280 protein-coding genes, 5 pseudogenes and 1 riboswitch are annotated in these 335,632 nt (G+C 59.3%); of the genes and pseudogenes, 133 read left to right on the top strand and 152 right to left on the bottom strand.

Going from position 1 to position 335,632, the window contains the following annotated elements; translation table 11 throughout:
• Nucleotides 1-110 precede the first annotated feature (110 nt).
• The 4 genes from paoC to FGA82_RS18165 all read right to left on the bottom strand — a co-directional run bounded on the left by paoC (nt 111) and on the right by FGA82_RS18165 (nt 6,057).
• Nucleotides 111-2,309, bottom strand: coding sequence for an aldehyde oxidoreductase molybdenum-binding subunit PaoC (gene paoC / locus FGA82_RS18150; protein ID WP_141128118.1), 2,199 nt, complete (start codon nt 2,307-2,309; stop codon nt 111-113).
• A complete protein-coding gene (locus FGA82_RS18155; protein WP_141128119.1) occupies nt 2,306-3,262 on the bottom strand; it encodes an FAD binding domain-containing protein in 957 nt (318 codons plus the stop codon). Before FGA82_RS18155 ends, paoC begins: the two co-directional genes overlap by 4 nt.
• Nucleotides 3,259-3,882 carry an aldehyde dehydrogenase iron-sulfur subunit PaoA gene (paoA, locus tag FGA82_RS18160; protein ID WP_141128120.1) on the bottom strand — a complete coding sequence of 208 codons (624 nt, stop codon included), beginning with the start codon at nt 3,880-3,882 and terminating at the stop codon, nt 3,259-3,261. Before paoA ends, FGA82_RS18155 begins: the two co-directional genes overlap by 4 nt.
• Nucleotides 3,883-4,302: 420 nt before the next feature.
• Nucleotides 4,303-6,057 (bottom strand): L-lactate permease, encoded by a 1,755-nt coding sequence (locus FGA82_RS18165; protein WP_141128121.1) that lies wholly within the window; start codon nt 6,055-6,057, stop codon nt 4,303-4,305.
• Nucleotides 6,058-6,300: 243 nt separating this feature from the next.
• Here FGA82_RS18165 and FGA82_RS18170 point away from each other — a divergent pair, with 243 nt between their 5' ends.
• Together FGA82_RS18170 and FGA82_RS18175 are read left to right on the top strand one after the other, a co-directional pair.
• The gene (locus FGA82_RS18170) at nt 6,301-6,504 is read left to right on the top strand and encodes a hypothetical protein (RefSeq protein ID WP_064120858.1); all 204 of its coding nucleotides are present in this window, start codon (nt 6,301-6,303) and stop codon (nt 6,502-6,504) included.
• A gap of 113 nt (nt 6,505-6,617) precedes the next feature.
• Complete coding sequence (locus tag FGA82_RS18175) at nt 6,618-7,682, top strand: hypothetical protein (protein WP_249384262.1); 1,065 nt, start codon at nt 6,618-6,620, stop codon at nt 7,680-7,682.
• Between the two features lie 71 nt (nt 7,683-7,753).
• Here the strand turns inward: FGA82_RS18175 and FGA82_RS18180 are convergent, their stop codons facing one another.
• The gene (locus FGA82_RS18180) at nt 7,754-8,029 is read right to left on the bottom strand and encodes a hypothetical protein (RefSeq protein WP_141128123.1); all 276 of its coding nucleotides are present in this window, start codon (nt 8,027-8,029) and stop codon (nt 7,754-7,756) included.
• A gap of 301 nt (nt 8,030-8,330) precedes the next feature.
• Here FGA82_RS18180 and FGA82_RS18185 point away from each other — a divergent pair, with 301 nt between their 5' ends.
• Complete coding sequence (locus tag FGA82_RS18185; protein WP_141128124.1) at nt 8,331-9,413, top strand: hypothetical protein; 1,083 nt, start codon at nt 8,331-8,333, stop codon at nt 9,411-9,413.
• Nucleotides 9,414-9,415: 2 nt separating this feature from the next.
• Complete coding sequence (locus tag FGA82_RS18190) at nt 9,416-9,769, top strand: DUF1428 domain-containing protein (RefSeq protein WP_095118352.1); 354 nt, start codon at nt 9,416-9,418, stop codon at nt 9,767-9,769.
• 116 nt (nt 9,770-9,885) lie between these two features.
• Here the strand turns inward: FGA82_RS18190 and FGA82_RS18195 are convergent, their stop codons facing one another.
• Nucleotides 9,886-10,080: a hypothetical protein gene (locus tag FGA82_RS18195; RefSeq protein ID WP_141128125.1), complete on the bottom strand. Its 195-nt coding sequence runs from the start codon at nt 10,078-10,080 to the stop codon at nt 9,886-9,888.
• 106 nt (nt 10,081-10,186) lie between these two features.
• On the opposite strand from FGA82_RS18195, the gene thpR reads away from it, so the two are divergent.
• Nucleotides 10,187-10,708, top strand: a complete 522-nt coding sequence (gene thpR / locus FGA82_RS18200) for an RNA 2',3'-cyclic phosphodiesterase (protein WP_141128126.1) — start codon at nt 10,187-10,189, stop codon at nt 10,706-10,708.
• A gap of 236 nt (nt 10,709-10,944) precedes the next feature.
• On the opposite strand, the gene FGA82_RS18210 is transcribed toward thpR, so the two are convergent.
• From FGA82_RS18210 to FGA82_RS18235, 5 genes are all read right to left on the bottom strand, one after another.
• Nucleotides 10,945-12,042 (bottom strand): polyamine ABC transporter substrate-binding protein, encoded by a 1,098-nt coding sequence (locus tag FGA82_RS18210; protein WP_034155530.1) that lies wholly within the window; start codon nt 12,040-12,042, stop codon nt 10,945-10,947.
• A gap of 190 nt (nt 12,043-12,232) precedes the next feature.
• Nucleotides 12,233-13,108, bottom strand: coding sequence for an ABC transporter permease subunit (locus tag FGA82_RS18215; protein ID WP_122598593.1), 876 nt, complete (start codon nt 13,106-13,108; stop codon nt 12,233-12,235).
• The gene (locus FGA82_RS18220; protein ID WP_371042493.1) at nt 13,105-13,986 is read right to left on the bottom strand and encodes an ABC transporter permease subunit; all 882 of its coding nucleotides are present in this window, start codon (nt 13,984-13,986) and stop codon (nt 13,105-13,107) included. Before FGA82_RS18220 ends, FGA82_RS18215 begins: the two co-directional genes overlap by 4 nt.
• 29 nt (nt 13,987-14,015) lie before the next feature.
• Nucleotides 14,016-15,158 (bottom strand): ABC transporter ATP-binding protein, encoded by a 1,143-nt coding sequence (locus tag FGA82_RS18225; RefSeq protein WP_007919249.1) that lies wholly within the window; start codon nt 15,156-15,158, stop codon nt 14,016-14,018.
• Nucleotides 15,159-15,504: 346 nt separating this feature from the next.
• Nucleotides 15,505-16,266: a gamma-glutamyl-gamma-aminobutyrate hydrolase family protein gene (locus FGA82_RS18235; RefSeq protein WP_141128127.1), complete on the bottom strand. Its 762-nt coding sequence runs from the start codon at nt 16,264-16,266 to the stop codon at nt 15,505-15,507.
• Nucleotides 16,267-16,548: 282 nt separating this feature from the next.
• Here FGA82_RS18235 and FGA82_RS18240 point away from each other — a divergent pair, with 282 nt between their 5' ends.
• The 4 genes from FGA82_RS18240 to FGA82_RS18255 all read left to right on the top strand — a co-directional run bounded on the left by FGA82_RS18240 (nt 16,549) and on the right by FGA82_RS18255 (nt 22,144).
• The gene (locus tag FGA82_RS18240; protein ID WP_007918694.1) at nt 16,549-17,925 is read left to right on the top strand and encodes a glutamine synthetase family protein; all 1,377 of its coding nucleotides are present in this window, start codon (nt 16,549-16,551) and stop codon (nt 17,923-17,925) included.
• Between the two features lie 270 nt (nt 17,926-18,195).
• Entirely contained in the window at nt 18,196-19,686 is a 1,491-nt protein-coding gene (locus FGA82_RS18245; protein ID WP_141128128.1) for an aldehyde dehydrogenase, read from the top strand.
• Between the two features lie 51 nt (nt 19,687-19,737).
• Nucleotides 19,738-21,021: an NAD(P)/FAD-dependent oxidoreductase gene (locus FGA82_RS18250; RefSeq protein WP_141128129.1), complete on the top strand. Its 1,284-nt coding sequence runs from the start codon at nt 19,738-19,740 to the stop codon at nt 21,019-21,021.
• A 574-nt stretch (nt 21,022-21,595) separates the two neighbouring features.
• Entirely contained in the window at nt 21,596-22,144 is a 549-nt protein-coding gene (locus tag FGA82_RS18255; RefSeq protein WP_007950154.1) for a cupin domain-containing protein, read from the top strand.
• Nucleotides 22,145-22,218: 74 nt separating this feature from the next.
• On the opposite strand, the gene FGA82_RS18260 is transcribed toward FGA82_RS18255, so the two are convergent.
• Nucleotides 22,219-22,791 carry a hypothetical protein gene (locus tag FGA82_RS18260; protein WP_141128130.1) on the bottom strand — a complete coding sequence of 191 codons (573 nt, stop codon included), beginning with the start codon at nt 22,789-22,791 and terminating at the stop codon, nt 22,219-22,221.
• 394 nt (nt 22,792-23,185) lie between these two features.
• Nucleotides 23,186-23,815, bottom strand: a complete 630-nt coding sequence (locus FGA82_RS18265; protein WP_141128131.1) for a hypothetical protein — start codon at nt 23,813-23,815, stop codon at nt 23,186-23,188.
• Nucleotides 23,816-24,203: 388 nt separating this feature from the next.
• Between FGA82_RS18265 and FGA82_RS18270 the strand changes: the two genes are divergently transcribed.
• Nucleotides 24,204-24,488 carry a hypothetical protein gene (locus FGA82_RS18270; RefSeq protein WP_141128132.1) on the top strand — a complete coding sequence of 95 codons (285 nt, stop codon included), beginning with the start codon at nt 24,204-24,206 and terminating at the stop codon, nt 24,486-24,488.
• Between the two features lie 78 nt (nt 24,489-24,566).
• Here FGA82_RS18270 and FGA82_RS18275 read toward each other — a convergent pair whose 3' ends face one another.
• Entirely contained in the window at nt 24,567-24,998 is a 432-nt protein-coding gene (locus tag FGA82_RS18275; RefSeq protein WP_141128133.1) for a hypothetical protein, read from the bottom strand.
• 166 nt (nt 24,999-25,164) lie between these two features.
• On the opposite strand from FGA82_RS18275, the gene FGA82_RS18280 reads away from it, so the two are divergent.
• The 3 genes from FGA82_RS18280 to FGA82_RS18290 are packed head-to-tail and all read left to right on the top strand — an operon-like array spanning nt 25,165 to nt 27,063.
• The gene (locus FGA82_RS18280; protein ID WP_141128134.1) at nt 25,165-25,554 is read left to right on the top strand and encodes a hypothetical protein; all 390 of its coding nucleotides are present in this window, start codon (nt 25,165-25,167) and stop codon (nt 25,552-25,554) included.
• 15 nt (nt 25,555-25,569) lie between these two features.
• Nucleotides 25,570-25,992, top strand: a complete 423-nt coding sequence (locus FGA82_RS18285) for an HD domain-containing protein (protein WP_141128135.1) — start codon at nt 25,570-25,572, stop codon at nt 25,990-25,992.
• A 51-nt stretch (nt 25,993-26,043) separates the two neighbouring features.
• Nucleotides 26,044-27,063 carry an AbrB family transcriptional regulator gene (locus FGA82_RS18290; RefSeq protein WP_141128136.1) on the top strand — a complete coding sequence of 340 codons (1,020 nt, stop codon included), beginning with the start codon at nt 26,044-26,046 and terminating at the stop codon, nt 27,061-27,063.
• Nucleotides 27,064-27,277: 214 nt separating this feature from the next.
• Here the strand turns inward: FGA82_RS18290 and FGA82_RS18295 are convergent, their stop codons facing one another.
• A complete protein-coding gene (locus FGA82_RS18295) occupies nt 27,278-28,054 on the bottom strand; it encodes an NAD(P)H-dependent oxidoreductase (protein WP_141128137.1) in 777 nt (258 codons plus the stop codon).
• An 85-nt stretch (nt 28,055-28,139) separates the two neighbouring features.
• Between FGA82_RS18295 and FGA82_RS18300 the strand changes: the two genes are divergently transcribed.
• Entirely contained in the window at nt 28,140-29,033 is an 894-nt protein-coding gene (locus FGA82_RS18300) for a LysR family transcriptional regulator (protein ID WP_249384263.1), read from the top strand.
• A gap of 255 nt (nt 29,034-29,288) precedes the next feature.
• Nucleotides 29,289-30,074, top strand: a complete 786-nt coding sequence (locus tag FGA82_RS18305) for a DeoR/GlpR family DNA-binding transcription regulator (protein ID WP_141128139.1) — start codon at nt 29,289-29,291, stop codon at nt 30,072-30,074.
• A gap of 173 nt (nt 30,075-30,247) precedes the next feature.
• On the opposite strand, the gene FGA82_RS18315 is transcribed toward FGA82_RS18305, so the two are convergent.
• The 8 genes from FGA82_RS18315 to FGA82_RS18350 form a co-directional block, all read right to left on the bottom strand.
• Nucleotides 30,248-31,531, bottom strand: coding sequence for an NAD(P)/FAD-dependent oxidoreductase (locus FGA82_RS18315; protein WP_141128140.1), 1,284 nt, complete (start codon nt 31,529-31,531; stop codon nt 30,248-30,250).
• Nucleotides 31,532-31,678: 147 nt separating this feature from the next.
• Nucleotides 31,679-33,043, bottom strand: a complete 1,365-nt coding sequence (locus FGA82_RS18320) for a glutamine synthetase family protein (protein WP_141128141.1) — start codon at nt 33,041-33,043, stop codon at nt 31,679-31,681.
• Between the two features lie 409 nt (nt 33,044-33,452).
• Nucleotides 33,453-34,796 carry a chromate efflux transporter gene (chrA, locus tag FGA82_RS18325; protein ID WP_141128142.1) on the bottom strand — a complete coding sequence of 448 codons (1,344 nt, stop codon included), beginning with the start codon at nt 34,794-34,796 and terminating at the stop codon, nt 33,453-33,455.
• A gap of 316 nt (nt 34,797-35,112) precedes the next feature.
• On the bottom strand, nt 35,113-35,574 hold the full coding sequence (gene moaE / locus FGA82_RS18330) for a molybdopterin synthase catalytic subunit MoaE (RefSeq protein WP_141128143.1): 462 nt from the start codon (nt 35,572-35,574) through the stop codon (nt 35,113-35,115).
• Nucleotides 35,575-35,577: 3 nt separating this feature from the next.
• Nucleotides 35,578-35,829 carry a MoaD/ThiS family protein gene (locus FGA82_RS18335; protein ID WP_141128144.1) on the bottom strand — a complete coding sequence of 84 codons (252 nt, stop codon included), beginning with the start codon at nt 35,827-35,829 and terminating at the stop codon, nt 35,578-35,580.
• Nucleotides 35,826-36,311 (bottom strand): cyclic pyranopterin monophosphate synthase MoaC, encoded by a 486-nt coding sequence (moaC, locus tag FGA82_RS18340; RefSeq protein ID WP_141128145.1) that lies wholly within the window; start codon nt 36,309-36,311, stop codon nt 35,826-35,828. The genes FGA82_RS18335 and moaC overlap by 4 nt, the downstream gene beginning before the upstream one ends.
• Nucleotides 36,308-37,153 (bottom strand): formate dehydrogenase accessory sulfurtransferase FdhD, encoded by an 846-nt coding sequence (fdhD, locus tag FGA82_RS18345; protein ID WP_141128146.1) that lies wholly within the window; start codon nt 37,151-37,153, stop codon nt 36,308-36,310. The genes moaC and fdhD overlap by 4 nt, the downstream gene beginning before the upstream one ends.
• A 216-nt stretch (nt 37,154-37,369) precedes the next feature.
• Entirely contained in the window at nt 37,370-38,269 is a 900-nt protein-coding gene (locus FGA82_RS18350) for a LysR family transcriptional regulator (RefSeq protein WP_141128147.1), read from the bottom strand.
• Between the two features lie 289 nt (nt 38,270-38,558).
• Between FGA82_RS18350 and moaB the strand changes: the two genes are divergently transcribed.
• Both moaB and FGA82_RS18360 read left to right on the top strand, forming a co-directional pair.
• Nucleotides 38,559-39,098, top strand: a complete 540-nt coding sequence (gene moaB / locus FGA82_RS18355) for a molybdenum cofactor biosynthesis protein B (protein WP_141128148.1) — start codon at nt 38,559-38,561, stop codon at nt 39,096-39,098.
• Entirely contained in the window at nt 39,095-40,300 is a 1,206-nt protein-coding gene (locus FGA82_RS18360) for a molybdopterin molybdotransferase MoeA (RefSeq protein ID WP_141128149.1), read from the top strand. Before moaB ends, FGA82_RS18360 begins: the two co-directional genes overlap by 4 nt.
• A gap of 1,015 nt (nt 40,301-41,315) precedes the next feature.
• Here the strand turns inward: FGA82_RS18360 and FGA82_RS18385 are convergent.
• The gene (locus FGA82_RS18385) at nt 41,316-42,212 is read right to left on the bottom strand and encodes a bestrophin family protein (protein WP_095113578.1); all 897 of its coding nucleotides are present in this window, start codon (nt 42,210-42,212) and stop codon (nt 41,316-41,318) included.
• 36 nt (nt 42,213-42,248) lie between these two features.
• Complete coding sequence (gene moaA / locus FGA82_RS18390) at nt 42,249-43,247, bottom strand: GTP 3',8-cyclase MoaA (protein ID WP_141128151.1); 999 nt, start codon at nt 43,245-43,247, stop codon at nt 42,249-42,251.
• Nucleotides 43,248-43,602: 355 nt separating this feature from the next.
• On the opposite strand from moaA, the gene FGA82_RS18395 reads away from it, so the two are divergent.
• From FGA82_RS18395 to FGA82_RS18410, 4 genes are all read left to right on the top strand, one after another.
• Nucleotides 43,603-45,927 carry an FdhF/YdeP family oxidoreductase gene (locus FGA82_RS18395; protein ID WP_141128152.1) on the top strand — a complete coding sequence of 775 codons (2,325 nt, stop codon included), beginning with the start codon at nt 43,603-43,605 and terminating at the stop codon, nt 45,925-45,927.
• Nucleotides 45,928-46,033: 106 nt separating this feature from the next.
• On the top strand, nt 46,034-47,437 hold the full coding sequence (locus FGA82_RS18400) for a cytochrome ubiquinol oxidase subunit I (RefSeq protein WP_141128153.1): 1,404 nt from the start codon (nt 46,034-46,036) through the stop codon (nt 47,435-47,437).
• A gap of 3 nt (nt 47,438-47,440) precedes the next feature.
• Entirely contained in the window at nt 47,441-48,457 is a 1,017-nt protein-coding gene (cydB, locus tag FGA82_RS18405) for a cytochrome d ubiquinol oxidase subunit II (protein WP_141128154.1), read from the top strand.
• Nucleotides 48,444-48,599, top strand: coding sequence for a DUF2474 domain-containing protein (locus tag FGA82_RS18410; protein WP_080762077.1), 156 nt, complete (start codon nt 48,444-48,446; stop codon nt 48,597-48,599). Before cydB ends, FGA82_RS18410 begins: the two co-directional genes overlap by 14 nt.
• A gap of 450 nt (nt 48,600-49,049) precedes the next feature.
• On the opposite strand, the gene FGA82_RS18420 is transcribed toward FGA82_RS18410, so the two are convergent.
• On the bottom strand, nt 49,050-49,901 hold the full coding sequence (locus tag FGA82_RS18420; protein ID WP_141128155.1) for a CAP domain-containing protein: 852 nt from the start codon (nt 49,899-49,901) through the stop codon (nt 49,050-49,052).
• 199 nt (nt 49,902-50,100) lie between these two features.
• On the opposite strand from FGA82_RS18420, the gene FGA82_RS18425 reads away from it, so the two are divergent.
• A complete protein-coding gene (locus FGA82_RS18425; RefSeq protein ID WP_141128156.1) occupies nt 50,101-50,721 on the top strand; it encodes a cell wall hydrolase in 621 nt (206 codons plus the stop codon).
• Here the strand turns inward: FGA82_RS18425 and FGA82_RS18430 are convergent.
• Entirely contained in the window at nt 50,718-51,605 is an 888-nt protein-coding gene (locus tag FGA82_RS18430) for a LysR family transcriptional regulator (protein WP_141128157.1), read from the bottom strand. The two genes, FGA82_RS18425 and FGA82_RS18430, sit on opposite strands and share 4 nt — an antisense overlap.
• Before the next feature lie 103 nt (nt 51,606-51,708).
• On the opposite strand from FGA82_RS18430, the gene FGA82_RS18435 reads away from it, so the two are divergent.
• Nucleotides 51,709-53,121: an MFS transporter gene (locus FGA82_RS18435; protein ID WP_141128158.1), complete on the top strand. Its 1,413-nt coding sequence runs from the start codon at nt 51,709-51,711 to the stop codon at nt 53,119-53,121.
• 186 nt (nt 53,122-53,307) lie between these two features.
• Here FGA82_RS18435 and FGA82_RS18445 read toward each other — a convergent pair whose 3' ends face one another.
• The 4 genes from FGA82_RS18445 to FGA82_RS18460 form a co-directional block, all read right to left on the bottom strand.
• Complete coding sequence (locus FGA82_RS18445; protein WP_141128159.1) at nt 53,308-54,714, bottom strand: heavy metal sensor histidine kinase; 1,407 nt, start codon at nt 54,712-54,714, stop codon at nt 53,308-53,310.
• Nucleotides 54,711-55,382, bottom strand: a complete 672-nt coding sequence (locus FGA82_RS18450) for a heavy metal response regulator transcription factor (protein ID WP_141128160.1) — start codon at nt 55,380-55,382, stop codon at nt 54,711-54,713. The genes FGA82_RS18445 and FGA82_RS18450 overlap by 4 nt, the downstream gene beginning before the upstream one ends.
• Before the next feature lie 9 nt (nt 55,383-55,391).
• Nucleotides 55,392-55,649 carry a DUF2790 domain-containing protein gene (locus FGA82_RS18455; protein WP_064389346.1) on the bottom strand — a complete coding sequence of 86 codons (258 nt, stop codon included), beginning with the start codon at nt 55,647-55,649 and terminating at the stop codon, nt 55,392-55,394.
• Nucleotides 55,650-55,824: 175 nt separating this feature from the next.
• A complete protein-coding gene (locus tag FGA82_RS18460) occupies nt 55,825-56,538 on the bottom strand; it encodes a murein L,D-transpeptidase catalytic domain family protein (RefSeq protein ID WP_137216504.1) in 714 nt (237 codons plus the stop codon).
• A gap of 151 nt (nt 56,539-56,689) precedes the next feature.
• Here FGA82_RS18460 and FGA82_RS18465 point away from each other — a divergent pair, with 151 nt between their 5' ends.
• Nucleotides 56,690-58,306 (top strand): L,D-transpeptidase family protein, encoded by a 1,617-nt coding sequence (locus tag FGA82_RS18465; RefSeq protein WP_141128161.1) that lies wholly within the window; start codon nt 56,690-56,692, stop codon nt 58,304-58,306.
• A gap of 3 nt (nt 58,307-58,309) precedes the next feature.
• Here FGA82_RS18465 and FGA82_RS18470 read toward each other — a convergent pair whose 3' ends face one another.
• Nucleotides 58,310-58,825, bottom strand: coding sequence for an HvfX family Cu-binding RiPP maturation protein (locus tag FGA82_RS18470; RefSeq protein WP_141128162.1), 516 nt, complete (start codon nt 58,823-58,825; stop codon nt 58,310-58,312).
• A 369-nt stretch (nt 58,826-59,194) separates the two neighbouring features.
• On the opposite strand from FGA82_RS18470, the gene FGA82_RS18475 reads away from it, so the two are divergent.
• From FGA82_RS18475 to FGA82_RS18485, 3 genes are all read left to right on the top strand, one after another.
• A complete protein-coding gene (locus FGA82_RS18475; protein WP_141128163.1) occupies nt 59,195-60,079 on the top strand; it encodes a LysR substrate-binding domain-containing protein in 885 nt (294 codons plus the stop codon).
• Between the two features lie 100 nt (nt 60,080-60,179).
• A complete protein-coding gene (aguA, locus tag FGA82_RS18480) occupies nt 60,180-61,295 on the top strand; it encodes an agmatine deiminase (protein ID WP_141128164.1) in 1,116 nt (371 codons plus the stop codon).
• A 2-nt stretch (nt 61,296-61,297) separates the two neighbouring features.
• The gene (locus FGA82_RS18485; protein ID WP_141128165.1) at nt 61,298-62,395 is read left to right on the top strand and encodes an extracellular solute-binding protein; all 1,098 of its coding nucleotides are present in this window, start codon (nt 61,298-61,300) and stop codon (nt 62,393-62,395) included.
• A 220-nt stretch (nt 62,396-62,615) separates the two neighbouring features.
• Here FGA82_RS18485 and FGA82_RS18490 read toward each other — a convergent pair whose 3' ends face one another.
• From FGA82_RS18490 to FGA82_RS18500, 3 genes are read right to left on the bottom strand one after another with little or no spacing between them, the layout of a single operon-like run.
• The gene (locus tag FGA82_RS18490; protein WP_141128166.1) at nt 62,616-63,245 is read right to left on the bottom strand and encodes a DNA-3-methyladenine glycosylase family protein; all 630 of its coding nucleotides are present in this window, start codon (nt 63,243-63,245) and stop codon (nt 62,616-62,618) included.
• A 1-nt stretch (nt 63,246) separates the two neighbouring features.
• Nucleotides 63,247-64,044 carry an isocitrate lyase/PEP mutase family protein gene (locus FGA82_RS18495; protein ID WP_141128167.1) on the bottom strand — a complete coding sequence of 266 codons (798 nt, stop codon included), beginning with the start codon at nt 64,042-64,044 and terminating at the stop codon, nt 63,247-63,249.
• 32 nt (nt 64,045-64,076) lie between these two features.
• Nucleotides 64,077-65,159: a bifunctional transcriptional activator/DNA repair enzyme AdaA gene (locus tag FGA82_RS18500; RefSeq protein ID WP_141128168.1), complete on the bottom strand. Its 1,083-nt coding sequence runs from the start codon at nt 65,157-65,159 to the stop codon at nt 64,077-64,079.
• A 193-nt stretch (nt 65,160-65,352) separates the two neighbouring features.
• Here FGA82_RS18500 and FGA82_RS18505 point away from each other — a divergent pair, with 193 nt between their 5' ends.
• Nucleotides 65,353-65,766: a VOC family protein gene (locus FGA82_RS18505; protein ID WP_141128169.1), complete on the top strand. Its 414-nt coding sequence runs from the start codon at nt 65,353-65,355 to the stop codon at nt 65,764-65,766.
• Here the strand turns inward: FGA82_RS18505 and FGA82_RS18510 are convergent.
• Nucleotides 65,763-66,383 carry a LysE family translocator gene (locus FGA82_RS18510; protein ID WP_141128170.1) on the bottom strand — a complete coding sequence of 207 codons (621 nt, stop codon included), beginning with the start codon at nt 66,381-66,383 and terminating at the stop codon, nt 65,763-65,765. The two genes, FGA82_RS18505 and FGA82_RS18510, sit on opposite strands and share 4 nt — an antisense overlap.
• A 275-nt stretch (nt 66,384-66,658) precedes the next feature.
• On the opposite strand from FGA82_RS18510, the gene FGA82_RS18515 reads away from it, so the two are divergent.
• From FGA82_RS18515 to FGA82_RS18525, 3 genes are all read left to right on the top strand, one after another.
• Nucleotides 66,659-67,273 (top strand): biliverdin-producing heme oxygenase, encoded by a 615-nt coding sequence (locus FGA82_RS18515; protein WP_141128171.1) that lies wholly within the window; start codon nt 66,659-66,661, stop codon nt 67,271-67,273.
• On the top strand, nt 67,270-69,507 hold the full coding sequence (locus FGA82_RS18520; RefSeq protein ID WP_141128172.1) for an ATP-binding protein: 2,238 nt from the start codon (nt 67,270-67,272) through the stop codon (nt 69,505-69,507). The genes FGA82_RS18515 and FGA82_RS18520 overlap by 4 nt, the downstream gene beginning before the upstream one ends.
• 260 nt (nt 69,508-69,767) lie before the next feature.
• On the top strand, nt 69,768-70,355 hold the full coding sequence (locus tag FGA82_RS18525; protein ID WP_141128173.1) for a LysE family translocator: 588 nt from the start codon (nt 69,768-69,770) through the stop codon (nt 70,353-70,355).
• Nucleotides 70,356-70,472: 117 nt separating this feature from the next.
• On the opposite strand, the gene FGA82_RS18530 is transcribed toward FGA82_RS18525, so the two are convergent.
• The 8 genes from FGA82_RS18530 to FGA82_RS18565 form a co-directional block, all read right to left on the bottom strand.
• Nucleotides 70,473-70,781, bottom strand: a complete 309-nt coding sequence (locus FGA82_RS18530; RefSeq protein WP_141128174.1) for an antibiotic biosynthesis monooxygenase family protein — start codon at nt 70,779-70,781, stop codon at nt 70,473-70,475.
• Between the two features lie 21 nt (nt 70,782-70,802).
• On the bottom strand, nt 70,803-71,786 hold the full coding sequence (locus tag FGA82_RS18535; protein ID WP_141128175.1) for a zinc-dependent alcohol dehydrogenase family protein: 984 nt from the start codon (nt 71,784-71,786) through the stop codon (nt 70,803-70,805).
• 61 nt (nt 71,787-71,847) lie between these two features.
• Nucleotides 71,848-72,150, bottom strand: a complete 303-nt coding sequence (locus tag FGA82_RS18540; protein WP_141128176.1) for an ArsR/SmtB family transcription factor — start codon at nt 72,148-72,150, stop codon at nt 71,848-71,850.
• 191 nt (nt 72,151-72,341) lie between these two features.
• Complete coding sequence (locus FGA82_RS18545) at nt 72,342-73,175, bottom strand: AraC family transcriptional regulator (protein ID WP_141128177.1); 834 nt, start codon at nt 73,173-73,175, stop codon at nt 72,342-72,344.
• A gap of 35 nt (nt 73,176-73,210) precedes the next feature.
• Nucleotides 73,211-73,714, bottom strand: coding sequence for a VOC family protein (locus FGA82_RS18550; protein ID WP_141128178.1), 504 nt, complete (start codon nt 73,712-73,714; stop codon nt 73,211-73,213).
• Nucleotides 73,715-73,808: 94 nt separating this feature from the next.
• Nucleotides 73,809-76,229: a TonB-dependent siderophore receptor gene (locus FGA82_RS18555; RefSeq protein WP_141128179.1), complete on the bottom strand. Its 2,421-nt coding sequence runs from the start codon at nt 76,227-76,229 to the stop codon at nt 73,809-73,811.
• Nucleotides 76,230-76,318: 89 nt separating this feature from the next.
• Nucleotides 76,319-77,296, bottom strand: a complete 978-nt coding sequence (locus tag FGA82_RS18560) for a FecR domain-containing protein (RefSeq protein ID WP_141128180.1) — start codon at nt 77,294-77,296, stop codon at nt 76,319-76,321.
• Entirely contained in the window at nt 77,289-77,813 is a 525-nt protein-coding gene (locus FGA82_RS18565) for a sigma-70 family RNA polymerase sigma factor (protein WP_141128181.1), read from the bottom strand. Before FGA82_RS18565 ends, FGA82_RS18560 begins: the two co-directional genes overlap by 8 nt.
• Nucleotides 77,814-78,101: 288 nt before the next feature.
• Here FGA82_RS18565 and FGA82_RS18570 point away from each other — a divergent pair, with 288 nt between their 5' ends.
• Nucleotides 78,102-78,371, top strand: coding sequence for a transmembrane sensor/regulator PpyR (locus tag FGA82_RS18570; RefSeq protein WP_141128182.1), 270 nt, complete (start codon nt 78,102-78,104; stop codon nt 78,369-78,371).
• A gap of 213 nt (nt 78,372-78,584) precedes the next feature.
• Here FGA82_RS18570 and FGA82_RS18580 read toward each other — a convergent pair whose 3' ends face one another.
• From FGA82_RS18580 to FGA82_RS18605, 6 genes are all read right to left on the bottom strand, one after another.
• The gene (locus FGA82_RS18580; protein WP_141128183.1) at nt 78,585-79,253 is read right to left on the bottom strand and encodes a class I SAM-dependent methyltransferase; all 669 of its coding nucleotides are present in this window, start codon (nt 79,251-79,253) and stop codon (nt 78,585-78,587) included.
• 58 nt (nt 79,254-79,311) lie between these two features.
• Nucleotides 79,312-80,205 (bottom strand): LysR family transcriptional regulator, encoded by an 894-nt coding sequence (locus tag FGA82_RS18585; RefSeq protein WP_141128184.1) that lies wholly within the window; start codon nt 80,203-80,205, stop codon nt 79,312-79,314.
• Between the two features lie 134 nt (nt 80,206-80,339).
• A complete protein-coding gene (locus tag FGA82_RS18590) occupies nt 80,340-81,113 on the bottom strand; it encodes a carboxymuconolactone decarboxylase family protein (protein ID WP_141128371.1) in 774 nt (257 codons plus the stop codon).
• 113 nt (nt 81,114-81,226) lie between these two features.
• Nucleotides 81,227-81,817, bottom strand: a complete 591-nt coding sequence (locus FGA82_RS18595; RefSeq protein ID WP_141128185.1) for a flavodoxin — start codon at nt 81,815-81,817, stop codon at nt 81,227-81,229.
• Nucleotides 81,814-82,803: an aldo/keto reductase gene (locus tag FGA82_RS18600; RefSeq protein ID WP_141128186.1), complete on the bottom strand. Its 990-nt coding sequence runs from the start codon at nt 82,801-82,803 to the stop codon at nt 81,814-81,816. The genes FGA82_RS18595 and FGA82_RS18600 overlap by 4 nt, the downstream gene beginning before the upstream one ends.
• Nucleotides 82,804-82,947: 144 nt before the next feature.
• Nucleotides 82,948-83,313 (bottom strand): DUF6124 family protein, encoded by a 366-nt coding sequence (locus FGA82_RS18605; RefSeq protein WP_141128187.1) that lies wholly within the window; start codon nt 83,311-83,313, stop codon nt 82,948-82,950.
• Between the two features lie 530 nt (nt 83,314-83,843).
• Between FGA82_RS18605 and FGA82_RS18610 the strand changes: the two genes are divergently transcribed.
• The 3 genes from FGA82_RS18610 (at nt 83,844) to FGA82_RS18620 (ending at nt 86,199) form a co-directional block, all read left to right on the top strand.
• Nucleotides 83,844-85,127 carry an AAA family ATPase gene (locus FGA82_RS18610; RefSeq protein WP_141128188.1) on the top strand — a complete coding sequence of 428 codons (1,284 nt, stop codon included), beginning with the start codon at nt 83,844-83,846 and terminating at the stop codon, nt 85,125-85,127.
• A complete protein-coding gene (locus FGA82_RS18615) occupies nt 85,124-85,633 on the top strand; it encodes a hypothetical protein (RefSeq protein ID WP_141128189.1) in 510 nt (169 codons plus the stop codon). The genes FGA82_RS18610 and FGA82_RS18615 overlap by 4 nt, the downstream gene beginning before the upstream one ends.
• A gap of 173 nt (nt 85,634-85,806) precedes the next feature.
• Nucleotides 85,807-86,199 carry a GFA family protein gene (locus FGA82_RS18620; RefSeq protein WP_141128190.1) on the top strand — a complete coding sequence of 131 codons (393 nt, stop codon included), beginning with the start codon at nt 85,807-85,809 and terminating at the stop codon, nt 86,197-86,199.
• A 111-nt stretch (nt 86,200-86,310) separates the two neighbouring features.
• Here FGA82_RS18620 and FGA82_RS18625 read toward each other — a convergent pair whose 3' ends face one another.
• Nucleotides 86,311-87,141: an alpha/beta fold hydrolase gene (locus tag FGA82_RS18625; protein ID WP_095118413.1), complete on the bottom strand. Its 831-nt coding sequence runs from the start codon at nt 87,139-87,141 to the stop codon at nt 86,311-86,313.
• Nucleotides 87,142-87,407: 266 nt separating this feature from the next.
• Between FGA82_RS18625 and FGA82_RS18630 the strand changes: the two genes are divergently transcribed.
• From FGA82_RS18630 to FGA82_RS18645, 4 genes are all read left to right on the top strand, one after another.
• Entirely contained in the window at nt 87,408-87,863 is a 456-nt protein-coding gene (locus FGA82_RS18630; protein WP_003224136.1) for a (2Fe-2S)-binding protein, read from the top strand.
• A 22-nt stretch (nt 87,864-87,885) separates the two neighbouring features.
• Nucleotides 87,886-90,048, top strand: coding sequence for a xanthine dehydrogenase family protein molybdopterin-binding subunit (locus FGA82_RS18635; protein ID WP_141128191.1), 2,163 nt, complete (start codon nt 87,886-87,888; stop codon nt 90,046-90,048).
• Nucleotide 90,049: 1 nt separating this feature from the next.
• Complete coding sequence (locus tag FGA82_RS18640) at nt 90,050-90,628, top strand: hypothetical protein (RefSeq protein ID WP_141128192.1); 579 nt, start codon at nt 90,050-90,052, stop codon at nt 90,626-90,628.
• Between the two features lie 62 nt (nt 90,629-90,690).
• A complete protein-coding gene (locus FGA82_RS18645; protein WP_141128193.1) occupies nt 90,691-91,656 on the top strand; it encodes a sensor domain-containing diguanylate cyclase in 966 nt (321 codons plus the stop codon).
• Between the two features lie 309 nt (nt 91,657-91,965).
• Here FGA82_RS18645 and fabI read toward each other — a convergent pair whose 3' ends face one another.
• The 8 genes from fabI to gloB all read right to left on the bottom strand — a co-directional run bounded on the left by fabI (nt 91,966) and on the right by gloB (nt 102,927).
• Nucleotides 91,966-92,760: an enoyl-ACP reductase FabI gene (fabI, locus tag FGA82_RS18655; protein ID WP_007910591.1), complete on the bottom strand. Its 795-nt coding sequence runs from the start codon at nt 92,758-92,760 to the stop codon at nt 91,966-91,968.
• Nucleotides 92,761-92,779: 19 nt separating this feature from the next.
• Nucleotides 92,780-94,390: an ABC transporter ATP-binding protein gene (locus tag FGA82_RS18660; protein WP_141128194.1), complete on the bottom strand. Its 1,611-nt coding sequence runs from the start codon at nt 94,388-94,390 to the stop codon at nt 92,780-92,782.
• A gap of 1 nt (nt 94,391) precedes the next feature.
• Complete coding sequence (locus tag FGA82_RS18665) at nt 94,392-95,411, bottom strand: ABC transporter permease (protein ID WP_038366044.1); 1,020 nt, start codon at nt 95,409-95,411, stop codon at nt 94,392-94,394.
• A 1-nt stretch (nt 95,412) separates the two neighbouring features.
• Nucleotides 95,413-96,486 (bottom strand): microcin C ABC transporter permease YejB, encoded by a 1,074-nt coding sequence (locus tag FGA82_RS18670; protein WP_141128195.1) that lies wholly within the window; start codon nt 96,484-96,486, stop codon nt 95,413-95,415.
• A 4-nt stretch (nt 96,487-96,490) separates the two neighbouring features.
• Complete coding sequence (locus FGA82_RS18675) at nt 96,491-98,332, bottom strand: extracellular solute-binding protein (protein WP_141128196.1); 1,842 nt, start codon at nt 98,330-98,332, stop codon at nt 96,491-96,493.
• The gene (locus FGA82_RS18680; protein WP_141128197.1) at nt 98,329-100,161 is read right to left on the bottom strand and encodes an extracellular solute-binding protein; all 1,833 of its coding nucleotides are present in this window, start codon (nt 100,159-100,161) and stop codon (nt 98,329-98,331) included. Before FGA82_RS18680 ends, FGA82_RS18675 begins: the two co-directional genes overlap by 4 nt.
• Nucleotides 100,162-100,596: 435 nt before the next feature.
• Nucleotides 100,597-102,060, bottom strand: a complete 1,464-nt coding sequence (locus FGA82_RS18685; RefSeq protein WP_141128198.1) for a transglycosylase SLT domain-containing protein — start codon at nt 102,058-102,060, stop codon at nt 100,597-100,599.
• Nucleotides 102,061-102,159: 99 nt separating this feature from the next.
• A complete protein-coding gene (gene gloB / locus FGA82_RS18690) occupies nt 102,160-102,927 on the bottom strand; it encodes a hydroxyacylglutathione hydrolase (RefSeq protein ID WP_141128199.1) in 768 nt (255 codons plus the stop codon).
• 66 nt (nt 102,928-102,993) lie between these two features.
• Between gloB and FGA82_RS18695 the strand changes: the two genes are divergently transcribed.
• From FGA82_RS18695 to FGA82_RS18715, 5 genes are all read left to right on the top strand, one after another.
• Nucleotides 102,994-103,752, top strand: coding sequence for a class I SAM-dependent methyltransferase (locus FGA82_RS18695; protein ID WP_007910573.1), 759 nt, complete (start codon nt 102,994-102,996; stop codon nt 103,750-103,752).
• Nucleotides 103,753-103,842: 90 nt separating this feature from the next.
• Nucleotides 103,843-104,313, top strand: coding sequence for a ribonuclease HI (gene rnhA / locus FGA82_RS18700; RefSeq protein ID WP_007910572.1), 471 nt, complete (start codon nt 103,843-103,845; stop codon nt 104,311-104,313).
• A 192-nt stretch (nt 104,314-104,505) separates the two neighbouring features.
• Complete coding sequence (gene dnaQ, locus FGA82_RS18705; protein ID WP_122599561.1) at nt 104,506-105,264, top strand: DNA polymerase III subunit epsilon; 759 nt, start codon at nt 104,506-104,508, stop codon at nt 105,262-105,264.
• A 189-nt stretch (nt 105,265-105,453) separates the two neighbouring features.
• Complete coding sequence (locus tag FGA82_RS18710) at nt 105,454-107,709, top strand: Orn/Lys/Arg decarboxylase N-terminal domain-containing protein (RefSeq protein WP_141128200.1); 2,256 nt, start codon at nt 105,454-105,456, stop codon at nt 107,707-107,709.
• 14 nt (nt 107,710-107,723) lie between these two features.
• The gene (locus FGA82_RS18715) at nt 107,724-108,338 is read left to right on the top strand and encodes a GNAT family N-acetyltransferase (protein ID WP_141128201.1); all 615 of its coding nucleotides are present in this window, start codon (nt 107,724-107,726) and stop codon (nt 108,336-108,338) included.
• Here the strand turns inward: FGA82_RS18715 and FGA82_RS18720 are convergent.
• On the bottom strand, nt 108,304-109,197 hold the full coding sequence (locus FGA82_RS18720; RefSeq protein WP_141128202.1) for a LysR family transcriptional regulator: 894 nt from the start codon (nt 109,195-109,197) through the stop codon (nt 108,304-108,306). The genes FGA82_RS18715 and FGA82_RS18720 overlap by 35 nt on opposite strands.
• A gap of 85 nt (nt 109,198-109,282) precedes the next feature.
• A complete protein-coding gene (locus FGA82_RS18725) occupies nt 109,283-109,513 on the bottom strand; it encodes a hypothetical protein (protein WP_141128203.1) in 231 nt (76 codons plus the stop codon).
• Nucleotides 109,514-109,697: 184 nt separating this feature from the next.
• Between FGA82_RS18725 and FGA82_RS18730 the strand changes: the two genes are divergently transcribed.
• Nucleotides 109,698-110,255, top strand: coding sequence for an NADPH-dependent FMN reductase (locus FGA82_RS18730; RefSeq protein WP_108226072.1), 558 nt, complete (start codon nt 109,698-109,700; stop codon nt 110,253-110,255).
• A gap of 153 nt (nt 110,256-110,408) precedes the next feature.
• Nucleotides 110,409-111,692: an arsenic transporter gene (locus tag FGA82_RS18735; protein ID WP_141128204.1), complete on the top strand. Its 1,284-nt coding sequence runs from the start codon at nt 110,409-110,411 to the stop codon at nt 111,690-111,692.
• 130 nt (nt 111,693-111,822) lie between these two features.
• On the opposite strand, the gene FGA82_RS18740 is transcribed toward FGA82_RS18735, so the two are convergent.
• Complete coding sequence (locus FGA82_RS18740; protein ID WP_141128205.1) at nt 111,823-112,773, bottom strand: DUF1853 family protein; 951 nt, start codon at nt 112,771-112,773, stop codon at nt 111,823-111,825.
• A 115-nt stretch (nt 112,774-112,888) separates the two neighbouring features.
• Here FGA82_RS18740 and FGA82_RS18745 point away from each other — a divergent pair, with 115 nt between their 5' ends.
• The 6 genes from FGA82_RS18745 to pepN are packed head-to-tail and all read left to right on the top strand — an operon-like array spanning nt 112,889 to nt 119,405.
• Nucleotides 112,889-113,779, top strand: a complete 891-nt coding sequence (locus FGA82_RS18745; RefSeq protein ID WP_003224174.1) for an NAD(+) kinase — start codon at nt 112,889-112,891, stop codon at nt 113,777-113,779.
• A complete protein-coding gene (locus tag FGA82_RS18750; protein ID WP_141128206.1) occupies nt 113,779-114,750 on the top strand; it encodes a metallophosphoesterase in 972 nt (323 codons plus the stop codon). The genes FGA82_RS18745 and FGA82_RS18750 overlap by 1 nt, the downstream gene beginning before the upstream one ends.
• A complete protein-coding gene (locus FGA82_RS18755) occupies nt 114,747-115,616 on the top strand; it encodes a rhomboid family intramembrane serine protease (protein WP_038366006.1) in 870 nt (289 codons plus the stop codon). The genes FGA82_RS18750 and FGA82_RS18755 overlap by 4 nt, the downstream gene beginning before the upstream one ends.
• Before the next feature lie 33 nt (nt 115,617-115,649).
• Nucleotides 115,650-115,910: a YeaC family protein gene (locus tag FGA82_RS18760; protein ID WP_007919229.1), complete on the top strand. Its 261-nt coding sequence runs from the start codon at nt 115,650-115,652 to the stop codon at nt 115,908-115,910.
• Nucleotides 115,907-116,737: a DUF2797 domain-containing protein gene (locus FGA82_RS18765; RefSeq protein WP_141128207.1), complete on the top strand. Its 831-nt coding sequence runs from the start codon at nt 115,907-115,909 to the stop codon at nt 116,735-116,737. The genes FGA82_RS18760 and FGA82_RS18765 overlap by 4 nt, the downstream gene beginning before the upstream one ends.
• A 10-nt stretch (nt 116,738-116,747) precedes the next feature.
• Nucleotides 116,748-119,405, top strand: coding sequence for an aminopeptidase N (gene pepN, locus FGA82_RS18770; RefSeq protein WP_141128208.1), 2,658 nt, complete (start codon nt 116,748-116,750; stop codon nt 119,403-119,405).
• A 396-nt stretch (nt 119,406-119,801) separates the two neighbouring features.
• On the opposite strand, the gene katG is transcribed toward pepN, so the two are convergent.
• Entirely contained in the window at nt 119,802-122,072 is a 2,271-nt protein-coding gene (katG, locus tag FGA82_RS18775; protein WP_141128209.1) for a catalase/peroxidase HPI, read from the bottom strand.
• Between the two features lie 334 nt (nt 122,073-122,406).
• On the opposite strand from katG, the gene FGA82_RS18780 reads away from it, so the two are divergent.
• Entirely contained in the window at nt 122,407-124,443 is a 2,037-nt protein-coding gene (locus tag FGA82_RS18780; protein ID WP_141128210.1) for a TonB-dependent receptor, read from the top strand.
• Nucleotides 124,444-124,561: 118 nt separating this feature from the next.
• Here FGA82_RS18780 and FGA82_RS18785 read toward each other — a convergent pair whose 3' ends face one another.
• Entirely contained in the window at nt 124,562-126,772 is a 2,211-nt protein-coding gene (locus FGA82_RS18785) for an LTA synthase family protein (RefSeq protein WP_141128211.1), read from the bottom strand.
• A 126-nt stretch (nt 126,773-126,898) separates the two neighbouring features.
• On the opposite strand from FGA82_RS18785, the gene FGA82_RS32130 reads away from it, so the two are divergent.
• From FGA82_RS32130 to FGA82_RS18795, 3 genes are all read left to right on the top strand, one after another.
• A complete protein-coding gene (locus FGA82_RS32130; RefSeq protein WP_171057306.1) occupies nt 126,899-127,039 on the top strand; it encodes a hypothetical protein in 141 nt (46 codons plus the stop codon).
• A 167-nt stretch (nt 127,040-127,206) separates the two neighbouring features.
• Nucleotides 127,207-128,226 (top strand): sterol desaturase family protein, encoded by a 1,020-nt coding sequence (locus tag FGA82_RS18790; RefSeq protein ID WP_141128212.1) that lies wholly within the window; start codon nt 127,207-127,209, stop codon nt 128,224-128,226.
• A gap of 74 nt (nt 128,227-128,300) precedes the next feature.
• Complete coding sequence (locus tag FGA82_RS18795) at nt 128,301-129,317, top strand: ABC transporter substrate-binding protein (protein WP_141128213.1); 1,017 nt, start codon at nt 128,301-128,303, stop codon at nt 129,315-129,317.
• A gap of 36 nt (nt 129,318-129,353) precedes the next feature.
• Here the strand turns inward: FGA82_RS18795 and FGA82_RS18800 are convergent, their stop codons facing one another.
• Nucleotides 129,354-129,551: a helix-turn-helix transcriptional regulator gene (locus FGA82_RS18800; RefSeq protein WP_141128214.1), complete on the bottom strand. Its 198-nt coding sequence runs from the start codon at nt 129,549-129,551 to the stop codon at nt 129,354-129,356.
• Complete coding sequence (locus FGA82_RS18805) at nt 129,548-129,922, bottom strand: hypothetical protein (protein ID WP_095118436.1); 375 nt, start codon at nt 129,920-129,922, stop codon at nt 129,548-129,550. The genes FGA82_RS18800 and FGA82_RS18805 overlap by 4 nt, the downstream gene beginning before the upstream one ends.
• A 233-nt stretch (nt 129,923-130,155) precedes the next feature.
• On the opposite strand from FGA82_RS18805, the gene FGA82_RS32135 reads away from it, so the two are divergent.
• Both FGA82_RS32135 and FGA82_RS32140 read left to right on the top strand, forming a co-directional pair.
• Nucleotides 130,156-130,416 (top strand): hypothetical protein, encoded by a 261-nt coding sequence (locus FGA82_RS32135; protein ID WP_171057307.1) that lies wholly within the window; start codon nt 130,156-130,158, stop codon nt 130,414-130,416.
• Nucleotides 130,413-130,649 carry a hypothetical protein gene (locus FGA82_RS32140; RefSeq protein ID WP_171057308.1) on the top strand — a complete coding sequence of 79 codons (237 nt, stop codon included), beginning with the start codon at nt 130,413-130,415 and terminating at the stop codon, nt 130,647-130,649. Before FGA82_RS32135 ends, FGA82_RS32140 begins: the two co-directional genes overlap by 4 nt.
• Before the next feature lie 78 nt (nt 130,650-130,727).
• Here FGA82_RS32140 and FGA82_RS18815 read toward each other — a convergent pair whose 3' ends face one another.
• The 4 genes from FGA82_RS18815 to FGA82_RS18830 all read right to left on the bottom strand — a co-directional run bounded on the left by FGA82_RS18815 (nt 130,728) and on the right by FGA82_RS18830 (nt 134,192).
• Nucleotides 130,728-131,207 (bottom strand): copper chaperone PCu(A)C, encoded by a 480-nt coding sequence (locus FGA82_RS18815; RefSeq protein ID WP_141128215.1) that lies wholly within the window; start codon nt 131,205-131,207, stop codon nt 130,728-130,730.
• The gene (locus FGA82_RS18820; protein WP_008079652.1) at nt 131,207-131,812 is read right to left on the bottom strand and encodes an SCO family protein; all 606 of its coding nucleotides are present in this window, start codon (nt 131,810-131,812) and stop codon (nt 131,207-131,209) included. The genes FGA82_RS18815 and FGA82_RS18820 overlap by 1 nt, the downstream gene beginning before the upstream one ends.
• A 157-nt stretch (nt 131,813-131,969) precedes the next feature.
• Complete coding sequence (locus FGA82_RS18825; RefSeq protein ID WP_141128216.1) at nt 131,970-133,364, bottom strand: efflux transporter outer membrane subunit; 1,395 nt, start codon at nt 133,362-133,364, stop codon at nt 131,970-131,972.
• Between the two features lie 33 nt (nt 133,365-133,397).
• The gene (locus FGA82_RS18830; RefSeq protein WP_141128217.1) at nt 133,398-134,192 is read right to left on the bottom strand and encodes a helix-turn-helix transcriptional regulator; all 795 of its coding nucleotides are present in this window, start codon (nt 134,190-134,192) and stop codon (nt 133,398-133,400) included.
• Nucleotides 134,193-134,680: 488 nt separating this feature from the next.
• Here FGA82_RS18830 and FGA82_RS18835 point away from each other — a divergent pair, with 488 nt between their 5' ends.
• The 6 genes and pseudogenes from FGA82_RS18835 to FGA82_RS32945 form a co-directional block, all read left to right on the top strand.
• Nucleotides 134,681-141,091 (top strand): non-ribosomal peptide synthetase, encoded by a 6,411-nt coding sequence (locus tag FGA82_RS18835; RefSeq protein ID WP_141128218.1) that lies wholly within the window; start codon nt 134,681-134,683, stop codon nt 141,089-141,091.
• A gap of 246 nt (nt 141,092-141,337) precedes the next feature.
• Nucleotides 141,338-154,354 carry a non-ribosomal peptide synthetase gene (locus tag FGA82_RS18840; RefSeq protein ID WP_141128219.1) on the top strand — a complete coding sequence of 4,339 codons (13,017 nt, stop codon included), beginning with the start codon at nt 141,338-141,340 and terminating at the stop codon, nt 154,352-154,354.
• Nucleotides 154,351-172,197 carry a non-ribosomal peptide synthase/polyketide synthase gene (locus tag FGA82_RS18845; protein ID WP_141128220.1) on the top strand — a complete coding sequence of 5,949 codons (17,847 nt, stop codon included), beginning with the start codon at nt 154,351-154,353 and terminating at the stop codon, nt 172,195-172,197. The genes FGA82_RS18840 and FGA82_RS18845 overlap by 4 nt, the downstream gene beginning before the upstream one ends.
• Before the next feature lie 65 nt (nt 172,198-172,262).
• Entirely contained in the window at nt 172,263-173,411 is a 1,149-nt protein-coding gene (gene macA / locus FGA82_RS18850) for a macrolide transporter subunit MacA (RefSeq protein ID WP_141128221.1), read from the top strand.
• 2 nt (nt 173,412-173,413) lie between these two features.
• Nucleotides 173,414-175,372, top strand: coding sequence for a MacB family efflux pump subunit (locus FGA82_RS18855; protein WP_141128222.1), 1,959 nt, complete (start codon nt 173,414-173,416; stop codon nt 175,370-175,372).
• 19 nt (nt 175,373-175,391) lie between these two features.
• A pseudogene (locus FGA82_RS32945) lies at nt 175,392-175,478 on the top strand (DUF6124 family protein); the annotation flags it as partial.
• Between the two features lie 242 nt (nt 175,479-175,720).
• Here the strand turns inward: FGA82_RS32945 and FGA82_RS18860 are convergent.
• A complete protein-coding gene (locus tag FGA82_RS18860) occupies nt 175,721-176,470 on the bottom strand; it encodes a response regulator transcription factor (RefSeq protein ID WP_141128223.1) in 750 nt (249 codons plus the stop codon).
• Between the two features lie 319 nt (nt 176,471-176,789).
• Between FGA82_RS18860 and ycaC (FGA82_RS18865) the strand changes: the two genes are divergently transcribed.
• Nucleotides 176,790-177,422 (top strand): isochorismate family cysteine hydrolase YcaC, encoded by a 633-nt coding sequence (ycaC, locus tag FGA82_RS18865; RefSeq protein ID WP_007915995.1) that lies wholly within the window; start codon nt 176,790-176,792, stop codon nt 177,420-177,422.
• A gap of 68 nt (nt 177,423-177,490) precedes the next feature.
• Here ycaC (FGA82_RS18865) and FGA82_RS18870 read toward each other — a convergent pair whose 3' ends face one another.
• The 4 genes from FGA82_RS18870 to FGA82_RS18885 form a co-directional block, all read right to left on the bottom strand.
• On the bottom strand, nt 177,491-179,926 hold the full coding sequence (locus FGA82_RS18870; protein WP_141128224.1) for a TonB-dependent siderophore receptor: 2,436 nt from the start codon (nt 179,924-179,926) through the stop codon (nt 177,491-177,493).
• 100 nt (nt 179,927-180,026) lie between these two features.
• Nucleotides 180,027-180,995 carry a FecR domain-containing protein gene (locus tag FGA82_RS18875; protein ID WP_141128225.1) on the bottom strand — a complete coding sequence of 323 codons (969 nt, stop codon included), beginning with the start codon at nt 180,993-180,995 and terminating at the stop codon, nt 180,027-180,029.
• Nucleotides 180,992-181,498, bottom strand: coding sequence for a sigma-70 family RNA polymerase sigma factor (locus FGA82_RS18880; protein ID WP_141128226.1), 507 nt, complete (start codon nt 181,496-181,498; stop codon nt 180,992-180,994). Before FGA82_RS18880 ends, FGA82_RS18875 begins: the two co-directional genes overlap by 4 nt.
• A 74-nt stretch (nt 181,499-181,572) precedes the next feature.
• The gene (locus FGA82_RS18885; RefSeq protein WP_141128227.1) at nt 181,573-182,823 is read right to left on the bottom strand and encodes an MFS transporter; all 1,251 of its coding nucleotides are present in this window, start codon (nt 182,821-182,823) and stop codon (nt 181,573-181,575) included.
• Between the two features lie 265 nt (nt 182,824-183,088).
• Between FGA82_RS18885 and FGA82_RS18890 the strand changes: the two genes are divergently transcribed.
• Nucleotides 183,089-184,636, top strand: a complete 1,548-nt coding sequence (locus tag FGA82_RS18890) for a sensor domain-containing diguanylate cyclase (RefSeq protein ID WP_141128228.1) — start codon at nt 183,089-183,091, stop codon at nt 184,634-184,636.
• Here the strand turns inward: FGA82_RS18890 and FGA82_RS18895 are convergent.
• From FGA82_RS18895 to FGA82_RS18910, 4 genes are all read right to left on the bottom strand, one after another.
• Nucleotides 184,598-187,060, bottom strand: a complete 2,463-nt coding sequence (locus FGA82_RS18895) for a PAS domain-containing protein (RefSeq protein WP_141128229.1) — start codon at nt 187,058-187,060, stop codon at nt 184,598-184,600. The two genes, FGA82_RS18890 and FGA82_RS18895, sit on opposite strands and share 39 nt — an antisense overlap.
• A gap of 127 nt (nt 187,061-187,187) precedes the next feature.
• The gene (locus FGA82_RS18900) at nt 187,188-188,726 is read right to left on the bottom strand and encodes a cryptochrome/photolyase family protein (protein ID WP_141128230.1); all 1,539 of its coding nucleotides are present in this window, start codon (nt 188,724-188,726) and stop codon (nt 187,188-187,190) included.
• 167 nt (nt 188,727-188,893) lie between these two features.
• Nucleotides 188,894-190,018 (bottom strand): alkene reductase, encoded by a 1,125-nt coding sequence (locus FGA82_RS18905; protein WP_141128231.1) that lies wholly within the window; start codon nt 190,016-190,018, stop codon nt 188,894-188,896.
• A 104-nt stretch (nt 190,019-190,122) separates the two neighbouring features.
• On the bottom strand, nt 190,123-190,800 hold the full coding sequence (locus tag FGA82_RS18910; protein ID WP_141128232.1) for a type 1 glutamine amidotransferase domain-containing protein: 678 nt from the start codon (nt 190,798-190,800) through the stop codon (nt 190,123-190,125).
• Between the two features lie 212 nt (nt 190,801-191,012).
• On the opposite strand from FGA82_RS18910, the gene FGA82_RS18915 reads away from it, so the two are divergent.
• Nucleotides 191,013-191,597, top strand: coding sequence for a TetR/AcrR family transcriptional regulator (locus FGA82_RS18915; protein WP_141128233.1), 585 nt, complete (start codon nt 191,013-191,015; stop codon nt 191,595-191,597).
• A 167-nt stretch (nt 191,598-191,764) separates the two neighbouring features.
• Entirely contained in the window at nt 191,765-193,891 is a 2,127-nt protein-coding gene (locus tag FGA82_RS18920) for a TonB-dependent siderophore receptor (RefSeq protein ID WP_141128234.1), read from the top strand.
• Nucleotides 193,892-194,271: 380 nt separating this feature from the next.
• Here FGA82_RS18920 and FGA82_RS18925 read toward each other — a convergent pair whose 3' ends face one another.
• The 3 genes and pseudogenes from FGA82_RS18925 to FGA82_RS18930 all read right to left on the bottom strand — a co-directional run bounded on the left by FGA82_RS18925 (nt 194,272) and on the right by FGA82_RS18930 (nt 196,254).
• Entirely contained in the window at nt 194,272-195,270 is a 999-nt protein-coding gene (locus tag FGA82_RS18925) for an NADP-dependent oxidoreductase (protein WP_141128235.1), read from the bottom strand.
• 58 nt (nt 195,271-195,328) lie between these two features.
• Nucleotides 195,329-195,457: pseudogene (locus FGA82_RS32480) on the bottom strand (alpha/beta fold hydrolase); the annotation flags it as partial.
• A gap of 14 nt (nt 195,458-195,471) precedes the next feature.
• Entirely contained in the window at nt 195,472-196,254 is a 783-nt protein-coding gene (locus FGA82_RS18930; RefSeq protein ID WP_141128236.1) for an SDR family NAD(P)-dependent oxidoreductase, read from the bottom strand.
• 217 nt (nt 196,255-196,471) lie between these two features.
• Here FGA82_RS18930 and FGA82_RS18935 point away from each other — a divergent pair, with 217 nt between their 5' ends.
• Together FGA82_RS18935 and ycaC (FGA82_RS18940) are read left to right on the top strand one after the other, a co-directional pair.
• Nucleotides 196,472-197,068, top strand: a complete 597-nt coding sequence (locus tag FGA82_RS18935) for a TetR family transcriptional regulator (protein ID WP_141128372.1) — start codon at nt 196,472-196,474, stop codon at nt 197,066-197,068.
• 128 nt (nt 197,069-197,196) lie between these two features.
• A complete protein-coding gene (gene ycaC / locus FGA82_RS18940) occupies nt 197,197-197,829 on the top strand; it encodes an isochorismate family cysteine hydrolase YcaC (RefSeq protein ID WP_007915995.1) in 633 nt (210 codons plus the stop codon).
• Nucleotides 197,830-197,929: 100 nt separating this feature from the next.
• Here the strand turns inward: ycaC (FGA82_RS18940) and FGA82_RS18945 are convergent.
• The 8 genes and pseudogenes from FGA82_RS18945 to FGA82_RS18980 form a co-directional block, all read right to left on the bottom strand.
• A pseudogene (locus FGA82_RS18945) lies at nt 197,930-198,666 on the bottom strand (Fic family protein).
• Nucleotides 198,663-198,926, bottom strand: a complete 264-nt coding sequence (locus tag FGA82_RS18950) for a hypothetical protein (RefSeq protein WP_141128237.1) — start codon at nt 198,924-198,926, stop codon at nt 198,663-198,665. The pseudogene FGA82_RS18945 and the gene FGA82_RS18950 overlap by 4 nt, the downstream one beginning before the upstream one ends.
• Nucleotides 198,927-199,062: 136 nt before the next feature.
• Nucleotides 199,063-199,986, bottom strand: a complete 924-nt coding sequence (locus FGA82_RS18955) for a LysR family transcriptional regulator (protein WP_141128238.1) — start codon at nt 199,984-199,986, stop codon at nt 199,063-199,065.
• A 93-nt stretch (nt 199,987-200,079) separates the two neighbouring features.
• Nucleotides 200,080-200,790 (bottom strand): SDR family NAD(P)-dependent oxidoreductase, encoded by a 711-nt coding sequence (locus tag FGA82_RS18960; RefSeq protein WP_141128239.1) that lies wholly within the window; start codon nt 200,788-200,790, stop codon nt 200,080-200,082.
• Between the two features lie 49 nt (nt 200,791-200,839).
• On the bottom strand, nt 200,840-201,496 hold the full coding sequence (locus tag FGA82_RS18965) for a DsbA family oxidoreductase (RefSeq protein ID WP_141128240.1): 657 nt from the start codon (nt 201,494-201,496) through the stop codon (nt 200,840-200,842).
• A complete protein-coding gene (locus FGA82_RS18970) occupies nt 201,493-201,708 on the bottom strand; it encodes a tautomerase family protein (RefSeq protein WP_141128241.1) in 216 nt (71 codons plus the stop codon). Before FGA82_RS18970 ends, FGA82_RS18965 begins: the two co-directional genes overlap by 4 nt.
• Before the next feature lie 181 nt (nt 201,709-201,889).
• Nucleotides 201,890-202,585 carry a tRNA (adenine(22)-N(1))-methyltransferase gene (locus FGA82_RS18975; protein WP_283242331.1) on the bottom strand — a complete coding sequence of 232 codons (696 nt, stop codon included), beginning with the start codon at nt 202,583-202,585 and terminating at the stop codon, nt 201,890-201,892.
• A 123-nt stretch (nt 202,586-202,708) separates the two neighbouring features.
• Entirely contained in the window at nt 202,709-203,758 is a 1,050-nt protein-coding gene (locus FGA82_RS18980; RefSeq protein ID WP_141128243.1) for an NAD(P)-dependent alcohol dehydrogenase, read from the bottom strand.
• 188 nt (nt 203,759-203,946) lie between these two features.
• Here FGA82_RS18980 and FGA82_RS18985 point away from each other — a divergent pair, with 188 nt between their 5' ends.
• On the top strand, nt 203,947-204,873 hold the full coding sequence (locus FGA82_RS18985) for a Gfo/Idh/MocA family protein (protein WP_141128244.1): 927 nt from the start codon (nt 203,947-203,949) through the stop codon (nt 204,871-204,873).
• A gap of 109 nt (nt 204,874-204,982) precedes the next feature.
• On the opposite strand, the gene FGA82_RS18990 is transcribed toward FGA82_RS18985, so the two are convergent.
• Nucleotides 204,983-205,909 carry an alpha/beta hydrolase gene (locus FGA82_RS18990; protein ID WP_171057309.1) on the bottom strand — a complete coding sequence of 309 codons (927 nt, stop codon included), beginning with the start codon at nt 205,907-205,909 and terminating at the stop codon, nt 204,983-204,985.
• A gap of 120 nt (nt 205,910-206,029) precedes the next feature.
• On the opposite strand from FGA82_RS18990, the gene FGA82_RS18995 reads away from it, so the two are divergent.
• Nucleotides 206,030-206,968 carry a LysR family transcriptional regulator gene (locus FGA82_RS18995; protein WP_141128245.1) on the top strand — a complete coding sequence of 313 codons (939 nt, stop codon included), beginning with the start codon at nt 206,030-206,032 and terminating at the stop codon, nt 206,966-206,968.
• 117 nt (nt 206,969-207,085) lie between these two features.
• Here FGA82_RS18995 and FGA82_RS19000 read toward each other — a convergent pair whose 3' ends face one another.
• The 5 genes from FGA82_RS19000 to FGA82_RS19020 form a co-directional block, all read right to left on the bottom strand.
• Nucleotides 207,086-208,351, bottom strand: a complete 1,266-nt coding sequence (locus FGA82_RS19000) for an NAD(P)/FAD-dependent oxidoreductase (protein ID WP_141128246.1) — start codon at nt 208,349-208,351, stop codon at nt 207,086-207,088.
• Nucleotides 208,341-209,933 carry an aldehyde dehydrogenase (NADP(+)) gene (locus tag FGA82_RS19005; protein ID WP_141128247.1) on the bottom strand — a complete coding sequence of 531 codons (1,593 nt, stop codon included), beginning with the start codon at nt 209,931-209,933 and terminating at the stop codon, nt 208,341-208,343. Before FGA82_RS19005 ends, FGA82_RS19000 begins: the two co-directional genes overlap by 11 nt.
• Before the next feature lie 71 nt (nt 209,934-210,004).
• Nucleotides 210,005-210,952 carry a dihydrodipicolinate synthase family protein gene (locus FGA82_RS19010; protein WP_141128248.1) on the bottom strand — a complete coding sequence of 316 codons (948 nt, stop codon included), beginning with the start codon at nt 210,950-210,952 and terminating at the stop codon, nt 210,005-210,007.
• A gap of 55 nt (nt 210,953-211,007) precedes the next feature.
• Complete coding sequence (locus FGA82_RS19015) at nt 211,008-211,934, bottom strand: 4-hydroxyproline epimerase (protein ID WP_141128249.1); 927 nt, start codon at nt 211,932-211,934, stop codon at nt 211,008-211,010.
• A 23-nt stretch (nt 211,935-211,957) separates the two neighbouring features.
• Nucleotides 211,958-213,583: an APC family permease gene (locus FGA82_RS19020; RefSeq protein WP_141128250.1), complete on the bottom strand. Its 1,626-nt coding sequence runs from the start codon at nt 213,581-213,583 to the stop codon at nt 211,958-211,960.
• 231 nt (nt 213,584-213,814) lie between these two features.
• On the opposite strand from FGA82_RS19020, the gene FGA82_RS19025 reads away from it, so the two are divergent.
• Entirely contained in the window at nt 213,815-214,585 is a 771-nt protein-coding gene (locus FGA82_RS19025; RefSeq protein WP_123593317.1) for an AraC family transcriptional regulator, read from the top strand.
• 109 nt (nt 214,586-214,694) lie between these two features.
• Here FGA82_RS19025 and FGA82_RS19030 read toward each other — a convergent pair whose 3' ends face one another.
• Both FGA82_RS19030 and FGA82_RS19035 read right to left on the bottom strand, forming a co-directional pair.
• Complete coding sequence (locus FGA82_RS19030) at nt 214,695-215,291, bottom strand: LysE family translocator (protein ID WP_141128251.1); 597 nt, start codon at nt 215,289-215,291, stop codon at nt 214,695-214,697.
• A gap of 55 nt (nt 215,292-215,346) precedes the next feature.
• A complete protein-coding gene (locus FGA82_RS19035) occupies nt 215,347-216,183 on the bottom strand; it encodes an AraC family transcriptional regulator (protein WP_141128252.1) in 837 nt (278 codons plus the stop codon).
• Between the two features lie 137 nt (nt 216,184-216,320).
• Here FGA82_RS19035 and FGA82_RS19040 point away from each other — a divergent pair, with 137 nt between their 5' ends.
• The 20 genes from FGA82_RS19040 to FGA82_RS19140 all read left to right on the top strand — a co-directional run bounded on the left by FGA82_RS19040 (nt 216,321) and on the right by FGA82_RS19140 (nt 238,204).
• Nucleotides 216,321-216,596, top strand: coding sequence for a hypothetical protein (locus FGA82_RS19040; RefSeq protein WP_141128253.1), 276 nt, complete (start codon nt 216,321-216,323; stop codon nt 216,594-216,596).
• A 67-nt stretch (nt 216,597-216,663) separates the two neighbouring features.
• The gene (locus tag FGA82_RS19045) at nt 216,664-217,587 is read left to right on the top strand and encodes a bifunctional helix-turn-helix transcriptional regulator/GNAT family N-acetyltransferase (RefSeq protein ID WP_141128254.1); all 924 of its coding nucleotides are present in this window, start codon (nt 216,664-216,666) and stop codon (nt 217,585-217,587) included.
• Between the two features lie 880 nt (nt 217,588-218,467).
• A complete protein-coding gene (locus FGA82_RS19050; protein ID WP_141128255.1) occupies nt 218,468-219,424 on the top strand; it encodes an AraC family transcriptional regulator in 957 nt (318 codons plus the stop codon).
• Nucleotides 219,425-219,574: 150 nt separating this feature from the next.
• Nucleotides 219,575-220,930, top strand: a complete 1,356-nt coding sequence (benA, locus tag FGA82_RS19055) for a benzoate 1,2-dioxygenase large subunit (RefSeq protein ID WP_141128256.1) — start codon at nt 219,575-219,577, stop codon at nt 220,928-220,930.
• On the top strand, nt 220,930-221,418 hold the full coding sequence (benB, locus tag FGA82_RS19060) for a benzoate 1,2-dioxygenase small subunit (RefSeq protein ID WP_141128257.1): 489 nt from the start codon (nt 220,930-220,932) through the stop codon (nt 221,416-221,418). Before benA ends, benB begins: the two co-directional genes overlap by 1 nt.
• Nucleotides 221,419-221,438: 20 nt before the next feature.
• A complete protein-coding gene (gene benC, locus FGA82_RS19065) occupies nt 221,439-222,452 on the top strand; it encodes a benzoate 1,2-dioxygenase electron transfer component BenC (RefSeq protein WP_141128258.1) in 1,014 nt (337 codons plus the stop codon).
• A 21-nt stretch (nt 222,453-222,473) separates the two neighbouring features.
• The gene (locus FGA82_RS19070) at nt 222,474-223,235 is read left to right on the top strand and encodes a 1,6-dihydroxycyclohexa-2,4-diene-1-carboxylate dehydrogenase (protein WP_141128259.1); all 762 of its coding nucleotides are present in this window, start codon (nt 222,474-222,476) and stop codon (nt 223,233-223,235) included.
• Between the two features lie 20 nt (nt 223,236-223,255).
• Nucleotides 223,256-224,377, top strand: a complete 1,122-nt coding sequence (locus FGA82_RS19075) for a muconate cycloisomerase family protein (protein ID WP_141128260.1) — start codon at nt 223,256-223,258, stop codon at nt 224,375-224,377.
• Between the two features lie 15 nt (nt 224,378-224,392).
• Nucleotides 224,393-224,683, top strand: a complete 291-nt coding sequence (gene catC / locus FGA82_RS19080; RefSeq protein ID WP_141128261.1) for a muconolactone Delta-isomerase — start codon at nt 224,393-224,395, stop codon at nt 224,681-224,683.
• Nucleotides 224,684-224,855: 172 nt separating this feature from the next.
• A complete protein-coding gene (gene catA, locus FGA82_RS19085; protein ID WP_141128262.1) occupies nt 224,856-225,773 on the top strand; it encodes a catechol 1,2-dioxygenase in 918 nt (305 codons plus the stop codon).
• A gap of 366 nt (nt 225,774-226,139) precedes the next feature.
• Nucleotides 226,140-227,186, top strand: coding sequence for an isopenicillin N synthase family dioxygenase (locus tag FGA82_RS19090; protein WP_141128263.1), 1,047 nt, complete (start codon nt 226,140-226,142; stop codon nt 227,184-227,186).
• A 27-nt stretch (nt 227,187-227,213) separates the two neighbouring features.
• Nucleotides 227,214-228,023, top strand: coding sequence for a MetQ/NlpA family ABC transporter substrate-binding protein (locus tag FGA82_RS19095; RefSeq protein WP_141128264.1), 810 nt, complete (start codon nt 227,214-227,216; stop codon nt 228,021-228,023).
• A complete protein-coding gene (locus FGA82_RS19100; RefSeq protein WP_141128265.1) occupies nt 228,020-228,820 on the top strand; it encodes a methionine ABC transporter ATP-binding protein in 801 nt (266 codons plus the stop codon). The genes FGA82_RS19095 and FGA82_RS19100 overlap by 4 nt, the downstream gene beginning before the upstream one ends.
• Nucleotides 228,817-229,488 (top strand): methionine ABC transporter permease, encoded by a 672-nt coding sequence (locus FGA82_RS19105; protein ID WP_141128266.1) that lies wholly within the window; start codon nt 228,817-228,819, stop codon nt 229,486-229,488. The genes FGA82_RS19100 and FGA82_RS19105 overlap by 4 nt, the downstream gene beginning before the upstream one ends.
• Before the next feature lie 8 nt (nt 229,489-229,496).
• Nucleotides 229,497-231,053 (top strand): sugar ABC transporter ATP-binding protein, encoded by a 1,557-nt coding sequence (locus FGA82_RS19110; protein ID WP_141128267.1) that lies wholly within the window; start codon nt 229,497-229,499, stop codon nt 231,051-231,053.
• Complete coding sequence (locus FGA82_RS19115; protein WP_141128268.1) at nt 231,046-232,071, top strand: ABC transporter permease; 1,026 nt, start codon at nt 231,046-231,048, stop codon at nt 232,069-232,071. Before FGA82_RS19110 ends, FGA82_RS19115 begins: the two co-directional genes overlap by 8 nt.
• A 23-nt stretch (nt 232,072-232,094) precedes the next feature.
• Nucleotides 232,095-233,150: a substrate-binding domain-containing protein gene (locus FGA82_RS19120; protein ID WP_141128269.1), complete on the top strand. Its 1,056-nt coding sequence runs from the start codon at nt 232,095-232,097 to the stop codon at nt 233,148-233,150.
• 158 nt (nt 233,151-233,308) lie between these two features.
• Nucleotides 233,309-233,974, top strand: a complete 666-nt coding sequence (locus tag FGA82_RS19130; protein ID WP_141128270.1) for a sulfite oxidase-like oxidoreductase — start codon at nt 233,309-233,311, stop codon at nt 233,972-233,974.
• A gap of 452 nt (nt 233,975-234,426) precedes the next feature.
• Nucleotides 234,427-236,814: a TonB-dependent receptor plug domain-containing protein gene (locus FGA82_RS19135; protein WP_141128271.1), complete on the top strand. Its 2,388-nt coding sequence runs from the start codon at nt 234,427-234,429 to the stop codon at nt 236,812-236,814.
• Nucleotides 236,804-238,204 carry an APC family permease gene (locus FGA82_RS19140; RefSeq protein ID WP_141128272.1) on the top strand — a complete coding sequence of 467 codons (1,401 nt, stop codon included), beginning with the start codon at nt 236,804-236,806 and terminating at the stop codon, nt 238,202-238,204. Before FGA82_RS19135 ends, FGA82_RS19140 begins: the two co-directional genes overlap by 11 nt.
• A 200-nt stretch (nt 238,205-238,404) precedes the next feature.
• Here FGA82_RS19140 and FGA82_RS19145 read toward each other — a convergent pair whose 3' ends face one another.
• The 7 genes from FGA82_RS19145 to FGA82_RS19175 all read right to left on the bottom strand — a co-directional run bounded on the left by FGA82_RS19145 (nt 238,405) and on the right by FGA82_RS19175 (nt 247,367).
• Nucleotides 238,405-238,866 carry a DUF3574 domain-containing protein gene (locus FGA82_RS19145; protein WP_141128273.1) on the bottom strand — a complete coding sequence of 154 codons (462 nt, stop codon included), beginning with the start codon at nt 238,864-238,866 and terminating at the stop codon, nt 238,405-238,407.
• A gap of 127 nt (nt 238,867-238,993) precedes the next feature.
• Entirely contained in the window at nt 238,994-241,126 is a 2,133-nt protein-coding gene (locus FGA82_RS19150) for a S8 family serine peptidase (RefSeq protein ID WP_141128274.1), read from the bottom strand.
• Nucleotides 241,114-242,106 (bottom strand): trypsin-like serine protease, encoded by a 993-nt coding sequence (locus tag FGA82_RS19155; protein ID WP_141128275.1) that lies wholly within the window; start codon nt 242,104-242,106, stop codon nt 241,114-241,116. Before FGA82_RS19155 ends, FGA82_RS19150 begins: the two co-directional genes overlap by 13 nt.
• Nucleotides 242,107-242,142: 36 nt before the next feature.
• Nucleotides 242,143-243,258 (bottom strand): hypothetical protein, encoded by a 1,116-nt coding sequence (locus tag FGA82_RS19160; protein WP_141128276.1) that lies wholly within the window; start codon nt 243,256-243,258, stop codon nt 242,143-242,145.
• Between the two features lie 324 nt (nt 243,259-243,582).
• Nucleotides 243,583-245,964 (bottom strand): DUF3772 domain-containing protein, encoded by a 2,382-nt coding sequence (locus FGA82_RS19165; RefSeq protein ID WP_141128277.1) that lies wholly within the window; start codon nt 245,962-245,964, stop codon nt 243,583-243,585.
• A 168-nt stretch (nt 245,965-246,132) separates the two neighbouring features.
• Nucleotides 246,133-246,366: a hypothetical protein gene (locus tag FGA82_RS19170; protein ID WP_141128278.1), complete on the bottom strand. Its 234-nt coding sequence runs from the start codon at nt 246,364-246,366 to the stop codon at nt 246,133-246,135.
• A gap of 122 nt (nt 246,367-246,488) precedes the next feature.
• A complete protein-coding gene (locus FGA82_RS19175; RefSeq protein ID WP_141128279.1) occupies nt 246,489-247,367 on the bottom strand; it encodes a LysR family transcriptional regulator in 879 nt (292 codons plus the stop codon).
• Nucleotides 247,368-247,523: 156 nt separating this feature from the next.
• Here FGA82_RS19175 and FGA82_RS19180 point away from each other — a divergent pair, with 156 nt between their 5' ends.
• The 7 genes and pseudogenes from FGA82_RS19180 to FGA82_RS32485 all read left to right on the top strand — a co-directional run.
• On the top strand, nt 247,524-247,949 hold the full coding sequence (locus FGA82_RS19180) for a VOC family protein (RefSeq protein WP_141128280.1): 426 nt from the start codon (nt 247,524-247,526) through the stop codon (nt 247,947-247,949).
• A gap of 112 nt (nt 247,950-248,061) precedes the next feature.
• The gene (locus FGA82_RS19185; RefSeq protein ID WP_141128281.1) at nt 248,062-249,318 is read left to right on the top strand and encodes a cation:dicarboxylate symporter family transporter; all 1,257 of its coding nucleotides are present in this window, start codon (nt 248,062-248,064) and stop codon (nt 249,316-249,318) included.
• Nucleotides 249,319-249,435: 117 nt separating this feature from the next.
• Complete coding sequence (locus tag FGA82_RS19190) at nt 249,436-250,539, top strand: alkene reductase (protein ID WP_141128282.1); 1,104 nt, start codon at nt 249,436-249,438, stop codon at nt 250,537-250,539.
• A gap of 46 nt (nt 250,540-250,585) precedes the next feature.
• Entirely contained in the window at nt 250,586-251,329 is a 744-nt protein-coding gene (locus FGA82_RS19195) for an SDR family oxidoreductase (RefSeq protein ID WP_141128283.1), read from the top strand.
• Nucleotides 251,330-251,409: 80 nt separating this feature from the next.
• Complete coding sequence (locus tag FGA82_RS19200; RefSeq protein WP_141128284.1) at nt 251,410-251,796, top strand: nuclear transport factor 2 family protein; 387 nt, start codon at nt 251,410-251,412, stop codon at nt 251,794-251,796.
• Between the two features lie 56 nt (nt 251,797-251,852).
• On the top strand, nt 251,853-252,287 hold the full coding sequence (locus FGA82_RS19205; RefSeq protein WP_141128285.1) for an SRPBCC family protein: 435 nt from the start codon (nt 251,853-251,855) through the stop codon (nt 252,285-252,287).
• 43 nt (nt 252,288-252,330) lie between these two features.
• Nucleotides 252,331-252,474: pseudogene (locus FGA82_RS32485) on the top strand (SAM-dependent methyltransferase); the annotation flags it as partial.
• On the opposite strand, the gene FGA82_RS19215 reads toward FGA82_RS32485, so the two are convergent.
• A complete protein-coding gene (locus FGA82_RS19215; protein ID WP_141128286.1) occupies nt 252,471-253,238 on the bottom strand; it encodes an AraC family transcriptional regulator in 768 nt (255 codons plus the stop codon). The pseudogene FGA82_RS32485 and the gene FGA82_RS19215 sit on opposite strands and share 4 nt — an antisense overlap.
• A 108-nt stretch (nt 253,239-253,346) precedes the next feature.
• Here FGA82_RS19215 and FGA82_RS19220 point away from each other — a divergent pair, with 108 nt between their 5' ends.
• The gene (locus FGA82_RS19220; protein WP_141128287.1) at nt 253,347-254,246 is read left to right on the top strand and encodes an EamA family transporter; all 900 of its coding nucleotides are present in this window, start codon (nt 253,347-253,349) and stop codon (nt 254,244-254,246) included.
• Here the strand turns inward: FGA82_RS19220 and FGA82_RS19225 are convergent.
• From FGA82_RS19225 to FGA82_RS19255, 7 genes are all read right to left on the bottom strand, one after another.
• Nucleotides 254,184-254,756 (bottom strand): GNAT family N-acetyltransferase, encoded by a 573-nt coding sequence (locus tag FGA82_RS19225; RefSeq protein ID WP_171057310.1) that lies wholly within the window; start codon nt 254,754-254,756, stop codon nt 254,184-254,186. The genes FGA82_RS19220 and FGA82_RS19225 overlap by 63 nt on opposite strands.
• 109 nt (nt 254,757-254,865) lie before the next feature.
• Nucleotides 254,866-255,021 carry a DUF2986 domain-containing protein gene (locus tag FGA82_RS19230; RefSeq protein ID WP_077572520.1) on the bottom strand — a complete coding sequence of 52 codons (156 nt, stop codon included), beginning with the start codon at nt 255,019-255,021 and terminating at the stop codon, nt 254,866-254,868.
• A gap of 147 nt (nt 255,022-255,168) precedes the next feature.
• A complete protein-coding gene (locus FGA82_RS19235; RefSeq protein WP_141128288.1) occupies nt 255,169-256,077 on the bottom strand; it encodes an alpha/beta fold hydrolase in 909 nt (302 codons plus the stop codon).
• A gap of 66 nt (nt 256,078-256,143) precedes the next feature.
• Complete coding sequence (locus FGA82_RS19240) at nt 256,144-256,605, bottom strand: VOC family protein (protein WP_141128289.1); 462 nt, start codon at nt 256,603-256,605, stop codon at nt 256,144-256,146.
• 58 nt (nt 256,606-256,663) lie between these two features.
• A complete protein-coding gene (locus FGA82_RS19245) occupies nt 256,664-258,205 on the bottom strand; it encodes a class I SAM-dependent methyltransferase (protein WP_141128290.1) in 1,542 nt (513 codons plus the stop codon).
• 60 nt (nt 258,206-258,265) lie between these two features.
• Nucleotides 258,266-258,955, bottom strand: coding sequence for a phytanoyl-CoA dioxygenase family protein (locus FGA82_RS19250; RefSeq protein WP_141128291.1), 690 nt, complete (start codon nt 258,953-258,955; stop codon nt 258,266-258,268).
• 19 nt (nt 258,956-258,974) lie between these two features.
• On the bottom strand, nt 258,975-259,457 hold the full coding sequence (locus FGA82_RS19255; RefSeq protein ID WP_141128292.1) for a GNAT family N-acetyltransferase: 483 nt from the start codon (nt 259,455-259,457) through the stop codon (nt 258,975-258,977).
• A 264-nt stretch (nt 259,458-259,721) separates the two neighbouring features.
• On the opposite strand from FGA82_RS19255, the gene panB reads away from it, so the two are divergent.
• The gene (gene panB, locus FGA82_RS19260; RefSeq protein ID WP_141128293.1) at nt 259,722-260,537 is read left to right on the top strand and encodes a 3-methyl-2-oxobutanoate hydroxymethyltransferase; all 816 of its coding nucleotides are present in this window, start codon (nt 259,722-259,724) and stop codon (nt 260,535-260,537) included.
• Here panB and FGA82_RS19265 read toward each other — a convergent pair.
• From FGA82_RS19265 to FGA82_RS19300, 8 genes are all read right to left on the bottom strand, one after another.
• A complete protein-coding gene (locus FGA82_RS19265) occupies nt 260,534-261,934 on the bottom strand; it encodes a PLP-dependent aminotransferase family protein (protein ID WP_141128294.1) in 1,401 nt (466 codons plus the stop codon). The genes panB and FGA82_RS19265 overlap by 4 nt on opposite strands.
• 56 nt (nt 261,935-261,990) lie before the next feature.
• Nucleotides 261,991-262,308: an isochorismate lyase gene (locus FGA82_RS19270; RefSeq protein ID WP_141128295.1), complete on the bottom strand. Its 318-nt coding sequence runs from the start codon at nt 262,306-262,308 to the stop codon at nt 261,991-261,993.
• Nucleotides 262,309-262,353: 45 nt separating this feature from the next.
• The gene (locus FGA82_RS19275) at nt 262,354-263,442 is read right to left on the bottom strand and encodes an NAD(P)/FAD-dependent oxidoreductase (RefSeq protein WP_141128375.1); all 1,089 of its coding nucleotides are present in this window, start codon (nt 263,440-263,442) and stop codon (nt 262,354-262,356) included.
• A 104-nt stretch (nt 263,443-263,546) separates the two neighbouring features.
• The gene (locus FGA82_RS19280) at nt 263,547-264,023 is read right to left on the bottom strand and encodes a hemerythrin domain-containing protein (RefSeq protein WP_141128296.1); all 477 of its coding nucleotides are present in this window, start codon (nt 264,021-264,023) and stop codon (nt 263,547-263,549) included.
• 238 nt (nt 264,024-264,261) lie between these two features.
• Nucleotides 264,262-264,465: a PLD nuclease N-terminal domain-containing protein gene (locus tag FGA82_RS19285; RefSeq protein WP_007916127.1), complete on the bottom strand. Its 204-nt coding sequence runs from the start codon at nt 264,463-264,465 to the stop codon at nt 264,262-264,264.
• Nucleotides 264,466-264,519: 54 nt separating this feature from the next.
• Nucleotides 264,520-265,437 carry an ABC transporter substrate-binding protein gene (locus FGA82_RS19290; RefSeq protein WP_141128297.1) on the bottom strand — a complete coding sequence of 306 codons (918 nt, stop codon included), beginning with the start codon at nt 265,435-265,437 and terminating at the stop codon, nt 264,520-264,522.
• Nucleotides 265,434-265,793 carry a (2Fe-2S) ferredoxin domain-containing protein gene (locus FGA82_RS19295; RefSeq protein ID WP_141128298.1) on the bottom strand — a complete coding sequence of 120 codons (360 nt, stop codon included), beginning with the start codon at nt 265,791-265,793 and terminating at the stop codon, nt 265,434-265,436. Before FGA82_RS19295 ends, FGA82_RS19290 begins: the two co-directional genes overlap by 4 nt.
• Nucleotides 265,793-267,730 (bottom strand): TonB-dependent receptor plug domain-containing protein, encoded by a 1,938-nt coding sequence (locus tag FGA82_RS19300; RefSeq protein ID WP_141128299.1) that lies wholly within the window; start codon nt 267,728-267,730, stop codon nt 265,793-265,795. The genes FGA82_RS19295 and FGA82_RS19300 overlap by 1 nt, the downstream gene beginning before the upstream one ends.
• A gap of 93 nt (nt 267,731-267,823) precedes the next feature.
• A riboswitch (cobalamin riboswitch) is annotated at nt 267,824-268,029 on the bottom strand.
• A gap of 166 nt (nt 268,030-268,195) precedes the next feature.
• Between FGA82_RS19300 and FGA82_RS19305 the strand changes: the two genes are divergently transcribed.
• The 3 genes from FGA82_RS19305 (at nt 268,196) to FGA82_RS19320 (ending at nt 273,820) form a co-directional block, all read left to right on the top strand.
• Nucleotides 268,196-272,014: an autotransporter outer membrane beta-barrel domain-containing protein gene (locus tag FGA82_RS19305; RefSeq protein ID WP_141128300.1), complete on the top strand. Its 3,819-nt coding sequence runs from the start codon at nt 268,196-268,198 to the stop codon at nt 272,012-272,014.
• A 185-nt stretch (nt 272,015-272,199) separates the two neighbouring features.
• Entirely contained in the window at nt 272,200-273,327 is a 1,128-nt protein-coding gene (locus FGA82_RS19315; RefSeq protein ID WP_141128301.1) for a saccharopine dehydrogenase family protein, read from the top strand.
• 1 nt (nt 273,328) lies between these two features.
• Nucleotides 273,329-273,820: a DUF2269 family protein gene (locus FGA82_RS19320; protein WP_141128302.1), complete on the top strand. Its 492-nt coding sequence runs from the start codon at nt 273,329-273,331 to the stop codon at nt 273,818-273,820.
• On the opposite strand, the gene FGA82_RS19325 is transcribed toward FGA82_RS19320, so the two are convergent.
• Entirely contained in the window at nt 273,804-274,271 is a 468-nt protein-coding gene (locus FGA82_RS19325; RefSeq protein WP_141128376.1) for a thiol-disulfide oxidoreductase DCC family protein, read from the bottom strand. The two genes, FGA82_RS19320 and FGA82_RS19325, sit on opposite strands and share 17 nt — an antisense overlap.
• A gap of 657 nt (nt 274,272-274,928) precedes the next feature.
• Here FGA82_RS19325 and FGA82_RS19330 point away from each other — a divergent pair.
• Together FGA82_RS19330 and FGA82_RS19335 are read left to right on the top strand one after the other, a co-directional pair.
• Nucleotides 274,929-275,288 carry a hypothetical protein gene (locus FGA82_RS19330; protein ID WP_141128303.1) on the top strand — a complete coding sequence of 120 codons (360 nt, stop codon included), beginning with the start codon at nt 274,929-274,931 and terminating at the stop codon, nt 275,286-275,288.
• Between the two features lie 67 nt (nt 275,289-275,355).
• Nucleotides 275,356-276,609 carry an MFS transporter gene (locus FGA82_RS19335; RefSeq protein WP_141128304.1) on the top strand — a complete coding sequence of 418 codons (1,254 nt, stop codon included), beginning with the start codon at nt 275,356-275,358 and terminating at the stop codon, nt 276,607-276,609.
• Between the two features lie 83 nt (nt 276,610-276,692).
• Here FGA82_RS19335 and FGA82_RS19340 read toward each other — a convergent pair whose 3' ends face one another.
• Complete coding sequence (locus tag FGA82_RS19340; protein ID WP_141128305.1) at nt 276,693-277,694, bottom strand: acyltransferase family protein; 1,002 nt, start codon at nt 277,692-277,694, stop codon at nt 276,693-276,695.
• Between the two features lie 223 nt (nt 277,695-277,917).
• Nucleotides 277,918-278,280: a DUF6124 family protein gene (locus FGA82_RS19345; protein WP_141128306.1), complete on the bottom strand. Its 363-nt coding sequence runs from the start codon at nt 278,278-278,280 to the stop codon at nt 277,918-277,920.
• Between the two features lie 487 nt (nt 278,281-278,767).
• On the opposite strand from FGA82_RS19345, the gene FGA82_RS19350 reads away from it, so the two are divergent.
• Nucleotides 278,768-279,775 carry an NAD(P)-dependent oxidoreductase gene (locus FGA82_RS19350; protein ID WP_141128307.1) on the top strand — a complete coding sequence of 336 codons (1,008 nt, stop codon included), beginning with the start codon at nt 278,768-278,770 and terminating at the stop codon, nt 279,773-279,775.
• Between the two features lie 111 nt (nt 279,776-279,886).
• Here the strand turns inward: FGA82_RS19350 and FGA82_RS19355 are convergent, their stop codons facing one another.
• From FGA82_RS19355 to FGA82_RS19370, 4 genes are all read right to left on the bottom strand, one after another.
• Nucleotides 279,887-280,315 carry a hypothetical protein gene (locus FGA82_RS19355; RefSeq protein WP_141128308.1) on the bottom strand — a complete coding sequence of 143 codons (429 nt, stop codon included), beginning with the start codon at nt 280,313-280,315 and terminating at the stop codon, nt 279,887-279,889.
• Nucleotide 280,316: 1 nt separating this feature from the next.
• Nucleotides 280,317-280,604, bottom strand: coding sequence for a hypothetical protein (locus FGA82_RS19360; RefSeq protein ID WP_141128309.1), 288 nt, complete (start codon nt 280,602-280,604; stop codon nt 280,317-280,319).
• A 110-nt stretch (nt 280,605-280,714) separates the two neighbouring features.
• Nucleotides 280,715-281,107 carry a GFA family protein gene (locus tag FGA82_RS19365; protein WP_141128310.1) on the bottom strand — a complete coding sequence of 131 codons (393 nt, stop codon included), beginning with the start codon at nt 281,105-281,107 and terminating at the stop codon, nt 280,715-280,717.
• Nucleotides 281,108-281,109: 2 nt separating this feature from the next.
• On the bottom strand, nt 281,110-281,358 hold the full coding sequence (locus FGA82_RS19370) for a DUF6555 family protein (protein ID WP_016984867.1): 249 nt from the start codon (nt 281,356-281,358) through the stop codon (nt 281,110-281,112).
• A gap of 185 nt (nt 281,359-281,543) precedes the next feature.
• Between FGA82_RS19370 and FGA82_RS19375 the strand changes: the two genes are divergently transcribed.
• Nucleotides 281,544-281,978 (top strand): DNA methylase, encoded by a 435-nt coding sequence (locus tag FGA82_RS19375; protein ID WP_141128311.1) that lies wholly within the window; start codon nt 281,544-281,546, stop codon nt 281,976-281,978.
• Nucleotides 281,979-282,023: 45 nt separating this feature from the next.
• On the opposite strand, the gene FGA82_RS19380 is transcribed toward FGA82_RS19375, so the two are convergent.
• Complete coding sequence (locus tag FGA82_RS19380; RefSeq protein ID WP_141128312.1) at nt 282,024-282,500, bottom strand: short chain dehydrogenase; 477 nt, start codon at nt 282,498-282,500, stop codon at nt 282,024-282,026.
• 105 nt (nt 282,501-282,605) lie between these two features.
• Complete coding sequence (locus FGA82_RS19385) at nt 282,606-283,955, bottom strand: HEAT repeat domain-containing protein (protein WP_141128313.1); 1,350 nt, start codon at nt 283,953-283,955, stop codon at nt 282,606-282,608.
• A 322-nt stretch (nt 283,956-284,277) separates the two neighbouring features.
• Here FGA82_RS19385 and FGA82_RS19390 point away from each other — a divergent pair.
• The 3 genes and pseudogenes from FGA82_RS19390 to FGA82_RS19400 all read left to right on the top strand — a co-directional run bounded on the left by FGA82_RS19390 (nt 284,278) and on the right by FGA82_RS19400 (nt 287,052).
• A pseudogene (locus tag FGA82_RS19390) lies at nt 284,278-284,759 on the top strand (HIT family protein).
• A gap of 314 nt (nt 284,760-285,073) precedes the next feature.
• Nucleotides 285,074-286,474 carry a GABA permease gene (gene gabP, locus FGA82_RS19395; protein ID WP_141128314.1) on the top strand — a complete coding sequence of 467 codons (1,401 nt, stop codon included), beginning with the start codon at nt 285,074-285,076 and terminating at the stop codon, nt 286,472-286,474.
• Between the two features lie 164 nt (nt 286,475-286,638).
• Entirely contained in the window at nt 286,639-287,052 is a 414-nt protein-coding gene (locus FGA82_RS19400; RefSeq protein WP_141128315.1) for a PaaI family thioesterase, read from the top strand.
• Between the two features lie 108 nt (nt 287,053-287,160).
• On the opposite strand, the gene FGA82_RS19405 is transcribed toward FGA82_RS19400, so the two are convergent.
• Together FGA82_RS19405 and FGA82_RS19410 are read right to left on the bottom strand one after the other, a co-directional pair.
• Nucleotides 287,161-287,565, bottom strand: a complete 405-nt coding sequence (locus FGA82_RS19405; RefSeq protein ID WP_141128316.1) for a hypothetical protein — start codon at nt 287,563-287,565, stop codon at nt 287,161-287,163.
• The gene (locus tag FGA82_RS19410; RefSeq protein ID WP_141128377.1) at nt 287,562-289,421 is read right to left on the bottom strand and encodes an ABC transporter ATP-binding protein; all 1,860 of its coding nucleotides are present in this window, start codon (nt 289,419-289,421) and stop codon (nt 287,562-287,564) included. Before FGA82_RS19410 ends, FGA82_RS19405 begins: the two co-directional genes overlap by 4 nt.
• Before the next feature lie 245 nt (nt 289,422-289,666).
• Between FGA82_RS19410 and FGA82_RS19415 the strand changes: the two genes are divergently transcribed.
• Entirely contained in the window at nt 289,667-289,861 is a 195-nt protein-coding gene (locus tag FGA82_RS19415) for a hypothetical protein (RefSeq protein WP_141128317.1), read from the top strand.
• A gap of 164 nt (nt 289,862-290,025) precedes the next feature.
• Entirely contained in the window at nt 290,026-290,283 is a 258-nt protein-coding gene (locus tag FGA82_RS19420; protein WP_141128318.1) for a DUF2790 domain-containing protein, read from the top strand.
• 44 nt (nt 290,284-290,327) lie between these two features.
• Here the strand turns inward: FGA82_RS19420 and FGA82_RS19425 are convergent, their stop codons facing one another.
• From FGA82_RS19425 to FGA82_RS19445, 5 genes are all read right to left on the bottom strand, one after another.
• Nucleotides 290,328-291,263 carry a LysR family transcriptional regulator gene (locus tag FGA82_RS19425; RefSeq protein WP_141128319.1) on the bottom strand — a complete coding sequence of 312 codons (936 nt, stop codon included), beginning with the start codon at nt 291,261-291,263 and terminating at the stop codon, nt 290,328-290,330.
• Nucleotides 291,264-291,501: 238 nt separating this feature from the next.
• Nucleotides 291,502-292,455, bottom strand: a complete 954-nt coding sequence (locus FGA82_RS19430) for an aldo/keto reductase (RefSeq protein WP_141128320.1) — start codon at nt 292,453-292,455, stop codon at nt 291,502-291,504.
• Nucleotides 292,456-292,477: 22 nt separating this feature from the next.
• A complete protein-coding gene (locus FGA82_RS19435) occupies nt 292,478-293,944 on the bottom strand; it encodes an efflux transporter outer membrane subunit (RefSeq protein ID WP_141128321.1) in 1,467 nt (488 codons plus the stop codon).
• A gap of 19 nt (nt 293,945-293,963) precedes the next feature.
• A complete protein-coding gene (locus tag FGA82_RS19440; RefSeq protein WP_141128322.1) occupies nt 293,964-295,442 on the bottom strand; it encodes a DHA2 family efflux MFS transporter permease subunit in 1,479 nt (492 codons plus the stop codon).
• Nucleotides 295,443-295,448: 6 nt separating this feature from the next.
• Nucleotides 295,449-296,579 (bottom strand): HlyD family secretion protein, encoded by a 1,131-nt coding sequence (locus tag FGA82_RS19445; RefSeq protein ID WP_141128323.1) that lies wholly within the window; start codon nt 296,577-296,579, stop codon nt 295,449-295,451.
• Nucleotides 296,580-296,848: 269 nt separating this feature from the next.
• Between FGA82_RS19445 and FGA82_RS19450 the strand changes: the two genes are divergently transcribed.
• Complete coding sequence (locus FGA82_RS19450) at nt 296,849-297,472, top strand: TetR/AcrR family transcriptional regulator (RefSeq protein WP_141128324.1); 624 nt, start codon at nt 296,849-296,851, stop codon at nt 297,470-297,472.
• Between the two features lie 8 nt (nt 297,473-297,480).
• Nucleotides 297,481-297,996, top strand: coding sequence for a G/U mismatch-specific DNA glycosylase (gene mug / locus FGA82_RS19455; protein WP_141128326.1), 516 nt, complete (start codon nt 297,481-297,483; stop codon nt 297,994-297,996).
• On the opposite strand, the gene FGA82_RS19460 is transcribed toward mug, so the two are convergent.
• From FGA82_RS19460 to FGA82_RS19475, 4 genes are all read right to left on the bottom strand, one after another.
• Nucleotides 297,984-298,961, bottom strand: coding sequence for an alpha/beta hydrolase (locus FGA82_RS19460; RefSeq protein ID WP_141128327.1), 978 nt, complete (start codon nt 298,959-298,961; stop codon nt 297,984-297,986). The genes mug and FGA82_RS19460 overlap by 13 nt on opposite strands.
• On the bottom strand, nt 298,961-299,401 hold the full coding sequence (gene tspO / locus FGA82_RS19465) for a tryptophan-rich sensory protein TspO (RefSeq protein ID WP_077572574.1): 441 nt from the start codon (nt 299,399-299,401) through the stop codon (nt 298,961-298,963). The genes FGA82_RS19460 and tspO overlap by 1 nt, the downstream gene beginning before the upstream one ends.
• A 281-nt stretch (nt 299,402-299,682) precedes the next feature.
• The gene (locus FGA82_RS19470; RefSeq protein ID WP_141128328.1) at nt 299,683-300,426 is read right to left on the bottom strand and encodes a hypothetical protein; all 744 of its coding nucleotides are present in this window, start codon (nt 300,424-300,426) and stop codon (nt 299,683-299,685) included.
• Nucleotides 300,427-300,487: 61 nt separating this feature from the next.
• Nucleotides 300,488-301,099: a hypothetical protein gene (locus FGA82_RS19475; protein ID WP_141128330.1), complete on the bottom strand. Its 612-nt coding sequence runs from the start codon at nt 301,097-301,099 to the stop codon at nt 300,488-300,490.
• 93 nt (nt 301,100-301,192) lie between these two features.
• Here FGA82_RS19475 and FGA82_RS19480 point away from each other — a divergent pair, with 93 nt between their 5' ends.
• From FGA82_RS19480 to FGA82_RS19490, 3 genes are all read left to right on the top strand, one after another.
• Nucleotides 301,193-302,041, top strand: coding sequence for a hypothetical protein (locus tag FGA82_RS19480; protein ID WP_141128331.1), 849 nt, complete (start codon nt 301,193-301,195; stop codon nt 302,039-302,041).
• Nucleotides 302,038-303,477, top strand: coding sequence for a hypothetical protein (locus tag FGA82_RS19485; protein WP_141128332.1), 1,440 nt, complete (start codon nt 302,038-302,040; stop codon nt 303,475-303,477). The genes FGA82_RS19480 and FGA82_RS19485 overlap by 4 nt, the downstream gene beginning before the upstream one ends.
• A gap of 107 nt (nt 303,478-303,584) precedes the next feature.
• Nucleotides 303,585-303,851: a hypothetical protein gene (locus FGA82_RS19490; RefSeq protein WP_122660612.1), complete on the top strand. Its 267-nt coding sequence runs from the start codon at nt 303,585-303,587 to the stop codon at nt 303,849-303,851.
• A gap of 62 nt (nt 303,852-303,913) precedes the next feature.
• Here FGA82_RS19490 and FGA82_RS19495 read toward each other — a convergent pair whose 3' ends face one another.
• Nucleotides 303,914-305,497 carry an EAL domain-containing protein gene (locus FGA82_RS19495; protein WP_141128333.1) on the bottom strand — a complete coding sequence of 528 codons (1,584 nt, stop codon included), beginning with the start codon at nt 305,495-305,497 and terminating at the stop codon, nt 303,914-303,916.
• 548 nt (nt 305,498-306,045) lie between these two features.
• Here FGA82_RS19495 and FGA82_RS19505 point away from each other — a divergent pair.
• Nucleotides 306,046-307,965 (top strand): tyrosine-protein phosphatase, encoded by a 1,920-nt coding sequence (locus FGA82_RS19505; RefSeq protein WP_141128335.1) that lies wholly within the window; start codon nt 306,046-306,048, stop codon nt 307,963-307,965.
• 169 nt (nt 307,966-308,134) lie between these two features.
• Here the strand turns inward: FGA82_RS19505 and FGA82_RS19510 are convergent, their stop codons facing one another.
• Nucleotides 308,135-309,106: an AraC family transcriptional regulator gene (locus tag FGA82_RS19510; RefSeq protein ID WP_141128337.1), complete on the bottom strand. Its 972-nt coding sequence runs from the start codon at nt 309,104-309,106 to the stop codon at nt 308,135-308,137.
• A gap of 267 nt (nt 309,107-309,373) precedes the next feature.
• Between FGA82_RS19510 and FGA82_RS19515 the strand changes: the two genes are divergently transcribed.
• From FGA82_RS19515 to FGA82_RS19525, 3 genes are all read left to right on the top strand, one after another.
• Complete coding sequence (locus FGA82_RS19515) at nt 309,374-310,174, top strand: 2OG-Fe(II) oxygenase (protein ID WP_141128338.1); 801 nt, start codon at nt 309,374-309,376, stop codon at nt 310,172-310,174.
• Nucleotides 310,175-310,674: 500 nt separating this feature from the next.
• Nucleotides 310,675-312,762 (top strand): ATP-dependent nuclease, encoded by a 2,088-nt coding sequence (locus tag FGA82_RS19520; RefSeq protein ID WP_141128339.1) that lies wholly within the window; start codon nt 310,675-310,677, stop codon nt 312,760-312,762.
• A complete protein-coding gene (locus FGA82_RS19525) occupies nt 312,747-314,666 on the top strand; it encodes a UvrD-helicase domain-containing protein (RefSeq protein ID WP_141128341.1) in 1,920 nt (639 codons plus the stop codon). The genes FGA82_RS19520 and FGA82_RS19525 overlap by 16 nt, the downstream gene beginning before the upstream one ends.
• 193 nt (nt 314,667-314,859) lie before the next feature.
• On the opposite strand, the gene FGA82_RS19530 is transcribed toward FGA82_RS19525, so the two are convergent.
• Both FGA82_RS19530 and FGA82_RS19535 read right to left on the bottom strand, forming a co-directional pair.
• Nucleotides 314,860-315,222 carry a DUF6124 family protein gene (locus tag FGA82_RS19530; RefSeq protein WP_141128342.1) on the bottom strand — a complete coding sequence of 121 codons (363 nt, stop codon included), beginning with the start codon at nt 315,220-315,222 and terminating at the stop codon, nt 314,860-314,862.
• A 457-nt stretch (nt 315,223-315,679) separates the two neighbouring features.
• Nucleotides 315,680-316,240 (bottom strand): hypothetical protein, encoded by a 561-nt coding sequence (locus FGA82_RS19535; protein ID WP_141128343.1) that lies wholly within the window; start codon nt 316,238-316,240, stop codon nt 315,680-315,682.
• A gap of 189 nt (nt 316,241-316,429) precedes the next feature.
• On the opposite strand from FGA82_RS19535, the gene FGA82_RS19540 reads away from it, so the two are divergent.
• A complete protein-coding gene (locus FGA82_RS19540) occupies nt 316,430-316,795 on the top strand; it encodes a hypothetical protein (protein ID WP_141128345.1) in 366 nt (121 codons plus the stop codon).
• Between the two features lie 63 nt (nt 316,796-316,858).
• Nucleotides 316,859-317,155, top strand: coding sequence for a DUF7660 family protein (locus FGA82_RS19545; protein WP_201783039.1), 297 nt, complete (start codon nt 316,859-316,861; stop codon nt 317,153-317,155).
• 136 nt (nt 317,156-317,291) lie between these two features.
• On the opposite strand, the gene FGA82_RS19550 is transcribed toward FGA82_RS19545, so the two are convergent.
• The gene (locus FGA82_RS19550) at nt 317,292-317,906 is read right to left on the bottom strand and encodes a TetR/AcrR family transcriptional regulator (protein WP_141128346.1); all 615 of its coding nucleotides are present in this window, start codon (nt 317,904-317,906) and stop codon (nt 317,292-317,294) included.
• A 131-nt stretch (nt 317,907-318,037) separates the two neighbouring features.
• On the opposite strand from FGA82_RS19550, the gene FGA82_RS19555 reads away from it, so the two are divergent.
• A complete protein-coding gene (locus FGA82_RS19555) occupies nt 318,038-319,255 on the top strand; it encodes an MFS transporter (RefSeq protein WP_141128347.1) in 1,218 nt (405 codons plus the stop codon).
• A 230-nt stretch (nt 319,256-319,485) separates the two neighbouring features.
• On the opposite strand, the gene FGA82_RS19560 is transcribed toward FGA82_RS19555, so the two are convergent.
• Nucleotides 319,486-320,439 carry an HBL/NHE enterotoxin family protein gene (locus tag FGA82_RS19560; protein ID WP_141128351.1) on the bottom strand — a complete coding sequence of 318 codons (954 nt, stop codon included), beginning with the start codon at nt 320,437-320,439 and terminating at the stop codon, nt 319,486-319,488.
• 67 nt (nt 320,440-320,506) lie between these two features.
• Complete coding sequence (locus tag FGA82_RS19565) at nt 320,507-321,610, bottom strand: HBL/NHE enterotoxin family protein (protein ID WP_171057311.1); 1,104 nt, start codon at nt 321,608-321,610, stop codon at nt 320,507-320,509.
• A 409-nt stretch (nt 321,611-322,019) separates the two neighbouring features.
• Here FGA82_RS19565 and msrA point away from each other — a divergent pair, with 409 nt between their 5' ends.
• Nucleotides 322,020-322,526: a peptide-methionine (S)-S-oxide reductase MsrA gene (gene msrA, locus FGA82_RS19570; protein ID WP_141128354.1), complete on the top strand. Its 507-nt coding sequence runs from the start codon at nt 322,020-322,022 to the stop codon at nt 322,524-322,526.
• Here msrA and FGA82_RS19575 read toward each other — a convergent pair.
• Nucleotides 322,489-323,166 carry a TetR family transcriptional regulator gene (locus tag FGA82_RS19575; RefSeq protein ID WP_141128356.1) on the bottom strand — a complete coding sequence of 226 codons (678 nt, stop codon included), beginning with the start codon at nt 323,164-323,166 and terminating at the stop codon, nt 322,489-322,491. The two genes, msrA and FGA82_RS19575, sit on opposite strands and share 38 nt — an antisense overlap.
• 111 nt (nt 323,167-323,277) lie before the next feature.
• On the opposite strand from FGA82_RS19575, the gene FGA82_RS19580 reads away from it, so the two are divergent.
• Entirely contained in the window at nt 323,278-323,934 is a 657-nt protein-coding gene (locus tag FGA82_RS19580; protein ID WP_141128358.1) for an O-methyltransferase, read from the top strand.
• Between the two features lie 97 nt (nt 323,935-324,031).
• On the opposite strand, the gene FGA82_RS19585 is transcribed toward FGA82_RS19580, so the two are convergent.
• Nucleotides 324,032-324,469: a hypothetical protein gene (locus FGA82_RS19585; RefSeq protein WP_141128359.1), complete on the bottom strand. Its 438-nt coding sequence runs from the start codon at nt 324,467-324,469 to the stop codon at nt 324,032-324,034.
• A gap of 29 nt (nt 324,470-324,498) precedes the next feature.
• On the opposite strand from FGA82_RS19585, the gene FGA82_RS19590 reads away from it, so the two are divergent.
• Complete coding sequence (locus tag FGA82_RS19590; protein WP_171057312.1) at nt 324,499-325,584, top strand: protein kinase domain-containing protein; 1,086 nt, start codon at nt 324,499-324,501, stop codon at nt 325,582-325,584.
• A 125-nt stretch (nt 325,585-325,709) separates the two neighbouring features.
• Nucleotides 325,710-326,204 (top strand): hypothetical protein, encoded by a 495-nt coding sequence (locus FGA82_RS19595; RefSeq protein ID WP_141128362.1) that lies wholly within the window; start codon nt 325,710-325,712, stop codon nt 326,202-326,204.
• Nucleotides 326,205-326,244: 40 nt separating this feature from the next.
• Here FGA82_RS19595 and FGA82_RS19600 read toward each other — a convergent pair whose 3' ends face one another.
• Nucleotides 326,245-328,374 carry a TonB-dependent receptor family protein gene (locus FGA82_RS19600; RefSeq protein ID WP_141128364.1) on the bottom strand — a complete coding sequence of 710 codons (2,130 nt, stop codon included), beginning with the start codon at nt 328,372-328,374 and terminating at the stop codon, nt 326,245-326,247.
• Nucleotides 328,375-328,542: 168 nt separating this feature from the next.
• On the opposite strand from FGA82_RS19600, the gene ppk2 reads away from it, so the two are divergent.
• Both ppk2 and FGA82_RS19610 read left to right on the top strand, forming a co-directional pair.
• On the top strand, nt 328,543-329,385 hold the full coding sequence (ppk2, locus tag FGA82_RS19605) for a polyphosphate kinase 2 (protein WP_432767185.1): 843 nt from the start codon (nt 328,543-328,545) through the stop codon (nt 329,383-329,385).
• A 500-nt stretch (nt 329,386-329,885) separates the two neighbouring features.
• On the top strand, nt 329,886-330,101 hold the full coding sequence (locus FGA82_RS19610) for a hypothetical protein (RefSeq protein WP_141128367.1): 216 nt from the start codon (nt 329,886-329,888) through the stop codon (nt 330,099-330,101).
• Between the two features lie 6 nt (nt 330,102-330,107).
• Here the strand turns inward: FGA82_RS19610 and FGA82_RS19615 are convergent, their stop codons facing one another.
• Nucleotides 330,108-332,720: a bifunctional diguanylate cyclase/phosphodiesterase gene (locus FGA82_RS19615; protein ID WP_141128369.1), complete on the bottom strand. Its 2,613-nt coding sequence runs from the start codon at nt 332,718-332,720 to the stop codon at nt 330,108-330,110.
• 221 nt (nt 332,721-332,941) lie between these two features.
• Here FGA82_RS19615 and FGA82_RS19620 point away from each other — a divergent pair, with 221 nt between their 5' ends.
• Nucleotides 332,942-335,146, top strand: coding sequence for an OsmC domain/YcaO domain-containing protein (locus FGA82_RS19620; protein WP_141128370.1), 2,205 nt, complete (start codon nt 332,942-332,944; stop codon nt 335,144-335,146).
• The last annotated feature ends 486 nt before the right edge of the window (nt 335,147-335,632 follow it).

The following is a 335,632-nucleotide window of genomic DNA, read 5'->3' on the forward strand; positions in this document are numbered from 1 at the left end:
TGAACGCGGCGCTAAACGCGTAGCAAGCCTGGAAAAGGTGTAAACGATGTCCCCGGTCTAATGTGTAAAGGATGTACCGGTCTCTACAGTGAGGGGCTCTTTTCAGGCGTTTAGATCATCTCCGGCAGTGAAGAGAGGATTTTATCGAGGGTGATCGGATAGTCGCGCACCCGCGCCCCGGTGGCGTTGTAGATCGCATTCGCCACCGCCGCACTGACCCCGCAAATTCCCAACTCACCAACACCCTTGGCCTTCATCGGCGAAGACACCGGATCGGTCTCATCAAGGAAAATCACCTCCTGATGCGGGATGTCGGCATGCACCGGCACCTCATACCCGGCCAGATCATGATTGACGAAAAAGCCGAGCTTCTTGTCCACCGCCAACTCTTCCATCAACGCCGCTCCGACGCCCATGGTCATCGCGCCGATCACCTGACTGCGCGCCGCTTTCGGGTTGAGAATGCGCCCGGCCGCGCACACCGCCAACATGCGGCGCACACGCACCTCACCGGTCGCCGCATCCACCGCGACCTCAACGAAATGCGCACCAAACGTCGACTGTTGATACTGCTTGGCAAGGTCGGCAAATTCGATGCTGTCCTCAGCCACGATAACGCCGTTTTGCGCGGCATTGTGCAATGGCACGCTCTTGCTGCCGAGACGCACCTGACCGTCGACAAACTCCGCCTGATCCGCCGCCATACCCAACTTGCCAGCCACCGCCTCACGCAGTTTCATGCACGCGGCGTACACCCCGGCGGTCGAGCAGTTGGCACCAAATTGCCCACCGGAACCAGCCGACACCGGAAAGCTCGAATCGCCCAGATGCACGCTCACATCCTTCAAACCAACGCCCATCATCTCGGCCGCGGTTTGCGCGATGATCGTGTAGCTGCCGGTGCCGATATCGGTCATGTCGGTTTCCACCGTGATCTTGCCATCGCGCTCCAGCCGCACTCGCGCGCCCGACTTGACCAGCAGGTTGTTGCGGATCGCCGCCGCCACACCCATGCCGATCAGCCAGCGACCCTCACGCCGTGTACCCGGTTGCGCATTGCGCTTGTCCCAGCCGAATTTCTCTGCACCGGTTTGCAGGCACTCAATGAGACGCCGTTGTGAGAATGGCCGCTCGGTTTTCACCGGATCGACCTGCGTGTCGTTGAGAATGCGGAACTGGACCGGATCAAGTTTGAGCTGCTCGGCCATCTCGTCCATGGCGATTTCCAGCACCATCAGCCCCGGCGTTTCACCGGGTGCACGCATGGCGTTGCCTTCGGGCAGATCCAGTGGCGCCAGACGCATGCTGACCCGCCGGTTTTCAGCCGCATACAGCAACTGACTCGGTTGCGCCGCGACCTCAACCTTGCCTTCCGCCAGATTGCCCGACCAGCCTTCGTGAGCGATCGCGGTGAGTTTGCCGTCCGCCGTCGCGCCCATGCGAATGCGCTGAATCGTCGCCGGGCGGTGAGTGGTGTTGTTGGCGATCTGCGGGCGGGCGAGGGCGACCTTCACCGGCCTGCCAGCCATGCGCGCACCGAGGGCGGCGAGGATCGCATCGGCGCGCACGAACAGTTTGCCGCCAAAACCACCGCCAATGTATGGCGAAATCAGCCGGACTTTTTCCTTGGGCAGACCGAGGGTGGCGGCGATGTCTCCGACGCTCCAGGCGATCATCTGATTCGATGTCCACAAGGTCAGTTGATCGCCTGTCCACGCGGCCAGAGTGGCGTGCGGCTCCATCATCGCGTGGGACTGATCCGGTGTGGTGTAGGTCTGATCGAACTGCACCGGCGCGGCGGCAAACGCCTTGGCGAAATCACCGTGGCTGACGTCGGGCAGTTCCTCTTTCGGCTCGATACCTTGGTCGCGCACGCTGGCCAGATCGAATTCGCCCTTGGCCGCGACGTAATCAACTTTGACCATCTGCGCAGCCGCACGGGCCTGCTCGAACGTCTCGGCAACCACCAGCGCGACGGCCTGGTGGTAGTGCTGAATCTCCGGCCCGGCCAACAAATGCGCGGCGTTGTATTTACCTTTGCCCAGTTTGCCTGCGTTGGCAGCGGTAACAATGGCGAGCACACCGGGTGCGGCTTTGGCTGCCTCAAGATCGATGTTGTTGATCCGCCCCTTGGCGATGGCCGAGCCGACCATAAAGCCGTAAGCCTGATTGGCCACTGCCTCATGTTGTTCATAGGCGTACGGCGCCTGCCCGCTGGTTTTCAGCGGCCCTTCGATGCGGTCGGTGGGTTGGCCGATGACCTTCAACTGGTCGATCGGGTTGGTGGTGGCGGGCGTGTCGAATTTCATGCTTCATCCCTCGCTTGCGCCAACACCGAACCGAGCGTGCGCTCGACCAGGGTCAGTTTGAATTGGTTGTCGTGGGTCGGCGTGGCACCGTCGAGCAGGCGTGCGCTGACGGCTTTGGCGCCTTGGGGCAGCAACGCTTCGGCGGCTTCAACCCGCCATGGTTTCGGCGCGATACCGCCGACGGCGATGCGGCCGCTGCCGTCCTTTTGCAGGATCAGGCCGACCGATACCAGCGCAAACGCATAGGACGAGCGATCTCGCACCTTGTGATAAACGTGGGTGCCGCCGAGCGGCGCGGGCAGTGTCACCGAGGTGATGAACTCGCCTGGCGTGAGGCTGGTTTCGATGTTCGGCGTGGTGCCCGGCAATTGATGAAAATCGGCCATGGCGATGCTGCGGGTCGTGCCATCGGGTTTCACCGTTTCAATCTGCGCATCGAGGGCACGCATGGCAATCGCCATGTCACTCGGGTGCGTGGCGATGCACGCGTCGCTGACGCCGATGATGCCCAGTTGCCGACTGACCCCGCCGATCGCTGCGCAACCGCTGCCGGGTTGGCGTTTGTTGCAGGCCTGATTGGTGTCGTAGAAGTACGGGCAGCGCGTGCGTTGCAGCAGGTTGCCGGCGGTGCTCGCCATGTTGCGCAGTTGTCCGGAAGCCCCAGCGAGCAAGGCACGGGAGAGCAGGGCGTAGTCTTTTCTGATGCGCGCGTCGGCAGCCAGATCGGTGTTGCGCACCAGCGCGCCGATGCGCAAGCCGCCTTCGGGCGTGGCTTCGATCTGGTCCAGGCCAAGGTGATTGACGTCGATCAGGTGCAGCGGGGTTTCGATGTCGAGTTTCATCAGGTCGAGCAGGTTGGTGCCGCCAGCGATAAACCGCGCACCTTCGACTTGAGCGGCTTGTGCGGCGGCCGCGGCGGGGGAGTGGGCGCGACTGTAATTGAACGGTCTCATGCCGGCACCTCCGCGACTTCGGTGATGGCCTCGATGATGTTCGAATAGGCACCGCAGCGGCAGATATTGCCGCTCATGCGTTCCTGGAATTCTGTGGCGATCAACTGCGGCGCCTCGGTAAGGCTTTCACTGACGTGGCTGGGGATGCCGTCGCGGATTTCCTTGATAACCGCCACTGCCGAGCAGATCTGCCCCGGGGTGCAATAGCCACACTGGTAGCCGTCGTGTTTGATGAACGCGGCCTGCATCGGGTGCAGATTGTCAGGCATGCCGAGGCCTTCGATGGTCGTAATCTCGCTGCCTTCATGCATCACTGCGAGGGTGAGGCAGGAATTGATTCGCCTGCCATCGGCAATCACCGTGCAAGCGCCGCACTGGCCGTGGTCGCAACCTTTTTTACTGCCGGTCAGGTGCAGGTGCTCGCGCAGGGCATCGAGCAGGGTGGTGCGGGTGTCGACGTCAAGCGCACGCGGCTTGCCGTTGACGTTGATCGTCACTTTGCTCATGGCCGGTTGCTCCAGATTGGCCGCGTAGGCCTTGAGGCTGATAAACGGCGGCATCGCGAAGGCGGTTGCGGTCACGGCGCCGAGGATCAGAAATCCGCGTCGGGAAATCGTCATGGTTCGAATCCTTTTCTCTCTTCATCAGGGCAGCAGGGTCGTGGATGGCCCAAGCGGGCAGCCAGCGTCATCGCCGGTCTCGTTAAGGAGTGACTGCCGGGAAGAGGAAAAGGTTTTTGCGGATTTGCGCTATAGAGTTATGCGTGTGGCTCATTAATCGACGGTACGACACAACCCCCCTGTAGGCCTTCGCCTGCTCGCGATAGCGGTGTGCCGGTCGCTATACGTTCACAGGTCTACCGCTATCGCGAGCAGGCGAAGGCCTACAGGGATCTGTGTGGTAACCACCATTTCATTCACAACGTGAACCCTGTGGGAGCGAGCTTGCTCGCGAAGAGGCCGGCACATTCAACCTCTTCACTGACTGAACGGACGCCTTCGCGAGCAAGCTCGCTCCCACAGGGGAATGGCTGTACCTGGCTAATGCGAGCCAACCACCATATGCGTAAACGGCGCCACATACGCCTGCAACGTCACCAGTCCACCGACCAGGATCGCCAGCACAATCGAGTGGAAGAACACGTAGCGCAGAATCTCGCCTTCATGCCCATACCAGCGGGTCGCGGTGGAGGCGACCACGATCGACTGCGCATCGACCATTTTGCCCATCACCCCGCCGGAACTGTTCGCCGCCGCCATCAACACCGGGCTGATCCCGAGCTGTTCCGAGGTGACCCGCTGCAAGCCGCCAAACAGCACGTTCGACGCGGTATCCGAACCGGTCAACGCCACACCCAGCCAACCGAGCAACGTGCCGAACATCGGATAGAAAATCCCCGTCGCCGCAAACGCCAGACCCATGGTCGCGTCGAGCCCCGAGTAGCGCGTGAGAAATCCCAGCGCCAGCATCGCCGCAATGGTGATCAGCGAAAACCGCACCACCCACAACGTGCGCAGGTATTGCTTGATCAGTTGCGGAATCGAGTAGCCCATCAGCAAACCGCCAACAATCGCTGCCAGCAAAATCCCGCTGCCGGTGGCGGTGAACCAGGTGAACTTGTACACCGCCTCTTCCGCTTTCGGTGCGGCAACTACGGGCGGGACTTTCTCGATTTGCAGGTGCAGGGTGGTGAAGGTCACCGCCGGCGCGAAGATCGGATTGGCCTCGTTCACCGGTTTACCCGTGGGGTCGAGTTTGGCCGAGTGCGTGACGGGATCAATCGCTGGCCGCACATCGAAGATGTTCTTGAAGCCCTGCGTGCCCCAGGCGAACACGAACACGGTGAGGATGATCCACGGCATCCACGCGCGCATCACCGCCGGGCGCGCCTGATCGCTGAACGCGGCGCTGGCGGTGACTTTCTCTTCTTCGACTTTGGAGTTATCGACTCGCCCTGAAAGAGCTGCCGAGGTGTGAATGGTCGCCGGTTTCCACACCTTTAAAAACAACGTCAGACAAGCCATGGAAATCAACGCGGCGATCACGTCCACCAGCATCGGCCCGTGATAGTTCGACACCAGAAACTGCGGCACGGCGAAACTCACCCCGGCCACCAGAATCGCCGGCCAGATCTCCAGCATCTTGCGCCACCCGGCGAACGCCCAGATCAGCCAGAACGGCACCAGCACCGAGAAAAACGGTAACTGCCGACCGACCATCATCGACAGCTCCATTTCATCCAGCCCGGTGACTTTGGCCAAGGTAATGATTGGTGTGCCTAGCGCGCCGAAGGCCACTGGCGCGGTGTTGGCGATCAGCGCCAGACCCGACGCGGCCAAGGGCGAAAAACCGAGACCAATCAGAATCGCCCCGGTGACCGCCACCGGCGTGCCAAACCCCGCCGCACCTTCGAAAAACGCACCGAAGCAGAACGCAATCAGCAGCAACTGCAAACGTCGGTCATCGGTGATCCGCGCTAGGGAATCCTGCAGCACTTTGAACGAACCGTTCTCGGTGGTCAGGCGATGCAGAAAGATGATGTTGAGGACGATCCAGCCGATCGGCAGCAAGCCATTCGCCGCGCCAAACAACGCCGCTGAGCCGGCCATGCTCGCCGGCATGCCGAAGGCAATAATCGAAATCAGCAGGGCGGACGCCAGCGCTAGCAGCGCCGCGAGATGCGCCTTGACGTGAAAGAACGCCAGCGCCGCGAGCATCACCACCACCGGTACGGCGGCCATGAGCGTGGAGATCACCGGATTGCCGAACGGGTCGTAGATTTGCTGCCAGACCATGGTCCACCTCTGCTTGTTGTTATTGAGGGCGCAGATCCATTGCGTGGGGCTTGGTTGCAAGGAGTATAGGTGGCATTTCGCCGCCGTTCGGGCGGCGCGGGCGGGGCGACAAACGGTCGCTAGTGGCCACTGAATCAACGGCGGTTTACCCGGTCGTATCTGCGGCTGCGCTCACCGCGTCCTGAAGGCGCGGGCAGCGTCGCCGATTCCGTCGTCAAGACCTTGGTTTTAGGGAAGTGTTGAATGAAGCGCGCTACAACGATGCTGCTGACCGTGACCGCCGCCGTGATGCTCGGTGGCTGTGTCGCGGACTTTGATGATGACCACCGCCATGGCCGGCATTACGACCGCGATCATGGCCGCAACTACGACCATGACCGGCGCTGGGATGATCGCGATGATCGCCGCGACGGGCGTCGTTACTACCGTGATCGCGATGATGATTGACTGAGTTCTGCGCGCTCGATCAGGACAACAGTCGCGCAGACGTAAGGGGATGGACGCAATGATGGCAATTCAGTAGCATCGCCATTTTTTTGTCCCCCTCCCCAAGGATGATCATGTCTGTCGCTTTGCTGTTGCGCCGTTCACCCGTTGTTATCGGTGCTGTTCTGTCGGGCCTCCTGCTGTCGGGATGCACACAGATGGGCACCTATCAGGATTCGGCCGAACCTGATGCCGCTAAGCTGCGCTTTGTCGCCAGCACCGATAACGCCTCGGTGGATTACTACGATGCAGAGCATTGCGATGGCCAGACCACCGGCTTGCTTAACAACCTGTTTATTGTCGACAGCACGCGCCGGGTCGGCATGAGTGTGGCGCCCCCGGAAAAGGCCAAGAGCTACCTGGAAATCAAACTGCCGCCCGACAAGGAAATGTACTTGAAGATCAACACCCAGACTGGTTATGCCGTGTGCGGGGCGGGTTTCAGCTTCAAACCTCAGCGCGATACAGAATATGAGCTGACCTTCGACCTCAAGGGCCGCCAGTGTTCGACGCTGATGCAGCGTGTGCAACGCATCGACGGCAAGGACGTGCGCACGCCGATCCCGATAAAACTCGAGGGGCTGGCGGCCTGTGCCGGGCGCAACCCGATCTTTCCCAAGCCGCCAGTGCTGCTGCCGGATACGCCGGAGCGGACGGTCATGATCGACCGCATCGTCAATGGCAGCCTCTTCGTGGTGTTGAAGTCCGACGCGAAGACGCGCGCCGCGACGACGTTTACGCCGGAAAAACTCGATTCACTGGTCAGCGAGCGCAAGGCGAAAATGGGCTTTGAACTGCCAGACGATTACTGGACGCTGTACCGTCAGAATCTAGACGCGTTCAACATTGAGGGTTCCGCGATTGCCAGCGAGGCAATCACCCGTTCCAGCGACGAGTATCGCAAACGACTGCGCAGTATCGACGACAAGCGCTTGAAAGAATGGTCTGCCGTCGATGGTACTTCCGGCAAGCGTGGCAATGCGGTGCAGGCCGACATGGAAACCGGCATGATCACGTACTACTTCCAGTCGTCCAAGCAGGTCATGGGCGAAACCGTCATACGCCATCTCGACCGTATGGCCAAAATGGATGCGCAGTACAACGTCTGCTCGCGCTACGCCGAGTGCTGGAAGCGCTGAACGGCGCAATTCTGATGTGAAAAAGCCCACTGCGCGGAAATGGCCAGTGGGCTTTTTTGTGCGTGTTGCAATTAAAAGTGAGCGCTCGCCCGGACGCTGGATCGCGCAGGCACGGAGGCCTCGATGTCCAGCAAATGGGTGGCGAGAATGTCGCTCAGAAAACGGAACTGATCGTTGATGCCGACCACTTCATTACTGAAATGATTAGTCGCGGCGGGCATCAGCAGATCTTCGAAATCTTCGTTGAACACCAGTGCCTGCGCTTTATGCGACACAACGTGCTGGTCGTAATAGTTGCTGCCGAACACCGGGAAACTCACGGAGAGTGTGACGTGGGTGTGAATCATGCTGTGAACTCCTCGTTGTGTTTCGGATGGGTCAATCGTGCCTTTGATGGGCGGTGGGCGGAAGGCAATCGTCGCGATGGTGAATATCGATGGCATTGATGGTTGTCGCAGACCACTGTGGGAGCGAGCTTGCTCGCGAAGGCGTCGAGCCAGTCGATTCATATGTGTCTGATACACCGCATTCGCGAGCAAGCTCGCTCCCACAGGGGATCTGCGGAGTTTTCGCGACAGCGGACAAATGGTCCGACGCCCACACCTATACTCAGATCTGCATCCTCCCTGTTTAAAGGAAACCACCACCGTGAACCCGCGTGCGCTGCTCGTCGCCGCATTGTTGTTGCTGGCCGGCTGCGCCACCTCGGCGCGGGCGCCGGTGTCGGCGCCGCAAGCCGTGTTGGTCTCGCCGCAGACCTGGCAGCAGATCGACCGGGAAATCGTCAGCGCCTCGCAGCAGTCCACCGAGCAAGTCAAAGTTTTCGCCCGTGGTTCGATGGAACATTGGCGCACTCGGGTCTATCAGCAAACTGAAGAAAATTTCATCCCGTGGTTCAGCAGCTACTGGACTCAGGAATGGCTGTCGATGAAAGTCAGTTGGTACACGATCAATGCCGGTGGCGAACAGGACGCGTCGGCCAAGCGGTTGGCGGCGTATCTGCTTGAGCAATATCAGGAAAGGGTGCTGGCACCGGTGGCGGTGGAGATCGATCCGGATGCGATTCTCGGCCAGGCGACGGCGTTCTATGCGCAGTTGATGGCGCAGCAGATGCCGCTTATCGCCCAGCGCCATGGTGTGCCCGTTGGTCAGCTCAACGGACGCTTGCAGAAAGTCCCCGCCATCGCACTGGGCCCGCCGCCGGCGCGCGATGCTTCGTTGTTTCAAGTGATCAGCACGGAACCGTTGAACACCTTGCCGGCCTATGCCGCGCTGATCGACAAGATTCACACCGAGGGTGGCTCAAAGGGGATTGCCTCGACGGATGCTGGCATGGCGCCGGTGGCCAAACGCGCCAGCCAACGGATGGAAGCGGAAATGGCCCCGCGCGGCGCGGCCAGCGCAGTAGCCGCTGCGGCCGGGAAACTGGCTGGCGGATTGATTTCGGTGGGTGTGGCCGGCATTCGCGCGATCATCCAGGCCAATGACCGGCCTGACAGTGAAGCGTTGATCCGCAGCAGTCTGGGCAGCACCTTCGACAAGGCCTGGCTGAAACTGGTGCAGAACCCGACCACCGGCGTCATGGCCGGCACGCTGCACATGGCCGGGCAGGTCGAGCGCAATCTGGGTGGGGGCGATGAACCGTCGGTCGGCTTGGGCGTCAATCCTGTCGAATGGCAACCGCCGCAATCGACTAACCAGCAGATCGAACCCAACGTGCAAGGAGAGTGATCATGGCTTACATCGATATTTTCGTAGCGCCGGTGCCGACTGCCAATCGTGAGCAGTACAAAAAGCACGCCGAAATTGCCGCCGTACTGTTCAAGGAGTACGGCGCCCTGAGCGTGGCCGAATGCTGGGGAGACGACGTGCCGGACGGCAAGCTCACCTCGTTCCCGATGGCGGTGAAGCTCAAGGAAGGCGAAACCGTCGCCTCGGGCTGGTTGATCTGGCCGGACAAAGCCACCCGTGATGCCGGCATGGCAAAAATGATGGAGGACCCGCGCATGCAGCCCGATGTGAACCCGATGCCGTTCGATGGCCAGCGCATGATCTACGGCGGCTTCCAATACCTCATCGAACCCTGAAGCCACCGCAAATCTATTGTAGGAGTGAGCCTGCTCGCGATAGCGGTGGGTCTGTCAATGAAGCATTGAATGTGCAAACGCCATCGCGAGCAGGCTCACTCCTACAGGTACGGTGTTCACTCGGTTGAGGGGGTGATTCGGCAGCTTTTTCGGTTGCGGATCTGCTCGTCCGTCGGGCGTTCACGGACGAACTCGAAGCGCGGCTCACCCTCGCTGTAATGCACCAGCCAGCCCCATTCCAGTTCGCTTTCGTCCTGCCCGGGTTGCGGCGGCCGGGCCCACCACGGTTCTTTGCTGAGGACCTCGCGCATGACGGTCTCCGGTTGATGGCAATCCTTGAACTATAGCTACCTGTCACGAGTCGTCAGATCAGGCTGTGTAGAATCCGGCGGAACACTTTGAACAGGGAGCAGGGCCATGACCGATGAAGCGAAGCGACTGTTTTTCGCCCTCGATTGCCCGCCGGCGCAACGCAAGGCGATCGCTCAATGGCGCGGGGAGCTGGGGTTGCGAACCGGTAAGCCGGTGCCGGCGGACAACTTTCATCTGACGCTGCTGTTTCTCGGCGCGGTGCCATTGGTGCAAATCAACGATGTCTGCGAGGCGGCCGGGCAAGTGCGTACGCCAGGAGAGGCGCTGAAGATTTCGCTGGATCGCATGCAGGTCTGGCATCGCGCCGGGGTGTTGTCGCTGGCGCCGGAGCAAGCTCCGCAGGCGTTGTTGCGCTTGGTTTATGCGTTGGAGCAGGCCATGTTGCCCTTTGGTTTGGAAGAGACACCGCGCGAATTTCGTCCGCACCTGACCTTGGCCCGTGATTACCGTGCGCCGGAGCCGGAATCCGCCACGCCGCCTGAGTTCTTCCTGCGTGCCGAACGCTTCGCGCTGTTCGAATCACACAAGGGTCGCTATCGGATTTTGCAAGACTGGCCGCTGATCTGAAGGCGCAAAAAAAGGCGCCCGAGGGCGCCTGAGAATTCACCTGAGCCGAGGGAGCCAGGTGAGGCCGTTCATAGCAGGGTGCAGCGGTGGTAAGGCGCTGCGTGAACGGGAAATTTTTACACTGATCGTTCCCACGCTCTGCGTGGGAATGCCTCTTGTGACGCTCCGCGTCACGCTTTGGGACGCAGAGCGTCCCGGACTGCATTCCCACGCGGAGCGTGGGAACGATCATCGGCTCACTTACCGAGTTTCACCCGCGTCCAGCCGCGGGTCATGATTCGCTGGGTGGCAATCGGCTGATCCGGCACCGCATACAGCGTCGCCATCACCGCTTGCGACGGATACGAACCCGGGTCGTTGCGGATCGCTTCATCCACCAGTGGCGTGGCCGCCGCGTTGGCGTTGCTGTAGCCGTTGCTGTTGGTGATCTCGGCGATGATGTCCGGGCGCATCAGGAAGTCCATGAACAGGTAAGCGTTCTCGACGTTAGCGGCATCGCGCGGGATCGCAACCATGTCGTAGAAGCTGCCGGCGCCTTCCTTGGGAATGCTGTAGTCAATCACCACGTTGTTGCCCGATTCCACCGCGCGGGCCTTGGCCTGCAGCACGTCGCCGGAGTAACCGACCGCCACGCAGATGTTGCCGTTGGCCAGATCGGAGATGTATTTCGAGGAATGGAAATACGCCACGTTCGGGCGGATCTTCATGAACAGCGCCTCGGCTTCCTTGATGTGTGCGGTGTCCTTGTCGTTCACCGGATAGCCCAGGTAGTGCAGGGCGGCCGGGATCATTTCGGTCGGCGAGTCGAGGAAACTGATGCCGCAGGCTTTGAGCTTTTCAGCGTTTTCCGGCTTGAACAGCAAATCCCAGGAATTGGTCGGGGCATTGGCGCCGAGCACTTCCTTGACCTTGGCCGGGTTGAAACCGATGCCGATCGAGCCCCACATGTACGGGAACGCATGGGCGTTGTCCGGATCACTGGCGGCGGCGTTTTTCAGCAGCACCGGGTTGAGATTCTTCCAGTTCGGCAGTTTGGATTTGTCCAGGGTCTGATAGACGCCAGCCTTGATCTGCTTGGCCAGGAAACTGTTCGACGGCACGACCAGGTCGTAACCGGACTTGCCCGCCAGCAACCGCGCCTCAAGGGTTTCGTTGCTGTCGAAGACGTCATAAGTCACGCGGATGCCGGTCTCGTCTTCGAACTTCTTGACGGTGTCCGGCGCGATGTAATCGGACCAGTTGTAAACGCGCAGCACCTTGTCGTTGGCCTGGGCGCCCATGACCATTGCGCCCATTAAGGACAGTGTCAGCAGAGTCCTGCCAAACATTTTCATCGGTACAACTCCATTCTTCTTATTCACATTGCACGAAGCCCCCTCACCCTAACCCTCTCCCAGAGGGAGAGGGGACTGACCGAGGGGCTGACTACATTTGTGTAGGAGCTGTCGAGTGAAACGAGGCTGCGATCTTTTGATCTTTCACATCAAGGTCAAAAGATCGCAGCGTGCCGCAGCTCCTACAGGGTTATGCGGTGGCGGCTTGTTGCGGTTGCTGCCACGACTCGTTCGCGGTCTGATCCATTGCTTCCTGAATCGCTTTTTTGCGGTTGGCTTCTGCCTTGCGGCCGAAGTACCAGACCAGGAAGGTCACCAGGGAAACCGCCAGCAGAATCAGGCTCGCCACCGCGTTGATCTCCGGCTTCACGCCCAGACGCACTGCCGAAAACACTTCCATCGGCAGGGTGGTCGAACCCGGTCCGGAGACGAAGCTCGCCAACACCAGGTCATCCAGCGACAAGGCAAACGACATCATTCCGCCCGCCGCCAGCGACGGCGCGATCATTGGAATGGTGATCAGGAAAAACACCTTGAACGGCTTCGCACCGAGATCCATCGCCGCTTCTTCGATCGACAGGTCCAGCTCGCGAAGGCGGGCGGAGACTACCACCGCCACATAGGCTGCACAAAACGTGGTGTGGGCGATCCAGATGGTGACAATCCCACGCTCCTGCGGCCAGCCAATCAACTGCGCCATGGCCACGAACAGCAGCAACAGCGACAGACCGGTGATCACCTCCGGCATCACCAACGGCGCGGTCACCAGACCACCAAACAGCGTGCGACCCTTGAAGCGCGTGACGCGAGTCAGCACGAAAGCGGCGAGGGTGCCCAGCGCGACTGCAGCAATCGCGGTGTAGCAGGCGATTTCCAGCGAGCGCACTACCGAGCCCATCAGTTGCGTGTTGTCGAGCAAACCGACGTACCACTTCACCGACCAGCCGCCCCAGACTGTCACCAGTTTCGAGGCGTTGAACGAGTAGATCACCAGAATCAGCATCGGCAGATAAATGAACATCAAACCGAAGATCAGCATGAATTTGGAAAAACCGAAGCGTTTCATCCCCGTGCCTCCATCTCTTTGGCCTGGCTGCGGTTGAACAGCAGAATCGGCACAATCAGGATCAACAGCATCACCACCGCCAGCGCAGACGCCACCGGCCAGTCGCGGTTATTGAAGAACTCTTGCCACAGCACGCGACCGATCATCAGTGTCTCCGGGCCACCGAGCAGTTCTGGGATCACGAACTCACCGACCACCGGAATGAACACCAGCATGCAGCCGGCAATAATCCCGTTCTTGGCCAGCGGCACGGTGATTTTCCAGAAGTTGTTGAAGTTGCTCGAACCCAGGTCCTGCGCGGCTTCCAGCAAGCTGCCGTCGTGCTTGACGAGGTTGGCGTACAGCGGCAACACCATGAACGGCAGGTAGGCGTAGACCACGCCGATATACACGGCCGTGTTGGTGTTGAGGATCTCGATCGGGTGATCGGTCAGCCCCGTCCACATCAGAAACGCATTGAGCAAACCGTTGTTGCTGAGGATGCCCATCCACGCGTAAACGCGGATCAGGATTGCCGTCCAGGTCGGCATCATGATCAACAGCAGCAGGACGTTTTGCGTTTCCTTGCCGGTCTTGGTGATGGCGTAGGCCATCGGGAAACCGATCAGCAGGCACATCATCGTGCTCAGCGCCGCGACCTTCAGCGAACCGAGATACGCCGACAAGTACAGCTCGTCTTCGCCGAGCATGGTGTAGTTGCCGATGTTCAGCAGCAGCTGGAATTTCTGTTCGGCGTAGGTGTAGATCTCCGAGTACGGCGGGATCGACAGCGCGGCTTCCGAGAAGCTGATCTTCATCACCAGGAAAAACGGCAGCATGAAGAACAGGAACAGCCAGATGAACGGAATGCCGATCACCAGTTTTCGCCCGCTGGGCACCAGGCGCAGGAATTGCTGATTGAAGGTTTTCATGAGCGCAGTACCACGCCGCTGTCGTCTTCCCACCACACGTAGACTTTGTCGTCCCAGGTCGGACGTGCGCCACGGCGTTCGGCGTTGGCCATGAACGACTGGACGATTTTGCCGCCGGGCAGTTCGACGTAGAACACCGAGTGACCGCCGAGGTAGGCGATGTCATGCACCTTGCCTTCGGACCAGTTGTAGCGGAACTCGGGTTGAGTGGTGCTGACGAGCATTTTTTCCGGACGGATCGCGTAGGTGACCGACTTGTCCTGCACCGAGGTGCTGACGCCGTGACCGACGTAAATCTTTTGCTGCAAGTCCGGGCTGTGGATGATCGCGTGACCTTCAAGGTCTTCTACCACGGTGCCGTCGAAGGCGTTCACGTTGCCGATGAATTCGCAGACCATGCGGCTGACCGGCGCTTCATAGATGTCGACCGGGCTGCCGATCTGCGCGATCCAGCCCAGGTGCATGATCGCGATGCGCTCGGCCATGGTCATGGCCTCTTCCTGGTCGTGGGTCACCATTACGCAGGTCACGCCGACGCGTTCGATGATCTGCACCAGCTCCAGTTGCATCTGCGAACGCAGCTTCTTATCCAGCGCACCCATCGGCTCGTCGAGCAGCAACAGCTTCGGACGCTTGGCCAGCGAACGGGCGAGGGCGACGCGCTGACGCTGGCCGCCAGACAACTGGTGCGGACGGCGTTTGGCGTATTGGGTCATGTGTACAAGGCGCAGCATTTCATCGACGCGGGCATCGATTTCGCTGGCGGGCAAACGGTCCTGCTTCAAGCCGAAGGCGATGTTCTGCGCGACGGTCATGTGTGGGAACAGCGCGTAGGACTGGAACATCATGTTGATCGGCCGCTCGTACGGCGGCATGTCAGTGATGTCCACGCCGTCGAGCAGAATCCGCCCTTCGGTCGGACGCTCGAAACCGGCGAGCATGCGCAGCAGAGTCGATTTGCCCGAACCGGAGCCACCGAGCAGGGCGAAGATTTCGCCCTGATGGATCTCCAGGGACACATCGTCCACTGCCACGGTTTCGTCGAACTTCTTGGTGACACGATCGACTTTCACCAGCACCTTTTTCGGTTGCTGATGACCTTCAAGTGCCTTCCTGTAAGTGCTGGAGGCGTTTGCCATGTGAAACTCCCAACAGGTTTCGTTCGCCTGGCCAATGTGGCCGGGCTTAAGTGGATTGCAAGCCAGGAACAACCATCCCCCTCACACATGTCCCTGTAGGAGCTGCCGAAGGCTGCGATCTTTTGATCTTGTTTTTTACAATCAACATCAAAAGATCGCAGCCTTCGGCAGCTCCTACAGGGGCCACATTTTCAGTGGGTTGTCCTGGCTTGGTCGGCGCCGCCGTCCTGGCTGCCTGGGTCGTACTTGTTGTTATTACGGGTGTTGCTGTTCACGAATGACGGATGCACAAAGGCACACCCGACATTCATGGGGGCAGTAAGTCGTTACGTATTCTTGGCTGATGTCAGCGTTGGTTGCGCCGCGCCGCCCGTTGCCGGCAAGCCTCGCCGAATGCCTGGAAAATCTTCAGGTAGTTCGGGTTGTCGAGCACTTGCCATTCCGGGTGCCATTGCACGCCGAGGGCGAAGGTCGGGCTGTGCTCGACCGAGACCGCCTCGATCAAGCCGTCCGGAGCCACCGCTTCGGCACGCAGGCCGGGGGCGAGGCGGTCGATGCCCTGGCTGTGAATCGAGTTGACCTGGAACTCGCCCGGCAGCTCCAGCGCTTCGAACACGCCGCCGCTCAATACCGTCACGGCGTGGGCCGGTGCGTATTGCACGGCCACGTCAGGGCTGTCGGCTTCGCGGTGATCGAGCATGCCCGGCAGCTCATGCACCTTCTGGTGCAGGCTGCCGCCGAACGCCACGTTCATTTCCTGGAAACCCCGGCAAATGCCGAGCACCGGAACGCCCGCCGCGATGGCTGCACGCAATAAAGGAAGGGTGGTGGCATCCCGCGCCGGATCGTGATCCGTGCCGGGTTCGCTGGCCGGGCCTTGATAGTGGAAAGGCTCCACGTTCGAGGGCGAGCCGGTCAGCAGCAGACCGTCGAGTTGACCGAGCAGGTCTTCGATTTCAGTCAGGTTGCCAAGAGAAGGAATGACCACTGGCAGCCCGTTAGCGCCAACGCTGACAGCACGTACGTACTTGTCGCCGCTGATGTGATAGGGGTGCAGGCCAATCTGTTTGACGCACGCAGTAACGCCGATCAATGGCTTGAATGCCATTTTTATTCACCTCGAAGTTTGACACTTGAACGAGCTTTTCCGGAGCTTAGCCTCGTTGATTTTAATTAACAACTGCCATGTAAAAAATTCTAAACGCCGTTCATCATATCTTCATGATTCTCGGGGCTTTGGCGCCTGTATTGGTACGCAAGTGTTAAAAAAAGCCCGAAAAATAAACCCTGAGCGGCCATCTGTTCGCTATTGACTTCACTTTGCCGTTCGGGTTGACTGGCTCGGCGAAACAGCAGTGAACATAATAATTAACAGCTAAATAGGTGCATCATGTCGGTCCCTCTGCGTACCGTTCAACTCAACGAAGCAAACGCATTCCTTAAGAAATATCCTGAGGTTTTGTACGTCGACCTTCTGATTGCGGATATGAACGGTGTGGTGCGCGGCAAGCGCATCGAACGCACCAGTCTTCATAAGGTTTACGAGAAAGGCATCAACCTGCCGGCCTCGCTTTTCGCGCTCGACATCAACGGCTCCACGGTGGAAAGCACCGGCCTGGGTCTGGACATCGGCGACGCTGACCGCATTTGCTACCCGATCCCCGGCACCCTGAGCATCGAACCGTGGCAGAAGCGTCCCACCGCACAACTTCTAATGACCATGCACGAAATCGAAGGCCAGCCGTTCTTCGCTGACCCGCGTGAAGTGCTGGCCAACGTCGTACGCAAATTCGATGACCTCGGTCTGACCATCTGCGCGGCATTCGAACTCGAGTTCTATCTGATCGACCAGGACAACGTGAACGGTCGTCCGCAGTCGCCACGTTCGCCGGTGTCCGGCAAGCGCCCGGTGTCGACTCAGGTTTACCTGATCGACGATCTCGACGAATACGTCGATTGCCTGCAAGACATCCTCGAAGGCGCGAAAGAGCAGGGCATCCCGGCTGACGCCATCGTCAAGGAAAGCGCCCCGGCGCAATTCGAAGTCAACCTGCATCACGTCTCCGACCCGATCAAGGCGTGCGATTACGCCGTCCTGCTCAAGCGTCTGGTGAAGAACATCGCCTACGACCACGAGATGGACACCACCTTCATGGCCAAGCCGTATCCGGGCCAGGCGGGCAACGGTCTGCACGTACACATTTCGATCCTGGACAAAGAAGGCAACAACATCTTCGCCAGCGAGGATCCCGAGCAGAACGCCGCACTGCGTCACGCGATCGGCGGTGTGCTGGAGACCCTGCCTGCGCAAATGGCGTTTCTGTGCCCGAACGTCAACTCGTACCGCCGCTTCGGCGCGCAGTTCTACGTACCGAACTCGCCGAGCTGGGGCATCGACAACCGCACCGTTGCGGTCCGTGTGCCAACCGGTTCGGCCGACGCCGTGCGTATCGAGCATCGCGTCGCCGGTGCCGATGCCAACCCGTACTTGCTGATGGCGTCGGTACTGGCCGGCATTCACCACGGTCTGACCAATCAGATCGAGCCGGGCGCACCGGTGGAAGGCAACAGCTACGAGCAGAACGAACAGAGCTTGCCGAACAACCTGCGCGACGCACTGCGCGAGCTGGACGACAGCGAAGTCATGGCCCGCTACATCGACCCGATGTACATCGACGTGTTTGTCGCGTGCAAGGAAAGCGAGCTGGCCGAGTTCGAAAACTCGATCTCTGACCTTGAGTACAATTGGTATCTGCATACGGTGTGATTGGCTGAGGCCCTCAAAAGCTGAAGAGCCCCTCACCCTAACCCTCTCCCAAAGGGAGAGGGGACTGACCGGGTTGTCTTGAGATATCCGGCGACCTGATCGATCCAGCCGTTTATGGATTCGGCAAAGATTTTTCAGGTCGGCGGAGATTCTGAGCATCCCCCAATCGGTCCCCTCTACCCCTGGGAGAGGGCTAGGGTGAGCAGCCATCTCAAGCCAGACATCGCAGCCAGACGACAACCCCCAATCCCCCCTTGTCGAGCCACAACAATGACAACGACCCGCAACGACTGGGAACAACGCTTCCAGTCCCTGACCATCGAAGCCCGCGCGTTCATCAACGGTGAATACCGCCCGGCCATCAGTGGCGACACGTTTGAATGCCTGAGCCCCGTCGACGGCCGTTTCCTCGCCTCCGTGGCCAGCACCGATGAAGCCGACGCCAACCTCGCCGTCGAAGTCGCGCGCCAGTCTTTCGAGTCCGGCATCTGGGCGAAAAAAGCCCCGGCCGAGCGCAAGCGCATCCTGATCCGCTTCGCCGATCTGATCCTTCAGCACCAGGAAGAACTGGCGCTACTGGAAACCCTCGACATGGGTAAACCGATCAGCGATTCGATGAGCATCGACATCCCGGCGACCGCCAACGCGATCCGCTGGAGCGCCGAAGCCATCGACAAGATCTACGACGAAGTCGCCACCACCCCGCACGATCAACTTGGCCTCGTCACCCGCGAGCCATCCGGCGTGGTCGCGGCCATCGTGCCGTGGAACTTCCCGCTGATCATGGCCAGCTGGAAGTTCGCTCCAGCGCTGGCAGCGGGCAACTCGTTCATTCTCAAGCCATCGGAAAAATCGCCGCTGACCGCGATCCACATCGCCCAGCTCGCGCTGGATGCCGGCATTCCGAAAGGCGTGTTCAACGTCTTGCCGGGCTTCGGCCACACCGTCGGCAAGGCGTTGGCGTTGCACATGGACGTCGACGTGCTGGCCTTCACCGGCTCCACGGCGATTGCCAAGCAACTGATGATTTATGCAGGCCAAAGCAACATGAAACGCGTCTGGCTCGAAGCAGGGGGCAAGAGCCCGAACGTGGTGTTTGCCGACGCACCGGATTTGCGCGCGGCAGCACAAGCAGCGGCCGGCGCCATTGCCTTCAACCAGGGCGAAGTCTGTACTGCGGGTTCACGTTTGCTGGTCGAACGTTCTATCCGCGAGCAGTTCATTCCGCTACTGGTGGAAGCGCTGCAAGCGTGGAAACCGGGTCATTCACTGGATCCGGCAACCACCGTCGGTGCCGTGGTCGATCAGCGTCAACTCGACAACGTGCTGCGCTACATCAGCATCGGTCGCGAGCAGGGCGCCGAGCTGATTGCTGGCGGTCAACGCACCCTTGAAGAAACCGGCGGCCTCTATGTGCAACCGGCGATTTTCGACGGCGTGACCAATGCGATGACCATCGCCCAGGAAGAAATTTTTGGCCCAGTGCTGTCGCTGATCACCTTCGACACCGCCGAAGAAGCGCTGCAGATCGCCAACGACAGCATCTTCGGCCTCGCCGCCGGCGTGTGGACCAGCAACCTCAGCAAGGCGCACACCTTCGCCCGTGGCCTGCGCGCCGGCAGCGTCTGGGTCAACCAGTACGACGGCGGCGACATGACCGCACCGTTCGGTGGCTTCAAACAGTCGGGCAACGGCCGCGATAAATCGCTGCACGCGTTCGACAAGTACACCGAGCTGAAAGCGACCTGGATCAAGCTCTGATTTTCTACAGCGGTGGTCGCTCTTGATGAGCGACCTTCGGAGAACAATAAAATGAAGCAACAACACGTAAACAGCTACTACGCCGCCACCCGCAACGAAGTCATCGACTTCCCGGTTCTGGAAGAGTCGGTCGAGTGCGATGTCTGCATCATCGGCGCCGGTTACACCGGCCTGTCCTCGGCGCTGTTCCTGACCGAAGCTGGCTACAAAGTGACGGTGCTGGAAGCGGCGAAAGTCGGCTACGGCGCCAGCGGTCGCAACGGCGGTCAACTGGTCAACTCCTACAGCCGCGACGTCGACGTGATCGAAGAGCGCTACGGCGACAAGACTGCAGAAATCCTTGGCAGCATGATCTTCGAAGGCGCCGACATCATCCGCTCGCGCATCAAGGAATACGACATCAAGTGCGACTACCGTCCGGGCGGTATCTTCGCGGCGATGAACAAAAAACAACTCAACGGTCTGGCCGAGCAAAAACGCGGCTGGGAACGTTATGGCAACCGCAATCTGAAGATGCTCGACGCGGCTGAGATTCGTCGCGAAGTCGGCTCCGATGCTTACGTTGGTGGTCTGTTGGACATGCAGGGCGGCCACGTTCATCCGTTGAACCTGGCGCTCGGTGAAGCAGCGGCAATCACGCGTCTGGGCGGCAAGATCTACGAGCAATCGGCGGCCGTGGAAATCAAATATGGCGAGCCTAACGTCGTGCGTACAGCCAAAGGCCAGGTCCGCGCCAAGTACCTGCTGATCGCCGGCAACGCCTACCTGCCGCAAGGTCTGGACAACCGCGTCACCGCGAAAAGCATGCCGTGCGGTTCGCAGATCGTCGTCACCGAACCGTTGACCGAGAAACAGGCGCGCAGCCTGATCACCAACAACTACTGCGTCGAAGACTGCAACTACCTGCTGGATTACTACCGCCTGACTGCCGACAACCGTCTGCTGTACGGCGGCGGCGTGGTCTACGGCGCGCGTGAGCCGGACGACATCGAACAACTGATCCGCCCGAAGATCCTCAAGACCTTCCCGCAGCTCAAAGACGTGAAAATCGATTACCGCTGGACCGGCAACTTCCTGCTGACCATGTCACGCATGCCGCAATTCGGCCGCATCGAGAAAAACGCCTACTACATGCAAGGCTACAGCGGCCACGGCGTCACCTGCTCGCACCTGGCCGGCAAACTGATCTCGGAAATGATCCGCGGCGACGCTGAGCGTTTCGATGCGTTCGCCTCGTTGCCGCACATGCCGATGATCGGCGGTCGCACCTTCTCCGCGCCACTGACCGCCCTCGGCGCCGTCTACTACTCGCTGCGCGACCGCTTCGGCCTCTAAGTTACCTCCCCGGCGGCGGCCCAAGACCCCGCCGGTTTTTTTCATCACACACCACCAATCCCAATGACACACCAAAGATCAAATTGTAGGAGTGAGCCTGCTCGCGATGAGGCCAGCCCAGCCACCATCCCTCCCACAGAAACACCACAAACCCTGTGGGAGCGAGCTTGCTCGCGAAGGCGGCCATCCAGTCAAAAATAATGCTGAATGTGCCACCCAATCGCGAGCAGGCTCACTCCTACAGGTCCGTATTACCAAGGCCAGAAGGACTTTTGCCCCACCGTCCATCGAACCTGCTGAGCAACACCGGCAAACGTGATTTAATAGCCGCCTTTCACGGTTCCGGGACACGGGAGCAACGTGATCCGCGCCCCTCGCGCGGCACCCGCCACCCACCCCCATTACCCGTGGGTCTGCGCGAGAACCGCCGAGCGGCGATCAGGCAAGGCAAAAACAGGCGAGGAAGCGGAGTGTAGGGCCCTACATGAGTATTCCGAGCCTGTTTTTAACGCAGCATGATCGTCGCGCAGGCAGTTTTCGCGCAGAGCCTAAGTACTTCTCACATAAGGCAGTCATGGATACGGGTTCTCGACTCAAACTAGTACGCGAAAGCTACAAACTCTCCCAGCGCGAGCTGGCCCGGCGTAGCGGCGTGACCAATGCCACCATCTCCCTGATCGAACAGAATCGCGTCAGTCCCTCCGTCAGCTCACTGAAAAAGCTGCTCGAAGGCATACCGATGTCCCTGGCCGACTTCTTCACCTTCGACCAACCCCCGCGCGAACACCAATACGTCTTCCGCGCCAACGAACAACCCGACCTCGGCCGCCACGGCCTGCGCCTGCTGCTGATCGGCGCCTCGGTGCCAAGTCGCCAGATGCGCCTGCTGCGTGAGCAATACGCACCGGGCGCGAGTTCTGGGGAAGAGCCGATTGTGCATGCTGAGGGCGAGGAGTGTGGGTTGGTGACCCGTGGCACGGTTGAGTTGACTGTGGATGGGTCGGTGAGTGTGTTGAACGCGGGGGATGGGTATTACTTTCCGACTACGCTGCCGCATAAGTTTCGGAATATCGGGGCGGATGAGGCTGAGATCATTAGTGCGAATACGCCGGCGAATTTTTAAAGGCGATACCGATTAGTTTTGGTGTTAATTGATATGGCCCGGCAGCGGCCTATGTGCCGGGTTCTCAATGCGGATTAAACTGGCTCGATGAACCATCTTCTGTCCAGTTCTCTAATGGTAAGCCCTGGCGTTTTTTTAAGCTCCTTGTGAAAGGCTTCTATTAATTCTCTGTAGTGGGATTCGATGTCTTTTACTTGTCCGCTTGCCATTTTCACGGTGCTGATGTTTGCACCATTGAGAACTCGCCGGTCTAATATTGGCGCTAAATCAATGAGGTGTGCTGATAGCAAGGCAGATGCGTAGGAGGGACCTAGCCCTCTGATTTTGCTTGAGCTTTCTTGTGTTAATTTTATAAAAGCTGTACATGCTGTGGAGAAATCATTCAGTTCTGTCGGGTGCAGCGTTGATAGTGTTTTTTTATTGAAAGTGTCTTTGATTTCTTTTAGTGCCAGACTGTAGTGGTTAAGTTTGTCTTGAAGGGTTGATGCTGGCTCTGTAATTGACGCGTTACCACCTTTAAAGTTACTAACGTATAAGAGATCAATTATGGATAGTTCATGCGGTTGCTTTTTTTCATCTATGTATTTTGTGAAGTGAGCCAGCGCTTCGTTTAACATGTTCCACGTGGTTTCGGGTTTTCTTGCCATTTATTTTTTACCTCTGCATTAGTAGCTGGCTTGTGAAGGAGTTGTTTTTTTGTACTGGATTGATAGGGGATAGACTATTCGCTTTGCTCCGTGAAAGGCAGTGAGGGTGTTTCAAGGTTTTGAATTCTATCTTACTGCTCGTCATCGAGAAAAAATGGGATATCGAAAGACCGTAGTGGAGCTTTTTGTAGACGTCCTTGAAGGTTGAAATGTAACCAGCAACCAGGCATTACTAAAAGATCTTGCTACAGTGAAACTGTGTAGCAGGACTAGAGATTTCTGGTGCTGCTATTTTAGAATCTTTTGATTAGTATTGTTAAAAATTATCTTGGTTTTTGTTTGGTCCTGCTGGATTTTAAGTCGGGCTCTCATGGTGCAATGTGGATAAAATAATTTAATTTATCTCTGTTACGGTCAATGTAGCAGGGTGGAGTTTGGTGATTGCGAGTTGGAAGGTTCTATTGTGCTTGCGGAATTTCCACACTGGCAGAGATTTATCCGCGCTTTTCATGGTTACGATGCTGCTTTCGGAATCTGGTAGTTTTAGTTTAAGTCTTACAGTGTAGTTCGATTCAAATTCGCTGAAGTAGTCGATGCTGATGCGGATGCCTAATTGTTCATCTTGCCAAGGGAATTCGCGAGTCAGTTCTTGAGTTATAGGTTTGAACGGTGAAGGTATTTCATTAATGGTTTTGTTGATTTCTACATATTTTTTCTGTAGGTCATTATATTTTTCGAACGTTACATATTTTTCATCTATTTGAGAGCGAGGTACATAATTTCTTTCAATCTCGTCTTTTTTTAAGTAATCTGAAGAGATAGTTGACCTGGTTATATAGTTTGTTTCGACATCTTTTCGGAGGAGGTATTTTTCGTTGATGTCGGTTTTATATTCTACTGAGTCTGCTTGCACAAGTTTAAAGTCGAAGTATTTGAATACGGCGCCTGCGGCGCTTGTTAATACGACGAGGGCGATTATAAGTGGAGGCAGCTTGATTGTGATTGGTTCGATCCCAGTATTCATTCTTTAGTCCTTCTGGTGGTTGCTTGTATTTTGTTCGCTTCATAACGGTGTTCTTTGTTAACTACAGCGAAACAGAGTCAGATCTATTTTTTAACTTAGTTATAGAGTGGTATTAGAATGCCATTATTTTTACGCAATTGGAAGAGATGCACTTCACGTGTCGCGGGATGCATAGTGAATTGTTACATTCGGTTTAGGGGGATTCATAAGTAAATCGTGAGACAGTTCCTTCGAGCATGGGTATTTCCTTCTGGTGATTCAATCCTCACAGTTGAGGGGCGTCGAGACACAGAATCTGTTCTATTTGTGACCATTCGTCCGCCACAATGCACCTTCGCCTCACACCTTCTTCCAATGCTGTAACTCCCCACACAAAGGAAGAGCCACCATGCTGAACCATAAAATCGCGGTGTTTACCCTCGCGGCGTTGCTTTCCGGCAGTTCGCTGTACGCGATCGCGGCCGGCGAGACGTCCACTCCAACGGCAAACGACGGCACCAGCCAGACTCGTGAGCCGGCGTCCCCAGCCACCAATGCCGATCCGGATGCCGATTCGCTGCCCAAAGGTGGGGATGGCGGCAAGACGGATAACGGACCGGTGCCTTCTGCCACCAAACCCAGTGGTGCTGGGCAATCAACCGGTAGCAGCAGTGGCGGAAGCGGCGGCGGTTGATGGATATCGCGTACTAAAAAGCCCGGTCCTTTTGAGCCGGGCTTTTCTTTGCCTGTCGCTAGCATGGATATCAGTCGTTTACTTCGTTTTCCAATGCCCGCCACCGTTCTCACAATCAATCCGCGCCTGGGCCAAATGCTCCACGTCGTAGTAATACGTGGTTACTTGGGCGTTGTCGGGGATGTTCAATGCCTTGGCATTCTTGTCTTTGCTGGTGGAGTGCGGATTGGCCAGGGATTCCTGGGTTATGGTAGCGATGCACGAGGCCTGGTAATGGTCGGCACAGTGTTCGACCTTGGTTTTAGTGCTGCTGAGCATGTCCTTGCTTTCGTTGCTGCACGACCAGTCAATTGAGTTGATCGGCATGCCTTCGTATTCATAACAACTATGGGTTTCCACCGCTGGCACCGAGGCGCTGGAGGATTGGGTCTGGACGTCGCAGCCTTCGGCCATGACGCAGGTGGGGATGATGGCGAAGGTGGCGAGCAGAAGCAGGAAGCGAATGTTCATCGGGATTTCCTCTTCAGGGGCGCCGGGTCTGATCGATGATTTTGGCGCTCTAAAGTTTCGATGCGGCGTAGAGGAGGGAGGTTCCATCGGGTTTTTGATTTGCTCCCGTGGCGTACACTGCGAAACAATCGGAAACATTCAGCGCCCAAGGAATGGAACATCGCCCATGATCGAAATCGGCAGCCGCAATAACGCGCCCCCCGCACAGCATCCGTTCCACGACATCTATCTGTTTCACATTGACCCTGCAAAGCCAGACACGCCTTTCTGTTTCGAGCAGTCGATGGCCGGCGGGCATATGGAGCATGGCGGTGCTCGGTGGTTGGCGCTGGATGAGCTGGACGCCTGGCCCGGTGAGTGGCGTGAGCATTTGAATAAGGCTGATTGCGCGTGGGTTGCCGAGTTGATCGATGCCCATCCTAAAGCCGATCAGGCTGGTTTGGTGTCGCTGATCCTTCAGCGGCATTGCGGGTCAGCGAAGCCAGTCGGGCGTCTCAAGGCCATCGGCAACTGGCTCAAACGCAACATCCATGTCGGCGGCCGCTACGGCGTTTAACCCTCGGAGAACCCCATGACCCAGACACTCGAACGTGCAATCGCCATCGCCGCCACGGCCCACGCCGGACAGGTCGACAAGGGCGGCGCGCCGTACATTCTGCATCCGCTGAAAGTCATGTTGCGCATGACCACATTGGAAGAACGCATCGTCGCTGTGCTGCACGATGTGGTTGAGGATTGCGGTGTCAGCCTCGATGATCTACGCAAAGAAGGCTTCAGCGGAGACGTTTTGAGCGCTATTGAATCCGTGACCAAAGTGCCGGGCGAATCCTATGAAGACTTCGTCGACCGCGCCGCACAGAACCCGATCGGGCGGGTGGTGAAACTGGCGGATCTGGAAGAGAACAGCGACCTGTCGCGGATTGCCTCGCCAAGTTGGGAAGATCTCGAACGAATCGAAAAATACCGCCGCGCGATTGGCCGGTTGCGCGGGTAAAAACAAATAAATCCCCTGTAGTGTGTCAGGTAAATTGCCAGGAAGGCGACTATGAAATCCATTTTCTGTTTGTTGATTGCCGCCGGTTTCGGCGCACTGTTGCAGTTCGAAGGCGTGCCCCATGGCCTGCTGTTGGGTTCGATTGTTGTTACCGCGTTGTTTGCCAGTAAAACCGGTCTCGCCCCGGCAACTCCCTATGGACTGGGCTACATCCAGGTCACGCTGGGCATCGCCACCGGGCTGATGTTCGAAGCGTGGGACAGTGAGACGGCCTCGACGATGTTGCCGAGCCTCGGCGTGTTGCTGATTTGCCTTACGGTGCAAATCGCATTGGCCGGATGGTGGCTGACGCGCGGCGCAGGCTGGAATCGCACCGATGCACTGTTGGCGGTTTATCCCGGCGCACTGGCGGCGGTGTTCGATTTACTCGAGTCGGAAAAAGCGTCAAGCAAGGTCATCATCGTGCACTTGATGCGCTTGCTGCTCATCACGGTGTTGGTGAGTTTCTTGATTCCCGGCCAAGCGGCCATTGCGGTGGCCGATGGTGATCCATTGACCACAGGCATGGCTTTGACCGCCCTTTCGGTAATCGCATTGAGCGTACTGCTCGGGCGCTTGCTGCTAGTGATTGGTGTACCGGCGCCGTTCATGCTCACCGCGATCATCATCACGGCCGTGTTCGTGAAGTCGGGATGGCTGCACGGTTTTCACATGCCGGATTGGAGTTTGAATCTGGCGGCGCTGATTCTCGGCGTGCGGATCGGATCAAGGTTTCAGGGGCTTGGCTTCGCGGAACTGGGACGTCACGGCCGCACAGCGTTGGTCTCGGTTGGTTTGATGATTGTGGTCGCGGCGGTGTTTGCGGAAGTGGCGGCGCGGTGGTTGGGCAGTGATCCGCTGTCGCTGTGGCTGGCGTACATGCCGGGGGCGATCGAGACGATTGCGATTGTCGCGTTTGGTGGTGGGCTGAATGTGGTGTTTATTCTGACGCATCATTTGAGCCGGATGGTGTTGCTGCATTTTGCCCCGGCGTTGTTGGTGCAGGTGCGGCGGGCGCGCGAAGAGGCCTGACTGGAGCTGATGTCAATGTGTTGCGGTGTGTCAGTTTGATCCATCCCCCTCACCCCAGCCCTCTACCCCAGGGGGGCGAGGGGGAAGGGAGCCGATCTCGGTGTCTTTCAAAAGCTGAGTTCAACTCGAGATATCAGGTCGATGTAATTCGAACATCCAACGCGGTCGGCTCCCTCTCCCTCCGGGAGAGGGCTGGGGTGAGGGCAATGTGGCGCTAGCGGATGTGTGCGTCGAAGCCTTCGCTATCCGGCGCGATATCGCTCTTCAACGTCAAGGCGGGAATCTCATAGTCCCCCCCATTCTGCTGCCGAAACCCAATCGGCCTTGCACTCCACAACTCATCCAGCCGCCGCCCCAACTCATCACAAGTCTCGGCATACCGTCCCTCATCCATCCGACTAGTCCGATACACCACAAACGGTGGCACCACTTCAAAACCGGGGTAGTACAAAATCCCGTGTTGAATCGGAAACAGCAAATCATCAATCGGCCCGTTAATCCCGCGCGGCGCGTAATGCGACTCCCAACCGCCAGTGGTAACCATCAACATCGCCCGTTTGCCTTTCATCTTCCCTTCGCCATAACGCTCGCCCCAACGACTGTCGGAGTGTTCGCCGACGCCGTAGGCAAAACCGTAGGCGTACACCCGATCGACCCAACCTTTGAGAATGGCGGGCATGGTGAACCACCACAGCGGAAACTGCAGAATCAGCGCGTCCGCCCACAACAGTTTGTCCTGCTCGCGAGCGATGTCGGCGGCTTGGGTGCCTTCGGCGTAAGCGATTTTCGAGTCGAGGGAGGCGTGAAACGGTTTCGTCGCATCGCGCTCTGGGGCATCGTCAGCGTCGAGGGTGGCTTTCCAGTTCATCGCGTAGAGATCGGAGACCTGCACGGTGTGGCCGGCGGCTTGCAGGCGCTGCACGCTGAAGTCGCGCAGCGAGCCGTTGAAGGAAGTCGGTTCCGGGTGTGCGTAGACGAGTAATACGTTCATGTTGAAGCTCCGTTAGCTGAGTGACTGCAGGATCGGTGCTCAACCGGTATATTGGAAATGAATGTCTGATATGTCTGGTATAGCCATGAATAATTTGAGACGGCTGGATATCAATCTGCTGCTGACACTCGATGTGTTGCTCTCCGAGCACAACGTCACTCGCGCGGCGCAGCGCCTGAACCTGTCGCAGCCTTCGGTGAGCGTGCATCTGGCCAAACTGCGCGACATCTTTGGCGATCCGCTGTTGTTGCCTGGGCCGCGCGGCATGCGCCCGACGGCGCGCGCCGATGAATTGCGGGAGCCATTGCGCGAGGCGTTGGAGGCATTGGAGAGGGCAGTGGCGCCGGCCAGTGCGTTCGACCCGGCGCTGGCGACGCACACCTGGAAAATCGCCGCGACCGATTACGGCGAGTCGACGGTGGTGTTGCCGGCGCTGGGCGGCTTGCGCGAACAGGCGCCGGGCACGCGACTGGCGGTGATCGATCTGACGCCGGCGCATCTGGTCAAACAGGCCGAGCAGGGCGTCTTCGATCTGGCGCTGCACATCAGCGAAGACGCGCCGCCGGAGTTGCATCGACGGCCGCTGTTTACCGAGCGTTATGTGTTGGCCGGCCGTATCGGCCATCCGGGGCTGAAGTCTGCGCCCACGCGCAAACAGTTCTGCGCGCTGGAGCACGTGATGGTGTCGCGCGAGGGTGGGGGCTTTTTCGGGGTGACCGACCGGGCGTTGGCCGATGTCGGGCTGATGAGGAAAGTGGTGCTGTCGGTGCCGCACTTTCTGATGGCGATGTCGGTGCTGGCCAGCACCAATCTGGTGGCGATGCTGCCGTCACGTCTGGTGCGTGGTAACCCGGCTCTGCAAGTGGTCGACGCGCCGCTGGAAGTGCCCGGTTACGAAATGGCGATGTTCTGGGGCGAACGTTCGCATCGCGATCCGGCGCACAAATGGCTGCGCGAGCATTTGCTGGCGTCGGTTTGAGGCGCAGTCAGGCGTGGCCGAGGGCAATCGCAAACGACACGACGATCATGCAAGCAAACGCAAAATTGAGATTCATGAGGTGTTCATCCTGAGCCTTTTAGAAGTGCGGCCATTCTGAACAGGTTGAAAGCAAAGAAAAAATTCGCCTTGTTGATTCCAATGATCGAAACAATTGATACCCCACCGGTTTGTGTTTGCTGAAGGCTTTCGCTACTCTCGCAAAACCTGCAATTACAAGCACAAACAGGCACAACCATGCGCGATCATTCTGCGGCAGAACTGCCGTCCCTGCGTCGACAGAAAATCCTTTTGCTCCTCGAACGTGACGGCAAGGTCATGGCGTCCGAGTTGAGCCAGCACTTCGCAGTCTCCGAGGACACCATCCGCCGCGACCTCGCCGAACTGGACAATGCCGGGCTGGTGCAGCGCGTGCACGGCGGGGCGCTGCCTCGTCCAAAAGACTCCGGCAAGGACTACTTCACGCGGCTGGACGAGACGGATGAGGTGAAGATTCGCCTGGCGCAACGGGCGGCGCAGGAGATTGAAGATGGGCAGATTGTGCTGTTCGATTCCGGCTCGACAACGCTGCAGGTGGCGCGCTCGTTGCGTGCAGATATCTGCATCACGGCGGTGACCGCGTCACCAATGACGGCGATTGCGCTCTCGGAATTCAAGGGTGTGAAAGTGATTCTCGCTGGCGGCCAGTTGAACCCGCGCACGATGGCGGCGGGTGGGCATGAGGCGCTGCGGCTGCTGGCTGGGATCAGGGCGGATCTGGCGATTACCGGCGTTTGCGCGATTCATCCGGAGGTGGGAATTACCTCGCTGCATTTCGACGAGGTGCCGGTGAAGCAGGCGATGCTGGAGGGCGCGGCGCGGGTGATTGCGGTGACCACGGCGGACAAGTTGGGGGCGGTGGAGCCGTTTGTGGTGGCGCCGTGTACGCGCCTGCATACGCTGATTACCGAGCGGCATGTGGCGTCGGGGAGTGTCGAGGATTATCGGCGGTTGGGGATTGTAGTCGAGCAGTTGGCGGATTGAGGTTTTGCGGTGGTTTTGATGGCCCCTTCGCGAGCAAGCTCGCTCCCACAATGGATCTTCAGTGAATGATGACCCTGTAGGAGCTGCCGAAGGCTGCGATCTTTTGATTTTGATTTTTAAAAACAAGATCAAAAGATCGCAGCCTTCGGCAGCTCCTACAACTGGAGGGTTTGTCAGCGCAGGCGCTCAAGCATCTGGTAGTACCACATCCCGGCAGCCAGTAACGGATTGCCGAGCAAATCCCCCATCGGCACGCGTATGTGCTGGCACTGGGCAAACGTATCGAACTGCTCCATCTGCCCGGTGATTGCGCGGCTCATGATTTCGCCCATGATGTGCGTCGTCGCGATGCCGTGCCCCGAATAGCCCTGGCAGTACCAGACGTTGTCCGAGAGTTTGCCCAGTTGCGGGATGCGGTTGATGACGATGCCCATTGCGCAGCTCCACTGGTAGTCGATCTGCACGCCTTTGAGCGCCGGGAAGGTCTGCTCGATGCACGGGCGCAGCTCGGCAGCGATGTCCCGTGAATCCTTGCCGCTGTAGTTGGCGCCACCGCCGAACAACAGACGGCCATCAGCTGTGAGGCGGTAGTAGTCGAGGACGAAACGGCAGTCGTAGACCGCAAGGTCTTCGGGGTTGATCTGTTTCGCCAGATCGCCCAGTGGTGCGGTGGTGACGATGCCGCCCATGGCCGGAAAAATCTTGCCCTTGAGCTGTCCCGGTTCGAGCTTGTGATAGACGTCGCCAGCGAGCATTACTTGATTAGCGTCGATCTGTCCGTGAGCCGTGCGCACGCCGGGTGTAGCGCCGTGAATGATCTCCAGCACTTCGCTGTTTTCGAAGATCAGCGCACCGAGACCTTCCGCCGCCCGCGCTTCACCAATGCACAGGTTGAGCGGGTGCAAATGCATGTTGCGCGTATTCTTGATTGCGCCGTGGTAGAGGTCGCTTTGCAGCAGATCACGCACCTGGCTACGGTCGAGCAGGCTGACTTCATCACCTAATCCGCGCCGTACGGCTTCTTCATAATCCTTACGCAAATCAGTCATGTGGCTGGGCTTGTACGCGGCGTGCAAGTGGCCATGTTTTAGGTCGCACTGTATGCCGTATTTCTCGACCCGTCGCTGGATGATTTCATGCCCGCGCCAGCGCAGGTGCCAGATGAAATCATCGACATCATCGCCGAGTTTCGGACGCATCTGTTTGCGCATCGCGCCATCACCGGAAAGGCTGCCGGTGACTTGACCTCCGTTGCGCCCGGTGGCGCCCCAGCCGATCTTGTGGCTTTCGACGATGGCGACTTTCAGGCCTTTTTCAGCGAGTTCGACAGCGGTGGCGACGCCGGTGAAGCCGCCGCCGATGATCACCACGTCGACCTTGTGCCGGCCTTGCAGGGGCGGGTAGTCGGTGTCCTGGTTGAGGGTGGCGGTGTAGTAGGAATTGCAGCGTTCGGTCATGTCAGTGTCCACACAAAATTCGGGAGTTGTACGCGGTCCCCTGTAGGAGTGAGCCTGCTCGCGATAGCGGTGTGTCATTCACAGATGATTTGACTGACATGGCCTCATCGCGAGCAGGCTCACTCCCACAGGTTTGGTGTCGGATCGTTAAGCTTCGGTGAGATACCAACGCCAATCCTGCTCACCCACCTCGGCCATGAACTGCCGATATTCAGCACGCTTCACCGCCAGATACACCCCGAGAAATTCCTGCCCCAAGGCATCCCGTGCCCACACCGAATTCTCCAGCGCCTGCAGCGACGTCAGCCAATCCGTCGGCAGCAACTCTTTCGCCTGCGCATAACCATTGCCTTCAACCGGCGCACCAGGATCAAGCTCTTCACGAATGCCGCGATGAATGCCGGCAAGGATCGCCGCTGCGGCGAGATACGGGTTGGCATCGGCGCCGCAGATGCGGTGTTCGATATGCCGCGTGTTGGCCGGGCCACCGGGAACACGCAGGCTGACGGTGCGGTTGTCGACGCCCCAGGTCGGCGCCAACGGTGCATAGCTGTTGGCCTGGAAGCGCCGATACGAGTTGGCGTTCGGGCAGAACAGCAGCAGCGAATCGAGCAGGGACGCGAGCATGCCGCCAATCGCCGTGCGCAGCAGCGGGGTGCCGGCCGGGTCTTCAGAGGCGAACAGATTATGTCCCGCGCCATCGGCCAGACTCACGTGCATGTGCATGCCGGTACCGGCCAGATCATCGAACGGCTTGGCCATGAAGGTCGCCTGCATGCCGTGCTGATGGGCGATGGCTTTGACCAGACGTTTGTAACGCACGGCTTGGTCCATCGCCTGCAGTGCATCGCCATGTTCAAGGGTGATTTCCACCTGACCCGGCGCGTACTCGGAGATCGCCGTGCGCGCCGGAATGCCGTGGAGTTTGCAGGCACTGTAGAGGTCGGCGAGGAATGGTTCGATCTGCTCCAGTTCGCGCAAACCGTAGACCTGCGTATGTCGCGGTCGGCCTCCGTCGGCATCCAGCGCTGGTTGCGGTCGACCGTTGTGATCGCGTTTGGCGTCGAGCAGGTAGAACTCCAGCTCACACGCCATCACCGGGTGATAACCCTCGGCCTTGAGGCCGTCGATGACCTTGATCAGCAAGTGCCGTGGGTCGGCGATGCTCGCCGGCATGCCCTCGGTCGGGTGCATGCTGACCTGCACCGCGGCGGTCGGAATCTTGCGCCACGGCAGGCGTACCAGACTGCCTTCCAGCGGGTAGGCGCGGCAGTCGATATCGCCGACGTCCCAGACCAGACCGGAGTTTTCGACGTCTTCACCCTGCACGGTCAGGCCGAGAATGGTACTCGGCAGCGGCCGGCCGCTTTCGTACACGGCGAGCAGTTCCTCGCGGTGCAACAGTTTGCCGCGCGGCACGCCGTTGGCGTCGAGAATGAACAACTCGATCATGTCGATATCGGGGTTTTGTTCAAGGAACAGTCGTGCGTCTTCAAGGGCTGCGAATTTCATAATCAATCACTCACGATGGCGCCGCACAGGCGCGCAGATTCGGGCCGGACGCGACGCAGCAATAGGCGTGGCTGTCCTGGCAGGGATATCAAGAAGTAGGGGGCTGTCGCGGTTCTTTAACGGACGCGATCAGACAGACCGGGCGATATCCGGCGGGCGTGCGGAGTGACGCAGCTTGGAGCGGCGCAGGGCCATGGGGAGATTGACGATACGATTCATACGCAGCCCCTGTGAGAGAGGGCGCGCAGGGTAGAGACGTTCAACGATTCTGCTTGTTGTAGTGACGTACTCATAACGCGTGTTTCCGTTGGCGGAAAACGTCGGTGGCGGGGGATGCCCGCCGACCGGTGTGCCCGGATAGTAAGGGGGAATTCGCGGGCGTGTAAACGGGAGATTCACAGGCCAGGGTTCAGCGCATCAGGTGAAAGCCCAGCCCGGCGAGGGCGCAAACGATCAACACACTGATCACGCCGCGTTTGAAAACGAACAAGGCCAATGCTGCCGCAACGGCCAACGCCACGGAAAAAACATCTGTCGCCCCGTTAAAGCCATTCGGCCAGAACACGTGATAGGCGAAGAAACACGCCAGATTCACAATCACCCCGACCACAGCGGCGGTGATTGCTGTCAGCGGTGCGGTGAACTTCAGTTCGTTATGCGTCGATTCCACCAACGGCCCACCGGCGAGGATGAACAGAAACGAGGGCAGGAAGGTGAACCAGGTCACCAGCGTTGCTGCCAGCGCCCCGGCGGCAAAGGCATGCTCGGGGCCGAACGCCGGTTGCACGTAGGCACCGACGAAACCGACAAACGCCACCACCATGATCAGCGGTCCCGGCGTGGTTTCGCCGAGTGCGAGGCCGTCGATCATCTGTGTCGGCGTCAACCAGCCGTAATGCCCGACGGCGCCCTGATAGACGTAAGGCAGCACCGCGTAGGCGCCACCGAAGGTAAGCAGCGCAGCTTTGGTGAAGAACCAGGCCATTTGCGTGAATGTGCCGTCCCAGCCGAACAGCACCGTCAGTAACGCCATCGGCAAACACCAGAGCACTGCGCCGATCAACCCCAGACGCAGCAGCTTCGGCAGGCTGAAGCGGGCATGCTCGGGGGCTGGCGTATCGTCGTCGATCAACGCCGCGCCGAAGGATTGCTCGCTGTTGCGCGCACCCGCGTTGTTGAACCGCTGAGGGGCGAATCGTCCACCCAGATAGCCGATCAGCGCGGCCCCAAGGACGATCAAGGGGAAGGCCACGTTGAAGGCGAAAATCGCCACGAACGACGCCCCGGCAATCGCCCACAGCCACGCATTCTTCAACGCGCGCGAACCAATGCGATGCGCGGCGTGCAGGACAATCGCGGTGATCGCCGGTTTGATTCCGTAAAACACCCCGGCCACTGCCGGCACGTCACCGAAAGCGACGTACAGCCAGGACAACGCGATCAGAATGAACAGCGACGGCAACACAAACAGCGCACCGGCAATGACCCCGCCCCAGGTGCGATGCAGCAGCCAGCCAATGTACGTCGCCAATTGCTGCGCCTCGGGGCCGGGCAGCAACATGCAGTAGTTGAGTGCGTGCAGAAAACGCTTTTCGGAGATCCAGCGCCGTCGCTCGACCAGCTCCTGATGCATGATCGCGATCTGCCCGGCCGGCCCGCCGAAACCGATGCAGCCGAGTTTCAGCCAGAAACGCCAGGCGTGGCGCAGGGTGACGGGATCGGGGCGGGGCAGATTGTTCGGCGCTGTGCTCAAGCGTGACTCCGGATTTGAATCCTGGCGGAGCGGCTATCTAATCAGACTTTCAACCCTCACCCCAGCCCTCTCCCAGAGGGAGAGGGGGCCGACCGAGGTGTCTGGCGTTATCCATCGACCTGAAATACCGAGTCGATTATGGATTTGATGGTCACCCGAAGGGGCCGACCGAGGTGTCTGGCGTTATCAATCAACCGCAAAGATCCCATCGATTATGGATTCACCACAACTCCTTCACGTCGGCGTACTTCTGCAATATCCCCCAATCAGTCCCCTCTCCCTCGGGGAGAGGGCTAGGGTGAGGGGCTTTTGCTTTTCAGGCATGCGCCAGACTCCAGCGCAACGCCGCATTCTGGTCGCTTTCGCGGGCCTCGACCCAATGCGAACCTTGCGGGGTGGTCTCACGCTTCCAGAACGGTGCACGGGTCTTGAGCACGTCCATGATGAACGCGCAGGCCTCGAACGCCATATGCCGATGCTTGCTGCTGACCCCGACAAACACGATCGGCTCACACACCGACAGCGCACCGACCCGATGCACAATCTCCACCCCCAACAGCGGCCAACGCTCGCGGGCTTCTTCGGCGATTTGTTCGAGGGCCTTTTCGGTCATGCCCGGATAGTGCTCAAGAAACAACTCGTTCACCGTCTGGTCAATGTTCAGATCACGCACGTAACCAATGAAGTTCACCACCGCGCCCACCCGTGGATTGCGCGCGTGCAGATCGGCCGTCAACTGGCCGACATCGAAGCTTTTGTGCTGGACTCGAATAGCCATCGATCAACCCCCGGTCACTGGCGGAAAAAACGCGATTTCATCGAAATCTTCAATCGCCTGACTCGGCTGACACAGCTCCTGATTCACCGCGCACATCAGGTTGCTGGCACCAAGCACCTCGCGCCACAGATCGCCGCGCTGCATGAGCATTTGCCGCACGTCCTCAACGCTGCCCAAAGCCTCAGTCAGCGGAATCTTTTCACCGCCCAGATTGAGCCGGTCACGGTAGCTGGCGAAGTAGTTGATCAGGATCATTGCGCGTCCTCCCATTGAAAGTGGCCGGAGCGTCCGCCCTGTTTGCTCAGCAAGCGGATATCACCGATGACCATCGCCCGGTCCACCGCTTTGCACATATCGTAAATGGTCAGCGCGGCGATGCTGGCGGCGGTCAGCGCTTCGAGTTCGACACCGGTCTGGCCGGTGAGGCGGCAGGTGCTGGTGATCTGTACGCGGTCCGGTTCGCAGGCTTTGAGTTCGACGTGAATCGAGCTGAGCAGTAGCGCATGGCACAGCGGAATCAGCTCGTGAGTGCGCTTGGCCGCTTGTATTCCGGCGATCCGCGCCACCGCGAAGACATCGCCTTTCGGGTGACCGTTAGCCTGAATCATCTGCAAGGTCTCCGGACGCATCTGCACCCAGGCTTGCGCGCTGGCTTCACGGCGGGTCGCGGCTTTGTCGCTGACGTCGACCATGTTGGCGCGGCCCTGATCGTCGAGGTGGGTGAGGGTGTGGCTCATGCGGAATACTCCTGGATCGGGCTGTAAATTCGTGGGGCGTTGCGGTGCGGCACATGGATCAGATTGAGCCGGTGCTTGAGCGCCCAACGCACGGTCAACGCGGTAGGCGCGGACAGGCTGACGAGGGTGCCGAGGCGCGCGCGCACGGCTTTGTGGATCAGTTCGAGGCTGCAACGGCTGGTGACCACGACGAAGCCTACACGCGGGTCGATGGCGTCGCTCTGCATCGCGCCGATCAGCTTGTCGAGGGCGTTGTGGCGGCCGATGTCTTCGCGACACAGCAGCGCTTCACCGTTGGCGTCGAAGTACAGCGCGGCATGCAGCGCTCCACTGCTGCGCGCCAGTTGTTGAGCTGATTCGATGCGCTGGCGGATGCCGTCGATATGTTCGGCTGGCGGCAGTGGCGAAGGTTGCAGAATCTGCAGTTGCGGCAGCGCCTGCTCCAGCGCTTCGACGCCACAGATACCGCAGCCGCTGGTGCCGGTCATTTGCCGACGGTGATCCTTCAAGGCCCAGAACGCGCGGCTGGAAATCTGCACGTCGGCCTGACACGCCTGATCGAAATGCGTGAGGCGGATGTCATAAATCTCGTCGACGCTATCGATGATCGCGTTGCTCAGGCTGAAGCCTCGGATGAAGTCTTCGAGGTTGCCGGGCGAGACCATCATCACCGCTTGGCTGAGGCCGTTGTAGCTGATGGCAAGGGCGATTTCCGAGGCTAGCGCGGCGTGGGTGATAGCGGCGTCGGGCAGGTATTCGCGAAACGCCACCTGCGCCGGTTGCGGGGCGGGGGCGTTGGGTTCGCTGGTGGATTCTGTGATGGTTTCGACTTGGCAGAGCATCTTGAAAGTCCCGAGGCGCTGAAGAGTGCTCAGGCTACGGGGGCGTTAAAAGTGCGTCCAATCGCTTGTTCTGATGTGGTGATTGCTTTGGTCGATCAATCAGGATTTGTATCGACTGTTCGGGCCTCTTCGCGAGCAAGCTCGCTCCCACAGGGGAATGCATTTCAATTGTGGGAGCGAGCTTGCTCGCGAAGGCGGTCTGACATCCAACATCAATTATTCAGCGGGCACTTCTACCCCAAACAACTTCCGCGCCTCGGCAAAACACTTCTCGGCAATCGCCGAACGCGGTTCGGTCTTGCGCATCACCAAGCCCAGCGGCGCGAGCACGCTGGCATCCGGCAACTGCATGAACGACAGGTGCTCGATCGGCTCTTCCAGGCCACTGTCCAGCGGCATGATCGCGCAGCAGAAGCCTTGATGAATCGCCTGCAACAACTGATAGGTCGAATCGCTTTCCATGATCGGCTGCGGACTGAGGCCACGGCTGCGGAAGCTCAAGTCGATGGATTTTCGGTAATGCATGCCAGCGGTGATCATTCCCAACGGCAACTCGGCGGCGTCTTCCCAGCTCATTTCCGAGCCTTCGAAATGGAAATGCCGGTTGTCGTAGAGCAGGCCGACACGGGTTTCGCCGATCTCGAAAAACTCGAAGTAATGCGGGTTGACGTGGTCCAGATAGCACACGCCCAAGTCCAGTTGGTTATTGCCCAACCCGGCAATGATCTCGTCAGAACTTAGCGACGACAGGCTGAACTTCAACTCCGGATACGTCCCCGACAACCCCTGAATGTAATTGACCGGGTTGAAGCTGCTCAGCGGCACCAGACCCAAACGCAGACTACCCACCAGTTGCCCGCGACACGCCGCTGCTTCGGCAAACAAACCGTCATGGGCGGCGAGCAAAGTGCGCGCCCAGGCCAGCACGCGCTCGCCGGCCTGGGTGAAACCTTCAAAGCGCTGGCCACGGTTGACCAGCACCAGATCCAGCTCGTCTTCCAGATTGCGCAGGCGCATCGACAACGTCGGTTGAGTGATGTGGCAGCGTGCGGCGGCCTGGCCGAAGTGACGGGTTTCGTCCAGCGCGATCAGGAACTTGAGTTGTTTGATGTCCACGACGGCACCTGCTCGATGGGGAATTTTGAATGGAGTATTGACGCCGATGCGCCAGACGCACGAAAAGCGCAGGGTGCGACGATCTCATCTGAGCGGTTATTCGTCCAATCGGAAGCATTTAAAACACTATCGATCAGCTCTATCAGTCGCGGTTTTACTGGCTTTCAGCGAGATGAAAAGCACCGATAGAGCCGGTCGATAATGTGGTTGGCCAGAGTGATTAGACAGTACTCATAAGTGGCACTTAGGCTGCTCGGCAATGTTGATTGAATGCTGCCGGAGAACTGCCATGAGCGCCAAAGCCGATGCCCTGTTTGTCCCCCTGAATATTGCCGTGCTGACGGTCAGCGATACGCGCGATTACGCCAGCGATACCTCGGGCCAGTTGCTGGTCAGTCGTTTGCTGGAAGCCGGTCACACGCTGAGTGAGCGCAACCTGCTCAAGGATGATTTGTACAAGATCCGCGCCCAGGTCGCTCACTGGATTGCTGACGAAGGCATTCAGGTGGTGCTGATCACTGGCGGTACCGGGTTCACCGGTCGCGATAGCACACCCGAGGCTGTGGCCTGCTTGTTCGATAAACAAATCGATGGTTTTGGTGAGCTGTTCCGGGCGATTTCGATTCTGGATATCGGTACATCCACCGTGCAAAGCCGCGCGCTGGCCGGGTTGTCGAACGGCACGCTGGTGTGCTGCCTGCCAGGTTCGACTGGCGCTTGCCGCACGGCGTGGGAAGGCATTCTTGCCGAGCAACTCGACAACCGTCATCGCCCGTGCAACTTCGTCCCGCACCTGAAAGCCGCGCAAGCCTGCGGGCCACGCGGATGAGCAAGGCACCGCTGATGCCGGTCGAGGACGCCCTCGATCAATTGCTCGGCATGGCCAATGAGCAACGTCTGGCCGACAGCGAACTGCTGGCGCTCGACGATGCGCGTGGGCGGGTGCTGGCCAGTGATCTGGTGGCGACACTCGACCTGCCGCCGTGGCCGAACAGCGCCATGGATGGTTACGCGCTCAATCTCGCTGATCTGCACCGACAGCCGCTGAAGGTCTCACAGAAGGTTTACGCCGGGCTGGCGCCGGACACGTTGCTGCCCGGCACCTGCGCACGGATTTTTACCGGCGCGCCGCTGCCGCCCGGCGCCACCTGCGTCGAAATGCAGGAGAACGTCGAAGTGCTAGAGGACGGCCGCGTGCGCTTCTTGCAGCCGCTGAAGGCGGGGCAGAACATCCGCGCGCAAGGTCAGGAAAATCGCGTCGGCGACATCCTGCTGCCGGCCGGCAAACGTCTTGGGCCGTTCGAACTGGCGGTCGCTGCCGGGCAAGGGCTGGCGCAATTGCACGTGGTGCGTCGCCCGCGTGTGGCGCTGCTGTCGACCGGGGATGAACTGGTCGAGCCGGGCCAGCCACTGCGCCCCGGCAGCATCTACAACAGCAACCGCGTGTTGCTCGGCCACTGGTTGCGGGAGCTTGGCTGCGAAGTGATCGACGCCGGCATCCTCCCTGATCGCCCGGCGCAGACGCGGCTTAAGCTTGAGCAACTGCAAGTGAGCGCGGATCTGATTCTGACTACGGGCGGCGTGTCTGCCGGTGATGCCGATTGTCTCGGACAGGTGCTACGCGACAACGGCAAACCGTTGTTGTGGAAACTCGCAATCAAGCCTGGAAAGCCGCTGACAGTCGGGCATTTCGGCACGGTGCCGGTGATAGGATTGCCGGGCAATCCGACCTCGGCGCTGGTGACGTTTGGCTTGTTGGCGCGGCCGTACTTGTTGCGCATACAAGGCGTCGAAGATGTCACGCCGCTGAGTTTTACGGTCAACGCGGGCTTCGATTGGCACAAGTCCGGCAGCCGTCGTGAATACCTGCGGGTGAAGCTGGAGGCAGGGCGCGCGGTGCTCTATCCGAATCAAAGCTCCGGCGTCCTGCTCGGCGCCACCTGGGCCGATGGCCTGGTGGAAATACCCGAGAACAGCACCCACAACATCGGCGACCCGCTGCGCTTCATCCCCTTCAACGAACTCTTCTGACCTCAGCACCAATCAAACTGTGGGAGCGAGCAGGCTCACTCCTACAATGGTTTTGTGGTGCTCAACAATATCCGCGGTTTACGCAAAACCTGTGGGAGCGAGCCTGCTCGCGAAGGCGTGGTGTCAGTCAACATTGATGTCGGCTGACAGAGCCTCTTCGCGAGCAAGCTCGCTCCCACAATGGCTTTATGGCGCTCATCAATATCCGGGTGTGAATGCAAAACCTGTAGGAGTGAGCTTGCTCGCGAAGGCGGAGTGTCAGTCGACGAAGATGTTGACTGGGCCGGCTCCATCGCGAGCAGGCTCACTCCTACAATGGTTTTGTGGTGCTCAACAATATCCGCGGTGTACGCAAAACCTGTGGGAGCGAGCTTGCTCGCGAATGCGAAGTGTCAGTCGACGAAGATGTTGATGGGCCGGCGCCATCGCGAGCAGGCTCACTCCTACAATGGTTTTGTGGTGCTCAACAATATCCGCGGTGTACGCAAAACCTGTGGGAGCGAGCTTGCTCGCGAAGGCGAAGTGTCAGTCAACATTGATTTTGGCTGATAAGGCCCCTTCGCGAGCAGGCTCGCTCCCACAATGGCTTTATGGCGCTCATCAATATCCGGGTGTGAATGCAAAACCTGTGGGAGCGAGCCTGCTCGCGAAGGCGTGGTGTCAGTCAACATCGATGTTGGCTGACAGGGCCTCTTCGCGAGCAAGCTCGCTCCCACAATGGCTTTATGGCGCTCATCAATATCCGGGTGTGAATGCAAAACCTGTGGGAGCGAGCTTGCTCGCGAAGGCGGAGGGTTAGTCGACGAAGATGTTGACTGGGCCGGCTCCATCGCGAGCAGGCTCACTCCTACAATGGTTTTGTGGTGCTCAACAATATCCGCGGTGTACGCAAAACCTGTGGGAGCGAGCTTGCTCGCGAAGGCGTGGTGTCAGGCAAAATCGATGTTGGCTGATACGGCCTCTTCGCGAGCAAGCTCGCTCCCACTGGTTTTTGGGGTGTCTGGAGAGCTGAGGATCAGCTCAGCACATAGTCCACTGGCTTCAACGCTGGCGGTACTTCGGCGCCAAGCTCGGCGAGGATGTCGCGTTCGATGGTGCGCACCAGTGCATCGGTGGGCAGGTCGTTTTCGTCGCGGCCGAAGGGGTCTTCCAGTTCATCGGCAATCGCATCCAGGCCAAAGAACGTGTAGCTGACAATCGCCGTAAACAGCGGTGTCAGCCAGCCCAGCGGCTCGGCCATGGCGAACGGCAGCAGGATGCAGAACAGGTAGATAGTGCGGTGCAACAACAGCGTGTAGGGAAATGGCAGCGGCGTGGTTTTGATTCGTTCGCACACCGCTTGCGCCTGGGTCAGGCTGGTCAGGTGATTGGCCAATAGCATGTAGCGCCATTCAGTCAGCTCACCGTTCTGATGCAAATCGGAACACTGCTGGCCGACCGTCTGCAAAATGCGCCCGCTGTAATCCGGTGTCTGCGGATCGGGTTTCGGCATGATCCATTGGCTACTGGCGTCCGCTTCGCTTTCTTTACGCAATCGCGCGTTCAACGCATGAGCAAAACCACAAAGATTGAGCAGCAACGGTTTGCGCTCAGCCGACTCACGAATCACATGGGTTTCGCGAATCACCGAGCGAATATGCACGATCACTTCGCCCCAGGCTTTACGCGCCTCATACCAGCGGTCATAGCAAGCGTTGTTGCGGAAATTCATGAAGATCGACAGTGATAATCCGAGCAAGGTAAACGGCGTGGCATTGACCTTGGTGAAGTTGCTCGGATGAAGGATTTCCACCAGCACGATGGCCGAGGCGAGCAGGGTGACCATCAGCGTGCGCAGGGCAATGCGCTTGGCGATCGAACCCTTGAGGGTGAAGAGAATGGCGAACTGATTGACCTTGGGTCTGATGATCATGCTGTGCGGTTCCGATAACCGATGAAACTGGCGGGATCAGCCGCCGGTCATGTTCATGAAGCGCACGACCTGAACATCATCGTTCACTTCGAAATTATGTCGATACGGCTTGAGCTTCATCGCCTCGACAATAGCTTTCTCCAGCCGCTGCGGTTGCCCCGGGTGGGCGCGCAGCACCGCTTTCAGATCCACCGAATGCTCGTTACCCAGACACAGTAGCAGGCGCCCTTCGACGGTGAGGCGCACGCGGTTGCAGGTGCCGCAAAAATTGTGGCTATGCGGTGAGATAAAGCCCAGGCGAATCTCCGGCGCTTCCGCCAGCCGCCAGTAGCGCGAAGGGCCTTGGGTCGACTCCGCCGAGTCGATCAGGGTATAGCGCTCGGCAATCTTTTCCCGCACCTGTGCGCTGGAGAAAAATGACTCGGCACGGCTGTGTTCACTGATGATCCCCAGCGGCATCTCTTCGATGAAAGAGACGTCAAGCTGACGGTCGATCGCGAAGCTCACCAGATCGTTGATCTCCTCATCGTTGCGACCCTGCATCACCACCACGTTGAGTTTAGTGCGGGTAAAACCGGCCTTGCGCGCGGCATCGATGCCGTTGATCACCTGCGCCAGATCGCCGGTGCGGGTCATCTGTTTGAAGCGCTGCGGATCAAGGCTGTCGAGACTGATGTTCAGGCGTTTGACCCCGGCGTCGAACAACGGCGCGGCGAGTTTGCCGAGCTGCGAGCCGTTGGTGGTCATGCACAACTCGCGCAGGCCGGGCAGGGCGGCGATCTGCTCGCACAACTTGACCACGCCCGGACGGATCAGCGGCTCGCCACCCGTAAGGCGAATCTTGCGCGTGCCGAGCGCCACAAAGCTCTGCGCCAGTTGATAGATCTCTTCCAGCGTGAGGATTTTTTGCCGTGGCAGAAACTGCATGTCTTCGGCCATGCAATAGACGCAGCGGAAGTCGCAGCGGTCGGTCACCGACATGCGCAGATAGTCGACGCGGCGGTTGTAACCATCGATCAAGACACGCTCTGACATGACAGCCTCGCAGGAATGAAAACCCCGGTTGAAGGAGTTTGGTCAGCGCAGGTTATGGGCAACTTTCAGTGGTGTCCAATCACTGTTAATGAACGGGTGATTGATCCCGTCGATGATGAATTGTTTTTCTCCGAAAGTTGCTTCGTTAGTTTCGCAAGGCCCCGTAAATAAAGAGTTTTTAGCCGTGATAGATGCTTTCGATAAGGCGGTCATTAATAGCGATTAGACAATGTTTTGTAACGGTTCATATCCTTGCCCCGGCAAACCCAACGACCACTTTTCAACCTTGAAAGTCGGCCGTCGCTGTTTAACCGAATCAGGTTCATGCCTGTGTGCATCGTCATGGAGAAGTCCCATGTCACAAGTCGACCGTTACAAACCCTACAAAGGCGCCGCTGCCGGTTGGGGCGCTGTCATCAGCCTGACCAAGAGCTGGCTGGGCAGTGAAAACGCCCTGAAAAACATCCGTGCCATGCTCAAGACCAACCAGAACGGCGGCTTCGACTGCCCGGGTTGTGCCTGGGGTGAAGCACCCGGCGCGAGCATGTTGAAGTTCTGCGAGAACGGCGCCAAAGCGGTGAACTGGGAAGCGACCGGGCGTTTGGTCGACCCGGCGTTCTTCAAGAAGTACACGGTGTCGAGCCTGGCCGAACAGAGCGACTACTGGCTGGAGTATCAGGGCCGTTTGACCCACCCGATGCGCTACGACGCGCGGGTCGATCGCTACGTGGAAATCAGCTGGGCAGACGCGTTCGCGCTGATCGCCGAGCATCTGAAAAACCTCAAGTCGCCACACGAAGCCGAGTTTTACACCTCGGGCCGCGCGAGCAACGAGGCGGCGTTTCTCTATCAGTTGTTCGTCCGCGCATTCGGCACCAACAACTTCCCCGACTGCTCGAACATGTGCCACGAGGCCAGTGCGGTGAGCATGAACGAGACCCTCGGCGTCGGCAAAGGCACCGTGGTTTACGAGGATCTGCATCACGCCGACGCGATTTTCGTTATCGGCCAGAACCCCGGCACCAACCACCCGCGCATGCTTGAACCACTGCGCGAAGCGGTCAAGCGCGGCGCGCAAGTGGTGTGCATCAACCCGTTGAAAGAGCGTGGTCTGGAGCGTTTCCAGAACCCGCAGAACCCGCTGGAAATGCTCAGCAACGGCTGGGAAGCGACCAACACCGCGTACTTCCGCCCAGCCCTTGGCGGCGACATGGCGATGATTCGCGGCATGGTCAAATTCCTCCTGCAGTGGGAACGCGAGGCCCAGGCTACCGGTGGCGAACCGGTGTTCGATCACGCCTTCATTGCCGAGCACACCTCGGGCCTCGACAGCTATCTGGCTGAAGTCGATGCGACCACCTGGGAGCACATCCTCGAGCAGTCCGGCGTGCCGTTGCATGACATCGAACTGGCCGCGCGCATGTATGGCCGCGCCAAAAGCGTGATCATGTGCTGGGCCATGGGCCTGACCCAACATGTGCACTCGGTGGCGACCTTGCAGGAAGTCATCAACCTGCAACTGCTGCGCGGCAACGTCGGCCGTCCGGGGGCGGGCCTGTCGCCAGTGCGCGGCCACAGTAACGTGCAGGGCGACCGCACCATGGGCATCAACGAACTGGCGCCGAAAGACCTGATGGACGCGCTGGAAAAACGCTTCAACTTTGACGTTCCGCGCATGCACGGGCACAACACGGTGATGGCGATCGGCGCCATGGAACGTGGCGAAGCCAAGGTGTTTGTCGGTCTGGGCGGCAACTTCGCCCAAGCCACGCCGGACACCCCGCGCACCCACGCGGCGATGCGCAAACTCGACCTGACCGTGCATATCGCCACCAAGCTCAACCGCAGCCACTTGGTCACCGGTCGCGATGCGCTGATCCTGCCGTGCCTCGGGCGTACCGACATCGACATCCAGGTTGAAGGTCCGCAAGGCGTGACCGTCGAAGACACCTTCAGCATGGTGCATTTGTCGTTCGGTCAGTTGAAGCCGAAGTCGGCGCAGTTGAAGTCCGAGCCGGCGATCATTGCTGGAATAGCAGCAGCGACGCTAGGCAAACATCCGATCGATTGGGAGTGGGTGGTGGGCGACTACGGGCGCATCCGCAACCTGATTGCCGACGTGATTCCGGGCTTCGAGAACTTCAATGAAAAGCTGTTGATTTCGGGTGGTTTCCACCTCGGCAACGACGCCTCGGATCGGGTCTGGAACACCGAAAGCGGCAAGGCCCAGTTTACCCCGTGCGTACTGCCCGAGCACTTGATCAGCGAGGGCGTGCGCAACCTGCCGGTCAAGCCGCATCTGATTCTGCAAACCATGCGTTCCCACGATCAGTACAACACCACGCTGTATGGCCTCGATGACCGTTATCGCGGGGTTTACGGCATGCGCGACGTGATCTTTGCTAACGAGCAGGACATTCAGCGCTTGGGGTTCGAGCCGGGGCAGAAGGTTGATCTGGTGGCGCTGTGGGATGACGAGCGCGAGCGTCGGGTCAGCGGTTTTACCCTGATCGCTTACGACATTCCGGCAGGGCAGGCGGCGGCGTATTACCCGGAGACCAATCCTCTGGTGCCGCTGGAAAGCTACGGCGACCGGACGTATACGCCAACCTCCAAGTTCGTGGCGATCCGCCTCGAAGCCGCGAAGGTCAGCAACCTGATCCCATCGTCGGTGGCGTAACCCGCAACCCATAAAAACCATAGAAATTTGATTGGCTGCAGGCGTTCGCGCCTGGCGGTGGCCCGGGTTCGTGCTGCCGCTTTTCAGCCTGGATGAGGACATCATCATGTTCAATCTGGAGGCACTGGACCTGGCGCGAATTCAATTCGCGTTCACGGTTTCGTTCCACATTATTTTCCCGGCGATCACCATCGGCCTGGCGAGTTTCCTCGCGGTACTCGAAGGCCTGTGGTTGAAAACCCGCAACGACACGTACCGCGATCTCTACCATTTCTGGTCGAAGATTTTCGCCGTCAACTTTGGCATGGGCGTGGTCTCGGGGCTGGTCATGGCGTACCAGTTCGGCACCAACTGGAGCGGCTTTTCGGATTTTGCCGGTAGCATCACCGGGCCGCTGCTGACCTATGAAGTGCTGACGGCATTCTTCCTTGAAGCCGGGTTTCTCGGGGTGATGCTGTTCGGCTGGAATCGCGTCGGCCGCGGCTTGCACTTCTTTGCCACGGTGATGGTCGCCATCGGCACGTTGATCTCGACCTTCTGGATTCTCGCGTCCAACAGCTGGATGCAGACGCCGCAAGGCTTCGAGATTGTTGACGGGCGGGTGATGCCGCTGGACTGGCTGGCGATTGTGTTCAACCCGTCGTTTCCGTTCCGTCTGGCGCACATGGCGATTGCCGCGTTCGTCGCCACGTCGTTCTTTGTCGGCGCGTCTGCTGCCTGGCATTTACTGCGCGGCAACAACACCGCACCGGTGCGCAAGATGTTTTCCATGGCGTTGTGGATGGCGCTGATCGTGGCGCCGATTCAGGCCGTGGTCGGTGACGCCCATGGTTTGAACACGCTGGAGCATCAACCGGCGAAGATCGCCGCCATCGAAGGCCACTGGGAAAACGCCGACAACGGACCGACGCCGCTGGTGCTGTTCGGCATCCCCGATATGGAGGCGGAGAAGACCAGATACGCATTGGAAATTCCGTACCTCGGTAGCCTGATTCTCACTCACAGCCTCGACAAGCAGATCCCGGCGTTGAAGAGCTTCCCAAAACAAGACCGGCCGAATTCGACCGTGATTTTCTGGAGCTTCCGCGTCATGGCCGGGTTGGGAATGTTGATGATCCTCGTTGGTTTGCTCGGTCTGGCGTTGCGCCGGGGCGGCAAGCTCTACGCTCATCGCGGCTTCCACCGTCTGGTGTTGTTGATGGGGCCGAGCGGTTTGATTGCGCTGCTGGCCGGGTGGATCACCACGGGAGTCGGGCGTCAGCCGTGGGTGGTTTATGGCTTGCTGCGCACTCACGACGCGGCGTCGCATCACTCGGTGGCGCAGATGAGCACCTCGCTGGCGTTGTTCGTGGTGATCTATTTCACCGTGTTCAGCGTGGGCATCGGCTACATGATGAAACTGGTGAAAAAAGGCCCGCAGCCGCACCACGAAAATCCGCCTGCGGGCGATGAATTGCAGACGCCGCGTCGACCGATTTCGGCGGCTATCGCCCCTATGAAGGAGCATTGAGTCATGGGTATTCAAGGTATCGATCTCTCGTTGATCTGGGGAGTGATCATCGCCTTCGGGGTGATGATGTACGTGATCATGGACGGCTTCGATCTGGGGCTGGGGATCCTGTTTCCGCTGATCCCGGATGAGCAGGAACGCGATGTGATGATGAACACCGTCGCCCCGGTCTGGGACGGTAACGAGACCTGGCTGGTGCTCGGTGGCGCGGCGTTGTATGGCGCGTTTCCGCTGGCGTACGGGGTGATTCTCGAGGCGTTGTATCTGCCGCTGATCCTGATGCTTTGCGGGCTGATTTTCCGCGGTGTGGCGTTTGAGTTTCGCTTCAAGTCGTCGGCGCAAAAACGCCATTGGTGGGACAAGGCGTTTATCGGTGGTTCGCTGCTGGCGACGTTCTCCCAGGGCGTGGTGATTGGCGCGTATGTGTCCGGGATTCCCGTGGTCGATCGGCAGTTTGCCGGTGGTGGTCTGGACTGGTTGGCGCCATTTCCGTTGGTGTGTGGCGTGGGCCTGGTGATTGCGTACGCGTTGCTCGGCAGCACCTGGTTGCTGGTCAAGACTGAGGGCATGCTCGAATCACGGATGCGCTTGTTCACCCGGCCGCTGGCCTTGCTGTTGATGGCGATGGTGCTGGTGATTGGCGTGTGGACGCTGCAACTGCATCCAGAACTGGCGACACGTTGGTCGACGCACGGGCATCTGCAGGTGTTTGCCGGGCTGGTGGTGTTGGCCTTGCTGTCGGTGTTCGGGCTGTTGCGCACATTGCGTCAGCGGCATACGCACTGGCCGTTTGTGTTCACGCTGGTGCTGATGTTGCTCGGTTACATAGGCCTGGCGTTGAGCATCTGGCCGAACATCATCCCGCCGTCGGTGAGCATCTGGGCTGCAGCGTCACCGCCGTCGAGCCAGTTGTTTGCGCTGATTGGCGCACTGTTCATCCTGCCGGTGATCCTGATGTACACCTTCTGGAGCTACTACGTATTCCGCGGCAAAGTGAGGATTGGCGATGGCTACCATTGATTCGCGTGAAGTGAAGAACAGCCGCTGGTACAAGCGTCTGGGCTGGTTGCTGCTGATCTGGCTGGGCAGTGTGGTGTCGCTGGCGGTGGTGGCGAGCCTGCTGAAACTGGCGATGTATGCGGCGGGGATGAGGACCCACTGAACATAAAAAACCGGAGCCTGGCTCCGGTTTTTTATTGCCGCCGATCTTGAGGTCACTGACTACCCCCTGTAGGAGTGAGCCTGCTCGCGATAGCGGTGGATCAGTCAATGGAGATATTGACTGTGCCGGCCTCGTCGCGAGCAGGCTCACTCCCACAGGGATTTGTTCTGGTCAGAGAATACGTAAACACCACCGAACACTGTGGGAGCGAGCCTGCTCGCGAAGGCGTCAGTTCAGACGACATTGATGTTGAATGTGCCGGTCTCTTCGCGAGCAGGCTCGCACCCACAGGGATTTGTGCTGGTTGGAGAATATGTAAACACCACCGGACACTGTGGGAGCGAGCTTGCTCGCGAAGTCGGCAGGTCAGACAACATTGATGTTGAATGTACTGGCCTCTTCGCGAGCAAGCTCGTTCCCACAGGGGAGGGTGATGAACTTGATAGCGGCTTATTGGGCGCCAAACATCGCGGTCCAGTAAATGCCGGCGCTGCTTTTCGGGTCGGTCGCGTAGGCGGCGCCGAGTTCCTGGTATTGCGGGTTCATCAGGTTGGCGCAGTGGCCGGGGCTGGCGAGCCAGCCTTGGACGACTTTGTGCACGGTGTCTTGGCCGGCGGCGATGTTTTCGCCAACCTGTTGGCCGCTGTAGCCGGCGAGTTCAGCGCGATCACCCGGGGTGCGGCCGTCGCGGTCCTTGTGATCGAAGTAGCTGTTATTGGCCATGTCGCGGCTGTGATCCTGGGCGATCGTACCCAATGTCGCGTTCCAGGCCAGCGGTGCGGCAGCGGCAAAAGCCTGACCACCACACTGACGTGCCTGACTGCGGGCGACGTTAAGTTCACTTAGCAATTTCTGCCCTTCACTTTGCGCATCGCCCAACTTGGCCGACAGCAGAGGCCGTGCCAGTACAATGCGCCAGTCGCGGTCGTCGCGGCTGACTCCGACATCGACAAACTGCGGATCAAGCACCACCTGACAGAAACTTTCCTTGATCGCCTGCATCGCCGACGCTGCATCGCGCGGGCCGTTCAGTGTGATCGCCTGCACATTGACCATCGGATAACTGGCGCTGGCCATGGCTTGTTGCAGATCGACAGCACCGGTGGCGCGTAATCTCAGCCGTGGATCCGCCGACAGCGGTGACAGTTCATTCGACGCTTGGCTGCCGCAACGCTGCGGTTGGCTGCGGTAGCTGTTGATCGACTCGATCAGTTGCGACTCATCGCCGGCCAGCGCCGGGATGGCAAACATAACGCCCACGGACAACGCGGCAAGACGCAAAACAGATGGCATGAAGCGCATGGAAATCTCCCTTGAGCTGAATGCGCCCATGATGCGCGAAAGGCCCCCGGTGAGTGCAATGTCTTTTTTCTTCATTCAGCCGTTTTTCGGCGCAACTTTGCCGATGGATTTGCCGTCTACACTCACCGAAGGCCCCGGAAACCGGGTGTCTCCCCGACGTAACACCTTGCCCGATTCGGGCGCTGCCGGAAGAACAGACATGGGAATGAAAGGCTGGGCGGGCTGTCTCGTATTCACCCTGTTGGCAGGCTCTGTGTGGGCCACCGATCAGGCCCCGATCAAAGCGAAGGCTGAAGAGAAGGCCCAAGTGCTGGAGGAGAAAGCGGCGGACAAAGTCAGCGCCGCACCGGCGCCGAAAGCCGAAGCCATCACCCCGACCGAAGTGCAAGCGGTCGACCCGGCCGGCGCGGCGCCGCTGGACGATCCGATTACCTGTCTGGCGCGCAGTATCTATTGGGAAGCCAAAGGCAAAGACACCCCGGAAATGGAAGCCGTGGCCAGTGTGGTGATGAATCGCCTCGGCCACGAAGGCTTCCCCGACACGGTCTGCGCTGTCGTCAAACAAGGCTCGGAAACCAAGAGCTGCCAGTTTTCCTGGTGGTGCGACGGGCGTCCTGATCAGGTCAAGGAAGATGCCGAATACACGCTGGCCAAGGATATTGCCCGCAAAGCGCTGAACCGCCAACTCAAGGATCGCACCAACGGCGCGCTGTATTTCCACGACCGCAATGTGCATCCGAGCTGGGCCAAGGAATACCGCAGAACCGCTGAAACGAAAAAATTTCTCTTCTACAAACCTGCCGGTGGCGACGCGCGTTAAGCGCAGACCTGCCGCACGCAATCGCGCAACCAGCGATGCGCCGGATCAGCGTCCATGCGCGGGTGCCAGAGCATCGACACACTGATGTCCGGCATCGCGAAGGGCAGGGCGAAACTGTGCAGGCCGGTGCGCAGTTTGCTCGTATGACGTTGCGGGACCGTGGCGATCAGCTCTGATTCACGCACCAGCGTCAGCGCCGCCGAGAACCCACCGAATGAAGTGACGATGTCTCGCGTCAGGCCGAGTGCGAGTAGCGCCTCATCGACCGGCCCGCTGCTGCGCCCGCGTCGTGAGATCAGAATGTGCTCGCCGCCGGCAAAGCGCTTGCTGGTGATTTTTCCCGAACTCAAGAGATGCCCCTCACGCACTACGCCAATCCACTGATCCTGAAACAGGATGCGGCTGTGCAGCGTCGGGTCGGTGCTGTCGTCGACCACGCCGGTTTCCAGATCGACACGACCTTCGCGCAGCGGCGTGCTGTCCTTGTCGGCTTTCTGCACAAAACGCAGACGCACGCCGGGCGCTTCTTCAGCGATGCGCGCGAGCAGGGCGGCAGCAAAGGTTTCGACAAAACCGTCGGTGTTGCGCAGGGTGAAAGTGCGTTGCAACCTGCTGGGGTCGAGCACTTCGGCAGGGCGTAAAACCGCTTCCGCGTCTTGCACCAGATGACTGACCCGTTCGCGCAACTCTAATGCGCGCGGCGTCGGCACCAGGCCGCGACCCGCGCGCACCAGCAACGGATCCCCGGTGGTTTCGCGCAGACGGGCGAGGGCGCGACTCATGGCCGACGGGCTCAACCGCAGGCATTTTGCGGCGCGGGCGACGCTGCCTTCGCGCAGCAATACGTCGAGGGTGATCAGCAGGTTCAGGTCCGGTGCAGTCATGACGTGGCGTTCCATGCAGGTATCGAGTGCAAAGCATGCGTCTTGCGCCGTGTGTTGTCGAGGCTCAGGCTATGACGCATCACCTTTGCGTTGCGAGCCGTCCATGCCCCGAGAATCCCTGAGCTCTCCCGCCCGTTGGGCGCTGACCAGTCTGGCCCTGTCGATGTTGATGCCGTCGCTGGACACCAGCATTGCAAACGCCGGGTTGCCGATCCTCGCGACCGCATTCGAGGCGACGTTTCAGCAAGTGCAATGGATCGTGCTGGCTTACCTGCTGGCGATCACCACATTGATTGTCAGTGTCGGGCGTCTGGGCGATGGTTTTGGACGGCGTCGATTGCTGTTGATCGGGATCGGCATTTTCACCAGCGCTTCGTTGGCTTGCGCGTTGGCTCCGGGACTCGGTTGGCTGATTGGCGCACGGGCGGTGCAAGGCGTTGGCGCTGCGATCATGTTCGCCTTGACGGTGGCGCTGGTGTCAGAAGCAGTGCCCAAATCGCGGGCGGGCAGCGCGATGGGCTTGCTGGCAACGATGTCGGCGACTGGCACCAGCCTTGGGCCGTCGCTGGGCGGGGTGTTGATGGCGCATGTCGGCTGGCAGGCAATTTTTCTGCTCAACGTGCCGTTGGGCTTGCTCAATGCGTGGCTGGTGTACCGTTATTTGCCTGCGGATCGGGCCGCAGGGCCGCGAGTCGCGTTCGATTATTCTGGCAGCGTGGTGCTGGTGTTGACGCTGGCGGCCTATGCGCTGGCAATGACGCTCGAAGGTTTCACCTTGCCGTTGCTGCTGGCCAGCCTGGTCGGCGCGGTGTTGTTCTTCATGATCGAGAAGAAGGCCAAGGCACCGCTGATTCACTTGTCACTGTTCAGCGACCGGCGCTTGAGCAGTAGCCTGGCGCTGACTTTGCTGGTGACGACCGTAATGATGACCACGCTGGTGGTGGGGCCGTTTTACCTGAGCCGCGGGTTGGGTCTGAGCAGTACCGTTGTTGGCTTGGCGTTGTCGGTCGGGCCGTTGCTGTCGGCATTTGGCGGTGTACCGGCTGGACGTCTGGTGGATCGCTTCGGTGCGCGACGGATCGTGCCGGGTGCGTTGTTCGCCATGGCTTGCGGCTGCGCTTTGTTGGCGCTGTTGCCAATGAGTTTTGGGCTGCCTGGGTATTTGTTGCCGATCACCGTGGTCGCCATCAGTTATGCGTTGTTTCAGGCAGCCAACAACACCGGATTGATGGCCGGCGTTCGTCAGGAGCAGCGTGGTGTAGTTTCGGCGATGCTCGGGCTGGCGCGCAATCTCGGCTTGATCACCGGGGCGGCGGTGATGGGCGCGGTGTTTGCGCTGGCGGCGGGGGATCCGACACAAGCGCCTGCATCGGCGGTTGCCAGCGGCTTGCACATTACTTTCGGCGTCGCGGTGGCATTGATGGCTATGGCTTTGATCATAAGCCGAACGCAGTTCAACGGTGGGAGCGAGCCTGCTCGCGAAGAGGCCGGCACAGCCAATATCTCCGGTGACTGATACACCGCTTTCGCGAGCAGGCTCGCTCCCACAGGGGATCGGGTTGATCAGTAGATCTTCGGCCGAACCGAGATCAAATGTGGGAGCGAGCCTGCTCGCGAAGAGGTCGGCACAGGCAACATCTCCAGTGATTGATACACCGCTTTCGCGAGCAGGCTCGCTCCCACAGGGGAAAAGTGGTGATGTTCAGTCCCGAGATTGCCGGGCGGGGAAAAACAGTTCGAAGCAGGTGATGCCATCGGCACTGCTGGCGCTGTAGCGACCCTGATGCAACTGCATGATGGTCGCGACAATCGACAGGCCCAGGCCATTGGATTGCGCCGAGCGCTCACGGGACTGATCAACGCGGTAGAACCGTTCGAACAGTCGCGCCAGATGTTCCGGTGCAATGGTTGCGCCGTGGTTGCGCACCCGCACATAACTGCCATCCGGCTCGGCAATCGCTTCCACCTGCACCGTCGAATCCGCCGCGCCGTACTTGATCGCATTGGCACACAGGTTGGCCAACGCGCGGCGCAACAGCATCGGCTCGGCCCAGATCACACCGCTGCCGCGCGCCTCAATGCTCACGCCGACATCCGCCGCGAGGCCTTCAAAGTAATCGGCAATGCGCTGCATTTCATCCGCCGCGTCCAGCTCCTGACGCTGACTCAGGGCACTGGCCGGATCGGTGCGCGCCAGAAACAGCATGTTGTCGAGCATCCGCGTCAGGCGTTCCAGCTCTTCGACGTTGGAGGCGAGCAGCTGTTGATAGTCCTCGCTGCTGCGGTTCTGCTGCAGCGCGACCTGGGTTTCGCCGAGCAGATTATTGATCGGCGTGCGCAACTCATGGGCCATGTCGGTGGACACCTGGCTCAACTGCGCAAAACCCTTGGCGAGGCGATCAAGCATGGCATTGAACGCCTCGATCATCGGCTGTAATTCGCGCGGCGCACCGCTGCTGGCAAGGCGTTCGCCAAGGTTGCCGACACCGATGCCATGAGCGTGTTTTGCCAGTCGCCGCAACGGCAGCAAACCGCGATACACCAACAGACAACCCACCACCGCCAGCAACAGCGCCGCCAGCGAGGCCAGGCCATAAACACTCAAGCGGTAATTGGCGAGCATCGCCGTGCGCTCGCTCATCAGGCGCCCGGTGGTGACTTGCAGATTGCCCAGCTCGCCGGAATCGATACTCGCCGCCACCGCTGAAAACGGCACGCCGTCGACGCTCGGCAGATGCTGCACATCTTTCAGCGTCATCGCATGATCGACAGGTACTGCTGGCAACGTCGGCGTGTTCAGGTTGCCCGGGTTGACCACCAGCAGCGGCGGTTGCCCCGGCGCGCCGATGGTCAGCAGTGCTTCGCGGTTGCCGAGCATGTTCTGGAACAGCGCCGGTTTGTTCTTGATCAATTCGAGGGTGTTGCTGTCGTTTAGGAAGGTGCGCAGTTGATCGACGCGACTGACCAGTGAGATGTCATCGCGGCGAATCAGTTGTTGCTCCAGTTCGTTGTACAGCGCGGCACCGAGGCCAGCCAGCGAAGCGAACGCAAGCAGGGCGAACAGCAGCGCCAGACGCAGGGTCAGCGAGTACGGACGGCGGCTGCTCATGGCTGCGTATCGAAGCGATAGCCGATGCCGCGCACGCTGTGGATCAGCTTGAGCTGGAACGGGTCATCAATCTTCGCCCGCAAGCGGCGCACGGCGACATCGACGACGTTGGTGTCGCTGTCGAAATTCATGTCCCACACCCGAGAGGCAATCAGCGAACGGGCGAGAACTTGCCCGGTATGCGTGGCGAACAATTGCAACAACGCAAACTCCTTGTTGGTCAGGGTGATGCGCGCCCCAGCACGGGTCACGCGGCGCTTGAGCACGTCGATCTGCAGATCGGCGACTTGCAACTGTTCGTCTTCATGGATCGGCCCGCGCCGGGTCAGGGTGCGCAAGCGCGCCACCAGTTCGGCGAAGGAAAACGGCTTGATCAAGTAATCGTCGGCGCCCAGTTCCAGGCCTTTGACGCGATCGGCGATGTCATCGCGGGCGCTGAGAAACAGCACCGGCGTGTCGGCTTCCTTGCGCAACCGGCGCAGGACTTCCCAGCCATCCATTTTCGGCATCATCACATCGAGCACGATCACATCGAAACTGTGTTCCAGCGCCAGGTGCAGGCCGTCGGCACCGTCGCGGGCGAGACTGACGCTGTAACCCAGTTCCTGCAAACCGTTGAGCAGGTAGTTGCCCGCCTTGGGTTCGTCTTCGACAACCAGAATATTCATCGATCAGTCTCAATGGTCATTGATGCAGCCGCTGCCTTGTACCTGATAGTCCAGCACATGTTCGCGGCCCTGATGGTCGAGGTAATTCAATTGCGCGGGAACCACGCCACACGCCTGTGAAATATCGGTGCTGGACAGGACTTTGTCGACATCCAGATTGACGTAGAAGCCGGATTTGTCATGAATCACGGCGGTGTCAGGCATGTTCGCGGCGAACGCGGAACCGGTGGCGAGGAGGGCGGTGAAGGCGAGCAGGAGGGTTTTCATGGTCAGTCACTCAGTGGTCAAAGTTGATCGGCATTGGCGCCGGGACAACTTCAGGCTACCGAGCGATCCGCACGGCAAACCGACAGCTGAATGACAAAGTTGTAATGAAAGTGACTGCGAATCTCCCTGTAGGAGCAGCCTTCGGCAGCTCCTACAGGGGATTTGTGGTGGTCGGTCAGCTCGCGTGGGTATTGAGGATGCTCGCCACCTGCTGCGGCTGGCAGTTCAGGTACGGCGAAGACTTCAACCAGCGCTGATCCGGGTACCACGAAAACATGAACTGGCCATTCTTCAACCGGTCGATCACCTGCTTGGCAATCTGTGGTCGCACTGCCGGGCAGCCTTGGCTGCGGCCGATGCGTCCCTGTTTCTTGCTCCACAACGGGTTCACATAGCTGGCGGCGTGAATGACGATCGCACGATCGCGGGCCATGTCATTGAAGCCCGGCTCCAGACCGTCCATGCGCAACGAATAACCGTGGGTGCCGCTGTAGCTTTCTTGCGTGCGGAACAGGCCGAGGCTGGACTGATAGCTGCCTTCGACATTGGAAAACTGAGTGGCGAAGTTTTCCCCGGAATTGGAGCCGTGGGCAACCAGATCGCGCAGCACCAGTTTCTTTTTGCTGAGATCGAAGATCCACAGACGGCGTTCGGTGGACGGTTGCGAATAGTCGATGATCGCCAGGTGGCGGGACGGTTTCGCACCGTTGTTGACCGCGCATTGCATGGCGTTCAACGCACCTTTCAGCGCTTGGGGATTGAGTTCTGGCGCGGCGTGCGCGAGGCTTGTGTAGAGAACCGGCGATGGTTTGCCGGCGGCAAAAACGGGACTGGACACTACGACCAGGGTCGCGGTGGTCAACAGAAGTCGGCGCAAAAACGTCAACATTTTATAAAGTGTCCTCACTTGTTACTTATTTGGCACTTTGGCTCCTGACTCCCAGTCAATACCCGCAAGCCCGTCGATCGAGCCTGACTGTTCAGCGCACCTGATGTAAGGTTGGCCATCATCTGGACGGCCATGGATTGGAGTAAAGCAGTTGTTCAAAAAGTACGCATGCTACTTGAGCATTTGTTTGCTCGCTGCGCCGTTTGTCGCTTGTGCCGATGAGCCGCTGCCGCCGCTGGAGACATTGCCAACGCCACCGGCCGAAATGCCGGTCGAGCCGCAAAGTCCGTTGCAGGCTGTATTAATCAGTCTGGCGCAGTCTTGCCCGGCGATGGCCGCTCAGCTCAACGGCCCGGCGCTGACGCAATTGCAAGCCTTCTACCAGCAGCAGGACTGGATGCCAGTGTGGGCGAATGAATCGGCACAATTGCCGGTGTTGCAGGCGCAGTTGCAGCTGTTGGCCGATGATGGCCTCAATCCAAAACGTTACCCGGTCGCGACCACGGCGCCGCAAGACGGCGAGTTGTGTGCCGACATCGACATCAGTCGCAACTACCTCCAGGCCCTGCAGGACCTGCATTACGGTCGTCTGCTGCAATCGCACTTCGAACCTTTGTGGCACGCCGACGACACCCCGCGCGACCGTCAGGCGGAATTGTTGGCCATCGCTGTTCCGGGCATGCACGACATTTCTGCCGCGTTCGATCTGGCCCGACCGCGTCTGGCGCAATATCAGGACCTGCGGCAGCTCTATGCGGCGCAACGGCTCAAAGCCTTGCCGCAATGGCAATCAGTGGGCAACGGCCCTCTGCTGCGCCCGGCCATGGAAGACAAACGTGTGCCGGAACTGGCTCAGCGGCTGTACAGCGAAGGCTACCTGACTCACGTCATTGGCACGCCTGACAATGCTTATGACGGCGTGCTGGTTGATGCGGTGAAGAGTTTTCAGGCCAACCATTCCCTACAGGCTGACGGTGTGGTCGGGCCGGGAACGATTGCCGAACTCAACATCAGTCCGCTCACCCGTCGTGAACAGTTGCGGGTCAACCTCGAACGTTTCCGCTGGATGGCCCAGGACCTGGAACCCAATGGCTTGCTGGTCAACGTCGCCGCCGCTGAACTGACGCTGTATCAGGGCGGCGTACCGGTGTGGCAGACGCGCACTCAGGTAGGGCGCGCCGAGCGCCAGACGCCGCTGCTCAAATCCCGGGTGACACGACTGACCCTGAACCCGACCTGGACCGTGCCGCCGACCATCTGGAAAGAAGACAAGTTACCGGAAATCCGCAAGGACCAGACCTTCCTCAGCCGCCAGAACCTGCAAGTGCTCGACGCCAACGGTCAGCCGCTGGCGGCAGCGGATATCGACTGGGACAACCCCGGCAACATCATGCTGCGTCAGGACGCCGGGCCGCGTAATCCGCTGGGGCAAATGGTCATCCGCTTCCCCAACCCGTTCTCGGTGTACCTGCACGACACGCCAAGCAAGGCGCTGTTCGAAAAAGGCCCGCGTGCCTTCAGCTCCGGTTGTGTGCGGGTCGAGCATCCGATGCAACTGCGTGATCTGCTGCTCACCGCAGCGGAAAAGGCCCGCACCGAAACCCTGCTGGCCACCGGCACCACCCACGAATTTCGTCTGTCGGCGCCGGTGCCGATCCTGATGACCTACTGGACGGCACAGGTCGACAGTAGCGGCCGCGTGCGTTACTCGCCGGATATCTACAGCCGTGACACCGCGTTGCTGGCCGGACTTGATCGGGCGCATTGAGCCTCAGCGGGTGCTTCTGTTCCAGAACACCCGCGCCAGCCACGCATCGACACTCAACTTGCCCGCCCCGGCGAACACCAGCGGCAGCAGTGCGGCCAGGTAAATCGCCGGCAGCTTGAAGTTGCCGAAGCCTTTATTGGTGATCGCATAACCCCGCGCCAGCTCGCTCAGCGACGACCAGTCAGCCGGCCAGTGCACGGCGGCGGTGGCTACGACCGTTACCACGATCAGTGAAATTGCCGAGATACGCGTGCCGAAGCCGACCAGAATGGCCAGCGCGCAGATCAGCTCGGCCCACATCGACAGTTCCCAGTTCAGCGTCGCTGGCAGGTGATCGAACGGGAAGGGGAATTTGTCCTGAATGTCTTCGAACCAGTTCTTCCCGTTGAATTTCTCCAGCCCGGATTCGAAGAATTCCCAGGCGATGAACAGGCGCAGGGTCAGAGGGGCGAGCCAGCTGCCGGCGCGGTCGAGGTTCAGGTGCAGGTGTTTGATGGCGGTTGAAAGGGTGGTGGTCATGGTGCAGCTCCGGTGAATTAGGTGAAATCGACCGGGGCATTTCAGCGTCGGGGTGTATCGGGGATGTGTCGGCGGGAGGGGGGATTATGCTGTTGGTGTGTCTGCGGCTTCGGGGTATACAGTGCGATACAGTCAAAGGCCCCTCTCACGGAGGGAGAGGGGACTGACCGCGGGATATTGAAGAGGTACGCCGACCTGAACCTGTTTTGTTGAGTCCATAATCGACTGGATTTTTCCGGTCGATGGATGACGTAAGACACTTCGGTCAGCTCCCTCTCCCTCCGGGAGAGGGCTGGAGTGAGGGGCAGCAGGGCTGGACGCAGACCTACGGCCCAGTCAGCATGACCCACAAAAAACGGACCACCCCCCATGCGAAGACTTCCCTCACTGGCCGCCCTGCGCACCTTCGAATGCGCCGCCCGCCACGCGCATTTCGGCCGGGCCGCCGCCGAACTGTGCGTCACCGACAGCGCCGTCAGCCATCAGATCCGCCAGCTCGAAGAGCAACTCGGCATCTCACTGTTCATCCGTGAAGGCCGACAAATCCGCCCGACCATCGCCGCCGGGCGCCTGATGCAAAGCCTGCAACAGGCCTTCGAACTGATCGGCGATGCCTGCGATGAACTGCGCGATCCATCCTCACTGGCAGTGCTGAGGCTGGCGGTCACCGCCGAACTGGCGCAGAAGTGGCTGATGACTCGCCTCACCGATTTTTATGCACGCTATCCGCACATCACCTTGCACCTGTACGAACAGCCGATCGACGCCACGGCACCCGGCGAAGACATTGATCTGGCGATCACTTACGGCACCGGCCCGGTGGACAGCAGCGCCTACTTCGTCCGCCCGTTGCCCGACCTGCAATTTTTCCCGGTGTGCAGCCCCGGCCTGTTCAACCAGGGCAGCTTGAAAACCCCGAAGGATCTGGCTCGCCACTGTCTGCTGCACGACGATCAGGACGGCAAGACATGGACCGCCTGGCTGACCAGCCACGCCGGGGATCTACGCCCACAGCGTCAGTTGTATTTCGCCCACGCCGGGTTGGCGCTGGAAGCGGCGGCGCAAGGGCAGGGCGTGGCCATGGGCGACAACCTCACCGCGCAGGAAGACTTGCAGAGCGGCCGGCTGGTACGGCCCTTCGCCTCCAGCATGACTGCCCTCGGCCAGTACGCGCTGGTCTGCGAACGGCTGCGACTGGAGCGCCCGGCGGTGGCGCAGATGCTCGAATGGTTCAACGATCAATTGGCGGATTGATGAGTTGAATTCAACTGTTCCGCAATAATCATCGTTGGCGAGCGTGCCTTCCGCGACCGTACCTTGTGGTCATTCCCATCGCGAACAACGAGGTTTGACCATGGCACGTTTGCTCGACTCCACCCCCAAGCACGACGGCTTCCGTCTGCCCGGCGAATTCGAAACCAAGTCCGGCTGCTGGCTCGGCTGGCCGGAGCGCACCGACGTATGGCGCAACGGCGCCAAACCGGCGCAGAAAGTCTGGGTGCAGATCGTCACCGCCATCTCCCACAGCGAACCGGTCACCGTCTGCGCCTCGGCCGCGCAGTTCGCCACGGCGCGGCGGCAGTTGCCGCCGCAAGTGCGCGTGGTCGAGATGACCTGCAACGACACTTGGTTTCGCGACAGCGGCCCGTGCTTTGTGATCAACGACCAGAGCGGTGAGGTGCGTGGCGTCGACTTCGAATTCAACGCCTATGGCGGCCTCGACGGAGGTCTCTATTATCCGTGGGACAAGGATGATCAGATCGCCAGCAAGATCCTCGAGATCGAGCGTTTCGACCGCTACCGCGCGCCGCTGATTGCCGAACTGGGCGGCATCCAGAGTGACGGCGAGGGCAGCATCCTCACCACCGAACAATGCCTGCTCAACCGCAACCGTAATCAACATCTGGGCAAAGACGAAGTGACCCGACGCCTGACCGATTACCTCGGCGCCGAACAAGTGATCTGGCTGCCTCGCGGCTGCAAGTTCGACGAAACCGACGGCCATGTCGATGACCTCGCCTGTTTTGTCCGTCCTGGCGAAGTGGTGCTGCAGTGGACCGACAACCGCGATGATCCGCAATGGGAAATCTACCAGGAGGCTTACGACATTTTGCGCAATACCCGCGACAGCCGTGGCCGCGAGTTGATCGTGCACAAACTGCCGCAACCGGACGTGCTCGAGTGGACCGCCGAAGAAGCGGAAGGCCTCGATCAGCAGGACAGCACCCACACCCGTCAGGCCGGCACGAAAATCTGCGCGTCGTACATCAACTATTACGCCGGCAACAGCTCGATCGTGGTGCCGCTGTTCGGTGATCGCAACGACAAAGTCGCGATGGCGACGCTGGCCGAACTGTTCCCGCAACACAAAGTCGTCGGCATCGAAAACTCCCGGGAAATCCTTCTTGGCGGCGGCAACGTTGCGTGCATCACCATGCCGCAATACGCCGGCCTGAAAAAAGGAGCCTGAGCATGCGCCTGCACAAACTGACTCAAGCGTTATTGCTGGTGCTTGCACCCCTGTGTGTGCAGGCCGCTGACTCCGCCAAACCGGTGGTTAATCTGTACATCTGGGGCGAGTACCTGGCGCCGGATACGCTGAAAAATTTTGAGGCGCAGACCGGCATTCATGTGGTCGCCGATCACTTCGATTCGCTGGAAACCGTCGAGACCAAACTGCTCACCGGGCGCAGCGGTTACGACCTGGTGTTGACCGCCGGCCAGCACCTGTCGCGGGCCATCGAGAGCGGCGCGATCCAGCCGTTGGACAAGGCCCGGGTGCCGCATTTTGCCGGGGTTGGCGAGGAGTTTCGCCAGCACATGGCGGTGTTCGATCCGGGCAATCGCTATGCGGGGATTTACGCTTGGGGCACCACCGGCGTCGGCTATCAGGAAGAGGCGATCAAGCAGCGTTTGCCGGATGCGCCGACGGACAGTTGGGCGATGTTGTTTGATCCGGCAGTGGTGTCCAAATTCGCCGATTGCGGGGTGAGTCTGCTCAACGATCCGAACGAGGTGTTCGCTGCTGTCATGAAGTACATGGGGCTGGACATCAATCGGCAGAATCTCGATGACTTGAAAATCGCCGAGCAGCAACTGGCGAAGATCCGGCCGTACATTCGTTACTTCGACAATGACCTGAACATCAGCGACCTGGCCAACGGCAATACCTGCGTGGCGATGTCGTGGAACGGTAATGTGGCGATCGCGGCGGGGCAGGCGGAAGCAGCGCAGAAGCCGTTCAAGTTGAGTTACCGGATTCCGAAAGAGGGCACGCTGATCTGGTTTGATGCCATGGTCGTGCCCAAGGACGCGCCGCATCCGCAGGCCGGGTTGGCGTTGATGGATTATTTGATGACGGCGGAAGTGATTGCACCGATCACTGACACCATTCATTACGCCAATGCGATCACGGCGGCGGATGGCTTGGTCGATGCTTCGATTCGCAATGATCCGGGGACGTATCCGTCGGCCGACGTCAGGGCCACGCTGTACAGCAAGAATGACAATGGCAAGGCGTTCAATCGGGCGCTGATCCGGGCGTTCAGTCGGTTGAAGTCCGGGCTGTGAAAAGCTGACCCTCACCCCAGCCCTCTCCCAGAGGGAGAGGGGGCCGACCGAGGTGTCTTGCGTTAAACATCGACCTGAAAGACCGAGTCGATTATGGATTCAGGTCTTGGCGATCATAAGTTCACAGACGCTATTTCGATCATGAATTCAGAGGAGCTATTTCACGTCGGTGTAAATCTCCAATCTCCCCCAATCAGTCCCCTCTCCCTCCGGGAGAGGGTTAGGGTGAGGGCAGCAGTTTCGGCACTCGCCACAAATACCACGCCGCCACCGTCCGATACGGCCGCCAAGCCACCCCAATCTCAACCATCTGCCTGCGTGTCGGCTGCGCCTCCAGCCCCTTCAACCGCCGATAACCCTCGCGCACACCAAAGTCATCCGCCGGCAGAATATCCATGCGCTCCAGGCTGTAGATCAGCAACATCTCCACCGTCCAGCGACCCACCCCGCGCAGGCTGATCAGGCGGTCAATCAATGCTTCATCATCCATCGCCAACGCCGTGGCGTAATCCGGTACCACGCCCTCCAGCGTCGCCTGGGCAATCCCCTGGATCGTCGCAATCTTGCCCGCTGAAAACCCGCAACTGCGCATTCGATCAAAATCCGTCGCAAGAATCTGCTCGGGACGCGGAAACGACTGCCCAGGAAACAACCCCACCAAGCGACCGACAATCGCATCGCCAGCCTTGGCATGCAGTTGCTGATAAGCAATCGCCCGCACCAGCGACTCGTACGGATCACGCGCCGGATGCGGTTGATGCAGGCACGGGCCGACCGCTGCGATATGGCGCTGCCAATCCGGATCGAGCGCGGCCAGAAACTCGCTGGCCGCTTGATAGGCGTCAGGCATGTTATTTCAGCAGGCCGTTGACTTCGCCATAGGTGAAAGCTTTGAGGTCATGGGTATCGAGTTTGCCGCTGGCGAGAAAGCTTTTCACCAGCCCACCCATGGCGCCGTAGAGGAATTCGGCGATGCCGGAGCCCGCGCTCAAGCGGCGTACGCCCAGTGCTTGCAGTTCTTCCGGTGAAGGCAGGCAGGCGAAACCAAGGACATTGACCGGCAGCGTCGTGCCTTTGCAGATGGCCTCGATTTCATAGGCCGATGTGACACCTGCCGCGAACAAGCCATCGGCGCCCGCCGCTTGATACAGCGCGGCACGGTGCAGCGTCTCGGCGACGCGATCTTCGGCCGGAACGAGGCTTTTCAGATAGACATCGGTGCGTGCATTGATGAACAGCTGCACCTCGCGCTTGTTGGCAACCTGTCGCGCCACTTCGATCTTGCGCACCAGCAGCTCAGGATCCGCCGAGCCGTCCTCGATATTGATGCCCACGGCACCCGCCGCGATCACCGCATCCAGCACTTCCGCCACGCGCCCGAGGTCATCGGAGTAACCGGCCTCGACGTCCACGGTCAACGGAATGCTGATCACCCGCGCGATGGATTCCACCGTCGACACCAGACGTTCGAGGGGCAGGGCGTTGCCGTCCGGGTAACCGTGGGCCCAAGCCACCGCCGCACTGCTGGTAGCCACGGCCTTACCGCCCAAGTGCTCGACCAGTCGCGCACCGGTGGCATCGGCGACGTTGGTCAGAATCAATAAGCCTTGCTGGTGCAACTGGTGAAACTGCGTAGCGAGCGCGTTCATCAAAAATCCTTCTTGTCAGTTGATTTGCCTGGTCAGAATGCCAGGGATTGCGTGAGCTGCACGGCGGCATTTTCCAGCCGCAGCAGAAACGCTTTGCGCGGCCGCCCACCACCATAGCCGGTCAGCGAGCCATCCGCGCCGATCACCCGATGGCAGGGCACCACGATCGACAGCCGATTGTGCCCGTTGGCCAGACCGACCGCGCGACTGGCGCCGGGCTTGCCCAAACCGGCCGCGATGGCGCCGTACGTGCTGGTGTGGCCGTAAGGGATTTGCAGCAGCGCCGACCAGACCTGCCGGGCGAACTGGCTGCCGGGCAAGTGCAGCGGCACAGTAAAGGTATTCAACTGGCCGGCGAAATACTGCGCCAGTTGCTGCTCGATCTGCTGCAAATGCGCGTTGTGCCCCGGCGCCACCGCGTAGCCGTAGCGGTTCTGCAACTCTTCGACTTCGCGGGTCAGCGCCGGGCGATCAAGAAACTCCAGCAACACCAGTCCACGGCGTTCGGCCATGGCGATCATCGGCCCCAGCGGGGTGGTCAGCCGGGTGAACAGCAGCGGCTCGCTGTGTTCGGCGCGACCCGGGGTGATGTGAAAGGACTTCTGGAAAGCATCCCGAAAGCCGCTGAGCGATTCATAACCCGAATCAAACGCGGCATGATCAATCGAGGTGCCTTGCTTGATCCCGCCCAGCGCCATGCCCAGCCGACGCGTACGCAGCCACGCGTGGAAGGTCATGCCGAAATGCTGCTTGAACCAGCGCCGCAGCTTCAGCGGTTCGATGCCTTCAGCGAGCAACTGCGCATCACTCCAGCGCACCTCCGGGTCGGCCTCCACGGCTTTTAGCAGGCGTTGCACCCAGTCCGGGGCGATGGCCGCGGCGTCCAGCGGTTTGCAGCGCAGGCAGGCGCGATAGCCCGCCGACAGGCAATCGTCGGCCTGGGCGAAGAACTCGACGTTTTCCGGTTTCGGCTTGCGCGCCGTGCAACTGGGGCGGCAGAAGATCCCGGTGGTTTTCACGGCCGTGAAGAACACGCCTTCATAGGCAGTGTCGCGTTCGAGCATGGCGCGAACCATTTCGGCGTGGGGCGGCAGGACAGCGGTTTGTATGTTCATGGGCTGAGAGTAAAACCAGTTTGTCGATGGCTCCACCGAAAAATCGACAGTGAATTTTTTCGATTCTGCACCACAATGACCGCATTACTGGATCATTCCCACGCTCTGCGTGGGAATGCAGCCCCGGACGCTCCGCGTCCCAACAAGATCGCCGCCACGGGTGGCTACTACACGTTTTCGAGGTGCCGGGCTTATGCATCCGTTTTCCATCCAACATATCGATCACATCGTCCTGCGCGTCGCGGATCTGCAACGCAGCATCGACTTCTACGGTCAGGTGTTCGGCGCAGAGGTGGTCAAACGCAACGAACCGCTGGGCCTGATCCACCTGCGCGCCGGCACTTCAATGATCGACCTCGTCGACCTGCAAGGCGAACTCGGCCGCAAGGGCGGCGGGGCGGCTGGTGCCGAGCGGCGCAACGTTGATCATTTCTGCCTGCGCATCGAACCGTTCGATGAAGCGGCGCTGATTGCACATCTGCAAACCTTCGGCCTGACCGTGGCAAAAGCCGAGTCACGCTTCGGCGCCGAGGGCAAAGGGCTGTCGCTCTACTGCTTCGACCCGGACGGCAATCAGGTCGAACTCAAAGGTCCGTCGGAAGCTTAAGCGCGTTTCGCCATCAACAACACCGAAGCCGCCGCCGACAGCAGGCCCGCGCAGCAACGATTGAAGATCCGCTTGCCGCGCGGCTCGGCGAACCAGCGGCGCATGTGCAGGCCCATCCACGCGTAGGCGCTGATGGCGATCCACTCCAGCAAAAGGAACAGCACGCCAAGTACCGCGAATTGCGCCGGCACTGGCTGCGCCGGGTCGACAAACTGCGGCAGAAACGCGGTAAACAGCAGAATTGCTTTCGGATTACCTGCCGCCACCAGAAACTCCTGCCGGGCCAAGGCAAAGAAGCCAACGGTCGCGCCCGTTACCTGTTGCTCGGCCTCAGGGTTGGCCCGCCATAACTGCCAGGCCAAGTACAGCAGATACGCCGCGCCAATGATCTTGATCGCATGGAACAGCCATTCCGAGGTCTGTAGCACTACCGAAAGCCCGGCACCGGCCAGCGCAATCATCCCGGCGAACGCCAGAATCCGCCCGATACCCGCCGTGCAGGCGCGGCGAAAGCCATAACGCGTGGCGTTGCTGACCGACAGCAAATTGTTCGGCCCGGGGGCCATGTTCAGGGCAAAACAAGCCGGAAGAAACAGGGTAAGGGTGGCGAGATCCATGACGGCACTCCGGTAACGAGAGCGATATTTTTATCACAGCCCCCACGCGCTCAGACCCATACAGTCACGCAGCGCTGTCGCGGTACAGCGCCCGGCGGTGTTGGGCATCGCGGTCGAACTTTTTGCAGATGTCTTCACTCTGTATCAGTCATAGGGTGATGGTTTCGTCAGAAAAAACTATCCATCCGGTCAGAAACGGCGATTGCCGTGTAAGATTTTGCCGACGTTGCACCCACCCCGTTTGGCCCCAGGCGGCCCCACCAAGAGCGATCTACATGCAAGCAAAGGCCCGTGAAGTTTATGTGCCACCGGTGCTGCAAGATCTGCGGGCCGGCACTGCCGAGCTGCACATCGCACTGGAAAAACGCCTACCTTTTTTCTCCGATACCCTTGATACCCAGGCTTTTGTGCGGCTGATGCAGGCTTATTACGGCTTCTATCTGCCGCTGGAGCACGCCTTGCTCCGCAGTGATGCAATTCCTGCCGATTTTGATCTGACGCCTCGACTCAAAGCGCCAACCTTGCGCACTGATCTGCGCGCGCTGGGCGTATCTGCAGAAGCGCTGCAAGGCCTGCCGCAGTGCGAGCAGTTGCCGGTCATCGACTCAAGCGCTGCCTGCCTTGGCGTGCTCTATGTACTCGAGGGTGCGACGCTCGGCGGGCAGATTCTGCGCCGGGAAATCTCTACCCGGTTAGGCCTGGAAGCCGATAACGGCGCGGCCTTTCTCGATATCTACGGTGCCGCCACGGGCCGGCGCTGGCGTGACTTCATCGAATACCTCGGCAGTCGGCCAATGAGCGCCGCCGAGCGCGCCGCTGTGGTCACGGCAGCACAAACCACATTCAGTTGTTTCGAGCGCTGGCTCGAAAGCCGGGAGGTACTGGCATGAACCCGCAAGACAAAGAAGCCTTTGAAGAACTGCTGGCCAACTGTGCCGACGAGCCGATTCGTTTCCCCGGTGCGATCCAGCCCCACGGTCTGCTGCTGACCCTGAGCGAGCCTGACCTGGCGATCATTCAGGTCAGCGCCAACGTCGAAACCCTGCTGGCCCGCGCACCGCAAAGCGTGATCGGCCAGCCGCTGGAAAGTCTGTTGGGCGACGCTGAGGCGGCGCAAGTGCGTAAAGCCTTGCTGCAACCGTCGCTGTCCGACGCACCGCCGCTGCACTTCAGGCTTAATGGCACCGCGTTCGAGGGCTTGCTGCATCGCCATCAGGGCGTGCTGATTCTGGAACTGGAAATCCACTTCGAGAACTTCCAGCCACGCAATGTCGCCGGCAACCAGACCCATCTGGGGCGCATGCTTCAGCGTCTGCAAGCGGCGACCACGTTGCAGGCGCTGTACGACATTAGCGTCAAGGAAATCCAGGCCATGACCGGTTACGACCGGGTGCTGATCTATCGTTTCGAGGAGGAGGGCCACGGTCAGGTCATCGCCGAAGCCTCTGACCCGTCGATGGAAGTGTTCAATGGCCTGTTTTTCCCGGCGTCGGACATTCCCGAGCAGGCGCGCGAGCTGTATCGCACTAACTGGCTGCGGATCATCCCCAATGCCGACTACCAACCGGTGCCGCTGCTGCCAAAGCTACGCCCGGACACTGACACGCCGCTGGACCTGAGTTTTGCCACCCTGCGCAGCGTGTCGCCGATCCATTGTCAGTACATGAAGAACATGGGCGTGCTGTCGTCGATGAGCATTTCCCTGCTCAAGGGCGACAAACTCTGGGGCTTGATCAGTTGCGGCAATCGTCAGCCGTTGCACGTGCCGCATGAGTTGCGTGCGGCATGTCAGACCATCGGCCAGGTGCTGTCGCTACAGATCAGCGCCATGGAAGCGCTGGAGATCAGCCGTCAGCGTGAAGAGAAAGTCGAGGCGTTGGCGCTGCTCAATCAAGCGATGATCGACTCGCCGCAGAATGTCTTCGACGGCCTCGCCAATCAGCCACAGACCCTGATGGCGCTGACCAATGCCGGCGGCATCGCAATCATCGAAGACAAGCAACTGCACCGTTACGGCAACTGCCCGGAGCCGGAAGAAATCCGCGCCTTGCACAAGTGGTTGCAGGACAGCGGTGAGGCGGTGTTTGCCAGTCATCATCTGGCCAGCGTCTACCCGCCGGCCGCGCAGTATCAGCAGGTGGCCAGCGGCGTGCTCGCCATGAGCTTGCCGAAACCGGTGGACAACGGTGTGTTCTGGTTCCGTCCGGAGGTCAAGGAAAACATCAACTGGAGCGGCGATCCGCGCAAGCCGCTGGACCTGGAAAACTCCGATGCCGGCCTGCGGTTGCGCCCGCGCACCTCGTTTGAAATCTGGAAAGTCGAGATGGCCGGGATCTCCACCAAGTGGAGCCACGGCGACCTGTTCGCGGCCAACGATCTGCGGCGTTCGGCACTGGAAAATGATCTGGCCCGGCAAGTGCGCCGTGAGCAGGAAGCGGTGCGCGCCCGCGATGAGCTGGTGGCCGTGGTGTCACACGATCTGCGTAATCCGATGACCGTGATCTCGATGCTCTGCGGCATGATGCAGAAGGCGTTCAGCTCGGACGGCCCGCACACTTCGCGGCGCATCTCCACCGCGATCGACACCATGCAACAGGCTGCCGGACGCATGAACACGCTGCTGGAGGATTTGCTCGATACCTCGAAAATCGATGCCGGGCGCTACTCCATCACCCCGCAAAAACTCGACGTCGGGCAGATGTTCGAGGAGGCGCAGGCGCTGCTCGCGCCGCTGGCGCTGGACAAGGACATCAGCATTTCCTTTGCAGCTGATCCCGATCTGCGCATCCACGCCGACCCGGAGCGGCTGTTTCAGGTGTTGTCCAATCTGGTCGGCAACGCCATCAAGTTCACGCCACGACTGGGCAGGGTGGGCGTGCAGGCCACGTCGGTCGGCGATGACATTGTCTTCACCGTGCGCGACAGCGGCGAAGGCATTCCCAAGGAGCATCTGCCGCACGTGTTCGACCGTTACTGGACGGTGAAAGAGGGCAATCCGACCGGCACGGGTCTGGGTTTGTACATCACCCAGGGCATCGTCGAAGCCCACGGCGGGCGGATCTTCGCCGAGAGCGAACCTGGGCAGGGCAGCGAATTCCGCTTCACCGTGCCGCGCCTGGACTGAGCGTAGATTTTCATGTGGGAGCGAGCTTGCTCGCGAATGGGGTTTTGATCGTTCCCACGCTCTGCGTGGGAATGCCTCAACGGACGCTCTGCGTTCGGCTCTGGAAGGGACGCGGAGCGTCCCGGGCTACATTCCCACGCAGAGCGTGGGAACGATCAGGATCACAGGGAGATTTGCAGTCAGGGGCATTTTCTTCAATACCGGGGACCGGGCGCTCGATACCGTGAGCACCTTGTTCCTCGATTTGAAGCAGGTGTGCGATGAGTCTGATTGTTTCGATGGCGGCGTTTGCATTGGCGGCGTCGATCACGCCCGGGCCGGTGAACATTGTTGCGTTGAGTTCCGGTGCGCAGTTCGGATTTCGCGCCAGTCAGCGACATGTTGCCGGGGCGACGCTGGGGTTTGTGCTGTTGCTGGTGTTGATGGGGTTGGGCCTGCATGAAGTGCTGAAACTCTGGCCGTTCATGACCCGCGTGGTGCAACTGGCCGGGGTGGCGTTTCTGTTGTTCATGGCGTGGAAACTGGCCATGGATGACGGACGGTTGAACGCGAAGGATCCCGGTCGGGCACCGTCGATGCTGTATGGCGCAGTGATGCAATGGCTCAACCCGAAAGCCTGGCTGGCGTGTGTTGCGGGGATGGGCGCGTTTGTCGCCGATGGCGAGGCGCGGCTGGTATGGCAGTTTGCGGCGGTGTATCTGGTGATCTGTTATCTGTCGGTCGGTTGCTGGGCGTATGCCGGGACGTTTTTGCGTGGGTATCTGAGCAACGCGGCGGGGATGCGTTGGTTCAATCGGAGCATGGCAGGGTTGTTGGCATTGAGCGCTATCTACTTGTTGTTCACTTGACCCTGTGGGAGCGAGCTTGCTCGCGAAAGCGGTGTGTCAGTCAATGGATGTGCTGACTGTTCCACCGCATTCGCGAGCAAGCTCGCTCCCACATTGATCGGGCGTCACTGTCGCAGGTTAGTCGAACGGCTGCTTAAAGGCGCCGCCCTCAATGTGATAAACCTTCGGCTCTTCGGCAAAATATTCCTCCAGCCCCAGCATGAACAGCCGGTGGTCCTCACTCGCTTCAAACCCCGGCGTGTGATCCTCAAGGGATTGCCAGCGCACGATCAGATTGAACACCTCCGGTGTTTCGATTCCTGGCGCGAGCAGGTGGCCGCAATAACCCTTGGCGCGTTTGAGCAACGGCTCGACCTCGGTAAACGCATGCCGAAACGCCGCAGTTTGTTCTGTGTGAACGGGCAGTAAAGCGATCTCATAAATCATGGTGTTCTCCTTGCACTGAGTTCAGCGATTGGCGAGTTCGGGCGACGGCGCGACGGCAATCGCGATTTTCCCTTGAACGCCGTTGTTGGGCGTTTCCAGCCGGGCATGGGCCAGGCCGATGTCGGCCAGCGCATAGACCGCGCCAACGTGCGGGTGCAACTGACCGTTCGCGATCAATGCGCTCAGTTCATCGAGCTTGCCGCGATTCTGTCGGGTGAAAACGAAGTGGTAGCTAACGTTCTTGCCCCAGGCCTGAATCAGGTTTTGTGGCTGGGCAAGGTCGACGATCGAAACGACGCGACCCAGTTGTGCGAGCACGTCGGGGCTGCGAGACAAGGTATCGCCGCCGATGGTGTCGAACACGACATCGACGCCGCGGCCATCGGTTTCGCGCAGGATTGCCTCGACGTAATCCTCCTTTTCGTAGTCGATCAGCACATCGGCGCCCATCCGCCGGGCGAACTCGAAATTGCCTTCACGCACGGTGGTGAAGACCTTCGCGCCGATGGCTTTGGCCAGTTGAATCGCGACATGACCGACGCCGCCCGCGCCGCCGTGGACCAGAATGCTTTCGCCGACCCGGAGTGCTGCCCGCACGACCAGCGCTTCCCATGCCGTCCCGCCGACCAGGCTCAGGCTTGCGGCTTCAAGGTGGCTCAGCGTCGCAGGTTTCTTGCCGATAATGCTTGCGGCCGCAACGTGGTATTCGGCGTAGCTGCCCGGCCCGTCGAAAATCTGCGGGGTGTACCAGACTTCGTCACCCGGCACGAACGCCGTCACCCCCGGTCCGACGGCTTCGACAACGCCAGAAACGTCGTGCCCGGTAATGGCGGGAAGGGGCACCAGATCGGCATAGTCGCCACGGCGCACCTGATAATCCAGCGGATTGATGGAGGTGGCGTGCACCCGCACCAGCACTTCGCCGGGTTGTGGCACTGGCTTGGGCACGTCACACAGTTCGAACGATTGCGCGCCGCCAAATGATGTAAGGATCATCGCTTTCATTGCATTGCCTCGTTTCGGTAAAAAGGGATATCGGGAATTCTCGATGTCATGGGGTAAAAAATTACAGCTCGCTGCCGATGATCTCGGCCAGCGCGCTGATCGCTGCTTCGTTGCGTTTGTAGTAAGTCCACTGCCCAATGCGCCTGACTTCGATCAGGCCGGCGCGTTGCAGCGTCGCCAGATAATCAGACACCGTCGACTGCGACAGCCCGACGCCTTCCTGAATACTGCTGACGCAAACGCCCACCGTGTGCACGTCACCCTCATCCTGGGGAGGAAAGTGTTTCTCGGGATCCTTCAGGCCTTTGAGGATTTCCAGGCGTGTCCGGTTCGAGAGGGCTTTGAAGATTTCGAGTAGGTCCATGCCGCGAAGATATCGGAATTTACCGATATGTCAATATCTGAATGTGAAACCGATCAGGCAATCACTCTGACCCTGTGGGAGCGAGCCTGCTCGCGAAGGCGCTGGCACAGTCAATATCCCCGTGACAGATACATCGCTTTCGCGAGCAGGCTCGCTCCCACAGGGGGAAGTGTTGAGTTTCAGATGAGGTGTCAGCCGCGATACTGGCCGGGCGTCGCCGCCAGATGTTGCTTGAACGCTCGCTGAAAATGCGCCTGATCGGCAAACCCGGCCTCAAGCGCTACATCCGCAATCAACTGCCCGCTGCGCAAGCGCTCGCGGGCGAACTGGATGCGCTGGTTGACCACAAAAGCGTGGGGCGTCATGCCGTAATGCTGTTTGAAGGCGCGGATCAGGTACGACGGTGACAGCTGTGCCGCGGCGCAGATGTCGTCGAGGTTCAGCACTTCGGTGCAGTGTTCGCGGATGAAATCCGCAGCGCGTTCCAGTTTGAAATTGGGCTCGCGCAGAGAGGGGCCGGCGGGGTTCAAACGCAGTTGCAGGTCGCTGAAAAACTCCACTGCTGCGCTCTGTTTGCGCAGCACATCCTGTTGCGGGTCGACCAGCGTTTCATAAAGTCCATTCAGCTCATTGAACAGTGCAGCATCGTCGAGGTGAGTGGTAGAAAAACGCCGAAACTCAAGATCACTGGCAAAGCCCAGCTGATGCTGAAAATCCGTCAGCCAGGGCGTCTCGACGTAGAGCATCACGTACGACCACGGCTGATCATCGATCGGATTGCACGCATGCACATCGCCGGGATTCATCAGCACCACGGTGCCCGCCGCGACTTCGAACTGTGCCTGTTCATGCACATAGGTGCTGCGCCCGGCGGTGATCGCACCGATGGAGAAATGCGCGTGGGAATGCCGCGCATAGCAGACCTCGCGGCCATCGGCGATGGCCCGCGCTTCAATGAACGGTAGCGCCGGGTCGCGCCAGAAACGCGGGGCTTTTTCAGGGTTTTTGGCGGCAGCGTGTTTCATCGTTGTTATTCCCGGCAGGCCAGGGCGCCAGTGTATTAGCTCTGGCCGGCAAAGGCCCGCTCGAGTTCGGCGATATCGAGCTTTTTCATTTTGAACATAGCCTGCATGGCGCGCTGCGATTTGCTGGTGTCGGCATCGAGCATCATGTGCATGAACGCCACCGGGACGATCTGCCACGACACGCCGAACTTGTCCTTGAGCCAGCCGCATTGCTGGGCTTCGACGGGGCCACCCTCGGACAGGTTGCCCCAGAAATGGTCAACTTCTTCCTGGTTCTGGCAGTTGACCTGAAACGAGATCGCCTCGCTGAACTTGAACATCGGCCCACCGTTGAGCCCGGTGAAGCTCTGGCCATCGAGCTCGAAACTGACCGTCATCACCGCACCTTCCGGCTTGCCGTGAAACTCCTGACCGACCTTGCTGTAGTGGGTCAGGCCGGTGATTTTCGAGTGATCGAAGATCGAGCAGTAAAACTTCGCGGCGGCTTCAGCCTGATCGTCGAACCACAGGCAGGGCGTGAGTTTCTGAAAGCGTTGCATGGCAGTCATCCTCGGCAGGTTAGACACGCAGGATTTACAGCGTAGTCAGTCCTTGGTCGATTGCCGGTGCCGTAGATCGACAAGTTGCGGCGCGTCAGAAATCCCAGCGCGCCGTCAGTTGCAGGTTGCGCGGTTCGCCGTAGAAACCGGTGCCGAAATTACCAAGGCCCGTGTAGTAGCTCTTGTCGAAGAGGTTCTTGATGTTGAGCGAAGTGCTCAGGTGCTCGTTGAAGCGATAGCGCGCCATCGCATCGACCAGGTAATAGCTGTCCTGAGTGATGCGTACGTTCTGGCCCACTGCTGGCTGAAAGACGTTGCCGAAGAATTCACTCTGCCAACTGACGCCGCCGCCCAGGGTCAGGTTTTGCCAGACACCCGGCAGGCGATAGCTGCTAAACACTCGGACCAATTGCTCGGGCGCGGTGGTTTGCAGAATCGAGGCGTAAACCGGGTCCCCTTTGGCGTCGCGGGTGTGGTTGTAGGCGTAGCCGGCGGAGAGGTTCCAGCCGTCGGCGATTTCACCGGCCAGTTCGAACTCGAAACCCTTTGTAGTCGCACCTTGCACGGCGCGGTACACCGCCTGATTGTCGAAGCCGCTGACCTGTTCGGCGACGTTGTCCTGCTCGATGCGGAACACGGCAAAACTGGCGTTGAGCCGGCCGTCGAAGTATTCGGCTTTTATCCCCGCTTCGTAGCTATCGCCCTGCACCGGGTCGAGTATCTGGCCCGTGGCGTCCTTGCTCAGTTGCGGTTGATAGATGCGCGTGTAGCTGGTGTAGAGCGAGTACGTGTCATCGAGGTCATAGACCGCACCGGCATACGGCGTTACCACCCCGGTCTGGCGATAGCCGTCACGGACATTGGCGGTGTTCGGGTCGCTGTAGTCGAGGTGATCGCTGGCGCTGAAATCGCTGACGCGGCCGCCGAGAATCAGCGCCAGATCGTCGCTGGCCTTGAAGCGCGTGGAGATGTACGCGCCGGTCTGGCGCTGGCGGATGGCGTCCGTGCCGATCTGCGGGATATCCGGTTTGGCGAATTCGCCGTGCCAATCGAAAATGCTGGCGTCCAGCGGCGGGTACACCGAGCCGTAGACCGGGTTGTCCTGGCGCGTGTTCATCGCCATGAAACCTACGAGCAATTGATGCTCGCGGCCGAGCAGGCTGAACGGCCCGCCAAGGTTGATATCGACGTTGTCCTGCACCTCGTCGCCCTTGAATTTGCCCATGTAGAGGAACATGCCATCTCCGGTCGCCGGGTCCGGATTGCCGCCGCTGGCGGAGCCAAGCAGGGTGTCGTGCTCGCGGTGTTTGCGGTCGTAACTGAGCTTCAAGATCCAGTCGTTTGGCAGTTGCCGGATGACGGAGGCGAACAGCGTCTGGTTGATGAAATCGCGGCGGCTCCAGTCGGTTGCCGGGTTGAACGAGCGCGAGAAATTCGTCCGCGAGCCGTCGCTGTAAAACATCGGAAAACCGGTCCAGGTGGCGCCGCGTGAGCGAGTGTTCTGTTGGTCGAAACCGAAGGTCAGCAGGGTGTCCGGGGTCAGGTCGGCTTCGACGACGGCGTAGGCGATGTCCTTGCTGTTCTGGTAGTGATCGGCGTAAGCGCTGCGCTGCTGATGGACGCCGACGAAGCGTGCGCGCAGGTTGTCGCTTAGCGGCCCGGAGACATCGAACTCGCTGCGGTAGTTGTCCCACGAACCAACGCTGCCGCTGAGTGCGGCTTTGAACGCGGAGGTCGGACGTTTACGGATCAGATTGACCGTGGCCGAGGGGTCGCCTGAACCGGTCATCAATCCCGTGGCGCCCTTGATGATTTCGACACGATCGAACGTCGCCATGTCGGTGCTGGTGGTGCCGTAATCGTAGACACCGTCGTAATCGGTATTGACTCCGTCGTACTGGAAATTGGTGATCGGCGTGCCACGGCTGGAAAATTCCCAGCGTTCACTGTCGTAGTTCTGCACGCTGATACCCGGTGCGCGGCGCAGGACGTCGGCGATGCCGTTGGCGCTCTGGTCGTCGAGTTGCTGGCGGGTGATCACCGTGACCGATTGCGGGGTTTCGCGCAGGGACAGCGGCAGGCCGGTGGCGGAGGCGCTGACGCCGGTAGTGTAGGCGTGGGTGTCCTCGGTGATGGCGCCGAGGGTTTTGCCGCTGATGGTGGTGGCGTCCAGTTGCAGTGGGTTTGCATTGGCTGTGTTTCGCAGGACATAACCGCCGCCGCTCAGGCGCTGCGCTTGCAGGCCGCTGCCCTTGAGGAGGATTTGCAGGGCCTGTTGCGGGGTGTAATCACCGCTCAGGCCGGGGCTGCGTTTGTCTGCCGCCAGATCATTGTGCCCGGCGATGAACAGGCCACTCTGCTCGGCAAAGTGGTTGAGCACTGTGACCAATGAGCCGGGAGCCACTGCGTAATGCTGCTTCTGCACATCTGCCAGCGCCATCGACACGCACAACCCCGGCACGGCGGATGCCATGGCCAGAGCAAAACGATAGCGGGCGAGGGTGGCGCGCAACATGGAGTTCCCGAAGGCGATCAACGAAATGAGGGCTGCTGAGGGTTAACCGAATGAATCCGCAAAAAGGGAATCGGGGTGTGAAAAAATCCTCAGGCTTTCGGCCCGACGCTGACCCACCAGTTGAAGGTTTTATTGATGCGGATCGGCAGCGCCGCTTCCAGCAGACGCAAGGCTTGATCGGTGTCCTTGAGCGGGAACGAACCCATCACCGGCAGCGCGGCCACGGCCGGGTCGCAATGCAGATGCCCCGGCCGATATTGGCTAAGTTCTTCGATCAGCTCGCCGAGCGGCAGGTTATCGGCCAGCAACAAGCCCCGGCGCCACGATTCGCGGGATGGATCCGCTGCGGATGCGGTGGATAGCCGCCCGGCGCTGAACAGTAGTTGCTGGCCAGCCTGAACCACTTGGCTTTCGCCCTGACGATTGCTGGCCTCAACGGCACCTTCGTAGACATTGAGCACGGTGTTGCGATCCGTCTGGCGCACGCTGAAACGCGTCCCCAGCGCACGCATCCGGCCCTGTTCGGTCTCAACCAAAAAGGTTCGGCCGAGGTCTTTCGCGGTATCGATCAGCACCTCACCGGCACGTAATTGCAGCAAGCGCTGATGCGCATCAAAACGCACATTCAACGCGCTCAAGGCGTTGAGCCAGATGCGACTGCCATCGCTTAGTGTGGCTTCGCGGGTTTCCCCGGTGCCGGTGGAGAAATCGGCGCTCATGCGTTCGACCGAGTCCAGCAGCGGCGTGTTACGCCCGACTGCCCAACCTGTCAGCCCGGTGGCCGCGAGAATCAGCAAGCCTTTGAGCGACTGACGACGGCTGATCAAAGTGCGCGCGTTGTTGCGCAGGGTGTGGCTGACGGCTTCGCTTTCGTTCTGCAATGGCGCGAAACGCTGCCCAACGCGTTCTACGTAGCGCCACGCCGCCTGATGCTCGGGACTTTGCGCCAGCCACGCCTGCCAGCGCAGACGCTCAGGCTCGGCGACCTGCTCGTCATGCAATTGCACGTACCAGTTGGCGGCCTGTTCAAGGCTGGCATGGCTGAGCTTGTTCTCGGGGCTATTCAATCAGCAAGCCGTCGAGTTCAGCTTCGAGGATCGCGCAATGCATCATCGCCTGTGCCAGATATTTCTTGATCATCCGCTCGCTGACGCCGATCTGTTCAGCGATCAGTTTGTACGGCATGCCGTGGAGTTGCGCGAGGATGAACGCCTCGCTGACCCGTTGCGGCAGGCGCTGAAGCATGGCGTCCACTTCGTGCAGGGTTTCGACAATGATTGCCTGTTGCTCAAGCGACGGTTGCGAGGCAGGTGGGCGGCTGGCGAGGGATTCCAGCCAGGTCTGTTCCAGTTGCCGACGGCGCCAGTGATCGATGCACAAACCACGCGCGATGGTCGCCAGATAGGAGCGCTCGTGAACTTCGCCATTGAACGATTGCGGGCGCTTGAGCACACGGATGAAGGTGTCGTGGGCGAGGTCGGCGGCATCCATCGCGTTGCTCAGGCGTCGACGCAATAGCTCGTGCAGCCAGCGATGGTGGCTGAGGTAGAGATTTTGCACGTGCGAAGCATCGGCGACGGTCATCAGCGCAAGCGTCCAGGGCGACCGTTACCGGTCTAAATAGGAATGGGTCGCGATTAAAGCAAATGGAAGGAGGGTGTGCAAATGATATTGGTTTGCTTTTAGGTGGCGGTACGCCTGTGGAAGATTTTTTGTAGTCCTAATGACATCGCGTTGAGTCAAAGTGACATGCTCTTGCTTGTGTCAAATTGACTCGATAGGTCGCAACCTGCTGATTTTACTGGCTGGAAATTCTGGCATGAGAATTGAAATAACTAGCGTACACACTGAATCGCTCAGGAGTACGCCATCATGTTCACCTTCTTCGAAAGCCCGCTGAACGTTCTGCACCTGTCGAGCAAAGTTCTCGTCGCCGGTCTGCTTATGCTGCTGGCCGGCATCTACGGCGCGTATCTCTACAACGGCCAAATGCCGATTGCGCTGCTGGTGGCGATGCACGCCCTGACCATCCTCGGCCCGACCCTGATCAAGATCGGCTACGTCATGCGCCTGCTGGCGCAGTACCGCATCCGTGGTCCCGAAACCACTGTGGGAGCTTGCCTGCAAGCGATTGCGGTCTGATATTCAACATTGATGTCGCCTGAAATACCGTCATCGCGAGCAGGCTCACTCCCACAGGTTTGTATGGTGGTCACAAATTCCTGGCACACCCAAAACCACTGTGGGAGCTGGCTTGCCAGCGATGAGGCCAGCACCTTCAACATCAATGTTGACTGACCCGACGCCATCGCTGGCAAGCCAGCTCCCACAATGATTGGTGGTGTTTCTGAAATCTCAACGGCGCTCGGCAACCATCAGCAACGACTGCGGCAGCGGACTTTGCGGGTGTTGTGGCTCTTGAAGGCTGACCAGTTGGAACCCGGCCATATCCAGCGCATTCAACCAGCTCGACAAGGTGCGGAAATACCACGGCATCGGCTGCCACTGGCCTTTGAATCCGGCAAAGGTTTCTTCGCGCCAGCCATCCTGATAATCGCCTGCCGCGACGGCCCATGGATGCAACGTCTGGATGACCAAAATCCCACCGGGGACAAGCAGCGCATTCATCGCGTAAAGCAACGGGATGATGTCTTGATGCAGCAGTGAGAAGTTGGCACAGATCAAATCGTAATCACGCCCCACGTTGACCTTCGCTTCGACCAACGCGTCATAACTGGCGACATGCACCTGCGCCGCCCCCGCCAAACGCGCCGCTTCAACCAGCCGCGCATCGCCATCCACACCGACGGCATCAATCCCGCGATCCGTCAGCGTTCGCAACAACCAGCCTTCGCCACACCCCAGATCAAGCACACGCTGCGGCTGCCGGCCCATGATCGCCAGCACAATCGCTTGATCGGTAACCTGCTGACGGCTTTCGATGGCACCGCTGCGGATCACCTCGATCCAAGCATCAGCGTTGTCGTGCCAGCTCTGCAAAAGGCTGGATTCGGGGGAGGGCATGGCGGTGTCCCAATTATTGAAAAGCCACAGTATGGACGCTGATCGCAGAAGAGCCGAACTAGGGCTTATAGATCAGCGCATCCACCACAACCCCGAACGCCGACGAATGCTCACGACGATTCGGGTAATAGAGATGATAGCCGGCGAAGGGCTGGCACCAATCCTCCAGCACCCGCACCAGACTGCCGTCGGCCAAATTCCCGGCGACCATGTCTTCGGGCAGAAAGCCCAAACCGCATCCCGCCACCGCCGCGCGCAGGATCGGCACACTGCTGTTGAACGTCCATTGCCCTTCAACCCGGGCTTTGAGTTCGTGACCGTCCTTTTCGAAATCCCATTGCATCAGGCTGCCGTGCGTCGGCAGGCGCAGATTGATGCAGTTGTGCGTAGCCAGATCGCCCGGCACCTTGGGAATCGATCGACCCTTGAAGTACTCAGGTGATCCCACAACTGCGATGCGCAACGACGGGCCGATGGGCACGGCGATCATGTCCTTGGCCACCTGATCGCCCAAGCGAACCCCCGCGTCATAGCGCTGCGCGACGATGTCGGCGAGCGCGTAATCGACGGTGATTTCGACCTTGATGTCCGGGTAGTCGGGCAACACCTTCAGCAGCTTCGGCCAGAGAATATTGTTCGCCGCATGCTCCGACGCCTGGATACGCACATTGCCGGCCGGGGTGTCGCGAAACTCGCTGACCGCGGCCAGTTCCAGTTCGATCTCGTCGAAGCGTGGCGCCATCGATTGATACAAGCGTTGACCAGCCTCGGTCGGGGAAACACTGCGCGTGGTCCGCGTCAGCAAGCGCACGCCCAGCCGGGTTTCCAGTGCACGCAGGGTGTGGCTCAGCGCCGACTGCGAGACGCCCAACTGTGCGGCAGCGCGGGTAAAACTGCCTTCGCGAGTGATGACCACAAAGGCTTGCAGGTCATTGAGATTGGGGCGGGGCATTGATGAGAGCCTCTCATGAGGAGCGCGTGATTATTCCATGTAAGCAGGTCGCGCACGGATGCGCGACCCTCAAAGCGCTCATCAGCGGGGGCGGTTTTTTTTTGAGCAATGGCCGCGTCAGGTCAACTGCACAGTCATTTTTTTGCAGCCGCCAACACTTCATTCAGCGTTGCGTTGGCCCGTTCGGCAGTCTGTGCATCGCCATGTTTTTTCAGCAGCTCGGTAACTTGGCTTAACTGCCCCGCGCTGAGTCCGACGCGCAGGCTTGCGGCCATGTGCGAGCGCAATTGCGATTCCACCCCCGGCGTCGCTGCCAGCGCCCCGACGGTGGCCAGTTCGCGGCTTTGCCAGTCGAGGTTGTCGCGCTCGAAGATGTCGCCGAACAGGTGGGTTTGCAGAAACTGGTTGGCCACCGGGGCGAACTCGAACACCGGGCCTTTGACTGGCGCGCCGGAGATTTTCGTTTGATTCGCGGTGCCGGCGGCCAGCAGCTCATCACCGACTGGGATCGCCCGGCTCGGCTCACGCCCCGGCGCATCTTCGATGCCGCGTTGTTTGCGCGCCTGCACCACGGTCATCAGCTCGTTCAAGGCGTTTAGGCTGCGCGGGAAACCGACGTAGGCGTAAAGCTGCACGAGAATTTCCCGGGTTTCGCTGATGCTCAGGCCAGCATCAAGACCTTGATTGAGGGCTGCGTTGAGGTTGGGCATGTCGCTGGTCGCCATGAATGCGGCGATCAGTGGAATGGTTTGTTGTTTGCTCGACAGGGTTGCTGTACTGGTTGGTGTGCTGGTCATGGTTTGCGATGCCTCGGCTGCTTGATTGATAACGCTGAACATCGCCCCTACGCTCAGGCAGAGCGCCATGAGTGCGGGGAGGGCAGTGCTGTTGCGTCGGTCAGTGGTCATCGTGATGCGCGACAAGGCAACAAATGGCGCAATCAATCGATTCATTGGATGAACTCCGGTCAGACAGTGAAGTGATCCGTGCAGGGAACCGCCGTGGCAGGGCAAGTGATCGCCTAGCCCTTGAGAGGGTTATCCGGTAGCCAGCCGTTCACGCGTTCCATGGTTCTGCGCTCCTGCTCGCCCTCCATTACAAAACCTTCGATCAGCCTGGCATTGGGCGCGTGCTTTTCGAGAACTCTGCGGCTGTTGCCCAAGCCATAACCGCCATGGGTGTTGAAGGGGATGAGGGTCTTGCCGGTCAGGTCGTGGGTGCTGAGAAAGGCACGCACGATCGGCGGGGCGGTTTCGCCCCAGATCGGAAAACCGAGATAAATCGTGTCGTAGTCGCTGAGGGCATGAACCGTGTTTTGCAGCTCGGGTTCGAAGCCGCTGTCTCGCTCCTGACGTGCCTGCTCCACGGTTTGCAGATAGTCCTCGGGGTAGGCGTGGGCCGGGCGAATCTCGAACAGATCGGCACCCAGTCCACGTTGAATCAGCCCTGCAACCACGCGGGTATTGCCCGAGCGCGAGAAGTACGCGACCAGAATCCGCGAGCCTGAGCGCGGTGTTTCACTGGCACTCTGCGTGTCGGCGAGCGACAGCAGTGGGGCGCTGGCCAGTGCGGCGATTACCGTGCGCCGCAGCGGATCGTGATCGTGGCTCATCGGCCGACGCGCGCCTTGAGGGCTTCGGGATAACGCTCGCCTTCGATGCGGATTTGCGCCAACGCGGTGTCAATTGCCTTGAGTTCAGCAGCGTCGAGGGTGATGTCCGCGCCGCCGAGGTTTTCTTCCAGGCGATGCAGTTTGGTCGTCCCCGGAATCGGCACAATCCACGGTGCCTGTGCGAGCAGCCAGGCCAAAGCGATCTGCGCCGGGGTGGCTTGTTTCTGCGCGGCGATCTGACGGATCAACATGACGAGGCCCTGATTGGCTTGCAGCGCCGACTGGCTGAAACGCGGGACGATGCTGCGGAAGTCATCGCTGCCGTAAGTGGCCTCGGCCGACACCGTGCCGGTGAGAAAACCTTTACCTAGTGGGCTGAACGGCACGAAGCCGATGCCCAGTTCCCAAAGCGTCGGCAGGATTTCCTGCTCGGGCTCGCGCCACCACAGCGAGTATTCGCTTTGCAGCGCCGTGACTGGTTGCACTGCATGGGCGCGGCGAATGGTTTGCGCACCCGCTTCCGACAGGCCGAAGTGCTTGACCTTGCCTTCGCCAATCAGATCTTTCACGGCACCGGCGACGTCCTCGATCGGCACGTCCGGATCGACGCGGTGTTGGTAGAGCAAGTCGATGTAATCGGTTTTCAGTCGGCGCAACGAACCCTCGACGGCCATCCGAATGTGCTCGGGGCGGCTGTTGAGAATCTGCTGCTTATTGTCGTCGCCGAAGGTGAAGCCGAACTTGGTGGCGATGACCACTTGATCGCGCACCGGCGCCAGTGCTTCGCCGACCACGTGCTCGTTCAGGTAAGGGCCGTAGACCTCGGCGGTGTCGAAGAACGTCACGCCTCGGTCAACGGCTGAACGGATCAGTGCGATGGCTTGTTGGGTATCCGTGGCCGGACCGTAGCCGTGGCTCAGGCCCATGCAGCCAAAGCCGAGGGCGGATACTTCGAGTGAACTGTTGCCGAGTGTGCGCTTGTGCATGTCGATCTCCCGTTGGGCGTGGGGAGAACAGTAAGCGAGGTGACTGGTGAGGACTAGATAGGTAAATCGGGATGGCTTGATGAGTTCTGTTCATTAATCGACGGAATGAGTGAGGGGTAACCTCTCACTCATTCGGTCTGGTGATTATTGCGGTACGCGCAGCTTGTCCAGCAGTCGATTGACCAACAGCTCGTTCAGCATGATCACCTGTTGCAGCGCCAGCAGCGGTTTGCGCTCCGGGCCGCCTATTGAGTTGGCGATGTTACCGGCCATGGAGTGGGCGTAGGAAAGCGACTCACAGGCTTCGACCAACAGGGTTTCTTCATCCAGCGTGGGGTCGACAAGGTAGACGGGGCGAAACGGGGGCGAGCTTGGTGGAGCGCCCAGTGCTTCGGGTCGCAGGTAGTAGTCGAGGGCGCGGTCGGTTGCCTCTTTGACCTTTTGCGGGTTGGGCGCGGGGTCGTGAGGGATTGGATCGGTGGGCGGTGGATTTGGCGTGATTTTGAACATAGATAAAGCTCCAATTTGAAAAATGGGAGCCATCACCCTCGCTACCAAACGGCGGGTGGCGGCCATGCGCGGGTTGGTAGACCGGTCAAATTGGGTAACCCGGCGCTCACGGATGAGCCCCACGCATGCCCACCATACAAAGCCATACCTCAAAAAAGGAGACAGCATCGACGGTGTCGCAACAACGACAATTTAAAGCGGGCTACCAAACCCGATCACTGTTTTGCAGTGACAGGCAAACGATATAGCCCGGCCCATAGCCGTGTAAGCCGGCGGATTCTGGCGTACGCGTAGGTAACGACGCAAGGTGTTGTAGGGAGGAGGGCGTAACGGGTTGTGTTATTTAAACGTATCCGCTTAATCGTGTTTATGTACGCCAGACGAGGTGAACTGCCGGGTATTTGGACTGCGACACCGAGGGGCGTGTAGGTTGAGCAATTTTGTATCTATTAGCACCACGTCAAACGCTATGAGCGCCGAGTAACTGTATGATGGCGCACTTTATTCAAGGGCCTTAGCAAGGAGCACCCATGATCACTGAGCTGTCGCTCGAAAATTGGAAGAGCTACGAGAAAGCCACCCTTTATATCGATCCACTGTCAGTGCTTGTGGGCACCAATGCCAGTGGTAAGTCGAACGCCTTGGACGCGCTCCTGCTGCTCAATCGCTCCGCGTCCGGGATTATGCTGACTTCAGCCTTGCAGGGTGATGGCGTCCAGATCCCACTGCGAGGCGGCATCGAATGGGCGGCTAGGCGGCCGGGTTCTATTTTCGCTTTGGCGGTCACCTGTCGTGCCGACGACCTGACGGATTACGAATACCGTCTCGAATGCAGCATTCGAGAGAATCGTTGCGAGTTGCAGGCAGAACAGCTCGTTCGAGTGAAGTATCGACTGGGCAAGGACGGTATTCGAAAATCGCCAGCTGGCAACATCAAGTTGTTCCGCACGGATGCTGGTGCAGAGGACTCGCCGACAATCGTCGCGCGTCTTTACAATGAAAGAAAGGGCTCTCCACGCCAGTTGAGTCGGACCAACTCAGTCCTTTTTCAGTTGGTTGGGCAGAAGTTGAGGCAGGAAATCCAGGATGGCGTCAACCTGGTCATTTCTTCGCTCAGAGATATTTTTATTCTCGACCCCATCCCCTCGCACATGCGGGGTTATTCCTCTCTTTCGGAGCGACTGGAGTCAGATGCGCGCAATATCGCTGGTGTGCTGGCGGCATTACCTGAAGAAAAGAAAGAAGAAATTGAAGCAGTACTGACCCGATACGCAAGCAAACTACCCGAGCGAGACATTCGAAGGGTATACGCAGAAACGGTAGGGAAATTTAACTCTGATGCAATGCTTTATTGTGAAGAGTTTTGGCGAGACCAAGGCGAAACCCCGACTGTTGATGCTCGTGGTATGTCAGATGGCACACTGCGGTTTCTTGCGATCCTGACTGCTTTGCTCACTCGCCCACCCTCAAGTTTGCTGGTCATTGAGGAGGTGGATAACGGCCTACATCCATCGAGGGCGCGCTTACTCCTGGACATGCTTAAAAGTGTAGGCACTCAGCGCGGCGTAGATGTTTTGGTGACTACTCACAATCCGGCGCTCCTGGACGCCATGGGCAACGAGATGGTGCCTTTTATTACTGTAGCCAATCGAGATCCGTCTACAGGTCATAGTGTACTCACCTTGTTGGAAAGCCTTGAGCAGTTGCCGAAACTATTAGCTCAGGGGCCTATAGGGCGCCTTTCTAGCCAAGGACTGATTGAGGAGAGTATTTCCAACGCGCAAACCGCATTGGCAGAAGGAGTTGCCGAATGAGTAAGCGCATTTTGATCATGGACACCTCAGTACTGTGTTGCTGGCTACAAGTTCCGGGGAAAGCAGAAGCAGGTCCGGCAGCGGATCGCTGGGACCATGAGCGAATCAGTAAGTTGATCGCTTTGGAACTTGAGTCAAAGAGCACGTTGGTTCTGCCTTTAGCGACTCTGATCGAGACGGGTAACCATATAGCCCAAGCCCCTGCTGAGCGGTTCGAGTGCGCCACAGCCTTGGCGGGTTATCTTCGCGAAGCCGCAAGTGCTACATCGCCTTGGGTGGCATTCACAGAGCAAACAGTCTTGTGGCAATCGGAGAACCTTCACGCCCTCGCTGATGCATGGCCAAAGCTTGCTGCCGAGAAACTGACCATCGGTGACACCACCATCAAGGACGTGGCGGAGTACTATGCCAAGGCCGGGTACTCAGTTGAAATTCTGACCGGGGATGCTGGCTTAAAAGCGCATGAACCAGCACAGCCTGTAAATGTTCCTCGGCGCCGTCGCTGAATGTCAATGCAAGTGGCTGGTCTAGCTGAAAAAACAAGACTGCCTTGATGCTGACGTGATTGAGAAAAGGCCGTTTTTTAAAAGCGGCCTTTTTAGTACTTCAAGGATAGCTGCCGAGGTTTGCACAACTGCTATGTTTCAACGGTGAAACAGGTAAACAGAGGACCGGGACTATGAACCGAGTTACCGGCGGATGCCTATGCGGCGATGTCCGTTTTGAAGTGGCAGGTCAGCCTTACCGAATCGGCATCTGCCACTGCCTCGACTGCCGCAAACGCCACGGCGCGCTGTTCGGTACCTCGGCCATATTCCCCGAGAATGCGTTGAAGGTCACCGGCGAAACCCGCGACTATAACGGGCGCTTTTTCTGCCCGCGCTGCGGCTCTCCGGTGTTCGCGCGTTCCGAAGATGAAGTAGAGGTCAACGTCGGATCGCTCGATGAGCCTAATCAGTTCAAACCCACCTACGAACTCTGGACCATTCGCCGCGAGGCGTGGCTGCCGGCGCTTCCACTGGCTCACCACTACGAGCGTGATCGCGAAAACACTGGCCGAACCGAAGATTAATTGCAGCCCACAATCTGCCTGTGTAGGAGCTGCGGAACGCTGCGATCTTTTGACGTTGATTTTCAAGGCGCAAAATCAAAAGATCGCAGCGTTCCGCAGCTCCTACATTGTTCAACCGCGAATAAAGGCCAACAGATCCGCGTTGATCGTTTCGGCCTCCGTCGTCGGCATCCCGTGCGGGAACCCCGGATACGATTTCAACGTGCCGTTCGGCAGCAACTTGGCCGACAACGGCCCCGAATCCGCATACGGCACAATCTGATCATCCTCGCCATGCATCACCAGCACCGGCACCGTGACCTTCTTCAAGTCCTCGGTGAAATCCGTCTGCGAAAACGCCACGATCCCGTCGTAATGCGCCTTCGCCCCACCGATCATGCCCTGACGCCACCAGTTGGCAATAATCCCTTCCGATGGCGTGGCGCCCGGTCGGTTGTAGCCATAAAACGGACCGGTCGGAATATCCCGATAAAACTGCGCGCGATTCGCCGCCAGTTGCGCCTGAAAGTCATCGAACACCGATTTCGGTAGCCCACCCGGATTGCTCTCGGTCTGCACCATCAACGGTGGCACCGCGCTGATCAACACACCTTTGGCGACGTTGTCCTGACCATGCCGGGCGATGTAATGAATCACCTCACCGCCACCGGTCGAGTGACCGACATGCACCACGTTCTTCAGCCCCAGATGATTAACCACGGCCAGCGTATCGTCGGCGTAATGATCCATATCGTGCCCGTCCCAGACCTGGCTCGAACGCCCATGCCCACGGCGATCATGGGCAACCACCCGGAAGCCTTTGCCGAGAAAAAACAGCATCTGCGCATCCCAATCGTCGGAACTGAGCGGCCAGCCGTGGTGGAAGTGGATCACTGGCGCGTCTTTCGGGCCCCAGTCCTTGTAGAAAATCTCGACGCCGTCTTTGCTGGTGACAAATCCCATGTTCGCAACTCCAGACCAATCTGATGGATAACCCGCGCGGTAATCGCGGACCGGTTTCGCTCATGACGAGTTTTCTACTGTGCAGGCTCGGTGAGAGCCGTTATCAACTGTAGGATTAAAGTCGACATCTGCATGACCGGTGGTCGCAACGTCTGGCTTCGTGCGCAAATTAGGCTTTGCTGAAAGGGATAAGCCGAGGCGCGCGTAGGCATCGATGGCCACAGCGACGCCCCTTCAGAACACCGTGAGTCTGAGGAATTTCCCCGATGCTGACCTTGAATATCAATGGCAAGGATCAGGAGCTCGATGTCCCCGCGGACATGCCGTTGCTCTGGGTCCTGCGCGATGTCGCGCACCTGACTGGCACCAAATTTGGCTGTGGCATGGCCCAGTGCGGGGCCTGCACCGTGCACGTTGACGGCGCGCCTTTGCGTGCCTGCATTACCCCCGCAACCGCCGTGGCCCACGGCCAGAAAATCCTCACCATCGAAGGCCTGTCCACCGACGGTTCGCACCCGGTGCAGCAAGCCTGGGCCGAGCTCGATGTGGTGCAGTGCGGTTACTGCCAGTCGGGGCAGATCATGTCTGCGGCGGCACTGCTGGCGAAAATCCCCAAGCCCACCGACAGCGATATCGATCAGGCGCTCTCCGGCAACATCTGCCGTTGCGGCACCTATCCCAGGATCCGCGCAGCTGTGAAGCGTGCGTCGGAAATCGGCTGATTCAATCTGTGGGAGATGGGTGATGAACAGTCCTGTATCGCGTCGGGGTTTTCTCAAAGGCAGCGCCGTGTTGGGCGGCGGGTTAGTGGTGGCGTTTGTCGTCCCTGGCGGCCACAAGTTTGCCTATGCAGCAGAGAATGAAGGCAAGGTGTTTGCGCCGAACGCATTTTTGCGAATAGCGGCGGACAACAGCGTCACTGTGCTGCTCGGGCATTCGGAAATGGGCCAGGGCATCTGGACCGGCCTGACCATGTTGATCGCCGAGGAGCTGGACGCTGACTGGTCGAAGATCCGCGTCGAACACTCGCCGGCGTCAGCGGCGGATTACGGCATGCCGGGGTTTGGCGGCATGCAGATTACCGGCGGCTCGACGTCGACGTGGATGGAGTTTGACCGCTATCGACTGGCAGGCGCGACCGCTCGGCAAATGCTGGTGGAGGCGGCGGCGAAACGTTTTGAAGTGGCGCCGTCAGCGATTCGCACCGAATCGGGCGTGGTCATCGCAGGCGATAAACGTGCGACGTACGGCGAGCTGGCGGACGCCGCCGGGCAACTGCCGGTGCCGGATCCGAAGTCGATCACTTTCAAGGAAGCCAAGGACTGGAAAGTCATTGGCAAACCGACCAAACGCCTCGACACGCCGGAGAAAATCACCGGCCGCGCGAAGTTCGGCATGGATGTGCAGTTTGAAGGCCTGATGACCGCGATGGTCGCGCGCCCACCAGTATTCGGCGCCAGCGTTAAATCCTTCGAAGGGGCTGAAGCGCTGGCGGTGCCGGGCGTGCACAAAGTGCTGCAAGTGCCGACGGGCGTTGCGGTGATCGCTGATCATTACTGGGCGGCGAAACTGGGTCGCGATGCGCTGAAGATCGATTGGGACCTGGGGCCGAATGCGGACCTGAGTAGCGAAAAACTGCTGGCGAGTTTCCGCAAGCTGGCCACGACACAAGGCACTTCAGCCAGTCAGGCCGGGGATGCCAAGGGCAGTTTTGGCAAAGCGGCGAAGAAGATCGATGTCGAATACAGCGTGCCGTATCTGGCCCACGCGCCGATGGAACCGCTCAATTGCACGGTGAAAATCAGCGCCGAGAAATGCGAGATCTGGACCGGTACGCAGTTTCAGACGCTCGATCAAATGGTCGCCGGCAAGATCACCGGGCTGAAGCCGGAACAGGTCGAAATCCACACCGAATTCCTGGGCGGTGGTTTCGGGCGCCGCGCCAATCCGACATCAGACTTCGTCGCCGAAGCGGTGCAAGTGGCGAAAGCCGCCGCCATGCCGGTGAAAACCGTGTGGTCGCGCGAAGATGACATTCGTGGCGGTTATTACCGTTCGATGTTCCTGCATCAAGCCAAGATCGGTCTGGGCGCTGATGGTTTGCCGTCGAGTTGGCAGCACGTGCTGGTCGGGCAGTCGATCATGACCGGCACGCTGATGGAGGCGACGATGGTCAAGAACGGCATCGATCCGACCTCGGTCGAAGGCGTTTCCGACAGTCCTTACGTCAAAGGCCTGGCCAATCATCAAGTCGATCTGCATTCGCCGCAGACCGGCATCAATGTGCTGTGGCTGCGTTCGGTGGGCCATAGCCACACCGGGTTCGTGATGGAATCGCTGATCGATGAAATGGCCACAGCGGCGGGCAAAGATCCGGTGGAGTACCGACGAACCTTGCTCAAGGATCATCCTCGGCATTTAGGTGTGCTCAATCTGGCGGTGGAAAAAGCTAACTGGAAAGCCCCGTTGCCGGATGGCCATGCGCTGGGGGTGGCGGTGCACGAGTCGTTCGGCAGTTACGTGGCGCAGGTCGCCGAGGTGTCACAGGACAATCTGAAGATTCGCGTGCACCGCGTGGTTTGTGCGGTGGACTGCGGCATCGCCGTGAATCCGCAGAGCATCGCGGCGCAAATGGAGTCGTGCATCACTTTCGGTCTGGGCATGGCGCTACACAGCAAGCTGACGCTCAAGGACGGCGCGGTGTTGCAGTCCAACTATCACGATTATCAGGTGCTGCGGCTCAACGAGATGCCGGTGGTGGAAGTGCACATCGTGCCGAGCAGCGACAAACCCGGCGGCATCGGCGAGGCCGGTGTGCCGCCGACCGCGCCAGCCGTGGCCAACGCGGTGTTTGCCCTGACCGGGCAGCGCTTGCGCGAGTTGCCGCTGCAACTGTCGGGGGTGTGAGATGAAACGACATCTAGTGTTGGGCACGGTGATTTTGCTGGGGCTGGGTGGTTATGCCTCGGACTTGTTTGCCGATGATCAAGAGGCGTTGAAGGCCTTCGGCACGGTGCAGAAAGTCTTTCAGAGTCCGCGTTGCCAGAATTGCCACATTCCCGGTGATTCGCCATTGCAGTTTGACGCCGGCATCCCCCACGCCATGAATGTGGTGCGCGGCATGGACGGCAAGGGTGCCGCCGGTTTGCCCTGTGCAACCTGCCATGCGGAAAACAATCCGCCGGCCAGTTATGGCCCGCATGCGCCACCGGGTGCGCCGCACTGGAGCCTGCCACCGGCGGCGCACAAAATGGCCTGGATCGGCCTGCCACCGGACAAACTCTGCGCGATGATCAAAGACCGTTCGAGCAACGGTGATCGCGACTTTGCCGCGCTGCTCAAACATGTCAGCGAGGACAAACTGGTGCTCTGGGGCTGGAACCCCGGGGCAGGGCGCGCACCGGTGCCGGTGCCGCACGATATTTTTGTCACGCAATTCAAACTCTGGGCCGATGCCGGCGGGCCGTGTCCGGTGGCGGGTATCTGACGGGGTGAAGCCTCGCTGATTTGCGCTACGCTCAAGTGCATTGATGACAACGGAGTGTGCGAATGCTGGTTCCAGGAAAACCCGCTAATGAAGCTGCGCGGATTCAGGTGTTGCACGGCCTCGATCTTCTTGATTCGGCGCCCGAGGAGCGTTTCGACCGCCTCACGCGGTTGGCCAAGCGCCTGTTCAATGTGCCGATTGCGCTGGTGACGCTGGTCGATAAGGATCGCCAGTGGTTCAAGTCCTGTGTGGGGCTCGATGCCACGGAAACGTCGAGGGATGTGTCATTTTGCGGCCACGCGATCCTTCAGAACGACCTGTTGCTGGTGCCCGATGCCCGTGAGGATGTGCGTTTTCACGACAATCCGCTGGTCACTGGCGCGCCGAATATTCGCTTCTATGCCGGTTATCCGCTGACCGTGCCCAACGGCAATAAAATGGGCACGCTGTGCCTGATCGACACCAAGCCCCGTGACCTCGACGAAGAAGAGCGCGCGCTGTTGCGTGATCTGGCAGAGATGGCCGAGCAAGAGCTGACCGCCGTGCAGATGGCGAGCATGGACGAGTTGACGTTGCTGTCCAACCGTCGCGGCTTCAAGCAACTGGCGCAGCATGCGCTGGACGCCTGTGCACGGCTGGAGCGGCCAGCGACGTTGTTGTTTTTTGATCTCAATGACTTCAAGCAGATCAATGATCTTTATGGCCATGCCGAGGGTGACAGTGCGCTGAAGACCTTTGCCGATGTGCTGCGCATTGCCTTTCGCGAGAGTGATGTGGTCGGACGCTTGGGCGGGGATGAGTTTGTCGCGTTGCTGACGGGGTCGAGCCACATCGAAACCACGGCGATCATGGCGCGGCTCAAGGAAATTCTCGAGGAGCGTAATGCCACGTTGCACCGCGGGTATGCGATTCGCTTCAGCGTGGGCCAGATCGAATACGACGCCAAACGCCATGAAACCGTGGATCGCTTGCTGGCGGACGCCGATGGGGCGATGTATGCGCACAAGCAGTCCCTGAAGCGTTGTTAGTGAATGCACCGCAGATCCCCTGTAGGAGTGAGCCTGCTCGCGAAGGCGTCCGGTCAGGCAACATCTCTGTTGATATGCCGGCCTCTTCGCGAGCAGGCTCACTCCTACAGTGGTGTCGGGTGTTCTCAAAATCCCGGTTCACCACAAATCCATGTGGGAGCGAGCTTGCTCGCGAAGGCGTCCGGTCAGGCAACATCTCTGTTGAAGGTGCCGGCCTCTTCGTGAGCAAGCTCACTCCCACAGGAGGCGGGGTTGCAGGCATAAAAAAACCCGCCTGAACAGGCGGGTTTTTTATCGGCTAAGCGAAGATCACTCTTCGATGTTGCCCATGGCGGTGGTGTTGAAGCCGCCGTCGACGTACATGATTTCGCCGCTGATGCCCGACGCCAGGTCGGAGCACAGGAAGGCGCCGGCGTTGCCGACTTCGTCGATGGTGACGTTGCGACGCAGCGGGGTTTGCGCTTCGTTGGCGGCCAGCATCTTGCGGAAGTTCTTGATGCCCGACGCTGCCAGAGTACGGATCGGGCCAGCCGATACGCAGTTGACGCGGGTGCCGTCCGGGCCCAGGGAGCCGGCCAGGTAACGCACGCCAGCTTCCAGCGAAGCCTTGGCCATGCCCATCACGTTGTAGTTCGGCATGGTGCGCTCGGCGCCCAGGTACGACAGGGTCAGCAAGCTGCCGTTGCGGCCTTTCATCATTTCGCGGCCGGCTTTGGCCAGGGCCACGAAGCTGTAGGCGCTGATGTCGTGAGCGATGCGGAAACCGTCACGGGTGGTGGCTTCGGTGAAGTCGCCGTCCAGTTGGTCGCCCGGGGCGAAACCAACGGAGTGGACGATGCAGTCCAGGCCGTCCCACTTCTTGCTCAGTGCTTCGAAGACCTTGGCGATTTCTTCATCGCTGGCCACGTCGCACGGGAAGCACAGCTCAGGGCTCGAACCCCAGCCTTGGGCGAATTCTTCAACACGACCTTTCAGTTTGTCGTTCTGATAAGTGAAGGCAAGCTCAGCGCCCTCGCGATGCATGGCGGCAGCGATGCCGGATGCGATGGACAGCTTGCTGGCGACACCGACGATCAGTACGCGCTTACCGGCGAGAAAACCCATGTGTTGCTCCTCTTTCAGGTTATTGCGCAGTGGCTGGTGCCAAAAAAGCGGCTTCCAGCAACTGCTGTGTATACGGATGTTGGGGGGCGGCAAAAATACTTTGCGCGTCTCCCTGTTCGACCACTTGGCCATGCTTGACCACCATCAACTGGTGGCTCAGCGCTTTGACGACAGCCAGGTCATGGCTGATAAACAAATACGTCAGGTTGTACTTGGCTTGCAGTGAACGCAACAGCTCCACCACTTGCCGCTGCACCGTTCGGTCGAGCGCCGACGTCGGCTCGTCCAGCAGGATCAGCGCCGGTTTCAGCACCAAGGCCCGGGCAATGGCAATTCGTTGCCGTTGCCCACCGGAAAATTCGTGGGGGTAGCGGTGCCGGGTTTCCGGATCCAGACCTACCTCCTTCAATGCCGCAATAATCGCCGCTTCCTGTTCCTCGGCGGTGCCCATCTTGTGAATCCGCAGGCCTTCGCCAACGATGTCACTGACACACATGCGCGGGCTCAGGCTGCCAAACGGGTCCTGAAACACCACCTGCATCTCCCGCCGCAACGGGCGAACCTCGTTCTGCGTCAGGCAGTCTAGCTGCTTGCCTTCAAAGCGGATCGCGCCTTTGCTGCCGATCAGGCGCAAAATCGCCAGACCCAGCGTGGATTTGCCGGAACCGCTTTCCCCGACAATCCCCAGAGTCTGACCCTGAGGCAGGCTGAAATTGATGCCGTCCACTGCCTTGACGTGATCCACCGTGCGCTTGAGCAGGCCTTTCTTGATCGGGAACCAGACTTTCAGGTCCTCGACCTCAAGCAGCGGCGCGCCGATTTTATTGCTTGCCGGGCCTCCGCTGGGCTCCGCGCCGAGCAATTCCCGAGTGTACGGATGCTGCGGCGAACGGAACAGCTCTTCGCACGATGCCTGTTCGACGATGCAACCGCGCTGCATGACACATACGCGATGCGCAATTCTTCGCACCAGGTTCAAATCGTGACTGATCAGTAACAGCGACATGCCCAATCTGGCCTGCAATTCCTTGAGCAAATCGAGAATTTTCAGCTGAACGGTCACGTCCAGCGCCGTGGTCGGTTCGTCGGCAATCAACAATTCCGGCTCGTTGGCCAAGGCCATGGCGATCATCACGCGCTGGCGCTGACCACCGGACAATTCGTGGGGCAGGGCCTTTAGGCGCTTGTGCGGCTCGGGGATGCCGACCATCTCCAACAGCTCCAGCGTGCGCTTGGTCGCGACTTTACCGGTCAGGCCCTTGTGGATGCCGAGGACTTCGTTGATCTGCTTCTCGATCGAGTGCAGCGGGTTCAGCGAGGTCATCGGCTCTTGAAAGATCATCGCGATGCGGTTGCCGCGAATGTGGCGGATGGTTTTTTCGCTCAGGCCCAGCAGGTTTTGCCCGGCGTAGTTGATGCTGCCGGCCGGATGGCGGGCCATCGGGTAGGGCAGCAAACGCAAGATCGAATGCGCAGTCACCGATTTGCCCGAGCCGGATTCGCCCACCAGCGCGAGGGTTTCGCCACGCTTGATGTCGAAACTCACGCCTTCAACGACCCGGTGCACGCGCTCGCCGAAACCGAATTCGACGGCGAGGTCGCGCACTTCGATCAGATTGTCCTGATTCATTTCACTTCCTCGGGTCGAAGGCATCGCGAGCGGACTCGCCGATAAACACCAGCAAACTCAACATCAATGCCAGCACGGCGAAGGCACTCATGCCCAGCCACGGCGCTTGCAGGTTGGATTTGCCCTGGGCGACCAGTTCACCCAGCGACGGACTGCCGGCCGGCAAACCGAAACCGAGAAAGTCCAATGCGGTCAGGGTGCCGATGGCGCCGGTAAGGATGAATGGCATGAAGGTCATGGTCGAGACCATCGCGTTGGGCAGGATATGGCGGAACATGATCGCGCCGTTCTGCATACCCAGCGCCCGCGCTGCGCGTACGTATTCAAGGTTGCGGCCACGGAGGAACTCGGCGCGCACCACGTCGACCAGGCTCATCCACGAAAACAGCAGCATGATCCCCAGCAGCCACCAGAAATTCGGCTGGACGAAACTGGCGAGAATGATCAGCAAATACAGCACCGGCAGCCCCGACCAGATCTCCAGGAAACGCTGCCCGGCCAGATCGACCCAACCGCCATAGAAACCCTGCAACGCCCCGGCAATTACGCCGATGATCGAACTCAATACAGTCAGTGTCAGCGCGAACAGCACGGAAATGCGGAAGCCGTAAATCACCCGCGCCAGCACATCGCGACCCTGATCGTCAGTGCCCAGCAGATTGTCCGCCGAGGGCGGCGCCGGCGCCGGGACTTTCAGGTCGTAGTTGATGCTCTGGTAGCTGTAGGGAATCGGCGCCCACAACACCCACGCGTCCTTGGCCTTGAGCAGTTCGCGGATGTACGGGCTCTTGTAGTTGGCTTCCAGCGGGAACTCGCCGCCGAAGGTGGTTTCCGGGTAACGCTTGATCGCAGGGAAGTACCAGTTGTTGTCGTAATGCACCACCAGCGGCTTGTCGTTGGCGATCAGCTCGGCGCCGAGGCTGGCGCCGAACAGAATCAGAAACAGCCACAGCGACCACCAGCCACGCTTGTTGGCCTTGAACAGTTCGAAGCGGCGGCGGTTGAGAGGGGATAGGTTCATCTCAATGCTCCCGGCTTTCGAAGTCGATGCGTGGATCGACCAGGGTGTAGGTGAGGTCGCCGATCAGTTTCACCACCAGCCCCAGCAGGGTGAAGATGAACAGGGTGCCGAACACCACCGGGTAATCGCGGTTGATCGCCGCTTCGAAACTCATCAGGCCGAGACCGTCGAGAGAGAAAATCACTTCCACCAGCAAGGATCCTGTGAAGAAGATGCCGATGAACGCCGACGGGAATCCGGCAATCACCAAGAGCATGGCGTTGCGGAACACATGGCCGTAGAGCACACGATTACGCGTCAGGCCTTTGGCCTTGGCGGTGACCACGTACTGCTTGTTGATCTCATCGAGGAAGCTGTTTTTGGTCAGCAGGGTCATGGTCGCGAAGTTACCGATCACCAGTGCGGTCACCGGCAGCGCCAGGTGCCAGAAGTAATCGAGAATCTTGCCGCCGAAACTCAGCTCATCGAAGTTGTTCGAGGTCAGCCCGCGCAACGGGAACCAGTCGAGATAACTGCCGCCGGCGAACACCACGATCAGCAGGATCGCGAAGAGGAACGCCGGGATCGCGTAGCCGACGATGATCGCCGAACTGGTCCACACGTCGAAGTGGCTGCCGTGTCGCGTGGCCTTGGCGATCCCCAGCGGGATCGACACCAGGTACATGATCAGCGTGCTCCACAGCCCCAGCGAGATCGACACCGGCATCTTTTCCTTGATCAGGTCGATGACCTTGGCGTCGCGGAAAAAGCTGTCGCCGAAATCCAGCTGCGCGTAGTTCTTGACCATGATCCACAGACGTTCCGGGGCCGATTTGTCGAACCCGTACATGTGCTCGATTTCCTTGATCAGCGCCGGGTCCAGACCTTGCGCGCCGCGATAGGACGAGCCGGCCACGGACACCTCGGCACCGCCGCCGGCAATCCGGCTGGTGGCGCCTTCGAAGCCTTCGAGCTTGGCGATCATCTGTTCCACCGGGCCACCGGGCGCGGCCTGGATGATCACGAAGTTGATCAGCAGGATGCCGAACAGGGTCGGGATGATCAGCAGCAGTCGCCGAAAAATATACGCCAGCATCTGATTACTCCGTGCCCACAGGGTCGGTTTGCAGTTTGGTTTCGACTTCTATTGCCTGTTTTGCGTTCGGCTTGACCCACCAGGTGTTAATCCCGATGTCGTACTTGGGCGAGACTTTCGGGTGACCGATGTGGTTCCAGTACGCCACGCGCCAGGTTTTGATGTGCCAGTTGGGGATCACGTAATAACCCCATTGCAGCACACGATCCAGCGCACGGGCGTGGGCCACCAGGCTTTTGCGCGAATCGGCGTTGATCAGATTCTCGACCAGTTGATCGACGATCGGATCCTTCAGACCCATGGTGTTGCGGCTGCTCGGTTTATCGGCGGCGGCGCTCATCCAGTATTCACGCTGTTCGTTGCCCGGCGAGTTGGACTGCGGAAAGCTGCCGACCATCAAGTCGAAATCACGCGAACGCACGCGGTTGATGTACTGCGAAACGTCGACGCGGCGGATCACCAGATCGATGCCAAGGTCGCTGAGGTTGCGCTTGAACGGCAGCAATACGCGTTCGAACTCGGTCTGCGCGAGTAAAAATTCAATCACTACAGGCTTGCCTGTGGCGTCGACCATTTTGTCGTCGACGATCTTCCAGCCGGCCTCTTGCAACAGTTGATAGGCCTCGCGCTGTTGGGTGCGGATCATGCCGCTGGCGTCGGTCTTGGGGTTTTCGAAGGCTTCGCTGAACACTTGCGCCGGCAGTTTGCTGCGGAACGGTTCGAGGATCGTCCGTTGATCGGCGTCAGGCAGGCCGGTGGCGGCCATTTCCGAGTTCTCGAAATAGCTGCGAGTGCGGAAGTAAGCACCGTTGAACAGCTGTTTATTGGTCCATTCGAAGTCAAACAGCAGGCCGAGCGCCTGACGCACCCGCGCGTCCTGGAACACCGGACGGCGCAGGTTGAAGACGAAACCTTGCATGCCGGTCGGGTTGCTGTTGGCGATCTGTTCCTTGATCAAGCGACCTTCGGTGACCGCCGGGATGTTGTAGGCGTTTGCCCAGTTTTTCGCGGTCATTTCCAGCCAGTAATCGAACTGGCCGGCCTTCAGCGCTTCAAGGGCGACCGTGTTGTCGCGGTAGTAATCGGTGGTCATCGTGTCGAAATTGTAGAAACCACGGTTGACCGGCAGATCCTTGCCCCAGTAATCCTTGACCCGCTCATAGCGTACCGAACGTCCGGCCTTCACTTCGGCGACCTTGTACGGGCCGCTGCCCAGCGGAATTTCCAGGTTGCCCTTGGTGAAATCGCGATCAGCCCACCAGTGTTTTGGCAGCACCGGCAACTGGCCGAGGATCAGTGGCAACTCGCGGTTGTTGCTGTGCTTGAACTTGAACAGCACTTTCAGCGGGTCTTCGGCTATGACTTCGGAGACGTCGCTGTAGTAACCGCGAAACAGCGGCGAGCCTTCTTTGGTCAAGGTATTGAAGCTGAACACCACGTCGTCGGCGCGAACCGGGTGGCCGTCATGGAAACGTGCTTCAGGGCGCAGATAGAAACGCACCCAACTGTTGTCCGGGGCTTTTTCGATTTTGCCGGCGATCAGGCCATATTCGGTGAACGGCTCGTCGAGGCTGTGCTTGGTCAGGGTGTCGTAGATCTGCCCGACGTCATCGGCCGGCACACCTTTGCTGATAAACGGGTTGAGGCTGTCGAAGCCGCCGAACCCGGCCTGACGGAATATGCCGCCCTTGGGCGCATCGGGATTCACGTAATCGAACTGCTTGAAATCGGCCGGGTATTTCGGCGGCTCGTTGTACAGGGTCACGGCGTGTTGCGGGGCGGCAAAGGCCAGCCCGGCGAACAGCAAGCCGCTGGCCTGGACGAGCAGGGCGCGGATCGGTTTCATTGATCTTTCTCCGAAGACTTCAGCCACCATGCGCTCAGGCCCAGGGTGTAGGGCGGCGTGGTGACGAAGGCCAACCGGTTGCGGTAGGCCAGACGGTGATAATTGAGGTACCAGTTGGGAATGCTGTAGTGCTGCCAGAGCAGTACGCGGTCGAGCGCCTTGCCGGCGGCGACCTGCTCATCGCGGGTGCGCGCGGCGAGCAGTTGTTCGAGCAGGTGATCGACCACCGGGTTGGCGATGCCTGCGTAATTCTTGCTGCCCTTGACCCCGACCTGGCTGGAGTGGAAGTACTGCCACTGCTCAAGGCCCGGGCTTAGCGTCTGGTTGAGCGTCATCGAGATCATGTCGAAATCAAATTGATCGAGGCGCTGTTTGTATTGCGCCCGATCCACGGTACGCAGGCGCGCGTCGATGCCGATGCTGTTGAGGTTCTCGATGTAGGGCTGGTACAGGCGCTCCAGGTTCGGATTGACCAGCAGCAGTTCGAACCGCAGCGGTTGGCCGTCAGCGTTTTGCAGGCGCTGGCCGTTGAGCTTCCAGCCGGCTTCGGCGAGCAATGCCAATGCCTTGCGCATGGTTTCCCGGGGAATGCCGCGACCGTCGGTTTTCGGCAGGGTGAACGGCTCGGTGAACAGCTTGGCCGGCAGTTGCTCCTTGTACGGCTTGAGCATCAGCCATTCATGACCGACCGGCAGGCCGCTGGCGCTGAATTCGCTGTTCGGGTAGTAACTGGTGGTGCGTTTGTAGGCGTCGCTGAACAGGGCGCGATTGGTCCACTCGAAGTCGAACATCAGGCCGAGCGCTTCGCGGGTTTTCACGTCCGAGAACGTCGCGCGGCGGGTGTTCATGAACAGGCCCTGACTCTGGGTCGGGATCTGATGCGGAATCTGTGCCTTGATCACGTCGCCACGGCGTATCGCGGGGAAGTTGTAGCCGTTGGCCCAGTTTTTCGCCTGATGCTCGATGTAGATGTCGAACTCGCCAGCCTTGAACGCTTCGAAGGCGACATCGCTGTCGCGGTAGAACTCGACTTCCATGCGATCGAAGTTGTACTTGCCGCGATTGACCGCCAAGTCCTTGCCCCAGTAATCCTTGACCCGTTCGAAGATCAACTGCCGACCCGGCGTCACCGAAGTGATGCGATAGGGGCCGCTGCCCAGTGGCGGTTCGAAAGTGGTGGCCTTGAAGTCGCGGTCCTTCCAGTAGTGCTGTGGCAGCACCGGCAGTTCACCGAGACGCAGGATCAACAGCGGATTGCCCGAGCGCTTGAGTACGAAGCGGATGCGCTGTTTGTTGAGAATGTCGACCCGCAGCACTTCCTGTAAGGCCGTGCGGTACAGCGGATGGCCGTCCTTGAGCAGCGTTCGATAGGAAAACGCCACGTCATAAGCGGTGATTGGGGTGCCATCGTGAAAACGCGCTTCCGGGCGCAGATTGAACACCACCCAGCTGCGATCTTCGCTGTACTCCACCGATTGCGCGATCAAGCCATAGCTCGACGCTGGTTCGTCGCCGGACGGCGAATACTGGCCGGTGCCGACCATCAGCGGCTCGTTCAGCTCATTGATGCCGTACTGGAGGAAATTCGCTGTAGTGACCGGGCTGGTGCCCTTGAACGTGTACGGATTGACCGTATCGAAGGTGCCGAAAGCCATCACCCGCAACGTACCGCCCTTGGGCGCTTGCGGGTTGACCCAGTCGAAGTGGGTAAATCTGGCCGGGTACTTGAGCGTGCCGAACTGCGCATAACCGTGACTTTCGGTAATCGTCGCGCTTGCGGTTGAGCTCAAGGCCAGGCTGATCAGGAGCAGGAGGAGGGGACGCTTCAAGTCAGATCCGATCCAGGCGGCTTGGGCTTTGTGGGCCGTACAGTAACAGCTTGTCTGGGCAGGAAAAAGATGCGGGTTAATGCGGGGTTAATCGTTTGCGCGAAGAGCCCCTCACCCTAACCCTCTCCCAGGGGGAGAGGGGACTGACCGAGTTGTTTCTTCGAGCTACGCCGACCTGAACTGTCGAGCCGAACTTACGTTTTGAAAAGCCCCTCACCCTAACCCTCTCCCGGAGGGAGAGGGGACTGATCGCGGTGCTCTGGAGGGTTGTACCGACGTGCGATACCGAGTCGAACCCGGATTTTGAACAACACGGAGATCGGCTCCCTTTCCCCCTCGCCCCTTGGGGAGAGGGCTGGGGTGAGGGGGATCGATCTAAAGCACGCCACAAAATCCGAACCAAAAAAAAAGCCCCTGAAACTCAGGGGCTCTTCATCAGTGCGGCTGATAAACCGTAAGCATCTGCCCCGGCTTCAACGCTTTACCCGCACCCGGATTCCAGCGCTTGAGATGCTGCATCTCAACGTTGAATCGCTTGGCCACCACGTACAGCGTGTCGCCGCGTTTGACCTTGTACTGGGTCTGCTGCTCGCTGTCGCTCTTGCCTTTGCTCTTGCTGTTGGCCGCAACCACGGTGTTGACCCGGCCAGACTTGCGTGCCGGAGCGCGCTTGCTGGTGTCCTGCATCACCAAAGTCTGGCCAACCTTGAGGTTCTTGCCGGTCAGCTTGTTCCAGCGTTGCAGGTCCTTGACTTCGACCTTGTTGGCCTTGGCAATCGAACCGAGGTTGTCGCCACGTTTCACGCGATAGGCACGCTTGAGTTTTGCCACTTCGGAAGGATCGGCGCCTTCGAACACCGGTTTCAGCGAACGCGGGCTGATCAGTTCGTCAGGTCGCATGGTCTGCAAACTGGCAGTCAGCAACTGCGCCTTCGACGTCGGTACCAGCAAATGCTGAGGGCCGTCGATGGTGGTGCGTTGCTTGAACGCCGGGTTGAGCTGGAACAGTTCGTCTTCGTCGATGTTGGCAACGGCTGCGACCTTGGACAAGTCCATGCGCTGGTTGATTTCGACGACCTGGAAGTACGGTTCGTTGGCAATCGGGTTGAGGTTGACGCCGTAAGCTTCCGGCGCCAGCACCACTTGCGACAGTGCCAGCAACTTCGGTACGTACGCCTGGGTTTCCGCCGGCAGCGGCAGGTTCCAGTAGTCGGTTGGCAGGCCAAGCTTTTCGTTGCGTTCGATGGCGCGGCTGACCGTGCCTTCACCGGCGTTATACGCCGCCAGGGCCAGCAACCAGTCACCGTTGAACATGTCGTGCAGACGGGTCAGGTAGTCCATCGCTGCCGTGGTCGAAGCGGTGATATCGCGACGGCCATCGTAAAAGCGGGTCTGACGCAGGTTGAAGTAACGCCCGGTGGAAGGAATGAATTGCCACAGCCCCACAGCATCGGCCCGGGAATAGGCCATCGGGTTATAGGCGCTTTCAATTACCGGCAGCAGGGCCAGTTCCAGCGGCATGTTGCGTTCTTCGAGGCGTTCGACGATGTAGTGAATATAGAGACTGCCGCGTTCGCCGGCGTTCTCGAGGAAAGAGGGATTACTGGCGAACCACAGGCGCTGTTGCTCGATGCGCGGGTTCACGCCAAGGCCTTCCTGCAACTGGAAGCCCTGGCGCATGCGTTCCCAGATATCCTGGGGAACCTGTGGGCTGGGCTTCTCGGTCAGCCAGATCGGCTTCTGCTTGGCTCGCGCAGCAATGTTCGGCGTATGGGTCGCTTCAGTCTGCGGAGCATGGCTGGAACAGCCCGCCAGCGTGGCGGACACAGCCACCGCGATGGCTTGCGCCAGGCGGGTCAATGCGTCTGAATTGACGGACTTACGTATGGATGACGACATTGGCTGGAAGTAAGTTCCGGGCAAAAATGTCGGGCGATTCTAGAAAGCGCACCCCCCTAGGTCAACCATTCAGAATTTTTGTACCAAGTGGCGGGGCACTTAGAACTTATCTTTCCAGGCACGCAGAGCCGCAAATACCTCACTCGGCGCCCGGTTTTGAGCGCCTGCCCGTTCGTCCACTTTTTGTGTAACCAATGTTTCACTGGTGCGCAAAAACGGATTTGTGAGCTTTTCCAGGGCGAGGGTCGAGGGCAGGGTCATCACACCGTTTTGCCGTTGCTGGGTAACTTTTTCCAGACGGGCGGCAATGTCCGGGTTACTCGGTTCGACGGCAGCGGCAAACTTAAGGTTGCTCAGGGTGTATTCATGGGTGCAGTAGACCAGCGTATCTTCGGGCAAAGCGGCGAGGCGGCTGAGCGAGTGGTGCATTTGCTCCGGCGTACCTTCGAACAAGCGACCGCAACCGGCGGCGAACAGGGTGTCGCCGCAGAACAGCAGGCCGTGGTGGTAATAGGCAATGTGGCCCAGGGTGTGACCGGGTACCGCATAGACATCGAAATCCCAGCCGAGCACGCTGACCGTGTCGTTATCCTTGAGCGCCACATCGCGCCCCGGAATGCTTTCGCTGGCCGGACCGTAGACTTTCGCCCCGGTCAGCGCTTTCAGGCGTTCGACGCCGCCGACGTGATCATGATGGTGGTGAGTGATCAGAATATCGCTCAATACCCAGCCTGGATGCGCTTCGAGCCATGCCTGCACTGGCGCGGCATCGCCCGGATCAACCACCGCGCAGCGCTGGGTGCGGTGATCCTGTAACAACCAGATGTAGTTGTCGGTGAACGCGGGCAGGGCACTGATCTGTATCATCGTCGGAATTCGCCAAGCGGAAAACATTGGCGCATCTTAGTAGTTCCTGGCGCTTTGGAGAATGCGATGAGTGATAAAGCGTTCGCACAGGCTGATCCTGACTGGCTGGCCCTGATCGGTGCAGCCCGTGAATGGCTGTCCGGCCCGCTCGGGCAATTTCTGCTCGATGAAGAGCGGCGCATGCTCGAAGACGAGTTGGGCCGGTTCTTTGGCGGCTATCTGGTGCATTACGGGCCATCTGCCGAAACCCCGCCGGCCGCGCCGCAAGTGCAGCGCAATGTGCGCCTCGGTGCGCCATTGCCCGGCGTCGAAATCGTCTGCGAAGAGCAAGCCTGGCCGCTGAGCGAGCATGCTGCCGATGTGGTGGTGATGCAGCACGGTCTGGATTTCTGCCTGTCGCCCCACGGTTTGCTGCGGGAAGCGGCGAGCAGCGTGCGCCCCGGCGGGCATTTGCTGATCATCGGCATCAACCCGTGGAGCACCTGGGGCCTGCGTCATGTGTTCGCCCACGACGCCTTGCGCCAGGCACGCTGCATCTCGCCGTCGCGGGTTGCCGACTGGCTCAATCTGCTGGGCTTCGCGCTGGAGAAACGCCGCTTCGGGTGCTATCGTCCGCCGCTCGCGTCACCCAAGTGGCAGGCCCGCCTGGCCGGCTGGGAACGCAAGGCCGGTGACTGGCAACTGTCGGGCGGCGGCTTCTATTTACTGGTCGCGCGCAAGATTGTGGTCGGGCTAAGGCCGCTGCGTCAGGAGCGTCGCGAGCCGATGGGCAAGCTGATTCCGCTGCCCATGGCCAAGGTCAATCGTCGCCGCATCGAACCGTAAACCTTCTTTTATTTGTGGCCGGGTTTGTCCCGGCCTCGGTCATTGTCGATCCGTGATCGGCAAGACAGGCATTTTTCTGGATAGATTGGCATGAGCGAAAGCGTTGAAAGCGTCGACACCGTAGAACTGTTCACTGACGGCGCCTGCAAAGGCAACCCCGGCCCGGGCGGCTGGGGCGCCTTGCTGGTGTGCAAGGGCGTTGAAAAGGAACTGTGGGGCGGCGAAGCCAATACCACCAACAACCGCATGGAACTGCTCGGCGCGATTCGTGGCCTCGAAGCTTTGAAGCGCCCGTGTGAAGTGCTGCTGGTGACCGACTCGCAATACGTGATGAAGGGCATCAACGAGTGGATGGCCAACTGGAAAAAGCGTGGCTGGAAAACCGCCGCGAAAGAGCCGGTAAAGAACGCTGATCTGTGGAAGGAGCTGGATGAACAGGTCAACCGCCACAAGGTCACCTGGAAATGGGTGCGTGGGCACATTGGCCATCACGGTAACGAGCGGGCGGACCAGTTGGCCAACCGTGGCGTAGACGAAGTGCGCGGTTACAAGCAGAGCTGATTTCGCTTCTGAACGGTGTTGCTGCCATTCGCGAGCAAGCTCGCTCCCACACTGGATCGTGTTCACAACACAAATCCACTGTGGGAGCGAGCTTGCTCGCGAATGGGACGCCCCGGTCCACCTGAAACACCCCGCCGAGCGTGTTAACATCCGCGTTTTTTGCAAGATCGACCCGTTGAGAGCTGAGCACTGATGGCCACCAGATCCGTTGTACTCGATACCGAAACCACCGGCATGCCGGTGACCGATGGTCACCGGATCATTGAAATCGGTTGCGTCGAACTGATCGGCCGACGCCTGACCGGCCGGCATTTTCACGTTTATCTGCAGCCGGATCGCGAAAGTGATGAAGGCGCCATCGGCGTTCACGGCATCACCAATGAATTCCTGGTCGGCAAGCCGCGCTTTGCCGAAGTGGCCGATGAGTTCTTCGAGTTCATCAAGGGCGCGCAGCTGATCATCCACAATGCGGCGTTCGACGTTGGCTTCATCAACAACGAATTCGCGCTGATGGGCCAGCAGGATCGCGCTGACATCACCCAGCACTGCTCGATCCTCGATACCTTGATGATGGCCCGGGAACGTCACCCGGGGCAGCGCAACAGCCTCGATGCGTTGTGCAAACGCTATGGCGTCGACAACTCCGGCCGTGAATTGCACGGCGCTTTGCTCGACTCGGAGATTCTCGCCGACGTCTACCTGACCATGACCGGTGGCCAGACCAGTCTGTCGCTGGCGGGCAATGCGTCTGACGGCAATGGCACGGGCGATGGCGCGGACAACTCGGCGACCGAGATTCGTCGTTTGCCAGCGGATCGCCAGCCTGCGCGGATCATTCGTGCGACTGAAGATGAGCTCGCTGCGCATCTGGTGCGGCTGGAAATTATTGCCAAATCGGCGGGCGGCCCGGCGATGTGGACGCAAATCGCCGAGGCCGACGCTCAGGCCTGAAAGATCAAAAGATCGCAGCCTGCGGCAGCTCCTACAGGGGATCACATTCCAATGTAGGAGCTGCCGCAGGCTGCGATCTTTTTGTTTCTGGAAATACTGACAACTGGCCACCCTCGCCACATTCGCTGCAACCCTCTACCCTGAGTGCATTGGCAGATTCAAACCTGCCGCCTCAGGACACTGAGCCTCATGTACAAAGATTTGAAGTTTCCGGTGTTGATCGTCCATCGCGATATCAAGGCCGACACGGTCGCCGGTGACCGTATCCGTGGCATCGCCCGGGAGTTGGAGCAGGAAGGTTTCAATATCGTTTCGGCCATCGACTACACCGAAGGGCGGTTGGTGGCGTCGACTCACCATGGCCTCGCGTGCATGCTGATTGCCGCCGAGGATGCCAGCACCAACTCGCATCTGTTGCAGAACATGGCCGAACTGATCGGTCTGGCGCGGGTGCGTGCGCCGGATCTGCCGATCTTCGCCCTCGGCGAGCAGGTCACCCTGGAAAATGCTCCGGCGGATGCCATGGCCGAGCTCAATCAGCTGCGTGGCATTCTCTATCTGTTCGAAGACACCGTGCCGTTTCTGGCCCGCCAGGTCGCGCGGGCGGCGCGCAAGTATCTGGACGGTTTGCTGCCACCGTTTTTCAAGGCGCTGGTGCAGCACACCGCCGATTCCAATTATTCCTGGCACACCCCCGGCCATGGCGGCGGCGTGGCTTATCACAAAAGTCCGGTGGGGCAGGCGTTTCACCAGTTCTTTGGTGAAAACACCCTGCGTTCGGATTTGTCGGTGTCGGTGCCAGAGCTTGGTTCGCTGCTCGATCACACCGGGCCGCTCGCTGAAGCCGAAGCGCGTGCAGCGCGCAATTTCGGCGCCGATCACACCTTTTTCGTGATCAATGGCACCTCGACCGCCAACAAGATTGTCTGGCATTCGATGGTTGCGCGCGACGATCTGGTGCTGGTCGATCGCAACTGCCACAAGTCTGTTTTGCACGCGATCATCATGACCGGCGCGATTCCGTTGTACCTGTGCCCGGAGCGCAACGAGCTGGGGATTATCGGGCCGATTCCGCTGAGCGAATTCAGCCGCGAGTCGATTCAGGCCAAGATCGATGCCAGCCCGCTAACCAAAGGCCGTGCACCGAAAGTCAAACTCGCCGTGGTCACCAACTCGACCTACGACGGCCTCTGCTACAACGCCGAACTGATCAAGCAAAGCCTCGGCAACAGCGTCGAAGTGCTGCATTTCGATGAAGCCTGGTACGCCTATGCGGCGTTTCACGAATTCTTCGCCGGGCGCTATGGTATGGCCACCTCGCGCAGCGCAGACAGCCCGCTGGTGTTCACCACGCATTCCACGCACAAACTGCTCGCCGCGTTCAGTCAGGCCTCGATGATTCATGTACAGGACGGCGGTGCGCGGCAACTGGACCGCGACCGTTTCAACGAAGCGTTCATGATGCACATTTCGACTTCGCCGCAGTACAGCATCATCGCCTCGCTGGATGTCGCGTCGGCGATGATGGAAGGTCCAGCCGGGCGCTCGCTGTTGCAGGAAACCTTTGACGAAGCGCTGAGCTTCCGCCGCGCGCTGGCCAATCTGCGTCAGCACATTGCCGCTGATGACTGGTGGTTTTCAATCTGGCAGCCGCCGGGTGTCGAGGGCATCGACCGCGTGCAGACCGCAGACTGGTTATTGCAACCGGATGCCGAATGGCACGGCTTTAGCGAAGTCAGTGACGATTACGTTTTGCTCGATCCGATCAAGGTCACGCTGGTGATGCCAGGCTTGAACGCTGGCGGTGCGCTGAGCGAGAAGGGCATTCCGGCGGCGGTGGTCAGCAAGTTCCTCTGGGAACGTGGGCTGGTGGTGGAGAAGACCGGGCTGTATTCATTCCTGGTGCTGTTCTCGATGGGCATCACCAAAGGCAAATGGAGCACGCTGCTCACCGAATTGCTCGAATTCAAACGCAGTTACGACGCCAACGTGCGTCTGGAAACCTGTCTGCCGTGTGTGGCGCAAGAAGACACCGGGCGTTATCGCGGCATGGGCCTGCGCGATCTGTGCGATCAGTTGCACGCCTGCTACCGCAGCAACGCCACGGCCAAACACCTTAAACGCATGTACACCGTGCTCCCGGAAATCGCCATGAAGCCGGCCCACGCCTACGATCATCTGGTGCGTGGGGAAGTCGAGGCAGTGCCGATCGATGAGCTGGAAGGGCGCATAGCAGCGGTGATGTTGGTGCCGTATCCACCGGGCATTCCGTTGATCATGCCCGGCGAACGCTTTACCGAATCGACCCGCTCGATTATTGATTACCTGAAATTTGCTCGCACGTTCGATAGCAGCTTCCCCGGTTTTGTCGCGGATGTGCATGGATTGCAGCACGAAGATGAAGGCAATGGACGGCACTACACCGTCGATTGCGTCAAGGAATGAGGAGCTTTGCGAGCATGCGACCGGTCATGAATCCGAAATACCCAGGGCTGTCGGTGCGGGTCGCCGATGAAGGCTTTGCGCCGTATATCTGGGGCAGCGACTTCAGTTTCGAAGTTGCAGCCTATGGCGCCGCCGTGATTGGCCAGCCTGTCGAGCAATGGCGGGTGACGCCGATCGTCCCGTACCGCAAGTGCTACGGCATCGACCCCGAGGAATTCAGCGCTTTCCACAACGCGCCGGACAGCGCGATTTTCATGGCCTATCTCGACGATGAGCCGGTCGGTCATCTGGTGATCAGCACCAACTGGAATGGCTTCGCGCATATCGATGAGCTGGCGGTGCATGCGCCGGCGCGTCGGCATGGCGTGGCCAAGGCGTTGCTGGATGTCGCACAGTTCTGGAGCCGCAAGAAAAAGCTGCCAGGGATCATGCTGGAAACCCAGAACAACAACCTCGGTGCATGTCGGTTGTATGAGCGCTGCGGCTACGTGATTGGTGGTGTGGATCAGTTGCGCTATCGCGGCATTGATCCGAACACCGCCGAAGTGGCGCTGTTCTGGTATCGATTGTTCGATAACCCGCTGGAGAACTCGCTCAGCTCGCCAGCATCGCCTCGGCTTGTTCCGTGATGATCGTCAGTAACGTCTGAATCGCCGATGCCGGTGCGGCGTGCTTGAAGGTCAGGGCATAGAGGCTGATCGGCACGGCCGGCGATAGCGGGCAGGCATCCAGCCCGGCGGCGCGTGCACCCAGTGCGGTGAACGGGTCGACGATGGCCAGGCCTTCGCCGGCCTCGACCATGCTGCGCATCATCTGATGGGTTTGCACGCGGGTCTGGATGTTTGGCGCCGGACGTAGCGCTTGGAGTTTGTTTTCCAGCGCCGGGCTCAGCGGGTCCTGGCCTTCGAGGCCGACCATGGCCTGACCAGCGAGATCTTGCAGGGAAATGTATTTCTGTTTCGGTTGCAGCCAGCCGTGGGGCGCAAGTAATTGCAGCTTGCCTTGGGCCAATGGGCGGCAATCAATGTCGGGATGTTCGGGATCGTGCAGGCTCAAGCCGAGATCGCTTTCGCGCAACAGCAGGCTGCGGACGATATCGCGGGTCGGCGCGCTGAGCAGGCTGCATGGTGCATCCGGCAGACGTCGGCGCAGGGCGGCGAGACTTTGTGGCAATAATTGCTGCGCCAAAGGCGGGGTGCCGATGATGCGCAAGGGCGGGGCGAGGTATTGCCTGAGGCTGCTGGCCAGCCGTTGCACCGGCTCCAGCGCTTCATAGACGTGGGCGATTTCGACCTGCAACGCCCGCGCTTCGGGCGTCGATTGCAAGCGCCCGCGCACGCTGGCGAACAGCATGAACCCCAACTGACTCTCGGCTTCGCGCAAACGCTCTTCGACCTCGGCCACCGGCAACTGCAACCATTCGGCGGCGGTGCCCAGGTGACCGGTCTGCAAGAGCGCCTGAATCACTTCGATATGACGTAAACGCATGCGTGAAGTCCATGTTCAGCAGGTGGGGTCAGTGGCTGAATCCTACCCCAAGTCTGCGCATATGACTTCTGCTCATAACGGCCAGTTATGAAGCGACGGTTGGCTCAGGCTCGCGGATCAGGGTGATGCCGGACTGAACCAGTTCGAATGTCTGGTCGTCGATCTTTTTAATGCGATCGCCAATGGCCAGTCGGTAAATCGGCTCCGAGCCAGTGAGACCGTCGTCCGACGGGTTGGATTCCTGGAACTCATGCACGGAATAAACGCGGCCTTCCGCATCTCTTGCATGGAACTGACCGACGAGTACTGCTGCCATCTGCTTAGAACCTCTGGAGATAAAACGCTTGATTTGCGGCTTGGTAGACCGCCATCAAGGCCTGTAAGTTTTCCTACAGGAAAAAAATATTCAGCACGGGGGAATTTCCCCTCGTGTGCTGGTGGAATCGTCACCGGATCATCTATAACTACTGGCTCCTCCCACGGACCATCGAGAGTCTTCCATGAGCAATGTCTACAACGTCGCTGTAGTGGTCGGTAGCCTGCGCAAAGCATCGATCAATCGCAAGGTCGCCCTGGCACTGGCAGAGCTGGCCCCGGCCAACCTCAAGCTTGAGATTGTCGAAATTGGCGATCTGCCACTTTATAACGAAGACATCGACGGTGATTCACCGCCGGCAGCCTACAGCACTTTCAGGCAAAAAGTGGCTTCATCCGACGCGGTGCTGTTTGTCACGCCCGAATACAACCGTTCGGTGCCGGCGCCGTTGAAGAATGCCATCGACGTTGGTTCGCGGCCTTATGGCAAAGCTGTCTGGAGTGGCAAACCGGGGGCGGTGATCAGCGTATCGCCTGGTGCCATTGGTGGTTTCGGCGCGAATCAACATCTGCGCCAGTCGTTCGTGTTTCTCAATGTGCCGTGCATGCAGCAGCCGGAAGCGTATCTGGGCGGTGCGGGTTCGGCGTTTGATGAGGCGGGCAAGTTGAGTGAGTCGGTGAAACCTTTTCTGCAGAGTTTTATCAATGCCTACGGACAGTTCGTAGAGCAACACAAGAAGTAACCTGTACACGGAACAATGTAGGAGTGAGCCTGCTCGCGATAGCGGTGTGTCAGTCGACCAATTGGTAACTGACAGTCCGCTATCGCGAGCAGGCTCACTCCTACAGGTTTTGTGTTGGCTTCATAACCCCATTTCAATTTAAGGCTGTTGCGGATGCTCGCTGCGTCACTGATTTTCCTGCTGACCATTACCCTTGTCATCTGGCAACCCAAAGGCCTCGGCGTCGGCTGGAGTGCAACGCTTGGCGCGGTGCTGGCGCTGATCTTTGGCGTTGTGCACCTCAGCGACATTCCGCTGGTGTGGCAAATCATCTGGAACGCCACCGGCACTTTCGTCGCGCTGATCATCATCAGCCTGTTGCTCGACGAAGCCGGTTTCTTCAACTGGGCCGCGCTGCACGTGGCGCGTTGGGGACGCGGCAATGGGCGCAAGCTGTTTGCCTTCATGGTGCTGCTCGGCGCGCTGGTGTCGGCGTTGTTTGCCAATGACGGCGCGGCGCTGATTCTCACCCCGATCGTGATTTCGATGCTGCTGGCGCTACGGTTTTCCCCTGCGGCGACATTGGCCTTCGTCATGGGCGCGGGGTTTATTGCGGATACCGCGAGCCTGCCGCTGGTGGTGTCGAACCTGGTCAACATTGTCTCGGCGGACTTCTTTCACATCGGTTTCAACCGCTATGCAGCGGTGATGGTGCCGGTGAACTTCGTCAGCGTGGCGGCGACGCTGGGCATGCTGCTGTGGTTCTTCCGTCGCGACATTCCATCGACGTACGACCCTGAGCAACTCGAACATCCCGAAACCGCGATCCACGACAAAGCCACGTTTTATGCGGGCTGGGCGGTGTTGGTGATTCTCCTGATCGGTTGTTTTGCGCTGGAGCCGCTGGGCATTCCGATCAGTGCGATTTCCGCCGTGTGCGCCGCGCTGTTGCTGGGCATCGCCGCCCGTGGCCACAAGATTTCCACACGCAAGGTGATGAAAGAGGCGCCGTGGCAGATCGTGATTTTCTCGCTGGGCATGTATCTGGTGGTGTATGGCCTGCGCAATGCCGGGCTGACCGGGTATCTCGCCGGTTGGCTGGATGTGTTCGCAGGTCACGGCGTGTGGGGCGCGGCGATGGGCACCGGGGTGCTGACGGCGTTGCTGTCGTCGATCATGAATAACTTGCCGACGGTGTTGATTGGCTTGTTATCGATCGATGCGAGTCAGGCGAGCGGGGTGATCAAGGAAGCGATGATTTATGCCAACGTGATTGGCAGTGACCTGGGGCCGAAGATTACCCCGATTGGCAGTCTGGCCACGTTGTTGTGGCTGCATGTGCTGGAGCGCAAGGGCATTCACATTGGCTGGGGGTATTACTTCCGGGTCGGGATTGTGTTGACGGTGCCGGTGTTGTTGGTGACGTTGGCGGCTTTGGCTGTGCGGCTTTCCCTTTAGACCGAGGTGGCCCATTCGCGAGCAGGCTCGCTCCCACAGGGGAATGTATCTCATCTGCCTACATTTGAAATGCAATCCAAATGTGGGAGCGAGCTTGCTCGCGAAGGGGTCATATCAAACACCAAAAATCTCAGGCCTGGCCGGGTACATTCGGCCAAAGGTCCGACACCAGAAACAACCGCTCAGCCTCTTCCCATTCCCCCCGCGCATTCTCGATCAGGCGCACCATCAACTGCGCCGGAGCCAGCGGCTCAAGATCCTCCAGCCACATCCGTAAATGCTCCAAAGTCCAGGTCTGGTCCGCCGGATAATGCGCCGGTGCCAGCCAGGCATGCCGGGGCAGGGGTTGCCAGCGCCCGGCCGGGCGTTGCGCGACAAACGCCGGCCAATCCTTCTGATGCAACCAGCTGCCGCGCAAATGCTGCGGATGCGCACCGTTCGGTGATTCAGCCTGCCCGGGCCACGGATACAACAAATAACCACCGAGCCACAGCTGCGCGCTGAACACCTCGATATCCAGCGCCGCCAGCACTTCGCGGCTTTCCGGGCGCGCCGAGATTGGCAATTGATGTTCGGCCAGATGCGCCAGTTTACGATCCAGCCGATCATGACAACCCGGCCCCAGCCACTGCGCCGGATCACGACCGTCACCATTCTGCGGGCCGAGATAAAGCTTGATCGCCAGTTCCAGGTGATGCACACCGTCGCGATCACGCAGCAGCATATCCAGTTCGCCGAGGGTGTGGCCCTCACGGCGGATCGGCAGGTTGGCGGCAATCAGCTCAATGCCCGGCGCCTGCTCCACGGCAAACTGCCATAGACGCTCGTAATACAGGCCCAGCCGCCGTGTGCGCGCCTGCGACAACCAATGCAGCAAGCCATAACTGTCGCGGTCGAGCTGGCGCAACCAGTGTTCCAGTCGCTCTGGATCGTGCACCCAATCGCTGCCCGCCAGCGGATGGCGCTGCGGCCACGGTGTGGTGGCGAGCATCGGCGGGGCGAGGATCACCCACGCCAGATCCCGCACTTCCGGGTGGCGTAATTGATGGGGCAACTGCAGCAAGTCGGGAAATAGGATCATCTTGCGAGCATAGCCGTAAACACGAGCACACCCTTGAGGCTGAAAGGATTTTGTCTAACCGGCGCTTTCGCCCATAATCGGGTTTTTCGCGTTTTCGATTGTCCGCAGAGGTCCCATGGAGCAATTTCGTAATATCGGCATCATCGGTCGCCTGGGCAGTTCCCAGGTGCTGGATACCGTCCGCCGACTGAAACGGTTTCTGCTCGACCGGCACCTGCATGTGATCCTCGAAGACACCATCGCTGAAGTGCTGCCGGGCCACGGCCTGCAAACGTCGTCGCGCAAGATGCTCGGTGAAGTCTGCGACATGGTCATCGTCGTCGGCGGTGACGGCAGCCTGCTCGGCGCCGCGCGGGCGCTGGCCAAACACAATATTCCGGTGCTGGGGATCAACCGGGGCAGCCTCGGTTTCCTCACCGACATTCGCCCGGACGAACTGGAAGTCGAAGTTGCCAAGGTGCTCGACGGCCACTACCTGGTGGAAAACCGCTTCCTGTTGCAAGCCGAAGTGCGCCGGCATGCCGAGGCCATCGGTCAGGGCGATGCGCTCAACGATGTCGTGCTGCACCCGGGCAAATCGACGCGGATGATCGAGTTCGAGCTGTACATCGACGGCCAGTTCGTCTGCAGCCAGAAGGCCGACGGCCTGATCGTCGCGACGCCGACCGGTTCCACCGCGTACGCGCTGTCTGCCGGCGGACCGATCATGCATCCCAAGCTCGACGCCATTGTGATTGTGCCGATGTACCCCCATATGTTGTCGAGCCGGCCAATTGTGGTCGATGGCAACAGTGAGCTGAAAATCGTCGTGTCGAAAAACATGCAGATTTACCCGCAAGTCTCCTGCGATGGGCAGAACCACTTCACCTGCGCGCCGGGCGACACCATCACCGTCAGCAAGAAAGCGCAGAAGCTGCGGCTGATTCATCCGCTCGACCACAACTACTACGAAGTCTGCCGCACCAAGCTCGGCTGGGGCAGCAAGCTGGGCGGTGGAGGCGACTGATGCTCGATCCCGCGCGCAGTTATGACTTGATTGGTGACGTGCACGGATGCGCCCTGACCCTCGAACACTTGCTTGACCGCCTCGGTTATCACAAGCAGGGCGGGGTCTGGCGACATCCATCGCGCATGGCCGTGTTCGTCGGCGACATCATCGACCGTGGCCCGCGCATTCGCGAGGCGCTGCACATCGTCCATGACATGGTCGAGGCCGGTCAGGCCTTGTGCATCATGGGCAACCACGAATTCAATGCTCTGGGTTGGAGCACCCCGGCGCCACCGGGCAGCGGCAAGCAGTTCGTGCGCGAACACACGCCGCGCCACGCGCGCCTGCTGCAGGAAACCCTGACACAGTTCGAAGACCATCCTGGCGACTGGCACGATTTTCAGCGCTGGTTCTATGAGCTGCCGCTGTTTGTTGACGCCGGACGCTTCCGCGTTGTGCATGCCTGTTGGGATGCCGGTCTGATCGAACCGTTGCGTGCGCAATTTGCGAACGGCTGCATTGATGAACACTTTCTTCAGGCGTCCGCCGTGCCCGGCAGTTTTGCCTGCACCGTGTTCGACCGTTTGCTGCGCGGCACTGACATGCGCTTGCCGGATGGTCTGACCATGACCAGCGGCGACGGTCTGGTGCGTTCGTTCTTCCGCACCAAGTTCTGGGAAGACGATCCGAAAACCTACGGCGATATCGTCTTCCAGCCCGATGCTCTGCCGGAACCGGTCGCGCAGACGCCGCTGACCTCCAGCGAAAAAAACAACCTGCTGCGCTACGGCGTCGATGAGCCATTGCTGTTCGTCGGCCACTATTGGCGCAGCGGCAAACCGGCGCCGATCCGCCCGAACCTCGCGTGTCTGGATTACAGCGCGGTGCTCTACGGCAAACTGGTCGCCTATCGTCTGGATCAGGAAACGCGTCTGGATCCGCATAAATTTGTCTGGGTCGATGTCGAGCGGCCGGAGGTGCTGCAATGAGTGCGGTAGCGGTATTGCGTCTGCCGTTGGCAGTCGATCTGAGCGGTTTCGTCAAACTGCTGCAACGCATGCAGGTCCCGCATCGGGTCAGCGAAGAGGCCGGCGAACAAGTGCTGTGGGCACCGGCGGAAATCAGTGAAGACGTGCGCTCGCTGTATGAGCGTTTCCCGGCCGGCGATCCCGATCAGCAAATGGACATCCCTGTCGCACCAACCTTCAAGCGCCCGAGTTTCGCCGAGCAACTGAAATACGCCAAGGCCACCGGGTTCATCCTGTTGCTGTGCCTGATTGTTGGCGGGCTGACGTACCTCGGCGAAAACCTGCAAACCCTGCGCTGGCTGACCTTCCTCGATTTTCAGGTGGTCGGCGAGTACATCCATTTCACACCGTTGGCCGACAGTCTGGCGGCGGGGCAGTGGTGGCGTCTGGTCACGCCGATGCTGATCCACTTCGGCATCCTCCACCTGGCCATGAACGGCATGTGGTACTGGGAGCTGGGCCGGCGCATCGAGTCGCGGCAGGGCAGCATCAACCTGATCGGCCTGACGCTGCTGTTCAGCCTGGTGTCCAACTACGCGCAGTTTGCCTGGAGCGGCGCGACCTTGTTTGGCGGCCTGTCGGGCGTGCTTTACGGTTTGCTCGGGCATTGCTGGATCTTCCAGCTGCTGGCGCCGAACCCGGCCTATCGTCTGCCGCGTGGCGTGCTGGTGATGATGCTGGTGTGGTTGCTGGTGTGCATGTCCGGGCTGATCTCGATGATCGGTTTCGGCGAAATCGCCAATGCCGCCCACGTCGGCGGGTTACTCATCGGATGCTTCACCGGTTTGTTGGGTGGTTTGTATAACCGCCGTAAACTGGCCGCCTAAAATTTTCTGTAGATAAAGAGCACGGAGACCCTGATGTCCTCTTTTAACGACATGATCAACAACATTACCCCGGACATCTACGAGAGCCTGAAGCTGGCCGTGGAAATCGGCAAGTGGTCGGACGGTGGCAAACTCACCGCCGAGCAGCGCGAGCTGTCGTTGCAGGCGATGATCGCCTGGGAAATCCAGAACCTGCCGGAAGACCAGCGCACCGGTTACATGGGCCCGCAGGAATGTGCATCGAAGTCGATCGAAGTGCCGAATATCCTGTTCAAGTCGGATGCCATCCATTGATCGAGATTGGCCGCGGTGCAATCAGCAAAATGTCGGCGCGCCTGGACGGGCCGAATGTGCAATACGCGTTTCGTCTGGATGACGTCGAGGTGCCGGTCAATCCGTTGATCGGCACTACGGTGCGTCTGGAATACCTGGGGGCGATCCACTGCACCCATTGCGGGCGCAAGACCAAAACCAGTTTCAGTCAGGGCTATTGCTATCCGTGCATGACCAAACTGGCGCAGTGCGACCTGTGCATCATGAGCCCGGAGCGTTGCCACTATGACGCCGGCACCTGCCGCGATCCAGCGTGGGGCGAGCAGTTCTGCATGACCGATCATGTGGTTTACCTGTCCAATTCGTCGGGCATCAAGGTTGGCATCACTCGTGCTACGCAACTGCCGACTCGCTGGATCGATCAGGGTGCGTGTCAGGCGTTGCCGATCATGCGCGTTGCAACGCGGCAGCAATCGGGCTTTGTTGAAGATCTGTTCCGCAGTCAGGTGGCCGACAAGACCAACTGGCGCGCGTTGCTCAAGGGCGATGCGGTAGCGGTCGATCTGGCGCAAGTGCGCGATCAACTGTTCGAGAGTTGCGCTGAAGGTCTGCAAGGCTTGCAAGAGCGATTCGGCCTACAAGCCATTCAGACGATTGCCGATGTAGAACCGCTGGAAATCCGCTACCCGGTCGAGCAATACCCGGCCAAAATCGTTAGCTTCAACCTGGACAAGAACCCGATTGCCGAAGGCACGTTGTTGGGGATCAAGGGCCAGTACCTGATCTTCGACACCGGCGTGATCAACATTCGCAAGTACACGGCCTATCAGCTCGCCGTGCATCAATAAGGACGCCAGCATGCGCACCGAACAACCGAAGATGATTTACCTGAAGGACTATCAGGCGCCCGAGTACCTGATCGACGAAACACACCTGACCTTCGAGTTGTTCGAGGATCACAGCCTGGTGCACGCGCAGTTGGTCATGCGCCGCAACCCGGCGCGTGGCCCGGGCCTGCCGCCGCTGGTGCTCGATGGCCAGCAGCTGGAATTGCTCTCGGTGACCCTGGCCGATAAAGAGCTTGGCGCTGCTGACTATCAATTGTCCGAGAATCATCTGACCCTGCAGCCGACCGCCGAAACCTTCACGGTCGACACCAGCGTCAAGATCCACCCGGAAACCAACACCGCGCTCGAAGGCCTGTACAAGTCCGGCACGATGTTCTGCACCCAGTGCGAAGCCGAAGGTTTCCGCAAGATCACCTATTACCTCGACCGCCCGGACGTGATGAGCAAGTTCACCACCACCGTGGTCGCCGAGCAGCACAGCTATCCGGTATTGCTCTCCAACGGCAACCCGATTGCCAGTGGCCCCGGCGAAGACGGCCGGCACTGGGCGACCTGGGAAGACCCGTTCATGAAACCGGCGTACCTGTTCGCGCTGGTGGCCGGTGACTTGTGGTGCGTCGAAGACACTTTTACCACCATGACCAACCGCAACGTTGCACTGCGCATCTATGTCGAGCCGGAAAACATCGACAAGTGCCAGCACGCGATGAACAGCCTGAAGAAGTCGATGCGCTGGGACGAAGAGGTCTACGGTCGCGAGTACGATCTGGACATCTTCATGATCGTCGCCGTGAATGACTTCAACATGGGCGCGATGGAGAACAAGGGCCTCAACATCTTCAACTCCAGCGCCGTACTGGCCCGCGCCGAAACCGCTACCGACGCCGCGCATCAGCGCGTTGAAGCGATCGTCGCTCATGAATACTTCCACAACTGGTCGGGCAACCGCGTGACCTGCCGCGACTGGTTCCAGCTGTCGCTGAAAGAAGGCTTCACCGTATTCCGCGATTCCGGCTTCTCGGCCGACATGAACTCGGCCACGGTCAAGCGCATTCAGGACGTCGCCTATCTGCGTACCCACCAGTTCGCTGAAGATGCAGGTCCCATGGCTCACGCCGTGCGCCCGGACAGCTTCATCGAAATCTCCAACTTCTACACCCTGACCGTGTACGAAAAGGGTTCGGAAGTGGTCGGCATGATCCACACCTTGCTCGGTGCCGAAGGCTTCCGTAAGGGCAGCGATCTGTACTTCGAGCGCCATGACGGTCAGGCAGTCACCTGCGACGATTTCATCAAGGCCATGGAAGATGCCAACGGCGTCGACCTGACCCAGTTCAAGCGCTGGTACAGCCAGGCCGGCACGCCGCGTCTGGCGGTGAGCGAGTCTTACGACGCTGCCGCAAAAACCTACAGCTTGACCTTCCGTCAGAGCTGCCCGGAAACCCCGGACAAGGTCGAAAAACTGCCGTTCGTGATCCCGGTCGAGCTCGGCCTGCTCGACAGCAAGGGCAACGAAATTGCCCTGCGTCTGAGCGGCGAAGCGGCGGCGCAAGGCACCACTCGCGTGATCTCGGTGACCGAAGCCGAGCAGACCTTCACCTTCGTCGACATCGCTGAGCAACCGCTGCCATCGTTGCTGCGCGGCTTCTCGGCGCCGGTGAAACTGAGCTTCCCGTACAACCGCGATCAGTTGATGTTCCTGATGCAGCACGACAGCGACGGCTTCAACCGCTGGGATGCCGGTCAGCAGCTGTCGGTGCAAGTGCTGCAAGAGTTGATCGGCCAGCAGCAGAAGGGCGAGAGCCTGAAGCTTGACCCGCGTCTGGTGTCGGCACTGCGCACTGTCCTGTCGGACGAATCGCTGGATCAGGCGATGGTCGCGGAAATGCTCTCGTTGCCGGGTGAGGCGTACCTCACTGAAATCAGCGAAGTGGCTGACGTCGATGCGATTCATATCGCCCGTGAGTTCGCTCGTCAGCAATTGGCAGAAGGTTTGTTCGAAGCGCTGTGGCTGCGTTATCAGGCCAATCGTGACCTGTCGAAGCAAACCCCGTATGTGGCCGAGGCCGAGCACTTCGCCCGTCGCGCGCTGCAGAACATTGCGCTGTCGTACCTGATGCTCAGCGGCAAGCCGGAAGTCCTGGCGGCGGCGCTGGAGCAGTTCGAGAGCGCCGACAACATGACCGAGCGGTTGACGGCGCTGGCGGTGTTGGTCAACTCGCCGTTCGAAGAGCAGAAGGCATTGGCGCTGGCCAGTTTCGCCGAGCACTTCAAGGACAACCCGTTGGTCATGGATCAGTGGTTCAGCGTGCAGGCCGGCAGCACCTTGCCGGGCGGCCTGGAGCGGGTGAAAGCGTTGATGCAGCACCCGGCGTTCAACATCAAGAACCCGAACAAGGTGCGTGCGCTGGTCGGCGCGTTTGCCGGGCAGAACCTGATCAACTTCCACGCGGCGGACGGCTCGGGTTATCGCTTCCTCGCGGATCTGGTGATTGAGCTGAACGGCTTCAACCCGCAGATCGCTTCGCGCCAACTGGCGCCGCTGACCCGCTGGCGTAAATATGACGCGGCGCGGCAGGCGTTGATGAAGGCTGAGCTGGAGCGGATTCGGGCGTCGGGGCAGTTGTCGAGTGACGTGTATGAGGTGGTGAGCAAAAGCCTGGCTTGATGGTGTTTTGGCGTCGGTGTTCCAGCTTTGGAGCGGCCCTCACCCTAACCCTCTCCCAGTGGGAGAGGGGACTGACCGAGGTGTCTTTGCGCTATACACCGACCTGAAAGTGCGGAGTCGAGCTCAGATTCTGAAACAGATCAAAAGCCCCTCACCCTAACCCTCTCCCAGTGGGAGAGGGGACTGACCGGGGTGTCTTTGCGCTATACGCCGACCTGAAAGTCCGGAGTCGAACTCAGATTTTGAACAGCATGAAGATCGGCTCCCTTTCCCCCTCGCCCCCCTGGGGGAGAGGGCTGGGGTGAGGGGGTAAGATGTAAGCCTCACCACAAAGCCCAAGCCATATACATAAAAAACGCCGCATTAATCAATGCGGCGTTTTTTTTTGACTGAAAGTTACTTCACGTCAAACCGGTCCAGGTTGGTGACCTTCGTCCAAGCCGCGACAAAGTCCTTAACAAACTGCTCCTTCGCATCCGCACTCGCATACACCTCGGCCAATGCGCGCAATTGCGCGTTGGAACCGAATACCAGATCCACCCGGGTCGCCGTCCATTTCACGCTGCCGCTTTTGCGGTCGCGTCCCTCGAACTCGTCAGCATCCCTTGAAGTGGGCTTCCACTCCACGCCCATGTCCAGCAGGTTGGTGAAGAAGTCGTTGGTCAGCGCTTCAGTTTGCGAAGTGAACACACCATGCCGGGTTTGCCCGACATTGGTATTCAGCACCCGCAAACCACCCAGCAACACAGTCATTTCCGGCGCGGTGAGGGTGAGCAATTGTGCCTTGTCGATCAGCAGCGCCTCGGCCGACACGGTGTATTTGCCTTTGCTGTAGTTGCGGAAGCCATCGGCAATCGGTTCAAGGAAACCGAACGAGTCGACATCGGTTTGCTCTTGGCTGGCGTCCGTACGCCCCGGATTGAACGGCACGGAGACGGAGTGCCCGGCGTTTTTCGCCGCTTGTTCGATCCCGGCATTCCCGGCCAACACGATCAGGTCCGCCAGCGAGACTTTCTTGCCAGCGCCGCCGCCATTGAACTCGTTCTGAATGCCCTCAAGGGTTTGCAGCACTTTGGCCAACTGCTCCGGCTGATTGGCCTGCCAGAATTTCTGCGGTGCCAGACGCAGACGTCCACCGTTGGCGCCACCGCGTTTGTCCGAACCACGGAACGTTGACAGTGCCGCCCAAGCCGTCGAGACCAGTTGCGAAACGGATAGGCCCGACTCAAGGATTTTGCTTTTCAGTGCCGCGGCGTCGCTGTCGTCGATCAGCGGGTGCGTGACGTCTGGAATCGGATCCTGCCACAGCAGTTCTTCGCTCGGCAGTTCCGGGCCGAGGTAGCGCGACAGCGGGCCCATGTCGCGGTGGATCAGTTTGTACCAGGCGCGGGCGAAGGCGTCGGCCAGTTGATCCGGGTTGGCGAGGAAGCGCCGGGAGATCTGCTCGTAGGCCGGATCGAAACGCAGCGCCAGGTCGGAGGTGAGCATGGTCGGCGAAAGCTTTTTGCTCGGATCATGGGCGTGGGGAACGGTGCCGGCACCGGCGCCGTTTTTCGGAATCCACTGGTGGGCACCGGCCGGGCTTTTGCTCAGCTCCCACTCGAAGCCGAACAGGTTTTCCAGGTAGTTGTTGCTCCACTTTGTTGGCGTGGTCGTCCAGGTCACTTCGAGGCCGCTGGTGATGGTGTCCGCCCCCTTGCCGGTACCAAAAGCGTTGCGCCAGCCCAGACCTTGCTCTTCAAGCCCAGCGGCCTCCGGTTCGGCGCCGACATTATCGGCAGGCCCGGCGCCGTGGGTTTTACCGAAGGCGTGACCGCCAGCGATCAGCGCCACGGTTTCTTCATCGTTCATGGCCATGCGGCCAAAGGTTTCGCGGATATCGTGGGCCGAGGCCACCGGGTCCGGATTACCTTCAGGACCTTCAGGGTTAACGTAGATCAGGCCCATTTGCACGGCGGCGAGGGGGTTTTCCAGATTGCGTTCGCCCTGGTCGGTGCGGCTTTCCTCTTTACCGTGCAAGTCCGGCTCGGCCACCAGTGTGCCGTCACCGGGCTCCTGCATCGGCGCCTTGTCCTTGCCATAGCGACTGTCGCCGCCGAGCCATTCGTGTTCCGAACCCCAGTAAACGTCCTCGTCCGGTTCCCAGACATCGGCGCGGCCACCGGAATAGCCGAAGGTTTTGAAACCCATCGATTCCAGCGCGACGTTACCGGTGAGGACAATCAGATCCGCCCAGGAAATGTTGCGGCCATATTTCTGTTTGATCGGCCACAGCAGGCGCCGGGCCTTGTCGAGGCTGACGTTGTCCGGCCAACTGTTCAGTGGCGCAAAACGTTGCTGACCGGAGCCGGCGCCACCACGGCCATCGGCGGTGCGATAGGTGCCGGCGCTGTGCCAGGCCATGCGCACGAAGAGAGGGCCGTAGTGCCCGAAGTCGGCCGGCCACCAGTCCTGAGAGTCGGTCATCAATGCGGTGAGGTCTTGTTTCAGCGCCTGGAAATCCAGGCTCTTGAAGGCTTTGGCGTAGTCGAAGTCCTTGCCCAACGGATCGGACTTGGGCGAGTGCTGAGTCAGGATTTTCAGGTTGAGTTGATTCGGCCACCAGTCACGGTTCGTCGTACCACCACCGGCGGCGTGGTTGAACGGGCATTTCGATTCGTTTGCCATGTTCGGGTCCTTATCAGGTCTGCTACGGCCGGCTCGTGCCGACTTCGGACTAGTAAGGCTAGACCCGACTTGGAGAGTCAGCTAATAGGCCGACTATTGGGCGCCGATAGGTAAAGTCTTTCAGCGTTTTTCGGAGCGCTTCACGGATGAGCCGAAAGCGGCTGCATGCTGGAAACACGCGTTGTTGAGCCTCTGCAAAAAAACAAAAGTGAAAATCGTGATGACAGGAAGAAATGTTATTGTATAACATCAAATTCGTTTCATTCTGTTTCTGTCAGTGTTTTCTGCAAGCGCTGCCAGCGATCTTCACTTTTCAGCGCATGGAAATTCTGCAATGCCTGCCCGTTCTAATCCCCTGCAACGACGCCTCAATCCGTTGGCCGCCGCGCTGCTTTTTGCATCCCCTGTGTTTGCCGCCGACACTCTCGAACTGCAACCGCAAGTCATCACTGGCAATCCACTCGGCAGCCAGACACTCGCTTCGCCATCGACCGTGCTCAGCGGCGATGACCTCACGTTTCAACAGAAGGGCAGCCTGGGAGAAACCCTGAACAAGCAACCCGGTGTGTCTTCGTCGTACTTCGGCCCGGGTGCGAGCCGACCAATCATTCGCGGCCAGGACGGTGACCGCATCCGCATCTTGCGCAACGGTGTCGGCGCGCTGGATGCCTCGTCGCTGTCTTACGATCACGCGGTGCCGCTGGATCCGGTCAACGTCGAGCGCGTTGAAATCGTCCGTGGCCCAGCGGCTCTGCTGTACGGTGGCAGCGCCATTGGCGGGGTGGTCAACACCTTCGATAACCGCATCCCGACTGAGGCCATCGATGGCATTCATGGCGCTGGTGAGTTGCGTTATGGCGGTGCCGATACCACACGCAGCAGCGCCGGCAAACTGGAGGCCGGTAACGGCCAATTCGCTTTGCATCTGGACGCTAGCGCCCGCGAGTTCAATGACCTGAAAATTCCCGGTTACGCGAGAACCAGCCGCGAACGCGCAAACGACGACGGCGATTCGAAAAAGCATCGCCTGGGCAACAGCGATGGTCGACAGGACGGCGGCGCGGTCGGCGGGTCGTACACCTGGGACGACGGTTATGCCGGCCTGTCCTACAGCAACTACGACTCCAACTACGGTTCGCCCGCTGAACAAGATGTGCGCATCCGCATGCAACAAGAGCACTACGCCTTCGCCTCGGAGATACGCAATCTCGATGGGCCGTTCAGTTCGATCAAACTGGATGCCGGTTACACCGATTACGAACATCGCGAAATCGAAGGCGGCGAGGTCGGTACGACGTTCAAGAACAAAGGTTACGAGGCACGGGTCGAGGCGCGGCACCAGCCGTTGGGGCCGTTCAATGGCGTGATCGGTGCGCAGGTCAGCCGCAACGAGTTTTCGGCACTCGGCGAAGAAGCGTTCGTGCCGCAGACCGATACCGATGCCGCTGCGTTGTTCATTCTTGAAGAATTGCAAGCCACCGATCGACTGCTGTTCACCCTCGGCGGACGCCTTGAGCACACCACAGTTGACCCGGATGCCAAGGGTAACGAGCGCTTCGCCAGCGCCGACCGCACCAGCAGTTTCACCGCGGGCAGTCTTTCCTCTGGCGCGGTGTACACCCTGACGCCGATCTGGTCGGTGGCCGCGACGCTGGGCTACACCGAGCGCGCACCGACGTTCTATGAGCTTTACGCAAACGGTGCCCACGTAGCGACCGGCACCTATGAAGTCGGCGATGCCGGGCTGTCGAAGGAAAAAGCCGTGTCCAGCGACCTCGCGTTGCGTTTCGATAACGGCACGCACAAGGGCAGTGTAGGGGTGTTCTACAGCCACTTTTCCAATTACATCGGTTTGCTCGGCACGGGCCGAACGCTGAATGATGAGGGCGAAGAGGACGCTGACGGTATTCCTGAATACACCTATTCCGGCGTGCGGGCGCGCTTCAGCGGCATTGAAGCGCAGGATCACTGGAAGCTTGGCGAAAGCGCCTACGGCAAATTTGCCCTGGAAGTGTCTGGCGATTACACCCGAGCGAAGAACCTCGACACCGGCGAAGACTTGCCACGCATCGCACCGCTGCGGTTCAACACCGGGCTGCTGTGGGAACTGGACAAGTGGCAGGCGCGCATCGATATCGAACACGCCAGTTCACAACATCGCGTGCCGGACAATGAAAGCAGCACTGACGGTTACACCACGCTCGGCGCCAATGTGGGCTATCACTTCGATGTCGGCCAGAGCCAATGGCTGGCCTTCGTCAATGCCGAGAACCTGACCAATCAAACCGTGCGTTATGCCAGTTCGATCCTGCGCGACATTGCGCCGGCGCAAGGGCGCAGCATTCAGGTCGGGTTGCGTACGACGTTCTGACAAACACTGATTGCCGCTGAAGGAGTTGCCGCAGGCTGCGATCTTTTGATCTCTATTTTAAAAGCGAAAGATCGTCCGATCGCGGCCCGAGCCTGCGGCAGCTCCTACACGGGCGTGATCAGGTGGATTGAGCCGTGTCGTCATCCGGCACGTCGTCAAGGATGTCCTCTTGCCCCGGCAACTCAGTGATCACACTGAAATCCGTCACTTCAACCGCACCCAATCCATACCCCAGCAAATGGAAAGAAAACGCTTTGCGCTCTTGCGGGTTGTCGAAGCTGAAGTTCATTTCCAGTGGCTGGTCGGCGGTTGCCACCATCTCCTGTGGCAAACCGATCTGCACATCCTGTTCAAACTCCTTGGCCTTGAGTTGAATATACGCGGCCTGTTGCGGGTCAACCGAACGCACGGTCAGGCGTACGCGGGTGTGCGAGCCTTTGGGCATTTCCAGGTATTGCGCGCCGATCAGGTTATCGGCCCAGTCATCCTTGATCTGCGCTTGCAGCGGGATGACGTTGGTGCTGCCGAATTGATAGCGATGATTGAGTGGCGTGCGCAGCAGTGACAGGTCGAGGGCATTGGCGCGGGCGGCGATTTGCCGGGCCGGGTGGCCGCTGTAGTTGCCTTTATAAGTGGCGCTTTCAGCGATGAAACCGGCGCTTTCGTAATAGCGGCAGCGACGCGGCATGTCGCACTCGGAAAAGATCCCCTGACCGTTGTGATAGCGCAGCTTGCCGTTGGTGAATGACATGATTTCGCGGCCGCTGTCATAGTCGCGAAACAGCGAGCGACCGCTCAGCGCGGAGGGCACCGGCAGGTCGAAGTAATCGAGAATCGACGTACTCAGATCGACGTGGCCATACACACCTTTGTTCAGCCGTGGCAGTTGTTCATGTTCCGGCGCCAGGGTCAGATTGAAGCCCCATGAAGACGCGAGGCGCACGCCGTCGATGCCGTGGGATTCGTCCGAGGTGATCACCACCAGCGTGTCTTTCAATACGCCCTGACGTTCGAGGCCGCGGAGGAACTGTTCCAGCGCATCGTCGAGATAACCGACGGCCGCCTGTTTTGGCGTTTCGTAGCGCTCCAGATATTCCTCGGGCGCGGAGTAGGGCTGATGCGTGCCAACGGTCAGCAATGTCAGCATCCAAGGTTTTTTCTGCTTTTTCAGTTGGCCGACATAGTCCAACGCGCCTTCGAAAAACGCCTTGTCATCCTTGCCCCACGGGAACTCCAGATAGTTGCTGTTGGTGAACCATTCCAGACCATGAGTTGCATCGAAACCGATGTGCGGCATGATCTTGTCTTTGGCCATGAAGCGCAGCCCGGCACCTTGCAGATAGTGCGTGCTGAAGCCGTGTTCACGCAGTTGCGCCGGCAGGCAGGCCTGATTGCGCTCGTTGAGGGTGAGCATTTCCACACCCTTGGGCGTGCCGTTGTTGAGCTTGTCGTAATCGCCGCAAAGCATCGCGTACAGACCGCGAATGGTCTGGTGGGTATGCAGCACGTAATCCGGGGTGTTCATGCCGCGCTCGGCCCAGCGGCTGAGGTTGGGCATCAGGTCTTCCTGATAGTGGCTACCGATCGCCTCGCGGTTGGCGCGAATGTAGGCGCCGGGAATGCCTTCGAGGGCGATGATCAGCACATTGCGCGCTTGCCCCGGCGCGGCCAGCAGTTTCTGCCCGTTGAGGTCGACGTCGGTGAGCCCGGCCATGGCCGGCGCGGTTTCTTCGACATCACCGTCCAGCCATTCCTCGCCCCGAATCTGCAGATCGGCGACCTCGGTGGCGAGCAACTGGTGCGGCAGGTTGTACTGGCGCCACGGGTCTGCTTCGCTCGGCCACAGGTTTTGCGCACCCCAGTGTGCGGCGAACAGCACCAGCGGCGCGCCCCAGACAGCACGGGGGAGGGCCGGACGCGGCATGCCATGGCCGGCAAACTGGGTCAGCAGCCAGAACACCAGAGCCAGCAGCAAAGTGATGCCCAATGCCGGATGCGCCAGCCCGCCACCCGTGGAGTTCTCCACGAACTGCGGGTCGATCAGATAATGAATGTCGGAAGGCGTAGGCAGACGACCGACAGCGCTGACCAGTTCAGCGGTTGCCACTGCCAGCAATCCCCAGAACAGCAGCGCCGGCAAGGCCAGCCACCAGGCACGACGATGCAGCAAAACCACCAACAGACTGCCGATGGCCAGATCCGACAAATAACCCAGCGGTGCCGACCAGCCCAGTGCCGCACGCAGGCACACCGGCACCACCAGCACCAGAACAATCAGCGAAAAGAGGCGGGCATGCGGCTGCCGCAACCGGTTAAAAAGAGCGCTCACAAAAAAGACCTTCCAGCCATTAAATCGTCATAAAAGTGTGCGCGATGATACCAAGGGTGAGCTGTCTGATCGCCCTTTAAAACGCACAGCTGATGCGCTGGTGCGGCGGTTTCTGAAGGAGATGGAATGTCTGCAGCCCTGACCGGGCCTCGTGTGGCAGGGCAATCGGCGATATTGCTGTTGGTGGATTTATTGTTTCAGGCTGTTTACCCCGTCATCCGCCAACGAATGCCAATGCAGGAGCTGCGGCACGCTGCGATCTTTTGATCTTGGTATCGAAACCCGGAATCAACAGATCGCAGCCTCGTTTCACTCGACAGCTCCTACATCTGATTTGTGCAGGCCACAATCGAAGGGGGCCTTTGATCCGCAAAAGCTGCACTTGCGAAACGTTACGATTTACAATGCCCGACCTCTGATGGAGATCAGCCTCCGTGGATGTTCTCGCGCAACTCTATGTTCACCTCGATCGGTGGATCATCGCCCCGGTCAGCGGGCAGTTCATCGGTCTGTTCGATCTGAATGGCCGCCTCGGCGTAGCTTTTATTGTCGCGTCCTACAGCGTCGCTTACGTCCTGTTCCGCTACAGAAAATCCCGACAACTCACCGCATCCAGCTCCTTCTGGCATTTCATCGGTGGCAGTCGCGTGTTCGGGCATCGCTCGGCGTGGCTGGACTATCGCTACTTTTTCATCAAAGCCATTCTCAAAGTCGTCTGGGTGCTGCCGATCGTGGCGCTGATCGATCCGTGGATCCTGCGCTCCGGCGACTATCAGCAGTTTTTTACCCAGCTGTGGGGCGCCCGCGAGCAAGTGCCGAATCACCCGATGACTGCGCTGTTTTACGGATCGGGCGTGTTCCTGCTCAGAGACTTCCTGCATTACTGGATTCATCGCGCCTTTCACTCGCGCTATCTGTGGGACTTTCACAAGGTTCATCATTCCGCGCCGGTGCTGGTGCCCGCCACGGCGAGCCGGATTCACATCGTCGAAACGCTGGTGGAACGACTGGTGATGACGGTCGGCCTCGGGGCATTTGCCGGTGTGGTCTGGTACGCGTGCGGAGGGGCGATCAGCCGCTACACCTTGTTCGGCGTGACCTGGCTGGTGCTGATCGTCAACAGCCTGGCGGCGAATCTGCGCCACAGTCACGTCTGGTTATCGTTTGGCCCGACGATCGAGCACGTGCTCAACAGCCCGGCGCAGCACCAGATTCACCACAGCGATGCGCCACGCCACCACAACAAGAACTTCGCCACCAATCTGTCGATCTGGGACTGGATGTTCGGCACGCTCTATCTCACCACTTCAACACCGGAACCGTTGCGCTTTGGCACGGGCGAGGCCGATCGCGGGCGCTACCTCACGCTGTACGACTTGATCGTCACACCCTTCGTCGACAGCGCGCGCCGCTTTCTGTCTGCCTTACGTCCTCGTGCTATCGATATGCGATAAAGATATTTAAGTTCTGTTTTTTATATCTATAAAGTCAGTCCTTTCAGCAAACCACCCCATGCTGCGAGGTTGTCATGGCCACACCGTTCAAACGTTCCGCACTGACTCTGTTGGCCGCTTCTTTGGCCGCGAGTGCGTTGTTCAGCACCGGCGCTCAGGCCGAAGGCAAGATCAGCATCGCTCAGCAGTTCGGCATCGGTTACCTGATTCTCGATGTAGTGCGTGACCAGAACCTCATCGAAAAACACGGCAAAGCGCAGGGCCTCGACATCAAGGTCGACTGGAACAGCATTTCCGGCGCCACGGCGATGAACGAAGCGTTGCTCACCGGCTCGCTCGACGTGGTTTCCGCCGGTGTACCGCCGATGCTCACCGTGTGGGATCGCACCAAGGGCAAACAGAACGTCAAAGCCATCGCCGCACTGGGTTCGATGCCCAACTATCTGCTGACCAACAATCCGAACATCAAGACCCTCAAGGACTTCACCGACAAGGACCGGATTGCCGTGCCGGCCGCCGGTGTCGGCTTCCAGTCGCGCACCTTGCAGATCGAAACCGCCAAGCAGTTCGGTGACGCGCAGTACAAGAAATTCGACGATATTTCAGTGAGCCTGCCGCACCCCGATGCGACGGCCGCGCTGATTGCCGGCGGCTCGGAAATCAACTCGCACTTCTCCAGCCCACCGTTCCAGTATCAGGCGTTGCAAAATCCCAACGTGCACAAAGTGCTGAGCTCTTATGACGTGCTCGGCGGGCAGGCGACATTCAACGTGCTGTACACCACGGAAAAATTCCACGACGAAAACCCGAAAACCTACAAGGCGTTTTATGACGCGCTGGCCGAAGCCGAGAAGATCATCAAGGCTGATAAGCCGGCGGCGGCTCAGGCGTACATTCGTGTCGAGCAGTCGAAGTTGCCGCTTGCGCTGGTCGAGCAAATCGTCAAGGACCCGGAAATCGATTTCACCGTGGTGCCGCAGCGCACCTTCATCTACGCCGAAAAATTGCAGGAGCTGGGCGTGCTGAAGAACAAGGCTGACAGCTGGAAGGATTACTTCTTTGAAGAGGCGCATGGTGGCGCGGGGAGTTGATAGAACAGGGGCAACGTCTGTTGCCCCTTTTTCCATTCAGGATTCGCCATCATCGAAGATGCTTTCAATCGGCATCTCGAACGCCCGGGCAATCTGAAAGGCCAGTGGCAGGCTCGGGTCGTAGCGTTCGTTTTCGATGGCGTTGATGGTCTGGCGCGACACGTTCAGGCGTTGCGCCAGATCGACTTGCGACCACTTGCGCTCGGCGCGCAATTCCTTGAGGCGATTTTTCATTGGTAGCGGCGTCGCGCAATTTGCAGGCCGACAATCCACATCAGCCCCATCACCGGCCACACACACGTCCACGGAATGTGCGGAGCGCCGACGTTTTCCAGAAAACCGTAGCTGAAGGTCAACAGTGCCGAGGCGGCGAAGGCAAACCCCAACGCTTCGAACTGGATGCGCAGATGCATTTCGTCCATGCGCCGCATGTTGCGCACGATGGCCCAGCACATCAGTCCCGCCGGAATGACCGGCGTCAGTGCGACGGCCGAGCGCAGCACGATGGGGGCGTCCATCAGGTATTGCGAGGCAATCAATGAAGCTGTCAGCACCAGCATGTAGATGATTAATGCTGCGCCCAATTCGAGGTAATACCGGTTCATTCTTTACTTCCTATGTAAAAGACCCTTTACATGGTCACCGAAGATTTATCCGCTGTAAAGCACGCTTTCCATCATGACTGGTAGCCTCGAACAGACTCATGCCGGAGGATTTTCGCTTAGGTCTGCAGCTTAGGGCACGCTTTCTGGACAGCGTAATAGCCACTCAGTAGCATTCGACTCCAACGGATTATCCCTTCGCACGTCGTCCGACGTGGAACGCTCAAGGAATCGACATGCGCGACACCCCCATTGACCAGAAACGAACGGTCGTGACCCAGGTCAACGGCGAGATTCGCTACGAAACCCAGATCAGTTTCAGCTCCACGTCGCTCGTCGATGGCGAAATTCGGGTGCATCGTGCTGAAGGCAATCAGCTAGACATTCCGGTGGCCGGGGCGGACTTCGCTTGGCGCATTGATCTGGATGGGGTGCATAGAGTACCGGTGACGCAGGCAGCGGTTGAACCGGTGGAACCGCTGCCTGTCACAGCTTGAAGTTATTCACCTCGAAAACCGTGTGGATCACCCTTGGGCTGTGGTTCTTCGTCAGTTCGGTGTTCGGTTGGCTGGGGATTGTGGCGGCAGGCGGATATCTCGGTTACCAGTGGCGTGAGGTGGAAAAGCGCAAGGAGCAGTTGGCCAAGGCAACCGTCGTTGAAGCCGTGCCCCGTTCCGGCTCGGGGATGTCACGGGAAAGCGTGCGCAGGGCTTTGGCTCGCAATCGTTAATTCGGCACACATCAAAAACAAAAAAGGGGCGGTCTGATCATCGATCAGGCCGCCCCTTTTTATTGCCGCTCAGTCAGATCAGTGCATTTTGCTGTGATCGTGACCTTCCATGTTGGTCAGCGCGCGAACCGGCGCTTTGACTTCGATGGTCTCTTTCTCGCCTTTGGCGTTTTCCACGGTCAGGGTCAGCGGCACGCTTTCGCCTTCCTTCAGCTGACCGGTCAGGCCCATCAGCATCACGTGGTAGCCGTTCGGATCAAGCTTGACCGCTTTGCCGGCTGGCAGCTCGACGAACTTCACCGGGCCCATGCTCATGACGTCGTTCTTCATGGTCATTTCGTGGATCTGCACGTCTTTGGCCACGGGTGTCGCGACGCTGAGCAACTTGCTGTCGCTATCGGCGGTCAGGGTCATGAATGCACCGCTGGCGGACTGGGTCGGCACGGTGGCACGGACCCAGGCATCGTCGACTTTGGTCGCTGCGGTCGCCTGGAAGGCCAGACCCAGCAGAGAAAAACCGATGACAGCGTGTTTGATGTGGTTCAGAACAGGTTGCATCAGCAAACCTCCATAACAGTAAGCAAATCTTCCGTGCATTGTTCTGCCGAAAGCGAGGTGGACAGACCCAGGCGCAAGCCGCCGTTGGAGTCGTAAACGTAACTGGTGGCGGTATGCGAGATGGTGTACGTGTCGCCGGCCGGGACTTTTTCGTAGAACACGTCGAATTCCTTGGCCGTGGCTGCCGTTTCCTCCAGCGTGCCGTACAGCGCAACGAAGGTCGGGTCGAAAGCCTTCATGTAGGCGTCGAGGATTTCCGGGGTGTCGCGCTCGGGATCGAGGCTGATGAAGATCACCTGCAAACGATCGCCATCGGCGCCCATCAGCTTCTTGATTTTTGCCGCGCGGGCGAGGGTTGTCGGGCAGACTGCCGGGCACTGGGTGAAGCCGAAGAAGACCATCGGCATCATGCCGCGAAAGCTCGACAGCGTCATGGTTTCGCCGTCGGTGTTCTTCAGTTTGAAGGTGCGCCCCATGATCTTGTTACTCAGATCCTTGCCGTACTTGTACGACAGTTGGCCGCGGGTGTCGCAGCCGGCGAGCAGGCCTAGCCCGAGCACGCCCATTCCCGCAAGCACCTTGCGGCGAGTCAACAAAGCCGTCATCTAATACCGCCTTTTGCAGCCCGTCAGTCGGCAGGACTGGCGGGGGGTTAACCGTAAAAGCGGCGCATGATACCAAACTGAAGGCAGACGCCGGCCACGGATCGCCGCACGGCACAGGATCGAGCGACAAAAGGTGTAAGAAAAAGTGACGACAGACTCACTGCACCCGTGACTCCTCAACGCTCCAGCCGCCGCCCAGCGCGGTGTACAGATTGACCTCGGCGACCAGTTGCGCAAGGCGATCGGTGATCAGACCTTGCTGCGAACTGAACAGCGAACGCTGCGCATCGAGGAACGTCAGGCTGCTGTCGACGCCGTTCTGATAACGGTTGTGCGCCAGGTTGTAGTAAGTCTGCGTGGCCGCGACCAGATCGCGTTGCGCCTGCAACTGTTGCTGATACGTACTGCGCGCGGCGAGGCCGTCGGCGACTTCCTGAAACGCGGTTTGAATGGATTTTTCGTATTCGGCCACCGCCACGTCTTTCTGCAACTTCGAATAATCGAGGCTCGCGCGCAGGCTGCCGGCATTGAAAATCGGCAGGCTGATCTGCGGCTGAAACGTCCACGCCCCGGAGCCGCCGCCGAACAGTCCGGACAGATCGCGACTCGACGTCCCGGCATTGGCAGTCAGGCTGACACTGGGAAAAAACGCCGCCCGCGCTGCGCCGATATTGGCGTTGGCCGCTTTCAGTTTGTATTCCGCTTGAAGAATGTCCGGCCGCCGTTGCAGCAGATCTGAAGGCAGCCCGGCGGGCAGTTGCTGCACCAGATCGCTGGCCAGCGGACGGGCGGGCAGGGCGTCCGGCACGGGTGCGCCGACCAGCAAGGTCAAGCTGTTCAAGTCCTGCGCGACCTGACGCTGATAGCGCGCCAGATTGGCCCGTGAGCTGTCGACGCTGGTCTTCGCCTGCGCCTGCTCCAGTGCCGAAGACTTGCCGGCTTCGCGGTTGCGCGTGGTCAGGTGCAGGCTCTGCTCATCGGCGGCGAGGGTATCGCGGGTCAGTTCCAGCAGCTCCTGATCGGCACGCCAGGTCAGGTAGGCGTTGGCGACGTTGGCGACCAGACTCAGTTCGGCACTGCGCCGTGCCTCTTCGGTCGAGAGCCAGGTCTGCAATGCCTCCTCGCTGAGGCTGCGCACGCGCCCGAAGAAATCCAGCTCATAGGCACTGATGCCGAGGTTGGCCGAGTACGTCGAGTTGATCAGCGCTTTGCCCTGGGTCACGCTCGGCGGCATGCGCTGGCGCAGCTCATTGGCATTGGCCGACACCGCCGGGAACAGGTCGGCGCGCTGAATGCGGTACTGCGCCTGGAACGCTTCGACGTTGAGTGCCGCCACGCGCAGGTCGCGGTTGTTAACCAGTGCGCTTTCGATCAACTGTTGCAGTGCCGGATCGGTGAACAGCGTGCGCCAGTCCTCGCTGTCCGTTGCGGCCTGCGTCGCTGTCGGATACTGCGCGGCCGTGGGTGACGCGGGCCGCTGATACTCGGGAATCAAGGAACAACCGCCCATCAGCACCGCGATGGACAGCAGGGAAAGTCGCAACGTCAACATCGAACTGCCTCATGCAATAAAAGAGCGTTGTGCTCAGGCGCCGGCCATCCATTTCGCCAGACCATGGCGACCACTGACCCCGAGTTTGGCCGTGGCGCGTTTGAGGTAAGTCTCGATCGAGCTGTTTTTGACCCGCAGCTTTTCCGCCATTTGCGGCACGGTGCCGCCGGTCAACAGGCCCAGGCAGACTTCTTTCTCACGCACCGACAAGGCGATGTCGCTGATCGCCAGGCGTTCGTCGAACACCTGCGCCAACGGTGCCTGGTCCAGCTCGGCCAAGGGCTGGCGGGGTTGTTTGGCGAGGATTTGCCGGTTGATCTGAGCGTGGCGTTCGATCAGTGGCAGCAAGGTGTCGGACAGGCGCTTGAGAAACGATAGCTCGGGCAGGGAAAACACCCGATGAGTGCTCGGTCGGTAAAAAGAAATGACGCAGCGGCGATTGGACGTGCGCGAGACCAGATTGCATTGGTGAGCACTGTGTTGCGGATGGCGGGGCTGGAGCGAGGCTTTCAGTTGAATCAGCAGCGAGTCGTTCATCTCGATCATCTTCTGCAGCAACGGATGATCATCGGGACTCTCCAGCGGATCGGCTGGCGAACACGTCTGTGCCAGGCCGGCGCTGCCCAGCGGTTTGATATCGACCACGCTGGCCTGACGCTCATCCAGCGTCCACTCACTCAGATCCACCCGATTGACCGGCACCAGCGTGTCGACCAACTGGAACATGTTCGTGGCGAAGTGATCATCGCCGGTGCTGGCAATCAGCTCACCCAGTTGCCAATAGAAATGCGGGTTTTCCATATTGCGAATACTGCCGGTCAGATTCATATCCTTGTCATCCCTGGTTCAGAACCTTCACTGAATCGTCTGCCGTCTATGCAAAAGCCGCCCACGCCGTCATTTCTCCTTGAACACGATCTGGAGCGGGATTTAAGCCTATGGATTTGTCCTACGTCTGTAGGGGAAAACAGGGACACAAAGTGCCACTATTTCTGATTGTTGGCGCCGGGGTTCTGACGGTGTTGATCACCGGCGTAACGGCAAGAGTGACTGTTCAGTCACGCTCAAGCCCCGAAAACCCGGGCGATGGTGATTTCTGATCGGCAGCGCTCGGGTGAATGGCGGCGCTGGTATGTGGTTTTTTTCCTACAAGCTTTTCAGTATTTCCTCTCCGAATTTTTAGACAGAGCCTGCGATAAACACGCCCGTAACGTCAGACAGGCGCTTACGAGCCTGGTGATTGTCCGGGTTTCAGGTGTCATGTCGGCGCCGGGGCCGATGCTTGAATACCGGCAAAATCACATGAGAAGGATCTTATGCAGCCTACTTCTGCCAACGTGGCGGACGATCTGTCCGTGCCTGTCGAGACATTCCCGCTGACCGCCGCTCAACGGGATATCTGGCTGGACCAACTGAGCCGTGGAGATTCGCCGCTGTATAACATTGGCGGTTACGTCGAATTGACCGGGCCGCTGGATCCGGCATTGCTGCAATCGGCGCTTGAATATCTGGTTGAAGCCAATGATGCCTTGCGCATTGTTCTGCTCTCGGACGTTGGTCACGATGGGTTGCCGTTACAAGGGTTTGCCCAGGCGCTGCCGGTGGTGATGTCGCTGCATGATGTCAGCGGCCAGACTGATCCACAGTCGGCTGCCCGGACACTGGTCGAAGCGCAGATGGCGCAGGCCTTTGTGTTGAGCGGGCAAGCGTTGTTCCGCTTCAGTCTGATTCGCCTCGATCGCCATCGCCACTGGCTGGCGGCACAGGCTCACCACTTGATTATCGATGGCTGGGCGTTCGCGCTGCTGTTCAAGTCAGTGGGCGAAATCTACAGCGCGTTGTGCCGTGGCGAGCATCCGCGCAGGGCCGCGCCGTCCTATGTCGGCTTTATCGAAGATGACGCGCGCTACCATCAGTCACCCCGCTATGAACGCGATCGACGCTACTGGCTGGACAAGTACCGTAGCCTTCCCGAGCCCTTGTTGACGCCCCGCCATCACGAATCCCTCGATGCTGAATCGGCGCCAGGCCGCATCCACGTCGAGGCTTTTCCAGCCGTGCTGCACGAGCGCATGAAAGACTGCGCGCGACGATTCGGTGGCTCGGCCTTTCATGTGTTGCTGGCGGCGCTGCATGTGTATTTCAGTCGTACCGAACAGCGTGACGAGTGGGTGGTCGGTTTGCCGATTCTCAATCGCTCCGGTGCCCGCTTCAAAAGCACTTTGGGCTTGTTCACCCAGGTCAGTGCAATGCGCATGGGCTTCGGCCGAGCGTTGTCATTCGCTGAATTGATCAAGGCAATCGGCGATAGCCTGAAGCAGGATTTTCGCCATCAACGCTATCCGCTGAGCGAGATGAACCGCGCGCTGGGCCTGTTGCGTGAAGACCGTGCGCAACTGTTCGAGCTGTCGGTGTCCTACGAACAGGACGACCATGACTACCGTTACGGTGAGGCGTCGGGACACGCGGTCAAGGTCTCCAACCAGCACGAGGCGACACCGCTGGCCCTTCACCTGCGCAGCAACCGTTACACCGACAAGGCCTGGCTGCATCTGGTGTACTCGCCGGCCTATTTCACGGCAGACGAGATGGCGTCGTTGACCGAGCGCTTGTTGCTGATTCTGCAGCAAGGCCTCGAATGCCCGGCACTGGCGATCGCCGATTTCAACCTCAATAGCCCGGCAGAACTCGTTCTGCTCAATGAGTGGAACGACACCCGCGTCAGCTATCCGCAAGACCAGATGATTCATCAGCGCTTCGAGTCCCGCGTATCCGAGCAGCCGGACGCGGTGGTCGCCACTTGCCAGGGACGAGCGCTGAGTTATGGCGAGCTGAACCAGCAAGCCAATGCGTTGGCCCATCATCTGCTGGAGCTTGGTGTGCGGCCCGATGACCGCGTGGCAATTGTCGCGCGCAGAAGCCTGGAGACATTGGTCGGGCTGCTGGCGATTCTCAAGGCTGGCGCCGCTTATGTGCCGATTGACCCGGCGCATCCGCCCGAGCGCCTGAGTTATCTACTCAGCGACAGTGCTCCGGTGGCGCTGCTGACGCAAAGTGATTTGCGTGATCGTTTGCCCGCCACTGCGCTGCCAGTGATTGAGCTTGATCGGCGCGAATGGTCGCTCGACAACTTGGCCGATCCCGACGTGCCGGAGTTGAACATCAGCCACCTCGCCTATGTGATTTACACCTCAGGTTCAACCGGCTTGCCCAAAGGCGTGATGGTCGAGCACCGTACGCTGGGCAATCTGGTCGACTGGCACTGCGCGGCATTCGGACTCGGTCCTGGGCAGCACACCTCGAGCCTGGCCGGCTTCGGTTTTGACGCGATGGCGTGGGAGGTCTGGCCGGCGTTGTGTGCCGGGGCGACGCTGCATTTGTCACCCGCGAGCGAAGGTAACGAAGACATCGACGCGCTGCTCGACTGGTGGCGGGCGCAGCCGTTGGACGTGAGCTTCCTGCCAACACCGATTGCCGAATATGCCTTCAGCAAACAACTCGACCACCCGACCTTGCGCACCTTGTTGATCGGCGGTGATCGTCTGCGCCAGTTCAACCGTGCGCAATCTTTTGCGGTGGTCAACAACTACGGCCCCACCGAGGCCACGGTAGTCGCCACCTCGGGGTTGATCATGCCCGGGCAGGCGTTGCACATCGGCAAACCAGTGAGTAATGCCACGGCGTATTTGCTCGATGATCAGCAGCGCCCGGTGCCGATCGGCATCATCGGCGAGCTGTATGTCGGCGGCGCCGGGGTTGCCCGGGGTTATCTGAATCGCCCGGAATTGACCGCAGAACGCTTTCTCGACGACCCGTTCAGTGCACAGCCTGAGGCGCGCATGTACCGCACCGGCGACCTCGCACGCTGGCGCGCCGACGGCAATCTTGAGTACATCGGTCGCAACGATGACCAGGTGAAAGTCCGTGGCGTGCGTGTCGAACTGGGTGAAATCGAAGCGGCACTCGCCAGCCATGACGCGGTGCAGGAAGCCGTGGTGCTGGTGCGCGACGGTCAACTGTTGGCATGGTTCACCGAGCGTGAAACGCTGGACATCCTGCAACTGCACTCGCACCTGACATCGCGCTTGCCGGCCGCCATGCTGCCGGCCGCTTACATCCGTCTGGCGACGTTGCCGCTGACGGCCAACGGCAAGCTCGATCGCCAGGCCTTGCCGGCACCGGGGCCGGAAGCGTTGATCCGTCGTGAGTACGAGGCCCCGCAAGGTGACGTCGAAATCGCCCTGGCGCAGATCTGGGCCGAGGTCTTGCAGGTCGAACGGGTAGGGCGTCACGACCATTTCTTCGAGCTGGGCGGCCACTCCTTGTTGGCTGTGGGCCTGATCGAACGCATGCGCCAGATTGGCATGAGCAGCGATGTTCGCGTGCTGTTCAGCCAACCGACCCTGGCCGCGCTGGCAGCGGCGGAGGGCAGCGGCCGCGAAGTCGAGGTGCCGGCCAATCGCATTGCGCCCGATTGCACGCACATCACGCCTGAGCTACTGCCGCTGGTGCAACTGGATCAGCCGATGATCGATCGCATCGTCGCAACCGTGCCGGGCGGTGCCGCCAATGTGCAGGATATCTACCCCTTGGCGCCGTTGCAGGAAGGCATTCTCTATCACCACATCACCGCTGCGCAGGGCGATCCGTACCTGCTGCAATCACTGCTGGCGTTCGACAGCCTCGAGCGGGTCGAGGCCTTCGCCGTTGCGCTGCGTCAGGTCATTGCACGACACGACATTCTGCGTACGGCGGTGGTCTGGGAAGGGCTGGCGTCACCGGTTCAGGTCGTTTGGCGCGAGGCCATTTTGCCGGTGCAGGAAGTCGAACTTGACCTTGCTGGCGGCGCAATCATCGATCAGTTGCACCAGCGTTTCGACGCGCGGCGTTTTCGCCTCGACGTCAGTCAGGCGCCGCTGCTGCGCCTGATGGTTGCCCGAGACCCGGCGCATAACCGGGTGGTCGGTATCTTGTTGTTCCATCATTTGGCGATGGATCACATTGCGCTGGAGGCCATGCGCGAAGAAATCCACGCCTGCCTGTCCGGGAGCGGCGAACCGCTGGCGGCACCGGTGCCATACCGCAACTATGTGGCGCAGACGCGATTGGGTGTCAGTGAACAGGAGCATGAAGCGTTTTTCCGCCAGATGCTCGCCGACATCGATGAGCCGACTTTGCCGTTCGCTTTGCAGAATGTGCAGGGCGACGGCAGCAACATCGAGGAGGCCGAGCAAGCGCTGACGAGCGATCTGTATCAACGTCTGCAACAGCAGGCGCGTCTGGCTGGCGTCAGCGTCGCCAGCCTGATCCACCTCGCCTGGGCGCAAGTGCTGGCGGCGACATCCGGCCAGCAAAGCGTAGTGTTCGGCACGGTGTTGATGGGGCGCATGCAGGGCGGCGCGGGTGCCGACCGGGCATTGGGGGTGTTCATCAATACCTTGCCGCTGCGGGTCGATGTCGGCGAAGGCGCGCGCGCAGCGGTGAAATCCACCCATGCGCGCCTGACTGCTTTGCTCGCCCATGAACACGCTTCTTTGGCGCTGGCTCAGCGTTGCAGTGGCGTCGCTGCGCCAGCGCCGTTGTTCAGCGCCTTGCTCAACTATCGGCACAGCGATGATGTTGAGCAAAACAACTCCCGGCAAACCTGGCAAGGCATCGAAACGCTGGCCAACGAGGAACGCACCAATTACCCGTTTACCCTGAGTGTCGATGATCTCGGCACAGGCTTGCGTCTGACCACCAGAACGTTGTCGAGCATTGGTGCGCAGCGGATTGGCGCATACGTGCAAGCAGCCCTGAATGGCTTGGTCGCGGCGCTGGAAACCGAGCCGCAGCGGCGGCTGAATAGCCTGCCTTTGTTACCCCGGGAAGAACTGCAACGGCTGCTGATCGAGTTCAACGATACGGCAGTCGATTGCCCGATGGACCAGCCGCTGCAGGTGCTGTTCGAACAACAGGTGCAGCGCCAACCGGATGCCATCGCCGTGCAATTTGCCGAGCAGCGCCTGAGCTATCGCGAGTTGAACGAGCAGGCCAACCGTCTGGCCCATTATCTGCGCGGGCTCGGCGTACAGCCGGATTCTCGGGTCGCGATCTGCGTCGAGCGCGGGCCGGAACTGGTGATCGGTTTGCTGGGCATTCTCAAGGCGGGCGGTGCTTATGTGCCGCTCGATCCCGATTATCCGCTGCAACGCCTGAACTACATGTTGCAGGACAGCGCACCGGTCGCGCTGCTGGTGCACGCGGCGACGCGCGATCTGCTTGGCGAACCCGGCGTACCGCTGATCGATCTCGACCTCGGCACCTGGCAGGACCAGCCGCACGACAATCCGCAGGTGCCGGGCCTCGGCGCGACGAATCTGGCCTACATGATCTACACCTCCGGCTCCACCGGTACGCCAAAAGGCGTGATGATCGAGCACCGCAGTGCCTGCAACATGGTGCACTGGGGTTCGCAACTGGCGCCGCCCGGCGAACACGGGGCGTTGCTGCAAAAGGCGCCGTACAGTTTCGACAGTTCGGTGTGGGAGATCTTCTGGCCGCTGTGTTCGGGCATGCGCCTGGTGCTGGCGCGGGCCGATGGCAATCGCGACTCGGCCTATGTCACACAAGTGATCCGCGAGCAGAACATTACCGTGGTCAAGTTCGTGCCGGCGTTGTTGCAGCAATTTATCGAACAAGACGATGTCAGCCAGTGCACCAGCCTCACCGACGTGCTTAACGGTGGCGGCGAGTTGACCGTTGCGCTGGCCCGGCAAGTGCGCAAGCGCCTGCCGTGGGTGCGCCTGCACAACGTCTATGGGCCGACCGAAACCACGGTCGACAGCAGTGGCTGGACCCTGGAGCCCGGCGAACCGGTGCCGCAGACGCTGGCGCCTATCGGCAGGGCCCTGAGCAACACGCGGCTGTATGTCCTCGATGCCGGCGATCAACCGGTGCCGTTTGGCGTCAGTGGTCATTTGCACATTGGCGGGGTGGGCGTGGCGCGCGGCTATCTGGGCCTGCCGCAATTGCAGGCCGAACGCTTTATCGACAGCCCGTTCGTGACCGGTGATCGCTTGTATCGCACCGGCGATCTGGTGCGTTACGACGCTGATGGCAATCTGGTGTTCCTCGGTCGCAACGACTTCCAGGTCAAGCTGCGCGGGGTGCGCCTTGAGTTGGGCGAGATTGAAGCGCGCCTGCTGGAACATCCAGCGATCCGCGAGGCGGTGGTGCTGGTGCGCGATGAGCGCCTGGTGGCTTATTACAGCGTGCGGGCCGAGGTCACTGCGCCCACGCTTGAAGCGTTGCGCGCGCATGTATTGGCGCAATTGCCGGAGTTCATGGTGCCCGGCGCCTACGTGATGCTGGCGGCGTTGCCTTTGACGCCCAACGACAAAATCGACCGCAAGGCGTTGCCGGAGCCGGGGGCGGAGGCGTTGCTCAGTCGTCCTTACGAGGCACCCGAAGGCGACGTGGAAACAGCCTTGGCGCAGATCTGGGCGCAGGTGCTCAACGTCGAGCAGGTCGGGCGGCATGACAACTTCTTCGAGCTGGGCGGGCATTCGTTGCTGGCGGTCAGTCTGGTCGCGCGCATGCGTCTGGCTGGGCTGCATGTCGACGCGCGCACGCTGTTCAGCCAGCCGACGCTGGCCGCGCTGGCGGCACAAACCTCACGGCAAGCCAAGCAGGTCGAGATCGCCCCGACCACCATCCCGAGCCTCAACCGCAAACGCCGCCTCTGACGGCGCACACAAACCCTGTAGGAGCTGCCGAAGGCTGCGATCTGTTGATCTTGTTTTTAAAAGCAAAATCAAAAGATCGCAGCCTTCGGCAGCTCCTGCAGAGGCGAACAGCGGGCAGGGTGGCTTGTCCCCGCTTCCCATGTCAGACACCCACGCCCCGATGTTTTAGTTTTTCCAGGCTGCGCGCCGCGTGCACGGACTCGCTGCTGCGCGCTCCTTTTTTCCGTATTTACAGCAGGTTACCTCATGCATTTCAGCGAACTGATGGCTGCCATTTCCACCCATGCGATCCGCCTTCAACAGGAAGATGAAGACCTGGTCATTCTGGGCAGCGACGACGCGCTGGATGACGCGTTGTGGGACAGCCTCGCGGCGCACAAGACGCAACTGCTGGAACTGGTTGCCCAACACGGCGGCGACTGGCTGAGCCCGGCCTTTCGCATCACCCCGGACATGCTGCCGTTGGTGAATCTGCAGCAGGATGCCCTCGACCGCATCGTCGCCACCGTGCCGGGCGGCGCCGCCAACGTGCAGGACATTTATCCGTTGTCCGCGTTGCAGGAGGGCATGCTCTATCACCATCTCTCGGCCGCTGCCGGTGACCCTTACATCTCGCAGGCGCGCTTCGTGTTCGACAGCCAGGAGCGGCTGCGCGCCTTCGCCGACGCGCTGCGCTGGGTGGTCAAGCGTCACGACATCCTGCGCACTTCGTTCGTCTGGGAATACCTCGACGAGGCGGTGCAAGTGGTCTGGCGCGAGGCGCCGCTGGTGTGTGAGGAAGTCAGCGTCGACCACGGCGCCGATGTGCTGACGCAACTGCTCGCACTTCACGACCCGCAGCACTTTCGCCTCGACATGCAGCAAGCGCCGCTGTTGCGCATGGTCTATGCGCAGGATCCTGCGCAGGGCCGTGTCGTTGCGCTGTTGCTGTTTCATCACATGATCATGGATCACGTGGCGCTGGATGTGCTGCGCCGGGAAGTTCAGGCCTGCCTGCTCGGGCAGACTGCGCAAGTGCCAGCGGCGGTGCCCTATCGCGATCACTTGGCCAAGGCACGCGGTGCCGGCAACGAGCAGGCGCAGGAAGCATTTTTCCGCGAAATGCTCGCCGACATTGACGAGCCGACACTGCCATGCGGCTTGCAGGATGTGCAGGGCGATGGCCACGCCATCGAAGAAGCCTCGCTGATGCTCGACAGCCGCTTGAGCCAGCAGTTGCGCGAGCAGGCGCGGCAGCTCGGCGTGAGCGTCGCGAGCCTGACGCATCTGGCGCTGGCACGTGTGCTGGGGCAATTGTCCGGGCGTACGGCGGTGGTGTTCGGCACCGTGCTGCTGGGGCGCATGGACGCGGGCGAGGGCGGCGAGCAGGCGTTGGGCATGTTCATCAACACCTTGCCGCTACGCGTTGATGTCGGCGAGCAAAGCGTGCGCGCCGGCGTGCGGACGACCCATCAGCGTCTGACGGCGTTGCTGGCGCATGAGCAAGCTTCGCTGGCGTTGGCGCAACGCTGCAGCGCGGTCGCGGTGCCGACGCCGCTGTTCAGCGCGATCCTCAACTACCGGCACAGCAGCGTCGAAGAAGTCGCTGATGTGGTCGATATTGCCCCCGGTGTGCAAGTACTCGGCGCCCGCGAGCGCACTAACTATCCGCTGACCATCAACATCGATGACCTCGGCGTGGACTTGCGCATCACCGCGCTGGCGGACGCAGCGCTGGGTGCCGAGCGCATGGCGGCATATCTGAATGCGGCGCTGGAAAATCTGGCGGCGGCCTTGCAAGACGCTCCCGACGCCGCGTTGCACACGCTGCAAATCCTGCCCGCCAGCGAACGCGAACAACTGTTACGCGGCGGCAATTCGCCGTTGGCGCAGTACCTCGACACCCCACTGATTCACCAGCAATTTGAAGCTCATGCGCAGGCCCGACCAGACGCCACAGCGCTGATTTTCAACGGTCAGACGCTCAGCTACGGCGAGCTCAATTGTCGTGCCAACCAAGTTGCCCATCACTTGCTGGCATTGAACATCCGCCCGGATGACCGCGTCGCCATCTGCGTCGAACGCGGCCCGCAAATGATCATCGGCCTGCTCGGCGTACTCAAGGCCGGCGCCGGTTACGTGCCGATCGATCCAGCCTATCCGCTCGACAGAATCAGCTTCACCTTGCAGGACAGCGCCCCGGCGGCCGTACTCATGCAAGCGGCAACACGTGGTCGCGTGGCCGATCTCGACGTGCCGCAAATTGACCTCGACAGCGGCCACCTCAAGGCCGAACTCGACAGCAATCCGCAGATCCCCGAACTGACATCAGCCCATTTGGCCTACGTGATCTACACCTCCGGCTCCACCGGTCTGCCCAAAGGCGTGATGGTCGAGCACCGCAACGTGGCGCGGCTGTTTTCTGCCACCCACGACTGGTTCCAGTTCAATCAGCAGGACATCGGGGCGCTGTTCCATTCCTTTGCGTTCGACTTCTCGGTCTGGGAAATCTGGGGCGCGCTGGCGTTCGGCGGGCAATTGCTGCTGGTCCCGCAAGCCGTCAGCCGCTCGCCGGACGATTGCTATGCATTGCTGTGCGAAGCCGGCGTGACCGTGCTCAACCAGACGCCGAGCGCGTTTCGCCAACTGATCGCCGCGCAGGGCCGCAGCACGGTGCAGCACTCCTTGCGCGAAGTGGTTTTCGGTGGCGAAGCGCTGGAGCCAGGCCTGCTCAAACCGTGGTACGCGCGGGTCGGCAATGCCGGTACACGGCTGGTGAATATGTACGGCATCACCGAAACCACGGTGCACGTGACTTATCGACCGCTGCAAGCTGCCGACGCGCAATTGGTCGGCGTCAGCCCGATTGGCGTGCGCATTCCCGACCTGCAACTGTATGTCCTCGATGCTCAGTGCGAGCCGGTTCCGGTCGGCGTGATTGGCGAGTTGTACGTCGGTGGCGCGGGGGTGGCGCGCGGTTATCTGAATCGCGAAGCGCTGACGGCCGAACGCTTTATCAATGATCCGTTCGGCGAAAACGCCGAGGCGCGGTTGTACAAAACCGGCGACCTCGCACGCTGGGCCGCCGACGGCAGCCTCGAATACCTGGGGCGCAATGACGATCAGGTGAAGATTCGCGGCTTCCGTATTGAACTGGGCGAGATCGAGGCGCGGTTGTCTACTTGCGAAGGCGTGCGCGAAGCCGTGGTGATTGCTCGCGAAGACAGCCCCGGTGATCAGCGTCTGGTTGCTTACTGGCTGGCCGACGCCGGTGCCGCGCCTGATGTGGCGCAATTGCGTGATCATCTGCTGTCTGTGCTGGCAGACTACATGGTGCCAAACGCCTTCGTGCGTCTCGACGCTTTGCCGCTTACCGCCAATGGCAAGCTCGACCGCAAAGCCTTGCCGGCACCGGACAGCGAGGCCTTCGCCCGGCGTGGTTTCGAAGCGCCGATCAGTGCCGTGGAAAATCTGATTGCCGAACTCTGGCAGACCTTGCTCGGTGTCGAGCAGGTCGGCCGTCATGACAATTTCTTCGAACTCGGTGGGCATTCGTTACTGGCGGTGAAGCTGATCGAGCGCATGCGCCAACAGGGTCTGCACTGCGACGTGCGGGTACTGTTCGGTCAGCCGAGCGTGGCGGCGCTGGCGGCGACCTTGAGCAGCGAACGCGTCATCATCGTTCCTGACAACCTGATCGAGGCGGGTTGCACGCGCATTGCTCCGGCGATGCTGCCGCTGGCCAATCTCGAGCAAGCCGCGATCGACCGGGTCGTTGCAACTGTGCCGGGTGGTATCGCCAATGTGCAGGACATCTACGGTCTGGCGCCGTTGCAGGCGGGGATTCTCTATCACCATCTGGCCACCAGCGCCGGCGATCCGTATGTGTTGCAGGCGCAATTTGCTTTCGACGGTCTGGCGCAGATCAAAACCTTCGTCCGCGCTTTGAACGGCGTGATCGCGCGCCATGACATTCTGCGCACCGGCATTGTCTGGGAAGGCCTGGAAGAGGCGGTGCAAGTGGTCTGGCGTGAAGCGCCACTGGCGCTGGAGCGCGTCGATGCCGATGAACTCGACGGCGACGTGCTGGAGCAGATGCAGGCGCGTTTCGATCCACGCCACTATCGACTCGACCTCAATCGCGCGCCGCTGATGCGCTTTGTTTACACCGAAGATCAGCCGCACCAGCGCTGGATCGGCATTCTCCTGCTGCACCATATCGTCCTCGATCACACCGCGCTGGACGTGCTGGTCGCGGAAATGAACGACGTCATGCTCGGCCGCAGCAGCGACCTGCCGCCGCCGGTGCAATACCGCCACTTTGTCGCGCAGGCGCGGCTCGGCGCCGATGATCAGGCCCACGAAGCGTTCTTCCGCGAGATGCTTGGCGATATCGACGAGCCAACCGTGGCTTTCGGCTTGCAGGACGTGCACGGCGACGGCAGCGCCATCCTCGACAGCCATGCCGAGTTGGACGCCGGCCTCGGCCAACGTCTGCGCGAGCAGGCACGGCGGTTGGGTGTCAGCGTGGCCAGTCTGGTGCATCAGGCCTGGGCTCAGGTGTTGGCGCAGGTGTCCGGCCAGCAGGACGTGGTGTTCGGCACCGTTTTGCTCGGGCGCATGCAAGGTGGGGAGGGCGCTGATCGGGCGCTGGGCATGTTTATCAACACCTTGCCGTTGCGCGTCAGCGTCGCTGCCGACTCGGTAGAAAACGGCGTTCGTGCCACGCATGCACGTCTGGCGCAATTGCTCGGCCATGAGCAAGCCTCGCTGGCACTGGCTCAGCGTTGCAGTGGTGTCGGTGGTTCGCAGACGCTGTTCAGCACCTTGCTCAACTACCGCCACAGTGCGCCTGAGTCGGCCGCTGTAGCGTGGGACGGCGTGCAGATTCTCAGCTCGCGCGAGCGCAGCAACTATCCGCTGGTAGTCAGTGTCGACGACCTCGGCGCAGGTTTCCGTATGAGCGTGCAAGCCGTGCCGCAAGTGGACGGCGCGCGGGTCTGCGATTACTTGCAAACTGCCTTGCACAGTCTGGTCACGGCGCTGGAGTACACGCCGACGGCGCCGTTGCAGCAACTGACGATCGTGTCGCCAAGCGAGCGGCAACGGGTGCTGGTCGGCTTCAACATCAGCGGTCGGGAATACCCGCCCGCGCAAACCGTACCGCGTCTCTTCGAAGCACAAGTGGCGGCGCATCCCGACGCGCTGGCGGTGGTGCAGGCTGAGCAACAGCTCAGCTACCGCGAACTGAATCAGCGCGCCAATCGTCTCGCTCATCACTTGATCGGCCTCGGCGTTCAAGTCGACGACCGTGTTGCGCTGTGCCTGCGACGCGGGCCGGACATGCTCGTCGCGCTGCTGGCGATTCTCAAGGCCGGCGCGGGTTATGTGCCGATCGATGCGGATTATCCGGCAGAACGCATTGCCTACCTGTTGCAGGACAGTGACCCGATCGCGGTGCTGGCGCAGGCATCGACACGCGACCTGCTCGGCAGGGTGCCGGTGATTGATCTGGACGCCAGCGACTGGCAGAACTTGCCTGACCACAATCCGCAACTGCCGAAGTTGACCCCGGCGAATATGGCCTACGTGATCTACACCTCAGGTTCCACCGGGCAGCCGAAAGGCGTGATGGTCGAGCACCGAACTCTGGAAAACCTCGTGCACTGGCACGCCGAAGCTTTTGATCTGCACGCCGGCAGCCACACCGCCAGCGTTGCCGGTTGCGGTTTCGATGCCATGGCATGGGAAGTCTGGCCGGCGTTGTGCGTCGGCGCGACCGTGCATCTGCCACCGCCCACGATCGGCAATGAACACCTCGACGAACTGCTCGAGTGGTGGCGCGCGCAGCCGTTGCAGGTGAGCTTTCTGCCGACCCCGGTCGCCGAATACGCGTTCAGCCGTGAACTGGGCCATCCGACCCTGCGCACGCTGCTGATCGGCGGCGACAAGTTGCGCCAGTTCCCACGGGATCAGACGTTTGATGTGATCAACAACTACGGGCCGACCGAAGCCACGGTGGTGGCGACGTCCGGGCGCATCGAGCCCGGGCGGGTTTTGCACATTGGCCGGCCGATTGCCAATGCCAAAGTCTATCTGCTTGACCGCCAACAACAACCGGTGCCGACCGGTGTGCAAGGCGAGTTGTATGTCGGTGGCGCCGGGGTTGCACGCGGCTATCTGAATCGTCCGGAACTGACCACTGCGCAGTTCCTCGACGACCCGTTCAGCGACGAGCCGCACGCACGCATGTACCGCACCGGTGACCTCGCGCGTTGGCTGGCCGACGGCAATATCGAATACCTGGGACGCAACGACGATCAGGTGAAACTGCGCGGTGTACGGATTGAGCTGGGGGAAATCGAAGCGGCGCTGAACGCTCACGATTCGGTCCAGGAATGCGTGGTGCTGGTGCGTGACGGGCGCCTGGTGGCGTGGTTCACCGACATCGAGCCGGTGGAGATCGGCGAGTTGCACCAGCATCTGCAAGCACGACTGCCTGACACTCTAGTGCCGGCGGCGTACGTGCGACTGGACAGCCTGCCGCTGACCACCCACGGTAAACTCGACCGCAAAGCCTTGCCCGAACCGGATCAGCACGCATGGCTCAGCCGTGAATATGAAGCGCCGCAAGGCCCGGTCGAAACAGCGTTGGCGCAGATCTGGGCCGACGTTCTGAACATCGAACAGATCGGCCGCCATGACAATTTCTTCGAACTCGGCGGCCATTCGCTGTTGGCGGTGAGCCTGATCGAACGCATGCGTCAGGCCGGTTTGAGCGCCGATGTGCGCGTGCTGTTCAACCAGCCGAACCTGGCCGCGCTGGCGCGCGCCTTGGGCAGTGGACGGGAAATCGCAGTGCCGGCCAATCTGATTGCCGACGATTGCACGCACATCACCCCGGACATGCTGACCCTGACAACGCTGGATCAGGCCAGCATTGATCGTATTGTTGCGACGGTGCCGGGCGGTGCTGCCAATGTGCAGGATATCTACCCGCTGGCACCGTTGCAGGAAGGCATTCTTTATCACCACCTCAGTGCCGAACAGGGTGATCCGTACCTGCTGCAATCACGTCTGGCTTTCGACAGCCCCGAGCGTTTGCAAACCTTCGCCGAGCACTTGCAGCAGGTCATCGCCCGCCACGACATTCTGCGCACCAGCGTGGTCTGGCAAGGCTTGCCCAACCCACAGCAAGTGGTCTGGCGCGAGGCGCAGATGGTCGTGCAGCAAGTGCCGCTTGATGCAGAGGACGGCGACATCCTCGAGCAGTTGCACGCACGTTTCGATGCCCGGCATTACCGCCTCGACCTGAATCAGGCACCGCTGATCCGCATGGTCTACGCCGAGGATCCGGCGCAACAGCAAGTCGTCGCCATCGTGCTGTTCCATCACTCGATTCTCGACCACACCGCCATGGACGTGATCGGCCGGGAAATGCACGCGTTGATGTTCGAACAGATCGACACGCTGACGCCGCCGATGCCTTATCGCAATTACGTGGCGCAGGCACGCTTGGGCGCCGATGAGCAGGAACATGAAGCGTTTTTCCGCGAGATGCTCGGCGACATTGACGAGCCGACCTTGCCCTTCGGTCTGCAGGATGTGCAGGGCGACGGACGTGGCATCCAAGAAGCGCTGCAACCGGTCGATGCGGCGCTCAATCTGCGTCTGCGCGAACAGGCCCGGCAGTTGGGTGTCAGCCCGGCGAGCCTGATGCACATGGCCTGGGCGCAGGTGCTGGGCGTGGTTTCCGGCCGCCGCGACGTGGTGTTCGGCACCGTGTTGATGGGGCGGATGCAGGGCGGCGAGGGCGCCGACCGCACGCTCGGGGTGTTTATCAATACCCTGCCACTGCGGGTTGATCTCGCTGAAAGCGTACGCGCCGGGGTGAAGTCCACCCATACGCGGCTGACGGCGTTGCTCGGCCATGAGCACGCCTCGTTGGCGCTGGCCCAGCGGTGCAGCGCGATGGCCGGTTCGGCACCGCTGTTCAGCGCGTTGCTCAACTATCGACACAGTGCCGCCGAGCAGCAGCCGCATGACGGCCAGGGTATCTGGCAAGGCGTGCGCATGCTCGGCGGCGAGGAGCGCAGCAACTATCCGCTGACCCTGTCGGTGGATGATCTGGGTGAAGGTTTTGCCTTGGACGTGCTGGCAGTCGCCGAGATCGGTGCGCAACGGATTTGCAGTTACATGCACACCGCACTCGAACATCTGGTGACGGCACTGGAAGAAGCACCGCAACGTCCGCTCAACCGTTTGCCGGTGCTTTCGGTGGCGGAATACGAACACTTGCTGGTCGGCTTCAACCAGCACTCAGCAGCCTATTCGCGTGGCGCGACGATTCAGCGGATGGTCGAGGCTCAGGCCGAGCAGCAGCCGGATGCACTGGCCGTGGTGCAAGGCACGCAGCACCTGACCTACGCTCAGCTCAACCAGCGGGCCAATCGCCTGGCCCATCACTTGCTCGGGCTCGGCGTGCAGCCCGATGACCGTATCGCCGTGTGCCTGCGCCGTAGCCCGGATATGCTCGTCGCGTTGCTGGCGATCCTCAAGGCCGGCGCCGCTTATGTGCCGGTCGATCCAGCGTATCCGGCGGAACGCATCGCCTATCTGTTGCAGGACAGCGCGCCGATGGCGGTGCTGGCGCAGGCTGCGACGGCTGATTTGCTCGGCGCCGTGGCGCTGATTGATCTGGACAATCCCACCTGGCAACAGCTGTCCGACAACAATCCGCAATTGCCGACGCTGACCCCGGCACATCTGGCCTACGTGATCTACACCTCTGGCTCCACCGGCCAGCCGAAAGGCGTGATGGTCGAACACGCGACGCTGGAAAACCTGGTGCACTGGCACTGTGAGGCCTTTGATCTGCGCGCCGGCAGCCACACATCGAGCGTCGCCGGGTTCGGTTTCGACGCCATGGCGTGGGAGGTCTGGCCGGCGTTGTGTGTCGGCGCAACCCTGCATCTGCCGCCAGAGTCGGTGAGCAACGAGCATTTGGACGAGCTGCTTGAGTGGTGGCGCGCGCAGCCGTTGCAGGTGAGTTTCCTGCCGACGCCGGTCGCCGAATATGCGTTCAGTCGCGACCTCGGTCATCCGACCTTGCGCACGCTGTTGATCGGTGGCGACAAACTGCGCCAGTTCCCCCGCGAGCAGACGTTCGCGGTGATCAATAACTACGGCCCGACCGAAGCCACGGTGGTCGCCACCTCCGGCGCAGTCGAGGCCGCGCATGTGCTGCACATTGGTCGGCCAATGGCCAACGCGAAGATTTACCTGCTCGACGACCAGCAGCGCCCCGTACCGGTCGGCGTCGCCGGCGAGTTGTATGTCGGCGGTGCCGGTGTGGCGCGCGGTTATCTGCATCGCCCCGAACTGACTGCCGAACGCTTCCTCGACGACCCGTTCAGTGACGAACCGCAGGCGCGCATGTACCGCACCGGCGACCTCGCACGCTGGCTCAGCGACGGCAACGTCGAATACCTGGGGCGCAACGATGATCAGGTCAAACTGCGCGGCGTGCGCATCGAACTGGGCGAAATCGAAGCGGCGTTGAGCGCTCACGAAGCCGTGCAGGATTGCGTGGTGCTGGTGCGCGACGGCCAGTTGCTGGCGTGGTTTACCGAACGCCAGAACGTCGAGATCGAGGATTTGCGCAGTCATCTGCAAGCGCAGTTGCCGCAAGCCCTGGTGCCCGCCGCTTACGTGCGCCTGCAATCGCTGCCGCTGACCGCCAACGGCAAACTTGACCGCAAAGCGCTACCGGAGCCGGATCAAACGGCGTGGCTGAGCCGCGAATATGCCGCGCCGCAGGGTTCGGTGGAAATTGCGCTGGCGCAGATCTGGTCGGATGTCCTCAAGGTCGAACAGGTCGGCCGTCACGACAACTTCTTTGAATTGGGCGGGCATTCGTTGCTGGCGGTGACGCTGATCGAACGCATGCGTCAAGTCGATCTGAGCACCGACGTGCGCGTGCTGTTCAGCCAGCCGACGTTGGCCGCACTGGCGGCGGCGGTGGGCAGCGGTCGCGAGGTCAGCGTGCCGGACAACCTCATTCCGGCCGATTGCACGCACATCACCGCGGATATGCTGACGCTGGTGCAACTGGATCAGGCCAGCATCGAGCGCATCGTCGCCACGGTGCCGGGCGGCGCGGCCAACGTGCAGGATATTTATCCGCTGGCGCCGTTGCAGGAAGGGATTTTGTATCACCACCTCAGCGCCGTGCAGGGCGATCCGTACCTGCTGCAATCGTGTCTGGCATTCGACAGCCTCGAACGTGTTCAGGCGTTTGCTGCGGCACTAAGGCAGGTCATGATGCGTCACGACATCCTGCGCACTTCGATTGTCTGGCAAGGGCTGGCGGCGCCGGTGCAAGTGGTCTGGCGGCAGGCGGAGCTACCGGTCCAAGCCGTGGCGCTGGAGCCTGCGCAGGGCGAAGCCATCGATCAACTGCGGGCGCGCTTCGATGCGCGGCACTGGCGTCTGGACCTGGATCAGGCACCGCTGCTGCGTCTGGTGTATGCCCTCGACCCGGACAATCAGCGCGTCGTCGCCATGCTGTTGTTCCACCACATCGCCATGGACCACACCGCGCTGGCGGTGGTCAGTGAAGAAATGCAGGCAATTTTGCAGGGTGATGAGCGACTGCCGGTGGCCGCCGTTCCTTATCGAAATTATGTGGCGCAGACCCGCCTTGGTGTCAGCGAACAAGAGCACGAAGTGTTCTTCCGCGAGATGCTCGGTGACATCGACGAACCGACGCTGCCGTTCGGTTTGCACGATGTGCACGGCGACGGTAATGACATCGAGGAAGTCTGCCAGCCGCTGCCAATAGCGGTGGCGCAGCGTCTGCGCAGTCAGGCGCGCTTGCTCGGCGTCAGCGTTGCCAGCCTGTTCCATCTCGCTTGGGCGCAAGTGCTGGCGGCAACGTCCGCGCAGGAACGGGTGGTGTTCGGTACGGTGCTGCTGGGCCGTATGCAGGGCGGTGCGGGCGCGGATCGCGGGTTGGGCATGTTCATCAACACCTTGCCATTGCGCGTGGATGTCGATGAATCCGCCGTGCGCGCCGGGGTCAAGGCAACCCATGCGCGGCTCAGTGCGTTGTTGGCTCACGAACATGCTTCGCTGGCGCTGGCCCAGCGTTGCAGCGATGTCGCGGCGCCGTCGCCGCTGTTCAGCGCAATGCTCAACTACCGCCATAGCGACAGTGACGTCCGACAAGACGCCAAACGTGAGGCTTGGCAAGGCATCGAATCCCTGGCCGGCGAGGAGCGTACCAATTACCCGTTGACCCTCAACGTCGATGATCTGGGCAACGGTTTTGAACTGACCGTAATGACCCCGTCGCGCATTGGTGCGGCACGCCTCGGTCAGTACATGCACAACGCGCTGATCGCACTGGTTGAAGCCTTGGAGCACACACCACAGCAAGCGTTGAATCGCCTGACGGTGTTGTCGGACGAAGAGCGGCAGACGTTGCTGTTCGGCCTCAACGACACCCACGTCGATTACGATTTGCAGCAGACGCTGCACGGCTTGTTCGAAGCGCAGGTGCGGCGTACGCCACAGGCTGTCGCCGTCGTCGCCGGCGATCAGGCATTGAGCTACACGCAACTGAACGAGCGCGCCAACCGCTTGGCCGGGCACTTGATCGGCCTCGGCGTGCAAGTGGATTCACGGGTGGCGATCTGCGTCGAACGCAGCCTGGAAATGGTCATCGGCCTGCTGGCGATCAACAAGGCCGGCGCCGCTTATGTGCCGCTGGACCCGGCCTATCCGCCGGAGCGCCTGGCCTACATGCTCGAGGACAGCGCACCGGCCGTGGTGCTGGTGCACGGGACGACCCGCACGCTGCTGGGAGAAATCTCCGCAACGATGGTCGATCTTGACCAGAACACCTGGCAATCCCTGTCTGGCGACAATCCGCAGATCCCGACGCTGACGCCACAACACAGCGCCTACGTGATCTACACCTCCGGCTCGACCGGCCAACCGAAAGGCGTGGTCAACGAACACGCCGGGGTGGTCAACCGCTTGTTGTGGATGCAGGACGCCTATCGCCTGACCGCTGCCGATTCGGTGTTGCAGAAAACCCCGTTCAGTTTCGACGTGTCGGTGTGGGAGTTCTTCTGGCCACTGATGACCGGCGCGCGACTGGTCATGGCAAGACCGGACGGGCACAAGGATCCGCAGTACTTGAGCGAAGTGATCGAGCGCGAACACATCACCACGCTGCACTTTGTGCCGTCGATGCTCGACGTGTTCCTCGCTAACAGCGACACCACACGCTGCGACAGCCTGCGGCAGGTGATGTGCAGCGGTGAGGCGTTGCCGGGCAATGTCGTGCGGCGCTTCAAACTGCAATTGCCGGGCAGCGGTTTGCACAACCTGTACGGCCCGACCGAAGCGGCCGTCGACGTCACCGCGTGGGATTGCGCCGGGTCCATCGAGCAGACCCCGGACAACACACCGATCGGCAAACCGATCGCCAACACCCGCATGTATATCCTCGATGCGCAACAGCAGCCGGTGCCGCAAGGCGTGGTCGGCGAACTGTATATCGCTGGTGTGCAGGTGGCGCGCGGTTATCTGAACCGGCCGCAACTGACGGCAGAACGCTTCCTCAAGGATCCGTTTCATCCGCACGGGCGCATGTACCGCACCGGCGACGTCGCGCGGTATCGACCGGACGGCAACATCGAATACCTGGGGCGTAACGATGATCAGGTGAAGATCCGCGGTCTGCGTATTGAGCTGGGCGAAATTCAGGCACGCCTGGCCCAGATCGAAGGGGTGCAGGAAGCCGTGGTGGTGGCCCGTGAAGACGTGCCGGGCGACAAGCGTCTGGTCGCGTATTACACCGGTCAGCGTTTGGAAATCGACCTGCTGCGCGGTCATTTGCTCGAGCACTTGCCGGACTACATGGTGCCCGCCGTGTTCGTGCATCTCGATGCTTTACCGCTGAGCCCCAACGGCAAGCTCGACCGCAAGGCGCTGCCGGCGCCGGATCAGCAAGCGCTGAAAACACGCGAATACGAAGCGCCGGTCGGCGACGTCGAAATCACCCTCGCACGGCTCTGGGCCGAGTTGCTCAACGTCGAGCGAGTAGGGCGCCACGACCACTTCTTTGAACTGGGTGGTCACTCATTACTGGCGGTCAGTCTGATCGGCCGGTTACGTCAGGAAGGCATGGAAGCCGATGTCAGGGCGTTGTTCGAACAACCGACCCTGGCCGGCTACGCCGCAATTACGGAAAGAATGGAGATCGTCCTGTGAATGTGCTCGAACTATTGGCAACCCTGAAGGCAAAAGACATTCAGTTGGCGGTGACCGATGAGCAATTGCGCGTCAATGGCAACAAACAGGCGTTGAGCGACCCGGCGCTGCTGGCCGCGTTGCGCGAGCACAAACCAGCGCTGATCGAACTGATCAAGGCCGGCCAATACTCAGCCACCCGTGTCGGCCAGATCGACGTTCCGGCTAACGGCATTCTCCCCGGCAGCACGTACATCACGCCAGCGATGGTGACCCTGGCTGAAGTGGATCAGGCGACCCTTGATCGCTTGCTCGCCGAGGTACCGGGCGGCGCCGCCAATGTGCAGGACATCTACCCACTGGCGCCGTTGCAGGAAGGCATTCTCTATCACCACGCGAGCAACGAGCAGGGCGATCCCTACGTCATGCAATCGTACTTTGCGTTCAACAGCCGTGAGCGTCTGCAGGATTTCGCCCAGGCGTTGCAAAAGGTTATTGATCGCCACGATATCCTGCGCACAGCGGTGCATTGGGAGGGGCTGGACGTGCCGCTGCAAGTGGTCTGGCGTCAGGCACAGTTGCCGATGGAAGAGGTCGTGCTGGCAGACGGCGAAAGTGATGCGCTGCAGCAAGTGCACGAACGTTTCGATGCACGGCATTTCCGTCTCGACGTGCGGTGTGCGCCGATGATGCGTCTGGCCTACGCGTGGGACGAGGACGCTCAGCGCGTGGTCGCGACGTTGTTGTTCCATCACATGGCCCTGGACCACTCGGCGCTCGACGTGGTGCGTCACGAACTGCTCGCCTGCCTCACCGGCGACGATCAATCGCTCGGGCGCCCGGTGCCGTTTCGCAATTACGTCGCGCAAGCGCGGCTGGGCATCAGCGAAGCCGAACACGAGGTTTTTTTCCGCGAGATGCTCGCTGACATTGCCGAGCCGACGCTGCCCTACGGGTTGCAGGATGTGCAGGGTGACGGCCTCGGCATCACCGAGCTGAGCCTGCCGATCAACCCGTTGCTCGGCCAGCGTCTGCGGGCGCAGGCGCGGCAGCTCGGCGTGAGTGCCGCGAGCCTGTTTCATCTGGGCTGGGCGCAGGTACTGGCGGTGCTCACCGGTAAACAAAACGTCGTGTTCGGTACGGTGCTGATGGGCCGTATGCAAGGCGCCGAAGCCACCGAACGGGCGCTGGGGATTTTCATCAACACCTTGCCGCTGCGGGTCGATGTCGATGCGCAGGGCGTGCGTGCGGCGGTGGAGGCGACGCACAAACGCCTGACCACGCTGATGCGCCACGAGCACGCGCCGCTGGCATTGGCCCAGCGTTGCAGTGGCGTGGTCGCGCCGACGCCGTTGTTCAGTGCCTTGCTCAATTACCGGCACAGCCACACGGCGGCAACGGCCAGCGCCGAGACGCTTGCCGCCTGGGAAGGCATCAGCACGATCAGTTCCGAAGAACGCACCAATTATCCGCTAACCCTGAGCGTCGATGATTTCGGCGATGCCTTCAGCCTGACCTTGCTGGCGACCACCGAGGTCGATCCACAACGCATCTGCGCTTACCTGCATTGCGCCCTGGAAAGTCTGGTGTTGGCGCTGGAGCAGGCGCCCGATACCGCAATCAACCAGTTGCCGATTCTGCCGGCGGCCGAGCGCGAGCAGGTGCTGTTGGCATTCAATGCCACTCAAGCCGACTACCCGGCGACGTTGACCATCGCCCAACGTTTCGAGGCGCAAGTGGCGCAGCGGCCCGAAGCCGTGGCCGCGCAATACCTCGGTGAGCAACTGAGTTATGCCGAGCTCAACCGGCATGCCAATGCCTTGGCCCATCATCTGATCGCACTGGGGGTCAAGCCCGATGATCGCGTCGCCATCGTCGCCCGTCGTGGCCTCGATACGCTGGTCGGGCTAGTGGCGATTCTCAAGGCGGGCGCCGGTTATGTGCCGGTTGACCCGGCGCACCCGGCCGAGCGTCTGCATTACTTGCTCAGCGACAGCGGCCCCGTCGCCGTGCTGACCCAAAACAATCTGTGTGGGCGCTTGCCGGCGCTGGCGGTGCCGGTGATCGATCTCGACCCGCTGACCTGGCCGCTCAGCGAAACCTCTGATCCGCAGGTGCCGGGCCTGACCGCCGCACATCTGGCCTACGTGATCTACACCTCCGGTTCCACCGGCCTGCCCAAAGGGGTGATGGTCGAACACCGCACCTTGTCGAATCTGGTCGACTGGCATTGCTCCGCGTTTGATCTGTGCGCCGGTCGCCACACCTCCAGCCTTGCCGGGTTCGGTTTCGACGCCATGGCCTGGGAAGTCTGGCCAGCGTTGTGTGCCGGCGCGACCCTGCATCTGGCACCGACGCACGAGGGCAGCGAGGACATCGATGCGCTGCTCGACTGGTGGCGCGCGCAGCCACTGGACGTGAGTTTCCTGCCGACACCGGTCGCCGAATACGCGTTCAGCCAGAACCTTGAACACCCGACGCTGCGCACGCTGCTGATCGGTGGCGACCGCTTGCGCCAGTTCAGCCGCAACCAGCAATTCGATGTGATCAACAACTACGGCCCGACCGAAGCCACCGTGGTCGGCACCTCTGGCCGCATCGAGGCGGGCGACGCCTTGCACATCGGTAAACCGGTGGCCAACGCCACGGTGTACCTGCTCGATGAACAGCAGCGGCCGGTGCCGATTGGTGTCATGGGCGAGTTGTACGTTGGCGGCGCCGGGGTCGCTCGCGGCTATTTGAACCGTGCCGACCTGAGCGCCGAACGCTTCCTCCACGACCCGTTCAGCGCCTTGCCGAATGCGCGCATGTATCGCACCGGCGATCTCGCACGCTGGCGTGCGGACGGCACGATCGAGTACCTGGGGCGTAACGACGATCAGGTGAAAATCCGCGGCGTGCGCATCGAGCTCGGCGAAATCGAAACTCGCCTCAATCAGTTGCCCGGCATTCAGGAAGCCGTGTTGCTGGCGCGCGAAGATGAACCCGGCCAGCCGCGCCTGGTGGCGTATTTCACCGAGCAGAGTCAGGTCGAACCGCTGGCCGTGGCCGAGTTGCGCGCGCACCTGTTGACTCAGTTGCCGGAGTACATGGTGCCGGTGGCCTTCGTCAAACTCGACGCACTGCCGTTGACCGCCAACGGCAAGGTCGACCGCAAGGCCCTGCCAAAACCTGAGCGTGCGGCGCTGTTCACCCGCGAATACGAGGCACCGCACAACGAACTGGAAAGCGCCTTGGCGCAGATCTGGGCACAGGTGCTGCAGGTCGAGCGAGTAGGGCGTCAGGATCACTTCTTCGAGCTCGGCGGCCATTCGCTGTTGGCCATGCGCATGGTGTCCCAGGTTCGCCAGCGCCTTGGCGTGGAGCTGGCACTGGGCGATCTGTTTGCCAATGCCGAACTGGCAGCGGTTGCCGAGGCGGTGGCGCAGGCCGGGCGCAGCACGCAACCGGAAATAGTTGCGGTGGCCCGTGACGGCGCCTTGCCGTTGTCGTTCGCTCAGCAGCGCTTGTGGTTTCTCGCACAAATGGAAGGCGCCAATACCGCGTACAACATTCCCATCGGCCTGCGCCTGCGTGGGCAGTTGAATGAACCGGCCCTGCAACAAGCCTTGGCGTGCATCGTCGCGCGGCATGAAACCCTGCGCAGCCGTTTTGCCCAGTTCAATGACGAGGCGCAAGTGCTGATCGCCCCGGTCGACAGCGGTCTACTGTTGCGCGTTGAAGATTTGCGCCAGCACCCGCAACCCGACGAAACCTTAGCGGCGCTGATTCAGGGCGAAGCCTCGGGGCCGTTCGATTTGCAGGACGATGCACTGATTCGCGGTCGGTTGGTGCGCCTCGCCGACGATCATCACGTGCTGTTGCTGACCTTGCACCACATCATCTCCGATGGCTGGTCGATGGGGGTTCTGACCCGTGAACTGATGGCGTTGTATCAGGCGTTCAGCCTCGGTCAGCCGGATCCGCTGCCGCCCCTGGCGTTGCAATACAGCGACTACGCGGTGTGGCAGCGACGCTGGCTCAGTGGTGAGGTGTTGCAGCGCCAAAGTGAATACTGGCAACAGACCTTGGCCGGTGCGCCAGCGCTACTGACCCTGCCGACTGACCGCGTGCGCCCGGCACAGCAGGATTACGCCGGCAACACCGTCGATGTGGTGCTCGACGAACGCTTGAGCGCCGCACTCAAAGCCTTGGCTCAGCGACATGGCGTGACGATGTACATGCTCATGCTCAGTGCCTGGGCGAGCCTGTTGAGTCGTTTGTCCGGGCAATCGGAAGTGGTCATCGGTTCACCGGTGGCTAACCGTACCCGTGCCGAGATCGAAGGCTTGATCGGCATGTTCGTCAACACGCTGGCCCTGCGCATCGATACCTCTGGTGAGTTGAGCACTGAAGCGCTGCTGGCAAGGGTCAAGGCGCGCACGCTGCAAGCGCAGGCGCATCAGGATTTGCCGTTCGAGCAAGTGGTGGAAATCACCCGGCCGCTGCGCAGCATGGCGCACAGTCCGTTGTTTCAAGCGATGTTCAGTTGGGACAGCGGCCACGGCGCCAGCCTGAGCCTGGGCGAGCTGACGCTGGAAAGCGTCGCCGAGCCGAGCCACTTTGCCAAATTCGATTTGTCGCTGACGCTGGCAGACGCGCCGGGCGGGATTCGCGGTGTGCTGGAGTACGCCGTTGCCCTGTTCGACGAATCGACCATTGAGCGTTATGTCGGTTACTTCCAGCGACTGTTGCAGGTAATGGTCAACAACGATCAAGCGGTACTGGAGCAGGTGGCGCTGTTGGCAGATGACGAGCGTCAGCATCTGCTGTTCGATCTGAACGCAACCGCCGTCGCCCACGATCTCGAGCAGACCGTTCATGGTCGCTTCGAGGCGCAGGTGTTGCGCACGCCTGACGCTGATGCCGTGGTGGCCGGTGAGCTGCGTTTGAGCTACGCCGAGTTGAACCACCATGCCAACCAACTCGCTCATCACTTGCGCCAGTGCGGTGTCGATCGCGATTCGCGGGTGGCGATTTGCGTCGAGCGTGGGCCGGAGTTGTTGGTCGGTCTGCTGGCGATTCTCAAGGCCGGCGGCGCTTATGTGCCGCTCGACCCGGGTTATCCCGCCGAACGTCTGGCCTACATGCTTGAGGACAGCGCGCCCGTGACGGTGCTGGTGCATGCGCCGACGCGTGCGCTGATCGGCGAGTGGGCGGGCGTGCGGGTCGATTTCGACCAGTGCACCTGGCAAGACCTTGCGCAGAGCAATCCGCAGGTGCCGGACTTGAGCGCGGCGAATCTGGCCTATGTGATTTATACCTCCGGCTCCACCGGCACGCCGAAAGGCGTAATGGTCGAGCACCGTAACCTGGGCAATCTGCTGCACTGGAGCGCCGGGCTGTGCCCGCTTTCTACCGGCGCCGCGCTGCTGCAGAAAACCCCGTTCAGTTTCGACGCCTCGGTGTGGGAGCTGTTCTGGCCGTTGAGCTGCGGCATGCGCCTGGTTCTCGCCGGCCCGGATGACCACCGCGATCCAGCCGCGCTGGTGCAACTGATTCGTGAGCAACAGGTCAATGTCATCCAGTTCGTACCGGCGTTGTTGCAACAATTCCTTGAGGTGGAAGAAGTCGTTGAGTGCAGCAGCCTGAGCGATGTGTTCTGTGGTGGCGGTGAGCTGACCGCCGCGTTGGTGCGCAGCGTCCGCGAGCGTCTGCCGCAGGTGCGCCTGCACAACGTTTATGGCCCGACCGAAGCCACCGTCGACAGCACCGTGTGGACGCTGGAGGCTCATTCGCCGGTACCGCAAGGCGCGCCGCCGATTGGCAAACCACTGTGCAACACCCGCGTGTATATCCTCGACGCTCACCAACAACCGGCTCCATTGGGTGTGGTCGGCGAGATGTACCTGGGCGGCGTGCAGGTGGCGCAGGGTTATCTGAATCGGCCTGAGCTGACGGCCGAGCGCTTCCTCGACGATCCGTTCAGTGATCAGCCTGGCGCGCGTTTGTACCGCACCGGCGACGTCGCACGGTATCTGGCCGATGGCAACATCGAGTATCTGGGGCGCAATGACGATCAGGTCAAGATCCGTGGTTTGCGCATTGAACTGGGCGAGATTCAAGCGCATCTGGCGCACATCGACGGCGTGCGTGAAGCGGCGGTGCTGGCCCGTGAAGACGTGCCGGGCGATCAGCGGCTGGTGGCGTATTACAGCGGCGAGCTAATGGAAACAGATCAACTGCGCAGCCAATTGCTCACGCATCTGCCGGATTACATGGTGCCTGCCGTGTTTGTGCATTTGCAGGCCTTGCCGCTGAGCCCCAACGGCAAACTGGATCGCCAAGCCTTGCCGGCTCCTGACCAGTCGGCATTGCTGACCCGCGAGTATGAAGCCCCGATCGGTGAAGTCGAAACCGTGATTGCCGGTATCTGGGCCGAGTTGCTGAAGGTCGAGCGGGTCGGGCGCTTTGATCATTTCTTCGAGCTGGGCGGCCACTCGCTGCTGGCGGTCAATCTGGTCGCGCGCATGCGCCGGGCCGGACTGTCGGTGGATATTCGCGTGCTGTTCGGCCAACCGACGCTGGCCGCATTGGCAGCGGCGGTGGGCGGAGAGCCTGAGGCAGCGGTGCCGGCCAATCTTGTTCCGGCCGATTGCACGCGCATCACGCCCGAACTGCTGCCACTGGTGGCGCTGGATCAAGCGACGATTGACCGCATCGTTGCGAGTGTCCCCGGCGGTGCGCGCAACGTGCAGGACATCTATCCGCTGGCGCCTTTGCAGACCGGCATCCTGTTCCATCATCTGTCGGCCGCGCAGGGCGATCCGTACGTGTTGCAGGCGCAGTTTGCCTTCGCTGACGAACAGCGTTTGCAGGCCTTTACTGTCGCCCTGCAACGGGTGATTGAACGGCATGACATTCTGCGTACTTCGCTGTTCTGGGAAGGCCTTGAAGAGCCGGTGCAAGTGGTCTGGCGTCAGGCTTCGCTGAGCTGTGAGGCCTTGGAGTTGGACAACGAAGCGGGCGATGCGCTGAGCCTGTTGCGTGACCGCTTCACCATCGACAACTACCGCATGCCCGTCACCGAGGCGCCGCTGATGCGCGTGGTGTACAGCCGCGATGCCACCAATCAACGGGTGGTGGCGTTGTTGCTGTTCCATCATTTGGTCATGGATCACGTGGCGCTTGAGGTGTTGCAACATGAGATGCAGGCGTTTCTGCTGGGCAACGCCGCTCACTTGAGCGAGCCGGTGCCGTATCGCAATTACGTGGCGCACACCCAGGCCGGTCTGAGTGAGCAAGAGCACCAAAGCTTCTTCCGCGAAATGCTCGGCGCGATCGATGAACCGACCTTGCCCTACGGTCAGAATCTGGCCCATGACGGTCCCGCGCAAGAAGCCCGGTTGACGCTGGAAAACACACTCAGTCACAGCGTGCGGCAACAGGCACGGCGCTTGGGTGTCAGCGCCGCCAGCCTGATGCACCTCGCCTGGGCGCAGGTGCTGGGGCAATTGTCCGGGCGCGACGCCGTAGTGTTCGGCACGGTTTTACTCGGCAGATTGCAGGGCGGTGAAGGCTCGGAGCGCGCGCTGGGTGTGTTCATCAACACCTTGCCGCTGTGCATCGAACTCAATGCACACAGCGTCAAAGGCGCCGCACTGGCGACTCATGAACGCTTGAGTCAGTTGCTCGCTCACGAACATGCGCAACTGGCGCAGGTGCAGCAATGCAGCGCGATGCCGGCGGGCACGCCGCTGTTCAGCACATTGCTCAATTATCGTCACAGCACCCCGATCGGGCCGATATCCGCAGAGGTGCAAGCGGCATGGCACGGCATGCAATTGCTTGAGGCCGAGGAACACACCAACTATCGCCTGACCCTCAGCGTTGATGATCTTGGCGAAGACTTCAGCCTGAAGGTATTGGCCGGGGCGGGGATTGATGCACAGCGAATCTGCGGGTACATGCAAGCTGCGTTGAGCGTGTTGCTTGATGCGCTGGAGCACACGCCGCATGTGGGTTTTGATCGGTTGTCGATCCTGCCGGTGCACGAGCATGAACAGTTGCTGGCGAGCTTCAACGCGACCGCGGCTGACTACCCGCGCGGGCTGACGATTGCACAGCGCTTCGAAGCGCAGGTCGCCGAGCGTCCGCAAGCCGTGGCAGCGGTGTTTGCCGGGCAGCCACTGACTTACTTGCAGCTCAATCGCCAGGCCAATGCGTTGGCGCATCACTTGATTGAATTGGGTGTGAAACCCGATGATCGGGTGGCCATCGTCGCCCGTCGCGGTCTGGATACGCTGGTCGGTCTGGTGGCTATTCTCAAGGCTGGCGCCGGTTATGTGCCGATCGATCCGGCGCATCCCGTCGAGCGGATCAGCTATTTGTTGAGCGACAGCGCGCCAGTCGCAGTACTCACGCAAAGCGATCTGCACGAGAGACTGCCACTGCTGACCGTGCCAGTGATCGATGTCGACCTGTGCGCATGGCCAGCGCAGGCGCAGCACAACCCTGCGGTGCCGGGCCTGAGCGCTGTGCATCTGGCGTACGTGATCTACACCTCGGGTTCGACCGGTCTGCCCAAAGGGGTCATGGTCGAGCATCAGACGCTGTCCAACCTGGTCGACTGGCACTGCGAAGCGTTCGATCTGCGCGCTGACAGCCACACCTCAAGCCTCGCCGGGTTTGGCTTCGATGCGATGGCGTGGGAAGTCTGGCCGGCGCTGTGTGTGGGCGCGACCTTGCACTTGGCGCCGGTGCACGAAGGCAGTGAAGACATCGACGCGCTGCTCGATTGGTGGCGCGGGCAACCACTGGATGTGAGCTTCCTGCCGACGCCGATTGCCGAATACGCATTCAGCCAGAACCTCGACCATCCGACTTTGCGCACCCTGTTGATCGGTGGCGACCGCTTGCGTCAGTTCAACCTCGACCAGCGCTTCGCCGTGATCAACAACTACGGCCCTACCGAGGCCACCGTGGTTGCCACTTCGGGCCGCATTGAAGTCGGCGCGGCATTGCACATCGGCAAACCAGTGGCTAACGCCTTTATTTACTTGCTCGACGAGCAGCAACGTCCGGTGCCAATGGACGTCATGGGCGAGTTGTACGTAGGCGGGGCGGGGGTGGCTCGGGGTTATCTGAACCGCGCCGATCTGACTGCCGAACGCTTCCTGCACGATCCGTTCAGCCGCACGCCGAATGCGCGCATGTACCGCACCGGTGACCTTGCCCGCTGGCGCGAAGACGGCTCGCTCGACTATCTGGGGCGTAACGACGACCAGGTAAAAATCCGTGGCATGCGCATTGAGTTGGGTGAAATCGAAACCCGGCTCAATCAGCTCCCCGGTATCAACGAAGCGGTGCTGCTGGCCCGTGAGGACCAACCCGGTCAACCGCAACTGGTGGCGTATTTCACCGAACGGGCGGGGGCCGAGCCACTGGCGGTGGCTGAATTGCGCGCGCAGCTGCTCATGCAGTTGCCGGATTACATGGTGCCCGCCGCGTTTGTCCGGCTCGAGGCTTTACCGCTGACCGCCAATGGCAAGGTCGACCGCAAGGCGTTGCCGAAACCGGATCTGGCCGCGCTGCCGACTCGCGAATACGTGGCGCCGCAAGGCCAACTGGAAACCGCACTGGCACAGATCTGGGCCGACGTGCTGCAAGTCGGGCAGGTCGGTCGTCACGATCACTTCTTTGAGCTCGGCGGTCATTCGCTGTTGGCGATGCGCATGGTCTCGCTGATCCGTCAGCGCCTCGGGGTGGAACTGGCGCTGAGTGATCTGTTTGCCGACGCGCAATTGAGCGCAGTCGCCGAAGTATTGAATCGCGCCGGGCGCAGTGTGCTACCGGACATTGTGCCGGTGCCGCGTGATCAAGCGTTGCCAATGTCCTTCGCCCAACAGCGCCTGTGGTTCCTGGCGCAGATGACGGGTGGCAACTCGGCGTACAACATTCCTCTCGGCCTGCGCCTGCGCGGCCACCTCGACGTCGACGCCCTGCAAGCGGCACTGGCACGGATCGTTGCCCGCCATGAAACCCTGCGTAGCCGTTTCATCAGCCTCGACGAGAGCGCGCAGGTGTCGATTGCCCCGGTCGACAGCGGTTTGCTCTTGCGCGTGGAAGACCTGCGCGAAGACTTGCAAGCTGAGCACTCCGTGCAGGAATTGATGGTGCAGGAAGCCTCGACAGCGTTTGATCTGCACAACGATCCGTTGATTCGCGGGCGGTTGGTGCGCCTGGCCGACGATCACCATGTGTTGCTGTTGACAGTGCATCACATCGTCGCCGACGGCTGGTCGATGGGCGTGCTGACCGCTGAGTTGATGGCGTTGTATCGAGCGTTCAGCCACGGTCAGCCTGATCCGCTGCCGCCACTGACCCTGCAATATGGCGACTACGCGGTGTGGCAGCGTCAGTGGCTCAGCGGTGAAGTGCTGCAGCGGCAGAGCGACTACTGGCAGCAGACTCTCGACGGCGCGCCGGCCTTGTTGACGCTGCCCACCGATCGCCCGCGACCGGCACAACCGGACTATGTCGGCAGCCACGTCGAAGTGCTGCTGGACGAGCGCCTGAGTACTGGCCTCAAAGCGCTGAGCCAGCGTCACGGCGCGACCCTGTTCATGACCCTGATGAGCGCCTGGGCGATGCTGATGAGTCGCCTGTCCGGGCAGTCCGATGTCGTGATCGGCTCGCCGGTGGCCAACCGCAACCGCGCTGAAGTCGAAGGCCTGATCGGCATGTTTGTCAATACGCTCGCCGTGCGCATCGACACCTCGGGCGCACCGAGCGTCGAAGCGCTGCTGGCACGGGTCAAGGCGCGGACGCTTGAGGCGCAGGCGCACCAGGATCTGCCGTTCGAGCAGGTGGTGGAAATCACCCGGCCGGTGCGCAGCCTGGCCCATAGCCCGCTGTTCCAGACCACGCTGAGCTGGGACAGCAGCGTTGGCCCGCAACTGGCGTTGGGTGATCTGACGCTGGAGGGCGTTGCCGGCCCGGGCGAGGTCGCCAAGTTTGACCTGACGCTGACACTGGGTGAGGTCAACGGGGTGATTCGTGGCACGCTGAACTACGCCACAGCGCTGTTCGAAGCGCCGACGATTGCGCGTTACATCGGTTACTTCGAGCGCCTGCTCGAAGCAATGATTGCCAGTGACCAAACGCTGCTGGAACGCGTGCCGTTGCTGGCGGCGGATGAGCGCCAGCGCTTGCTCAGCGACTTCAACGCCACCGCGCGTGACTACCCGCAAACGCTGACCGTGCACGGGATTTTCCAACAGCAGGCCGCCGCACATCCCAAGGCTGTGGCGGCGGTGCATGGCGCACATTCGCTGAGCTACTTTGAGCTGAACGCTCAGGCCAACCGTCTGGCCCATCACCTGATCGTCGAAGAGGGCGTGCAACCGGGCGATCACGTGGCGATTCTGCTGCCACGTTCGCTGGAACTGCTGGTCGCGCAACTGGCGATTGCCAAATGCGCGGCGGCCTATGTGCCGCTGGACATCCATGCGCCGAGCGAGCGTCAGGCGTTCATGGTCGAGGATTGTCAGGCGGTGGCGCTGTTAACCCTCAGCAGCGAAGTCATCGACTACGCCGCACCGCGTATCGACCTCGACACGCTGACCCTCAACGGCCAGCCGACACACAACCCGAATCTTGTGCAGTCGTCGCAGACGCAGGCGTACATCATGTACACCTCGGGTTCCACCGGCACACCGAAAGGGGTGATGGTGCCGCACCGGGGCATCGGCCGCTTGGTGCTTAATAACGGTTACGCCGATTTCAATGCGCAGGATCGTGTGGTCTTCGCCTCGAACCCGGCGTTCGATGCGAGCACCATGGACATCTGGGGGCCGCTGCTCAATGGCGGTCGCGTGGTGATCATTGACCATCAAACCTTGCTCGATCCGAATGCCTTTGGCCGCGAACTGAGTGCCAGTGGCGCGACGATCCTGTTCGTCACCACTGCGCTGTTCAACCAGTACGTGCAACTGATTGCGCAGGCGCTCAAAGGCTTGCGCATCCTCTTGTGTGGTGGTGAACGTGGTGATCCGGCGGCGTTCCGTCGACTGTTGGCCGAAGCTCCCGCGCTGCGTATCGTGCATTGCTACGGCCCGACCGAAACCACTACCTACGCCACAACCTTTGAAGTGCGCGAAGTGGCAGAAAACGCCGAAAGCGTGCCGATTGGCGGGCCGATCGGCAACACGCAGGTGTACGTGCTCGATGCGTATCAGCAACCGGTGCCGATGGGCGTCACCGGCGAGCTGTATATCGGCGGGCAGGGCGTGGCGCTGGGTTACTTGAACCGGCCGGATCTGACCGCCGAGAAATTCCTCCGCGATCCGTTCAGCGACAAGCCCGGCGCGTTGCTCTATCGCACCGGCGACCTCGCGCGCTGGCTGGCGCCGGGGCAACTCGACTGCATCGGGCGTAACGATGATCAGGTGAAGATTCGCGGTTTCCGTATCGAGCTGGGAGAAATCGAGAATCGCCTGCTCAATTGCCCGGGCATCAAGGAAGCGGTGGTGCTGGCGCGCCGTGACGGTCAGGACACCCCGCGTCTGGTGGCGTACTACACGGCGCACGCGGGACTGTTGGACAGCGCCGCACTGCACGCGCAATTGCATGCCCGCCTGCCGGAATACATGCTGCCGACGGCGTGGGTGCAACTCGAGGTATTGCCGCTGAACAACAACGGCAAGGTCGACCGCAAGGCACTGCCGGCACCGACCCAGGAGGCGCTGCTCAGTCGGGTCTACGAGGCGCCGGCCAATCCACTGGAAGCCAGTCTGGCCGAGGTCTGGGCCGAGGTGTTGCAGGTCGGGCAGGTCGGTCGCCACGACAACTTCTTCGAACTCGGCGGCCATTCATTGCTGGCCATGCGCATGCTCTCCCAGGTACGCCAGCAATTGGGCGTGGAACTGGCGCTGGCCGATCTGTTTGCCAACCCGGAATTGGCGGCGGTCGCGGAGGTGTTGAGTCAGGCCGAACGCAGCCGCTTGCCGGAGATTCTGCCGGCACCGCGCGATCAGGCGCTGCCGTTGTCCTTCGCCCAACAACGCTTGTGGTTCCTCGCGCAGATGGACGGCGGCAACACCGCCTACAACATTCCTTTGGGCCTGCATTTGCGTGGCCGCCTCGACGCTGTGGCCCTGCAACGGGCATTGGCGCGGATCGTCGCGCGTCACGAAACCCTGCGCAGTCGTTTCGCACAATTACACGACGAAGCGCAGGTGCTGATTGCCCCGGTCGACAGTGGCTTGCCGCTGATTGTGGAAAACTGGCGACAACAGCCGCAGACCGAGGAGACCTTGCGTGCTTTGGTCGAAACTGAAGCGCGCGGACCGTTCAATTTGCAGGACGGTCCATTGATTCGGGGACGGTTGGTGTGTCTGGCCGATGAGCACCATGTGCTCTTGTTGACGATGCACCACATCATCTCCGACGGCTGGTCGATGGGCGTGCTGACCCGCGAACTGATGGCGCTGTATCAGGCGTTCAGCCACGGCGAGGACGATCCGCTGCCGCCGCTGGCCTTGCAATACGCCGACTACGCGGTATGGCAACGGCGCTGGCTCAGCGGCGAGGTGTTGCAACGCCAGTGCGATTACTGGCAGCAGACCCTGGCCGGTGCCCCGGCATTGTTGAGCTTGCCGACCGACCGTCCACGCCCGGCGCAACAGGATCATCGTGGCGCGAGTGTTGAGATAGTGCTGGACGCGCAGACCAGCGCCGGCCTGAAGGCGTTGTGTCAGCGTCATGCCGTGACACCGTACATGGTGCTCATGAGCGCTTGGGCAATGTTGCTCGCGCGCCTGTCCGGGCAGTCCGATGTGGTCATTGGCTCGCCGGTGGCCAACCGTACCCGCGCCGAAATCGAAGGGTTGATCGGCATGTTCGTCAACACCCTTGCGTTGCGCATCGATACCTCGGGCGATCTGACCGGTGCAGCGCTGCTGGCACGGGTCAAGGCGCAGACGTTGGCGGCGCAGGCGCATCAGGATCTGCCGTTCGAACACGTGGTGGAAATCACCCGGCCGCTGCGCAGCCTTTCCCACACACCGTTGTTCCAGACTCTGGTGAGCTGGGACAGCAGCGTCGCGCCCGCCCTGGCGTTGGGCGGGCTAACGCTGGAAGGTCTGGCCGGGGAAAATCACTTTGTGAAGTTCGACCTGTCGCTGAGCCTGGGGGAAAACCCGCAAGGCATCCGAGGCGCGCTGCGCTATGCCACGGCGTTGTTCGATGAGTCGACCGTGCAGCGTTTTGTCGGTTACTTGCAGCGCTTGCTGACGGCGTTGGTCAGCGATGATCAAGCGGTGTTGGCGCAGGTCAATCTGCTTGCGGCGGATGAACAGCAGCGCCTGCTCGGCGACTTCAACGCGACGCAAGTCGATTGCCCGGTCGAACAACCGATCCAACGCCTGTTCGAAGCGCAGGTGCAGCGTCAGCCTGACGCCATCGCTGTGCAGTCGGGCGAACACAGCCTGACCTATCGCGAGCTGAATGCCCGTGCCAACCGTCTCGCGCATCACCTGCGCGAGCAAGGCGTGGGGCCGGATGCGCGAGTGGCGCTGTGCGTCGAGCGTGGACTCGATCTGGTGGTCGGGTTGCTCGGCATTCTCAAGGCCGGTGGCGCCTACGTGCCGCTGGATCCGGCTTACCCGGCGGAGCGCCTCGACTTTATGCTCAGGGACTGCGCGCCAGTGGCGGTGCTGGTCCACACAGCCACCCGATCATTGTTCGTCGAGAGTGAGGTGGCGTTGATCGACTTTGATCAATGCACCTGGCATGAGCAGTCGCAAAGCAATCTGCAGGTGCCCGGCCTGAGCCCTGCGAATCTGGCCTACATGATCTACACCTCGGGTTCGACCGGCACACCAAAAGGCGTGATGCTCGAACACCGTGGCTTGTGCAATCTGATGCATTGGGGATCGCAGATCTGCCCGCCGACCGCGGACGGCGCGCTGTTGCAGAAAGCGCCGTTCAGTTTCGATGGTTCGGTGTGGGAGTTCTTCTGGCCGCTGACGGCCGGTGTGCGCCTGGTGCTGGCACGGCCCGGCGGCCATCGGGAACCGGCGTATCTGGCGCAAGTGATTCGTCAGCAACGGATTACCGTGGTCAAGTTTGTGCCGGCGCTGTTGCAGCAGTTTGTTGAACTGCAGGAGGTCAGTGAATGCACCAGCCTCAGCGATATTTTCTGTGGTGGCGGCGAGCTCACCGCGGCGCTGGCCGCTACTGTGCGCCAGCACCTGCCGTGGGTGCGCCTGCATAACGTGTATGGCCCGACCGAAGCCACGGTCGACAGCACGGCATGGACACTGGAACCGCACATGCCGGTCCCGTCCACTGAATTGCCGATCGGCAAAGCCATCTGCAACACGCGCCTGTATGTGCTCGATGCGCATGACCAACCGGTGCCGCTGGGCGTTATTGGCCAGTTGCACATTGGCGGTATCGGCGTGGCGCGAGGGTATATGGGACTGCCGCAAATGCAGGCCGAGCGCTTTATCGAAAGTCCGTTTGTGGCGGGAGATCGCTTGTACCGCACCGGCGATCTGGTGCGTTACCGCGCTGACGGCAACCTCGAATTCCTCGGTCGCAACGACTTCCAGGTCAAGCTGCACGGCTTGCGTCTGGAACTCGGTGAAATCGAAGCACGCTTGATCCAGCACCCGCAGGTGCGCGAGGTGGTGGTACTGATGCGCGACGACCGTCTGGTCGCGTATTTCACTCTGCGCGAGGGCATTGCTGCGCCCGCTATCGACACATTGCGCGCATTCATCCTCGAGCAGTTGCCCGAGTACATGGTGCCAGGCGCGTTTGTCGCGCTCGAGGTTTTGCCGTTGAGTCCCAACGGCAAGATCGACCGGCAGGCGCTGCCGGTGCCGGGCCTGGATGCGGTGCTCAGCCGCCGCTACGAAGCACCGCAAGGCGAAGTCGAAAGCTTGCTTGCGCAGGTGTGGGGCGAGGTGTTGAAGGTCGAGCAGGTCGGCCGCCACGACAACTTTTTCGAATTGGGCGGGCATTCGTTGCTGGCGATTCGTCTGGTCAACCTGCTGCAACGTGCGGGGCAGCAGGTGACGCTGGCAGAGCTGTTCCAGCGTCCGAGTGTCGAGTCGCTGGCCGCGCTGCTCAGGCAACGCCATGCCGTGCCCGCGCAGCCGGAAGGACTGGTCGTGGTGCGACCGGGCGAGGGCGGCAATGCGCTGTTCCTGATCCATGAATTCAGCGGTCGAGACGTGTATTTCCCGGCATTGGGGATGCACATCGAGGGGCAGTTTCCGATTTACGGTTTACCCGGCGTGCCACTGGGGCAGCCGCAACTGCGCACCTTGGAGTGCATGGCCACGCGGATGGTCGGGATTATCCGCGCGGTGCAGCCGCATGGGCCGTATCGTCTGGCCGGGTGGTCGTTTGGCGGCTTGCTGGCGTACGAAGTCGCGCAGCAATTGCTCGGTCTCGATGAGGCGGTGGCGTTTGTCGGCCTGCTCGATACCTACGCGCCACATCCTGCGAGTCAGGATAAAACCCGCTGGAGCGGCGAGCATCGCGACAAGCGTCAATTGCTTGAGCACTGCCGCGCGCGTTCGCAGATGCGTGGAGAAGAAGGGCTGCCAGCGTTGGCTGAGGTCGAGCGGCTGGAGGCTGAAGTCGAACTCATCGCGTTCGATGAACTGTTCCAGCGCTGCTGCGAACAGCAATTGCCCGACCCGGAACTGGCCGCACTGACGGCGGCGCAGGCCTGGAGTTACTTCGATCGTGAGGCCGCTCATGGCCTGGCGCTGGCGCATTACCGGGTCAGCCCGGCCAGCCAGCCGGTGCACTTGTTCCGCGCGCAGGGATTGATGCCGGGGCAGGCACAGCCGAGTCCGACCCGTGGTTGGGAGAACAAGGTCGGTACAGGTTTGCTGCGCTGCATCGATGTGCCGGGGGATCACCGCAGCATGATGAAAAACCCGGATGTCCAGGCACTCGGCCAGGCCTTGAGTCAGGCGATGGCCGCTGCGCAGGCTTCGCAACCACAGGCTTATCAACCCGTGTTGACGATCCAGGGCGGGCACGCCGGGCATGCCCCGATCTTCTGCGTGCCGGGGGCGGGCGACAGTGTCACCGGGTTCATTCACTTGACCGAAGCGCTTGGCCCGGAATGGCCGATCTACGGCCTGCAACCGCGTGGCCTGGATGGCAGCGGCGTGCCGCACAGTCAGGTGGAAGCGGCGGCGAGATGTTATCTGCAAGCCGTTGAGCAGTTGTATCCGCAAGGCCCGGTGCACCTGATCGGCCATTCGTTCGGCGGTTGGGTCGCGCATGCCATGGCCGCGCTGTTGCAGGCGGCTGGGCGGGAGGTGGCGTCGCTGACCCTGATCGACAGCGAATCCCCAGGCGGCAACGGCACAGCGGGCAAACCGTACACAACGACCGCTGCGCTGGTGCGTTTGATCGAGACGCTGCAACTGTCCAGCGGCAAGTCGTTGGGCATCGATCCGCTGGTGTTCGCCGAGGCTGACGACACCACGCAAATGCGCCTGTTGCACGAGGGCATGGTGCGCGCCGGTGTGTTGTCTGCGCGTTCGTCAGCGCAGGCCATGCACGGCCCGGTCCGCACCTTCGCCACGGCGCTGCGCACGGTCTATCAACCACAACTGGCCTACACCGGCCCGGTGCGGCTGGCGCTGGTCGACGACCCGACGCTGGATGCCTGGGGCAATCAGCGCGAGCAAGCGGCGATGGTCGAGGGTTGGCAACGGCAGGTTGCGGATCTGGCGGTGTGGTACGGGCCGGGCAACCACTTCACGATTCTCAAGGCGCCTAACGTCTTCAGTCTCGCGGCGTGGTGGCATGACGGCCTGAAAGTGCCGGCCGGCCAAGTGTTGTCGTGAATGTTGTTTTCAATTGGAGCCCGGCGTTAAGCCGGGCTCACCCCTGAACGGACTTGTGGTCATTTATGGAAAAGTCGAAGTTGCGCAAAGTCGGTATGGGTTTGGCGTTAGTGGCAGTAGCGGGATTGGCGTTCTACGCGGTGCAGGCACCGGCCGAGGCGCCGCAATACCTGACCGCGCCGGTTGAACGCAGTGATATTGAAAACGCGGTGCTGGCCACCGGGTTGCTTGAAGGCATCAAACAAGTGGACGTCGGCGCGCAAGTGTCCGGGCAATTGAAGTCGCTCAAGGTCAAGGTCGGCGACAAGGTGAAGAAAGGGCAGTGGCTGGCGGAAATCGATCCGCTGGTATTGCAGAACACCCTGCGTCAGGCCCAGGTCGATGAGGAAAACCTCCAAGCGCAAAAGCGCGCCACGCAAGCCCAGCTCCGGCAAACCAAGGCAATCTATGAGCGCTACAAAAACCTGCAGGACGACGCGTCGATCTCGCGCCAGGATTTCGAAAACGCCGAGTCGAACTATCAGGTACAACAGGCCAATCTGATGTCGCTGGACGCGCAGATCAAAAGTGCGCACATCCAGATCGACACCGCCAAGGTGAATCTGGCGTACACGCGGATTGTCGCGCCGATCGATGGCGATGTGGTCGGCGTGGTGACACAGGAAGGGCAAACGGTGATCGCCAGTCAACTGGCGCCGGTCCTGCTGAAACTGGCGGATCTGGACACCATGACGGTGAAAGCGCAGGTGTCCGAAGCCGATGTGATTCACATTGCGCCGGGGCAGGAGGTGTATTTCACCATTCTTGGCGAGGACAAACGCTACTACGCGAAACTGCGCGGCACGGACCCGGCGCCGCAGAACTTTCTTGAAACACCGCCCGCCGGTACACCGAAGCAAAGCAGTGCGGTGTTCTACAACGCTTTGTTCGAGGTGCCGAACCCCGACCATCGTTTGCGCATTTCGATGACCGCGCAGGTGCGCATTATCCTCGACACCGCGAAGGCTGTGTTGACCGTGCCGGTGGCGGCGCTCGGCCCGCGCAATGCCGATGGCAGTTTTCCGGTACGGGTGCTCGACGCCAAGGGCCACGCGCAGTCGCGCAATGTGCAGACCGGGATCAACAACAACGTCAAAGTGCAGATCAACGACGGTCTGGCCGAAGGTGATCGCGTGGTCATCGGTGATCCGCTGACGAATGTGGCGGGGGCCTGAGCATGAGTGAGCCACTGCTACAGCTGACCGGCATCACCCGCAGTTTTACCGCCGGTGACCGCGAATTTCTCGCGCTGAAAAACATCAACCTGACGATCAATGCCGGAGAAATGGTCGCGATCATCGGCGCCTCGGGCTCGGGCAAATCGACGCTGATGAACATCCTCGGTTGCCTTGATTACGCCACCGCCGGCAGCTACAGGATCAACGGCCAGGAAACCCGCGATCTGGACAATCAGGCCTTGGCCGAGCTGCGCCGCGACTACTTCGGCTTCATCTTCCAGCGTTACCACTTGCTGCCGCATTTGAGCGCGATGCACAACGTCGAGATGCCGGCGATTTACGCCGGCACACCGCAGCTTCAGCGCCATGCCCGCGCCCGTGAATTGTTGGCGCGACTGGGGCTGGAAGGACACCTGACGCATCGGCCGAGTCAGCTTTCCGGCGGTCAGCAGCAACGGGTGAGTATCGCCCGGGCGTTGATGAACGGCGGCGAAGTGATCCTCGCCGACGAACCGACCGGCGCTCTCGATACGGCTAGCGGCAAGGAGGTCATGCGCATACTGCTGGAGCTGCACGCGGCGGGGCACACAGTGATTCTGGTCACCCATGACCCGAAAGTCGCGGCCAACGCCGAGCGCATCATTGAAGTCAGTGACGGCGAAATCCTCAGCGATCGCGCCAACGAACGCGACACCACGCACCTGCTCAGCGATGAGCCGGTGACCCCGAAAGCCGCTGCGTCGCGGCGTTTGGTCGCCAGCCTCGGGCTATTCAAAGAGGCCTTCAGCATGGCGTGGGTGGCGTTGATTTCCCATCGCATGCGCACCTTGCTGACCATGCTCGGCATCGTCATCGGCATCACTTCGGTGGTGTCGATTTCGGCGGTCGGGGAGGGCGCGAAGAACTACGTGCTCAAGGACATCGCGGCGATTGGCAGCAATACCATTGATGTCTATCCCGGCAGCAGTTACGGCGACAAACGGGCCGCCGCCATCGAAACCCTGACACCGGCCGATGTCACCGCACTGAATCAGTTGTACTACGTCGACAGCGCCACGCCGATGATTGGCCGCAGCCTGTTGCTGCGCTATCGCAATATCGATCTGGATGCGCAGGTCAACGGTGTCAGCGATCAGTACTTCAAAGTGCGCGGAATCAAGATGGCCGCCGGTATCCCGTTCAGCGAAAGCGATGCGCGGCGCCAGGCGCAGGTGGTGGTCATCGATCACAACACCCGTCAGCGTTTGTTCGGGCAGGATGTTGATCCATTGGGTCAGGTGATTTTGATCGGCAACCTGCCGTGCACGGTGATCGGCGTGGCCGCGCAGGATAAAAGCCTGTTTGCCTCGGGCAAGACCCTCAACGTCTGGGTGCCCTACGAAACGGCGGCCGGGCGGGTGTTGGGTCAGCGTTATCTGGACAGCATCAGCGTGCGCATGAAGGACGGCCAGCCAAGCAAAGTGGTGGAAGAGCACGTTACCCAACTGTTGCTGCAACGCCACGGCACCAAGGATTTCTTCACTAACAACCTCGACAGCGTCTTGCAGACCGTGCAGAAAACCAGCCGCTCACTGGCGTTGCTGCTGTCGCTGATTGCGGTGATTTCTTTGGTGGTCGGTGGTATCGGGGTGATGAACATCATGCTGGTGTCGGTGACCGAGCGGACCCGTGAGATTGGTATTCGCATGGCGGTGGGCGCGCGGCAGTCGGATATTCGTCAGCAGTTTCTGGTGGAGGCGGTGATGGTTTGCTTGTTGGGCGGAGCGATCGGGATTTCTCTGTCGTATGCCATCGGGCATCTGTTTTCGGTGTTTATCAAGGAATGGGAGATGGTGTTTTCGCTGGCGTCGGTGCTGACGGCGGTGGTGTGCTCGACGTTGATCGGCATTGTGTTTGGCTTTGTGCCGGCGCGGAATGCTTCGCGGCTTGATCCGATCGAGGCGTTGGCGCGGGATTAAGGGCCGACCCTCATCAAACCTGCTGGGCATTGCACAGGTCGTGATGTTGGGGGAATTGCCGGTGAATCAGGCATTGGAGCACGTCGCGGGATTGCCCTCACCCTAACCCTCTCCCAGAGGGAGAGGGGACTGAACGCAGTGTTCTTTCGAGTTGCACCGACGTGGGATACCGAGTCGAACTCAGGTTTTGAACAGCACAAAGATCGGCTCTCAAGTCAAACTCAGGCTCGAACCCAACCGAGATCGGCTCCCTTTCCCCCTCGCCCCCCTTGGGGGGAGAGGGCTGGGGTGAGGGGGGGAATCTCACTGACACACCCAAAAAACCAAAACCCTCACTATCCAGGTGTATCACGCCGCACTCGACGCCAACGCCTCCAACGGCGAATACATCCAGCGCATCAACGAATGCCGCCCACTGATGCCCAGCTTGATCGCCGCCCGTTTCAGATAACTCTCCACGGTGTTGACCTTCAGCGCCAACTGCTCGGCCAGTTCCGGCGCCGTGCGACCGGCGAGCAGGCCGACGCACACTTCGGTTTCGCGGTTCGACAGGCTCAGTCCCAGTTGCTCAAGGCGCTCGTCAAAGCGCAGGCGCAACGTTTCCAGGCCGCTGCCTTCGGCGGCCTCGGGTGGGCTTTGTGGATCAGGGCTGGCCGGTTGCAGGGCGTTGATGTGTTTTTCCACCATCGGCAGCAGCACCGGGGAGATGTCCTGCAACAGGCTGCGTTCCTGCGCGGAGAAGCGCTGCGACTCGCCGTTGCGGTACACCGAAATCACGTAGCGGTAGCCGTCCTTGCGCCGGGTCAGGTGCAGTTGCGATGCGTCCGCGCTGGTGGCGGCTGGCGGGTTCTGCAAATGATGGGCGGGCGCCGCACTGTGTTCGGAAAACACCGTTTCGGCGAGCAGGGCCGGCTCTTTCAGCGGCTCCGGCTCGCTGCGGTTCGACGCGCGGCCTACTGGTTCGACGCGCATCTGCCGGATGTGCGTGGCGTCTACCGCCAGTTGCGTCAGGATCAGGTCATGCAGCATCCGCGGAAAGTGCCGGCTGCCGGTGCTGGCGATGACCTTGCCGATGTGGGGGAACAAGTGTGAATTCATATGCGTGTCATCCCTGAGAGGCGTTAAGTCATAAACGTCTGCCGCACTGTCGTCGATCTCCTTGGTCGACGAAATACGGCAGACTTGGATCCTATCCTAGTACAACGTTTGAGCGACGGTTTAATGAAGGTGTTATTAGCTAATAACCACGACTCTGCTGGCTTGGAGGTGAAAGCGCTGAGGGTCCTGTCGCTGAATTGTCCTGTTCAGGTTGACGGTGAAACGCGTTTCAACCGATTTATCCCTTTTCAATGCGTCAGTAACCTGTACACAACTTGAACGCAACAACAACTTCCAACATTGAAAAGGGACGCACGCCATGACTACTCCAACCTACAACCGCCTCAACAAAGACGACGCCATCGTGCTGCTGGTCGACCACCAGACCGGCCTGATTTCTCTGGTGCAGGACTTCTCGCCAAACGAGTTCAAGAACAACGTGCTGGCCCTGGCCGATCTGGCCAAATTCTTCGAACTGCCGACCATCCTCACCACCAGTTTCGAACAAGGCCCGAACGGCCCATTGGTGCCAGAGCTGAAAGAGATGTTCCCGGATGCTCCGTACATCGCTCGTCCAGGTCAGATCAACGCCTGGGACAACGAAGACTTCGTGAAGGCAATCAAAGCCACCGGGCGCAAGCAGATCATCATTGCCGGTGTGGTGACGGATGTCTGCGTAGCGTTCCCGACTTTGTCGGCGCTGGCGGAAGGGTTTGAGGTGTTTGTGGTGACTGATGCGTCCGGCACCTTCAACACCACGGTGCAGCAAGCCGCGTGGAGCCGCATGACTCAGGCCGGCGCACAGATGATGAACTGGTTCTCGGTAGCGTGTGAGCTGCACCGCGACTGGCGCAACGATATCGAAGGACTGGGTAACTTGCTGTCGCAGCGCATCCCCAACTATCGCAATCTGATGAACAGCTACTCGGCGCTGACCGCTCAGCAGAAGTAAGCCTGCGAGATACAAACGAAAGCCTGCCCTGAAAAGCAGGCTTTCTGTTTTTGCGATTAACGCCGACCTCAAAATTCGGGCGTGTACTTCACACTGAACATCACATTGCGTGGATCGCCAAAGTTGTTGTTGCCGTTGAGCTGGTTGTACGCGGCGGTGTAGTAGCGCTTGTCGAACAGGTTGTTGGCGTTCACCGCCAGGCCGATTTCCTTGCTCAACTGGTAGCCGAGGCGGGCGCTCCACACGGTATAACCGCCGACATCGTAGGTGTGTTCATAACCCAGCGTATGGCTCTGGGTGGTGAAGCCTAAACCTGTGCTTACGCGTTCCCAGTCGCCGCTGAACTGGTAATCGCCCCAGACCCGCAGCATGTGTTTCGGCGTCCAGGTGCTGAAGACTTTGCCTTGGTTGTCCGGGTCATCCAGGTATTTGGTGGTGTTGTAGGTGTAGCCAGCGAACAGTTGCAGGTTGGTCAGCACTTCGCCGCTGATCTCGGCTTCGATGCCCTGACTGCGGACTTTGCCGGCGGCGTTGGAACAATACCAGCCGTCGCAGATCATGCCCGACTTCAGATCGTTGACGGCGCGGTTCTCCTGGTCGTAGCGGAACAGCGCCAGCGAGGTGTTGACCCGGCCATCCATCAATTCGCCCTTGAGGCCGACCTCGTAGTTGCTGCCAACCACCGGTTTCAGTGTTGCGCCGCTGGCGTCGCGGTTGGTCTGTGGCTCGAACACATCGGTGTAGCTGGCGTACACCGCCCACTCACGGCTCAAGTCGTAGACGATGCCGGCGTAGGGCGTGACCACGCCGGTTTCCGTTACGGTGCTGTCCGGCTGCGCGATCGCCGCGTTGAAGGCTCTTTGCGTCGCGTACTGATAGCTGTAGTCATACCAGCTGACGCGCGAGCCGAGCACCAGGGTCAGTGGATCGATCGGCTTGATCCGCCAACTGCCATACAAGCCTTTCTGACGAATCTCGTATTTGCTCGGGGTGGCTTGGCCGCCCGCTGTGTTGAGAATCCCTTCGTAGCTGATGTCCGGTCGATCGTGATCGATGTCGAAAATGGTATCGGTGGTGTTGTTGTTGAAGGTTCGGGCGAGTTTGTCGTCGCTGGTATATTTCGAGTAGTTACCGCCGAGCATCACTTCATGGGCCATGGACAAGGCGTCGAAGTGGCCGGTGACATTCATGTCGAGACCGAGCTTGGTCGCGTCGAAATCGGTGACGAAATCGGCGTACTGAATGCCGCTGCCGTCGGCGTTGATTCCGTCGCCACTGGTTTGCAGGCGCTGGCTTTTGCCTTTGTTGGTTTCGTCCATGCGCACCGCGCCGACCTTGAACGCCCAGTCGTCGTTGAAACGGTGTTCCAGATCGGCGTAAAGCGTGATGACGTCGATGTCCAGATGGTTCCAGCGCGCGCCGCCGTAGGTCGAGCGCGGCACGTTCAGCGGCTTGCCATCGGCGTAGCGGGGCAGGCCACGGATCATCGGGCGGGACTCGCCATCGGAGTTGCTGATGGCCAGGCCGAGGGTGGTGTCGTCGCGCAGATCGAAGTCCATTGCGCCGTAGAGCGAGTGGGTCTTACTCCATTCGTAGTCGACGAACGATTGGCTCTGGTCTTCGTCGGCGACAAAGCGGCCGCGTACCGTGCCGCTGCTGTTCAGCGGGCCACCGGCATCCAGTTGCAGGCCGTAGTGATCCCACGAACCGGCCTTGCCGGTGATGGTTACGGTGGGCTTGTTCTGACCGCGCTTGCGCACCAGATTGATCGCGCCACCGGGGCTGCCGGTGCCTTGCAGCAGGCCGGAGGCACCGCGCAGGATTTCCAGGCGATCGAAGAAAATCAGGTCCTGTGTGGCCCAGTTGCCCAGCGCGTAGGTGTTGCGCGGGATCGGTACGCCGTCGTACTGCCAGTCGTCGATCTGAAATCCGCGCGAGGTAATGATCATGCCTTTGCCGACGCCCTGCAGGCCGACCAGTCCGGTGGTCTTGTTGACCGCGTCTTTGAGATCGACGAGGTCCTGATCGTCCATCTGCTTGCGGGTCATCACCGTGACCGATTGCGGAATTTCCTTCAGCGTGTGCGTGCCTTTGCCGATGGTCACGGCCCGCGCGGCGTAAGAGCCCGAGCCTTCGGTGGTGGCGTCGAAGCTGCGTTCAACGATGTTGGTGGCCTCCAGTTGCAGCGCCGCACTGTTGTCGATAGCCGGTTCGACACTGAAGTTGCCTTGCCCCGTGACCCGTAGTTGCAAACCGCTGCCCGCCAAGGCTTTTTGCAGCGCTTGCTCGGCCGGCATTTGCCCGATGACCGCCGGCGCGCGTTTGCCCTGCACCAGCGCCGGCTCCAGCGAAATGATTTGCCCGCTCTGGCCGGCAATGGCGTTGAGCGTGCTGGCCAGAGGGCCGGCCGGCAGGTTGAAGGTGAGGTCTTGCGCCAGCGCTGAAGTGGTCAGCGTTGCCAGCGCAACGGCGACGGAAAGGGTACGGGGCCACGTGTTGAACACAACATTCTCCTGTTTTTGTGCAAGTGTCAGGAGATAGGTCGGATGAGAAATGAAAACCGGACACAAACAAGAATGGTTTTCATAAAATATTTTTTGCCCATCACTTTTTACCAATCAGCGTCAGCCACGGGCTGTAGCGATCCACGCGAATCGGCAGGGTTTCGGCCAGTGCAGCGAGGGTTTTTTGCGGGTCGTCGAGCGGGAACACACCTTGTACGCGCAGGCTCCGCACTTCGGGGGCGACGCGCACGAAACCGCGACTGTATGGGCGCAAGGCATCGACCACTTTTTCCAGGGACTCATCCAGCACGTTCAATCGGCCGTCCAGCCAATCGGCGCGGCGACGCTCGTCAGCGCTGGCGAAGGCAATGTGGCGCGAGGAGAGGACAACTGACTGACCTTCCTTGACCACCTGCGTGGTGCCGTCGAACAGGCGTGCTTCGACTGAGTGTTGCAACACGACGAGGCGACTGGCGTCGGGTTCCTGAGCAACGAGGAATCGTGTACCCAACGCGCGCATTTCGCCCTCGGCGGTGCGTACGATCAGCGGGCGGTGCGGGTCGGGGGCGACATCGATGATCAACTCACCATGACGCAGAATGACCACGCGTTGCTGACCATCGAAACGCAGATCCACGGCGCTGTCAGCGTTCAGGCTCAGGCGACTGCCATCGGCCAGATTGAAGGTTTGCCGCTGGCCGCGTCCGGTATGCAGATCGGCCAGCAGCGACTCGCCGAACTGGCTTTTGCTGCCAAGCCACAGACCGCCACCGAGCAGACTGATGCCGGCGAGCACGCGCAGTGCGTCGCGGCGCGAAGCGTGTGGCTGCAAAAGCACTTGGCGAGCCTCACCGGCCTGACCGGGCAAACGTCGGTCCAGCGCGCGAACCGTGTTGAACGAGCCACTCAGACGTTCCTGCAGTTTCTCGAAAGCCTGACTGTGCGCCCGGTCCTTCGCCAGCCACGCATTGAAGCGTTCTTGCAACGCCGCATCGGGCGTGCCGGCGCGAAGTCTGACCATCCAGTCGATGGCTTGCTCGCTGACGGCATCCAGGCGCGGCTTGCTCATGGCGCCACCTCGCACAGATAACACTGACGCAACGCCTGTTTCATGTAGCGGCTGACCGTACGCTCCGAAAGCCCCAGTTTCTGTGCGATTGCCACGTAGCTCAGACCATCCAGTTGGCTGTAGAGAAAGGTGGTTTTGACGATCAATGGCAAACCGTCGATGGCGCGGTCGATGGCGACCAGCGCTTCGATCAGTTGCAGTTGTTCCTCGGGCGAGGGCGCCAGTGCTTCGGGCAGCGCCGACAAGCGTTCGAGGTAGGCCAACTCCAGCTTGCGCCGCCGGTGGCGGTCGAATATCAGCCGCCGGGCAATGGTCGACAGATAAGCACGCGGTTGCTCGATGCTGTCCGGATCGACGCGCGCCACCAGCAACTGGCAAAACGTGTCGGCAGCCGTGTCCTCTGCGTCCGCGTGATTGCGCAGATGTCGATTGATGTGCTGCAGCAGCCAACGATGGTGATCGCTGAAAAAGAATCCCAGCTTGCTGGACGGAGGAGAGTGCACGGGTGGGCTTTCCGGATGTTAGTGAGAATACATCTCAATAGTACTCGCGGGCAGAGCGTCAGTGCAATCGGGCCTCAGGATTCAGCGTTGACTACCACTGCGCCGCTTTCAGGCTGACGGCCACTGCGCAGGGTCTCTGGAACCCCGATCCCGAGCAGTACAACAGCCACTGCGGCAATCGCGGCCAAGGTCAGAAACGCCGCGCTGTAACCAGCCTCCTGCACAACGAACCCGGCGAGGCCGTTGCTCAGTGCCGCGCCGAGTCCGAAGGCCGTGGTCAATGCACCGAGGCTGATGTTGAAGTGGCCGGTGCCGTGGGTGAGGTCTTTGACCATGATCGGAAACAAGGCGCCGAACAGGCCGGCGCCGACGCCGTCGAGCATCTGCACCGCGACCAGCCAATAAGCATCGTCCGACAGCGTATAGAGCACACCGCGCAATGGCAGGATCAGGAAACCGGCCAGCAGCAGCGGTTTGCGTCCCCACAGATCGGCTTTCGCTCCGACCAGTAATGCCGCTGGCACCATCACCAGTTGCGCCGCGACGATGCAGGCCGAGGTCAGCGGGGTGGCCATCTGCAAATTGGCTTGCGCAAGTTTTTGGCTCACCAACGGCAACATCGCTGCGTTGGCGAGGTGGAACAGCGCACAGCAAATGGCGAACAGCAACAGCGAGCGGTTACCCAGCAGCACCGACAAACCGGAAGGCTGGCGATGCCCGGCGTCGGCCGGATCCAGTCCGCGTGCCAGATCATGGTCGATGGCGGCTGGCGACACGCAAGCAATGGCGATGACGCTGGCCAGGGCCATGGCCGCCATCAGGTAGAACACCGCCACCGGGCCGAACAGATAAGCGAACACGCCGGCCAGCAGCGCGGCGCAGGCATTACCGGCATGATTGAAGGTTTCGTTGCGTCCGGTTCGGCGGGTAAACGCTCGCGGTCCGGTCATGCCCAGGGTTATCGCGCAAATCGCCGGGGCGAATATCGAAGCGGCCATCGCACTCAGGGTTTGCGTCAACGCCACCAATGTGAAAGACGTCACGAACGGCAGCAGCAGGCAACTGCCGGTCACCAGCAGGGCCGCGATCGCAATCAGCGCACGCTTGCGCCGGCTGTTGTCGACCCAGGCGCCGGCGGGTGTCTGGGTGATCAGCGCGGCGACCCCGGCGATGGTCATCACCAGGCCAATGCTCGCCGGTTCCCAGTGATGCACCGCCAACAGGTAGATGGCCAGATAGGGGCCGAGGCCGTCGCGCACGTCGGCGAGGAAAAAGTTCAGGCTGTCCAGTGACAGGTTGTTGCGGCGATCGAGGTCAGCGGCCACGGCGGTGTCTTCAATGTTCGAGGTTTGCGGATGGATTCAACCTCAGCAAGCCTAATGACCTGCGGCCACGAATATAAGTTGCAGGCCGTCGCCGTGTCGTTGCGAAACAACGCCAAGGGGTTGAAAACGACGTTCCGTCACACGGTTGCTGCGCGTTCGACGCGCTACTTGTATCCTTGCGCCGGTCGAGGACATACGACCGCTGTTATTGCCTTGAATCAGTAACGGCCGGAACGGGAAACCGGACTTTCCATTAGGTGCTTTCGTGAAGCGTGATACCCACCTCGTCATCCTCTTGCTGCTGGTCATCGGCTGCTCTCTGGCGTCGCTGACCATCTGGAAAGTGCTGTCCTCACGCGATCGCGCGCTGGAAGAGGTCAACGTGCACGGGTTGAACCTGACCCAGGCACTCGAGACCTATTCCGAGGGCATTGTCCGGCAAAGTTCGCTGCTGCTACTCGGGCTGGTCGAACGCCTGGAAACCGAAGGCAGTGGTGCCACGCAAATCCAGCGCCTGAGTGCGCTGATCAACCGCCAGCAGCCGTTGATGCCACAAATGAGCGGGATCACCATCTACGATCGTCAGGGCCATTGGCTTATGTCGTCGAACCGGCCGATTCCGGCGGGGGCCAACAGCAGTGATCGGGTCTACTTCATTCATCATCGTGACGACCCGAGCCGCGAACCTTTTATCGGGCCACCGATACGCAGCCGCTCCAATCAGGAGTGGGTGATCACCGTCAGCCGCCGTTTCAATGATGATCGCGGCGAGTTTGCCGGGGTCGTCGCCGTGACGCTGGGCGTGGAAAACTTTCTGCGCCTGTTCGGCAAACTCGACATCGGTCAGGAGGGCGCCATCGGCCTGTCGTACACCGACGGTACGTTGCTGGTGCGCTACCCCTTCCGCGAGCAGGACATGGGCCGCAATTTTTCCAAGTCGCCGATCTACGCCAAGTACCTGGTCGATCAATCGGTCGGCACCGCGTCTTATACCTCCAGCCTGGATGGCGTCGAACGCCTCTACGCCTTCCGCAAAAGCGAGAAATTGCCGCTGATCACCACGGTCGCCATCGGCAAGCGTGAAGCGCTCACCGCGTGGCGAACCGAGGCGCTGCTGTCGGCGGTGGTGGTGGCGGGGCTTTTGGGGCTCACCGGTCTGATTGGCTGGTGCTTGATCCTCGATATCCGTCGCCGGACCCAGGTTGAAGGCGAACTGCGCATCGCTCAAAAGCAGTTGCTCGGCTCGAACCGACAGTTGGAGTTGTTGGCCATGAAGGATGCACTGACCGGTCTGGCGAATCGGCGCTGCTTTGATCAGACCTTGGCTTCAGAGGCGCGGCGGGCACAGCGCGACGGCTCGTCGCTGGCCTTGCTGATGATCGATATCGACTATTTCAAACGGTTCAATGATGCGCTCGGGCACGTTGCCGGTGACGCCTGTCTGCAAACCGTCGGTCACGTGCTGGATGAGTGTGTGCGGCGGCCGTCGGACCTGGTGGCGCGCTACGGCGGCGAAGAGTTCGCGGTGATCATGCCCGACACCGATATTGACGGTGCCGAGGTGGTGGCGCAGCTGATAATCGAGCGCTTGCAGCACGCCAACATTGCCCACCCCACCAGTCCCGAGACCCGCGTGAGCCTGAGCATCGGCATCGCCGCCGCGCGCGGTGCGCACCTGGATCCGGTGAGCGCTCTGATCGAGTGCGCCGATCAAGCGCTGTATCAAGCGAAAACGGCAGGGCGCAACAGGTTCATGACATCCACTGCGCAACCCTCATTCGACGTCAATGGACAGCAGGCCACTAACCCGTGACACCAACGTGTCGACGGCAAACGGTTTGGTCAGCACCTGCATGCCCGGGCCGAGTTGACCGTTGCCGATTACTGAGTTTTCCGCGTATCCGGTAATGAACAAGGTCTTCAGCTTCGGTCTGATTTGCCTGCCCGCATCAGCCATCTGCCGGCCGTTCATGCCGCCCGGCAAACCGACATCGGTGATGAGCAGATCGATGTGCGCACTGGAGCGCAGTGCTTCCAGACCTTCAACGCTGTCGGCCGCTTCGAGCAGGTTGTAGCCGAGGTCGTTCAGCACGTCTTTGAGCAGCGTGCGAACGGTGGGTTCGTCGTCGACAATCAGGATGGTCTCGCCGGTCTTTGCCTGCAGGGTTGCCGAGCTTTGCGTGTCATCGTGATTGCGCTGCGTTTCGCCGAGGTAGCGCGGCAGGTAAACGCACATGGTGGTGCCTTGACCCACGGTCGATTGCACCCGCACCTGTCCGCCTGATTGCTTGGTGAAACCGTAGATCATCGACAGCCCGAGCCCTGTGCCCTGGCCCAGCGGTTTGGTGGTGAAAAACGGGTCGAAGGCCTTGGCGATCACTTCCGCACTCATACCAGTACCGGTGTCGGCGACCGACAGGCACAGGTATTGCCCTTCGGGCATTTCCCGTACGCGAGCTGATTCAGCATCCAGGGTTCGATTGGCGGTTTCGACGGTGATGCTGCCGCCATCGGGCATCGCGTCGCGGGCGTTGATGCACAGATTGAGCAGGGCGTTTTCCAGTTGGCTGGCATCGACCAGCGCCGGCCACAAATCGGCAGCGACGACCGTTTTCAGGCGAATACTCGGGCCGACGGTGCGCTGGATCAGTTCGGTCATGCCGGCAATCAGTGCGTTGACTTCAGTTGGCCGTGGATCGAGTGTCTGACGGCGAGAGAAGGCCAGCAGACGGTGGGTCAGGGCGGTGGCGCGTTTGGCGGCGTCCTGAGCGATCAGCATGTATTTGTCGATGTCGTTCAGGCGGCCTTGGCCGATGCGTTTTTCCATCAACTCAAGGGAGGCGCAAATGCCGGTCAACAGGTTGTTGAAGTCATGGGCCAGACCGCCGGTGAGTTGCCCGACCGCTTCCATTTTCTGCGATTGGCGCAACTTTTCTTCGGCCTGCATCAAGTCTGCAGTGCGTGCCGAGACCCGTTGTTCCAGTGTGTCGTTGAGCGATTTCAGGGCGGCGGTCACCCGGTCGCGTTCGGCTTCGACGTTACGCCGGTCTTCGACATCGATAAGCACGCCGGGAAAGCGTAAAGGTGTGCCGTCTTCGGCGCACTCGACGCGGCCGTTGGCTTCAATCCAGGTGTATTTGCCAGCCGCGCCGCGCACTCGGTATTGGTGCGAATAGGCACCTCCACGGGCAATGACTTCGTTGATCGAGGTTGTGAGTCCTTCTCTGTCGTCCGGGTGCACGGTCATCACCACTTGTTCCAGGCTCAGACCGTCGAGACCCCAGGCCGGATCAAGGTTGAACACCCGCGCGAAGGCCTCATCGACGCTGAAGCGATCGCTGGGCAAGTGCCAGTGCCAGGTGCCGATAATGGCGCCGGCGGCCAGAGCGAGCTGGACGCGTTCGACGTTTTCCCGGGCGACGGCCTCGCTGATGCGCAAGCGTTCTTGCGCGTCGCGGCGTTCGGTGACATCGCTGAAGAAGATCGCAATCTGCCGATCGGCCGGGTCGCCGACACGCACGGCGCGCACATCGAACCAGCGCTCGAAGGTATTGGCGTAGTTCTCGAAGTTGGCCGGCTCGCCGGTCTTGGCCACATGACCGTAGGTTTCGAACCAGAATTTCTCCAGGTTGGGCGCAAATTCGGTGACCCACTTGCCACGCAGGTTGACCCCGGCCTGACGCTCGAACGCCGGGTTGGCCTCGACGAAGTAATAGTCGATGGGGTGGTCGTCGGCGTCGAATTTGACTTTGACGATGGCGAACGCCGCCTCGATGGTTTCCAGAATGGTGCTGAAGCGCTCTTCACTCTGGCGCAATGCGGTTTCGGCGCTGCGCGAACGGGTCAGGTCGAGCATCGCACCAATCATGCGTTCGGCCTTGCCATCGGCATTGCGGATCAGATGCCCGCGATCAAGCACTTCGGCGTAGGAACCATCGTGGCAGAGGAAGCGGTACTCCGCGCTCCAGGTCGTCCCGGAGCCGTCAATCGCCGAGCGAATCGAGGTTGTCACGCGCGCGCGATCCAGGGTGTGAATCTGCGCAAATCGCCAATCACACGTCGGCTCGATGGCTGCTGTCGCGTAGCCATACGCCTGTTGCAGCGAGTCGTTCCAGATGACCTGGTTGGTTTTCAGATCCCAGTCCCAGACGGCGTCGCAGGTCGCCTTGACGGCCAGACGCAGGCGCGTGACCTCAGACTCAAGCTCCTCGCGAGTAAGCTGTTTCAGGATGTTCACCCTTCATGCGTTGATGGTTGGCTTGCGTTCAATTGGCGTGTTTCAAGCCATCGGCTTCACATGCTTTGTGAGCCATTGACCCGGGCCGTCATGTTTAAGTTGCACGAGGATCAAGGCTCGCGCGCTTTCATAGCGATTCGCCGTGATCCAGTCTGTCGAGCAGCCCTTGCCCGCGTTGCCACAAAGCCTGCTGTTTTTCCAACGGCATGCGATCGAGGTTTTTGTACATCATACCCATGCGCTGATTGCCGCGCAGAAGGTCACCGTGGCGCATCAGGAAATGCCAGTACAACGCGTTGAACGGGCAGGCGTTGTCGGCCGTGGTTTCACGCACCGAGTACGCACAGTCGCGACAGTAGTCGGACATCCGATTGATGTACTGGCCGCTGGCGCAATAAGGCTTCGAACCGAGGTAACCGCCGTCGGCGTGCATGACCATGCCGAGGGTGTTGGGCAGCTCGACCCAATCGAAAGCGTCCATGTAAATCGCCAGATACCATTCACAGATCTGCTTCGGCGCGATGCCGGCGAGCAAGGCGAAATTGCCGGTCACCATCAGGCGCTGGATGTGATGGGCGTAAGCATGTTTGAGGCTCTGACCGATCGCCTGCCGCATGCAGTTCATCTGCGTCTCGCCGGTCCAGTAGAACTCTGGCAAGCGCCGCGTATTACCGAAGGCATTGCCCTCGGCGTACTCGGGCATGTGCAGCCAGTAAACGCCTCGAACATATTCGCGCCAGCCGATCAGTTGGCGGATGAAGCCTTCAGCAGCATTCAGCGCGATGCTGCCGGACCAATAGGCCGACTCCACATCGCTGCAGAGTTGGCGCAGGTCGAGCAAGCCAATGTTCAGCGCAGCGCTGATACGGGCATGGAACAGAAACGGTTCGTTACTGGCCATGGCGTCCTGATAATCGCCGAAGCCCGCCAGCCCATAGTCGAGAAAGTACGCCCACAATGCCTGGGCGTCGGCGTGGGTCACCGGATAGTTGAAATCATCCAGGCTGCCGTAGTGACTGGCGAAGCGATCCTTGACCAGTGCGAGAACTTCGAGGGTGATTGCATCGTTGGTAAAACCCGCCGGGTAGGGCGCCTTGACGGTTTTGGGCAGGGCTTTGCGATTGTCGGCATCAAAGTTCCACGCGCCGCCGACTGGCGTGCCGTCACCGTTGAGCAACAAACGACTTTTGCGGCGCATCTCGCGATAGAAAAACTCCATGCGCAGCTGCTTTTTGCCAGCGGCCCACGCGCGGAATTCGTCGCGGCTGCACAGGAAGCGGTTGTCGGCGTGCCAGTGGATCGGCAAGCCACATTCCTTGAGCGATTGCTCCAGACGCCAGTCGCCGCATTCGGTCAGGTGCAATTCGTTGGCCTGCAGCAGCGCCTGCCAGCGCTTTAATTCGCCGGGCACCGAGCCGCTGTTCTGCGGGTCGTCGAGGGTCACGTAATGTACGCAGAAGCCTTGGTCTTTCAGTGCCTGCGCGAAGTGACGCATGGCGCTGAAGATCAGGGCGATCTTCTGTGGGTGATGGGCAACATGGCTGGCTTCCTCCATGACCTCGACCAGCAGCACGCGGTCGTGTTCGCGATCCAGCCCCGCCAATGAAGCCAGATCAAACGATAACTGGTCACCCAGAACGAGGCACAGCCGATGGGTTTTGTTCATTTCACGGATTCAGCGTAAAGAGCAGCAGGCTGCCGAGTGGACGTTTAAGTGCTAAGTCCAGATAGTTGTACAGATTGTAGTTGGTGTATAGGTTTTTGTGGCGGATTGGGGGAAATATGAGCGCTCCTGATGTTTCAGGAGCGCGTGCCTGGAATGATGTTTAAGGATTAGCCGGGATAAACGGGGTAGTCGGTATAGCCCTCGGCGTTGCCGCCATACACCGTCGCCGGGTTCAACGCATTCAACGGCCAGTCATTGGCAATCCGCGCCGGCAGATCAGGGTTGGCCATGAACGGGCGGCCGAAAGCGACCAAGTCTGCCAGCCCGGATTCAAGCAGTTGCGCGCCGGATTCTGCGGTGTAACGCCCGGCATAAATGATCGCGCCGCTGAAGGTGTCGCGCACCGCCTGACGAAACGTGAGGGGCATCGCCGGCGCGTTGTCCCAGTCGGCTTCGGCAATCGACAGATAGGCAATGCCCACGTCCTGCAGCACTTTGATCGCTTCGATGTAGGTGGTGTGCGGATCTTCCTCGACCATGCCCAGGTAAGTGCGCGCTTCATCAGTGGTGGTGAACAGCGGCGCGAACCGCACGCCGACCTTTTCCTTGCCGATGCACTCGGCGACACCGGCGACGACTTCCTTGAGAAAGCGCAGGCGATTTTGCAAGGAACCACCGTACTGATCGTTGCGCAAATTGCTGTGGGCGGAGATGAACTGGTTCACCAGATACCCGTTGGCGCAGTGCAATTCGATGCCGTCGAAGCCGGCATCCATGGCGTTGCGTGCGGCTTGGATGTACAGCTGAACCAGTTCCTGTACTTCATCGGTGCTCAGCGCGCGAGGTGCCGACGGTGGCACCAGTTCACCGGCGCCGGGCGCGGTTTCGATAAACACGCTGACCCGATCGGTGGCCACGGCAGAGGCGGAAACCGGCGCCGCGCCGTCGGGTTGCAACGCGGTATGCGAGACGCGGCCGACGTGCCACAACTGGGCGAAAATCACCCCGTCCACGGCATGTACGGCGTCGGTGACTTTGCGCCAACCGGCGATTTGCTCAGGCGTATGAATGCCCGGCGTCCACGCGTAACCCTGGCCGCGAGGCTCGATCTGCGTGCCCTCGGTGACTAGCAAACCGGCACCGGCGCGTTGCTGGTAATACTCGGCCATCAGTTCATTGGCAATGTTGCCCGGTTGAGTGCTGCGCTGGCGGGTGAGGGGTGGCAGGACGATACGGTTTTTCAGGGTGTGATGGCCGAGTTTGGCCGGGGTGAAGAACGGGGTGCTATTCATGGATTACCTTGTCTTGGTGCTTATTAGACCAGTCGACTATTGATTGGATGAAAAATAACGCCGAGCAAGACGCACCCGGCGTTAGGAAGGTTGGACGCGAGGTTTTAGCCCAACATCTCCAGCAGTTTTTTCGCGACAGCGGCAGAACTGGCCGGATTCTGGCCAGTGACCAGTTGCCCGTCGGCGACCACGTGAACCTGCCAGTCAGCGACTTTCGAGTAATAACCGCCGAGACGCTGGAACTCGTCCTCGATCAGGAACGGCACCACGTCCGTCAGGCCAACGGCCTCTTCTTCAGCGTTGGTGAAACCGGTGACCTGGCGATGCTGGACCAGCGGTTTGCCGTCAGCGGTGAGGACATGACGCAACACACCCGGTGCATGGCAAACAAAACCGTGGGGCTTGTTAGCGCGGTCAAATGCTTCGATCAACGCGATCGAGTGCTTGTCTTCGGCCAGATCCCACAGCGGGCCGTGGCCACCCGGGTAAAACACGGCATCGAAGCCCTCAGCGCTGACGTCGGCCAAGCGCCCGGTGTTGGCCAGTGCCTGCTGTGCGGCCGGGTCTTTGCGGAAGCGATCGGTTTCGGCGGTTTGCGCATCGGGCTCATCGCTTTTCGGGTCCAGCGGCGGCTGACCTCCAGCGGGGGAAACCAGCGTGACCTCGGCGCCGGCGTCCTTGAAGGCGTAGTAGGGCGCGGCGAACTCTTCCAGCCAGAAGCCGGTTTTCTTGCCGGTGTCGCCGAGTTGATCGTGGGAAGTCAAAACCATCAGGATTTTCATAGAGCACCTTGAGTCGATCAGGTGTCTTCGATTGAGCGAAGGATTCGCACATCGGCCACACCGGTCAGAAAACGTTTGTCGGGGCGCAGCATAGATTCCAATTAGACCAGTCGTCTAGTAATTTTTTATCCGCAGGTTTTTCATCGACAGGTATGGCAAACTTCCGTTCCTCCGAAAATACGACTGGTCTATTGCCTGGTAATGTGCGCCCGATGAAACCGACCTACGACGACACCCGCCAACACTTGCTCGACACCGGCCACCGGATGATGGCCGAGAAGGGCTTCACCAGTGTCGGCCTCAACGAAATCCTGCAAACCGCCGGTGTGCCCAAGGGTTCGTTCTATCACTACTTCAAATCCAAAGAGTTGTACGGCCAGGCGTTGCTTGCGGATTACTTCGTCGGCTACCTCGCGGACATGGAGCGACGCCTGACGCTGCCAGGCTTGAGCGCCTATGAGCGGCTGATGGATTACTGGCAGGGCTGGCAGAACCGCTGCACCCTCGAAGGGCATGGCGATGAGTGTCTGGTGGTGAAACTCAGCGCCGAAGTCGCCGACCTGTCGGAGTCGATGCGCCTCACCTTGCGCGATGGCGCCGAGCAAGTGGTGGCGCGCATCACCCTGTGTATCGAGCAGGGTCAGGCTGAAAACAGCCTGCCCACAGGCGATGCCCGGCATCTGGCGGAAACCTTGTATCAGCTGTGGTTGGGTGCCAGTTTGCTGAACAAATTGCAGCGTACCGGGCAATCTCTGGACACTTCGATGGCAATGACAAAGCAGCTTTTGCACGTTTGACCAGATTTTTTGTGCGACGCAATGGATGACATGTGTACCGGCACGCGGTCAGCTTAAACATACGAATGGGAATAAGTTTCAATAACAGGATGCTTTGGTATACCATCCGCAGCGCTTTGCTGGCGGTTTTACCCTTCGTTCTGGCCTATTCGTAAGGTTCTCATTTCATGCGTCGTACTCTACTTTCCGTGTGTGTACTGCAAGCGTTGTCTTCTTCTTCGTGGGCCGACCAGGCCGATTCAACATCCGCAGCGCTTGAGCTGGACGCAACCGATGTGGTCGGTACAGCGGATTACGAACGGGCCGACGGCCCGGTGCAGGGTTATCGCGCGACGCGTTCTGCCAGTGCCACGCGCACCGACACCGCCATCCATGAAACCCCGCAATCAATCAGCGTAGTAACCAAGGATGCGGTCGAAGACCTCGGCGCCACGCGACTGCAAGATGCACTGGACTACGCGGGCGGCGTGGGCCGGGCGAACAATTTCGGCGGGCAGGGACTGACCACATTCACCGTGCGCGGCTTCACCACCGGCGAGTTCTACCGCAACGGCTTCCCGATCAATCGCGGCTACCCGAACATGCCCGACGCCAACACCATCGAGCGTCTGGAAGTGCTGCGCGGGCCGGCGACGATGCTCTACGGCCGTGGCGATCCCGGCGGCACCTTCAACGTTGTTTCCAAGCAGCCGTTGGCTGAGCGCACGGTCACCTTGGGCAGTCAGTTGAATGACCAAGGCATGAAGCGCGGCACATTGGACGCCTCTGGCCCACTGGATGAAGAAGGGCGCCTGGCCTATCGACTGAACGTGGTGGGCGAGGGCGGCGATACCTTCCGCGATCACGTCGAGACCGAGCGCTACGGCATCACGCCAGTGCTGACCTGGCAGGCCAGCGATGCCACCCGGGTGATCTTCGAGGGTGATTTCATGCGCAACAATCATCCGCTGGATCGCGGCGTGACGCGTTACGCCAAGCAGATCGGCACCGCCTCGCGCGACACGTTTTTCGGCGAGAAAGACGCTGGCAAATTGCACAACGACAACAACATGGCGCAGCTTCGTTTCGAACATCTGCTCAATGATGACTGGACGTTGGGCGGTGGTTTCCAGTGGCTCGACGGCTCCCTCGCGGGCAATGCGATCGAAGCCAACGGCGTTGCCGATGACGGTCGAACCCTTGGACGCAACTTCAACTACCGCAAGCTGGAATGGACCGACAAGGATACCCAGCTCAATCTGACCGGGCATTTCAGCACCGGTGGCCTGCAGCACACCTTGCTGACTGGCATTGAGTATGAAGATTACGATTACAAGTCGATCATTCAGCGCTCCAGCGGCGCGGTCGGTGCCTACCCGATCGACATCTTCGATCCGGTCTACGGCCAGCCACGGCCGGCATTGACCCGCACACCGACCCACGACAAGGAAAACCTCAAGACCTATGCCGCGTTCGTGCAGGATCAGGTGGCGTTGACCGAGCGTCTGAAGGTCCTGGCCGGGGCGCGTTTCGAACGTTTCGAGCACGACTATGAAACCTACGTGCCCGGCGGCAAAAACTGGCAGGCCAGCGACAACGCGGTGACCCCGCGCATCGGCGTGACCTACGACCTGACCGAGACGCTGGCGGTCTACGCCGACACCGCGCGCTCGTTCAAGCCCAATACCGGCGCGAGCCGCGTGGGCGGAGGCTTCGCCCCGGAGAAAGGCAAATCCTACGAAATGGGCGTCAAATGGGAAGCGCTTGATCATCAGTTGAGCGTCGATGCGGCGATCTATCAGATCGAAAAGCGCAACGTGCTGACCACCGACCCGATGGACTCGACCTTCAGTGTGGCGGCCGGGGAAGTGCGCAGCCGTGGTTTCGACCTGAACGTCGCCGGCAACCTGACACCTGAATGGCGCGTCATCGGCGGCTACGCCTACGTGGATGCCGAAGTGACCAAGGACAACGTGATCCGCTCGGGCACGCGGCTGATGAACATCCCGCAAAACAGCTTCAGCCTGCTCAACGTTTACGAGTTTCAGGACGGCGCGTTCAAAGGCCTCGGCCTGGGCACCGGACTCAAGTACGTCGACGAACGCGCCGGGCAAACCGCCAATACTGCGTTCTCGATGGACAGCTACACGGTTGTCGACTTGCTCGGCTTCTACAAGGTCAACGACAAAGTGCGGCTCAATCTAGACGTGAAGAATCTGTTTGACCGGGATTATGAAGAGGGCGCGTTTGGTAATGTCTACGCCTATCCGGGCGCGCCGAGAACGGTGCAGGTCGGGATTTCCTACACGTTGTAAGTCGGTGCACAGGCAGCCCCTCACCCCAACCCTCTCCCTGTGGGAGAGGGAGCCGACCGAAGTGTCTTGGGTTATGCATCGACCTGACAGATCGCGTCGATGATGGGTTCATCCGCAATGCTTGGCGGTATTGAATTCACAGGCGCTATTGCAGGTCGGCGTTCATCGCCAATATCCCCCAATCGGTTCCCTCTCCTGGGGGAGAGGGCTAGGGTGAGGGCAGCTGCTTCGGCACCCGCCACTTAGCCAGCGACACAACCCTGCGGCGTCTTCCCGGCAAAGCTTTCCAGCAAACTCGCCACCACCATCGGCGGGGGGCTTTTCGGTGTCGCAGGCAACGTTATCCATGGGTCTTTCGCCAGATGATTACAGGCAGGCAACTATTTGATCTGCACGATTACCTTGCCTTTCGCACGGCCCTGTTCGACGTAAGTCAGGGCTTCGCCCGCTGACTCGAAGGCGAAGGTGCGATCCAGCACGGGCCTTATTACACCGGCTTCAATCAGGGAGGTGATTTCTTGCAGTTGTGTACCGCTCGCCCGCATAAACAGGAAGCTGTAACGGACATCCTGCTTGCGTGCCTTGCGCCGAATGCTCAGGCTCAACAAGCGCATGACTTGCCGCAGCGGCCAGGCCAGGCCCTGTGCCTTGGCGAACTCGGCAGTTGGCGGCCCTGAAATGGATATCAGCTGGCCGCCTGGCTTGAGTACCTTGAGCGAGTTTTCCAGGACGTCGGTGCCGAGGCTGTTCAGCACCACGTCGTAGTCGCGCAATTCGCGCCCAAAGTGCTGCTGTTTGTAATCAATCACCACATCTGCGCCCAGCGCTTTAACCCATTCGACATTCGCGGTGCTGGTGGTGGTCGCGACAACAGCGCCGAGGCGCTTGGCCAGTTGAATGGCGATGGTTCCGACACCGCCGGAACCGGCGTGAATCAGGACCTTCTGACCCTTTTGCAAGCGGGCGATGTCGACCAGCGCTTGCCAGGCTGTCAGGGCAACCAAGGGAATGCCGGCGGCTTGCTCCATACTGAGGTTGACGGGCTTCAACGCTACGGCGTTTTGCTCGACGGCGATTCGCTCGGCGAATGTGCCGATTCGTTTTTCGGCCACGCGCGCATACACCGCATCGCCGGGCCTGAAACCCTTGACCGCTGCGCCAACCGCAATCACCACGCCGGCACAATCGTTGCCCAGTACCAAGGGGAATGAGTACGGCAGAATCAGTTTGAATTCGCCGCTGCGAATCTTCGAATCAAGCACGTTGACGCTGGCCGCATGGACTTCAATCAGCACGTCATGGGCGCCCGGCACCGGTTCTGGCACGTCGCCAATACGCCCGTTCTGCTTGCCGTAGCGATCGATAAAATAAGCTTTCATGGTGAATACGGCTCTCACTGTTTGGGAAGGGGCTGCGTTGCCTGAGCCGATGGCCTCAGTGGTCAAGTACCGCGCCCCAATGATTGAGCAGGATCAGCGGCACCGCCGATTTTGGGCCGAAGTCTCGATAGGCGAAGGCCGTGCCGCCAACCAAAATCGATTGGTTGGCGGCTTTGACGAAAGGCATTTGTTCCACTGCAATCACGCCAGGTAGCGCTGCGCGACTGCGGACTGGCGAATCTGCGCCAGCAGGCCTTGCCGCGCGGTTTGCAAGGCATCCCAGCGCTCACCTTCATGCAACGGCGGAATGGTCACCGGTTCACGACGATCGAAACCGACCAGCGCCGCATCGACCAGATCGGTGACTTCCATGATCTCGCTCAAAGTGTTGATGTCGATGCCCGCGCGATCCCAGATTTCCGTGCGGGTAGCGGCCGGCAGTACGGCTTGCACGTAGACGCCCAGTGGCGACAGTTCCAGGCTCAACCCCTGAGACAGGAACAGGACAAATGCCTTGGTCGCGCCGTATACCGACATGCCGAACTCCGGCGCCAGTCCGACCACTGAGCCAATATTGATAATGGCGCCGTCACCGGCCTTCGCCAGACGGGGAGCGATGGCGCTGGCGAGCCGCACCAGTGCCGTGGTGTTGAGGGCGACCAGATTGGCCACTTTGTTGGTGCTCTGCTCGATGAAGTTGCCGGACTGCGCGGCGCCCGCGTTATTGACGAGGATGCCAATGCGCGCATCGTCGCGCAGACGCGTTTCGACGGTGTGCAGATCGCTGAGTTGGGTCAGGTCGGCCTGCAGCACATCAATGGCGACGCTGTATTCGCTGCGCAACTTCGCGGCGAGCGTTTCCAGGCGCTGAAGATCGCGGGCGACCAGCACCAGATCATGCCCGCGTTGGGCGAAACGTTCGGCGTAAACCGCGCCGATGCCGGTAGAGGCGCCAGTGATCAAAACAGCAGGGTGGGCGTTCATAGGGTCATCTCTTTGTCAAAAAATCGATTAGGGACTGATGCATGAAGCAGCAATTACGGCGAAGTTCGACTTACTGAGCGGCAGCGCTTCGTATCTATGGGTGCAGCCGTAAGCTCTGCATTTAGGATGATGATCGAAATCTAAACTGTCAACGGTTTTGATTATGGCTGACATCTATGTATCATCGGCGCATGATTTTTCAGCGGAGGTATTGCACGTGAGAGTCACCAAAGCCCAGGCGCAGGCAAACCGCGAGCACATCGTCGAGACCGCTTCGGTGCTGTTTCGTGAGCGAGGTTTTGACGGTGTCGGCGTCGCGGATCTCATGGCGGCAGCCGGATTCACCCACGGCGGTTTCTACAAACACTTTGGCTCGAAGGCCGACCTGATGTCTGAAGCCTCGGCCAACAGCCTTGCGCGCTCGTTGGTCGGTGCCGAAACCCTCGATGTTCAGGGTTTCATCGACGCCTATGTGTCGAGAGAGCATCGGGACGGGCGGGGCAGCGGTTGCACCATGGCGGCGTTGTGCGGCGACGCAGCGCGCCAGTCTGACGAAGTGAAAACGGCGTTTGCCGACGGCATCGAGCGCACGCTGCAGACGCTCGGCGACAAGTACCCGACAGGGCCCGACGCGGCATCTGACGCGGGGCGAGTGAAAATGATCGACATGCTGGCGCGCGCAGTTGGCGCGATTATTTTGTCGCGGGCCTGCCCGGATGATTCTGCCCTGGCCGATGAAATACTCGCGGTGTGTCACGCTGAAATGACCGCGTCATTGCTGATGTCTGCCGACAGTGCAGAAGTATCTGGTTGATCGGTATTGTCCTTTTTGAGTGGACGGTGAAACGCTTTTCAGCCGATTTATCCCGTCCCTGTGCGTCAGTAATCTGTACCCAACTTGAACGCAACAACAAATTAAAAAACTCAAAAGGGAAGCAGACCATGACCACTCCAACCTACAACCGCCTCAACAAAGACGACGCCATCGTGCTGCTGGTCGACCACCAGACCGGCCTGATTTCTCTGGTGCAGGACTTCTCGCCAAACGAGTTCAAGAACAACGTGCTGGCCCTGGCCGATCTGGCCAAATTCTTCGAACTGCCGACCATCCTCACCACCAGTTTCGAACAAGGCCCGAACGGCCCGTTGGTGCCAGAGTTGAAAGAAATGTTCCCGGACGCGCCGTACATCGCTCGCCCAGGTCAAATCAACGCGTGGGACAACGAAGACTTCGTCAAAGCGATCAAGGCCACCGGTCGCAAGCAGATCATCATTGCCGGAGTGGTAACGGATGTCTGCGTAGCGTTCCCGACCTTGTCGGCGCTGGCGGAAGGGTTTGAGGTGTTTGTGGTGACTGATGCGTCCGGCACCTTCAATACCACTGTGCAACAAGCCGCGTGGAGCCGTATGACTCAGGCCGGTGCGCAGATGATGAACTGGTTCTCGGTGGCGTGTGAGCTGCACCGCGACTGGCGCAACGATATTGAAGGGCTGGGTAACTTGCTGTCGCAGCGGATTCCTAACTATCGCAATCTGATGAACAGCTACTCGGCGCTGACCGCTCAGCAGAAGTAAGCCGATGCGACCAAACAAAGGCCTGCCATGAAAAGCAGGCTTTTTGTTCATCGCGAAGTCAGACCCCGGAATTCAACAGCGACACCACGGCGAGCGCGGATCATTCAAGAGGCGTTGCTCGATACACTTTATAAAGTCGCTGAACCTCGGGATCATCCAGGCTCCTATAGATGATCCCTTCCTTGTCCAGTCCATCCAGACCCTTTATTCCGCCAATCATTGCCGGCCATTCATCGCGGCTGGAAATATCGATGACGAAGGGGACCAGATAACCATCCAGATGGCCTGCGAAAGGTTCTCGAGTTTCGTCGGCGAGTGCTCGCAGGTAGTCGTCTTTGTTGGTTTTTGACCAGTCGATGGCGAACCGGGTCCGATAGCACAACTCCATGTAGATGAGCAGGATTGTGCGGCCATTGCCATCCAGAAACGGGTGGGCGGACGCCAACTGGCCCATTACTTCGCCGGGGCGCTGACGAAAACGTTTTTGTTTGCTGCGAGTTCGAAGGCTTATTCCACGGATCTTTTGATCAGGTCAGGACGTTCGAATATCGTGTGATGCGGATCATCTTTCGACCCTTTGAATACTGCGAGGTGGGGGACCAGTTCATTTCAGTCTTTTCCTGCCCACGGATAAAAACCGGAGAACAGGATTTCGTGGGTCTTGAGGACCGCTTTGTAGTCGATGGGTTTTTTCTTGGCGAGATAGGCAAGGGCATCTTCGATAATGGCTTCGAAGGAGAGATGCTCGGACTCTTTGATTTCAAGAGGGTCTTTCAGTTTGAGCGAGTTTTGAAGATAACCTTCAGTCTCGAAATCGCCGAAGGGGTCGAAAGTCATGCGCTAAGTTGTCTCTTGCAACGCCTTTTCTCTTGGAGGTAGCGTCCTTGAAGGGCCATGATTTCTGCTTTGTTGAGAACACCTTTACGTTTGAGATTGACGAGCAATTGCTCAATCCCATCCAGCTCGACAGCATCGCCTGCCAGACGAGTAATGGTCACAGCCATGCAGCTCATGCTGTCACGCTCAGCGGTAACCTTATGCTTTTGGGCGAGTTTGCGAACTTCGCTCGCAACGTCGCCCTTGGCTGGACTAGTCATTTGAACCCCTCGTTTTCTCTCTCAAAGCACAGCATGGCGCCGGCTCTGTAAGTTTTCCAGCAGGCCCCGGCTGTCAGCACGAACATTTCGGGTTGACTGCGAAACGCCTTTCAACCGATTTACTACTTGTTCAGCGTTACACCAGCGCCCAATCATCACGAAACTGCAACAGAAAATCGACAAACGCCCGCACCCGTTGCGGCACATACCGGCCGTGCGGGTAGAGCAAGGTGTAAGGTCGCGAGCGCCCGGCGTACGGCTGAAGAACCTCGACCAGGCTGCCGTCGGCCAGCTCTTTTTCGACAATGAACTTGTACGTCTGGAAGACCCCGGCACCATGTTTGGCCAGGGTGACGCCGCCGAGCACATCATCGGAGCAGGAATAACCTCCGTCGGAAATCACTTCCCGATCATCGCCGTTTTCCTGGAACAGCCAGGAGATCCGCCGTCCGCTGCTGGGCAGTTCGAACTGAATGCATTCGTGTTGCACCAGATCGTCCAGTGTCTTCGGTGTGCCAGCCTTTTTCAGATACTCGGGAGAGGCGACCACCACCAGTTTTGCATCCTCCAGCAGGCGCGCGACCATGGTCGAGTCCGGTTGGGCGCGCACGCGGATCGCCAGATCGTAGCCTTCGCCGACGAAGTCGATATTGCGGTTGCCCAAATGGATATCAACGGTAACGTCGGGGTAGAGCGCGCGAAATTTCGGCAGCAACGGCAGGATGCGGTGATGGCCGTAAGTGGTGGGTAGGCTGATGCGCAACAGCCCTGAGGGTGACGACTGTGCGCCCATGACCTCTTGTTGCGCTTCGACCAGTTGCGTCAGGGCTTGGCTGCACTGGACGAAAAAGTTTCTGCCAGCCTCGGTCAAACGAATGCTGCGCGTGGTTCGGGCAAACAAGCGTGAACCCAAGCGCTGTTCCAGACGCAGAATCGAGCGGCTCACCGCTGCGGGTGTCACCCCCGCGAGCTGGGCGGCGGCGGTGAAACTGCCGGCTTCAGCGGCGAGGCAGAAGAGTTCGATGCTGCCTAATTGCAAGTCTTCAAAGTGGCGCTTCATGGGATAAGCCTGAGGGTCAACTGACGGTTCATTCTCAGGCTTATCTCATGAAGCGGCACCGCCGGTACACACCGGCGGCGCTGCGGGGAGGTATCAATGACCAGCGCTCTGGCCACCGTCGACATGGAGGATTTCGCCGGTCACGAACTTCGCACTGTCCAGGTAAAGGATCGCTTGCACGATGTCGTCGATCTCACCCATATGCCCAACCGGGTGCAGGCTGCCGAGGGCGGCGTGCGTCTCTTCGCCGTGCATCGGCGTTTTGATGATGCCGGGCGACACCGCGTTGACCCGAATGCCGCGCTTGGCGTACTCGATGGCCAGCGATTTGGTCGCCGCGTTGATACCACCTTTGGTCAGCGAAGCGAGCACTGACGGTACGCCGTCAATCGCGTGATCGACCAAACTGGTGGTGACGCTGACGATATGGCCGCTGGCGTTTTTCTCCATTTCGGCGATGGCCAATTGCGAGATGTGGAAGAAGCCGCTCATGTTGGTCGCCACCACTTGTGCGTAGTCTTCTTTGCTGTATTCGGTGAAAGGCTTGGCGACGAAAATCCCGGCGTTATTCACCAGCGTGTCGATACGACCGAAACGTGCAACGGCTTCGCGGATCACCCGCTCGGCGGTCTGCGGGTCGGCGATGTCACCGGCGACGGCGAGAATATCCGGGTCAGTGGACGGTTTGATCGAACGGGAGGTCGCGACAACCTGATAGCCGCGCTCACGGAAACCCTTGACCAGGCCTGCGCCAATGCCTTGCGAAGCGCCGGTAATCACAACAACTTTGTTGGACGTGCTCATGATGTTTCCTCATGCAATCTGGATGGTTTGAATAAACGGATTTCGTAGGTCAGGCGTGAGCCGCAACCTGTGCTGCCTGACGTAACGCGTGCTGGTAATAAGCGACGGACTGGGAGCCGGGGATGACCTGTTTGTCGTCGATCACCATGGCCGGAACCGAGTCGATGCCGCTTTGCTGGTAAAACCGTTCAAGTTCGCGCACGGCCTGGCTGAACTCAGCGTTGGCCAGAACCTCTTGCGCACGCTCGCTGTCGAGCCCGATTGCGCCTGCCAGCATCACCAGCGTGGCGTGGTCATTCGGGTTCATGCCGTCGGTGAAGTAGGCCTTGAGCAAGGCTTGTTTCAACTCACGCTGACGTCCTTGTGTGGCGGACCCGAACAGCAGTCGATGGGCATCAAAGGTGTTGTGGAAGTGGCTGCGCTTTTCCAGGTCGAAGTGAAAACCGATCTGCTCGCCGCGTTCGATGATCATTGCGTTGCGATCCGCCACTTGCTCAGCGCTGCGCCCGTATTTGCGCATCATGTGCTCGATGGCGCGTTCACCTTCGGCGGGCATGTCGGGGTTCAGTTCGAACGGTTTGTAGGTCAGTTCCACATCGACTTCGCCCGCCAGATTCTTGATCGCTTGCTCCAGAGCGGTGGCGCCCAATGCGCACCAAGGGCAAACGACATCCGAGACGAAATCGATTTTCACGGTGCGGTTCACGACTGCGAATCCGCTAACTGCTGGCGATACTCGGTGGTGGTGATGCCGACATAACCCCAGTTATCGGTGTCGACTTCTTCGATCACGATGTGGGTGAGTTTCGGGTCTTTGTGCAGAACCCGCTGCATCGTTTCGGTGATCTCCTTGATGACCTGGGCTTTCTGTTCCCGGGTCACGCCGTCACGGGTGATACGTACGCTGATGAAAGGCATTTGGGGTATCTCCAGTCGCTGGCCCGTCGGAGTGATGGGCGGCTGTTGGAGAGGACTTTAAGAGGCAGGGGAGAATTGATAAATGGGGCTTGAGGTACATCATTTGTGATGTGGTGTATCAAATGAGGGCGCGCGAGCAGTCATCCTGTGCACGTGCTATCTCAGTGCGAAACGCTGGCGCTCAGGCCAGCAGCTCGGTAATCCAGCGTGTCTGTTGTTTGAGGTCTTGCAGCTTTTGTTCTGGCAGGCTTTGTTGCGCATGGGCGAGCTGGCTGAGCGTCTTTTGCTTATGGTGAAGTTTGTGCTGCCATTTGCGCAAAAACTCGGGGCTGCGGGCCTGCATCTGCAATGGGCCGAAGTACAGTTCCTGGTCGGTATAGGTCACCGGTTCAGCGCGTTCGGCCACGATGATTTCGTAGTCGAAACGGTTTTCCCGCAGCAGCTCTTCGCTGAGGATGCGGTAGCCGTTTTCCATCAGCCACTGGCGCAACGGTTGTTCGCCGCCGTTGGGTTGCAGGATCAGGCGTTCCTTGCCGCTCAAACGGGTCTTGCCGCTGTCGAGGATGTCGCGGATGGTTTCACCGCCCATGCCGCAGACGCTGATGGCGGTGATGCCGTCGTCAGGTTTGATTGCTGCCAGACCATCGGCCCGGCGCACACTGATGTGCTGCTGCAAATCGTTTTCGCGCACAGTGCGTTCAGCCGCGTGGAACGGCGTCGACGCGACTTCGCCAGCCACGGCCGCGCTGATCAGACCACGGCGCATCAGGGCCACCGGCAGATAACCATGATCCGAGCCGATATCCGCCAGCCGTGCTCCGGGAGGTACGTGGGCAGCCACGCGCTGAAGGCGCATGGACAATGTCTGTTCGTTCAACGGCAACCCCTTGATGGCAGGCAAAGGGGTGCGACTCTGGCGAGCAACGCCGGGCCTGTCAAATCCCGGCGACGGAATTCAATGGCCCATTGACTGCGCTGAACGGCCAATGGGCGCTGAGGCTTAGCCAGCCAACGTCGCGTTGTCGATCACGAAACGATATTTCACATCGCCCTTGAGCATGCGTTCATAGGCATCGTTGATCTGGTCGGCGCGGATCAGTTCGATATCGGAAACGATGCCGTGCTCGGCGCAGAAGTCGAGCATTTCCTGAGTCTCAGGGATACCGCCGATCATCGAGCCGGCAATTGTGCGACGCTTCATGATCAGGTTGAACACGTTCGGTGACGGGTGCGAGGTGGCCGGGGCACCGACCAGCGTCAATGCACCATCGCGCTTGAGCAGCACGAGGAATGCATCGAGATCGTGCGGCGCCGCGACGGTGTTGAGGATCAGGTCGAAACTCTTGGCGTGCGCGGCCATTTCTTCGGCATTGCGCGACACCACCACTTCATCGGCACCCAACGCCTTGGCCGCTTCGCGTTTGGATTCGGAGGTGGTGAACGCGACAACGTGCGCGCCCAAGGCGTGGGCCAGTTTGATGCCCATGTGACCGAGGCCGCCGATGCCGACCACGCCGACTTTCTTGCCCGGTCCCGCATTCCAATGACGCAGTGGCGAGTAAGTGGTGATGCCAGCACACAGCAGCGGCGCGACGGCGGCCAGTTGCGCTTCGGGATGGCGAATACGCAGGACGTAGCGTTCATGCACGACGATGTTTTGCGAATAGCCGCCCAGTGTCCAGCCCGGTGCGTCCGGGGTCGGGAAGTTGTAGGTGCCGATCATGCCGTCGCAGTAGTTTTCCAGCCCGCTTTCGCAGTCATCGCAATGTTTGCAGCTGTCGACGATGCAACCGACGCCGACCAGATCACCGACCTTGTAGTCCGCGACATGCGCGCCGACGGCCGAAACGCGACCGACGATTTCGTGCCCCGGTACGCACGGGAATTGCGTGCCGGCCCATTCCGCGCGCACCTGGTGCAGATCGGAATGGCAGATGCCACAGAACGCGATGTCGATTTGCACATCATGAGCGGCCGGCGCGCGGCGCGTGATCTGCATCGGCTCAAGGGGTTTGTCGCCCGCGTGGGCACCGTAGGCTTGTACAAGCATGGGAACATCCTCGATCGGTTGGTCGTAGGGCATTGTTCCTTTTCCAGCGCTGCGGGCACTAGCGCATTCCTGTGCAATCCTTGCCTGATCCTGTGCGTTGTTGTGACATTGCGCGGACAGACGCTCGTGGCGTTTGCAGGTAATCTCCCGGTTCACTGACGACAACAAAATCAAAACAGGAGTCATTGATGCAACCAATCCGTCTCGGTCTGGTGGGATACGGCAAGATCGCCCAGGATCAACACGTCCCGGCAATCCTCGCCAATCCCGCTTTCCAGTTGGTCTCCGTCGCCACCCAAGGCAAGCCTTGTGCTGGCGTGGAAAATTTCCAATCGTTGAGTGAGTTGCTGGAAAACGGCCCGCTGGTGGATGCGATTGCCTTCTGCACGCCGCCGCAAGGTCGTTTTGCGCTGGTGCAGCAAGCACTGGCCGCCGGCAAACACGTACTGGTGGAAAAGCCGCCGTGTGCCACCTTGGGCGAAGCGCTGGCCTTGGTCGATCAGGCTGCCGAGCAGGGCGTCAGTGCCTTGTTTGCCTGGCATTCACGCTATGCGCCTGGCATCGAGGCTGCCCGCGACTGGCTCGCTTCGCGCACGCTGCAAAGCGTGCAGATCGACTGGAAAGAAGACGTGCGCAAATGGCACCCCGGGCAGACCTGGATCTGGCAACCCGGCGGCCTCGGCGTATTCGATCCGGGCATCAATGCTTTGTCGATCGTCACTCATCTGCTCAAGTTGCCGCTGTTTGTCGAATCGGCTGAACTGCGTGTACCGAACAACTGCCAGTCACCGATTGCTGCGTCGATCAAAATGGCTGATGCGCGACGCCTCGATGTGCGCGCGGAGTTTGATTTTGACCATGGCCATGATGAGCTGTGGAGCATCGAGGTGCGTTGCGCTGAAGGGGTTTTGCGCCTGGATAACGGCGGCGCGTTGTTGAGCATCGACGGCGTGCGCCAGGCTGTGTCGGAGGAGGGTGAGTACGCAGCGGTGTATCGGCATTTTCAGCAGTTGATTGACGACAAGGCCAGTGACCTGGATGTGCAGCCGTTACGGTTGGTGGCGGACAGTTTTTTTGTCGGCAGTCGGGTGTTGGTTGAGGCGTTTTACGATTAGCGGGGCGGGCAACGTATCCAGTCAATCGCTCTTTGCTTGTTTTACCTTTAACGCTCTATTGAAGACAGAACTGCGGGAACTGAAAAGCTCCCGCAGTCTGAATTTCTACTTAGCGATTGGCTTCGGCCAGACCTGCCTCAATGAAACGTACTGAGCTCTCCATTGCCTGTTGACCTTCTGGCAGCATGGCAGAGTAGAAGTGCCAGGCGTGGAACATGGCAGGCCATACCTCGAGATTGACTCGGACACGGTTGTCCGCCAGGTGGGTGGCAAGCCGCATCGCGTCACTCAGCATCAATTCGTTCTCGCCAATCTGTACCAGAATAGGTGGGAGTCCAGTGACGTCCGCGAAAACTGGCGATGCCAGAGGATGGTTGGCGAGTGTCTCGCCAAGGAATGTTCTAGCAAGAATATCCAGAACAGGCTTGGAATTCAGCGGATCCAGGCCCTCGCGGTTGCTCATAGAGGCGCCGGTGTGTTCGAGGTTTGCCCAAGGCGAGATCGAAGAACCCACCGCAGGTAACGCAAGTCCTTTGGATTTGGCAGCCACCATCACGCTTACAACCATTGCGCCGCCAGCCGACTCGCCGGAAAACGCGATTTTTTCAGCCGGGATTTTCTGCTCAAGCAACCACTCGTAGGCGCGCAGTGTGTCGTCGATGGAGGCGGGGAATTTGTGCTCCGGGGCCAGGCGGTAGTCAGGCATGTATACACGAGCACCCAGCATCTTCGCGTAGTTGCCACCTATGCCGTGGTAGCCATCTGGACGGCCGACAATGTACGCGCCGCCATGGATGTACATCACAACTGCGTCGGTCTTGACTTCATCGGGTGTCACCAGGGTCCCTGGAACACCGCCCATGTCGACTGCTTCGAACCTGACGCCGGTGGGCGCTGGATTTTGCGCGAGCATTCTTGCGTAGGAGTCGCGGATATCGCTCATTTTCGTGGTGGTATCAATTCCTTTCAGCACAGGTACCAAATCGCTCAGGCTGTTGGCCCAGGTTTGAACGGCTGCTTTTACTTTCGTATTCATAGTGATCTCGCTTGAAGGAGGGCATTGGATTGGCTAATTGAGATACTATTCTCTTGATTGGGGAATAGGGTTCCCCATAGCAAGTGCCGTGGCGCCCGAACGTTGAGCGAGTGAGAAAGTATGGAAATTCATAACCTGAACGATATCGCGGCTTTCGTGGGGTCGGTAAATGCCGGAAGCTTTACCGCAGCTGCCAAGCAATTAGGTCTCACTCGTTCGGCAGTGGGTAAATCGATTGTCAGGCTGGAAGCCAGATTGCAAGTGCGGTTACTCAACCGCACAACCCGCAGTCTGAGCCTGACGGACGACGGGCATGTACTCTACGAGCGCTGTGTTGGCATCCTTCAAGATCTTGACGATGTCGAGGATGCACTGGCGTTTCGTCGCTCGACACCCAGTGGGCGATTGCGTATGAGTTTGCCGGTCGCGCTGGGTAGGCTTCACGTTCTCCCCCACATCGAATGCTGTCTGAAGGACTGGCCTTCGCTAAGTGTCGACGTTACGTTTTCCGACCGACTGGTAGACCTCATTGATGAGGGGTTTGACCTGGCCATGCGTATTGGCCCGCCCAAAGAGGATTCTCGATTGCTGACACGCACCGTGGCGTACCAGCAGATGATCACCTGTGCTTCACCCCAATATCTGGCTGAGCATCCACGGCCGCAAACGCCCGAAGAACTGTCCACGCACGAATGTCTGCATTTCGTCAGCGGGGGACGATTACTTCCATGGAATTTTCGAGTAGACGGCCAAGCGGTTGCCTTCACTCAAGGTGGGCGGCTACAGATGGACAGCGCGGAAGCGCTGCACGAGTGCGCGATGGCGGGCTTGGGTATTGCGACACTGCCGTCGTACGTGGTGAGCCACCAACTACGCAGCGGCAAGCTTATTCAACTGCTCGAGGAATATGCTGAGGCAGCAGAACCCATCCGTATCATCTATCCCAGCAAGCGACACCTTTCTCCCAAGATCCGACTGTTCATCGATAAGCTCCTGGACGCGTGGTCGCCTTGCCCTCCGTGGGAACAATGTCCGGTTGATGATATTGGCGCTTTATGAAAAGGGCGGCTTATGCTCCCGGCGGAGCGGATAGTTGCAATGTCGTCAGGAGCGCTGAAAGAAGCATTGCAACCGATCACTCGGGTGCATACGCTCAACTGCATCTGCACCCGCCGTTCAGAAACGATCGAGTCTGAAGCGTTCATCTGCCGTCAGATCTATAGCCTGATGCGTCGTTGCCGGCCGAGCCATCCGCACCACCATCTCCGCCGTCACCGCCGCTTGCGTCAGCCCCAGATGCTGATGCCCAAAAGCAAGCAACACCTTACCTCCACAGACCCGATCAATCACCGGCAATGAATCCGGCAACGACGGTCGAAAACCCATCCACGGCGTCGCCGCTTCAGCATTCAAATCTTTGCGAAACAAACCCTGACTCAACCGATGCAACTGCCACGCGCGTTCCATGCTCGGTGGTTTTTCCAGACCGGCGAACTCGACGGTGCCGGCCAGGCGCAAGCCTTCGGACATCGGCGTCATGATGAACTTGCGTTCCAGCGAGGTGACGGGGAAGGGCAGTCGATCGTGTTCCTGCGGCAGCATCAGGTGATAACCGCGCTCGGTGTCCAGCGGTACTTTTTTGCCGGTGAGGGCGGCGGTGAGTTTCGCCGAGTGTGCGCCGCAGGCGATCAGCACGCGGCTTGCAGTCAGAGCGCCATTGCCGGTGATCAGCGCAACGCCGTGTTCCTGCACGTAGCCGCCCTGAACCTGTTGCTGGACAAAACTCACACCACTGGCCTTGGCCGCGTCGACCAGTTCACAGACCACGCGATAGGGATCGATGAAATGCCCGGTGCGCGGGAAGAACAAGCCGCCCTGAATCTGTTCGCTGAGTTGCGGCGCGGTGTCGCGTATGCCGTTGGCTTGCCAGTAGTCGACCGGCACCTGCTGCTGATGCAGTCGAGTCTGTAATGCCTGGATTGCCTGACGCGATTCGGGGCGTTCGAACACCAACAGCGAACCATCGATCTTCAGCAAGTCCGACCGCTGGATATCGGCGAGCAAGCGCTGCCAAGCCTCCAGGCTGCTTTCATTGAGCGCGCGCAAACCTGCCACGGTGTTCTGAAACGGCGTCGGGCGCAGATTCAGCAGCAGGCGGGTGAACCATGGCAAGGCGCGCGGCAGGTACTTCCAGTCCACCCGCAGCGGCCCCATCGGGTCCATCAGCATGGCCGGCAGGCGCTTGAGGATGGACGCGTCTGCAATCGGAAACACCTGCTCGGTCGCCAGATGCCCGGCGTTACCGAACGAGGCGCCATGGCCGGGTTGCTGCTGATCGATGACGACCACGCGCAACCCTTGGCGAGCCAGGCGCAGTGCGCAGGCGACGCCGATGATGCCGGCGCCGACTACAGCGATGTCGTGGGAGACGTTATTGGTCATGGTGCTGCGCTTCCCTTTGCCCATCGAGCAGACGCCGCAATTGCAACGGATTGGCCTGCTTCAGTGCGGTCGGCAACAAGCTGTCCGGGAAGTCCTGATAGCAGACCGGGCGCAGGAAGCGCAGGATCGCCGCTGTACCGACGGATGTCGTGCGCGAGTCGGACGTTGCCGGAAACGGCCCGCCATGCACCATTGCGTCACACACCTCGACGCCGGTGGGCCAGCCATTGACCAGCAAGCGGCCGGCCTTGCGTTCCAGCGTCGGCAGCAAAGCAAGCGCCTGTTGCAGGTCTTGGTCATCCAGATGCAATGTCGCGGTCAACTGGCCCTCCAGATGTTCGGTGACCTGACGGATTTCAGCTTCACTGCTGCATTGCACAATCAACGCAGTTGCACCGAAGGCTTCGGCTTGCAGGCGGTGATCGGCGAGAAAGTCGGCGGCCTCGGTCACGAATACACGGGCCTGACATTGGTTCGGGCCGGTGCCTCTCTGACCAACACCGGCGATGATCGCGCTGGTATTCTCGGCCAGTGCATTCACGGCAGACTCGTAAGCACTGAAAATGCCCGGTGTCAGCATCGTCTGCGCCGGACTGCGTTGAATGAGTTCGGTGGTGGCGCCAATGAACCGCTCCAGTGCTGGTCCTTTCAACGCGATCACTAATCCCGGATTGGTGCAGAACTGACCCGCACCCAGTGTCAGCGACGCCACAAACCCTTCAGCCAACGCCTGCGTGCGATTGTCCAGCGCCGCTGGAAACAGCAGCACCGGATTGATCGAACTCATTTCCGCGTACACCGGAATCGGTTCGGGCCGCGCTTGCGCCGCTTGAATCAACGCCAGACCGCCGCTGCGCGAACCGGTGAAACCCACCGCTTTGATCCGTGGATCAGTGACCAGCGCAATGCCCACTTCGCGGCCGGAACCGTACAGCAACGAAAACACGCCTTCCGGCAAACCACAGGCTTTTACCGCCCGAGCGACCGCGCGGCCAACCAGCTCGCTGGTGCCGGGATGCGCACTGTGCGCCTTGACGATCACCGGGCAACCGGCGGCCAGTGCTGAAGCGGTGTCACCGCCCGCGACTGAAAACGCCAGGGGAAAATTGCTCGCACCAAATACCGCGACCGGCCCCAGCGCGATTTGGCGCTGACGCAGATCCGAGCGCGGCATCGGTTGGCGTTGCGGCTGCGCGCTATCGACGCGTACATCCAGCCATTCACCGGCACGCACCGTGCCGGCGAACATTCTTAATTGTTGGCAAGTACGTCCGCGTTCACCCTGCAGTCGAGGTCGCGGCAGTCCGGTTTCCGCGTGGGCGCGGTCGATCAGTTCATCGCCGAGGGCTTCGATTTCTTCGGCAATGCTTTCCAGGAATTCGGCGCGGACATTCAGCGCTGTCTCGCGATAAATAGCGAACGCGGCCCAGGCTAGGCCGCAGGCCTGATCGACATGCTCGGCCGATCCACCGGCATACCCCGGTTCCAGCGCTTCATTCGTGGCCGGATTGATCCCGCGAATAGTCTCGCGATTGCCCGCAATGAATTGCTGCCCAATCAGCATTTGGCCCGTCAGAGTCATGGTGTCTTCCTGATGAAAAGGGAAATGCCTGCCGCGTAGCACGACGCATCGCGGCAGGTGAGGCTGAGGTGTCAGGCGAAGTTCTGTTCCGCCGACCAGTTCTCGTACCAGTGACGGAACAGCGAATACTGCTTCTCTGCATAACGCCGTTGCGAATCGCTCAACGCATCGGTTTCGTTGAAATGCAGGGTGTATTCCTTATCGCCGTTGAGCACCATCAGGTGCTTGTAATACAGCACCAGATCGCAGCCCTCATCGAACGACGACAACACCGCCAGCGCCGATTCCAGTTCCCGCGCCTGACGACGGGCCTTGGCGTCACCCTTGGCCGCTTGCTTGCTTAGCGCCACCAGTTGCAGTACTTCGCGGGGCAGAGCGTTGCCGATGCCGGTGATGGCGCCGGTGGCGTTGCAGTTGACGAAACCGTGCACCACTTGCGTGTCGACGCCGACCATCAAGGTCACGTCATCGTCCTTGGAGGTGATGTTTTCGGCGGCGTAACGCAGGTCGGCGCCACCGCCGAATTCCTTGAAGCCGATCAGGTTCGGGTACTCGCGGCGCAGTTCGAAGAACAGATCGGCGCGGGTGGCGAAGCCGTAGTAAGGGCTGTTGTAGATCACTGCTGGCAGGTTCGGCGCGGCTTGCAGAATCGCTGCGAAGTGGGCTTTTTGCGCGGCCGGCGAAGCACCACGGGACAGTACACGCGGAATCACCATCAAACCCTGCGCGCCGACTTTCGCCGCGTGCGCTGCATGGGAAACCGCTTCACGGGAATTCACCGCGCCGGTGCCGACAATCGTTGGAATTCCGGCGGCAACCAAGCGCGCTACGCCTTCCTGACGCTCGGTCTCGGTGAGCAGCGGCCAGTCGCCCATCGAGCCGCAATACACCACGGCGCTCATGCCGATGTCGATCAGCTCGCGACCCTTGGCCACCAGCGCGTCGAAGTCCGGTTTGCGCTGGGCGGTGCACGGGGTCATCAGGGCCGGCATGCAACCGGTGAAGATGTTGTCGCTCATTGTTTTAACTCCTTGGCACATCATTCAAATTGCGGTGAAAAGTCTGCGCGGTGGCTCAGATGCCCCAGGCGAACGGGTCGGCTTCGTCGATCAGCAAGGTGCTGTCGGCGGTCATGTAGGCGCGGCCAGTGATGAACGGGCGAATGCGCTCGCCCTCCCATTCGAAGCGGCCTTCGAACTGGCTGCCGGTGATGCTCGCCTGCATCCAGGTCGCGCCGGGTTGCAGCTTGTCGTCGGCGGCCAGACAGGCGAGTTTGGCGCTGGTGCCGGTGCCGCACGGGGAGCGGTCGTAGGCTTTGCCGGGGCACATGACGAAGTTGCGGCTGTCGGCCCGATCGTCATCTGCGAACAGTTCGATGTGATCGATGACGGCACCGTCTTCGCCGAAAATGCCTTGGTCTTCGAGAGCCTTGAGCATCGCCCAGGTGTACGCCGTAAGATGTTCGACGTTGTCCATGGTCAGCGTCTGGCCGTGCTCGGAAATCAGGAAGAACCAGTTGCCGCCATAGGCGATGTCGCCCAACACGCGGCCGTAACCCGGCACGTCCACCGGCACGTGTTTGCGGTGGCGATAAGCGGGGACGTTGCCCAAGGTGACAGCTCCGTTGTCATGCAACGTGGCGCTGACCGGGCCAACAGGGGTGTCGATTTTGTGCACGCCCGGTTCGATTTTTCCCAGGTACTGCAATGAATTGATCAAGCCGATGGTGCCGTGGCCGCACATGCCCAGATAGCCGGCGTTGTTGAAGAAAATCACTCCGCAAGTGGCGTCCGGCGAGACCGGCTCGCAATACAATGCGCCCACCAGCACATCGTTGCCGCGCGGTTCCAGCAGGCAGGCACGGCGCCATTGATCATGCAGAGTGCGTAGCGCATCGCGTTTTTCCACCATGCTGTTGCCGGGCAGATCGGGGAAGCCGTTCATCACCAGGCGCGTCGGTTCACCGCCGGTGTGGGAATCGATGACGTGTAGTTCTTTCATGGATAGATTTCCGTCAGGTGATTTCAGTAGGCACCGGCAGGGCGCGCAGCCACGCTTGAGGCGGGGGCGGCGACTTCGCTTTCCTCATCGTCCTCTTCCAGACGCAGCAGATGCGCCGGTACGCCCGTCGCGGCGCCCCAGTAATAAATGCCGGTGGCGCAAGCAGCGACGACGATGGTGTCGAACGGGTGAGCGAGGATGCCCAGGCCACCAAAGGTGCCGAGTTTCGATAGCACGATGGTTACCGCGTAGAAGGCGATCAACCACGCCGAGGAGCGCACCTGACGCGCCAGATTCAGGTGCGCGGTCGGCACAAAACGGCCGCACAGCAGATACACCACGAACATCAGGATTTGCAGGCCAAGCAGCCACGACACGGTGTTCCAGCCCGACCAATAGACGATCAGCGCGGCGATGATGAACGACACCGGCCCGAGCACGCCCATGCACTTGACCCGGAACGGGCGCGGCATGTCCGGCGCATTACGGCGCAGCGCGGCCACGGACACGGGTGCCACGGCGTAGCTCAACACCAGCGCAGCGGAAACCACGTTGATCAGTGCTTCCCACGACGGAAACGGCAAGGTCCAGAACACCGACAGGGCGAAGGTCAGCCACAGTGCCGGACGTGGGATGCCGGATTTTTCGTCGATGTGGGTGAAGACTTTGAAAAAGGTCCCGGTCTGCGCCCAGCCGTAGATCACGCGCGGGGTCGCGTTCATGTAGATGTTGCCGCAACCACTTGGCGAGATCACCGCGTCGGCGACCACCAGATAGGCCAGCCAACCCACGCCCAGTGCCAGTGCGATGTCGCGGTACGGCAGGGAAAATTCCTTGCTGATACCGGCCCAGCCATTGGCGAGCATTTCCGTCGGGATGCTGCCGAGAAAGGCCATTTGCAGCAGCACGTAAATCAGCGTCGACAGCAGCACCGAGAGGATCAGTGCGATGGGAATGGTGCGCTGTGGATTCTTCACTTCACTGGCCACCGAGATGATCGGAGTCAGCCCCAGGTAAGCGAAAATCACGCCACCCGCCGACACCGCCATTTCGATGCCGGACAAGCCGAACGGGGCGAAACCTTGCACATGGAAGTTGGCCGGTTTGAAGAAGGTGAACAGCACGCCTATCACTAGCAGCGGCACGATGAACTTGAACACACTGACCAGATTGTTGGCTTTGGCGAAGGTCTTCACGCTGCGGTAGTTGAGCAGGAAGAACACACAGAGCAGGCCGAACTGCACCATCCAGCCGAGGATCGTCGGATCGCCAGAGCCAGCCTTGGTCAGCTCGGGAAACCATGCCGCCGCGTATTGGCGCGAAGCAACCACTTCGATCGCCACCAGACTGGAAAACGCGATCAGGGTGATGAAGCCCATCAGGTAGCCGAGCAGTGGCCCGTGGGAGTAAACCGGATAACGCACCACGCCGCCTGCACGCGGTAATGCGGCGCCGAGTTCGCAATAGACGATGCCCAGCAACAACACGGCAAAACCGCCCAGCAGCCAGGAGAAAATCCCCGCCGGCCCGGCGATGGCGGACACATGACTGGCCGCGAACAACCAGCCGGAACCGAAGATCGCCCCGAGCCCGATAAACGTGAGGTCGATCAGTGAAAGCTGTTTTTTGAACTTGCCTTGGCCTGACATGGCATCGCCTTCTTGTGAGTTATTGGATAGGCAGTTGTGTCACTGGGACGGCCAGACTTTGAACTTGTCGACGCTGTGGCGATTGATGTTTTGCGGCGGCTTCGATGACGAAATCAGCACAATCGCGCTGGCGAAACGTGGCCCTCGACAGGTCTTGAACGATGCTGCAATCTGCACGCGAAGGTCGCATGGCGGGCGCTTCGTCCATCCACGTTACGAGGGGATTGTTTGATGCAGCAGGCTTTCTCGATCCTGTCTCAAGGCATTGATGGGCATCGTCCGCAGACACTGGAGGAACTCTTGGCCGGCGCCGCGCTGCTGTTGCCGATGCTTGATGTGATCCCCAACGCGGCGATTTTCATCAAGGATGTGCAGGCCCGTTACGTGCTCGCCAACCGCACGCTGGTGCAGCGCTGTGGCTTGAAGGATTTGCGCCCGCTGCTCGGCAAAACCAGCGCGCAGGTGTTCCCGGCGCAACTCGGGCCGGGCTACACCGAGCAGGATCGCAAGGTGCTGGAGGAGGGCTTTGTACTGGAGGATCAGCTGGAGCTGCATCTGTATGGCAGTCGCGAACCGGGTTGGTGCCTGACGCACAAGCAGCCGCTGTACAACCGTGACGGGGTGATCATTGGCTTGGCGGGGATTTCGGTGGACCTGCAATCGGCCAGTGAAACGCACCCGGCATTCGAGCGGCTGGCGGCTGTCGATGAGCACATTCGCGCGAATTTCAATCGCCGCGTGACCCTCGGTGAACTGACGCGAATCGCCGGTATTTCAGTCGCGCAACTGGAGCGCTACTGCAAACGCGTATTCCACCTGACGCCACGGCAGATGATCCAGAAAGTACGCCTCGAACACGCGCACCGATTGCTGCACACCGACTTGCCGATTACCGATGTGGCGCTGCAATGCGGTTATACCGATCACAGCGCTTTTACCCGCCAGTTCAAGGCCTCGACCGGGTTTACTCCGCGCGAGTATCGGCAGGCCACCTCACCCTGATGAAATGGTATTGAAGTGCTATGTAGGAGCTGCCGAAGGCTGCGATCTTTTGATCTTGATCTTAAAAAAAATCAAAAGATCGCAGCCTTCGGCAGCTCCTACGAGGGCGTTATGCCAGGACGGTCAGCCATGCCGAGAGTAGTAACAACAACGCGAGTGCTGCGTTCATCCGCTTGAACGCCTTTGGCGATCCCATCAACCGCGCACTGCCCACACCCAGCAACGCCCAGAACGTCATGCACGGCAGCGACACCAGCAGAAACGCCAGCGACAACACCAGCAGCCGCAGGGTTTTGTCGCCACCGCCGACAAACACGCTAACCACCGCCACGGCCATCATCCACACCTTGGGATTGACCAGTTGCAGCATGGCGGCGCCCAGCACGCTGAAACCTTCTTCCTGCGTATCGGTCGGGTCCAGCGACGGCGGTGCGCTGCGAAAGATCTGCCACGCCAGCCAGCTTAGCCAGAGCACACCGCCCCAGGCCATGGCTTGCTGTACACGCGGGTAGCGCAGCAAGGTTTCGCCGGCACCGAGGCCAACCACCAACACGATCAGGGCCGCCGCGGCGCAGGCGCCAAAAATGATCGGCAGCGTGGCGACCAAGCCTTGGCGCGAACTGTGGCTCAACACCAGAATATTGGTCGGCCCCGGTGTGATCGAAGCGACGAAAGCAAACAGCAGAAAGGGTAGTAATGACGCCATGATCCGGATTTCCTGAAAATGAACACAGGCATCCATGATCGCCAGTCGGCGTGCGTCAGTCTGGAAGGTTTGAGCAGCGCTTGCGGTAGTCGGCAGGGGTGAGTTGGTAGGCCCGGCGGAACCAGCGGCCGAGGTGACTCTGATCAGCAAAACCGAGCACGCTGGCGACCTGCGCCGGAGTTTCACCCCGGGCCAGCAACTGCCGCGCCTTGGCCAGCCGTAACTGGATCAGGTACGCGTGCGGCGCCAGGCCAAAGGCTGTCTTGAAGGCGCGGCTCAGACGAAAACGATCCACCCCACAGACTCGGGCGAGGTCATCGAGACCGATATCTTCGTAGGTGTGCGCGTGCAGATAATCCCGCGCCAGTTGCGCCACCAGCGGCAGGCGCGGATCGAAAACCTGCCGCTTGCGCCAGTCGAGATGGTGCGTGAGCGAGCCCAGCAATCCGTCGATGGCGGTCTGCCGGACGATGCGCAGATCGCCGTTATGCAAAGCATGGAAGGCCTGATTGATCGCTGTGGCCAAACGCGGATCCTGACTCAGCGTGTCGGCAAAGCCGGGCTGGCTGTCGGACGGTGCGTCATCGAATAGCGCATGCACTTCACGCTCAAGCCAATGCGGATCGAGGTAGAGCATCGAATAGGTAAAACCTTCCTCGGTCGGCGCTTGCCCATCGTGGATTTCCCCCGGCTCCAGCAGAAACACGTTGCCCGGCGTACTGCGATGGCGCACGCGACGACAATTGAACTGCTGTACACCTTGCTCGGTGACGCCGACGAGGAAGCTGTCATGCCAGTGCGGATCGTAGGCGTGCCCCTCGAAGTGAGCGCGAATCGACTCAATCCCGGTGTCGACATCCTGGGACAGTTCGATCCAGTTGCGTTTATCCACGAAGGCTCCAGAGTTCGCCATTGAAAGGTGCGGCCCCATAAAATACCGCGCAATGGTCATCCACGTTTAGAAGATTTGTGCAGGTGAGGGGGCTAGACTCTGTAGGTCACAACCCCTTTGGCGGCAGGTGAAATACGATGCTCAACCGATGCTCGCTCTGGGGCCTGCTCGCCTTGATCGGCCTAAGCCTGGCGCTGACCGCAGGCTGCTCCAGCCGAAAACACTATCCACCGTCGGGTGTTGGCGATGCCTGCTATGCCAAAGCCCTGCCGTCGGTCGGCGAGGGCGGTCTGGCCTGGGGTTCCAGTTTGAACATGGCGCGGCAGAAGTCGATGAACAACTGTATTCGTTATGCCGGGCGCTCCGGGGGGACGCCAGATACTTGCCAGGTAGTGTTGGCCAAGTGTCGATAGCTTTCTGTTGACATGGTTGCTTGAGGCAAATATATAGTTGCCTTAAGCAATCATCTGAGCATTCGTCATGTCCAGCATCCATCTTCTTGAGCAAGCCGACATCGTGCGCGGCTTCAATCGTTTTTACACCCATCAGATCGGCGTACTGCAGGAGCATCTGCTGCAAAGCGACTACTCGCTGACTGAGCTGCGCATTTTGTATGAATTGGCCTCGCGCGGTGACCTGACCAGCGCCGATCTGCGCCTGATGCTGGGGCTGGACGCCGGTTACATGAGTCGCATCATCAGCGGTTTCGAGAAGCGCGGCCTGATTCAGAAAGTCCCGTCTCCCACGGATGCCCGCGCTGCGCAATTGCACTTAACCGATCTGGGCCGTGAAATTCTGATTCCGCTGGAAAAGGCCTCCCGTGAACAGATCGTTGCCATGCTCGAACGATTGCCGGAGCCGCAGCAGAAACAACTGATCGGCGCGATGACGCTGATCCAGACGCTGCTGCAAGGCAACCAGGATTCAACCTACGTATTACGCGATCCGCAGCCCGGCGACATGGGCACGGTGATGCAGCAACAAGCGGCCCTGTATTCCCGTGAATACGGCTGGAATTCGGAGTTCGAAACACTGGTGGCTGAGGTGGTCGCCAAGTACCTGCGTGATTACGACCCGACAAGCGAGCGCTGCTGGATTGCGGAAAAGGACGGCAAGGTTATTGGCTCTGTGTTTATCGTCCGCCAGGACGCCACCACCGCCAAACTACGCATGCTCTACGTCGACGCCAGCGCGCGGGGCTTGGGCATTGGCAGCCGTCTGGTCGAGGAGTGCCTGCGTTTCGCCCGCCAGATTGGCTACCAGAAAATGACCTTGTGGACGACCAGTAACCTGACCGCTGCGCGCAAGATTTATCAGCAGGCCGGGTTTGAACTGGTGGAGGAAGAAGCGGTTAACAGCTTTGGCAAGGATCTGGTGAGTCAGACGTGGGCGCGGGCGCTGTGATCTGATTTTCATCGGCGGGTGCAGTGAAAAGGCAGACGAAAAAAAACCGCCTTTGCGGGGCGGTTCTTTTGTAAACCTTGGTTTGCGACCGAGGTTTGTTGCTTCACTAGCTGCTTTAACGTTCTCTCATGGTAAGAGCCTTTGTGCCCCCTTGCAAGGTTAAAGTTCGTATGAAACTGGTTGTTTGCGCTATTTCATTTCCAGAAAAAGCTGGCAGAAATAATGGTTAACAAATCAGAAAATTACTTTTCCTGAAAGCCTCTGAATGAAGGTTATGATGCGGGGGCTCACTTGTTCGAGCAGCGGTGAGGCCAGGCTGGTGACTAAACGGTTTCATGCCCTTTGACACGGTTTTGCACCCGTGCCGGAATGATGTTTCGGAGGGATTTCAACCGGCCGCCTCACTAGCTGCTTTAACGTGCAGGCTGAAGGCAAGCATGATCCGGTAAGTTTGCCGGAGGTTTGGCCCCCAGCCCTGGAGGCCAAAACGTATGAAGCTTTTGCTACGTACGCTGAGCCTTGTATGGAGATTGTTTAAAGCCTTTCGCTTTTACGAGTTCCTGCGAGACCACTTTGACGACCTGAAGTAACGGCTGTTGAGGTGGGAGAAGCCCGTTTCAGTTTCGACTGGAACGGGCTTTTTTTGTTTTTGAAGGCTGTCATAAGTAGGAGTTTTCTGCGTTGGGTTTTTTTGGCCTGTAGGGCATTTCTTCGGTAAGTGTAGGCGTTGTTCAAACCACTCTGTAATCCGCAAAAAGTGTTCGATTATCGAGCGCCCAAACCTTCGTCCAATTGCCCGCCCCAACACTCCGGCGTACTGTGAGTCGTGATGTCTGAAACCTCGTGATCCCAAAATAACGACAACAACGAGCAATGCCCCATGGACAGCCATCTGCTGAGCGATCGCAGCAGCGTGTTTCGTCACGCCGACCCTTATGCCGTGTCCGACTACGTCAACCAGCACGTCGGCCAGCACTTCATCGGCCTGTCCAGAACCACCCACCCGCAAGCCAGCCTCAACCACCGCAAACTCGCCGATCTCGATCTGGCGCGCATCAGCTATGGCGGCAGTGTGCGTGTGACCTCCGTGGCGCTGGAGACTGTTTACCATCTGCAAGTGCTGCTGCAAGGCAATTGCCTGTGGCGTGGGCACAAGCGCGAACAGCATCTGGTGCCCGGCGAGTTGCTGTTGATCAACCCCGATGATCCGGTGGATCTGACTTACTCGGATGATTGCGAGAAATTCATCCTTAAGGTGCCGGTCAGCGTGCTCGAATCGGTGTGCGACGAGCAGCGCTGGCAGCGTCCGGCAAGCGGTATCCGTTTCCTGCGCAATCACTATCGGCTGGATGAGCTGGAAGGCTTCACCAACCTGCTCGCGATGATCTGCCAGGAAGCCGAGGCCAGCGATCCGTTGCTGCGGGTGCAGGAGCATTACGCGCAGATCATCGGCAGCAAACTGATCTCGCTGATGAACACCAATGTCAGCCGTGAGTGCCTGAGCGCACCGAACGTAAGCTTCGAGCGCATCCTCGATTACATCGAACGCAACCTTAAACTGGATTTGCCCGCCGAACATCTGGCCGCACAGGCAAGCATGAGTCCACGTTCGCTGTACAGCTTGTTTGCACGCCAACTCGGCGCCACACCGATGCAATACATCCGCCAGCGCAAACTTGCGCGCATCCACACCTGCCTCAGCGATCCGAGCTGCCCGGTACGTAACCTCACCGAGCTGGCCCTGGACTACGGTTTCCTGCACCTCGGCCGCTTCTCCGAAAGCTATCGCCAACAGTACGGCGAACTGCCGTCGCAAACCTTCAAACGCCGCCACTAAAACACTGCGCTAACCCCTCCGAAATACGCCGAATCACCTGCCGCGCCATCCTGCACAAAACGGATAGCGATCTGCAGGATTCGGCTATTGCCCCGTGCATCGCCTCCCTAACCTGACCTGGCCTGAACAATAACAATGGAGGCCCCGGCCATGTCCCTGGGAATCGACTACCTCAATGCCATGCTTGAAGAAGACAAGGAGAAGGGCGCCTACCGCTGCAAGCGGGAGATGTTCACTGATCCGCGGCTGTTCGAACTGGAAATGGCGCACATCTTCGAAGGCAACTGGATTTACCTTGCCCATGAAAGCCAGATCCCCAACAACAACGATTTTCTGACCATCACCATGGGACGCCAGCCGATCTTTATCGCGCGTAACAAGGACGGTGTGCTCAATGCGTTCCTCAATGCCTGCAGCCATCGCGGCGCCATGCTCTGTCGGCACAAGTCCGGTAACCGCTCCAGTTACACCTGCCCATTCCACGGCTGGACCTTCAACAACAGCGGCAAACTGCTCAAGGTCAAAGACCCGAGTGAGGCCGGTTATCCTGCAGGCTTCAATTGCGAAGGCTCCCATGACCTGACCAAAGTCGCGCGTTTCGAATCCTATCGCGGCTTCCTGTTCGGCAGCCTGAATGCCGATGTGAAATCCCTCGCTGAACATCTGGGCGAGTCAGCGAAGATCATCGACATGATCGTCGATCAGTCGCCAGAAGGCCTGGAAGTGCTGCGCGGTTCCAGTTCCTACATCTACGAAGGCAACTGGAAACTCACCGCTGAAAACGGCGCCGACGGCTACCACGTCAGCTCGGTGCACTGGAACTACGCCGCCACCCAGAATCAGCGCCAACAGCGCGAAGCGGGCGAAGCGATCAAGACCATGAGCGCCGGCAGTTGGGCGAAGAAGGGCGGCGGTTTCTATTCGTTCGATCATGGCCACCTGTTGCTCTGGACTCGCTGGGCGAACCCCGAAGACCGTCCCGCTTACGAGCGCCGCGACGAACTCGCCCGGGATTTCGGTCAGGCCCGTGCCGACTGGATGATCGAAAACTCGCGCAATCTGTGCCTGTACCCCAACGTTTACTTGATGGATCAGTTCAGTTCGCAGATCCGTATCGCCCGGCCGATCTCGGTCGACAAGACCGAAATCACCATTTACTGCATCGCCCCCAAAGGCGAGAGCGCCGAGGCGCGCGCCAAACGCATTCGGCAGTACGAAGACTTCTTCAACGTCAGCGGCATGGCCACGCCGGATGACCTCGAAGAGTTTCGTTCGTGCCAGACCGGCTACGGCACCGGGCGCGGCTGGAACGACATGTCCCGGGGCGCGACCCACTGGGTTGAAGGCGCTGACGCTGCCGCCGAGGAAATCGACCTCAAACCACTGCTTTCAGGCATGCGCACCGAGGACGAAGGCCTGTTTGTACTGCAACACAAGTACTGGCAAGAAACGATGCTCAAAGCCGCTGCCAGCGAATCACAACTGATTCCTGTGGAGGCCGTGTGATGAGCAACCTCTACGACACCGTGCGTGACTTTCTCTATCGCGAAGCACGCTATCTCGATGACGGTCAGTGGGATCAATGGCTGGAGCTGTACGCCGCCGACGCGTCCTTCTGGATGCCGGCCTGGGACGACAACGACACCCTCACCGAAGACCCGCAAAGCGAAATCTCGCTGATCTGGTACGGCAACCGTGGCGGCCTCGAAGATCGCATCTTCCGGATCAAGACCGAGCGCTCCAGCGCGACCATCCCCGACACCCGAACTTCGCACAACCTGAGCAACATCGAAATCGTCGAGCACGGTGAAGGCCAGTGCCAGGTGCGTTTCAACTGGCACACCCTGAGCTTTCGCTACCAGGTCACCGACAGCTACTTCGGCAGCAGTTTCTACACCCTCGATCTGCGCGGCGAACAACCGCTGATCAAGGCGAAGAAAGTCGTGCTGAAAAACGATTACGTCCGTCAGGTCATCGACATCTATCACATCTAGTCGACACGGCGAGGTGCACCATGAATTACCAGATCGCACTGAATTTTGAAGACGGCGTCACCCGTTTTATCGAAGCCGGCAGCCATGAATCCGTCGCCGACGCGGCGTATCGCCAGGGCATCAACATCCCGCTGGATTGCCGTGACGGCGCCTGCGGCACCTGCAAATGTTTCGCCGAGGCCGGGCGTTATGACATGGGCGACAACTACATCGAAGACGCCTTGAGCGCCGACGAACTCGCACAAGGTTATGTGTTGACCTGCCAGATGCGCGCCGCCAGCGATTGCGTCGTCCGCGTGCCGGCCGGCTCGCAGGTGTGCAAGACCGAACAAGCGAATTTCCAGGCCTCGATCAGCGATGTGCGGCAATTGTCCGAGAGCACCATCGCACTGTCGATCAAGGGCGAGGCGCTGAGCAGACTGGCGTTTCTGCCGGGCCAGTACGTCAACCTGCAAGTGCCTGGCAGCGAGCAGACTCGCGCCTATTCCTTCAGCTCGTTACAGAAGAACGGCGAGGTCAGCTTCCTGATCCGCAACGTGCCCGGTGGCTTGATGAGCAGCTTTCTTACCGGGCTGGCCAAGGCCGGCGACAGTATGACGCTGGCCGGTCCGCTGGGCAGTTTCTACCTGCGCGAGATCAAACGGCCGCTGCTGTTGCTCGCGGGTGGCACGGGCCTGGCACCGTTCACCGCCATGCTGGAGAAAATTGCCGAGCAGGGCAGCGCGCACCCGGTGCATTTGATCTACGGCGTGACCAACGATTTCGATCTGGTCGAACTCGACCGCCTCGAAGCCTTCGCCGCCCGCATCGCCAATTTCAGCTTCGGCGCCTGCGTGGCCAACCCGCAGAGCGCGCATCCGCTTAAGGGCTACGTCACTCAGCACATTGAGCCGCGCCATCTCAATGAGGGCGACGTCGACGTGTACCTGTGCGGGCCGCCGCCGATGGTAGAAGCGGTCAGCCAATACATTCGTGAACAGGGCATCACCCCCGCGAATTTCTACTACGAAAAATTCGCCGCAGCGGCTGCTTGAAACCCTTCTTTCGAGGTTGTCATGAACAACAGATTCTCCAACAAGGTCGCGCTGGTCACCGGCGCGGCGCAGGGTATCGGCCGCCGTGTGTGCGAACGCCTGCTGAACGAAGGCGCGCAAGTGGTCGCGGTTGATCGCTCCGAACTGGTTCACGAAATGCAAGGCGAGGGCGTTCTCGCGCTGACTGCTGACCTTGAGCAATACGCCGATTGCGCACGGATCATGGCCGAAACCATCAACACCTTCGGCCACCTCGACATCCTGATCAACAACGTCGGGGGCACGATCTGGGCCAAGCCCTTCGAGCATTACGAAGTCGAACAGATTGACGCCGAAGTGCGCCGCTCGCTGTTCCCGACCCTGTGGTGTTGCCACGCCGTGCTGCCATACATGCTCAAGCAAGGGCGCGGCGCCATCGTCAACGTTTCATCGATTGCTACCCGCAGCGTCAATCGCGTGCCGTACGGCGCAGCGAAGGGCGGCATCAACGCACTCACAGCGTGTCTGGCATTCGAGAACGCTGAGCGCGGCATTCGCGTCAACGCCACCGCACCGGGCGGCACTGAGGCACCGCCCCGGCGCATCCCGCGCAATGCAGCCGAACCGTCGGCGCAAGAGCAGGCCTGGTATCAGGAAATCGTCGCGCAAACCCTCGATAGCAGCTTGATGAAACGCTACGGCAGCCTCGACGAACAGGTCGGCGCGATCCTTTTTCTGGCTTCCGACGACGCCTCGTATATCACCGGTGTGACTCTGCCGGTTGGTGGCGGCGACCTCGGTTGATTACTTTTCAAGGGACAGACATGCAGCGAATCCTGATTGAAAACCTGACGACGATCATCGTCGACCTGCCGACCATTCGCCCGCACAAACTGGCGATGCACACGATGCAGAAACAGACCCTGGTGATTCTGCGTCTGCGTTGCAGCGACGGCATCGAAGGCATCGGTGAAGCCACCACCATTGGCGGCCTCGCCTACGGTTATGAAAGCCCGGAAAGCATCAAGGCCAATATCGACGCGCACTTGGCGCCGGCGCTAATGGGCATGGAAGCCAACAACATCAACGCGGCGATGCTGCGGCTCGACAAGATCGCCAAAGGCAACACGTTCGCCAAATCCGGCATCGAAAGCGCACTGCTTGATGCTCAAGGCAAACGCCTCGGCCTGCCGGTCAGTGAACTGCTCGGCGGCCGCGTGCGCGACAGTCTTGAAGTGGCCTGGACCCTGGCCAGCGGCGACACCGCCCGCGACATCGCCGAAGCCGAACAGATGCTCGAAGCCCGTCGCCATCGCATCTTCAAATTGAAGATCGGCGCCAATCCGCTGGAACAGGATCTCAAGCACGTCGTAGCGATCAAAAAAGCCCTGGGCGAGCGCGCCAGTGTGCGGGTCGACGTCAACCAGTATTGGGATGAATCCCAAGCGATTCGTGGCTGTCAGGTACTGGGTGACAACGGCATCGACCTGATTGAACAGCCGATCTCGCGGGTCAACCGCTCCGGGCAGATTCGCCTGAATCAGCGCAGCCCGGCGCCGATCATGGCCGACGAATCGATCGAAAGCGTCGAGGACGCTTTCAGCCTCGCCGCCGACGGCGCCGCCAGTGTGTTCGCCCTGAAAATCGCCAAGAACGGCGGCCCGCGCGCCGTGCTTAGAACCGCGCAGATCGCTGAAGCAGCGGGTATCGCGTTGTATGGCGGCACCATGCTCGAAGGCTCCGTTGGCACGCTGGCCTCGGCGCATGCCTTCCTCACGCTCAAACAACTGACCTGGGACACCGAACTGTTTGGGCCGTTGTTGCTGAGCGAAGACATCGTCACCGAAGCGCCGCAGTACCGCGATTTCCACCTGCACATCCCGCGAACCCCGGGCCTTGGTCTGACGCTGGACGAAGAGCGTCTGGCGCGTTTTCGCCGCCACTGAATCAGGAGAGCCACCATGTTGTTCCACGTAAAAATGACCGTGAAATTGCCCGTCGATATGGACCCGTCACTGGCCACCCGGCTCAAGGCTGACGAGAAGGAACTGGCCCAACGGCTGCAACGCGAAGGCGTATGGCGACACCTGTGGCGCATCGCCGGGCATTACGCCAATTACAGCGTGTTCGATGTACCGAGCGTCGAGGCGCTGCACGACACGCTGATGCGCTTGCCGCTGTTTCCCTACATGGACATTGAGGTTGACGGCCTGTGCCGGCATCCGTCGTCAATCCACAACGACGACCGCTGATCCTGAGCTCACCACAATTCCCTTGTGGGAGCGAGCTTGCTCGCGAAAGCGGTGAGCCAGTCGCCATAAATGCGGGATGACACAACGCATTCGCGAGCAAGCTCGCTCCCACAGGGGAAGTGGGCTGATCAAGAGAACTGCGTCGACAAAACAACAAGATGAGGTAACCACCATGACCGTGAAAATTGCCCACACCGCCGAGCTGCAAGCCTTCTTCAAAGAAGCCGCCGGTTTTGCCAACGACGAGGGTAACTCCCGTCTGAAAACCATCGTTCTGCGCATCTTGCAGGACAGCGCGAAAATCATCGAAGACCTCGAAATCAGCGAGGACGAGTTCTGGAAAGCGGTCGACTATCTCAACCGTTTGGGCGCTCGCTCGGAAGCAGGTTTATTGGTTGCGGGTCTCGGTCTCGAACATTTCCTCGATCTGCTTCAGGACGCAAAGGATGCACAGGTCGGCTTGACCGGCGGCACACCGCGCACCATCGAAGGCCCGCTGTACGTGGCCGGCGCGCCGCTGTGCGAAGGTGAGTGCCGCATGGATGACGGCAGCGAGGAGGGCATCGCCACGGTGATGCACCTCGAAGGCCAGGTGTTCGATCTTCACGGCCAGCCGCTGGCCGGTGCCACGGTTGATCTGTGGCATGCGAACACCAAGGGCACCTATTCGTTTTTCGACCCGAGCCAGTCTGAATACAACCTGCGCCGCCGCATCGTTACCAATGCCGAGGGCCGTTACCGCGCTCGCAGTATCGTGCCGTCTGGCTATGGTTGCGACCCGCAAGGCCCGACCCAGGAATGCCTGAACCAGCTCGGCCGCCATGGCCAGCGCCCGGCGCATGTGCATTTCTTCATCAGCGCACCGGGGCATCGACACCTGACGACGCAGATCAATCTGTCGGGTGATCAGTATTTGTGGGATGACTTCGCCTATGCGACCCGTGAAGGTTTGGTCGGGGAGGTGGTGTTTCGTGAAGACGCGGTGTCGGGGCGCTATGCCGAGCTGAAGTTCGACTTCCAGTTGCAGCAGGCGCCGGACGCCAGTGCCGAACAACGCAGTCAACGGCCGCGTGCGTTGCAGGACGCTTGATACCGAGTCGTCTGCATCCCTCACCCTAACCCTCTCCCGGAGGGAGAGGGGACTGACCGCGTTGTTGTTAAGCATTACGCCGACCTGAACAGTTTGTGCCGAATCCATAATCGACTCAGTCGTTCAGGTCGATGCATAACGCAAAACAACTCGGTCGGCTCCCTCTCCCTCTGGGAGAGGGCTGGGGTGAGGGGAAATCGGGCCTAAGGTAATGCGAAAAAGATATTGGCTCTGCATTTTTAAGATCGTTTAGTTTTGTCTCAACGACGAATCAAAACGCATCAAACCGATAGACCCCGATTGCCATGACGGCACACGCTGAATCGATCACAGGTTTTTCAGGTTTGATTCACACGGGAGTGAATCATGCCGCATACCCTCGACATCACCGCATTACCGACGCTGGACCTGTCGCTGTTCGAAGGCACGGCGCAGCAGCGCTACGAATTTCTTGAAGACCTGCGCCACGCCGCTCGCGACGTCGGCTTCTTCTACCTGACCGGGCATGGCATCGACAGCGCTTTGCTCAAGCAGGTGCAGGCCCACGCCCGGCAATTTTTCGCCTTGCCCGACAGCGAGAAATCCGCCGTCGGCATGATCAATTCACCACACTTTCGCGGTTACAACCGGGCCGCCTCGGAGATCACCCGTGGCCAGCCCGATCAGCGTGAACAGTTCGATCTGGGTGCCGAGCGCGAGGCGTTGCCATTGACGGCGGACAGCCCGTTCTGGGCGCGGCTGCAAGGCCCCAACCAATGGCCGGCGTCACTGCCGGAGCTAAAATCTCTGTTACTCGAATGGCAAGAGGCGATGACGCGCATGTCGTTGCGCCTGCTGCGTGCGTTCGCTCAGGCACTCTCGCTGCGCGCCGATGCGTTTGATCAGCTGTACGGCGACAAACCCAACGAACACATCAAGTTGATGCGCTATCCCGGCCAGTCCAGCGAGTCGAGCCATCAAGGCGTCGGCGCACACAAGGACTCAGGTTTCCTCAGCTTCCTCCTGCAAGACCAGCAGGCCGGGCTGCAGGTCGAGATCGAAGAGGGCCGCTGGATCGATGCGTTGCCACGCGAGAACACCCTGGTGGTGAACATCGGCGAACTGCTCGAACTGGCCAGCAACGGTTATCTGCGGGCCACGGTGCATCGCGTGGTTTCGCCTCCGGCGGGTAGCGAACGCCTGTCCATCGCCTTCTTCCTAGGCGCGCAACTCGATGCGGTGGTGCCGCTGTATCCGCTGCCCACTGCACTGTTGCGCGAGGCGCGCGGGCCCGCGAGTGATCCGCTCAATCCGCTGTTTCGCGATGTCGGCTGGAACTACCTCAAGGGGCGTCTGCGCTCACATCCGGATGTCGCGCAGCGCTTCTACGCCGATGCGCTGCTGCCGCCACCGCCGGTTCGTCAATCCGCCTGACTCATCACTCGCTCAAGGACTCCGCACATGATCAAGAAAGCTGGTTTGACCCTGGCCGTGCTCGGCGCGCTAGTGACGTCGTTTGGTGCCCAAGCGCTGGAGCCGTTGCGCGTCGCTGCCGACCCGGTGCCGCACGCGCAGATTCTGGCGTACATCCAGAAAATCGATCCGCAACTGAACCTCAAAGTCATCGAAATCCCCAACGGCGTGAACTCCAACGAGCTGCTGGTGCACGGTGACGTCGATGCCAATTACTTCCAGCACCTGCCGTACCTGAAATCCCAGGAAAAGGCCCTCGGCGAAAAACTCGCGGTGGCCGCCACGGTGCATATCGAACCCTTGGGCATCTACTCGCACCGCCATAAAAGTTTCGCTGATGTGCCGGTAAAAGGCACCGTCGCCGTGCCCAACAACGTCACCAACCTGAGCCGCGCGCTGTACCTGTTGCAGGACAACGGCCTGATCAAATTAAAGTCCGGTTTCAACGACCCCGCGGCCGATCAGGCAACGCCCAAGGACATCGCCGAAAATCCGAAACAGCTGAAGATCCTGGAAATCGAATCGCCACAGATTCCGCGTTCGCTCGACGACGTCGATCTGGCCGTGATCAACGGCAACTACGCGCTCGACGCAGGCCTGGTGCCGGCCAAGGATGCCTTGGGCCTGGAGAAAGCCGAACACAATCCCTACGCCAACATTCTGGTGACCACGCCCAAGCTCGAGCACGACCCGCGTATCGCGCAACTGGCGAAGGACCTGACGTCGCCCGAGGTCGCCAAATACATCACCGACAACTTTGCCGGTTCGGTGATTCCGGTGGCGGGCGGCAAGCCATGATCGCCGTCGAGCAGTTGAGCAAGACTTATCCTTCGGCCGCGCAACCGGCACTCGATCAGGTCTCGCTGAGCATTCCCGACGGTGCGGTCTACGGGATTCTCGGGCGTAGCGGGGCGGGCAAGTCGACGCTGCTGCGTTGCCTCAACCTGCTCGAACGACCGGACAGTGGACGCATTCTGCTCGATGGCATCGACCTGACGACGCTGTCGGTCAGCGAACTGCGCCAGCAGCGCCAGCGCATCGGCATGATTTTCCAAGGCTTCAACCTGCTGCATTCACGTACGGTGTTCGACAACATTGCGGTGCCGTTGGAGATCGCCAAGGTGGGCAAGCCGTGGCGTCATGTGCGGGTTCGCGAGCTGTTGGAACTGGTCGGCTTGAGTGACAAGGCGCAGGCCTTTCCCTCGCAGTTGTCCGGCGGCCAAAAGCAGCGCGTCGGCATTGCCCGCGCCCTCGCTGCAGAGCCGGCGTACCTGCTCTCGGACGAAGCCACCAGTGCACTCGACCCGGAAACCACTGCGTCGATTCTTGAACTGCTGCGCGACATCAATCGGCAACTGGGCGTGACCATCGTGCTGATCACCCACGAACTGGACGTGGTCAAATCGATCTGCGACCACGCCGCGTTCATGGCCAACGGACGTCTGGTCGAAGCCGGGCCGGTGCCAAGGCTGCTGGCCGATGCGCAATCGCAACTGGGCGCTTCGCTGCGGCCGACCTGCGGCTTGCCACTGGGTCACGCTGAGCCGGGCCTGAGTTTTCTCAAGCAATACGGCGTACGGGCGGCGCACTCATGAACCGCACGGTCAATTGGGATGAAATCCTGCAACTGGTGTTCAACGCCACCGGTGAAACCTTGTACATGGTCCTTCTTGCGGGGCTGTTCACGCTGCTGATCGGTTTGCCGCTGGGCGTGTTGCTGTTTATCAGTCGCTGCGACGGACTGCTGCCGATGCCACGCTTGAATGCCGTGCTGGGTGGCGTGGTCAACCTCGGCCGCTCACTGCCATTCGTGGTGATGCTGATCGCCCTGATCCCACTGACTCGGCTGGTGGTCGGCACGACGCTGGGCAGCACCGCTGCCGTGGTGCCGATCACCATCGGCGCGTTTCCGTTCTTCGCACGCATCGTCGAAAACGCCCTCGACGAAGTCGACAAGGGCCGCATCGAGGCCATCCTCGCCATGGGCGGCGACATCGGTCATGTGATCTTCAAGGTGTTGTTGCCCGAAGCGCTGCCGGCGTTGCTGGCCGGAATCACCTTGACGCTGGTGATGCTGATCGGTTTTTCCTCGATGGCCGGGGTGATCGGCGGCGGTGGACTCGGTGATCTGGCGATCCGTTACGGCTATCAGCGGTTCAACAATGAAGTGATGGTCGCCACGGTGGTGGTGTTGGTGATCCTCGTTCAGGGCGTGCAAAGCCTGGGCGATCGATTGGTTCGTTCGCTGGCGCATCGCCGCTAAGGAATTGTATGAGTGTGCCGATCGCTGTGGCCCGTGAGCCGCTGATTCGTGTACGTGAGTTGAGCAAAATATATGGTGCGAGCCGGGCGCTGAACGCCGTCAGCCTGGACATCTATCCCGCCGAAGTGGTGGCGCTGCTCGGTGCCAATGGCGCGGGCAAATCGACCCTGGTAAAGATCCTGGCAGGCAGCCAGACTGCCGACGCTGGCGAGATCTGGCTGCAGGGCGCGCCGCGCCATTTCAGTTCGCCGCTGTCGGCGCGGCGCTTTGGCATTGTCGCGGTGCACCAGCAGATCAACGAGGGCATCGCACCGGGTTTGAGCGTCGCGGAAAACCTCCTGCTCGATGAACTGTGCAAACCGGACGCGGACTTCTGGCTCAATCGTAAACGCCTGCTGGAGCGCGCTGCGAGCATCGCCGCCGGGCTGGGTTTAACCTTGCCGCTGGAGCAGCCAATCGAGCATCTCGGTCAGGCCGAACGGCAATTGGTGGTGCTTGCTCGGGCCTTGGCCTTGCAACCGCGACTGCTGATTCTGGACGAGCCCACCGCCGCACTCTCCGATGCCGAAGCGCAGCGTTTGTTTGGTTTGATCGACACCTTGCGCAGCCGCGGCGTGGCGATTCTGTACATTTCCCATCGACTCTCCGACCTGCAACGCGTGGCAGATCGCGCCATCGTTCTGCGCGATGGGCAGTTCGCGGGCGAGTTCACCGCTCGGCAGTTACCCGAAGCGGTGAGCGCCATGCTCGGGCAGGCGCTGGCCGAGCATGTTTACCAGCCGTGCGTGGCCGGGCGCGAGGTGTTGAAACTCAACGCCCTGCAAATTCTGCCGCGATCCGCCGCGTTCGATCTGACCCTGCACGAAAACGAAGTGGTGGTACTGACCGGGCTTCTGGGTGCCGGTAAAAGTGAAATCGCCGAGGTACTGTTCGGCCTGCGTAAAGCCACCTCGGGCCGCGTGCAACTGGATGGCGCTGACTGGCGTGCGGACTCACCGCGCCAAGCCATCCAAAGCGGGGTTTTCTTCGCGGCCGAAGATCGCGCCAGTCAGTCGCTGGTACCTGATTTCTCTTTGCGTCGCACCCTGACTTTGCCGTTTCTCGAGCGCTTCAGCCGTGGCGGTTTCATCCGCAACCGCGCTGAAGCGGCAGCGGTGACAGCGCAAGTAGCCGCGCTCGGGATCAAGACTGCCGGCATCGATGAGCCAATGACCGCGCTGTCGGGTGGCAATCAACAGAAAGTCGTGCTCGGCCGCTGGCTGCTCGGCGAGGGGCGGGTATTGATCCTCGATGAACCCTTTCAAGGCGTCGACGTACACGCCCGCCGCGACATCGGCCAACTGCTGCGCGACAGCGCCAAGGGCCGGGCGACGCTGGTGATTTGCGCCGATGTCGATGAAGCCCTGGAAATCGCCGACCGCATCCTGCTGGTGCGCGATCACGCCGTGGTTGCCGAGTACCCGCGCGCCGGCCTCAATCGTGCTGATCTGGTCGCTGCATTGGCCGGCAGCGACGTGACCGAACATTCCCCTCAAGCCACGCCAAGGAGCAGAGCGAGTGCCTGATTCAAGTTCACTGTTATCGACCGAGCCGGCACGCGCCGAACGTCTGCTGCACGGGTTGATCCGCTACGGCCTGCTGTGGCTGCTGGCGCTGATTGTGGTGTTTTTCAGCGTTGCCGAGCCGGCATTCCTGCGCGTCGGCAACCTGTTCAGCATCCTGCAATCGGTGTCGATTGTCGCGCTGCTGGCGCTGGGCGTGACGCTGACCATGGCCGTCGGCGGCCTCGATCTTTCGATTGGCGCGGTGGCGGCGATGAGCCTGATGATCGCCAGTTACGTGATGGTCGTGCTCGGCTGGGGCGCGGTGCCGGCGGTGTTGATCAGTCTGGCGGGTGGGGCGCTGGTCGGCCTGCTCAACGGTTGGCTGATCGTCAAACTGCGCGTGCCGGACATTCTTGCGACGCTGGGCAGCATGTTTCTGGTGATCGGCGTGCAGCTAATACCCACTGGCGGGCGCTCGATTGCGGTCGGCATGACGCTACCCAGCGGAGAAGAAACCGAGGGTACTTTCAGTGCCGCATTTCTTGCGCTGGGGCGCGGGCGGCTGTGGGAGGTGGTACCGATTCCGGTGCTGATCACGACGGTAGTAGCGGTGGCCGTGTGGCTGTTTCTCGAACGCACACGCATTGGTCGTTTGTTCTATGCCATCGGCGGCAACGAGCAAGCGGCGCGACTGGCCGGTGCCCCGGTGCAGCGCTTCAAGTTATTGGCTTACGTGCTCTCGGCGTTGCTCGCATCGCTCGGCGGATTGTTGCTGGCAGCGCGCCTGGGGCGCGGCGATGTCAGTTCGGGCAACGGTCTGGTGCTGGATGCCCTCGGCGCGGCGTTGATCGGTTTTGCCGTGCTTGGTGCAAAGAAGCCCAATGCTTTCGGCACCCTGGTCGGTGCGCTGCTGGTGGCGGCGCTGCTCAACGGCCTGACCATGCTCAACGCGCCGTATTACGCGCAGGATTTCGTCAAGGGACTGGTGTTGGTGCTGGCCCTGATGTTCACGTTCGGCCTCGCGCATCGGGCGCGTTGAGTCGCTTTATTCAAGGAAGTTGCATGCACGGTTCAATCACACAGTTCGCCCGTCATTGCCTCGCCGGTGCGTTATTTTCGGCGATGGCACTGAGCGCTCAGGCCAACGCCTTGCCCGGTGCGCCGGCGCCGTTCGACAAAGGGCAGGTGCAGATCGCGCTGGTGGGGTATTTGTTTTCCGGGGATTTCCCCGAAGCGTACTTGCGCGGCGTGGAAAAGCAGACCGAAGCGCTGGGTGCCAACCTGCGGGTATTCGATGCCCGGCAGCAGGCGGCGAGTCAGGGCGAGATGATCGATCAGGCGATCGATCTGGGCGTCGACGGCATCATCGTTCAGCTCGGCTTGGCGGAAACGCTGAAAGCACCGATTGATCGGGCCATCGCCAAAGGCATCAAAGTCGTCGCTTTCGATGTCGATCTGAACACGCCGCAAGTGACCCAGGTCGAGCAGGATCACCATGCGCTGGCACGTCTGGCGCTGGATCAAGCTGTCAAGGACAACGGCACGAAGTTCGATGCCGGCTACGTGTACATCAGTGGTTTTACACCGATGGAGCGCCGCGATGAAATCTGGAGTCAGGTGAAGCAGGCCAATCCGGGGATTGTCGAGAAGGCCCGATTTGGCACGCTGAATCCGCCGATTGCCAACTCCGTTGCTGATCAGGCCAGCGCCGTGCTTCGAGCCAACCCGGGCATCAGCGTGATTTTTGCGCCGTTCGATGAGTTCGCCAAAGGCGCGAAAATCGCCGTCGACGAGGCAGGGTTGACGAGCAAGGTGAAGATCTACAGCGCCGATATTTCGACCGCTGATATTCAGATCATGAAAGAGCCGGACAGCGCCTGGGCGGCGACGGCGGCGGTCAATCCGCAAGTCGCCGGAGCGATTAGCGTGCGCAGTCTGGCGATGTTGATTGCCGGGGAAAATCCGGGGCATCAGGTGTTGGTGCCGCCGACGCTGATTACCCGTCAGCAGTTGCTGGATCTGGATGTGAAGAATGTTCGTGACCTGGCGCAGAAGCTTCCGAGCTTTGGTGATACCGCCAATGTTGCGCGGGCGCCGTGGATTCCAGTGGCCAACTAGAACATTTGCCACGACATCGCCCATGTGGGAGCGAGCTTGCTCGCGAAGAGGTCCGATCAGTTGATATCTCTGTTGACTGACCCACCGCTTTCGCGAGCAAGCTCGCTCCCACAGGGGTAACGCGTAGTTGCGCAAACTGAGGGAGTTCTGGAGTTTACATGCACAACAAAGCTTCGCGCTTGCGCAAAAGCCGTTCGCCGAAAAGCGATCCGGCGTTCGGTAAACGACTGCCTCCGGGTCAAGTGCTGACGGAGCGCTTTCCAATCCTCCACGAAGGCGAAATACCGGAATACGACCTCGCCAACTGGTCGCTGCGCCTGTTTGGCACACTCGCACAGCCAATCGAATTACGTTACGCCGACCTGCAGGCGCTGCCGCAACGACAACTGCGCTGTGACATCCATTGCGTAACGCGCTGGTCGAAGTTCGACACCGAGTGGAGCGGGGTGCATCTGCGGGATTTGTTGCAGGCGTTCGATATCCAACCGACTTCGGCGTTCGTCATGGCCCACGCCGACCACGATTACCAGACCAACTTGCGACTTGTTGATCTGCTGCACCCCGACAGTCTGCTGGCCACCCACTACGCCGGCCAGCCGCTGACCGCGCAACATGGCTGGCCACTGCGGCTGGTGGTGGCGGGGCGGTATTTCTGGAAGAGCGCGAAGTGGCTGCGCGGGCTGGAGTTTGTTGAACAGGAACAGCCGGGTTTCTGGGAGCAGAACGGCTTTCATCTGCACGCCGATCCGTTTGCAGAGCAGCGATTCAGTGGTGATGAACTGGATATTGCCGAGGATGCCTGGCTGGAAAAAGCGTTCGATTAAGTCTCCAGGACGCAGCCTGTTCAAACATTGAAATACGATTAACCTGTGGGAGCGAGCTTGCTCGCGAAGGGGCCGGGCGAGTTGCCTCTTTGGTGACTGATCCACCGCTTTCGCGAGCAGGCTCGCTCCCACAGGGGGATGTATTCCGCACCTTGCTTAGTTGTAGATTAGTTGGTTCTGGTGTTGGCTCAGCAACACTTCTGTTGAACTAAGAACAACTTTTTAGAGCGATCTAACCTAAGTGTTATTGGTTCTTTTACGATCGACGGAAGCTCGTCTAGCATCGGCTTTCAAGGGGAAACGTCTCACACTGGGGAAACTGCAACTCACCGTCAAAAAGCCTTCACTGCCTTCCAGAAATCCAAAACTACAGCAGACATTGCCGCGCATTGCTTGCCGAACTTTATTGTCGGCAACAGCCGGGTATTAACTGCGATTCAAGGAGCTGTTATATGCATTACCGTTCCCGTTCATTACTGGCGGCTGCCGTCGCGTGCGCCATCTGGCAACTTCCGGCCAATGCCGAAGAAACTGCGGCAAGCGCCGACAGCGACTCCCGCCTCGGCACGGTGTTGGTCACTGGCACTCGGGGTACTTCGCGCACCGTGCTCGATTCGCCGGTGCCGGTCGACGTGCTTACCGCCGAAGACCTCAAATCCGCCGGCGCCGCTGATGGTGAACTGGGCGCGGCGTTGCAGACGTTATTGCCATCCTTCAGCCTGCCGCGCCAATCCAACTCCGGTGGCGCCGACCATGTGCGTGCGGCGCAACTGCGCGGCATGAGCCCGGATCAGGTGCTGGTGCTGGTCAACGGCAAGCGTCGCCACACGTCAGCGGTGGTCAACGACTCCTCGAAGATCGGTCGCGGTACAGCACCGGTGGATTTCAACTCGATCCCGATCAGCGCGATCAAACGCATCGAAGTGCTGCGTGACGGCGCCGGTGCGCAGTACGGTTCAGACGCGATTGCCGGGGTCATCAACATCATTCTCGACGACGCGCCCGAGGGCGGCGAAGTGTCCACCAGCTATGGCGCCTATCACACCCATCAGGACGCCATCGGCAAGACCACCACCGACGGCCAGAACAGCGTGACCACCGCGAAGATCGGCACGCGTTTGGGTGAGGAGGGCGGGTTTATCCGTGGCGGCACCGAATACAAGGATCGCAACCCGACCAACCGCGCCGGTTTTGACGGCTTTGCCGATACCCCCGGCCAGCGCAACTATGTGATGGGCGACGGCGTCGCGCGCGACGTCAACCTCTGGTTCAACAGTGAACTGCCGCTGGCCGGCGGCAAGGCGTACAGCTTCGGCACCTATAACCAGCGTCACACCACCGGCGCCGAGTTCTATCGCTACCCGTACGAACAGCCGCAGTTCTACCCCAACGGCTACTTGCCGCAATCGCTCGGTGACAACAAAGACGTCTCCGCCACCGCCGGTTTCAAAGGCCTGATCGGTGACGAGTGGGATTTCGACAGCAGCGTCACCCACGGTCGCAACCGCTTCGAGGGCTCGACCCGGCGCACGCTGAACGTCAGCCTCGGCGAAGACTCACCGACGAAGTTCGACACTGGCGATTACGAGCTGCGCCAGACCACCACCAACCTCGATTTCAGCCGCGAACTGCGTCTGGGCGAGCGCTCCTTTGTATTGGCGGTGGGCGGCGAATACCGCTATGAAAACTACCTGACCTATGCCGGTGACGAGGCCTCCTACATCGGCTCCGGAGCCGACGGCGCCAATGGTCTGCGCCCGAGCGAAGAGTCCGATCTGGATCGCAACGTGTTCGGCACTTACGCCGAGTTGTCCGGCGATCTCACTGATCGCTTCTTCGTCGACGCCGCCACCCGCTGGGAGCATTACGACGATGCCGGCAGCAAACTCACCGGCAAACTCAGCGGTCGCTACAAACTCACCGAGCAATGGGCCTTGCGCGGTGCGGTCTCGAATAACTTCCGCGCGCCGTCTCTGGCCCAAAGCGGCTTCCAGAACACCACCAGCAACTTCGGCGATGGCGGTACGCTGACTGACATCCGCGTGCTCTCGGTCAACGATCCGATCGCCCGTGCACTCGGCGCCGAGAAGCTCGATCCGGAAACCTCGAAGAACTTCAGCCTCGGCCTGACCTTTCAGTTGAATGAACGCTTCGACGCATCCCTGGACGTGTTCCGCATCGACGTCAAAGACCGCATCACTTTGTCGCAACGCATTGGCAGCGATGCCCTGGAAAATTACATCAACGACAATTTCGGCGTTGCTGGTGTGCACGACGTCAACTTCTTCACCAACGCTGCCGACACCAGCACCCACGGCGCCGAACTGGTGCTCAACTACCACCAACCGTTCTACGAAGGGCAACTGGGCCTGACCACCGCGTACACCTACAACCACACCAAAGTCACCAGCACCAAAGGCACGCCGTCGCAACTGACGGCGCTGGGCATCGGTAATGACGCCCTCGTTGGCGTTGAAGAAACCAACACCCTGACCGATGCAGCGCCGAAAGATCGCTTCATCTTTTCCGCCAACTGGGCCAGCGAGCACTGGGGCCTGCTCGGGAGGTTGACGCGACAGGGCGAGACCACTCGCGTGTTCGATTTCGGCGACTCGCAACCGGAGCAAACCTACGGCGCCGTGTGGCAACTGGACGCCGAAGTGGCTTACAAATTCACCCCGAAATTCAACATTGCCGTGGGCGGCAACAACCTCACCGACAACTACCCGGAACGTTCCGGTTCGGCGATCAACTACGGCGGTAACCTGCCATACGACGTGCTCTCGCCAATCGGCACCAACGGCGCCTATTACTACGCCCGCGCCACCTATGGTTTCTGACGCGGGACCGGGGCGGCACCTGCCGGTGTTTCAGGCGTTGCTGATCACGCTCGGCATGGTGATCACCACCGACATCCTGAAAACCGCGCCGACCGTGGCCCTCAACGTCGGGCCGGAGCATTTCTATCTGGTCTGGGTGCTGGGCGGTGTCGCCTCGATGATTGGCGCGCTGTGTTTTGCCGAGATGGCCACGGCGTTTCCGCACCCGGGTGGCGACTATCACTTTCTGCGCACAGCGTATGGCGAGCGCATGGGATTGCTGTTCGCCTGGTCGCGGTTTTCGGTGATGCACACCGGGTGGATAGCCTTGTCGGCGTTCATGTTTGCCGATTACGTCAATGCGGTGTTGCCGTTGGGGCAGTACGGCTCCGGGCTGTTTGCCGGGGCGGTGATTGCGGCGCTGGTACTGCTCAACCTCACTGGCAAGCACATTGGTTTTATCACTCAGACCTTGTTGGTGGGGCTGTTGGCGCTGGGCTTTTTGAGCATTGCCAGTGCCGGCGTTTTTTTGGCCTGGCAAGGCATCGAAGCGCCTGTGCCGGATCTCTCGCCCGTCGCGGAAAACTCCGGTATGGCCGGGTTTTCGGCGGCGATGATTTTTGTCTTTCTGGCGTTCGGCGGCTGGAGCGATGCGGCGACGTTGTCGGCCGAAGTGCGTGATGGCCGGCGAGGGATTTTCATCGCCATGCTCGGTGCGCTGAGTGTGTTGATGGCGATCTATCTGGCGCTCAATTGGGCGTTCGTTCAGGGCTTGGGATTCGCTGGACTGGCCGCCAGCAATGCACCAGCGGTTGAGTTGTTGCATCGGGCCTTCGGTGCACCGGGTGTGATGCTGATTTTGCTGATGGTCGGTATCGCCGCGATTGCGACCATCAACTCGACCCTTCTGGTCGGTGCGCGTACAACCTACGCTGCCGCGCGCGATGTGCCGCAGTTGCGTAGTTTTGGCGCCTGGGATGACCGCCATGGTGTGCCGCGCAAAGCGTTGCTGGCGGAAGGTTCGGTGGCGTTGTTGCTGGTGTTGTTTGGCAGTTTTACCCCGAGTGGCTTCAATACGATGGTTGAATACCTGACTCCGGTGTATTGGTTTTTTTTGAGTTTGAGCAGCGTGGCGCTGATCATTCTGCGACGGCGCTTTCCCGAGGTGCCGCGACCGGTGAAGGTGCCGTTGTATCCGCTGTTGCCGCTGCTGTTTTTCGGGTTGTGCCTGTACATGCTGTATTGCAGCGTGACGGTGGTGGGGTTTGGGGCGTTTTTGGGGATTGCGGTGTTGTTGGTGGGGGCGGTGATACTGGCAGTATTGAGCCGACTGACGCCAAGCCCTCACCCCAGCCCTCTCCCGGGGGGAGAGGGGGCCGACCGAGGTGTCTTGCGTGATACATCGACCTGAAAGACCGAGTCGATTATGGCTTGAAGCAAATACAGGCCGAGGTCGATGATGGATTCAGTGAGGCAAAAACAGGCCGAGTTCGATTACGGATTCAGTGATGCACGTTCAAGTCGGCGTACCTCTCCAATATCCCCGGATCGGTTCCCTCTCCCTCGGGGAGAGGGAGAGGCGGGCGGCGTTCCGATGAGGGGCTTCTGATTCTAGAAGGACACCTCCGCCGGCTGCGACAACCGCAGCACCGACAAGTCTCCCGTAATACGCTTGTAAGCCAGACGAATCGCTTCAATGTTGCCCGCATTCTTCGCACTGTTCTCATGCAAGATCACAATCACCTTGGTGCTCAAACGCTCAGGCTCCTTAGCGCCCTTATCCCGCCACTGCCCATAAGCATCCAACACACTGAAACCATCGGGAAAGCGCAACGTGACTTCCTGATCAAGAAACTCACGCCAGCGCGCCGGGCTGACCGCACCTTCCTTGCCATCAATCGACCCCACGGAGAAGTACAATTCGGTGCGAATCCACTGCGCCTGCGCCGGCCGCGAGGCATCGCCTTGCAGGGTCGAGCTGGCGGGATCATGGGTGTGAATGGACGCAGGAGGAGGGCTGGCACAACCGGCGACGGCGACGAACAGCGCCGCCAGTAGAAGACGTCGAGGCATGGAACATCCTTATTGAACGATGAGTAAACCGCTCGAGTATAAGGTTGCGGTTTACCCGCCAATAAAGACCTAAAAAGCAGGCTGATAGGCGCTTCGGGAATAACTCCGTCGAGCGCCTTGATTTCAACTAAAGCGACTGTCTGTAAGGTCTGCTTGCTGTAACCAGAAGGTTTAGCTCAGTGGCTTGCACATCGAGAACCGGACTATCTGCCACGGGAACCGGCACACCTTCAGCATTCAACTCGGCCCGGATTTTTATTTTCAACACGGCATCTGTTGATGCTTTTGCGAGGCAGGGGGCTAAAACGACTTCCAGAGGCGTTTTCTTTCCTTTGTAGAACCAGAAACCTTCTTCCGACGCTTTGACCGCCCACAGATTTTCGAGTGACACGGGTTGTACGCAGTTCAAATTCGGCAGCCCGAGGAACTCACCTAAAACCTCATGCACGGTACCGTCCGCATGTGAGGTGTATTTGACGTAATCGTCAAATACATAAAGCGCCCGAGCCGCATTCAATTTTGATCTGGATAGCACTTCGCCTGGGTCCGGAGTGTTCTTTGAACTCTGATGCGGGCTTTTCTTCAGGAGATCTCCACTGACCATCAATCTGTTTTTGATTTCAACAGATGCCATGTTATCGAACGATTTGAGTAGCGCCGCGGTGAACGTCACAAGGGCCGCCGCCTGAGATGTACCGCTCACTTTAGTAACCTTTTCGCTGTCATTGAGCCACGATGAAAGATCGCATCCTGGGGCGGCGAGGTCGACTTTGGTGGCGCTGCGATTACTGAAAGCGGCTAACTCGCCATCAGGTTTATGGGCCGCAACCGATATGACGTTGCGCTGTGATGAGCCGCCAAATGCTGCCGGGTAGTAGGGGGCGTCGCTGACGTCGGCTTTTCCATCATTTCCTGCGGAAACAACAAACAGATTGTTGCTCTCTACCAAGCGCAAAAATATCTGATTTGAATTAGAGCCGGCACCCGCATCATATTCAAGGCTGAGGTTGATAACGCTATTGTTCAGCAGGTTGAGTTGTTGGCTCAACTCACTGGTTGAATTGGGGATTAGCGTTTCCTCGCCATTGCCAACATTCACAATCCAAAGCCGCAACCACGATCCACCTCCGGGACGATCAAACACAGAAAGATAGGGCTGAAAGCTGCTGCCGCCTAACACCAGTCCCGTTATGTGCGTGCCATGGCCGCTTACGATGGATGCGTTTGTTTTTCCGTTTAAATAGTTGATTGGATAAATCTGCTTACCGCTCATGGTCATCGGACCGATGATGCCCGTTCCTCCAGTCATCTTGTTCATGAAAAAACGGGAGGGGAAATGGGAGCCAAAAACGAGTTTGCCGGCAACCACGTTTGCGCCAAAGAAACCATTGTCTGCAATGGCAACTCTGGTGAATGACTGATCCAGATTCAACAGTCTCAACGCTTGCAGAGAGTCCTCATAGGCGTTTGACAACCACAGACTGTTGAAAGACTCGGCAGGAGCAGAGGGATCCTCGCACTCAGCCGGGTTTTTATACGACTGAGTTTTCCCGGCGGCAATCTGGAACTCAGGTATTCCGGACTCAGGAAGCGAGGTATCGGGCAAGGACTCGTCGAAGGATATCTTGACGACGTTTGATGTCTTGTAGGCGCTCAGTTTTGATTTCAGGTTGTCAGGTGAAAACGAGGCATGGACCACTGTCGCGGTGGTGGTGTGATTGGGGACGAGTGTTTGCCCGGGCTTTAGTTTGTTCAGATCGCGGATGCCTGATGACTGGAAGTATTCGTCGACAACCTGGCTTCCACCGGGCGTCCCGGTCAAGTTCTTGTAAACGTTGAAGGCGGTATCTCCTGGCTTCACGGTGTAAGATTGCGCGGGTTTTGTATCTACGATAAGGCAAGCTGGCCAGTTCACCTTGTATGCAAGTTCACCGATGATGGCATTCGGATCAGGTGATAAACCTACAGGCTGGTTCAGCTCCTGCAACTTGTCCCAATAGGCTTGATTAAAGGAGCCGCACAGCACCGAGATAATCTGGTTGGCGCTGAGTTGATTGAGATCCGGATAGTTTTCTCTTGGCAATTGTTTTGACTCGACCAAGTCCATGAACGCTCTCATATAATCATCCGAAACCGGCCCGGCGGCACGAACGGCGAACGTTCGCGTCTTTGCATCTGGCACAGCACTAGCCGCCAATGCAACGCCGCAGCAGGTGGCCAGAGAGGTCAATAGCAAGGCAACTCGAGTCAATCTCGACATGGTTTGTACCCCGGGGTGTGATTGAACCCACAAATTACCTTCTGCTTGTCGGTGGCCAGCCAGGTTGCAACAAACTTTCTGAACGAGTCGGTGGCGAGCGGCGCTACTCGGGAAATAGCGACGGCGCCGACCTTGCCTGAAATCACTTGAACAGTGGAGTTCACGGCTCGCACTTTTCTTGGCTGGGTCTGCGTGTCTGTTGTCACGCCGGAGAACAATGGGCCCCCCGAATCTCCGCGGCACAGCGCAGGCGCACTGTTGAGCGGTGATTGAATACTCGCAAACTGCTTCGAAAACTCTTGCCCGTCACTGCTTGCAGACTGAATTTGTGCATCACCGATGCGAAGTAACCCATCCAGTTTCAAGTCAGTACTCGGGTGGAGGAGGATCGCACTGTCAGAGCAACCGAATCCTGTCATCAGAACGTGAGTGCCGGAGTTCAAGGTGCTAGCGCTATCGATATTTTCATAGCGCAGTTGGTTGAAGAGTTCGGGCGACACATCAGGGAGTGTAAAGCTGCACAATGCGTAATCCTGACTGACTCGAGGTTCGTTGCCTCGCCATCCACCTTCCTGTATTGCTTTGGAGTATTCGTCGGATATTCGACATGAAACTGGCAGCTTTTGCCCTCCGATATCCAGAAACACCACAGAACGAATCGGCCTATCCAGCCCTGAATCGAAACAATGTGCAGCTGTCAGAAAAACCCCAGGCCCAACGAGCACCCCGGTACAGGTTACCGCCGGCTTGTTACCCGGCGGCGAAAGCCGGGCATTCAGAATAGTGGGCCAGTCCTGCCGTTTGGCCTTGACGCCGTTGACCAGTTGGATATCACCTTCGGCGCCGTGCTCTGCGAATGCCTGAAAGACAACCTCTGACGGGTCAGGTGTATCTTGCGAAGCTCCCGTACAACAAGCGAGTGTATTCAACATGAAGAACAAGGCTGTTTGAGCCGACGAAGTCAGATTCGCTCTGTACATGATCCTCCTCCAGTGAATCCGGCCATGTTTCCAGCGTTATTTTTTTGCGTTGGAAGGCGCTTTTTCCTGACCTGTATCGGCATCGGGATCAGTCGGTTTCTTTGCAGCCTTTATTGTTTCGATCAACTGTTTAACAGCTTGGAAATCATCGGAGAAAGTTGAAAATCCATCCGCAGTGGTGGCGCCTGACACGGTTGCACTGCAAGTTGAGCCGAGTTCAAGTTTTCCATCTATTGATAAAGGTTGCAGGCGCACGGCGTCCAGGTTGGATACAGTGACGTGGAACGCAGATTTTGAATTGTCAGAGTCTCTGATAATGACGAGCGTTGCACTCCTGCAAGCAGGCACTGGCCAGTACGGGACTTTACGATTCATTGCTTTATCTTTGAAACTTTGCAGGGTTACAGTTCCGGCGGGAGGGGTTGGGCTGTCGTAGTAGAAGGTATATGTCCAGTCACTGTTTATCCTTCCGGACGATTTGGAAATATCAGCAACAAAGGACTCAAGATCGACTGCTTTTCCTGACGTGTCACTACTTACACCTAATGCGCCAATCTGCATTGCCGTGGCAACGACTGACGCTATTTGCCCGAGCCGTTTGGGTACAAGATTCTCGGCTTTGGTGCTAATCGACGAAACCATATCGGTATTCTGATATTTGGTTATTCCCACAGCGGTCGACTTCCAGAAACCTGAAACACCTTTAACCGCCAAGGCTTGGCTGTCATCGGGAAGCTGTACGACTTTGGCCTCCCATTTACGACCGTCAATGACAGCTGTTGCCAGACCGTTGGAGAGGGAGGGTGGCGAAGGCGTGGCGTCTTTCGACGGCGTTTCGGAGGGTTCTTTTTTCTTCTCGACGGTGGTGCCGGCTTTAGTTTTTACGTTACTCGTCTTTCCCGTGGATTTGTTTTGTTCCTTGTTATTGCCTGCTGTCGATTGTTCCTGAGCTGGCGTTTGCTTGTCCGTAACCTCTGCGATCGGCGTCACGAGAATATAAGTTTTGGGAAAGACAAAATACTCATAATGCTCATTCGCTTGGGCTTCCACTGCATCGAAATTTCCTTGAGGTGCCGGATCTGTGTATTGCATCTCCACCGTTTCACAACCGGTAAGTGCCAAGACAGCAATGAGAGGGCAAATAGTTTTCACGCTAACCTCCTGGGCAACGCGCGAACGTCATTGATCGGCAACCCGTGACACATTTAGTGTCAGGGAGGAATCCATTTTGTTGATTTTTAGGGATTCGCATTCTGTTGAATGCCCGAACGACATGCCCTGTCGGTGTACAACTGGAAAGTTTTGTACAGATTGCTGAATTTCATTGAACCTTGCTGATGTTTCGAACTCTAGTCGCTGCCTCCGAACTGTCCAGTTGCCATTATTATTTATTAGAAATAACGCTTATTAAAAATAGCGATATTTGCAGGTGTCGCAGACGGGTTAAAAGAGTTACCACCCAAGCTTAAACAGAAATCATGCGGTGCTCGGCGGTTTCGCCAAGACAATTCCCGCCGCTCCCAAACGCTTCAGAATTTCAAACAACAAATCACTTTTGGTCACCCCGACAATCCTCGGGCTGCCTACATACCCGGTCACCGTCAAGGTGATCCCGTCCGGCGACAACTTGCTGAAGCGCACGAACGGTGCCGGTTTATCCAAGATGGTTTCGTTCTCCCGATAGGTATTGAGCAACAGGTCTTTCACCTCTTCAGGATCAATATCCAGCGGGAACACCAGTTCCAGTGACGCCACGCCTTGCGCGCTGCCGCCCAGGGTGACGTTACGCAGGTTCTGCGAGATCAGTTGCGAGTTGGGCACGATGACGATCGAGCGGTCGCTGAGCTGGATTTCCGTGGCGCGCACATTGATGCGGCGAATATCGCCTTCGACGCCACTGATGCTGATCAAGTCGCCGACCTTCACCGGCCGTTCAGTCAACAGAATCAGCCCCGAGACGAAGTTCTTCACGATCTCCTGCAGACCGAAGCCGATACCCACCGACAGCGCACTGACAATCCACGCCAGATTGGTCCACTGCACCCCCAGTGATGACAACGTCAGCAGAATCACGAAGGCGTAACCGATGTTGGAAAACAGTGTGCTCAGCGAGGCACACATGCCCGGGTCCATGTCGGTCTTGGGCAGGAACTCGTTGTCGAGCCAGCGGCGCAGGGCGCGGATCAGCCAGATGCCGATCATCAGCGCCAGTACGGCATTGAGCAGATGGCCGGGGACGATGTTCAGCTTGCGCAGTCCGGCGCCGCCGAGGATCGCCATGATGTTGCTCGCCAGTTGCCCGAGCGTGGTGCCGATGCCGCCGACAAACAGGGCGATGACCGCCAGCAGCAACAGCGCGGCACGGCTGAAACCGGACAGCAGAATAGAGATCTGATCGAGTCGTCGATCACCGATGCCCAGTAACTGTTTGAGCGCTTTGCCGCTGGCGTGTCGTGGCGAAAAAACGTGCTCGCAGACATCCTTGATCAACTGGATCAGCAGGTAGAAACCCGACAAGACGATGTACGCCCACACCAGTTCATAACTGATGAACCGCGCCAGCGACACGTAGCCGGTGAGCAGGGCAATCGCCGAGACAAACATCGAGACACTGGCGAGGGTGTAAATCACTCCGGCAAACGTACTGTTCGCCGCCGCATCATTGGCCGCGACCAGTGCCTTGCGCACCTTGCCGACGCGCAGCAGCAGGACCGTCACGATCGCCAGCACGACGATTGAAATGACCCCGCGCCCGGCGATCACGATCTGGCTGCTCATGCCGGTGGCATTGCTGACCTGCACCAGCGTCACCAGCACCAATAACGTGCAGGACAGAATGCGCGGGTAGGGCTTGAGCGCCAGCGCCACCGGATCAGCAATTGCCGGCAGGCGCCACGAGGGGTGTTCGGTCGACAGCAACGCGCGGCTCAACCCGGTGAGCAGCACGCAGGCATACACGACCTTCTCGAACTCTTCGGAGAAGGTTTCCAGCACTGGCGGCAAGGGTTGGTGGCGGGTGCAGGCGTAGAACAACAATTGCAGGGCAATGCCGGTGGTGGCGATGGTCGCCAGCGCCGAAGCGAACGCCAGCGCACTGCGACGCAGACGTCCTTCGGGCATGCGGTGAATGCACACCCAGGTCAGACCGCGTTCGGCCAGCCTGCGCCCAAATGTCCAGATGATCAGCGCCAACGCCATCAACACACTGGTGTAGAAACGTTCCCCTGGTGCCCACACCGTGGCCCAGGTATCGCGCACCTGCGCGACGAAAAAGCGTAAACGCTGACGGTCGTCGCCACTCGGACTCACCAGCGGCGACCAGAAACTCGGGCTCAGCACGCTGTCAGTGCCCAGCGTCAGCTCACTTTCAAGCAGTGTGCGACGGATGCCGGCGATCTGCGTAATCAGATCAGCCGCGCTCTGCTTCAATGCAGCCAGGCTCTTCAGCGTGCCGTCGACCTTACTCTTCTGCTCGGCCAGCGATGCGCGTTGCGCGACGATATCTGCCTGCTCCGCCGCCAGATCAGCATCCGGCGCGGCCCCCAACACCCCTAGCTGCACGGCCAGTTGCGCCTGCTGCGGCAACAACGCCGCCGACAACCGGTCGACATCCAGAATGAATGACTGCACCCGATCCTGCGGGCCTTCGAGCTGGTTGTAGTTGTTCGCGGCGGAAATCTGTTGTTTGAGGCCATCGAGGCGCTGTTGCAAGGCCTGCAGATCGCTCTGCGAAATCACCGGCAACGGCGCGGCAGCGGTGGTTGCCGGCGCCGGCAAGTCGGCAGCCAATAGCGTCGGAATGCCGCCAACAAGCAGCATGAATGCGACAAAAAACAACGACTTCAATGTGTTGCGCATGGGTGAGGCGGCTCGAATGGATCACACAGTCTATGAGGTTAGGTGATCGAGCCGATCGAGGAGGAAAACTTTCCGGCAGAGCGGGGCAGCTGCGCAGCGCTGCCAGACGAAAAAAGCCCGACGGATGAGGTCGGGCCTTTCTTCGGTGACTGCGGTGAATCGCTGCATTCAGACAGCGCGGCGTTCGAGCAAACGGTCTGAACCACCCTCGGCTACGGCGTCACTGAACAGCGGGTCGGTCTCGGTTGCGGCGGCTACGGCATCGCTGAACAGCGGATCAGTCTGAGTCGCGGCGGCGACTGCGTCGCTGAACAGTGGATCAGTCTGGGTGGCAGGTTCAGCGGCAAAAGCATTCAAGGCGAACAGTGAGAAAGCGATGCTGAAAAGGGCTTGGCGTTTCATGAGTGTGTGCTCCGTGGGGTAGTGGTCAGGTCTGGAGCCGATCTTACGCCGCGAGCCTGATAAGAGAACTTCATTGAATCAATGGTTGTTATTGATGCGGTTAATGATTGTTTTTTAAGGCCTCACTCATACCCCATCTTCACCTGAGCACTGATCAGTTCAGCCAGCATCCGCACAGGTTCTGTAAAAGTCTGCCGCGACCGGTGCACCAGTCCGATATCACGGTGGAAGGTGTGCTGCCCCAGGTCGAGCACCCGGACACCGGCAGGCCATGCAAAGTCGGGCGCCGTTTGCGGCACCAGCGCCACCCCGACGCCGTTTTCGACCAGTTTGATAATTGCCTCCAGCTCATCCAGTTCGCAGACCTCACGCAGTGTGAAATGCATCTGCCGCAAAAAGCGGTCGACCTGCCTGCCGCCAAAGGAAGATCGGTCATATCGAATGAACGGCTGGCTGGAAAGCAACCGGGACCAGTCATCGCCCGGCACATCGCGTGGCACGATCAATCGGTAAGGCTCCAGTGCCAGTGTCGTCCAGCACAGATCGCTCTGCAGTGAGAAAGGTGGGCGGATGATCACGGCCATGTCGATCTCGCCAGCATCCACCAGGTTGACCAGTTCCATCGATAAACCCGGCACTACCCGGGATCGGCACTGCGGACAGTGTTGGTGAAACTTTGCCAATGCGTCAGGCAAATACGAGCGCTGCACCGAGGCAATCGCGCCAATATTGACCAACACGCTGGGCGGCAATCCCACCGTCGTCGAGCCGAGGCTGTCGTAGAGCCTGAGCAGTTCTTGCGCCTGCAGGAGGATCTGCTGGCCCATTTTGTTGAGGTGTGCCGAGCGCCCCTTTCTGTCGAAAAGCTCGAAGCCGAGTTCGGCTTCCAGACGCTGGATCTGTGCGCTGACGGCAGCCTGCGTGAGGCCGATTTTGTTGCCTGCTGCAGCGAAAGTACCTTCGCGAGCGACGGCGATAAGTGTCTTCAGTTCTTTGATCATTCACAAATATTAATTGTGTTTCTAAGAAATATATATTGATTTTTATGTTTGGTTTTCCGTCCTAGGATGTTTCCCATCCCCCGGCAGCGGCTGAACCCAAGGCGCCGATGACGGCAGGAACGTTCGCCAACCCACAACAATATGATCGGAGTTCTGATGAGCCTCTCGCCTTTCCACCTTGCTATCCCCGTTTACGATCTGGCTGCAGCGCGCACCTTTTACGGTGAAGTCTTTGGTCTTGAAGAAGGGCGCTCCAGTCATCAGTGGGTCGACTTCGATTTTTATGGCCACCAACTGGTCATTCACGAACACCCGAAAACCGCGTCCCAGGAAAGTGTTCACAGCAACCCGGTCGACGGCCACGACGTTCCAGTTCCGCACTTCGGCATCATTCTGGGATGGCAACAGTGGGAAGCCTTGGCCGAACGCCTGAAGTCCTTTGGCACCGAGTTTGTGATTGAACCGTACATTCGCTTTCAGGGGCAGGTTGGCGAGCAAGCCACCATGTTTCTCTTTGATCCATGCGGCAACGCTCTGGAATTCAAGGCTTTCAAGGATATGAGCCAGCTCTTCGCCAAGTGACAAACGTCATGGCACAACCCGGTTGTGCCATTCGGTCTCAAGTGAGCTGGAAGCTCATGACTCTAGCAACTGCCCGTAGCGCAGACCTTTCATTCCAACAAAAAGGCTAGACATGAAACGTATTCCTTTGGTGTGGCAAATCGTTGCCGGGCTGTTGCTTGGCGTGCTCGTCGGTTGGTATTTCAATACCCATCCGCAGTATCAAACATGGGTCAGCGCGGAGATTCTGAAGCCTCTGGGTGACATCTTTATCAAGATGATGAAGATGGTGGTGGTACCGATTGTGTTCTGCTGCATGATCCTGGGCATTGCCGGCGGTGGCGATAACAAGTCATTTGGCCGCATGGGCATCAAGTCGCTGGGGTATTTCTTTGCGATAACCGCGCTGGCGATCGTGGTCGGCCTGTGTTTCGCAAATATCTTCGAGCCGGGTACCGGCACCGATATTTCCGGCCTGTCCCACGGCACGGCGTCAATCAACATGGAGCCGTCAAAAGGCGCGCTGGTGATCTTGCAGAACATCGTGCCGGACAATGTTCTGCTGGCGATGTCGGAAGCGAAATTGCTTTCGGTACTGTTCTTTGCCGTGCTGTTCGGCCTCGCCCTGAATGCGCTGCCGAGAGAAAAAAGTGCACCTGCAATCGCGCTGGTTCAGAGCATTTCCGACGCGATGTTCAAAGTGGTCTCAATGGTCATGGCCTACGCGCCGATTGGGGTCTTCGGCATGATCGGCGCGACTGTCGCAACGTTTGGTTTCGCCTCGCTCTTGCCGTTGCTCAAGTTGATCGGTGTGGTTTACCTGGCGCTGGTGGTCTTCGCCCTGGTGATACTCGGTGGCATTTGCTACTTGATTGGCGAGAACATTTTCAAGTTGATTCGCTACTTCCGCAGTGAACTGATTCTGGCGTTCTCAAGTGCCGCATCAGCCGCGGTCATGCCGCAGTTGATGAGCCGATTGGAGAGTTACGGTGTACCGCGTCGGATCGTCAGTTTCGTGGTGCCGGTGGGTTATGCATTCAATCTGGACGGCGCTTCGATCTTCCTCGGCGTCGCGACGATCTTCGTCGCGCAGCTCTATGGCATCGACCTGTCGTTGTCGCAGCAGATCCTGCTGGTGGTGACAATGGTGCTGACCTCGAAAGGCGCGGCGGGGGTGCCTGGGTTTGCCATCATCATCCTCTCCGCAACGTTGGCTTCGGCCGGTCTTCCTTTAGAGGGTGTGGCATTGATCGCAGGTATTTTCAGGATCATCGATAGCGGTACTACCACGCTGAACGTATTAGGCAACGCCATCGCGCCGCTGGTGATTGCCAAGTGGGAAAGGGCCGTGCTTGAACCCTCACGTGCTCGTACCGCAGCCGAAGTGTGAGTTTTTCGCGGACATTCGCTTTTGAAATCGCACTTTCAACGAGTGCACGCCCGCTGGCACAGGGGCGTTTTTTTGGGTCTTTTTACTAGACGACCGGTCTATTGATTTGGAGTTCTTATGATTGATAACGCTGTTGATACCGACCTTTTTTCGCCCATGACTATGGGCGCGCTGCAGTTAGCCAACCGGATTGTCATGGCACCGGTGACCCGCAGCCGGATGGCCGAAGACGGCGTGCCGAATGAAATGCATGCGACCTATTACGCCCAGCGCGCCAGTGCAGGCTTGATCATCGCCGAAGCGACGAACATTTCAGCTCAGGGACGCGGCTATGCGATGACCCCGGGAATCTGGTCGCAAGAGCAGGTCGCCGGGTGGAAGAAGGTCACCGATTCCGTACACGCCGCGGGCGGAAAAATCGTCAGCCAGTTGTGGCATGTCGGGCGTTTTTCCAGTGTCGAGTTGCAGCCCAATGGCCAAGCACCGGTCGCGCCTTCGGCGATCAAGGCTGAGGGCAGCACGTACACCGAGAAAGGTTTCGTCGACGTGTCGATGCCGCGCGCCCTTGAGACTGCGGAAATTCCGGGAATCATCGAGCAGTACAAATGTGCTGCCGAGAACGCCAAGCGCGCCGGTTTCGACGGTGTGGAAGTGCATTCTGCCAACAGTTATCTGCTCGACCAGTTTCTGCGCGATTCGACCAATCAGCGCACCGATCAGTACGGCGGCTCCATCGAAAACCGTGCGCGGCTGACGCTGGAGGTCACCGCAGCGGTGGTGTCCATCTGGGGCAGCGACCGCGTCGGTATCCGACTGTCGCCCGTAACCCCCGATGCCGGCAATACGCCGCCCGACAGCAACGTCATGGCGACTTATGGCTACCTGATCCAGCAACTCAATCGACTCAATCTGGCCTATCTGCATTTTGTCGAAGGCGCCACGGCCACCTCGCGCACCGTGCCGGCGGGCGTGGATCTGGACGCGTTGAGTGCGCAGTTCGGGGGCGCGTTCATTGGCAACAACAACTATGACCTGGCGATGGCGCTTGAGCGTCGGGCGCAGGGGCGTATCGACGCGGTGGCGTTTGGTCGCTTGTTTATTGCCAACCCCGACCTGGTGGCGCGTCTGCGGCACGGTCTCGAACTGACCATTGCACCGCGTGAGAGTTACTACGGCGGGGGCGCCAAAGGCTACATCGACTGGCCAACCGCCAACGCCTGAATGACTGCCCGGGCGCAATCGCATTCATTGTAAAGAGGAACGGAACATGAATTATCTACACAACAAAGTCGCCATCGTCACCGGCGCATCTTCCGGCATCGGGGCGGCCACCACACGTGCGCTGGCGGCTCACGGCGTTCGCGTCGTTGCCGCGGCGCTGGATGAACAGGGTCTGGCAGCCTTCGTCGCCGAGTTGTGTGAAGCCGGTCACGACGTGGCCGCTTTTACCACTGATGTAACCCGGCCGGATCAAACCCGGGCGCTCGCCAGATTCGCGCAGGACACCTATGGCGCTGTCGACATTCTGGTGAACAACGCCGGGCTGATGCTGTTTTCCAACTGGGTCGATCTGGCCGTGGCGGATTGGGACCAGATGATCGACGTGAACATCAAGGGCTATCTCAATGCCACAGCAGCCGTGCTGCCAGTGATGCTCGAACACAAGTCCGGGCAGATCCTCAATATGGACTCGGTGGCGGGCCATCAGGTCGGGCCGGCGGCGGGTGTTTATAGCGCCACCAAATTCTTCGTGCAAGCCATGACCGAGTCCATGCGCAAGGAGCTGGGCGTACAGCACGGCATCCGCGTAAACACGGTCAGCCCCGGCGTTATCAATACCGGCTGGGCGGACAAGGTCAGTGACCCAGAAGGGCGCAAGGCCGCCCAGGAACTGAACCGCATCGCCATTGCGCCTGACGATATCGCCCGTGCCGTGATCTACGCGCTCAACCAGCCGGAAAACGTCACCGTCAACGATCTGATCATTTCGCCGACGCGCCAGGATTGGTGAACGTCGGCTACTCCCGCTGCCGATTGCCAACCCCGGCTCCCGGCAGACTTTGTCACTCACCTGCAACGATAGGAACAATCATGTCCAAGAACATCAAAGCCGTGCCGACGGCTGAATACAACGCTGTCATCGCCACCGCCAATCAATACGTAGAAGGCCTTCGCATTGGCAGCGCGCAAGGCGTCGCTCAAGCCTTCCATAAAGAGGCAGTGATGTACGGTTTCACCAACGGCGAACTGCTCGGCGGCCCGATCAAGAACCTGTTCGACTTTGTCGAGAAGAACGGCGCAGCCCCCGAAATCAGCACGCGACTCGACGTGCTGGCGATCACCCCGACCACTGCGGTGGTGCGTGTGGACATGGAAACGGATGCAATTGGCGCCGACTACAACGACTACCTGACCCTGATCAGAATCGACGGCGCCTGGAAGGTCATCGCCAAGGTGTATCACCAGTTCGAGGTCTGAATAACGACCGCTCCCGGCAGTTCGCTGCCGGGGATCAACATAAGAGGATTTATGTCATGCCGATGGTTGAATTTTCCGCTGTCCTGGACGGCGATGCACAAAAGATCTGGAACGTAGTGAGGCAGTTTGGCGAGATTCAGGCCTGGCATCCTGCGATAGCGAGCAGCCATATCGAGGGCGGGGGGGCTGAAAGGCCAGGTTGCATTCGCACACTCTCGCTGACCGATGGGGCAGTTGTCAGAGAGCGTCTGTTGTCGGTTGATGAATCAGCGTTAACGCTGTCCTACCGCTTTGAAGAAGCGCCTTTGCCGCTCGACAATTATGTGGCCAGCGTGAAGCTGGTCGCTTTGACCGGCCAAGACAAAACGCTCCTCAGTTGGTCGGCGAGTTTCGATCTTCGAGAGCCGAATGACGCTGAGCACTATCAGGCACTGATCCGCAGTCTGATCGTCGACGGCCACAATGGGCTGCAGGCATTTCTGGCTGAGTAACACAGCACACAACGTTTACACGCCCGCATTCCTGCGAGGAATGCAGATTCTGCAAGGTGCCGATCCACCGCATTCCGAAGCGGCGGTTCAGGCGCTGTTGCATGAGTCCGGGTTTGGTGAGGCGACGCGGTTCTTCAGCAGTTTGTTTTGGGGGGCGTGGTTGACGTGTAAAAACGCAAGCCTCTAAAAGTAGCGACTCGGCACTTCCCCCAACACTTGCTTGAACACCGTCGCAAACGCACTGGAGCTGCTGTACCCCAAGTCCATGGCAACCTGCGTGACCGACTGACCTTTGCCCAGCATGACAATCGCCGCCAGCAGACAGGCTTGTTGCCGCCATTCGATATAGCTGATGCCGGTGTGCAGGCGAAAATGTCGGGTAAAGGTGCGTCGACTCATGCCCGCACGTTGCGCCATGTCGTCGATGCCGACCTCCAGCGAAGGCTGCTGCAGAAACGTGCGGCACACCGTCGCCAACCGTGGCTCTGCCGGCAACGGCGCGTTGAGCGAAAGCGCAGGCATGCTGGCGATTTCATGCAGCAGCAAGCCCATCAAATGGCCGGCATGCCCTTGAGTGGAATAGCGTGCGGGTAAATCGATAGATTTTAGCAGCAGGTGGCGCAACAACGGTGACACGTCCAGCACTTGGCATTGCTCCGGCAGTCCGAGGCGCTGCGCCGCTTGTTTGCGGATGTATGTGTTGTGCAGCGTGACAGGTCCGCGCATTTGCATGGAGTGGGGCAGTTGCGCGGGTACCCAGATGCCGCGTTGCGGCGGCACGACCCAGTTGCCGTCATCGGTAAAAACCGTGATGACGCCGCTGGCAGCGTAGGCAAATTGCCCGCGCTGATGATCGTGCAGCGGGAACAGCGTCCCGTCCGCGTAATCAATGGCGGTCACGACGGCATCGCGTGGGGTGTTCTGGTAAGGATGGCGGCTCATTTCTCGCATGGCCCGATTCTAATGAAAATTGGCCTGTGACTGAAAGCAGGCCATGACCATTGCCGGCATATTTCCTCGCGGCCGAGCACTTCCGCTCGGCGCCGGGAAAGATTGACCATGCAAAAGAAGCATCTTGTACTCGCCGTTCTGGTGACGGCTGTCTGGGGATTGAACTTCCCCGTGACCAAACTCGGACTGGCCGCTATCGACCCGCTGTTGCTGACCGCGCTGCGTTTCACGTTGGCTGCGTTGCCATGGGTGTTTTTCGTCGAGCGTCCACGCGTGGCATTGCGCTGGCTGGCCGCTTACGGACTGATTTTCGGTGTGGCGATGTGGGCGTTGATCAACCTCGGAATCGCTTGGGGCGTGCCCCCCGGAACAGCATCGCTGCTGATCCAGTTCAGTGCGTTTTTTACCTTGGGTTGGGGCGTGGTCTTCTTCGGCGAACGTCTGGGACGGCTGCAATGGCTTGGCACGTTGTTGGCCGCCGCCGGCCTGATGGGCATCGTACTGAGTCGCCCCGGCGACGCATCGTTGGCGGGTTTGGCACTGGTCATTGGCAGCGCCCTGGCGTGGAGCATCGGCAACGTGGTGATCAAGGTATCGAAAGTGCGTGAAATCTTCGCGTTTGTGGTGTGGGCCAGCCTGTTCCCGCCCATCCCGCTCCTGCTGCTGACGTGGCTGCTGCATGGCTCGGCACCGTTCACGGCATTGCCGTCGCAGCTCAATGCGATAACCGTGTTTTCGCTGGCGTTTCAGGTCTACGCCGCGACGCACTTCAGTTACTGGGGATGGAACTTGCTGTTGCGCGAATATCCGATGTCGCGAGTGGCACCGTTGTCGCTGTTGATCCCTGTGTTTGGAATCTTCAGCTCGATGGCGATTTTCGGCCAGTATCCAAGCCTCTTTGACTGGCTTTCGATCTCGCTGGTGTTAGGGGCGATCCCCTTGGCATCAGGGCACGTGCACGCAATGCTGCTGCGCCTTCGGGTTCGCCAGCCAATGTGCCCTGGATAACCCGTAGCACTTGCACAGGGCAGGTGCGCCGGAGAGCTTCAACTCGGCATCATACAAGTGCACGGCGCCGATTTTCAGCAGTGCTTTTTGCGATCGGATGTTGGCGGGGCCGACGTGGAAATAGACGATCTCGTAGACCTTGAATGCATGTTCCAGCATCAGTGCCTTCAACTCACGATTGGCATCGCCACCCCATTTTTCCCGTACCAGAAAGGTGTAGCCGATGGCGATACTCTCGGGCAGATCCGGCGGCGAGTAGTAGCTGGACATCCCTACGATCTGCCCCGACTCGGAATCAATGACGGCGAGTGCTTTCGCGCTGGCCAGGCGGGCGGCGAAGTACGCTTCAAACACTTGCCGTTCATAGCGATCGCTGGCGGGGTGGCCGGCCCAGATGAGCGGATCACTGGCGGCCAGGAACAGCGCTTCAAAATCACTGGCAGCCAATGCCCGGAGCTTCAGCGTGCTTCCATACAGAGCAGGTTGGCAGTCGAATTCGCGTACAGGCATGGTTTCCGTTCCTGGTCGATCTGGGGAGTTCGACCCGTTTAGGGCGGTAAGAGGATAAGGAAAGATCCAATTGCAGGATCGGCCGTTGCCGTTGTAGCTGAGAGGGATTTCAGCTTTCGCTGGTCTCGACTGGCTCTGCGGCTTCAGCCTCCAGTTTCGCCCGGTCAGCCTTGCTGATGTATTTGGGCTTTTTCGGCGCCAGTTTGGCGCTGGCCTTTTTGGCCTTTTCCTTGAACAACTGCTTGAGTTTCTTTTGACGATTCATGTTTTCTGTCCGGCCTACAAGTTTGAATAACGACTAGCGAAGGGGTAAACGTACGCATCAATGGACGAGCCACGAGATAGACTGCACTTTGCCCTCAAAAAGGGGCGAATCCTGACGCAAGCCTCGGGCCAAGGCAATGCCAATTCCTCACATTGCGATGAAGTTGCGTACAGCTTTGATGGTCGGTGCTGGGGCTTCTTCCATCAACCAGTGTCCCGCCGCCGGTATCACCATTTCGGTCACGTTGTCCGCAGCATTGCGCATGACGATCGCTTCGTTGTTGCCGAAGGACTTTTCACCGCCCACGGCCAGCACCGGCATGCTCAAGTGTTTCTGTAGAACGGGGGCGTTGTCGAGGGCGTCCTGACGAATGCTGCGGAACTGGGCGAACGCGGCGTGCATGGCGCCAGGGCGGGCGTAAAGCTTGGCGTAGTGCTGGCGGGTGCCTTCATCGACTTTGGCCGGGGTGCCGGCGAACTCATTCCAGAAACGGTCGAGGTAGATGCGTTCGCGCCCGGCGACCAGACGCTCCATGTCCGCACCGCCAAAGTCGAAATGCCAGAGCATCGGCGAACGAACGATGTCGTTCCACGGTGTGATGCCGGGCACGGGCGCATCCATCACCACCAGGCGCTCGGTCAGCTCGGGATAGCGCGCGGCATAGGCGAACGCGACCATGGTGCCGATGTCATGCCCGATGACCACCGAGTGCTCGATCTTCAGCGCGCTCAACACCTGCCGAATGTCACCGGCCTGAGTCTTTTTGTCATAGCCGCCCTCGGGAATCGACGACAAGCCCATGCCACGCAGATCCGGCACCACCACGGTGTGATCGCGGGCCAGATCCGCCGCCAGCGGCGCCCACATGTCACCGGTATCACCGAAACCATGCAACAACACTACGGCGGGGCCTTTGCCACCGACACGCACGTGCATTGTCGCGCCTTCGACCTTGATGTCTTGAGTATGGAAGCTGGCGGGGAAGGGTATGACGTCGGCGTGGACCTGGAAACTCAGGGCGAACAGGGCGAGGGCGGTCAGCAGCAGTCGGATCATGGCGAAGTCTCCAAGCGTGGGGGCGATGGAGAGAGCGTAGACGTATCGATCAGGGCCGGAGGAGTTTCACTTGGAAGCGAACGCCGTCTCGATAAACGCCCCCAGCGCCTTCTCTTCAAGAATCTCGATCGAGAAATGTCCGAAGCGTTTCGGCAGCCAGATGATGCGTGTTCCGGAAGGCGATTGCAGGTTCTCGCGAGTCAGCGGTTGGCCGTTTTCGTCCTCCGGCTGAACCCCGCTGGCGAGCAGTTCGTCGTAGGCCAACTCGATATCAGGGGTCGTGTAGCAATGACGGTAAATCATGCCTTCACCCACCGTATCCAACAGATCCTTGAGATTGCCCGCCAGCGGCTGGACCAGCATGAAGCGTTCCTGACCGATCAGCGCGACGGCATAGCGCACGTGCAGGCCACCACGATTCCAGATCTGCGTTGTGGAGATCCGCGCCTGCAGTATCTGCGCGTAATAGGCGCAGGCTTGTTCAAGGTCTTTGACCAGTACGTCGATGTGGCTGAACTTCAAATCCATGAAATAGCTCCAGTCGGGCGGTGTCGAGAGGCACGACGAGGTCCGCTTCAATCGAGTGTCAGACGATTTTCAAAGCACTCAGCACAATCAGCGATTGCTCGGCAAAAGCCTGAGCCTGTTCGGTCAGCGCGGCAATGTTGGCTTCGGCGGTGGTCAGCGTTTTGCCGTCCTTGACCAACACTTCGTTTTGTTCAGCGATGACGCTCCACGCCAGTTGCGCCCACTCTGCCGGGTGCTGTTTGCCCTGGCGGATTGCAATCAGGAACAGTTGCTGGAAGCGGCTGACCATGACGCCGCCCCCGGTGACCGGGCTGCTCAGCACCTGAATGTCGGCGTTGAACAACGCGCGCTTGCACAGTTGCAGGTTGAACGCAGCGCAGCGTTCGTACACCAGCGCCTCGGCAGCTTCGCTCTGGCAAGGGGCTACCGCGCCCATGCCAACCAGGATGGCGATGGCCTGTTCCAGATCGTCATAGGCCATTGGCGACAGTGCATCGAGCAAATGCTGCATCGTTTTGGCTTCATACGTCTGGCCCGCGAGGGCAGCGAGGAGCGGGCGGTAAATGTCCGCTTGCAATGACGCTTCGCCAGCGGGGCCGGTGACGCTGGACGCTACGTTTTCTGTCGGTTGCATCAGGATAAATCGCGTGTTGAGCATACGCGACCGGCGCTCGGCAGCGCTGAGTCGGTTGGCACCGCGCACGTATAGATCGCGCCGGAAAGCCTGGTTGACGAAGTAGTCACGCGCCTGCTCGCGCATCACCGGATGCTCGATACCGTCGAGAAAGGCCAGGCCTTCGGCGCTCAGGTTGAGTGCATCCACCGAATCCATCGGCACCGCCGTCGTGACGTAATCGAGCTTGGCCGGCGCCAGTGCGTCGACCATGTCGGCGAAATACATGCAGTTCCAGTCGCGATTGAAATATTCGTGGGCGACGTATTGGCGATCCTGACCTTTGATGGTCTGCAGTCGGGCGCCCAGACTCGGCGCGGCGATGGCGTACTTGGGGTTGGCCGCCAGCAGCGCTTCGGAAAACTGCAACGCGGCATCGATGCGCTGATCCGACCGCGTCGAGTGGCTGGCAAAACGGTCGTGCAGGCTGAACAATTGGCGCAACGGCGCTGAAGGCGACCAGCCCGGGAAAGCGTTGTAGCTGACGTACAGATGACCACCCGGTTTGAGATGGCGCCGGGCGAATTCGACAATCAGCTTCTGGTTGTCCCGGCTGACCCAGGTCCAGATGCCATGCAGGCTGATGCTGTCGAACTGCGGCAAATCATGGCGCGCCAGCAGTTGCTCGAAGCTGTCGTCATACAGCCGCGCACCGTTGTTGCCCAGCGCCGCGAGTTCAATGGCGTGGGCCGCCTGACCCGGGTGGAAGTCCGTACCAACGAAACCGGCAGGGTTGGCGGTGGCGTGGATGTTGATCGACACACCCTGACCAAAACCGAGTTCGCAATGATAACCGTCGGGATTGTCCAGACCGGCAAAGCCGCGCAACAACAGGCAGTAACGCTGGAAAACAGGATTGATTTCCCGGCTATAGCTGTAGGTGTAGCCTTCGTCCGTGAAATAACCTTCGTTCCAGGCATTGCTCATGGGTGCAGCCTCTTGAATCGTAATGGAAAGTGGCACTTGGACGGAGGTGGGCTTACGCCGTTAAAACCCCTCGGTGTCCACCAGAATGTTGTCGGCAGGATCGAACCATTCGATAGGGTCCATGCGGATATTTCGCAGACCCACGGTTTGCCGGTGAGACGCGTACAGCGGCTCGGCCCAATAGTTGATCAGAATCGAACGCCGGCGCCCACCCAGCAGATTCCGGCTGCTGGCATGTAACAGGTCGACATCGAACACCAGAATGTCGCCCGCACGGCCCGCGAGCTGGACCGATCGCGTCTCGTCATTGATATCTACGGGCGGCGCTCCCGGCGCGGGGCGATGGCTGCCGGGGACGAGACGGGTCGCGCCGTTGTCGGTGCCATAGTCATCGAAAAAAGCCAGGGCCACCGCACAGTCGCCGGGGCGCTGTGCGGACAAGTCGCGATGCAGTTGCTGATGACCGCCACCCGAAAGCGGTTCACGACCCTCGACCTGGGACAGAAAGAAGCGCTCCGCGATCAGCTCACCGACCACGGCCAACAGCGCTGGCAAGCGACACACCGCGCGCACGCTCGCATGCTCATCCAACAGCGAATGGCGCCAGTCCTGACCCCGTGGGACGGGCCAGCGATCTGACGGCAGCACACCCGCATCGAACGCCTGGCGCAGGTCGTCCAGCCATTTGGCGGGTATAGCGCGACGGAGCAGGGCAAAACCCTGCTGATGGAGCTGTTCACGTTTATTCATGATTGGACGTGTCCGCTCCTTACAATCGAACGCCCATCTCCAGGGCACGGGTCTCGAAACCGAACTCGGCATACATGCGCACCGCACGCTCGTTGAAAGGCCAGACCGTCAGGCGCAAGTCCTGCGCATTCTGCTCGATGGCCCAGTCCTTGACCCGTTGAATCAGCGCGCGGCCAATGCCTTTGCCCCAGAACGGCTCGGCGACACACACCGAACCGATGCGAACAACATTCTGCGGCTGCATCAACGGCCCGGAACTGGCGGACAGGTTGGCGGTAATGAACGCGACGGGCCGTTCACCGGCGCTGGCGATGAAGACAATCTGACCGGACTTTTCGAATACTCCGGCCCAGTGCGGCAAGTCGCGGGCGAAATCTTCGGTGGCGGCGGCATAGATATCGGGGCGGGCGGCGTGGTGGACCGCGTTGAGCAATTGGCCCAGTTCGCTCATTGCCAGCGCATCGTCGGCGGTGGCGGTGCGGTAGGTAATGATTTTTTCCATGATAAAAATTGCTCCCTGGATGTGTTCATAAGCCTCGCATCCTGCGGCAAACGGCGAAATAAAGCATCCCGGATCCTGTGTGCATTTCAACGAAGCAGGGTGCGTCTGGGTCGCTTTTTCAGGCCAATCTGTGCATTGAATGTTTCTGCGTTAAACGAATAATCGAGCGCTCGAATCTTTTGGAGTTGGGCACTGTATGGAAGCGTTACGCATTCAATCTGGCGACATTTATCGTTCACGGACGGCAGCCTCGGAGAGTCGCCCATGAGCCTGCATACCCGCACCAAACGCCTGACTGTACCGCAACTGGTCGCGATGAAAGGCCAGCAGAAAATCGTCTCGCTGACGGCGTATTCCAGCAGTATTGCCACGCTGATCGACCCGATCGTCGACTTCATTCTGGTCGGCGATTCCACGGCCATGGTCGGTTATGGCCGCGCCTCGACGCTGAGCATGCAGCTCGAAGAAATCATCGGCCACACGCGGGCGGTGGTCGATAGTACGCGCCTGGCCTGTGTGGTGGCCGACATGCCGTTCGGCAGTTATCAGGAATCCAATGAACAAGCCTTTCGCAATTGCGCTCAGGTGCTGGCGCGGACCGGTTGTGATGCGGTGAAGCTGGAGGCCAACAAGGCCTTGGCGTCCACTGTCGAATTTCTCGTGGCGCGTGGTATTCCGGTCATGGCCCATGTCGGGTTGATGCCGCAGTTCGTCAATGTCATGGGCGGTTTCAAGGCCCAGGGCCTGACGGCTGAAAGCGGCGCGGTAATAGCCGAAGATGCCCGGGCCAATCTCGATGCCGGCGCCTTCAGCCTGTTACTGGAGGGGGTGGCCGAAGGCGTGGCGCGGCAGATTACGCTGGACTCGCCAATGCCCACCATCGGCATTGGCGCCTCACCGGCCTGCGACGGGCAGGTGCTGGTCACCGAAGATGTACTCGGCCTGGGCGGTGAGCATCTGCCGCGTTTCGTCAAACGGTACGCCGATGTCGGTGCGGTGATCAGCGAGGCTTGTGCGCAGTTTGCTGACGATGTGCGCCATGGTCGGTTTCCTGAAGCGCGGCATTGCTACGGACTCTAGACGCGGTGTTCTTCGGTGATCGCCTGCGCCAGGCGTTTCACTGCGTGGCCGATGTCCTTGTCCCAGTCGAGGGTGTAACTCAGGCGCAGATGCTGTTTCCAGGCACCTTGCTGGCTGAAGATTTCGCCGGGGGCGATGACGATCCGCTCAGCCAGCAGGCGCTCGAACACCCGTTGCATGTCGATCGGACGCACGGCCTTGAGCCAGAAGCTCGCACCACCTTGCGGGGCGACGACCTGCCACTGGTCGTTGCCGTGCTCTTCCAGCAAGGTCTGCAGCTGTTGCCTGCGCTTGAGCAACAGCGCGCGCAGCATAGTCAAGTGCTGGTCAATGCGCCTGGAGTTGTAGAGTCTGGCAATCGCTTTCTGCCGCATCGGCGAGAGGCGAAATCCGCGCTGCATAAACAGTCGATGAAATGGCGCGGCCTGCTGGCGACACAGCACGTAGCCGTACGGCGCTTCGCCGCCAATAATCTTGTCGAATGTCGAGAACACCAGCAGCTTGTCCGGATCGGCAAAGTCGCGATAACGCGCGGCTGACCGGGAGAAACTCAACTCGCCCCACGTGTCGTTTTCGAACAGCCAGATATCGCGCTCGGCCAGCCAGTCACAGATCTGCTGCTTGTCGTGGGCCGGCATCAACTGGCCCTGAGGAATATTCACCGTGGAGGAAAACACTGCCAGGCGCACCGGTTCGCGCATCAGTAACGCCTTCAATGCAGGCAGGTTGAAGCGGCCGTCATCGTCGAGGGGCATTTCGATGACGCGGATATTGGCCGCCTGCAACTGGCGCAGAATTGCCCACGAGCAGGGCGATTCCACCAGCGCCACAGTGCCACCGAGATTCAAGGCACTGAGCGACAACTCCAATACGCTGCGCAGGTCCGCGCCGATATACACCTGTTCGGCCTGCCAGTGGTTGCGAGCGGAACGGGTGTAGCGTTCCGCCAGGGCCGCGCGCAATTCCGGCTCGCCAAGAGGCTGATAGAGCGGTGCATTCGAGGGCGGGTATTGGCGAGTCAGCTCACGCTCCATCATCAACAACGGCCCCTGCAGCGACAGCAGCATCGCCGGCGCATCGCTGCTCAGGGCCAGCATGCCGGGCTGACGGGCGCTGGCGAAGACGTGGTCGAGAAGGTTGCCGGAGTTGGTCGTCACAGGCGCCGCCGGTATTGACCGGGTGAAATAGCCGAACCTGGCTTTGGCGTGAATTCTGCCTTCGTCCTCGAGCAATGCGTAGGCGTATTTGGTCGTCGACACCGAAACGCCGAGGCGCAGAGCCAGTTGTCGCAGGGACGGCAGTTTCTGTTCAGTCGTGCCACTGGCCGCCTCGATCAATCCGATGAGGTAGTGGTAGACCGCTTGATAGGCGAACGCGGTGTCCTTGGGGGGCGTCAATGCTGTTTTCCTTGATTGTCAGCCTACGGCGCAAACGAAAGATTGCGCCAAAGCAGTCAGCTGTTCGTTTGCGCCGCCCAGTGCTTCATCTCTTCAGCAATGAAGTGATTGACCAGGTCGCAGTACATTTTTTCAATGGCATCTGCATTCAAGCCTTCGTTTTCGGCCCAGTCGCGACGGGTTGCCAGCATCGCCTGAAAACGCTCCGGTGCCCGCACTGAGGTCGCCGAGGTCTTGAACTTCGAGGCCGCGAGTACGTACTGAAAGCGCTTGCCCAGCAGTTTGATCACCGCTTGATCGAGTCGGTCGATTTCACTTCGAATATCTTGCATGTCCGCACAGTCGGCGGGTTGTAACGTGTTGATGACGTCCATGTGCGTCTGTGCCTCTCGAGTTATTGGTGGTATTGCGGCGGGTTTTCAGCGGGTAAGAGCAGCGTTGTTTGTCACTTTGCCGGAATTCTGAAAAAAACGCTCTGGGCGGCACGGTGCAAGGGCTGCGGATGACTGGCGATCCAGCAGCTCTTCACTGGCGAGGCGCCCGACGATTGCCGCGAGCGTCACACCGGGATGCATCGCGCAAACGTAGACCCCGCCGACACCTGGCAAGTAACCGACCACGGGGATGCCATCAGCGGGCATCGGCCGGATTCCGACGGCGACGGTTTGCGGCGCAATGAAAAACACCCCGTGAAGTTCTTTGCGTATGGCTTCGGCGGTTTGCCGGGCGATGTCTGTCGGCGAGTTGCCCGGCGCCTCTCCCAGATAATCTTCCGCGGCCAGCAACGTGCCGTCGGCAGTTTGCCGAACTTCCATTTCGGGGCTGGAGATGATGCCTTTGACGAGGCCCGGTTGGGTCTTGTAACGGATGAAAATGGCCGGCGAGGCCTCGATGGGCAGGGAGACGTTGAGCATCTGTGTTAATTGCCGGGTGCCAGTCCCTGCGGCAAGCACCACAAGGTCGGCATCAAACGTGCCCGCTGAGGTTTCAACGCCGGTGACATCTGCGTTGCAGGTTTTGAAAGCGGTCACTCGGGTGTGCGTGAGCAATTGCGCGCCCCGCGCCTGGGCGCCGGCAATCAAGGCGTGGGTGGCCTGCACGGCGTCGAGTGCGCCTTCTTCCGCGCGATACAACGCGCACGGTGGGGGATTTTTCAGATTGGGTTCGCGGGCAAGCACCTCGTCAGACGATAACAATGTCGCCGACGCCGGATACTCTGCTGATTCGTTGTACGACAAAGCTCCGGTCCAGCGAATCTGCAAATCCGGCAGCTCGGTTTCGAGTCGTCGGTAGGCTTCTATGGCCATACCGCGCAACGGCGCAATCGGATCAGCGCCGGCGTGCGTGGCATTGATCCAGGCGAAAGAGCTTGCCGTCACGCCGCTCGCGATCTCGTCAGCCTCGATCAGCGTGACGTGCGCCCCTTTGCCTGACAGGTAGTACGCAAGTGAGGCGCCGACGATGCCCGCACCAACCACCACGATTCGCTCACGTACTTTCTGATCCATTTCAACATTCCCTGTTGTCGATCGACTGATCCTGCAGCAGGGAGACGCTGCGAGCAACCAGAAAAAAAGCCCGGCCATAGCCGGGCTCGTCGGTTTGCAATACGTTAAGCGGCCATATTCCCTGCAGCGATTTCCTTCTTGTAGCTGGCCTTCATGGCCTCCATCTGCGCGCCCAACTCTTCGAGTTTTTCCTTGCCCAACAGCTTCTTCGCTTGAGGAAACATTTCCGTTTCTTCCTCTTCGATATGGTGTTCGAGCAGTTCCTTGACCACTTTCACTCGACCGGAAAACTCCGGAGTGCCCGGGTCGGTGAGTTTCAGATCGGGCAGCACCAGCGAGTCCACGGTGCGGTGTTCTTCCTTGGCTTCGAAGTACATGACGTCCTGTTCCTTGCTGCCGGCAGCCTTGAACGCGGGGTAGAGAATTTCCTCTTCAAGGCGGGTATGGATGGAGATTTCCATTTCCAGTTTGCCCAACAGCTCGACACGTTTTTTCAGCGCGCGGTCAGTTGAATCGCTGAGTTGGCTAAGGATGTCTTTGACTTTTGCATGATCGGCTTTGAGAAGGTCGATGGCGTTCATGGCGTTGCCTCTACTGTCACGGAGTGAACACAGGCCGCTGTTTCACGGAGCTGTGAATGCCCTGTATCAGCCGCATTTGGCGTGCCAGTCCGTGGCGGATGCTCAATCGCTCTGGATCAGGGGCTTGCGGCTTAACAGGCAAAAAGCCTTCGTGCAGCCTGCATGAAGAGGGCGTTGCAGGCATTGCAGATCACGGCTTCGTCAGATGGCAAGCCCGCACCACGGCAAATCAATCAGGTTACGACGCCGAATGCTGACTGACATGCTTGGGCCCCGCCAACGCCCAGGCAATCAAACCAAACAGCGGCACAAACACGATCAGCACGATCCACACGCCTTTATTGCTCGCTTTCCCCTCGCTCTTGCGCACCCGATTGATGGCCCAAAGTTCGATAAGCAGAAGAACTGCCGCCAGTACGATCCACACGGTTTCGATTTGCATTGGCTACCTCCTGATGGTCTGTTCGTTAGGTGGCGTGGGGGGCGGCGGGTTCATTTATTTTTTCTTCGGTGCATTGAGCTGGCGAGCGAGTTCCAGTGCCACCCGGCCGCTGTTGAAGGTCGGCAGCAGATGGGTGAAAGGGATCTCGATCATTCGGTTTTCACGCACGGCACGCAGTTGCGAGAGCACCGGGTCGTGGGTCAACAGATAACGTTTACGACTGGCGGGCGACCATTCGGCGTCGGCGAGCAGGATTACGTCCGGGTCGCTGGCCAGCAGGGTTTCGCTGTTGACGGTCACCCGATAAAGATTGATCTCGGCGAACACATTGCGTGCACCGACGGCGGCCAACAGCGGGGTGACAAAGCCACGCCGACCTTCGCTGTCGAGGCCTTTGACCTCGCTGTCGAGATAGAACACCGACAGCGGTTTACCCGCACCGGCCAAGGCTCGGGCGCTGGCGAGATCGGCGTCCATTGCCGCGCTCAATTGCTGCGCCTGTGGCTGTCTGTGCAGCAGTTTGCCCAAGGTCAGCAAGTCGTTGCGCACATGCGCGAAGTAATCCAGCGAATGCCCGTTGCAGGCCGACTCCAATAGATACGAACCCACGCCATTACGCGCCAGCCCCGAGCGCGAAGTCACACCGTCGCCGAATGCCGTGGCAAAACCACCGATCACCAGATCCGGTTTCTGTGCGTAAAGCACTTCGCTGGCCGGGTATTGGCGCGCGATCACCGGCACGCCGAAATACTCGGCTTGGCGCTGACCGGCATCGGTGTCATCCAGGTAGGCCACGCCAACCAGCGCTGGCCCGGCACCCAGCGCCAGGACGATATCTGCCGCATGCTGATTGAGCGCGACGATGCGTGAAGGCTGAACGGTGCTCCAGTCCTCGCCGCAATTGCGGTAACTGTCGGCGAGCACGGGCGTGGAGCAGAGCAGGGCGAGAAGTGCGTACACAATCGATCTCATGTCCGCGCCTTGATCAGTAAATTCGCGACCACCTTTCCGCCCACCAGATGACCCTCGACCAACCGCTGCACCTCTTCATCGTTGCGCACGCCATACCAGCAACGCTCGGGATACACCGTCACAATCGGCCCCAGACTGCACGGAAACTGGCAGTGCGTGCGGGTCAGCAAGACGCCGCCCGGGGTCTCGATACGATCGTGTGCCAGCAAATGCCGGCGCAGGGTTTTCCATAGCTGCAAGGCGCCGCGCTGGGTGCAGCGCGGGCCGGTGCAGAGGAACACATGGCGCGCATGCTCGGGCACGTGCGACCAGTCCGGGTGCGTGTCGACGCCGTCGACGGTTTTGATTTCACTCATCAGAAGCGGTACGTGTAGCGCACTTCGGAGGTGAGCGGTCGGCCAAGGTTATCGACGTTGCTTGAACGGCTGGTGACGTAATCGCGGTCGAAGAGGTTTTCTACCAGCAGGCTCACGCGGTGTTGGTGGGCGTTGTCGAGGTAGCGATAAGCATCGGCGTCGACCACCGAATAGTTGCCGTATTCAACTTGTTTCGAGCTTTTGATGTCGCGGATATAGCGAATCGCACCGCCAGCACCCCACAGACGATTTTCCGATTCATAGCCGACCCGCGATCGGGCGAAGAAGCTCGGAATATCGTTGATGGTCGCACCGGTGCGCGACTCGGTGAGGTTGCGGGTCATGTCTGCTTGCAGGCTCCACTGCTCATTGAGCGCGAGCTTGGCGTCGGCCTCGAAACCGCGCATCTGGATCGTGCCTTCGCCGTTGACCCACTGAATGTCATCGAGGGTGATCAGGTCGTCGATCTTGCGTTTGAACAGGGTCACGCTGGCGCTGAATTCACGATCCAGGAGGAAGCCTTTGTAGTCGACACCCAGTTCGGCGTTGCGGCTTTTTTCCGGCTTGAGATTGCGATTGCCGATCTCGTCGCCCGGTTCATTGACGAACAGTTGCTCGGCGTTCGGCAGTTTGTAAGCGCTGCCGTATTGGCCGCGCACCGACCAGTTTTCGTTGAGGTCATACAGCGAAGTGAGCATGCCGACCGTGGCACTGTCGCCGCCGCTCATGGCTTCGTGACGCACACCGATGCTCGGGTGCCAGTCGGGCAGGGCGTCGATCTGCGGGCGCAGTTGCGTGTAGAACGCATGGGCTTCGGCCTTATCGTTGTCGACGATCAGCACGTCGTCCTGGCCCTTGAACCATTGGTTGTCGCTGCCGAACACCAGTACATGGCCGCCGGGCAATTCAGCCTTGCCTTCGGCCTGCACACCCCAATCGGTGAAGCCCCAATAGTCGTTGTGGTTGATGACTTTGGTACCGCCGCCATCGACGTTGTTAACGCGGGTGTAGCGCGTGTCCCAGTCGTTGATATGGCCTTTGACGAAGTAGCTCAGGCGCTCATTCATGGTCTGCTCGAACGTTGCCGTGGCGATCTGCTGCACGCGGTCGTTGGTGGTCTTGTGGTTGTCGACCGGGCGGGCGAAGTCGAGGTTGGCGTCGGCGTATTGGTAGAACAGTTCCAGCCGCGAATCATCGCCAAACGACTGAATTGCCTTGCCGCCGAAGGTGGTGACTTCGTAGGCGCGGTTCTTCTCGCTGACATTTTTCATGTCGCGGTTGCGATACGGCTGGTAACCGTCGGAAACGTTGTGGCTGACATACGCCAGCAAACCAAGATCGCCGAAACCGTTAGTGAAAATATTCTCGACCCGGGCGTCTTCGGTGGTGCCGCCGAAAGTGTCCACGCCGAGATTCACTTCGCCGGCGGCTTTGCGCGACTGCGGGCTGCGGGTGACGATATTGATAACGCCGGAAACGGCTTGAGTGCCGAACAACAGACTCTGGCCACCCTTGAGCACTTCGATGCGTTCGATGGCGTTGGCCGGCAGGGTGTCCAGATAGAGGCCGCCGTACAGGCGATTGTTCAGGCGCACGCCGTCGAGCAGGATCAGCGTGTCGTCGTTGCGCCCACCCAGCAGCGAATAGGTGCCGTAGTCGAACGGGCCGTTTTTCGGCGCGACGTACAGGCCGGGAATGAACATCTGCATCACGCGGCTGACATCGGCGCTGGGGCCGGCGCGTTCGATCTGCTCGCGGCTGACGATCTCGACTTTGCTGCCGAACTTCGCCATCTCGGCGACCGTGGTGGATTCCACCGACGGTGCGGAAACGATTTGCTGATTGAGTTCCAGTGGTGCGTCATCCGCCAGCAGCAGAGGGCTGAACAGGCAGCCGAACAAGAGGGTTGGAGCAGAAGTGTAGAAAGGTCGAATCATTGTCTTCTCGAAAAGGATCTTCGCAGAAGAGCATGCAGGAGAAGGCATCGCGCACAGCCAATACCGGCCCATGCCCGCCCACCGCAGGATTTTGCCAAACAGAAATTCCAGGCCGGTCTCCGGGCTCGCGCGTATCGAGGCTTTCACCTTCCCATGGCCGTGTGGCCACAGTGGTGTATCGAAAGCATCACGCGCATACCGTTGCGGGGGCAGCACCGGACTTGTTCGAAAAGAACGTACCGGTTTCCCGTTTCACCCCATGCACGGCGGCATGGGACACCTGAAACTGGGCGGCATCTGAACACTCGACAGACCGTTCGTCAACTTGCCAATACAGGTCCTCGACCCGCGAATTAACAACTTTCGAAATAACTACTAAGGTCTATAACGGTAATCACAACGCAATATCGCGTGGCGTCGACAGGCGTGAGGGATACGCCAGGTACGCTGAACAGGGAGGTTTTCATGCACGGTGCCAGCGGCCATCCTCACGGCGGGCACGCCCCGCATTTCATTCGCCACGCTTTACTGGTCGCCATGGCCAATACCCTGGTGCTCGCAGATGTGCAGGCCGCGTGCGGGCCTTTGGCGGCGGGTGCTTACAACCTCTCGCAAACCTGTTTGCCGGCGGCCGGCGTCGATGCCTCGATCAGCACTCAGACGGGCACCACCATCACCACCACCGCCGGTTCCTCGCTGAACAGTCGCGGCAACGACGCCAACACCACGCTGACACTCAGCGGCACCACGGTGGACAGCACCCCACCGACGGCCGCCAACGCGGTGTTTGCCAATGTCATCGGCACCACCGGCAACGCTAGCCTGAGCGTCAATGGTGGAACCAACACCGTCAATGTCGGTGGCAGTGGCCTGGACGCGCTGGCGATAACCAATGCCGGCGCCGGGTCGTCGACGTTCTCGGTGAGTTCCGGTGCCACGCTGAATATCCTCAACACCGTGGTCGGCAATGAACACGACGGCATCGACATCAATGCCAGCGGCGGCGGGGCGATCAACCTCAATCATCAGGGCACTGGCCAGATCACTTTGCTTGGCGGCAACGGCATCTGGACCAAAGCCACGGGCAGCGGCGAGACCAATGTCAGCGTCGGCAGTGGCGTCAACATTCTGGTCAACAACGATGATGCACTGTCGGCCGGTCTTCCGATCATCGACGACACCTTGCCTACTGCCGGCATTGGCAACCACGCCGGCGTGCATACCCGCGCAGTCAATGGCAACACCACACTGATCAACGCGGCGAACGTGCAGAGCATCGGCATGAACGCCTTTGGTCTGTTCACCGAAGGCGGCAATGGCCTTACCCGCCTCACCAACAGCGGGACGCTGACCACCAGCGGCCTCAACGGTTTCGGCATCCGTTCGTTTGCCACGGTCGGCAGCATCGCCATCGTCAACAATGGCGCTATCACGACGACGGGCGGCGCCGCGCACGGTATCTATGCCAATGACAACGTCGGCGGCAGCGGTTCGATCAGCATCGAGAACAATGCCGCCATCAACGTCGGCAGCACGGCCAACGCTGCCGGTTCGCGGGCGATCTACGTGATCAAGCGCGGCACCGGTGATGTCGCGATCACCGGTAGCGGCAACATCAACGTCCTCGGCGACATCAACACCACCCGGGCCTACGCGATCATTGTCAGCGCCGAAAACAACAATGTGCTGATCGATTACTCGGGAGATCTGTTTGCCAGTGGTTTTGGCGCGGGCGGTATACGGGTCGACTCGACCGGGGGCAGCGTCCAGATCAATTATCGCGGCAATCGCATCGAAACCCTGCACAGCAACGCCAACGGCATCTATGCCTCGACCCAGTCGCCGACGGGCACGGTCAACGTCAACGCGGGCGGTACGATCATCACTCATTCCAACGCCGGTTCGGGCGATGGCAGTGGCATTGGCGCCTTTGGTATCCAGGCGCTGACGCTGGGCGGCGACGTGGGTGTTGTGTTCAATGGTCCGCTGATCGACGTCAACGGCCAGGGTGCGGCGATTCTGGCCGGCAATGCCTTCAATTCGGGCAGCGGGCTGGGCACGTTGAGCGTCAACAACAGTGGGGAATTGATTGCGCGTGGCGATCAACAGCGCGGCATTCGTACGCTGTCGGTCACTGGCGCGCAAAGCGTGGTCAACAGCGGCGCGATCCAGACGCTCGGTGCGAGCGACAGTCAGGGCATTCTTGCCGAAGCCTCGGGTGCAGCGGCGCTGACGGTCAACAACACGGGCGTGATCACTGCGCGGGGTATCGATTCGTCGGCGATTGACGCGTTGACCGAGGGCGGCAGCGCCACAGTGACCAACACGGCAACCCTTCAGGGCGGGCGAGGCGACAGCAGCGGTGTCGCCCTCGGTGGTGCGAGCCAGACGTTGAACAACTCAGGTGCGATCGGTGCGCTCAGCGATGTCGCCGTGCGCGCTGACGCGACCACGCCGGGCACGACGTTTGCGCTGAACAACACCGGGCAAATGACCGGCGCCGTGAATGCCGTCAGCGCGGCCAGTTCAGTGGCCAACAGCGGCACCTGGACGCTGCGCAACTTTACCGCCAGCAGCGGCAGTGGCAGTGGTGATACCTGGGGTGTTGCCGTCAGTGATCTCGGCTCATCGGGCGCCAACAGCATCGACAACAGCGGTGTGATTCGTCTGGCGGCGCAACCGGCGACGGGCATCGTCAACTTCAATGCCAGCGGCGCCTATCTGCCTTTGGGGCAAACGGCCAACACCCCAACGCTGGGCGCCGCCGTGCAGGGGCAGTTGCTCGGTGTAAACCGATTCACCCACAGCGGCACGCTCGACCTTGCTGCCGGCAGCAACACGGTTGGCAATGTGTTGCTGATCAGCGGGGCCAACACCGCCGGCACCGATGGCGGCGGGGTGTTCGTGTCCAATGGCGGCCGGCTGCTGCTTAACACCACGTTGAATGGTGGCGGCACAAACAGTCTCTCCGACATGCTGGTGGTGGATTCGACGACCACCGCCAGTGGCCGCACCACCGGCGTGATCGTGAGTAACGTCGGCGGACAGGGCGAACTGACTCAGGGTAACGGCATTGCGGTGGTCGAACTGCTGAATAAATCCGAAGCTGCGAGTGACGCCAATGCGTTTCAACTGGCCCGGCGTGTGGTCGCCGGGCCCTACGAATATCGCCTGCAACAAGGCGCCGAGGATGGTAGCGGCAAGGACACCTGGTATCTGCGTTCGGACGCCGTGCCTCCGGACGGTCCTCCCGGTCCTGATCCCGATCCGTCCCCGGTACCCAATTACCGTCCGGAAGTATCGCTGTACGGTGCTGTCCCGGCGTTAGCGCTGGTTTACGGCCGGACGATGGTCGACACCCTTCACGAGCGGGTCGGCGAGGAGCGTCTGAATCGCGGTGATCCGTTGCCCAGGGAAGACGAATCCACCTTGGCGCCGTCGATGGGTTGGGGGCGGGTGATCTACCGCAGCGGTAAACAGGACGGCGACCGCAAAAACGCCTTGGGCAATACCCCCGAATACAACTACGACCTGACGGCTTTTCAGGTCGGCACCGACCTCTACCGCAAGGACCGGCCTGACGGCAGTCACGAACAGGCCGGGCTGTCGTTGTCCGCCGGCACCATCGACGCCGGCGTCAGCCACTACACCCGGCGCGCCGCCGGCGAAGACACCTTGCGCGCTTACGGCGTCGGCGCCTACTGGACACACTTCGGCCCCTCCGGCTGGTATCTGGACGGCGTATTGCAGGTCAATCGCTTCGACATCGAAGCCAAACCCAACGACCTGGCCAAACTGAAAACCCGCGGCTGGGGTTACACCGCCTCGCTGGAAAACGGCTATCCGTTCGAAGTCGACAAAGACTGGTACATCGAACCGCAATTGCAGGCGATCTACAGCTACGTCGATCTGGACAGCAGTGATGACGTCGGCGCGAACATTCGCTTCAAGGATGTGGACTCACTGATCGGCCGCGCCGGCGTGCGCATCGCCAAGGATTGGGACACCGAGGGCGTCGACAAGAGCGCACGGCGTACCAACGGCTGGATCCGGCCGAGCATCTGGCATGAATTCAAGGGGCAGCCGAAAACCGAGTTTTCTTCTGAGTCGGGGTACATCCCGTTCGAGTCGGATATTCAGGGCACGTGGGGTGAAGTGAATGTCGGGGTGGATTACCAGGCCAATCAGCGCACCACGTTTACCGCGTCAGCCGGCTATCGGCAGGGGTTCGACGGTGACAGCCACGGGTATGACGCGATGCTGGGGTTCAAGATCAATTTCTAGAACTTTTGTACACGCCGCAAGCCCTGTAGGAGTGAGCCTGCTCGCGATAGCCGTGTATCAAATAGCAGATCAACACCTGACACACCGCTATCGCGAGCAAGCTCACTCCGACAGTGGATGGCTTGCTGACGTTCGGCCCTATATCCTTCCCGCCTGTTTGATGGACTGACTTAGGGAAGAATTGCATGCCGTTCAGGGTGATGGTGGTCGGTGGTTACGGAAACTTCGGCAGCATCGTGTGCCGGCATCTGGCACTGAGGCCGGACATCGGGCTGGTGCTGTCGGGCCGTGACCCGCGCAAATTGCAGCGCAAACTCGATGAGCTGAACAGCCAATCGGGCAACGTCTGCGAAGGCTGGTGCGGCGACGCCATGGGCCGCGAGTTCAAAGCCGCATTGTGTGCGCTGAACATTCAGTTGGTCGTGCACACTGGCGGGCCGTTTCAGGGGCAATCCTATGCGCTCGCCGAAAGTTGCATCGACGCCGGTGTGAACTACTGCGACCTGGCTGACTGCCGCACCTTCGTCAACGGCATTCACGTTCTCGACGCGAGAGCGAAGCAGGCGGGTGTGACGATCCTCAGTGGTTGCAGCTCGGTGCCGACGCTGTCATCCGCGATCATCGATGAGCAGCGCGCGCGCTTTTCGCGCATTGACTCGATCGAGCATGGCATATCTTCCTCGGCGAAAATGCCCGGGTTGTCGACCATTGAAGGCGTACTCGCTTACGCCGGCAAACCGATCAAGCAACTGAAAAACGGCAAGGTGCATGAAGTGTCGGGCTGGCTGGATCTGACGTTGCGCAAAATGCCGCAGATGGGCACTCGTCTACTGGCCAATGTCGATGTCCCCGACATGGATATTTTTGCCAGTCGTTATGGCGCGCAGACCTTGAGCTTCAAGGCAGGCGCCGGTCTCAAACTGGGCGGCATCGCCAACGGTCTGTTGGCGCAGGCGCTGAAAATCGGGCTGGTGCGCGACCATGCCTTGTGGGCCGGCAGACTGCATCGCCTGGGCACGCATTTCGAGCGTTTCGGCGATGGCAAAAGTGCGATGTACATCGACGTGCAGGGGCTTGGTGTTGACGGCAAACCGCTGTCGATGACCGCGCAACTCACCGCCCTGAACGACAAAGGCCCGCAAATCCCCAGCTGCGCCGCCGTAGCGCTGGCCACGAAAATGGCTCAAGGCTACACGCCGCCACCCGGCGCCCGGCCTTGCGTGGGCGAAATCAGTGTCGCCGAGTACATGGCCGCGATCAACGATCCGGACAACCTGAGCCTGGCCGTGCATTTCTCGGACGGGCAGCGCTGACATGCTCTATCTGTGCCTGAAGTATCTGCACATCATCGCGGCGATTTTCCTGTTCGGATTCGGCATGGGGTCTTACCTCTACCTGATTGCCGCCAGCCGCACGCGCAATCCGCAAGTGATAGCGCACGTCGCGCGCATGGTCGTGGGCTTCGACACGTGGATCACCACACCGGCCGGTTTCGTGCAGATCATCACGGGGTATCTGTTGGCGCGGCTTTCGGGGTTGTCGATGAGCACCGAGTGGGTGCTGACCTCGCTGATCATCTTCTTCTGTGTTGGCTCGCTGTGGCTGCCGGTGTTGATCCTGCAAAAGCGGCTGTATGCGATGGCATCGAGTGCGAGCGAGGCGGGGGCGAATCTCGATCAACAATACCAGGGCGTGTATCGCCAATGGTTGTGGATGGGCGTGCTCGGGTTTGCCGGGATGTTTGTCATTGTGCTGATGATGGTGACGAAGATGACGCCCGTGCAGTTGTTCAGTTTGCTGGCGTAGGTGCAGTTGCTTTGAGGAAGCGCTGTTCATGGTCTGGCGTTGGCAGCAGGCAAGTGTCGTACTTGCCGAACAGTCTATAGCGGTTCAGCGCGATGCGGTCGTAGGCCCAGTCGCGCAGCCCACGCGGGAAGACGCGCAGCAGTCGCAATGGCTGCCAGCGGGTGGATAACTGGCTGATGACCTCAAGGAAAGCGTCGGATCGTTCCCAGTAGTGGCGGTCGCGGATGACGGCCATGGTGTCGAACTGATCCACTGGCAGGCCGGCCCACGCCAGAAGTGCCTGGCCTTCGGGGGATTGCACGGCGGCCAGCCGCACGCGGTGCTGATGATCGTGACGAATCAGAAAACGCGCCCAGCCGTTGCAGAGCTTGCAAACGCCGTCGAACAGGACCACGGATTCGCCGGGGTTGAGGAGCGGGGCGGGGGTGGGGCGGGTTTTTGAAGTGGACATAACCGAGTGTTCAGCAGATTGGGTGTTGGCGATCATAGTCTTTGCACACGCTGTTCGCGAACAAGTATTCGGCCAGACCCAGACATTGAATCATCTGTTGCATTGCGTCATCGGTAGCACGGCTAAAGTTTTGTCAGACAATTCTGAGTGCGAGATTGATAAAGCACTTGCTACGGTTTTCTGCGGATCAATATTTACACAGATGCGCTAGTAAACAATTTTCGAGCCTTAAGATGCCCGTAATCATGGGATATAAGTATTGAATCTAAGTATAAAATTTTTTGCTTGTTGAAAAAATTCACCCTGTTGTGGAATAGTCAACCGTACTTCGGTACACGAATTGGAAAGCCAGTTGATATGTGCAAGGTATTTGGTTCGCAACGCAAAGGGTGAACGGTATTTAACAAAACAAGCGGTTTGTGAGACGTATTAGACCGTGCCCATGGATAAGTTTTCGCAAACAGTTCACTCGGTTGTCTCCTGGATATCGAACGAATGTTCATTTGACAAGATGGATTCCGGTCAATGCCGTGGCCTGCATTAATACAATGTTGGCATGTAGTCTGAGTTGGAATCTCTGTACAAGGAAGTTCCCGCCTGTTGCCAATTCGTCAATCTATCAGGGTATAGAATACCGACATTATTTGGAGAGGCAGAATGGAATCTCAGCGATGCGAAGTGGTCATCAGTGGCGAGCGCGAAATCGATAAACCCGTGGTCGCATTAACCAATTGTGAGGTTGTTTTTTCAAGCAAGGATGAGCTTGACAGGTGTATTGTGGCGGTCAGGGAATCGGATCAAAGGCTGGCTGCCCGCCCGCTCGAAGCCGTTTTCTATGACTGGCAGATGATGACGGTGATAAGAGGCCTGACCATGTTTTTTGGGGTCAGATGGTACGATCGAGAATATTTTGAGAAAAATCGTGATATCTACAAAAACCAAATGCATGGGCACCTGTTTTCAAGGTTTGGCGTTAATGCGGACAGCTTTAATGTCAAGCATTTCATAGCGGGTTAGTGAGGGGCATGAGATCTGCAACGGAGAACGGCCGCTGCAGATCTCATGTAACGAAAGGATAGGTGGCTTGAGTACATTTCGAAAGTATCTGTGCCTTGAAGTATTCATATGGATATATCTAGGCTGTTGGAATGCAACAGTCCCTCTGATTATTGTGCAGAGAGGAAGCCTGCTTGAACTGGCAACCTACGAAACAGGGCTCGCACTCACGGCCGTCGTTTCAGTACTGTTTTTAGCTTCGCGCGTTGAAACCATGCGTCGCGGTACTGCTATTAAGGCAGGTTGTATTGTGATTTTATTGACGGGTATTCTTCGTTACGTTTCTGTCGCTGTTTCGTATTCGATCGAAGCGCTGATGATTATTGATATGCTTGCAGTATCGGCGTTTGGTGTTATTCAGTCTCTTTTTGGTGTTTATCCGGCTGAAACAGTGGAGAAACATCGCATGGAACGTGCATTTCGTGTCCGCCGTATCATCATCACCATAAGTCGCGTAATAGGCCCCTTACTGGCGGGGGTTGTTATTGGGATATTTTCGCCGCTAGCATCCCTTCTTTTTTCTGCACTGGTGGGAATGGGCGCTTTAGCTCTCGCATTGACCTTGCCGCTTGGTGTCGAACCTGATCGCCAACGAGTGAAATCACCTGTTGAGCGCGTTCAGGATATTTTCCTGGGGATCAAGCTAAAACTTATTCTTCCACCAGAAAGATTCCTGACGGTGTCTGGCTTTTTACTTTTTCTGACAGTGACCGCTACGGTGCCAATGCTGGTTCCCAACCAGATTCATGCCCATGGTCTTGCGCAAAGCAGTGTGGGGCTGTTCAACGCTGTATTTGCAGCAGGTGCTGTCGCGGGTTTGTTTTTACTCAGTCCATTGATTGCCAAGAGAAAACATCAGCGCATCAAGTACATCGTTTTATGGACGGTACTCACTGTTTCCCTCTGCACATCGGCGCTTTCCACCGAAATCTGGCAATTGGCTTCCAGCCTGATTGTCGCGGGCGCCAGCAGCGCCTGCCTATCGCTTGTCGGGATGGATAAAAGGACGGTTTCCGTGCCATCGGGTGTGCGCATTCGATTGATGGCTGCGACTCTGATTGTCAGCCAGCTGGCGAACTCCGCTTCCTACATGCTCGTGGGCTCTGCGATAACGCTGTTTGGCATTGGCGGTTTGCTATGGGTGTATCTGATCATTTTCATGATTGTCTTGTTGTATTGCGCTCTTTCAAATTCCGTATGGGATTTTCTGGAAGATACAAAAGACGCCGAGTTCTACTATAAAGAGCATCATCCGAAGTTAGAGTCTGTCATGCGTACCTGAATTGCGAACCGTGTTGCTTGGGTGCCGTTCAAGGGCCACGGAAACAGACCACATTCAGAAACGTGGTCTGTCTCCTGTTGACGTCAAGCGGCTGCTTCATCACCGCGCACTTGCCCCTCTCGAAACTTCACACCCGCCCGAAGCGCATGCCTTAGTTTCAACGCCGGCCGCTCGACGCAGTAATACGAAACCCCACTCAACAAGAACGACAGCAGCAGAATCGTTGCAACCTTGTACCAATCGAAGGCGGTAATCGGCCAAAGTCCGTGCAGGAAGTAAAACACCACGAAGTGATTGAGGAATACGCCGTAGCTGATGTTGCCAAGGAACTCGTCAATCCGGTGAAACTTGAGCTTCGTCAACAAGTACACCGCGGGGATGCCCAGGGCAATGCCTGCAGCCACTTCGGCGTTTGACGGTCGGCGTTCGATCCATCCCGCCATGATCGCTACGAAGATCAACGCCGCCGCCACAGCGGTACCACCAGCAATCGCTAAACCCTTCGCCTGTGGTTTGTAGAGATAGCTGCCGCACAGGAAGATGAACAGGACGCCCGGCAACAAACGGTAGCCGTAAAAGTCGGTGTTGATGAGTCCAAGACACGCGGGGATGAAGACCGCAACGGACAACGCGAAGGCCACACCGCGTACTCTGTAGATGATCAGGAACGGGATCACCAGGTAGAAGCACATCTCCAGGCCGAGCGACCACGCCGGTGGCACAATCCAGATTCCGGATGCGCCAAACATATAGAACCCGAGGGGCACGATGGCCAGGCTCGCGGCGATGTTTTTGACGGTTAATTCGGCCGCTTGCGGCGTACCGGGCAGCAGGAAGTAGATCACCGCACAAGAAACGACGAAGTAGAACAGGAACTGCGGGTAAAGGCGCAAGGCCCGGTCCAGGTAGAACCGGCCGACTTTCTCGGGCGCCTTGTAGTTGCGCTCGATCAGAGAGGTCATGACGAAACCACTGATGAGCAGGAAGGAAATCACGGCAACCACACCCGGGTTGAACCCCATGAACATCTTGCCCAGATGCGAAACAGCGACCAGAACGGCCAATAGCAGACGGTAGGCTCCCACGTGTATCCCCAAACGACCTTGTAGTTATGGTGGGTAAATTACGATGGTTTGTGGGTGGGTAACAGGTTTTTTCTGCGCGTTCAGATTTAAGGCGCGCAGTGACAGTCCGTATTGGCCTCAGGTTGCGGTGATGAAGATCAGCCGGTGTAGGTTTCACTCCACGCTTTGGATCGTCCTTGATCCCTTTGTGGCTGCGACATGACCGCCACATAGGGATTACCCCTCAATCCACCGGCACAACATTATCCAGCGCTTGATTCACCGCCAATTCCCCCAGCATCACCACTTGCGCAATCCCCAGCGCAGTTTTGCGGTGGCCTGGGTCAAGGAGGGCGGCGAAGTTGCAGAGCATTTCGGTGGCTGAGCTGAGGGATTCGCTGGCGTTAACGAGCAGGGACTCGCTGTCGTAGTCGGAATTGGCCAGAAACATGGGGGCGTGTTTTTGGTCGCTGCCCATGATGCGTTGGGTCGGGGTTAAGTAGTAATCGAGGGCGCGCTCGGCGGCGTCGTTGAGTATTCGGGAATCCGGGAATTTGTAGGGTGAGACTGGATCGGTTTCTGGTGGGTTGGGCGTGACTTTAAACATAGATGACACTCCTGGGAAACGATTAAGGAGCCATCACGATTCGCTACCAAACGAAGGGTGGCGGCCATGCACAGGTTGGTAGACCGGTCCAGGAACCCGGCGCGTCCGAGGACGCCCTACGCATGGCCACCATAAAACGAAGATCAAGAAAAACGATCTCTGAGAGAGGTGCGCGATGCGCCTGGAAATACCGGGCTACCAAACCCGATCACTGTTTTTCAGTGACCGACAAACGATAAAACCCGCGCCCCAGACGCACAAGACGGCGGATTCTGGCGTAGTCGTAGGCAACGGCGCAAGACGTTGTAGCCTTGAGCAGGTAACGCGGCGTGTCATTTAAACAGTGATGGAAAGCTCCTAAACACGCGTCATCAACACGCCGTTCAAAATGACATTCGTCAGTACTCAGATCACTGCGTTGGAACCCTCACGCCAAGGTACGCACCAACACTAAATTGCAACCCAAAAAAGACGAGGAAGGATACCCATGTCAGTTCATCCGATTTTGTTTCTGGGCGGCTCCGGCGCCATCGGCCACCGTTCTGCCAAAGCGTTGCGTGCTGCCTATCCCGATTTCCCGTTGCTGATCGGCGGCCGTGACTTGGCCAAGGCTCAACAAGCCGCCGAGGAAATGGGCGGGGCGCAGGGCGTAGTCATTGATCCTGCTGCCGATGACCTGGGGCTGGGCGATCGCCCGGTCAGCGCTGTGGCGGTTTTCTACATGGATCACTCCTTGGCCGGGCTGCGTTTTGCGCAGCAGCGCAAGGTGCCGCACTTGAGCATTTCGTCCGGCATTTTCGAGATTGCGCCGCAAATCGCCAGTTACATCAATCGCCCTGACGCTTCCCCCATTGTGCTGGGTTACGAGTGGATGGTAGGTGCAACGACGGTGGCGGCGCTGCACATTGCTGAGGCGTTTGCCCGGGTGCGCGATATTCGCATCGATGCGCTGGTCGACGAAGAGGACGGTGGCGGGCCGACCGTGGCCAAGGACTTCGAACACCTGAACAAGATGCTGCCCGCCGCCCTGACTCGGCGCGATGGGGATTACATCTGGCGCGAAGGAGAGGACAAGAACGTTAGCTTCCGGGCGGTGGACGGTACGCCGATGCCAGCCAGCGGTTTCTCGTCCATCGACGTCACTGGGCTGGCGGCCGCCACCGACGCGCCGAATGTGCAGTTCAATCTCGCCAGCGGGGTCAGTTCTTCGCGGCGCTCGGGGCGGCCGATGTCTACCGAAATTCTCATCGAAATGATCGGCGAGGATCATCAAGGGCGAACGTTGCACACCCGGCATGCCCTCGTTCACCCGGCAGGCGCCGCGGCACTTACGGGGCTGAGCGTCGCCATGCTGCTGGAGCGATTGCTTGGGCTGGATGGTCAACCGCCGACTCCGGCAGGTCTTTACTTTCCTTATCAGTTGCTCGACGTCGGCGCGTATCTGCAGCGTCTGAACAACGAGGGCGGTGAGCTGCTGGAACTACGAGTGCAGTAACCGTCCTGCGCAACACCGCCGACTTGCCGCTCATTCTGGTCGGCGGTGATGCGCATTCGCTCAACTGTTGAAACGTAAAACCGTTTTGGTGCGCCTGAACTACTCAGCGAATTAGTCCGAGAGCAACTTTTTACAGTCCAATAGCAAGTCACCCAGGAATGGATGGATTTCCGTCGACTCCATTAAAGCCATCAGCTCTGTGGCTAGCGACCTGATGGGCATCCATTCCTCATGATCAAATATGAGGCGATCATTGCAATGAAATGCGGCCTCAGTAAGGCTATTGCATCGCTGCCAAATGTCTTCCAGCCGGCTCTTCACGTCCTCCGGTAGCCCGCTGCCGCAGATTGTAAGTACCTCCTCTATCGGAAGAATCATGTCGGACCAGACTTCACAGGCGGGGCAATCCGGGATAGTTGCCTGCTGTATTTCCGAAGTTTGGGCCAGAAACCCAAGCGCCTCGATTACCTCGCATACGGCAAGAACCTGCTTGTACTCGTTCTGACCGTACCAAGCCCATAGCGTGGTGGAGAACCCCATATCAAACTCCAGAAAAATCCAGTCCCCGAGCCATCGCATTTTCCATCGCTTCGAGAAGCTGACCGTCGAAGTACTCGGAGCCATCTCTTTCGCGCACTTCGATGCGCTCTTTTGCCTCTATCAACAGGTGTTCGGAGGCGATATTCTGATTCAAAAAAGTAGCGACCATAAGATCGCTCAAATGCACTAGCGGTGTATCCCATGACTCCTGGCAGCGTTGCATCAGCCCCGTATGGGCATCCCCATGCCATGGGCCTAAAAGATTCGAGATTGTCAATTTTGAGGTCATAAACTTCCTGAAGTCAGGCTAACGCGCCAAGCGATTCGCTTTGCTCGGAGGAGATGAAACTCACCCCTCAATCAAATGAGTTTAACTCAGTCACATTAACGACAGGAATCTCACGGCGACTGCCAAACCCCACCATTCGCCACCGGCACCTCTCCCAGATCATAGGGATTGACCCCTTCAAGACAGCCAACATTGAAGCCGAACTCCTGCGCATTGGTGCTGCGTCGGTGATGGGTGTAGATCCCGCAGTTGCCGCAGAAAAAATGCTCGGCCACTTGCTGGCCAAAACTGTACTTCAACAATGCCGACTTACCACGGATCACTTTCAGGTCAGCCGCCGGCACCGCGGCGACGATCGCGCCTCGGCGTTTGCAGAACGAGCAGTCGCAGCGGTGCGGCGTGGGCAGGCCGTCGGGCAGGTGGATTTCGAGGATCACGGCGCCGCAATGGCAACTGGCGCGATGGTCGCGACGGATGGGTGTGCTGCCGATCTGTTTAAGCATGACTAAGCCTCCATCCAGTCCACCGTTGCCGTCTCGCGCCATTTCACCTCGGTGATGCCGAATCGCTCGGCCTGGGGTTTGGAGATGACTTTCAACGGTGGCTTGCCGGGTTTGGGAATCGGCGCGATGCCGGCATCGCAACTCGCCCAATGCCATGCGTCAGCGTTGCGCATGGTTTTTGCGCGGATGACGAATGATTTTGGTTGGCCGTGAAGTTTGTATTCGATGACGAAGATGTCGACGTTGCTCATGCGTTCCTCCTTACGCTCATACGCAAATGAGTTTTGCCAACGAAAAAAATTCAAAGGATTTTCGGGGTCTGTTTCAGGCCGCTGGCAATTGTTTTTGCTTTGAACGGTTGGGACTGGCCGCAGCCTAAAAATCAAGTCCCCGCGAGGACTAACAGACCCCACGATTTCACCCCCGGAGGCTCCCAGTGAACAAGACGATCAGCGCCGAGGATTTGAACATTCAGCTAAAACACAACGATGACGTTGCCCTGTTCAAATGGCTGCTTGCCAGTTTCCTGATGGGCAAGCGGATACAGGCGGAAATTGCCGCCGAAGCCTATAGGGTGATCGCCGACAAACACGGGCGCGATACGCCACGCAAACTGGCAGCGTGCAGCCATCGTGAATTGGTTGCGATGCTCGGTGAGGCGCATTACGTGCGTTACGACGAGACCACCGCCGTGCGACTTCACGCCTTGGCACGCCGGTTAAACGACGAGTACGCGGGCAAGGTCAGCCATATGCTCGAGGCCAGCGCCGATCGCCAGGCGTTTGAGAAACGGCTGGCGGAATTCGACGGCATCGGTCCGAAAACCGTGGAAATCTTCATGCGCGAAGCAAGCGCTGTACTTGGCTTTTGATCGCGGGCCGTGACAGGAAAACGGACACCACCCGCGTTGTGAAGGCTACCTGACTCGACGACCAGAACGATTGATCGCCAGAAGGCATAGCCCGACCAGCAATGCAGCGCCTGCAACCAGGAGCGCCGAAGGTTGAATCGGTTGGCGCAAGCCAGCTGCTGTATGCCGCTGCGATATCGCCAGTGGTCGGGATTCAATGGTCACTTCGTCAAATGACCGGAATGGCGCAACGACCTCTGCCTGAAACGGCATTTCCTCGATGCTCAGACGCAGGCCATCTGACAGTACCAGTGTCCGCGCGGTGATCGTGCCAACGATTCTGTCCGGATAAACCGGTTCGCCATTGGGATCGAGTTGGTCATACAGGAAATTCTGTCCTTCAAGCCATCCAACGGCCGTCTGCAACTCAGGGCCCAGGTAATACTTGCCGTCGAGGAAAAATCCAGGAAATTGCGGCGCGCGCTCGACGCTTTCAATGCGATAACGCTCACCCGGTTTCATACCGGTTTCAGGGGCAATCATGGTCAATCCCTCCGCTGTAGGTTCAGCGGTAGAGAACAAGGATCGACTGTCGTTCCATGTAAATGAGGAAAGGTAGCGGTTGTCCTGGTCGACAGACCGGATCTTTCAGGAGAGCAAACGCACACCCGAGCGAATCAGTCCCTTTGCCGTCAATTGCCGAATCTTTTCCCGCAATGCTTCGCGCTCGGCCTTGGGCGTTACCGGATCGACAGTCAGATACTGCCTGTCGCACCACGATTCGATTTGACCTATCCAGTAAGTTTGTCCGGCGTGTCCCGTGTCGAGGCGACTTAACAAGTAGCCGATTTGTTGCCAGGTCGGGAGCAGTTGGAAAATGGCACTGCGACGGGGCTGCGTGAGTTCATGCCAGTCTCGATCAAGTTTGGCTGTCAATCCGCGGATCAACAAAGACCAGGCAACTTTTTCAAGTTGCGCAATCAGCACTGAAAAAACTTTATCCGACGGATCATCAAGTGTCTCGAACAGCTCAGGCAATTGATCATCGCGAAGCTGGCGCGCTGCGGCCTGTCGCACCGTGACAAAGGCCGAGCGCAGTGCAGGTGTATGCCAATGCTCTGGCAACGTGTCATTGAGTTCAGTGGTCAGGCCGAGCACGCCCAACCAGTGTTGTTTTGCCGTGGGCAGAGGTTGACTCAAGCGCTCGGCGAGGACCGCGTGCGCATCAACGTCATTACGCGGTGCGGCCCACAGCGCCAGATTGCGCACGGCGGGTGACACATCCAACAAGGCTTCGCGCAGAACAGGTTTCGGATCGGCGAGCAGCGGCAGCAGCGCATAAAGCACGCGCACGCGGATTTTGCCGCCCGGGCGTGACATCGCTTCAAGGAGCAACGGCAGACTTTGTGCCGACGGCAACATCGCAGTCGCCGGCACCGCCATCAAACGTACGGTCAATTCGCGATGAGCCAAGGCGCTGCGGAGCAGGGTTTCGCGATCTTCAGGGTTTTCCAGCAAAAGCGTAAACAGGTAACGCGCGGCTTTGCCCTGGCGATTCAAGAAGTCGGCGTACACCTCATCCCGGCATTCCGCCGATTGCAGCATTGCGCGTACCGCCGACAGCGTCTGACTGTGGTCGACCCGGTGTTGCGCTGCCAATGCCATCAAGGGTTCAAGAGCGGACAACCAGGCCTGGGTATGAGCAGGCGAGAAGTAGTGTTGCAAGCCCGCCGCCGCCAAATCGCGCACCTGCGGGACCCAATCGTTCAGACGCTCGATCAGCACCACTAATGCTTCGGCAGAAGGCTGCCTGCACAGTTCTCGCACCGCAACTTCTCGAACAAAGCCGTTGGAGTGATTGCTCACGTCTGCCCATGTGCCGGTGTTGCCGAAGTGAGCGAGTATCTCCAGCGCCTCGTTGCGCCGATAGTTCTCATAGGCGGAAAGCTGTGTTTGCTTGCGTGCCAACCGAGCCAGCCAGTCTTGAGTGGTGTTCATGGTGCAGTCCTGTGCGTCCTTGCGGGGGTGATTTTTTGCGCAAAAGCGCCAGCCTACGCGACTTGCGCCGGAGGGCAAAAGAATCCTTGTTTTTCTGAAGACCTCATCTCGGTCAGGAGCGGCTTGATCTTTTCAAGCTATTCAAACGTCACCTCATGGGTGCTGACTATTGTTGCCCATGTTGGGCATTTGTGGGCGGAGGCGAACACGCCTCGTGGGGCGCGGGTAGTGTTTACGTTGCCTGGGTGTACGGGATCAGCGCAGGCATCATGACGAGTCCTTTGTTACTCTTTGGCCTCAATGGCTTCAGGATCTCCGGCATATGGAAATTGCCCCGCATTTCATCATTCATGAAACCGATCACTGGATCATCAATCACCATCTGGCGAACTCGCTTCCCGGCTATCTGATGCTTGGGACTAAGGTCGAAACCACATCGCTGGCCGAGTTGTCATCCGGTGCCTTGGGCGAATTGGGTGGTTTGCTTGCCAAAACCCAGCAAGTCATTGAGCGACAACTCAAGCCAAAAACCTCTACATCGGTCGCTACGGGCATCAGCCGGGTTTACTGATCCACTTCCATTTCATTCCGGTTTATCACTGGGTCGAAGCGCTGTTCTGGGAGGACACGCGATATCGGCTCCTCGAAACGTTTGCCCACGCTGAAGGCGCTGCGTCAGCGACTGACGGTGCAGAGCTGACGTTATTCGTCTGGCGGGAGTTTGGTGAAAACCCGATACCACCGAAGGCGCAAGGCCCCTCCATTGAAGAAGTGATCAAACATCTGCGTATTGCGTTTGGCTGATTGTTGGAACAAGGCACAACGAACCCACAAACTATTCAGCGACTTCTCGCTGACTGATTGGTGTCGATACCGACCGCTCGGTCTTTGCATGTCGATATCAGACACAACCATGGCGCAATCAGGCTATTGAGTCGTCCGGCAGGCCGGGTAAGGTGACATGTCTTCACATCAAAATAACCCCATCAAGATCATGGGGTTGATAAGAGCTGCGGCGGTTGAGGAGGGCTTCTTGAGGGGCGTTCAGCAGACGACGATGGTAATCGTTCGTGCAGTCAACTCGCTTAAATGTCGATCAGCAGAGAATAAAAAAACCAATGATCAGCCCGAACTCAACGGATTCGAGTAGCCAATTGGCGCAGGGCTTCAAGCCTCGTCACGTCACCATGCTGTCCATCGCCGGGATTATCGGCGCCGGATTGTTCGTAGGCTCGGGGCATGCGATTGCCGCAGCGGGGCCGGCGGTACTTCTGGCCTATCTGTTCTCGGGGCTGCTCGTCGTGCTGGTCATGCGCATGCTCGGCGAAATGGCGGTGGCCAATCCGGACACCGGTTCGTTCTCGACTTATGCCGATCAGGCGATCGGGCGCTGGGCGGGCTTCACCATCGGTTGGCTTTATTGGTGGTTCTGGGTGTTGGTGATTCCCATCGAAGCATTGGCGGCCGGCCATGTTTTGAACCAATGGTTTCCTCAGGTCGATGCCTGGCTGTTTGCGTTGGGCTCGATCATTGCGCTGGTGGTGACCAACCTGTTCAGCGTGTCCAAGTACGGTGAGTTCGAATTCTGGTTCGCCATGGCCAAGGTTGTGGCGATCATCGGTTTTATCGGCGTCGGTTTTGCGGTGTTGATGGGCTGGATTCCCGACAGGGAAGTCAGCGGTTTGAGCGGACTGATGGCCGAGCACGGCGGATTTGCGCCCAATGGGCTGTCGGCGGTTGTCGGTGCGTTCATCACCATCATGTTCAGTTTCATTGGCACCGAAGCGGTGACCATCGCTGCTGCCGAATCCAACGACCCATCGCGAAACATTGCCAAGGCCACGCGCTCGGTGATCTGGCGCATCGGCGTGTTTTACCTGCTGTCGATCTTCGTGGTCATCTCTGTGGTGCCGTGGAATGATCCGTTGCTGGCCTCGGTCGGCTCTTATCAGCGCGCCCTGGAAATCATGAACATTCCCCACGCCAAGTTCATGGTCGACGTGGTCGTGTTGATCGCCGTGGCCAGTTGCATGAACTCCTCGATCTACATTGCCTCGCGCATGTTGTACTCACTGGGCCGGCGTGGCGACGCGCCAAAAATGCTCAAGACAACCTCCTCGGCAGGCGTACCACGGGCCGCTGTTATCGCCAGCACCGTGCTCGGTGCGTCGATCACCGTGTGGAGCTATTTCATGCCGGCCGGGCTGTTCGAATTCCTGCTGGCCAGTTCCGGTGCGATTGCCTTGCTGGTGTACTTGGCGATTGCGGTTTCGCAACTGCGCATGCGGCGGATATTGCGTCAGCGCAAGGTCGAACTGACCTTTCGCATGTGGCTGTTTCCGTGGCTGACGTGGTTGGTAATCGTGTTCATTTGTGCCGCGCTGGCGGTGATGATGATCACCCCCGAGCACCGCACCGAGGTCACCACCACCATTGGCCTGGCGCTGGCGATTTCCTTTATCGGCCTGGTGACGTCGCGTCATCCTGCACCGCTGGCGAGAGTCACGTCAGCGGGGTAAAAAGGGAGCGGTCTGCGCTGATCTTTTGAGGACGCCGGGCTTTATCGCCGCAGATTCCGCATCCGTATAGTGCTTGCCCCGTTACGTGTTCGCCCATAAACCCTCCCACTGCACCGAAGTATTCAGGTCAATGACGCCGGTAGTCGCCGGCGCACGGAGGGATCATGGACACCACCGCAATTCCCGAGGGTTTTACCCCGCTTACCCGCAGCAGTCCGTTGCTTGATCTGCTTGGCCCGATCTACGCGAGGGGCAGTGGGCTGCAATTGGAACTGGGGTTGTTGACTGACTCACGCCATGCCAATGGCCGTGGCACCCTGCATGGCGGCGTCTTGGCGACATTGGCCGATGTCGGCATGGGCTACGCCATGGCATTTTCCAGCGACCCTCCACAGCCTTTGATCACGGCGAGCATGACCCTGGATTATCTCGGCGCGGTAAAAATGAATGAGTGGCTGGAAGTGCGTCTTGAGTACTCGAAAAAGGGGCGCCAACTGGCGTTTGCCGCCGTGAGCCTGCATGTCGGCGAGCGTACGGTTGCGCGGGCCAGTGCGGTGTTTGCGGTGCCGATGGGTTGAAAGGCGTGGCCATCAAGGGGTGGGCAACCCACAGACCCCGTCATGATGCCGCAGGTGTGTGCGTTATCGGGTCGCCTTGCATGGCCGCTTTTTGGCCGATGCCGTTCTCTACCAGCGTGAGAATTTCAGCGACAGCGGATCGAATGACACGTTGGCCATACTTCGAGCGTCAGCGACTAATTGCCATTGCCCAGCAGTGGCGTCTTTTTCGCGCAGGGTCCAGTGCCCGGGGCCGGACCAGGACAGTTCTATGTACGGCCCGTCAAGTGCTTTGCTCGCTATTAACATGTCGACTTCGTCAGCAGGCCCCGGGAGCATGCCTCCGACAGCAATGGGCACGCGCTGACGCAAAAGGCTGTTGAGCAGGCTCAGCAACTCGGCACGTGACGTGTAATGCACGCCGTGCTCCCCGACTTCGGAGTCGGCAAACACCAGGCTGCCGCTATCGGCGTCCACCGAACTGATCAACGTGAGATGCGTCGGTGGCCGGCCTGAGCCTTTTGAATACCTCATGCCTGATCCATCGCCGTCGCCACGCCTTGATCTTCCCCGAGAAACCCACCGCTCTGATGCTGCCAGAGCCGCGCATAGATGCCGTTTCTGTTGAGCAATTCGGTATGGGTGCCTTGCTCGATAATCCGCCCCTCATCCATGACGATCAGTCGATCCATCGCCGCAATCGTCGACAACCGATGGGCGATGGCGATCACGGTTTTGCCCTGCATCATTTCATCGAGGCTTTCCTGAATGGCCACTTCGACTTCAGAGTCCAGCGCACTGGTAGCTTCGTCGAGCAGCAGGATCGGCGCGTTCTTCAGCATCACGCGGGCGATGGCGATGCGTTGGCGCTGGCCGCCGGAGAGTTTGATGCCGCGTTCACCGACCAGGGTGTCGTAGCCGCTGTGGCCTTGCTTGTCGCTCAGTTGGCTGATGAAACCGTCGGCCTGCGCGTTGGCGGCGGCGCGGCGTATATCTTCGTCGCTGGCGTCCGGGCGGCCATAGGCGATGTTGTCGCGAATCGAACGGTGGAGCAGCGACGTGTCCTGCGTGACCATGCCGATCGCGCTGCGCAGACTGTCTTGGGTCACCTGTGCGATGTTTTGCCCGTCGATGCGAATCTCCCCGCTGTCGACGTCATAGAAGCGCAGCAGCAGATTGATCAGCGTCGATTTTCCGGCGCCGGAACGCCCGACCAGACCGATCTTTTCACCGGGACGAATGTTCAGGCTCAGGTTGTCGAGGACCTGGCGTTCGCCGTTGTAGTTGAAGCTGACCTTGTCAAAAGACACCGCGCCGCCAGCGGGGGCGAGCACGGCGGCGTTCGGCGCATCCTGCACTTTTGGGCCACGGGTGAGGGTGGCCATGCCGTCCTGCACGGTGCCGATGTTTTCGAACAGCGACGTCATCTGCCACATGATCCAGTGCGACATGCCGTTGATGCGCAACGCCATCGCCGTGATCGCCGCGACGGCGCCGGTGCCGACCTGACCCAGATGCCAGAGCCACAGGGCATAGCCGCCGGCGCCCATGATCAGTCCGACCACCAGCGCCTGATTGACGATCTCGAACTGGCTGACCAGACGCATCTGGCGAAAACCGGTGAGCTTAAAATCCTCCATCGCCGCCCGCGCGAAGTGCGCTTCGCGCTTGGAGTGCGAGAACAGTTTGACCGTGGTGATGTTGGTGTAGGCGTCAGCGATGCGCCCGGTCATCGACGAGCGCGCATCGGCCTGTTCCTGGCCGACCTTGCCCAGGCGCGGCACAAAATAAACCATGGCCAGCCCGAATAACGCGAGCCAGGCAATGAACGGCAGCATCAGTTTCAGCGCAAAGCCGCCAGCCAGGGCAATGATCGCGATGAAGTAAACGCCGATGCCCGGTGCGATTTCGATCAGGGTGAACAGGACTTCGCGCACGGCCAGCGCGGTCTGCATGACCTTGGTCGTGACCCGCCCGGAAAATTCATCGGAGAAGAACGAAAGGCTTTGCCGCAGCATCAGCCGATGGAAATCCCAGCGTAGCCGCAGCGGTAAATTGATCGCCAGGATCTGGTGCTGAACCATCGTGCGCAACGCCACCAGACCGATGCTGATGAACAACACGATGCCGATGCCCCACAGCACGCGGTTTTCTTGCGCGTTGACACCGCCGCCGGCCTGCCACGTCGAGAGCAGATCGACGACCTGGCCGAGAAACGAAAACAGCCAGGCCTCGTAGATCGACACCCCGGCACTGAGCAACGCCAGCGCGAGGATATAACCGCGTGCACCGCGCGTGCAGGCCCACAGGAACCGCATCAGGCCGACGGGCGGGGGTGGTGCTTCGTCGGGGGGGAAGGGGTCGAGCCGTTGTTCAAACACGCGCAGCATTGTGGTCTCCGAAATCATCAGGGTCAGGGGATTCTGCCATTGAATGGCGGCTTTGAGGGTTTGCACTTCAAAGACTTGTCCCCGTTCGAGTAGGGTTCCTGCGCCTTATTTGGGATCACACAGCCGCAAACCCTGCGGATTCCGGGCGCAGGCCGATCAGCTACGCTATCTGCTCAGATGACTTGAGCAGCGCAAGATGCGGCAAACCAACCGGGTTTTTTGTTCGGAGTCGATGGACACAAGAAATGTTTAATTTCTTTTTGCAGTTTATGTTAGTGCTCATCCCCACCGCGTCTCTGTCACTCGACAGTTATCTTCGTTACCGAGTGGCAAAAAACCAACCGGTGAGCAAGGCGTGGAAGGGCTGCAATCACGTGCTGGCGATCCTGCTGATCATGCAGTTGCTGGGTTTGGCGCTGTACTTCTTCTACCTCGCCTGAGTCTGGTCGAACGCCTGCTGATACGTATGCTGCCATTCACCTCCGATTTGGCAACAGTGTTTGTCCCACCCACCGATTTTTCCCGCCACTGTCATTCCCTAGCATCGTCTCCAGGCCAGCAGCAATCGTGCTGAAGCGGCCCACTCAACGAGACGGTGAACATCATGAACACAATGAAAATGGCGATGGCGTTATTGCTTGGCAGTCTGGGCGCACAGGCCTACGCGGATTCGGCGCCGACGCAAAACCTGCCAGTCGAAACCTATGCCTACTCGACCAATCTCGACATCGAACATGTGATCTCGATCACCGAACCGGCCAATGAATGCGCGCCGGTACCGGTTCAAATGACCTATGAAGATTCCCATGGCGAGCGCCATGTTCTGCAATACCAGGTCATGGGCACTGGCTGCTCCAGTTGATTCAGTGCAGAGAAGGGAGGGTCGACACTCCTTGTCTGCTGCGCTCAGTGCTTTCTTGCTCCAGCAATTTGTTCATCCGATGCCAGTAACTCCGGGATCGACAGCTTGAGAAAGTCCACCCAGGTTTTAGTCTTCGCATCAACGAACTTGCGCGACGGATAGATCGCGAACAGGTTCAACTCCTCCAGCCGGTACTCCGGCAACACCCGCACCAACGTCCCCGTCCGCAGGCCATCCACGGCCGACGCTATCGGCTGAATGCCGATACCCATGCCTTTTCTGATCGCGATGGTCATGCCGTCGGCGGTATTGATATGGAAGGGAGACAGGGGAATGGTGATGGTCTCCATGCCTTGCGGGCCTTCGAACGTCCAGTTCTCCACTGGCATCACCGTGTTGACGATGCGCAGGCACTCATGTTCGGCCAGAGCGGCGGGCGTGTCGGGTATTCCGTGTTTTTCCAGATAGGCCGGCGTCGCGCAGAGGATGCTGTACGTCATGCCGAGACGCTGCGCGACGAAGCCTGAGTCGGGCAGGTCGCGGGCCAGCACGATGGACATGTCGTAGCCTTCTTCCAATAAATCTGGGACGCGATTGGTCAACGTCAGGTCGAACATGACCGTGGGGTGAATCTCCCGGTAACGGGCGATGGCGTCGATCACGTAGTGGTTGCCGATGGCTGACATCGCATGGATTTTCAGACGACCGACCGGCAGTGTCTGCGCAGTGCCGGCTTCAGTGTCAGCCTCACGCACATCGTCGAGGATTTTTTCGCAGCGTTGCAGGTAGCGCAGGCCCGCTTCGGTGAGGGCGAGGCGGCGGGTGGTGCGGTTGATCAGGCGGGTGTGCAGACGGGCTTCAAGGGCGGACACGGCTTTGGACACGTTGGTCGTGGTGGTGTCGAGCAGTTCGGCGGCGGCCGTGAAGCTGCCGCTTTGCGCGACGGCGACGAAGAAACGCATGCTCTGGAAAACGTCCATCGTTGTTCCGCCTTATGGTGGGTTGTGTGGTGTTGGTGAGTCGCTGTTCACTTTTAATGGCAGCCCCTCACCCTAACCCTCTCCCGGAGGGAGAGGGGACTGACCGAGGTGTCTTGCGCTGTCCGCCGACCTGAAATATCAAGTCGAACTCAGGATTTGAATAGCACGCGATAAGGCTCCCTCTCCCCCCGGGAGAGGGCGGGGGGTGAGGGCTACACTCTGCGTCGCGCCACAAACTTCAAGACGTACGCCCAGGAATAAACCCCGGCACCCCGGTTTCCACCACCGAATTGAAACGGATCCGCGTGCTGATGTCTTCCTTGATCTCACGCATCGCCCGTTGCGGCAATGTCGCGATATCAAAATTCTCCTGAATATGCGCTGGCGTCGCCGAGGTCGTCAGAAACGCCGTGCCACGCTGCACCGCCCACGCCAGCGCCACTTGCGCCGGGGTCTTCTGCACATGTCGGGCAATGCCGGTCAGCACGGCGTCTTCCAGAACGTTCGGTTCCATGCCGTGGCCCAACGGCGCGAACGCCAGCAGGATGATGCCGTGCGCCTGGCAGAACTCGAGCATTTCCCATTCCTGCAGGTACGGGTGCGACTCGATCTGCACCACGGCCGGTTTGATCCGTGCTTGCGCGACAATCTCTTTCAACGCTTCCAGAGTGATGTCCGACAAACCAATGGATTTGCAGCGGCCCTCATCCACCAGACTTTCCAGCGCACGCCAGGTGTCGAGCAAAGTGATATCGCCATCGTAGATCACGTGGCCGAATACATCGCGCGGATCCTGATCATCCCCCGCCTGAAAAGCGAACGGCGTGTGGATCAGGTAGCAATCGATGTAGTCGGTTTGCAAGCGCTGGCAACTCGCCTCAAAGGCAGGTTTGACCCGCTCGGGCCGGTGGTTGGTGTTCCACAGTTTGGTGGTGATGAACACGTCTTCACGGCGAATCTGGCCGGCAGCGAAAACCTGCTGAAACGCCACGCCGATCTGCGTTTCATTGCGATAGCGCTCGGCGCAGTCGAAGTGGCGGAAGCCGACTTCCAACGCGCATTTGACTGCTTCAGTGGTGGTGCTCAAATCGCGGAACAACGTGCCGAAGCCAACGGCCGGCATCGAGCCTGCATCGTTGTTCAGCGGCCAGCGGGTGTCGCGAAGCGCATCGTGAAAGGCTTCGTAAGTCATGGTTTTTCTCCAGTGTCGGTGGTTACAGCGGTGTTTGCCCGGTGCCTGCGCGGGCGGCGATTTTCTGCTCGAAAACGCCGACGGCATTGCCGCCCAACGCTACGAACAACTGCACGGTGTCGAGATAGCGCGTGGTCTTCACCTGAATCTGCCCGAGCAACGCTTGCTCGTAGGCACGCTCGGCTTCGAGCACTTGCAGCACGCTGTTTTCGCCTTGGGCGTAAGCCTGTTGGTTGAGGCGAAAGCTGCTGTCAGCGGCGCGCAATGCATCGTCCTGCGCGAGGTTTTGTTCGGCGCCGTGATGGATCGCCTGCAAGCTGTCCGCGACCTGTCCGAACGACTGAATCACCGTCTGCTGATAACGCGCGAGCGAGGCGTTGTAGCCATCGACGGCGGCCTGGCGCTCGGCTTTCAGCGTGCCGCCATTGAAGATTGGCGCGGTCAGCCCGGCAGCAAAACCCCACAGCGCTGCGCCGCCATTGCCTGAAGCGGCTTGCGCCAACGAGGCCGACAGTTCGATATGCGGATAGAGATTGGCCGTTGCCACCCCAACGGCGGCACTGGCCATGTGCAGTTCGGATTCGGCCTGCAGAATGTCCGGGCGGGTGCGCGCGGTTTCCGAGGGCAGGCTGACCGGCAGCGTCGTCGGCAAGGCAAAGTCGTCGAGGGTAAAGTCCGGCGCGATCCAGTCAGCCGGGCCTTTGCCGGCGAGGATCGACAAGGCATGCCGCGCCGCATCACGCTGCTGGGCGAGGGGCGGCAACAGGGTGCGATCCTGCGCGAGACGAGTTTGCGCCAGTGCCACATCGATGCGCGTGGTGCTGCCGCTCTGTTGGGCGCGGCGCACCAGCTCAAGGTTTTTCGTGTCATTGGCCAGTAGCGTTTGCACTGCCGCGATCTGCGCGTTGGCCGAGGCGATCAGCAACGCCTGTCGGGCCACTTCGCCGGTCAATGTGAGGTAGGCCGCTTCGTAGCGGTGTTTGTGCAAATCCGCCAACGCCTGCTGGCCTTCGACTTCACGCTTGATACCACCGAAGGCATCCAGATCGAATGCCACACGCGGGCCGATGGCGTAGACATTGGCAACGCTTGGCTGCGGCCCGTTGTGAGTGCGTTGCCGACCGCCCGCTGCCGCAAAATCCACTTGCGGGAACAACGCGCCTTCCGCTGCTGCAACGGAGGCGGCGGCCTGGCGCAGGGTCGCATCGGCGGCGACCAGTTCGAGGTTGCCGTCGATGGCGCGGCGCATCACCTGGTCGAGCTTCGGCGAGCGCAGCGCGGTCCACCAATCGCCTTGAATGCGTTGGCCCATGTCGAAACGTTGAGCACCGGTCGACTGCTCGGCTTGCTCATCGTAGTGCGCTGAGGACCCGGTGGCCGGGCGCTGGAAATCGGGGCCGACGGTGCAGGCCGACAGCATCACCATCAAGGCCAGCGCACTGAAGGTGCCGGGGATTGCAGAACGAGTGAAGCGCGTAGACGTTTTCATTTTGCAGACTCCACAAAGATCAGTCGGCCGCAGCCGGTTTGCGCAGCAACAGCACCAGCGGGCTCACCACGAGCATCGCCAGCATCAAAATCTTGAACTGGCCCATCACCGCGACGAACGCGGCCTGATGGGTCACCAAGTGGTTCAGACCTTCCAGCGCCGATAGCGAGGTCGGCAGCGCCGTTCGATAGGGCGTCAACTGGCTGACCAGCGCGACGTGCATGGCTTGGGTGTTGTTGAAGAAAAAGATCTGCACCACCGCCACCCCGAGGGTGCTGCCGTAGACGCGCATCAGGTTGAACAGGCCGGTGGCTTCCGCGCGCAATGCCGGATTGAGCGTGCTGAACGCGACCTTGCTCAGCGCCGGCATCAACACGCCGAGGCCGACTCCCTGAATGAATCCGCTCCACGCCACGGGCGTCCAGTCCATCAACGGTGAGTAACCGAGCATCAACCCGTTGGCGTAGATCACCAGCGCGATACCGGCGGCGATAAACACCCGTGTGTCGATCCAGCTCGGCGCACGACCCATCAGCAGGAACGCGCCGACCAGGCCGATGCCGCGCGGGATTGTCAGGAACCCTGTGGTGTCTGGCGGGTAGCCCATGATTTCGTCGAGCATCGGCGAGGTCAGCGCCATGGTCGACAGCAGGACGAAGCCGAGGGCGAAAAACATTACGGTCGACAGCACGAAGTTGCGATCGCCGAGCAACGCCTTGCTGACAAAGTGAACCTCGGCGGTCCACCGATGCACGATAAACAAGTACAAGCCGAGCGCGCCAGCCAGCGCTTGCATCCAGATTTCCAGGGAGTCGAACCAGTCCAGGCGCTCGCCGCGGTCGAGGAGCATCTGCAGGCCGATCATGCCGAGGGTGAAGGTGCCGAAACCGAAAAAATCGTACGGCGGACGCTGCTCGGCTTTTTTCTCGGCGAGCAGCAACGTCGCCACCAGGAAGATGCACGCCGTCAGCGGCAGGCTGAGGTAGAACATCGGCCGCCAGTCAAAGTACTCGCAGATCAGGCCGCCGATGCTCGGCCCGCTGACGATGCCGAACAGCACCAGCGCTGTCCATTTTGCGCCGAACGCAGGACGCTTTTGCGCCGGCAGGGTCTCCATGGCAATCGCCATCGACAGCGGCGCCAATACGCCACTGGCCAGGCCTTGCAGAATGCGCGCGGCGATGAATTCCAGCGGCGTGCTCGCCAACGTGCCGAGCCACAGACCGAGGGCAAACAGCACCAGGGCAATCTGATAGACCCGCTTCAAGCCGAAGGCGGCGGCGAGCCACTGAGCGATCGGCAAGGTGATCGCGCTGGCGGCCAGGTAAGCCGTGAAAATCCACCCGGCTTGATCGTCGGTCATCGACAGACTGCCTTGTATCAAGCGCAGGGCGGCATTGGGCAATGGCAGATTCATCGATTGCAGATAGGTCGCCAGCAGCGCCACAAAGCGCAATGCGCGCAGATCGGCCAAGTTGTTGCGGGTAATGGCGTTCATCACGAATTACCCCGCACTGAGCAACGACTTGAGTGGATACCACCACGGCGTGCGGTGGCCGGTGTCGACTTCGACCGTGGCGCTTGTGCCGGAGAACAACGGCATGGCCGGGTCAGCGTCGTCGAGTTCGAGGCGCACCGGTACTCGCTGCACCACCTTCACCCAGTTGCCGGTCGCGTTCTCCGGCGGCAGCAGGGCGAAGTCCGCGCCGGCGCCGGGGCTCATGCTGATCACGTGGGCCTTGAAGGGCCGGTCTGGATAAGTGTCGAGGGTGATCGTCGCCGTCTGACCGGGGCGCATGTGGCTGAGCTGGGTTTCGCGGAAGTTGGCTTCGATCCAGCTCTCGTGATCGGAAATCAATGCGAACGCCGCGCTGCCGTTGCTGACGTAATTGCCCACTTGTAAGTCGTCGACCTTGGCCACGATGCCGTCGGCCGGTGCGGTCACTGTGGCGTAGGACAGATAAAGCTGCGCTTCGTCGAGCTGAGCCTTGGCTTCACGCACGGTTGGATGTCGGTCGATGGCGATGTCGGGATCACCACTGAGGGCGACTACGGTGCTGGCGATCTGTTGCTCGATCGATGCGATGCGTTGGCGCGAGACTTTCTGATCGGTGTCGGCGCGCTCATAGGCCGCCCGCGAGACGAACTCGCTGGCGATCAGCGCTTTTTTGCGGGCGAATTCTTTCTGATCGTAGTCCGCCGACGCCCGCGCCGATTGCAGTTCGGCCTGCTGCTGGCGATAGCTGGCCTTGAGGCCGTCGATGCGCAGGCGAGCATTGCCTAACTGGGCTTCGGCGCGGTCGACCGCGATTTGCAATGGTTGCGGGTCGAGGCGAAACAGCACCTGGCCCTTGCGCACGGGTTGGTTATCGTCCACGGCGATCTCGACCACTTGCCCGGACACCCGCGCATTGATCGATGCCTTGGCCACGCGAGCATAGGCGTTGTCGGTGGAGACGTAAGGCTCGTTCGCCCGGTATTGGCTGTAGCCGATGACCGCGAACAGCGCGGGCAGGCCGGCCATCAACAGTGGTCGCAGCCTTTGCTTGAGCGGTTGTTTCGACGGGACGTCCGCCAGATCCCCGATTCGCTGGGCGCTGGCATGTGCTGCGGTGAGATCAATTGGCTGGGTCATGATCTGCTCTATCCAAAATGCTGAAGCGCAAACGGGACATCGGGCCGACCGGGGCAATCGCCTGTGGCCGCGACGTGATTAATGGCTGCGAAAAATCAAATCCGTGCGCGGTGGGGGAGGATCGCTCCTTACCGCTGTTCGTGGTTGCTACAGCCCATTCGAGCTGCGCCACAACAAAGCTGTTGACCAAGGAATTTCTGGTTCCTTAATTTTGTGCGATGGTGTAAGAATATGAGCGACTTCTCATCCTTGCAAGGAATTTGTACGACATGGCACAAAATAAACCGACAGAAGGGAAAGGCCGCGGCCGGCCTCGCGCCTATGACCCGCAAACAGCGTTGCAACAGGCCCTTGGCGTGTTTTGGAACACCGGTTATTCCGGCGCATCGCTCGACAGCATCGCCACCGCCGCAGGGATGAACCGGCCGAGCCTGTACGCCGCGTTCGGCGATAAACACGCGCTCTATATCAAGGCTCTGGATCAATACTGGGACACCGCGCACGCCGCCATGCAGGCCGCGCTGACCGACAACAGCCTGACCCTGGCCCAGGCGCTGAGCGGTTTTTATGAGGGGCAATTGGCGATCTACTTCTCGGGCGACGGCCAACCTCGTGGCTGCTTTGCCATCGGCACGGCGACCACCGAAGCGGTTGAAGACCCGGAAATCCGCAATGTGCTGTCGGCACGCCTCAGCCAGTTGGATGCTGATCTGCAAGCGCGTCTGCAAACGGCAATCGAGGCTGGCGAACTGAAAGCCGAGAGTGATTTGGCCGCGCTGGCGGTGATCGCTTCTTCGCTGCTGCACAGCATTTCGATCCGCGCGCGGGCGGGCAAATCCCGTGAAGAGCTGACCGCGATTGTGCGCAACGCCGTCAGCGTGATTTGCGGCTGAACGTGCTCATGGACCCCCTCGAAGACATTCTTGCGGAGGATCTGTCAGTGGTCTTTTGCGGGATCAATCCCGGTCTGCTGGCGGCGGAGCAGGGACATCATTTCGCCGGGCGCAGCAATCGGTTCTGGCGCACGTTGCATCTGGCCGGGTTTACACCCGACGAAGTCCGCCCGGAAAACGACCGCTCGATTCTGCAATATCAGTGCGGTTTGACGGCGGTGGTCGCCCGGCCAACCGCGCGGGCGGATCAAGTGTCGGCGCAGGAGTTTGTCGCCGCTGCGGCTGATTTCGAACAGAAGATTGCCCGCTACAAACCGGGGCATGTGGCTTTTCTCGGCAAAGCGGCTTATTCGGGGCTGTCCGGGAAAAAGCTAATTGGCTGGGGGCGTCAGGCCGAGACCTTCGGCCATGCGGCCGTCTGGGTGTTGCCCAATCCCAGCGGACGCAATCTGGCGTTTAACCTCGAACAATTGGTCGCGGCGTATCGCCAGCTGGCCTGGGCAGCCGGTTTTCAAGCGGGCTGAAGATTTGCCTTAACGTGCGCCGAAATCCATTTCCGACTGTAGGCCAGAACGCCCTGAGCGATGGCCGTGGGGAAGTGGATAAAACCGTGAGGTGAGGAGGGCAATACGTACATGTCGACCGGCGCTGATTGCGCCCAACGCCTGGCGATGTCGAGGGTGTCGTCGCGCAGCGGGTCGAGTTCGCCAGCAAACAGCAGCGCGGGCGGAAAACCGGCGAAGTCGCCGTACAGCGGAGACAACGGTGGCTGGCGGCGCTGCTCGTCGGTCATTTCGGGCGTGAGCAGGCGCAGCGCCTCGACCATGCCCGGGCCGTCGAGCACCAACGTGTCGGCAGGCGCGTTGCGTACGCTCGGCGTTCCGGTGAGGTCGTAGACACCGTAATACAGCAGTGCGCCGCTGATGCGTTGCAGTAAATCAGGCCATTGTTTCAGCGCCAGCAAGGTCGCCGCCGCCAGATGACCGCCCGCCGATTCACCGACCACCACCACGGGCAGACCGGCAAATTCGGCTTCTTGCAATATTCCGCTAGTAGCGTTGAGGCAGTCTTGCAGCAGACCTTCAAGCGGCGTCGAAACCGCTAATCGATAATCGACCGAGATCACCGTCACCTGGCAGCTATCGACGATGGCCGCGTTGAAGTTGTCGTCCATCTGCGCATTGCCGATCACCCAGCCGCCGCCGTGAAAATCCAGCACCACGCCTTTCGCCGGGCCATTGGGGCGGATGATCCGCACGGGCACGTTATCAATCAGCTTGCGCTCGGCCGTCAGGCCAAACTTGCGCAGCGCGCCTGAGCCGCCGATCTGGCTGACGCGTAACAGCGCCTGAATCAAACGCGGCGTCAGGCGATTGCGGATCTTGAAGCGCGGCAGCCAGGCCAACTTCCTGTTGAAGGCCCGCACCTCATTCAACTCGCGCTCGCCCTGCGGCCACGGTGTTTCAGTACCCCAATTGGCATTGTTCATCAGCGGTTCTTGATCAGGATGGAAAAATTCAACGCCGCCGCCACGCACAGCCACGCCAGATAAGGAAACAGGATCAACCCCGTGATCAGGTCCAGTTGTATCGCCAGCACCACCATCGCCGCGACCACCAGCCACAACACGGTGAGAATCACCATCGCCGCCAACACCTGATGCGCGCCGAAGAACACCGGCGTCCACAGCGTGTTCAGCGCAATCTGCGCCGCCCATAGCGCCAGCACCGTTTGACTGCCGGGGATCAGGCTCAAGCGGTAACCGGCCCACGCCAGCAGCAGGTAGATAATCGTCCAGGCCACGGGGAACGCCCAATTGGGCGGGGTAAAACCGGGTTTGTTCAGCGTTTCGTACCACGGCCCCGGTTTGAACATCACGCCAGTGGTTGCCGCTGCTGCGCAGGCCAGAAGAAAAATGAAGAAGGTCATCGCCAGTCCTTGGCTGAAATCAGCCGGTAAGGGGTTTAAGAAGAGGACGCCTGCTGACGCGAAAAGTTTGCATGGTATGAGGATGATTTAGAGTCTTTGCGCGTTGACGACACATTAGCCGAACCGGATTTCGAGTCGTCAGTGGTGCGTGCGACTGGCTTGAGCGTAGCGGTCGATGCGGGAGGGCACGGGAGGGATTGACGGTTGCAACCGACATCCAGGATTTGAATACACGAGGCTCAAAAGGCTTGGCGATCAACCAAGCCCGCTAAGCGAGTGAATCAGCGTTTGTCGATCGGCGAGTTCATGATGAACAGCACGATACGCTTCAGCAGTGCCGCCCAGCTGCTGCCTTTAGCCCAGGCTACATGGCTCTGAATATCCCAGACATTTTGCTGTGCGACATACCGTTCAGTGCTCAGTTTGCTATAGAAGTCGGAGCAGGGAACAAGTCGATCCAGGTAGGGCTTTTGTACCTTCAGGACACCGACGGTGGGCGCTGAGAAGTGACCGCTGAGCACGTCAAGACCTTGTGCGCTTTGACCATTTTTGTCACTGCCGCTCAGCACGAACCCAAACTTCATGTAGAACTGATTACGGCGCAGGCGCTCACTGTCGCCATTGACTGTGTGAGAAGAAAGCATGCCCGGTTGAATGACGTAGTTTTGTAGTCCTTTGCGATGCAGCCAGTCGATGACGCGGGCCATCAAGGCCGGGCCCAGACCGTGCCCTTCCGGGTACATCTGGATCTGACTGGTCGGACCGAACATTACGGTATGGGTGTGGTGGCAGACCGTGACCGAAACGCAATTGCCGAATCGATCAAACTGATTATTGAATGTCCCCGGCTTGGTTGCGCGGGCGCGATAGTACTCAAAGTCAGGCTTTTCTTCGATCTGGCCAAGCCGGGACTGTTCCGTCACGGCGATCAACATCACCTTTTTGTTCGCGGCCTCGAAGAGATAAGCCTCACGCAGCGTTGCGTCAACTTCCATTTTGTCTTCAGCTTGTTTCAGCGTTGTCATATTGCTCCTTCGGGGGAAAACCCTTGCATCGTTGGTCTACTGTCGCCACGGATGAGTGATATCAGGGCGTTGCTCGGGTCGCGTCAAAATTGACCCAGCGGGCGAATCGTTGCTGCATGAACTCTTCGCAACCGGTTTCCAGTTGCTCCTGCCGCGTGGGTACTTTCGGTTTGAGCATCCGGTTGAACAGGCCACCACCGAAAACACCGGCCACTGCCTGATACACCGAAGACGATTCGATGCCTGAGAGTGAGGCAAAGCTGTTTTTGGAGCGCGTGTTGCCGCAGCTGTCGCTATAAAAATGAGTGGAGTCGTCCGGTTGTAGCGAATCGTCCGGCGCCTCACCGGTGGGGTAAATCAGCGCTTTGGAACCGGCGATGGAGTAAACACAACCGAAGGCTTTCTCCTGATTCGAAAACACTTTTGCGTAAGCGGCGGCCGCCGAATTCTCATCTGGTCCACCGAGAAAAATGACCCGCTGATCGCTGTCAAGCGTGGCCTTGTTGGCATCATAAAAGCCGACATCCCACAGACGGCTGGTATACCCGGCAAACGCCTGGATTCGTGCCTCGATGATGTTGGCGGCACTGACGTATCCGTCCGCATACACCACCGTTATCTGATTTGAAGGCGCCCTGAAACCCATCTCGTTCTCCCTGTAAAAAATGCGCAACTGCTCTGCCGTCAGGCGTTAAAGGCTAATTGCCATATCTGTCGATTCCATTAATATGTGGCACTTTGCCACAGTCGAGACGGAATTCGTTCAATGTTCAATGGGGATCTGAAAAAAAACGCGCTGGAGCAACTTGAAAAGGCCCGCAATCGTCAGACGCTTGTCGCTGACGATGTCGAGAAAGCCTGTACCGGTCTGCATACCGTGCGCCACCGCGCCAGTACCGAATTGATGAGATCGGTCGAGACGTTCATCAACCACCTGGCCAACTCACCCAAGGAATTTGAAAAGTCCTTTGGGACTTTCAGGGCCGAGGCGCAATCATTTTGTAGCTTGGTCAACAAGCTCAACATCGAAGCCTCCAAGGTCGAATTCACGGCCGGCTCGTCGGCGGCTGCTGGTGTAGCGGCGGGTGTCGGTACAGCAGCGTTCGCACCGACGGCCGCGATGGCAGTTGCTACCACGTTCGGCACTGCTTCCACCGGTGCGGCGATTTCCGGGCTGTCGGGCGCCGCCGCCACCAACGCTGCGCTTGCCTGGTTGGGCGGAGGTGCATTGGCAGCGGGCGGTGGCGGAATGTCTGCAGGATCGGCATTGCTCGCGCTGGCAGGTCCCATTGGCTGGGGCATTGGTGGCGCAGCCATTGTGGGCGGCGGTCTGTATGCGCGGAGCAAAAACCGAAAAATCGCCGAGGAGGCTGCCGAGCATCGTGCACAGATCGAAGCCTCCACCCGGACATTGAACGTCGCCAGACAATGGGTAGACCGGATGATCGCGAGCACCGTGCAACACGCCGACGGCATGGATGTATTGCTGGGTGTTTTGACGCGCACCGCTCCAAACAACTACTCGCTGTTCAATGCTGATCAGAAGAACATGCTCGGCGCGCTCGTCAATCATATGAACTCGCTTTCTCAATTATTGAACAAGGCGCCTGAATGATGGCGCTCAATCAGACGGAGACAGGTACGTTCCGCGACCAGATCAGTGCGCAACTGGTGGACGGAATCAACAACATTCGTATCAACACTACTACCCGGTTGCTGAACGGTCAGGATGAAGCGCTGCACAAAGCAGTTGAGCAAATTGATATTGTTCGCGCCTTTCTGAAAACCCCCGAAAAGATTCTCGGTAACCCTCTGACCAAACACGGAGAAATTGCCGAGCAGGTTGAAGTGGGGGTGCGCAATGCCCGCTCGCTGGTCGAACAAGGCGACCTCGTTGCGACATTCGAAGGCGTCGGCCGCACGGCACCTGAGGACTTCCTGCTGGACGGTATCGCGGTTCAGTCGAAGTTCATCAACGGTGCCAACAATGGGCTCGGCGAAGTACTTGAGCATATGAGCAAGTACGAAACGTTCGGTAGAGACGGCTCTTTTTACCAGATTCCCAAGGACCAGTTCGAAACCATCACCCGTGTCATCAACGGTGATCCCGGTCCTCTGAACGATAAGTCGGTCAGGGCCATCCTGGCAAAGGTCAAGGAAATCGAGGAGGCGTCTGGCAAACCTTTCCAGGACGTCGTCAAACCCAGCCTGCAGAACTACGCGGACCCGCAACAGGGCAAGGTGTTCGACACTCTTGAGCGGGAAGAGAATGCGTTGGCCGACCGCAATGATCAGCGCAAGGAACAGATTCGCAGCGAAAACGGCCCGTCATTGGCTGGCGCGGCGCAGGCTGCCGCGATCGCAGGTGCGGTGGGAGGTGCCGTCGGGTTGACCACTTCGCTGTACGCCAAATACAAGGAAGGCAAAAACGTATTCAAGGGTGATTTCAACGCGCAGGACTGGGCCGATGTTGGAATCGATACAGGCACGGCAGCAATCGGCGGGGCGATCGCCGGCGGCTCGATCTACCTCATGACCAACTATGCAAACATGGCTGCGCCTTTTGCCGGCGCTGTGGTCAGCGCCGCGAAAGGGGTCAGTACGCTGATCGTCGATTACCACGCCGGCAGGATTGATCTGGACGAGTTGATTAGCCTGGGCACTGTTGTCTGCGCAGAGTCGGCCATCGTCGGTATCGCTACGGCCGCCGGACAGGCTCTGATACCTGTTCCCGTGATCGGCGCGGTAGTGGGCTCCGTGGCTGGCAAGATGCTTGCTGAGTTCCTCAAAGGGCAATCGGCCGGGATTCAGGCCACCCTGGATGCACGAATGAACGAATACCTGGCCACAGTCGACCGGCAATGCCAAGCCGTCGTGCAGGACATCCTTGAGGCATTCGATCATCTGGGTGATCTGATGACCGCCGCGTTTGATATCGAGCGAAACACCGAGTTGTTGCACAACAGCGTAGTACTGGCGCTGACCCTGGGCGTTTCGCCTGCGGTTCTGATTACCCGCCATGAGGAACTGGATGCGTTCATGATGAGTTGAAAAAAACAACAACACGACCACGTCGAGACTTCCCTTGAATCGCGGGGAAGTCTGACCGCTTCGCTTTGCGATTGAACTAAAAACTGACTGCTGCGTCAGGATGATCAGTGCCTTTTTCTACTGATGCGGATGACATCATGTACACCTATCACATCGATTACCGATTCAACGGCGAGCCTCGTACCTTTCTGCTTGAACTCAAAGAACAGCAGCTAGCCGAGCACGAGGCCGCTATGCATCTGCTGGAGTTGCACCTGGGCGACGCGGAAAACGGCCTGATCATGCCCACTGCGGATTCGACGGCCGAGGAGATTCTCGAGCAGGCCAAGCGGGTAGGGATTACAGACATCAAGGTTGTCAGCCAGACCAACTGAAGCGGACTATCAGCAGCCCATCGCGTGACCGAAGATGGGTTTGTGCGGGTGTTTATGCGCGCTTAAACGGGTATCGCTGCTTCCAGCGCATCGTGCTCCAAGTGCGCGCACTCTCGATAGAAGCTTAGAAACTCACCCGCCGGCATCGCCTTGCCAAACAGCCAACCCTGCCCAAACTGCACTCCTTGACCGCGCAGGTAATCGCGCTGCGCTTCGGTCTCGATGCCTTCGGCGACAATCTGCAGGCGCAGGCTCTTGGCCATTTCGATGATGTGGCCGGTCACGGTGCCGGTCGCGGCATCCTGATCGATATTGTCGACGAACGACTTGTCGATCTTCAGCACGTCCAGCGGCAGTTGCTGCAAATGCTGCAGGCTGGAAAACCCGGTGCCGAAATCATCGATAGCCGCTAGATAACCCAGCTCTCGGGCGCGATTGACTGTCGTGCGCGCGGCGTCGATCTCGACGAAACCGCGCTCGGTGGCTTCCAGCCAGATCTGCTGTTGCTGCACATCGGCGCGGCGTAATGCGGCTTCCAGCTTCGGCAGAAAGCGCCCGCTGCTGACGTCTTTCGCCGCCAGGTTGATTGCCACGTGCAGGCTGCGTTCCTTGACCAGCAACGGGCCGAGATCATGCATCACATGGTCGATCACTTGATCGGTGATCGGCAGAATCAAACCGCTGTGCTCGGCCAGTGGGATAAACGCATCGGGGCAGACCCGCGTACCGTCCGGGTGCTGCCAACGCACCAGTGCCTCGGCGCCAACGCAGGCGCCGTCGTCCAAGCGAATAATCGGTTGATAGTGAACGACGAACTCGCGATTACGCACCGCCAGTTGCAGTTCGGCCAGCGGCGACAGGCGTTGGCGAGTGCGGCGCACGATCAGCAACACCAGCAGGCCGGCGAGTAAACCGCCGATGGGCAGCATCAGCATTTCCCTGCGAACCAGGCCTTGCATCAGCTCATGGCGTGACAGCGCGGCGATCGCCACCCAGTCGCCGCTGTGCACGAGGGTGTAGAGGTAACCGTCGTCGAGCCCCGAGTGCGGACCAGAATGCACCCGAGCGAGAAAGTGTTCCGCGCCGGGGCGCGAGGCGCTGACCAGTTGCCCGGCAGCGGTGCCGACGGCCAGGTGCAGATCCTCATCGAGCGTTACACGCAGGAACTGCTGAGGATCGACCAGCACATTGAACGCGGCGTATTGCAGGGCCATCATCGGCTTGGCCGCGACGATGCGCGACTGCACACCGAGCGAAACGCGCACGCCGTCGGAGGTGATGAAGTCTTCCTGCCACGGCGTCGCATGCTGTCCGACCGCACCCCACGAACCGCAGGCGTAAATCTCTTCTTCGACGTAACCGATCGACTTTACCGAGAGCGTGTTGATGGTCAACAGACGCATCTCGTCAATGCTTTCCGGCGTGCACGGTGCGAGCCGGGAGCTGGCGATGGATTTCAGCGCGCCGGCCGCTTCAGTGAAAGTCCCGTGGGCGCGACTGGAGGCGACGGAAGCGAGGGTTTCCAGACGTTGTTGCGCAGCCGCCAGATTCAACATCCAGGCGACATAACCCATTAAAAGTACCGGAAGCAAGACACACGGAAGGCCCAGAAGAATGCTCTTCCAGACAATGCGTTTTTTGTTCATTTAGCGCCACCTTGGCCTCAAGGCCTGTGACGTGCGCACAGCACGGCTGTTTCCAGCCACACCAGAATATCGCCGCCGGGGTGGGCGAATATTGCTGTGGATCAACTATTTCACTGCTGGCTTTCAATCCCTGTGGGAGGGCCAATATCTTCAGCTCCACGAATAACCCTGTGGGAGCGAGCTTGCTCGCGAAAGCGGTGTACCAGACACATCATCGCTCAATGACCCACCGCATTCGCGAGCAAGCTCGCTCCCACAGGTCTTGTGGCAAAACACACATCCCAGCAGCCCAAAGTACCCTTGTAGGAGTGAGCCTGCTCGCGAAAGCGGTGGACCAGTCACATCATTGCTCAATGATCTACCGCCTTCGCGAGCACGCCAGTTCCCACAGTGTCGCCGCTCAAACTTCAGCCTCCGCCTAATGGACAATTCACGCACCCCACGGCCCATTCGCGCAGGCATTTTCGTGCGGCGTGAATTTGTCATATTCGGTCTAAATCCGGTGCAGATAGTAGGCAGCCCAACGCTAACCGAAATGAGGCTGCACTGTGTTTCAACGTCTTCTGTGTTCGCTGTCCGTACTGAGCCTGTCCATCGCCGCCGCCCATGCTGCCGACCCCGTGTTGCTCGACACGCCGCGCCTGCAAGGCATGGACAATTTCCGTGATGTCGCTGGCACCACCACCGCGTATTCCACCGCCCACGACGGCACCATGCGCGCTGGCGTGTTCTACCGCGCCAATGCGGTAACTCCAACGGCCTCTGACCTGACGACCCTAAACAGCCTCGGCATCAAAGCGGTCTACGACTTGCGCACCCCCAGTGAAATCGCCGCGACCCCCGACACAATGCTGAGCGGCGCGACCTACCAGAACATCGACATCATCGGCTCCACCACCTCCGGCGCGAACATCACCACTATCTCCTTCAACAGCGCCGCCGACGCCATCGCCATGATGGAGCAGACCAACCGCGCCTTCGTCAGCGACGCCGGCATGCGCGGCCAGTTCAACCAACTGTTCAACGAACTGGCCAGCACCGACGGCGCCCAACTGTTCCACTGCACCGCCGGCAAGGATCGTACCGGCTGGACCGCCGTTGTGTTGCAGAGTATCGCCGGTGTCGACGATGCGACCATCATGGCCAACTATCTGGCGACCAACGACTATACCGCCGCCCGTGTCGCCGCCACCCTCAAAGCGCTACCGCCGAGCATGGCCTCAATCTACGCGCCACTGCTCGGCGTTCAGGCCAGCTACCTGCAAGCCGGCCTCGACGAAGTCACCGCCGAATACGGCAGCATGGACAACTACCTCAAACAAGGCCTCGGCCTGTCGCAGGAAACCATCTACGTGCTGCGCGGCAAACTGGTCGAATACAACAGCCTGCCGGGTCAGGCCGGGCTGATCGGCAACGCCGCCGCTGGCGCCGAACTGCTTCGCCAATTGCAGAACACCAGCCTGTCCGGCACCTACAGCGCCTACAACTACTACCTGCAATCGGCCATCGACGCCGGCACCCTCGGCGGCGTCGAATCGCAGGTCGGCGGCCAGGTTCACGCCGACGCCGCCAGCTACCTGTTGCGCCAAAACGCAATGATCGAACAAGCCGCCGCACCGTTCGCCAGCGGCAGTGACCTCAAGGTTGGCCAATACCGCCTCTGGACCACCGCGCTCGCCGGCTACCTCGGCACCGACGGCTCGGCCCACGCCGACAGCAGCAACGAACACAGCCAAGGCCTGATGGTCGGCATCACCCAGCGCTTCAGCGAACAACTCAGTGCCCGCGGCGGCTTCGGCTACAGCAAAGGCACGGTCGGCGGCGCGGGTGGCGAAGCCGACACCGACTTCACCTTCCTCAACGTCGGCGCCCGTTACGGCTTCACCAGCCTTGAACAAGGCCTGTTCCTCGACGCCAATGCCAGCGCCGGCTACGTCGACTACGACAGCAAACGCAATCTCGGCGGCGGCCTCGGCACCGCAAAAGGCAACAGCCACGGCAACCTCACCGGTGCCACTGTTGCTCTCGGCTACCGCGGCCCGGTCAACGGCATGACTTTCGAACCGAGCCTGGGCTTCCGAGTAAGCCACCTAGACCTCAACGGCTTCAAAGAGAAGGGCAGCGAACTGTCCCTCGACGTCGACGACAACAGCGCCACGCGCCGCAGCGCCGTCGCCAACCTCAACGTCGGTTTCGCCCCGGTGACGATGGGCGCATGGCAACTGGTGCCCGGCGTACAAGTCGGTTACGAACGCACACTGGGCGACAACCAGGTCGACAGCCAAAGCCACCTGCTGGGCCTCGACATTGAACAACGCGCTGCCTTCGACAACCGCGACCAGTTCAGCGGCGGCGTTAACGTCATGGCCAGCCTCGGCGCCCTGAGCCTCGGCGCAGAAGTCGGCGCCAACGGCGGCGGCCACAGCAATGGCTTCAACGGCGGCCTCAAGGCCAGTTACGCCTTCTAAAAGACACACGGGATCAAGGATGACCCCCACTCCAACAAACACCCCAAAACCCAATGTGGGAGCGAGCTTGCTCGCGAAAGCGCCAGATCAGCCAACACCAACATCGACTGAACTACCGCTTTCGCGAGCAAGCTCGCTCCCACAATTAGCATTCCAACTTACGAACCGATCAGCCGCGCCCCCGCAAATCCGCCGGGCTCACCCCATAAGCCCCCTGAAAATACCGACAAAACCGCCCCACATTGCTAAACCCAAACCGCAACGCCACCTCCGTCACCGACCCCGAACCCCGCCGCTTCAACACCTCATAAGCCCGCTCCAGCCGCACCTGCCGCTGATACGCCACAATCGACATCCCGACAAACCGCCGAAACCCCTCCTGCAACGCGCGCTGACTGACATGGCTCAACCGCGCCAGATCCACACCACTGACCAACTGCTCTGGATGCGCCTGAATAAACTCCACCGCCAACTTCACATGCCTCGGCGCAACCATCGCCGTCGGCCGCCGCAACGCCTCGGAAAAGTTATGCGGCCACGCCTCCAACACCGCATCAATCAACATCTCGCGCAACCGCGACGGCATTAACGTCCCGCTATTGATCAGCAGATCAAACTCAGTGCCTGTGGCTAGATCAATCAACGCCTTGATCCCCTTAAACGCTGCCGAATTCAGATCCACGCTCGGCTCAAAAACGATCTTCTGCAGAATCGGTTTATCCAATAGCGCCGATAGCCGCTCGGTGAGCTGGTGACGATTGATCGACATGCCGTGATGCGCGTGATCATCCAGAAAGTGCATCGAACGGATATCCGCCTTATCGATCGCCAACCCCACGTGCGACATACCGATAGACTCGGTGGCATGGTTGAAAACGATCTTGCCAGCAGTGGGAATGACGAACGTGATCTCATCCTGTGGATCGGGGAAAGCGACGGTGAAATCACCGTGATAATGCATCCGCCGAAAACTCACGCCCTCGTGCCGCCCGTAAACACCGCCAATAATGATGTTCGACGGCAGCGGCGGATTGTCGGCATAGCGATTGCCAAACAATCTGGAAAACAGTGCACCGAAGTCGTCCGAACGGAGGTTGTCGGAGCGCAGGATGATTTGCTGGCGAACGGGAGTCGGAAACACCTTGGCGGCACCTTCGGTTGGGGGCTCTAGGACTGGGGTGTAGGGCAGGGCGCCGAGGAGATTAGCAGAGGAAATATGACGCGTTTGTGACAGTCAGAAACATGTCGTAACACCGCCGCGCCACGTTTAAGCAAAGGACACTCGGCAGGCCATGGCCGACATGGCAACCTGCTCGCATCTGTACTCAGCAAACAAATAGTGGCGACGCCTCCAGGGCTTGGCCCTGTTTGACATGACATGAAAGCATTCAAGTTACTTGGAGCGGCAATGCAAGCCAACACGCAAACACTCCCCATCACCCTGTCCCCCGAACTCGACTTCGACCAAAACGCCGCCAGCGCTTTCGGCGAATCACTGACCCACGAATACACCCAAGCCACGCCATTCCCGCACATCGTCATCGACAACTTCCTGCAAGCCGACGTCATCGCCAGCATCCGCGAACACTTCCCGGTCGAACCGACCAACAACGAACAAATCTACGAGCGCGGCTACAAAGGCCAACTCAAACGCCAGATCAGCCCCAACGCCTGCAGCCCATACCTGAAGAACGTCTTCAACATCTTCAACTCCGCGCCAATGCTGGAATTCCTCGAAAAACTCACCGGCATTCAAGGCCTGATCCCCGATCCTTATTTCGCCGGCGGCGGATTACACGAAACCAAAACCGGCGGTTTCCTCGGCGTGCACTCGGATTTTCGGCTGAACAAAAAGCTAAACGTTGAGCGGCGGCTGAACGTGATCATCTATCTGACCGAGGACTGGCAGGGGGCGTACGGCGGCAACCTGGAGCTTTGGGATGTGGAGATGAAGAACTGCCTGAAGAAGGTGCTGCCGGTTTATAACCGGTGTGTGATTTTTAATACGGATAAGGATAGTAACCATGGGCATCCGGAGCCGTTGACTACGCCGGAAGGCATTACGCGGCGGTCGATTGCGCTTTATTACTACACGGCGAGTGGGGTGGGAGGGGAGCCGGGGCAGAGGAATAAAACGCACTATAAGCCGCGGCCGAAGGATCGGTGGAGTTTGAGGTATTACGTGAATAAGGTTTTCAGAACGAAGTGATGAAGGAGAATCTGCACTTAATGATGCATCGGACTTTCTGCGGATCGAGTGGCGTGGGAAATTGAGAAAAGGCCCCTGTTGTCCGGAGCGGACGACCCTTGTTTCTTAAGCAATACTCAACCTCCCTTTCCATTCGTGCTCGCCACATCCATCAATCGTCGATCCGCTAAGCGTTGGGTGTAGATCCACCATTGCATCGATTTTAGGTGGGATAGATCACTTCGGTTGTCGAAAACTGTTCAATATTCCAGGCGGGAAGCAGATTTGTACCCGTCAGGGCTACTGGATTTTCCTATCCTTTTCCTCATGGTCGAAAATAACGACCTGTCCGACCCATCCTGGGTGAAAAAATCTGCTTTAGTTAACGACTGTCAAAGGGCCATTTCCGCCTGCAGAAGGACGTTGGATGATATGGGAAATCAAAGATTATTTTCGCTTGCTCCGTGAGTTGTTGGCTGTTTTTAAGCGTTATTTTTTCGTCAACTATAGCGATAAATATAATGAAAATATCTAAAATTGAGATTAGTAACTTTCGACTTCTTCGAGAATTTTCGTTGGACTTGGAGGATGAGCTTTCACTGGTGATAGGGAAGAATAATTCTGGCAAGACTTCTCTTTTGTCAGCGCTTGAGAAGTTTGTTGTCGAAAAGTACAAGATAGTTATCGATGATTTTAATGTAAGCCTAAGAGATAGACTTAGTAGGTTGGTCTCCGGGGAAGATCCTATTCCGGCGGAGGATGAGTATGATCCCGTTGGTATGCAACTGAAAATTACTATTGTGTACGATAAATCGGATGATTTAGGGCAGGTATCATCGCTCATTATGAGTCTTGATCCAGAAGATTATCTAATTAATCTTGGCTTCGAGTATAAGCTCGCGCATGCTCAGGTCGTCGATTTTTACACAGCATTTCAGGAAGAGCGTGATAACTACGATAATGATGTTCTTCTCTATATTTCTGAGTGGCATGGTAAGTATTTTGGAAGCATAGTGCGTAAAAGTTACCTTAGTGGTGATTGCACGAAATATACAGATTTAACCAAGGAAAAGATCTCCTTAGAGGAGGTGCTCTCATTTCGATCGATTAGTGCTAAGCGAAGTGTTACGAACAAAGATAATGATAAAACCCTTTCAGGGCAAACTGCCAAAATATATAAAAGGACGGAAGAGACTGAGGAGCAAAAAGATACCGTAAATATTTTCAAGAAAAAGCTAAGGAGTGCAGACAAAGACCTCAGTGTGGTTTATCAGAGTATGTTTGCTAAGCTTTTGGGCAGTGTAGAGAGGTTTGGTGGGGTTTCTCATGCGGAAACCTCACTAACTATAGCCTCGACATTGCAGCACAGAGAGTTGCTTGAGGGTAATACAACAGTTCTTTATCGATATGAAGATCATAATCTCCCGGAGCATTTTAATGGCTTGGGGTACATGAATCTGATCAGTATGATTTTTGAAATTGATCTGTTGATGACTTCCTTTAGGCGAGCAATCAATAAAAGACCGGCGGCCGTAAATTTGCTTTTCATTGAAGAGCCTGAAGCCCATACTCATCCTCAAATGCAATATGTTTTTATTAAAAATATAAAAAATCTTTTGGCGGAGGGCGTGAAGCGAGAGGATGGGATAAATGTAAATCTTCAGACTGTGATAAGTACGCATTCTTCTCATATTGTCGCTGAGTGTGATTTTGATGATATTAAATATATGAAGAAGTCTGCTGGTGAAGTGCGCTGCAAAAGCCTTAAAAATCTAAAGGATGACTACCTAGACGCGAATCCGAAAGAAGGTGCTGCGCACTTTCGATTTTTGAAGCAATATCTAACTCTGCACCGGGCGGAACTATTTTTTGCTGATAAAGCTATATTGGTCGAAGGGGATGCAGAGAAAATCTTGCTCCCAGCTATGATGAAAAAACTAGATCAAGAATATCCAGTTGAAGGGGTTTCTGCGTTGCTTTCGCAGAATATTTCGTTAGTTGAAGTTGGTGCGCATTCGCAGATTTTTGAAAAGTTCATTCGATTTGTTGGAATTAAAACCCTTATTCTTACTGATATAGATACAGGGAAAACACTTGTTGAATTAAATGATAAGGGGGAAGAAAGAAAATCTACTCAAAAATGCCCTCCGCTCGATATTAAAGCTGATCATACGTCTAATAATGCTCTCTGCTTTTTCTATGGGAAGAAAAGGGAGGATATTAAGTTTTTCCTCGAGTTGCAGAGGACTCATAAGACATTGGCGTATTTAGATGGCTGGTCCCCTAACGAGGAAGGAACGCTGTTCGTTGGATTCCAGACGGAAGAAGGAAACTATCGAGGTCGAAGTTTTGAAGACGCTTTTTTTAGTATAAATAAGGGTTTCTTGGGTTCCGAGTCAACAAAGTTTCCGTCGCTGATAGCTAAGCATTTTAATCTTTATATAGATGGGGTTCATACTCATTATGAGTTTGCGGAAAAAGCTGTAGATAAAAAGGCTGCTTTAGCTATCGATATTTTATTAAATAGTGTCGCTACGAATGATTCAATGTTTTCAAATTGGAAGACGCCCGCATATATTCAGGAGGGGTTAGAATGGCTGCGCGGTTAATTGATCGTATCTACAGCGACGAAACCAACGAGATCCTAGCTGCCGCGAAAGAAGGGAAAAATTTTCTGTTGAGCGGCGGGGCTGGAAGCGGAAAAACCTATACGCTGGTCGAAACTATTGCAGGCCTCATCGAACAGGAACCTCTTGCTGAAATCGCTTGTATTACTTATACAAATGCTGCCGCACATGAGGTGGAGCATAGGGCGAGTCATGAAAATCTTCGTGTTTCGACAATTCATGATTTTTTATGGTCAAGTATTAAGCATTTTCAAGCGGAGCTTAAAGAAACTCTTGTTGTACTTATAAATGATGAGGCGCAAACACTTTTTAAAGTGGTTTCGGATTCAGGGGAGGCTGAAGATGTTAGCGGTATAGAGGAGGATGTTGAGTATAAGGAATATGTAAAGTTGAGGAGGGGGATTGTCTCGCACGATCAAATTCCGGTGCTGGCACATGCCATGTTTTTGAATTATCCGAAGTTGTGTAGAATAATTAATGATAAGTATAAATTTATTTTGGTGGACGAGTATCAGGATACTAGTCCGCTAGTGGTGAAAATTCTTCTTGAACACCTAGCATGCACGGAAAGACGAAACATAGTGGGTTTTTTTGGTGATGCAATGCAATCGATTTACGATAAAGGGATAGGTGATCTAGAAGCTTATAAAGGTGCAGGCAAATCTTGTGTGACTGAAATAAAGAAAAAACAGAACAGAAGAAATCCCACATCAGTCATTGATCTGGCAAATAAGTTTCGCACCGATGGCCTGATTCAAGCACCTTCGAATGACCACAATGCTCCTAATATGAAAAATGGTAATCCGATTGTTGGTTCCGCAAAATTTCTTTATTCGAGTATTGCTGATATTAAAGTTGCAAGGGATTATCTTCAGTGGAGTGCCTCTCCCTTACAAACAAAGGAATTAAATCTTACGCATAATTTGATTGCCACGAAAGCTGGCTTTCCTGAGTTGATGAGAATTTATGATGGGGATAAGGTTCTAGAGTATGTTGGTAGATTGAAGGCTATTGTCAAGGCTACTGTACCCAGATACGATCCTGAAGATAAGACTTTGAAAGATGTTATTGAAGATATGACGCAAGGTAAAACGGGGAATGAACTTAAAAAAGTTCGTCCGACAGATAGCCAAGTGGCGTATTTTGATGCCCATCCTGAACCTTTTCAACTGGCGTTATCATTGAAGTTTCTTGATTTGGTATCACTTTATATTGATAAGGATATGCTGATTGATGATTTGAAGGCAGATCAAAGTATGCTTGGTGGTGGAGGGACAACTCGAGATGGTTTGATTAAGCATCTACATAGAATTCAATCACTTATTAAGCTGTACCAAGATGCTGATTTCAGCGAGTTTATGAGGTTGACGGATTTAAAAATTCTATTCCAGGAGGATAAGGTTAAACTTCAAGATGAAATAATTAGCTTGGTCAGCTTGGAAAATAAAACTATCGAAGAGGTCATAAGTCAAGCGCATGCGACAGGTTTGGTAAGAAGGGATGATCGTCTAAATAATTTCGTGAAGCAAAGGCTTTATGTATATGGTCAAGTGTCTAGGCTGCCTTTTTCAGAGTTTCAGAATTTATACAAGTACGTGGATGGTAAAACGCCTTTTTCAACTCAGCATAAAACGAAAGGGCGAGAGTTTGATAATGTTCTGGTCGTCATGGATAATGGGCGTTGGAATAATTATAACTTTGAGGCGTTTTTTGTTGGTGAAGGTAAAGATACGGTTATAGCGCGGACTAGCAAAATTGTGTATGTTTGTTGTACTCGTGCAAAGCGAAATCTCGCGTTCTATTATCCCGAACCATCGGCTGCCGTAATAAAGAAAGCTAAACAATTATTTGGTGAAGTTAATGTGATTGATTTAGATCAAGTCTAATAGGTGCGCCATTGTTGGGCGGATCTCAGTGATTGAGTCTGCACCGCGCGAGAATTTGTAAGTCGATGCATTCTGTAAGAAAAAAGAAGAGAAAGTGGGGCGAAGAAAAACGGGGCGGATTTATTTTCAATGTTGGTGGGCATGTCTGATCAACCTCCATGACGGCATCCCGACCGTCATGGAGGAATTTTCGTTACTCCGTAGGCACCACCTTATCCAACGCCCGATTCACCGCCAACTCCCCAAGCATTACCACCTGTGCAATGCCTTGCAGTGTCTTGCGTGCCGGTCCGTGAACCAGTCCGATCACATCCCCAAGCATCACCGAAGCCGAGCCGAGTGATTCGCTGGCATTCACCAGCAGTTCTTCAGTCTTGGTTTTCGGATTGGCGATAAACATCGTGTTGGTTTGGTACGGGGTGGCCATGATTTCGGGGGCCGGGCCGAGGTAATGGGAGAGGGCACGATCCACGGCTTCGTAGAATTTCTTTGCGTCGGGGGTTTCGTCGCCCGCGATCGGATCTGTTTCGGGCGGATTCGGCGTTATTTTGAACATAGATGAAACTCCAGAATGAAAAAGTGGAGCCATCACTTTCGCTACCAAACGAGGGTGGTGGCCAAACGCAGGTTGGTAGACCGGTCACCTGGATACCCGGCGCGTCCGAAGACGCCCTACGCATGGCCACCATAAACAGCGGACGAAGACGTCCGTGCAAATAGATCTGCGATGCGACAGGTATGCCGGGCTACCAAACCCGATCACTGCTATTCAGTGACCGAACCACAATAGAACCCGCATCCAAGGCGCACAAGCCGGCGGATTCTGGCGTAGTCGTAGGCAACGGCGCAAGGCGTTGTAGGTTGGGATGACGTAACTTGGGGTGTCTTTAAACAAAGTCCTGGAATTGCTTCAACAGGGTAGTTCGAGCTGTTTTTGCGATGTCTTTGTGGACTGGAGGAGCTGGAGCCGTTTCGCGATCCATCGGGGGCAAGCTCTCTCGTTACAGGGGGAGTTAATTCGCCAGCGAAATCAGCGTGTCGATCACATTAATCGGCACATAAATCAGCGTAATCACCGCATACGCTTTACGCCACCGAGCCAAAAACGCGCCAATCGGCAACACAATCATGATCACATCCAGCACACCCCAAAGCGCTACCGGCGATGCCTCAAACAACGTGACATTGACGATCAGCCCCAGGCACAGGTACGTGGATAGCGACAGCAATGCATAGCGCCCGTCCTGTTCGAAATACACGCGCAACCCGTTCTGCTCATCCTCACTACGGCTCGGCAGCAACAACGCCGCTGTTACGAACAGCGACAGTGTCAGCATCACCAACAGTAGAAATTCGAGAAACGAGAAGGTCTGTTTCACCGCCGACAGTGCGTTGACCGCCCACCAGAATTCCAGCTGCGTGGTAAACAGCATCATCGCCCAGACCAGTGCCACCCAGTCTGGCTTGGCTACTCGGCGGATGCGGAACACCGTTAATGCACCGAGCAGGAGGCGGGTGACGGAGAGCCCGAGGATCATTGAGAGAACGGTGGCGACGATTGGGAAGTTGCTCATCTTGCCTCTCGTGAACTCGGTTTTGGCTGTCAGGGTGTTTGGGCAGACTAGGTGCGGCGGGTAGGACCGTCAAACGTGGCGGTGCGGTTGGGTTGGCAGAAAACGCCTGTAGCGCCTTGCTGCGCGCAGGTAATGGATTAGGATGCCCGCAGGCTGGAATGGATCTTATCGACTAAGGATGTGTGGTTTATGGAATCTGCTTTTTCGCAAGTCACCGAGCGTTTGAACAACCGCCGGTTTTCCGTGGCGAATAACGCTCAGGGGTTGTCCGATGCGCGCACGGTGTTCCACTACTTCGTCGAAGGCGAGGCGGTTTGGGGGACTTACGCGGGTGGGCATATTCGCATGGGCAACCAGGTCGGGCGGGTGACCGGGCCGGATAGTATCGAGCTGCTTTATCAGTGCATCACCACGGATGGCGAGATCCGCGCGGGTTGGTCGCGGGGCGTGGTGGGGGTTGATGAGGCGGGGCGGACGACGTTGCGGTTTGTGTGGGGTTGGTTGTCGGGGGCCGAGGGTGGCGGGGAGTCGAGTTATGTTGAGGTGGTCGCTTAGCGATGGGGCATCTTGTGATTATCGCGTGCTGCTTGGCACTAACCTTTCAACGCAAGGATGGCTATGTCTGTAGATCTTGATGAGTTGCTGGAACGTGTCACCGATGAGCAATCGTTCATCGATTTCGTCGCGGCGCTGGGTGCTGATTTCTCCCGTGAGCGGGCGCTGGAGAAGGCGACACCATCGTCTGCTTATCAGGCGGGTGCGTTAGGCTGGGAAAATGGATCGGTCGATACGTTTCTTGATGCGGCGGCTGCTTGGGCGATGGCTACTTCGAGGAATGCTCAGGCGGATGCTGCCGTTTCTAATGTCTGGCAACGGTGCGCGGAGATTTTGTTGGCTGGGAAGTTTTACGAGTGAGGCTCGCAGATCATCCGCTTTAGGCCTGCATTTTTTTGATAAGAAAACGCCCAGGGGTTTGGCGTGTCCTGGATGGTTAGGACCGCGTACTGCCTTGGGCGAGATGGGCGCAGATCAGGTGGGTGCAATGTAGACGTCAACTCTTCGCCATCACATCCCACGTGCGCATCACCTGCGTAATCGCCGCATCAATGCTTTCCAGCGGCGTGTCATCTCGAGCAAGAATGGAAATCCCCTGCAGGAAACTATCGAACACCGTCGCCATGGCGGCGGCGTTCGTGTCGTCCGCTAACAGTCCTTCACTCACACCGCGCTCGACACACGCCACAATCCCTGCGCGTGTGCGGGCGCGGGAGTGGGTGAGGGCTTGCGCGACGTGGGCGTTTTCCGGACTCGGCGCGCTCATGACGCCGAGGGTGACCATGCAGCCTTTGGGGTGGCCGTCTTCGCATTGCATGCGTGCTGACTGGCGCAGTGCGGTTTCGATGGCTTGGCGTGGCGGCAGGTTTTCGTCCCACAGGCATTCGGTGACTTGGGCGAAGGTCGTCAGGTAACGCTGCACGCATTCATCGAAAAGGGCTTCTTTGGAGCCGAACGCGGCGTAGAAACTCGGTGCGGAAATGCCGCCGCCCAGTTCAGCCTTCAACAGTGAAAGGGATGTCGAGTCGTAGCCGTGTTGCCAGAACAATTGCATGGCCTGGTCGACGGCGTCGTCGCGATCGAATGCGCGGGGGCGGCCGGTTCTGGCCATAGCTGAAACTCCTCGGGAAGTGATTTGGATACTAGTCGATACATAAGTCGTTGACAACGGGCCTCGGCTGCCGCCAGTATTTTATATCGATCGGTACGCAAGTCTGAATTTCCAAACTCAAGGAGTTTCCCGTGACACCCTCAATGACATTATCGGCAGCGCCCAAAAGCCTGCCCATCGGCGCCTTGCTGGCGCTGGCCATGACCGGATTCATCTGCATTGTCACCGAAACCCTGCCGGCGGGGCTGCTGCCGCTGATCAGCGACGGCCTGACGATTTCGCCTTCCATGGCCGGGCAAATGGTCACCGCGTATGCGCTGGGCTCGGTACTGGCGGTGATCCCGATGACCATTGCCACGCGTGGCTGGCGTCGGCGCAATGTGTTGTTGCTGACCATCGTTGGGTTTCTGCTGTTCAACTCGATCACGGCGCTGTCGTCGCACTATGGCGTGACGCTGGTAGCGCGCTTCTTCGCGGGGGTGGCGGCGGGGTTGGCGTGGAGCTTGTTGGCCGGTTATGCACGGCGGATGGTCGAGCCGGATCAGCAGGGTAAGGCGTTGGCGCTGGCCATGGTCGGCACGCCGATTGCCCTGTCTTTGGGCGTGCCGCTCGGCACATGGCTGGGAGGGCTGGTCGGTTGGCGCACGACGTTCGGTATCATGTCCGGGCTGACTTTGATTTTGATTGTATGGGTGCTGGTGAAGGTCCCCGACTATCCACCGCAGCCTGCGCATCAGCGCCTGTCGCTGCGCAATGTGCTGACGACGCCGGGCGTTCGACCGGTGCTGGCCGTGGTGATCAGCTGGATGCTGGCACACAACATTCTCTACACCTACATCGCGCCGTTCGTGGCGCCGGCGGGGCTGGCGGATCGCGTGGATCTGGTGTTGCTGGTGTTCGGTATCGCCGCGCTGGCGGGGATCTGGCTGACGGCGAAACTGGTTGAGCCGCTGTTGCGCAAGACCGTGCTGGCGAGCCTGGCGACGTTTGCGCTGGTTTGTGTGCTGTTTGGCTTTTGGGGGCATGTGCCGCAGGTGATTTACCTCGGCGTGGCGGTGTGGGGATTGAGTTTTGGTGGCGCGGCGACGTTGCTGCAAACGGCATTGGCGGATGCCGCCGGCGACGGCGCCGATGTCGCGCTGTCGTTGAACGTGGTGGCGTGGAACAGCGCGATAGCCGGTAGCGGGGTGGTCGGCGGGGTGTTGCTCGACCGCTGGGGTGTCGCCTCGTTTCCCTGGGCCATGGTGGTGCTGGTGAGCGTAGGGTTTGCCATTGCCTTCGGCGCGCGGGTGCATGGATTCAGATCGGGGCCACGTGTTGCTGGAACGGCTGCGGTTACCGGGCACTGATGCCCGGACGTGTCGGGCGGTGGCGGAGGTAGGGGGGTAGAAACCATCAGGCTCAAACCGCAGGCCCTCAATACGGGTGAGAGTTGCGCCCGGGAAAGCGTGGCAGGGCGCTTTCCCGGGCAATGGTGCTTGGATGGAGTCAGGCGCCGCGGCGCAAAGGACGGGGCGTCAAGCCGTTTGCGAGCAGTATCCTTCAAGTGTTGTGCGTCCTTATCCAGCGAAGCACTTACTCAAGTCAGCTGACCCAGTTTCGTGGAAATATCTTGCCAGTCAGCCATGGCGGCTTGTAATTGTGCGCTAGCGAATGCGCCTGCCCCCGGTGACGATTCAATCGCCCCCTTGAGCTGACCGAGCTGACTTTGCAAGGCCTGAATCCCGGCGAGAATTGAATTGATCCCCGCTCCCATTTGATTCACCCCTGTAAGGTAGGCATTCAGTGCGGGCAACAAGGCTTGCAGGTAGTTTTCCTCTGCAAGCGTGCTGGCCTGATCTGCTCTGATTTGATTGAGCTGATCGATCACACCACTCAGGTTCGAAGCCAGAGAGTCGATCTCCTGAGCGAGTAATGCGGCCAGCGGCCCCATGAGCCAATACCATTTAGCTCGACTGCGCGCATCATTGAGCTTGCCCTGAAGGCTGCTGGCTTGAGCCGCCAGCATTGCCGACCTGACCTGGTCATTTTGAATTCGCTGAGCGACTGTCGAAGCGTCGCCACTTATATCTGACGAAGCAGTGGCCAGTTGACCAAGGTAGTCGCCAATATCATGAGTCACTGTATTGACGGCGAGACTTGGGCCCGACAGTTTCTGAATAATCTGGCTGGTGAGGTCTACCGCAGCTTGCTGTGCCCCCTGTTGGTTATCAGCCATTGATTGGAATGCTCGCTGCAAAGCGGGCGCATCCGACGATGTGAAACTATCGCCAAAGCCCTTCAGTTGTTGCATGGCCGCTAACAGCGACGGTCTGTTTGTAGTGGGCCATGCATTGGCCAAAGCCTTGACCGCGTTGATGTGCTGATTCAATGCGGGAATATTGTTGTTACCTACATCCGGTAACTGGGCAATCCTGTTCGAAAGCGTGTCCAGCAGGGCGAGGGTACTGGACACGACGGTGGTACCGGCATTGATTTCGGCGCTCCGAAAGGCCGAGACCGTGCTGACGTCGATCTTTTGCATAAGAGACATGATGTTTTCCCTTTTCGCAGCAAAACCAATGCATCGGCCTTGATGGCCGATGCATATTCAGAGAGTGTCAGGCCGCAGCCGGGGTGGGGATGTTTTCGACGACAGAGAGAGGCACTTGAGCCGGATTGATCATGTCTTGCACTTTGCGTGCTTGTGTCGCCATGTCATTCCAGTCAGAACTTGCAGCAATGAGCTGTGCAGAAAGGAAAACGCTGTCGACATTGGTCCCTTCTACTTGCTCGAGCAATGTATTGAAGTTTGTGATCAGCACCTGCCAGGAGGCCTCCATTGCGTTCAGGGCTGTGATGGCTGATGCGATCTGAGAGTTGAGCGAGGTAAGTTGACCCTTGGCGTGCGTCATCAACGTTACTTCTGCCTGGTCTCTAGCCAGTTGCTCTGCAGCCTCTTTGTACTGCTTCATTTTGTTCGCGTAATCCACAGAACCATAAATGGTGACCGCCACTCCGCCGGCCACGACGACGCCTCCTGCCACGACCAGAGCCGTGGAAACGCCGCCAGTCGGGATTTCAGCAAGCACGCCCACCGCAATCATCAATCCACCTACGACAACGCCGACTGCACCTCCAGCAATCATTGTCAGATCACTGTTCATTCCACTCTGCAGCGACGACATTTTATTTTGCAGTTGAGTGATTTCCCCATTATCACCAATGAGCTTGATCGAAAGAGTATCGATGTCTGAAGCGAAGGCGACAAAGTCGCTGGAGAAATTGCTTCGGAAACTATCCACCGCTTGGCAAGCTAACGTGGAATTCGACTTTTGCGTCGTTGCAGCGGTTTTCAGAAGCTGTAGACCTTCAATAACCGTTTGTTTCGATTTCGGATCGGTGTTGACGGTCGGAGCTGCGTTGATCAACGGTGTGAGATACGCGTTGAACTGATTTGAGAAGCCTACAACCCCACCAATGCTGCCGATCAGTGCCGGCTGGACGGTATTGATCCACAAGTTCGCGTGGTCTCGAGTGGTTTGCTGGTGCGTCGCCATCTCGGGCATGGCCGGCACCACCATGTTCGGTTGCTGCAAGATTGCCGTGCAGCAACTATTGACCAGAGCGCCCACAGATGCAGTTTGATTGATTGCTGCGCTGTGATCGTCAGTGGGTAAAGTCGAGTTCACGAGGAGTGGGCGTATTGACTGTACGTTGCTCATCTTTCTTTCCTTGAGAGAAATCAACGAAACACAGGGAATAGGGAATAGCCAATCGCTGAAAGCGACTAGCGTGAAACCGCAAGCACAAACCATCCCTGATTTCTTTGGCATTGCTGTTAGTGACGAGCGCCTTTCCAGACTCTCGCGTGGGCTGGCATTTGGCCAGTCATGCAACACTAGATGTGATTTTCTTAATTCGCTGAAATAACCGCTGAACGGTAACGTTGATCGACAGCCCTCGCTTACCCAGCGATTTTCAACGGCGATGCGCGTTGCCGCGGAGTCTGTGGTCAATGGCTGCAATCAGGCAGCAAGTTTCTTACAGGAACCCTTTGAGTTCCCCCTTGGAATCAGCCAACTCACCCTCATAACCATGGCTATACCCACTCTTCAAGAGGAACGACATCCCATGGCCACTCAAACTGAAACCGCCATCCTCGCCGGCGGCTGCTTCTGGGGCATGCAGGATTTGCTGCGGCGCTATCCCGGCGTGTTGCAGACCCGCGTCGGTTACACCGGCGGTGATGTGCAGAACGCCACGTATCGCAATCATGGCGACCACGCCGAGGCCATCGAAATCACCTTCGATCCTGCCGTGATCAGCTATCGACAGATTCTTGAATTCTTTTTCCAGATCCACGACCCGAGCACGCCCAACCGTCAGGGCAACGACCTTGGACGCAGCTATCGCTCGGCGATTTACTGCCTCAGCGAAGAACAGCGCGATGTCGCTGAAGACACGGCTGCCGATGTCGACGCCTCAAAACTGTGGCCGGGCCGCGTGGTGACCGAAATCGAACCGGCGGGGCCGTTCTGGGAAGCGGAGCCGGAGCATCAGGATTACCTGGAGCGTATTCCGAATGGCTACACCTGCCATTTCATTCGGCCGAACTGGAAGCTGCCGAAGCGCGCGTGAGGGGCGCGCGCCGCTCATTGAGCGTCAGCACATAAGCGCTGAACATATCCGCCAGCCCGTCGGCGCATACCGAGACTTCCTCCTCGGTACGTGGGCTGGCGGAAAAATCTTTCCCCACCGAACTGAGCGTGGTCAGGATCAGATCGCACGCCGCCGAACGGATTTGCTCAGCGACATCGGGCAGTAATTCTTCCATGAACGCGGCGAAGATCTGCCGCCCGGCCGCGCGCACTGCATGGGCCTCGGGGGCGTTGCGGTAGAGCGGGGCGGCGTCGTTCAGTGCGCCGCGCATCTGCGCTTCGTCGCACTCTGAACGAATGAATGCCTGCACCAGGGTGCGCAGGCGTACGAGTGGCGGCTGTTCAAAATCCTGCAAAATCCGCTGCAACATCTGCGTGGTGTGCAGCCACTCATCGCTCTGCAAGCGGAACAGGATCGCCGCTTTGTTGGGGAAGTACTGATACAGCGAGCCGATACTCACGCCAGCCTTTTCTGCCACCCGTGCGGTGGTGAAACGGCTGGCCCCATGCTCGCTCAAAACCTGAATAGCCGCTTGCAGAATCGCCGCCACCAGTTCGCTGGAGCGAGCCTGCTGCGGCTGTTTGCGTGAGGAAATACGGGCAGTCTGGCGGTTGGTCATGGGCAGCTCGGGCGTCCGTGGGAATGCGAATAGCGCAAGAAGCGAATCGCTCGCATCATTTAAATGCGACGAATTGCTCGCATTTTAATCCCCAACTAACGGAAAGCAATCATGACCACCCTGACCACTGACCCCTTGGCGAGCCTGATCGAACGCCTCTACACCCAAGCCAGCGTTGCCACCAGTCCGATGCTCAATTCAGTGTCTGGCGAAGAACGCGAACGCCTGATGCACAGCAAAACCGAATACCTGAAACTCTATGAAATGCTCAAAGACCTGTGGCTGCCGGTCTCCCGCGATACCGGCAAGCTGCTGTACATGCTGGCGCGCAACACCCAAGCCAAAGCCATTGTCGAGTTCGGCACCTCATTCGGCCTTTCGACGCTGCACCTGGCGGCCGCGTTGCGCGATAACGGCGGCGGAGTGCTGATCGGCAGTGAGTTCGAACCGTCGAAAGTTGAGATGGCGCGTCATCACTTCGTTGAGGGTGGCGTCAGTGATCTGGTGGAGATTCGTCAAGGGGACGCGCTGGTGACGCTGGCAACGGATCTGCCAGAGTCGGTTGATCTGCTCCTGCTCGATGGCGCGAAGGCGTTGTATGGCGACGTGTTGAGTCTGGTCGAAAAACACCTGAAGCCGGGCGCGCTGGTGGTGGCGGACAACACCGACTATTGCCCGGAGTATCTGGCTTACGTGCGGGCGCCGCAGAACGGGTATTTATCCGTGCCGTTTGCGGGTGATATTGAGCTCTCGATGCGGCTGGGTTGAATCCGCCGAAGTGGAGACTGAAGGATTTGATCTAGCACTTCATCGCAAATGGCTGATGCCGGGTCAGGCCATTACCCGGCCAGAGTGCCCGTGCAGCTTAAATTATGGGGGTAGGCATAAAACTCTCGCAGCAGACCATGACTTCGCCTAAAAAAGCTGGCTTGATGTCATGAACGTTTTTTACGGCGATGTACCCCTTTGTCTCAAGCCATTCCCATACGTTTGCTTGCGATGGTGAAGGCAACTCGCATTCGTGTTCCAGAAAATCCCTGACTAGCGGGCTGTAGATGATTGTGCAGGGGGTAGAGGGCGTAATACGATAAGTTGCGCCGTAGGATCTGGCTTGAGATAGATCTGTTGAGCAGATGATTGTTGTACTTCTGGCATAAATACCAAAATGCTTGAAAAACCATGCGTCAGCATGATCGTGGACTTCTTGGTCGGTATCGCGAGGGGTACGAGGATCCTTTCGAAAAATATTAGTTTGGATGGTAGAGGTCAGAGGCTGGTTAAAGCCCCGATATAATGAAGGCATTCCGTTTCCTACTTGAGAAGTTTATCCGAATGTTAGCGCCGACCGGTGATGAAATCAAAGACAAGAATTTTTTTGACGTGACAGGACTTTCTCTTTTGGAGAATAGATACAGACTGTCCAAGGAGATCTCGGGTGGGAAAAGCTCCACAGGTTTTTTTGGTATTGATGAAAAAACGGGTGAGGAGGTGTTTGTCAAGTTCTGTATCTTTCCGCGTTCTGAGTTGGAATGCGCGAGGTTCAGGAATGAAGCAAGTTTTTTGAAAGAAAGAGCTTTTTCCAATCGGATCATGAAGAAGACGCCGGAGTATTTAGCCAGCGGTGAGTTGTTTCAGGGGAAAATCCTGTATCTGATCACTGAAAAAATAAATGGGCTGCTTCTTTTAGACTGGTTTCGTGAAAAATTTCAAGGTGCATCTCTGCAAGAACGGCTCAACGTAGCGTATAGGGTATTTGGAGCAGCCGAGCATTTCAGTACGTTTGTCACTCACCGAGACTTGCATCCGGGAAATGTCATTCTCCTGGATGAGGAGGTTGACTTGTATTCTGACAGGCCTGATTTTAAAGCCATTATTCTTGATTGGGGGCAGTCCTACAGTCGAGCGGAGTTCGAATACAGCGAGAGTGAAAGTGATGATATGGTCACGATTCACAATGGTAATGGACGAGAGATAACCAACTCTTTTTACAATTTGCCGCCAGAAACCTTTATTGATTGGGATAATTCCGGGGCTGAATACAATAAGTATGATTCGTGGGCCATGGGCTTGCTGTTGTATAAATTGGTGACAGGCAAGGATCTGTTTTCATTTCGCAATATCGGAGAGTATTCCGCGGCGCAGAACGAAATTGAACAGGTGATTGAATCCGGGCTGCTTGAAGTTTCTAAACATGCGGGAAAGCAGGCGCCGATTTTATCCAGGCTTATTGCGCGCTTGTTACGCAAGAACCCCGAGCAACGGATGTTTATTCAGGAGGCAAGGCATGCGCTCTGGTTTGTTTTGGTGGAGGACTTCATGCCATTGGATATTGGCATGATTGAACGATTTCTGGATGACCCAAATTACTTCGATGAGGTTAGATGGAAGCACTTCAAGGTTGAGCACTTTAGTGACTGATTGATAGGTGTCAGATGCAATTCGTCTCTTTGTGCAGGCACAGCTACTTGGCCGTTGTAAATACGAAATCCCGGATGTGCGCGGGGTGGCGCAGATTTTTGCAGTGGACGTTGAAGAATAGAGTGGTGATCACTGTTTTTTCTGAAGCGTTGGCGGCAGTCGGTATCGTCGCGGCGGGAGCAAGTTTTACTTATGACTCCTGGAAAGGTCGAGAAGTGTCGCTTGAGGGGGCTGTGATCTCCAGTACGCCCTCTCACATTTCACTATTGATTACTAACAGTGGGGGCGTTGATGCCGCTATCAGGAAAGTGAGCCTGGTGTCCGACCTGGATATCAAGAATCAAGTCAGGATTAAGGGTGACGGCTTGCTGGTTGAGAAAGGCAAGTCGCAGATTCTGTCATCAGAGCCATCACGACTTAATACAACTGTACAGTTTGAAGATCAGGCAGCGGAAAATAACTGGGTGAGCCGTGCTGCCAGCACTCCCTGCCAGGCAGTCATTGAGTTTGTCATCGCGGGAGAAGGCAGCAAAACTGCAACGGTAGACTTTGTCTGTTATGCCGCGACCATTATTAGCGATGAAAGCCTGGAGAGGCTCCAGCAGATAATAACGCCCTAAAATATTGAGCGTTTTTTCGAGAGTATGGATGGGATGCCACTCACAACAAACTCCACGAAACCCCAACATAAACCCCCATCCCTTCACCCGGCGTAGACCGCGCGGCATCCAGCCCTTTGTCGTCATACCCCGGTGTAACCGTCGCCGCGTAGTGCTTGTTGGTCAAATTGCGCATATCCACCCAACCCTGCCAGTCACCTTTCGGCGCGTTGTAACCCAGCGTCGCGCCGAACAGTGCGTAAGGATCGGCGTAATAGCTGTTGGCGTAATCCACGGCCACCTTGGACACCAATTGCGTGTTCACTGCCGCGAAGAAACCCTGCGGCCAGTCGTAACGCAACTCACCCTGGTAGTAATGCATTGGCAGACCGGGCAGGCGGTTGTCACCAAAACGATCATCATCGCGATAGTGGAAGTCGCTGAAGGTATACGCCTGACGCAAACTCAACAGACGGCCATCGGCCGCCGACCAGAGTTTGCTGTTCAGGCTCGCCTCAACGCCTTGGTGCACGGTCGGGCTGGCGTTGAGTTCGTACGGGGTGACGGCGTTGGCATCCGGCAACACCGACAACAATTCATGCCGTACTTGCGCGTAGTACCACGCCAGACTCCACTCGCCGACGGCGCTGTCGCCACGACCACCCAGCTCCAGCGTAGTCGCGGTCTGGTTTTGCAGTTTGATCGGGTCTTTCTGCGTGCCGGTCGCTGCGCCACTGCCGGTCGGAAAGCGCACGTTGGAGCTGTAGATCAGCGACCACGGATGCGGCGCCTCAACCGAGCGGCTGAGGTTGCCGAACACTTGCAGGTCCGGGGTGATCTGGTAGCGCAGGCCGAGGCGCGGCGCGTAGTCCCAGTCGTTCATGCTGGTTTTGCCGCCGCTTTGCGGGTAGGTCACAGCGCTTTCGCGGCGGGTGTAGATGGCGGCGAGGCCGGTGGTCAGCCACAGGTCGTCGGCAATTTCCAGGTCGTTGCCAAAGTGCAGGACGGTGTCGGAACCCTGATAGGTGAAGTTGCGCATGCGCGTGCCGGGCACGTAGCTGGCGGTGTTGGGCGCGGTCGGGATGCGCACGAACTCGCTGGCGCCGTCGTTGGGCAGGTGTTTGGTCACGCGCAGGCCGACGTTGCTGCGGCTTTCCATACCGAAAATCGTGTCGCGGCGCTTGTAGTCGAAGGTGCCGCTGACGTCGGTATAGGCGACCTTCAAACGGTTAGGGCCTTCGCGCAGGTCCATCGGGTAGTCGTGATAAACGAGGCCGGTCTGGATGCTCGAATCGTCGTCGATGTAATAAGTGGTCTTGTTGCCGATGAAGGTGCTGCCCGGCTGTTTGCGGCTGTCGTCGCGTGCCACATAGGACGGATTGGCCGCCCGGGGCGAATGCTCGATGGAGTGCTTGGTCACGCGGCCGGCGAGGTCATTGTCGGTCTCGCGGTAACGGATATAGAAGCGGGTTTCCAGGTTCGGGTTGAAGCGATAGCCGAAATTGGCGATTACGCCTTTGCTCTCGCTGGCAGTGTGATCCTGATAGCCGTCGGCGTTGGAATCGGTGAGCGACACGTAGTAATCGAAGTCGCCGAGCACTTGCCCGGAGCTGACCTGACGCTGCTGATAGCCGTGGCTGCCGGTGGCGTAGCGCACTTGCAGTTTCGGCGCGGTGTAGCCGGTGTGGCTGACGTAATCGATGGCGCCGCCCAGTGCCAGCGAACCGCGATCAAAACCGTTGGCGCCGCGCAGCACTTCAACGTGATCGACCCATAGCGGTTCAAGCAATTCATACGGCGTGCCGCCCGGGCCGGTCAGTGGCAGACCGTCGAGCATCGTGTACAGCCCCGACGCATGGGCGCCCGGCGCGCGGTTGATGCCCGAGCCACGCACCGAGATTTTCACGCCTTCGTTGCCCGCCGACTGCGCATAAACCCCGGGCTGATAAGCCAGCACATCCTGATTGCTCGCCACGCGGCCCTGCAACGGCTGACGCATGTCGACCACGTTGGTGCCTCCGGGCACTTGTTCCAGGCGGGCCTTGGCTTCTTCAACACTGGCGTCTGAACCCCGTTGCTCATCTGCCGAAATCAGCACTTGCCCCAATTCCAGACCTTGAGTCTCGGCCATCGCCGGGCAGGCGAGGGCCAGGCCGAGCAGGGCAGTGGGCAGGGATTTGGACGCGGGCATCGAAAAACTCCAGGCAGGCAAGAACGGGCAATGAACAGTGCGACGTAACAAAGAACGAACGAAACACATGGCAATTTGGCTTTTTGCCCGGCAATGGCAAACAGCACGGCATGAACTAACCTCACGTGTCTGGTTTGTCCCGTCAATCAACACTCTGTTTCTGCATTTATTGGAGAGAGGCCAAGGTCATGGCAAAAGGCAAAAGGCAAAAAGAAGGCCGCCACGGCGCCTGAAAGTCCGAAGCTGAAAAACAAGGATTACCTCGAGCAGTTGCGCAAACTGCACGTCGAACTGGTCAAGTTGCAGGAATGGGTGATTGCCAAGGGCGTCAAGGTCTGCATCGTTTTCGAGGGACGTGATGGCGCGGGCAAGGGCGGGACCATCAAGGCGCTGACCGAGCGCGTCAGCCCGCGAGTCTTCCGCGTGGTGGCGCTGCCGGCGCCGACCGATCGCGAGAAAAGCCAGATGCATGTGCAGCGCTATCTGCCGTATCTGCCGGCGGCAGGCGAAGTGGTGATCTTCGATCGCAGCTGGTACAACCGCGCCGGGGTCGAGCGAGTGATGGGTTTCTGCACCGACGATCAGGCCGACAAATTTCTCAAATCGATTCCCTGGGTCGAACACGCCATCGTCCAGTCCGGGGTGATCCTGCTCAAGTACTGGCTGGAAGTCAGCCCCGAAGAGCAGACCCGCCGGCTTGAGGCGCGAATCAACGACGGGCGCAAGACCTGGAAACTGACACCCATGGACCTGAAGTCCTATAGCCGCTGGTACGACTACTCACGGGCGCGGGATGAAATGTTCAAACATTCCGACACTGAACACGCGCCATGGCTGGTGGCCGACTCCAACGACAAGCGCCGCGCACGCCTGAACATCATCACCGATGTGCTCAGCCGCATTCCGTATGAGGATGTGAAGCGCGACAAGGTCGAGTTGCCCAAACGGCAGAAACCGGGCAAGTACCGGGATCCGGATTATCCATACCGGCGCGTGGCCGAGAAGTTCTGAAAAACCGCCCCAATCCCTGTAGGAGTGAGCCTGCTCGCGATAGCGGTGTGTCAGCCAACACATCCGCCACAGACAATTCGCTATCGCGAGCAGGCTCACTCCTACAGGGTTCGGTGGTGTATCCATCATTGCTGATCAGCGCAAACCCTGTGGGAGCTGGCTTGCCAGCGATAAGGCCAGCCCGGTCAGCCTCTGTATGACTGACCCACCGCTATCGCTGGCAAGCCAGCTCCCACAATGATCACCAGCGCTCCACTGTTTCTGACCAGCACCGATCTCTGTGGGAGCTTGCCTGCCAGCGATAGCGGTGGGTCAGCCAATATTTTCGGTGCAGACAATCCGCTTTCGCGAGCAGGCTCGCTCCCACAGGGTTTGGTGGAGTTTCCTGCATTGCTGATCAGTACTACCCTTTAGAAGTGAGCAGTCCATCCGTCGATTACGCTGAACCACTGGGGTCTCATGTCTTTCTATGGAGGAAGTCCAAAACGAGATCATCCCCGATGTTCGATCAGCGCAAACAAGAAAAACTGGCGGCATGGCGAAAACTGGCGACGCAAGCGCAGATGCGTCTGGACCCTGAACAACAGTACGACGAACTGCTCAAGGCCGCCGATGAAATGGAGGAGCAGGGGCTGATCACCAGCGCCGAGTGGCGGCAGTTGGTTCGCGATGCGGGCAATGTGTTCTCCGGTGACTCGGGGCGAACACACGGTTGAGCATGTTCAGGTCACACGACCCTTCCGGACTTGCAGTTGCGTGCCTCTGGAATCTTGCAGCAACCGCGCAAAGGCTGCTTTGTCGATCGGCCGACTCATGAAGTAACCCTGTACCTCATTGCATTGATCGACTCCGAGAATATCCAGTTGCTCCTCGGTCTCGACCCCTTCGGCCGTCACCGTCAGGCCCATGGCTTTGCCCAGGCCGATGATCGCTTGCACCACCGCGCGATCATTGGTGCCGCTGCTGATTGAGGCGATGAAACGCTTGTCGATCTTGATCCCGTCGAACGGGTAGGCGCGCAGATAGCCGAGCGATGAGTAGCCGGTGCCGAAGTCGTCCATGTTCAGGCGCACGCCGAGTTCCTTCAGGGCATTCATGGTGGTCAGCGCGCCGTCGGTGTCGTTGAGCATCACGTTTTCGGTGATCTCCAGTTCCAGGCGACTGGCCGGGAAACGGGTTTGCACCAGCACCTCGCGAACATCTTCGACCACATCACTGACGGCAAACTGCGCGGGCGACAGGTTGACCGACAGCAGAATGTCCTCCGGCCAGCCCAATGCGGTTTCGCAGGCTTCGCGCAACACCCAGCGCCCCAGCGGGACGATCAGGTCAGTCTGCTCCGCCAATGGAATGAATAGGTCCGGGCCGAGCAGGCCTTTGGTGGGATGCTGCCAGCGCACCAGCGCTTCGACCGAAACGATGTGTTTGCCATCGACCTTGTAGCGCGGCTGATAGTGCAGGATGAATTCGTTGTGCGTCAGCGCGTGACGCAAGTCATCTTCCATTTGCCGGCGTGTCTGGATCTGATCGCTCATGTGCGCTTCGAAATAACACCAGGTGTTCTTGCCCTCGGATTTGGCCTGATACAGAGCGATGTCGGCATAACGGATCAAATCGCTGGGCACATAGCCGTGGCGTCGGCTGAGTGCGATGCCGATGCTGGCGCCGATATGCAGCGGGTGCTGTTCGAAAACTATCGGTTGATGCAGGCTGCCGATCAGGCGGGTGCAGAACTTGTCGATTTCGTGCTGACTGTCCATGCCGTTGAGCACCACGATGAATTCGTCGCCGCCCAGTCGCGCGACGATGTCGTGTTCGCGGGTGCACTCTCGCAGGCGCACGGCGACTTCCTGCAGCACGGCGTCACCGGCCGGGTGGCCGAGTGAATCGTTGATCGGTTTGAAGTTGTCGAGGTCGATCATCAGCAGCGACAGCGGCGGCGCGTGCTCCTTGAGCAGCAGCGCTTCATCCAGATAACGCGCGAGTTTGTTGCGGTTGGGCAGGCCGGTCAGGGCATCGTGCATCGACAGATGCTGGATCTGCGCATGGGCGGCGACTTCGTCGGTGATGTCGCTGGCGGTGCCGCGATAGCCGTTGACTGTGTGCTTGTCGAAGATCGGCCGGGCGGACAGCCGACAGTGGCGCTGCTGTCCGGAGTGGTCACGGTAGGTGCAACGCAAGTCACTGGCGCTGTTTTCTTCGGTCAGTTTTCTCAGCCACAGTTCCAGCGGCGTGGTGTCGCAACTCAACAGGTGGCCGATGTCTTGCCCCAGCCACAAGGTTTGCGGGTAACCGGTCACTTCGCTGAAGCGCGCCGACAGGTACGTCAGCGCCAGGTGGCGGTCGACTTCCCAAATCCAGTCGGACGCGGCTTCGGCCACGGCGCGAAAGCGTTCTTCGCTGGCCTCCAGCTCGCGATTGGCGTGTTCCAGCGCCTGATTGGAGGTTTGCATGACGGCAAAACTCTGGTCGACGTATTGCGATGAGCGCAAGGCGTGCCGAAAGAAGTAGGCGGTCAGCAGCATCAACACCAGCATTGTCGCGCCAAGTGGTGGCAGCAGTGACCACAACAGATGTTGCCCGGGCCGCTCCAGGTCGGCGATCAAGCTGTAACCGGTACTGTCCAGCGGCACTCGTGGTCGTTGCGGATCGATCGTGGCGTCCAGTGCCAGGGTCAGGTTGTTCAAACCGTAGCCACTGCCGATCAAGCGCAACTTGGTCGGCGTGAGTTTGTCGACGAACACCAGCACCGATGAGGTCTGTGGATCGCCGAGGGGCCGCTCATCGTTGGGAATGATCGCCGCCGCCGACACCAGCGCCGGCCAGCCTTCGAACAGTGAATAGCGACTGACCGGCTTCGTCAGGTCACTTTGGCCCAGCACTTGATCCAGCAATTGCGTGGCGCTCACCTGAACGAACGCGGAAAGCTCGGCATCGAGCATTTGCCCGCGCACCACCGCGTAGCGGGTGCCTTCGCGGCTCAGCACAAACACGCCGTCATAACCGTCATTGGTGAACAGGGTCTTGCCCAGGTTCTGCTCGGTGTAGGCCCAGTCGGTGTCGATCTGACCGCTCAAATGCTCGTAGGCCGTGGTCCAGTAGGCGTAGCTGGTGATGTAGTTTTTCGAGGCAGTGATGCGGTTTTCCAGCGCGCGAGCCGAGTAAAAGCGGGTTTTGTTGATCTCCTCGCTGTCCAGGCGCTCGGCGATACCCAGCAAAGCCACCGTCGCCGCAATCACGCCGCTGACAAACAGCGCACCGACCGCAATGGCCAGGCGGCGGGTAACGGCGTTCTGGTGCGGTGGAAGCGGGGCTGCATAGCTGGAAATGTCCATGTGCTCGTCCTTGATCCGCTGTCTTCTGAATCTAGAACCACGGCGCGGTCGCAATGTTCAGATTCTTCTACGCAACTGCATTTAAAGCGTAGTGAACCCCGGGTGAATTGCCTCCCCAAGTGCAGGACGCCGATCAGCGGCCAATCCCGAAAGGGCAAGACTTCCCGCGCAAAAACCGGATAATGGCCGCCATTCGTTTAGCCGTATTCTGGTAATCCCGCATGGAAATCAAGGTCAACTTTCTCGACAACCTTCGACTTGAAGCCAAGTTCGACGACTTCACGGTGATCGCCGATCAGCCCATCCGCTACAAGGGCGATGGTTCGGCACCGGGGCCGTTCGACTACTTTCTGGCGTCGTCGGCGTTGTGTGCGGCTTACTTTGTGAAGTTGTACTGCGACACGCGCAACATCCCGACTGAAAACATTCGCCTGTCGCAGAACAACATCGTCGACCCGGAAAACCGCTATAACCAGATCTTCAAGATCCAGGTCGAGTTGCCGGCGGACATTTCCGAGAAAGATCGTTTGGGCATCTTGCGTTCCATCGACCGCTGCACAGTGAAGAAGGTCGTGCAGACCGGCCCGGAATTCATCATCGAAGAAGTCGACAATCTCGACGCCGATGCCCAGGCGCTGTTGATGCCGGTGGCCGGATCGGACGCAGGCACCTTCATCGCCGGCAAGGACCTGCCGCTGGAGCAGACCATCGCCAATATGTCGGGGATTTTGGCCGACTTGGGCATGAAGATTGAAATCGCCTCGTGGCGCAACATCGTGCCCAACGTCTGGTCGCTGCACATCCGCGACGCCCATTCGCCAATGTGCTTCACCAACGGCAAGGGCGCGACCAAGGAAGGCGCGCTGGCTTCGGCATTGGGCGAGTTTATCGAGCGCCTGAACTGCAACTTCTTCTACAACGACCAGTTCTGGGGCGAGGAAATTGCCAATGCCGAGTTCGTGCATTACCCGGACGAGCAATGGTTCAAGCCGGGGCCGAAAGACGAGCTGCCAAGCGAGATTCTCGACGACTACACCCGCAAGATTTACGACCGTGACGGCGAGTTGCGCGGCTCGAACCTGTTCGACACCAACTCCGGCAACACCCAGCGCGGCATTTGCTCGCTGCCGTTTGTGCGTCAGTCGGACAATGAAGTGGTGTACTTCCCGTCCAACCTGATCGAAAACCTCTACCTCAGCAACGGCATGAGCGCCGGCAACACGCTCGCCGAAGCGCAGGTGCAGTGCCTGTCGGAAATCTTCGAACGCGCGGTCAAACGCGAGATCCTCGAAGGCGAAATGGCCCTGCCGGACGTACCGCAAGCAGTGCTGGAGAAGTACCCGAGCATCCTCGCCGGCATCAAAGGCCTGGAAGAACAGGGCTTCCCGGTGCTGGTCAAGGACGCGTCGCTGGGCGGTGAATTCCCGGTGATGTGCGTGACCCTGATGAATCCGCGCACTGGCGGCGTGTTCGCCTCGTTCGGCGCACACCCGAGCCTGGAAGTGGCACTGGAACGCAGCCTCACCGAATTGCTGCAGGGGCGCAGCTTTGAAGGTTTGAACGACTTGCCGCAGCCGACCTTCTCCGGTCAGGCGGTTACCGAGCCGAACAACTTCGTCGAACACTTCATCGACTCCAGCGGCGTGGTGTCGTGGCGCTTCTTCAGTGCCAAACCGGACTTCGAATTCGTCGAGTGGGACTTCTCCGGCCAAGGCGAAAACTCCAACGCCGAAGAAGCCGCGACGCTGTTTGGCATCCTTGAAGACATGGGCAAGGAAGTCTACATGGCGGTCTACGAGCACATCGGTGCCAAGGCCTGCCGGATTCTGGTGCCGGATTACTCGGAGATCTACCCGGTCGAAGACCTGATCTGGGACAACACCAACAAAGCCCTGCAATTCCGCGCCGACATCCTCAACCTGCACAACCTGAGCAAAGTCGGCCTGCGTAACCTCGCCCAAGGCCTGGAAAACAGCGAACAGGACGATTACACCGAGATCACCACGCTGATCGGCGTCGAGTTCGACGACAACACGCCGTGGGGCAAGCTGACCATTCTGGAACTGCGTCTGCTGATCTGTCTCGCTCTGCAGAAGTACGAGCAGGCCAAGGATCTGGTTGAAGCCTTCCTGCAGTACAACGACAACACCGTCGAACGTGGCTTGTTCTATCAAGCGGTCAACGTGGTGCTGGAGATGGAACTCGATGAAGACCTCGAGCTGGAAGACTACGAAGCCAACTTCCGCCGGATGTTCGGTGAAGAGCGTATGGATGCGGCGATTGGCTCGGTCAATGGCAGTGTGCGCTTCTATGGCCTGACGCCGACCAGTATGAAGCTGGAAGGGCTGGATCGGCATTTGCGGTTGATCGAGAGCTATAAAAAGCTGCATTCGGCGCGGGCAAATGTGACGGCCTCTTCGGACTGATTGGATTATTGCCGCTGATCAGAAAAGCCAGGCAGTTGCCTGGCTTTTCTTTACACGCGATGTTTTGCCTATTCAGCAAAACTGCGTTGATGCAACGTCAACGAGAGTAAGGTTGTCTGGAGATTTTTCGTCGATTGAAGATAAAAGCGCTTTTTAGCAACTGCGCAAGAAGTTGCGCAGTTGTTTTTAAAAAACATCCGTAAAAAACGCTGCAGGCCACGCCGTTAAAGGCGTGCAGCCAAGTGCGCAACTTTTTGCGCAGTACTGCGCAAAAAGTTGCGCACTTACGGCGGCTCTTCCCGGCTGCAATAGCTACTTCTGTTGAAGTTGTTTACACAAGTTGTTGATGAATAATGGCAATGTAATTGCTGGCATGAAAGTTGATATTTCCAAGCTCGCACGGACAGGCAATGGTGCCTGTCGCTTGTGTCTTTTGAGCAAGGAGAGCATTCCATGGCAACCCCCGCGTACATGTCCGTCACTGGC

Source organism: Pseudomonas fluorescens (assembly GCF_005938625.1).
Lineage (GTDB): Bacteria > Pseudomonadota > Gammaproteobacteria > Pseudomonadales > Pseudomonadaceae > Aquipseudomonas > Aquipseudomonas fluorescens_BD.

Excerpts from the sequence above, each read along its gene's own strand:
- FGA82_RS18410 (WP_080762077.1), top strand. The coding sequence starts at position 48,444 with ATGGCTACCATTGATTCGCGTGAAGTGAAGAACAGCCGCTGGTACAAG.
- FGA82_RS19290 (WP_141128297.1), bottom strand. The coding sequence starts at position 265,437 with ATGAGATCGATTGTGTACGCACTTCTCGCCCTGCTCTGCTCCACGCCC.
- FGA82_RS18250 (WP_141128129.1), top strand. The coding sequence starts at position 19,738 with ATGAAGCAACAACACGTAAACAGCTACTACGCCGCCACCCGCAACGAA.
- FGA82_RS19385 (WP_141128313.1), bottom strand. The coding sequence starts at position 283,955 with ATGAACACCACTCAAGACTGGCTGGCTCGGTTGGCACGCAAGCAAACA.
- FGA82_RS18745 (WP_003224174.1), top strand. The coding sequence starts at position 112,889 with ATGGAGCAATTTCGTAATATCGGCATCATCGGTCGCCTGGGCAGTTCC.
- moaE (WP_141128143.1), bottom strand. The coding sequence starts at position 35,574 with ATGGCTATTCGAGTCCAGCACAAAAGCTTCGATGTCGGCCAGTTGACG.
- FGA82_RS19010 (WP_141128248.1), bottom strand. The coding sequence starts at position 210,952 with ATGAGCGACAACATCTTCACCGGTTGCATGCCGGCCCTGATGACCCCG.
- FGA82_RS19110 (WP_141128267.1), top strand. The coding sequence starts at position 229,497 with ATGAGTGTGCCGATCGCTGTGGCCCGTGAGCCGCTGATTCGTGTACGT.
- FGA82_RS18240 (WP_007918694.1), top strand. The coding sequence starts at position 16,549 with ATGTCGGTCCCTCTGCGTACCGTTCAACTCAACGAAGCAAACGCATTC.
- FGA82_RS19135 (WP_141128271.1), top strand. The coding sequence starts at position 234,427 with ATGCATTACCGTTCCCGTTCATTACTGGCGGCTGCCGTCGCGTGCGCC.
- moaB (WP_141128148.1), top strand. The coding sequence starts at position 38,559 with ATGAGCGCCAAAGCCGATGCCCTGTTTGTCCCCCTGAATATTGCCGTG.
- FGA82_RS18715 (WP_141128201.1), top strand. The coding sequence starts at position 107,724 with ATGCGACCGGTCATGAATCCGAAATACCCAGGGCTGTCGGTGCGGGTC.
- FGA82_RS18210 (WP_034155530.1), bottom strand. The coding sequence starts at position 12,042 with ATGAAAATGTTTGGCAGGACTCTGCTGACACTGTCCTTAATGGGCGCA.
- FGA82_RS19530 (WP_141128342.1), bottom strand. The coding sequence starts at position 315,222 with ATGTTCAAAATAACGCCGAATCCGCCCGAAACAGATCCGATCGCGGGC.
- FGA82_RS18435 (WP_141128158.1), top strand. The coding sequence starts at position 51,709 with ATGCCCCGAGAATCCCTGAGCTCTCCCGCCCGTTGGGCGCTGACCAGT.
- FGA82_RS18800 (WP_141128214.1), bottom strand. The coding sequence starts at position 129,551 with ATGAAAAATCGCCTCAAGGAATTGCGCGCCGAGCGCAAGTGGTCGCAA.
- FGA82_RS18815 (WP_141128215.1), bottom strand. The coding sequence starts at position 131,207 with ATGCAACCTGTTCTGAACCACATCAAACACGCTGTCATCGGTTTTTCT.
- FGA82_RS19550 (WP_141128346.1), bottom strand. The coding sequence starts at position 317,906 with ATGGCCAGAACCGGCCGCCCCCGCGCATTCGATCGCGACGACGCCGTC.
- FGA82_RS18720 (WP_141128202.1), bottom strand. The coding sequence starts at position 109,197 with ATGCGTTTACGTCATATCGAAGTGATTCAGGCGCTCTTGCAGACCGGT.
- FGA82_RS19540 (WP_141128345.1), top strand. The coding sequence starts at position 316,430 with ATGGAATCTGCTTTTTCGCAAGTCACCGAGCGTTTGAACAACCGCCGG.
- FGA82_RS18180 (WP_141128123.1), bottom strand. The coding sequence starts at position 8,029 with ATGATTCACACCCACGTCACACTCTCCGTGAGTTTCCCGGTGTTCGGC.
- FGA82_RS18280 (WP_141128134.1), top strand. The coding sequence starts at position 25,165 with ATGATCGAAATCGGCAGCCGCAATAACGCGCCCCCCGCACAGCATCCG.
- FGA82_RS18585 (WP_141128184.1), bottom strand. The coding sequence starts at position 80,205 with ATGCCCCGCCCCAATCTCAATGACCTGCAAGCCTTTGTGGTCATCACT.
- fabI (WP_007910591.1), bottom strand. The coding sequence starts at position 92,760 with ATGGGTTTTCTCGCCGGTAAGCGCGTACTGATCGTCGGTGTCGCCAGC.
- FGA82_RS19175 (WP_141128279.1), bottom strand. The coding sequence starts at position 247,367 with ATGATCAAAGAACTGAAGACACTTATCGCCGTCGCTCGCGAAGGTACT.
- FGA82_RS18740 (WP_141128205.1), bottom strand. The coding sequence starts at position 112,773 with ATGATCCTATTTCCCGACTTGCTGCAGTTGCCCCATCAATTACGCCAC.
- ycaC (WP_007915995.1), top strand. The coding sequence starts at position 176,790 with ATGACTACTCCAACCTACAACCGCCTCAACAAAGACGACGCCATCGTG.
- FGA82_RS18535 (WP_141128175.1), bottom strand. The coding sequence starts at position 71,786 with ATGAAAGCGATGATCCTTACATCATTTGGCGGCGCGCAATCGTTCGAA.
- FGA82_RS19365 (WP_141128310.1), bottom strand. The coding sequence starts at position 281,107 with ATGCTTAAACAGATCGGCAGCACACCCATCCGTCGCGACCATCGCGCC.
- FGA82_RS19480 (WP_141128331.1), top strand. The coding sequence starts at position 301,193 with ATGTTCAATGGGGATCTGAAAAAAAACGCGCTGGAGCAACTTGAAAAG.
- FGA82_RS18275 (WP_141128133.1), bottom strand. The coding sequence starts at position 24,998 with ATGAACATTCGCTTCCTGCTTCTGCTCGCCACCTTCGCCATCATCCCC.
- FGA82_RS32130 (WP_171057306.1), top strand. The coding sequence starts at position 126,899 with ATGTCTGCAGCCCTGACCGGGCCTCGTGTGGCAGGGCAATCGGCGATA.
- FGA82_RS19040 (WP_141128253.1), top strand. The coding sequence starts at position 216,321 with ATGCTCAACCGATGCTCGCTCTGGGGCCTGCTCGCCTTGATCGGCCTA.
- FGA82_RS18505 (WP_141128169.1), top strand. The coding sequence starts at position 65,353 with ATGCATCCGTTTTCCATCCAACATATCGATCACATCGTCCTGCGCGTC.
- FGA82_RS18825 (WP_141128216.1), bottom strand. The coding sequence starts at position 133,364 with ATGTTGACGTTGCGACTTTCCCTGCTGTCCATCGCGGTGCTGATGGGC.
- FGA82_RS19200 (WP_141128284.1), top strand. The coding sequence starts at position 251,410 with ATGTCCAAGAACATCAAAGCCGTGCCGACGGCTGAATACAACGCTGTC.
- FGA82_RS18540 (WP_141128176.1), bottom strand. The coding sequence starts at position 72,150 with ATGGACCTACTCGAAATCTTCAAAGCCCTCTCGAACCGGACACGCCTG.
- FGA82_RS19095 (WP_141128264.1), top strand. The coding sequence starts at position 227,214 with ATGATCAAGAAAGCTGGTTTGACCCTGGCCGTGCTCGGCGCGCTAGTG.
- FGA82_RS18670 (WP_141128195.1), bottom strand. The coding sequence starts at position 96,486 with ATGCTGGCGTATATTTTTCGGCGACTGCTGCTGATCATCCCGACCCTG.
- rnhA (WP_007910572.1), top strand. The coding sequence starts at position 103,843 with ATGAGCGAAAGCGTTGAAAGCGTCGACACCGTAGAACTGTTCACTGAC.
- catC (WP_141128261.1), top strand. The coding sequence starts at position 224,393 with ATGTTGTTCCACGTAAAAATGACCGTGAAATTGCCCGTCGATATGGAC.
- FGA82_RS19535 (WP_141128343.1), bottom strand. The coding sequence starts at position 316,240 with ATGAGCAACTTCCCAATCGTCGCCACCGTTCTCTCAATGATCCTCGGG.
- FGA82_RS18645 (WP_141128193.1), top strand. The coding sequence starts at position 90,691 with ATGCTGGTTCCAGGAAAACCCGCTAATGAAGCTGCGCGGATTCAGGTG.
- FGA82_RS18515 (WP_141128171.1), top strand. The coding sequence starts at position 66,659 with ATGCAAGCAAAGGCCCGTGAAGTTTATGTGCCACCGGTGCTGCAAGAT.
- FGA82_RS18840 (WP_141128219.1), top strand. The coding sequence starts at position 141,338 with ATGCATTTCAGCGAACTGATGGCTGCCATTTCCACCCATGCGATCCGC.
- FGA82_RS19220 (WP_141128287.1), top strand. The coding sequence starts at position 253,347 with ATGCAAAAGAAGCATCTTGTACTCGCCGTTCTGGTGACGGCTGTCTGG.
- FGA82_RS19330 (WP_141128303.1), top strand. The coding sequence starts at position 274,929 with ATGGAATCTCAGCGATGCGAAGTGGTCATCAGTGGCGAGCGCGAAATC.
- msrA (WP_141128354.1), top strand. The coding sequence starts at position 322,020 with ATGGCCACTCAAACTGAAACCGCCATCCTCGCCGGCGGCTGCTTCTGG.
- FGA82_RS19610 (WP_141128367.1), top strand. The coding sequence starts at position 329,886 with ATGTTCGATCAGCGCAAACAAGAAAAACTGGCGGCATGGCGAAAACTG.
- tspO (WP_077572574.1), bottom strand. The coding sequence starts at position 299,401 with ATGACCTTCTTCATTTTTCTTCTGGCCTGCGCAGCAGCGGCAACCACT.
- FGA82_RS18590 (WP_141128371.1), bottom strand. The coding sequence starts at position 81,113 with ATGACCACTGACCGACGCAACAGCACTGCCCTCCCCGCACTCATGGCG.
- FGA82_RS18835 (WP_141128218.1), top strand. The coding sequence starts at position 134,681 with ATGCAGCCTACTTCTGCCAACGTGGCGGACGATCTGTCCGTGCCTGTC.
- FGA82_RS18875 (WP_141128225.1), bottom strand. The coding sequence starts at position 180,995 with ATGAGCAAGCCGCGCCTGGATGCCGTCAGCGAGCAAGCCATCGACTGG.
- FGA82_RS18805 (WP_095118436.1), bottom strand. The coding sequence starts at position 129,922 with ATGAACCGGTATTACCTCGAATTGGGCGCAGCATTAATCATCTACATG.
- FGA82_RS19150 (WP_141128274.1), bottom strand. The coding sequence starts at position 241,126 with ATGTCGAGATTGACTCGAGTTGCCTTGCTATTGACCTCTCTGGCCACC.
- FGA82_RS18760 (WP_007919229.1), top strand. The coding sequence starts at position 115,650 with ATGTCCTCTTTTAACGACATGATCAACAACATTACCCCGGACATCTAC.
- FGA82_RS18565 (WP_141128181.1), bottom strand. The coding sequence starts at position 77,813 with ATGACCGTCGCCGATGCTTCGCACGTGCAAAATCTCTACCTCAGCCAC.
- FGA82_RS19565 (WP_171057311.1), bottom strand. The coding sequence starts at position 321,610 with ATGAGCAACGTACAGTCAATACGCCCACTCCTCGTGAACTCGACTTTA.
- aguA (WP_141128164.1), top strand. The coding sequence starts at position 60,180 with ATGGCACGTTTGCTCGACTCCACCCCCAAGCACGACGGCTTCCGTCTG.
- FGA82_RS19145 (WP_141128273.1), bottom strand. The coding sequence starts at position 238,866 with ATGCCTCGACGTCTTCTACTGGCGGCGCTGTTCGTCGCCGTCGCCGGT.
- FGA82_RS19305 (WP_141128300.1), top strand. The coding sequence starts at position 268,196 with ATGCACGGTGCCAGCGGCCATCCTCACGGCGGGCACGCCCCGCATTTC.
- FGA82_RS18930 (WP_141128236.1), bottom strand. The coding sequence starts at position 196,254 with ATGAACGCCCACCCTGCTGTTTTGATCACTGGCGCCTCTACCGGCATC.
- FGA82_RS18630 (WP_003224136.1), top strand. The coding sequence starts at position 87,408 with ATGCTGACCTTGAATATCAATGGCAAGGATCAGGAGCTCGATGTCCCC.
- FGA82_RS18995 (WP_141128245.1), top strand. The coding sequence starts at position 206,030 with ATGGAAATTCATAACCTGAACGATATCGCGGCTTTCGTGGGGTCGGTA.
- FGA82_RS18955 (WP_141128238.1), bottom strand. The coding sequence starts at position 199,986 with ATGAAGCGCCACTTTGAAGACTTGCAATTAGGCAGCATCGAACTCTTC.
- FGA82_RS19405 (WP_141128316.1), bottom strand. The coding sequence starts at position 287,565 with ATGAGGTATTCAAAAGGCTCAGGCCGGCCACCGACGCATCTCACGTTG.
- FGA82_RS18165 (WP_141128121.1), bottom strand. The coding sequence starts at position 6,057 with ATGGTCTGGCAGCAAATCTACGACCCGTTCGGCAATCCGGTGATCTCC.
- FGA82_RS18420 (WP_141128155.1), bottom strand. The coding sequence starts at position 49,901 with ATGCGCTTCATGCCATCTGTTTTGCGTCTTGCCGCGTTGTCCGTGGGC.
- FGA82_RS18830 (WP_141128217.1), bottom strand. The coding sequence starts at position 134,192 with ATGAATCTGACCGGCAGTATTCGCAATATGGAAAACCCGCATTTCTAT.
- FGA82_RS19430 (WP_141128320.1), bottom strand. The coding sequence starts at position 292,455 with ATGACTTACGAAGCCTTTCACGATGCGCTTCGCGACACCCGCTGGCCG.
- FGA82_RS18660 (WP_141128194.1), bottom strand. The coding sequence starts at position 94,390 with ATGAATCAGGACAATCTGATCGAAGTGCGCGACCTCGCCGTCGAATTC.
- FGA82_RS19270 (WP_141128295.1), bottom strand. The coding sequence starts at position 262,308 with ATGGACGTCATCAACACGTTACAACCCGCCGACTGTGCGGACATGCAA.
- FGA82_RS18495 (WP_141128167.1), bottom strand. The coding sequence starts at position 64,044 with ATGAACGCGCTCGCTACGCAGTTTCACCAGTTGCACCAGCAAGGCTTA.
- katG (WP_141128209.1), bottom strand. The coding sequence starts at position 122,072 with ATGGCAAACGAATCGAAATGCCCGTTCAACCACGCCGCCGGTGGTGGT.
- FGA82_RS19485 (WP_141128332.1), top strand. The coding sequence starts at position 302,038 with ATGATGGCGCTCAATCAGACGGAGACAGGTACGTTCCGCGACCAGATC.
- FGA82_RS18270 (WP_141128132.1), top strand. The coding sequence starts at position 24,204 with ATGCTGAACCATAAAATCGCGGTGTTTACCCTCGCGGCGTTGCTTTCC.
- FGA82_RS18360 (WP_141128149.1), top strand. The coding sequence starts at position 39,095 with ATGAGCAAGGCACCGCTGATGCCGGTCGAGGACGCCCTCGATCAATTG.
- FGA82_RS18695 (WP_007910573.1), top strand. The coding sequence starts at position 102,994 with ATGAGTGATAAAGCGTTCGCACAGGCTGATCCTGACTGGCTGGCCCTG.
- FGA82_RS19190 (WP_141128282.1), top strand. The coding sequence starts at position 249,436 with ATGATTGATAACGCTGTTGATACCGACCTTTTTTCGCCCATGACTATG.
- FGA82_RS18265 (WP_141128131.1), bottom strand. The coding sequence starts at position 23,815 with ATGAATACTGGGATCGAACCAATCACAATCAAGCTGCCTCCACTTATA.
- FGA82_RS18155 (WP_141128119.1), bottom strand. The coding sequence starts at position 3,262 with ATGAGACCGTTCAATTACAGTCGCGCCCACTCCCCCGCCGCGGCCGCC.
- FGA82_RS18245 (WP_141128128.1), top strand. The coding sequence starts at position 18,196 with ATGACAACGACCCGCAACGACTGGGAACAACGCTTCCAGTCCCTGACC.
- FGA82_RS19470 (WP_141128328.1), bottom strand. The coding sequence starts at position 300,426 with ATGACAACGCTGAAACAAGCTGAAGACAAAATGGAAGTTGACGCAACG.
- FGA82_RS19515 (WP_141128338.1), top strand. The coding sequence starts at position 309,374 with ATGCAAGCCAACACGCAAACACTCCCCATCACCCTGTCCCCCGAACTC.
- FGA82_RS19380 (WP_141128312.1), bottom strand. The coding sequence starts at position 282,500 with ATGATTGCCCCTGAAACCGGTATGAAACCGGGTGAGCGTTATCGCATT.
- FGA82_RS19155 (WP_141128275.1), bottom strand. The coding sequence starts at position 242,106 with ATGTACAGAGCGAATCTGACTTCGTCGGCTCAAACAGCCTTGTTCTTC.
- FGA82_RS18605 (WP_141128187.1), bottom strand. The coding sequence starts at position 83,313 with ATGTTCAAAATCACGCCAAATCCACCGCCCACCGATCCAATCCCTCAC.
- FGA82_RS19585 (WP_141128359.1), bottom strand. The coding sequence starts at position 324,469 with ATGCCTTCATTATATCGGGGCTTTAACCAGCCTCTGACCTCTACCATC.
- FGA82_RS18550 (WP_141128178.1), bottom strand. The coding sequence starts at position 73,714 with ATGCAACGCTTTCAGAAACTCACGCCCTGCCTGTGGTTCGACGATCAG.
- paoA (WP_141128120.1), bottom strand. The coding sequence starts at position 3,882 with ATGACGATTTCCCGACGCGGATTTCTGATCCTCGGCGCCGTGACCGCA.
- FGA82_RS18475 (WP_141128163.1), top strand. The coding sequence starts at position 59,195 with ATGCGAAGACTTCCCTCACTGGCCGCCCTGCGCACCTTCGAATGCGCC.
- FGA82_RS18615 (WP_141128189.1), top strand. The coding sequence starts at position 85,124 with ATGAGTAAGCGCATTTTGATCATGGACACCTCAGTACTGTGTTGCTGG.
- FGA82_RS18950 (WP_141128237.1), bottom strand. The coding sequence starts at position 198,926 with ATGACTAGTCCAGCCAAGGGCGACGTTGCGAGCGAAGTTCGCAAACTC.
- FGA82_RS18425 (WP_141128156.1), top strand. The coding sequence starts at position 50,101 with ATGGGAATGAAAGGCTGGGCGGGCTGTCTCGTATTCACCCTGTTGGCA.
- FGA82_RS19460 (WP_141128327.1), bottom strand. The coding sequence starts at position 298,961 with ATGAACAATGCCAATTGGGGTACTGAAACACCGTGGCCGCAGGGCGAG.
- FGA82_RS18795 (WP_141128213.1), top strand. The coding sequence starts at position 128,301 with ATGGCCACACCGTTCAAACGTTCCGCACTGACTCTGTTGGCCGCTTCT.
- FGA82_RS18315 (WP_141128140.1), bottom strand. The coding sequence starts at position 31,531 with ATGACCGAACGCTGCAATTCCTACTACACCGCCACCCTCAACCAGGAC.
- FGA82_RS18625 (WP_095118413.1), bottom strand. The coding sequence starts at position 87,141 with ATGGGATTTGTCACCAGCAAAGACGGCGTCGAGATTTTCTACAAGGAC.
- FGA82_RS18460 (WP_137216504.1), bottom strand. The coding sequence starts at position 56,538 with ATGTTGACGTTTTTGCGCCGACTTCTGTTGACCACCGCGACCCTGGTC.
- FGA82_RS18755 (WP_038366006.1), top strand. The coding sequence starts at position 114,747 with ATGAGTGCGGTAGCGGTATTGCGTCTGCCGTTGGCAGTCGATCTGAGC.
- FGA82_RS19620 (WP_141128370.1), top strand. The coding sequence starts at position 332,942 with ATGGAAATCAAGGTCAACTTTCTCGACAACCTTCGACTTGAAGCCAAG.
- FGA82_RS18915 (WP_141128233.1), top strand. The coding sequence starts at position 191,013 with ATGAAACCGACCTACGACGACACCCGCCAACACTTGCTCGACACCGGC.
- FGA82_RS19315 (WP_141128301.1), top strand. The coding sequence starts at position 272,200 with ATGCCGTTCAGGGTGATGGTGGTCGGTGGTTACGGAAACTTCGGCAGC.
- FGA82_RS19450 (WP_141128324.1), top strand. The coding sequence starts at position 296,849 with ATGGCACAAAATAAACCGACAGAAGGGAAAGGCCGCGGCCGGCCTCGC.
- FGA82_RS19545 (WP_201783039.1), top strand. The coding sequence starts at position 316,859 with ATGTCTGTAGATCTTGATGAGTTGCTGGAACGTGTCACCGATGAGCAA.
- FGA82_RS18335 (WP_141128144.1), bottom strand. The coding sequence starts at position 35,829 with ATGATCCTGATCAACTACTTCGCCAGCTACCGTGACCGGCTCAATCTG.
- FGA82_RS19525 (WP_141128341.1), top strand. The coding sequence starts at position 312,747 with ATGGCTGCGCGGTTAATTGATCGTATCTACAGCGACGAAACCAACGAG.
- FGA82_RS19185 (WP_141128281.1), top strand. The coding sequence starts at position 248,062 with ATGAAACGTATTCCTTTGGTGTGGCAAATCGTTGCCGGGCTGTTGCTT.
- FGA82_RS19295 (WP_141128298.1), bottom strand. The coding sequence starts at position 265,793 with ATGAGTGAAATCAAAACCGTCGACGGCGTCGACACGCACCCGGACTGG.
- FGA82_RS19615 (WP_141128369.1), bottom strand. The coding sequence starts at position 332,720 with ATGGACATTTCCAGCTATGCAGCCCCGCTTCCACCGCACCAGAACGCC.
- FGA82_RS18235 (WP_141128127.1), bottom strand. The coding sequence starts at position 16,266 with ATGGCATTCAAGCCATTGATCGGCGTTACTGCGTGCGTCAAACAGATT.
- FGA82_RS18290 (WP_141128136.1), top strand. The coding sequence starts at position 26,044 with ATGAAATCCATTTTCTGTTTGTTGATTGCCGCCGGTTTCGGCGCACTG.
- macA (WP_141128221.1), top strand. The coding sequence starts at position 172,263 with ATGGAAAAGTCGAAGTTGCGCAAAGTCGGTATGGGTTTGGCGTTAGTG.
- FGA82_RS18455 (WP_064389346.1), bottom strand. The coding sequence starts at position 55,649 with ATGAAAACCCTCCTGCTCGCCTTCACCGCCCTCCTCGCCACCGGTTCC.
- FGA82_RS18920 (WP_141128234.1), top strand. The coding sequence starts at position 191,765 with ATGCGTCGTACTCTACTTTCCGTGTGTGTACTGCAAGCGTTGTCTTCT.
- fdhD (WP_141128146.1), bottom strand. The coding sequence starts at position 37,153 with ATGCTCTGCCAAGTCGAAACCATCACAGAATCCACCAGCGAACCCAAC.
- gabP (WP_141128314.1), top strand. The coding sequence starts at position 285,074 with ATGATCAGCCCGAACTCAACGGATTCGAGTAGCCAATTGGCGCAGGGC.
- benA (WP_141128256.1), top strand. The coding sequence starts at position 219,575 with ATGTCCCTGGGAATCGACTACCTCAATGCCATGCTTGAAGAAGACAAG.
- FGA82_RS18285 (WP_141128135.1), top strand. The coding sequence starts at position 25,570 with ATGACCCAGACACTCGAACGTGCAATCGCCATCGCCGCCACGGCCCAC.
- FGA82_RS19400 (WP_141128315.1), top strand. The coding sequence starts at position 286,639 with ATGGACACCACCGCAATTCCCGAGGGTTTTACCCCGCTTACCCGCAGC.
- FGA82_RS19090 (WP_141128263.1), top strand. The coding sequence starts at position 226,140 with ATGCCGCATACCCTCGACATCACCGCATTACCGACGCTGGACCTGTCG.
- FGA82_RS19590 (WP_171057312.1), top strand. The coding sequence starts at position 324,499 with ATGTTAGCGCCGACCGGTGATGAAATCAAAGACAAGAATTTTTTTGAC.
- FGA82_RS19575 (WP_141128356.1), bottom strand. The coding sequence starts at position 323,166 with ATGACCAACCGCCAGACTGCCCGTATTTCCTCACGCAAACAGCCGCAG.
- FGA82_RS19320 (WP_141128302.1), top strand. The coding sequence starts at position 273,329 with ATGCTCTATCTGTGCCTGAAGTATCTGCACATCATCGCGGCGATTTTC.
- dnaQ (WP_122599561.1), top strand. The coding sequence starts at position 104,506 with ATGGCCACCAGATCCGTTGTACTCGATACCGAAACCACCGGCATGCCG.
- FGA82_RS19025 (WP_123593317.1), top strand. The coding sequence starts at position 213,815 with ATGCAGCAGGCTTTCTCGATCCTGTCTCAAGGCATTGATGGGCATCGT.
- FGA82_RS18665 (WP_038366044.1), bottom strand. The coding sequence starts at position 95,411 with ATGAACCTATCCCCTCTCAACCGCCGCCGCTTCGAACTGTTCAAGGCC.
- FGA82_RS18255 (WP_007950154.1), top strand. The coding sequence starts at position 21,596 with ATGGATACGGGTTCTCGACTCAAACTAGTACGCGAAAGCTACAAACTC.
- FGA82_RS18395 (WP_141128152.1), top strand. The coding sequence starts at position 43,603 with ATGTCACAAGTCGACCGTTACAAACCCTACAAAGGCGCCGCTGCCGGT.
- FGA82_RS19355 (WP_141128308.1), bottom strand. The coding sequence starts at position 280,315 with ATGGGGTTCTCCACCACGCTATGGGCTTGGTACGGTCAGAACGAGTAC.
- FGA82_RS18430 (WP_141128157.1), bottom strand. The coding sequence starts at position 51,605 with ATGACTGCACCGGACCTGAACCTGCTGATCACCCTCGACGTATTGCTG.
- FGA82_RS19435 (WP_141128321.1), bottom strand. The coding sequence starts at position 293,944 with ATGAAAACGTCTACGCGCTTCACTCGTTCTGCAATCCCCGGCACCTTC.
- FGA82_RS18750 (WP_141128206.1), top strand. The coding sequence starts at position 113,779 with ATGCTCGATCCCGCGCGCAGTTATGACTTGATTGGTGACGTGCACGGA.
- FGA82_RS18555 (WP_141128179.1), bottom strand. The coding sequence starts at position 76,229 with ATGTTGCGCGCCACCCTCGCCCGCTATCGTTTTGCTCTGGCCATGGCA.
- FGA82_RS19445 (WP_141128323.1), bottom strand. The coding sequence starts at position 296,579 with ATGACCCAGCCAATTGATCTCACCGCAGCACATGCCAGCGCCCAGCGA.
- FGA82_RS19245 (WP_141128290.1), bottom strand. The coding sequence starts at position 258,205 with ATGAGCAATGCCTGGAACGAAGGTTATTTCACGGACGAAGGCTACACC.
- mug (WP_141128326.1), top strand. The coding sequence starts at position 297,481 with ATGGACCCCCTCGAAGACATTCTTGCGGAGGATCTGTCAGTGGTCTTT.
- FGA82_RS18595 (WP_141128185.1), bottom strand. The coding sequence starts at position 81,817 with ATGAGCCACGATCACGATCCGCTGCGGCGCACGGTAATCGCCGCACTG.
- FGA82_RS19000 (WP_141128246.1), bottom strand. The coding sequence starts at position 208,351 with ATGACCAATAACGTCTCCCACGACATCGCTGTAGTCGGCGCCGGCATC.
- FGA82_RS18960 (WP_141128239.1), bottom strand. The coding sequence starts at position 200,790 with ATGAGCACGTCCAACAAAGTTGTTGTGATTACCGGCGCTTCGCAAGGC.
- paoC (WP_141128118.1), bottom strand. The coding sequence starts at position 2,309 with ATGAAATTCGACACGCCCGCCACCACCAACCCGATCGACCAGTTGAAG.
- benB (WP_141128257.1), top strand. The coding sequence starts at position 220,930 with ATGAGCAACCTCTACGACACCGTGCGTGACTTTCTCTATCGCGAAGCA.
- FGA82_RS18570 (WP_141128182.1), top strand. The coding sequence starts at position 78,102 with ATGTTCACCTTCTTCGAAAGCCCGCTGAACGTTCTGCACCTGTCGAGC.
- FGA82_RS18635 (WP_141128191.1), top strand. The coding sequence starts at position 87,886 with ATGAACAGTCCTGTATCGCGTCGGGGTTTTCTCAAAGGCAGCGCCGTG.
- FGA82_RS19275 (WP_141128375.1), bottom strand. The coding sequence starts at position 263,442 with ATGGATCAGAAAGTACGTGAGCGAATCGTGGTGGTTGGTGCGGGCATC.
- FGA82_RS19425 (WP_141128319.1), bottom strand. The coding sequence starts at position 291,263 with ATGGACGTTTTCCAGAGCATGCGTTTCTTCGTCGCCGTCGCGCAAAGC.
- FGA82_RS19225 (WP_171057310.1), bottom strand. The coding sequence starts at position 254,756 with ATGCCTGTACGCGAATTCGACTGCCAACCTGCTCTGTATGGAAGCACG.
- FGA82_RS18900 (WP_141128230.1), bottom strand. The coding sequence starts at position 188,726 with ATGAACAAAACCCATCGGCTGTGCCTCGTTCTGGGTGACCAGTTATCG.
- FGA82_RS18500 (WP_141128168.1), bottom strand. The coding sequence starts at position 65,159 with ATGAACATACAAACCGCTGTCCTGCCGCCCCACGCCGAAATGGTTCGC.
- FGA82_RS19440 (WP_141128322.1), bottom strand. The coding sequence starts at position 295,442 with ATGAACGCCATTACCCGCAACAACTTGGCCGATCTGCGCGCATTGCGC.
- FGA82_RS19130 (WP_141128270.1), top strand. The coding sequence starts at position 233,309 with ATGCACAACAAAGCTTCGCGCTTGCGCAAAAGCCGTTCGCCGAAAAGC.
- moaA (WP_141128151.1), bottom strand. The coding sequence starts at position 43,247 with ATGTCAGAGCGTGTCTTGATCGATGGTTACAACCGCCGCGTCGACTAT.
- FGA82_RS18295 (WP_141128137.1), bottom strand. The coding sequence starts at position 28,054 with ATGAACGTATTACTCGTCTACGCACACCCGGAACCGACTTCCTTCAAC.
- moaC (WP_141128145.1), bottom strand. The coding sequence starts at position 36,311 with ATGAGCCACACCCTCACCCACCTCGACGATCAGGGCCGCGCCAACATG.
- FGA82_RS18710 (WP_141128200.1), top strand. The coding sequence starts at position 105,454 with ATGTACAAAGATTTGAAGTTTCCGGTGTTGATCGTCCATCGCGATATC.
- FGA82_RS19020 (WP_141128250.1), bottom strand. The coding sequence starts at position 213,583 with ATGTCAGGCCAAGGCAAGTTCAAAAAACAGCTTTCACTGATCGACCTC.
- benC (WP_141128258.1), top strand. The coding sequence starts at position 221,439 with ATGAATTACCAGATCGCACTGAATTTTGAAGACGGCGTCACCCGTTTT.
- FGA82_RS19170 (WP_141128278.1), bottom strand. The coding sequence starts at position 246,366 with ATGAAACGCCAAGCCCTTTTCAGCATCGCTTTCTCACTGTTCGCCTTG.
- FGA82_RS19050 (WP_141128255.1), top strand. The coding sequence starts at position 218,468 with ATGGACAGCCATCTGCTGAGCGATCGCAGCAGCGTGTTTCGTCACGCC.
- FGA82_RS18580 (WP_141128183.1), bottom strand. The coding sequence starts at position 79,253 with ATGCCCTCCCCCGAATCCAGCCTTTTGCAGAGCTGGCACGACAACGCT.
- FGA82_RS18320 (WP_141128141.1), bottom strand. The coding sequence starts at position 33,043 with ATGAAATTCGCAGCCCTTGAAGACGCACGACTGTTCCTTGAACAAAAC.
- FGA82_RS18985 (WP_141128244.1), top strand. The coding sequence starts at position 203,947 with ATGCAACCAATCCGTCTCGGTCTGGTGGGATACGGCAAGATCGCCCAG.
- FGA82_RS19230 (WP_077572520.1), bottom strand. The coding sequence starts at position 255,021 with ATGAATCGTCAAAAGAAACTCAAGCAGTTGTTCAAGGAAAAGGCCAAA.
- pepN (WP_141128208.1), top strand. The coding sequence starts at position 116,748 with ATGCGCACCGAACAACCGAAGATGATTTACCTGAAGGACTATCAGGCG.
- FGA82_RS19250 (WP_141128291.1), bottom strand. The coding sequence starts at position 258,955 with ATGAATAAACGTGAACAGCTCCATCAGCAGGGTTTTGCCCTGCTCCGT.
- gloB (WP_141128199.1), bottom strand. The coding sequence starts at position 102,927 with ATGATACAGATCAGTGCCCTGCCCGCGTTCACCGACAACTACATCTGG.
- FGA82_RS19325 (WP_141128376.1), bottom strand. The coding sequence starts at position 274,271 with ATGTCCACTTCAAAAACCCGCCCCACCCCCGCCCCGCTCCTCAACCCC.
- FGA82_RS18385 (WP_095113578.1), bottom strand. The coding sequence starts at position 42,212 with ATGATCATCAGACCCAAGGTCAATCAGTTCGCCATTCTCTTCACCCTC.
- FGA82_RS18450 (WP_141128160.1), bottom strand. The coding sequence starts at position 55,382 with ATGAATATTCTGGTTGTCGAAGACGAACCCAAGGCGGGCAACTACCTG.
- FGA82_RS19030 (WP_141128251.1), bottom strand. The coding sequence starts at position 215,291 with ATGGCGTCATTACTACCCTTTCTGCTGTTTGCTTTCGTCGCTTCGATC.
- FGA82_RS18525 (WP_141128173.1), top strand. The coding sequence starts at position 69,768 with ATGAGTCTGATTGTTTCGATGGCGGCGTTTGCATTGGCGGCGTCGATC.
- FGA82_RS19560 (WP_141128351.1), bottom strand. The coding sequence starts at position 320,439 with ATGTCTCTTATGCAAAAGATCGACGTCAGCACGGTCTCGGCCTTTCGG.
- FGA82_RS19255 (WP_141128292.1), bottom strand. The coding sequence starts at position 259,457 with ATGGAAAAAATCATTACCTACCGCACCGCCACCGCCGACGATGCGCTG.
- FGA82_RS18195 (WP_141128125.1), bottom strand. The coding sequence starts at position 10,080 with ATGCGCGAGGTCCTCAGCAAAGAACCGTGGTGGGCCCGGCCGCCGCAA.
- FGA82_RS18730 (WP_108226072.1), top strand. The coding sequence starts at position 109,698 with ATGAGCAATGTCTACAACGTCGCTGTAGTGGTCGGTAGCCTGCGCAAA.
- FGA82_RS19520 (WP_141128339.1), top strand. The coding sequence starts at position 310,675 with ATGAAAATATCTAAAATTGAGATTAGTAACTTTCGACTTCTTCGAGAA.
- FGA82_RS19100 (WP_141128265.1), top strand. The coding sequence starts at position 228,020 with ATGATCGCCGTCGAGCAGTTGAGCAAGACTTATCCTTCGGCCGCGCAA.
- FGA82_RS19240 (WP_141128289.1), bottom strand. The coding sequence starts at position 256,605 with ATGGATTTGAAGTTCAGCCACATCGACGTACTGGTCAAAGACCTTGAA.
- FGA82_RS18260 (WP_141128130.1), bottom strand. The coding sequence starts at position 22,791 with ATGGCAAGAAAACCCGAAACCACGTGGAACATGTTAAACGAAGCGCTG.
- FGA82_RS32135 (WP_171057307.1), top strand. The coding sequence starts at position 130,156 with ATGCGCGACACCCCCATTGACCAGAAACGAACGGTCGTGACCCAGGTC.
- FGA82_RS19420 (WP_141128318.1), top strand. The coding sequence starts at position 290,026 with ATGAACACAATGAAAATGGCGATGGCGTTATTGCTTGGCAGTCTGGGC.
- FGA82_RS19070 (WP_141128259.1), top strand. The coding sequence starts at position 222,474 with ATGAACAACAGATTCTCCAACAAGGTCGCGCTGGTCACCGGCGCGGCG.
- FGA82_RS18860 (WP_141128223.1), bottom strand. The coding sequence starts at position 176,470 with ATGAATTCACACTTGTTCCCCCACATCGGCAAGGTCATCGCCAGCACC.
- FGA82_RS19370 (WP_016984867.1), bottom strand. The coding sequence starts at position 281,358 with ATGAGCAACGTCGACATCTTCGTCATCGAATACAAACTTCACGGCCAA.
- FGA82_RS18780 (WP_141128210.1), top strand. The coding sequence starts at position 122,407 with ATGCCTGCCCGTTCTAATCCCCTGCAACGACGCCTCAATCCGTTGGCC.
- FGA82_RS19345 (WP_141128306.1), bottom strand. The coding sequence starts at position 278,280 with ATGTTTAAAGTCACGCCCAACCCACCAGAAACCGATCCAGTCTCACCC.
- FGA82_RS19285 (WP_007916127.1), bottom strand. The coding sequence starts at position 264,465 with ATGCAAATCGAAACCGTGTGGATCGTACTGGCGGCAGTTCTTCTGCTT.
- FGA82_RS18485 (WP_141128165.1), top strand. The coding sequence starts at position 61,298 with ATGCGCCTGCACAAACTGACTCAAGCGTTATTGCTGGTGCTTGCACCC.
- FGA82_RS18685 (WP_141128198.1), bottom strand. The coding sequence starts at position 102,060 with ATGTCGTCATCCATACGTAAGTCCGTCAATTCAGACGCATTGACCCGC.
- FGA82_RS19600 (WP_141128364.1), bottom strand. The coding sequence starts at position 328,374 with ATGCCCGCGTCCAAATCCCTGCCCACTGCCCTGCTCGGCCTGGCCCTC.
- FGA82_RS19180 (WP_141128280.1), top strand. The coding sequence starts at position 247,524 with ATGAGCCTCTCGCCTTTCCACCTTGCTATCCCCGTTTACGATCTGGCT.
- FGA82_RS19280 (WP_141128296.1), bottom strand. The coding sequence starts at position 264,023 with ATGAACGCCATCGACCTTCTCAAAGCCGATCATGCAAAAGTCAAAGAC.
- FGA82_RS18980 (WP_141128243.1), bottom strand. The coding sequence starts at position 203,758 with ATGCTTGTACAAGCCTACGGTGCCCACGCGGGCGACAAACCCCTTGAG.
- FGA82_RS19045 (WP_141128254.1), top strand. The coding sequence starts at position 216,664 with ATGTCCAGCATCCATCTTCTTGAGCAAGCCGACATCGTGCGCGGCTTC.
- FGA82_RS19215 (WP_141128286.1), bottom strand. The coding sequence starts at position 253,238 with ATGCGAGAAATGAGCCGCCATCCTTACCAGAACACCCCACGCGATGCC.
- FGA82_RS19165 (WP_141128277.1), bottom strand. The coding sequence starts at position 245,964 with ATGCGCAACACATTGAAGTCGTTGTTTTTTGTCGCATTCATGCTGCTT.
- FGA82_RS18170 (WP_064120858.1), top strand. The coding sequence starts at position 6,301 with ATGAAGCGCGCTACAACGATGCTGCTGACCGTGACCGCCGCCGTGATG.
- FGA82_RS19410 (WP_141128377.1), bottom strand. The coding sequence starts at position 289,421 with ATGCTGCGCGTGTTTGAACAACGGCTCGACCCCTTCCCCCCCGACGAA.
- FGA82_RS18735 (WP_141128204.1), top strand. The coding sequence starts at position 110,409 with ATGCTCGCTGCGTCACTGATTTTCCTGCTGACCATTACCCTTGTCATC.
- FGA82_RS19105 (WP_141128266.1), top strand. The coding sequence starts at position 228,817 with ATGAACCGCACGGTCAATTGGGATGAAATCCTGCAACTGGTGTTCAAC.
- FGA82_RS18530 (WP_141128174.1), bottom strand. The coding sequence starts at position 70,781 with ATGATTTATGAGATCGCTTTACTGCCCGTTCACACAGAACAAACTGCG.
- FGA82_RS19300 (WP_141128299.1), bottom strand. The coding sequence starts at position 267,730 with ATGATTCGACCTTTCTACACTTCTGCTCCAACCCTCTTGTTCGGCTGC.
- FGA82_RS19205 (WP_141128285.1), top strand. The coding sequence starts at position 251,853 with ATGCCGATGGTTGAATTTTCCGCTGTCCTGGACGGCGATGCACAAAAG.
- FGA82_RS19005 (WP_141128247.1), bottom strand. The coding sequence starts at position 209,933 with ATGACTCTGACGGGCCAAATGCTGATTGGGCAGCAATTCATTGCGGGC.
- FGA82_RS19140 (WP_141128272.1), top strand. The coding sequence starts at position 236,804 with ATGGTTTCTGACGCGGGACCGGGGCGGCACCTGCCGGTGTTTCAGGCG.
- FGA82_RS18675 (WP_141128196.1), bottom strand. The coding sequence starts at position 98,332 with ATGAAACCGATCCGCGCCCTGCTCGTCCAGGCCAGCGGCTTGCTGTTC.
- FGA82_RS18820 (WP_008079652.1), bottom strand. The coding sequence starts at position 131,812 with ATGACGGCTTTGTTGACTCGCCGCAAGGTGCTTGCGGGAATGGGCGTG.
- FGA82_RS18490 (WP_141128166.1), bottom strand. The coding sequence starts at position 63,245 with ATGCCTGACGCCTATCAAGCGGCCAGCGAGTTTCTGGCCGCGCTCGAT.
- FGA82_RS19075 (WP_141128260.1), top strand. The coding sequence starts at position 223,256 with ATGCAGCGAATCCTGATTGAAAACCTGACGACGATCATCGTCGACCTG.
- FGA82_RS18445 (WP_141128159.1), bottom strand. The coding sequence starts at position 54,714 with ATGAGCAGCCGCCGTCCGTACTCGCTGACCCTGCGTCTGGCGCTGCTG.
- FGA82_RS18610 (WP_141128188.1), top strand. The coding sequence starts at position 83,844 with ATGATCACTGAGCTGTCGCTCGAAAATTGGAAGAGCTACGAGAAAGCC.
- FGA82_RS19235 (WP_141128288.1), bottom strand. The coding sequence starts at position 256,077 with ATGATCCGACTGCTGCTGACCGCCCTCGCCCTGTTCGCCCTGAGTTTC.
- catA (WP_141128262.1), top strand. The coding sequence starts at position 224,856 with ATGACCGTGAAAATTGCCCACACCGCCGAGCTGCAAGCCTTCTTCAAA.
- FGA82_RS18600 (WP_141128186.1), bottom strand. The coding sequence starts at position 82,803 with ATGCACAAGCGCACACTCGGCAACAGTTCACTCGAAGTATCCGCCCTC.
- FGA82_RS18520 (WP_141128172.1), top strand. The coding sequence starts at position 67,270 with ATGAACCCGCAAGACAAAGAAGCCTTTGAAGAACTGCTGGCCAACTGT.
- FGA82_RS18620 (WP_141128190.1), top strand. The coding sequence starts at position 85,807 with ATGAACCGAGTTACCGGCGGATGCCTATGCGGCGATGTCCGTTTTGAA.
- FGA82_RS18300 (WP_249384263.1), top strand. The coding sequence starts at position 28,140 with ATGAATAATTTGAGACGGCTGGATATCAATCTGCTGCTGACACTCGAT.
- FGA82_RS18925 (WP_141128235.1), bottom strand. The coding sequence starts at position 195,270 with ATGAAAGCTTATTTTATCGATCGCTACGGCAAGCAGAACGGGCGTATT.
- FGA82_RS19120 (WP_141128269.1), top strand. The coding sequence starts at position 232,095 with ATGCACGGTTCAATCACACAGTTCGCCCGTCATTGCCTCGCCGGTGCG.
- FGA82_RS18225 (WP_007919249.1), bottom strand. The coding sequence starts at position 15,158 with ATGGCAAACGCCTCCAGCACTTACAGGAAGGCACTTGAAGGTCATCAG.
- FGA82_RS18175 (WP_249384262.1), top strand. The coding sequence starts at position 6,618 with ATGTCTGTCGCTTTGCTGTTGCGCCGTTCACCCGTTGTTATCGGTGCT.
- FGA82_RS18990 (WP_171057309.1), bottom strand. The coding sequence starts at position 205,909 with ATGAATACGAAAGTAAAAGCAGCCGTTCAAACCTGGGCCAACAGCCTG.
- FGA82_RS18305 (WP_141128139.1), top strand. The coding sequence starts at position 29,289 with ATGCGCGATCATTCTGCGGCAGAACTGCCGTCCCTGCGTCGACAGAAA.
- FGA82_RS18470 (WP_141128162.1), bottom strand. The coding sequence starts at position 58,825 with ATGACCACCACCCTTTCAACCGCCATCAAACACCTGCACCTGAACCTC.
- FGA82_RS19495 (WP_141128333.1), bottom strand. The coding sequence starts at position 305,497 with ATGAACAAAAAACGCATTGTCTGGAAGAGCATTCTTCTGGGCCTTCCG.
- FGA82_RS18910 (WP_141128232.1), bottom strand. The coding sequence starts at position 190,800 with ATGAAAATCCTGATGGTTTTGACTTCCCACGATCAACTCGGCGACACC.
- FGA82_RS18905 (WP_141128231.1), bottom strand. The coding sequence starts at position 190,018 with ATGAATAGCACCCCGTTCTTCACCCCGGCCAAACTCGGCCATCACACC.
- FGA82_RS19350 (WP_141128307.1), top strand. The coding sequence starts at position 278,768 with ATGTCAGTTCATCCGATTTTGTTTCTGGGCGGCTCCGGCGCCATCGGC.
- FGA82_RS18190 (WP_095118352.1), top strand. The coding sequence starts at position 9,416 with ATGGCTTACATCGATATTTTCGTAGCGCCGGTGCCGACTGCCAATCGT.
- FGA82_RS18970 (WP_141128241.1), bottom strand. The coding sequence starts at position 201,708 with ATGCCTTTCATCAGCGTACGTATCACCCGTGACGGCGTGACCCGGGAA.
- FGA82_RS18400 (WP_141128153.1), top strand. The coding sequence starts at position 46,034 with ATGTTCAATCTGGAGGCACTGGACCTGGCGCGAATTCAATTCGCGTTC.
- FGA82_RS19360 (WP_141128309.1), bottom strand. The coding sequence starts at position 280,604 with ATGACCTCAAAATTGACAATCTCGAATCTTTTAGGCCCATGGCATGGG.
- FGA82_RS19195 (WP_141128283.1), top strand. The coding sequence starts at position 250,586 with ATGAATTATCTACACAACAAAGTCGCCATCGTCACCGGCGCATCTTCC.
- FGA82_RS18855 (WP_141128222.1), top strand. The coding sequence starts at position 173,414 with ATGAGTGAGCCACTGCTACAGCTGACCGGCATCACCCGCAGTTTTACC.
- FGA82_RS18725 (WP_141128203.1), bottom strand. The coding sequence starts at position 109,513 with ATGGCAGCAGTACTCGTCGGTCAGTTCCATGCAAGAGATGCGGAAGGC.
- FGA82_RS18640 (WP_141128192.1), top strand. The coding sequence starts at position 90,050 with ATGAAACGACATCTAGTGTTGGGCACGGTGATTTTGCTGGGGCTGGGT.
- FGA82_RS19015 (WP_141128249.1), bottom strand. The coding sequence starts at position 211,934 with ATGAAAGAACTACACGTCATCGATTCCCACACCGGCGGTGAACCGACG.
- thpR (WP_141128126.1), top strand. The coding sequence starts at position 10,187 with ATGACCGATGAAGCGAAGCGACTGTTTTTCGCCCTCGATTGCCCGCCG.
- FGA82_RS19415 (WP_141128317.1), top strand. The coding sequence starts at position 289,667 with ATGTTTAATTTCTTTTTGCAGTTTATGTTAGTGCTCATCCCCACCGCG.
- FGA82_RS19580 (WP_141128358.1), top strand. The coding sequence starts at position 323,278 with ATGACCACCCTGACCACTGACCCCTTGGCGAGCCTGATCGAACGCCTC.
- FGA82_RS18545 (WP_141128177.1), bottom strand. The coding sequence starts at position 73,175 with ATGAAACACGCTGCCGCCAAAAACCCTGAAAAAGCCCCGCGTTTCTGG.
- FGA82_RS18510 (WP_141128170.1), bottom strand. The coding sequence starts at position 66,383 with ATGGATCTCGCCACCCTTACCCTGTTTCTTCCGGCTTGTTTTGCCCTG.
- panB (WP_141128293.1), top strand. The coding sequence starts at position 259,722 with ATGAGCCTGCATACCCGCACCAAACGCCTGACTGTACCGCAACTGGTC.
- FGA82_RS18215 (WP_122598593.1), bottom strand. The coding sequence starts at position 13,108 with ATGAAACGCTTCGGTTTTTCCAAATTCATGCTGATCTTCGGTTTGATG.
- cydB (WP_141128154.1), top strand. The coding sequence starts at position 47,441 with ATGGGTATTCAAGGTATCGATCTCTCGTTGATCTGGGGAGTGATCATC.
- ycaC (WP_007915995.1), top strand. The coding sequence starts at position 197,197 with ATGACCACTCCAACCTACAACCGCCTCAACAAAGACGACGCCATCGTG.